The following is a 450,502-nucleotide window of genomic DNA, read 5'->3' on the forward strand; positions in this document are numbered from 1 at the left end:
CCCGCGATCGCGATGATCGTCGAACAGTTTCGCAAGCCCGCCCGCTTCCTGGCGCTTGCCGAATGCGCGCGCGCCGCGGGCAAGACCATCGTGCTGCTGCACCCCGGCACGTCGAGCGCGGCGCGTGAAAGCGCGGCGACCCATACCGGCGCGATGGCCGGTGACTGGCAGTTGATGAAGGCGAAGGTCGAGCGCGCCGGCGTGGTGCTGGTCGATAGCCTGGAAGCGCTGGGCGATGTGATCGAGATCGCCGTGCGCGCGAAGCCGGTCGGCGCTGGTGGCGCGGCCGTGCTGACCGAATCGGGCGCGTTCAAGGCGCTGACGCTGGACCTTGCCGAAACGATCGGCCTCGCGCTGCCGGCAATGTCGGGTGAGACGGCGGCGGCGATGCGCGCCGCGATCCCCGATTTCATCCCCCTGTCCAACCCGATGGACCTGACCGCGCAGGCGCTGGTCGATCCCGATCTCTATCGACGGACGCTGATCCCGCTGCTGGCCGACGACAATTTCGCCGCGCTGGTGTTCGGGATCATCCAGACCGACCCGGAAACGGCGTCGCGCAAATTTCCGGCGATCATCGACGCGGTGAAGGCGCTCGACCCGCAAAAGCCGGTGATCTTTGCCGGGATCGACGATGGGGCGGAGGTGCCGGCCGCCTATATCGAGGGGCTGCGCGCGATCGGCGTGCCGTATTTCCCGTCGCCCGACCGCGCCTTTCGCGCGTTGCGGCACCTGAACCGGCTCGCCGCGCGCGATTTCGCGCGCGCCGGAGCCGCGCCGGTGTCACTCGACCTGCCATCGGGGGTGATCCCCGAATATCGCGCGAAGCAACTGCTCGGTCCGATCGGCATCCCCTTCCCCGCCGGCGGCTTCGCCGCGACGATCGAGGAGGCAAGGGCGATCGCCGCCAGGGTCGGCTATCCCGTCGCGATCAAGGCGCAGTCGGCGGACCTGAGCCACAAGAGCGATGCGGGGGGCGTACTCCTCAACCTCGCCGACGCGGCGGCGCTGGAACGCGCATGGGTCACGCTGCATCGGAATGTTGCCGCCCATGACGCGGCGATCGCGCTCGACGGCGCTCAGGTCGAGGCGATGGGCCGACGCGGCGTCGAACTGATCGTCGGCGCGCGCAACGATCCCGAATGGGGGCCGGTCATCCTGGTCGGGTTCGGCGGCGTGACGGCCGAACTGCTGCGCGATGTCCGGCTGCTTCCGCCCGATCTGACGCATGACGCGATCGTCGCGGAACTTCGCGCGCTGAAGCAGGGCGCGCTGCTGGACGGCTATCGCGGGTCACCCGCGCTCGACGTCGATGCGGTGGCGCGGCTGATCGCCGATCTCGGTCGCGTACTCGTGGGAACGCCGTCGATCCGTGAGATCGACCTGAACCCGGTGGTGGTCCACCCGCGCGGCGACGGCGTGATCGCGCTCGATGCGCTTATTCTGGCGGATTAGGATCTGCGTGGCCGCCCCGGTTCGCTGGGTCCAGGCCGGGACGGCACGTATCGCGCGCCTAGGAAATCTCCGGCTCGCGCCGTTCGATCCGGCCGAGCAGCTCGAGCAGCGTCTCGCGCTCCGCTTCGGTGAACCCGACCAGCATCTTTTCCTCATGCGCCGCGACCCGGGCAAGCGCATCGGCCAGGGTCGTGCGGCCCTTTGCGGTGATGTGCAGCAGAAAGGCCCGGCGGTCGGCGGGATCGGTCTTGCGCGTCACCAGCTTGGCGTCGATCAGTTCGTTGATCAGGGCGACCATGTTCGCCCGCTTGATCCCGAGGATGCGTCCCACCGTACCCTGATTGATCCCCGGCGCGTCGGATACGGTCGCCAGGATCGCGAACAGGACCTGGCGCATGCCCGTCCCCTCCATCGTCGCGATGAAATCCGCCGCGAACGCCCCCGACGCGCGACGGAGATGATAGCCGACGAGCGGGCCGAGCAGGCCGCCCCCAAAATGTTCCTCTGCCATGGACGGATGGAGAGACACATTTTTCCGCACTGCGTCAATCCGACGGCGTCGGTCGCCCGGCGCCACCGCCATTTCGCGACGGTCCGTTTTCGGTCGCCGTCACGGTCGCGCCTGGCCGCATATCCCGCTAAGGCGGCGCGTATGTTGAAGTTCGCCGCGCGGCGAAGCGCGGATCGGGAGTGATGATGACAAGACAGCTGGGATGTTCGCGCGTCGCCCCCATCGGCCTGGGCTGCATGTCGCTCAGCCATGCCTATGGCTCCCCGCCCCCGCGCGCGGCGGCCATTCGCCTGCTCAATCAGGCGCTCGACCTTGGCTACGATCATTTCGACACCGCGACCCTGTATGGCGACGGACAGAACGAGACCCTGATCGGCGAGGCGATCGGGCATCGCCGTGACGCATTCTTCCTCGCCTCGAAATGCGGAATGGGGATGGTCGATGGAAAGCGGGTCATCGACGGGCGTCCCGCCACGTTGCGGGCGCAGATCGACGCCAGCCTGAAGCGGCTGGGGACCGATCGCATCGACCTCTATTATCTCCACCGCTGGGACAGATCGGTGCCGATCGAGGACTCGGTGGGTGCGCTTGGCGAGATGGTGCGGGCCGGAAAGGTGCTGGCGATCGGCCTGAGCGAAGTGTCCGCGCCGACCCTGCGCCGGGCGCACGCCGTCCATCCGATCGCGGCGGTCCAGAGCGAATATTCGCTATGGTCGCGCAATGCCGAGCTTGGCATCCTCGATACGACGCGCGAACTCGGCACCGCGCTCGTCGCCTTCTCTCCGGTCGCGCGCGGATTTCTCGCCGGGGGCATCGACAGTCCCGACACGCTGGAACCCGGCGACATCCGGCGCGCCATGCCCCGGTTCGAAGCCGGAAATTTCGCGCGCAACCTCAACCTTTTATCCAAATTCCGGGCGATCGCCGCTGGCCTCGACCGCACGCCCGCGCACCTGTGCCTGGGATGGCTGCTGGCGCGCGGGGAGCATGTGCTGCCGATTCCCGGCACCACCTCCCCTGCGCACCTTGCGGAGAATGCGGCGACCCCGCCATCTCCGCTGGCTGCGGAGGTCGTCGCCGAACTCGATCGGCTGTTCGATCCGGCTGCGATCGCCGGACCACGCTATCCGGCGGCGACCCAGGCGGAAATCGATACCGAACAATTCTAGCGCCAGAGGATCGGCGACGCCTCGCCCGGCAAAATCGTCGCGGGACCTATCCGACGTTATATTTACAGCGCGCAGACGCAATGCGACCTTATCCGCCAGCGCCGGTCCCCGGCCAATCCGGTCGCATGAGCGGTCGCAGCGGAGCCATCAAATGTCCGGGAACAGCGGTTCGGCCGGCGAGATGCGCGGCGATGATTGCCCACCGCATGACGATCTGCGAGACGTTTTCCCGGCTGCGGTGAGACGATCGGCGATGCGACAGGCAAATCATCAGCGATCCGGTCGCGTGATCTCGCTCGGCCGGCTCGCGCTGGCGGCGGTGTTCCTCGCCTGCATCACCTTTCTGCCGTCGCCGTTCGACGACGCCTATGGCAAGTCCGTATTCTACCTGATCGCGGGCTACACGCTTTTGGCGATCGCCTATCTGGCGCTGACCTGGCGCGACTGGTGGGTCGAACATGCGACGGGCGTTGCCGCGCATGCCATCGACATCGCGGTGTTCACGCTGACGGTCCTGCTGACCGAGGGGTTCAGCAGCCCTTTTTTCAGCTTCTTCACCTTTCTGCTGCTCAGCGCGATGATCCGCTGGGGATGGCGCGGCACCGCGGTGACGGGAATGCTGGTCCTGCTGCTCTATTTCGGTGCGGGCGCGCTCGCCATGGTGATGGGGACCGGCGACCTGGAAATCAGCCGGGTGGTCTTCCGCGTAACCAATCTCATGGTGCTGCCGCTGCTGCTCATCTGGTTCGGCATCAACCAGGGCGACCGGCCGACCGGTGAGATCGAACTGGCTGGCCCCGGCCCCGCCCTGGCCGGCCCGCCGCCCTTGCGTGAGGCACTCGAACATGTGCGCCACTTCACCGACGCTCAGGCCGTCCGCTTGCTGTATTCCGAAGCCGACGAACCCTGGCAGCGGCTGTTGACGCTCACCGCCGACGGGTATCGCGAACAACAGCTCGACCCCGGTGAGATCGAACCCTCGGTGACGCCGGAACTCGATAATGCCTTCTTCATCTTCGATAGCGGGCGACGGCGCGCGCTTCGCCGGGAGGGGACCCGTGCGCGACGCCTTCGTCCAGGGGAGGCGCCGGTGGCGGCACCGCTGCTGGCGGACATGCCCATTGCGAGCGGCCTGTCCTTTCCGGTCCGTTCCGAACTGTATGAAGGGCGATTTTTCGTCTTCGGCGTTCCCGGGCTTTGCGCGGATGATCTGCGCGCCGGCGAACGCCTGGCGGAAACGGTATCGCGCGCGCTCGAACACCGGTCGCTGATGAGCTTTCACGAGGAGCGGACCGCCACCCGCACCCGCCTCGCCTTTTCCCGCGATCTGCACGACGGCGTCGTTCAGCTGCTCGCCGGAACGGCGCTTCGGCTGGAGGGCGTGAAGCGTGCCGCAGCGGCCGGGCGCCCGGTCGATGAGGATGTCAGCAACCTTCAGGCGGAGCTTTCGGCCGAACAACGCGCGCTCCGGCGCCTGATGGGTCGCATGCGCGCGGATGTACCGGCCGATCGCATCGTCGATCTGGACGGGTCGGTCGCCGAGCTGATCGCGCGCATGGCGCGCCAGTGGCCCGTGCGCTTCGAATTCGAAGGCGCACGCGGCCTTCTGGCCCCCGCGACGATCGCGCACGAAATCCACCAGCTTCTGCGCGAGGCGATCGCCAATGCCGTGCGCCATGGCGGTGCCGACCGGATCAGCATCGTCATGGCGCACGCGTCCGGCACGCTCACCACCCGCGTCAGCGACAGCGGTTCGGGCTTCGATCCCGCGCTGGGCGGGGCGATCCCATGGTCGCTGGAGGAGCGCGTTCGCGCGCTGGGCGGGACCATTCGCGTCGAGAGCGATTCGACGGGATCGCGTATCGCCTTCTCCCTGCCCGTGGAGCTTGCCACATGACCCGCCTGCTGATCGCCGACGACCATCCGATCATGATTTCCGGCCTGCAAGCCGCGCTTCGCGACACCGGGTTCGATATCGTGACGACCGCGAGCACCGGCGAAGAGGCGCTGGCGCGGCTCGACGCGCGGATCGACATCATCATCCTGGATCTGCGCATGCCCGGAATGAACGGGATCGAGGTGCTGCGCACGCTGCGCGATCGCGCGGACCCGCGTCCGGTGGTGCTGCTCACCGCAGAGCTTTCCGACAGCCTGTTGCTCGACGCACTGGCGCTGCGGGTGAACGGCATCGTGCTCAAGGACCGGGCGCAGGAATCGCTCATCACCTGCCTGGAGCGGGTGCGTGGCGGCGAGCAATCGATCGACCCGGACCTGCTCAGGCACGCGCGCGAGGTCACCGAACGGCTGGAACGGGAGGCCGATCCGCTCGCCGCGCTCAGCCGGCGGGAACGCGAGATCGCGGGGCATATCGCCAAGGGCCAGCGCAACCGCGAGATCGCCGAGCACCTCGGGATCACCGAAGGCACGGTGAAACTGTATCTGCACCGCATCTATGGCAAGCTGAACGTCACCAGCCGCATCGAACTGGCGCTCATCACACGCGGCATTTTCGAGGACGAATAGCGGCCGACCGGCGAGGCGGCGTCCGGCTCCGTCCCCTTACGCGCCGGCGGCCGTCAACCGATCAAGCTGTTCGGCAGTCAGGGTCAGATCCCATCCGCCGATCAGCGTGTCCAGCTGTTCGACGCTGGTCGCGCTGGCGATCGGCGCGACGACGCCGGGTTGCGCGCGAAGCCAGGCCAGCGCGATCTGCGGCAGGCCGGCGCCGGTTTCCGCCGCCACGGCGTCCATCGCCGCGAGCACATCGCGGCCCTTGCCGTCCAGCAGCGCCCGTACATCGCTTCCGCGCACGCTTTTCTCCAGGTCCGATGCGTCGCGATATTTGCCGGTAAGGAAACCGGCGGCGAGGCCGTAATAGGGCAGCACTCCGATATTATGCTGTACGCACAGGTCCTGAAGCTCCCCCTCGAACCGGTGGCGGCGCACCAGATTATATTCGGGTTGCAGCGCGCGATAATGCGGCAGCCCGTCGCGCGCCGCGATGTCGAGCGCGGATTTGAGGCGGGCCGCGGAAAAGTTGGACGCGGCGATATTCCTGACCTTTCCGGCGTCGATCAGCTTGCCGAATGCCGCCAGTACCTCTTCCTGCGGCACATCCTCGTCATCCTTGTGCGCATAATAGAGGTCGATGGTTTCGACGCCCAGCCGACGGAGCGACGCGTCGCACGCCGCCGCGATACGGGCGGGAGCCAGCTTCTCGCCCCCCTCGCCGGGCAGCATGCCGACCTTGGTCGCGACAGCGATCCGCTTGCCACGCGCCTTCATCCACTCGCCGATGATCGTTTCGGATTCGCCGCCGCGATGGCCGTCCACCCAGGCGGAGTAGACGTCGGCGGTATCGACCAGCGTGCCGCCGGCATCGGCGAAGCGGTCAAGCAGCGCAAAGCTGGTCTCACGGTCGGCCGTCCAGCCAAAGACGTTGCCGCCGAACACCATCGGCGGGGTGTGAAGATCGGTAACGCCGATGGCGCGCATGGTTTATTCCTCGGCTGACGGAGTCTGGGCAGGTTGCGGGGCGCCGGCGTCCGTTTGCGGGTCGGGCGATTGCGCGTCAGGCGCGGTCGCGTTGACGTCCAGCGTATCGGCTGCGGCGTTCAGTTGCGCGGCCTCCCCCGCCGTCACCCCGGTCGAATCGTCGGTCCCGTCGCATGCCGTCAGCAGCAACAGCGTCAGCGGAAGCATCAACATCGCGCGCATCGAGTCTATCCGGTAAAAGGGGAGCCGCCCGGATCCGGACGGCTCCGCCGAGCTTATTTCTTGAGTTCGGTTTCCGCCGCGTCGGCGGCATTATCGACCTTGTCCGCGCCCGAATCGATCGCGTTACCGGCACGGTCGATGGCGTTCTCTGCGGAACCCAGCGCGCGGTCGGTCGCCGATTCGACGTCATTGGCGGCTTCGGTCATCGTCGCATTGGCATCGGCACCCACGGCCTCGGCCGCCTCTGCGGTTTCATTCTGCGCCTTTTCGCTGCATGCGGCCAGGCCAAGCGCGGCGACGGCGGCGAGCGGAAGAAGGACTCGTTTCATGCAATCTCCTATCGGTTGCGGTGCGCCCGTTCCGGCGCGCGCGGGAGCCAGTCTAGGGTCGGAGCGCGCCGACGGCAATCGCCGCCCGACAGCCCTTCCCCCGGCCTTCCCCCGGCCTTCCCCCGGCCTTCCCCCGGTTCCCGCTGTCCAACGAACACGATCCCGAACGGTTTCGTTGACGCCATATAAAGATATCTTTATATCTTTCAGCGAGTATCGTTGCTAGGCCCGCCCGCATGAAGATCGCCCTTGAAAGCTTCCGCGCCCTCGCGGATTCGACGCGGCTGCGCATCGTCGCGCTGTTGCGCTCGATGGAGCTTTCGGTCGGCGAACTGGCGCAGGTACTGGGCCAGAGCCAGCCCCGCGTTTCCCGGCACGTCAAGATTCTGTGCGACGCCGGCCTGGCGGAGCGCCGCAAGGAAGGAAGCTGGGTCTTCGTCGCGCTGGGCGATCCCGATCGCATTGCGCCCGTGCTTGCCGCGATGGATGCATGGGGGGCGAACGAATCCGATCATTGGGCGGTCGCCGACAGCGCACGGCTCGCCGCCGTCCGCGCCGATCGCGCCGCCGCCGCCGCCGAATGGTTCGAAACCCATGCCGGCGAATGGGATGCGATCCGGTCGCTTCATATCGCCGAGGAGCAGGTCGAGGCGGCGATGGCGCTCGCGCTGGGCGACCGGCCGATCGACCGTCTGATCGACATCGGCACCGGAACCGGCCGGATGCTCGAACTGTTCGCGCCACGCGCCGGCCGGGCGATGGGGATCGACCGTTCGTCCGAGATGCTGCGCCTCGCCCGCGCGAAGCTGTCCGAACAGGGGTTGGGCAATACCGAATTGCGCCAGGCCGATCTATACGCGCTGCCGATGGCGGACGGCGAAGCCGATGCCGCGATCCTGCATCACGTGCTCCATTTCGCGCAGCAGCCCGGCGCCGCGATCCGCGAGGCGGCGCGGGTGCTCGGCGCCGGCGGACGGCTGCTCATCGCCGATTTCGCGCCGCATGACCGCGAGGAGCTGCGCCTGCGCGAAGGCCATGCGCGGCTCGGCTTTTCCGACGAACAGATGCTTGGATGGTTCGACGCGGCGCATCTCGCGCCGGTGCGCACCGAAACGCTGCTGGGCGGCGAACTGACCGTGAAACTATGGCTCGGCCGAAAGGCCGGGGAGAAACTGGGCAAGGTGAAAGCAGCATGAATCTGGTTCTGGACCCGCAGGCACCGCTGTTCGCGGACGTGGCGGGCGATATCGATGTGAGCTTCGAATTCTTCCCGCCCAAGACGGAGAAGATGGAAGAGACGCTGTGGGAGTCGATCCAGACGCTCTCGCCGCTGGGTCCGCGCTTCGTTTCGGTGACCTATGGCGCGGGCGGATCCACCCGGGAGCGGACGCATAACACCGTCGCGCGGATCGCCCGCGAAACGCCGATCGCCGCTGCCGCGCATCTGACCTGTGTCGAGGCGACGCGCGAGGAGATCGACGCGGTCGCGAACGAATATTGGGCGGCCGGCGTGCGCCACATCGTCGCGCTGCGCGGCGATCCGCCGACCGCCGGCGCGAAATATGCGACGCATCCGGGCGGCTATGAAAATGCCGCCGCGTTGGTCGCCGGTCTGCGGCGGCTGCATCCGTTCGAGATTTCGGTCGCCGCCTATCCCGAATGCCACCCGGATTCGCCCGACGCGACGCACGATCTCGACAATCTCCGGCGCAAGATCGATGCGGGCGCCAATCGCGCGATCACGCAATTCTTTTTCGAGCCCGATACCTTCCTGCGCTTTCGCGACGATGCGGCGGCGGCGGGCATCGACGCCGAAATCGTTCCCGGCATCATGCCGGTGATGAGCTTTGCCGCCGTGCAGAAGATGTCGGCAATGTGCGGCACCGCCGTTCCGGGGTGGATGGCGCGCCTGTTCGACGGGCTGGACGATCGCCCCGCCGCGCGCCAGCTGGTCGCCGCGACGCTGGCGGCGGAACTGTGCCGCAAACTCTATGCCGGCGGCGTGCGCCAGTTCCACTTCTACACCCTCAACCGCGCCGAACTCAGCTACGCGATCTGCCACCTGCTCGGCGTGCGCCCCACCGATCCCGCCAAGGAGAAAGCGGCATGACCGCACGTGAGAAATTGCTGGCCGAGGCCGCCCGGCGCATCCTGATCACCGACGGCGCGTTCGGCACCGAGATCCAGAACTGGAAGCTGGACGAGGCCGCCTATGCCGGCACGCTGGGCCTGTCGCATGACCAGAAGGGCAATAACGACATCCTGGCGCTGACGAAGCCCGAAGTGCCGGCAAGCATCCATCGCGCCTATTTCGAGGCGGGCGCCGATATCGCCGAAACCAACACCTTTTCCGCAAACCGGATCAGCCAGGCCGATTACGGCGCCGAACATCTGGTGCGCGAGATCAATGTCGAGAGCGCGAAGCTCGCCCGGTCGATCGCCGACGAGTTCGAGGCAAAGGATGGGCGCCCCCGCTTCGTCGCCGGCGCGCTCGGCCCGACCAACAAGACGTTGTCGCTCTCCCCCGACGTCAACGATCCCGGCTATCGCGAGATCGACTTCGACACGCTGAAGGACGTGTATCGCGAACAGATCGACGCGCTGGTCGAGGGCGGCGTCGACTTCATCCTGATCGAAACGGTGTTCGACACGCTCAACGCCAAGGCGGGGATCATGGCGGCGATCGAAGCGGGCGAGGCGCTGGGCCGCGACCTGCCGATCATGCTGTCGATGACGCTGACCGACCTGTCGGGCCGCAACCTGTCGGGCCACACGGTCGAGGCGTTCTGGGCGGCGGTGCGGCATGCCAGGCCGGTGACGATCGGCCTCAACTGCTCGTTCGGTGCGGAGCAGCTGCGCCCGCACGTCGCGACGCTTTCCAAGCTCTGCGACACGCTCATCATGGTCTATCCCAATGCCGGCCTGCCCAACGAACTGGGCGCCTATGACGAGGCGCCGGTGACGACCGCCGGGCTGGTTCGCGAATGGGCGGATCAGGGGCAGGTCAATGTGCTGGGCGGCTGCTGCGGATCGACCCCGGCCCATATTCGGGCGATTGCGGACGCGGTAGCGGCCCTCCCCCCGCGCGCGGTGCCGACGCCTGCGGTGCGCACCCGGCTTGCCGGCCTTGAGCCGTTCACGATGGCGGCCTGAACCTATCCGCCGCCGCCCCCGCCGACACCAATTCGGGACGTCCTCCGCGATGAAGGTCTGCCCGGCGATATTTCTGGATTTGCAATGACATCGACCCCCGCCTCCACAAACTTCGTCAATATCGGCGAGCGCACCAACGTCACCGGATCGGCGAAGTTCAAAAAGCTGATCATGGCCGGCGACTATACCGCCGCGGTCGAGGTCGCGCGCCAGCAGGTCGAGAACGGCGCGCAGGTGATCGACGTCAACATGGACGAGGGCCTGCTCGACGCGCATGAGGCGATGACCACCTTCCTCAAGCTCATCGCCGCCGAGCCGGACATCGCGCGCGTGCCGGTGATGATCGACAGCTCCAAATGGGATGTGATCGAGGCGGGGCTGAAATGCGTCTCCGGCAAGCCGATCGTCAATTCGATCAGCATGAAGGAGGGCATCGACCAGTTCCTGGAACACGCCCGCAAATGCATGGCCTATGGCGCGGCGGTCGTCGTCATGGCGTTCGACGAGACGGGCCAGGCGGACACCCAGGCGCGCAAGATCGAGATCTGCGAACGCGCCTACCGCGAACTGATGGGCATTGGCTTCCCGCCCGAGGACATCATCTTCGATCCCAACGTCTTCGCGGTCGCGACGGGGATCGAGGAGCACAACAACTACGGCGTCGACTTCATTGAGGCGGTGAAGGTCATCAAGGCGCGCTGCCCGCACGTCCATTTCTCGGGCGGCCTCTCGAACCTGTCGTTCAGCTTCCGCGGCAACGAACCCGTGCGCCGCGCGATGCACAGCGTCTTCCTCTATTACGCGATCCCCGCCGGGCTCGACATGGCGATCGTCAATGCCGGCCAGCTCGACGTGTACGACACGATCGATCCCGGGCTGCGGACCGCGTGCGAGGATGTGATCCTCAACAAGGATCCCGAGGCGGGCGACCGGCTCGTCGCGCTGGCCGAAAAGTTTCGCGGCACCGATGCGGTGGCGGAGAAGCAGGCGGCCGAATGGCGCGGCTGGGCGGTCGAAAAGCGGCTCGAACACGCGCTGGTCAAGGGCATCGACCAATATGTGGTCGAGGATACAGAGGAATGCCGGCTGAAGGCCGACAAGCCGATCGAGGTGATCGAAGGCCCGCTGATGGACGGGATGAACGTCGTCGGCGACCTGTTCGGATCGGGCAAGATGTTCCTGCCCCAGGTGGTGAAATCGGCGCGCGTGATGAAAAAGGCCGTCGCGCACCTCCTCCCCTATATCGAGGCGCAGAAAGAGCCGGGCGCGAAGGGCAAGGGCCGGGTCGTCATGGCCACCGTCAAGGGCGACGTCCACGATATCGGCAAGAACATCGTCGGCGTCGTCCTGCAATGCAACGGGTTCGAGGTCGTCGATCTGGGCGTCATGGTTCCCTGGTCCAACATCCTCGCCGCCGCCAGCGAGAATGACGCCGACATGATCGGCCTGTCCGGCCTCATCACCCCCAGCCTGGACGAGATGGTGACGGTCGCCGAGGAAATGCAGCGCGCGAACATGACGATGCCGCTGCTGATCGGCGGCGCGACGACATCGAAAGTGCATACCGCGCTCAGGATCGCGCCCGCTTATTCGGGGCCTGTCGTCCATGTCCTCGACGCGAGCCGCGCGGTCGGCGTCGCGACGACGCTGGTCAGCGACACGATCCGCGACGATTACGTGGCCAGGATCGCCGACGAGTATGAAGCCGTCCGCGTCGCCCGGGCGAACAAGGGGCAGAGCGAGCTGGTCCCGCTCGCCTCTGCGCGTGACAATGGGTTCGATGCGGACATGGCGCTGAAGCCCGGCCGCCCGCGCATGCCCGGCGTCCACCCGTTTCCCGACTGGGATCTGGCGGACCTGCGACGCTATATCGACTGGACCCCGTTCTTCCGCGCGTGGGAGCTTGCCGGCAATTATCCGGCGATCCTTGACGATCACGTGGTCGGCGAGAGCGCGACCAGCCTCTTCAACGATGCGCAAAAGATGCTCGACCGCATCATCGCGGAAAAGTGGCTGACCGCGCGCGGCGTGGCGGGCCTGTGGCCGTGCCGGCGCAAGGGCGACGACATCATCGTCCATGTCGAGGACGAAAAGCACGTCACCCTGCCGATGCTTCGCCAGCAGATTCAGAAGCGCGAGGGCCGTGCGAACATGTGCCTTGCCGACTTCATCGATCCCAATGGCGACTGGATCGGCGGCTTCGCGGTCTCGATCCACGGCATCGAACCGCATCTCGCGCGGTTCAAGGCGGCGATCGACGACTATTCGGATATCCTGCTGAAGGCGCTTGCCGACCGTCTCGCCGAAGCCTTTGCCGAGCGGCTGCACCAGTTCGTGCGCACCTCGCTCTGGGGCTATGCCGAGGGTGAACAGCTCGACAATGCGGCGCTGATCCGCGAGCAATATCGCGGCATCCGCCCGGCCCCTGGCTACCCCGCCTGCCCGGAGCACAGTTTGAAACCGATCCTGTTCGACATGCTCGACGCGCACCATGCGACCGGCATCTCGCTCACCGAAAGTTTCGCGATGCTGCCGACGGCGGCGGTCAGCGGCTTTTATTTCGGCCACCCCCAGGCGGAATATTTCGGCGTCGCCCGCATCGGCCGCGACCAGCTTGAGGAATATGCAGTGCGGCGCGGGGTGAGCATCGAACAGGCGGAGCGCTGGCTGCGGCCCAATCTGGACTGAGATTCGACCGGCATCCGGCCGGGCGGCGGCGACCGCGATTGCCTTTTCGCCGCCGCTGCCTAACCTCGCCCCATGCGGTTTCGTCAGCTTGAGGTCTTTCACGCCGTCTATGTCCACGGCTCGATCAGCGCGGCGGCGCGCGCGCTTGGCGTGTCGCAGCCGTCGGTGTCAAAGACGCTGCGCCATGCCGAGGACGGGCTGGGCGTCACGCTGTTCCACCTGTCGCGCGGGCGGTTGATCCCGACCGACGAGGCACATGTGCTGATGCGCGAGGCGGGCGACGTGTTCGAGCGGCTCGACACGCTGCAACAGACCGCCCGCAATCTCAGCCGTGCCGGGGGCGGACATATCCGGCTGGGCATCGTTCCCAGCCTCGCGCTCGACGTGCTGCCCCATGCCCTCGCGCAATTCCGGCGCGACTGGCCCCAGGTCACGTTCGAAGTGCATACCCGGCACCATGACGATCTGGTCCGCGCGCTGATCGAGCGTGAGATCGATCTGGCGATCGCCTATGCCCCCCCTTCCCATCCGCGTCTGGCCAGCGACGTGCTGGGCGAGGGAGAGATGGTCATCCAGTTTCCGGCCGGCATGTTCCGGGCGCAGGGTGATCGCCTGCCGCTGACCGAACTCGCCGACCGGGACGTCATCGGCGTTTCGGCGGCGGGGCCGGTGGGCGACGTGTTCACCCGCGTCGCGCAGGAGGCGGGCATCGCGTTTCGCGAACCGGTGTCGGTCCAGACATTCTTCATCGCCGCCCGGCTCGCGCAGCTGGAGGGCGCGGTTGCGGTCGTCGATGAATTCACCGCCCGGGCGTTGCAGGCGCCCGGGTTCGCGACCCAGCGCGCCGACCCCCCGCTCCGCTTCGCGATCAGCTGGACGACGCTGGAGGAGCGCCGCCCCGCCGGCGCGATCCGCCGCTTCCTGCGCACGCTGGAAGAAGTGCTCACGGCAAGCCGTGCGGAGCAGCCATAACCGTCATTTATGGAATTCCCATTGAAACCATGCTGGCGCCATTTCGGGCGGCGGATAGGTTCGCATGTTCCGGCGCAGGGGAGCACCGGAACCGGGGAGATCGGGGCTGACCAGTCGGGCCAACGCCGCATGCTCGCGATGAGCGGCGCGCAGGATATCATCGTCATCGGCGCGGGCGTGGTCGGCATGGCGACCGCGCTGACGCTGGCTGACCGCGGCCACCGCGTCACCGTCATCGACGGTGCCGAAGGGCCGGGTCTCGGCACCTCCTTCGCCAATGGGGCGCAGCTGAGCTACGCCTATACCGACGCGCTCGCCAGCCCCGGCGTGCTGGGCGAGCTGCCGCGCCTGGCGCTCGGGCGGGACCCGGCGTTTCGTCTTCGGCTGCACCTCGATCCCGATTTCCTGCGCTGGGGCCTCGCCTTCCTGCGCAACTGCGCCATCGACCGGTTTCAGCGGAACACGATCGCCGGCCTCGCGCTCGCCGCGCGCGCACGCGACGCGCTGGAAGAGCTTACGCAGCGCCACGCGCTCGATTATGCTCAGGCGATGCCGGGCAAGATCCATCTCTATCGCTCCGCCGCCGCGCTGTCGGGCGCCGAACGGATGGCCGCGCTGAAGGCACGCTATGGAGTGCGGCAGGAGGTGCTGGATCCCGACGCCACGGTCGCGCACGAACCCGCGCTGGCGCCGATCCGGCATGACATCGCCGGCGCGCTCCACACTGCGGGAGAGGCGGTGGGCGACCCGCATCTGTTCTGCACCGAAGCGGCGGCCGCGCTTCGACGCCTCGGCGGCACGCTGCGCTTCGGGACGCGGGTCGCGCGGATCGTCGAGGACGGGGCGACGCCCGCGATCATCCTCACCACCGGCGAACGGATCGGCGCCGATCGCGTCGTCCTTGCCGCCGCCACCGGATCGGTCGCGCTTGCCCGCTCGCTGGGCGTGCGTCTGCCGATCCAGCCGGTGAAGGGATATTCGATCACCGCGCCGATCGGCGCCGCCACACCGCACGCCAGCATCACCGACGCCGCCAACCGGGTCGTCTTCGCGCGGCTGGGCGACCGGGTACGGATCGCCGGTCTGGCCGATCTGGGCGCGCGCGACACTACGGTCGATGGCAAGCGGCTGGCGGCGCTGATCGCATCGGCCCGCGCCGCGCTGCCCGGTGCGGCGGACTATGGACGGATCGAGATGCGCTGGGCCGGATTGCGCCCGATGACGCCGAACTCGCTGCCGATCACCCGGGCGATCGCGCCGGGCGTCATCGCCAATTGCGGCCACGGTGCGCTCGGCTGGACCTGGGCTGCGGGATCGGCGCGCGAGGTCGCGGACCTGATCGGGGGCCGGACATGAACCGCCGCATCGCCCTCATCCCCGCCATCGCGCTGTCGCTGGGCGGCGCGGCGCCGCAGCCCTCCCCCGATGGCATGAGGCTGGACCTCATCATCGCCAATGGCCGGGTCATCGCGGGCGACGATGCGCGCCCGCGTATCGCCGACATCGGCATCGCCGGCGATCGCATCGTCTTTGTCGGCACGCGGCCCCGTGGCGTCACCGCCGCCCGCATCATCGACGCGCGCGGCCTGGACGTGACGCCCGGCCTGATCGACCCGCACACCCATAGCGGCCCCGACGCGCTGGCCGCCGATCCGGACCGCCGCGCGCTGCCCAACCATCTGTTGCAGGGGGTGACGAGCATCGCGATCGGCAATGACGGCGGGGGATCGACCGATCTGGCCGGCCTGTTCGCCCGGCTGGCCGCGAACCCCACCGGTCCGAACGTCGCCAGTTTTGCCGGGTTCGGCGAAATCCGGCTGAACGTGGTGGGCGAGCGGGATCGCCCACCCGCCGGGGTCGAGGTGCGACGGATGCAGGCGCTGACGCTCCGCGCGATGTGCGACGGCGCGCTCGGCCTGTCGACGGGGCTGTATTATGCGCCGCAAAGCTATGCGAAGACCAATGAGGTCGCACTGCTGGCGCGAATTGCGGGTCGGCATGGCGGCATCTACGAAACCCATCTGCGTGACGAGGGCAGTTCCTCGATCGGGCTGATGGCGGCGATCGACGAGGCGATCTCGATCGCGCGTATCGGCGGCCTTCCGCTGCATATCGCGCATATCAAGGCGCTGGGCGCGGACGTGCAGGGAACCGCGCCAAAGGTGATCGCGCATATCGATGCGGCACGAAAGGGCGGCCTGCGGATCACCGCCGACCAATATCCCTGGGAAGCCTCCAGCACCGCGCTGGCGGCCGCGATCGTGCCGCGCTGGGCGCAGGACGGCGGCGCCGGCGCGATGGTCGAGCGGCTGAAGGCGATGACGCCCAGGCTGCGCGCCGACATGGCCGAACAACTGCGCATCCGCGGCGGACCGAACGCGATCCTGATGGTCGGGGGCGCCCAGAAGGGGCAACGGCTCGACGCCATCGCGCGCGCATGGAAGCTCGACCCGCTCGACGCCGCCGCGCGCCTGCTGATCGCCGAGCCGGCGGCGTTCATCGCCAGCTTCAACATGGCGCAGTCCGATATCGACGCCTTTGCGCGCCAGCCCTGGGTGGTCGGCTCATCCGACGCGACCGGCGGGCATCCGCGCCGGATGGGCAGCTTCGCCCGCCGCTGGCGCCTGTTCGTGCGCGAAAAGAAGCTGATGAGCGACGTCGCGTTCGTTCAGCGTTCCTCGACCCTCACCGCGCGCATCCTGGGCATCCGCGATCGCGGCGTGCTCGCGCCGGGCAAATTCGCCGACATCGCGATCTTCGATCCCGCGACCTATGCCGAACGCGCGACCTATGACGCGCCCGACCTGCCCTCGGTCGGGGTCGCCTATGTCATCGTCAACGGACGCGTGGCGGTCGATCGGGGGCGGCTCACCGGCACGCTCGCCGGTCGCCCCTTGCCCAAGCCTCGTCAACCCGGATGGAAATGCCCCGCATGACGCAAACGCCCGCCGCACAACCCGCCACGCCGCCCCGGCGCTCAGGCGGCCCCTTTCGCTGGTGGTTCGGCATCGCCCTGTGGAAGCGCATCCTGGGCGCGCTGGTGCTCGGCGCCGCGGTCGGGCTGGCATGGGGTGAGGGCGCGACCGCGATCGGCTGGATCGGCGAGCTGTTCGTACGGCTGATCCGCATGCTCGTCGTGCCGCTCGTCTTTCTGACGATCGCGTCGGGCGTCGCCGCGCTCGCCGATCCCCGCCGGCTCGGCAGTATCGGGGTCCGGACGCTGGGCATGTACGTCTTTTCCAGCGCGCTGGCGGTGGTCACCGGGCTGATCGTCGCCAGCATCATCGCCCCGGGCGCGGGCGCGACCTTTGCCGACGCCATCCCCCGCGCGGTGACCGCCCCCACCGACACCGCGCGCTTCTTCATGGAAATCGTCCCCGACAATCCCGTCGCCGCGATGGCGGAGGGCAAGACGCTGTCGGTGATCTTCTTCGCGATCCTGGTCGGCGCGGGCGTGATCGCCGCGGGCAAGGGCGCGGAACCGGTGCGCGCCTTCCTCGCCAGCGGGTCGGACGTCATGCTGAAGATCGTCGGCTTCGTCATGGAAACGGCGCCGATCGGGGTGTTCGCGCTGATCGCGGTCGTGATGGGAACCACCGGCCCGTCCAGTTTCCTGGCGGTGCTTAAGCTCGGGATCTGCGTCGTCGTCGGTTCGGCGGTGGTCACGTTGCTGATCCACACGCTGCTGATCGTCCGCATCATCGGCTGGATGCCGATCGTCCCGTTCCTGCGCGGCATCGCGGACGCGATCATGGTCGGGTTCTCCACCGCGTCCAGTTCCGCGACCCTGCCCGTCGCGATCCGGGTGGCGGAACGCAATCTGGGCGTGTCGCCGCCGATCGCGTCCACCGTGCTGCCGCTGGGCGCGACGATCGGAATGGACGGCGCGGCGATGTATGTGGCGATGCTGACGCTGTTCACCGCGCAGGCGTTCGGGGTCGATCTGTCCGCCGCCGACTATCTGGTCATCGCCGCGACGACCACCATCGTCGCGATGGGGGTCGCGCCGGTGCCGTCGGGATCGCTGTTCGTGCTGGCCGCGGTGCTGCACGCGATTGGCGTCACGCCCGAACAGACCGCGATCGTCGTCGGGTTCGTGCTGCCGTTCGACCGGATTCTCGACATGACGCGGACCATCCCCAACGTCACCGTCGATCTCGCCACCGCGGTGGTGGTGGCCAAATGGGAGGGCGAACTGGATCAAGAGGCGTTCAAATCCGCCCGCGATCTGGCATAGCGGTGGCGATGCGCCTTCGATCCTTCACCTTCGCCCTTGCACTGGCCGCACTCGCCGGTTGCGCGCCCCGCCCCGCCCCGCAGGCTGAGGCCCCGCCCCCCGCCATAAGCGCGCCGACGACCGAGCGGCAGGCGTTCGTCGCCGCCGCGCACCCGCTCGCGGTAGAGGCCGGCCTCAACGTTCTGCGCCGGGGCGGCAGCGCCGTCGATGCCGCCGTCGCGATCCAGGCGATGCTGAGCCTGGTCGAACCGCAAAGTTCGGGCATGGGCGGCGGCGCGTTCATGGTCCGCTACGATGCGAAGACCAGGGCCGTCACCGTGTATGACGGGCGCGAAACCGCGCCTGCCGGCGCCACGCCCGACATGTTCATGGGCGCCGACGGCAAGCCGCTGCCCTTCGCCACCGCCGTGCTGTCGGGGCGCGCGACCGGCGTTCCCGGCGCGGTCGGCATGCTGGCCCGCGCGCAGAAGGAACATGGCCGCCTGCCGTGGCGCGACCTGTTCGATGACGCGATCGCGACCGCGGACAAGGGGTTCACCGTGACCCAGCGGCTCGGCCGCATGCTCGCCGGCCCCTATCCGCAAAATGCCGCCCCGGACGTCATCGCCTATTTCCGGAACGATCGGGGGGAAAGGATCCGCGCCGGCGATACGCTGCGCAATCCGGCCTATGCGGCGTTCCTGCGCCGGCTTGCCGCACAGGGCAGCGACGCGCTCTACAAGGGCGAAACCGCGCGCCGCATCGTCGCGCGCGTGGCGCAAGGGGCGTTGCCCGGCACGATCACCGAAGCCGATCTGGCAGGCTATCGGCCGGTCGAGCGCACGGCGATCTGCAACCCTTATCGCGTCTATATCCTCTGCGCGCCGCCCCCGCCCTCGTCTGGCGTCGGCCTGCTGCAATTGATGGCGATGATCGAGCGGACCGATATCGGCGCGCGCGGTCCCGCCGATCCGCTCGCCTGGGTCAAATATGCCGAGGCCAGCCGGATCATGTACGCCGATCGCGACGCCTATGTCGGCGATGTTCCCGGCGTGCCGGTGAAGGGCATGCTCGACGCCGCCTATGTCGCCAGCCGCGCCGCGCTGATCGGCGACATGGCCGGTCCGCCGCCGACCGCCGGTACGCCGCCGGGCGCCAGGTCGGCGCGGATCGATGCCACCAACGAAGTCCCCGGCACGTCGCACTTCATCGTCATCGATGGCGAGGGCAATGCGGTGTCGATGACCACCACAGTCGAGAGCATTTTCGGCAGCGGTCGCATGGTCGATGGATTTTTCCTCAACAACCAGATGACCGATTTCTCGTTCGTTCCCACCGGCCCGAACGCCGTGGCCCCGGGAAAACGGCCGCGTTCGTCGATGGTGCCGACCGTGATCCTGCATCCCGATCACCGGCTCGCCGGCGCGGTCGGGTCGCCGGGGGGCAATGCGATCCTCGCCTATGTGTCGAAGACGCTGGTCGGGATGATCGACTGGAAATTGCCCGTGGCCGACGCGATCGCGCTGCCGAACCTGGTCGCGCGCGGCAGCAATTTCAACGGCGAGGCCGACAAGTTCGCTCCGCCGCTGCTGGCGGCGATGGCGGCGCGCGGCGTCACCGTGCGCTCCGGATCGGGTGAGGATTCGGGGATCCAGGCGGTGCTGATCCATGACGGCCGGTTCGATGGCGGGGCCGACCCCCGGCGCGACGGGATCGTCCGCACGATCGCCGTCCCGGCGCGATAGCTCCGGCCGTCTAGCGCAGCGCCGTCACCCGCGGATCGGTCCCGCATGCCGCCAGACGCGCGTCGGCGACCGGCGGCGGCGGCGGGGTCACGGCCGGAATGTCCCAGGCGCGCCCGATATTCTGTGGCGCGAACCTTCCGGACGTGTCCCCCGCGCATGCCTGAAGCGCGCGCAGCATCCGGGGCGGCGTCCAATATCCCTCCCACGACAGGCGGAACGTCCCCCAGTGGATCGGCAGCGTCGTCGGGCGTCCAAGCCGGTTCCAGACGCGGATCGCATCCATCGGGCCGATATGGCTGCCGATCCCCATCTGCCCCTCCTGAAAGCGGAATGCGCCGATCGGCAGCATCGCGAAGCGGATCGGGCCATAGCCCGCCGCCGCGTCCGCCCAGCGATAGTCGCCGGCCCCGGTATCGCCGGCAAAGAAGATATTCCCCCCTGGCAGGCGGATGACGAAGCTCGACCACAGCGCCCGGTTGCGATCGGCGAACCAGCGGCTTCCCCAATGATGATTGCGCGTCGCCACGACCTCGATCCCGTCGCGAACCGGAACCCGCCTTCCCCACTCCACCCCCCGCGCCGCGATCCCGGCGGTGCGCAATATGGTGTCGTTGCCCAGGCTGGTGACGATCAGCGGACGGTCCCGCGCCCACAGGCGCTTGAGCGTCGTGAGGTCCATATGGTCATAATGATTGTGGCTCACCAGAACGAGATCGATCTTCGGCAGCCGTTCGAACGCGATGCCGGGCGCCGCAACCCGGCGTGGGCCGAACCTGTCGAACGGCCCGGCCACGTCGCTCCAGATCGGGTCGGTGAGGATGTTGAGGCCATCGGTCTGGATGAGCACCGTGGCGTGACCGACCCAGGTGACGCGCATCGCGCCGCCCTCCACCCGCTCGGGCGGTCGATCCTGTTCCGTCCCGATCCGCGCGGGCCATTCGGGCCGATCATCCCCGGCGAGATAGCGCAGCAGAAATCCGGACCGGTTTCCGCCCGTCGGCGGGCGCACCGTATCCTCGCCATCCGGATTGAAGAACCGCGCGCCGTCGAAATGGCCGCTCACCGCGCCGCGATAATAGATGCGGTCGAGGAACTGCGGCGCGGCACTGGCGACCAGGCAGAATGTGATGATGAGCCAGAGGAGGATTTGTCCGGCCCGGAGCAGAGCCGTCTTGAACGCGTGCATCCCACGCTATGTCGGTTCTGGCTTCGTCATTGGCAAGACGCATCGGCCCGGCTCAGGACGGTTCCGCATAGGCGATCTGCATCACGCCCCAGTGGCGCCCGTTGACATGGATCGACGTAATCATCTGCTTGAGCAGCACGACGCCGCCATCGCTGGTCGGGCGGCGATACGCCTTCAGGCAAAAGGGCTCCGTCAGCAGGCAGAGCCGCCGCGTATCGGGAAAGTCGAAAAAGATGCCGCAGCGCGAATGTTCGCTGTTCCACTCCGTCGCGCCTGCCCGCTGCGGCTGCGAGCGTTCGGGCATCGCGACGGCGGCAAAGGCGTTGCGGTCGGTCAGGGTCATTCCGAAAAAGCCCGGCAGGCTGCGTGCGCGCTCCTGAAATGGTCGCGCCGCCGGAACGATGATCGGCTGAACCGGATGGCGGAACTGCGCCGGATCGGTGCCGGGAATGGGCGTATAGCCGTCGCCCAGCAGCGTCTCCATGCTGATACGCCCGTCGGCCACCGCACGCTCCAGTTCGGCGGCGACGGCGCGCGTCGCCTCCAGCGCGAAATTCACATAGGGCGAATCGGCGGTATCGACGCCGCTGACCGCGAAATGCTGCAACAGCTGGTTGGTATCGTCGCTCACCGTCAACAGGCGGTCGGACAGGCGTTGCAGGCCATCGGCATTGGCGCTGGAATTGGCGGAGAGCGCGCCAAGCCCGTTGCGGATCGTCGCCACGGCATCGACCATCGACGTGACGCGATCGCTCACCTGATCGCTGCTGTCCGACAATTCGTGGACGATGGCGCCAAGGCGCGCGACCAGATCCTCGATCTGCTTGCTTCCCTGATGCGCCGAACGGGCGGTATCGACGCCGCTCGCGATGCGGCCCAGCATCCCCGCCGCCTCGCCGGACAGGGCCGCGATCGAACGTTCGATGGTCCGGGTCGCGCTGCTCGTTTCCTGCGCCAGCTTCTTGACCTCGCTCGCGACCACCGCAAAGCCGCGCCCGGCATCGCCGGCACGGGCCGCCTCGATCGTCGCGTTGAGCGCCAGCAAATTGGTCTGGCTGGCGATGCCGCCGATCATCTGGGTCACCTGGCTCACGCTGGCCAGCGCGTCGTTGAATGCGCCAAGGCCGGCGTGAATCTGGCTGACCTGATCGATCAGTTCGACCACATTGGCCGAGGCGTCGGCGATCTGGCGGGTCGATACGTCGATCACCTGGCGCGCGCCCGCAGTGCTCAGCCGCACCTCATTCGCCACCACGGCGACATTCTGACCATCCCCGGCCAGCCGCACCGATTCGCTGCCGATCGTCTCGATCGTGTTCGCCTGTGCCGTGACCCGTTGCGCGAGTTCGCTGATATCCGCCTGAAGATCGAGCGTGCGGATGCCGAGTTCGCCCGACATCTTCGCCGCCTTCCTTACCGTCGCCGAAAGATCCACGCCCGTCTCCGCAAAAGGTTCGCGGCTCTCCCGCTTTCGCGCAACAGTGGCGCAGATAGGTTAAATCCGCGCTAAGCCTCCTCCACAAATCCCTGATTTTACGCGCGAAGATTAAGGCTGCGGCTTGTATTTTCCTGCCCGATCCGTTCTGATCCTGTCGGGAAAGGTGGACGCGGTACGATGACGATACATCCCTTTGTCCTGTCCATCATCGCACTTGCCGCTCCGGCACCGGTCGAGACGGTCGATCCGGTCGCGCAAGCCGTCGAGCGGGCCGAACGGCTCGTCCGCGAAAAGCGGGCCGGATCCGCGCTGGCCGAAATCGAGCGCGTCCTGCCGGGGATCGACGCGTCGATCGAAACGGCGCGCGCCAGGGGCCTGGTCTTCTGCGCCGCCGACCGCGACGAAATGGCGACCTATGCGGCGATGGGAAGCGACAGCCGCCAGACCTCGACCGTGTTCACCGATCCGGTCTGCGAGGCGATGTACCTGCACGGCTATATCCTGGCCGAGCTCGACCGCCTGCCCGAAGCGACCGCGGTGCTCGAAAAGCTCAGTGCGATGGCGCCGCGCAACGGCCGGTATCTGGCGGAACTCGGCTACACCTATCGCTCCCGTGACCTGGTCAAGGCACGGGCCGTCTATGTGCGCGCGATCGAGGCGGGAAAGCTGACCGTCGACAAGGCGCGCGGTGCGCACGATCAGGCCCATGGCTTGCGCGGGCTTGGCTGGGTCCTGATCGAACAGGGCGACTGGGAGGGGGCCGAGCGCGCCTATCGTGACTCGCTCAAGCTTGAGCCGGACAACGCGATCGCGACGTCCGAACTCAAATATATTGCCGAGAACCGCCCCAAATAGCCGCGCCTAGAGGTCGCGTCCGTCGCGCGGGCGCGCGCCGATCGTTTCGCGCAGAAACGCCAGCATCTCCTCCCGGTCGCCACGCGTCTGCGCCCGTGTCATGCCGATCATCGCGCCGGCCATGGCAAGCATCAGGCCGGGAATGGCGACGAAGCCAAGACCCGTCCAGCGGGTCGCTCCCGACGACGAGAGGAGCAGGATCAGTCCGAACGCCAGGAACAGGCTGACGAAGGTGACCCAGCATCCCATGAACAGCCCCACCGATCGCGGCGCACCGATGCGACCGCGCAGGCGCGTGCCGCCCTCGAACGGGTCGAGCCGGGCCTTCAGCAGCGGCTTGAAATCATTGCGGGTGCGCGGGCGATGGACCCACAATGTCATTTCGCGATCGGTGCCGTTGCCGGTCACGCATCGCGGCGCATCCACGGTCAGGACCGCCACCTTTTCCTTGAGGCGGGTCGCCGCAGCGACCGGCGACATCGGGGAGACAAGATCGATCCGCACGCCGCGCAGCTTGCACATCGGCCGGCGAATGTCGATCGGGTCACAGCGCGCCGACGAGCGCGCCCACCACCCCGCCAGTCACCAGCGCCAGACCGGCGACCTCGCCGCGCGTCACCCGCTCGCCAAGATAGAAATGGCCAAAACTCATCGTGAAGGCGACCTCGATCTGGCCGACCACGCGGACCAGCGCCACCGGCGCGGTCGCGAAACCGGTGAACCAGCACGCCGAACCGAGCGAGGAGAGCAGCCCCACCTGGCCCGAAATCCGCCATGTCCGAAAGACGCCGGCGATCTGGCCGGGTTCGCGCATGGCCAGATACGCGCCCTGCACCGCTTCGGTCTTCGAATAGGCGGTGCCGACAACGAAATTGCGGTGATCGAACGCCATCAGCAACAGGTTGGTGGCAACGATCTGCGCCAGGCCGCCCGCCGCGCAATAGACGGGCAGCCAGCCCCCCAGCACCGGCACCGCCGCCGGAACCAACAGGAACTGATAGGCCGCCGCCATCGCCAGCGCGAACGGCAGGCCATAGAGATAGCGGACCAGCCCCGCCGCATTGATCGACAGCTGCCGCCCGACGCGGCGCTGCACGGCGGTGCGCCACGGCTGAAAGATCGCCGCGACCAGCGTGGCGGGAAGCCAGATCGGTGACGTAATCATCGCGGCCAGACCCGGGTGGCGATGCTTCTGAACTGAGTGATCGCAAGCGCGCTGCGCTTCTGCTTCGCCTCCGACAGACCCGCCAGCCGCGCCGCCACCGCACCCTCTGTCGCCTCCCAGATCTCCAGCGCTTCCATCGTCTCGCGGTCGAGCAGGACGAGCAGGACGATGTCGAACCTGTCGCCGCATTTGATCGACGGACATGGCCCGCGATACCGGTCGCGTGGATCGACCGCGCGCCCCTTCACCTGGACGCGAAGCCGGACCCCATCGCGCAACTGTATCGCATCATGGCCTGCGGTGCGGGGTGGAACCAGATTCAGCCCCAGCTTCTCGGCAGCCTCCAGCTCGGCCACCTCACCGGTAACGCCCAGCGGCTTGCCGGTCGCGCGATAGTAACGCGCGGCGAGCGCCTGCGCCTCGCGGATCAGCTGCCGGACCTGCGCGTCGTCGCGTTCGGGGTCCGACGCACCCTCGGTCATGCCGGTCACATCTTTTCCAGCAGTCCCTCCGCCGCGATTTTCTCCCGCCAGACCAACGGGGCGAGCTGATGGACGTTGTTGCCCTCGCTATCCACCGCGACGGTCACCGGGAAATCGGCGACCTCGAACTCGTAGATCGCTTCCATCCCCAGATCCTCGAATCCGACGACCCTGCTGCCCTTGATCGCCCGCGCGACGAGATAGGCCGCGCCGCCGACCGCCATCAGATAGGCGCTTTTGTGATCGCGGATCGCCTCGGTCGCGGCCGGACCGCGCTCGGCCTTGCCGACCATCGCGAGCAGCCCCTGGTCCAGCATCATGCGGGTAAATTTGTCCATCCGCGTCGCGGTGGTCGGACCGGCCGGTCCCACCACTTCCTCGCCGACCGGATCGACCGGGCCGACATAATAGATGACGCGGCCCCTGAACTCGACCGGCAGTTCCTCGCCGGCCGCGAGCATGTCGGCGATCCGCTTGTGCGCGGCGTCGCGCCCGGTGAGCATCTTGCCGTTGAGCAGCAGCCGGTCGCCCTGTTTCCAGCCCCGCACCACTTCCGGCGTCAGACTGTCCAGATCGACGCGGATCGCCGCCTTGTCCGGCGTCCAGTTGACGTCGGGCCATGCGTCCAGCTTCGGCGCTTCCAGATAGGCCGGGCCGGAACCGTCGAGCGTGAAATGGGCGTGGCGGGTGGCGGCGCAATTGGGGATCATCGCCACCGGCTTGCCCGCCGCGTGGCAGGGCGCGTCCATGATCTTGACGTCAAGGATGGTGGAAAGGCCGCCCAGCCCCTGCGCACCGATGCCCAGCGCATTGACCTTGTCGAAAATCTCGATGCGCAGCGCCTCGATATCGGTCTGCGGCCCGCGCGCTTTCAGCTGGCCCATGTCGATCGGATCCATCAGCGCCTTCTTGGCGAGCAGCACGCAATGTTCGGCGGTGCCGCCGATGCCGATGCCCAGCATGCCGGGGGGACACCAGCCCGCGCCCATCTGCGGCAGCATTTCGACCACCCAATCGACGATCGAATCGCTGGGGTTCATCATCTTGAACTTCGACTTGTTCTCGCTGCCGCCGCCCTTGGCCGCGACGTCGATGCTCACCGTGTTGCCCGGCACCATCTCGACATGCAGGACGCAGGGCGTGTTGTCGCGGGTGTTGCGGCGGGTGAAGGCGGGATCGGCCAGCACCGAGGCGCGCAGCTTGTTCTCCGGGTGCAGATAGGCGCGCCGCACCCCTTCATCGATCACGTCCTGCAACGCGCGCGAATTGTCGTCGAGCCGGCAGTCCATGCCCCATTTGACAAAGACGTTGACGATGCCGGTATCCTGACAGATCGGCCGATGCCCCTCCGCACACATCCGGCTGTTGGTCAGGATCTGCGCGATCGCGTCCTTTGCCGCCGGCGCCCGTTCCGCCGCATATGCCGCGCCCAGCGCGCGGATATAGTCCATCGGATGATAGTAGCTGATGAACTGCAACGCGTCGGCGACGCTGTCGATCAGATCGTCGGTCTTGATGGTAACCATGGCCCGTCCATTTGCTCGTGTCGCGGGTTCCTTTAGCGGATGACAGCCCCCGCGCCAGCCGCTAACCGCGCCGCTGTGCTTCGCCGTCTCGTCCTCGCGCATCCCCGTCTGGCCGCCGCGCTGCTCGCGCTGACGCTGGCGATGAAGCTCGCGGTCCCGGCGGGGTTCATGCCGGTCGCCGGCAACGGCACGCTGGTCCTGGCGGTGTGCTCGCAAATGGGGCCGCAACGGATCGTGATCGAGGTGCCGGGCCTGCCCGCCCAGCCGGATGACGCAGGCAGGAAGGAACAGCCCTGCGCCTTTGCCGGCTTCGCCCATGCCCTGGCGTCGGGCGCCGACCCGTTCCTGCTCGCCGGCGCCATCGCCTTCATCCTGACGCTCGGCTTCATGGCGGCGCCGCTGCCACCCCGCCGACGCGCGCGTCACGCCTGGCCCCCGTTACGCGGCCCACCCGCCATCGCCTGATCGACACGACGACACTCAACCCGCGCGCGGACCGCGTTCGCGCGCCGATCAGGAATGCATATCATGAAGACGTTTCACACGGCGGCGCTGCTCGCCGCCACCTGCCTTGCGACCCCGGCCCTGGCCGCGGATGAGGAACAGAAACAGCCGGAGATCATCGTCACCGGCACGCCCAACCCAGAGGATCCGCCGGTCGTCGCCCAGGCCCGCGAGCGCCTTGCCCGCACGCCGGGATCGGTCGCGGTGGTCGCCGCCGAAGCCTATCAGGACCGGTTCGCGGTCGGCACGCCCGACATCCTGCGCGACGTCCCCGGTGTCCTGGCCCAGAAACGCTATGGCGAGGAAGGGCGGCTCTCGATCCGCGGCTCCGGACTGGATCAGAGCTTTCACCAGCGCGGCGTGCTGCTGGCGCAGGACGGCGTTCCGTTCGCCGATGCCGACGGCTTTTCCGATTTTCAGAAGATCGACCCGCTGGGCGCCCGCTATGTCGAGGTGTACAAGGGCGGCAACGCATTGCGGTTCGGCGGCGCCCAGCTGGGCGGCGCGATCAATTTCGTGACCCCGAACGGCAAGACCGCCGCCTCCCCCGCGCTGCTCCGAATCGAGGGCGGCAGCGACGAGACGGTTCGCGCCGTCGGCCAGGTCGCTGGCGCATCGGGCGCGTTCGACTATTTCGCCGGGATCAACGCCTTTCACAGCGCGGGGTATCGCGTGCAGGGCTATCAGGATCAGGTGCGCGGCACGCTGAACGCCGGCTACAGCTTCGGCGCGGACAATGAGGTGCGCGCGATCCTCTACGCGGCCGACATCTATCAGGGCGTCCCCGGCACCGTCACGCTCGCCCAGGCGCTGTCCGACCCGCGCGCACCCGGCGCGTCCGCGATTCCGCAGAATCAGCGCCGCAATCAGGGTGTGTTCCGTGGCACGTTGCAGACCCGCCTGCGGCTCGCCGACACGCTCGTTTTCGAAGGCGGCGTCTATGCGACACAGACCGACCTCTACCATCCGGTCGGCATTTTCATCCTTCAGGATACCGATACCCAGGGCGCGTTCGGCCGCTTCGACTGGTCGGGCGCGATCGGCGAGCTGAAGGCCGACCTGTTCGCCGGGGCCTTTTATCGTCAGGGCGGCACGAACCAGACGCTGTTCACCAACGTCGCCGGGCGCGCGGGGATGCGCATCGGCGATGCCCGGCAAGAGGCGAACGGGCTGGACCTGTTCGCGGAGGGGCGGGTGTTCGTGACCGACGACCTCGCGCTGGTCGCCGGCGCGTCATGGGGGCATGCCGGGCGCGACTATCTCAACCGGTTGAGCGGCCGGACGGCGCGGCAGCGCTATGACTGGATTGCCCCTCGTGCCGGCCTGTTGTTCTCGCGGGAGGGGGTGCAGGTCTATGCCAATGTCACCCGATCGGTCGAACCGCCGCATTTCGGGGCGCTGGCGCAAACCAACACGACGGGATCGGTGTTCGTGCCGCTCGATCCCCAGCGCGCCTGGACGGCGGAGATCGGCACGCGCGGGCGCCACGGTCCGCTGGCCTGGGACGTGACCTATTATCATGCATGGGTGCGCGGCGAACTGCTCGGCTATCAGACCACGCCGACCATCCCCGCGACGGTGTTCAACGCCGGCCGGACCCGGCATCAGGGGGTCGAGGCCAGTCTGGACTGGTGGCTGATCGACCGCCCGGGCAACAGGCTGCGATTGCGACAGACCTATGCATGGTCCGACTTCCGGTTCGACCGCGACCCCGCCTATGGCGACAACCGCCTACCGGTCGCGCCCGTCCATCAATATCGCGCGGCACTCAGATATGAGGGTAAGGGCGGCGTGTTCCTGGAGCCCAATCTCGACTGGCGCCCGATGTCGATCTGGGCGGACTATCGCAACAGCCTGCGCGTGCCGGGTTATGCGACGGTCGGGCTTGGCGCCGGGACCGATCTTGCCGGCGGCGTGACGCTGTTCGTCGATGCGCGCAATCTGACCGACCGGCATTATGTGTCCGACGTCGCCGCCGCCGTCGGCGCGACCGCGGCCAGCGCGATCTTTCACCCGGGTGAGGGGCGCACGGTGATGGGCGGCGTTCGCGCGCGGTTTTAAGGATGTGGCAGCCCCTTCCTTCAGGGAGGGGGCTGCTGCGCCTCAAGGCAACTCCCGTCACGCACCCCGCTGACACTGCCGACGCCCAGAATGATCTTCGCGCGCCGGGAAAAGGTCAGCGCCTGCCACCGCCCCATATTGCCGGTCGCCGTTCGGCTGCGCAGGAAGGTGAGGTGCAGCAGCTCGAACTGCTCGTCATCGATCCGCCCGGCATCGATCATGCAGGTCCATTGCGCGACGTTCCACGCATAGTCGCGGCTGACCCCGTCCTGATCGACCGCCTCACTCAGGCCCTGATACCAGGCCAGCATCGCCTTCAACCGCGCGGCGCGTTCGCCCGATGGCAGTGCCGCCAGCTTGCGCCGCAGCCGCGCGACATCCTCATCCCCGGGCAGCGTCTTCTGCTGGACGCGGGTGTCGATCGCCCATCGGACCTTGCGCATCGTGATCGGGGTGTCGGGCCATAGCCGCAGCAGCTCGCCCCTGACCTCCAGCAACAGCGCGACATAGGCATCGGCCTGCACCTGAAGCATCGCGTCGCTTTCAAAGATGCCGGTGAGTTCCCCGCGCGCGATGGGGTTCAGCTTCCCGTCCTGGCCGTGCGCCGCAAGGATGCCGGCGCGGCACCGGTCGCGCACCGGCGTGTCGAGGCAATCGCGGGAGAAGAACAGCCGGCCATATTCCGGCGCCAACTCCCGCAGCGCGCGCCGAAACCGGCGCCGGGAGTGGAATCCGTCGCGCCATGCGTGCAGCAACGGTTGCAGGCTGCCGGTCCCGTAATTCCATTGCGACATGCCGACCGAAACCAGCTGGCTGTCGAAATTGCCGACCGGCATCGCCCAGCATCCCATGGTTTCGGGGATCGAGGTTTCGCGCATCCGCTGAAAGATCTCGGCACGGCCAAGACCAATCTCCCGGAGTTTCGCCGCGGCGTCGGGATCGATGCGGATCGCCGACACGTCGCCGACCTCGCGACAGGGCGGGCGATCCTGGGCCGCCGCCGGCAGTGCAGAGGCGAGGATCGGTGCGGCGACGGCGAGGACGTAACGCATCGCGCCGGTGTGCAGCGCCCCCTTCCCGCGCGCAAGGTTTTCAGCTGCGCCGGATGCGCGCGCGCGCCAGCTTGCGGTCCTCCAGCGAATAATAGAGCCAGATGTCGCCGTCCCCCGCCACGACCGACGCGGCAAAGGCAATGTCGGTCGCGGTCCTCTCCTCTGCCGGGGGCGGCACGATCAGCGGTTCGATCCCGCGCCCGATCACCCGCGTGCAGTCGCGATCGAACATCACCCAGCCGATCCGCCAGCGCGCGTCGCGGGTGGCGCCATTGTAGAACATGACCGGATGTTCGGGATCGTCGAGCAGCATCGGGCCGGTCGAAAGGTGCCAATTGTCCCAGCTGTCCTCGCGCGGCGCGAAGGGGACGGGCTGTTCCTCCCAGGGGCCGTGGATGCCCGGCCCCACGGCCAGCCCGATCCGCGATGCCTGATCGGCGGCATATTCATAGAACAGCCGCCAGCGCCCATCGGCGGTCTGCATCACCGTCGCTTCCTTGGTGTTTCCCTCTGACTTGGAGGAGGCGAGCGCCACGCCGGTCTTTTCCAGCCGGTCGATCGACGGGCCGACCGCATAGAACAGCTCGCCATGCGCCATGTCGCGTTCGACGCCGGTATAATAGACGACGTAACTGCCGTCGCGTCGCCGCAGCACGGTCGGGTCCTCCACCCCGCCGGCCTGATCGTCCGCCGGCCCCGGCACGATCGACGGACCGGGCAGCATCGCGAAGCGCTGGCCATCCCGGCTCCACCCCGCCCAGATCACCCCGGTATCGGTGACGCGCGCGCCGACCCGCGGCACCGCACGCACCATGATCCCCAGCCGCCCGTCCGGCTCGCTCCAGACAAAGGGACTCATCCAGTCGCGGGCCATCAGTTCGGGCGGCCCGTCCAGCGCCACCGGCTGAAGTTCGCGGACGCTGAAATCCACCGGCACCGCCGCCGGCGTGACGCGATCCTTCGCCGCGCTCATGCGCCCAGCGCCTGCATCAGCGACAGCCCCCCGTCGATCGCGATCTTCGCTCCGGTGATATAGCTCGCCTCGTCCGACGACAGCCATCGGGCCAGCGCCGCCACCTCCTCCGCGGTGCCGGCGCGCCGCATCGGGATGTTCGCGGTCAGGCTGTCGCGATAGGCCGTGTCGCGCTGCGCCCGCGCGTTCATCGGGGTCAGGATCATCCCCGGCTCGATGGCGTTGACCCGCACGCCGTTCGCCGCCTCCTCGATCGCCATCGTCTCGATAAGGTTGGTCAGCCCGCCCTTCGCCGCGCAATAGTCCGCGCCACCGGCCCGCACGGCATAGGCATGGATCGAAGAGATGTGGACGATCGAACCAGGCACCGCCGGATCGCGACCGTTGAGGAACCGGCGCGACGCCAGGAACGCCCCGGTCAGGTCGGTCGCCAGCATCCGTTGCCAGTGGGCGAGCGTCATGTCGCGCACCGCCACGCCCGCCATGTTGATCCCGGCCGAATTGACCAGCACCGACGCCGGCCCCCAGACGCCCTCCACCGCCGCGAACGCGGCCGCCACCGACGCCTCGTCCCCGACGTCGCATTGCACCGCCATGCCGTCACCGCCGGCGTCGCGCACCGCGGCGACGCTGGCCTGCGCGCCGGCTTCGTCCCGAAAATAGCAGACCGCGACCCGATCCCCGCGCGCGCCGAACGCGGCGGCGCAGGCCGCGCCGATCCCCGACTCCGCACCCGTCACCACCACGCACCGTGCCATTGGCCTTCTCCGCTCCACCCCGCCTGGCGACAATGCAGCAGGCGGCAAAGAGTTGCGGGGAGTGCCGGCTAGAGCACGTAACGGCTCAGATCGGTGTTGCGGGCGATGCTGGCGAGTTGCGCCTCGACATAGGCGGCATCGACGGTCAGCATCGATCCGCCGCGATCCTCGGCATCGAAACTGATGTCCTCCAGCAGCTTTTCCATCACCGTCTGCAAACGGCGCGCACCGATATTCTCGACCTCGCCATTCACCTCCGCGGCGATGCGGGCGATCGCGCGGATGCCGTCGCCGGTGAACGCCACCTCCACGCCCTCGGTCCCGATCAACGCACGATATTGTTCGGGCAGGCTCGCCTTGGTGTCGGACAGGATCGCGACGAAATCATCTTCGGTCAGGCCCTTCAGCTCGACCCGGATCGGCAGGCGGCCCTGAAGCTCGGGCAGCAGGTCGCTGGGCTTGGCGACGTGGAACGCGCCGCTGGCGATGAACAGGATATGGTCGGTCTTCATCGGCCCGTATTTGGTCGCGACCGTCGTCCCCTCGATCAGCGGCAGCAGGTCGCGCTGCACGCCTTCGCGGCTGACGCTCCCGCCGCGCACGTCGCTCACCGCGATCTTGTCGATCTCGTCCAGAAAGACGATGCCGTTCGCCTCGGCGTCGGCGAGCGCGACCCGCGCGACATCGTCCTGATCCAGCCGCTTGTCGGCCTCCTCCTCGACCAGCTTCGCCCAGGCGGCGTGGACGTTCATCTTGCGCCGCTTCAACTGCGGGCCGCCAAAGCCCTTCATCATCTCGCCCAGGTTGATCATCTGCGGTCCCGCGCCGGGGATTTCGAACGGCATGCCCTGTGCCGCCTCCACCTCGATCTCTATCTCGGTATTGTCGAGATGGCCGGCGTTCAGCCGCTCGCGAAACGCCTCGCGCGTGGCCTGGCTCGAATCCTTGCCGGTCAGCGCGTCGAGCAGGCGGGTCATCGCCGCGGCCTCCGCCTTGTCCTTCACCGCCGTGCGCCGCCGTTCCTTCTCCAGCCGGATCGCCTCCTCGACCAGGTCGCGGGCGATCTGTTCGACGTCGCGGCCGACATAGCCGACCTCGGTGAACTTGGTCGCCTCGACCTTCACGAACGGCGCGTCGGCCAGCTTGGCCAGGCGGCGGCTGATCTCGGTCTTGCCGCAGCCGGTGGGGCCGATCATCAGGATGTTCTTCGGGGTCACCTCGTCGCGCAGGTCGGGCTTCAGCTTCTGGCGGCGCCAGCGGTTGCGCAGGGCCACCGCCACCGCACGCTTCGCTTCGGTCTGGCCGATGATATGTTCGTCGAGCGCGGCGACGATCGCCTTGGGCGTCAGATTGTCGTTCATAGGCGCCGCATTTGGGCGGTCGGTGCGCGGAGTTCAACCGCAGCGGAACCCGTCGAACAATCCGCGCATCGACGCGATGATGCCGGCGATGTCGTCGGGCTGTGGCGTCGCGTCGGCGACGTGCTTCTCGAACGTCCCGCCCAGCAGGATGCCGTCCGCACGCGGAAACATGTAGCCGGCCGGTCCATTATAGGCGTAGCGCACCTCCGGCTGGGGGACGAGGATCGCGAGCTGTCCGCGGATCGGGTAGAGCGTCGCATCGCCGAACAGCGCGCCCGCGCCGAGGCCGGTACAGTTGAACACCAGCCGTTCGGGCAGCGCCGCCACCTCGCTCGCCGCATTGAACCGCCGCACGACGAACCGCCCGCCCGCAATCTCGATATCGCGCGAAAGCGTCCGCAGGAAGCGCCCGGTCTCGACATACATCGTCTCGTACCGCGCCACCCGGTCCTGCGCAAAGGGATGCGCGCCGCGTTCCAGCAGGCGAAAGCCGGGCATGTGCGGCCCGGCCCGGCTCGCCCCGCCGGCATAGGTCGGCAACCAGCGAATGCCATAGTCGTCCCCGACCATGATCTGAAACCGCCGGACGCTGTATTCATAGGCGGTGTCGAGCTGTGCCTGCCATGCCGGCGTCACCGCGTCGCGATCGAAATGGCCATAGGCATGGACCTGCCCACCGGCGATGTTCGACGTGGTGTGCGGCGGCAGGTCCGCAGCGTAGAGCGTGACCGGAAACCCGGCCTCCTGCACCAGCCGCGCGGTCGTCAGCGCCATCACCCCCGCACCGATCACCGCGACCGGCCCCTGATGTCCGGGCAGGCCGAGCGCGGTCGCCAGCTTCGACGTCCCCCAGCTGAGCGTGATCCCCGCCCCGCCATGTCCGTAATTATGCACCAGCGCCGTGTCGCCCAGCGCCTCCCGCGCGACGCGGAAACCCGCCGGGCGATAGGGCCGCAGCCCGGCAACGGTGCGGATCACCCGGTCGGCGGACACATCGACTTTCGGCAGGCAGGTCGGGGCGCCCGCGGTCCGCACCGCCGTCGTCGCGCAACCGGTCAGGACCAGCCCGCCCGCGCCCAGCGTCGCGGAGCGGATCACATGACGGCGGGAAAGCGGCGCGTTCACCCCGCCACCCTATCGCGTCAATCGTCGCTGTCGAGCGTCTCTACGGTCAGCCGGTCGTTGGTGTACACGCACAGGTCGGCGGCGATCCCCATCGCCTTGCGGCAGATCGTTTCGGCATCCTGTTCGTAATCGGCGAGCGCGCGGGCGGCGGCGAGCGCGAAATTGCCGCCCGATCCGATCGCCGCGATCCCCGCCTCCGGCTCCAGCACATCGCCATTGCCAGTGACGATCAGCGTCGATGTCCGGTCGGCGACGATCAGCATCGCCTCAAGGTTGCGAAGGAACTTGTCGGTGCGCCAGTCCTTGGCCAGCTCGACCGCCGCGCGCATCAGCTGCCCCTGATGCCGCTCCAGCTTCGCCTCCAGCCGTTCGAACAGGGTAAAGGCGTCCGCCGTCGCACCGGCGAACCCGGCGATCACCGTGCCGTCGCCGAGCGGGCGAACCTTGCGCGCGTTCGGCTTCATCACCGTCTGCCCCTGTGTCACCTGCCCGTCGCCGGCGATCACCACCCGCCCGTTGCTGCGAACCGAAAGGATCGTGGTGCCATGCCATTTGATCGTGTCACTCATGGCGCGGGATATGGGGGACGGTCGCCCGGCTTATCAAGACTCCGGATCGGCCGCCAGATCGACGACTTCAAAAGCGACGTTCCGAATCTGGCTCGCATCGATAATCATGAAAGGAAAGCGGGACGACGGCGAAGGCAGGGTCTTGATGTTCATCCCGGCACTCAAATCGGCCAGATAGCGCTCGCAGTCCCACAAAGCGATCCGCGTGATGCACCCGTCCGATTTCAGGCCCATCTCATATAGAACGCCTCCATAGACGATGGTCTTGTCGGAATGGTCGTGGGTTGTCAGCACATAAGCTACGACAAACTCGTCTTCATTGTCCGCCGCGTTTGCAATATCGACGGCCCACCCATAGATCCAGGCTGGTAGCTGATCTGATTTCGCGAGATGCCTAAGATACGCTCGCACGATCACATATGCGATCAGCCCCTGCATCAGGGCTATTCCGACCAGACCTCCGATCGCATCGCCGCTAGCTTCTTGACTTCCCATTGCCCGAAAAGCTGCCGCGTACGGATCGACGAGCCCGGCCGGCAAGTGAAGGATACCCCCGACTTTCGCGACAAAGATGTGATTGATGTGAATAAACGCCGCGGAAGTGACATGCACGACCGCAGCGCTTAACAGGATCAGCGTGACAATTTCGACCGACCCTGGGGCTGGTGGCTCCGGAGCGATCGAGCGGCCTGAATGAAAGGTGCCGTAAAATGCGCAGTACGACAAAAGCCCGGGAATAAGGAAAAACAGTAAAAGACCGGACTCGATCATCCAGCGCCAGGTCCTACTTTTTGTCCTTGGCCCTGCCCGATTGCGGCTGCCCCTTGGCGCCCTTGAAAAAATCCAGGCCGGTCTGACGCGCTTGCGGAGTCCGGGTCAGTTGGAGCCAGCTCTTTCCGCCGCTGCGAAGTTTGGCGGCACGTTTCAAAGTGGCTTCAGAAGCAACACGCATACGCACCTCCTTTTCCCGTGGAGCGAATATAGATACCCGAAATTCGCCGCAATAGAATTTGCGCACGTGAAATGACCAACGGCTGAACCGCCGCTATTTCTCCACCCCCTTCACCTTCCCCCATTGCCGTGCGGCCGTGTAGCCGAGATAGCCGGTGCCGAAGAGCGCGTAGAGTGGTTCGGGCAGGCCGTTGAGATATGCGTTCATGCCCGCCGCGATCCCCTTTGCCATATCGGGCGCGACCGCGCCGATCAGCCCCATCGGGATCGCCCAGAGCAACAGCGCATACATGACGTAGAGGAAGCTCGGTCGCGCACGGCTGGTCCATGGATCGGGCGACTGCGCCTCCGCGACGATGGCGGAGAGCTGGGTGCGCACGCGTTCCAATTCCTGCGACCCTTCCAGCCGGATCAGTTCCAGCTTTGCCGCGTCGCGCGCCTTGGGATCGGGAATGATCTTGTCGATCAGCCCGGCGATCGGGCCGATGAGTCCGTCGAGCAATGCCATCTCAACCCTCCCCGTTCGAACCGATCCGGTTCGCCAGCCAGCCATAGAGAAACGCTTCATTCGCGGGGCGGCGTTCGGCCAGCGTGACGTAGCGCTCGCCCTGAAGCGCCTCGATCGCCTTCAGCAGCACGCCCTCGCCCGCCGGCCTGCGCAGGGCGAGAAACGCGTCGAGCGCATGCAATGTCACCGGCCCGATCGCCCCGTCGATCGTCATGTCCGGATAGTCGCGCTGATTGCGGTTGAGCGCGTTGAGCGCGCGCTGAAGGAAGCGGATGCCGACCGGTGGCCCCATGTTCACCCCGGTATCGAACAGTTCGCCGGCAAGCGCAGGCGCCCGCTTCGCCACGTCCATCAGGCGCGGCCGCGACCAGTAGACCCGACGGTAGATCGCGACCGCCTCGTCGCGCGGAAACACCCGCATGTCGCCGGCAAAACCATGTTCGCGCGCGACCCGCAGCGTGATTCCCCAGCGCGTCGGGCCGCCGCGATCGGCGGGATGGTCACAATATCCCCCCTCGCGCGCGATCACTTCATCGATGAGTTGTTCGACCGTCATGCGTCCCTCCTGTCCCGAAAGGCGTCGAATTATCCTATATGGTTCATTGTAGGAAAGATGTTTTTCCAGTTCCGCCACCACAATCGGCTCGAACCTCTGTCGGCGGCCGGACAGCGGTGCCGGGGTGACGAAGCGGTGCGGCCCCGCTAAACCCCGCGCCCATGGCCAAATCCCGCCCCGACCAGCTGCTCGTCGATCGCGGCCTCGCCGAAAGCCGGACGCGCGCCCAGGCGCTGATCCTGGCGGGGCTGGTCTTCTCCGGCGAGCGACGGATCGACAAGCCGGGTCAGCCGATCGCGCCCGACGCGCCCTTGGAAGTGCGTGGCCGCGACCATCCCTGGGTCTCGCGCGGCGGGGTGAAGCTGGCCCATGCGCTCGACCATTTCGCGATCGATCCCGCCGGTTCGGTGGCGATCGACGTCGGGTCCTCGACGGGCGGGTTCACCGACGTGCTGCTGACCCGGGGGGCGGCGCGCGTCTATGCGGTGGACAGCGGCACCAACCAGCTGGCGTGGAAACTGCGGCAGGATGATCGCGTCGTGGTCCATGAACAGACCAGCGCGCGGATCCTGACCGCTGGCCATATCCCCGAACCGATCGACCTGATCGTGTGCGACGCCAGCTTCATCGGGCTGGCAAAGGTGCTTGAACGTCCATTCGCCTTTGTCCGCGCCGGCGCGCGCGTGATCGCGCTGATCAAGCCGCAATTCGAGGCCGGGCGCGACGAAGTCGGCAAGGGCGGCGTGGTCCGCGATCCGACGGTCCATGCGCGGGTCTGCGCCGAAGTGGTGGCGTGGCTGGAACAGGCGGGATGGACCGTGCAGGGCGTGACGCGCAGCCCGATCACCGGACCCGAAGGGAATGTGGAATTCCTGGTCGCCGCACAGGCAGCGTGCGCGGGGGAACTGATGCCCTGACGCCGATCGATGCTCAGACCAGCCTGGCGCGTTCGGCCGCGCGCACGGCGGTTCGTCCCGGGCGTTGCGGGTTCGCCGGATCGGGCCAGGCCGGCGCGGTGGTCCAGCCGAGATGCGGCAGGCTGACGCTGCGCTTTCCCGACAGGTCGGTGCGGGTGACGATCAGCCCCTTTTCCTCGATATGGGCAAGCATCCGCTTCGCCCGCCCGATCGAGCTGGTGCCATATAGCGCCGCGATCGCGGAATCGCTGGGACACGCCTCTCCAGCCCGCGCTGCGCGTGCGATGCCCAGAAAAGGCGCCAGCATCTCCTCCGGCAGGGAGGCCGCGAGGCCCAATGCCTCGTCCCACCCCTCCGCATCGTCGATCCCCGCGCGCGCCAGCGCCAGCGCCTGGCGGAAGGCGGCAAGGTCGCTCCCCCCCTCCACGCCCCGCATACGGCACCGCACGCCATAATCCTGATAGGCATTGGGCAGCGGCACGCGCGCGTCCTCGGCCGCGATCTCGGCGATCACGGCGCGACGGACCCGCGCCTGTTCGTCCGCATCCAGCGCCGGCATATCGGGGACTGCGACCGGCGCGGGCGCGGCGACGCGGCCCAGCAGATCGGCCATCGGCACCGGTGCGGGCGGCGGCGGGGGTGGCGCCTCATCCTCTGCGGCCGGCGCGAACAGCATGTCGCGCAGATCCTCGCTCGGCCCTTCCGGCAGGGGGGTCAGCTTGGGGCTGCCGCCCTTCGACCCGGTCTTGACCGCGCCGATCCTGACCGAGAGCGGCCGGCGCGTGATCGCCGGGCCAAGCGCGAGGAACTCGCCCCGCGCCAGATCGCGGATCGTGTCCGCCTGGCGCCGCTCCATGCCGAGCAGGTCGGCGGCGCGGGCCATGTCAATGTCGAGGAAGGTACGCCCCATCAGGAAATTCGACGCCTCCGCCGCGACGTTCTTTGCGAGCTTCGCCAGCCGCTGCGTCGCGATGACGCCGGCCAGGCCGCGCTTGCGCCCCCGGCACATCAGGTTGGTCATCGCGGACAGCGAGGCACGGCGTGCGTCCTCCGCCACCTCGCCCGCCGCCGCCGGCGCGAACAGCTGCGCCTCATCGACCACGGTCAGCACCGGATACCAATGTTCGCGCGGCGCATCGAACAGCGCCGCCAGAAATGCCGCCGCCGCGCGCATCTGGCCATCGACCTCCAGCCCCTCCAGGTTCAGCACCACCGACGCGCGGTGCGCGCGCACGCGGCTGGCCAGCCGGCCCAGTTCGGGGAGCGAATATTCGGCGGCATCGACCGCGATATGGCCGAACGCATCGGCCAGGCTGACAAAGTCCCCCTCCGGATCGATCACCACCTGCTGCACCAGCCCCGCGCTGCCCTCCAGCAGGCGGCGCAGCAGGTGCGACTTTCCCGACCCCGAATTGCCCTGCACCAGCAGGCGGGTCGCGAGCAGTTCCTCCAGATCGACGGCAACCGGATTGCCGCCGCCGTCCATTCCCATGTCGATGCGGGCAGTCATTGCGAACGGCTTTGGCCCATCGCCGGGAGTCGGGGCAAGGGCCGCAGGCAAAGTTTCGCGATGCCGACGAATGTCAGGGGTCGGGCGGCGCCTGCGACGCGGCGGACAGGGCGGCCAGCGTCGCCGGATCGGTGACGACGCGGCCCCAGCGGGTGCAATAGCGGCCATCGGCGAGGCGATAATAGGCGCGCCCCGCATGCCGAAGCGCGGGTGGGCGGCGGCGCCATCCCTGCCACGCGCCATAGCTCAGCCCGACGATACTGAGCAGTCGCAGCGCATCGACCCAATGATCCGACATCGGCACCTGGCCCCTGTGGACGATGGCCTGCGCGGATCGCACCCGCGCAGGCATTCAGCGTCAGTTGATCACGCGCACCGGGGTGCCGCCGCTCAGCCCATAGGCACCGGGCGTCGGCGAGACGAGCGCGTTGCCGTTCTGAAGGATGACGTTGCCGCCCCCCGCGGCAACCATGTTGCCACCGCCCGCGGCGACCATATTGCCGCCCCCCGCCGCCACCATGTTGCCGCCGCCTGCGGCGACCAGCGAACCGCCCTGGAAAATCCCGAGCGCGAAGCGGCCGGCGAGCGGCCCGTTGCCGTCGATCCGGACGGGGCGGAAGGAATAGCGCCCGGCCCGCACCGCGCCCAGCAACTCGGCATAGCTGGACCAGCGCCCGCCATTGTAGAGCGAAATCGAGCAGTGAAGCCGGTCGGGAACGCGACCATAGACCGTTTCGAGCGCGATCGTCACCCACGGGTCGCCACACGGCCCGCGCGAGCGCGCCGCCTGGGTTTCGGCGGCGGTCGGATTGGCCTGCGCGAATGCCGGTACCGCGCCGATAAGCGTCACCGCTGCGGCCACGAAAGAAACGAATTTCATGCGAGCATCTCCACCCTGCTATTCCTGACGCAACTGCGCAGTCAGGGGAGCAAAGGTGGACGAGGCGCGGCGGACCGAATTGGATATTTCCGACACGCGCGCGGTTCATGGATCCGGGCGGTGCAGCACCTGCATCGGCGCGCCGGCAGCGGCCATGCGCCCGCGCACCGCGGCATCCACCACCGGATGCGGCTTCGCCATATAGGCACGCGGCGTGAGCCCCATGAAGCGCGTGAAGTCGCGGTTGAAATGCGACTGGTCGTAATAATGAAGGTCGAGCGCCGCGGACCAGCTGCGCGAGGCGTCCAGCATCACCGCGCCGAGCGTGCGCAGGAACCGCTGTCGGCGCAGCAGCAGCATCGGCGGAAACCCGAAGGCCCTCCGGCTCAGCCGCTCCAGCGAACGCTCCGACACCTCGGCCCGCGCGGCCAGGTCCGCCACCGTCCCGACATCGGGATCGGCGAGCGCGGCATGGGCGCGCACCACCGCCGGATCGTCGGGCGGCGCATCGGCGAGCAGGTCGATCAGGTGGCGATTGATCGCCTCCGCCTGTGCATATGGGTCGGCATGCGGATCGGCGAGCTGGGGCCGCAGCCGCGCGATCGCCGCAAAGACCGGATCCTGTTCGGCATCGACCGCACGATCCGCATAATGTTCGGCGGAAGCGGCGAAGAAGCGGGTCCAGCCCAGCGGAAGGAACCCGATCCCCCAACTGCGGATCGTGCCGAGTTCGAACCGCGTCGCGTGACAGGTCGGGCCGGCCAGCACGCACACGGGTGTCGGGGTCATCTCGCCCGGACCGATCGACCCGATTCCGGGATCGCCCTCCATGAAGCGCAGATTCGCCCATTCGGGGTGCAGCATGTCGATCATCCGCTCGCCCGGCGGGACATCGATGTCGTTGAGGTAGATCGCGGTCAGATACCGGGTCAGTTCGGGCCGGATCGGAAAGAACCGCATCCGTGCCGTGCTTTGCGCAGCGCCCCCCATTCGCACCTCATCATTGCCCCGCCGACGGTGCCGTCGCGTCCAGGCATGTCGCACGATTAGGCGCGACACGCGTCGAGTGAAACGGGTTTCTTCGTTGCCGGGCAAAGGGTTCGGGATATCCGCGCCGCCAGGGCGACCTGCACCGCCCCCGTGTCCCTGGCGACCGCCCCATCGCGGGAGTCGGGGCAAGGGCCGCAGGCAAAGCTTCGCCGCAGGAAAAATTTCGCGGGATGTCCGCGCGCGCGTCTCATCGCGGGGTCCGCACCCACCCGTCGCCATCGCCCGCGTAAACGCGCCGCTGATACGCCTCCCACGCCTCGGCTGCGGCCAGCAGCTGCGCGCGCCGCTTGTGCGCCAGCTTGTCGAGCAGCGCGTTCAACGTCGCGTCGGTCTCGCTCGACTCGGCGAACATCGGCTCGGCGGCCGGCGCCCTCGCCGCCTCATGTGCCGCCGCCTTGCGCTCCGCCACGCACGCCGCCCATTCGCGGCTCAGCAGGGTGCGCAGCAGCGTCTCCGAATAGCGCCGCCGCGTGCCGACCACCTCCCCGCGCATCACGATCGGCTCGTCCCAGCCTTCGACGGCGCGTTCCCACGCGACCTGCTCCAGCATCGGCGTCGATCGCTCCAGCGCCGCCGCCATGTCCCGCGCAAAATCGGTCGATGCGGCGCGCAGCCGATAGACCGACCTGTCCGAAATCTTCACGCGCTCGCACGCCGCCTTCACGGTCCCCGTCTCGGACAGCGCGCGCAGGAACGCCCGCCGCCGCACCGGCGTCCACCCGTCGAACCGCTCGCGTGTCTCCGGCGCCGCGACCGGCCAGGCCACGCTCCCCGCCGCCCCGCGCCGCTCCTCGGGCGGGACCGCGTCCAGCCGATGCTCCGCCACCGCCAGCTCCCACCGCGCCGCAAAGCTCGCCGACCCCGCCCGCCGCCTGTAAGCCCCGGCGACCGACCGCCCCACCGCCGTCGCCGCCAGCCGCACCTGGCCCGTCTGCCGCAGCGCCAGCACAAACGCCGTCTCGGTATCCGCCGACCACCGGATATATCGCTTGTGCATGCCCCGTCCCTCGTCCCGCTTTGGGGAAATCACCTATGCAATATGGGACGTGTAGGAAAGAACATTTTGGGAACAATTGCCAGTCACGCGCCGCCGCGATAGGAACATACAATGAACATGTCGTAATTGTTTCCCATTCCGGCGGTCACCGGTTGTCACCGTCCGCTTGGCGCGGTATCGAAACGAAGTCAGGGAGGTCGAAAATGGCAAGCAATTGTTTTGTTTCGCTATTTTCAGGTGCGGGCGGTCTCGATATCGGTCTGGAAATGGCCGGATGGCTTACCGATTACGCAGCTGACATCGATCCCGTCGCGGTCGCGACCCTCCGGCGTAACGCGGCACATAAGCGGAACGGTCACGCATTCTTCGACGGCGCATTGATCGAGGAAGCGGACGTTCGCTCGCTCGCCGGCGACGACATTCTTTCACGCATCGGCAAATCGCGCGGCAACATTCCGCTGCTCGTCGGCGGCCCGCCCTGCCAGTCATGGAGCAGCGCCGGACATCAAAAGGGGTTCGACGATCCGCGCGGACAGTTGTTCAACGATTTCGTCCGGATCGCGGGCGAACTCGATGTGCGCTGGCTGATGTTTGAGAATGTGCGCGGGCTGCTGACCGCGCGTGGGCCGGACGGACGGCCTGGTTCTGCCCTGGAAGCGATCCGACGGAGCCTTCTCGACGCCGGCTTCCAGACCGAAGTGACGCTCGTGAACTCGGCGGACTATGGCGTCCCTCAGCGGCGCGTGCGGCTCATCGTGTTCGGCTATCGTTCGGGCGATCCCTTCGCATTCCCGGCACCCTCGCACGGCAGGAATCCCGAACCCGGTCTCCAACCCTGGCTCACGCTAGGGGAGGCACTGGCTGAACTTTCGCCGCTTCAGGATGATGAAATCATTCGCCCTTCGGGAAAGCTGGCGGAACAGTTGCGGGGAATCCCGCCCGGTTCCGGGGTGAAGAGCCCGGGCAAGGCGGAATCGACCCGACCCGGCGGTCATTGGGGCTATAAACAGGGCGCGTTCATCGCCGATCCCGCGCTGCCGGCACGGACGGTCACCGCCAATGCGCAACAGGACTGGGTCCGCGACCCTGTCCTGGGGCTGCGGCGCCTCAGCCCGCGCGAGTGCGCTGCCATTCAAACCTTTCCGCTCGACTGGCAGTTTGAGGGGCGTCGGCAGGATCAATACCGCCTGATCGGCAATGCCGTTCCACCGCTTTTGGGCCGTCGGCTCGGCGAAGCGCTGTCGATGCATCAGGTCGGCGCAGGTGCCACCGGCGCGCTGCGGACCGACGCGCTGACACCCCTCTCGGATCAACTCTCTTCGGCGATTCGCTACACCGAACGCGAAGAGGCACGGAACGGCGCATCGCGGCGCGCGGCGCCGAACCGGCGTTTCGCGCGCTCGCAATGGCGCGCGGCCGGCGCTTGACGTTGGCCAGCGCTGCCGACCACGCCGAATTCTGCGCCGAAGCGCGCGGTCATTATCTCGCCGACCGCAACGCGGCGAGCGACGCCGAAGACTGGAAAACCGCGCTCTGGTTTGCACGACGGGCGATCGTCGCGTTTCTGCGCACCTCGAATTTTCTCGGGGACGTATCGGGCGCGCTCGTCCAAAGCGGCATACACACGCTCGCGCTGCGGCACTTTCTTGCCCCACCGATAAGTCAGGACCAATTCCGGCTCATCTGTCCGGGCTGGCCCAAAGGTACGGAGAAAACGGGCAAGGGCCTGAAACCCGCGATTGCTGACGCCGTAGCCGCGATCTTCAACGAACGACGCTCGCGTCGCATGACCCCATGGATCGATCGGGGGCGCCCGCCCGAGTTGCGCGAGCTTTTCGCCACGATCAGCGCGGTCGCACCCCTGATAGCAAGCCAACAGGTTTCGACGACCAGCCGTCAGCGCCTGGCCGCGCTTCAGGAAGGCGCCGTCATCGCGGTGCTCGAAGAGCGGCGCTGGACAAAGCTTCAGAGCGGTATCGTATCGACCGGTGGGCAAATTCCGGCGATGTCCTTCATGCACAAGACCCGGTTCGCCAGCGGCCCGAACGAGGCGCAGGAAGTCGATATCGCTTGCGGCCTTGGCGGTACGGTCGTTCTGGCGATGGAGTGCAAGGTAACCAATGACGAGACCAACTCGGTCAAACGCGTAAATGACGTTCTCAAAAAGGCGGCCGCGTGGAAGCATCACTGGGGAACCTTCGTCAGACCGGCCGCCGTGCTTCAGGGCGTCATCAAATTTCAGGATGTCCAGAGATTGCTTGACGCCGGCGTCGAAGTCTTTTGGGCGCACCGCCTCGACCTGTTCGCGGAGTGGATCGACGACAACACGAACGCCGGTTAGCCCCTCCCCTTCCCCCCGCCCCGATGCCCTGCTATCGCGCGCTCGAATCTTCGCATTCGCAGCACCGCGGCGTCCCGTGCGGCATCCTGCCGCCTCCCCTGGCCGCCCCGGCGCCCACTGATTTGAGGGAAAGGGACCCCATCATGACTGCCATCGGCCAGGACAGCCTCGGAACGCGCGACACGCTCACCGTGGGCGGACAGAGCTACGCCTATTACAGCCTCGAAAAGGCGGCGGCGAAACTCGGCGACGTTTCGCGCCTGCCGTTCAGCATGAAGGTGCTGCTGGAAAACATGCTGCGGTTCGAGGACGGATCGACCGTCACCACCGAGGATGCGCAGGCGATCGTCGACTGGCAGAAGGACGCGCGATCGGACCGCGAGATCCAGTATCGCCCCGCGCGCGTGCTGATGCAGGATTTCACCGGCGTCCCCTGTGTCGTCGATCTGGCGGCGATGCGCGACGCGATCACGAAGCTGGGTGGCGACGCACAGAAGATCAATCCGCAGGTTCCCTGCCACCTGGTCATCGACCATTCGGTCATGGTCGATGAATTCGGCACGCCCAAGGCGTTCGAGGACAATGTCGAGCTGGAATATCAGCGCAACGCCGAACGCTATGAATTCCTGAAATGGGGATCGAAGGCGCTCGACAATTTCAAGGTGGTGCCGCCCGGCACCGGCATCTGCCACCAGGTGAACCTGGAATATATCGCGCAGGCGGTCTGGTCGTCCAGGGCGTCCGACGGCGCGACGATCGCCTATCCCGACACGCTGGTCGGCACCGACAGCCACACCACGATGGTCAACGGCCTGGGCGTGCTGGGCTGGGGCGTCGGCGGGATCGAGGCGGAAGCGGCGATGCTGGGCCAGCCGGTTTCGATGCTGATCCCCGAAGTCGTCGGGTTCAAGCTGACCGGCAAGCTGAACGAGGGGATCACCGCGACCGATCTGGTGCTGACGGTGACCCAGATGCTGCGCGCCAAGGGCGTGGTCGGCCGGTTCGTCGAATTCTATGGCCCCGGCCTGTCGCAGATGACGCTGGCCGATCGCGCGACGATCGCCAACATGGCGCCCGAATATGGCGCGACCTGCGGCTTTTTCGGGATCGACGAGAAGACGCTGGACTATATGCGCCTCACCGGGCGTCCGGAGGAGAATGTCGCGCTGGTCGAGGCCTATGCCAAAGCGCAGGGCATGTGGCGCCACGACGGCATGGCCGACCCGGTGTTCACCGACACGCTGGAACTCGACATGGGAAGCGTGACCGCCAGCCTGGCCGGGCCGAAGCGGCCGCAGGACCGCGTCAGCCTGAACAAGGTGGACGAGGTGTTCAACAGCGACCTGTTCAAGCTGTATGACCGTGAGAACAGCCACCGCGTTCCGGTCGATGGCGCCGGCCATGACATTGGCGACGGCGACGTGGTGATCGCGGCGATCACCTCATGCACCAACACCTCCAACCCGTCGGTGCTGATCGCCGCCGGCCTGGTCGCGAAAAAGGCACGCGAAAAGGGCCTGACGCGCAAGCCGTGGGTCAAGACCAGCCTGGCGCCCGGATCGCAGGTCGTGACCGACTATCTGGTCAAGTCGGGCCTTCAGGACGATCTCGACGCGATCGGGTTCAACCTGGTCGGCTATGGCTGCACCACCTGCATCGGCAATTCGGGGCCGCTGGCGGAGCCGATCAGCAAGGCGATCAACGGCAACGACATCGTCGCCGCGTCGGTCCTTTCGGGCAACCGCAACTTCGAAGGACGCGTGTCGCCGGACGTGCGCGCCAACTTCCTCGCCTCGCCGCCGCTGGTCGTCGCCTATGCGCTGAAGGGGACGGTGACGCAGGACATGGTCGAAACCCCGATCGGCGAAGGCACCGACGGGCCGGTGTACCTCAAGGACATCTGGCCGACGAACCAGGAAGTCGCCGACATGATGGCCGCGAACATCGACGACGAGATGTTCCGCTCGCGCTATTCAAACGTGTTCGAGGGCGACCAGCACTGGTCAGCCATTTCAGTCGAAGGATCAGCGACCTACAACTGGCCGGTGTCGAGCACCTATATCGCCAATCCGCCCTATTTCGACGGGATGACGATGACGCCAGCGCCGGTGAGCGACATCATCGAGGCGAAGCCGCTGGCGATCCTGGGCGATTCGATCACCACCGACCACATCAGCCCGGCCGGCAGCATCAAGGCGGACAGCCCCGCCGGCAGCTGGCTGATGGAGCGCCAGGTGAGCAAGGCGGACTTCAACAGCTATGGCGCGCGTCGCGGCAACGACAATGTCATGGTGCGCGGCACCTTTGCCAATATCCGCATCCGCAACGAGATGGTGCCGGGGGTCGAGGGCGGCATGACCGCCTATGACGGGCAGACCATGCCGATCTACGACGCGGCGATGAAGCACCGCGCCGACGGCACCCCGCTCGTGATTGTCGCGGGCAAGGAATATGGCACCGGATCGTCGCGCGACTGGGCGGCGAAGGGAACCAACCTGCTGGGCGTGCGCGCGGTGATCGTCGAAAGCTTCGAGCGGATCCACCGCTCGAACCTGGTCGGCATGGGCGTGCTTCCGCTCCAGTTCGCGGAGGGCGTCACCCGCCAGACGCTGAAGCTGGACGGCAGCGAGACCTTTACCGTCACCGGGGTCAGCGCGATCCGGCCGCGTCAGGATGTCGAGGTGAAGCTGACCCGCGCCGACGGATCGACCGAGACGTTCATGACCCGCTGCCGGATCGATACCGTCAACGAACTGGATTACTTCCTGAACGGCGGCATCCTGCAATATGTGCTGCGGAAGCTCGCGGCATGAGGTGCGCTGCGGCGCGTGCGGCGATCGGGCCTGGCGGTGCCGGGACCATCGCCGGATGCGCCGCACGCGCGGCAGCCGTCCGGGCGAACCGGGTGGCGCCGCGTCGATAACGGAAAGTCGCTGACATGATCCCAAGACCGATCATCGCCGCCACCGCCGCGATTGCGATTCTGAGCGCCGCGCCGGCGCTGGCCGAGCGCTGGCGCACCGTTCCGGGCGGGGCGAATGCGACGCTGGCGATCGACCTCGACAGCATCGCGCGGGATGGCCGGTGGCGTGTGTTCCATACGCGCACCACAACGCTGGGCGTGCAGACGACGATCTTTGGCATCGTGGCGATGGACTGTAAGGCCGGCATCACCGAACTGCGGGGCCAGGCGGCGGTCGCGGCGGGAAAAGTACTGAAAAAACGTGTTTTTCCGGCCGACAAGCGCCCGCGTCAGAAGATCGCCGATCCGGCGCGCGATGCCGCGTTCCGAATCGTGTGCGGGCAGAAACTGAAGTAACCGCGCCTCAGCCGGGCTGCGCCTGACGCTCTGCGGCGAGCGCGTCGTCCTTCGCATTGGCGCGCTGCGCCGCCTCGCGCCCCTGCACCCGATCGACAAACGCCACGAACACGTCGCGCCTGGGGATCGTCCCGAAGGCGGTTCCCCAGCCAAGATGCGCGCCGACATACAGGTCGGCTGCGGTGAAGTGATCGGCGGCGAGCCAGCCAGCCCCGACCGCGCCGACCGCCGCCTCCAGCACGTCGATCGTGCGATCGTAGCTGCCAAAGCCGAGCATCCCCTGCTTCTGCGGGTCGTCAATACTCCATCCCATCGAGCGGGAGGCCACCGCCTGTTCGAGCGGCCCCGCAGCGAAGAACAGCCAGCGATAATAGGCGCCGCGCCGGTCCAGCGGCGGCGCCAGCCCGGCATCGGGAAAGGCATCGGCCAGATAGGCGCAGATCGCCGCGCATTCGGTGACGACCGTGCCGTCATGGACGATGGCCGGCACCTTCCCCATCGGATTGACGGCGAGAAAGTCGGGACTGCGCGGGCCATAGTCGATCACGACCGTGTCATAGGCGGCGCCGGTCTCCTCCAGCATCCATCGCGCGATGCGCCCCCGCGACATCGGATTGGTATAGAGGGTGAGCGTCATCGCGTTCGTCCTTCCGTCAGGAGATCAGAGGGTCTTGCCGAACAGAGCGAGAAGACGCCCCCACGCCTTTTCGGCCTGAACCTGATTATAGGCCTGGCTGTCGGGCGGACACCATCCGTGCAGCGTGCCGGCATAGACCTCGATCTCGGCGGGCAGGCCGGCGGCGGCAAAGGCGGCGCGTACCGTCTCCTTTTCCTGCGGGTTGCGCTTGTCGTCATTCTCCGCGACCGCGAACAGGAAACTGGCCTTCATCTTCGGGACGAGCAGATGGGGGCTGTCCGGCTTGTCGGTGGCGATGCCGCCGCCGTGGAACGACGCGCCGGCGCGTACCCGGCCCGGAAGCGTCGCGGCGGTCTGCATCGTCATCGGGCCACCCATGCAATAGCCGGTGGTCCCCATGCCGCGTTTCACATCGACCTCGCGCTGCTTGTCGAGCCAGGCGCCGAAGGCCGCGGCGTCGCGCATCACCGCCTCCGGCGGCATCAGCTTGCGCCAACCCATCAGCCGTTCGCGGACCGCCGGCTGGCCGAAATTCTCACCCTCCGCCATGATCGGCGCCTTTGCCGAGCGATAGAATTGGTTGACGGTGAGCACGGCATAGCCCGACTGGGCGAGCCGGTCGGCCATCTTCCGAAAGGCCGGGCGCAGGCCCATGATGTCGGGCCAGACCAGCACCGCCGGATGTCGCCCCGCCGCCGGCGCGACGAAATAGGCGTCGGCGATGCCGTCCGGTGTCGCAATCGTCACGTCGCGGCGCTTGATCGCCTTTGCCTGTGCAGGCGCCGGCAGGAACATCGCCAGCGCCGCAGCGCCGCCCAGTCCGCCGAAATCGCGGCGCGACATCGTGCCGAACGCACGTTCATTATCGGCCTGGGTCAGATCGTCACACATGCAGCTCTCCTCGATCCCCGGCCCGAACGCGAGCCTAGCCTAGGCCGCGCGATACCACCAGACGCCGTCGCGTACCTCACGCACCGCGCGCCCCTCCACCTCCAGCCGGCGCAGATGCGCGAGCGTCTCACCGGTCGCCAGGCCCAGCATGTCGCCCTCGATCTTCCGCCGGAACATCCGGCCGAAGCAATCGATCGCGCGGCGCGGTTCGGCCAGGTGCGCATGGACGATGTCCAGCCGCTTGCGATGTTCGTCGCGCAGCGCGGCCAGGCGGACGTGCAGGCCGGTAAAGGGTTCGCCATGCGCCGGAAGGACCAGAAGGTCGCCGGGCAGCTCCATCAGCCTGTCGATCGAGGCGAACCATTCGCCCAGCGGGTCCGCCTCAGGCTCCGTAACGCCGAGCGAGACGTTCGAGCTGATCCGCGGCAGCACCTGATCGCCGGCGATCAGCAGGCCGTCATGCGCGTTCCACAGACAGGCATGTTCGGGACAATGGCCCGATCCGACCACCACCTGCCACTGCCTGTCCCCGATCGCGATCCGCTCACCATCGACGATACGGCGATAGCCGAGCGGGACCGGTGCGACCATCCGCCGCATCCGCCCGAAACCGCGCGCCGACGCCGCCGCGATCTGATCCGCATCCCAGCCGGCGGCGCGCCAGAGGGCGAGCTGCTCCTCCGGCACGTCGTCCCGTGCATCCGCGACGAGCGCCCGGAGCGTCAGCCACTCGCCGCGCGTCATCCAGAGCGGCACCCGAAACTTGCGACAGAACCAGCCGGCAAGCCCGACATGGTCGGGGTGAAAATGGGTGCAGATCACCCGCACAGGCGATCGCGATACCAGAGGATCGGCGGTGAAGAGTGCGCGCCATTCGGTCACCGCCTCCTCGACGTTCAGGCCGCTGTCCACCAGCGTCACCCCCGCCCCGTCCGCGATCAGCCAGCAATTGATATGGGCGAGCGGCCCGGGCATCGGAATTCGCACCCAATGGACCCCGGGCGCGACGGCGATCGCCGTACCGGGTTCGGGCGTCCGCGCACCGAACGGATAGGTCAAACCGCGATGGCTGGTCGCGACGAAGCTCTCATCCTCAGTCAGCGAAAAGTCGGGTACATAGGTCGGGGCGGTCATGCCCGAAACAGTGACGGCGCGGGTCCCGCTTGTCGAGACGCCGCGCCGTCCGGCACATTCGAAATTCGGGGTCGCTGCCGATCAGCGCTTGAACGGATCGACGAACCCGCCGTCGCTTTCGACGACGCCCGCATCCTCGCGCGATGCCGCCTCACGCTCGGCGCGCAGCTGTTCGAGCAGCGCCTCGCGATCGCCCTCAAGACGGGTATCGACCGGCGCCTCGATGCCGGCGGCCTTCGCCGCCTTGGCCACCGCTGCGTCCAGTTCGCGCTGGGTGGTCAGGCCCAGCGTCACCGGATCCTTGGCAACGATGTTGGCGATGTTCCAGTGGCTGCGATCGCGGATCGCGGCGATGGTGTTGCGGGTGGTGCCGATCAGCTTGCCGATCGCCCCGTCCGAAATTTCCGGGTGGTTGCGGATGATCCACGCGATGCCGTCGGGCTTGTCCTGCCGCTTGCTCACCGGAGTGTAGCGCGGCCCCTTGGTCCGGCGCACCTGCTCGGGCCCCTTGCTCATCTTCATGCGATAGTCGGGGTCCGCCTGACCCTTTTCGATTTCTTCCATCGTCAGCTCGTGCGCGCGGACCGGATCGCGACCGGTCAGCTTGGTCGCGGCGGTGTCGTCGGCGATCGCCTGAACCTCCAGGATGTGGAGACCACAGAATTCGGCGATCTGCTCGAAGCTGAGGGCGGTGTTATCGACCAGCCAGGAAGCGGTCGCGTGCGGCATGAGCGGCTGGGCCACGTCAAAGTCTCCAGAAACAATAAGGGCCGCCCTCACCGGGCGGCCGTAACGCGCCCCGATCTAGGCTTCCGCGCCGCGCGAGGCAAGCCCGGTATCGGGAAAATGCCGCACACCGCTCTTGCGTCGCGGTCATCGCTTCGTCACCTTGGCACGCGAGACTGTGCGCAAGGGAGGCGGACGCGTGGCGACGATCGCGATCTACAGTCTGAAGGGCGGCGTCGGCAAGACGACGCTGGCGGTCAATCTCGCCTGGTGCGCGGCGACGCTGTCATCGCGACAGACGCTGTTGTGGGACCTGGATCCGCAGGCGGCATCGACCTTTCTGCTGGGCGCGGACGCGAAGGCGACCAAGGCCCCGGCGCAGGCGGTGTTCACCCGCGACGTCGCAGCGGCGAAGCTGGCGCGCGCGACGGGGATCGCCCGGCTCGACCTGATCGGCGCGGATGCTTCACTCCGCTCGCTGGACCTGTTGTTCCACGAGCTGGACAAGAAGAAGCGGCTCGCCAAGCTGCTCACCCAGCTGGGCGGCGCCTATGACCAGGTCCTGCTCGATTGTCCGCCGGGGCTGACGGAAACCAGCGAACAGGTGATGCGCGCCGCCGATCTGATCGTCGTGCCGGTCATCCCCTCCCCCCTGTCCGAACGCGCGCTGGCGGAGGTTAAGGCCCATCTGGGCGGCAAGGCCGGGAAACGGCTGATGCCGGTCCATGCCATGGTCGATCGCCGCCGAAAGCTGCATGCCGAGGCGCTGGCCCGGCATCCGGATTGGCCGGTGGTGCCGATGGCGAGCGTGGTCGAGGCAATGGCAACCCGCCGCGCGCCGGTGGGCAGCTACGCACCGCGCAGCGTTGCCGGCCGCGCCTTCGCCGACCTGTGGCGCGCGGTCGAGCACCGGATCGCAGGCGGCTCCGTCAAGGCAGGGGGAACGGCGTGACCCGCCCCACCCCGCGCGCCAGCGAGCTGGACCCCGATCTGGTGTTGCGTGCCTATGCGATGGGCGTATTCCCGATGGCCGAGCATCGCGACGAGGCCAGTGTGTTCTGGGTCGAGCCGCGTCAGCGCGCGATCCTGCCGCTCGATGGGTTTCACCTGTCCCGATCGTTGCGCCGGACGCTGGTGCGCGGACGCTTTCGCATCACCGCCGACGCCGCGTTCGACCAGGTGATCGCGCTGTGCGCCCAAAGCGCCCCGGACCGGCCCGACACCTGGATCAACGCCGCGATCGAGACGGTTTTCATCGAGCTGCACCGGCGCGGTTTCGCCCATTCGGTCGAGGTGTGGGAGGGCGAGCGGCTGGCGGGCGGCCTGTACGGGCTGGCGCTCGGCCGGGCGTTTTTCGGCGAGAGCATGGTGAGCCGGGCGCGCGACGCGTCGAAGGTGGCGATCGCCGCGCTGGCCGCCCGATTGAAGGTCGGTGGATTTACGCTGCTCGACTGCCAGTTCATGACCGATCACCTCGCCTCGCTGGGCGCGGTGGAGGTGCCGCGCGACCGTTACCTGTCGCTCTTGTCGGCCTCGCTCGGCGACGGGGTGGCGGGCCTGGCGACCGGCGCGGCCGGGGTCGATGCCGATTTCGGCGCGCTCGACCGCTTGGGCGAAGCGTCACCCGACGATTCGGAGACGACCTGCCCGCCGGTTTCGGGAAAGGTCATCGCACAGCTTTTGACCCAGACATCGTAGATCGGATGCTGAACGACGTTGAGCGCCGGCTTTTCCTTGAACAGCCAGCCCGAAAAGGCGCGCGTCCATTTGTCGTCCGTACCGCGAATATCCACCTGGACGAACGCGCCGGTCGCCTGATCCCCCTCCCACGGGGCGGTCTTTTCGCATGCGCGCAGGCGGACAATCACGTCGCCGCTGCGCACCGCCTGACCCGGCTTCAGCTTGAATTCGCGGGTTTCGCTGTTGCGTTTGTTGAGCAGGCCCAGCACTGCGACCCGGTCCCTCATCGGCGTGACGCCGGTAGCCGGCGCGGCGGCCAGGCCGGAATCGACGGTCACGATGTCGCCACCTGCGGCCTCACCGCCCTTGGGCGCGACCTCGACCCGGTCGGCGGCGGCGGTCTTGTTCTGTGTGCTGCCACCGATGCCGATGCCGTCGCATGCGGCAAGCGCCAGCGGCGCCAGCAGCAGCGCGGCGGTCCGGGGACGCGACATCAGGCGCCGGGGGTCCAGGCTTCGTAATCGCCGGTCGCGCCGATCCGCGCGCCGCCCTGCTCCAGCGCGCCGGCCGGGCGATAGGCGGCGGCGGTGCCGGTCAGATTGGCGGCGGCCGGCTTTTCCCACGCGCGCACCGGCGGAAGTGCGCGATCCGGGACGTCGTCGATCTGGTGATGGAGCCAGCTCGACCAGTCGGGCGGCACCCGGCTGGCATCGTTCGACCCCTTGTAGATCACCCAGCGACGGGTCATGCCGTGCATGTCCTGCCCGCCTTCATAATAGACGTTGCCGAGCGCATCCTCGCCGACCTTGCCCATGCCGCGCAGGCCAACCCAGGTGCCGAAGGTGGATCCGTTCCACCAGGTGAAGATGTTCGCGAGGATTCCCATGGCCCGCGCTTTACGCGCCACCGCGCCCGCGGGCAACGGCGTTCATCGCTTGATGAACGCCGCGATGCCATCGACCAGCCCGGGCGCCAGCGGACGGCTGGCATCGGCATAGGTGGCAAGGTTCGCGGCGCGATCGTCGCCCTCCACCCGCTTGAGGACGTGATTCATCCCGTCGATCGACAGATAGGTGGCAGCGGGTGCGGCGGCGCGCAGCGCGTCCGCATCCGCCTGCGCCACCTGGATGTCGCGGGTGCCGCGCACGATCATTATCGGCCCCTTATACGCCCGCGCCATCGCCGCCGGATCGTGCCGGAAGACATCGATGAGGTAGATCTGCACCCCCGCAGGAAACATCGGCGCGATGACCGGGGGCAGATCGGCGGCGGGAACGGTCCTTCCCGCCTCCAGCGCGTCGAGCAGTCCGTTCAGCGAATCCAGATAGGGCGCATTTGCGGGGTTCGCGCGGAACTGTTCGCGCATGATCGTGCCGAGCGGCCGGCCGGGACCGGCGACCAGGACCAGCCCACAGACATGCGCCTGCGACCCGACGGCGGCGAGCGCAACCAGCGCGCCCTCGCTATGGCCGACCACCCAGACGCAGGACGCGCCCGTCATCGCCCGTACGCGTTCGATCCAGGCGCCGGTATCGGCCGCGTAACCGGCGATCGTCGCGCTGTTGGGATCCTTCACCGCGGCGCGACTGCCGAACATGCCGCGCTTGTCGATGCGCACGCTGCTGACACCCTTGCCGGCCAGCCCCTCGGCCAGCAGGCGCAGATAGCCCGCCGTGACCCCCATCGGGCTGTTGCCGTCGCGGTCGGTCGGCCCCGAGCCGGGGATGATCACCGCGACCGGCGCGCCCTTTCCCGCGTCGATGAAGGTGCCGGCGAGCGGCCCCTCCGGCCCCGCCGCCTCGATCGGGACGCCGGCCTGCGCACGCGCTGGCGCGGTCAGAATGGGGGCGAAGGGGGAAACGGACAGGGTGGCGACGGCTGCGGCGGCGGTCGCGAGCGAATGACGACTCATAAATTCCTCCTGAATTATGATATCATCATTAAATCAAATTCCGTACCTGGCAAGCGCGATCACCAGCTGACCTTGTCACCCGGCGAAATGCCCAGTTCCGCAGCCTTGCCGCCATTGATCTCCAGCACCGCCGCCACCGGCTCGCCCGAGCGGACCGGATCGGTCGAGAACGGCACGGTATTTTCCGCGATATGCGCGATCGTCCCGTCGGCGCGGATGAAGATGATGTCGAGCGGGCTGGGCGTATCCTTCATCCAGAAACTCGCCTCACGCGGCCCCCCGCCCTCTGCCGGATAGGGGGAGAACAGCATTCCGGCGTCGGCCGGGATGGCGGTACGGAACATCAGACCCTGCTGTTGCTGCGCGGGCGTGCGCGCCACTTCCACCTTGAAGACGTGCTTCGCCGCACCGGTGTCGATCGTCACGACCGCGTTCGCCATCGCCTGCTTCGGCGGCGCGTCGGTGGGAGCGGTGCCGCTACACGAGGGCAGCAGGGCCAGCGCGGCCAGCGCGGCAGGCAAGGCGTGGTCAGTCCGCCTCCACCACGACCGCGAGCGGCCCCTTTTCGCCCGCGACGATACGAGCACGCAGTTGTTGATCGGGTTCGACGTCATAAATCTCCGCCCGGCGCAGGGTTTCCATATGCACGAATATATCGGCGGAATCGCCGTCGCGCACCAGGAACCCATAGCCTTTCAGCCGATTGAACCATTTGACGCTCACCGGTTCGAACGGCCCCGCCGACTCGATCAGTTCCAGCCGGTCCGCACGATCGGCCGAACCGGCCCGCGCGCGCACCGGCTCGACCGCGTCGGTCAGATCGATGGACAGGATCTCGCGCGCCTGAAGTCCCCGGTCGCGCCGCACCGCGACGCATTCGATCCGCGCGCCTTCGGGCAGGCTACGCCGTCCATGGGACTGGAGCACGGAAAAATGGACCAGGATATCGCCTGCATCCGCGTCGTCGGCGACGAGGAAGCCGAAGCCACGGGTCACGTCGAACCATTTCACGACGCCGGCATGCGTTTCGCCCGGATCGACCATGTCGTGGGCGGACGCGTCGGACGACGCTTCGCCAAACCCGCTCGACACCCGCTGAACGTCGGCACGCATTACAAACTTTCCCCCTGACCGCAGACATTAACACAGCATGTCCGAAACCTGCGAATCCTTTGTGGTTAAACTTCATCAAGCAACGATTCGACGCTTTCCCCCGGATCCATGCCGGCGATCCGCCACGCCAGCGCCGGCGCATGACCGGCCCGGACCATCGCCGCGACCTGTTTCGCGATCTGCGCGCGGTCCGGCACCTGGGTGGCGAACGGACCGATCCGCCGCCGGCGCGCAAAGGCGATGGCGGTTTCGGCGGCACGCGCCGCGATCGCCGGGGCGACCGCTTCGGCATCGTCCGCACCGATGCCGGCATGGCGCAGCGCCTGGCCGACCCGGCGCGCGCCAAGGCCACGCCGCGCCATCGACGCCGCCTTTGATTCGGCATAGAGGCGATCGTCGATATAGCCGCGTTCGGCGAAGCGTTCGGCGATCGCGACGGGATCGACGGCATCGCCCTCCCACCCCCGCTCGCGGATTTTCCGCGCCAGATAGGCGGCGAGTTTCCCTTGCGTGGTGGCGAACCGCTCGACATAGCGCAGCGCCAACCGCTCCAGCGCGGCGGCGTCGAGAGGCGGCGGAGGACGGCGATCGCGGCGCATGCGCCTTGTTTGTGCCACACTGCCAACCGAATTTGAACGACAGTGCGTAGCAGTGCCGCCCGCATTTCCGATGTGGGGCCGAACGTCATCGAACGGCGGGCTGCCTGTCACGATCAGGGGCACGGATTGAAATATGGCTTTGAACGTCAAGGATCAGGTCGAAACGAACGGTGCGGCGTTGCAGCCGACGCCGACCGACGACACCCTTCCCCGCCGCTTGGCGGAATTCGCGACGCTGGGCGATGCGCTCGACTATGCGGCGCAGGGCGAGCGCGGCCTGAATTTCCATGACGCGCGCGGCACGCTGACCCGTGCCTATCCCTATCGCGAGATGCGCGCGGACGCGCTGGAACAGGCGTATCGCCTGATCGCGGCGGGCGTGAAGCCCGAGGACCGGATCGCGATGATCGCCGAGACCGGGACCGAATTCGCGGCGCTGTTCTTTGGTGTGATCTATGCCGGCGCGTGGCCGGTTCCGCTACCGCTGCCGACCAGCTTTGGTGGCAGCCAGCATTATATCGACCAGCTTTCGGTGCAACTCGACAGCTGCGACCCCAAGATGCTGTTCTACCCCGCCGAACTGGCGGCGATGGCGGGCGAGGCCGCCCGCATGAAAAATGTCGATGGGATCGACTGGGAGAGCTTTGCGACCCGCGACGCCCCCGAAGCGGCGCTGCCCCAGGCGAGCACCCACGATATCGCCTATCTGCAATATTCAAGCGGATCGACGCGCTTTCCGCACGGCGTCGCGATCACGCACCACGCGCTGCTCAACAACCTGTCGGCGCACAGCCACGGCATGCATCTTCAGGAAGGCGACCGCTGCGTTTCCTGGCTGCCCTGGTATCACGACATGGGGCTGGTCGGCTGCTTCCTGTCGGTCGTCGCGAACCAGGTGTCGACCGATTATCTCAAGACCGAGGATTTCGCCCGCCGCCCCCTGGCCTGGCTCGATCTGATCAGCCGGAACAAGGGGACCACCCTCTCCTATTCGCCCACCTTTGGCTACGACATCTGCGCGCGACGCATGTCGAGCCAGACCAAGGCGTCGGACCGGTTCGACCTGTCGCGCTGGCGCGTGGCGGGCAATGGCGCCGACATGATCCGGCCGGACGTCATGCAATCGTTCGTCGATGCGTTCGCCGATGCCGGGTTCCAGGCGTCGGCCTTCCTGCCGAGCTATGGCCTGGCCGAGGCGACGCTGGCGGTATCGATCATGCCGCCGGGCGAAGGCATCGTCGTCGAACTGGTCGAGGAGACGCAGCTTTCCGGTGGCGATCATGGCGGCGACCGCCCCCAGCGGTTCCGCGCGATCGTGAACTGCGGCAAGCCGGTCAAGGACATGGAGATCGAGATTCGCGAGGAAGACGGCACTCCGCTTCCCGAAAAGGCGATCGGCAAGGTGTGGTGCCGTGGCCCGAGCGTCATGGTCGGCTATTTCCGCGATCCCGAATCGACCGCCGCCTGCATGCAGGACGGCTGGCTCGATACCGGTGATATGGGTTATATCTCAGAAGGTTATATCTATATCGTCGGGCGAGCGAAGGACATGATCATCGTCAATGGCAAGAACCATTGGCCGCAGGACATCGAATGGGCGGTCGAGCAGCTGCCCGGGTTCAAACAGGGCGACATCGCCGCCTTCGCGATCACCACGCCGGGGGGTGAGGAAACCCCCGCCGTGCTGGTTCAGTGCCGCACGAGCGACGATTCCGAACGTCAGAAGCTGCGCGAGGAAATCCGCGAGCGCGTGCGTACCGTGACCGGTATGAATTGCGTCATCGAGTTGATCCCCCCGCGCACGTTGCCCCGGACGAGCTCTGGCAAGCTGAGCCGGGCGAAGGCGCGCAACCTGTATCTCGCGGGCGAGATCAAGCCTTACGACATCGCCGCCTGATCCGTCGCCGCCGGTGCGCCGGCGCGAGGCAAAACGCGAGGCAAAAAATGTCTCCGTTTTCGACGGGGGCCTAACCTCTCGCTAACCTGCCTGCGGCTATACCCGTGGGGTGACGAGCCAGACGACTTCCCAATTCGCGAAGCCGCGCATCGATGTGCGTGCGCTGCTTGGCCTGTACGATCCGGCGGACACCACCGACTGGGGGCCGATCCGCGCCGCCCAGATGAATGCCGGCAGCCAGATGGCGCTCTTCATGCTTGCCGCGAACGTCGTCGGCGCGGCGCTCGTCACCCTCAATTTCGCGCACAAGGTGCCGCTGTGGCAGCTGGCGAGCTGGGGCGCGCTGGTCGCGGCGGTCGGCGTCACCGTCGCATTCCGCCGGCTTGCGGTGCGCCATCGGACCGAGCGGATCGCATCGCTGCGTGACGTGCGCGATACGGTGCTCGACGGGATCGCGCTGGGCGCGGTCTGGTCGATCGCGCCGTTCCTGTTCCTGCCGCTCGCCGACGCCGAAACCGCGCTGGGCCTGTGGATCGTGCTGTCGATCCTGATGGCGGCGTCGGCATTCGCGATGGCGGCGCTGCCGCTCGCGACGATCGGGTTCCTTGCGGTGCTGGGCGGATCGGGTGCCGCGTCGCTGGCGCTGATCGCCGCGCCAGCGCTCGCCGCTGCGTCGCTATTCTTCACGACGCTGCTCATCATCTCCTGTTACGCGCGGGGCAAGGCGCTGGTCGTGATCCGCGCGAACGAGATCGCCCTGGGCGAACGCGACGAGACGGTCAGCCTGCTGCTGCGCGAATTCGAGGACAAATCCGCCGACTGGCTGTGGGAAACCGATGCGCAACGCCGCGTCATCCGCGCCAATCCGCGCTTCGCAGTGTCGCTGGGCGTCGATCCGAAGGCGATCAACGGCATGCCGTTCCTCCAGATTCTGGCCGGCACCGCGTGGGAGAGCGGGAATTTCGCCGACGGTCTGCGCCAGATGGCCGAGCATCTCAAGAAGCGCGAGCCGTTCCGCGACCTGCTGCTGCCGGTCTATATCGACGGCACCGAACGCTGGTGGGAAATGACCGGATCGCCGCGCTTCAACGAGGAGGGCGGCTATATCGGCTTTCGCGGCGTCGGATCGGACGTCACCGAAGCCCGCGAATCGGCCAACCAGATCAGCCGGATGGCGCGCTACGACACGCTGACCGGCCTGCCCAACCGGCTGCTGATCAACGAGACGCTGGGCGTCGCGATGGCGGAGGCCGAGAAATGGGGATCGCGCTGCGCGTTCATGATGATCGACCTCGACCGGTTCAAGGCGGTGAACGACACGCTGGGCCACCCGGTCGGCGATCGCCTGTTGATGCGGGTTTCGGAACGACTGAAGCAGCTGATGAGCGCGCGCGAGATGATCGGGCGGCTTGGCGGCGACGAATTCGCGGTCGTGGTAAGCGATGCGAGCGACACCGCCAGCGTCGAGCAGCTCGCCCACACGATCATCGAGGTGCTGTCCCAGCCCTATGACGTCGATCAGCACACACTGTATATCGGCGCCAGCGTCGGCCTCGCGATCGGGCCGCGCGACGGCCGCACGGCGGAAATGCTGATCCGCTCCGCCGATCTGGCGCTCTATCGTTCGAAGGATGCCGGCGGCGGCGTATATCACGCCTATGAGCCGCAGCTGCACGTCGAGGCCGAGGAACGCCGGGTGCTGGAAATGGCGTTGCGCGCGGCGCTGGAGAATGACGAATTCCACCTGCTCTACCAGCCGGTGGTCCAGGCCGGGACCGGCGCGCTGATGGGGTTCGAGGCGCTGTTGCGCTGGACGCATCCCGAGCTGGGAAATATTTCGCCGGCCAAGTTCGTTCCGCTGGCGGAGGATGCGCGGCTGATCGCGCCGATCGGCGAATGGGTGCTGCGCGCCGCCTGTGTCGAGGCGGCACGCTGGGACGATCCGATCCGCGTTGCGGTGAACGTCAGCCCGGAACAGCTGCACAATCCCGCCTTCGCCTCATTCGTCGCCGCCGCGCTGCGCGATTCGGGGCTGCGGCCCGACCGGCTCGAACTGGAGGTGACCGAAAGCGTCTTCATGCGTGAGGGGACTGCGGCGGTGCAGACGCTGGAGGCGATTCTCGACATGGGCGTGCGCCTGAGCCTGGACGATTTCGGCACCGGCTATTCTTCGCTCGGCTATCTCAGCCGCACGCGATTTTCCTCGATCAAGGTCGATCGCAGCTTCGTCCAGGGCGCGTCGAAAGGCAGCAAGGAAGCGATCGCGATCATCCGCGCCGTCGTCGCGCTGGCCGACAGCCTGGGCATGGCGACCACCGCCGAGGGCGTGGAGACCGAGGACGAGCATCGCATGATTCAGGCGCTGGGCTGCACCAAGGTTCAGGGCTATTATTTCGGGCGTCCGCTTCCCGTGCTGGAGGCGCGCGGCCTTGCCGTTCGCGATTCCCGCGGAAGCACGAGCGTCGCCGCCTGACCGCGATTTGCGCGACCCCGCGATCGGATGCTTGCCCCCGCCCCGCACCGCCGCTAAAGCGCTCCACCGCACAGGGGTGTAGCTCAGCTGGTTAGAGCGTCGGTCTCCAAAACCGAAGGCCCTCGGTTCGAATCCGAGCTCCCCTGCCATCCTTTCGACCCGGGCAAAGGTCTCCCTGCATGTTCCGCGCGCTCTATGACTGGACGCTCAGGCTCGCCGGACACCGCCATGCCGACCGGTACATGGCCGCGGTCTCGTTCGCCGAATCGAGCTTTTTCCCGATCCCGCCCGACGTGATGCTGGTGCCGATGATCCTCGCCCGGCGCGATCAGGCATATCGGATCGCCGCGATCTGCACCCTCGCGTCGGTACTGGGCGGCATGCTGGGCTATGCGATCGGGTACTTCCTGTACGAGAGCGTCGGCCAGTGGCTGATCCACGTCTATGGCATGGGCGACAAGATTGCCGATGCGCGCGCGTGGTTCGCCAAATGGGGCGCGGCGGTGATCCTGATCAAGGGGCTGACCCCGATCCCGTTCAAGCTGGTGACGATCGTCAGCGGGGTGATGGAATTCAACTTCGCGATCTTCGTCGTCACCGCGGCGATCACCCGCGGCGCGCGCTTCTTCCTGGTCGCCTATCTGCTCAAGAAGTTCGGCGAACCGGTGCAGAAGGTGCTGGAGGAGCGGCTGAACCTGATCGGATGGATCGTGCTGGCCGCGCTGATCGGCGGGTTCGCGCTCGTCGCGCTGGTATGAGCGCGGCGGAAACGCGCGCGCTGGTCGAACGCTATTACGATGCGTTCAACGCCGGCGACCGCGACGGCATGCTCGCGTGCCTGACCGACGACGTGGCGCACGATATCAATCAGGGCGAGTGCCAGACCGGCAAGGCGGCGTTCGCCGCGTTCCTGGCGCATATGGACCGGTGCTATCGCGAGCGGCTGGACGACATCGTCGTGATGACCTCGCCCGACGGCGCACATGCCGCCGCGCGCTTTACCGTTCACGGCGATTATCTGGCGACCGACCCCGGCCTGCCGCCGGCGACGGGACAACATTATGTGCTGCCCGCCGGCGCGTTTTTCGAGAGTCGTGACGGGGCGATCGCGCGCGTTGCCGTGCATTACAATCTGGCGGACTGGATACGCCAGGTCGGCGGGTGACGCGCGCATGACGGTCGAGGTTCGCGCGCTCGACGCCGATGAGGTGCAGGCGCGGCTGACCGACCTGGCGCGATTGCGGATCACGGTGTTCCGCGCGTGGCCGTATCTGTACGATGGCGATACCGATTATGAGGCGCGCTACCTTAGCGCCTTCGCCACCGCCCCCGGCGCGACGCTCGTCGCCGCCGTTGCCGGGCGGGAGATTGTGGGAATGGCCACCGCATCGCCGATGGCGGCACAGGAAGCCGCGATCCGCGAACCGGTGGCGGCGCACGGCATCGATCCGGATGTGACCTGGTATTTCGGCGAATCGGTGCTGTTGCCGCGCTGGCATGGACGGGGCGTCGGCCACCGATTCTTCGACCTGCGCGAGGCCGCGGCCCGACGCGCGGGTGCGCGCGCGGCGATGTTCTGCGCGGTGATCCGGGAGGACAAGGACCCCCGCCGCCCGGCCGGTGCGCGCGACCTCCACCCCTTCTGGATCGCGCGCGGCTATGCGCCGGTGCCGGGGCTGGCCTGCCGGATGCGGTGGCGGGAGGTGGGCGAGCGAGACGAATCGGATCATCGGCTGCAATTCTGGCGACGACCGTTCTGAGCATTTCCTGGCGCGGATCGCGTCGCGGCCTCATCTCGATCGGACCGCCACCGAAACTGTCGCAAATTTCCCACGCCTTCGCGGAAACTTACCGCAAGTGCGAAAATATCTGTTGCTTGTCTTCGCAAGGTCATCAATGGACGTGATGCACGCTTTGGCCAACAGCTCTGGCGTGACGCCGGCTTTGCCCGGATTTATTGAAGGAAGACGTGATGAGCATGAAAAAGATTGCGGCTGCGGCTTCCGCCGCGCTGCTGCTTGCCAGCACCGCCGGTGTTGCGCAGGCGAGCTCGGCCCAGTCGCTGAGCCTGTCGAACGCCCGCGTTTCGACGACCTCGACCAAGGATGAAGACGCCATTGGCTCGATGAGCCCGCTGATCATCATCGGCGGCATCATCGGCACGTTGGCGATCCTCGAGATCACCGGCGTGATCGACATCTTCTCCGACAGCCCCTAGGCTTTCGAAACATCGCGATGATGGGGAAATGGCGGCTTTGGCCGCCATTTCTTTTTTGTGCGACGCCCATCCAGTGTGCGGCACGAGGCCGACCCCACGGTCCATCGCATACATGTCTCCCCACGACCCGATCCCCGATATCTTCGGAACCATGCCCGCGCGCGGCCATTGATATGGTGTACGCGCCGGATCGCGAGCCTTTCGATGGCGACCCATTGTCAGGTCCTGACCGAAGCCGCGCGCGGACGCAGGCGATAGAGCCACGTCACACACTCGCTTCATCGGAGGACGACATGCTCAAGAAGATTTTCGCAACCCTGATCGCGACGCTGTCTCTGTTTGGCGCCACCATGGCCCAGGCATCGTCGGCGCAGTCGCTCAGCCTGGCAAACAGCCCGGTGGTCAGCACCCGCGCCGCCACCAGCGGGGGCGAGGGCAGCGATGCCGTGGCCGGAGCCGGCGCCTATGCGCTCGGCGCGATCGTGGCGGGTCTGGCGATCTGGGGCCTGGTCGAGATCATCGACAGCTCCGACAGCCCGTAACCGGTCGCGATCGGAACGATCAGGGCGCTTCCTCACCGGGAAGCGCCCTTTTTCGTCCCTGCTGCGCGCGTGCGCGACCCCCTTGCCCCCCGCCATGCGAGTCGCTAGATACCGGCCCCAATCCGACAGCGTGATGGGTCTTCGCCGGGTCTCTTGAACGAGGGACCGGGCGGCGGAACCTGTCCCGCGAACGGGCAACAATTTTGCGAGGCATCAGGTGGCCAAGACCAGTCCGCTCGAATTCATGCGCCAGGTACAGGCCGAGACCAAGAAGGTCGTGTGGCCGACCCGCCGCGAGACGATCATGACCGCCGTCATGGTGTTCATCATGGCGTCGCTGCTGGGCGTGTTCTTCTTTGGGGTGGATCACGCGTTCGACGCGATCGTCCGCTTCCTGCTCAGCCTCGCAAGCTAACCGCCGGATACGGGAAAACAGACAATGGCGCGCTGGTACATCATTCACGCCTATTCGGGCTTTGAGAACAAGGTGCGGGAGCAGATCCTGGCCGATGCGACGCGGCTGGGCCTCGACGCGCTGGTCGAATCGGTCGAGGTTCCGACCGAGACGGTGACCGAAGTGCGCCGTGGCAAGAAGGTGCAGAGCGAGCGGAAATTCTTTCCCGGCTATGTCCTCGCCAAGCTGAACATGAACGACGACGTCTATCACCTGGTGAAGAACACGCCGAAGGTGACGGGATTCCTGGGCTCATCGGGCAAGCCGCAGCCGATCAGCGAGGCCGAGGCCGCACGCATCCTGAACACCAAGGAAGAGGCGGCCGCCGCGCCCAAGCAGCAGATCAAGGTCGATTACGAGATCGGCGATGCGGTCAAGGTTCTGGAAGGCCCGTTCGCGAGCTTCAACGGCGTGGTCGAGGAACTGGACTTCGACAAGTCGAAGGTGAAGGTTTCGGTGTCCATCTTTGGGCGCGCGACCCCCGTCGAACTGGACTTCGATCAGGTCGAGCGGTCGAAATGATCGACTGACCCGATCGGGTTACGACATAAAACAGGCCGGGGCGGCGACGCTCCGGCCTTTTTCGTTCGGATATGGCGCGTCGATGCGCTCGAAAATCCACCATTGACTCCAAAATCTATATATGTAGATTTTCTGAGATGACCGGTGTCCGCAAACCCTCGAAAAAGATGCGCCAGCTTCTCGACGCGCTGCTGAAGCGGCGAACCGACTGGCAATATGGCTATGACCTGATGAAGCAGACCGGCCTGATGTCCGGAACCATCTACCCGCTGTTGATGCGCATGACCGACCAGGGATTGGTCGAGGCCGAGTGGCACGCGCCCGCGCAGCCCGGTCGCCCTCCGCGACACGCATATCGCCTCACGGCCGCCGGACTGGCGCTGGCACTGGAGATGCCCGGCACCCCCTCCCTGCCCCCATCGAAGGAATCGCTGGCATGAAACGGATGCTCTCCCGCGCGATCATGGCGGTGGCGACATGCTGCATGGATGAAAATCGGCAACCATGGTCGCTGGCAATGCGGGGGGAATTCGAAGAGGCGATTGCAGAAGGAAAGCCGCTGCGTTTCGCGCTCGGCTGTCTGGCGGCGGCATGGCAGGACATGGCCATGCGCGAAACCGGCCGGTTCACCCTGACCGGCTATGCACTGGTGCTCGGCGTGATGCTTCCCATGGCGGCGATCCAGCTGGGATGCGCGCTTTTCGACTTTCCGTACCTGTATCCCGGCCAGTCGGGACTGCGCGGCGCGATGCTGGAAGGGCGGGCGCACGAGCCGCTTTTGCGCGGCGTGTATCAGGCCGCCACGCCGTCCATCCTGTTTCTTCAGCTTCTGCTTGCCGCAGGGCATTTCCGGATTGCCTGGGTCATGCTCGAACGTGACTGGCAACGGGTGGCCCGAATCGGCACGTGGATGGGCGCGGCCACCCTGACGCTGATGCTTTTCATGAGCGTCCTGTTCCTCGATTGCTCGCGCGCGCTTTTTCAGGCGGCGTTGCTGGCGATCGAACTGGCAACGGTGGCGCTGGTCGCGAAACGCCATGCCCAGATGTCTCCGGGCGTCATTCCGGCCGACCGATAATCGACCCCGACAAGCCTGCGGGTGGATGACGCCCGAATTGTGTCCCGAAGACATTCGAACCGCTTCTTACGCCCAGTGAAAGAGGAGAAACGCAATGGTCAGCATCCACCTGTCGATCCGGACATCCTTTGCCCTGATCACCTGTGCGGCGGCAATCGCCACCACCGCGCACGCTCGCACGCCCGCCGACGCGCGCGGGATCGCAGAAACCGCGACGTCGCCCGCACAGACATCGCCCGCGCAATCGCCGTTCCTGGGCGAATGGGAGCTCGATCTGACGCGGATGCCGGGCAATTACGGCCCGCCCCCCAGGAAAGTGACCTACAGCTTTCGCGACATCGGCGAGGGCCAGTGGCGGACGACGATCGAGATCGTGGCGCCTGACGCGTCCGTCAGGAAGGTTTCGATCCGGTATCGCCGCGACGGCCAGCCCGCCCAGAGTCAGGGCGACAATGTCGATGGTGACAGCGCGGCGCTGCTATCGCCGGCTTCGGACGTTCTCGTCATGAGTATCGCGAAGGACGGGCATCTGGGGTCGGTACGCACCTATTCGATTTCCGCCAATGGTGAGGAAATGACCGAATCGGCAGCCTCCGTGGACCAGAACGGCGCGCCATTCGTCCGCGTCTTTCATTTCCGGCGCGTGCGATCGAGCTGACGCGGCCGCTCGGGGGGGCGTCCCGTTCCCGCTCGAATGCCCCTGGCGCACGAACATCTGTCCGCGCTCACTCGATCGGGCGGGCATTGTCCAGCAAGTCGTCCTTGTGGGGTTCGGCGCGCTCTTCCTCGACCAGCTTCTGGATATGGGCGTCGGGCGCGGCGTCCTCGTCGGCGGCGGGAGGAGGGCTGGGCGGGCGCGTGTCGCGGGCCGGCCCGGGGCCGCCGACGCCCTCCAGCGGGAGCGGCGCGCCCTGATCGAAACGGAGGCGGTAGATCGGCTCGGGCAGTGCGAACCCCGCCTGTTCGAGCGCGCGTTTGGCGGCGTCGAGCGCCAGGCTGCGGCCCTTGTAGAAATCGGTCTCGCCCTGATTCACCCAGCCGTAGAAGCGCAGCACGATGTTCGAATCGCCGACATCCCGGATGATCGCGCTCGCCCTGGGCGTGTCGAGGACGAAAGCCAGCGCCCGGATCGCCGCAAGCCCCACCCCCATCGCCGCGACCGGATCGTCATCGGCATCGACGCCCAGATCGAATTCGAACCGGCGTTCGGGATTGCGCGTGTAGTTCAGGATCACCGATTTGAAGACGGTCGAGTTGGGAATGCGCAGGTGATTGCCGTCGAGCGTCATCAGGATCGTCGCCCGGCTGGTGAGGCGAACGACGCGGCCTTCACTCCCCTCGATCACGACATGATCGTTGGCGCGGAACGGCTGACGCAGGCTGAGCATCAGGCTGGACACGTAATTGTCCACCGTGTCGCGGACCGCGAATCCGATCGCGATGCCGATCACTCCCGCCCCGCCCAGCACCGCGCCGAGCAGCGCCGTCGCACCGAGCAGCTGAAGCCCGACGATCATGCCGGTGACGATGAAGACGAAGCGCACCAGCGTCGCGATCAGCTCTGCAAGGAATGGGTTACGGCTGATCCGCCGCCACAGCGCCCCCCACGCGGCGAGCAGGTGGCCCAGCACCCCGATCACCAGCGCGATGGCAAGCGCGACCCCGGCAAGCGGCAATGCGCGCACGATCCCGCGCACATCGTCGCGAAACTGGCTGAGCGCGGGGGTCAGGTTGGTATCGACCTTCAGGTCGCGCTCGATCCCGTTCTGGACCGTGACGACGCCGGCGACGCGGGCGGCGATCGCTTCCGCACGATCGACATCCGCCGCCGTGGGGACGGTGCCGCCGAGGGTGACGACGCCAGCCGACACGCGCACGGTGACGGTACGCAGCGCCTCGATCTCGGCAAAGATGCTGCGGATGCGGGTGCGGATATCCGAATCCGACGACGCCTCGGCGCGGGCGGCGATCGCAGGCTCGGCCTTCGCTTCGGCCGCCGGGGTCGCCGTCGCGCCGGTCAGCGCCGACAGGTCCTGCGCCGATGCCGGTCCCGCGAGCGCGAGAAGCATCGCAACGCACGCGGCCCACAGCCCCGTCAGCGCGGCCCGATCGATCCGAACGCCTTCGAACATCCGGACGACCTATGCCATGATTTGCGCGCGGAACCCAGCGGCAGGCCCGACATGGCCGAAGGCAGGGCAGCACGCGGCAGCGGTTATCGGCGAATTCGGCCCATGGAGGCATTCGTCCGCGCCCATTTCCCGCGTTGCAATTCGGGCCGCTTCGCGCTAGGGGGCCGCCCTTCCAGCGCGACAGCATTGGATCCGCCGCGGGAGCCTCCGGTATCGATCGGGGGCGTTTGAACCGCTTAACTTGAACCGGGCGCGGGCGTTTGCCGCCGCGTCCAGCGACAGAGTGAGAGACATGGCCAAGAAAATTACCGGCTATATCAAGCTCCAGGTGCCTGCCGGCGCCGCCAACCCCTCGCCGCCGATCGGTCCGGCGCTGGGCCAGCGTGGCGTGAACATCATGGAGTTCTGCAAGGCGTTCAACGCCGCCACCGACGGTCAGGAAAAGGGTACGCCCCTCCCCACCATCATCACCGTCTATGCCGACCGCAGCTTCTCGTTCGAGACGAAGCAGCCGCCGGCCACCTACCTGATCAAGAAGGCCGCGAACCTGAAATCGGGTTCGAAGGAGCCGGGCAAGGTTTCCGCCGGAAAGATCAAGCGTTCGCAGCTCGCCGAGATCGCGACCGCGAAGATGAAGGATCTGAACGCCAACGATATCGACGCGGCGACCCGCATCATCGAAGGCTCCGCCCGCGCGATGGGCCTCGAAGTGGTGGAGGGCTGAACCGATGGCCAAGCTGAGCAAGAAGCAGAAGTCGCAGGCCGACAGCGTCGATCGCGAGAAGCTGTATTCGGTCGAGGAAGCGATCGCGCTGGCAAAGGCGAACGCCACCGCCAAGTTCGACGAAACGATCGAGGTCGCGCTGAACCTGGGTGTCGATCCGCGTCACGCCGACCAGATGGTCCGCGGCGTGGTGACGCTGCCCAAGGGGACCGGCAAGACCGTGCGCGTCGGCGTGTTCGCCAAGGGCGCCAAGGCCGATGAGGCCAAGGAAGCGGGCGCGGACGTGGTCGGCGCCGAAGACCTGCTGGAGATCGTGCAGGGCGGCAAGATCGAGTTCGATCGCTGCATCGCGACCCCGGACATGATGGGTCTGGTCGGCCGTCTGGGCAAGGTGCTGGGTCCCAAGGGCCTGATGCCGAACCCGAAGCTGGGTACCGTGACGATGAACGTCGCCGAAGCCGTGAAGGCGGCGAAGGGCGGCCAGGTCGAATATCGCGTCGAAAAGGCCGGCATCATTCATTCGGGCATCGGCAAGGCGTCGTTCCCGGCCGAGGACCTGCGCGCCAATTTCGATGCGCTGGTCGATGCGGTGGTCAAGGCCAAGCCGTCGGGCGCCAAGGGCAAGTATCTGCGCAAGGCCGCGGTCTCGTCCTCGATGGGTCCGGGCGTGAAGATCGACGTCGCGGACGTATCGGCAGCGTAAACGCGCGCCACGCGATGACATGAAAAAGGAGGGGGGCCGGGAGCGATCCTGGTCCCCCTCACTCGTTTAATCGAGCCGGTTCCCGCCCGTTCCCCGGCCCGGCCGCCACGGGATGCCGGCCCCGGGCGACCGGACGAGGGAACGGCACGAACAGCCTCCGCGCAAGCGGACCGAACAAAGACGGATGCACATGCCTTTCCCCGGAATTCCCGATCACCTGTCCGACGCCCTGACCGCGCGCGGATATGAGGCGTTGACCCCCGTGCAGGCGGCGGTGGTCGAGGACGACGCGCGCGGGCGCGACCTGCTCGTTTCGGCGCAGACCGGATCGGGCAAGACCGTCGCGTTCGGTATCGCGATCGCCGACGAGTTGCTGGAAGATGGCGCCCTGCCCGCCCCCGGCCTGCCGACGGCGCTGGCGATCGCGCCGACCCGCGAACTGGCGTTGCAGGTGGCCAAGGAACTGGGCTGGCTCTACGCGGCGGCCGGAGCGCGGATCGCGACCTGTGTGGGCGGCATGGATGCGTCGCGCGAGCGGCGGGCGCTGTCGCACGGGGTGCATATCGTGGTCGGCACGCCGGGCCGGCTTCGCGACCATCTGGAGCGCGGCGCGCTGGACCTGTCCGCCGTGCGCGCGGTGGTGCTGGACGAAGCCGACGAGATGCTCGACATGGGCTTTCGCGAAGAACTTGAGGCGCTGCTCGACGCGACGCCGGAGGATCGCCGCACGCTGCTGTTCAGCGCGACGATGCCCAAGCCGATCGTGGCGCTGGCCCGCCGCTATCAGCGCGACGCGCACCGTATCTCGACCGTGGGTGAGGATCGCGGCCATGGCGATATCAGCTATCAGGCGATCGCCGTCGCGCCGGCGGATATCGAACATGCGGTTATCAACCTGTTGCGCTATCACGAGGCGGAGACGGCGATCCTGTTCTGTGCGACGCGGGACAATGTGCGCCACCTCCACGCCAATCTGGTCGAGCGGGGCTTTGCGGCGGTGGCGCTGTCCGGCGAGCATAGCCAGAGCGAGCGCAACCACGCGCTTCAGGCGCTGCGCGATCGCCGCGCGCGGGTGTGCGTGGCGACCGATGTCGCGGCGCGCGGGATCGACCTGCCGACGCTGAGCCTGGTCATCCATGTCGAACTGCCGCGCGATGCCGAGACGTTGCAGCACCGGTCCGGCCGGACCGGGCGCGCGGGGAAGAAGGGAACGGCGGTGCTGATCGTCCCCTATCCGCGTCGCCGCCGGGTCGAGATGACGCTGAAACAGGCGCGGATCGCGGCCGAGTGGCTGCCGGTTCCGGGTGTCGAGGACATTCGGGCGAAGGATCGCGAACGGCTGATCGACCGGATCACCGCGCTGGTCGAGGTGGAGGAGGACGACCGCGCCCTCGCCGCCGAGTTGATGACGCGAATGTCGCCCGAGGAGATCGCGCAGGCGCTGGTCCGCGCGCACCGCGCCGCCCTGCCTGCGCCCGAGGAACTGGTCGATCGCGGCCCCACCGATCAACGCGGACCGGTTCATCGCCCGGGATTCGACGATGTCGTCTGGTTCGCGATGAATGTCGGCCGGCGACAGAATGCCGACCCGCGCTGGATCCTGCCGCTGATCTGTCGTCGCGGCCATGTGACCAAGAGCGAGATCGGCGCGATCCGCATCGGCGCGGGCGAAACCCGGTTCCAGGTGCCGCGCGCGCTGGCCGACCGGTTCATGAAGGCGGTCGCCAAGTCGGCGGAGGGCGATGACGATGTGCTGATCCAGCCGGCCGAAGGGCCGCCGCCGCCGGGAACGCGGGGCGACCATGCGCCGCGCCACGGCAAGCCGCGCGACCACAGCCGGCCGATGCACCGCGCGCGCCCCGCAAAGCCGCACCGGGGCAAGCCGGGGAAGAAGTGAGTCCGATCACGGACATCGTCGCCCCGGAGCCGCTCGCCTGGCCAGCGCATGTTGCGCCAGGGACCGCGCAACACGTCCGGAAGGACGGGGCGGGTTGGTGAGCGGGGTTCGCATCCTGGTCGATGCCGATGCCTGTCCGGTCAAGGACGAGGTGTACAAGGTGGCGTGGCGGCGGGCGGTGCCGGTAGTCATCGTCGCCAACAGCCATATCCGCATCCCGGACCATCCGCTGATCGCGCGCGAGATCGTATCGGACCGGTTCGACGCCGCGGACGACTGGATCGCGGAGCGGGCCGACGCCCGCTGCGTGGTGGTGACCGCCGACATCCTCCTCGCCGACCGCTGCCTGAAAGCCGGGGCGAGCGTGATCGCCCCCAACGGCAAGCCCTTCACGCACGCATCGATCGGATCGGCGATCGCGACGCGGGCGATCATGGCCGACCTGCGCGCGGGCGGCGATCAGATCGGCGGGCCGCCGCCGTTCCGCAAGGAGGATCGGTCGCGGTTCCTGTCGGCGCTGGACGAGGCACTGGTCCGGCTCGCGCGATCGCGATAGCGGTGCGTGGGCGGGTGACTTTCGCGCGTTCGCCGCCTATCATCGCCACGACTGCTGACGGGAGTTCTGTTTTCGATGTTCGCACGTTCCGGGCCGCCGATGGTCGCGGCCTTGCTTGGCCTGACCCTTTCCGCGAGCGCACTGGCGCAACAGGCGCCGGCACCCGTCCCTTCCCCCACAGCCACGCCCGCCGCGCAACAGCCGGGCGCGCCGGTGACCTTTGCCCCACAGATCGCGCCGATCGAACTGCCATTGCCGACGCTGACCAGCGAACAGGCGGCGCAGCTGCGCCAGCTGATCGCGCAGGGACGGATCGCGCAGGGGCTTCGCTATTCGAGCGTCGAGGCGGAAAAGCTGCCCGCCGACGACACCGCGCTGGTCAGGACCGCGCTGGACTATGCCCGCGCGCTGCATATCGGGCGGCTCGATCCGTCGGACTTTCAGGAGGACTGGGCGCTGCGCCCCGCCGCCTGGGACCCGCTGCCCGGGTTCAGCAAGGCGGTGGCGGAAAACCGCATCGCCCAGTGGTTCGCCAACCTGACCCCGCCCTATGCGGGCTATGAAACGCTGCGCCAGGGCCTGGCTCGCTATCGCCTGATCGCCGCCGCCGGCGGGTGGAGCACGCTGGCCGCCGGTCCCGACCTGTCGGTCGGATCGAGCGGCGCGCGCGTCGCCGCGCTGCGCAAGCGGCTGGCGGTGGAGGACGACACCACCCCCGCCGGCGGCGACAGTTTCGACGCCGCGCTGAAGGAAGCGGTGGTGCGGGCGCAGCGGCGCTATGGCCTGGCCCCGACCGGCGTCGTGTCAAAGGGGACGCTGGCCGCGCTCAACGTGCCGGTCGAGCAGCGGGTCCGCCAGATCATGGCCAATATGGAACGCTGGCGCTGGATGCCGCAGACGATGCCGACCGACCGTATCCAGGTGAATATCGCCGCCGCGCAGGTCGCGGTGTTCGAAGGCGACACGCCGGTCATGTCGATGCGCGGCGTCACCGGGCGGCCGGGCGGCGGCGAGACGCCGATGCTGTCGTCGATGATCCATTCGGTGGTGCTGAACCCGCCGTGGAACGTGCCGGCCGGCATCGCCCAGCGCGAGCTGTTTCCCAAGGGCGCCGCCTATCTGGCGGCCAACGGGTTCAAGGTGATCGGCACCGGTCCTGGCCGCCGGTTGCAGCAACAGCCGTCGCATTCGGCGCTGGGCAAGTACAAGTTCGATTTCGCCAACCCGTTCGCCGTCTATCTGCACGACACGCCGAGCAAGGGGACGTTCAGCCGCTATGACCGGCTGGCCAGCCATGGCTGCATCCGGCTGGAGCGGCCGGGCGATCTGGCGCGCCTGTTGCTGGAGGGCAGCGCGCAATGGACGCCGGAAGCGATCGACGCCGCGATCGCCAAGGGCGATACGGTGCGCGCCGACCTGCCGAGCGACGTCGCCGTCTATCTGCTCTACTGGACCGCCTATGGCAGCAGCAGCGGCGCGATGAACTTCCGCGACGATCCCTATGGCTGGGACAAGACGCTCGCGACCAAGATCGAGAACCGCTCGGCCGCCCAGGCGGTCGCCGCACGCTGACGCATGAACAGGGAGATTCAGATGAACCGTATCGCCGCCACCGTGACGATTGCCGCCGCACTCGCCCTGTCCGCCTGCTCGGGCGCGTCCAAGCCGGAGGAGCCGGCGGTGAACGAAATGGACAATGTCACCGTCATCGACGAGACGCCGAGCGAGAATATCGTCGAGCCGGAACCGACGCCGAGCGCCACCCCGACGCCGACGGCAGCCGCGACCCCGGTCGCCGACCTGCGCCAGCCCGAGCAGCAGGTTCAGGACGATGCGGAAGCGGTGGGCATGACCGCGCGCCTGCCCCGCGACCAGCCGGCGGGGAACACCACCGTTCCGGCGAACTGACCCCGCCGGACTTGACTTGGGCGCGCCAGCCGCTATTGGCGCGCCTTCGCTCTGCCGGGTGACTGGCGGGCGTACCGTCCGAGACAGTGGGTGCCGCGGGTTCGCCGTGGCTTAATTTCCCGCCAAGACGGGGACAGAGATTTTACCGGCCGGCTTCCGTGCGATGGAGCGACCGGGTCAGCCCGCCGGAGCATTCCGGCCCTGACGATCATGCCCCTCGGACGAGGGGGCCGGGCATCCGCCCGACCTCCGGCGTAACCGGCTCCAGTCCCTTTCGGGCTGGGGTATTTTGAGGAGACCGGCATGGATCGTGCTCAGAAGACCGAAGCCGTTGCCGAGCTGAACCGCACCTTTGGCGAGGTGGGCGTGGTGGTGATCACCCGCAACCTCGGGATGACCGTCAAGCAATCGACGGACCTCCGCAACAAGATGCGCGACGCCGGTGCGAGCTACAAGGTCGCGAAGAACCGCCTTGCCAAGATCGCGATCGACGGCACCGATTATTCGGTGCTCGCGGACCTGCTGACGGGTCCGACGGCGCTTTCCACCTCGATCGACCCCGTCGCTGCGGCGAAGGCGGTCGTCGATTTCGCGAAGACCAACGACAAGATCGAGATCGTTGGCGGCGCGATGGGATCGCAGCTGCTCGACGCGGAAGGCGTGAAGGCGCTCGCATCGCTTCCGTCGCTCGACGAACTGCGTGGCAAGATCGTTGGCCTTATCGTCGCCCCGGCGACGAAGCTGGCGACCGTCACCCAGGCCCCGGCGGCGCAGCTTGCGCGCGTGTTCGGCGCCTATGGCGCCAAGGAAGCCGCATAAGGCTTTCGACCGACTTTTTTCGAACCAATCTGACTGAAGGAATTATACATGGCTGACCTGAACGCGCTTGTTGACCAGCTTTCCGAACTGACCGTCCTCGAAGCCGCCGAGCTTTCGAAGCTCCTCGAAGAGAAGTGGGGCGTTTCGGCCGCCGCTGCCGTCGCCGTTGCCGGCCCCGCCGCCGGTGGTGCGGGCGCCGGTGCGCCGGCCGCCGAAGAGAAGACCGAGTTCGACGTGATCCTGAGCGGCGACGGTGGCAAGAAGATCAACGTCATCAAGGAAGTCCGCGCCATCACCCAGCTGGGCCTGACCGAAGCCAAGGCGCTCGTCGAAGGCGCGCCGAAGCCGGTGAAGGAAGGCGTGTCGAAGGACGAAGCCGAGAAGCTGAAGAAGCAGCTCGAGGAAGCCGGCGCGACCGTCGAGATCAAGTGAGCCGAGGCGCCCGTTTCGGGCGCATCGGACTTGTCCCGGCGCGGTCCGGGATCTCGTGCGGCAGGCGATAGGCTTGCGAATGAAGGGGGCGGTCCGGAAACGGGCCGCCCCTTTTCGTTTCAGCCGAGATACCACCAGAAAGCGATTGCGACGGCCGCGATGGGGACGACGACGACCAACAGGATCGCGGCAAGATATGCGACGGCTCTTCCGCAACGATCCTCGACCCACTCGACATAGGGTTCGAGATCTTGCGGGAGGATGGTCATCTAGGCGCTCGGAACCTTCGTCGCATAGCGTTTCGCGGCGAGGCGGCCAAAGCCCTCCCCTGCCCGTTCAACCCAGAGCGGGCCGAGGCGGTCGCCGCCCTGGGCCGGTGCGGTGCCGATCATGAACGCGTCGCGCAGCGTCTTGATCGACAGCCCCGCATACCAGCGCAGCGCGACCGGGACGATCGGCACGAACATCTGCTTTCCCTGCATCATCACCGCCTGCATCTGATCGGCGGGCAGGCTGACCTGGCCATTGAGCATATGCACATTGCCGGCCGCGATGCTGAACGGCTCCGACCCCGGCGCCATGCGCGCGGCGGCCTGAAAGGCCTCGATCTGGGCATCCTGTTGCGGGTTCGCGCCGAACAGGGTGAGCGTCGCACGGATATTGTCGGCGGACTCGGGTCCCCGATTCTGGATGAACAGCTCGAAATCGAGCACCACCATCCCGTCGCGGATCGCCGCGCGCAGCGGGCGCAGTTCGGTCACCAGCGGCCCGGGAGGCGCGGCCACCTGGGCGGCGGGCGCGCGGGGCGGCGATGCGGCAGGCGCCGGGCGCGCGAGCGGCGGAGGGCCGGGCGACGGTGCCGACGTCGCGACCGGCTGCGGATCGGGTGCGGCATCGGCCTCCGCCGCGCGGCGACGACGGCCGAGCAGCCAACCCGCCCCGCCCCCGACGACCAGCAGGCCCAGCGCGCCCAGGAGCGGCCACAGCCAGCCGGGCGCCTGGATTCCCGCACCCGGCGCGGCGGTGATCGCCGGGGTCAGTTCGGTCTGAACTGGCGAAGGCGATTCAGGCGCGGAGGACGGCGTGAACCGCGTCACCGGCAGGGATGCGGTGGGTTCGGGCGTCACGACCGGCGACGGTGACCCTGTCGGGCGTGAAGCGGATACGGCACGCGGCGATGGCGTGGGGACCGGCGCGCGGGGCGTCGCGGCAGGCGACGGACGCGCGGCGGGCGCCGGCGACGGAGCGGGCGTTGGCGTTGGCGTCGGGGCCGGCGCGGGAGTCGGCGTCGCGCCCTTTGGTTGCAGGTCGAACCCCTGAAGCGGCGGCGTGATGATGACGGGGCGCTGGCCATTCTGCCCGAAGCCGGGAGCGGCGGCGAGCAGAAGAGGGATCAGCGCAACGCCGGCGCGGTATCGAAACGCAGTCACGGCGCGCCCGTTAGCATGTTGTAGCGCCCATGCCGCATCAAAAATTCCGTCCGGTTCACGGGCAACATGCCGAACCCGCGCCACCCGATTAGAGGGCGGCGCGGGCCGATACAATGTGAAGTCAGATTGGATCAGACCTTTGCCGGCACGCTTTCCAGGCGCGCCTCGATATCGTCGAACAGCGCGGTGTCGTCGCGAAGCTCGAACGGAACCAGCGCCTCGCCGCCATTGACGCGCCCGACCGAAAAGGCGGCGGCGGTGCGCCCCTCGCTGCCATCGGGCAGGCGGTAGCGGGCATCGGCGATCAGGACCGGGACGAACCCTTCATGATCACCGTCGCCGGTCACATGCAGGTCGTCACGCGGCAGCGTCGCCGCGGCGTCGAGCCGCGTGCCGTCGCCCGGTTCGATCCGTTCGGCATCCACGACCGCGTCGGCAGGCGGGTGGATCAGCATCCGTTCGATCTCCGACTGCTGCCCGGGCTTGCCGCTCAGCATGAACGCGCCGATGCGCACGTCATCGGCAGGCACGCCGCCCGCATTCACCACCGTCAGCTCGAATTCCACGATCGCGCCGTCGCGGTTCGTGCCGGCGCGCATGGGCCGCATCGCCAGTTCGAGCTGCGGGCGATCGCCCCGAGGGGCCGCGCCACCAAGGACGGCGTCGATATCCTCAGGATCGGGCGCAGTCAGATGCGGCGTTTCCAGCGACGCATGGCCCTGCGCATCGGGCCGTTCATCGGCCATTGGCCGAGCGAAGAACATCGGCGCGGCGGCAACCGGGTCTTCACGCGCCGGCGTGCGGTGGGTGACCGGGTCCGTCTCCGCGCGCTCCGGCACGAACACGATGTCATGGTCGGTCACCGCCGGCGCAGCGGCCTGCGGCGCGCGCGCCGGCCCCGCTTCTGCCTCGGCGTCCTGCCAGATCGCGTCATCGTCCCGGCGACGACGCAGCAGGGCCAGCCCCGCGACAAGGGCGGCAAGTCCGCCCAGGCCGGCGAGAATCAGCCACAGCGTTCCGTTGCCGCCAGTCTGAACAGGCGGTGCGATCGGCGCGGCCGGGGCCTGAGCCACCGGCGGAGCGGCGACCGGCGCCGGTTCTGTGGCCGGGGGTACAGACGCGGCGGGGACGCTCTGCGTCTGTGGCGCTGGCTGCGGAGCGGGCGCAGCATCCGCACGCGCGGGGGTCACGCTGGCGGTGCGTGCAGGGGACACGCTGGCGGTGCGCGCGGATTGTGCAGCCTGCGCCCGCGCCGTTTCACGCGCCGCGGCACGGCGTTCGGCCGCGCGCTGGCGATCCTCTTCGCGCGCCTGCTCCAACACACCGGGCGCCACGGGGGTGCGCGAGCCATTCACGGTCTGCGGCTCAGGCGCGACGATCTGGGGACGTTGCACCTGAACCGGCGCCGGCGCAGGCGCCGGTTGCGCCGGAACATAGACCGTCGGAGGCGCCACCGTTTCCTGCGCGTGCGCGATCGACGGCATGGCGATTGAGGGGATGGCGACGGCCGCTAAAAGCATGGCGATCGCCCGGCGATGCGCGTTACGCGCTGAATGATGATTGTGGTTCATAACGCGGGCTAAACGGTTGGAACCTGCAATTCGTCGCGCGGATCGATCGCAATTGCGACGAAACGCCACTTGTCATCGTCAAGTTGAACGTTCTTGTAGTCTTATAGCGGCATCGGGCTGACTTGATCCACAACATAAATGGCGAAAGATGAACGGATATTCATACTCGCATCAATTTGGATCTTGAATTTCATCAACTTCACTTGCCTCGGCGGCGAGAAACCAGCCGTTACGAATCGCGGCGCGGAAGGCCGGCCCGGCTTCCAACCGTTCGCGCCGCGCCGCAGCTTCCATCTTGATCAAATAGTCCTGACGCGCAAGACGAACGGAAGCCGCCTCGATAAACAGGGCGCGAGCGCGCGCACGCCCGTCGGGCAAACCAGCAAACGCTACCGCCCCAACCTCCAGATAATCGGCGGCATCCTGATCGACCCTGAGATTGGTGCGATGGTAAAAGTCGTAGACAAACGCGTAATATGCCGACGCCTCTGCAAAGCGATTCACGGCGATCAAGCTGCGCATCAGGTTAACGCTGCGGTTTGCCAAAAGCGGCTCGAATAACTCGAGGCGCAAGCTGTTGTCCCGCCGCGCTTGGTTCCACAACAGATTCGCAAGCGACAGCCGTTGGGCCGCGACGGCGAATTCCGCCTGCCCCAACCGCGTCGCATCCTCGGCGATATAATGGAACAGCGGCGTGACCAGCCCGCGATGACGATCACGAATATCGCGGGCGACACGATCGAGCAGGTCCAGCGCATCGTCAGTGCGACCGGCGGCAATATGCATAGTGACCAGCGCCCGCACATAGTCGTCGCGCGCGCCGTCGGACAGCCCCGCCCCCGCAGGCTCCGCTCCGGCAAGCGAACGTTCGACGGCCTCGGCGATCCGCCTGGGGTCAAGATAGGGTCCGCCCCGCCGGATCGCGGCCTCGCGATCGGTCGAGGCGATGGGATCGGGCGCACCCGAAGGCGCCGACGTGATCCGGGCGAAGGCGGCGAGGCGAGCATCGGCGTTCCGCACGGCACTGACATCGCCGGTGCGCGCAGCGGCATCTCGGACCGCGCGCCAGATCCGGATACATCGCGCGCTGCGTTGGAGGTCGGTCTCGGCCAGCGGCTCGCGCGGACCCGCCTCGCATCGATCGGCAGCTTGCAGGAAAAGATCGAGCGCCCGGCGATAGTCGCCCGCGCTCTCCGCATCCGACGCGAGATTGACCAGTTCGCCAATCGCTTCCATCTCGGCGCGAAGCCGCTGATGCGGCGTTGGCGGCGGTTCTGCGCCCGCTTGCAGCGCGGCGGCGAGAAACAGGACGAGCGACATTTCCCGATGCTATCCCGACGTGACGCGCAAGCAATCGGATAAAATGTGACGCGACCACCGGTTTGACACCGGCTGGGCCGGCACCTATATCGCACCCTCCCCATCCGGACCGGGAAATGGATTGTCGTCGCGCAGCGATCCGCACGAATTGGCCGGTTGAGGTTCATAGACGCTTGAGAGGCTGAGCTTTTCCCGCTTTCGAGGATGGGAGTCGCTCGGCCCTTTTGGCGTCTGTTCGCGTGTCCGACTCCGGGGACTGCCGGGGACGAAATTATTTGGCTGACGAGGCGAAAAGCTACATGGCAACGAAAGCGATCGAGAGCGGCACCGCAAAGCGCCGCATCCGCAAGGTGTTCGGCGACATCCACGAAGTGGTGCAGATGCCGAACCTGATCGAGGTGCAGCGCGAGAGCTACGAACAGTTCCTCCGCTCCGATCCCTCGATCGGCTATGTCTCCGGCCTGGAAAAGACGCTGCGCAGCGTGTTCCCGATCCGCGACTTCGCCGGCACCGCAGAGCTGGATTTCGTCACCTACGAACTCGAGCCGCCGAAGTTCGACGTCGAGGAGTGCCGCCAGCGCGGGATCACCTATGCCGCGCCGATGCGCGTCACGCTGCGCCTGATCGTGTTCGAGGTCGATCCCGATACGGAAGCCCGGTCGGTGCTCGATATCAAGGAGCAGGACGTGTACATGGGCGACATGCCGCTCATGACCGAGAACGGCACCTTCTTCATCAACGGCACCGAGCGCGTCATCGTCAGCCAGATGCACCGTTCGCCCGGCGTGCTGTTCGACCATGATCGCGGCAAGACGCATGCCAGCGGCAAATATCTGTTCGCCGCGCGCGTGATTCCGTATCGCGGTTCGTGGCTCGATTTCGAGTTCGACGCGAAGGACATCGTCAACGTCCGCATCGACCGCAAGCGCAAGCTGCCGGTGACGACCCTGCTGTACGCCCTGGGGCTGAACAGCGAGGAGATCCTCAACCACTTCTACAACACCGTCACCTTCGTGCGCGGGCCGAACGGGTGGCAGATCCCGTTCCAGCCGGAAAACTGGCGCGGTGCGAAGCCGGCGTTCGACATCGTCGATGCGAAGTCGGGCGAAGTCGTGTTCCCGGCCGGGCAGAAGATCAGCCCGCGCGCGGCGAACAAGGCCGGCAAGGACGGGCTGGAAACGCTGCTCATCCCGACCGAGGAAATCTTCGGCCGCTACAGCGCCTTCGACCTGATCAACGAAGGCACCGGCGAGATCTATATCGAGGCGGGCGACGAAGTTTCGGCCGAGAATCTGGAGAAGCTGGACAAGGCCGGCATCGACCGGATCGAGCTGCTCGACATCGACCATGTCTCGACCGGTCCGTGGATCCGCAACACGCTGAAGGCCGACAAGGCCGAAGAGCGTGAGCAGGCGCTGTCCGACATCTATCGCGTCATGCGCCCCGGCGAACCGCCGACGCTGGAGACGGCGGAGTCGCTGTTCGGCGGCCTGTTCTTCGACCCCGAGCGCTATGACCTGTCGGCGGTTGGCCGCGTGAAGCTCAACATGCGCCTCGACCTCGATGCCGAGGACACGGTGACCACGCTACGCACCGAGGACATTCTGGCGGTCGTCAAGACGCTGGTCGATCTGAAGGACGGCAAGGGCGAAGTCGATGATATCGACAATCTCGGCAACCGCCGTGTGCGTTCGGTGGGCGAGCTGCTGGAGAACCAGTATCGCGTCGGCCTGCTGCGCATGGAACGCGCGGTCAAGGAACGCATGTCGTCGGTCGATGTGTCGACGGTGATGCCGAACGACCTGATCAACGCGAAGCCCGCGGTCGCCGCGGTGCGTGAGTTCTTTGGTTCGTCGCAGCTGTCGCAGTTCATGGACCAGACCAACCCGCTGTCGGAAGTGACGCACAAGCGCCGCGTGTCGGCGCTCGGGCCGGGCGGTCTGACGCGTGAGCGCGCGGGCTTCGAAGTCCGCGACGTTCACCCGACCCACTATGGCCGCATCTGCCCGATCGAGACGCCGGAAGGCCCGAACATCGGCCTGATCAACAGCCTCGCCAGCTTCTCGCGCGTCAACAAATACGGCTTCATCGAGACGCCGTACCGCAAGGTCGTGGACGGCAAGGTGACCGGCGAGGTCGTGTACCTGTCGGCGATGGAAGAGGCCAAGCACACGATCGCCCAGGCATCGGCCGAGGTCGATGCCGATCACCGCTTCACCGAGGATCTGGTGTCGGCGCGCCAGGCGGGCGAGTTCCTGATGGCGTTGCCCGAGACGATCACCCTGATGGACGTCAGCCCCAAGCAGCTGGTGTCGGTCGCGGCCTCACTCATTCCGTTCCTGGAAAATGACGACGCCAACCGCGCGCTGATGGGTTCGAACATGCAGCGCCAGGCGGTGCCGCTGGTGAAGGCGGAAGCGCCCTTCGTCGGCACCGGCATGGAAGAGACGGTTGCCCGCGATTCGGGTGCCGCCATCGCCGCCAAGCGCGCCGGCATCGTCGATCAGGTCGATGCGAGCCGCATCGTCATCCGCGCCACCGGCGACGTGTCGGCGGAGGAGAGCGGCGTCGATATCTACACGCTGATGAAGTTCGAGCGTTCGAACCAGTCGACCTGCATCAACCAGCGTCCGCTGGTGAAGGTGGGCGACGTCGTCAATGTGGGCGATGTGATCGCCGACGGCCCATCGACCGAGTTCGGCGAGTTGGCGCTGGGCCGCAACGCGCTCGTCGCGTTCATGCCCTGGAACGGCTACAACTACGAAGACTCGATCCTGATCTCCGAGCGCATCGTGAAGGACGACGTGTTCACGTCGATCCATATCGACGAGTTCGAGGTGATGGCCCGCGACACCAAGCTGGGGCCGGAGGACATCACCCGCGACATCCCGAACGTCGGTGAGGAAGCGCTGCGCAACCTCGACGAGGCGGGCATCGTCTATATCGGCGCGGAAGTGGAGCCGGGCGACATCCTGGTCGGCAAGATCACGCCGAAGGGCGAATCGCCGATGACGCCGGAAGAAAAGCTGCTCCGCGCGATCTTCGGCGAAAAGGCCAGCGACGTGCGCGACACCTCGCTGCGTCTGCCGCCGGGCGTTTCCGGTACGATCGTCGATGTGCGCGTGTTCAACCGCCACGGCATCGACAAGGACGAGCGCGCGATGGCGATCGAGCGCGAGGAGATCGAGCGGCTGAAGAAGGATTCGGACGACGAGCGCAATATCCTCAATCGCGCCACCTGGTCGCGGCTGAAGGAAATGCTGCTCGGCCAGACCGCGACCGCGGTGCCGAAGGGCCTGAAGAAGGGCAGCGTCATCGACGAGGACCTGCTCGACAGCGTCGATCGTCACGAATGGTGGAAGTTCGCCGTTCAGGACGACGCGATGCAGTCGAACCTGGAAGCGGTGAAGGGCCAGTATGACGAGGCCGTGAAGCGCATCAAGGACAAGTTCGAGGACCGCCGCGAGAAGCTGGAGCGGGGCGACGAACTGCCGCCGGGCGTGCTCAAGATGGTCAAGGTCTTCGTCGCGGTGAAGCGCAAGCTGCAGCCGGGCGACAAGATGGCCGGCCGTCACGGCAACAAGGGCGTCATCAGCCGCATCCTGCCGGTCGAGGACATGCCGTTCCTGGAGGACGGCACCCCGGTCGATATCGTGCTGAACCCGCTGGGCGTGCCGAGCCGCATGAACGTCGGGCAGATTTTCGAGACGCACCTTGGCTGGGCGGCCCGTAACCTGGGCATGCAGGTCGCGGCGCAGCTGGAGGACTGGCGCGAGGAGCATCCGGATGCGGCGGCGGGCGACATGCCCGGCGCGGTGAAGGACCGCCTCAAGACGATCTATGGCGATCACTATGCCGCCGAGATCGACGCGCGCAACGGCGATCAGGTCGCCGAGCTGATCCAGAACGTCCGCACGGGCATCCCGATGGGGACCCCGGTGTTCGACGGCGCGCGCGAAAGCGACGTCACGGACATGCTGGAGCTGGCGGGTCTCGATCCGTCGGGTCAATCGACGCTGTTCGACGGGCGCACCGGCGACGCGTTCGACCGCAAGGTGACGGTGGGCATCATCTATATGCTCAAGCTGCACCACCTGGTCGACGACAAGATCCACGCGCGTTCGATCGGGCCGTACAGCCTCGTCACCCAGCAGCCGCTGGGCGGCAAGGCGCAGTTCGGCGGCCAGCGCTTCGGCGAGATGGAGGTGTGGGCGCTTCAGGCGTACGGCGCCGCCTATACGCTGCAGGAGATGCTGACGGTGAAGTCGGACGACGTGATCGGCCGCACCAAGGTCTATGAGGCGATCGTCAAGGGTGACGACACGTTCGAGGCCGGCATTCCCGAGAGCTTCAACGTGCTCGTCAAGGAAATGCGCTCGCTGGGCCTCAACGTCGAGTTGAAGAATCTCGACGAGATCGAGGACGGCGACGAGATGGCCGAGGCGGCGGAGTAACGAAGTGGAGAGAGCGTACAGAAGATGCCAAGTGAAAACAGGCCGCCGTCATGTGCCTCTTGGTAATGCGTTCTTTTTCGTCATCCCTGCAGTTTGACGAGCTTTTCCGGAGCTAGTGTACGACGGTCTGATTGTTGATGCCGTCTTTATACTTGCGATGATTGGCACTGTTGTTTGGGGCTGGCGCATATCCTCGCGCAAGACTGACACCCTCTAGAGGGACGAAAGATTATGAACGAACTGACCAACTTCGCGAACCCGGTGGCCAAGCCGGAGACCTTCGACCAGATCCAGATCGGCATTGCGTCGCCCGACCGCATCCGTTCCTGGTCGTACGGCGAAATCAAAAAGCCGGAGACGATCAACTATCGTACCTTCAAGCCGGAGCGCGACGGCCTGTTCTGCGCGCGCATCTTCGGCCCGATCAAGGATTACGAGTGCTTGTGCGGCAAGTACAAGCGCATGAAGTACAAGGGCATCATCTGCGAAAAGTGCGGCGTCGAGGTCACGCTCCAGCGCGTGCGCCGCGAGCGCATGGGCCATATCGAACTGGCCGCGCCGGTCGCGCATATCTGGTTCCTGAAGTCGCTGCCTTCGCGCATCGGCCTGCTGCTCGACATGACGCTGAAGGATCTCGAGCGGATTCTCTACTTCGAATACTACGTCGTGCTTGAGCCGGGCCTGACCCCGCTGAAGGACCGTCAGCTGCTCTCCGAAGAGGAGATGCTGAAGGCGCAGGAAGAATACGGCGAGGATTCGTTCACCGCGAAAATCGGCGCGGAAGCGATCCGCGAACTGATGCGCGGCATGGACCTCGAGAAGATCGCGGCCGACCTGCGCGTCGAAATCGCGGAGTCCACTTCGGAACTGAAGCCGAAGAAGCTCGCGAAGCGCTTGAAGCTGATCGAGGCGTTCCAGCAGTCGGGCAACAAGCCGGACTGGATGATCATGACGGTGATCCCGGTCATTCCGCCGGATCTGCGTCCGCTGGTTCCGCTGGACGGCGGCCGCTTCGCCACGTCCGACCTGAACGACCTGTATCGCCGTGTCATCAACCGTAACAACCGCCTCAAGCGGCTGATCGAGCTGAAGGCGCCGGACATCATCATCCGCAACGAAAAGCGCATGTTGCAGGAGGCCGTCGACGCATTGTTCGACAACGGCCGCCGCGGCCGCGTCATCACCGGCGCCAACAAGCGCCCGCTGAAGTCGCTGGCCGACATGCTGAAGGGCAAGCAGGGCCGGTTCCGCCAGAACCTGCTCGGCAAGCGCGTCGACTATTCGGGCCGCTCGGTCATCGTGGTCGGCCCGGAGCTCAAGCTGCACCAGTGCGGCCTGCCGAAGAAGATGGCGCTCGAGCTGTTCAAGCCGTTCATCTACTCGCGGCTCGACGCCAAGGGCTATTCCTCGACCGTCAAGCAGGCGAAGAAGCTGGTCGAGAAGGAGAAGCCGGAGGTCTGGGACATCCTCGACGAGGTGATCCGCGAGCATCCGGTGCTGCTCAACCGCGCGCCGACGCTCCACCGCCTCGGCATCCAGGCGTTCGAGCCGGTGCTGATCGAGGGCAAGGCGATCCAGCTTCACCCGCTGGTCTGCACGGCCTTCAACGCCGACTTCGACGGCGACCAGATGGCCGTTCACGTGCCCTTGAGCCTTGAGGCGCAGCTGGAAGCGCGCGTGCTGATGATGTCGACCAACAACATCCTGAGCCCCGCGAACGGCAAGCCGATCATCGTGCCGTCGCAGGACATGGTGCTGGGCCTCTATTACATCTCGATGGAGAAAGAGGGCGAGCCGGGCCAGGGCATGGTGCTGGGCGACATGGCAGAGGTGCATCAGGCGCTGTTCGCCGGCGCGGTCACGCTGCATAGCAAGATCGTCAGCCGCGTCCCCCAGACGGACGAGGACGGCAACACCTATATGAAGCGGTTCGAGACCACCCCGGGCCGCATGCTGCTGGGCGAATGCCTGCCCAAGAGCCACAAGGTGCCGTTCGACACCGTCAACCGCCTGCTGACCAAGAAGGACGTGGGCGACGTGATCGACGAGGTCTATCGCCACACCGGCCAGAAGGAGACGGTGCTGTTCGCCGACGCGATCATGGCGCTGGGCTTCCGCCACGCGTTCCGCGCCGGCATCTCGTTCGGCAAGGACGACATGATCATCCCGGCCGCCAAGGACGAGATGGTCGATGAAACCCGCGCGCTGGTGAAGGATTACGAGCAGCAATATCAGGACGGCCTGATCACCCAGCAGGAAAAGTACAACAAGGTGATCGACGCCTGGAGCCGTTGCGGCGACCAGGTCGCGGCCGCGATGATGGACGAGATCAAGGCGGTGAAGGTCGATCCCGACACCGGTCGTGAGAAGCCCGCCAACGCCATCTACATGATGGCGCATTCGGGCGCCCGCGGCTCGGCGGCGCAGATCAAGCAGCTGGCCGGCATGCGCGGCCTGATGGCGAAGCCGTCGGGCGAGATCATCGAAACGCCGATCATCTCGAACTTCAAGGAAGGCCTGACCGTCCTTGAATATTTCAACTCCACCCACGGCGCCCGCAAGGGTCTGGCCGACACCGCGCTCAAGACGGCGAACTCGGGCTACCTCACCCGCCGCCTGGTCGATGTGTCGCAGGACTGCGTCGTCATGGAGACCGATTGCGGCACCGACCGCGCGCTGGAGATGAAGGCGATCGTGCAGGGCGGCAGCGTCATCGCGTCGCTGGGCGAGCGTATCCTGGGCCGCACCACCGCCGAGGACGTGGTCGATCCCAAGACCGGCGACGTGGCGATCCCCACCGGCACGCTGCTGGACGAGCCGATGATCGCGCAGATCGAGGCGCTGGGCGTACAGGGGATGAAGATCCGCAGCCCGCTGGTGTGCGAGGCGAAGATCGGCGTGTGCGCCAAATGCTATGGTCGTGATCTTGCCCGTGGTACGCCGGTGAACATCGGTGAAGCGGTGGGCGTCATCGCGGCGCAGTCGATCGGCGAGCCGGGGACGCAGCTGACCATGCGCACCTTCCACATCGGTGGCGCAGCGCAGCTGAACGAACAGTCGAACCTGGAGGCGCCGGTCGATGGGACCGTCGAGTTCCGCGACATGCGCGTGATCGAGGATCAGCGCGGCCGCCGCGTCGTGCTGAGCCGTTCGGGCGAGATCGCGATCCTGGATACCGAGGGCCGCGAGCTGGCGGTGCATCGCATCCCCTATGGCGCGTATGTCATGTTCGATGACGGGCATATCGTCAGCAAGGGCGACCGGATGGCCGAATGGGATCCGTTCACCATGCCGGTGATCACCGAAACCGGCGGCGTCGTGAAGTATCAGGACCTGATCGACGGCAAGACGCTGACCGAACAGGTGGACGAGGCGACCGGCATCGCGCAGCGCGTGGTGATCGAAAATCGCGGCGCGTCCGCCAAGAAGGAGGATCTGCGTCCGCGCCTGACCCTGACCGGTGAGGGCGAGGGCGAGGCCGCGCGCTACATGCTGGCGCCGGGCGCGGTGATCAGCGTCGAGGACGGTGCCACGGTGAAGGGCGGCGACGTCCTCGCCCGCGTCAGCCGCGAAAGCGCCAAGACCCGCGACATCACCGGCGGTCTTCCGCGCGTCGCCGAGCTGTTCGAGGCGCGCAAGCCGAAGGAAAACGCGATCATCGCCAAGGTCTCTGGCCGCGTGGTGTTCGGCAAGGATTACAAGGCCAAGCGCAAGATCGGCATTCAGCCCGAGGACGGCGGCGAGGTCGTGGAATATCTGGTGCCGAAGTCGAAGGTGATCGACGTTCAGGAAGGCGACTATGTCAAGCGTGGCGACAACCTGATCGGCGGCAGCCCCGATCCGCACGACATCCTTGAGGTGCTGGGCATCGAGCCGCTGGCCGAATATCTCGTGTCGGAAATCCAGGAAGTCTATCGACTCCAGGGCGTGAAGATCAACGACAAGCACATCGAGGTGATCGTTCGCCAGATGCTGCAAAAGGTCGAGATCACCGACGCCGGCGACACCACCCTGCTCCCCGGCGAGCAGGTGGACCGCGACGAGATGGACGAGACCAACGCCAAGCTGGGCAAGGGCCAGGCGCCCGCACAGGGCAAGCCGATCCTGCTGGGCATCACCAAGGCGTCGTTGCAGACCCGCAGCTTCATCTCGGCCGCCTCGTTCCAGGAGACCACCCGCGTCCTCACCGAGGCGGCGGTCCAGGGCAAGCAGGACACGCTGATCGGCCTGAAGGAGAACGTCATCGTCGGCCGCCTGATCCCGGCGGGTACGGGTGCGGGAATGAACCGCATGCGCATCGCCGCGACCAGCCGCGACGCGGCGCTCCGCGCCCAGCAGCGCAAGCTGCAAGAAGCCCTGATCGCGCCGAACTCGGCTGCGGAAGAGCATGCCGCCGAGCTGGCCCAGGACCCGATCGACGCGATGGTCACCAGCGACGCGCTGGAGAAGGTCGAAGTCTCCGGCGACGGCAGCGATGCCGCCGCGGGCGATTATCTGAACGAGACCGAGTAACCGGTCCGCTCAGCAGTCGCTGACGAACGAAAGAACCGCCGTCCGGGATGCCGGGCGGCGGTTTTTTCATGCGCGGTTGCTTTCGCGGGTGGCGTATCTAGGCTGGCGGCATGCTTCATCTCGCCCGCTCCGTCCCCGTGCTGTGCGCTGCCGTCGCGCTGCACATCGCCCTTCCCGCCTCGGCGCAGACCGCGGCCGAGCGAAAAATGGCCGACACGGTCGCTGCCGAAACCGATCGCAACGTCGCCCTGCTCCAGCGGCTGGTCGATCAGAACAGCGGGTCGCTGAATCTGGACGGCGTGCGCAAGGTCGGCGCGATGGTGCGCACCGAACTGGAGCCGCTGGGCTTTCAGGTCGAATGGATCGACATGGCGGAAACCGGGCGCGCCGGCCATCTGATCGCGACGCACAAGGGCAATGGGCGCGGCAAGCGGGTGCTGATGATCGCGCATCTCGATACCGTGTTCGAACCCGAATCCCCCTTCACGAAGTTCGTCCGCGACGGCGATCGCGCCAGCGGGCCGGGCATCGGCGACGACAAGGGCGGGATCGTCGTCATCGTCGCCGCGATGCGGGCGATGCAGGCGGCCGGCACGCTGAAAAATGCCGACATCAAGATCGTCTTCACCGGTGACGAGGAACGCACCGGCGCGCCGCTGGCGATCGCGCGGCGCGATCTGATCGCGGCGGGGAAATGGGCCGATGTCGCGCTGGAATATGAAAATCTCGCGCGGGAGGGCGGGCAGGACAAGGGAACGGTGGCGCGGCGCAGCTCGACCAACTGGACGCTGACCACCACCGGAAAGCCGGGCCATTCCAGTGCGGTGTTCGGCGCCGGCCTGGGCTATGGCGCGGCCTATGAACTGGTCCGCATCCTGGACGAATTCCGCCGCACCCTGCCCGAGGCGGACCTGACCTTCAACGTCGGCGTGATGGCGGCCGGAACACCGGCGACGCTGGCCGACAATGGCTATCAGATGCGCGCGTCGGGCAAGACGAACATCATCGCCGAAACGGGAATCGCGCGCGGCGACCTGCGTGCGCTGACCCCCGAGCAGGAGGCGAAGACCCGCGCGGCGATGGAGGCGATCGTCACGAGGAACCTGCCCGGAACCACGGCAAAGATCGCCTTTCAGGAAGGATATCCGCCGATGGCGCCGACGGCGGGCAACCGCGCGCTGTTCGCCCGGCTGAACGCGGTCAATCGCGACCTCAAGCTGCCGATCATGACCGAGATCGAACCGTCGAAGCGCGGCGCGGCGGACAGCGCGTTCGTCGCCGCCGACGTCGATACGCTGGCGGGTCTGGGCGTCGCCGGCGGGGGCGCCCATGCCGAGGGCGAATGGGTCGATCTGACATCGATCCCGCTCCAGGCACTGCGCAGCGCGGCGTTCATCTCCCGGCTGGTCGCCGAGAAGCGATAACGCGCCGGCGCGGCGAACCCGCGCGGGCGCAACCTTCGCACGCGCCGCGCGTCTGAGTTGGATGCTCAGCGCCATCGCCCTCAACTGCACGCTCAAGGCCGACGCCTCGACCCCCTCCTCCACCGACGCGATGATCGCGGTCCTCGCCGACGCCTTTGCCCGGCACGATGTCGCGCTTTCGGAAACGATCCGTGTCGCCGCGCACGACATCCGGCCGGGCGTGACCAGCGATGAAGGCGATGGCGATGCGTGGCCCGCCCTGCGCACCAAAATCCTGGCGGCCGACATCCTGATCTTTGGCGGGCCGATCTGGATGGGCCAGGTGTCGAGTGTCGCCAAGCGCGTGATGGAGCGGATGGACGCGTTCCTGTCCGAAACCGACGACAGGGGCCGGATGCCGAGCAGCGGCAAGGTGGCGGTCGCGGCGATCGTGGGAAATGAGGACGGCGCGCATTTCAGTGCCGCCCAGCTGTTCCAGGCGCTGAACGATGTCGGCTGGACGATCCCCGCCGTTGCCGCCTGCTATTGGGTGGGCGAGGCGATGGGATCGACCGACTTTCAGGATCTGGACGAAACGCCGGACAAGGTCCGCGCGACAGCGGCGATGGTCGCCGGAAACGCCGCGCATCTGGCGCGGACCCTGAAGGCGAACCCGTATCCCGGCAGCGCATAACGCCGACCGACACAGCGGCTGGCGCTGCGCCGGGACGGCGCCCCTTCCCCGTCGGGCAGATCCTGCCCCCTCCCGAACGCGCAGCATTCCCGCGTCTCATGGCCGGTCGCGCACCTCGTCACGTGCCGCCCAAATCTCGCTATTGCGAGTCGGTTGCATTCGCATTCCCGCACTGCTAGGCGGCGACGCAAGGGAGGCCGATCATGAAGTTTCACGCAGTCGCGACGTTGCCGCTCGTCGCCTTGACGCTACTCGCGCCGGATGTCGCACACGCAGGAGAAGCCGTTGCGCGCGCGTCCGACGACGCAGCCGGGCCGGCAACCGATGCCGGTGCCGATCAGGATCCCGGCACGGATCAGATCGTCGTCACCGCCGCCCGCACCGAACTGCCGGCCAGCGCGCTGCCGCTGACGGTCGACGTCATCGCCAAGGAAAAACTCGACCAGCAGGTCGCGATCGCCGGATCGGTAGTCGATGCGGTCGCCAACCTCTCCCCCTCCTTCTCGCCGACGCGCCAGAAGCTGTCGGGCGCGGGCGAGACGCTGCGCGGCCGCTCGCCCCTCTACGCGATCAACGGCATCCCGCAATCGACGCCGGTGCGCGACGGATCGCGCGACGGCTATACCATCGATCCCTTTTTCCTCGACCGGGTCGAACTGATCTATGGGTCCAACGCGCTTCAGGGGATCGGCGCCACCGGCGGCGTGGTGAACCAGGTCGTCGCCGGCCCGCCCGCGCGCGACGGGGTGAGCGGGCGCGCGCTGGTTCAGGGGAGCGCCGGCGACGGATTCCATGCCAACGGGCTGGGCGGCAAGGCTGCCGCGCTGGTCGGCTGGCGCGGTGGCGCGTTCGACGCGACGGTCGGCGCCGCCTATGAAAGGCGCGGCCTGTTCTATGACGGCGATGGCCGCATCATCGGGATCGACGGGACGCAGGGCGACGTGCAGGACAGCGAAAGCTGGTCGGCGTTCACCCGGCTGGGGTGGCAGCTGAGCGATACGGCGCGCCTCGAACTGTTCGCCAACCGCTTTCAGCTGAAGGGCGACAATGAATATGTGCAGGTCGCGGGCAGCCGCGCGCTCGGCATTCCCTCCACCAGCGTAAAGGGAGCGACCCGGGGCGAACCGGTGTCCAACCGGGTGGAGACGGTCAATCTGACGCTGACCGACAGCGATCTGGGCGGCGGCAAGCTGGTGCTCCAGGCGTTCTTCAACCGCTCGCGCGACATTTTCGGCGGCAGCATCACATCGACGTTCCAGGATGCGGCGATCGCGCCGGTAGGCACGCTGTTCGACCAGTCGGCCAACCAGTCGCGCAAGCTTGGCGCGCGGTTCAGCTACGAACGGACCTTTGCCGACGCGCTGACCGCGACCATCGGGTTCGACAGCCTGTGGGACCGGACCGCCCAATCGCTGATTGCCACCGGTCGCGACTGGGTGCCGCCGACGACGTTTCGCAGCCTGGCGCCGTTCACCCAGCTCAACCTCGGCCTGTTCGACGGCAAGTTGCGCCTGGCGGGCGGCGTGCGGGTAGAGGACGTGAAGCTGAAGGTCGATGACTATACCACCCTCGCCTCCTATGGCGCGCGGCGCGTCGGCGGCGGAAACCCGTCGTTCCGCGACGCGCTGCTCAACGGCGGCGTCATCGTCGAGCCGGTGGCGGGCGTGCGCGCCTATGCCAGCTATGCGGAGGGCTATTCGATCGCCGATATCGGCCGCATCCTGCGCGGCATCAACATTCCCAACGTCGATATCGACACGTTCCTCGACATCAGCCCGGTGGTGTCGAACAATCGGGAAATCGGCGTCGAGGTGAAGCGCGGGCCGCTGGACGGCAGCGTCACCTATTTCTGGTCGTCGTCCAAACTGGGCAGCCTGCTGGTCCTCAATTCGGGCGGCATTTACGACGTCCAGCGCCAGCGGATCGAGATCGAGGGGCTGGAGATCAATCTGGGCGTCCGCCTGCCGGTCGATGGGCTGCGCGCCAGCATGGGCTATGCGCATCTGGCCGGCAAGACCGACACCAATGGCGACGACATCGTCGACACCGATCTGGACGGCGCGAACATCTCGCCGGACCGGCTCAACCTCGCGCTCGACCTGTCGCGCGGACGGGTGACGGCGCGGGTGCAGACGGGTTTCTACCTGTCGCGCAATTTCAAGGGCTTTCCGCCGGCGACCCGCTTCGAAGGCTACACCCTCACCGACGCGATGGTCCGCTACGACACCGGATTGGGCGGGGTGACGCTCGCCGTCTCGAACCTGTTCGACGAAAGCTACATCACTTATAACAGCGACACCGTTTCGGTGACCGACAATGCGCGCTTCTTTTCCGGGCGCGGCCGGGCGTTCACGCTGGGGTGGGACTTCAGGTTCTGATCGGGCGATGCGCTGGATCGACCTCATCCACCGCTGGGCCGGGGGCCTGATCGGGCTGCTGCTCGCGACGCTGGGCCTGACTGGTGCCATCCTGGTGTTCAAGGACCAGTGGTTGCGCGGCCTGCCCGGCGCAACCGATGCGCCGCGGCAGGATGTCGCCACGCTGTCGGCGCAGGCGCAGGCGGCGTTCGGCGGAGAGGCGCCCGCCACCTCGATCCTGTTTCCCACCGACGGCTTCGGCCTCGCCCGCCTGTCGACCGGCAAGGGCGCCGGGGCCTATGCCGACCAGGCGGGGCAGGTCGTGACGCGCTGGTCGAGCAAATGGGAGCGGTTCGAACTGTGGCTGTTCGACCTGCACCATTATCTGCTGTTTGGCGACGCGGGCAAGACGGTGGCGGGGATTGCCGGGTTGATCGGCATCGGCTTCGTCGTGACCGGCGCGATCCTGTGGTGGCGGACGCGGCGCAGCTTTCGCTGGCGCCTGGTGCCGAGGCGGATGAGCCGCCCGGCGATCGTCACCCATCATCGCGATCTGGGGATCGTCTTTGCCCCGCTGCTGTTCCTGTCGATGTCGAGCGGCATGCTGATGGTGCTGAAACCGATCAGCGGCGCGGTGTTCGCACCGGGTCAGGGAAGCGCCGCCCTCACCGCGCCGTTCGCCCCGCCCGATCGTCGCGGCGGAGCGCTGGCGGCTTCGCCCGACTGGCGGGCGATGATCGCGGCGGCACAGGTGCGCTTTCCGGGCGCGGAAATCCGCGCGATCGCCCTGCCGCGCAAGGCTGGCGATCTGATCCAGATGCGGCTGCGCCAGCCCGCCGAATGGCTCCCCAATGGGCGCACCCTGATGTGGTTCCGCCCTGAGGACGGGCGCGTGGTGGACGCGCGGGACGCACAAGCGATGCCGACCGGTGTCCGCGCGTCCAACGCCGTCTATCCGATCCACGCGGCAAAGGTCGGCAGCTGGCCGTGGAAAATCGCGATCGCCGCGACCGGGCTGGCGCTGACGATGCTGGGCAGCCTGTCGGTCTGGACCTTCTGGTTCCGGCGCGGCCCTTCGCGCCCGGGGCGGCGGGTCGCATCGCGGCCGGCCGCGCGGCGGGTTCGCGCCGGCTGACCGGCGATCAGGGGATCAGCAGCGTCGCGCCGATCGTTTCCCCGGCGGCGATCGCGCGATGGGCATCGGCCGCGTCCTCCAGCGCGAAACGCTGGCCGATCTCCACCTTCAACACCCCCTGCCGGACAAGATCGAAGACGCGATCGACCCCCGCCTGACGCTCGTCGGGGGTAACATAATAGTCGAACAGCGTCGGGCGGGTGGCGAACAGCGATCCGTGCCTGGCCAGCGCGGCCAGATCGACGCCGGTGACCGGCCCGCCGGCATTGCCGAAACTGACGATCATGCCGCGCCGGGCCGTCGATTTGAGCGATGCCTCCCAGGTCGACCCACCCACCCCGTCCAGCACCACCGGCACGCCCGCCCCGCCGGTGATCTCACGGACGCGCGCGGCGATATCCTCGCGCCGATATTCGATGACATGGTGCGCCCCGAGCGCACGCGCACGCTCCGCCTTTTCCGGCGAGCCGGCGGTGCCGATGACGGTGGCGCCGATATGGGCGAGCCATTGCACGATCAACTGCCCCGTTCCGCCGGCCGCCGCATGGACCAGCACGGTCATTCCCGGCGCGACGCGCGCGCATCGTTCGACCAGATATTCCGCCGTACAGCCCTTGAGCAGCACGGCGGCGGCGGTTTCGGTCGCGATGTCGTCCGGCAGCGCGAACAGTGTGTCCACCGCCGCGTTCCGCGCGCTCGCATAGGCGCCAAGGCCGGGGCCATAGGTCGCCACCCGATCGCCGGGCGCGAAGCGCGTGACACCCGCGCCCACCGCCTCGACCACGCCCGCGGCCTCGCTGCCCAGGCCGCTGGGCAGCGGCACCGGATACAGGCCGCTACGGTGATAGGTATCGATGAAATTGAGGCCCACCGCCGCATGGCGCACCCGCACTTCGCCGGCGGTGGGCGGCGGCAGTTCGCGCTCGACCCATGTGATGACTTCGGGTCCGCCGGTTCGTTCGATCATCGCGACGCGCGCCATCGCCAGCCTCCAGTTTCAGGTTGCAACGCTTGCCCCCGCTCGCCACATAACGCCCATACCCGATGTTGGAAAAAGCGGAGGCGAGGATGCGGAGCTATCTCAACCAGTATATTGGTGGCCAGTGGGTCGAAAGCGAGGGCGGCAAGCGGCACGCGGTGATCAACCCCGCCACCGAAAGCCCGGTGAGCGAGATCACGCTCGGTTCGCAGGCCGATGTCGATAAGGCGGTGGCCGCCGCACGCACGGCGTTCGAGAGCTTTTCGCGCACCAGCCGCGAGGAGCGGGTCGCGCTGATCGAGCGCGTGCTGGAGGCATATAAGAACCGCGCCGACGATATGGCGGAAGCGATCAGCGCCGAGATGGGCGCGCCGCTGAGCCTGGCGAAGACGGCGCAGGTCGGATCGGGCATGGGCCATTTGATGGCGGCGGCCAAGGCACTGAAGGATTTTGAGTTCGAGGAAGAGATCGGCAACAGCCTGGTCGTCCACGAACCGATCGGCGTGGTGGCGATGATCACCCCGTGGAACTGGCCGCTCAACCAGATCGTGTCGAAAGTCGCGCCGGCGCTGGCCGCCGGATGCACGATGATCCTGAAGCCCAGCGAGGAAGCGCCCGGCTGTGCGATGATCTTTGCCGAGGTGATGGATGCGGCGGGCGTACCGGCGGGCGTGTTCAACCTGGTCAACGGCGATGGGCCGGGGGTCGGCACCGCGCTGTCGCAGCACAAGGGCGTCGATATGGTGAGCTTCACCGGATCGACCCGCGCCGGCATCCTGGTGGCAAAGAACGCCGCCGACACGGTGAAGCGCGTGCATCAGGAGCTGGGCGGGAAATCCCCGTCACTGATGCTGGAGGGCGCGGACGTCGAGACGGCGGTGAAGGGGACGCTGTTCAGCGTGCTGATGAATTCGGGGCAGAGCTGCATCGCGCCCGCGCGCCTGCTCGTCCCCAAATCGCTGGAGCAGGAAGCCGCAAGCGCCGCCGCCGCGATGATGAAGGCGACGCCCTGTGGCAACCCGGCGGAGGAAGGTCGGCATATCGGCCCGGTGGTCAACAAGACGCAGTGGGACAAGATCCAGGGCCTGATCCGCAAGGGGATGGAGGAAGGCGCGACCCTGGTCACCGGCGGCCCGGGCCGCCCCGACGGGGTGGACAGCGGCTATTATGTCAAACCGACGCTGTTTTCCGGCGTGCGCAACGACATGACGATCGCACGCGAGGAGATTTTCGGACCGGTCGTCACGATCATCCCCTATGAGGATGAGGAAGACGCGATCCGCATCGCCAACGACACCGATTACGGCCTGTCGGCGGTGGTGTTCGGGAACAAGGATGCGGTGCGGCGCGTCGCCCCGCGGCTGCGCGCCGGCATGGTCTATATCAATGGCGGCCAGCCCAACCCCGACCTGCCGTTCGGCGGCTACAAACAGTCGGGCAATGGCCGCGAGCACGGCAAGTTCGGACTGGCCGAGTTCATGGAAGTGAAGGCGATGGTGGGGGCGCTTGCCTGATCGAACGGTCCGCCCCCTTCGGCCGAAGGGGGCGATCAGACCGGCCAGAACCAGAGGATCAACGGGGTTCCGAAGACCAGCACGATCATTGAAAGCGGTGCGCCCAGCCGGGCATAGTCGCCGAAGCGATAGCCCCCCGGCCCCATCACGAGCGTGTTGCACTGATGCCCGATCGGGGTCAGGAAATCGCACCCTGCCCCCACCGCGGTCGCCATCAGAAACGCCTCCGGACGCAGCCCCAGATCATGGGCGAACGTCGCGGCGATCGGCGCCATGACCAGCACTGTCGCGGCATTGTTGAGGAACGGCGTCACCGCCATCGCCGCCGCCATGATGAGCGCGACCGCGCCCCAGGCCGGCAGCGCGGCGGCGGTGACCGAGAGCCACTGGCCGATCAGTTCGGTCACCCCGGTCGCGCGCAGCGAATCGCTGACCGGGATCAGCGCGCCGAGCATGATGAGGATCGGCCATTCGACATGGTCATAGGCGTCGCGCACCGGCAGCGCGCCGGTCAGCACCACGCCGGCAGCAGCGGCGAAGAAAGCGACGGTCACCGGCAGCAGCCCGGTCGCCGTCGCAATCATCGCCGCAGCCAGGATGAGCAGCGGCAACAGGCCCTTGCGCACGCTACCCAGACGCAATTCGCGCTCGGCCAGCGGCAATGCCCCCAATTCGGTCAGCGTCTGGGGCAGCACGCCAAGCGGCCCCTGAAGCACCACGACATCGCCGGCGCGAAACACCACATTGGGCATGCGCCGGACGATCCGTTCGCCCTGCCGCGACACCGCGATCAGATTGACGCCGTACCGCTGGCGCAGCAGCAGCGAGCCGGCGGTGCCGCCGACGAGCGGCGAGCCGGTCGATACCACCGCCTCGATCACCCCGATCTCTTCGCCTTCGGGCAGGTCAGGCGCTTCGCTGGTGCCGACGAAATCGAGCTTGTCGCGGGCGATCACCCGTTCAAGGCTGTCCGGCGTTCCGCCCAGGATCAGGATGTCGCCTTCGTGCAGCGGCGTATCGGGCAGCGGCGTCGCACGCACGCCGTCGCGCAGGAACATGCTGATCGCGACTTCGTGATCGTGGCGCTCGAGAAAATCCATGATCCGTTCGCCATTGGGCGTCGACTGGGCGACGACCTTTGCCTCGGTCGAATATTCGTGGACGTCGAGCGCCTCTCCCATGGTCGGCGCGGCGCGGCGGTCGAGCGGGAGGAGGCGATAGCCGAAGCGCAGGAAAAGAAGGCCGATCACCGTCAGCCCGATGCCGACCGGGGCATAGTCGAACATGTGGAACCGCTCGCCGGTCATCTCCTCGCGCACCTTGCTCACGATGATGTTGGGCGAGGTCCCGATCAGCGTAATCAGCCCGCCGAGCAGCGACGCGAACGACATCGGCATGAGGAAGACCGAGGGCGAACTGTTCGATTTCTTCGCCATCTGGAACGCCGCCGGCATCATCATCGCGAGCGCGCCGATATTCTTGACCAGCGCGGAGCCGAAGCCGACCGAGGCGGTGAGCAGCAGCAGTTGCGATCGTTGTCGCTTCACCCGCTTCTGAAGCGCGCGCATCAGCCGCTCGATCACGCCCGATCGCTGTACCGCGCCGGACAGGACGAGTGCGGAGCCGACGATGATGACGATATCGTCGGAAAAGCCCTTGAACGCGTCCGCCGGCTTCACGACGCCGACCGCCAGCGCGGCGAGCAGCGCCATGACCGCGACCAGATCGTATCGGAACCGTCCCCACAGAAACAGCGCCATCATCCCGACAAGAACGGCGACGGACAGGATCTGTGGCAATGTCATGAGCGCCCCATGCCGTGCAAACGCGGCAGAGGCGACAGGTTTCCGTCAGGCGCGGCGTTTCAGTGGACCGTACCCACCGCGCGGTTGACGCTCATCAGCACGATCAGGCGTTCGATCTGTCGCCAGCGGCAGAAGTTGATGTGGTTGCCGACGTCGCGGCTGCGGTCGGCGCGCGCCGCCGCTTCGAACCCGGCATCGTCGCCGAACGCGCGGATAAGGTCGGCGGCGTCGGTGACATGGGTGCGATCGGCAAGATAGGGAATGGGGGACATGGATGCTCCAGCGGGGGCGGAAACAGGCACGACCCTCCCTTGCCACGCCAATCGGCAAGATTCGGTGCCGAACGAAGGTAAATCGCCGGAAACCATGACTGAAAGCCCCACCCCGCCCCGTGTCCGGCAACGGCGGCGCAGGCGGGAGTGGCGCCGCGTCGCGCGGCGTGGCAAGGGAGCGGCATGACCCAAGCCCCCAAGCCCGCGCCGATCGCCGGCGGCGCCCTGCTCGCGCTCGCGCTCCTTGCCGGAACCGTGATCGGCGTCTCGCGCGGCCAGCCCTCGCTCGGGTTCGTCGGCGGCCTTGCCGTCGGGCTGGTGCTGTTGCTGCTGGTCGCGCTGATCGATCGCCTGCGCGCGCGGCGCTAGGATCAGACCAGCGCGCGGTGGAGCCAGACGACCCGGCCCACCACGTCGATCCCCGACCCCGCCACAATCTCGGTCGCGAAATCGGGGTTGTCGCTGGCAACCTCCACCTGCCCGCCGATCGCCCGCAGACGCTTGACCGCGACCAGCCCGTCGCGCCGGAAGACATGGATGGCGGCGCGGACGCCGATCGTGCGCCGCGCGCCATCGACCAGGATCTCGTCGCCATCGCATAGGGTGGGTTCCATCGACGCGCCCTCCACCCGGATCGTCGAGGCCATATCCGGCCGCACGCCGAGCCGGCGCAGCAGTGCCGGGTCGAGCAGCAGCGCGCCGCGCCGCTCATTTTCGACCAGCCGTCCCCGCCCCGCCGCCGCGCCGGCATCGACGCGCGCGACCGCGACCAGCCCCTCCACCGCCGGGCCGCCCAGCGCCGCATCGGGAATACCCAGATAGCGTGCGAGCCGGCGACGATCGCCCTCCGCCAGCAGATGCGGACTGCCCCGCGCGACATATTGCTGAAGATAGGCCGCGTTCCGCCCGATCAACCGCGAGAGCGACGCCAGCGATTCACCGCGCCGCTCCGCCGCCGCCGCCAATGCCCGCCGCTGATCGATTGCATCCATCCCAGATCCATAGTCGCAGGATTTTTCCTAGACAAGTTGGAAATGAGAACATTTAACGAACATATGAGTCGGAGGATGCGATGACGATCTTGAGCGAGGTGGAACGTTACATGCGGGCGCACGACATGCCGCGCACCAAATTCGGGCGCCTGGCGGTCGGCGACCCGCGCTTGGTCGGGGACATGCGCAACGGTCGCGAACTGCGCCCGGAAACCCATGCGCGGGTGAAGGCGTTCCTGGCCGCGCCGCCCCCATCTGCCGGTACGGGGGCGGCGCGGTGAGCCGGGGACCAGATGCTGCGACGCTGGTCGAGCGCGCCCTCATGGCGATGGCCGCAGCCGCCGGGATTGCGCTGCGCGTCCACGCGGTCGAGACGACACCCTGGGCGAGCGCGACCTTTATCGGCGCGCGTCACCGGCTGACCGTTGAAGCGGCCGCTTCCTCGGCCCTCGATTGCTGGCTCGCCGCGCTGCCCGAGGCGGAGTTCAGGCTGCGCGGCCATCTGGTCGCGGACGCGCTCGTCGCGACGCGCCGCATGGCGGAAGATGTGGTGCGGTCCGAAATCGAGATTCTGACGATCGAGGACGCCTGAGCGCCCGTCGGATCAGGCGCGCATCGCCAGGCGGCGCAGGCTTTCGAGCGTATCCTCCAGCCGGTGGTCGGGCGAACCGGGGTCGGGAGTCGCTTCGGCCGAATCGCCGCGTCGCGCGATCCCCCGCTCCAGCCGGTCGAGCAGGGCATGCACGCTCGCATCGGTCTGCGGCGTCGCGATCGGTGCCGGACCGGCGCCGATGTCGGGAACCGATTGCGGCCGGACGGGCGGCGTCAGTTCGAACGTCTCGAACCGCTCCGTGTCGGCATAGAGCGGCGGTTCGACCGGCTTTCGGCGCAGCGACACGACCGGCGGCGGCGGCGTCAGCGGCTCCTCAAGCAGCGCGCCGGGATCGAACGCCGACAGGGGCTGGTCAAGATTGGCGGGAAGCGGTTGGACCGGAGGCGGCCCCGTCGGACGCGGAGCCGGCTGTGGCCGAGGGGATGGCATCGGCACGACAATCTGTGCCGGCTCGGCCGGTCCCATCGCCAGCACCGGATCGGGCGCCGGTTCGGGCAAGGCCAGATCGAGCGCGTCCCCGGCATGTTCGGGAACGGGCGCCCCGGGCATGATGATGTCGCGATTGGCGCGCAGCGGCTCACGCGGGGGCGCATCGGGATGCGCGTCGGCGCGTCGGATCGTCGGACGCCGGGTTCCCGCGGGCAGCGCGCGCGAATCGCGCCAGGCGATCAGCCCGGAAAGCGTCAGCCACACCGCCATCGCCGCGATGCCGCCGGCGAACACACCCACGATGATCCGCGCAGTCGTGCCGAGCGGCGGCTCCGCAGCGGGGATGATCGCCGCGATCCCGCTCGAAACGGTCAGATCCTCCAGCATCGCGCCCGGCACCGCCAGCGTCGCGAGCGCGATCAGCGCGCCCCCGGCACCAGCCAGGGCAAGCGCCCGATTGGGGGTCAGACGTTGAAGGACGGCGAACGCAACCATGGTCGCGACCCTAATCGCGCGGCGATGAGTTTTTGGTAAACGGGTTCGTATCGCGCGACATTGGTCGCCCAGTTGCGCTCGGTCTCGACAAATGCGCGCGCGCGTTCGCGCTGTGCGGCCCAGCCGGCGCGATCCGCGAAGACGCGCGCCACCGCATCGGCCAGCGCGGCGGGATCGTCCGGAGCGAACAGCGTTCCGGTATCCCCGTCGCGAATCAGCTCCCGATGCCCGCCCACATCCGATGCCGCGACCAGGCGGCGCTGTGCCATCGCCTCCAGCGGCTTGAGCGGGGTCACCAGGTCGGTCAGTCGCATCCGTTTGCGCGGATAGACCAGCAGATCGATCAGCGAATAATAGCGCTCCACCTGCTCGTGCGGCACGCGACCGACGAAATGGATCGCGCGCGCGGCGCTGGAGGCCGCGGCCTGGGCGCGCAGCGCCTCTTCCATCGGGCCGCCGCCGACCATCACCAGACGCGCCATCGGACGCTGCGCCAGCAATTGCGGCATCGCGGCGATCAGGTCGTCCAGCCCCTCATAATCATAGAAGCTGCCGATGAAACCGATCGTATCCGCGCCGGCAAGGTCCAGCCGGGCGGACAGATCGGCGTCGCGCGGCGCCGGCTCACCGAACAGATGCAGATCGACGCCATTGGGCGAAACCATGATCTTTTCCGGATCGATGCCGCGCGCGATAAGGTCACGCCGCAGCCCTTCGCAGATCACCGCGACCCCGTCTGCCCGGCGCGCGGCAAAGGTTTCGAGCGCGCGGGTGAGCCGATATTTGAGCGATCCGGCACGTCCGGTGCCGTTGCCGACCGCCGCATCCTCCCAGAAGGCACGGATTTCGTAGAGCAGCGGAATGCCGTGCCGGCGCGAAGCGCGCATCGCCGCAAGCGGATCGATGACCGGCGAATGGGCATGAAGGATGTCGGGCCGGAACCGTTCGACGACATGGTCGATCCGCCGGGCAAAGGCGGCGATCTCCGCCATCTCGCCGATCACGGGCGGCAGGCGGCGCATCTGTTTCGTGCGATGGAAATCGATCCCGTCCATCGTTTCGAACGGGGCGTCGCCGGTGTGGTAGCGCGGCCCCGTCACCCCCGCCACGCGCCAGCCGCGCGCCATCTGCGCCTTCAGGATCGCGCGGGTGCGAAAGGTGTAGCCGCTGTGCAGCGGCAGCGAATGATCGAGGATGTGCAGGATGCGCATGGCGGCATGCCTGGCACGGGAGCGCTTAACACCGCGTCAACCGCTCCGGATTTCAGCCAGATCACACCGTTTCGCAGACGAATCATTTTGATAGATCCATTATGGAGTGGCATAATGGCCGCATTCGTCATGGAGCCGACCGTGCGGTTGATCGCATTTATCCGCTGCCTGTCCCGCGGGCATCATTTCGTGCCAAGTCGCAGCCGCAGCGGCTTCGAAACCTGCTCCCGCTGTCGTTCCCGGCGGCGACGCAAGGGGTCGCCCGGCAGCCACCCGCCCGACGGTGCCGCCCCAATATCCTGACCGACCGCGCGGTTTACGCCGCATCAACCCCCTGTCGCTAAACCGGTCGCACGCGGATGCGTGGGAAGGCGGCGACGATGATCGACAATCTGATTCTCGGCCTGACCCATGGGCTGCTGGTGGTGACCGCGTTGCGGCTGGTGAACAGCCCCAGGCTGGACGATGAAAGCGCGCCGGTCGATGATGCGGACACGCCCCGGCGCCGATGGGGCCGTCCGCGTGCGTGATATCGGCTTCATCGCATTTCTGGCGACGATCTTCCTGCTCGGCTTTCGCCGGCCGTTCCTGTTCGTCCTGGTCTATGTCTATATCGACGTCGTTTCGCCCCAGCGGATGAGCTATTTCCTGCTCAACGCCTTTCCGATCTCGGCGATGGCGGTGGGCTTTGCGGTACTCACCTGGCTCGCCTTCGACGACAAGAAGGACATGCGCGTCGCACCGCGCCAGGGGCTGATGCTGGCGCTGCTCGCCTGGTGCTGGTGGACCACGCGCAATGCCGATTTCCCGCTGGAGGCGCTCGATAAATGGGACTGGGTGTGGAAGGCGCTGGCCTTTGCGATCTTCCTGCCGCTCACCCTGCGCACGAAGCTGCGGATCGAGGGGCTGTTGCTGTTCATGCTGTTGTCCGTTGCGACGATCATCATCGTCGGCGGGGTGAAAACGGTGCTGTCGGGCGGTGGCTATGGCGAGCTCAATCTGCTCGTCTCCAACAATTCGGGCCTGTTCGAAGGGTCGATCATCTCGGCCGTGTCGATCTGCATCATTCCCCTGATCCTGTGGTTCACCCGCCATGGCACCATCTTCCCGCCCGACTGGCGGGTGAAGCTGTTCTGCTACGCGCTGATCTTTGCCTGCCTGTTGATGCCGGTGGGGACGCAGGCGCGGACCGGCCTGTTGTGCGTCGGCCTGCTCGCGGTGCTGATGCTGCGCGACGTCAAGCGGCGGATGGCCTATATCGCGACCGCCAGCCTGCTTGCACTGGTCGCGATCCCGTTCCTGCCATCGTCCTTCACCGAACGCATGGGAACGATCCGCACCTACAAGTCCGACGCGTCCGCATCGACCCGGATCGAGGTGTGGAAATGGACGTGGAATTACGTGAAGGACAATCCGATGGGCGGCGGGTTCGAGGCGTATCGACAGAACCGCATCAAATATGACACCGTCGATACTGTCGGCGACAGCAATAACCTGACCATCGTCCGCACCCCCGAAATCGACAAGGCGCGCGCCTATCACTCCGCCTATTTCGAGATGCTGGGCGAGCAGGGATGGCCCGGCTTCGCGCTGTGGCTGATGATCCATCTGAGCGGCATCGTCCGGATGGAGGTGCTGCGCCGCCGCTACATGAAGGCGCCGCCGGACAAGGCGTGGATCGCGCCGCTCGCCACCGCGCTTCAGCATGCGCACATGATCTATCTGCTGGGCGCGACCTTTGTCGGCATCGCACTGAATCCCTTCGTCTACATGCTGGTCGGCGCCCAGATCGGCCTCGACACCTATGTCGGGCGCAAGCGGGCCGAAGAGGGCCTGAAGCCGATGCAGAAAAAGCGCACCGCACCGGCGGTCGCGGTGTAGCGCGGACATGGGGGCGCTGTTCCTGGTCCGTGACGACGATCCGCGCTTCGCCGAAACGGCGCGGGCGGCGGCGCGCGCGTCGCTCGCCGATCAGGGATTTCCCGCCCCGAGCGAGCATGACCTTCCCGGCTGGCACCTGTTGCACAGCCCCCACGCGCTGGGCGGCCCGGACGGGCTACTGCGCAGCGGGGACGATCTGGCGGCGGTTGCCGGAACGGTCTCGATCGACGGCACATTCGGTGGCGAGGCGCTTCGACGGCTGCTGACGATCGATCCGCGCGCGCCGGACTGGACCCGGATCGCCGGCCAGTTCGTCGCCGTGATCCGCCACGGCGGACGCAGTTTCGTGATGGGTGATTATTTCTCTGCCTTTCAGCTGTTTCACGACAGCGCGGATCGCATCCTTTCGACCTCGCTGCTCGCGGCGGCGCACGCCCTGCCCCGCCTGCGGTTCGATCCGCAGGGGCTGTACGAACTCGCCTTCAACGTGATGCCGCTCGGCGAGGATACGCTCTTTCGCGAGCTCAAGACGCTCTCGCCCTTCGTCGTGCTGGAACTGGGCGCGGCGGGCATCGTCCGCCATGCGGTGGCAAAGCCGCTGCCCGATGCGCCGCTCGATCTTTCGCCGTCGGAGCGGATCGCACGCGCGCGCACACGGCTTTCGAACGCGGTGGCGCCATGGGTCCGCGCCGATCGCACGAACATCCGCTGTCCCTTGTCCGGCGGACTCGATTCGCGCCTGATCCTCGCCGCGCTGCGCGAACAGGGCGCCGCGCCGCACATCTATGTCTATGGTCCGCCCGGCGACACCGATGTGCGGATCGCCCGCGCGATCGGCGAACGATGCGGCTTTCCGGTCGAATGGATCAACAAGGCGGCGGCGCCCGTCCCGCCCGAGGCGTTCCCCGACATCGTCGCGCGCAATTTCCGCCAGTTCGACGGCCTGCCCACCTTCGGCAACATCTTTGACAATGGCGGCCATGCCGATGCGCAGCTGGCGCGCCATGCCGGCGGCACGCTCGCCGTGTCGGGCGGGTGCGGCGAAATCTACCGCAATTTCTTTTACCTGCCGAACCGTCGCTTCACCGCGGACGCGGTCGTGCGGACCTTCTTCGCACGGTTCGTGCCGGGCGACGCGACCACCGTGTTCGATCCGCGTGACTTCATCGCGACGATGACCGCAAAGGTGCGCGACGCGCTCGACCCGCCATCCGCGCGCGGCCGGTTGTCACGCACCGCGATCGAGCAACTCTATCCCCGCGTGCGCTGCCGCGCGCTGTTCGGACGGGAAATCAGCCTGGAGGGGCGGCTCAGCCCCTATCTGATGCCGTTCCTCGACCATCAGGTCGTTGCCGAGGCGATGACCCTGCCGCTGTCGCTCAAACATGCCGGCCGTTTCGAAGCGGCATTGTTGAACGCGATCGATCCCGAGCTTGCCGCGCAACCCTCCGCTTATGGCCATGATTTCACCGGCCCGCCCGATCGCCGGCACCGCTTCAGCGAATGGTCGACCCGCGTGCGCCCCGCCTGGTTGCGGCAATATAGCTATGCGATCCAGCGGCGCTTGCGGCCGATGGGCGACGAACATGGCGGGCTGCTCTCACCCGACTATATGAACCGGGTGATCGATCCCGAATTTCCCGCGATGCGGCGCTTCTTTCACGTCGATCGGATTGCCGACAGCGGCTTGTGGCGGCGCATCGCCAATGTCGAATATCTGGCGCAACGGCTGGGTTCGCGGATCGCCGACTGATCCGCCTGCGAAAGGACGACGACCGACGTTCAGCGCCGCGCGATCGGCGCGATCCCCTCGGCCAGGTCATTGCCGCGCACGGTGACGGAATCGCGCGACCAGTTGCCGACAAAGGTCGTCCTGTGATCGAACCGGGGGTGCAGCCACGCCTTGTTCCCCTCGATCACCAGCCCCGCCGAACTGTTTTTCGGTCCTTCCGGCGCGACCGAGATCATCGTCGAATAATTGTCCTTGTTCGGCCCCTGCTCGAACGAGTTTCCGGCGATCCGGCCGCTCGCACCGTTGGACAGGTCGATCGAATAGTTGGTGTGCATGCCCTGGCTGTCGTCGAAGCTGTTGTCGATGATCTCGACCTGCGGCGCGCGCGTCTTGACGTAATGGCCGCCCGTTCCCCGTTCGAAACGCGACTGGAACACGCGCAGCCGTCCATAGGCGCCGACATAGATCGAATGCGCGCCGTTGCCGGTCGGATCCTTGCCCAGCCCGGCAAAGGTCGAACGCTCGACGGTAAGCGTGCCGCGCGGGTCGCTCGCGGTCAGGATGCCGCACTGGCCGTCGATGAACATCGCATTGGAAACGGTCAGATTGCCGGTTTCGAGCCGGATGCCCGCCCCGTTGCCGTCCTGGACGAAGGTGCGCATGAACACGATGCCATCGACGCTGGCGCCGCGGCCGCGCAACACCAGTGTCGCCTTGCCCTCACAGATCGCCTGGTCGAACACCGCCTTGCCCGGCACTTCGGAAACGAAGGCGATTTCGCCCGCCTCCTGCACCGCGCATTCGCCATAGCGGCCGGGTGCGATGCGGATGGTGGCGCGCCGATCGCCGATCGCCGACACCGCATCCTGAAGGCTGGCGAACCGCTGGCCCGTTTCCTGGATCGTGAACGGTCCCTGCACCTGGGGCAATGCCGGCGCGGTGGTCAGCAACAGGGCGGTCAGCAGGATCGGCAGGCGCATGTCGGACTCCGCGAAACAGTCGCGGCGATCATGCGCCCGCAGGTGTCACTATCGGGTTACGAAATGGCGGGTTACGAAATGGCGGGTTACGAAATGGCGCGTCACGATCCCGCCGGTTCCAGTTCGCGCGCCAGCGCGGCCTCGATCGCGTCGATAAAGGCGGGGATATCGTCGGGGTTGCGGCTGGTGATGAGGTTGCCATCGACCACGACCTCCTGATCGACCACCTTTGCGCCGGCATTCTCCAGATCGGTGCGCACCGACGGCCAGCTCGTCGCGCGTCTGCCATCGACGACATCCGCCTCGACCAGCAGCCACGGCGCGTGACAGATCGCCGCCACCGTCTTGCCGTCGTCGAAAAACTCCTGGACCAGCGCCACCGTCCGCTCGTTCATGCGCAGCCTGTCGGGATTGCCGACCCCGCCGGGCAGCACGAGCGCGTCGAAATCCGCACTGTCCACATCGTCGACCGTGGCATCGGGGGTGATGGTCCGACCCTTTTCACCCCCGCTTTCCCCCTGGATCGGATCGGTCTTGAGCGATGCCAGCGTCACTTTCACCCCGCCATCGAGCAGCGCCTGACGCGGCTTCATCAATTCCGATTCCTCGAACCCGTCGGTCGCGATCATCAGCACGCGCGCCTGGGACAGATCGGCCATCTCGTTTCTCCTGCAATGACTGGATTCCCGCAGACAACCGGTGCCGCCGGGCGCGGTTCCGGAACGATGCGGCGGGATGCGCATTCATCACGCCATGACGAGGCCGGGATGAGTAAGCGCTTGCGATTCTGCGACGACAGCCACCCCGGGATCACCCGGCGCAAGGTGCGTGGCGGGTGGGGTTATTGGGGCAGCGACGGGAGGCGGATCACAGACCGCGACGAGATCGACAGGCTGAATGCGGTCGGCCTGCCCCCGGCCTATACCGACGCCTGGTATTGCCCGCACGCGAACGGCCATCTTCAGGCGACCGGAATCGACGATCGCGGCCGCAAGCAATATCGCTATCACCCCGATTTTCGCGCCGCGCGGGACGCCGCCAAATATGATCGCTGCGTGCCATTCGGCCATCTGCTGCCCCGGCTGCGCGCGCGGATCGCCGCCGACCTGCGCAAACGATCGCTGACGAAGGCGCGTGCGGTGGCGGCGGTGGTGCGGCTGCTCGACCTGGGCCATGTCCGCATCGGCAACGAAAGCTATGCGAAGGCCAATCGCAGTTTCGGCGCGACGACGCTGCGCAAGCGGCACGCGACGCTGAACGGTCGCACGCTCAAGCTCCAATATCGCGCGAAGTCGGGCAAGATGCGCGAATTGCGCATCAGCGACGGCAGCCTGTCGTCGTTCGTGAAGAAGTGTCAGGACCTGCCCGGGCAGCATCTGTTCTGCTGGCTCGACGACGCGGGCGAGGCGCACCCCGTGACATCCACCGACGTCAACGACTATATCCGCGAAGCGATGGGCGACGACTTCACCGCAAAGCATTTCCGCACCTGGGGGGCGAGCGTCATCGCGTTCGAGACGCTGGCGCGGGCGAAATCCCATATCGGCCTGAAAACATTGCTTGAACCGGTGACCCAGGCGCTGGGAAACACCCCCGCGATCGCCCGCAAATCCTATGTCCACCCCGATCTGATCGACCTGGCCAAGGATCGCGACGCCCAGGCGGCGTTCCGCGATTCGCTGGTTCTGCCGCGCACGACGCGCCATCTGACCCGCACCGAACGCGGCCTGATCGCGTTCCTGGAACGCGGCGGGATGACCGCCCGGGCCGCCTGAAAAGGAATTTCATGACCGTCAACAATACCGCCGCCGCCGGCGCCGCCGCCGCATCCGAAACCTCCGACGCGATGCAGGTGCATGCGCGCAACTTCGTCGGCGACGCGACCGCCTGGTTCCAGTCGCACTGGCTGCAAATCCTGATCGCGACCGGCATCGCGATCGCCATCGTGCTGGCGCTCCACCTGCTGCGCCGCTGGGGCATGAAATTGTGCGATCGCGCCGAAGGGCCGGCGGGATGGGGAACGATCATCGGCCGGGCGGTCGCGCGAACCGGAAATTTCTTCATCATCATGGTCGCGGCGCGGCTGGTCGCCGGCTATGCCGACCCCCCGGAAATGATCAACAAGACGATCGATTTCCTGTTCACCGTCGCCGCCGTATTCCAGGCGGCGATCTGGGCGCGCGAACTCATCCTCGGCGCGATCGAGAAAAAGACCGAGGCGGAAAACTACCATGGCGAGGCGCTGCTCTCCGCGCTCGGCCTGATCCGGCTGCTGGTGACGGTCGCGCTGTTCGCGGTCGCACTGGTGGTGGTGCTGGACAATCTGGGCGTCAACGTCACCGGCCTGGTCGCGGGTCTGGGCGTCGGCGGCATCGCGATCGGCCTGGCGGCACAGGGGATCTTCGCCGATCTGTTCGCGGCGCTGGCGATCATCTTCGACAAGCCGTTCCGGCGCGGCGACAAGATCCAGTATGACAACACGGTCGGCCTGGTCGAGGAAATCGGCCTCAAATCGACGCGGGTACGATCGTTCAACGGCGAAATCCGGGTGATTTCGAACAAGAACCTGCTCGACAAGGAAATCCAGAACATCTCGAACCGCGATCATATCCGCATCAAGCTGCCGATCGGGGTCGCCTATGAAACCCCGCCCGAGCAGCTGGAGGCGATGCCGGAGATGCTGACCGCGATCGCGCAGGACGCCGGTGGAACGGTGGCGCGCGCCAGCTTCGAGGATTTCGGCGACAGCTCGGTGAACTTCAACCTGTGGTTCGACATTGCCGGCGACGACTGGCCGACCGCGCACAAGGTTCGCGACAAGGTCATCATCGGCGTGCTTCGCCGGTTCGCGGCGGAAGGCATCTCGATCCCGTTCCCGACCCAGACCACCTATACGGCCGATCCCTCCGGCAAGCTCATCCTCCCCTATGCCGAGGTGCAGCCGGTGATGGCGGTGGATCAAACGGGCTGACGACCGCGATTCGCGGACACTCCATGAGTTTTCGAAGATCGGGTTTGGCGTTTTTGCATGCCGGAACCCTACGGAAGCGCTGCTTTTCCGGATTGCAGTAGGCTCCCTCTTGCCGATGGCCGCCGCTTGGGCCAGAAGCGCGCGAGAACATGCGAGAGGAGCCCGCAATGGCCGACGCCGCGACGGAAGAAACGATCACGATCGAGCAACTCGCCGAACAGGTGGGAAGCGAGCGCGTTTCCGACTGGGTCGAGGTGACGCAGGAGATGATCGACAAGTTCGCGGATGCGACCGGCGACCACCAGTTCATCCATGTCGATCCCGAACGCGCGGCACGCACGCCATTCGGCGGCACGATCGCCCATGGGTTCCTCACCTTGTCTCTGATGCCGTTGCTTGGCCAGAAGACGCCCCAGCCGCAAATCGCCGGCGTAAAGATGGGGGTCAACTATGGCGGCAACAAAGTCCGCTTCCTCACCCCCGTCCGCTCGGGCAGCCGGGTGCGCGGCCGGTTCAGGACGCTCGAACTGGTCGAGAAACGCCCCGGCCAGTGGCAACGCACCGACGAGTTCACCGTCGAGATCGAGGGGCAGGACAAGCCCGCCCTGATCGCCGAATGGATCGCCCAGATTTTTGTCTAGACAATATAGAGAAGGAAGTTTCGCATGCGCTCTGCCGTCATCGTCTCCACTGCCCGCACCCCGCTGACCAAGGCGGGACGCGGCGCGTTCAACAACACGCCGTCGGCGACGCTGGGATCCTATTCGGTCAAGGCGGCGGTCGAGCGCGCCGGCATCGACGGCGGTGAGATTGACGACGTGCTGTTCGGCGCCGCGGTGCAGCAGGGGTCTCAATCCCCCAACATCGCCCGGCTGGTCGCGCTGCGCGCCGGCCTGCCCGTCACCGTCCCCGGCATGTCGATCGACCGCCAGTGCTCGTCGGGCCTGATGACCATCGCGACCGCCGCCAAGCAGATCATCGTCGATCGCATGGACATCTGCGTTGCCGGCGGCGTCGAGAGCATTTCGAAGGTGTCGGGCAGCGGCAAGCTGTTCATCGAACCCGATCCCGAACTGCTCAAGATGCACAAGGACACCTATCTGCCGATGATCGGCACCGCCGAGGTGGTGGCCAAGCGCTATGGCATCAGCCGCGAGGCGCAGGACGAATATTCGCTCCAGTCGCAGCAGCGCACCGCCGCCGCCCAGGCCGCCGGCAAATATGACGACGAGATCGTCGCCTGCACCGCGACGATGGCGGTGGTGAACAAGGAGACGAAGGAGGTCAGCTACAAGGAGGTGACCGCCGATCGCGACGATTGCAACCGCCCCGACACCACGCTGGAGGGTCTTGCCAGCCTGAAGCCGGTCATGGGCGAGGGTCACACGATCACCGCCGGCAATGCCAGCCAGCTGTCGGACGGCTCGTCGGCCTGTGTCGTGATGGAGGAAAGCGTCGCGGCGAAGCGCGGCCTGACCCCGCTCGGCCGCTATGTCGGCATGGCCGTCGCCGGCACCGAACCGGACGAGATGGGCATCGGCCCGGTCTTCGCGATCCCCAAGCTGCTTGAGCGGTTCGACCTGAAGATGGACGATATCGGCCTGTGGGAACTGAACGAGGCGTTCGCCGTCCAGGTCCTGTATTGCCGCGACAAGCTGGGCATCCCCAATGACCGGCTCAACGTCAATGGCGGCTCGATCTCGATCGGCCACCCGTTCGGCATGACCGGCGCGCGTTGCACCGGCCACGCGCTGATCGAGGGGAAGCGGCGCGGCGTCAAATATGTCGTCGTGACGATGTGCATCGGCGGCGGCCAGGGCGCGGCGGGACTGTTCGAAGTCCTCTGACCCTCCAATATACCCCTGCCCCCTTCGACCTTCCGATCGGGACGGTGGAGGGGGCGGACGGCGGGCCGGTCGGCGCTGCGGCGCGCCGCCGGGCCTGCTTACCCCCCCCGGTCAAGGGCAGGCGCGCGGCAACCGGCTATTCCGGAGTGTAGAGGCCCGCGCGGATCCACCGGCTGGCCAGCCATTTGACGCCCCGTTCCACCGGCGCGCCGGCATGCCACCCGCGCTCGTCGCGCCGGCCGTCGTTCAGCGTGTTGCGGAACACCAGCGCGTCGCCGCGTCGTCCCGTCACCGACACGCCGATATCGGGAAACACCGTCTCCCCGCCGATATAGCCGTCGTTCAGCCAGATCAGCGCCGTCAGGATGCGCTGGTTCGCCCCCGGCGCGCCGGCATAGGCATCGTGATGGCGGCGGAATTGCTGGCCCGGCATGTAGCGCAGCACGTTGAGCGGCTCGCCCTGGCGTGGCGAGGTGCCGGTCGCCGCCGCGATCCGGCGATTGATATTGTGAACCACCAGATCCTCGTCCATCGCGAGGATCGACATGGCATGCGAGGTGCGGACTGGGTCCGGCACCCCCTCCCGCGTCCGTGGATCGACCACCAGCGCAGGTTGCAGCGCGGGTTCGCCGCACGCGACCAGCCAGTCGCATTCCGCGGCGCTCGCAAACCCCTCGATCCGCACGATCAGGGGCGCTTCCGACAGGATTTCGCGCGGCGCGCGCGTCGCCTGGTCGAGCGTCGGCGCCGTGTCCAGCAGCGCGAGCTGCCGCGCCGCCGCCTCGTCGCCGACCTTTGCCAGCATCGCCCTTGCCGCATCGAAATCGGCCGCGCAGCCGAGTCCCGCCGCGACCAGATAGGCGCGGGCGTGCGCGGCCCGGGCCGATCCCGTCGCGGCCGCCCGTGCCAGCGCGCCGTGCGCGGCGGCGAAATCCTGTGGGCCATAAAGGCCGAACAGGCGCCAGTCGGCAAGGCGATAGAGCATCGCGGGATCGTCGGCGCGGGCGCCACGTTCGACCATCGCGATCGCGTCATCGACCTGCCCCGCATCGATCAGCGTGCGCACGGGATCCTGTTCAGCCATCGTCGCTTCATGCCGGTTTGTGCGGTCCACGCAACCCTTGCGTGCGCATCGCGCTTGACGTCGCCCCGCCGCCACGCGAAGCCGCCGCCATGGGCAAGAGTTTCACCCACCGCATCCGCGTCGAGGCGCACGCCATCTGGCTCGCAGCGCGCGATCCCCGCACGCCCTTGCCGGCGAAACTGGTCGGCCTGCTCGTCGCCGCCTATGCGCTCTCGCCGATCGACCTCATTCCCGATTTCATTCCGGTACTGGGCCTGGTGGACGATGCGATCCTGATTCCGGCCGGGGTGTGGCTGTTCGAACGGCTGGTCCCGCGCGAATTGCTGGCCGAGCACCGCGCGACGGCGGAGGCCGCCGCGTCGCGCCCGGTGAGCAAATGGGGGGTGGCGATCGTCATCGCGCTCTGGGCGCTGATCGCCCTGCTCGCCTACGAATTCCTGACGCTCGGTTACGACTGAGCCGCGCGGTTCAACCGAACTGCGTGATCCAGCTTTCGAGCACCGGCGCGATCCGGGTGCGCCACTTGCTGCCGTTGAAGATCCCGTAATGGCCGACATCGGGCGCCATGTGATATTTCTTCATCCGCGCGGGCAGATTGTCGGCGATGGTCAGCGCCGCCTTGGTCTGTCCCAGCCCCGAAATATCGTCGCGTTCACCCTCCACCGCCAGCAGCGCGGTGTCGGTGATCGCCCCAGGATCGACACGGCGCCCGCGGTGCATCATCACACCGCGCGGCAGGGCGTGCGCCTGGAACACCACATCGATCGTCTGGAGATAGAATTCGGCGGTCATGTCGCACACCGCGCGATATTCGTCGTAGAAGGACATCGTGGCCTCGGCGCTCTCGCCATCGCCCTTCACCAGATGCTTGAACATTTCCCAGTGCGAGATCATGTGGTTGCCCAGGTTCATGGTCATGAAGCCGGCAAGCTGCAAAAACCCGGGATAGACCTGCCGCCCGGCGCCGGGATAGGTGCCGGGAACGGTCGCGATCACATTCTGCTGGAACCAGGCATGGGGCCGTTCGGTCGCGAGCGTGTTGACCGCCGTCGGCGCCTCGCGCGTGTCGATCGGGCCACCCATCATCGTCAGCGTACGCGGCGTATTGGGATGCTTGTCCGCATTCATCAGCGCGACCGCGGCATAGGCCGGGACCGAGGGCTGGCATACCGCGAGGACATGCGACCGCGCATCGCCCTCCCCGCCCATCACGCTCAGGAATTCGATCAGATAATCGACATAATCGTCCAGATCGAAGGCGCCATCGGCCATCGGCACCAGCTTCGCGTCGCGCCAGTCGGTGATGTACACATCCGCAAAGGGCAGCATCCGCTCCACCGTGCCGCGCAGCAGCGTCGCATAGTGACCGCTCATCGGCGCGACGATCAGCAGTTTCGGCCCGCCCGCCACGCCGTCGCGCACGAAGTGCTTGAGCTGGCCGAACGGCTTGCGCAGCGCGACCTCTTCATGCACCGCGACCCGTTTGCCGTCGATTACCGTCTCGTTCAGCCCGAATTCCGGCTTGCCGCGCGGCGCCGCCGCATGTGCGAAGACCTCAAGCGCGGAAGCGAGGATCGGGCCGCCGCCGAAATAGGCGAAGGGATTGGCCGGATTGTTCAGAAGTCCCGCACTGAAATTGGCGAATGCGCTGGCGCTCGCCAGCATCGAGCGCTGCATTTCATAAGCGTTGTACAACATCAAAAGTCACTGCCCCCACCGGCTTTCCACCCGTGACGGCGGAGGCGATCGGTTATAGCGGGGCGGTGTTGCAGTGCAACGTTCATCCATACCGAACTTTCGATGACAGTGATCGGTTCCCATCGCCCGCATGACGCGCTAGGCGGCGGGCATGGCCGACCCGAAACCGACGCCCCCCGCCGCGCCACCGCGAAAGATGTCGAACCTGATGGTGGTGTGGGGCTTCACCCGCCGCTACCCGGTTCAACTGGCGTTCGCGATCGTCGCGCTGCTGTTCGCCGCCGGCGCGACGCTGTGGATCCCGCGCACCTTCAAGGAGGTGGTGGACAAGGGCTTTGGCCCCGGCGCGGATCCGTCGCGGATCGGCGGCTATTTCCAGGGCCTGTTGCTGGTCGTCGTCGTGCTCGCGCTTGCCACGGCGGCGCGCTTCTTCTTCGTGTCGTGGCTGGGCGAGCGGACCGTGGCAGACATGCGCGCCGCGGTGCATCGCAACCTGCTGCGCCTGCCACCCAAATGGTTCGAGGAAAACCGGCCATCGGAAATCGCCAGCCGGCTGACCGCCGACACCGCCGTGGTCGAACAGATCGTCGGGACGACCGTATCGGTCGCGCTGCGCAACCTGCTCGTCGCAATCGGCGGGACGCTCTACCTGTTCGTGCTGGCGCCGAAGATCGCCGCCTATCTGTTGATCGGCATTCCGGTGATCGTGCTGCCGATCATGTGGCTGGGCGGGCGCGTCCGCCGCTTTTCGCGCACCAGCCAGGATCGCGTCGCGGATATCGGCGCAATCGCGTCCGAAACGTTGGGGGCGATGCGCATCGTCCAGGCATTCGGCCAGGAGCGTCGCGAGGGCGAGCGGTTCCAGGCCGCCGTCGATCGCGGTTTCGCCACCGCGCGCAAGCGGTTCGCAACGCGCGCCGTGATGACCGCGCTGGTGATCTTCGCGCTGTTCACCGCGATCACCCTCATCATGTGGGACGCGGTCCATGGCGTTGCGGAGGGGCGGATCTCGGGCGGGTCGATCACCGCCTTCGTCATCACCGCGGGCCTGGTTACCGGCGCGTTCGGCGCGCTGACCGAAGTCTATGGCGATCTGCTGCGCGCGTCGGGGGCGGCGGGGCGGCTCGCGGAACTGCTCGCGCAGGAACCGGACATCGCGCCCCCGGCAAACCCCGTCCCGCTGCCGATCCCGGCCGAGGGGCGGATCGACTTCGATCATGTCAGCTTCCGCTACCCGACGCGGCCGGAGGTATCGGCGCTGTCGGACTTCACCCTGTCGATCGCGCCGGGTGAGACGGTCGCGGTGGTCGGCCCATCCGGCGCGGGCAAATCGACGCTGTTTCAGCTCGTCCAGCGTTTCTACGACCCGGAAGCGGGCGAAGTGCGCGTCGATGGGGTGCCGGTCCGTGCCGCCGATCCGGGCGCGGTGCGCGCGCGGATGGCGATCGTGCCGCAGGAGACGGTCATCTTTGCCGCCTCCGCGCGCGACAATCTGCGCTATGGCCGCTGGGACGCGGGCGACGAGGCGATCTGGCAGGCGGCGGAGGCCGCCAACGCCGCCGAATTCCTGCGCGAGCTTCCCCAGGGCCTCGACACGTTTCTGGGCGAGGATGGCGCGCGCCTGTCCGGCGGGCAGCGGCAGCGGATCGCCATCGCCCGGGCGCTGCTGCGCGATGCGCCGATCCTGCTGCTTGACGAGGCGACCAGCGCGCTCGACGCGGAGAGCGAGCGGCTGGTGCAGGATGCGCTGGACCGGCTGATGGCCGGTCGCACGACGTTGGTCATCGCGCACCGGCTCGCGACCGTGCGCGCGGCGCAGCGGATCGTGGTGATGGAGGAGGGCCGGATCGTCGAGACCGGGACGCATGCCGATCTGGTCGCGAAGGGCGGCCTGTACGCGCGCCTTGCCGCGCTGCAATTCGAATCCGACGCGGGCTGAGGCGGCGGGGCCGGCACGCTCCCGCTGCCGCTTTGCGTGAGCCGCCAATGTCCCGTTTCGGATGCGACTCGAACGGTTCCGCGAACCACAGCTGTTCGCAAATAACCCCCTGATTTCAGCTATTTTTTACATCTCCCCTTTAGCGTGTTACCCAGATTGGCGAAAGGGGGGCGGCCATGCCGCGTCGCGGGTTTCTCAACAGGCGGGTGCGGCTCACCCACGCCGCCGGACTGCTGAGCGCCGCCGCCGATGTGGCGGACGCGGTGGCGATCCTGCGCGACCATGCGCGGGTGATCGCGGCGGCCGATGGGATCACCATCGTCCGGCGCGAAGGCGACGAGGTCTCCTATGTCGCCGAGGACGCGATGACCCCGCTCTGGACCGGACAGCGTTTCCCGCTCACCAAATGCGTTTCCGGACTGGCGCTGCTGGCCGGTGAGCCGATCCTGATCGGCGACATCCGCAATGACCCGCGGGTTCCGCTCAACGCCTATCTCTCCACTTTTGTCCTGAGCGTCGCGATGTTCCCGATCGGTCGCACGGCGGCGGTGGGCGCCTATTGGAAGGACGCCGGGCCGATCGATCCGGAGGCGGTGGAGTTGATGGCTGAGCTGGCAGAGGCGGCGAAACAGATTTTCGACCCCGACGCGCCACCGATCCTGCGGGCCGGCTGACCGCATTCATTGACTTCCGGCAGCAATGTTGCCATATCGCGCCGCAGCGAGGCGTCATGCAGCGTGATCGGGTTCCGGGACACATCCGGCCCCTGGCTCCGCCTCGGTTGATGTACAGGCTTCCCAAATCACGCGGGTCGTCAACTTTTGACCCCGCTTTCGCGCGTGCCGGCCCGGCGTGCGCGCAAGCCGATTCACACTAAGGTATTCCATGGAATTCAATCAACTCGGTCTCAGCCAGACCGTTCTCGCCGCGCTCGCCGCCAAGGGGTATGTCGAGGCGACTCCCATTCAGGCGAAATCGATCCCCGCGCTGCTCGAAGGGCGCGACCTGCTCGGCATCGCCCAGACCGGCACCGGCAAGACGGCGGCTTTCATGGCGCCCTCGATCGACCGGCTGGTCGCGTCGAAGCAGCGGCCGCAGCCGCGCGGCTGTCGCATGCTGGTGCTGGCCCCGACCCGCGAGCTGGCGAGCCAGATCGCCGAGAGCGCGCGCCAATATTCGAAAGGCACCGGCCTTTCCGTCGCGACCGTCTTTGGCGGCACTTCGGTTCACAAGAACAAGGTCGATCTGACGCGCGGCGTCGATATTCTGGTCGCCACGCCGGGGCGTCTGGTCGATTTGATCGACCAGTGCTGGGCGATCCTGTTCGGGATCGAGATCTTCGTGCTCGACGAGGCCGATCAGATGATGGACCTCGGCTTCATCCACGCGCTGCGCCGGATCGTGAAGGAGCTGCCGGCGAAGCGCCAGTCGCTGTTCTTTTCCGCGACCATGCCCAAATCGATCCGCGAACTGGCCGGCCAGTTCCTGCGCACCGATCCGGTCGAGGTAAAGGTGACGCCGCAGGCGACGACGGCCGAACGCGTCGAACAGCATGTGACCTTCGTCAACCAGACCGAGAAACAGGCGCTGCTGACCATGAAGCTGCGCACGCTCGACATCGATCGCGCGCTGATCTTCACCCGGACCAAGCATGGCGCCGATCGCGTCGTCCGCCTGCTCGCCGCCAATGGGGTCGCCGCCAACGCGATCCACGGCAACAAGAGCCAGCCGCAGCGCGAACGCGCGCTGGGCGAATTCCGCTCGGGCAAGGTCAAGCTGCTGGTGGCGACCGATATCGCCGCGCGCGGCATCGACGTCTCGGGCGTCAGCCATGTGTTCAATTTCGAACTGCCCAATGTTCCCGAACAATATGTCCACCGCATCGGCCGGACCGCGCGCGCCGGCAATGACGGGATCGCGATCAGCTTTTGCGCCGATGACGAGCGGCCCTATCTTCGCGACATCGAGAAGGTGACGCGCCAGAAGCTCAATATCGTCCCGCTGCCGGAGAATTTCGTGGCGGAGGCCAATGCGCTGAAGGCGGCGCGCGTCGCCGTGCCGATGACCCGCGATCAGGAAAACGGGCGTCGTGGCCGCGAGATGCAGCGCGACGGACGCCGCCCGGGTCCGGGTGGCCGTCACGGCCAGGGCCAGGGCCAGCAGGGCGATCGCGGACCGCGCGGCAATCCGCTGGGTAACCGGCGCCCCGACGAGATGCGCGGCGACGGTGCGCAACGCAGCGAGGGCGGCCCGCGCCGCGAGGGCCAGCCGGCCGGTGACAAGCCGCGTTTCTATGGCCCGCGCAAGAAGAAGTGGGCGGCCAGGCCCGCGGGGCAGCGCAGCGGGCGCGGCTGATCCGCGCGCGGCGGCGAGCCGTCAGCGATTGGCGGCGCGGCGCAGGCGGTCGTTGATCGCCGCGCCGATGCCGTCTTGCGGAATCGGCGCGACCGCGATTCGCGCGGCATCGGACATGTCGGCGCGGTGCAGCGCGTCGAACAGCCGCGCCGCCGCCTCGTCCAGATCGCCGGCAGCGGACAGCGTATCGTCGCCGGCGATCGCGCCAAAGCCGATCAGCCATTCCCCGTCCTGACGCGCGTCCGCGTCCAGCCGAACCGGCTTGGCCGGCGCGTAATGGCTGGCGATCTGACCCGGCGACTCCACCGTTTCGCCCGCCCCGCCCAGCCAGCGGCCGATTTCGCGCTCGATCCGTTCGGCCGGGATCGGCCCGGGACGCAACAGCCGGGGCGCCCCGCCCAGCGCGACGATCGTCGATTCGATCCCGCCGCTGGTCGGACCGTCATCGACGATCAGCGCGATCCGCCCGCCCAGGCTGGTCGCGACATGGCTGGCGCGGGTCGGGCTGATCGATCCGCTGGCGTTCGCCGACGGCGCGGCCAGCGGCCGATCGGTGGCGGCCAGCAACGCCTGCATCGCGCGATGCTGCGGCACCCGGATCGCGACCGTCTTCAGGCCGGCGGTGGCCGCCGCCGCGATCGGCGCGTCGGGGCGCAACGGCAGCACCAGCGTCAACGGTCCCGGCCAGAACGCGTCGGCCAACGCGCGCGCATCCCGGTCGAACATCGCGATCCGCTCCGCCGCGTGCCGGTCCGGGACATGCACGATCAGCGGGTTGAACGCCGGCCGACCCTTGGCCGTATAGATGCCGGCGACGGCGTCGCTGCTGGTCGCGTCGGCGGCGAGCCCATACACCGTCTCGGTCGGCACGGCGACGCATCCGCCCGTCGCGATCAACGCGGCGGCTTCTGCGATCGCGGCCTCGCCGTAGGGTAAGGTTCGGGTGTCGAAGCGCGGATTTGGAAGCTGCATGTCTGCTGGCTATAGCGCCTGCGAAACGGCGGCAAGAGAGGACCGATGACCTTTACCCCAGCGACAAGTGAGCAACGTTTCGTGCTCGAGCATGTGTCCGGCCTGTCAGAACTGGGCGTCGAGGGCGATCTGGTCGATGCGGTGCTGGAGGGCGCCGGCGCGTTTGCGGCCGGGTCGTGGGCGCCGCTGGACCGCGTTGGCGACACTGACGGGCCGAAATGGACCGACCGGGGCGTGCGGATGCCGGCGGGGTTCGGCGACGCGTACCGATCCTATGTCGAGGGTGGCTGGGGGACGATCGGCGCGCCCGATGCATTTGGCGGCCAGGGTCTGCCGCTGAGCCTGGCGACGGCGGTGCTGGAGACGCTGGGCAGCGCCAATATGGGGCTGGCGCTGGCACCGACGCTGACGGTCGGCGCGATCGAAGCGCTGATGCATCACGGCACGCCGGCACAGCAGGCAGCGTATCTGCCGCAGCTATCGACCGGCACATGGACCGGCACGATGAACCTGACCGAGCCGCAGGCGGGCAGCGACGTCGGCGCGCTGAAGGCACGGGCCGAGCCGCGCGGGGACGGCACGTTCAGCATTACCGGGACAAAGATCTTCATCAGCTTCGGCGATCACGACATGGCCGACAATATCGTCCATCTGGTGCTCGCCCGAACGCCCGGCGCGCCGGCGGGGACAAAGGGCATTTCGCTGTTCCTGGTCCCCAAATACCGGCTCGACGCGGACGGCAATCCCGGCGCGTTCAACGATGTGCGGGTGGTGTCGATCGAGCACAAGATGGGGTTGCACGCCTCCCCCACCTGCGTGCTTTCGTTCGGGGACGAAGGCGCATGCGTCGGCGAGCTGATCGGCCCGGAACTGGGCGGCATGCGGGCGATGTTCACGATGATGAACAACGCCCGGCTCAATGTCGGGCTACAGGGGGTGCAGGTGGCCGAGCGCGCGACCCAGCGGGCGATCGCCTATGCGCGCGAGCGAGTGCAGGGCGCGCGCGCCGGATCGGCAAGCCGGGAAAGCGTGGCGATCATCGAACATCCCGATGTGCGGCGCATGCTGCTGCGGATGCGGGCGCAGACCATGGCGGCGCGCGCGCTGGTCTATTACGCGTTCGGCCAGCTCGATCGCGCCAATACGGGCGACATGGCGGCGCGCGCGCGGGTCGATCTGCTGACCCCGCTCGCCAAGGCCCATGGCACCGACCTGGGCAATGAGGTGGCGAGCCTGGGCGTGCAGGTCCATGGCGGCATGGGCTATATCGAGGAAACCGGCGCGGCACAGCATTTCCGCGATGCGCGGATCACCCCGATCTATGAAGGAACCAACGGCATCCAGGCGGCGGACCTGGTCGGGCGCAAGCTGACCGGCGACGGCGGGGCGGCACTGTTCGCGCTGTTCGCGGACATGCGCGAGGAGGCCCGCGACGCCGGGTTGATCGCTCTGATCGACGCGTGCGAGGATGTCGCCCGGCACCTGCTGGACGCCGGCATCGACGACCGGCTGGCCGGATCCTATCCGTTCCTCACCATGCTCTCGGTTGCGACCTGTGGCTGGCTGATGGAGAAACAGGGTCGCATCGCCGCCCAGGGCCAGGACGACCCCGATTTCCGCGCCCTCAAGGCCAGCGCCGCCCGCTTCTACGTCGAACAGATCGTTCCCGAAGCCACCGGCCTCAAATCGGCCGCCACCGCCACGGCCGACATCCTCTACGCCCTCACCCCACAGCAACTCGCCGGCTAGGCGCCTACACGGAGTCCGGCCAGGCGGGTAGCCATTAGCCCTTGAGCGGCGGGCAGGAGGCGTCGCGCTTCGTCGCGCCGCCATCGGCGTACCAGACCGGTCGGACGGCATCGTCGGGCAGGTAGCATAGTTCGGCATCACTGCCGTCCGGGGCGATCAGCACGGTCCATTGGTGCGGCCCGCAATTATGCGCCTCGCACCCCCAGGCGGCGAGACGCCCGTCGATCATCGCGATCGGCGTCTGCGGCCCCGCCTTGTCGAATATCCAGGCGAGGATCGTCGGGTCGCCGACCGCCGCGCGCACCGATTTGCGGACCAGCGGGTCGTCCAGAAAGCTGGTCCCCGCGACCTTGTCGAACGGGTATTTGCCGACATAGACGGCCAGCGGTCCGGATGGCGCAGGCGCCGCAGCCGTGCGATTGCCGACGGGCGCCTCACTCGTCCGCCCGGCCGGGCCATCGGCGCCGCCCGCCGCATTTTCCGTGGGTGCGTTCGACGAACAGCCCGCCAGCGCGAGCGCCGTCGCGCCTTGCAACAGGATGTGCAACGTCCACCGCCCGCTCTTCACACCCATGGTTCCGTATCCCGACCTGAGGCTGCGCGACGATCCGAGCATTGCGATTTCGGCGGCGCCCCGCGCGAACATAGCCCGGCGATCGGCGGCCGCGCAAAAAATTTCGCGCCGCGATGTCCGCTTTCGCACTCGGCCTCCGTCTCACTTCCTACAGGCCGGCTTTGGTCCCTCAGGACCGGCGCGCGGCGGGTGCAGGAGTGCAGACGATGCAGATCAGGACTTGGGTGGTTGGCGGCGCGATGACGGCGCTGTTCGGCATCGCGACCCCCGCACAGGCGCAGTTCGCCGCGTCGGAGGGGCAGGAAGAGACCGCGCCCCGCCTCCGCCGCGCCGAAGCGCCAACTGCACAGGTCGCCGCCCCCGAGGCCGGGCAGGCCCGTGCGCCCGCGCGCGGCCCGTTCACCCGCCCCGCCCCCGCTGCCCCCTCGACCAGCCTTCCGGCCGGCCCGCAAACCTCGGCACGCTCGCGGATCGGGGCGGCGGCAGGACCCGGCGTCGCGACCGGGCTTGGCGGCGGCGCCAACCCGTCCGCCTATGATCGCGGTGAAACGCCCGGGGTTGGCGGCGGATTCAGCGGCGGCGGGCGCAGCGGCTGGGCCGGGCGGGGGTCTCCCGGCACCGCCGGTGGCGGGCGCAGCGGCGCGGCCATGGGTCGCGACGGCCCCGGCGCGGCGGGCGTGGGGCGCGAGACATTCGATCGCGGCGGCGGCGCGATGCAGGATCGCACGTCCGCGCCGGAAATCGGCAAGCTCAATTCGGGCGGCGCGGGAACGCCCGGCGTCTACAACTCCGGCTTCGGCGTCGATGCCAACGGCAATGAAGGGGGCGTCCGCAACTCGGCCAAGCCGCGCGCCAGGTCGAACGGCGCGGGCAGCCAGGACGACAGCGGCCTGTTCGCGAGCGACGGCGGGTTCCTGAATTCAGTCCGCACGCCCAACGGCAACGGCAACACCCCGGGCGCACGAAACTCCGGCCAGCGCAGCACGAATTCCGGCGCGAAGGGCATGGAAGGCGCCAGCAATTCGGACGGCTGGGTCGATACGCGAAACACGAACGGCAGAGGCAACGGCAATGGCGGACGCGCCACCAGCGCCTCTGACAATGGCAACCAGGGAGGCGGCAAATCAGGCGGCGCGGGCGGCCCGGCCTATGCCGGCCCCAGCGGCAATTCCGGCGGAACCGGCAGCGGCTCCGACTCCACGCCCGGCGGACCGGCCGAAAAGCCCGGCAATTCGGGCAAGGCGCGGTCGAATACCGATCGCGACCGCGCCGACAATGGCGGCAAGGACGGGAATCGCGACCCGGGCGGCCAGTCGCAGAATTCAAACGAAAACGGCCGGGGCGGCAAGGACGGCAAGGAAGGCAAGCAGGCCGCCGGTGGCGCGCCCGACCGTCCCGAGGACGAAGGCTGGGGCGCGCGCACCGATCCGGTAGGTCGCGCCGCGGCGGGGCAACGGTTCCGCGAACGCTTTGGCGGGCGCGCGCCGAGCGATCCGCGCGGCACCAAGCGCGATGAGGAAAAGGTGGACACCGCGCCCGGCGTGCGCGCGATCGGCGCCGCGACCAATCCGCTGACCGGGCAGGCGACGGTACGCACGCCACCAAGCGGCGGGGTCGCTCCGGCGCTGCGCCAGGAAGTCGAGATCGCGAAGAAGAGGAAACAGCGCAAATGAAGATCACGCACGCTATCGCGCCGGTACTCGCCCTGATCGCGGGTGGAGGCGCCATCGCCCAGGCGGGGCCGCAAACCGATCTGTTCGCCTATTCTGAAGGAACGCGGATCGTGCAATATCCGCCCGATGCGCCGCTTCACTATATGGATGCCAGCCCGCTCAACCTGATCGACGGCTCGGCGACGACCGATTGGACGGGCGAGGCCGCACAGCCGGCGATATTCGTCTTCGAACTGGCGGAACGCACCGAACTCAGCCGCGTGTCGTTCGACACCGCCGGCCTCAACCGCGATACCAAATCGCCCCGCGCGGTGCGGGTCGAGGTGTCCGACACCTCGTCGCGCAGCGGGTTCGAGCCGGTTCTGTCGGCGACGCTGCGGATGAAGGCGAATGGCCAGAGCTTCGCCTTCGCGCCGGACAAGCGCCCGGTGGGCCGATGGGTGCGCCTGACCGTCCAGAGCAATTATGGCGACGACTATACCGGCTTCACCGGCTTTCACGGCTTCGGCCGCCAGCTGACGCAGCAGGCGTCGATGCCCGACGTCACCGGAAGCTATGAGGGCTGGAGCGGATGGGGGCGGCTGAACCTGGTCCAGCAGGGCGATCAGGTGACCGGGTGCTATGCGCATGAAAATGGCCGGGTGAGCGGCGTGGTCGTGGGCCGCGTGCTGAAGCTCGACATGCTCCAGACCCCGCCCGGCGGGCCGGTGCGGCGGATGCGCGGCTATTTCGGCGTTTCACCCGACGGGCGCCAGCTGATCGGTATCGCGCGCGGCACCTCCAGCTCCGACCAGCTGGGCTATGCGACCTATATGAGCGCCGACAAGACCGGCAGCCGCGCCGGTTCGTGCGGCTGATCGCCCTCCCCCCCCTTTCCCATCACAGGAAGAATGACATGAAGACGGCAACGATCCTGACTGCGCTCGCGACCGGTTCGATCCTCCTCGCCGGATGCGGCGGCGGTGGCAGCGGCTCCACACCCGCGACGGCGGACAATGGCGCGGCACCCGCCGCCGTGGCCGGCGGTGGCGGCGCGACGCCCCCCGCCGGCTGGAACGCGCTCGACGCCTGCGCGGTGATCGACAAGGCGGCGATGGCGGCGATCGTCGGAAAGAGCGTCAGCGAAACCGCGCTCGGCATGGTCAGCGAAAGCGACGGCACCACCGCCGCCACATCGGAATGCACCTATACGCTGGACGGCGGCGAACAGGCCACGGTGATGCTGCGCTGGTCCCCGATCGCCGACAATAATGAAGGCGCGATCAATCTCACCCGCAACGGGCTGCAACAGACACTGAAGGCATTTGGCGGATCGGTCGAGACGCTGAACGGACTGGGCAAGGCTGCGTTCTGGGTCGATGCGACGAAATCGCTGAACGTGTTCATCGGCGAGGACAAGTTCGCGATTATCAACATGCCGCGCGGTCCGGCCGCAAAGGATCACGGCATCGCGGTCGCCAAGCGGCTGGGCGCATGACCGGGATGGCGTCGCCAGCCGCCCCGCGCTAGCTTCACCACACCGCGCCGCGCGGCACCGGGGGGATGATGACGAACCGCGTTACCCGCGATCAATGGTCGCGCATCCAGGCCCTGTTCGGCGATCTGGTCGATCGCCCCCCCGCCGAACAGACGCGACGGCTGGCGGCGATCGCGGACGAAGCGGTCGCTGAACAGGTGCGCTCGCTGCTCACCGCCGTGCGTGAAGACGGCATCCTGGACGGCACCCCGCCGACGCTCGAACGGCCGGCGGAAGCGCCCGGCTACAGTTCACTCCAGCCGGGCGATCAGGTCGGGATCTTTGCGATCGACCGGCTGATCGGACGCGGCGGCATGGGCGAGGTCTATGTCGCACACCGCCGCGAAGCGGGGTTCGAGCAACAGGTGGCGATCAAGCTGCTCCGCCCGGAAGCGGTCGGGCGCGCCGACCTGTTCGACCGCGAGCGCCGCTTGCTCGCCGGGCTGGAACATCCCGGTATCGCGCGGCTGATCGATGGCGGCATCGCCCCGGACGGGCGACCCTATATGGCAATGGAATATGTCGTCGGCCAGCCGATCGACATCTGGTGCAACGCCCATCGCGCCGATCTGGCGACGCGGCTGCGTTTCTTCTGCGATATCTGTGAGGCGGTCGGCTATGCGCATGGCAAGCTGATCGTCCATCGCGACCTGAAACCGTCCAACATGCTGGTCGATGCCGATGGCCGCGTGCGCCTGCTCGATTTCGGAATCGCGCATCTGCTCGACGATCAGGGGGTGGCGCGGATGACCGCGGCGCTGATGACCCCCGACTATGCCGCGCCGGAGCAGTTGGGCAACGAGCCGGCGACCGTCGCGACCGACATCTACGCGCTGGGCGCGGTGCTGTTCGAACTGGTGACGGGGCGCGGGCCATGGCGCGGCGATCAAGCGACGCTGCCAAGCGTGATCCGCCGCATCCTGAATGACGATCCGCCGCTGCCCAGCAGCGTGGTCGGTGCGGACCAGCCCTTCGCCGCCCGGGCCGTGGCCGGCGACATCGATGCGATCGTGCTGAAGGCGATGCGGCGATCGCCACAGGATCGTTACCCCAGCGCGTCCGCCCTGGCAGAGGATGTCCGCCGGCACCTGGCCCTGCAAACGGTGTCGGCGCGCGCCGGATCGACCGGCTATCTGCTCGGCCGCTTCGTGCGCCGGCATCGCGGCGCCGTCACCGCCGCCGTCGCCGCGCTGTTGGCAATGTTCATCGGCACCGGCGGGGTGCTGTGGCAGGCGCGTCAGACCGCGATCGAGCGCGACGTGGCCCGGGCCGAAGCGCGCCGCTCCGAAGCGATCGTGCGCATGCTGACCGTGATGTTCCGCGATACCGCGAGCAGCGACGCCGGCGACAATGCGACCGTCAAGCAGATGCTGGACCAGACCGCGGCCCAGCTTGTCGCCTCGGTCGATCACAGCGCGCGATCGGCGACGCTCATCACCACCCTGTCGGATCTGTACGTCAATCTGGAGGATGTCACCGGCGCCGACGGGCTGTTGGCCCAGGCGCTGGCAAAGGGGATCGGACGCGACGATCCCGTCTCGACCGCCGAGCTGAAGCTGCGGCTCGCCTCCACCGCCGCCGCGCTGGGCCGCATCGCCGACATGGCGCCGCTGCTCGATGCCGCCGACGCGGTGTTCGCGACCGATCCCGCCCGGTTCCGCAAGCAGCGGCTGGAAAGCGTCAGCGCACGCGCGCAGCTGGCCCGGCGCGAGGGGGAGTATGACAAGGCGATCGCCCTGCTGCGATCGAGCCTTCCCGAAGCCGGCATGGTCTATGCCGAGGATCATCGCGAACTGCTGACCCGATACAACAACCTGCTGGTCTATATGGTCGAGGCCAACCGGCTGGACGAAATGCCGCCGGTCTTTGCCGAGGCCGATGCGATCATGGCCCGCACCGGGCAGCGCGCGAGCGTGCAGGGTCTGGGCATCGAACAGCTGAAGGGCGTGCGCCTGATGAAGCTGGGGGAGAACCGGCGCGCCGCCGCGATCTTTCGGCGCGTCGCCGACCAGCGTCGCGCGGTCTTCGGCAAATCCGCCGGGCTTGCCGTCGATCTGCTGCAATTCGGCCGGGCGCAGCTGGCGCTGGGCGATCATGCGGCGGCGCGGACGGCGCTGGCCGAAGCGCGGCCGATCGCGATCGACAAGCTGGGGCCGGCGGCGGTGCCATCGGTCATCATCGGGATCGGCCTGGCCGAGGCGTCGGCCGAACTGGGCGACACCGCGGCGGCGGAGGCGCTGCTCACCCAGCTCACGCCGATCGTCGGTGCGATGCCGGCGAGCGCCCTTCCGCCCGCGATCCTCGCCCGCACCCGCGCCGTGCTACGCCTCAAGCAGGGGCGGGCGGCCGATGCCGCGCGCGAGGCGGACCGTGCGGAGGCGATGTTCCGGGCGCTGGGGGCGCCGGGCGATTCCTACCTCAAATCCCTGCCCGCGCTGCGCGCGCGGATCGCGGCGATCCGTTAGGCGCGATCCGCTTCCATCTCGCGATGTACCCAGGCGCGCGCCTGCATCCACCAGCGGCGAACCGTGCGCGCGCTCACGCCAAGGACGGCGGCGGTTTCCTCTTCGGTCAGCCCCGCAAAGAAACGGCAATCGATCAGCCGGGCGAGGTTGGGGTCGATCTCCGCCAGGTCCTTCAGCGCCTCTCCCAGCCGGACGATATCGCGGTCCGGAGGCGGCGTGCCGGGGATCGAGACGGCCTGTTCGGAAAGCGGAAGCTCACCGCCGCCCCGCTTCGCCGCGATCCGCGCACGCGCCGCGTCGATCAGGATGTGCCGGATCGCGGTCGCCGCACAGCCCAGAAAATGCGACTCGCTCTCCCAGGCGTCACGCCGCTTCAGCTTCACATAGGCTTCGGAAATCAGCGCCGTGGTCTGGAGCGTCTGCCCACCCCCGGCACGGAAATGCTCCCGCCGGGCGATCGCGCGCAATTCGGCATAGAGGGTGGATACCAGCGTGTCCGCCCCGCCGGGGAACCCCGCCTGCACCTCCGGCCTGCTTTCCAATGCCATCGCCTGCCTGCATCGAAACCCGGGACATGATGCCCGGCGCGAACCTAGTCGATCCGCGCCGCACCCGCCACCCCGCCCGGTACGGCAAGGGCGGACTGCGGCGATGCCGGACCGGCGGGGCGCGACCGCGTTCGCCGCAGCACATCGCCGAGGCCCCACCCGAGACCGACCCTTCACGGCGCGTCGCCTGCCCCTCAGGCGCGCAGATCAGCCGTCGAACAGCCCGTCCTGCGATCCAGCCGGCGGGTTGAGGCCCAGATGCTTCCACCCCGCCGCATTCAGGCACCGGCCGCGCGCGGTACGGGCGATCATACCGATCTGGATCAGATAGGGTTCGATCACCTCCTCGATCGTGTCGCGCGGTTCGGACAGGCCGGCGGCGAGCGTTTCGACGCCGACCGGGCCGCCGCGATAGACGTCGGCGATCATCATGAGGTAGCGGCGATCCATCGCGTCGAGCCCAAGCGCATCGACCTCCAGCCGGTTGAGCGCGGCGTCGGCGGCACGGGCATGCACCACCGGTTCGCCCAGCACATTGGCGAAATCGCGGACCCGGCGGAGCAGGCGGCCGGCGATGCGCGGGGTCCCCCGCGAGCGGCGGGCGATCTCCGCAGCGCCGTCATCGGCAATGGCCAGGTCGAGCAGTCCGGCGGCGCGGGTGACCACGCGCTGCAACTCGTCCACCGTGTAGAATTGCAGGCGCACGGGAATACCGAACCGGTCGCGCAGCGGGGTGGTGAGCAACCCCTGGCGCGTGGTCGCCCCGACCAGGGTGAAGCGCGGCAGATCGATCCGGACGCTGCGCGCTGACGGGCCTTCGCCGATCATCAGATCGAGCGCGCGGTCCTCCATCGCCGGATACAAGACCTCCTCGACTGCGGGATTGAGGCGGTGAATCTCGTCGATGAACAGGACGTCGCCATCCTCAAGATTGGTGAGCAGCGCGGCAAGGTCCCCGGACTTGGCGATGACCGGGCCGGACGTGGCGCGGAACCCCACGCCCATCTCGCGCGCGATGATCTGCGCCAGCGTCGTCTTGCCAAGGCCGGGCGGGCCAAAGAACAGGACATGGTCGAGCGCATCGCCCCGCCCCTTCGCCGCGTCGATGAACACGCGCAGATTGTCGCGCGCCGCGCGCTGGCCGACGAATTCGTCGAGCGATTTCGGACGCAGCGCCGCGTCCACGTCCTCGGGTCGGCGGACGGCGGAGAGGATACGGTCGTCGTCGGTCATCTAGTTTCCAACTCGTGCACGGCTTGCCTCAAATCATTCCACGACAATCCGGCGGAGGGATGTCGCACCGCTCGACATTTGACCAGAGAGCCATCGAGTAGCTTATAGTCGTGATTGAATCGGTCGAACCGCCGGACTGTAGGCGGCATCCTTTCCCACATCGTCAGCCCCAGCACTATGACATTCGATGGGCGCAGCATTTCCATCAAAGCAGGCCATGCTGCGCTGGCGTCGTTCCATTGCTCAGGCGAGGGTCGGGCGCGACTGCGCCCTGCAACAGCTGTGGGCACATAGTTTGTGTGAGCTACACTTTTCCACGCTGTCGCCCAATCGCCTTCGCTCAAATCCTCTTTGCCTATTAACGCTCGCGCGATAGTTCGGTAAAAACGATAGCGATAATCTTCGCTTTCGATGGCAAACCCTACATAGCGGTGTGGATGATCATTCGCCGGTTCGCTAAGCAAACCGTCCGCGCCTTCGAGGAGGTAACAACTCTCACCAAGGATCAGCAGTCGTCGGCTCGCGTATGATGAACCAATCCACGGTTGCCACATTTCGCTTTTCGATCCAGCTTACATTTTCGACATAACGATCAGTACAATTGCACCGTAGATCACCGTGCTGAAGACAAAGTGCGCAAAGGTGCTGTCGCGCTGTCGTTCGCTCGACACTACCTTTCCCTTGTCTGGAAAAAGGTAGTTTAGCTTAGCTAGGATTCGTCCGGGTAAGTTATAAAGCCTCAGCACAGCCCAATCCTCACTTCATTGCCTTCCTGCGCGCCAGCAGGGTGGACCAATGAGGCGCGTGGATCATCCTCAAAACGGGTTCAGTGTGTAGCCGCGTTGCTGGAGCAGCGCGTGTGCAGTCATTGCGGAGAGGGAGAGCTTGACGCCCGGCAGCACCTGATCCTTGCCGATGCCGAGCGCGGCGGCGCTCTGGCCGCACAGATAGATGTCGGCGCCCTTGTCGATCAGCTGCGCGACCAGTTTCGCGCTGGCATTGGTCGCGCCGCCATATTTCCGGGCATAGGCGGCCGCATTGGCGAGATCGAACCCCGCCTTGCCATGGACGACGACCGCGACATGAATGTCCTTGAGCGGCACGCCGGCGGCGGCATGCATGTTGATGAAGCGCGCGACGCTGTCCAGCCCGCGATTCACCTCCCCCGGGGCGGCGGCATCGGACAGGTCGAACGCGACCTTGAACACGGTTCCGGGCGGGATCGGCAGGTCCGACTGGACGGGCGCGGTCTTGCCGAAATCGGCGAACACCGGACCGGTGCGGAACCCATCGGTCTGCGCAGCCACGGGCGTGGCGAGCAGCGCGGCGAGCAGCGTAAGGCGCCGAGTCACCGCTGCCCCCGCGCGAAATGGTCGTCCGCGATACCCACGATCGTATCGAGGCTTTCGAGCAGCACCGTCTTGGTCGGCTCATCCAGACCACCGGCGGTCGCCTCTGCGAATGTCGCAGTTCGTGCCATCAATTCGTCGAACCGACGATGATCCCCATCAGCCAGCTCCGCCAGAAGCATGCCGGAAAAGATATTCGACACGCCCGCACTCGCGATGGTGCCAACGAGGGGTTCCTGCAACGTCTGCATGACCCCCTCCAGCATCTCAACTCGATCGCCGAGATTCTCGATAAGGCTAGACATGTTTTGAACGGCATCCCCCAGCAAGGTCAGGATCTGTTGCTCTGAACTGTTCATCGCGCACCCTTCATTTCGCTGCCTTTCGCAGTGCCAGTCGCACCAGCGCGTCAAGGGTGGCGCCGGCGCCCAATTCGTCATTTGCGGCGTTCACCGCCGCGCTCGCCTCGGCAGGTTTGAAGCCCAGATTGAGCAGTGCGGACACCGCATCGTTCGCCGCGCCGCTGGCCGGTGCCATCGCGCCCGCCCCGCCGCCAAGCGCGATCCCGCCGGCCTTGTCCTTCAGTTCGTTGACGATGCGCTGGGCCAGTTTCGGCCCGACGCCGTTGGCGCGCGCGATCATCGCCGCGTCGGCGCGCGCGATCGCCGTCTGCACCTCGTCCGGCGACAGGATCGAGAGAATCGCCAGCGCGACCTTTGCCCCCACCCCCTGCACACCGGTGAGCAGGCGGAACCAGTCACGCTCCCCTGCGCTGGCAAAGCCCATCAGGCGGATCGAATCCTCAGCCACCAGCATTTCGGTGTGAACGGTGACAAACGCGCCGAGCTCGCCGAGCGCGGCCAGCGTCTTCGCCGAAGCGCCGACCAGATAGCCGACCCCGTTCACGTCGATCACCGCATGGTCGATCCCGGTCGAAGCCAGATTTCCGCTGAGATGCGCGATCATGGCGCGGCATTCCGCTGGCCGAACGGGACGATCCCATCGCGTCGATACCCCCTGCCCGGGCGTGTGGAAGCCGGGGGACGCGCGCGCATCGCGGGTGAACTCGGTCGGTCGGTCGGCATCGACGGTACATAAGCAGAACGTCGCCGGCTAGGGAAGCGAAAAGGCGCGCGCGTCCCCTTGGCCAGGCGCGGGGCCGCCCCATCTGTTCGGGCGAAGGGGAAATGCGATGCTGGCGATGACGATGGTGCTGGTCTGGGCGGCGCTGGTGATTGCCGGCCCGACGCGGACCGGATCGGTGATGCGCGCGATTCTGGTCGAGCGGCCCGCGCGCTGGCTCGGTCGGTTCACGCGCGGGCAGGTGATCGTGCTGGGCGGTGCGGTCCTGTTCGGCGCGCTGCTGTTCTGGATCATGGAGGAAGAGGGGTTGCGGCTCGCGAGCATGTACGCGCCCGACCTGATGGCATTGGCGGCAAGTGCCGAGTTCACCACGGCGATCGACGCGATCATGGTCGCGATCCTCACCGCCGGATCGCTGCGGCTGCGCGGCATCGGGGGATGGATCGGCGCGCGCCTGTCACGGCCACGCGTGCGGACGGCGCGACGGGGGCGGCGAACGCGCCGGGTTCCACCCCCAGCGAATGACGACGACCGAGCGGTGACGGCGCGCGCCGCCTGACCATCGGCGCCGCCGGGCCGCTGTGGCCGGTCAAAGCCGACCCGGCACCGATGCGCCGCCGGGATCATGATCCCGTTGCGGCCCTGGATAACGGGTCAGCGTTGCAGCCCGCGCGCGCTGGCGAGATGATGCGCGTGGCAGATCGCGACCGCCAGCGCATCGGCGGCGTCGGGTCCGTCGATCTTCACGCCGGGCAGCAGGCGCGCGACCATGGCATGCACCTGCGCCTTTTCGGCATTGCCGGTGCCGACCACCGCCTTTTTGACCAGCCGCGCGGCATATTCGCCGACCTCAAGGCCGGCGCGCGCGGCGGCGCAGATGACGACGCCCCGCGCCTGCCCCAGCTTCAGCGTCGATTGCGGGTTGGCGTTGACGAACACCTCCTCCACCGCCGCCGCATCGGGCGCGCGGTCGGCGATCAGCGCGACAAGCTGCATGTCCAGGTGCGCGAGCCGGCGCGGCAGCGGCGCCGCGCTGTCGGTTCGCAGCCGCCCGTTGGCGAGGTGCGACAGGCGGTTGCCCTCGGCGTGGATCAGGCCCCAGCCGGTCGTGCCAAGTCCGGGGTCGAGGCCGAGCAGGATCATGGCGCGGGTTCCTAATCGGTTGGCGCGGCCAAGACCAGCGGGCGCGGGAAGCTTCTCTTAACCCCATACCCATTATGACGGACATCGAAATAAGGGGAGCGACGTGTCCAATCTGGAAGTGTTTTTCGCCGAACACCGGCGGTTGCGCGCCTGCAACGCGGAAATGGCCGCGTTCGCGCGACAACTTGCCGGCCCGGCGACGGAGATTCTCAACGACGCGCGCTGGCGCTTCACCCGCACCTTGCTGCGAACGTTGACGATGAAGGATCGCCTGGTCTTTCCCCGGCTGCGGCTGCATCCCGATCCGACGGCGCGCGAAACCGCCGACCGCTTCGCCACATCGACCGTGGCCGATTACGAACGCTTTGCGAACCATACGCGCAGGTTTCCGCCGGAAATGGCATCGACCGACTGGCGCAGCTACGCCGCCGCCGTGCGCATGCGCACCGCCGAGATGGACGAGCGGATGACGCGCGAGGAAACCGAACTCTTCCCGCTCCTCGCCGACGCGCCGGAAGTCGATGCGGGCCGCAACCTGACCGATATCAACTGGGCGGCGGATGGCTGGCGGGTGCGCGAATTGCTGGGGATCGACAAGGGCGGCGCCGAAGCGGCGTAACCCGCAGTCCCCGATCGCGCCGGCGGAAAAGCTCAGCCCAGCTTTTCCATCACCTCGTCCGAAACCTCGTAATTGCCCCACACGGTCTGGACGTCGTCATCGTCGTCGAGCGTGTCGATCAGCTTGAACAGCGTCGCGGCGTCGTTTTCATCGACCTCGACCATCACCTGCGGACGCCAGGCGAGTTTCGCGCCCTCCGCCTCGCCCAGCGCCTGCTCGAGCGCGCCGGCGACTTCGTGCAGCGAATCGGCGGCGGTCCAGATTTCGTGTCCGTCCTCACTCGACGTCACATCTTCCGCGCCGGCTTCGAGCGCCGCCTCGAACACCTTTTCGGCGTCGCCCGCGCCGGCCGGATAATTGATCAGCCCCACCCGGTCGAAGCCGTGGCTGACCGAACCGGCGGTGCCGAGGTTGCCGCCATTCTTGCTCACCGCGGTGCGGACATTGGTGGCCGTGCGGTTGCGATTGTCGGTCAGCGCCTCGATGATGAGCGCGACGCCGCCGGGGCCAAAGCCCTCATAGCGGATTTCCTCGTAATTCTCGGTATCCCCCTTGCTCGCCTTGTCGATCGCGCGGGCGATATTGTCCTTGGGCATCGACTGCGCCTTGGCGGCATTCACCGCGGCGCGCAGGCGCGGGTTCATGTCCGGATCGGGGGTTCCCATCTTGGCCGCGACGGTGATTTCGCGGCTCAGCTTTGAGAACATGCTGGAGCGCTTCTTATCCTGCGCGCCCTTGCGGTGCATGATGTTCTTGAATTTGGAATGGCCTGCCATCTTGGTCTCTGGTTCTGGGCGGTTCCGGCCCGCTCCCCACCCGGCTACCCAGCGCCAGTATCCTGTGGGTGGCCGGTGGGAGAGCGGGCCGGCGCCGAAGCTTGAAAAAGGATGCGCGTCTCTAGGACAGCGGCGCGACGGGCCGCAAGGGGGGTCGCGCCCTACTTCTTGCGCTTGAAATCCACCGCGACGACATTCGATCCGTCCTCGACCGGTTCGGCGACCGGGGGACCGTCATTCTCCGCCTCGTCATGGGGTTCGGGACCGTCCGGATCCTCGGCGGCCTGGAACCGCAGTTCGAAATTCACCGCCGGATCGTGGAAGCCGGTCACCGCGGAAAAGGGAATGTCGAGCTGTGCCGGAATCTGGTTGAAGCTCAGGCCCACGGAGAAGCGTTCGTCATCGACCTTCAGATCCCAGAATCGGTGTTGGAGGACGATCGTCATCTCGTCGGGGAAACGCTCGATGAGCCGGTCGGGGATGCTTACCCCCGCCGCCTGCGTCTTAAACGTGATGTAGAAATGATGCACGCCGGGCAGCGCGCCAGTGGCTGCGACCTGCCCCAGCACGCGACCGACGACCGCGCGCAGCGCCTCCTGCACGATCTCGTCATAGGGAATCAGGCTGTCAGGTACGGTACCGGTCATGGCTCCCTTGCCTAACGGTCCGCTCGCGCCGGTCAAGATTAGTTACGGGCGCGGCCAAGTTCGCGCATCATTGCATGGGCGTGACGGGACGCTATGGAGCGGCCATGCGCACCGCCACGATCAGCCGCAAGACCAGCGAGACCTCGGTCGATGTGACCGTGAACCTGGATGGCAGCGGCAGCTATGCGATCTCCACCGGGATCGGCTTTTTCGACCATATGCTGGAGCAGCTGTCGCGACATTCGCTGATCGATCTGGACGTGAAGACGGTCGGCGACCTGCATATCGACCAGCACCACACGGTCGAGGATACCGGCCTGGCGATCGGGGAGGCGGTGGCCCGGGCGCTGGGCGACAAGCGCGGCATCCGCCGCTATGCCGATGCGCTCAGCCCGATGGACGAGACGCTGACCCGCGTCGCGATCGACATTTCCGGCCGCCCGTTCCTCGTCTGGAAGACGCAGTTCAGCCAGAAGCGGCTGGGCGAGATGGACACCGAGATGTTCGAGCACTGGTTCCACAGCTTTACGCAGACCGCCGGCGTCACCCTGCATGTCGAGACGCTGTACGGCACCAACAACCACCATATCGCCGAGGCCGCGTTCAAGGGGCTGGCCCGCGCGCTGCGTCAGGCGGTGGAGATCGATCCGCGCAAGGCCGATGCGATCCCCTCCACCAAGGGGTCGCTGTAGCCATGGCGCGGGTTGGCGGCGCACCGGTCTGCGTCATCACGCTCACCTATGTCGCGGAAATCGGGGCGGTGGACGCGCAGATGGCGGCACATGTCGCCTGGCTGGAACAGGGGTTCGCACAGGGCCTGTTCCTGCTCGCCGGGCGCCAGGTGCCACGAACCGGCGGCATGATCGTATGTCGCGGCACCCGCGCCGAGGTCGAGGCGCTGGCGACGACCGACCCCTTCGTGACCAGCGGGGTCGCCGAATTCGCGGTGGTGGAGATCGCCGCCAGCTTCGCCGCCGACGCGCTCGCGCCGCTTCTTTCATGACGGTCGCGCTGATCGATTACGGGGCGGGCAACCTTCATTCGGTCCACAATGCGCTGAAGGCGGCGGGCGCGACCTCGATCGCGGTCACCGCCGATCCCGACGTCCTGGCCCGCGCCGAACGGGTGGTCCTGCCCGGCGTCGGCGCATTCGGCGCGTGCGCGGCGGGGTTACGCGCGATTCCCGGCATGGTCGAGGCGATGGAAGAGCGGGTCGTGCGGCGCGGCGCACCGTTTCTGGGCGTGTGCGTCGGCATGCAGCTGCTGGCGACAACCGGCGAGGAACATGGCGTCCATGCCGGGCTTGGCTGGCTCGACGGCACCGTCGCCCAGCTTTCCGCGCACGACGTGCATGTGCCGCATATGGGGTGGAACGATGTCGTCCCCCGTGTTCCCCACCCGCTGATCGCACCGGGCGAAGCCTATTTCCTGCACAGTTTCGCCTATTCCGGCGCCGGGGTGCTGGCCACCACCGACCATGGCGGGCCGGTCGCCGCCGCGATCGGACGCGACAATATCGTCGGGGTGCAGTTCCACCCCGAAAAGAGCCAGCGTTACGGGCTGGCGTTGCTCGAAAGGTTTCTTGCGTGGCGTCCCTGATCGTCTTTCCCGCCATCGACCTGAAAGCCGGACAGGTGGTGCGGCTGGCCGAAGGAGACATGGCCCGCGCCACCGTTTACGGCGAGAATCCGGCGGCACAGGCGGCGGCGTTCGCCAGCGCCGGTGCGCGGCACCTGCACGTCGTCGATCTGGACGGCGCGTTTGCGGGCGAATCGATCAATGGCGGCGCGGTGGCGGCGATCGTCGCGCGCTTTCCGGGCAAGGTTCAGCTGGGCGGCGGCATCCGCAACCGCGCGGCGGTGGAGGCATGGCTCGACATCGGGGTGGATCGCGTGGTGATCGGCACGGCCGCGCTGGAGGATCCCGATTTCGTGCGCGCGGCGGCGGCGGCGCATCCGGGCCGGATCGTCGTCGCGGTCGATGCCCGCGATGGTTTCGTCGCGACCAAGGGATGGGCCGATGTCTCGACCGTGGCGGTCGCGGAGCTGGGCAAGCGGTTCGAGGATGCCGGGGTCGCCGCGCTTCTGTTCACCGATGTCGGGCGCGACGGCCTGCTGAAGGGGTGCAATGTCGAGGCCACGGTCGCGCTCGCCGCCGAAGTCTCGATCCCGGTGATCGCGAGCGGTGGCGTGGCGGGGCTTGAGGATATCCGGGCGCTGGTCGGCCAACCGGGGATCGAAGGCGTCATCACCGGCCGCGCGCTGTATGACGGACGGCTCGACCTGGCCGAGGCGCTGAAGGCCGCCGCATGACCGTCCGCGCGCGCGTCATCCCCTGTCTCGACGTGGCGAATGGCCGCGTCGTGAAGGGCGTGAACTTCGTCGATCTCAAGGACGCGGGCGATCCGGTCGAACAGGCGCGCGCCTATGATGCGGCGGGCGCGGACGAGCTTTGCTTTCTGGACATCACCGCCAGCCATGAGGCGCGCGGGACGATGCTGGACGTGGTGCGCCGGACCGCAGAGGTGTGCTTCATGCCGCTCACCGTCGGCGGCGGCGTACGGGGCGTGGACGACGCGCGCGCGCTGCTGCTTGCCGGAGCGGACAAGGTTGCGGTCAATTCCGCCGCCGTCACCCGACCGGAGATCGTCGCCGAAATTGCCGAGCGGATGGGCCGCCAGTGCGTCGTCGCATCGGTGGACGCGCGGCGGGTCGCGGCCGGGCGGTGGGAAGTGTTCACCCATGGCGGACGCAGGCCGACCGGCATCGACGCCGTCAGCCATGCGCTGAACCTCGCCCGGCTGGGCGCGGGCGAACTGTTGCTCACATCGATGGACCGCGACGGCACGCGGGACGGGTACGACCTCGACCTGGTCCGCACGATCGCCGATCAGGTCGATGTGCCGGTCATCGCATCGGGCGGGGTGGGTCATCTGGACCATCTGGTCGCCGGCATCCGCGACGGCCATGCGAGCGCGGTTCTTGCCGCATCGATCTTTCATTTCGGCGAAGCGAGCATCGGCGACGCGCATGCCGCGCTCGCCGCCGCCGGCATTCCGGTGCGCACCGTCGGTTAATTTGACAGTTACCGCATCGGCGCGCGGGACGTTAACCAGTCGGGCGCCCGAAACCCGCGCGTTCGGCGGAACTGGCCGCGATGTTGCTTTGGAATGGATGTCACGAAACAGGAGACAGCCATGACCAAGCACGCGCTTCGCCTTGCGCTCGCCGCCGCCGCGATCGCCCTGCCCGCCGGGGCAGCGTTCGCCTATACCGCACCGCCCAGCTCATCGACGCCGTCCGGCACCGCGAGCGGCAGCAGCGGATCGTCCGGATCGACCAGCAGCCCGACCGCGATTCCCGAGCCGGCCGCGATCGGCCTGTTCGCGCTGGGCGTTGCCGGAGCCGCCGTCGCGCGTCGCCGCCGTCGCCGCAAGCCGGATTGATCGCCTTCACCTTTTGGCAGGGGGTCGGTCATAGGGTGGGGCGCATGTTTCGCGCCCTGCCCCTGTTGCTGCTGACCGCCGCGCCCGCGATCGCCGCGCATTCGGGCGACGTGTCGCGGCGATCGATGCCCGAACTGTCCGACCTGGCACTCGCCGTGATGGCGGCCGGTGGCATCTGGCTTGCCCAGCGCGCGATGCGCCGGCGCGCGCGTGCCGGCCGGAAGGATTGCCAGCCGCAGGATTGACAGCGGCAATCGCCTGCCCGAGGGGAAAGGCATGGCCGCCGACATTCTCGACACGCTGGAACGGGTGATCCGGGAGCGCCGGGGCGGCGATCCCGAAACCTCCTATGTCGCGAAGCTGACCGCCAGAGGGCGCGCGAAAATCGCCCAGAAGCTGGGCGAGGAAGCCGTGGAAACGGCGATCGCGGCGGTCCGGGACGATCCCCGGGAAGTGACCGGCGAGGCCGCCGACCTGATCTTTCACCTGCTCGTCCTGCTCGCCGACATGGGTCTGACGCTGGATGACGTGCGCGCCGAGCTCGCGCGGCGCGAAGGGGTGTCGGGGATCGCGGAAAAGGCGGCCCGGCCCGCCTGAAATCGACATGCCGGTCTTGTTCCGGCCGGTATCGCGCTGCAAAGCGGCACCCCGGCACCGGGCCGGGGACGAGGAGACGAGCCGATGGCGGTCGATGCCACCCAGCCCTATGACGATCAGAACATCTTCGCAAAGGTCCTGCGCGGCGAAATTCCCGCAAAGCCGGTCTATGAAGATGCGTTCGCCCTCGCCTTCCCCGACATCGCGCCGGCCGCGCCGACCCATATTCTGGTGATTCCCAAGGGACGCTATGTATCGTGGGACGATTTTTCCGCCCGGGCGAGCGAGGCGGAGATCGCCGGATTCGTTCGCGCGGTGGGCAAGGTGGCGCGCGCGGCGGGGCTGGTCGAGCCGGGATACCGCCTGCTCGCCAATGCCGGGCCGGATTCGCACCAGACGATCGGCCATCTGCACGTCCACATCTTCGCGGGGCGCAAGCTGGGGCCGTTGCTGGTCGATCCGGCGACCGTCGCGGCCATGATCGCGCGCGGCGATTCGATCGGCTGATCGTCGTGCGATGGCGGACGGCAACGGTTTGGGATTGCGCCGCTTCGATTTGCCACTAGGCTCCGCCCTTTCGCATCCGCGGCGATCCCGGCAACCGGGACGCCGCCAAGGGGGACCCGCCACATGATATTCGGGCGCGTAAAGCCACTCGACGCCATTCTGGCCACAGCCGAAAAGAAATCGCTGCATCGGACACTGGGCTGGTTCCAGCTCACCCTGTTCGGCATCGGCTGCGTGATCGGCACCGGTATTTTCGTTCTCACCGCCGCCGGCGCGCAAAAGGCCGGTCCCGGCCTGATGCTGGCCTTCGCCATTGCCGGCGTCATCTGTATCGTCGCGGCGCTCTGCTATGCGGAGATCGCGGCGATGGTCCCGGTCGCGGGGTCCGCCTACACCTATACTTATGCGACGATGGGCGAATTGCTCGCCTGGACCGTGGGCTGGGCGCTCGTCCTCGAATATGCGGTGGCGGCAAGCGCAGTGTCGGTCGGGTGGTCCGGCTATTTCTCGGGGACGGTGCTCAACCAGTTCCTCGGGATACATTTGCCCAATTGGCTCGCCGGCGCGCCGCTGGCGCTCGGCGGGATCGAGGGCGGTTTCATCAACCTGCCCGCCGTCGTGATCGCGCTGGTCATCACCTGGCTACTGATGATCGGCACGACCGAAAGCGCCCGCGTCAACGCGGTGCTGGTCGCGATCAAGGTGACGGCGCTGACGGCGTTCATCGTACTGACGCTTCCCAGCGAATATTTCACCACCGACAAGTTCAATCCGTTCCTGCCGGCCGGCGTGTTCGGCGGATTCGGATCGGGCCTGGGCGCGGTCGGCGCCGCGGCGACGATCTTCTTCGCCTATGTCGGCTTCGACGCGGTTTCGACGGCGGCGGAGGAGACGAAGAACCCGCAACGCAACGTGCCGATCGGCCTGATCGGGTCGCTGCTGTTCTGCACCGTCTTCTACATCCTCGTCGCCGCCGGCGCGATCGGCACCGTTGGGGGTCAGCCGATCATGGGGCCGAACGGCGTCCCCTTCCCCGCCGGCTCGGAAGAACTGGCGCGCCAGTGCGCGACCTATGCGGCCGATCAGCTGCCGCTGGTCTGCTCCAACGAGGCGCTGGCCCATGTGCTGCGCCAGATCGGCTGGTCGGGCGTCGGCAACATGCTCGGCATCGCCGCGTTCGTCGCGCTGCCGTCGGTCATCCTCATCCTGCTGTTCGGCCAGACCCGCGTCGCCTTCGTGATGAGCCGTGACGGCCTGCTCCCCGAATCGTGGAGCAAGGTGCATCCCAAGTGGAAGACGCCGCACGTCATCACGCTGATCACCGGTGTCGTCGTCGCCTTTGCCGCGGCGTTCCTGCCGGTCGGCAAGCTCGCCGACATCGCCAATGCCGGCACGCTCTATGCGTTCATGATGGTGGCGATCGCGGTCATGATCCTGCGCCGCACCGCCGCCGACCAGCCGCGCAGCTTCAAGACGCCGGCGCTGTGGCTGATCGGTCCGCTGACGATCGCGGGAACCATCTTCCTGTTCCTCAACCTGCCGATGGACGCGATGCTGGTGCTGCCGATCTGGGGCGCGATCGGACTGGTGATCTATTTCGGCTACAGCCGGGGCCGCAGCCATCTGGGCCGCGGAATCGTCACCGTCGTCGATGATGTCGAGGGCGACGAGACGATGATTCCGATCGAACCCAAATGATCCTCACTACCCACGCATGAAAAAGGCCGGGGGCGACCCCGGCCTTTTTTGTTGACGCTCCCGTGGAGTTGGCGACCGGGAACGCCGCGTTCAGCCCGCCTTTTCCGCCGCCAGCGCCTTCAGGTCGGCGACCGGGCGCGCGCCATAGTGCGAAATGATTTCCGCCGCGCACACCGCGCCCAGCTTCAGCGAGCGTTCGACGCTCCACCCCTGCGCCTGGCCGTGCAGGAAGCCGGCCGCGAACAGGTCGCCCGCACCGGTAGTATCCACCACCTTGTCGATCGGCTCGGCAGCGACCGCGACGCGCGCGCCATGCGCCAGCGCGATCGCGCCCTTTTCACTGCGCGTGACGACCAGCACCGGCACCTGCGGGTCGATCTTCGCCACCGCATCCTCGAAATCCTCGGTCTGGGCGAGCGCGAGCAGTTCGTTCTCGTTCGCGAACAGGATGTCGATCAGCCCCTCGGCGATCAGTGCGCGGAAATCGTCGCCATGGCGGCTGATGCAAAACACGTCGGACAGGGTGAAGGCGACCTTGCGCCCGGCGGCGCGGGCGATGTCGATCGCGGCGCGCATCGCCTGACGCGGTTCCTCCGGATCCCACAGATAGCCTTCGAGATAGAGGATCGCGCCGCCGGCGATCAGATCGCGGTCCAGCGCCGCCTCCGGCAGGAACTGCGACGCGCCCAGAAAGGTGTTCATCGTCCGCTGGCCATCGGGGGTGACGAAGATCAGGCAGCGCGCGGTGGTCGGCTGGCCTTCCCGCACCTGCGTCCCGAAATCGACGCCCGCGGCGCGCAGGTCGTGGCCGAACACCTGACCCAGCTGGTCGTCGGCGACCTGGCCGATAAAGGCGGTGCGGCTGCCCAGCGCGGCCATGCCGGCGACGGTATTGGCGGCCGATCCGCCCGAAACCTCGCGGCCCGGCCCCATTTTGGCATAGAGCGCATCAGCATCTTCGGGCGAAAAGATCAGCTGCATCGACCCCTTGGCGACGCCGATCTCTTCGATGAAACTGTCTTCGGCCTGGGCCAGAATATCGACGATGGCGTTGCCGATGGCGACGACGTCATGGGTGGGTGCGGTCACGAATATCTCCGGAAATAGCTGTCACGCGCGCCTAATGGAGCGGGCGACGGCGCGCAACCGGCTTGGCCCGGCGTTGACTTGCGCGCCTGCCGCCCGCATCCCGTGCCGCGATGCTTCAGGCGCTGTTCCTTTCGATCGGCCAGCTCGGCGACCGCCGGATCGTGGCGGTGTTCCTGAAATCGATGCTGGTGACGCTGGCGATCTTCGCCGCGCTGGGCGCCGCGCTGTGGTTCGGCACCCATGCGCTGGTCGCGCGCTGGTTCGCCGCGAGCGAGAGCATGGCCAGCCTGGCCGCCGCCACCGCGATCCTGCTGCTCGCACTGGGTGCGTGGTTGCTGTTCCGCGTCGTCGCCATCGCGGTGATCGGCGTGTTCGCGGACGAGGTCGTTCACGCGGTCGAGGCGAAACATTATCCCGAGCGCTACGCCACCGCGCGCAACCTGTCCTTTGCGCGATCGGCGGCGATGGGCGTCAAATCCGCCGGCCGGGCGATCCTGGCCAATATCGTCTTCGCGCCGGTCTATCTGCTGCTGCTGGTGACCGGAATCGGCACCGCCGCCGCCTTCTTCGCAGTCAATGCCTGGCTGCTGGGCCGCGATCTGGGCGACATGGTCGCCGCGCGCCACATGCCGGCGCGCGACCTGCGCCAGTGGCGCAACACCACGCGGATCACGCGGTTCGCAACCGGGGCGGCGGGGACGGCGTTTTTCTTTGTACCGATCGCCAACCTGATCGCGCCGGTCGTCGGCGCGGCGATGGCGACGCATCTGTTTCACCGGAGGGGCCGGACATGAAGGGTTTCGCGGGCGCGGCGGCGCTGATCCTGCTGGCGGGCTGTACCACGGGCAATACGCCGCCGCCGGCGCGCGCGGCGCCGATTCCGGTGCCACAGGGCATGAGCGCGCTGACCACCGTGATCGGTGCGAGCGCGGCCAGCCTGATGGCGCAATTCGGCAAGCCGATCCTGGACGTGAGCGAGGGGAGCGCACGCAAGCTACAGTTCGGCAGCGCGATCTGCGTGCTGGACGCCTATCTCTACCCGCCCAAATCCGGTCGGGGCGATCCGGTCGTCACCTTTGCCGAAACCCGCCAGCGCAACGGCGCACCGATCGACCAGGCAAGCTGTGCCGCGGCGATCCGCGCCGCGCGGTCCGGGCGCTGAGCGCGGAGCTAACCCACCGCGTCGAGCCGATCGCGCGCCCATCGCGCCGCGTCCCGCACCACCTCATCCGGATCGTGCAGCAGCGCCACGACCGCCGGCAGCAGCGCCGCATCCCCGCTGTTCCCCGCCGCGATCAGGCAATTTCGCACCATCCGGTCGCGCCCGATGCGCTTGATCGGCGAGCCTGAAAACACCTCTCGAAAGCCAGGATCGTCCAGCGCCAGCAAATCGGCGAGCGTCGGTGCGGCCAGCTCGGCACGCGGCGCAAAGGCACGATTGGCCGCCGCCGCCTGCGCGAACTTGTTCCACGGACACACTGCCAGACAATCGTCGCAGCCATAGATGCGGTTGCCGATCGCCGCGCGAAATTCATCCGGGATCGGCCCGCGATGCTCGATCGTCAGGTACGAGATGCATCGCCGCGCATCGAGCGTGTAGGGCGAGGGAAAGGCGTCGGTGGGGCAGGCCCGCTGACACGCGTCGCACGACCCGCAGCGGTCGGCCCCCGCCCGGTCCGGCACCAGGTCGAGCGTCGTGTAGATCGCGCCGAGGAACAGCCAGCTGCCATGATCGCGGCTGACCAGATTGGTGTGTTTTCCCTGCCACCCCAGCCCCGCCGCCTCGGCCAGCGGCTTTTCCATCACCGGGGCGGTATCGACAAAAACCTTGAGGTCGCATCCGGCCGCGTCCGCCAGCCAGCGACCCAGCGCCTTCAGCGCCTTTTTCATGACATCGTGATAGTCGCCGCCCTGGGCATAGACCGATATCCGCCCGCGCGTGCCGTCCCGGGCCAGGGCGAGCGGGTCGCCGGCGGGAGCATAGCTCATGCCGAGCGCGATCACGCTGCGCACCTGGGGCCATAGTCCGGCCGGACTCTCGCGATGATGCACGCGGTCCGCCATCCAGATCATGTCGCCGTGCCGTCCCTGTTCCAGCCACTCGCGCAGCCGTTGTCCGGCCAGCGGCGCGGAATCGGCGCGCGCGAAGCCGCAGGCGGCAAAGCCAAGCTCCGCCGCCTTTTGCGCGATTTCAGCTTCCAGTGACTTGCGCTGCTGCATCACCGCCCGCTACCACGGTCCGGCAAGCGAGGGGATAGCTGTTGCGTACTGAACTGGCGGTTACCGCCTCCGGCCTGGTCAAGCGGTTCGGCGACCGGCGCGTCGTCGATGGCATCGACATCGCGGTGCCGAGCGGGATGATCTATGGCGTGCTTGGACCCAACGGCGCCGGCAAGACGACGACGCTGCGCATGCTGCTCGGGATCATCGAACCCGATGATGGCGAGCGCACGCTGCTGGGCGACGACCGCCCGCGCGACGTGAGCGACCGGGTCGGCTACCTTCCCGAGGAACGCGGCCTCTACCCCGGCATGAAGGCGACCCAGGCGATCGCGTTCATGGGCGCGCTGCGCGGCCTGGACTGGAAGACCGGGCGCAAGCGCGCGGTCGAACTGATGGAGGCGACGGGCCTTGGCCACGCGACCGACCAGAAGATCCGCCAGCTCTCCAAGGGCATGGCTCAGCTCGTCCAGCTATTGGGATCGGTGGTTCACCGGCCCGACCTGCTGGTGCTGGACGAGCCCTTTTCCGGCCTCGATCCGGTCAATCAGGAACGGCTCGAATCGCTGATCGTGGCAGAGCGTGATCGCGGCGCCACGATCCTGTTTTCGACCCATGTCATGGCGCATGCGGAGCGGTTGTGCGACCGGCTGGCGATCATCGCCGGCGGCAAGGTGCGGTTCGAGGGGACGGTGGGCGACGCGCGCGCCACGCTGCCCTACACCGCGCATTACGTACCGCATCACCCCAATGCGGGGCTGCGCGCACTGCTTCCCGCCGATGCGGTGGAGCAGGATGGGGGATGGCGGTTCACTCTGCCGGACGAGGGGATCGAAGCGTTGCTGGTGAAGCTGATCGACGCGGGATACGGAATTTCGGGCCTTTCGATCGAGCGGCCGAGCCTGCACGACGTGTTCGTCAACATCGTCGGGCGCAAGGCGCTGGAAGCGGCGGCCGGCGGGGAGATCGCGGCATGAGCAACCTGGCCCGGCTCGCACGCCAGACCTTCACCATCGCCCGCCGCGATTTCGTGGCGACGGTGTTCACCCCCACCTTTCTCCTGTTCCTGCTCGCGCCGCTGATGATGCTCACCTTTGGCACCGTTGGCGGGCTGGGCGCAGCATCGATGGCGAAGAGCGGCGACGACAAGGCACGGATCGTGCTGATCGGCGGCGGCGCGCGCGCGGACGAGATGCAGGCGATCGATGCACAGCTGCGCCGCATCTATCGCGATCGCGAACGGCCGCCCCGTCTGATCGTCGAGACGCCGGGCGCGGACGCGGCGGCACAGGCGCGCATGATTTTCGACCGCAAGGACATCGAAGCGTCGGCGGTGCTGTACGGCCCGCTCGAAAAGCCACAGATCCTCTATGGCGCGCAGGGATCGCGTACCGCCGACTATATGGCCGAACTGGCGCAGCAGACGCTGCGCGTGGAAAAGGCCGGGGGCGCGACGTCGCTGAGCGAACCGACCAAGATCCGCATGGCGCGCACCGGCACCACCGCCAGCGGCCAGGGGCAGGCCGGATTCTTCACCGTCTTCGCGCTGTTCATGGTTTCGCTGATGCTCGCCGGACAGGTGGTCGGCACGATGGCGGAAGAGCGGTCGAACAAGGTGATCGAGATCCTGGCCGCCGCGGTGCCGCTGGAAAGCGTGTTCTTCGGCAAGCTGATCGGAATGTTCGGCGTCGCCATGCTGTTCCTGCTGTTCTGGGGAACGGTGGTGATCAACGCCGGCGCGTTCCTGCCGACGAAGATCGCCGCGAACCTGGCCGATATCGGTCCGGCCGTGGGGCTGCCGATGTTCGCGACGCTGTTCTTCGCCTATTTCGTGATGGCCTATATGCTGCTGGGTGCGGTGTTCCTGGGCGTCGGCGCCCAGGCATCGACGCAACGCGAGCTCCAGATGATGTCGCTACCGATCACGATCTTTCAGGTGGCGATGTTCGGCTTTGCCGCAGCGGCCGCGGCGAACCCCGACAGCTGGGTCGCCACTGCGGCGGAACTGTTTCCGTTCAGCTCGCCCTTCGCCATGGCGGCGCGTGCCGCCAATTCGGCGGAGCTGTGGCGTCACGCGCTGGCGCTTGCCTGGCAGGCTTTGTGGGTGGTGATCACCGTGACCATCGCCGCCCGGCTGTTCCGCCGCGGCGTCCTCCAATCGGGAAGTCCGAAGGTGCGGCGAAAAAAGGCGGCGGCGACCAGCTGATCGCCCGCACGCTCGCAGGTCGTCGGGATCGGACCCGCCGACTATTGACATTCCTGTAAGTTAAGGCACGCTGGACGGTAACTATTCAGGAGAGTTTCGTCATGGCCACCCTCGCCCCCGATACCGCGACCGGTGTCGATCCGCTCGACGTGACCCAGCCCGAACTCTATCGCGACGACACCTGGCACGCGCCGTTCCGCCGGCTGCGCGCCGAGGCTCCGGTCTATCATTGCGAACAGTCCGAGTTCGGCCCCTATTGGTCGATTTCGACCTACAAGCCGATCGTCGAGGTGGAATCGCTGCCCGATCTCTATTCCAGCCAGGCCGGGGGAATCACCGTCGCCGACCTGATGGAGGGCGACATCAAGATGCCGATGTTCATCGCGATGGACCGGCCCAAACATACCGGCCAGCGGCGCACCGTCGCGCCCGCCTTCACCCCCAGCGAAATGCAGCGCATGCGCACCGATATCCAGCGGCGCACCAGCGAGTTGCTCGATTCGCTGCCGGTCGGAGAGACGTTCGATTGGGTCGATACGGTATCGATCGAGCTGACCACCCAGATGCTGGCGATCCTGTTCGATTTTCCGTGGGAGGAGCGGCGCAAGCTGACCTATTGGTCGGACTGGGCCGGCGATATCGAGATCGCGAAGGATCCGGTGAGGAAGGAACAGCGCCGCGAGATCCTGTTCCAGTGCGCGAGCGAATTCGGCGCGCTGTGGCAGAGCAAGCTGGGCAAGGACCCTACGCCCGATCTGATTTCGATGATGATCCATTCCGATGCGATGGCGGAAATGGACCAGATGGAGTTCCTGGGGAATTTGATCCTGCTGATCGTCGGCGGCAACGATACGACGCGCAATTCGATGTCCGCCTATGCCTGGGCGCTCGAACAGTTTCCCGACGAGCGCGCGAAGCTGGAGGCGGACCCGTCACTGATCGCCAATGCGACACAGGAAATTATCCGCTGGCAGACCCCGCTCGCGCATATGCGGCGGACCGCGACGCAGGACACCGAATTGATGGGCCAGCGGATCAGCGAGGGCGACAAGCTGGTCCTGTGGTATCTGTCCGCCAATCGCGACGAAAGCGTGTTCGAGCGGCCCGACGACATCATCGTCGATCGCGCCAATGCGCGCCGCCACCTGGCGTTCGGCCATGGCATCCATCGCTGTGTCGGCGCGCGCCTGGCCGAGTTGCAGATCGGCGTGCTGATGGAGGAAATGGCCAAGCGTCGGCTGCGCCCCAATGTCGTCGCCGAACCCGAACGCGTCGCCGCCTGTTTCGTCCATGGGTATAAGCAGATGCCGGTGGAGCTCAGCCGCTACTAAAGGCGCCTGCGCGTTCGCGCGGGAACGACCGATCCCGGGTCATCGCCCCTGCCCATCGCCCCCTCATTGTGTGGCATCGGCAGGCATCGTCCCGCACGATTTGGCGCGCGCCGCCTCCACCGCCGGCGGGCGTTTGCGGCCCATTGTCCAGTTCGCCTGAACCCGGACCACGGGATTGGGCGCGCACCAGATCTCGCCGCTGTCGTCGAGCGCGGTCACCCAGATCAGGTTATGCTCCTGTCCGTAATCGATGACGGCAAAGGCGTAGCCCGGTCCCTTGTCGAGGACGTGGACAGGAAGTGGAGGATCAAGCTGCTGAAAAGCCATGGTTTCATTCCGGGCTGAGTCGGGTTGAAAGCGCTGCGGAGGCGCAAATGTTCCCGACGTGGCGATCGGCTGCATCCAAATGGCGCCTTCGCACGTATCTTCGGCGAAACTGGAGGATGTGATGACCCGTCTGACCCGCCGCCATCTGTTCGCGCTCGCCGGCACCGGTGCGATCGCGGTGACCTTTGGCTGCTCCTCGCAGCAGAGCGAGGCCGCACAGCGATTCGAAGTGACGCACAGCGATGCCGAATGGCGCAAGCTGCTGACCCCCGCCCAATATCGCGTGCTGCGCGACGAGGCGACCGAGCGCCCGTTCACCAGCCCGCTGAACAAGGAACACCGTGCCGGCACTTTTGCGTGCGCGGGATGTCAGCTGCCGCTCTACAGTTCGAAGACGAAGTTTGACAGCGGCACCGGTTGGCCCAGCTTCTACGCGCCGCTCAGAAACGCGGTGCTGACGCGGACCGACCGGTCACTGGGGATGACGCGCACCGAGGTGCTCTGTCGCCGCTGCGGCGGCCATCTTGGCCATGTGTTCAACGACGGTCCGCCGCCGACCGGCAAACGCTATTGCATGAACGGCGTGGCGATGACGTTCCGCCCTGCATGAGGCGCAGGAGGCGCCGGGTTATTTCTGAAGCGAAACCTCGACCCCGAATTTCGACAGATCGACCTGCGCGATGGTCAGCGGGGCGAGCGGGCCATCGCCCTGCACGCCCGGTTCCGGCGCGCCGTCGGCATAGATGAAGCCGTTCACCGGATAGACCGAACTGCCAAGGCCGTTATTCCCGGCGAACCAAACTTTCACGCGGCTCCAGTCGCCCTTGTCCGACACGTCGATCGCGATCACATTCTTTTCGACGCCGCCCCGGCGCGACCAGTTGGCGTGGGTCAACAATACCTCGCGGTCGCTGATTACCTTTGACACCATCGCGACATGGCCGAGCTTCATGCGCGCGGTCGGGGCAAAGGACATCACCGAACCGGCGACCGGCTCGCGGCCCCGCTCATACTTGCCCTCGGCCTGCGACCACCAGGTCAGCGCATTGCCATAGATTTCGATGCCGGACACCATCCGGGCATAGGGAACGCACTGCCAGAACTGCGCCTGTGCGGGAGCGATCGTCGCCAGGCAAAGCGCGGCCATCAGCGCGAATCGCGCTCCGAGCGTCTGAATTTTCATGTGGTCCCCTGACCCCGAATCTCGTTGCAGGGGGATTGGCAGAAAGGTTTCCGCGCTCCTACCCCTGCAACGGACGTAATCCGACGAAGCGTTTCACCGCGACGACGACCGGCGAAACCATTTTCTGCGGTGCGGCGAAGCGTTCGATCATGCCGGTCAACCGAGCGCCCCCGACGCGCCGGGGGTCGTTACCCCTCCGTTTCCATTTGTTGCGCAAAAGCCGCGCCGGCAACTCGTTTCAAATGCAACATTTCGGTTCACCGCAACCTTTGTTGCAACGCAGCAGCTTCTATGATCGGATGCTGAACGGCGGACGACGCGGGGTTAAGCAAGCTGTTAACCATCTTGCGGCATGATCCGCCATGTCGAGTAACGCATTTACCGGGGTGGGGAGTGCAGGAGAATGAGCGCAAGGAGTAAGCCGGCCGAGGGCGCGATGACCCTCGCTGAGATGAAGGAATTCGCGGGATTTGCCGCAGCGACGCAGCGTTATATCCGCCGCGCGCTGGACGTCGGCCTCGACCGTCGCGACGCGATGGAATTATGGTCGCGCGATGTGGTCGAGGCGGCGAGCATTCGCGCCCAGGCGCATATGTACGACCGGCTGCCCGAAATCCGCGCGCTCGTTCCCGACGACAGTGGCCTCGACGCGATGGAGCCGTTCATGGCGCCGCTCGTGACCGTCTCTGCCTTTGATCTGGGCCAGGGCCGCCTGACGAGCTTTTCCGCCTATCGCTTCCTCTATGAACGCCTGATCGGTGCGGAAGTGCGGCCCTGGCTGCCGGCCGCATTTTGTTCGGCGGCGGCACTGCCGCATCTGCATCCCGATTTGCGGCGCAAGCTGCTCCAGTCGATCAGCGAAGCTGCGGCGACCGCGTCGGGCTGGTCGAACCGTCAGCCCGCCTTTTACCCGCAATGGGTGGAAAAGGTGGATGCGAACGCGCTTCCCAACTGAACCTTTCCGTCGGGCCTGTCGCTAGCGGCAGGCCCGCCACCCCATCGCGCCGCGCTCGGCCTGGTCAAGATGCAGATGATCGCGGTGCGCCGCGTTGTAATCGGGTGACAGGACGGTTGCGAAGACACCGCATGCGCCATCGCGCACCTCCCGCAGGAAGCGCGCCTTTGCCCCCTCTCCCTTCCAGTCGCCGACCAGAGTGATCCGCGTCCCGTCGCGCAGGCGGAACGCGGCGATATCGACCGCGTCGGCGGTGGCATGCGCGCTCCAGTCGCCGCCCTCGCGATTGTACATGCGCCGGCAATTGTAGCTGCCGAACTGTTCGATTTCGGCCACATCCTGTCCAAAGATGCGCTGCGCCGCCGGCTGGACGACATCCCATTCCCACATGGTCAGCGCCGCCGCGACCGGACAGGCGACGCCCAGATCGCCGGGCGCGTAGCGAATGCGCCGCGATCCACCCGCCGTGAAGCGCACCGCATCGGCATAGCCGCAATCCGGTCCGTCATCGCGCGATGGCAGCACCGTATAATGCACCCCCGCCCGGTCGAGCAGCGCTCGGCATTGCGGGAAATCGCCGGTCAGTCCCGCCAGCTTGCGACCGGTAAACAGCCCGACCGGCTGCGACAGGTCGAGTTTCGTCCAGGGCAGGTCCTGGGGCCGGTCGCGAAGCGCCGCATAGGCCAGTAGCGCGAGCGTCAGCAGCAGCGCAGCGACGATCACCGCGCCGACGCCGTTTCGAACCGCCTTCACGCGCGCTCTGCCGATCCGATCGGCTCGGACGTCACCGGATATCCGCGCCCCTGCGGAATGCACAGATGCGGCTCACCGTCGCGCAGTTCCTGGCGTGGCGTGATCGTTTCGACCGGATGCGCCCGCGCGTCCGCCGCCGCGTCGGCGAAACTGCCGAATTGCGCCAGGCGCTCAAGATTGCGGCGAGTGGGAAAGATGATCCGCGTTCGTCCGGCATCCGCGTCGGCAAGCGCCCGGGCCGCGCTGGTCCAGATCAGCCGGCTGTTCTCATTCCCATCGACCGTGGGCGGCGGCGCATCGGCGGGGCATCGCGCCAGGTAAAAACGGGTGTCGAACACGCGGTGGCGCGCATCAAGCGGCGGCAGCCATCGCGCGAACGACACCAGCGCATCCAGGTCGAGCATGTCGGGCGTCAGCACGTCGCCGGGCGGGGTGCCGGCATAGAGCGCGCGCCGGGCGGCGGCGATATCGATCGGCTCGCGCAGGCCGATCGCCAGCCCCGCCTCCTCGATCGTCTCGCGGATCGCCGCGATCCGTGCCGCCGCCTCGTCGCGCGGGCCGTCCAGCATCGCCGCCAGCGCATGGTCGCCCGGATCGATCCGGCCGCCGGGAAACACCATCGCCCCCCCGGCAAAGCGCATCGCCGCCGACCGTTCGACCATCAGCAGATCGGGCGCCGCGCCGACGCGTTCGCGCATCACCACCAAGGTGGCGGCGGGAATCGGAACGGCGGCGATATCGGGCATGGGCCGGATTTAGGGGCAGCACCCGCGCGATGCAAAGCCGGGGCGGCGCGGACGTCGCCCGACATGGCCGCATCCGCCCCGGTATCGGGGACGAACGACGCGGGCGCGAGACCCCATCCCTATTTCTTGCCGAACAGGTTCCCCGCCATGCCGGCCAGATCGTTGAGCGGATTGCCGTCGCCGTCGCGATCGAGCATGCCCGACACCTGGCCCATCAAGCCGCCCTGATCCTGCATCATCGCGGCGAAGCGGCCAAGCGACCCTTCACCCCCGATATGGCCGATAATCTCTTGCAGCTTGTCGATCGGCAGGCCGGTGGCGGCGGCCGCGCCCTCGGCCGTGTCCCCCTGCATCGGATGGTGCTGGGCAAGCGCCTGGACCGCCGATTCGACATGCTCGGGCGACAGACCGACCTTTGCCGCGAGGTTGGAAATCGTCGCATTGCCAGACACCTGGCCCAAAAGGTCGTCGAACATGCTCATTGCCTTGCACTCCCGCACGAGAAAACTGACCTCGCTTCCTATCACGTCACGGGAAGCGGAGCGAGGTCCGGCGCGGCGAAACTGCGGCGCGCGGCCACCGAAAACAGCCGGTCGCGGCTGTAGAATCGCAGCGGCCACGCCCGGTCGCCAATCTCTCCCGTCAACAACGCGTTGACGTCGGTCAGCAGATCGCCGGTCGCGTGCCGCGCGGCGAATGCCCGCACGCCGGCAAGCCAGGCGCGGGTGATCGTGTCATGATAGCCGCCGCGATCGTCATTCACCCCGCCGACGCTTTCGTTGAACCGCGCGATGAGTCCGGCGATCCGCGCATCAAGATCGATGTCGGGCCGGCGCGTGACCAGGTAGAAGCAGGCGGCCAGATGCGCCTCGTGCGTCCATTCGGCACGATCGAGCGAACAGCTGAGCAGCCCCTCGCCCAGATGGACGATCGTGGCAGCCTCGGCAAACAGGCGAACCGGATAATCGGTCATCGATCGGGCGTCCTTACGGTTGGCCCGGTGCGATGGCCGGGCGGGTCAGGCGGGCATGGCGACTTTGGGCGCGGCCTGGCGCACGCCCTCATCCACCTCGCTCTCGAACTGCGCGAAATTGGCGACGAATTCATCGACCAGTCGCGCCGCCGTCACGTCATACGCGTCCTTGTCCGCCCAGGCGGCGCGCGGATCGAGCATGTTGGGATCGATATCGCCCACCGCGACCGGCACCATGAATCCGAAGTTCGGATCCTTGCGGAACTGCGCCCCTTTCAGGCTGCCGTCCAGCGCGGCGTTGAGCAGCGCACGGGTAACCTTGATCGGCATCCGCTTGATCCCCGGCATCGTCGCCTTGCCGCCACTCCAGCCGGTGTTGACCAGCCAGCAATCCACCCCGCCCTTCGCGATCCGCTCCTTCAGCAGATTGCCATAGACCGACGGATGGCGCGGCATGAACGGCGCACCGAAACAGGTGGAGAAGGTCGCGGTCGGCTCGGTCACGCCGATCTCGGTCCCGGCGACCCGTGCGGTGTAGCCCGACAGGAAGTGGTACATCGCCTGTTCCGGCGTCAGCTTCGCGATCGGGGGCAGCACGCCATAGGCGTCGGCGGTGAGGAAGATGATGTTCCGCGGCACCGGCCCCAGATTGTCCGCGCTGGCATTCGGGATGAAATCGAGCGGGTAGGACCCGCGGCTGTTCTCGGCGAGCGAATTGTCGTCGAGATCGAGTTCACGCGTTTCCGGGTCCATCACGACATTTTCGAGCACCGTGCCGAACCGCTTCGTCGTCGCATAGATTTCGGGTTCCGCCTCGGCCGACAGATTGATCATCTTGGCATAGCAGCCGCCCTCGAAATTGAAGACCGCCGTGTCCGACCAACCATGTTCGTCATCGCCGATCAGCGTGCGGCTGGCGTCCGCGCTCAGCGTCGTCTTGCCGGTGCCGCTCAGGCCAAAGAACACCGCCGTGTCGCCCTCCGGACCGATGTTCGCCGAACAGTGCATCGGCATGATGCCCTTCACCGGCAGCAGATAGTTGAGCAGGCCGAAGACGCTCTTCTTCATCTCGCCGGCATAGGCGGTGCCGCCGATCAGGATCAGCTTCTCGGTCAGATTGACCGCGATCACCGTCTCGCTGCGACAGCCATGGCGCGCGGGATCGGCGCGAAAGCTGGGCAGGTCGATGATCGTATATTCGGGATCGAATCCCGCCAGTTCGTCGCCATCGGGCCGGCACAGCAGCGTGCGGATGAACAGATTGTGCCAGGCATATTCGTTGACCACCCGCACCCGTACCCGATGTTCGGGCTGCGAGCCGCCATAGAGATCGGCGACGAACAGCGTGTCCCTGGCCGCCAGCGCCGACAGGAAATCGGCCTTCAGCGCGGCGAAATGATCGGGCGTCATGCCGCGATTGGTGTCGCCCCACCACACGCTGTTCTCGGTCTCCGCATCACGGACGATGAACTTGTCCTTCGCGCTGCGCCCGGTGTGCTTGCCGGTCTCGACCACCAGCGGCCCGTCCTTGGCCAGCCGCCCCTCACCCCGCCGGATCGCCTGCTCGACCAGCTGCGCGGTCAGCTCGTTCCAGTGGACCGTGGTTTCAGGCCCGACACCCAGGGCATCCAGGCCGATGTTCGGCGTGCGCTCGGTCAACTTGTCTCTCCTCATCCCGCGCGACGGGCGCGCGACATACGTATGCACTCCCGTGCGCATAGGCAGTCGCCCGGATCGCGGTCAATGGCAGAAACCGGTGTCAGGCGATTGAGCCGAGCGATTCGATCGGATAGACCGCCTGGATGATGTCCCGAACCGTGACAGGATTCGCATGAGCGCGACGATCGCGCTCGTCGATGACGATCGCAACATCCTGACCTCGGTCTCGATCGCGCTCCAGGCGGAGGGCTTCGTGACCCGCGTCTATTCCGACGGCGAGGCGGCGCTGAAGGCGCTGACCGAAAATCCGCCCGACCTGGCGGTGCTGGACATCAAGATGCCGAAGCTCGACGGGCTCGAGCTGCTGCGCCGGCTGCGCGAAAAGCTGACGACCCCGGTGATCTTTCTGACCAGCAAGGACGACGAGCTGGACGAGGCGCTGGGCCTGGCGATGGGCGCCGACGATTATATCGCGAAGCCGTTCAGCCAGCGGCTGCTGATCGCGCGCATCCGCGCCATCCTGCGCCGGGCCGAAGTTGCCTCGGCCAGCCCGGAGGCGGAGGCGGGACAGGAAGCGCAGCCGGTGCTGGAACGCGGCCGGCTGGTGATGGACCCGGCACGCCACAAGGTGACATGGAACGGCGACAACGTCACGCTTACCGTCACCGAATTCCTGATCCTCGAAACGCTCGCGCAGCGTCCCGGCATCGTCAAGACGCGCAACCAGCTGATGGACGCGGCGTATCAGGACGACATCTATGTCGATGATCGCACGATCGACAGCCACATCAAGCGCGTCCGCCGCAAGTTCCGGCATGTCGATCCCGATTTCGACGCCATCGAGACACTCTATGGCGCGGGATACCGATTCTCCGACGAATAGCTTCGCCGCAGGCGGCGAGGCGCGGGACCTGGCGCTGCGCTGGTCGGCGCGCGTCAGCCTGACGCCCCGCATTCTGGCGGTGAACATCTTCGCGCTGGCGATGCTCGCCGGCGGGTTCTTCTACCTCGACAGCTATCGCTCGCGGATCGTCGATGGGCGCATCGCACAGGCGAGTCGCGAGGCGGTGCTGATCGCACAGGCGACCGCGAGCACCCCGCCGGCGGACCGCGACGCCCTGATCCTGCGGCTCGCCCGAACCAGCGGCACCCGCATCCGCATCTACGACCGGGGCGGCAAGGCGGTGCTGGACACCCGCGCGATGGGGCTGCGCAACATGGTGCTGCGCGATCCGGACAAGGATCCGTGGGGCCAGGCCGCGGCCCGTTTCCTCGACGCGGTGATCGATACCGTCGCGGGTGCGGACCGGGTCCAGCAGTTTCGCGAGCGCGCGGCGGACCGGGGGCTGGAATGGCCCGACCTGCGCACGGCGTTCGAGACCGGTGCGGCGGCGGCGAGCGTATGGCGCGCGCCCGATCGCACCCCGGTGATCACCGCCGCCGCCCCGTTCGGCCCCGATCGCGCCGTCTTCACCGCGATCAACGCCCGCGACATCACCCAGACGGTGCGGGTGGAGCGGCTGCGCTTTGGCATCGTGCTGGCGGTCGCCGTCATCCTGTCGGTGCTGCTGTCCCTGTTTCTGGCGCGCACCATCGTCCGCCCGCTGCGCCGGCTCGCGCGCGCGGCGGTGCGCGTCCGGCTGGGCCGTGCGCGCGAGGTGGTGGTGCCGCGCCTGCCCGAACGCCGGGACGAGATCGGCCACCTCGCCCGTTCGCTGTCGGACATGAGCCAGGCCCTGCGCGCGCGAATCGATGCGACGGAGGCATTTGCCGCCGATCTGGCGCACGAGCTCAAGAACCCGCTCGCCTCGCTGCGGTCCGCTGTGGATGGCCTGGGCAGTGTCCGCGATCCGGAACTGCAAAAGCGGCTGCTGGCGATCGTGCAGGACGATGTCCACCGGCTCGACCGGCTCATCAGCGACATTTCGGAAGCCTCGCGACTCGACGCCCAGCTCTCACGCGCGAAATTCGAGCCGGTGGATCTCGCCGCGATGCTCGACGGGCTGATCGCGCAACGCTCGCATCGCGGGGTGGAGCGCGGCGTGGTGCTGCGGTTCGACCGGCCGATGGGGCCGGTGCCGATGGTCATGGGCGAGGGCGCGCGATTGGAACGGGTGTTCGAGAATCTGCTCGACAATGCGATTTCTTTCTCGCCCGATGGGGGCGTGGTCGCTCTCTCGCTCATCACCGACGGCGCGATGATCGAGGCGCGGGTCGAGGACGAAGGCCCCGGCGTGCCGGAGGAAGCGCGCGAGGCGGTGTTCCGCCGGTTCCATTCGGTGCGTCCGGACACCGAACAGTTCGGCCGGCATTCGGGACTGGGCCTTGCCATCGCGCGCACCATCATCGAAGGCCATCAGGGACGGATCGGCGTCGAATCGCGGGAGGATCGGATGCGCGGCGCGCGCTTCGTGGTCCGCCTGCCGCTGGTTCAGCCGAATTGAAGCGCGGGAGCCATATGGCGATCATCTCTTCCGAAACGCTCCACGCCTCCTGCGTCGCGATCGACGGCCGCGCCGTGCTGATCGAGGGGCGATCGGGCGAGGGCAAGTCGGACCTGTCGCTCCGCCTGATCGATCGCGGGGCGCGGCTCGTCTCGGACGACTATACCATCTGCACGCGGACCGACGGCGCGCTGTTCGGCGCGCCGCCCGCCACGATCGCGGGCAAGATCGAAGTGCGCGGCATCGGCCTGATCGAGATGCCGCACGAGGCGCGTGCGCCGATCGCCTTGCTGGTCACCATCCTCGACGCGCCCCCGCGCATGCCGGAGGGGCCGCAAACGCGCCGCATCGCCGGGATCGATATTCCCGAAGTCGCGCTCGCCGCGCTCGAACCCTCCGCCCCGGTGAAGGTCGAACTGGCGCTTCGTCATCTTGGCCGGGTCCCGGCATGAGCGGCGCGGCAAAACAGATCCTGCTGGTCACCGGTATGTCGGGGGCCGGCAAATCCACGGTTCTGCGCACGCTGGAGGATCTGGGCTGGGAGACGGCGGACAATCTGCCGCTGCGCCTGCTCGACCGGTTGCTCGATACCGCGCCGGCGGAGGGCGATTCGGTCGATGACCGCCCGCTCGCGCTGGGCTTTGGCGCGCGGACGCGGGGGTTCGACGCCGAACGTATCGTCCAGCGAATCCGCAAGATGGCGGACAAGCAGGGGCATGATATCGGCACGCTGTTCCTCGATTGCGCCGGCGTCGAGCTGGAGCGCCGCTATTCGGAAACCCGGCGGCGCCATCCCCTGGCCCAGGACCGACCGGCGGGCGAAGGCATCATCCGCGAACGCGAACTGCTGGCGCCGCTGCGCCGATGGTCGAACCGCCTGATCGACACCACCCGGCTGAGCGCCAACGAACTCGCCCAGAAGGTACGCGAGACCTTTGGCGGGGAGCGGGAGGGCGAGCCGGTGCTGTCGGTGATGTCGTTCGGGTTCGCGCGCGGCGTGCCGCCCGGCGCGGACCTGATGTTCGACATGCGGTTCCTGCGCAATCCGCACTGGGTCGAATCGCTGCGCCCCGGCACCGGCCAGGACGCCGACGTGTCCGCCTATATCGCCGGCGACGTCGCCTATGCGGAGGCATTGACCCGGATCGAGGATCTGCTGCTCACCCTCCTTCCCCGCTATCGCGCGGAGGGAAAGGCCTATGTAACCATCGCGTTCGGCTGTACCGGCGGGAGACACCGGTCGGTCCATTGCGCCGAACGGGTCGCGGCACGGTTGCGTGACGGGGGATTTTCGCCCACGGTGACGCATCGTGATTTGCAGACCGCCCCGCAGGACTCGCTAGAAGGCACACCGGCTGCAAGATGAACCGCATGGGACAAGTTTTGTAATGATCGGTCTGGTACTCGTGACGCACGGGCGGCTCGCCGAGGAGTTCGTCGTCGCGATGGAGCATGTGGTCGGCGCGCAGGAGCGGATCGCCACCATCTCGATCGGCCCCGACGACGATATGGAGGGGCGCCGCGCCGATATCGCGACGGCCATCGCCGCGGTCGATGCGGGTCGCGGGGTCATCGTGCTGACCGATCTGTTCGGCGGCACCCCGTCTAATCTTGCCATTTCGTTGATGGAGGCGGGCCGGGTCGAGGTGATCGCCGGCATCAACCTGCCGATGCTGATCCGCCTGGGCGGCGCGCGCAAGACGATGAAGGTGACCGAGGCGGTGGCCGCCGCGCGCGAGGCCGGCCGCAAATATATCACCGTCGCGTCCGAAGTGCTTGGGGAGGCCGCCGCTTGAGCCGCGTGACCCGGACCGTCCTGATCGGCAACCGCCGCGGGCTGCACGCACGCGCGAGTGCGAAGTTCGTCACCCTCGCCTCTACCCAGCCCTGTGAGCTGCTGGTCGAGAAGGACGGCAATTCGGTCACCGGAACCTCGATCATGGGGCTGATGATGCTTGGCGCGGCGATGGGCGACCGCATCACGATCAGCGCCCAAGGCGACGGGGCCGAGGTGGCGGTGGCGACCCTCGCATCGCTGGTCGAGGATCGGTTCGGCGAGGATTAGGGTTCGGACCCGCCCGGGAATCGGGGAACCGGCCAGCGCACCGCGATCGCGAGGATGGCAAGCGTCGTGACGATCTCAAGCGCGACGACGATTTGATAGGCGGGGTCCGCGCCGACCAGGGTCAGCCCCTCGATCCCCGTATAGAAAATTGCGATCGCCGCGCTCAGCCAGCGGCTCGCGACCGATGGCAGCAGCACCGACAGCGCGATCATCAGCGCCGGTATCGCCAGCATCGCCGAAACCGCAATCAGGACAGTCGGCGTGGCCGGCCCCAATGGCCCCATCTTCCCCTGCGCCATCGCCCCCAGCACCCCGGGCCGATAGAGCATGAAATAGTCATTGTAGATGTAGAGCGACATCAACGTCGCCCAAAGCGCGGCGAGGCGCACACGCAGCGGTATCGGCATGTCCATCGATCGCCCCCATCCCCGAAGAGTCGCGCCCCCGGCGCCTGTTGCCCGGTCAGCCTACACCACCGCGCGAAGGTGTCTAGTGCGAATAACACACCCCCGTCCGGCGGCTTGCGTTCGTCCGCCGCTTGCGCAAGGAGCCGGCATGCCGCGCGAAATCACCGCCTTTTCCAATCCGCTGGTCAAGCGGGTCCGGTCGCTCCGCGACAAGAAGCATCGCCGCGACGAAGGGCTGTTCCTGGCCGAGGGGCTGCGCATCCTGACCGAAGCGCGCGAGGCGGGAATCCTGCCCGACTATCTGTTCTTCGCAAAGGGGCATGAAACCCATAACCTCGCCGCGGCGCTGATCGAGCAGACCGAGGCGCGCGGCGGCGAGGCGATCGCCACCGACAGCGACATCCTCTCCAAATTGTCGGGCAAGGATAATCCGGGCGCGGTGGTCGGCGTCTATCGCGAACTGCCCACCGATCTCGACCGGATCGACCGGACCCGCGCGCCAATCTGGCTGGTCGCAGAGCGGCTGCGCGATCCCGGCAATCTCGGCACGATCCTGCGCACCGCCGATGCGGTGGGCGCCGGCGGCCTGATCCTGATCGACGATTGCGTCGATCCGTTCAGCGTCGAGGCGGTTCGCGCGAGCATGGGCGCGCTGTTCACCATTCCCATCGCCCGCGCACCGTGGGACGCGTTCCACGACTGGCTGCGCGCCGGACCGGGGCAATTGGTCGGCCTCGCGCTCGACGGCGCGGTCGATTATCGCGCGCCCGATTTCGCGCCGCCCGTCTTTCTGCTGACCGGGAACGAGGCCCAGGGCCTGCCCGCTGCCTATGCGCAGGCCTGCGATCTGCGGGTCAGGATCCCGATGCTGGGCAAGGCCGACAGCCTGAACGCCGCCGTCGCCACGGCGGTCATGGCCTATACCGTCCTCGACCGAATTCGTCCGTCGAACTGACGCCCGTCCTGTTGCAGGAACGCGACAGGTTCAGGTTCCATTCGATACAACCTCGGAACAAAAGCTGAGTCCGTGCGTCGAAATGGGCAAGTCTGGAGACGAGCCGATGTTCTATGACACGACCCCCTTCACCGCCGCAAGCAGCGGATATCGCATCGCTTTTCGTCCGGGTGAGCAGAATATCTGCCCCGGATGCGGCCAATCCCACTGGACGATCGGGCGGATGACCGCCGAATGCGCCTTTTGCGCCACCGCGCTGCCGATCAACAATGGCGGCACGTTCGGCGCGGGGCTTTTCCACCGCAGCGCCCCTCCGCGACCGCTCGCGGCCTGACGCGGGGAGGCGGCGGCGGTTTGACGACCGCCGCCGCCACGCTATGGCGCGCGGCATGACCGCAGCTCCCCTCACGCTCTACAATTCGCTCACCCGCGCGCTCGAACCATTCGCCCCGATCGACCCGGCCAGGGGCGTGCGCGTCTATTCGTGCGGACCGACCGTCTACAGCGACCCGCATCTCGGCAATCTGCGCGCCTATGTCTTCACCGACACGCTGAGCCGCGTGCTGCGGTGGAAGGGCTTTTCCCTCACCCATGTCCTCAACATCACCGATGTCGGCCACCTGACCTCCGACGCCGATGCCGGCGAGGACAAGATGGAGGCGGCGGCGAAGCGGCGCGGCATGAGCGCGTGGGACATCTCGCGTCATTATGCCGACGTCTTCCGCCGCAACCTGCGCGATCTCAATATCCGCACCCCCGATCACATGCCGCTGGCGACCGATTATGTCGGCAAGATGATCGAGTTCGCGAAGGGGTTCGCGGACACGAATTGCTACCGGCTCGACAGCGGCCTCTATTTCGACAGCACCACCGTCCCGGACTATGGCAAGCTGTCCGGCGGCCAGGACGACGCCGGCGAAGGCCGGATCGAGAGCGTGGCGGGCAAGCGCCATCCGCAGGATTTCGCGATCTGGCGCGCCACCCCGCCGGGCGAGACGCGGCAGATGGAGTGGGACTCGCCCTGGGGGCGCGGCGCACCCGGCTGGCACCTCGAATGTTCGGTGATGAGCGCGGAGCTGCTCGGCCTGCCGTTCGACATCCACACCGGCGGGATCGACCATCGCGAGATCCACCACGTCAACGAAATCGCGCAGAACCAGGCGCATTGCCGCTGCGGCGATTCAGGCGCAAAGGTGTGGATGCACAACAACTTCCTGGTTGATCGCGGCGGCAAGATGTCGAAGTCGAAGGGCGGGATCGCCACGCTCGACGCGCTGGTGGCAAAGGGCGTCCACCCCCTCGCCTATCGCCTGATGTGCCTCAGCGCGCATTACCGGAGCGAGCTGGAGTTCAGCGGCGAGAACCTGCTTGCCGCGCTCGTCCGGCTACGCCGCCTCGTCCTTTCCGCCGAAAGGTTCCGCGCCGCCGAGGGCAAGGGCGGCGGCGATGCGGGTTCCTATCTCGACCGGCTGGACGCCGCCGTGTCGGACGATCTCAATACCCCCCGGGCGCTACCGGTACTGGAGGAGCTGCTCGCCGACAAGCGGCTCGATCAGGGCGCGCGGCTGATGACGCTGGCGCAATTCGATGAAGTGCTCGGCCTGGACCTGCTCAGCCTGGAGCGCGCGGACCTGCGCGTCCGCCCCGCCGACGCCCGCGTCACCGAAGCCGAGATCGAAGCACGGCTGGCGCAGCGCAAGCAAGCCCGCGCGGAAAAGGACTTCGCCCGCTCCGACGCGATCCGCGACGAACTGCTCGGCGCCGGGGTCGAGGTGATGGACGGCGACCCGCTCGGGTGGGACTGGCGGGTGGAATTGTAAGGGCGGACAGCTGAATGGGGTGGGAAGCTGCCCGTCCGCTATTAACCCGCGTGCATCAGTTTTGACCAGTCTACTCGATCCATTTCAAGAATGGCGGACCAAGCGTTAGCAGGCCGATGACAGCGGAGGCTATTGATGCAGCGAGCACCCCACCTGCGGCTATGTCTTTCACACGCCCAATGGACGGATCGAACTCAGGGCTGATGCGGTCGCAAAGCTCCTCGATGGCGGTGTTAATAGCTTCGGCTACCCAGACAAGGGCAACAGCGATCACGATCCAGCGCCAGTCCTCCAGCGAAACCTTAAGCGTGATCCCGGCGACGATGACGGCAGCCGGCGCTGCTAAATGCAGCCACGCGTTGTGCTCATCCTGCGCAAGCCAACGCAGACCACGGCCTGCGTAGACAAAACTCCTTAAGCGCTCTTGCGCACTGAAGCGCGGCTTCCCGGCTGATGGGTTATCGTGATCTGACATTGATATGGTGTCGCACCTACATCGAACGACCGCAATTGGCATCGGCGAGGACGGTGCCAGATGTCCGCAATGGGGTCGGTTGCCGTCAGGCAGGTTCCCCACCCCGTTCCCTCAAACAAACCCCAGAGTCGTCGTCGAGTAATTCCCGATATTCGGCAACACCGTCGCCATGTTCCCGCTCGACACGCCGAACCAGCTCGCCAGCGTCGCCGCATACTGATCGACCGACGTCGACGGCAGCAGCCGCCCCTGGCCGACATCGTCGGCGGTGTTGGTGCCGATCGCGGGCGCGGTGCCATAGAAGCGCCGCCCGTTGACCGCACCGCCCATCACCAGGTGCATCGACCCCCAGCCATGGTCCGATCCGTCGTCATTCTGGGTCAGCGTCCGCCCGAAATCCGACGCCGTGAACGTCGTCACCTTGTCCGCCACGCCCAGCGCGGCGGTGGTGTCGTAAAAGGCGCGCATCGCGTCCGCCACCTGCCCCACCTTGCCCGGATGGTCGCGCAGCAGGAAATCGTGCATGTCGAACCCGCCGAGCGAGACGAAGAACACCTGGCGCTTCGCCCCCAGTTCCTGCGACACCGAAATCAGCCGCGCGACGATCTTCAGCTGGTCGGCAAGGCTGTTGCCGGTCGGGAACAGCGTGAAATTCGCCGCCGGCGCGCCGCCCAGCGCGCCGTTCACCTGGGCGTACAGGTCCAGCGCGCGCTTGCTGATCGTGGCATGTTCGTTTTCGATCAGATGGGTACGCGCGCCGCCCATGATCGACCGCAACGCGCTTGCGGCGGTGGCCGATCCGAACAGGCTGGACGCACCGTTGATGAGCGCGGTGGGGCCGCTGGTGCCGGTGACATATTGGATCGAGCTGCGGCCGGAGAGATAGACCGCATTGCCCGACGCGCTGATGCAGGTGAGCGCGCTCGTCCCGTTGCCGCTCTGCAACAGATCGCCGATCCGCCCGCCCCAGCCGGACGACGCGCCCTCCGCGCTCGACGCCTGCCAGTAACTCTGCTGGTCATTGTGGCTGAACAGCTTGGGCGGCAGCGCCACCGACTTGGCGGTATATTCGGCCTTCGTCGTCGGGCGCACCAGCGTGCCGACGTTGAGCACCACGGCCAGCTTTCCCGCATCGAACAGCGGGATCAGGCCCGACATCGTCGGCGCGAGCGCATATTGGCGTCCGCCAGGCAACGCCGCCGCCGGATTGAGCAGCGTCGCGGCGAGCGAGGCGCGGCTGTGCGCCAGCGTCGATCGCTGGGCGTTGTATAGATCCCAGCTGGCCTGATCATAGGGCGGCAGCGTGTTGGCGTAGTCGTTCCCACCATAGAGAAAGACGCAGACCAGCGCCTTATAGTCGCTCGCCACCGCCGCCGACGCCTCACCGATCGCCGCCAGCTGGGTGACGAAGGGCGCGGCGCCCCCGGCGATGCCGAGCGCGGCGGACCGCTTCAGAAATGCGCGGCGCGATTGATTGTCGTGCATGCTCCCGCCCCTCATTTAAGCGTGAGATATTCAGGCGAAGCCATCACCAGCAGGATCGCGATCGCGATCCGGTTGCCGGTGACGGTCGAGCTGTCCACCGCAGCCTTGATGCTCGCGATCGTCGCCGCGCTCACCTGATTTGCCGCGATCACCAGATTGACGCGGTCGATCAGCGCCTGGCTGTCCCCCGCCAGCGCGACCAGTTCGGCATAATCGGTGCGCAGGTCGGTCGCATTGCCGACCACCGACTGCATGTAGTTCACATAGCCGACGGTGCTGATCTCGTTCGTGATCTGAAGTTCGGGAGCGACCAGCCCCGCGTTCGCGATCGGCGTGTTGGGCGGGGTGTAGCCCGGGCGAAAGAAGTTGAAGACCGACCCGCTGCGCCCCATCGATTGGGCCAGCCGGTTCGTCGCACTGCTGGTGTCGCCCGTCGTCCAGTTGCCGGAGGTCGATAGCGCCCCCACCCCGCGCGCCCATCCGGTCAGGCGCATCACCGGCTCGCGCAGCTTGCCCCCGCTGGTCCCGGCAGGCTCGGCCCGCGCCTCACTGTCCAGCAGGATCGCACGGATCACCGCCTGCATGTCGCCGCGCACGCCCGATCCGTTATTGGCGAACGCCGCCGCAACCCGGCCGACATAGGCGGCGCTGGGATTGCTGGTCACCAGCCGCTGGATCAACTGCTTCGAGACGAAGGGCGCGACGTTCCGGTGCGCAAAGATGGTGTCGAGCGCGGCCTTGATCGCGTCCATGCCCGCCGTCCCGGCCGCCACCGTCGTCCCCAGAAAGGTCGAGGCGCCGGTTTCGTGCAGATTGGCGTTCATCGCCAGCGGCCGGCGATAACGATCGGGGGTCGTGCCATCGGTCGAATCGAGCGACAGGCCGGTGAAGATCCGCGCCAGACCCGATACGTCGGCGGGCGCATAGGTTTCGACGGGTTTCCCGCCTGACAGCGCCTGTGATCCGTCCATGTTCAGTTGATACAGGCCGATCGTGAACAGCTGCATCAGCTCACGCGCGTAATTCTCGTCGGGAACCGATCCGGTGCTGGCATTCGCCTTGCGATTGCCCAGAAAGGTCAGGAACGACGCCATGGCGGCATTGGTGGTGACCCGGTCCATCAGCGTGCGGAAATTGCCGAACGCGTTGTCCATCAGCACATCGACATAGGCGGCCATCGCGAACTGTCGCCAGTTCAGATTGACCCCGTCGATCCCGACCACCATCAGTTCGAGCAGCGCCATGCCGACGCGCTGGCGCAACTGGTCCCCCGCGCCGATCAGTTGGCTCCACATCGCATTGTCGAAGCCGGCGGTGCCGTTGATGAAGCCGCTGTCGCTATAGCCCTTGGACACCAGCCAGTCCCACAGGCTGGTCGATCGCGTCTTGGCAAATTCGGCATCGATCCATGCCGCATAGCCCCGCGCCTGAACATCGGCGATATCCGCGCTGGTCGCGCCCATCGTCGCCTGCGCCAGGAACCGGCTCGCCTGCGCCGTCGTGATCGATGCGGCGGTGGGCGTGGGGGTCGGCGTCACTGCGACGACGCCGCCGCTCCCGCTTCCGCCACCGCCCGAACTACATGCCGAAACCGCCAGCGCGAGCGCGCCCGCCCCGCCCTTTGCCGCACGCGCTGCGGGCGCGCCCGACGCCGGGACCGGAGCGTCTTCGGCGTGCTCCGCCCTCTCCGCCTCGACGCGAGGCGCCTGACCCAATTCCATGTCGTTCGCCCCCGGATCGGCGGCCCCACGCCGCGCGAACCGCCTGACTTTCGCAAATTTTCTTATCCGATCCAGAGGTAATCGATCTGAACGGACCGCTCACCAATCCAACTGGCGCGAATTGCACACCGCTGGACGCCGCCGTAATCAATCGCGCGATGAAAGCCGTCCTCCCCGCCCTCGCCCGCCCGCTCGTCGAACCCGGATTGCCCGCCGGCATCGACGCGCACTGGTTCACCAGCCGCGACGAGGCGATGGCGATGGTCGCCGACGCCGACATCGCCTGGGTCGATATGAACCGCCCGCAATGGACCGGCGAAGCCGCGGCGGCGGGCGAACGGCTGAAATGGCTGTCGACCATCTATGCGGGAATCGACGCGTTCGACATCGCCCTGTTGCGCGAACGCGGGACGATCCTGACCAACGGGGTCGGAATCAACGCCGTTGCCGTCGCCGAATATGCCCTGCTCGGCATCCTCGCCGCCGCGAAACGCTATGACGAGGTTGTCCGCATTGCCGACCGCCACGAATGGCCGGCCGACGCGCCCGGCAAGGTCGAACTGGCGGACACGCGGGCGCTCGTCATCGGCTATGGCACGATCGGCCGGATGATCGGCGACCGCCTGACCGCCTTTGGAGTCGATGTGACCGGCGTCACCCGATCGGGCCGCGACGGCACGCTGACGCCCGGCGCATGGGCAGCGCGGCTCGGCGAATTCGACTGGGTGATCCTCGCCGCCCCATCGACCGCGGCGACGCACGCGATGATCGGCGCGGGCGAACTGGCGGCGATGAAGCCCGGCGCGTGGCTGATCAACATTGCCCGCGGCGACATGGTCGATCAGGCGGCGCTGATCGCCGCGCTGGAAAAGCGCCGCATCGCCGGCGCCGTTCTCGACGTGGTCGATCCCGAACCGCTGCCCGCCGATCACCCGCTATGGACCGCGCCCAACATCCTCCATTCGATGCACCTGTCGGGCCGTTCGCAGACGAAGATGTTCATGCGCGCCGCCGCGCTGTTCCTCGAAAACGCCCGCGCGTTCGTGGCGGGCCGGCCGATGCGCAACGTCGTCGATCTCGACGCGGGTTACTGACCGGCTTCGGCGCGTGCGCGACGCGCGCGGGAAACAGGTCGCCAGCGCGACCCGGAACGTCTCCAGCCTGCGCTGGATGCCGATCGCGCTCAAGCGGGCGGGCTTTTCTTGCCCGTTTTCATGACCGGCGCTTCGCGCTAAGCGGCCGTCATGATCCTCGTCCTCGACAATTACGACAGCTTTACGTGGAACCTGGTCCATTACCTCATGGAGCTGGGCGCGGAGGTCCGGGTCGTGCGCAACGACGCGCTGACCGCGGCAGAGGCGATCGCGAGCGATGCGCAGGCGTTCCTGATCTCCCCCGGCCCCTGCACCCCGAACGAGGCGGGGATCAGCCTCGACCTCGTCGCCGCCTGTGCCGACGCGGGCAAGCCGCTGCTGGGCGTGTGCCTCGGCCACCAGTCGATCGGCCAGCATTTCGGCGGCAAGGTGGTGCGCGGCGGGCTGATGCACGGCAAGACGAGCGCGATCGAACATGACGGCACCGGCCTGTTCGAAGGATTGCCCAGCCCGTTCACCGCGACCCGCTATCATTCGCTGATCGTCACCGACATTCCCGACACGCTGATCGTCAACGCGACCGCGCAGGACGGCAGCGTGATGGCATTTCGCCACCGCGAACTGCCGATCCATTCGGTCCAGTTTCATCCCGAAAGCATCGCGACCCAGCATGGCCATGCGATGCTGGCGAATTTCATGCGGATTGCCGGGATCGACGCGACGGCGCTCGCCTAACTGCCGGCCTTTCACCCTCCGGATCGCCGAAACCCCCGGGTGTCGCCACTAAACGCTCGACTCCGCGCACGCATCCCGGAATAGAGGCCGCGTGTCCCGCCTGCCCCGCCCGCTACGCCTGATCAACGTCCTCGCGCGCCGCTATGGCGACCGGGACCAGGTGTGGCGGCGGCGCATCGCGATCCTGGGCGGCGCGATCCTGATCGGCCTGGTCGCGCTGGTCTTCGCCAATCTCGCCGACAGCGCGGCCAACCTGTTCCTCGCGATCGTCGCGGCGGCGTGGTGGGCGCCGCTGATCCTCACGCCCGCCGGGTTCGCGGGCTTTGCCTGGGCGACCCGGCGTTACGCCCCGCTCGCCAGCGGGTCCGGCATTCCCCAGGTGATCGCCGCGGCCCGCGCGCCGGAGGCCGGGATGCGCGGGCTGGTTTCGGCGCGCACCGCCTTTGTCAAATTCGTGCTGACCGTGGGTACGCTCTGTTTCGGCGCGTCGGTCGGGCGCGAGGGGCCGACGGTCCAGATCTCTGCCAGCATCATGGGCTATGCGCATCGGCTGATGGGCATCCCGCTCCGCGCGTCGGTGTTCATCGCCGGCGGCGCGGCGGGTGTGGCGGCGGCGTTCAATACTCCGCTCGCCGGCGTCGCGTTCGCGATCGAGGAACTGGCCGCCGCCTATGAACAACGGATGACGCTGCTGGTGATGGCGGCGGTGCTGATCGCCGGCATGGTCAGCCTGGGCCTGGCCGGCGACTATATCTATTTCGGCTTCATGCGGCAGACGCTTCAGGTGCAGCAGGCGCTGATCGCGGCGCCGGTCGCCGGGCTGTTCGGCGGCCTGACCGGGGGCCTCTTCTCACGGCTGATGCTGGATGCGGGCAAGACCGGCTGGCGCCCCTTCGCCCGGCTGCGCGCGCGGCCGATCCTGCTCGCCACGCTGTGTGGCGCGGTGGTCGCGGTGATCGGCGTTTCCACGGGGCTGACCTGGGGGACCGGCTATGGCACCGCCAATGCCGTGATCGCGGGCAGCGACGTGCCGTTGTGGTTCGGCCCCGCCAAGTTCGTCGCGACGCTCGCCACCGCCGTTTCGGGCCTGCCCGGCGGCATCTTCGCCCCCTCCCTGTCGGTCGGCGCCGGGATCGGCGAGCTGTTGCGCAGCGTGTTTCCCACCTATCCGTCGGGCGCGATCGTCCTGCTGGGCATGGTCGCCTATTTCACCGGGGTCGTGCGCGCACCGCTGACCGCCGTCATCATCATTTCCGAGACCACTGCCAGCCGCGGGCTGATGATGCCGCTGCTCGCCAGCGCGCTGGTCGCCGATTTCGCCGCGCAGCTGGTGTGCAAGGAACGCCTCTATCATGGCCTGTCGCAGCGTTTCGTCCCGGCGCCGGCGGCGACGTGACGACAGCGCCGCTATCCGCACCGCCAGCAGGATTTGCTCGACTCGCCATCGCTCGACCGGGATAGAGGCGGCGTGACGATTTTTTCCCTCCTTCCCGACCCCGCGACCCCGCTTGCACGCGAAAGCGCGGCACAGGCGTTCGCCGACATTCTCGACGGCACGGCACCGGACGCGGAGATCGAGCATTTCCTGGTCGCGCTCACCGAGCGCGGTGAAACCAGCATCGAAATCGCCGAGGCCGCGCGCGCCCTGCGCCAGCGCGTGATCCCCGTCGCCGCGCCCGCCAATGCCATTGACGTATGCGGCACCGGCGGCGACGGCCAGCACACGCTCAACGTGTCCACCGCGGTCGCGATCGTCGTCGCCGCGGCGGGCGTCCCGGTCGCCAAGCATGGAAACCGCGCCGCCAGTTCGAAGGCCGGGGCCGCCGACACGCTCGAAGCGCTGGGCCTCGACCTCGATCGCGCCGCGCTGAATGCCGAGGCGCATCTGCGCGATCTTGGCATCGCCTTTCTGTTCGCGGCGCGCCATCACCCGGCGCTCGCCCGCATCGCGCCGATCCGCCGACGGATCGGACGGCGGACCATCTTCAACCTGATGGGGCCGCTCGCCAACCCGGCGGGCGTCTCACGTCAGATGATCGGCATCGCCCGCCCCGACTATGCGCCGATCTATGCCGAAGCGCTGGTGCAGCTCGGCGCGGCCGGGGCCGCGGTCGTCGCCGGCGAAGAGGGGCTGGACGAACTGTCTCCAGAGGGCGCGAGCATCGCCGTCAGCGTCGGCGATGTCACCCTGCCCTCCCATATCGTTCCCGAAGACGCCGGGCTGCAACGCCATCCCCTCTCCGCGCTGCGTGGCGGCGACGCGGCATATAACGCCGCCGCGCTGCGCGCGCTGTTGCGCGGCGAGCGGGGGGGGTATCGCGACGCGGTACTGCTCAACGCCGCCGCCGCGCTGGTGGTTGCGGGCGAGGCCGCCGATCTGCGCACGGGCGCGGAGGAAGCCGCCGAGGTCATCGACAAGGGGCTTGCCAACGCGCTGCTCGACTGCTGGATCGCGGCCGCATGAGCACGATGCTGGACACGATCCTCGCGACCAAGCGTGAAGAGGTCGCCGCGCGCAGGGCGGCAACCAGCCTGGCCGATCTTCAGGCGCGCGCGCTGACCCAGACCCCGCCGCGCGGCTTTCGCGCCGCGCTCGACGCCAAATCCGCCAGCGGGTACGGGCTGATCGCCGAAATCAAGAAAGCATCACCCTCCAAAGGCTTGATCAGGCCCGATTTCGATCCGCCCGCCCATGCCCGCGCTTATGCCGCCGGGGGCGCCGCCTGCCTGTCGGTGCTCACCGACGCGCCCTATTTTCAGGGGCATGAGGACTATCTGGTCGCGGCGCGCGCGGCCTGTTCCCTGCCGGTCATCCGCAAGGATTTCATGATCGATCCGTGGCAGGCGCTGGAGGCGCGCGCGATCGGCGCCGACGCGATCCTGATCATCGTCGCCGCGCTCGAGGACGCGCAGATGGCGGAGATCGAGGACGCGGCCCTCGGCCTTGGCATGGATGTGCTGGCCGAGGTGCATGACGAAATCGAACTCGAACGCGCGCTCGCGCTCAAATCGCGCCTTATCGGGGTGAACAACCGCAATCTCAAGGACTTCTCGGTCTCCTTTGAGCGTAGCTACGAACTGGTCGGTCGCGCGCCGGCGGGCTGCACCTTCGTCGCCGAAAGCGGGCTGGGCAGCCGTGCCGACCTCGACGCGATGGCCGCGCACGGCGTCCGCAACTTCCTGATCGGCGAAAGCCTGATGCGGCAGGCCGATCTCGAAGCCGCGACGCGGGCGATGGTCGGATGAGCGACCTCACCCATCTCGACGCGGCGGGCGCGGCGCGCATGGTCGATGTCGGGGACAAGGCCGAAACGCAGCGGGTGGCGACCGCCACCGGCCGCATCGCCATGTCGCGCGATGCCGCGACCGCGATCCGCGACGGGCTGGTGAAGAAGGGCGATGTCCTCGCCGTCGCACGCGTCGCCGGAATCATGGCGGCCAAGCGTACCAGCGATCTGATCCCGCTCTGTCACCCGCTGGCGCTCAGCAAAATCTCGCTGGAACTGACGCCCGACGAAACCGGCGTCACCGCGATCGCGACGATCGGCCTGACCGGTCGCACGGGGGTGGAGATGGAGGCGCTCACGGCGGTGTCGGTCGCGCTGCTCACCATTTACGACATGGCCAAATCGATCGACCGGGGCATGGAGATCGGCGCGATCCGCCTGACCGAAAAGCGCGGCGGCAAGTCTGGCGACTGGCGTTCGAAACAGCGTTAACACGCGCTCCACCGCGTCCGCTCAGCACTTGTTGACGCCGGCTAACCCACGATGCCCAAATCCTTTTTCGGGGGCATCATGACCGTAGCCGCGCGTTCCGCCATCTTTTCGCTGTCCGACGATCTCGACCTGGCTGCGACCGGCGGACATGCGCATGCCGCGCCGGCCCGGTTCACGGGCGGCGACGGCGGCGCCCGCGACTGTTTCGTGCATCGGATCGCCGCCGGCGGCGCGACCCTCACCGTCAGCGGCCCGGTCGGCGCGAACGAACGCGCGACGATCGACCTGCCCTGCGGCCTTTCGGCGGAGGGCGCCTTTGCCGCAGTGGAACAGGAGGTTCTCACCTTTCGCTTCGATCAACCGATCGACATCGTCGGCGCGCTTGCCCGCTGCCTCGCCGCACAGACGGCCGAACGCCGGCAAATGCCGCGCATCGAATTGCGCCAGCGGGTCTGTCTGCGCCATTCGGGGCAGGTCGATTTCGCCTGGACGCGCAACCTGTCGCCGACCGGGGTCGGCCTTGAGACGCGGACCACCCTCGACGTCGGGGAACGCGTCGAACTGACGCTCGATGGCCTGCGTCCGCTCACGGGGGAAGTGCGCTGGGCCGAACATGGCCATGCCGGCATCGCCTTTGATGAGGAGCTTGGCTGGCAGATGCTGATGCCCTGGCTGCGCAAGATCAAGAGCGCACCGCCCGCGAAACACCGCGCCGCCGATCCCTTTCCCCCGCCCAGCGCGCTGGGTGCGGTGAAGGACGCGCTTCGGCTCGACATCGCGACCCATGTGCGCGCCGGCGCGAAGTGGTGGAACGCGCGAATTCATGTGCTCAGCAACGCCCTGGTCGAGTTTGAAAGCGCGACCGAATTCACCCCGCTCTCCTCGCTCTGGCTTTCGCTGCCCGAAATCGGCGGCTGGCCGATCCGCGTGATCGAATGCCATGGCGAACGGCATGTCGCCGAATTCCGCCTGCCGCTCCGCCCGCATGAAATGGCGCGGCTGACCGAAGCGCTGGCGCGGCGCTAGGCCGGCGCGCCCATGCGTACCACCACCTTGCCCTTGGCATGGCCGCGTTCGAGATAGGCGAACGCGTCCCCGACCTGCGCGAAGGGAAACACCCGGTCGATCACCGGCTTGAGCGTTCCGGCCGCCGCCAATGCGCCCAGTTCGGCCAGTTCGCGTCCGCTCGCGTGCATGAACAGATAGCGGTAGCGCACCCCATGCCGCCGGGCCTGAGCGCGCAGGCGGAAACTCGCCAGCCAGAAGAGCGCCGCCAGCATGCCGCCGCGATCCAGGTCCTTTCGCGCGGTCACCGGTTCGGGCATTCCGGCGATGGAAACCACCGTCCCGCCAGGTTTCACCACGCCGAACGTCCGGCTCAGCGTGTCGCCGCCGATCAGATCGAACGCGCCGTCCATGTCGCGGACATGATCCTCGAACCGTTGGCTGGTATAGTCGATCACATGATCGGCGCCCAGCCGCTCGACCAGTTCGCGCCCGCGTGGCGAGGCGGTGGTGGTCACCTGTGCGCCCAGCCATTTGGCGATCTGGATCGCAAAGGTGCCAACGCCGCCGGCTCCACCGGGAATGAATACCCGGTTTCCCGGTTGAAGCGCGAGTTCGTCGCGCAGCGCCTGTAGCGCGGTCAGCCCGGCGAGGGGAATGCCCGCCGCGGCTTCGAAATCGATCGAGTCGGGAAGTTTCGCCGCGACCTGCGCCGGCACCGCCGCCAATTCGGCAAAGGCGCCCATCGTCCCCTTTGGCACGCGCGCGAACACGCGGTCGCCGGGGGCGAAATCGCGCACCTCCGCTCCGACCGCCTCGACGATACCGGCCAGTTCGTTTCCCATCACGACGGGAAGGTCGAAACGGAGCACCGGCCTCAACATCCCCGCGCGCGTCTTGAAATCGACGGGGTTCAGCCCCGCCGCCTGCACGCGAATCAGCAGGTCGCCCGCCCCGGGCATGGGGGCAGGAATTTCGGAAATACGGGCCGTTTCCGGGCCGCCATAACGGGTGAGCAACAGCGCCTTCATCCCGCCGATATGGGGACCGTTTCGCCGCCGGGAAGCCCTGGCCCGTTCACGCGCCGACCCGCGCGAAAGGGGGGCGGCATGCGCGGCGTCGCCAGCATCGAACATGTCGCCCGGGCAGGGCATCTGGCCCGATCCGTCGTCTATGGACTGGCCGGTTACATGACCCTCCACACCCGCCACAGCGAGGGGACGTCGAGCGTGTTCGACGACATCGCCGTGCCGCGCTTCCCGCAGGCATCGCGCCGCTGATCGCCGTCGCGATCGGTTTCGCCGCCGGCTTTACCACCGGTGGCGCGGACAAGCGCGAGCGCGCCGACATGGTGCTCAGCATTCCGGGCGGGTGGATCGTCCTGATCGTTGCCGCCATTCTGGTCCGGACGGGCTGGGCGAGCCGGGGAGAGGCGCTGACCCTGGGTTTGGCGCTCGATGCGCTTCGGGCGATCGAGCCGCTCTATGTCACCGTCGCCGACTGGCTGGTCGCGTTCGGCGCGTTCGGTCTGGTGATGGCGCGCGATCGCCGGATTCGCGATCGGGACGTGCTCGAACGGCTGCGCGATCAGGGCTGGTGGCCGATCTGACCGATCTCCTTCACCACCATCCCGCCGCCTCCAGCACCGGCGCCTGCGCACGCGAAACCGGCGCCTCGATCCCGCCGGCCAGATGCAGGCGCACCGCGCGTCCCTCGCGCGTCACCCGCTCGATCGCGTCGCGCGCAACCCACCAACTGCGATGCACCTGCGCGCCGGCGACGCCGTCCAGTTCGGCAACCGCATCGCGCATTCGCATCAGGATCAGGTCGGAACCCATGCGGGTATGCGCGCGGACATAATGATCCTCCATCTCCAGCGCGACCAGATCCGCGCCCAGCCGCGGCGGCAATCGATCGAGGAAGCGCGGACGGGCGGGCGCGGCCTCCGGCACCGTCATTTCAGGTGCGTCCGCCGGAGCGATCGGCGCGCCCGCGCCTTGCGTCGCGCGCTCCATCCGTCCGCGATTGATGAAATAGAACAGCGCCATCACCGCCGCGCCGATCACCAGCACCGATCCATAGGTGACCAGCGCTCCGTTCAGCGTCGGTGCGCGCCATGGCCCGGGATACTGGCTGACGATCCACACGATCGCGGTCATCGGCACGGTGCCGATCAGGCATCCGGCGATCCATAGCGGCGGATCGGGCAGATCCAGTCGCGGCCCCAGCCGCGCGACGAAGCCGGCGATCGGCCGGTAACAGAGATAGCCGCCCAGCGAGAGGCCCAGCCAATAGACCAGCCGCACCGCGAACGGCGCGGCAAAGGTGCCGAACGGGCCGATCAGCGCGAGCACCAGCCCGATCACGATCATCACGGCAAGGTCGATCAGCAGCTGGCGCGCGGCCGGTGCGGCCGGCGTGCCGTGGTCGATCGGGTCGGGCGCGGTCGGCATGGTCATCGCCATTGCAGCTTACCGCCCGTTCGCGCTTCGTGAAGTGGCAAAGCGCGACGGAAATGCACGCGCCGCGAAGCGCGAGCGCGTTTGGCGCAACCGCGCTTGCCCGCGAATGGCGACACGGCATCCGGTGGTCACGCCAACAGGGATATTACCGATGACCAGCCTTTCACTCCCCCGCACGAACCGCCACATCCCCGGCCGCACCCGGCCCCGTTTCGACCTGGCGCCGGTCACCCGGGCGCTGATCGGTGCGGCCGGCATCGCGATGAGCATCCTGTGCGCCTATGCGCTGATCCGTGGCCTGCTCGGCCTCGCGCCCAGCCATGGTGCCGCGCGCGAATGGGCGATCCGCCTCCACCTCGCCACCGTCCTTCCCGCCGTGCCGCTCGGCGCGTGGGTGATGCTCGCGCGCAAGGGGACGCCGCGCCACCGCACGCTGGGCAAGCTGTGGCTGGTGCTGATGGTGGTGACCGCGCTCTCGACGCTGTTCATCCGTCACGTCAATGGCGGCAGCCTCAGCTGGATCCACCTGTTCGTCCCGCTGACGCTGCACGGCGCGTGGAAGACGATCGCCACCGCGCGCGCCGGGAATATCGCGAAACACCGCGCCAATCTGGTCGGTATGTACCTGGGGGCGTTGATGATCCCGGGGGTCTTCGCCTTCCTCCCCGGGCGGCTGATGGGCAGCTGGCTGCTGGGATAGCAATCGCTCGCGGCGGCGCGGGATCTGCGCTAATTCGGATCCATGTCTCGCGTTCCCCGGCGCCGCCGCCATCTCGCTCCTGCCTTCACGCGCCTGACCGCTGCGATCATCGCGCCGATCGTGCTGGCGGGTTGCGCGAGCACCGCGCCCCGCATGGCCGACTCGCGCGCCGCGCTCGCCACACGGATCGTCGATTATGCCGCCGATGTGCCGGCGCTGGCGAACAGTCCCGAATTCGCGCGGGCGATGGCGGCGATCGGATCGGTCCCGCGCGAACAGTTCGTGCCGCATCGCCTCCGCGCGCGGGCCTATGCCGAACGTTCGTTGCCGATCGGGTACGACCAGACGATTTCCGATCCCTATATCGTGGCAATCATGACGGCGTCGGCGCAGGTCGCGCCGGACATGCGCGCGCTCGAAATCGGGACGGGCTCGGGATATCAGGCGGCGGTGCTCTCACGCATCGCCAGCCGGGTGTACACGATCGAGATCGTTCGCCCGCTTGCCCGTCGGGCCGCCCGCACGCTCGCCGCACACCATTATTCCAATGTCCAGGTGCGCGCCGGCGACGGTTTTGCGGGCTGGCCGGACGCCGCACCGTTCGACGCGATCCTGGTGACCGCCGGCGCCGCCAGCCCACCCGCTCCGCTGCTCGATCAACTCGCGCCGGGCGGGCGGATGGTGATGCCGATCGGCCCATCGACGGCGCAGGAGCAGCTGATCGTCTTTCACAAGCGCGCCGATGGCGGGATCGAGCGTTGCGTCGTCGGAAACGCGATGTTCGTTCCGTTGACCGGCCGGGGCGAGCGACCGGAGCAGCCCGGAATCCGCGAGCGCGGCCTCCCCTTCTGCTATGGCGCCGATGCGGGGAAATGGTCGTTCTCGCCCGCCGATCCCACGCCGCCGCTCGCGCGACGGACGCGGCCGCGCTAGGTGGGCGGTCATGGCCGCGCTCCTTTCCGTTGACGATGCCCAACGCCGCCTGTTCGGGCTGATGCCGCCGGTTGCGCGGGAACAGGCGGCGCTTCACGACGCGGCCGGGCGCTGGACCGCAACCCCGCTCGCCGCGATGCGCACCCAGCCCGATCGTGCGCTGTCGGCGATGGATGGCTATGCGATCCGGTTCGCCGATCTGCCCGGCCCCTGGACCGTGGTCGGCGAAAGCGCCGCCGGTCGTCCGCTATCGCAGGTGATCGGCGACCGTGAGGCGGCGCGTATCTTTACCGGCGCCGCGCTGCCCGACGGCGCGGACACCATCCTGGTACAGGAGGATGGCGTACGCGACGGCGCGCAACTGCGGCTGTCCGGCGACGGTCCGGGCCGCGTCGGCGCCCATGTCCGCATGGCCGGTCTCGACTTTCGGACCGGGGACCCACTGATCGACGCCGGCATGCGTCTCACCCCCGCGCGTGTCGCGCTGGCCGCTGCCGCCGGTCATGCGCGCCTGCCGGTGCGCCGCCGCCTGCGCGTCGCGATCGTCGCGACCGGGGACGAGCTGCGCCCCGCCGGATCGCCGCTCGCCCCCGGCCAGCTGCCCGAAAGCAACGGCACGATGCTTGCCGCGCTGCTCGCCGACCTCCCGGTTGATACGATCGATCTGGGCATTCTTCCCGACCGGCTCGACGCACTGACATCCGCGTTTCGCGCCGTCGATGCCGATCTCCTTATCACCACCGGCGGCGCGTCGGTCGGCGATCATGATCTCGTCCGCCCAGCGCTGAAGGCGGCCGGCGCCGATATCGATTTCTGGCGTGTCGCGATCCGCCCGGGCAAACCGATGATGGCGGGGCGCATGCGGGACGTGATCGTCGTCGGCCTGCCCGGCAATCCGGTATCGGCATTCGTCACCGCGCATGTCTTCGCCCGGCCCCTGGTCGCGCACCTGTGCGGCGCCGCCGATCCGCTGCCGCGCCTTGCCCGCGCGCCGCTTGCCGACGCGCTCGCCGCGAACGGTCCGCGCGCAGACTATATGCGCGCCGTGCATGGACCGGGCGGCGTTGGCCCGGCCGCGCTTCAGGACAGTTCGATGCTGCGCACCCTCGCGGCCGCCGACTGCCTGATCGTCCGCCCCCCGCACGCCCCCGCGGCTGCGGCGGGAGAGATGGTGGACATTCTTCCCCTCGCTTGACACAGTTCGTGAACAAAGCATATACGTTCCGCGTCTGTTCTGGATGGAGGGCGTCCCGATGCTTACGAAGAAGCAGCATGAGCTGATCTGCTTCATCGCCGATCGATTGAATGAAACCGGGGTTTCCCCGTCGTTCGAGGAGATGAAGGACGCGCTCGACCTCAAATCGAAATCCGGGGTCCACCGTCTGATCTCCGCGCTGGAGGAACGCGGCTTTCTGCGCCGTCTGCCCAACCGCGCCCGCGCGCTCGAAGTGGTGAAGATGCCCGAACGCGGCGAGACGAAGAAGGCCCCGGCCAAATCGAACGTCGTGTCGCTAGCCCGGTCCCGGCCGGAGCCGGCCAACGACGTCATCGAAATTCCGCTTCACGGTCGTATCGCCGCCGGCGTCCCGATCGAGGCGCTGGAGGGATCGACCATGCTCCCCGTTCCAGCCGCGCTGCTGGGGTCGGGCGATCACTATGCACTGGAGGTCGCCGGGGATTCGATGGTCGAGGCCGGGATTTTCGATGGCGATTACGCGCTGATCCGCCGGCAGGACACCGCGCGCGACGGCGAGATTGTCGTCGCCCTGATCGACGAGGCGGAGGCGACGCTCAAATATTTCCGCAGCGAAGGATCGATGGTCCGCCTCGATCCCGCCAACCGCGCCTATGATCCGCAGCGTTACCGCCCCGATCAGGTGCGGGTGCAGGGCCGGCTCGCGGGCCTGTTGCGCCGCTACTGATCCGGATCGAAAAGGGGCGGCGATCACCGCCCCTTTTTTAGGGTTCGTCTGGCGCCGGTGCGCGATCGCCCGGCGATCCTCATGAACCACCCTTGGCCGTTCGGGAGACGATGACATGGAGCGTAGCGGAGGCTGTCATTGCGGCGCGATCGGCTATCGGCTGGTCGGCGAGCCAATGCATGGCGGTCAGGCACTCTGCCATTGCGCCGATTGCCGCCGGTCGGCCGGCGCGCCGATGGTCGGCTGGGCGATGTTCCCTGAAGCGGCGCTGACCGTCACGCGGGGAGAGGCGGTGGAATATGCCTCATCCGAACATGGCCGGCGCTGGTTCTGCGGCATTTGTGGCACCGGTCTGTTCTATCGCAATCCCGTCAATCTGCCGGGGCTGGTGGATATCCAGGCGGCGACGCTCGACGATCCCGCCTCGATTCCCGCCGCCGCGCACATCCAGGTCGCCGAACGGGTGGCATGGATGCGGACCGCACACGAACTTCCCGAGTTCGAACGCTTTCCCGGCATGACCTGAGGGACTTTCTGGGAAGCGCGGGACAGGGGAAGCGCGGGACGATCTTGTCGCCGCGATCGACGTCACCTTGATCGATGTCGAGGTGGCGCCGGCGTCAAACGCCGTAGGCGGGGCGCGGCGTGAACCGCCGCATCCGCCGCGTACACCGATATCGTCACTCGATCGAACGACCCAGTTCGCTGTTCAGCCATAGCGCCACCAGCGTCCCGACCGCACCCGAAAGCAGATAGGCCCCGGCCGCCACCAGTCCGAAACTGCTCGACAGCAGCAGCGCGGCAAGCGGCGCAAAACCGGCGCCGAACAGCCATGCCAGGTCCGACGTCATCGCCGATCCGGTATAACGGTGCCGCTGGGCGAAGCGCGACGACAGCGCACCCGATGACTGGCCGAACGACAGGCCCAGCAGGACGAAGCCCAGCAGCATGAACGCCGTCTCGCCCGCCTCACCCGCATCGAGCAACTGGGGCGCAAAGCCGCTGAACGCCGCGATCGCGGCCGCCGTCGCGCCCAGCATCGTGCGCCGCCCGAACCGATCGGCCAGATAGCCCGACAGGATGATCGCGCCCACGCCGACGGCTGCGGCGATCGCCTCGATCATCAGGAACCGGACCGGTGTTTCCTTTGTGAAGAGAAATACCCAGGACAGCGGAAACACCGTGACCATGTGGAACATCGCAAAGCTCGCGAGCGGCGCGAACGCCCCCATCGCGATCACCCGCCACTCCGAACGCAGCGTCTCCAGCAGCGGCGCGGGCTGCAATTCGCGATTTTCGAACGAACGCGCATAGTCCGGGGTCACCACGATGCGCAGCCGCGCGAACAGCGCGACGACGTTGATCGCGAACGCCACGAAAAAGGGATAGCGCCACCCCCAGTCGAGGAAGTCCGCCGCCGGCAGCGCGGAGATCAGGAACATGAACAACAGGCTGGCGACGATCAGGCCCAGCGGCGCTCCCAGCTGCGGCACCATCGCATACCACCCGCGCCGCCCCGCCGGCGCATTCATCGCGAGCAGCGAGGCAAGCCCGTCCCAAGATCCGCCCAGCGCCACGCCCTGCCCCATGCGAAACAGGGCGAGCAGCATAGCGGCGGCGATCCCGATCGTCTCATATCCCGGCAGGAACGCGATCGCCGCCGTCGAGCCGCCGAGCAGGAACAGCGCGATGGTCAGCTTCGCACCGCGCCCATAGGCCCGGTCGATCTGCGAAAAGATCAACGTGCCAACCGGTCGGGCAAGAAACGCCAGCGCAAAGATCGCAAACGACCACAAGGTGCCGGTCAGGGGATCGAGAAACGGGAACATCAGTTTCGGAAAAACGATCACCGACGCGATCGCATAGACGAAGAAGTCGAAGAATTCCGAGGTCCGGCCGATCACCACGCCGATTGCGATCTCTCCGGGCGAGATGCCATGCCCGTCCGCGCGCGTGCCGTCGCCATCGCCGGCGGCGTTGATCGCGCGGGCATCGCGTTCGGCGTCGGTGGTCGGCACGGCATTGGCAGTCATCGGATATTCCCGCGGGGTGAACGCCGCACGGACGGCGCGAATCGTCGGGCGGGGCCACACGGCGCCCGCAACGATACACGCCCTGCGGCATTGATCGCCGTCAAGGGAGTGGACAAAATGTCCTATGTCCGCGCCTGCCCGCCCGGCCTAGGCGGCGGTCATGGTCCGAAATTCCATTCGATTCCCCGGGCGCCTGCGCGCGCTGCTGCCGGTCGCGCTGCTGCCGGCGCTGGCCGGTTGCGGCATGGTCGTTCTGGACCCGGCCGGCGACGTCGCGCGCCAGCAGGGCAATCTGGTGATGATCTCGACCGCGCTGATGCTGCTCATCATCGTCCCGGTGATGGTCCTCACCGCGCTGTTCGCGTGGCGCTATCGCGCGTCGAACCGGGACGCGACCTACCGGCCCGACTGGGACCATTCGACCCAGCTCGAGCTGGTGATCTGGGCCGCGCCGCTGCTCATCATCATCTGCCTTGGCGCGCTCACCTGGGTGGGGACGCACCTGCTCGACCCCTACCGCCCCCTCGCCGCGGCGAAGGCGCGTGCGCCCGGCGCCCCGGACGCCGACCGCGAGCGGCCGATCGACGTACAGGTCGTCGCGCTCGACTGGAAATGGCTGTTCATCTATCCGGAACAGGGGATCGCGACGGTCAACGAACTCGCCCTGCCGGTGGGGCGTCCGGTGCGGTTTCGCATCTCGTCCTCCTCGGTGATGAACAGCTTCTACATCCCCGCGCTCGCCGGCCAGATTTACGCGATGCCGGGCATGGAGACGAAGCTGCACGGCGTGTTCGACCGGCCCGGCAGCTTCACGGGCTTCTCCGCCAATTATTCGGGCGCGGGCTTCTCGAACATGCGCTTCGCCGCGAAAAGCCTGTCGGACGCCGGGTTCACCGCCTGGGTGGCGCAGGCCAGGGCTGCGGGCGGCACGCTCGACACGGCCGCCTATCTCAAGCTCGAACGTCCCAGCGAGAAGGAGCCGGTCCGCCGCTATGCCGCCGTCGAGCCGCGCCTGTTCGATCGCGTCGTCAACCTGTGCGTCGATCCCGGCAAGATGTGCATGCACGACATGATGGCGATCGACGCGCGCGGCGGCATGGGCCGTGAGGGCGCCTATAATGTCCGCGCGCTCGCCTATGACAAGTTCGCCGCGCGCGGCACGGCGCCGCTCACGCTTCGCCCGACCCGCTATGTCGCGGCGATCTGCACCACGCCGATGGTGTCCGCCGACCGGCAAAGCCCGGCGCCGGTCGATCCCGCGCCGCTGCGCGGGGTCGGGCTGTCGCGCCCGGACGCGCCCGTTGCCGGACGCACCGCCCGTGCGGACACACCCGCCGCCGCCGCCCGCCCCCTCTCCTGAGTTTCGCCATGGCCCCGAACCCTGCCCCGCCCGCCGGCCCGATCCTCGGCCGCCTCTCGCTCGAAGCCTTTCCGATCCACGAGCCGATCCTGGTCGCCACCTTTGCGGTGGTCGCGCTGGGCGGGCTGGCCGTGCTCGGGCTGCTGACGCGATATCGCCTCTGGGGCTATCTGTGGAACGAGTGGTTCACCACCGTCGATCACAAGCGGATCGGGATCATGTACATGATCCTGGGCCTCGTCATGTTCCTGCGCGGCTTTGCCGACGCGATCATGATGCGCCTGCAACAGGCGATGGCGTTCGGCGGGTCGGAGGGGTATCTCAACGCCCATCATTACGATCAGGTGTTCACCGCCCACGGCGTCATCATGATCTTCTTCGTGGCGATGCCGTTCATCACCGGCCTGATGAACTATGTCGTCCCGCTCCAGATCGGCGCGCGGGACGTCAGCTTCCCCTTCCTCAACAATTTCAGCTTCTGGATGACGACTGCGGGTGCGGTGCTGTGCATGATTTCGCTGTTCGTCGGCGAATTCGCCCAGACCGGCTGGCTCGCCTATCCGCCGCTCTCGGGCCTTGCCTACAGCCCCAATGTCGGGGTCGATTACTATATCTGGTCGCTCCAGATCGCGGGCGTCGGCACCACGCTGTCGGGCATCAACCTGATCGTCACCATCCTGAAGCTGCGCGCGCCGGGCATGGGTCTCATGAAGATGCCGGTCTTCACCTGGACCTCGCTTTGCGCGAATATCCTGATCGTCGCGAGCTTCCCGGTGCTCACCGCCGCGCTCGCGCTGCTCGGCCTCGACCGCTATGTCGGCACCAATTTCTTCACGAACGACTTCGGCGGCAGCGCGATGATGTACGTGAACCTCATCTGGATCTGGGGCCATCCAGAGGTGTACATCCTGATCCTGCCGCTGTTCGGCGTGTTCAGCGAAGTCACCTCGACCTTCTCGGGCAAGAAGCTGTTCGGCTACACCTCGATGGTCTACGCCACGGTCGTCATCACGATCCTCAGCTACATCGTGTGGCTGCACCATTTCTTCACCATGGGATCGGGGGCCAGCGTCAACAGCTTTTTCGGAATCACCACGATGGTGATCTCGATTCCTACCGGGGCAAAGCTCTTCAACTGGCTCTTCACCATGTATCGCGGCCGCATCCGGTTCGAACTGCCGATGATGTGGACCGTCGCCTTCATGCTGACCTTCGTGGTCGGCGGCATGACCGGGGTGCTGCTCGCGGTGCCGCCCGCCGACTTCGTGCTGCACAACTCGCTGTTCCTGATCGCGCACTTTCACAACGTCATCATCGGCGGCGTGCTGTTCGGCCTGTTCGCGGCGATCAACTATTGGTGGCCCAAGGCGTTCGGGTTCAAACTCGAAAAGAAATGGGGGCTGGTGTCCTTCTGGTGCTGGGTGGTCGGATTCTGGATGGCGTTCATGCCGCTCTACATCCTGGGGCTGATGGGTGTGACGCGGCGGATGCGCGTGTTCGACGATCCCTCGCTCCAGCCGTTCTTCGTCATCGCCGCGATCGGCGCCGGGGTGATCGCGATCGGCATCGCCGCGATGCTGGTCCAGTTCGCGGTCAGCATCTGGAAGCGGGAGGAACTGCGCGACACCACTGGCGATCCGTGGAACGGGCGCACGCTGGAATGGGCGACCAGTTCGCCCCCGCCGGACTATAATTTCGCCTTTACCCCGATCATCCACGGTCTCGACGCCTGGTATGACATGAAGGATCGCAATGCCGGTCGCCCGACCAGCGGCTATCGCGACATCCACATGCCGTCGAATACCGGCGCCGGCGTCATCCTGGCGGGAATCAGCCTGGTGGTCGGCTTCGCGCTCGTCTGGCACATCTGGTGGCTCGCCGCGCTGGGCTTCGTCGCGCTGGTCGCGACGGCGATTCTCCACACCTTCAACTACAAGCGCGATTTCCACATTCCCGCCGCGCGCGTGACGCAGGTCGAGGACGCGCGCACCCGCCAGCTGGCCGCCGGAGCCTGACCCGATGACTGTCGCCACCGCCCATCCGGACGAACCGGTCCGCTTCTACGACCTGAACGAGCATCCGCACCCGGAAGGCCACAGCACCATGCTGGGCTTCTGGATCTATCTGATGAGCGACTGCCTCATCTTCGCGATCCTGTTCGCGGCCTATGCGGTGCTGGGCGGCAACTATGCCGCCGGACCGGGGCCAAAGGATCTGTTCGACCTGAAACTGATCGCCGTGAACACCGCGATGCTGCTCTTCTCGTCGATCACCTATGGCTTCGCGATGCTGTCGATGCAGTTGGGCAAGGTGCGCGCGACCCAGTTCTGGCTCGCGGTCACCGGCCTGTTCGGCGCGGCGTTCCTGGCGATCGAACTCTACGAATTCGCGCATCTGATCCACGAGGGCGCGGGGCCGCAGCGCAGCGCGTTCCTGTCCGCCTTTTTCACCCTGGTCGGCACGCACGGTCTCCACGTCACCTTCGGCATCATCTGGCTGGTGACGCTGATCGTTCAGCTGGGCCGCCGCGGGCTGATCGCCGCCAATCGGCGTCGCGTCGCGTGCCTGGGCATGTTCTGGCACTTTCTCGACGTCATCTGGATCGGCGTCTTCACCTTCGTCTATCTGATGGGAATGCTGCGATGAGCCACGACCCGCATCAGGGCGGCCATGGCGACCACGCCGCCGCCGAACTCCCGCACGCGACGCTGCGCGATTACGCGATCGGGTTTGCACTTTCGGTGATCCTCACCGCCATCCCGTTCTGGCTGGTGATGACGATGCCGCTGAGCGCCGGGGCGACCGCCGCGATCATCATGGGGTTGGCGATCGTCCAGATCATCGTCCACATGATCTTCTTCCTGCACATGACGCCAAAGGCCGAGGATGGCTGGTCGCTCACCTCGCTGGTGTTCACGGTGATCGTGGTGGTCATCATGCTCGCGGGCTCGCTGTGGGTGATGCATCACCTCAACACCAATATGATGCCGACGATGGAAGAGGTCGGCCAGCTGCCGTGAAGCGCGCCCTTCTCGCCGGCGCGGCGCTGCTGCTGGCGGGCGCGTTCGTCGCGCTGGGCATATGGCAGGTCGAGCGGCGGGCGTGGAAGCATGCGCTGATCGCGACGGTGGATGCCCGGGTCCATGCCGCGGCGGTTCCCGCTCCCCGCCGGGCCGGTGCCGACGATGCCTATCGCCGCGTCACCGTCACCGGCATCTTTCGCCACGACCGGGAGACGCTGGTCCAGGCGGTGACCGCGCGCGGCGGCGGCTATTGGGTGCTGACCCCGCTCCGGACGTCGCGCTTCACCGTCCTCGTCAATCGTGGCTTTGTCCCGGCCGAACGCCGCGACCCGGCGACCCGCCCGCCCCCCCGCGGTCCGGTCACCGTCACCGGCCTGATCCGCCCCAGCGAACCGGGCGGCGGATTTCTGCGCAGCAACGATCCCGCCGCCGCCCGCTGGTATTCAAGGGACGTCGCCGCCATCACCGCCGCGCGCGGCCTGGGCAACATCGCCCCCTATTTCATCGACGCCGATGCCACGCCCAACCCCGGTGGCTACCCGGTCGGCGGCCTCACCGTGGTCCGCTTCAGTGACAATCATCTCGGCTACGCGCTGACCTGGTTCGCGCTTGCCCTGCTGTCGCTCTGGGCGGCGTGGCAGGTGTTGCGCACGCGCCCGCTCCCGGCCCAAAAGGGGGCGTGACGACGATCCTGGCGCCCCCCGCCCCGCCCGAGGCCGATGCCGGCCGCCGCAACATGGCCCTGTTGACGCAGTTGCGCTGGCTCGCGGTCGGCGGCCAGCTGGTAACCGTCGGTGTCGTCCATTTCGGGCTGGGGATCGACCTTCCGCTGCTCCAGCTGCTGATGTCGATCGCGACCCTCGCCGCGCTCAACATCGCCAGCCACATGCTGATTGCCAGCGGCATGCATTTCACCAACGGCGCGCTGACCGCCGCGTTGTTGTTCGACGTGGTGGCGCTGACCGTTCAGCTGCACCTGTCGGGCGGCATCACCAATCCGTTCGCGGCCTTGTTCCTGCTTCACGTCGTGCTGGGTGCGGTGCTGTTGCGCGCGTCATCGGCATGGGGGATCGTCGCGGCGACGCTGGTCGCACTCGCGCTGCTGACGATCGCGCCGCGGCCGCTCGCGCTGCCGCCCGGCATGGATCCGGCGACACTCGACCTGGTCGGCGGGCTGATCTGCTTCGTACTGGTGGCGGTGCTGCTGGTGGTGTTCATCACCCGCATCGCCGGCAATCTCAGCCAGCGCGACGCCGCGCTCGCCGCGATCCGCCAGCGCGCGGCGGAGGAGGATCATATCGTCCGCATGGGTCTGCTCGCCTCCGGCGCGGCGCATGAACTCGGCACGCCGCTCGCCTCGCTCGCGGTGCTGATCGGTGATTGGCGCGGCGACGCCACGCTCGCGAAAATTGCCGAGTTGCAGGACGACCTGGCGGACATGGACGCGGCGGTGCGCCGGTGCAAGGCGATCGTGAGCGGTATCCTGATGTCCGCCGGCGAAGCACGCGGCGTCGCCCCCGAAGTGACCAGCATGCGCGCCTTCCTCACCGACATCCTCTCGGCATGGCGCCAGGGCGGGCCGCCCGACGCGCTCTATTTCGACGACCGGTTCGGCGACGACGTCGCGATCGTCGCCGATCCCGCGCTGCGTCAGGTGATCGCGAACGTCATCGACAATGCGGTCGAGGTATCGCCCGAATGGGTCGCGGTGACCGCCGCGCGGGAAGGCGACCGGCTGGTCCTGGAAATCGCGGACGACGGCCCGGGCTTCGACCCCGGCATGCTCGACGATTTCGGGCGCCCCTATCGCAGCACGAAGGGGCGGGCCGGCGGCGGCCTGGGCCTGTTTCTCCTCGTCAACGTCCTGCGCAAGCTGGGTGGCACCGCCAGCGCCGCAAACCGCGCCGGCGGCGGCGCACTGGTGCGGATCGACCTGCCGCTCGACGCGCTGGCATGGCGCGGAGAGGCGGCATGAGCGATCGGCTGCTCGTCATCGTCGAGGACGATCCCGATTTCGCCCGCACGCTGCGTCGCTCGTTCGAACGGCGGGGCTATGCCGTGATCGGGACCGACAGCCATGACGGCCTCGTCGCGCTGCTCGCGGGGCATCGACCGGGCTTCGCCGTGGTCGATCTGAAGCTGCACGGCGCGTCGGGTCTCGCCTGCGTCCAGACGCTGCGCGCCAGCGATCCGGCGATGAAGATCGTCGTCCTGACCGGTTTCGCCAGCATCGCCACCGCAGTCGAGGCGATCAAGCTGGGCGCCTCGCACTATCTCGCCAAGCCTTCGAACACCGACGATATCGAGGCTGCGTTCGCGCGTGCGAGCGGCGATATCGACGCGCCGGTGGATGGCCGAACCTCGTCCATCAAGACGGTGGAGTGGGAGCATATTCACCAGACGCTGGTGGAGACCGATTTCAACATTTCGGAAGCCGCCCGCCGGCTGGGCATGCACCGCCGCACCCTTGCCCGAAAGCTGGAGAAGCGCCCGGTGCGCTAATGCCGGGCGGGGCGCGGTGGCACGACGGTTTCGGGGTGCAACCAGGGGTGATCGGCACCCGGACGCCGCACCGCCCGCACCGTGCCGCGCTCCAGCGAGATCGCCACGCCGCCCGTCCGTGCGAGCGTCGCCCGGTCAAGTTTCAGCCAGCGCGGCGCGCATCCGGGCGGCAACCGCCGGTCCGCGACGACGATATCGACCGAGCGGCACAGCGCCATCATCTGCGCCCACGGCACCAGATAGGAACTGCGCGTCGCCGCGATCCGCCAGCGACGCCCCCCACGCCCGGTTTCGATCAGGCACATGTCCGCGCTGCACGACACGCCACGCTGCGCCGAAAGCGCCGGCAGTTCGGCGTCGATCCCGCCATTTTCCGCCATCATGTCGCGTACATAATCGCCCGCCCGGTCGCGCAGCAGCGCCATCTCGCCGCCGGGCATACGCAGCGCCAGATGCCGTCCGTCACCGGTCACCATCAGGTCCGGCGCCGGGGTCGCCAGCGCCCAGGCCGCGCCGATCAGGATCGGCACCGCGCCGGCCCAGCGCACGCGCGTCCGCCACAAGGCGATCCACAATCCCCCCGCCACCATCGTCGCATAGGCCCCGCCCGGCATCGCCGGCAACATCGCCAGCGCGCCGGGCGCCTCCGCCGCGCGATGCGCGACCCATAGCAGCAGGTGCAGCCCCTGCCCCGCGATCCACCAGAATGGCGCCCCGATGCCAAGCGCGTCGAACGCCAGCCCCGCCGCCTCGAACGGCATCACCACGAACGTGGTCAGCGGAATCGCGACGATATTGGCGAGCGCGCCATACAGGCCCGATTTGTGGAAATGATACAGCGCGATCGGGGTAAGTGCGATCTCGACCACAAGCCCTGTCAGCAACAGCGATGCGCCGCCCCGCGCCACCCGCCATCCCCATCCCTCATCGCGCCGCTCAAACCATCCGCGCACGCTGCGGCTCTCATGCAGCGCGACGATCGCGGTGACGGCGGCGAAGCTCATCTGGAAACTCGGCCCCATCAGCGACTCGGGCCATAGCAGCAGCACGACGAGCGCGCCGAATGCGATCAGCCGCAGCGTGATCGCCTCCCGCCCCAGCATCATCGCGGCGAGCACCATCATCGCGGCGATGCACGACCGGACGGTCGGCACCTCCGCGCCGGTCAACAACGTGTAACCGACCGCCGCCGCGCCCGCCGCCCCCGCCGCGATCACCGGCAGCGGCCAGCGCAGCGCGAGTGTCGGGCTGAGCGCCAGCAGGCGCAGCACGATCAGCATCGTCGCGCCGACCACCGCCGTCACATGCAACCCGCTGACCGACAGCAGGTGCGCCAGGCCCGACCGGCGCAGCGCCTCGGCATCCGCCTCACCGATCGCGCCGCGATCGCCGGTCGCCAGCGCCGCCGCGATGCCGCCCGCGCTTCCCGCGATGCGCGACTGGACATGGGCGGTCAGCCGCTCACGCACGCCGCTGCGCGGCGCGCCCGCCGCCAGGATTTCGACCGGCGCAAACCCACGCCCGGTCGCGCCCAGCCGGTCGAACCACGCCGCCCGTTCGAAATCATAGGCGCCGGGAATCGCCGGGGGCGCCGGCGGCATCAGCCGCGCGCGCACCGCGATGCGCGCGCCACGGGTCAGCCCCGCCGGGACGTCCTTTATCGCCAGATTGACGCGCACATGCGAAGGCAGCTTCACGTCCGGATCGGTCGCGATCCGCACCCGCACCAGATCGCGCGCAGGCAGCGGTTCGACCCGTTCGACCCGGCCGACGATCCGCGTCACCACCGCCCGGGCGAGCACCGGCGCCTCCATCCGCTCCGCACGCACCCATGCCAGGCCGCACCCCAGCGCGAGCAGCGTCGCGCCGATCGTCACGCAGCGCCCCGCGCGTCCGCCCCGTCCCATCGCGATCGCCACAATCGCGAGCGCCAGCGCCGCCAGAATGGCCGCGCTCCACCGCCGGGCATCAGGCAACGCGAACCACAGCGCGACGCCGGTTCCCAACAGCACCGGCGCCCACAGGAACAACTGGCCGCGCTCGATCTCCAGCCATCGCTCCAGCCGCGCGGCGACACGCCATTCGCCCGCGATTTGAAGCGGACGAAACCCCGTGCTACGGGCGCTCGCGGCTGTACTGGCCATCGATCACATCTCTTGGGAGCATGCGCGGTTGAGCGCAACATCTGAAGCCCCTTCGGGCGCCGCCATCGTCACGCGCTTTGCGCCCTCGCCGACCGGTTTCCTGCACATCGGCGGCGCGCGCACGGCGCTGTTCAACTGGCTGTTCGCGCGCCATCATGGCGGCACGTTCCTGCTGCGGATCGAGGATACCGATCGCGTCCGCTCGACCGAGCCGGCGATCGCGGCGATCCTTGACGGCATGCGGTGGCTCGGCCTCGATTGGGACGGCGACGCCGTCTATCAGTTCGCCCGCGCCGATCGCCATGCAGAAGTCGCGCACGCGATGCTGGCCAGCGGCCACGCCTATCGCTGCTGGATGACCCAGGACGAGATCGCGGCGCAGCGCGAGGTGGCGCAGGCGGCGAAGCAGCCCTATCGCATCCGCAGCCCCTGGCGCGACCGCACCGATGGCCCGCTCGATCAACCCCATGTCGTGCGCATCCGCGCCGAACGTGAAGGCGCGACGACGATCCACGACCTGGTCCAGGGCGAAGTGACGGTGCAGAATGCCGAGCTGGACGACATGGTCCTGCTGCGGTCGGACGGCACCCCGACCTATATGCTCGCGGTGGTCGTCGATGATCGCGACATGGGCGTAACCCACGTCATCCGCGGCGACGATCACCTCAACAACGCCTTCCGCCAGCTGACGATTATCCGCGCAATGGCCGCGATCGAGGGGGGCTGGCCCGAGCCGGTCTACGCGCATATTCCGCTGATCCATGGCGCCGACGGGGCGAAACTGTCGAAGCGGCACGGCGCGCTTGGCGTCGATTCCTATCGCGACGAGCTGGGCGTGCTGCCCGAAGCGCTGTTCAACCACCTGCTGCGGCTGGGCTGGGGCCATGGCGATGCCGAGATCATCGACCGCGAACAGGCGATCGAATGGTTCACGCTCGAGGGGGTCGGCAAGTCGCCCTCGCGGTTCGATCTCAAGAAGCTCGACAGCCTGAACGGCCATTATATCCGCGCCGCCGACGATGCCCGACTCGCACGGCTCGCGGCTGGGTTCCTGCCGTTCGAGGCGCGCGCGGATCAGGTCGATCTTTTGCAACGCAGCATGCCCGCGCTCAAGCCGCGCGCGGCGAATCTCCTTGAGATCGCGGATGGGGCGGGCTTTCTGTTTCGCACCCGCCCGCTCGAAATGGACGCGGATGCACAAGCTCTGCTAGAGGGTCCGGCACGCGGGCTTCTGGCCCAGTTGCACACCGCGCTTGACGCGGTCGCGGACTGGAATACGGAAGCACTCGAACATGCGGTACGCCAGGTGGCGGAGGCTGCGGGAGTGAAACTGGGTGCGGTCGCGCAGCCGCTTCGTGCGGCGCTGACCGGGCGACGGACCTCCCCCGGCATCTTCGACGTCCTCGCCCTGTTGGGCCGGGAGGAAAGCCTCGGGCGGATCGCGGATCGGATGACGGCCTCCCCGGGCGATGACACGGACGGCTGAAGGAAAGGAACTGACGATGACCGACGGCACTCTCAAACTGGGCGACAAGGATTACCCGGTCAGACAGGGGAGCGTGGGACCCGAGGTCGTTGATATCCGCAAATTCTATGGCCAGTCGGGGATGTTCACCTACGATCCCGGCTTCACCTCCACCGCCTCGTGCGAGAGCGGCCTGACCTATATCGACGGCGATCAGGGCATCCTGCTCCACCGCGGCTATCCGATCGACCAGCTTGCCGAACAGTCCAGCTTCATGGAGGTCGCCTACCTCCTGCTGAACCACGAACTGCCGAGCAAGGATGAGCTGGACAAGTTCATCTGGACGATCAGCCGTCACACCATGGTGCATGAACAGCTCGCGACTTTCTATCGCGGGTTCCGCCGCGACGCGCATCCGATGGCGATCATGTGCGGCGTCGTCGGCGCGCTGTCCGCCTTCTATCACGATTCGACCGACATCGCCGATCCGGAGCAGCGCAAGATCGCGTCGCACCGCCTGATCGCGAAGATGCCGACGATCGCCGCGATGGCGTATAAGTACAGCGTCGGCCAGCCCTTCCTCTACCCGGACAACAAGCTGAGCTACACCGCGAATTTCATGCGGATGACCTTCGGCGTTCCGGCCGAGGAATATGAGATCGATCCGGTCGTGGTCGATGCGATGGACAAGATCTTCATCCTCCACGCCGATCACGAACAGAATGCATCGACATCGACCGTGCGTCTCGCCGGGTCGTCGGGCGCCAACCCGTTCGCGTGCATCGCCGCGGGCATCGCGTGCCTGTGGGGTCCCGCGCATGGCGGCGCGAACGAGGCCGCGCTCAACATGCTGCGTGAGATCGGCCGGCCTGAGCGGATCCCGGAATATATCGCCCGCGCAAAGAACAAGGACGACCCGTTCCGCCTGATGGGCTTTGGCCATCGCGTGTACAAGAATTTCGACCCGCGCGCGAAGGTGCTGTCGAAGGCGGCGACCGACGTTCTCGACAAGCTGGGGATCAGCGATCCGGTGCTCGACACCGCGCGCGAACTCGAACAGCTGGCGCTCAAGGACGATTATTTCATCGAGAAGAAGCTGTATCCGAACGTCGATTTCTATTCGGGCGTCATCCTGTCGGCGATCGGCTTCCCGACCACGATGTTCACCGTCCTCTTCGCGCTTGCCCGCACCGTCGGCTGGGTCGCGCAGTGGAACGAGATGATCAGCGATCCCGATCAGAAAATCGGCCGCCCGCGTCAGCTCTACACCGGCCCGACGCAGCGCGATTACATCCCCGTCGCGAAGCGTTGATCCGGGCGCACCTTCCCTTCGGGGAAGGTGACCGGCCGGATCGCGTGCGCATGACGCACCGCGCGGCACCGCGCGCGAAACGCTTCGCGCCGGACATTCGACGCGCGTCGTGCGCCAGTATGCCGGCGGATGCCGCTTTGCTTGCGTCCGACGCCGCGATACAAGAGAGGCGACACGATCGGACGGGCGGAGAGCGAATCCTGTCTCTTTTCAGGCTTCTGGCGAACTGACCGATGGCTTCCGGGTATTTCACCTTTGACGCCTTCACGCTCGATTCCGGCGACCGACAGCTGCTGCGCGACGATCGCCCGGTCGATCTGAACGCGCGCTATTTCGACGCGCTGCTGTTGCTGGTTCGCGAGCGCGGCCGGCTGGTGACGAAGGATCGCTTTCATGCCGAGATCTGGCGGGGCATTCCCGTCACGGACGAGGCGTTGACGCAGTGCATCCGCACCCTGCGCCGTCAGCTCGGCGACGATGCGGCCCGACCGCGCTTCATCGAGACCGTACCGAAACACGGCTATCGCTTCATCGCCGATGTCGCGGCCGACGCCGGCATGGTCGCCGCGCCCGCGCCCCGTTCCCCGGAGCCTCCCGCCCCGGCCGAATCGCCGTGGCTGACCGCGCCGGCGCGTCGCTTCCTTCTGCTCGGCGGCGCGGGAATGCTGGGCGGCGCACTCGCCGGTGCCATTGGCGGCATCCTGTACGGCTTTGCCGCCGCGTCGCGGCTCGATGGCGGCGCGGGCGGGCTGTCGCTGCTGCTCGTCATCCTGATCGCCACGATCATGGTCGCGCTCATCGGCGGCGCAGGCGTGGCGTTCGGGATCGCGGCGGGCGGGATCGCACGCGACGGCCTGCCGCGCTGGGCGGTACTCGGCGGCGCGCTGGGCGGGCTGTGGATCGGTGCGGTGGTGAAGCTGCTGGGGATGGACACGTTCAACCTGTTGCTCGGCCGCGCCCCCGCCGACATGACCGGCGCGGGCGAAGGGCTGATCCTGGGCGCGGCGACCGGCCTCGCCTTCTGGCTGGCGCAGGTGCGTGGCTGGTCGTTGCGGCGCGCGATGGCGGGCGCGGCGCTGATCGGCCTGGTCGCCAGCGCGCTCGTCATCGCGGCCGGCGGCCATTTGATGGCGGGCAGCATCGACCTGCTCGCGCGCGGCCTGCCCGAATCGCATATCCGCCTCGACGCGATCGGCGCGATGTTCGGCGAACGGGGGATCGGTCCGCTCGCCGGACTCGCCACCGCCGCGCTGGAGGCAGGGCTGTTCGTCACCAGCGTCAGCGCCGCCCTGCTAGCCGCCCACCGCACCCTGCCCCCTGCCGTTCGAAAGGCCTAGAGTCATGCGCCGAAACATCCTCGCCTTTGCCGGCATCCTCGGCGTCCTGATCGGACTGCTGTGGGTCGCCCAGGGCCTTGGCCTCGTCCACTGGCCGCCGCAGAGCTTCATGCTGGAGGACCGGCAATGGGCGATCCGGGGCGGTGTCGTGGCGGCGATCGGCGTCGTTCTGCTGCTGGCGATGCGGCGCAGCTGAACCGTTCAGGGTTCGAACGCCTCCAGGATCGGGCATCCCGCGCCGGTTCCGGCCGCACAGGTCGATGCCAGCCGGGCCAGCGCATCGCGCGCGCCGGTCAAGCGCGCAATCTCCTCGTCGATCGCCGCGATCCGCGCCACCGCCAGCGCCCGCGCGCGCTCCCGATCCTGACCGGCATCCAGTTCGATCAGTTCGGCGATCTGTGCCAGCGTGAAGCCCGCCGTCTGCGCCGCGCGGATGAACCGCAGCCGGCGTACCGCCTCCGCGTCATAGCGTCGCACGCCCCCGGATTTTTCCGGCTCACCGATCAGCCCGCGCCGCTGGTAATAGCGCACCGTTTCCACGCCCACCCCGCCGGCCCTGGCCAGCGCACCGATCATCATCGTCGCCACATCTTGACTCCGTACCATGGTACGGAACCTATCTGGGGTGGACACGTCGTCCGTCCAAGGAACCACGCCATGTCCGAACGCCCGATCGCCACGCTCTATCGGATGGTCATGCCCGACCATGTCTGTCCCTATGGGTTGAAGTCCAAATGGCTGCTTGAGCGAAGGGGCTATCGGGTCGATGACCATTGGCTGCGCACCCGTGCCGAGACCGACGCCTATAAGGAACAGCAGGGCGTCCAGACCACGCCCCAGTCCTTCATCGACGGCACCCGGATCGGCGGTTACGACGATCTGCGCCGCCATTTCGGGCTGCATGTCGCGAAAAAGGGCGAGACGAGCTACGCCCCGGTCATCGCGCTGTTCGGGATGATGGCGGCGCTGGCGATGGCGGCCAGCCATTTCGCCCTCGGCTCCCCCTTTACCGTGACGGCGGCGGAATGGTTCATCAGCTTCAGCATGTGTGCGCTCGCGATCCAGAAGCTGCGCGATGTCGAGAGCTTCTCGACCATGTTCCTCAATTACGACCTGCTGGCGCGGCGCTGGGTCCCCTATGGCTATGTCTATCCGTTCGGGGAGGCGCTGGCCGGCGTGCTGATGACCGCGCACGCGCTGCCCTGGCTGTCGATCCCGGTCGCGGCCTTTATCGGCAGCGTCGGCGCGGTTTCGGTGCTCAAGGCGGTCTATCTCGACCGGCGCGAACTCAAATGCGCGTGCATGGGCGGCGACAGCAACGTCCCGCTCGGCTTCGTGTCGCTCACCGAAAACGTGATGATGGTCGCGATGGCGCTGTGGATGCTGCTGCGCTGATCAGCCCGCGATCAGCCGCCGCGCCTCCGCGATTCCGGCGGCCAGGATGTCGGCGCCATCGGCCAGTTCAACATCGGGCCGCAGATGCCAGCGCGGCTGGTCGCGCACGTCATAGACCGGTTCGGCGGAATATTGCAGGTCGAGCCCGGTCCGGTCGAGCCGCAACGGAAACACCGCCGCGCCCAGCCCCATCATCGGCGTGCCGACGATCCGCGCCCGGCCCAGCCCCCGCATGCCCATCGGAAACCCCTCCGCCATGCTGGCGCTCCACCGATCGCACAGCACGACCACCGGCGCGGCATAGGTGAACGGCCCGCGCGGTTCGACGCTTTCGGTCCATCGCGGACCCAGCCCCGCACCGCTTCGACGCCGCATAAAGGCATAGGGCTTCTCCGCCGTGATGAAGCGTCCCATGATCGGCCGTGCGACGGCGGTGTCGCCCCCGCCATTTCCCCGCACGTCGATGATCAGCGCGGGGGCATCGCGCAGGTCGTCCAGCGCCGCGTCGAAGGCGACAATCGTCGCCTCCTCGCCAAAGCTGCGGATCGCGACATAGCCGACGCCGTCAGGCAGCCGCCGGTGGCTGATGTCGGGGAGCGGATCGCGCATCCTGAGCGGCAGATCCACCGTGCCAAGCCGCCGCGTCGTCAGCCGTCGCGGCGTCGCGCGGCGCCCGGCGATCACCCGGTTGATGACGAACCGGTCCGCCTCCGGATCGGACCCGGCCAGGCATAGCAGCGCGGCATCGCGAACCGCATCGGCCACCGCCCGCCCCTCGATCCCGGTCACGACATCGCCGATCGCGATGCCCGCCGCCGTTGCGGCTGAGTCCGGCTGTACGGCGGTAACGCGCAGCCCGTCCGGATCGCGCGCCACGATCAGGTCGAACGGCGGAACACGCGGAATGCCATTGGGGCCGTTGCGAAGGCTGGTATGCGCATCATAGAGTTCGGCGAGCGCCGCGTTGAGAACCGTGGCGAAGTCATCGACCGATGGCGCCGCGATCGCGCGGGGCCGATAGATCTGCCGCACCTTGCGCCAGTCGGTCCGCTTTTCCCCAAAGAAGCAGTAGCGCGATGCGAGCGTCCCCCACATCTCGTCAAAGTCCTGGGCAAAACTGATGTCGCGATCGGGTTCGCGCGACCAGGCGGGCGCGGACCCCATGGCGATCGCACCGCCGACGAACGCCCGGCGCGTCAGCACCATCCCCATCAGTCGCGCACCGGCAGCGTCAGCACGAACCGCGCACCCTGGCCCGGCGCGCTATCGACCGTGATGTCGCCGTCCATCGCCCGCGCCAGGCGCCGCGCGATATAGAGGCCAAGGCCGCTGCCGCCTGGCTCGGTCGGATCGACGCGCCCGAACTTCTCGAAAATCCTTGCCTGGTCGGCCTGTGCGATCCCCTTGCCCTGATCCGCGACGATGACGCAGCCCTTCGCCCCGTCCCGTTCCAGTCGGATCCACACCGATCCCCCCGCCGGGGAATAGCGCACCGCATTGCCGATCAGATTGACCAGGATCTGAAGAACCCGTCGAAACTCGCCATTCACGGGGAGGGTCTCGTCCGCCTTCGGCTTGTCGATCGTCACCTCGCCCTCGGCCGCGCGGACCGACAGCAGCCCCGCCGCGCGCCGCGCCACATCGGCCAGGTCCAGCGGCTCGCGCTCGACCGTGAAATCCTCTCGCTCGATCGCGCTCAGATCGGCCAGGTCATCGACCAGCGACAGCAGGTGCCGTCCCGCGCTGGCGATATCGCCGGCATATTCGGCATAATCCTCACGCAACGGACCATCGACGCGCGCGCTGATGCTGTCCGCATTGGCGATGATCCGGTTGAGCGGCGAGCGCAACGCGCGATCCAGCCGGCGGCCGAACTCGCTCGTGAACACCGCTTCGGGCGCCGGCGGGGGCGGCAGCGCCGGCTCCTCGTGCGCAACCATCGTCGCGGCGCCGGAAAAGCCGGCAAAGCGCCCTTCGGCATCGATGCGCGGGCTTGCCGACAGGCGCACCCGTTTGCCGGTGCCGCGCAGCTCGGCCACCTGCCCCTCGAACCGCGATTGCTCCGCCGCCGCCGAAAGGATCGGCAGCGCGCCCTCGTCATCGGCCTCCAGCGCGAACAACAGCGTCAGCGGCTTGCCCAGCATCGCGCCGGCGTCGAACCCGTGTCGCGCGCCCGCCTCGATCGACAAATGGGTGATTCGCATCGCCGCGTCGGTTTCCCAGATCCAGTCGGCGTCGGCGCGCAGAAAGTCGCTTTCCCGCACGGCATCGCTGCCACCCGCGCGCCACGCCGCGCGCAGCCGCCACCCACTTACCTCCAGCCGCACGCCGTCGGCATCCGGCTCGGCGCGGACCCACAGGTCGATATCGTCCTCGCCATCCGCGGCGACGATCGCGCGCGAGATCGCAATGCCCAGCCGCGCCGCCAACCGGGCGAGCGACGCGATCTGCGGCACCGCCAGCGGCTCCCCCGCCTTGCCACCGGCACGCGAATTCAGGTCCGCCAGACGCGGCTCGGCATCGACCAGTCGCCCGTCGCGGCCGATCCGTCCGATCGCCACCGGTGCGCCGGGTTCGACCGCGTTCATCGCCGCCGCTCCCCAAGCCGGAGTACCGCCGCACGATAATCGCCCGGCAGGCGCAGCGACGCGATCGCCCCGCGTCCCTCATCCGGGGTTACCGCCATCGCCATGTCGAGCGTATCGGCAAATCGCTCCAGGTCGCTGCGCGGATCGGCTTCGGTCAGCGCGACGCCGATCCGCGCGATCGCCTCACGACCAAAGCCCAGCGCCCGCAGCGCAAGCCACAGCCGGCCATCCACCGCATCCAGCGTCAGATCGCGCGCGGCGGCATAGTCGATCCCCAGTGCATGGCCGAGCAGCGCCGCGAACAACGTCACCCGCCGATCCCCAAGCGCTTCGGCCATCAGGTCGGCAAGGTCGTCAGGGCCGGCATCGATCGCCGCCGCCAGCCGCATCGCCGCCGCTTCCAGCCGGCTGCCCTCGTCATGCGCCATCAGGCTGCGCTGCGCCGCTTCGGCCAGCGTCGCGTCCAGCGCGGTCAGCGCCTCCGCCTCGGCCAGTCCCTCGTCACGCAGCGCCGCCGCCACCAGCCATGCCAGGCGGTGGTGCAGTTCGGCAGGCAGGTCGGTCTGCGCCAGCCGCCCCGGCTCCAGCGGGCCGCGCCGGCGACTTTCGGCGATCAGCAGCGCCATCGCTCCCTGCGCCAGCACCCGGTCCGGATGCTCGACGAAGCGGTTGATCAGGCTGGGTCGATCGGGATCGTCCTGCGCGCGCGGCTGGAGCGCGCTTGCCAGCAATTCCTGGCGCGTCCGCCCGATCAGTTCGGCCATCAGCTCCGGATCGCGCAATACCCCGCGCCGCATCAGTCGCGGCAATACCGGCTGTCCCTCCGCCAGCGCGTCGGCCGCCGCGCCCTCGCCCCGTGCGCGCAGCAGGCGCACGCCATGGCCGCGGATTTCACCCTCGACCGTCTCGACGAGCGCCCGCAACAGCTGGCCCAGCGCCACCCGCGTCCGCTCGTCCAGCCGCGCCGAATCGTCCATGAAGAAATCGTCGATCGCCCCGATCGTCGCATGGCGCGCGGACAGGTCGGCAGCCGCGGCGCGCGCAAGCAGCGACAGGGCGCCGGTCCGGGCGCCTTCGCACATGTCGACATTCGGGTCGGACATGATCTCCGGACTAAGGAAGTGCGGTTAAAACGAGACTAAGGTTTCTCACGCCGACTCTCAACCGCGAGCGCGAGCGTGACGCATGCGTAAACCGCAATCGCCGCCAGGCCCCAGCTTACGCGACCCGCGATCGCAAAGGGGGTGACGACCAGCAGATAGCCCGCCGGGCTGCCCCACCAGCGTCGCACCCGCGCCTGGGTCCGTTCGCCGATCGCGGTCGCCGCAACCGCGCCCAGCGCCAGGATAAGGCCGTCCAGCGTGCCATCGACGCGCGATTCGGCGATGCCCAGCGTCAGGATCACCGCCGCCGCCACCGCCGCGATCAGCACTTCCTGCGCAGCCGCGCGCTTTTCCTCGCCACGCAACGCCGACAGCGCCGCCCCGGTTGCCAGCGCGGCCACGCCCGGCAGCGCGACTCCCGCGCCCCAGGGCCAGCCCGCCGCGACCACCGCCACCGCGCCGGCGCCGGTCACGATCCCGCCCGCCATCAGCAGCCAGGCCGGAATCGCCTTTTCGATCACCTTGGGCAGCGCCAGTCGCGCGATCCGCGTGAACACCCAGCGATCGGCCCAGCTCGTGCGCCGTTCGGTCAGCGCCGCCAGCACCGCGTTGCTGCGCGAGGCGAGCGCGGCACCGTCACGCTCGACGCCATGGCCCGCACGCACTGCGCTCACCGGCAATTGCACCTGCTCTGCCCCCGCCTGAACGATCGCGCGCAACAAGGTCGACTGAAAATCATAATCGGCGGGAAAGGCGGCGATATCGACGATCCGCTGTGCCGGCGCCCGCGCGATTCCGGCCCAGCAACTGCGCGCATCGACCCGCTCGAGCGACGCCGACGGCTCCTGCGTGATCAGGATCGCGTCCTTGCCTTCGCCCGCCATGCGATCGACCACGTCGTCGGTCGTCACCAGCCCGTCGGCGATCACCACGAAGCTCGCCAGCGGGTGCGCCTTCGCCGCCGCTTCCTCGGCGGAGCGCACGACATCGATCGGCACGCCGCGCTTTGCCGCACGGCTCACCGCGCCCAGCAGCGCCGGCGTCACCCGCGTCACCGCGACCAGAATATGCCCCACCCCGGCGCCGACCAGAAGCCGTGCCTGATATTCGAGCAGGGTCATCCCCCCGAACGGCAGCGTCGCCGCCAGCGTTCCGGGCCGGTCGCCCGCATCCTCCGTCGCAAAAATAAGGCCCGCCAGCATCGCCAGCGGGTTAGGCCAATCTCAATAGCGAAGGAAGGGCCTGCGCACCTCTTCCCACGCCTTTTCGTCCGCACCCGCCGCGCCGTCGAGATCGCCGGGCGCCGCATCGCCGTCATCGACCCATCGCCGCAGCCCCGGCCCGCCGTTGATCACGTCGATCGCCAGCTTCTCGAATTCATATTCATAGGGAAAGTCGCGCCACAGCGCATAGTCGGGATACAGCGCGCGGATCGCCTTGAACGCCAGTGCCTGCAACCGCCATGGCCGGAACGTCGCATGGTCATACGCCGCGCCCTCGGCATGAATGAACACGCCGCTGCACAACTGCCCGACATGTTTGTGGAATGTCGGCTGAAACCAGACATCGCGGAGCGTGCAGCCTGCGGTCCAGTCGGGCGCGATGCGTCGCATCTGCGCGATCACCGCCTTTGCGTCGATATCGGGCGCGCCGAACAGTTCGAGCGGGCGCGTCGTCCCCCGCCCCTCCGACAGCGTAGCCCCCTCCAGCATCACCGTCCCCGCATAGGCGCGCGCCATGTTGACGTTGGCGGCGTTGGGGCTGGGGTTGATCCACACCCGGTCGGCGGGCCAGCCAAAGCCGGGCGCGGCGTCCGGCGCCCACCCGTCCATCTCGATCACCCGATAGGCGACATCCAGCCCGAAATGATCGATGAACCATGCGCCCATTTCGCCCAGCGTCATGCCGTGGCGCATCGGCATCGGTCCGGCGCCGACAAAGCTCTCCCAGCCGGGGAGCAGCGTCAGCCCCTCGACCGGTCGCCCCGCCGGGTTGGGCCGGTCGAGCACCCACACTTCCTTGCCGTGCGCGGCCGCCGCCTCGATCATGTAGAGCAGGGTCGTCACATAGGTATAGATGCGGCAACCCAGATCCTGAAGATCGATCAGGATCACGTCGAACGTGTGCATCGACTGGCCGGTCGGTCGCCGCACCTCGCCATACAGGCTGAACACCGGCATCCCATAGGTCGGATCGGTATAATCCGGCGACTCCATCATATTGTCCTGCAAGTCGCCGCGCACGCCATGCTGTGGCCCGAACACCGCCGACACGTTCAGTCCCGCCGCGACGAGCGCGTCGAGGCTGTGGGTCAGGTCCGCCGTCACCGATGCCGGATGCGCGAGCAGCGCGACCCGGCGGCCGTTCAATTGTCCAAGGAGCGCGGGGTCGGCAAGCAGCCGGTCGATACCGAAATTCATGGCGCTTCAGGTGCCGGGAGTTCGAGCGCAAAGCAATCGCGATGATGAAAATCGGGCGCCCCCGGCGGGTGGCGCAACGCCCAATAGGATCTGGTGCCGTCATCTTCCTCGATCACCGCGGACAGCCCGATGGTCAACGGGCCGGCACCGGCGCCGGTCAGGTCGATCGCGGCACGCACCGCGATGGCGCCGGCCCTGGTGGTCACCTCCACCTGCGGGTCCGTCGCCATCGGAAGGTCTCGCATCCCGGTGCGATAGCGGTCGAACGCATAGGCCGCCCATCGCGACGAGGGCGACAGGTTGAACTCCAGATAGCGCTCGCCCGCGCCCGCGACGAACAGTTCGAAACAGGTCCGCTTCCACAATCCGTCGGTCCGCGACGGCGACGCCGGTTCGGGAAGATTCAGGTGCGCGGCCGGCGCGACCAGGAAGGTGAGCGCGAGCGTGTCCGGATCCGGCCGGTCGATGGCGACTTCAACCGTTTCGATGCGGCGTGCGGGCGTGTCGGCGTGGCGGACGAGCGATGCGATCATGCCGCGACTATGCGCAGTCGGGTGGCAATGAAAAGGGGGCGGACCAGTCGCCTGCCCGCCCCCTTCGATATCACGATCCGTGCGGCGTCAGAACGACGCGCTCATCTGGACGTACCAGCTGCGCGGACGGGCGTAGATGCGCTCGGCATAGCCCAGCGTCGCCAGCGATGCGTTACCCTGGATCAGATAGCGCGCATCCAGCACGTTGTTGACGCCGCCGGTCAGCTCGATCCCGTTACCCAGTTTCAGCGTCAGCGACGCATTGCCGACGAAATAGCCGTCCTCCTCGATCAGCGGGATGCTGCCGGTGATGAAGGTGATCTTGGACTGGTAGCTGCCATCGACGCGCGGCGTCAGCGTGGCGTCACCGCCCAGCGGGATCGCGTAGCTGATCCCGAAATTCGCCTGCAAATTGGGCGTGAAGGGCAGGTCGTCGGCCGGCGTGACCGTCGCCGTCGCGCCCGGCACCGGCGTCACGCTCTTGATCTTGTCGTCGAGCACGCTCAGGCCGCCGTCAAAGACCAGGCCCCATGACGAGCGATAGCTGGCCTCCAGTTCAAGACCGCGGATCCGCGCCTCGCCCGCATTGAACAACAGCGGCACCACGCCCTGGCGGAAGATCAGCTGGATATCCTGATACTCGGCCTGGAACGCCGCGAGATTGAGGCGCAGGCGACCGATATTGGTCTTTGCGCCGATCTCGTAGCTGGTCACCTTCTCCTCGCCGAACGGCACCGGAAGGTTGCCGGCCGGCGGCGCGTTGTAGCGCGTATTGTATCCGCCCGACTTGAAGCTCTTCGCATAGGAGGCATAGGTGCTGATCGCGCTGCTCCAGCGATACTGGACGCTCGCCGATCCGGTCAGCGCGGCGAAATCCTTCTGGAACGGGCTGCTGAAGATGAACAGCGGGCCACCCTGGCTGGTCGCCAGCGTCGGCAGCGGATTGGGGTCGGGCTGCGTCGATGGGAACAGGTTGAGCACCGTACCCTGATAATATTTGCGGTCGCTGGTGTATCGCAGCCCGCCGCTCAACTCGAGCCGGTCCATCGGCTTCCAGGTCACTTCGCCAAAGCCCGCCACCGAATTGGTCTTGAGGCGCGAAACCTGAAGGTCGCGCGACCCCGGACCGCCGGCAAGCAGCGATCCGATCACCGGCGGCGAGGGCGGGAATGCCAGCGGCACCGTCGCCCGCTCGTCGGTCACCTCGTTGAAATAATAGCCGCCAAGGATCGCGCTGACCGAGCCGAAGTCGAGTTGAAGCTGCACCTCCTGGCTGAACTGCGCCGACTTGGCCGCGACGTCGGTCGTGATGAGCAGCAGCGGCGTATTGTCGCCGTCACGCACGCCGCGCGATTTGGTCTCGCGATAGGCGGTGACAAGCTTCACCGACGCCTGATCGGTCAGGCGGATATTGGCGGTACCGGCCGTACCCCACACCTCCGAATTGCTCTGCACCGGCGCGGTGCCGCCGTTGACGAACGGCCCGCGATTCTGGAAATCGTTCGCGCAGCGCACGTCGTTGATCATCGGCACATTGGGCGCGCCGAAGCGCGGATCGCCAGGCGTCAGCGGTGCGAACGGAATGGTTGCGCCGGGGCATCCGGCCGCGACGCTGGCAATGGCCGCGACCGGCGCCTGCTCATTGATCCCGGCAAAGGTGAACGGCGCGCCATGCTCGTCCTGCTTGCTGTAGTCGGCGCGCAGGAACAGGTTGAAATCGCTCGACGGCTCCCATTTGATCGATCCGGCCGCCGACCAGCGATTTTCATTGCCCAGGTCCAGCCCGTCAAAGGCGCGGATCACATAGCCGTCGCGCTTGCGGAACCCCGCAGATACGCGCGCCGCAAGCGTTTCGCCCAGCGGCACGTTGAGCGCGGCAAAGCCCTCATACCAATTGTCCTGGCCGGCACGGACGCGCAGGCGACCGCTGAATTCGCCCAGCACCGGCTGCTTCGTGCGGACCAGGATCGCGCCGCCGATGGTGTTGCGACCGAACAGCGTTCCCTGTGGCCCGCGCAGCACCTCGACCCCCGCGATGTCGCCGAAATCGATCGCTCCGCCGACCGCGCGGCCCAGATACACTTCGTCGAGATAGACGCCGACGCCCGGATCGACCGCCGCCGTCGGATCGACCTGCCCGACGCCACGGATGAAGACGACCGCCGACGCGCTGTTACCCGACAACTGCCCTGCCGGTTTGAACTGAAGGCTGGGCGTGATCCGCTCCAGATCCTGGGTTTGCACGATCTGGCGCTCTTCCAGCATGTCGGCGCTGAACGCGGAAATCGCGACCGGCGTATCCTGAAGGCTTTCCTCACGCCGGCGCGCGGTGACCAGGATTTCGCCGGTGTCGGTGGCGTCCTTCGCCTCGGGCGCGGTCTCCTGCGCTGCGGCGGGCAGGACGAACAGGCCGCTCGCGAGCGCAAGTGCGCTGACAAGCGGGGTCAGCCGCTTCTGGAAATCAGACATCTCTCTCTCCCCATCATGCCAGCCATCTTGTGCGGCTGAGCGATCGCGCCGATGGCGCTAACGTAAGCGATACTTACAAACTCCGGGGCGCGCGTCAATATTGTTATATGATGAACCAAATGGTGTCGAGGCGGGTTATGCATCTCGCGCGAAAACGCCCGTCACAGTGCGGGGATGACGCACGCTTCAGGAGGCGCTATGCGCCCGCGCATCATGACCGAATATGCATCCGATCTGCTTCGCCTGCTCGACCAGCGTGGGTATATCCACCAGGTCACCGATGCCGCCGCGCTCGACGCGCTGGCCAGCAAGGCGATCGTGCCGGGCTATATCGGCTTCGATCCGACCGCACCCTCGCTGCATGTCGGCAGCCTGGTCCAGATCATGCTGCTCCGCCGCCTGCAACAGGCGGGGCACAAGCCGATCGTGCTGATGGGCGGCGGCACCGGCAAGATCGGCGACCCCAGCTTCAAGGACGAGGCGCGCCAGCTGATGACCGATGCGGTCATCCAGTCGAACATCGCCTCGATCAAGACCGTGTTCGCGAAGTTCCTGACCTTTGGCGACGGCCCCACCGACGCGGTGATGGTCGATAATGCCGACTGGCTCGACAAGCTCGAATATATCCCCTTTCTGCGCGACATCGGGCGCCACTTCTCAGTCAACCGGATGCTCAGCTTTGATTCGGTCAAGCTGCGGCTCGACCGCGAACAGTCGCTCAGCTTCCTCGAATTCAACTACATGATCCTACAGGGCTATGATTTCCTGGAACTGTCGCGCCGCGCCGGGTGCCGCCTGCAAATGGGCGGGTCGGACCAGTGGGGCAATATCGTCAACGGCATCGAACTCGCTCGCCGAGTCGATGGCGCCGAGGTCTATGGCGTCACCACTCCGCTGATCACTACCGCCGATGGCGGGAAGATGGGCAAAACGATGTCGGGGGCGGTGTGGCTGAACGAGGACGCGTTGCCGGCCTTTGAGTATTGGCAGTTCTGGCGCAACACCGACGACCGCGACGTCGGCCGCTTCCTGCGTCTGTTCACCGATCTGCCGCTGGACGAAATTGCCCGGTTGGAAGCGCTCGAAGGCGCCGAAATCAATGAGGCGAAGAAGGTCCTGGCGACCGAGGCGACCGCGATGTGCCGCGGACGGGAGGCGGCCGAAACGGCCGCCGAAACGGCGCGCCGGACGTTCGAGGAAGGCGCGTCGGGCGACGCGCTTCCGACGCTCGCCGTATCGGGCGCGATCACCGTGGTCGATGCGCTGATCGGCCTCGGCTTTGCCGCATCGAAGGGCGAGGCGCGACGCCTGATCAAGGGTGGCGGCGCGCGGATCGACGGCGAAAAGGTCAGCGACGAGGGGGCGTCGATCACCATCGGCGCCGATCCGGTACGCGTGTCAGCGGGCAAGAAGCATCATGGGATGCTGAACCCGGGCGGATAGGCCCGGCGGATAGATTTCGCTAACCACGCCGGTTGCCGGGACGTTTACGGGTAACCGGTTACTCCCTCCTTTCAGGGACTTGGAAGCAGGGCAAGGCCGGGGCGCGTGACCTATCAATTCGCATCGCTGAGCACGGGCAGTGCTGCCGACCGGCGCAATGCCGATCGCGACGAGGTGCATTACCGCGCGAAGCTGTTCGGTCCCGACGCGCGGCGCCACGCAATCCTGATCGTCAACGCCTCGCCCCACGGCATGATGGCACGATGCGAACAGGATTTCGCGCAGGGCGATCGCGTCCGCATCATGCTGCCGGTCGTCGGCGTCGCGCCCGCCACCATCCGCTGGTCGCTGGGCGGCCGCATCGGCGTGCATTTCGACACCGCTGTCGATCTCGCCAGCTATTACGAACTGCTCGCCACGATGATGAAACAGGGCTGACCGCCGACCGCCGCCCCCTGCCGGTCGAGTTCCCCCGACGCCGACCTCACCCCGCCCGGAGCAACCCCACCGCCGCGTCGCGTTCGAACAGGTACAGCGCCACCCGCGCCGCCTGCCCGCGCTCGCCCTGCAACCCGCCGTCCCGATCGACCAGCAATCGCGCGTCGTCGGTCGCCGCCGCGATCAGTTCGGCGAACTTCTCCGGGGGGGCCAGTCGGAACGTCTGCTCGCCCGATTGACGCGTTCCCAGCATCTCCCCCGCGCCGCGCAGCCGCAGATCCTCTTCGGCGATGCGGAACCCGTCATTGGTCTCACGCATCAGCGCAAGCCGCGCCCGCGCCGTCTCGCTCAGCGTTCCCCCACGCAGCAGCACGCACACCGATCGCCCGCCGCCGCGCCCGACGCGGCCGCGCAGCTGATGCAACTGGGCAAGGCCGAACCGGTCCGCCGCCTCGATCACGATCAGCGTCGCGTTGGGGACGTCCACCCCCACCTCGATCACCGTGGTCGCGACGAGCACGCCGATCTCACCCGCGGAGAAGCGCGCCATCACCGCGTCCTTCTCCGGCCCTTTCATCCGGCCATGAACCAGCCCCACGCGATCGCCGAACCGTTGCCGCAAAGCCTCTGCCCGCGCCTCGGCGGCGGCCAGGTCGGTTTTCTCGCTCTCCTCGACCAGCGGACACACCCAATAAGCCTGCCCCCCGCCCGACAGGTGCCGGGCAAGGCCGTTGACGACCTCCTCGATCCGCTCCTCGCTGATCACGCTGGTCTCGATCGGCTGGCGCCCGGGCGGCATCTCGTCCAGCCGGCTCACATCCATCTCGCCATGCGTCGCCAGCTGGAGCGTGCGGGGAATCGGCGTTGCGGTCATCACCAGCAGGTGCGGCGCGGTCTTTGCCTTGGCCTGCAACATCATCCGCTCCGCGACACCGAACCGGTGCTGCTCGTCCACTACCACCAGCGCGAGGTCGCGATAGTCCACCCCCTGCTGGAAAATCGCGTGGGTGCCGATCAGCAGATCGATCGACCCATCGGCCAGGCCCATCAGGGTCGCCTCACGCGCCCGTCCCTTGTCGCGCCCGGTGAGGATCGCGACCTCGACGTCCAGCCCCGCAAACAGCTTGCGAAGCGTTTCATGATGCTGTCGCGCCAGAATCTCCGTCGGCGCCAGCATCGCGCCCTGCGCCCCCGCCTCGACGGCGATCAGCAGCGCCATCGCGGCGACCAGCGTCTTGCCGGCGCCGACATCGCCCTGCAACAGCCGCAGCATCGGCCGGCTCTGCGCCATGTCGCCCTCGATCTCGCGAATCGTCCGTGCCTGCGCCCCGGTCGGCGCATAGGGCAGCGCCAGTGCATCGCGCAGCCGGCCGTCGCCCTGCAACGCCCGCCCCTTGCGCGCCCGCGCCGCCCCGCGCACCAGCATCAGCGCCAGTTGATTGGCGAACACCTCGTCATAGGCCAGCCGATCGCGCGCCCGTTCATCCGCCGGGTCGGCGTGGATGCGGTCAAGCGCATCGCGCCAGTCGGGCCAGCCCCTGCGCGCCTTCAGGCTCGGCTCGATCCATTCGGGCAGGTCCGGCGCCCGCGCCACCGCCTGCGCGGCGAAATCCGCCAGCCGCTTCGACGTCATCCCCTCCGACAGCGGATACACCGCCTCACGCGCGGGTCCCTCCGCCTCGCCCGGCGCCACGACATAGTCGGGATGGACGATCTGAAGCATATCGCCATAGCGTTCCAGCTTCCCCGAAATCCGCTTAGGCTCGTCCAGTGGCAACAGCTTCTTCACCCAGCCGGAATTGCCGCCGAAAAAGACCAGCCCGACGGGGTTGCCCGCCGCGTCATAGGCGTTGACGCGATTGGGCGCCCGCGCGCTTCCGCCGAAACGATATTCGCGCGGCGTTACCGTGATCGCGATCACCCGCCCGACATCGGCAACGTCCAGCTTCTCGCGTGGCAACCGGTCGATGAAGCCGCTCGGAAGATGAAAGGCGACGTCGATCACCCGCGTGAGGTCCAGCCGCTCCAGCGGCCTGGCCAGTTGCGGCCCGACGCCCTTGAGCGCGGTGACTTCGGCGAACAGCGGGTTGAGGATATCGGGACGCATGGCTATCTGCCGTGCCTACACCCAGCCGACTGCGCGAAAAAGCGCTGTCGGCCAATTTGCGTTGAGAACCATGGACACCGAAATCCGCCTCAAACGTCTCCGTTTCCGCGCCTGGCACCGCGGCGTCAAGGAAGCCGACCTGATGATCGGCGGTTTTTTCGACGCCCGCGCGGCGACATGGGGCGAGGATCAGATCGACTGGTTCGAAGCGCTGCTGGAGGAACAGGACGTCGATATCATGGCATGGGCGATGGGAACCCAACCGGTTCCCGCGCGCTGGGAAGGGCCGATGATGGACGACCTCAAGACACTCGATTTCGTACCGGTCTCGCGATGACGCCGGGCCGTCGCCGGGGCCTGTTCCGGGGTCCGCCGCGCGGCAGGCCGATCGACCAATCCCTCGCCCCAGATCGGGCGGCCTAGTGAACCCCGACATATGGCCGGGGTGACGAAAGAGAAAATGCCCGACCTCAACCGCATCCTCGCCGCGCGATCCCCCCTCACCCTCGCCGGCGTGCCGACGGGATTTCTGCCCTGGCTGCTCGCCGACCTTGCCCGCGCCAGTGCGGCAGGCGCGGTCCACATCGCGCCCGACGATTCCGCGATGCGCGCCATCGCCGCGACCGCACCGTTCTTCGCGCCCGAGCTTGAGATCATCCAGTTTCCCGCCTGGGACTGCCTGCCCTATGACCGCGCCAGCCCCACGCTGCGCGTCATGGCCGAACGCATGGCCGCGCTCGCCGCGCTCCAGACACCGGCGAAGGGGCCGCGCCTGCTGCTCACGACCGTCAACGCCGCGACACAGCGCACGCTCACCCCCTTCCGCATCCGTGCGATGACCGCGCGCCTCGCCCCGGGGGAGCGGATCTCGCTCGACCGCCTCGCCACGCTGCTCTCCTCCAACGGCTATGTCCGCACCGACACCGTTCACGACAGCGGCGAGTTCGCGGTGCGCGGCGGCCTGGTCGATCTTTTCCCCTCGGGCGCGGAACAGGCGCTGCGCCTCGACTTTTTCGGCGACGAGATCGAGAGCGTCCGCACCTTCGACCCGGCCGATCAGCGCACCACCGGCCGCATCGACGGCTTCACACTGCTTCCCGCCAGCGAAGCGTTGCTCGACGAGGATACGGTTCGGCGCTTCCGCACCCGCTATCGCGAGAAGTTCGGCGCCACCGCCACCGGCGACCCGCTCTATCAGGCGATCAGCGAGGGCCGCCGCCTCGCCGGCATGGAGCATTGGCTGCCGCTGTTCGAGGAGCGGATGGAAACGCTGTTCGACCACCTGCCCGACCGGGCGGTCATCGTCCGCGACGCGGGCGAGGCAGGTGCCGCCGAAGCGCGGTTCGAGGCGATCGCCGACTATCAGGCGAACCGCGTCCGCGCCCAATCGACCGACGCGGGCAGCTATCGCCCACTCGGGACAGACCAGCTCTACCTCCTCCCCGACGAATGGGTGGACCGGCTGAAGGCGGCAACGGCGCATGTCGCCACCCCGTTCCACGAACCCGAAAGCGCGACGGTCCTCGATTTCCATATCGACGGCCCGCGCGACTTCGCCCCCGAACGCGCGGCACAGAGCAATATCTACGACGCCGTGACCGCGCATGTCGCCCGGTTGCGCAAGGAGGGGCGCAAGCCTGTCCTTGCCAGCTACTCCACCGGTTCGCGCGAGCGGCTGAAGGGCCTGCTCGCCGATCACGGCCTTGCCAACGGCGTCTTCGCCGACAGCTGGCAGGAGGCGCTGGGCGCATCGGCGGGCGGCCGCGATTCGGGCAATGTCGCGCTGATCGTTCTGCCGCTCGATCACGGCTTCACCGCCCCCGACGTTGCGCTGCTGACCGAACAGGACATGCTGGGCGACCGCCTCGTCCGCCGCAACAGGCGCAAGAAGTCGACCGACGCCTTCCTCGCCGAACTCGCCACCCTCTCCCCCGGCGACCTCGTCGTGCATATCGAGCATGGCATCGGCCGCTACGAAGGGCTGACCCAGATTCCGGTGCAGAAGGCACCGCACGACTGCGTCGCACTTACCTATGCCGGCGGCGACAAGCTCTACGTCCCGGTCGAAAATCTCGAAGTCCTCTCCCGCTACGGATCGTCGGAGGAAGGCGCGAGCCTGGACCGGCTGGGGGGCGAAGCGTGGCAGCGGCGCAAGTCGCGGATGAAGGAACGCATCCGCGAGATCGCGGGCGAGCTTATCGCCATCGCCGCCAAACGCGCGCTGCGCCCCGCCGACGTGGCCGAAACCGATCCCGGCAGCTACCCGGTCTTTGTCGATCGCTTCCCTTTCACCGAAACCGACGATCAGGATCGCGCGATCGGCGATGTGCTCGAGGATCTGTCCGCCGGCAGGCCGATGGACCGGCTGGTCGTCGGCGATGTCGGCTTCGGCAAGACCGAGGTCGCGCTGCGCGCTGCCTTCGTCGCGGCGATGGCCGGGATGCAGGTCGCGCTCGTCTGCCCCACCACCCTTCTCGCGCGCCAGCACTACACCAATTTCGTCCAGCGGTTCGAAGGGTTCCCGATCAACATCGGCCGCCTCTCCCGCCTCGTCCCCGCCGCCGAGGCCAAGGCGACCAGGGAAGGCCTGGAGACGGGCCGGATCGATATCGTGATCGGCACCCATGCCGTCCTCGCCAAAGGTATCGAGTTCAAGCGCCTGGGCCTGGTCATCGTCGATGAGGAACAGCGGTTCGGCGTCACCCACAAGGAGCGACTGAAGTCGCTGAAGGCCGATGTCCACGTCCTCACCCTCACCGCCACGCCGATCCCGCGCACGCTACAGATGGCGATGAGCGGCCTGCGCGAGCTGTCGGTCATTCAGACCCCACCCGTCGATCGCCTCGCCGTGCGCACCTATGTCATGCCCTGGGACCCGGTCGTGCTGCGCGAGGCGCTGCTGCGCGAACATTATCGCGGTGGCCAGTCGTTCATCGTCACCCCGCGCATCGCCGATCTGCCGGACATCGAACAGTTCCTGCGCGAAGAAGTGCCGGAGGTCCGCTATGTCGTCGCCCATGGCCAGATGGCGGCGGGCGAGGTGGAAGAGCGGATGTCCGCCTTCTACGACAAGAAATATGAGGTGCTGGTCTCCACCACCATCATCGAAAGCGGCCTCGACATCCCCAGCGCCAACACGATGATCGTCAACCGCGCCGACCGGTTCGGCCTCGCCCAGCTCTATCAGCTGCGCGGCCGCGTCGGGCGCGCAAAGACGCGCGCCTATGCCTATATGACCACCCCGCCCCAGCGGATGATGACCGAAACCGCCGAAAAGCGCCTGAAGGTCCTGTCCGATCTCGAATCCCTGGGCGCGGGGTTTCAGCTGGCGAGCCACGATCTCGACATTCGCGGCGCCGGCAACCTTCTGGGCGACGAACAATCGGGGCATATCAAGGAAGTCGGCTACGAACTCTACCAGTCGATGCTGGAAGAGGCGATCATGGACGCCAAGGCGGGCGGGCTGGCCGATGATCGGCCCCGCGACCTTTCGCCCCAGATCACCGTCGATGCGCCGATCCTGATCCCCGAAACCTTCGTCCCCGACCTCGACCTGCGCATGGGCCTCTATCGCCGCCTGAACGAGGTGGAGGACAAGCGCGGCATCGACGAATTCGCGGCCGAGATGATCGACAGGTTCGGCAAGCTGCCCGAAGAGACCGAGAATCTGCTCACCCTGATCGAGGCGAAGCTGAACGCGAAAAAGGCCTGCATCGCCAAGATCGACGTCGGGCCGAAGGGCGCGCTGGTCAGCTTTCACGAAGACAAGTTCCCCAGCATCGACGGCCTGCTGGCCTATGTCGAGCGACTGGACGGCACCGCGAAGCTGCGCCCGGACATGAAACTGGTGGTGGCGCGCGCCTTTGCCAACCCGCGCGCACGGCTCAACGCCGCGCTGCAAATCTCAAGGGGTCTGGCGAAGGCGGCGGGCTGAAATCGCACACGGACCGCTGCCGCCGGGCGCGGCCGGCCCTAGCTGATCCAGCCCTGTCGACGCCATGCGACCGCCCCGCGGTCCGCGAGTGCCGCCCGCACGGCTGCGATCGCGGCGGCCTCGTCCACGCCCACCGCGCGGGCATAGGCGCGCACCGCGCCGAACAGGTAGATCGGCGCCGCGAATTCCTCGAACGCGCCCTCTTCGATCGCGGTCAGGAACGACGCCGGAAAGCGGATTTCGCCGGCGACATCTTCGATCGATCGTCGCACCACGTCCCGCGCGTCCCTCAACAGGCGGGAAACCGAACCGCGCGGCGAGATCGGCATTTCCGCCTCTTCATATGGCAACGACATTTCCGTGACTGCGTCCATCGATTCCTCCGGTCGTTCGCGATTAGCGAGGCCGATCAGCGCCGGACAATCAGGGAATTACCCGATTCGGGACGTAGAGTTACTCAAAATGGCCGAAGCCGCATTGTGCCGGCAACCGGGCGGTCTACAGTCGCGGGTGAAAGGGGCGCTTTACCGCAATGCCCGCACCGACAGCCAGTTACCGCCGTCACAGTCGCCTGGTATCACGCATTGTCGCGCGCGAAATGCTGTCCTCACTCGCCGATCTGTCCGGCCATCTTCCGCGCCAGACGTCCCGCATGCGCATGGTGTCGATCCCGATCATCGTCAGCCTGATGCACGACGATCTCGACATGCGCCTTCGTGAGGCGGCGCCGTCACGGGGCAGCTCCATCAACGGCATCGCCGGATCGCTGGACATCCCGTTCGAAACGGCGCGCCGGGTGGTGCGGCGGCTGATCGCTGCCGGCTGGCTCGTCTTCTCGCCGACCAATGCCGTCATGGTCGGGGAATGCCCCGCGGCCCTGGCCTGGCGCGCAACCCTTGCCGATCGCGTGCGAAGCGCGGGCGGCGACATCGACCGGACGAAAATCGCGCCGGATCACCCGATCGGGCAGATCGCCTGCGACCTGGCGGCGCAGATGGTGATGCTCGACCTGCTGCACCTGATCGCGGGTCTGGTCCGCAACTTCGGGTACGGCTACGCTGAAATCTTCTTTCTTCAATATGTCTGCGCGCTCAGCGTCCGGCGGCTGGCCACCGATCCCGGCCTTGCCGCCCGGCTTTCGTTCCGGGAAAACATGCTCCCGGACGAATATCGCGATTTCATCCCGATACCCCGGATCGCGAACGACCTGCACATGGCACGCTCGACCATCTATCGGCTTGTGCGCGAGTGTTTGGACGGCGGCGCGATCGAGCGCGACGGCAACGCGATCCGCCCCACCGCCATCTTCCTCGCGAGCGACGCCTATGCCCACTCGATGGACCTCATCGCCAGCCGCACCGCCACGCTGATGGCGCGCGCCGAACGGCATGTGTGCGCGCAAGGCTGCGGCGTACCGCCGGCCGCACCGATGGCGTTGCGCGCCTAGCTGCGCAGCACCCAGATGGCGAGTATGGCGAGGATCACGCCAAGCGCGACCGCGACCGGCAGTTTGGGATTGCGCAGCCGGCGGCGCCGGGCGCTACCCATCCGGTCGAGATCGAACCAGTAATGCGCCGGCGATGTCTGGCGGATGACCCCCGTCGCCAGCAACCGGTCGAACGCGGCACGCTCGCGCGGGCCGGCCGGCACATATTCGATCGCGGTGCCGGCGGTCATCGCGCGATGGTCGGCGAAATGGCGCTGGACACGATAGGCATCCAGGTCGCGTGGGACGGTCGGACTCAGCATCGGCGGCTCATCCCGACATAATCGGGTCGCGGCGATCCCGGTTCAACCACCGATCGCTCCCCCACCGGCAATGGACCGCCTGTTCGCGCGCGCCGCCCGGACAGGTTTCAAGCGATGGCAGACCCGGAACTCCGGAATGGGAGGGCGAACGCGGCCCGATCCCGAACCGCCGACATGGCCAGGTTGGCCCGCTTTTGAAGTTGCGGTACGGAGGACCGAACAAGGGAGAGGATGACATGGCGCGCGAACTGGACCTGATCGTATATGGCGCTACGGGCTTCACCGGCCGGCTGGTCGCCGAATATCTGGCGCAGGCATATGCCGGCGACGCCCTCAAATGGGCGATGGCCGGACGTTCGCTCGCCAAGCTGGAACAGGTGCGCGACGCGATTGGCGCGCCCGGCGACACGCCGCTGATCACCGCCAATGCCGACGACCCCGCCGCGCTGCGCGCGATGACCGCCCGGGCGCGGGTCGTCATCTCGACGGTCGGCCCCTATCAGCTGTACGGCAACGACCTTGTCGCCGCCTGCGTCGAAACCGGAACCGCCTATGTCGATCTGTGCGGCGAGCCCAACTGGATGCACGACGTCATCGCCGCCCATCACGCCGCCGCACAGGCGAGCGGGGCGCGGATCGTGCTGTCATGCGGGTTCGATTCGATCCCGTTCGACCTGGGCGTATGGACGGTCGAACAGGCGGCACGCGCGAAGTTCGGCAAGCCCGCCCCGCGCGTAAAGGGGCGCGTGCGCAAGATGCAGGGAACGTTCTCCGGCGGCACCTTTGCCAGCGGCAAGGCGACGGCAGCGGCGGCGGCGAAAAATCCGGCGGTCCTCAAACTGCTGCTCGACCCCTTTGCGCTGACCCCCGGGTTCGAAGGGCCGGGCCAGCCGCTGGGCATCGTACCCGAATATGATGCGGCGGTCGGCGGATGGGTCGCGCCATTCGTGATGGCGACGATCAATACCAAGAATGTCCACCGTACCAACTTCCTCGCCGGCCACCCCTATGGCGCCGACTTCCGCTATGACGAGATGATGGTCGCGCCGGGCCTGGGGGAGATGGGCAAGGCTGCGGCCGAGGCGATCGCGAAGATGAACCCGATGAACGCCGACAAGGGACCGGCGCCGGGCGAAGGGCCGTCGAAGGAAGAGCGTGAGAACGGATTTTACGAGATCGATTTCATCGCCGAAATGCCGTCGGGAGAGACGCTCACCTGCACCGTCACCGGCGACCGCGATCCCGGCTATGGCTCGACCAGCCGGATGATCGCGGAAAGCGCGCTGTGCCTGTTGCGCGATGTCGCGGGCAGCGGCGGGGTGTGGACCCCCGGCGCGCTGATGGCCGATCCGCTGCGCGCACGGCTCGAAGCGAAAGCGGGCCTCACCTTCGCGGTCCGCTAACCCCGATAGAGCAGCAGGACCGCGAGCGCGAGCGCAAGCGAAACGCCGATCGCGACCGGCACCATCGCGCGCCGCCGCCGGAGCACCGCCGCGTCATAGGCACGCAGGTCGAGCCAGAAATAGCCGGTGCCTTCCTGCCGGATCAGCCGTTCGGCCAGCAGCGTGTCGAACGCGTCCTTCAATGCGGGCGGCGGGGCGTAGATGATCGTGTCATAGGGCGTGATCGCGTGGCTGGCGCAGAAATGATCGACCACGTGGCGACGCATCCTTGCCCTTCGTGTGATCGGTGTTGCCTCAACGACTGCCATCGCCCACCTTCTTCCTTCGCCACCGCCGCGCGCCGCAGTTCGCACCGCCGCGCAGGATGCGGCGCCGGCTCCGGCCGAAGGCTTGCCGCGCCGTGACCCCCGGCACAAGACCGGGGCGGCGGGAACCGCGTTACCGTTTCTTCCCCTGGTGCCGGATGTTTGCCGGACGGCCGCGCCGCTTGATCGCCCGTTTCGGTGGCCCGCCCCGCCGACGGTCGGTCCCCGATCCGCTGCCCTTGCCGTCGGGCAACTCGAACCGCAGCGCGCCGGAAACCGGGTTCGCCTCGGCCAGCCGCAGCTTCAGCTTCTGACCCAGCGCGAATTCCTCGCCCGTTTCCTCGCCGACCAGCTTCTGCGCCGCCTCGTCATAGCGGAAATATTCGCGGCCCAGGTCGCGGGCCGGCACCAGCCCGTCGCCGCCGACACCGTCCACCGTCGCGAAGAAACCGAAATTCTGAACCCCGGTGATCCGCGCCTCCATCACCTCACCGACATGGGCGGACAGATAGGCGGCGACATAGCGATCGACGGTTTCCCGCTCCGCCTCCATCGCCCGGCGCTCCAGCTGACTGATCACCTCGCCGGTCTTTTCCATGTCCGCATCGGCGGGCAGTTCGCCGCCGGGACCCAGATCATAGGCACCGACCAGCGCGCGATGGACCACCAGATCGGCATAGCGGCGGATCGGTGAGGTAAAATGGGCGTAGCTGCCCAGCGCCAGGCCGAAATGGCCGTGATTGGCGGGACCGTAATAGGCCTGGGTCTGCGTCCGCAGCACCTGGGTCATCACCTCTTCGCGGAAATCGGCGTCCCCCACCCGCGCGATCACATGGTTGAACGTGGCGGGCCGGATCACCTGCCCCAGCGCGAATTCGACGTCGAGCGTCTTGAGATAATCCTTGAGCGCGACCAGCTTCTCGCGGCTCGGCGGCTCGTGGACGCGATACATGACCGGCGCCTTCTTCGCCTCCAATGCCTTTGCCGCCGCGACGTTCGCGGCGATCATATAATCCTCGATCAGCTTGTGCGCGTCGAGCCGTTCGCGCGGCGCGACCGAGAGGATGCGTCCCTTCTCGTCGAGCACGATCCGCCGCTCGGGCAGGTCGAGATCCAGCGGCTCACGCTTCCCGCGCGCCTTGTACAGCGCATCCCAGCAGTCCCAGAGCGGCCTCAGCACCGTCTGTGTCAGCGGATGGTCGAGCCCGCCGTCGATCGCCGCCTGCGCATCCTCATAGGCGATATTGGCGGCGAGCCGCACGACCGCGCGGCTGAACCGCCAGCTTCGCAACTCGCCCTTCGCCGACACCCGAAGGTGACAGACGAGCGCGGCGCGATCGACATCCTGCTTGAGCGAACAGATATCCGCCGACAGCACCTCCGGAAGCATCGGCACGACGCGATCGGGGAAATAGACGCTGTTGCCGCGCTTGCGCGCCTCCCGGTCGAGCAGCGATCCGGGGCGGACGTAGAAGCTGACATCGGCGATCGCCACGATCGCCTTCCACCCGCCCGCATTTTTCGGATCGTCGTCGGGCGCGGCCCATACCGCATCGTCATGGTCGCGCGCATCGGCAGGGTCGATCGCCACGATCGGCACGTCGCGCAGATCCTCCCGTCCCTTGCCCAGATCCAGCTTCGCGACCCGCTCGGCCTCGGCCAGCAGGTCTTCGGAAAAGGCGTTGGGAATGCCGTGGCGGTGGATCGCGATCATCGAGAAGCTGCGTGGGGCGAAGGGATCGCCCAGCACCTCGATCACCCGCGCGGTCAATCGCGGGGGGCGCCCCGTCTTCTCCGCCAGCACCAGATCGCCCGCCTGCCCCTCACCCCGGTCAGAGACGGGGAAGTCGCGCCGCTCCTTCTTCTCGACGCCCTGCAACCAGAATTTGCCGCCCTCTTCGCGCAGCACGCCGAGCATCGTCTCCTCGCCCTTGGCGAGCTTCTTCATCGGATGGGCGATCCACCCCTTGCCCGCCTCTTCGGTGCGGGCGAGAATCCGGTCGCCGACCCCCAGCGCCGCGCCCTTGCCGCGTTTTTCGCGGACGCGCAGCCGCGGGGCCGGAATATGCTCCGCCTCCCAGCGTTCGGGGACCGCCCAGACGGTATCGCCATCGGCATCGACGATCCGCAGCACCGTCACCTTGGGGACCCCCCCCATCTTGTGAAAGGCGCGACCGGGCGCGCTGTCGATCAGCCCTTCATCGGCCATGTCCTTGAGCAGCGCCTTGAGCGCGATCTTTTCCTGGCCCGACAGCGCAAAGGCGCGCGCGATCTCGCGCTTGCCGGCGGGCTGGTCGGAATGGGTGATGAAATCGAGAATCTGTTGCCGCGTCGGCATGCCGGGCGCGGACTTTTTCGCTTTGTTCTGTTTTGTCATTGGACCCGGATATAGGGATCGGCGCCGCTTCCCGCCAGCCGCCACGGGTCAGCGCAGAAAAACCGGCATCGCGCCGCTCGCCCGATAGGCGGTCAGGTCCGCGCGAAGCTGCCTTGCCCGATCGGCCTGTCCCGATGCGTCGAGCATCGCCACCAGATCCGCGCCGACCGCCGCAACGCGATCGTCCTCCCGCCAGGACTGGAACATCAGCTGGCGCAACAGCGCACGATCGGTGCGGATCGCGTCGGAGAGGCGATCGCCGCCCTGCGCCGCGAGCGCGCGCGCCAGCCCGTGCGTCGCCCGCGCGCGCACCACGCTGATGACGATCGGCCGCGGCATCGCCGACAACAGCGCCTCGAACCCCCGCCGGGCGGCCGCCGCGTCACCGGCGGCCAGCAATGCCTCGGCCGCCTGAAGCTGCCTTTGCCAGTCCGCATCGGAATTGCGGCCATATTCATATGCGGTGCGGATCAGGGCGAGCAACTGCCCCCGGCGCTCCGCGAACATCCGCCGGTCGCGTTCATAGGCCTCGTCCCGACTGCCCTGCGGGTGTCGATTGCGGAACGAGGTGGCGATGCCGAGCGCACCCGCGGCCAGCGCATATGCCTCGTCCGCGCGTCCGATCCGCCGGAGCCTGGTGATCGTTCCGTCCAGATATCCACCGAAAAACGGTTCCTCGTCCTCTGCCAGGAGATCCACGGGACTTCGCCCGCGTTGCACGCTGATCGCGGCGGACCAATAGGCGCGCGTGCTCTGCTCGGACGGGCCGCGCACCCGCTCCTCAAACGCGGCCGCGCGCGCGAAGGCGTCGCGGGAAACGGACCGGAAATCGGCGCTTCGGGTCGGAATTTCGCCGGCGCCCTCATAGGCCGCGGCGACCGCTTCATCGACGCGACGCTGCCGCGCCAGATTTTCGGCGAGTTCCATCCAGCGTTCGAACCGGGTGGCGTCGAGGTCCATCTCGACATCCTCCGGCGAAATCGCGGCGATCTGCTTGCGGAGCGCCTGCTCCTGCGCACGCAGCGGCGTCTGGGCCGCCTGCACGGACGTCGCGCCGACCAGCAGCGCCAGCATCAGAAAAACCCGCCCCATGCCGCGATCGTGGCGCGGCATTGCGGGCGGGTCAATCGGCGCGATACTATGCGATCAGCGCAGGATGCGGATAATCGATTCGATCAGGCGCGTCGTGCGATCGACCGCATAGACGCTGCCGTCGCGATAGACATAGTAATTGCCCGGATCATAGGCATGGCGCTGGCGGTAATAGCGCGGCAGCGACTGATAGCGGGTCCAGCCCGAATAGCCGGACGGCACGTAATAGCCGCGCGACCATCCATATTTCTTTGCCTGGCCGGGGGGCATGCAGCCATTGTGCTTCTTCGCCAGCCCCGGGGGACAGCCGCGCTCCGCCTTCATCGCATGATGCTTGCCCGGCCCCCCGCGCTTGCCGGGATCGGCCAGTGCGGGCGTGGCGGCGAGGGCGGCGGCGGCCGCAGCGAAAATCATCAGTTTCACGAGGTCACTCCCGTTCCTTGTCACGGACAAAGAACCGGGCAGCGCAGCCTGGGTTCCCCGCGCCCCTAATAGGCGCGCGCGACCAGGATACGCTCGACCGCCGGCGCGCCGGTGAAGATGCAGGATCCGGTGGCCGGGGCCGCATCGGCCGGAACGTTGCGGAAGGTGAGTTTCAGCGCTTTCAGACGCTCGACCACCTTGTCCAGATCGGCGCCGCCGGGGCGCGCCCATTCCACCTCGACCCAGCCGGGAGATTTTCCGGCGCTCTCGAAATAGGCTTCCAGCCCGGCAAAGTCGGTGACGTCCCGCACGATATTGTCCTGCATGCGCGTGCGGGCCTGATCGAACAACGCGGCCTGGACCGCTTCGAGCCGCCCCACCGCGTCACCCAGAAACGCATCGCGTGCGACGATCGCCGAGTTGAGCTTGCCATCCTCGCGGTAAAGGTCGGTACGGATCGTCACCGAGACATTGCCGCCCGCCATGTCGCGTCCGCCGACCTCGACCACGATCGGCGCGCCCTTCTTGATCCAGCCCCAGCGCTTGGTAACCGCCTTGACCGGCTTGAGATCGAGCAGCGCGCGCACCGGCTCGCCAAATGCCGACTGGCTCGCCAGTTCGCGCTGGATCGCCTTGCAATAGTCGATCAGCGCGGCGTCCTCGTCAGTGTCGCGCAGCATCGGCACGATGACGATCTGCCACGGCGCGATACGCGGCGGCACGCGCAGGCCGTCATCGTCGCCATGCGTCATGATCAGGCCGCCGATCATCCGCGTCGACATGCCCCAGCTGGTGGTCTGGGCCAGTTCCTGCTGCCCCTCCGAATTCTGGAACTTGATGTCCTGCGCCTGGCTGAAGGTGGTGCCCAGGAAGTGCGAGGTGCCGGCCTGAAGCGCCTTGCCGTCCTGCATCATCGCCTCGATGCTGTAGGTCGATACGGCGCCGGGAAACCGTTCATTCTCCGGCTTTTCGCCGGCGACCACCGGCATCGCCACGCATTCCTCGGCAAAGCTGCGATAGACTTCCAGCATCTTGAGCGTCTCTTCGCGCGCCTCCTCGACGCTCGAATGGGCGGTATGCCCCTCCTGCCACAGGAATTCGGCGGTGCGCAGGAACATGCGCGTCCGCATTTCCCAGCGGACCACGTTCGCCCATTGATTGATGAGCACCGGCAGGTCGCGCCACGACTGGACCCAGCGGCTGAACGCGGCGCCGATCACCGTTTCCGACGTGGGCCGCACGACCAGCGGCTCCTCCAGCTTCGCCTCGGGATCGGGGATCATCTTCCCGTCCTTCTGGATCAGCCGGTGATGCGTGACGACCGCCATTTCCTTGGCGAAGCCATCGACATGCTCGGCCTCCTTCTCGAAGTAGGAAAGCGGGATGAACAACGGAAAATAGCAGTTTTCATGCCCCGTCGCCTTGATCCGGTCGTCGAGCAACCGCTGAATCCGTTCCCAGATGCCATAGCCCCATGGCCGGATGACCATGCACCCGCGCACGCCGCTCTCCTCGGCCATGTCGGCCTCGGTGATGACGGTCTGATACCATTGGGCGAAGTCGCCTTCGCGGGTGACGTTGAGCGCATGCTTGATCATGGCGCGGGCCGATAGCGCGTCGCGCGCGCGCCGTCACCCCGCTTCGCCGCTTGCGGCGCATTGCGGCTGCGCCTAGGCGGTTGCGATGACGTCCGACCGCATCATGCTGGGCCTTGGCCTGCGCCTGCTCGCGGTGCTGACGCTATCGACGATGAGCGCGGTGCTGAAACTGGCCGCCGCGCATGGCGCGAACCTCGCCGAAATCCTTCTGTTCCGGCAATTGTTCGCGCTTCCCCTGCTGGTCGCGTGGATCGCGATCGGCCCGGGGCTGGGAACGATTCGCACGCGGCGGTTCGGCCTGCACCTGTCGCGGACCGCGGTCGGTCTGACCGGCATGGTGTTCAACCTTGGCACCGTCATGGTGCTGCCGCTCGCCGAAGCGACGACCTTTGGCTATACGGTGCCGATCTTCGCGACGATCCTGGGCGCGCTGGTCTTGCGCGAACCCACCGGCTGGCACCGCTGGGCGGCGGTGCTGGTGGGATTTGCCGGCGTGTTGATCGTGACCCAGCCGGGCGGCACGCACATCCCGCTGTTCGGTGCCGCGATCGGCCTGATCGCCGCGCTGTTCGTCGCCATCGTCGCGATCCAGCTGCGGCACATGAGCAAGACCGAACTGCCGACCACGACGGTCTTCTGGTTCTCGCTGCTGTCGGTGCCGCCACTGGCGATCGCCTATCCGTTCTTCGCCCAGATGCACGATTGGCAGACGTTCGGCCTGTTGATCCTGATCGGGGTGATCGGCGGCGCGGGGCAGCTCGCGCTCACCGCGGCGCTGCGCTTTGCGCCGGTATCGACCGTGGTGCCGATGGATTATTCCAGCCTGATCTGGGCGACGATGTATGGCTGGCTGATCTTCGGCGTTCTGCCGGGCATATGGACCTGGGTCGGCGCGCCGGTCATCATCGCCAGCGCGCTCTACATCGCCTGGCGCGAACGGCGGCTGGGTCTTGCGCGGACCGGCCCGATCATCGCCCCCGGGGAGGACCCCCAGGACCCCGTCATCGCCGATAGACGAGGATGAGATTGTTTGCCGGCATCTCGATCAGCCGGTCGAATGTCAGCCCGCTATCCCTCGCGGCTTCGGTCACATCGGCCACCTCGCGCAGCCCCCAGCGTGGATCACGCGCGCGCAACGACTGGTCGAACGCCAGGTTCGACGCGGCGGTCGGCACGTCCGCGCGACGATAGGGACCATAAAGGATCAGCGGCGCCCCGGCGGGCAGCAACCGCGCCGACCCGGCCAGCAGTCCCAGCGTCGCCGCCCACGGGCTGATATGCACCATGTTGACGCACAGGATCGCATCGGCCGCACCGACCGGCCAGCCGCACGCCCCGGCATCGATGGCGAGCGGCGGCGCGACATTGTCCAGCCCCGCGCACCACGACGCGATCGAGGCGCGCGCACCGGGATCGGGATCGCTCGGCTGCCAGTGCAGCTGCGCAAAGCGCTGCGCCAGAAAGGCGCAATGCTCGCCGCTCCCGCTCGCGATCTCCAGCACCGTGCCGTGCCGGGGCAGCAGCGTGGCCAGTTCGTCGGCGATGGCATCCCGGTTGCGCAGCGTCGCGGGGGCGTGTTTGCGCACTGCGCTCCCCTCTTCCGCGACGATCCAGGGCGTATCGCTCACCCCCGCCGCGCCAGATCGATCAGCCGGCGTGCGCGCAGATACATCTCGACCCGCGTCGCGACGACCAGCCCCAGTGCGAAAGCGATCAGCACGTCGCTGATTGTCGTCGCGCCAAGATGCAGCCAGCTTTCGCTATAGGCCGCGACCTCTCGTGCGGTCGTGCGGATCACGATCAGCGCGAGGAGGAACAGCAGGGCAGCCGGTGAGCCGCGCTGGCTGACGCCATGGGTTTCGGGATCGACGTTGATGTCCATGAACTTGCCGCGCTGCCACCCCAGCCCCGCGCCGATGGCGAGCGCGACCGCGCAGACCGCCCAGACCATCGGCGAGGGCGGCGCACTCCAGAACAGCGCGCCGGCCATCACCAGCAAAAGCGCCGGGACGATCCAGAGCAGGTTGATATTGAGTCGCCGCTCGCGACGCATCCGTCGCCAGCGAAGCGCAAAGACGATCAACACCACCCCGGCGCTGATCGCATATCCCATCCATCCGGCCTGTGGCGGCGGCTGTGTCATGACCCGATCCCGATCCCCATGCGATTGCGGGCGACGGACCCAGATCGATCGCGCGCCCTCGCTACCGCTTCAAGCCGGTTTTTCGGCGGCCGTCCACTGCGATCGCCTAACGCGGGGCGCAGGCCGTGCGGTCGCCCGCCTTGCACCGTGCCACCAGCGCTTCATATTCGGCCTGTTGCCGGGCGACATCGGCGCGCCACTTCGCCATTTTCGCCTCGTAATCCGCCTTTTGCCGGGCAACATACATGTCATAGTCGGATTGCCGGTCGAGATTGGTCTTGGCCACCCGATCGGCTTCCTCGCGGTCGCGCTGTTTCTGTCGGTCGTACAGCGCCTGCGCCTCCATCCGGTCGGCATCCGCCTCCGCCTTGGGAATGCGCGGGTCGTAGCTTTGCGCGAGCGCCGGCGTGGCGATCAACGCGATCAGCGCGGCGGTCAGGGTCGTCCGGATCATGAGCGTCTCCACAGACCGGCACCCTGCCGGCGCGAAAAATCTAACCCGAAACGATCCCCGCGAAAACTGACTTATTCCGCCGCCTCGGCCTGTGCCGGCTCCTTCCACACCAGCACCGGCTTGCGCGCGGCCTGGGTCTCGTCGAGCCGGCGGCGCGGCGCGAAATGCGGTGCGGACTTGAGCGCCTGATCCCCCGCCTTCGCCCGCTCGGCGACCGAACGGAACGCACCGATGAACTGGTCCAGCGCCGCCTTGCTCTCGGTCTCGGTCGGCTCGACCAGCATCGCGCCATGCACGACCAGTGGGAAGTAGACCGTCATCGGGTGATAGCCCTCGTCGATCAGCCCCTTGGCGATGTCGAGCGTCGAAAAGCCCTCCGGCAGGCCCTTGTCGCTGAAAATCGCCTCATGCATGCACGGCCCGCTCTTCGCGAACGGCGCGTCGAGCACATCCTCCAGCGCGCGCAGCACGTAATTGGCGTTGAGCACCGAATCCTCGGCAACCTGCTTCAGCCCGTCGGCGCCATGGCTCAGGATATAGGTCAGCGCACGCGTGAACATGCCCATCTGACCGTGGAACGACACCATGCGGCCAAAGGTGGCGGCGTGATGTTCCTCGGCGGTTTCCTCCTCGACCAGCGCGAACCCGTCGCCGCGCTTTTCGACAAAGGGCAGCGGGGCATAGGGGGCCAGCGCCTGCGACAGCACGACCGGCCCCGATCCCGGCCCGCCACCGCCATGCGGGGTGGAAAAGGTCTTGTGCAGATTGATGTGCATCGCATCGACACCCAGGTCGCCCGGACGCACCCTGCCGACGATCGCGTTGAAATTCGCGCCGTCGCAATAGACATAGCCGCCGGCGGCGTGGACCGCGTCGGAAATGGTCTTCAGTTCGCGCTCGAACAGGCCACAGGTGTTCGGATTGGTGATCATCACCCCCGCGACATCCGGCCCCAGCCGTGCCTTGAGCGCATCGACATCGACGCGGCCATCGGGCGTTGCCGGAATATCCTCGACCGCGAAGCCCGCGAACGCGGCGGTCGCCGGGTTGGTGCCGTGCGCGCTTTCCGGCACCAGAATGACCCGCCGATCCTCGCCGCGTGCTTCGAGTGCCGCCTTGATGCACAGGATTCCGCACAGCTCGCCATGCGCACCCGCCTTGGGCGACATCGCGACCGAATGCATGCCGGTCAGCGTGACCAGCCAGTGCGCGAGCTGATGGATCACCTCGAACGCGCCCTGCACCGTATCGACCGGCTGCAACGGATGGATGTCGGCAAAGCCGGGCAGCCGCGCCATCCGCTCGTTGAGGCGCGGATTGTGCTTCATCGTGCAGCTGCCGAGCGGGAACAGGCCAAGGTCGATGGCGTAGTTCTGACGGCTGAGGCGCGTGTAGTGGCGCACCGCCTCCGGCTCGCTCAGGCCCGGCAGGCCGATGTCGCGATTGCGGTCGAGGCCGCCGAGGCGCGACGCGGTCTTCGGCGCGTCGGCGAAATCGACGCCGGTGGTGTCAAGCGAACCGATCTCAAAGATCAGCGGCTCCTCAAGCATCAGCGCGCGGTTGCCGGTAAAGGTCGCATTGTCGCTGCGGCGTTCGGGGCTCATTTCGGGGCGCCAGCCGGACTGGTTGATCGTGCTCATGCCAGCACCTCCTCAAGCGCGGCGGCAAGGGTTTCGACGTCCTCCGCAGTGGTGGTTTCGGTGACCGCGACGACAAGGCCGTTGGCGAGCACGTCCTCCCCCGGATAGAGCCGTCCGAGCGATACGCCGGCCAGGATACCCCGGTCCGCCAGTTCGCGCACCACCGGTCGCGCCTCCCTCGACAGCTTGAGCGTGAATTCGTTGAAGAAGGTCGGGGTCACCAGCTCGACCCCCGGCACGCTGGCCAGCCGGTCGGCGGCGGCGCACGCGCCGGCATGGTTGAGCGCGGCGAGCTGCCGCAGCCCCTTCTCGCCCAACAACGTCATATGGATCGACCACGCCAGCGCGCACAGCACCGAACTGGTACAGATGTTCGATGTCGCCTTCTCGCGCCGGATATGCTGCTCGCGCGTCGAGAGCGTCAGCACGAAGCCACGCTTGCCCTCCGCGTCCACCGTCTCGCCGGTGAGGCGGCCCGGCATCTGGCGGACATATTTGTCCTTGCATCCGAACAGGCCGACATAGGGTCCGCCGAACTGAAGGCCAACGCCGATCGATTGCCCCTCGCCCACCACGATGTCCGCGCCCATCTCGCCCGGCGACTTGATCGCCCCCAGCGCCACCGGCTCCGTCACCACCGCCACCAGCAGCGCCTTCTTCGCCTGACACGCGGCGGCGAGGCCGGAAAGGTCGGCGATGCGACCGAGAATGTCGGGATACTGCACGACGACACATGAGGTTTCGTCGTCGATCATGCCGATCAGGTCGTCTATATCGGGTTCGGCGATCAGCGCCGGCGTCGCGGTGACCAGCGTGTCGCCGGTATATTTCGCCATCGTGTTCGCGACCGACACATAATGCGGGTGAAGCCCGCCCGACAGGATCGCCTTGGCCCGCTTGGTGATCCGGCGCGCCATCCCGATCGCCTCCCAGCAGGCGGTCGATCCGTCGTACATCGACGCGTTGGCGACATCGGTCCCCAGCAGGCGCGCGACCTGCGTCTGGAATTCGAACATCACCTGAAGCGTACCCTGCGCGATTTCCGGCTGATACGGCGTATAGGCGGTCAGGAACTCGCCGCGCTGGATCAGGTGATCGACGCTCGCGGGGACATGGTGCCGGTACGCGCCGCAGCCGATGAAGAAGGGCGCCTCCCCCGCCGACAGATTCTTGCCCGCCAGCTTCGACATATGCCGTTCAACCGCCAGTTCGCTGGCATGCATCGGCAGCCCGTCGATCGGGCCGGACAGGCGGGCGCTTTCGGGGACGTCCGCGAACAGGTCGTCGATCGCGGCGGCGCCGACCGCGGCGAGCATCGCCTGCCGGTCGGAGGGCGTCAGGGGAAGGTAGCGCAAATCAATTCTCCGGCCACTGGCCAAAAACCAGACCCGTCACCCCGGCGTCGCGCCGGGGATGACGGCACGAAATCACAGCTTGCTGACGAAATCCGCGTATTTCGCCTCGTCCATCAGGCCGTCCAGCTCGCTGGCGTCGCTCAGCGTCATCTTGAAGAACCAGCCCTCGCCCTCCGGGTCCTCGTTCACCAGCGCGGGATTGTCGTCGAGATCGGCATTGCCCTCGATCACCGTGCCGCTGACCGGGGCATAGACGTCGCTCGCCGCCTTCACGCTCTCGACCACGGCGGCGTCGTCGCCCTTGCTCACCTGCTTGCCCTCGTCGGGCGTCTCGACGAACACGATGTCGCCCAGCTGGCTCTGCGCATAGTCGGTGATGCCGACCGTGGCGGTATCGCCGTCGACATCGATCCACTCATGATCTTCAGTGAAATAACGGCTCATTTCGCTGCTCCTGCCTAAATCTTGCTCTGGCGCACATAGCGGTGGGGGACGAAGGGCATGGCGACGATTTCGCCATGATGGATCTTGCCGCGCTGGCTCAGCGTCACGCGCGTGCCGATTTCTGCTTGCCCTGTCGGGACATAGGCCATCGCGATCGGCTTCTGCACGGTCGGGGCGAAGCCGCCGCTGGTGACGCGCCCGACCTCGTTACCTTCGTCGTCCAGCACCATCGCGCCTTCGCGCACCGGCTGGCGCCCCTCGACGATCAGGCCGACACGGCGCTGGATCGGGCCGTTCTCGCGCTCGACCAGGATGCGCTCGGCACCGGGGAAGTTGGCCTCTTCTCGGCGCCGCTTGCTGGCGACGGCGAAATTGAGCGCGGCCATGATCGGCGTCGTTTCCGGGTCCAGGTCGTGGCCATAGAGCGGCAGATCGGCCTCAAGCCGCAGCGAATCGCGCGCGCCCAGGCCGATCGGCTTCACCTCCGGCTGCGCGGTCAGCGCATCGGCGAGCGCGGCGACGTGCTCCGCCGGCACCGAAATCTCGAACCCGTCCTCGCCGGTATAGCCCGACCGGCTGATCCACAGGCGCGTGCCGCCCCAATCGAACCGCCCGCCGCGCATGAACACCAGCGCCTCGACGCCGGGGACGATGCGGCTCAGCGCATCGACCGCCTTCGGCCCCTGCAAGGCGAGCAGCGCATGTTCATCCATGTGATTGATGTCGATTTCGTCGGGCAGATGCTCGCGAAGATGCGCGATGTCGTCCCATTTGCAGGCGCCGTTGACGACCATGTAGATACCGCCCGTGCCGGGACCGCCCTGCTCCCCGCCGGCCCAGCGCGTGAACATCAAATCGTCCAGGATTCCGCCATTTTCCGCCAGCAATAGCGAATATTTCTGGCCATCGACCTTTACCCCCGCGACATCGGCCGGGATCAGCTTCTCCAGCTCGACGTCGAGATTGTCGCCGGACAGGAACAGCTGGCCCATGTGGCTGACATCGAACAGACCCGCCGATTCGCGCACCCACAGATGCTCGGCCATGATCCCTTCATACTGGACCGGCATCTCATAGCCGGCAAAGGGGACCATCCGCCCCCCGCGCGCACGGTGCCACGCATCGAGCGGCAACAGGTCGAGCGTTTCGGGGGCTTCGGCTTCGGTGACGTCGCTCAATTTCCGCACTCCAACAGAGAATCGACGGACGGCTGCGCGTGGCAGCATCATCGCGTCGCCCCCTCTGTCACGGAACCTGAGAGCTTTCGCCCGGCGGACCGGGCTTACACCTTCGGTGGCTCCCCCTTGCGGCGGAACGCTTTCCAGAGTGTCGTGGCCCCGCGCGGTCCTGGGTGCCTGAGAGATTCCGGGGCGGTTGCTCCTTCGGCGTTCCGGACCTTGCGGCCCGGAAACTCTCCCGCGCGTGCCTTCAGCGGTTGCCCGCTGCCGACCCCACCGGAATGGTGCGGGGCGGCGAACGAGTCAATCGCGATTCAGCGGGTCGCGTTGTATTTCAGCTGATCGTCGGTGAGTTGGAAGCCGACCAGCGCCTCGAACGTCGCGCGCAGCACGGCCTGCCGGATTTCCGGTCGCGAAAGCGGGTCCATCGCGGCGGTCTGGTCCCCCGCCTTGCGCTTTTCCGTAATCTTGTCGCGAATGTCCGACGGCAGCGTCGCCGCGGCGCGCGAGATTTCGGTCATTCCGCTGCCCTGGGCCTGGGCGCGCAATGCGCCCGGCGCGAAGCGGAGCGTCGCCTGTCCGACACGCTTGGAAACCACCGACGATCCGCCCTGAAGCACGGTAACGAAATAGGGCAGCGTCACCTCGCGGGCGCCCGCACCCGACCGCCGACTGCCCAGCACGTCGAACGAGATCGAGGTGCGGATCATGTCGCCGCTGTCCTCACAGGTCGAGGTGACATTGGTGATGACCGCCGTGACGTCGATCGCGCTCGCGTCGCGACTCGCGGGCGGATCGAACAGCGTCACGTCGCCCGTTCCCGCCGGCACGCCGACGCGCGGACAGGCGGAGCGGATCTGGGTGATCCCGCCCTCGTCAATGTCGCCGCGGCGCGCGCATCCCGTTACCGCAAGCATCGCCATCGCGGCCAAACCGATTTTGCCGATCTTCAACAGGGCAACCTTTCCCGAAATATACTGAGGATCGCGCCGCCCGCGGGCGGTGCCGATCCCGGCGGCGCGCACCATAGGCAGGGCATCGACTTCCCGCAACGGGGTCGCGCACCGCACTTTCGCGCGACGGCGCAATCGCGTAAGGCCGCCGACGATGACCGAAACCCCGAAACCCGTCCTCGAACTGCTGATCGCCGCGCCGCGCGGCTTTTGTGCCGGGGTCGATCGCGCGATCCAGATCGTCGAGCGCGCGATCGAACTGCATGGCGCGCCGGTCTATGTCCGGCACGAAATCGTCCACAACAAATATGTCGTGGATACGCTGAAGGCGAAGGGCGCTGTATTCGTCGATGAACTGGATCAGGTGCCGGACGGCGTCCCGGTGGTCTTTTCCGCGCACGGCGTGCCGAAATCCGTTCCGGCGGCGGCACAGGATCGCGGCCTGTCCTATCTCGACGCGACCTGTCCGCTGGTGTCGAAGGTGCATCGGCAGGCCGAACGGCTGGTCGCGGCGGGGCGGCACATCCTGTTCATCGGCCATGCCGGCCATCCGGAAGTGATCGGCACCTTTGGTCAGGTTCCGGACGGATGCATGACGCTGATCGAGACCGAGGCGGACGCCGAGGCCGTGGCACCGGCTGACCCCGACAATCTGGCATTCCTGACGCAGACGACACTGTCGGTGGACGATACCGCCGCGATCCTTTCGGTGTTGCAGCGTCGCTTTCCGGATATCGTCGCGCCCAAGGCGGACGATATCTGCTATGCGACCTCGAACCGGCAGGCGGCGGTGCGCGCGATCGCGGAATCCTGTGATCTGGTGCTGGTGATCGGCGCGCCGAACTCGTCCAACTCGCTGCGCCTGGTGGAAGTCGCCGAGCGCGAAGGGACCGGCGCGAAGCTGATCCAGCGGGCCGAGGATCTCGACTTCGACTGGCTGTGGGGAGTCGGCACGCTGGGCATCACGGCGGGCGCCTCCGCCCCGGAGGTACTGGTGCGCGAAGTGATCGATCGCATCGCGACGCGGTTCGACGTCGCGGAGCGGCAGGTCGAAACGGCGCAGGAAACCATCGCGTTCAAACTCCCCCGGGGGCTGGAAGCGGCCTGAAAACCCGAACGAAGCGCGGGTCGATCGAGGTCGGGACCCGCGCACCGACACTGCACGCGCCGGCTTGCGACCTTGATCGAATGCAAATGGGGGACGGATTTGGCGGTCTACACGCAGGTTTCGGCCGAGGCGCTGGGCGAATTTCTGGCGCGGTACGATGTCGGCGAACTCGTGTCTGCCAAGGGCATCGCCGAGGGGGTGGAGAATTCCAATTACCTCGTCGAAACGACGCGCGACCGGTTCATCCTGACGCTCTACGAAAAACGCGTCGCCGCCGACGACCTGCCCTATTTCATGGCGCTGCTCGATCACCTCGCCGGCAAGGGCCTGCCCGTGCCGCCGGCCATCAAGGATCGTGACGGCGTCGAGATCCAGCAATTGTGCGGGCGCCCCGCCTGCCTGATCCGGTTCCTGCCGGGCGTATCGCTCTCGCATCCCACGCCAGCCCAGGCGGAAGCGGCGGCGCGCGCGCTGGCCGCCATGCACCGGGCGGTGTCGGACTTCGCGCCCGATCGCGCCAACTCGATGGGTGTGGACAGCTGGGCGCCCTTGTTCGAGCGATGCGGCCGCAGCCTCGATGAGATCGCACCCGGCCTCTATGACGCGCTCGGCGCTGCGGTCGAAAAGGTCGCGCGCGCATGGACGCCCGACGCCTTCGATCGCTGTGCGATCCACGCCGATCTGTTTCCCGACAACGTCCTGATGCGCGGCGACACGGTTTCCGGCCTGATCGACTTCTATTTCGCCTGCACCGATATCCGCATCTACGACCTGGCGGTGATGCACAGTGCCTGGTCGTTCGACGCGAGCGGCACCCGCCACGACGCCGCCATCGGCGACGCGCTGATCGGCGGCTATGCCGGCGTTTTTCCGATCAGCGAGGCGGAGCTCGCCCAGTTTCCGGTCCTGGCGAGCGGCGCCTGTGTCCGCTTTGCACTGTCGCGCGCCTGGGACTGGCTCAATACGCCGGCCGACGCGCTGGTCACCCGCAAGGACCCGCTCGCCTATATGCGGCGGCTGCGGCATTACGACCCGACGCTGGCGGCCGGCATCGCATGAGCGAGATGCCGCTGGTCGAAATCGCCACCGATGGCGCGTGCAAGGGCAATCCGGGACGCGGCGGCTGGGGCGTGCTGCTCCGCATGGGCGCAACCGAAAAGCAATTGTCGGGCGGCGAGGCGCACACCACCAACAACCGCATGGAACTGATGGCCGCGATCGAGGGGCTGAGGGCGCTCAAGCGGCCATGCCGCGTCAGGCTGTCCACCGACAGCCGCTACGTCATGGACGGCCTGACCAAATGGATTCACGGCTGGAAGAAGAATGGCTGGCGCACCGCCGACAGAAAGCCGGTGAAGAACGCCGACCTGTGGCAGGAGCTGCTCGCCGCCGCGGCTCCCCACCGGATCGAATGGATCTGGGTGAAGGGCCATGCCGGACACCCGGACAATGAGCGGGCCGACCAGCTGGCAAGCGATGCCGCGCACGCCATGCAGATCGACCGGATGTGAAAGGCCCATCATGAGCTACGCGGATTTCGCCAGATCGACCTTCCTCAACATGCTCGGAACGCTCGACCGGCTCGCGGCTGCGGCGCAGGATGGCGGCATCGACGACAAGGTCCTTCAGTCACGCCTGGTCGATGACATGTTCCCGCTGGAATTGCAGTTTCGCGTCGCGCTCAATCAGGTGCTGCTCGCGCTACGACAGGTCGGCAATGCGCAGGTCGAACTGGAGACGACCGCGTATCACGACTTCGCGCAGGTGCGCGCGCGAATCGCGGAAGTCGCGGAGCTGGTCGAGCGCAGCGCCCCGTCTTCCTGGGCAGCGCCGGACGCGATCGTCGATCTGACGCTTCCCAACGACGTCCGCTTCGTAATGTCGTCAGAGGCCGACATCCGCGACTGGATTCTGCCGAATTTCTATTTCCACGTGGCGATGGCATACGCGCTGTTGCGCCACGCGGGCCTCGCGATCGGCAAGATGGACTTCATCCCGCACATGGCAAGGCACCGCATCGACGCCACGGATGCGTGAGCGCATGCGCGCCCGCGCGGGGCCGTCAGCCCTCTTCGACCGGCGCGCCCGGGCCGTTCTTCAGGATCGATTCGATGGCGTTCCGGGCGTTCGCCTTGCTCGAATAGCCTTCGGTCCAGAAGATGATTTCGCTGTTGTACTTGAACTTGGCGACATACTCGCCCTTCTTGTTCTGCTCGATCACGAACTTGTGCGCCATCTCACTCTCCGTCGTTGCGGCGGCACAACGATAGGCCGCTGCCGGTCGCTCGCCTAGCCGCGAAATCGATCGATCGAATAATTTGCGGGATCAATATCGGCGGCGAGCGGGTCGGGCGCTTTCCCCAGCAGCATCGACGCCGCCAGCTTGGACGCGACCGGGGATGTCTGGATCCCGAATCCGCCCTGCCCCGCGCACCAGAAGAAGCCGGGCGCGGTCGGATCGAAGCCATAGACGGGTTTTCGATCGGGCGCGAAGCTGCGCAGCCCGGCCCATTTGCGTTCCACCGCCGCGACGCACCAGTCGACCGCCGTGCCGAGCTTGTCGATCGCGATCGCCACGTCGATCTCCTCGGGCGCGGCGTCGCATGGCGGCGTGGGAATCTCGTCATGCGGAGACAGCCAGATGCGCCCGCCCGCCTCCGGCTTGAAATAGAAGCGGTCGCGCGCATCGCGGACCAGCGGCAAGGTCGGCTGTGCCGGCGGATCGACGCGCAACTGCACCATCGTGCGCCGCAGCGGTTGCACCCCGGCCGGGGCGACGCCCGCCAGACCGGCCAGCGTGTCGGCCCAGGCGCCGGCGGCATTGACCAGGACATCCGCCTGAAACCCGCCCGCGCGCGTCTCGATCCGCCACGCCGCGCCGCGTGAGGCGGCGGTCACCGCCGCATCGCAGATCAGCTCGGCGCCCGCCCGGCGCGCGGCGGCAAGATAGGCGGCGTGCAGCCGTGCCACATCGATATCGGCGCAGCTTTCGTCCCACAGCGCCTCGGTCCATTCGGGTCGCAGCCCGGGGCAGAAGGCGGCGGGATCGACCTCGTCCAGCACCACGCCCGCCGCCGCGAACTGGGCGACGAAACCGTCGAGCACCGCGCGGTCCGCCCGGCTCGCGATGAACAGCTCGCCGCGCGGCGACAGAAAGCTCTCCCCGCCCAGCTCCGCCGGGGGATCGCGCAGATACGGCCCCGATTTGCTGGCAAGCGGCTGGATGTCCGGGCCGCCATAGGTTTCCGACCAGAAGGCGGCGGATCGCCCGGTCGAATGGTATCCGGGCTGCGCCTCCGCCTCGATCAGGAGCACCCGGGCATGCGGCGCGATCTGCGCGGCCAGGCCGGCGCCCGCAATTCCCGCCCCGACGATCGCGACGTCATATCGGCTCATCGCCGCTGCGCCCGCGCCTGAAGGAACAGGTCGATCTCTCCGATCGCGCGGTTTCGCACCTTGTCGATCTCGCGCAGGATCTCATGCGCACTCTCCTTTCCGAAGCGGACCACGCGCGCATCAGGCAGTTTCGCCACCGTCGCCAGCGCCGCCTTCGGATCGACCAGACCGTCCGCCTCCGCGATCAGCGCCAGCACCGGCACGTCCATCGTGCGCAGCGCCGGGTTGCCGCGCAATTCGCGCGTCGATCGATATGCCTCGATCACCCATTTCCAGCTTGGCGGGCCGGTGACGTTGCCGGGATTGCGTTGCTGCCACCACAATTCGTCCTGATAGCGATCGGCATCGTGGGTCAGCAGCGATTCGCGGGTGTCGGTGGTATAGGGTCGCTCGTTGCTCTTCCATGCCGGGCGGGTCGAATCACCGACGCCGCCCAGGATGCGCGCCATCCGCTCGCCCAGGCCGAGGGGCGATTTGAGGCCGAGCATCGGCGCGATCAGTACCGCCGCATCGGGACGCGCCGCCTTCTCGACCAGGCCGCGCAGCACCAGATGCCCCCCCATCGAATGCCCCATGATGACATGGGGGCCGGGGGTGGCGGCCATCCACTGCCGGGCAAAGTCGCGGAAATCCGCGATATAGTCGGCGAAATCCGCGATATGCCCGCAATTCGCCGCTTCGGTCAGCCGGCCCGATCCGCCCTGCCCGCGCCAGTCGAACGACGTGATCGTCCACCCCTGGCCATGCCAGTGATCGAACGCCTCGAGATATTTTTCGAACACGTCGCCGCGCCCGCCCTGGAACAGGATCGAGCCGCGCGCCGCCCCGGACACCGGCCAGGCGAAACTGCGCAGCGCATAGCCGTCGCGGGCAGTCCATGAGGTGACGGAAGCGCCCTGGGGGATGGCGCGGCGATCGAAAGCGATGTCGGACATGCGCGCTGGTTACGTTTTGGAAAGCCCCCGCGTCTAGGCGTAGCGTGCAATGGGGGAATTTATCGCCACCTGCCTGCTCGTCCTGCTGGGCGTTATCCTGGTGTCCGCCGGGATCGAGGACGCGCGCAAGCGCGAGATTTCCAACTGGAAGAACGGCGCGATCGCGGCGCTGGCCCTGCCCTGGTGGCTGGCGATCGGCGTGCCGTTCTGGCCCGACATCATCGGCCAGATCGGACTCGCGATGCTGGTCTTCGGTATTTTCGCCGCAGCATTTCATTTCGGAATGATGGGCGGCGGCGATGTGAAGATGATCGGCGCGCTGGCGTTGTGGCTGCCGTTTCAGCCGCTGATGACGATGCTGATCGTCATGTCGCTCGTCGGCGGCGCGATCACCCTGCTGATGATGATCGACGCCCGCGTGCGGCGGCAAACCGCACAACCCGAAATTCCCTATGGCATCGCCATCGCCGTCGCGACGCTTCTGACGATCCGCGAACCGATTTTTAACCACTTTGCGTGAATGCTTAACGCCGGTGCAACCCGGCCCTGAAGACTGAAAGGCCCGAGACGTCATGGATGGACGGAAGATCATTTTGCTGGCGGGCGCGCTGATCGTCGCGGCGATCACTGCATTCATGGCCCGCAGCCTGATGAGCGGTTCGTCCGCTCCCGTCGCGGGCGCGGTGCCGATCGCCGGTCAGCCGGCGCCGATCGACGGCGTCGAGGTGCTGGTTGCGACAAAGGCATTGCCGATCGGCACGATCCTCGGTCCGGAATCGATGAAATTCGTCGCCTGGCCCAAGGATCTGGTCGAGGGCGCCTATTTCAAGCGCGACGGCACCGATCTCAAATCGCTTCAGGGGACCGTGGTCCGCTACGCCATTCCCGCCGGCCAGCCGCTCACCCAGGGCGCGCTGGTGAAGCCGGGCGACCGGGGCTTCCTCGCCGCCGCGCTGGCGCCGGGCATGCGCGCGGTCACGGTGCCGGTATCGGCCCAGGCCGCGGTTGCCGGCTTCGTCTTTCCGGGCGACCGCGTCGACCTGATCCTGACCCAGGCGGTGCCGGGTGGCGGCGATGGTCCGCCGCTGAAGGCGTCGGAAACCGTGCTGCGCAACCTGCGCGTGCTCGCCACCGACCAGCGCACCGACAAACAATCCGACGAGAATGGCAAGACCGTCGTCGCCACCTATTCGACCGTCACGGTCGAGGCGACCCCGCGGATCGCCGAGAAGATCGCAGTGGCACAGACGATCGGCGCGCTATCGCTGTCGCTGCGTTCGATCGCCGACAATGCGGGCGATCTGGAGGAGGCCATCGCGGCCGGCGAAGTGACCGTCGGCGACGGCGACGCCAAATCCGAAAAGGCGATGCTGGCCCGCGCCGGCAGCCGGCCAGTGGAAAGCGGCACCACGGTATCGACCGGGGCGGACGTCTCGCGCTTCCAGCGCAGCACGGTCCCCGGCAAGCCGAAGGAACAGATGATGTTGGGCGGCCCGGTCGCGCCGGGTGCGCCGGCGGCGGCCTATCCCGGTGCGGGCGCCATGCCCGAAGGACCGATCGTGAAAGTTGCCCGGGGGACCGCCGTTACGGTCGTTCCGGTTGGGGGGAAGAATTGACATGCGGTTGAGGGGGAACAAGCTGGTCAGCCCGCTGACGGCGATCGCGATGGTGGTGACGCCGATCGCGGCACCGCTGCCGGCGCTTGCGCAGACCGTCCATGCGGCGCCGCGCGATCTGGTCCAGATCGCGACCGGACGCGGCAGGATGGTGACGCTGAACGCACCGATGTCCGACATCTTCGTCGCCGATTCGAGTATCGCCGACGTTCAGGTCCGCTCGCCGACCCAGCTGTGGGTGTTCGGCAAGAAATCGGGCGAAACCACCGTCTATGCCACCACCAAGGGGGGCAAGGTCGTCTATTCGGCGACGATCCGGATCGGCAACAATTTCGACAGCGTCCAGTCGATGCTAGCGGTCGCGATGCCCGAGGCGGACATCACCGCGACGACGATGAACGGCTTCGTCCTGCTCACCGGCACCGTCGCCGCACCCAGCGATGCGGCCGAAGCGGAGCGCCTGGCCCAGGCATTTGTCGGGGACGAGATCAAGGTGCTTTCGCGCCTGCGCACGGCGACCCCGCTCCAGGTCAACCTGCAAGTCCGAATCGCCGAGGTCAGCCGCAGCTTCGTCAAGAATATCGGCGTCAACCTCGCCTCGGCGGATCTGACCGGCGGGTTCAAATTCGGGATCGGCCAGGGGCGCACGCCCTTTTCGCAATGGACGCCGGGCGGCGCGATGGGCGTCGGCACCACCGGCGCGACCGGGACCACCGTCCTGACCAAACCGGCCACCGGCACCGGCCTGTTCGGCGCGGGCAAACTGCTCGGACTCGACCTGCTCGGCTCGCTCGACCTGGGCGAGCAGATCGGTCAGGTCTCAACACTGGCGAACCCCAATCTCACCGCACTGTCGGGCGAGACCGGGTCGTTCCTCGCCGGCGGCGAAATCCCGATCCCGGTCAGCCAGGGGCTGGGCGCGGTGTCGGTCGAATATAAGCAATATGGCGTCAGCCTGGCCTATACCCCCACGGTCCTGTCGGACGGTCGCATCTCGCTGCGTGTCCGGCCGGAAGTGTCGCAGCTCTCCTCGGCAGGGGCGGTGACGATCGGGGGGACCCAGGTTCCCGCGCTCACCACCCGCCGCGCGGAAACAACCGTGGAGCTGGGATCGGGCCAGAGCCTGATGATCGGCGGCCTGCTCCAGAATACGCATGACAATTCGGTGGACAAGGCGCCCGGGCTTGGCGACATCCCGATCCTCGGCGCGCTGTTCCGCTCGAACGGGTTCAAGCGCAACGAAACCGAGCTGGTCATCGTCATCACCCCGTATCTGGTGAAGCCGGTCAACGGCAACGAAATCGCGCTGCCCACCGATGGCTATCGCGCGCCCACCGACGCGGGCCGGATCATCCTGGGCCAGCTGAGCGGCGGCAAGAGCGGCGAACAGCGGCCGATGCCGCAAATGGCGCCACCGGCCGGTGCCGCGCCGTCGGTCGGCGCGATGGGGCAGGTCCCGCTCGAACCGCAACCGCAACCGGCGCCGCAGCCGCTCGCCACCCCCGCCCAGCCGCCGGTGGCGAAGGGCCGCGACGACAAGCGCAAGAAGTCCGCGGCCCCCGCGCCCGGCTTCGGGTTCAAGTGATCGCAGGAGGAACGTCATCATGTTGAAGCGTCATACGATCCTGCTGCTGGCCTCCGCCGGCGCCACCCTGTCCGCCTGCGGGATGGATTCCGGCACCACCGCCTATCGCGGCCTGGAATCGATCAACCAGCCGGTGGTCCAGCGTACCGACTATGTCTTTGATGCCGCGACCGACGGCGCCTATCTCGCCCCCGGCGAACAGGCGCGCGTCGCCGGCTGGCTCGCGTCGCTGCGACTCGCTTATGGCGATCGCGTGTTCGTCGATGATCCGTCGGGATCGCGGGCGCGTGAACAGATCGCCGCGGAAGCCGGCCGCTACGGCCTGCTGCTCTCCGGTCCCGCGCCGGTCACCACCGGCCAGATGGCGCCCGGCACCGTCCGCGTCATCGTCAGCCGGATGCGCGCGGGCGTTCCGGGCTGCCCGAACTGGGCGGGCGAGACGACATCCTATTACGGATCGACGACCTCGCCCAATTACGGCTGTTCGGTCAACGGCAACCTGGCCGCGATGATCGCCCGGCCGGAGGATCTGGTGCGCGGTCAGCCGGGCGCGGAAACCGCCGATCCGGGCCAGATCGCAAAATCGATCAAGGCGCTGCGCGATGCCGCCCCCAGCGGCGGCGGCGGCACCACGCTGAAGGCCGAAAGCACGGGAGGCGGCAGCAAGTGAACGCTCCTTTCAACCCCGGCCGGACGTCGCATCGCGAACCGTTCGTCGCGTTCGTCTGCGACGAGGCGACGGCCGAAGCGCTTCGCCCGATCGCGATCGAACAGGGATGGAATCCGGACAATGTGCATCGCGGCGGCCTGCGCAATGCGGTGCAGCAACTGTCGGTTTCGGCCAGCCCGAATGTGCTGTTCGTCGATCTGTCCGAAAGCGGCGATCCGCTCAACGACATCAACGCCCTGGCGGAGGTCTGCGAGCCGGGTACGGTCGTGGTCGCTGCCGGCCAGGTCAACGACGTCCGCCTGTACCGCGATCTCGTCGCCTCGGGCATTCAGGACTATCTGCTCAAGCCGCTGAAGCCCGAAACGCTGCGCGACGCGTTCGTTCAGGCGCAGACCATATTGAACGCGCCCAAACATGCCGAGGCCGGTTCCGAACGCCCGCATTGCGCGGTCGCGGTGATCGGGACGCGCGGCGGCGTGGGCGCTTCCACCATCTCTACCTCGCTGGCGTGGCTGATGAGCGAAAAGGGGGGGCGATCGACCGCGCTTCTCGATCTCGACGTGCATTTCGGGACCGGCGCGCTCGCGCTCGATCTCGAACCCGGCCGCGGCCTGACCGACGCGATCGAAAATCCCAGCCGCATCGACGGGCTGTTCATCGAACGCGCGATGGTCAAGGCGTCGGACAAGCTGGCGGTGCTGTCGGCGGAGGCGCCGATCAATTCGCCGGTGATGACCGACGGCGCGGCGTTCTTCCAGTTGCAGGAAGAGATTCGCGGCGCGTTCGAATGCACGGTCATCGATCTGCCCCGCACGATGCTGGTCAACTATCCGCACCTCATCACCGACGTTCAGGTGGCGGTGCTGGTCACCGAACTCACTCTGGCTGCGGCCCGCGACGCGATCCGCATCCTGTCGTGGTTCAAATCCAACGCGCCGCATACGACGATGGTCGTCGTCGCCAACCGCGTTCCGACAGGCGGGCAGCTGGAGATCAGCCGGAAGGATTTCGAAGGCTCGATCGAGCGCAAGATCGACTATCTGCTGCCCTATGATCCCAAGACCGCCGTGGCCGCCGCAAAGCTCGGCAAGCCGCTGGCGGAGGCCGGCAAGAATGTGAAGGGCATGAACGCGCTCGCGGAAATCTCCGCCCGCGTGCTCGCCCTGACCGACGCCGGAGAGGATCCGTCGGAGGCGAAGAAGGCCAAGGACGACAAGGGCGGATCACTGCTCAGCAAGCTGACCAAATTGTCGATCAAGAAGCCGGCAAAGGCCAAGGCGTAACCGGGACCGGCACCCGCCGGTCCGCATTGTTCGGAGTCGAAACGCGGCATGGACCTGTTGCCGATGATGATGCTGGCGGGCGGCACCTTCGTGGTGCTCGCGCTGCTGATCGTCGCCTTTGCCGGTCCTTCGGCAAGGAGCGCCGGCGCGCGCCGCCTCACCTCGCTGCGCGACCGGCATTCCGGCATCAGCGGCGCGAAAGCGGTCGAAGCGCAGATGCGCCGCATCTCCACCGCCCGCGCCAGCAACATGGATCTCGCCGCCGCGCGGTTCCTTCCCAACCCCGCGCAGCTCGGCAAGCGGCTCGCGATGACCGGGAAGAGCTGGACGGTCGGCCAATATGGCATGGTGTCACTGGGGCTGGCGGTGGTGATCGCCGCGCTGCTCGCCCTTCAGGGGCTGCCCCTCCTGCTCGCGCTGCTGGTCGGCGCGTTCATCGGCGCCGGCCTGCCGCACATGACGGTCGGCTTCTTCATCAATCGCCGCATCGCCCGGTTCACCGCCAAATTTCCCGACGCGATCGAACTGCTGGTGCGCGGTCTGCGCTCCGGCCTTCCGATCACCGAAACCATGGGTGTCGTCGGATCGGAGGTCGAAGGCCCGGTCGGCGAGGAATTCCGCGCGATTTCCGACAAGATGAAGATCGGCCGCACGCTCGACCAGGCGCTTCAGGAAACCGCCGACCGGCTGGGTACGCCCGAATTCCAGTTCTTTTGCATCACCATCGCGATCCAGCGCGAAACGGGCGGCAACCTGGCGGAAACGCTCGCCAATCTGGCCGATGTGCTGCGCAAGCGCGCACAGATGAAGCTCAAGATCCGCGCCATGTCGTCGGAATCAAAGGCGTCGGCCTATATCATCGGCGCCCTGCCCTTCATCGTCTTCGGCATGATCTGGTTCATCAACGACGGCTATATGCAGACCTTCTTCATCGACCAGCGGCTGATCATCGCGGGCGGCGGCGGACTGATCTGGATGGGCCTGGGCGCCTTCATCATGAAAAAGATGATCAGCTTCGAGATCTGATGCGATGATGACCTCTCCCCATGGCCCCACGCTGCTCGGCGTCGATGTCCTCTCGGTCGCGACGGTGCTCGCCGGCATCGCCACCTTTGCCGTGCTGCTCGCCATCTATACCGCGACCTCGACGCGCGACCCGATGGCGAAGCGCGTCAAGGCGCTCAACGAACGCCGCGAGCAGTTGAAGGCAGGCATCACCGCCTCGACGAGCAAGCGTCGCGCCAAGCTGGTCCAGAAGAACCAGACCACCGACAATATCCGCGACTTCCTGTCCTCGCTCAAAGTCTTGCAGGACGAACAGGTGAAGGCTGCACAGCTCAAACTGATGCAGGCGGGCATCCGTTCAAAGGACTATGCCGTCGCGGTCATCTTCGGTCGGCTGGTGCTGCCGATCGTGATCGGCGGCACGGTGATGTTCCTGGTCTATGGCACCGAGATGTTCGCCGACTGGAGCCCGCTCAAGGCCTATGGCCTCGTCGCCGGCAGCTTCATCCTGTCCTACAAGGCGCCCGACATCTATCTGAAAAACCGGATCACCAAGCGCAGCGATGCGATTCGCAAGGGGGTGCCGGACGCGCTCGACCTGCTCGTGATCTGTGCCGAAGCGGGACTCACCGTCGATGCGGCGTTCGGCCGCGTCGCGAAGGAGCTGGGCAAGGCCTATCCCGAACTCGGCGACGAATTCTCGCTGACCGCGATCGAGCTGGGGTTTCTGACCGACCGGCGTCAGGCGTTCGAAAATCTGGCGAAGCGCATCGATCTCGATTCGATCCGTGGCGTCGTCACGACGATGATCCAGACCGAAAAATACGGCACCCCCCTCGCCTCGGCGCTGCGCGTCCTGTCGGCGGAATTCCGCAACGAGCGGATGATGCGTGCGGAGGAAAAGGCCGCGCGCCTGCCCGCGATCATGACCGTCCCGCTGATCCTGTTCATCCTGCCGGTGCTGTTCATCGTCATCCTGGGTCCGGCGGCATGTTCGATCAACGACGCGCTGATGAGCGGCTGAATCGCGCGTTTCCGCATCCCGATTCGATGGCTGGCGCCCGCGCGCCACATTGGTTAACGTCGTTCCCGTTCCGAAACGGGAGGTCTTTGCGATGCTGTTCACCACCCCCACCGAATGGGCGGCGCTAGGCATCACCCTGATCGCCGGCTGGTTATTCGGCCTGGCGAGCAGCTCTGGCGGCAAGAAATGGAAGCGGGCGCTGGAAGAGGAGGAAGTCTCCAACGCCGGCCTGCAACATGAATGGGAAACCGCGCTGCGCGACGCCAACGATCGCATCAAGCAGCTGGAGGGGGAGCGCGACGCCGCGCTCGCCCGCGCTGAATCCACCGCACCGGCGAAACCCGCGTCCACCGATGAGGGCGGAAGCGCGGTCGGCTCGCTCGCCGCTGCGGCGGGGGTCGGCGCGGTCGCGGCCACGCTGCTCCACCGCGACAAGGACGAACTGGACGCGGGTGACGCCGAACCAGTCCCCGCCGCCAGCGAAAAGAACTGGATTCCGGAAGGACCGCCGCCCCCGCCCCTGGCGATGGGCGCACCCGAGCCGCCCGCCTCGCCGACGCCGCAGCCGATCGCCGGCGAGGCGGAGGCCGCAGCATCCGATTCCGCACCCGCGCCTGCCCCCGTGCAGGAGGAGGTCAGCGACGCGTCCGGGGACCGCCCGTTTCCGCAGGATGCGTCCGCGCCCGCCGAAGCCCCGACTGAAGCCGGAACGGGTGACGCTGCGCCGCGCGCGTCAGATCCCGCGCCCGCGCCCGTAGCGCAGAGCGAGGCCCGCCCCGCGCACGAGTGGCTGCCCTCACACGTCCGCGCCGAAGGCGAGGTCGAACCCCAGAGCTAATCCGTTTCTCCCGGCGCATCCGCAGCTGCAAATAGCCAGCTGCGGATCGCGCTCGCGAGATTGGGGGGATCGTCGGTGGAAATCCGCAGATAGTCGATCTGCGCGACCAGCGCGTTGAGCGGCAGCCCCCGCGCCCGCGCCGCCGTATCGAGCGCGTCCCAGAACACCGGCTCCAGGCTGATCGACGTCGCGTGGCCGGCGATGGTGATCGATCGCTTGACCGGCCCCCGAAACCCCCCGTGCGGGGCCTCGACCGGCCCCCGACCCCCCCCGTGCGGGGCCTCGACCGACGCCTGGATGCTCACGCCTCGATATCGAACAGCGATGCGAGCTGCTCGATCATCGTGCCGGCCAGCTGATCGACGTCCATGATCGTCACCGCCCGGCCATAATATCGCGTCACGTCATGGCCGATGCCGATCGCGACCAGCCCGACCGGCGAGCGTTGTTCGATCCACCCGATCACCTGGCGCAGATGCCGCTCCAGATACGATCCGCTGTTCACCGACAGGGTGGAATCATCGACCGGAGCACCGTCACTGATGACCATCAGGATCTTGCGATCCTCTGGCCGCGCGATCAGGCGCTGATGCGCCCAGAGCAGTGCCTCGCCGTCGATATTCTCCTTCAGCAGTCCTTCGCGCATCATCAGGCCGAGCGATTTTTTCGCCCGCCGCCACGGCTCGTCAGCCTGCTTATAGACGATGTGCCGTACATCATTGAGCCGGCCGGGCTGTGCCGGGCGCCCCTCGGCCAGCCATTTCTCCCGGCTTTGCCCGCCCTTCCACGCGCGCGTCGTAAAGCCCAGAATTTCGGTCTTCACCCCGACCCGCTCCAGCGTGCGGGCCAGGATATCCGCGCTGATCGCCGCGATGCTGATCGGACGACCGCGCATGGATCCCGAATTGTCGATCAGCAGGGTGACGACCGTGTCGCGAAACTGCGCTTCCTTCTCGATCTTGTACGACAGCGACTGCATCGGGTTGACGACCACGCGGGCCAGCCGCGCCGCGTCGAGCAGCCCTTCCTCCTGATCGAAATCCCATGAGCGCGACTGTTGCGCCATCAGGCGTCGCTGGAGCCGGTTGGCCAGCTTCGTCACCACCCCCTGAAGATGGACGAGTTGCTGGTCGAGATAGGCGCGGAGGCGATCCAGTTCCTCGGTATCGCACAGGTCGGTGGCGGCGATCACCTCGTCATATTGATTGGTAAAGGCACCATATTCGAACTGCGGCGGCAAATCGGACCAGGGGCGGTTGGGCCGGACGGGCATCATCCCGTCCTCCCCCTCGTCCCCCGGCTCGCCATCGGCGTCGTCGAACTCTCCCTGTTCCTGTTCGGACTCGGAACCGTCCTCGGTCTCCGCGTCGCTCTGTTCGCCGCGCGCCTCGGTCTCGCCCTGGCCGGTATCGCCGTCCTGCTCGCCCTGTTCGCTCTCGTCCTGCTCCTGTTCGTCGGTGCCTTCGTCCTCGCCCCCGCCCTCATCGGCTTCGTCGGGGATCAGGTCGCCCTCGGTCAGTTCCAGATCCTCGAGCAGGTTGCCGACCAGCTTCGCGAACGCCGCCTGGTCGTCCATCGCCAGTGCCAGCGCGTCCAGCTCGCTCGCCCCCCGGTCCTCGATCCAGTCGCGGACCAGCGCCAGGCCGAGCGCCGCCTCGGCAGGCGCTTCGCGTCCCGTCAGGCGTTCGCGCACCAGCAGCTGGATCGCGGTGGACAGCGGCACTTCGTCGCGGGTGCGGGCGCGGCTGATCGGATCGGACCGCATCCGCATCTGCAACGCATGGTCCAGATTGTCGGCGATGCCGGCATAGCCTTTCGACCCCAGCGCTTCGACCCGCGCGGTTTCCACCGCGTCGAACACCGCGCGCGCCACCGCCTCCTTCGGCGCGGCGCGCAGGTGCATGGCGCTGTCGTGCAGCCGCATGCGCAGCGCGAACCCGTCCGCGAAGCCGCGTGCCTCCGCCACCTGTTCGGGCGGCAGGTTGCGCCCCGGCATCGGCACCTTGATGTGCCGTCCGGACTGGGCCGGCGCATCGGCGGTGAAGGCAAGTTCGACCTCCGCCTCCCGCGAGAGCGCGCGCGCGGTTCCGGCAAGGACGTCGCGAAACCGGTCGAGGGGGGAGTCGGTTGCCATTACCAGAGCGTCTCACAGCCAAACACAGCGATCTCGCGATCGCAGGTGACAACGGCCAACCTTTCGGTGAGCGCCTGCGCCGCGATCATGCGGTCGAACGGGTCACGATGCGTCAACGGCAATAATCCCGCGGTGCGCGCATGATCATAATGTAGCGCCAGCTGAACCAGTCCATCCTTCTCACATGCCTCGGCGAACTGCGACAGCGGTTCGACCATCGAAGGTAATCTGCCACTGCCCACCTTGAGCGCGATCTCGTAACAGGAAATGGCGGACACGAATGTCTCAACGGCGGGATCGGAAATCGCTTCCCGCGCACGGGCCGACAGGCGGGGGTCTTGTAGCCACCACCACACCAGCGCATGCGTATCGAGCAGAAGGCGCAAGCCTCAGAATCCCCTGCTCTCGAAGGCGTCCAGCTCTTCATCGGTAAATGTCGGCTCAAACCAGATGTCGCTCGGAACATCCTTCAACAGATGCTTGAAGCGCCCGGGTTGGCGGCGCGGCAAGGGCGTCGGCTCGAACGCCACCAGCTTCGCATAGGGCTTGCCCGCCTTGGACAGGATGATCTCCTCGCCCGCATGCGCGCGGTCGATCAGCTTGGACAGCTGGGTCTTGGCGTCATGGACGTTAAACGTCTTTTGCGGGTCGGCCTCGGCCATCGCGCGGCTCCTCAAGTGGACTAGGCTAACTTAGCTAAGTCCACCCGATGCTTCAAGCCTTGCCCACCACGCTCTCGGGCAGGTCCTTCCCGAACACGCGCTGATAATATTCGGCGACCAGCGCCCGCTCCGCCTCGTCGCACTTGTTCAGGAACGACAGGCGGAATGCGAAGCCGGGATCCTTGAAGATTTCCGTGTTCTGCGCCCAGGTGATGACCGTGCGCGGGCTCATCACCGTCGAGATGTCGCCGTTGATGAACCCCCGACGGGTCAGGTCGGCGACGCGGACCATGTTCTCGACCAGTTCCTTGCCGCCCGGCTTGTCATACTCGCCCGACTTGGCGAGCACGATCTGCGCCTCGGTCGCGGCGGGCAGGTAGTTCAGCGTGACGACGATGTTCCAGCGGTCCATCTGCCCCTGGTTGATCTGCTGCGTGCCATGATACAGGCCGCTGGTGTCGCCCAGCCCCACCGTGTTGGCGGTCGCGAACAGGCGGAACCATGGATTCGGCCGGATCACCCGGTTCTGGTCGAGCAGCGTGAGCTTGCCCTCGGTCTCGAGCACGCGCTGAATCACGAACATCACGTCGGGCCGCCCGGCATCATATTCGTCGAACACCAGCGCCGTCGGCGTCTGGAGCGCCCAGGGGAGCAGCCCCTCGCGGAATTCGGTGATCTGCACCCCGTCCTTCAGCACGATCGCGTCGCGCCCGATCAGGTCGATGCGGCTGATATGCGCGTCGAGGTTGATGCGGATGCACGGCCAGTTGAGGCGCGCGGCGACCTGTTCGATGTGCGACGACTTGCCGGTGCCGTGATACCCCTGGATCATCACGCGGCGATTGTGCGCGAAGCCGGCCAGGATCGCGAGCGTGGTGTCCGGATCGAACACATAGGCGGGATCGAGATCGGGAACCCGCTCATCCGCCTCGCTGAACGCCGGCACTTCCATATCGATGTCGATCCCGAACAGGTCGCGGACCTTCACCGCCCGGTCGGGGGCATCGAGGATCGTGGTTTCCCGGCTGTCGGGCTGGGTGTTGGGGATGTCGGTCATTCGCATTCGGCCTTCGCAGAGTCGAGCGCGTCACTAGACCTTGTGCAGATGCGAAGTCGAGCCGGTTATGCGTCCCGCGTCCATTTGCACGGCAGCGGGAAGCGGGTGACGAATGCCTCTGCCAGGGTGCGATCGCCGTCGATCCTCAGCGCGCCGGCCGCTTCCAGATCGGCCATCGCGCCCCCATAGACCGCCGCCACGATCGACGATGGCGGGCCGACGAACACGACGTCCACCGCATCGACCGGCCCGCGATGCAGGTCGATCCCGGCGCGATTGTAGCGACCGACGAACGCGTCGCCGTCCATGCAAAAGCCGACCGTGAAATCCAGATCGCCCGCCAGTGCCGGATCGTGCATCGTCTTCAGCGACATCATCGCCGACGCGTTCGAGATGTGGAGCGTCGGGTCGTGCGCGGGCGAGCGCACCGCCCATTTGCCGAGCAGCTGGATCGGCCGTTCCGCCTCATAGCCCCAGCGGGTCAGTTCATAGACCTGCGCACTGGTGGGCGGCGGCAGCCTGCGCTTCACCAGAATGCCCGATTCCTCCAGCCCCTCCAGCCGCTGGGTCAGCACGTTCGCGCTCAATCCGGGCAATGCGGCGCGAATTTCGCCGAACCGCCGCGGGCCGAACATCAGTTCGCGCACGATCATCAGCGCCCATCGCTCGCCGACCAGTTCGAGCGCCATGGCGGTGCCGCAGGCATCGTCATACCAGCGCCGCCGCGTCGTTCCGGCGCCCGCATCCGCACCCGCACCCGCGCCCGCACCCGCGCCTTGATCACGATTGGTCATTTTTCCTAACTTCACAGTTGCTTTTAATAACTCATCGGCGCATCACGTTCAAGCGATCGAGTCGCGGGAGAGACGGCATGACCCGGATGACCACCTGTATCTGGAGCAACTACACGGCTGAGGAACAGGCGAAATTCTACACGTCGCTCATCCCCGACGCCCGGATCGTCAGGGTTGAGAAGACACCGGTCGATACGCCCTCGCAGAAGGCGGGTGAGGTGATCATCGCCGAGATCGAGCTGGCCGGCCACCGCTACCTGCTGCTCAATGGCGGACCGATGTTCCGGCATTCCGAGGCGGTGAGCTTCGTCATCCACACCCGCGACCAGGCCGAAACCGATCGGCTGTGGGCGGCGATCACCGCCGATGGCGGGGAGGAAAGCATGTGCGGATGGTGCAAGGACAGATGGGGGGTCAGCTGGCAGGTGACGCCCGACCGGCTGCTCGAACTGATCTACGACAATCCCGACAAGGATGCGGCGCGGCGCGCGATGACCGCGATGATGACGATGCGAAAGATCGACATCGCGGCGATCGAAGCCGCCGCGCAGGGCTGAACCGCACGCGAAAGGAGACGCGTCATGCCGCTCGAAATCACCGGATTCGACTGGGTTCCCGACTTTGCAAAGGGGTTTGTGCGCGACCTGCGCCCGCGCTGGGCGTGCGAGGAGATCGGCCTGCCCTATTCGATGCGACTGCTCCAGGCCACCGCGCCCCGGCCGGCCGATTATTTTCGGGAACAACCCTGGGGCCAGGTTCCCGCGCTTCGCGACGGCGATGTCCGCATGTTCGAAAGCGGCGCGATCCTGCTCCACCTTGGTGAAAAGGACGAACGGCTGCTGCCGCGCGATCCGCAGGCGCGGGCGACGGCGATCAGCTGGGTGTTCGCGGCGCTCAACAGCGTCGAGCCGATGATGCTCGAACTCGCCAATATCCGGATCTTCGCGGCGGATGAGGAATGGGCGCAGTTGCGGCGCCCCGGTCTGATGGCGTTCGCCGGGCAGCGGCTGGACCGGCTGGCGGACGCGATGGAGGGGCGCGACTGGCTGGCGGGCCGGTTCGGAATCGCCGACATCGCAATGGCGACGGTGCTGCGCCAGGCGGAAGGGAGCGGCCTGATCGAGGAGCGCCCCGTCCTCCTCACCTATCTTGAACGCGCGCTCGAACGCCCCGCATTCCGGCGCGCCCTGGCCGCGCAGCTTGCCGATTTCAAACCCGATCCGGTCGCCGCCTGAACGGCGCATCGCAGGAGAAGAACGATGACCTATGTCGAAGGATTCCTGACCCCCGTCCCCACCGCAAACCGGGACGCGTATCTGGCACATGCCGAACGGGCGATCGACCTGTTTACCGGGCTGGGCGCGGCGCGCTTCGTCGAGGCGTGGGGCGACGATGTCCCGGACGGCAAGATCAACGACCTCAAACAGGCGGTGAAGCTGAAGGAGGACGAAACCGTCCTGTTCAGCTGGCTCGAATATCCCGACAAGGCGACCCGCGACGCGGCGAACGAACGGATGATGAGCGATCCGGCCATGGCGGAAATGGCCAGCGACATGCCCTTTGACGGCAGCCGCATGATGTTCGCCGGATTCGAAACGATCGTCGATACCGGCGCCGCCGACGCGCCCGGCTATATCGACGGCATCGTGCTGGCGGTGCCGGAAGCGAACCGCGAGGCGTATCGCGCGTTCAACGAACACACCGCCGCGATCTTTCGCGAATATGGCGCGCTGCGCATCGTCGAGAACTGGGGCGACCCGGTTCCCGACGGGCAGGTGACCGATTTCAACCGCGCGACGCTGCGCCAGGACGGCGAGCGGGTGGTCTTTTCATGGATCGAATGGCCCGGAAAGGACGCACGCGATGCGGCCTGGGGAAAGATCATGGAGGATGAGCGGATGAAGCCGCCCGCCGACATGGGATTCGATGGCAAACGGATGATGTGGGGTGGATTCACCCCGGTTCTCGACACCGCCGCACGCTGAACGGAGAAACGCAATGGCCAATCCCCATGGCAGCTGGATCTGGTACGAACTGCTGACCAGCGACGCGCCCGCCGCAATCGATTTCTACCGGCGGGTGATCGGCTGGGTGCCTACGAAATTCCCCGGCGCCCCTGGCGACTATACGATCGTCAACGCCGGCAGCGAGGGAAATGGCGTCGGCGGCATCATGCCCAATCCGATGGACACCGCGCCGGTGTGGCTGGGCTATATCGGCGTCGATGATGTCGATGCCAGCGTCGCGCTGATCGAATCGCTGGGCGGCACCGTCCATATGCCGCCGACGACGATGGAGGGGGTCGGGCGAATGGCGCTGGTCCAGGACCCGCAGGGCGCGAAATTCCACGTCATGCGCGGGGCCAGCCCGGAGGACAGCCGCGCCTATTCCCGCACCGAGATGGGCAAGGCCAGCTGGAACGAACTGCAAACCGGCGACGACTCCGCCGCGCTCGATTTCTACGGCCGGGCATTCGGGTGGAAAAAGAATGGCGCGATGCCGATGCCGTGGGGCGAATACAGCTTTCTCCACATGTCGGGCGATGACGCGGTGTGGGGCGCGATGATGCCGCGCGAAAATAGCGAACGGGCGATCGGCTGGACCTTCTATTTCCGCGTTCCCGACATCGACGCGGCGCATGCGAAGGTCAGGGAACTGGGCGGAACGCCGCATAGCGACCCGATGGAGGTGCCGGGCGGCGAGCGCGTGTTCCACGCCAGCGACCCACAGGGCGCCACATTCGGCCTCGTTGCACCGCGATAGGGAGAGACAGGATGGCGGAACATGAACTGGTCGTCGAACGGCTGATGGATGCGCCGGCGAGCGCGTTGTGGCGCGCCTATACGGATCATCTCGACGCGTGGTTCTGCCCCCCGCCCTGGCGCGCCGAGGTGCAGGAGATGGATTTGCGCCCGGGCGGCAGCGCATCGATCACCATGTACGGCCCGAATGGCGAAGTGATGCCCAATCGCGGCGTCTATCTGGAGGTCGTGCCGGAACGGCTGATCGTCTTCACCGACGCCTTCACTCCGGGCTGGGACCCGGCAGGCGCGCCGTTCATGGTCGGCAGCTTCGCGTTCGAGCCGCAAAGCGACGGCAGGACACGCTACCAGGGGCGCGCCCGTCACTGGACGGCGGAGGCAAAGGCGCAGCACGCGGCGATGGGCTTCCATGAAGGCTGGGGAAAGGTCGCCGAACAATGGGAAGCGGTCGCCCGGCGCATCGCCGCCGAACCCTAGGCGGCGTGGACAAATTTGAGCCAGTATCTGGCGGTCGCGAGATGGACCATCCCGAGGAAGCTGTCGGCCAGTTGATCGTATCGGGGCAAGCCGATCAGCGCATCATGATCGAGCGGTTCTGTTCGGGACGCCTGCCTCGACCACGGTTTTCTGGCTCGATCGGTAGCAAGCTCTTCAAAATCCGCCATTCCGCTTCGGTGCAATCGCCCCGGCTCAAATCCGCCTCCAAAAGGCAGCTTTGAATCAACCCGCTCGCGTAGCGTCAATGACCTTCGCGGCTAATTAGGCCGTAGACTCATAAGCTCGCAGCCACAGCCGCATTGAGGCGAGCTGGACCATGGCGAGGAAGTTGGCAGCGAGCTTGTCGTATCGTGTGGCGACGCGGCGGAAGTGCTTCAGCTTGGAGAAGAACCGCTCGATCAGGTTGGGCTCGCGGTAGAGCCGCTTGCTGAAGCAGGGCTTCCACTTGCGGTTGCTCTTCGGCGGGATGTTGGGTGTGGCGCCCTGGTCTTGGATAAGCGCGCGGATGCGGTCGGCATCGTAGACCTTGTCCGCCAGCACGATGGTGCGTGGGCCGAGACGGTCGAGTAGCGTGTCGGCGATCTGACCATCGTGCGTCTGGCCCGCGGTCAGGCCGAGCCGGATCGGGAGGCTTTGCGCATCGACAACGACGTGGATCTTGGTCGTGAGCCCGCCGCGTGATCGACCGAGACAGTGATCTGCACCCCCTTTTTTGCTGTCGCGGCCTGCTGGTGGGCGCGAACGGAAGTGCTGTCGATCATCTGGATGTCGCCGTCGTGGGCGGCGGGGATGGCGTCCATCAACCGATCCCACACGCCTGCCTTCCGCCATCGGACGAAGCGATTGTAACAGGTGGTACGCGGGCCATAGCGGTCCGGCAGGTCGCGCCATGGCGCACCGGAACGCAGCATCCAGAAGATGCCGTTCAGCGTGCGACGATCATCGACGCGCGGCACACCTCGCGGTTTGTTGGGCAGCAGCGGCTCGATCACGCGCCACTCGAAGTCGGTCAGATCATATCGGCTCATGCCGACGCTGAATCAGATGTAGCGTGCGCGGGGAAGCCTATGCTGGCCCCGTCGGAGCATCTCCGTCCGGTTGGGGAGGAGCATCGTAGAGCGATCCGCCGCCCCAAGTAGGCGGAAGGTCGAGATCAGCCTGTTCGCACCAAGTAAGCCGCCCGCCCTTGTAGGCGTTGCTCTCGACAAGATCGGTGTGAACGGTCCTCATCGCCAGCATCAGAGCTTGAACGCCGTCCAACCCGCACGCGTAACGCCGGACTTCCCGCTCCGGCCAGCCTACCGAATACCGGCACTGAAACTCCCCACCGGGGGCCTTGAAAGGCATGTAGAAGCGCACCGGCAGGCTACAGCCATCCAGCTCAAACTCGCGTTCCAGAAAAGCCGCGTCGTCCATCCGCCCCTCCATCGAGCCGGGTCTGACACGACATGCACGCGGCGCCAACCTTTATGAGTTCACGACCTAGGGAAAGAAACGGCCTCACTGGCATCCTCGTCCGTAAAACCGCGTTCCGCACGATTGTGCGGCGTCGCGTCACTGGTCCAACTCCGAAGCTGCGGCTCATCGCGCTGCAAAGCGATCCAGAGGCTTTCGCTGAGATCACCAACCATGTGCGTCACTTCACGGATGCGGCTCCACCCCGAACTGACTCTGTCGATGGCGTTCCCTTCGCCTTCAGCGCGACGAATGATGCGCTGGATCGCTATCGATTCTGCCAAAATCAGGCCCTCCAATGGAGTGCGGACCCTAAATGTGTTGGCGGCTGAGGGGAACCAACATCAAGCCAGAATTTGTCCACGCCGCCTAGGCGAAGGCGGCCGATACCTTGAGTTGCTGATAGGCTTCGATCACGCGCTGCAACATCGCTTCGTGGCTGCGATCTCCGCCATTGCGATCGGGATGATATTTGCGCACCAGTTCCGAATAGCGCCGCCGCAGCGCGCCGCGATCGGCGTCGATGTCCAGCGCGAGCGTCCTGAGCGCCTCGCGATCGCGCCCGGTCAAGGGCCGGCCGTCCTTGCGCCCCGCCGGCACCGCATCGCGCCATCGCGCGCCGATCGCGTCGAGCGGATCGGAAAAATCGGCCCATCGCGGCGGCCGATCCGCACCGCCGGTGGCGTTGAACGCGCGCGTCTCACGCTCCCAACCGGCAAAGGGGCGCTGCGCCTCATGGATCTCGTCGGGGCTCATCCCGCTGAAATAATTATATCCCGCGTTGAACGCGCGGACATGGTCGAGACACAGCCAGCGAAACGCGCGCGGGCCGTCGCCCTCGCCCGCGCCGCCCGGCATCGGCGCGCGAAACTCGCCCGGTTCGCGGCAGCCCGGCTCGGCGCACAGCCTTCCGTCCGCCTCCACGCGGCCGTGGAAGCGGGAATGCGGTCGATCCTTTCGCGGTTCGCGGGCCATGGTTCTCCGGCGCAAAAACCGCTTATATAGGGGCCATGACCGATCGCGCCACCGGCCCCGTCGCCCGTGAAATCCAGTCCCGACTTATGGCGGCACTCGCCCCGTCACAGCTGGACGTCGTCAACGACAGCGCCCGGCATCGCGGCCATATGGGCGACGATGGCAGCGGCGAATCGCATTTCACCGTGGTGATCGAAAGCGCGATGTTTGCCGGCAAGTCACGCCTCGACCGCCAGCGGATGGTCAATCGCGCGCTCGGCGACCTGATGACCGATCGCGTCCATGCGATGGCGATTCGCGCCACCGCGCCGGGAGAGCGATGAGCAGTCGCGCGCCCCGCCCGGCCGCGCGCATCCTGCTGACCGATCCGGCGGGGCGGGTATTGATGTTCCGGTTCACGCCCGACGACCGCCCGCCCTTCTGGTGTACGCCGGGCGGCGCGCTCGATCCGGGGGAAAGCTACGAAGCGGCGGCGCGGCGCGAACTGCGCGAGGAAACCGGCCTCGATCTCGACTGCGGTCCCCAGGTGGCGCGACGCGTCGTCGATTTCGTGACGATCGAGGGCGTACCGGTCACCGCCGACGAACGCTATTTCGCGGTCACCACCCAGACGACCGATATCGCGAGCGCCGGTCATACCGCGCTCGAACGGCGCGTGATGCGCAGCTGGCGCTGGTTCGATCCCGCCGCGCTCGCCGCGCAGGACGAACCCTATTTCCCCGAAGACCTGATCGACCTGCTGCTCGCGAATGGAGGTGGCCATGGAATATGACGACCTTGTGATCCAGACGATTGCGCCGACCACCCACGATCTGGGCGGGTTCAAGGTGCATCGCACCCTGCCCTCTCGCCCGCGCACGATGGTCGGCCCGTTCATCTTCTTCGATCAGATGGGGCCGGCGCATCTCGACATTGGCCAGGGGATCGACGTGCGCCCCCATCCGCACATCAATCTCGCCACCGTGACCTATCTGTTCGCCGGCGCGATTGACCATCGCGACAGCCTCGGCACGATGGCGACGATCGAGCCGGGGGCGGTCAATCTGATGACCGCCGGCAAGGGGATCGCCCATTCCGAGCGATCGCCGCAGATTCAGCGCGACATCGGCCCCGAACTGTCGGGGATCCAGACCTGGCTCGCGCTTCCCGAAACCTTCGAGGAGATCGACCCGGCATTCGAACATGTCGGCGCGATCGAGCTGCCGGTCGTCGAAAGCGGCGGCGCGCGGGCGCGCGTCATCATGGGATCGCTCTGGGGCGTCAGCGCGCCGACCACCACCTATGCCGCTACCATCTACGCCGATATCGCATTGTCGCCCGGCGGCAGCGTCCCGATCGACGGCGAAGCGGATGAACGCGCCGTCTATGTCGCGATGGGGCGGGCAGACCTTGACGGGATCGAACTCGAACCACAGACGCTCTACGTGTTGCGCCCCGGCATCGCGGCGCGCCTGCATTCGGCGTCCGGCGCACGCGTCATGCTGTGTGGGGGTGAAGCCTTCGCGACACCGCGCCACGTCTGGTGGAACTTCGTGTCGTCCAGCCGCGATCGCATCCATCAGGCCAGGGAGGACTGGAAAGCGGGGCGCTTTCCGATCGTGCCGGGCGACGAAGCCGAGTTCATCCCGCTGCCGGAAGTGCCAAAGACGGTGAGCTATCCCTGAAAGGGGCTTGAAGCCCCGCCGACGATGCAACAAACCGCATATTCGAAAAATTGCGGAGAGATGGCATGGCGGATTTCGAACTTCAGCGCGTTGCGCTTTCCACCGGGGTCGAACTCGACGTCGCGACCGCGGGCGACCCGGCCGCGCCGGCGATCGTGCTGCTCCACGGCTTTCCCGAATCGCACCGCACCTGGCGGCATCAGATCCCGGTGCTCGCCGACCGCTTCTTCGTAATCGCGCCGGATCAGCGCGGCTTTGCCCGCTCGTCCAAGCCCGAGGGGGTCGCCAGCTATTCGCCGGACAAGCCGGTCGGCGACCTGCTCGCGCTCGCCACCCATTTCGGCAAGGACCGGTTCACGCTGGTCGGCCATGACTGGGGCGGCGCGATCGCCTGGATGGCGGCATTGCAGCACCCGGACCGGGTAGAGCGGCTGATCATCGTCAATGCCCCGCATCCGTTCGTGTTTCAGAAATCGCTGTTCGACGACATGGCCCAGCGCGCCGCGAGCCAATATATGCGCGCGTTCCGTGATCCCGGCATGGAGGCGGGCATCGCCGCGATGGGGATCGGCACGTTTTTCGACAAGAGCTTCGCCAGGCATGTCGATCCCGCCCTGATCGCCGGCGAGCGCGCCGCGTATCTGGACGAATGGGGCCAGCCCGGCGCGATGACCGCGATGCTCAACTGGTATCGCGCCAGCGCGGTGATCGTCCCGGCGATGGACGAAAGTCCGGAACGCCCGGCGTTTCTGGACGCCCCCTTCCCGCCCCTGCGCATGCCGGTGCTCGTCATCTGGGGAACGGGCGATCAGGCGCTGCTCCCGGTCCAGCTCGACGGACTCGACGCGCTTATCCCCGACCTCAAGGTGGTGAGGATCGACGCCGGCCATTTCGTGCCATGGGAAAAGCCGGATGCGGTGACCGGCGCGATGCTCGACTGGCTAGGCTGAACGCGCGCGGTGACGCCGCATTCCCGGCCGCTTCGTCACCGCCGGATCGGCGAGCAGGCGCGCATAGTCCGCGCTTTCCATCGCGACCAGCGCGATCCGCCCGTCCGTATCGTGATGAATGCCCCAGCCGAACTGCTTGACCAGCGGCGAGGCCCGCAGACACGCCCGCGGCGTGGCGAAAAACGCGGCCCGATCCACCTCGCCGCCACGCGCGCGATGCGCCGCGTGCAGCAGGTCGTCGCTCGTCATCGCATAGGGGCGCCCGGCAAGCAGCGCATATTGCACCGCCGCGACCGATCCCGGCTTTTCCGGCACCCGCGCGGTGTCGGTCGGCGTGTCGCCCGAAACGGTGACCAGCAGGTCGCGATCGTTGGTCGTCGTCATGCCAGCCACTCGATCCAGGCGCCATGGGGGTGTGCATAGGCCAGCGTGTGCGGTTCGCCGCCGTCCGGCCAGTAACGCAAGGTCAGCTCGTGCCGGAACGTCGCGCGGTTCGCCTCCACCGTAACCCATGCGAGCGGGCGTTCCGCACGCGCCGCCGCACCCGCGCGCGCCATCGCGGCGGTGATCCGCGCCTGTCGCTCCGCGCCCAGATACTGCCAGACGATCGTGTGCATCAACACGCGCGTCGTTCCGGCCGGCTGGGGCCGGGCGAGCGCCGCCGCGACGAACATGTCGGCATCCGCCTCCACCAGATCGGGCTTCGCCACGCGCGCGGCAGCGGCCGCCGCATCAAGGCGCGCGAATCGCTCGCGATGCTCCGGCCACACATATGCCTTGAGCCGCAGCAGCTGCGCCGGATCGGTCAGATCGACCGGCGCGACATCGCATCCGCGCACCGATTCGAACGCGATGTCGCCGCCCGGCGGCGGCGTCCCGCGCCATTCCGGGGCCAACCGCATCGCCGCGTCCGCCGGTCCGATCGTCACGCCACCCAGATCGTAGCGATAGCGGTCGAGCATCAGGTTGATCCCCGCGCTCGACCCGATTTCGATACATTCGAACCGCGCCGGCAACCCGCGATCGGCGAGCCACAGCAGCGCCGCGATATAGTTGGACGATCGCCCTGCCTCATTGGTCTGCGGCGGCCCGTCGAGCCAGGGCAGCAGCTCCGCATCGTGCCGCGCGATCGCATCGGCGACGCGCGCGTCGGCATCCGCCATCGCCGCAGCCTTTCCCGCATAGAGCGGCGCCAGCGCGGGCGCTTTTCCCGAAAGCGTCAGCGCATGCAGGCCCGCCGCCGCCCGCAGCGGCAGCGCATCCGCCATCGACTTGCCCGGCCAGGCGCGCAGCGTCGCGACGAACGCGCCGGGACCGTCGAACGCGTGCAGGATCGCCTCGACCACCCGCGCGGTGATCGGGGCGCCGTTCGCACGGCAATATGCGACCTGGTTGGCGAATGCCGCGCGCGGGTCGTCAATCTCCATCGCATGCGTCATCGGCACATTCCTCCCGCCCCTTGTTGCGCCTGCCCGCCCCCCCAAGTAAAGGCGCGCAGCCCATGACGCGCGAACCGATCATCCTGGCCGTTCCCAAGGGCCGAATCCTCGACGAGGCGCTGCCGCTGCTGGCACGCGCCGGGATCGTGCCGGAAGCGGCATTTTCCGACCCGGGATCGCGCGCGCTGCGCTTTGCCACCAACCGGCCCGACATCGACCTGATCCGCGTGCGCGCGTTCGATGTCGCCACCTTCGTCGCGCACGGCGCGGCACAGCTTGGCATCGTCGGGTCCGACGTGCTGGGCGAATTCGCCTATTCCGAACTTTATGCGCCGGTCGATCTGGGCATCGGCCATTGCCGCCTGTCGGTCGCCGAGCCCGCCGACCTTGCCGCGACCGACGATCCGCGCGGCTGGAGCCATGTTCGCGTCGCGACCAAATACCCCCACCTCACCCGCCGGCATTTCGAGGCGCGCGGCGTGCAGGCGGAGTGCGTGAAGCTCAACGGCGCGATGGAGCTGGCGCCCAAACTCGGCCTTGCCCCGCGCATCGTCGATCTCGTCAGTTCGGGCCGCACGCTCAAGGAAAACGGGCTGGTAGAGGTCGAAACGATCATGGCGATCACCAGCCGCCTGATCGTCAACCGCGCCGCGTTCAAGACCCGGGGCGAGGTCGTGCCGCTGGTCGATGCGTTCCGTCGCGCGGTCGAGGAGGTCGCGGCATGATCCGCCTCTCCACCTCCGATCCCGGCTTCACCCGCGCGTTCCGCGACCTGGTCGATGCCCGGCGAGAGGCCGATGCCGATGTCGCACGCGACGTGCGCACGATCGTCGCGAGCGTCCGCGACGAAGGCGATGCCGCGTTGCGGGCATTCACCCGGAAGTTCGATCGCCATGACCTGAACGAGACCGGCTGGCGCATCGAAAAGGCGGATTGCGCGGCCGCGCTCGACCAGCTCGACCCGAAGCTGCGCGACGCGCTGCGGCTCGCGGCCGACCGCATCACCGCCTATCACGAACATCAGCGTCCGGCGGATAGCGACACGACCGACCAGGCCGGCGTGCGCACCGGCGCGCGCTGGCAGGCGGTGGAGGCCGCCGGCATCTACGTCCCCGGGGGCCGCGCCGCCTATCCCAGCTCGGTGCTGATGAACGCCATTCCAGCGCGGGTCGCTGGGGTCGATCGGCTGGTGATGGTCACCCCGACCCCGAATGGGGAGGTCAATCCGCTCGTCCTGGCCGCCGCCGAAATCGCCGGCGTGGATGAAATCTGGCGCATCGGCGGAGCGCAGGCGATCGCCGCGCTCGCCTATGGCACCGGCCGCATCGCCGCGGTCGATGTCGTCACCGGTCCGGGTAATGCCTGGGTCGCAGAGGCCAAGCGCCAGCTGTACGGCGTGGTCGGCATCGACATGGTAGCCGGACCCAGCGAGATCGTCGTCGTCGCCGATGGTCGCAACGATCCCGAATGGATCGCCGCCGACCTGCTCAGCCAGGCCGAGCACGATCCCACCAGCCAGTCGATCCTGCTCACCGACAGCGCGGTATTCGCAGGAAAGGTGGCCGACGCAGTCGATCGCCAGATCGGCGCGCTCACCACCCGCGACACCGCACGGCGCAGCTGGGACGCGAACGGCGCGATCATCCTCACCGGCTCGCTGGACGAGGCGATCCCGCTGGTCAACCGGCTGGCGCCCGAGCACCTTGAGCTCGCGGTCGATGATCCCGAGGCGCTGTTCGCGCGAGTCCGTCACGCCGGATCGGTCTTTCTCGGCCGCATGACGCCCGAGGCGATCGGCGATTACGTCGCCGGCCCCAACCACGTTCTCCCCACCGGCCGCCGCGCACGTTTCGCCAGCGGCCTTTCCGTCCTCGATTTCATGAAGCGCACCAGCTTCCTGGCGCTCGACGATGCCGGCCTTGCCGCCATCGGCCCTGCGGCGGTGGCGCTGGCGGAGGCCGAAGGCCTGCCCGCGCACGCGAAATCGGTGGCGCTTCGTTTAGGAACCGATTGATGCCCAGCCCGACCGCAAAGACCCGATCGAAGGCGCGCGCCGCCGCGCGGCTCGCCGCCGTCCAGGCGCTCTACCAGCAGGAAATGGAGAAGACGCCCCTTCCCCAGCTGCTGACCGAGTTTCACCACCACCGCCTGGGCGCGACGATCGAGGATGTCGAATATGCCGACGCCGATCCGACCTTCTTCGACGACATCGTCAAGGGCGTCGATGCCCGCCGGGAAGAGATCGACGCGCTGATCGCCGCAAAACTGTCGGACGACTGGAATTTCGACCGGCTCGACCGGCCGATGCGCCAGATTCTGCGCGCCGGCACCTATGAGCTGCTCGCGCGCAAGGACGTGCCGACCGGCGCCGCGATCAGCGAATATCTCGACGTCACCGACGCCTTTTACGACCGCCGCGAAAAGGGGTTCGTCAACGGCCTGCTCGACGCGATCGCCAAACAGGTCCGCAGCTAGGCCCGCGCGGGCGCTACTTCGCCTTCCAGCCCTCTGGCGTCATATTCCTGACGCGGCCGAGCGCCGGCGGATCGATCGTCTTTCCGCCGCCGAAATACGCGACCAGCGCGTCGAGATCGACCATCCCGCCCGCGACGATCCGCCCCTTGGTCAGCGTCGAGAAGCCATCGCCGCCGCCGCCCAGAAAAGTGCTGAGCGCGACGCGATAAGTGGCGTCGTCGCGCAGCGGCTGTCCCGCCACCATCGGCGCGATGATCCGCTGCCCCTCCGGCTTCGACTGGTCGAAGCTGTAGGTCAGTCCGGAGGTGAACAACACCTTCGGCCCGTCGATATTGCTGAACTGCTGTTCCAGCACCGCGCGCAGCTGCGCGCCGGTGAATTCCATCACCTGCAAATTGTTGCCGAACGGCTGAACGGCATACAGGTCGCCATAGGTGACCGTGCCGTCGGGATCTGGGGTCAGCGACGCACGAAGCCCGCCCGGGTTCATCAGCGAAAGCTGCGCGCCGTCCTTGCGGGTCGCGGCCAGCTGCGCATCGGCGACGAGCAGGCCCAGCGGCGATTCGCGGATTTCGCTATCCTCGTCCCGGTCGATCGCCGCCGACGCGCGTCCGACGACCTTGTTCGCCATCGGCCCCGCCGCCTTCACATAACGGGCGACCAGGGCGGCAACCGCCGGATCGGCCGGCACCGTCGGGAAGGCGGCGACCGGCTTGATCGGCCCGGCGGCGCTCAGATTGCCGTCGCCCTGTACCACCACCTGCCGCGCGCTCTTTGCCATCAGCTTTTTCGTCACCGGGTCGAACGTCAACGTGATGTCGGTCAGGAACGGCCCGTAATTGCCGGCGCTGGTCAGCAATACCGGGCGGGCCGCGTCCCCCTTCGGCATCTCGCACACATAGGCGCGGTGGGTATGGCCCGACACCACCAGATCGATCGCCGGGTCGAGCCGGTTGACGATATCGACGATCGGCCCGGACAGGCCGTCGCATTTTTCCGGCTGATCGGTGCGGGCCGGATAGCCGCCTTCATGCACCAGCACGACGATCGCGTCCGCGCCCTGTGCCTTCAGCGCCGGGACCAGCCGGTTCGCCGTTTCCGCCTCGTCCGCGAAGCTGTAGCCCTTGATCCCCGCCGGATCGACATAGGTGGCGGTCATCCGGGTGGTCAGGCCGATAAAGCCGATCGTGATCGCGTTCTTGCCCGTGCCGAACCGCTTGATCGTGGTGCCGGGAAGCAGGCTCGACCCGTCCGCGCGAACCGTGTTGCCCGACAGATAGGTATAGGCCGCGCCCTTGAACGGCTCCAGCTGGCATGGCTGGCGATTGGTCAGCTTTTCGCAGCCGCCCTTTTGCAGGCGCAGCAGTTCGGCGGTGCCGCGATCGAATTCATGGTTGCCGGTCGAGGTGATTTCGAGCCCGATCATGTTCATCGCGGTGACCGTCGGTTCGTCGAGGAACAATGACGAGGGCAGCGGGCTGGCGCTGGTCAGGTCGCCGGCCGCGACCACGACGCTGTATTTCGCCTGCGCCTTCAAGCGCTTGACCACCGTGGCGAAATAGGCGGCGCCGCCGGCCGGGACCTTCACCACGGTGCCATCGGCGGTCTGGACGTCCACCGGCCGCCCCGGCACCTCCAGATTGCCGTGAAAATCGTTGAACGCGATCACCTTGACGGTGACCGGCCCCCCATCGGTCCCCGCGACGCGCTGTTGCGCGCACCCCGCGAGCGCGAGGGCGGTCAGCAAAAGGGTCAGACGCTTCATCGACTTGGCTCCCGATTCGGACGGAGCAGCGATATCAGCGTCGCGTTCAGCCGTCACCGACGCGTTCGATGTCCGCACCGACCGCCTGTAGCTTTTCCTCAAGCCGCTCATAGCCGCGATCGAGGTGATAGACGCGGCTGACCTGGGTTTCCCCGTCGGCGATCAGCCCGGCCAGGATCAGGCTCATCGATGCGCGCAGATCGGTCGCCATGACCGGCGCGCCGACCAGGCCGGGGACGCCGCGCACCACGGCGGTGCGCCCGCTCACGGTGATGTCCGCGCCCATGCGCGCCAGTTCGGGAACGTGCATATAGCGGTTTTCGAAGATCGTTTCGGTCAGCACGCTCGCGCCCTCGGCCTTGCAGAGCATCGCCATGAACTGCGCCTGCATGTCGGTGGCAAAGCCGGGATAGGGCGCGGTGGACAGCGTCAGCGGACGCAGCGGCCCATCCGCGGCGATCCGCACCCCGTCCTTCTTTTCCTCGACCGTCACGCCCGCCTCCACGAGCGCGTCCAGCGTCGCGCGCATGTCGCCGGCGCACGCACCCGCCAGCAGGACGTCGCCGCCGGTGATCGCCGCCGCGCACGCATAGCTGCCGGCCTCGATCCGGTCCGGCATCACCTTGTAGGTGGCGCCGTGCAGCCGCTCGCGACCTTCGATGGTCAGCGTCTCGCTGCCGATCCCGTCGATCGACGCTCCCATCGCGACCAGCAGATTGCACAGATCGACGATCTCCGGCTCACGCGCGGCGTTTTCCAGCACCGTCGTCCCCCTGGCCGTCGCCGCCGCCATCAGCGCATTTTCGGTCGCGCCGACCGACACCACCGGAAAACGGTATCTGCCGCCGGCGAGTCGTCCACCCGGCGCCGTCGCCTTTACATAGCCGGCGGCCAGTTCGATCTCCGCCCCCATCGCCTCCAGCGCCTTGAGGTGCAGGTCGATCGGGCGATTGCCGATCGCACAGCCGCCGGGCAGCGACACCGTCGCCTCCCCCGCCCGCCCCAGCAGCGGCCCGAGCACCAGGATCGACGCGCGCATCTTGCGCACGATGTCATAGGGCGCGACGGTGGAGGTGAGGCGCGAGGCACGCACCGTCATCACCCGGCCGAAATCGGTCGGTCGCGTTCCTTCGATTGCGGTCGATGCGCCCAGTTCGTTGAGCAGATGGCCGAAACCATCGGCGTCCGCGAGTCGAGGCAGGTTGCGTAGCGTCAGCGGTTCATCGGTCAGTAACGCGCAGGGCATCAAGGTGAGCGCCGCGTTCTTGGCTCCGGAAATCGCGATCTTGCCGGAAAGACGATTGCCGCCACGGATGAGGATACGGTCCATCGGGCGCTTCTAGCGCCTCGAAAATCGCACGCAAGCTGCCGCTCGGGCCGCCCGCATTGATCGATTTTAATGCATTGAAATCGCATGACTGCTTTGCAAGCACCCAGCAGGGGGAAAGTACCAAGTGTCAGGTAGTTGTTTCGCGGAGGTTCTCGGCGAACTGATCGAGTTGACGTCGACCGAACGGTCGGCGCTCGAGCAGCTTGAGGAGCGTCAGCGTCACATCCGTCGCGGCGCGATCCTTCAGCGCGAGAATGAACCGGGCGACGAACTCTACATCCTCCGCAAGGGGCTGATGATGAGCTATGTGCTGCTCGACGATGGCAGCCGGCAGATCCTGCGCTTCCTGTTCCCCGGCGACATGCTGGGAGTTTCGACGATCATCTATCGCGAATCGCCCGAAACGCTGTGTGCGCTTTCCGATTGCGTGGTCTGTCCGTTCGATCGCAACGCGTTCGCGCAGCTGCTCACCGCGCATCCCCGCCTGTCGGCGCTGATCCTCGTCTTCAGCCAGATCGAGCGGGTCGCACTGACCGATCGGCTCGCCGCGCTCGGCCGAACCTCGGCAAAGGCCCGGGTGGCGGCACTGCTGCTCGACCTGCGCAACCGCCTGCGCTCCACCGACAAGTCGATCGACAAGGTCTTCGCGCTCGGCCTGACCCAGGAAGAGATTGGCGACGCGACCGGCCTGACCGCCGTTCACGTCAACCGCATGCTGCGGCAGCTGGAAGAGGAAAAGCTGATCGCGCGCGAATCGGGCCGGGTCACGCTGATCGACGCCCGGGCGCTCGCCCGCGCCGCCAATTATGTGAACCGCTACGAAAGCCTCGATCTCAGCTGGCTTCCCGCGCCCCGTTGATCCTGTCGCCGGCTGGCCCGGCTACCGGGCAGACCGGACGGAATTATCGCGCCGCTACGCCTTTTCGAGCGTGCATTGCAGCGGATGCTGATTCTGGCGGGCGAAATCGATCACCTGCGCGACCTTGGTCTCGGCCACTTCGTAGCTGAACACCCCGCACACGCCGACGCCGCGCTGATGGACGTGCAGCATCACCTGCGTCGCCTCCTCCATGTCCATCTTGAAGAAACGCTGGAGCACCAGCACGACGAATTCCATCGGCGTATAATCGTCGTTCAGCATCAGCACCCGATAGGGCGTGGGCTTCTTCGTCTTGGCGCGGGTCCGCGTGGCGACCCCGGTGGCCGATCCGCCATCGTCGTCGCGGTCGGGATCGTCGGCCATCAGGGTGAAGGGGGTCAGCTCTGTCATGAGGGCTTCAAAAATATGACGACACCCGGTTCGGGGCAAGGGCGCTAACCGCGTTTTCGCCGGCCGGACACAACAAAAAGGGCGGCCGCAGACGCGACCGCCCTCGATCCTGTCGGATCCGGCAAAGGTTCAGGCCGCGGCCTTGACCTTGTCCATCGCCACCGCGAAGCGGCTCGACACCGGCTGCGCGGCATCGCCGGCGAGCTTGATCATCGCTTCGGTGTTCTTCGACGTCTCGGCGACGACCGCGTCGAACGAGCTGCGCAGATAGTCGCTTTGCAGCTTGAAGAAATCGGCCGGCGACTTCACGGCGGCCAGGCTCTTCATCGCGGCGGTCGCGCTCTCGAACGACTTGCGGCTATATTCCGCAGCGTCCTGGCCGATCGTCTCGAGGCCCTTGGCGGCGATCTTGCCGCTTTCGACCAGCGCTTCGACATTGCCCTTCGCGAAATCGGTCATTTCACCGACCAGCTTGGTGTTCTTTTCGACCGCGGCCTTCGCACGATCGTTCATATCGGCGAACATCGCCTGAGTCTTTTCGATGGCTTCCATGAGTTCAGTTCCCTTGGCTACAGTTTCCGCCATCTCAGGGGCGGTATCCTCAATGATCTTCCGGGCCGGCGCGGCGGCTGGCGCCGCCGTCTCGGCGACCTCTTCCGCTATGGGGGCCGCGACGACCGGCTCGACCACGGTTTCGACGGTTTCGACAGCCGCCTCCGCCGCCTTCGCAGCCGGTTCGGCCACGACGGACTTCACCGGTTCGACGCTCGCCGCTTCCGTCACCGCAGGCGAAGTCGCCTTCGGCTTGGACGCTGTCGTCTTCCTGACCGGCTTCTTGCCGGCACGTGGAGCCTTGCTGGCCATTGCACATTCCCGAATTGGCTGTTGCAATGCAGCATATAGCTTTCGGACATGAAGGTTTCAAGTCGATTTTTGTGCAGCGCACAATAAATTTACCGGGTCCGGACGTACAGCCCCGGCGCATCCCCAAGCCCCTTATTATCCTTGGGTTTTCGCGCGCCCTTTGCCGGGGTGCGTGCGCCATCCACCCCCTCGATCCAGCCGATCCAGTCCGGCCACCAGCTTCCCTTGACCTCGGTTGCGCCCGCAACAAAGTCCTCGAGCGTGCGGGCCGGCTTCGCGTTGATCCAGTGCTGGTACTTGCCGGCGGCCGGCGGGTTCACCACCCCGGCGATATGGCCCGACCCGGCCAGAACGAAGCGCAGCGGCCCCGCCAGATGCTCGGTCAGCTTCCACACGCTGGCCGGCGGCGCGATATGATCCTCGCGCCCGGCCTGGACATAAGCCGGCGTCGTCACCTTGCCCAGGTCGATCGGGGTCCCGCCCACCGACAATGCGCCGGGCTGGACCAGCAGATTGTCGCGGTACAGGTCCGACAGATAGGCGGCATGCCATTTCGCCGGCAGGTTGGTGACGTCCGAATTCCAGTGGAGCAGATCGAACGGCGCGTAATCGTCGCCAAGCAGGTAATTGCTCGTCACATAGTTCCAGATCAGGTCGCGTCCGCGCAGCAGGTTGAACGTCGCCGCCATGTACCGGCCGTCCAGAAACCCGTCGGTGGTGAGCGAGCCGATCAGGGCGAGCTGTTCGTCATCGACGAACACGTTGAGGTCGCCCGCCTCGCTGAAATCGACCTGCGCGGTAAAGAAGGTCGCGCTCTTCACCCGCTCCTGCTGCCCCCGCGCCGCGAGCACCGCCAGCGTCGCCGCAAGCGTCGTTCCGGCCACGCAATAGCCGATGCTGTGGACCGACTCGACGCCCAGCAGGTCGCGCACCGTGTCGATCGCATCGATCTGCCCGCGCTCGACATAATCGTCCCAGACGACATCCGCCATCGACGCGTCGGCGGATTTCCACGACACCACGAAAACGGTCAGCCCCTGATCGACCGCCCAGCGGATGAAGCTCTTCTCGGGCGTCAGATCGAGGATGTAGAAGCGATTGATCCAGGGCGGAAAGATCACCAGCGGCGTTTCGAACACGGTTTCGGTGGTGGGGCTGTACTGGATGAGTTCGTACAGCGCCGTGCGCTTGACCACCTTGCCCGGGGTGGTCGCGATATTGCGCCCGAGTTCGAACGCGCCCTCCGAGGTCTGCGTCAACTGCCCTTTCGACAGGTCGTTGAGCATATGGGAGAGTCCCTTGATCAGGTTCTCCCCCCCTGTTTCGATCGTCCGCTCGAGCACCTGGGGATTGGTCGCGGGAAAGTTCGACGGACTCATCGCGTCGATGAATCCGCGCGTCGCGAAGCGGAGTTGCTCCTTCTGCTTCGGGGTCAGCCCGTCGATCTGCTCGACCCCGGCCAGCAGGTGGCTCGACAGCGTGAAATAGCTTTGGCGGATAAAGTCGAAGATCGGCTGTTCGCGCCATTGCGGCGCCTTGAACCGGCGGTCCCGCGTCTGGTCGGGGCTTTCATCGGCGGGCGGGGCCGATGCCGGATCGATGAACCGTTGCCACAGGCGCATCGTGTCGCCCCAGAAATCCGCCTGCGCCCGCACCATCGCGGTGGGATCGAACGTCGCCGCCGGCATCGACGGCACCTGACCGGCCAGATCCAGCCCATGTTCCATCATCATCTGCTGCGCGCGGCCCAGGACCCAGGTCCAGTGCTGCAATCCTTCGAGCGTCGGCGCGTCCGTCGCCGCACCGTCGCCTGCCGCTGCATGCGCGGTGCGCGCCTGCGGCTCGGCATTCGTCTCGTCGGGCTTTTCGGTTTTCTTCGCGCGCGGCTGGCGGGGCTTGGTCGCCCTGGCCGATACCGGGCGCGGCTTGGCGTTCTTTGGCGCCGCCTGCTTTTTCTTGTCGCTCGCCACGCGCCTCTCCTCTGGTTTGCTGGCCCGGCCCCTGTATAACGGGCATGCGCGATCCGCGCGACCGCCCCTGGAGCCTTTCGAGCGAGAGATGTCCGAAGAATTTTACCGCATCAAGCGACTGCCGCCCTATGTCATCGCCGAAGTCAACGCGATGCGCGCAGCGGCACGCGCGGGCGGGGAGGACATTATCGATCTGGGCATGGGCAATCCCGACCTGCCGCCCCCCGCGCATGTGATCGACAAATTGTGCGAAGTCGCGCGCAAACCGTCGGCGCATGGCTATTCGCAGTCCAAGGGGATTCCCGGGCTGCGGCGCGCCCAGGCCAATTATTACGCCCGCAGGTTCGGAGTCGATATCGATCCGGAGAGCGAGGTCGTGGTGACCATGGGGTCGAAGGAGGGGCTGGCCAGCCTCGCCACCGCGATCACCGCACCGGGCGATGTCGTGCTGGCGCCGAACCCGTCCTATCCGATCCATACCTTCGGCTTCATCATCGCCGGCGCCACGATCCGCGCGGTCCCGACCACGCCCGACGACGCCTATTTCGAAAGCCTGGAGCGGGCGATGAACTTCACCGTTCCGCGGCCCAGCATCCTGGTGGTCAACTATCCGTCCAATCCGACGGCGGAGACGGTCGATCTTGCCTTTTACGAGCGGCTGGTCGCGTGGGCGCGTGACAATCGGGTGTGGATCATTTCCGATCTGGCCTATTCCGAACTCTATTATGACGGCAAGCCGACCCCCTCGATCCTCCAGGTCAAGGGTGCGAAGGACGTCGCCATCGAATTCACCAGCCTCAGCAAGACCTATTCGATGGCCGGCTGGCGGATGGGGTTCGCGGTGGGCAACAAGACGCTGATCGCGGCGATGACGCGGGTGAAATCCTATCTCGACTATGGCGCCTTCACGCCGATTCAGGCGGCCGCGTGCGCCGCGCTCAACGGACCCCAGGACATCGTCGATTCCAATCGCGAACTCTATCACAAGCGGCGCGACGTGCTGGTCGAGAGCTTCGGGCGGTCGGGATGGGAAATCCCAAGCCCCGCCGCGTCGATGTTCGCCTGGGCGCCCCTGCCCCCGGCGCTCGCCCATCTCGGCAGCCTCGAATTCTCGAAACAGCTGCTCACCCATGCCAAGGTCGCGGTCGCGCCGGGCGTCGGCTATGGCGAAAATGGCGAAGGCTATGTGCGCATCGCCATGGTCGAGAACGAACAGCGGCTGCGCCAGGCAGCGCGCAATGTGAAACGGTATCTGCAATCGATGGGCGTCAACACCCCGGCGAAATCCGCCTGATCGGGCGCAACCCGCGGGAATCACGGAAAAGGGTTTGAAAACGCGGCGTTAACCGTTGTTTCCCTATCAAGCCGGGATGGCGTCCATTACGCTCCCCCAGCGCAAGATCCCGATCATCGCGACCGTCGCGATCAGCTATTTCGTGCTCGCGCTCGGAGCGATCTGGCTGACGCGTCTCAGCAACAATGTCGCACTGTTGTGGTTGGCGAACGCGCCGTTGATCGTCGCCTTCTGCACCCGCCCGCGCCGGGAACATCTTGCGCTCGCGCTGAGCTGCATGGCGGCATCGTGGAGCGCGACCACCGCGATCTCTCCCTATGCGCCGATCGCGGCGATGTTCATGGTCCTCAACGTCGCGGAGGCGTGGCTCACCTTCGCCCTGCTCCGCCGGTTCGGACACGGGCGACGCCCGCTGACCAGCTTCGCATCGATCGCGCCCTTCGTCGCGGCCGCCGGCCTGCTGGCGCCGGGGATAGTCGGCGCATTCACCGCGACCGGGCTGTGGCTGTTCCAGGGCGCAGCGCCCGGCTTCACCTATCTGAACTGGCTCGTCGGCCACGGGCTGGGCGCGGTGATCGGGATGCCCGTCGCGCTGCTCCTGCTTGGCGACCGCCAGTATCGCGAAGGGCTGAACCGCGAGCGGGTCGGGCTGTTCCTGCTCGTCACCGGCGCGATGGTCGGGGTCGTCGTCGCGACCTTCTATCAGGACAGGCTCTCGCTGCTGTTCCTGCCGATCCTGCCGATCGTCGTCGCGACCACCCTGTTCCGGTTTGCCGGCGCCGCCGTCGCGGTGTTCGCGACCGCCGTCATCGGCGCACTGTTCACCCTTGCCGGCCACGGCCCCGTCCACCTGGTGCAGGGCAGCGACGCATTTCAGCTGCAATTCTTCCAATTCTATCTCGGCACGGTGTTTCTGACCGCGCTGCCCTTTGCGACGATGATGGCCGAGAATCGCCGACTGACCGAAACGCTCGCCGCGAGCGAGGCGCGTCACCGGTTGATCACCGAACATGCCTCGGACGCGATGATGGCGCTCGACCCCGACGGAACCGTGCGATTCGCCTCCCCCTCCGTGCTCGAAGTCACCGGTTTCGTGCCGTCGGCGCTCGTCGGCGAAGACGCGCTGACGCTGGTCGCGCCGGAGGACCGCGCGCGCGTCGCCGCCGTCCATCGCGCCGCGCTGGCGAACCCCGACAGCTCGCACCGGATCGACTATCGTGGCGTCACGCCGGGCGGAACCGGGCGCTGGTTCGAAACCACAACGCGCGCCGTCTCGGGTCCCGATGGCGCGATCGCCACCGTTGTCAACGTCGTTCGCGATCTCAGCCAGTACAAGGCGCGCGAAGCGGATCTGGAGCGCCAGGCATCGACCGATCCGATGACTGGCCTGCTCAACCGCCGCGCCTTTCAGGGGCGGCTCGCCGGACTGGTCCGCAGCGATCGAGGGACGAGCGGGGTGCTCGCGCTTCTCGACCTGGATCATTTCAAGGCGGTCAACGATCGCTGGGGGCATCCCGCCGGGGACGCCGCGCTGCTCGCCTTTTCGGATGTCCTGCGCGATTGCGTGCGCGCGCAGGACGTCATCTCGCGCCTCGGCGGCGAGGAGTTCGCTATCCTGTTCCCCGACCTCCATCCCGCCGCCGCCAGCGCGGCGTGCGAGCGGGTTCGGAGCGCGGTCGCGGCGATGAGCGTCGTGACGCCAGCGGGCGCGTTCTCGATCACGGTGAGCATCGGCATCGCCCTGATCGCGCCCGACGCCTCGCCGGAGGCAATTCTGCGTCAGGCCGATGCGGCGCTCTATCGGGCGAAAGCGGCGGGGCGCAACCGCGTGACGGTCGCCGCCGCCGTATAATGGATCACTGAGCGGCGCGCGGCGCCGCGTCTGCCGCGTCGCCCACCACATCCTCGGGCAGCGACCAGATCAGATCATGCTTGCCCAGCGGACGACCGTCATGGCTGGTCACCTGGACCGGCGCGATCCGCCGGCGATCGCGCGCATCGACCAGCACCGGACTCGCCGGCAGGCCCGTCTCCCAGCGCTCACCCCATTGCCGCAGCGCCACCATCGTCGGCAGCAGGGCGAAGCCCTTCTCGGTCAGGCGGTATTCGACCTTTCGCCGGTCGTCGTCACAGGTCTGGCGCGCAAGGATGCCGTGATCGACCAGCCGCGCCAGGCGATTGGCCAGGATGTTTCGCGCGATCCCCAGTTCAGACTGGAATTCCTCGAAATGGTGCAAGCCGTTGAACGAGGCGCGCAGGATCAGGAACGACCAGCGCTCGCCCATCGCCTCCAGCGCGGCGGGAAGGCTGCATTGATTGACGAGTTCGCGAAGCGGTTCTCGCAGTCCGGTCTGACCCATAGCAGGTGAAACTACCTCAATTTCCTCGCCGCACAAACCGCAATGATTTTCGCGATCGCAGCATAGGTTTTCTCTTGAAACTAAAAATCTATGGGAATAAGTAGCGATTCGCAACCTTTACTGCACCCCCCAGGAGGAAGACATGATCCGCTTTGCCCCGCTCGCCGCCGCGCTGTCGCTCGTGGCCCTCACGCCCGTCGCCGCGATGGCCCAGAGCAGCTATTATTCCGCGACCGCGACCGCAGCGCCGAAGAAGACGAGTTTCGTGACGAAGACGACGATCTGGAAGTGCCAGGGCGCCGAATGCGCCGCGCCCAAGTCGACGATGCAGGACAAGGTCATGTGCGAACGCGTCGCGCAGCAGATCGGCACGCTCAGCACCTTCACCGTCGCCGGGACGGCATTCGACGCCGAAGCGCTGTCGGCCTGCAACGCCCGCGCGAAGTAAGTTACCGTTGCGCAACAGTGAAACGGGCATCGGCGCTGCCGGTGTCCGTTTTGCGTTGAATTATATTGCAAAGCAGCGCTTCGTCGCACCATCTTGTCGCCGTGCTGCGCCAATATGAACTCGTCGATCGGGTACTGAGCTACGATCCCAAGGCCGACGAGGCGCTTCTCAACCGCGCCTATGTCTTCTCGATGCATGCGCATGGCAGCCAGAAGCGCGCATCGGGTGACCCCTATTTCAGCCACCCGATCGAGGTGGCGGGCATCCTCACCGATCTGCATCTCGACGACGAGACGATCGCGACGGCGATCCTCCATGACACGATCGAGGACACGGTCGCCACGCCCGAGGAAATTCTGGCCCGGTTCGGCCCCAGCGTCGCGCGGCTGGTCGATGGGGTGACCAAACTGTCCAAGATCGAGGCGCAGACCGAAAGCGAGCGCGCCGCCGAAAATCTGCGCAAATTCCTGCTGGCGATGTCGGACGATATCCGCGTGCTGCTCGTCAAGCTCGCCGATCGCCTGCACAATATGCGCACCCTCCACCATATCCCCAAGGAGGAGAAGCGGCGCCGCATCGCCCGGGAGACCATGGATATCTATGCCCCGCTGGCGGAGCGGATCGGCATGTACGAATTCATGAACGAGATGCAGACGCTGGCGTTTCAGCAGCTCGAGCCGGAAGCCTATGAATCGATCACCCGCCGGCTCGAGGCGCTGAAGGTCGAGGGCGAGGATCGCATCTCGAAGATCGGCTCCGGCCTGAAGCTGCTGCTGTCGCGCGGGGGGGTGGAGGCGGATATTTCAGGGCGCGAGAAACACCCCTATTCCATCTGGAAAAAGATGTCGGAGCGCCATGTCAGCTTCGAACAGCTTTCCGACATCATGGCGTTCCGCGCGATCGTCGATACCGAAGAGGAATGCTATCGCGCGCTCGGCATCATCCACCGCCGCTGGCCGATGGTGCCGGGGCGGTTCAAGGATTACATCTCGACGCCCAAACGCAATGGCTATCGCTCGTTGCATACCAGCATCATCCATGCCGGCGACACGCGTGTCGAAATCCAGATTCGCACCCGCGACATGCACGCCCAGGCCGAATTCGGCCTCGCCGCGCACTGGGCATATAAGCAGGACGGAGTCCGGCCGGACACGCAGATCCGCTGGATTCAGGATCTGGTCGAGATTCTCGATACCGCCGAGAGTCCGGAGGAATTGCTCGAACACACGCGCATGGCGATGTATCAGGATCGCATCTTCGCGTTCACGCCAAAGGGCGAGCTGATCCAGCTGCCCAAGGGCGCGACGCCGATCGATTTCGCCTATGCCGTCCACACCGATCTGGGCGACCAGTCGGTCGGCGCGAAGGTGAACGGCCAGGTGGTGCCGCTGCGTACCGAAATCCAGCAGGGCGACCAGGTGGCGATCCTGCGGTCGAAGGCCCAGCAGCCGCAGGAAAACTGGCTCAACTTCGCGATTACCGGCAAGGCGCGCGCGTCGATCCGCCGCCATCTGCGCCACAAGGAGCGCGAAGAGACGATCGCGCTGGGCCGCAACCTCTATGACGAGATTGTCGGCCGGCTGCCCGTGGCGATCGGTGAGGAAGCGCTGGGCGACGCGCTGTCGCGACTGAAGCTGGATGACGAGAGCGCGCTGATGGAGGCGATCGCGCGCCAGCGGGTCACCGATGTGCAGGTGATGGAGGCGTTGATGCCGGGATCGACCGACGGCGACGTCGCGCCGCTCCCCAGCCAGCGCGCACCGATTTCGATCAAGGGGCTGACCCCCGGGGTCGCCTTCACCCTCGCGCGCTGTTGCCATCCGATCCCGGGGGACCGGATCGTCGGCGTCCGCCGTCCCGGCGCCCCGATCGAGGTGCATCAGATCAGCTGCGCCCAGCTCGACACCGTGGAGGATGACGACTGGATCGACATCGGCTGGGGCGACGGGGTCGAGGGCGGCACCGCGCGACTCGCGGTCACGCTGAAGAACGAACCCGGCGCGCTTGGCGCGGTGGCGACCCTGCTCGGCCAGCACAAGGCGAACATCCTCAACATTCGCTTCGACACCCGCGACACGACCTTTCACACCAACATGATCGATCTGGAAGTGCGCGACGCGGCCCATCTGATGAAACTCGTCGCCGCGCTGCGCGCCGCCGACGCCGTGAGTTCCGCCGAACGCGCCTGATTCCTCCCTTCCACGGCTAAAGGATCGCCACCATGGACCGTCGCACCTTCCTCGCCTCCGGCACCGCCGTCGCGGCGCTCGCTGCCTCCACCGCACCGGCGAGCGCGCTCCAGTCCGCAGCCGCGAAAGCGGGCGCCGGCGATGCGGGCCTCAACGCCATCTTCAACAAGATGCTGATGGAGCGCATCCAGCGCGCACCCGAACTCGCCACCTCGATCGGGTTCGACAAGGGCGCCAACGCGCCGCTCAAGCATCGCCTCAACGACCGCTCGCCCGAAGCGAAGGCTCAGGCGCAGGCCGATACCAAGGCGTATCTCGCACAGATCGAGGCGGTCGATCCCGAAACCCTGTCCGACGCGTCGAAGCTGGACCGCGAAATCGTCATCTATTCGATGAAGGGCCAGCTGCTCCCGCGTGAGAAGTTCGGCATCGATACGGTCATGCGCCCCTTTGCCATCTTTCAGCAGGGCGGCGTCTATTTCTCGATGCCCGATTTTCTCAACACCACCCATGTGATCGCGACGAAGGACGATGCCGAGGCGCTGCTCGACCGGCTGTCGCAAATGGGCGGCGCGCTTGACGCCGACACCCGCGAGCAGGCCGAACTGGGCGCACGCGGAATCGTCGCGCCCGATTTCTCGCTCGACCTGACGCTGGAACAGATGGCCAAGCTGCGCGCGCCGGCACCGATCGACAACACCATGGCGAAATCGCTCGTGCAGCGCACCGCGGCCAAGGGGATCGAGGGTGACTGGGGGGCGCGCGCCGCGAAGATCATTGCCGAACGCGTCTATCCCGCGCTCGACCGCCAGATCGCGCTGGTCAGGTCCCAGCGTGCGAAGGCGCGGAGCAGCGCCGGCGTGTGGGACGTGCAACAGGGCGACGACATCTATGCGGCGGCGCTGGCACAGGCCACGACCACCAATTTCACGCCGGCCGAGGTTCACAAGATCGGTCTCGACGAGGTTGCGGAGATCAGCGCGCGGCTCGACACCATCCTGAAGGCGCAGGGGCTGACCCGGGGCAGCGTCGGCGCGCGGCTGACCGCGCTCAACGAACGGCCCGATCAGCTCTATCCCGACACGGCGCAGGGCCGGATCGACCTCATCAAATCGCTGAACGCCGACGTGACGAAGGTGAAGGCGCTGCTGCCCCGCATGTTCCGCGACCCGGTGACGCCACCGCTCGAAATTCGCGCGGTGCCGGTGGAAATCCAGGACGGTGCGTCGAACGGCTATTACAACCGCGCCGCGCTCGACGGATCGCGCCCCGCAATCTATTTCATCAACCTCAAAAGCGTGGCGGACTGGCCCAAATATTCGCTGCCCTCGCTCACCTATCATGAGGGGCTTCCGGGCCACCATCTCCAGATCAGCACCGCCCAGCAGGCCGAAGGGCCGATGATCCGCAAGTTCAGCTTTTTCGGCGCCTATAGCGAGGGCTGGGCGCTCTATGCGGAGCAGCTCGCCGACGAACTGGGCGCCTATGAGAATGACCTGCAACGCGCGGGCTATCTCCAGTCCTTCCTGTTCCGCGCCGCGCGACTGGTGATCGATACCGGCATCCATTACAAGAAATGGAGCCGCGAACAGGCGACCGATTACATGGTGAATACCGTCGGCTTCGCCCGGCCCCGCTCCCAGCGCGAGGTGGAGCGTTACTGTACCCAGCCCGGCCAGGCGTGCAGTTACAAGATCGGCCATACCAGCTGGGTCCGCGCCCGTCGCAAGGCGCAGGAGATCGCCGGCGCAAAGTTCGACATCAAACGGTTTCACGAGGTCATCCGGCGCGGCGCGGTTCCGCTCACCATCCTGGAGCGGCTGGTGGAGGAGGACGCGCGGCGGGTCGCCGGTGCCTGACGGCATGCGCGCCGGTGCGAATCCCGATGACGCGCCCGGATTGGCGCGCTAAAGCCGCACGCCATGCAACGCCCCAAGCTCTCGGTCGTCATTCCCTGCTACAATGAGGAAGGCTGTCTGGAGCTGCTGCACGAGCGCGTCTCGGCAGCGGCCCGGGCCGCGGTTGGCGACGATTATGAGATCGTGCTGGTCAATGACGGTTCGCGCGATGGCAGCTGGTCGGTCATGCACCGGCTGTGTGCCGGCGATCCCCGGCTGGTCGCGATCAACCTGTCGCGCAACCATGGTCATCAACTGGCGCTCACCGCCGGGCTCGATCTGTGCGCGGGCGAGGAAATCCTGATCATCGACGCCGATCTTCAGGACCCGCCCGAACTGCTCGCCGACATGCGCGCGACGATGCGCGAGCAGCAGGCCGATGTCGTCTATGCCGTGCGCCGCAAGCGCGATGGCGAAACGATTTTCAAGAAGGCGACGGCGGCGATCTTCTACCGCATGCTCGACCGGATCACGGACACGCCGATCCCGCTCGACACCGGCGACTTCCGGTTGATGAGCCGCCGCGCGCTGGATGCGTTGCTCAGCCTGCCCGAACAGGCGCGGTTCATTCGCGGCATGGTCGCCTGGGTCGGCTTTCGTCAGGTGCCGTTCGTCTATGACCGGCACGAGCGTCATGCCGGCGAAACCAAATATCCGCTCGCCAAGATGATCCGGTTCGCGCTCGACGCGGTGACCGGGTTTTCGACTGCGCCACTGCGCTTCGCCAGCCATGCCGGGCTTGCGCTGACCGGCCTGTCGGCGCTGCTGTTCCTCTATATCGTCATCGGCTGGCTGATGGGCAGCGCGGTGCAGGGCTGGACCTCGACGATGCTGGTCGTCGTGTTCCTGGGCGCGGTGCAGATGTTCGTGCTTGGCATGATCGGCGAATATCTCGGGCGGCTCTATGTCGAATCGAAGCGTCGTCCGCTCTATCTCGTCGCCGACGTCGCCGGGCCGGTGAAGGGACATGCGTCGCTCGGCTATCGCTATGCCGATTCGGGGGAGGTCACCGTGTCGCCGACCCGGCGTGACGCGGCGGAACCTGATCCCGGACCGGAAGCCACCGCGCCGAAGCCGCGCGCCCGGCGCAAGGCGGGCGACCCGCCGACGCTGCTCTGAAACACGCGCTCGCCTTCCTCGCCCTGGCAGGGGCAGCGTTGCCGGCGGCGGCGCAGCAGGCGCCCTCGGCACAGGCGCCGTCGATACAGGCGCCGTCGATACAGGCGCGTGTCGAGAGCGAACTGGCAAAGGCCGCCACCGGCACCCGCTATGGCCTGGTCGTGGCCGACGCCGACGGGCGCGAACTCATCGCGATCAATCCCGATGACCGGTTCATCCCCGCGTCGAATACAAAGGTGGTGACGACCGCCGCCGCCTGGGCGACCATCCCCGATTTCGACCAGCCGGACAGCCGGGGTGGCGCCGCCGTGCGGATCGAGGGGCGCGACGTGATCCTGACGGGTCGCGGCGATGCGCGGCTGTCCAGCGCGCCCGACTGCACGATCGACTGCCTTGCCCAGCTCGCCGATGCGATCGCCGCCAGGACCCGGCGCATCCGCAACATCATCGGCGACGCGACGCTCTTTCCCGACGAACGCTGGAGTTCGGGGATGAGCTGGAACAATATCCCGAGCCGTTCCGGCACCGCGATCGCGGCGCTGACGATTGACGACAACGAAACCGGTGCGACCGTCACGCCGACAGCCGCCGGACAGCCGCCGCGCATCGATCATCCCGGATATTTCGTGGTCGACAATCGCGCGGTGACGGTGGCAGGCGGCAAGACCGACCTGAATTACGACCGGCTTCCGCTCGAACGCACGCTGCGCATCACCGGCACCATCGCCCTCGACGCGAAGGCCCAGCAGTTGCGCTTCGGGATCGACGATCCGGCGCATTTCGCGGCGTGGCGTCTGGCCGCGCTGTTGCGCGAACGCGGCGTCCGGGTCGGCGGGACGATCACCTCGCGCTATCGCCCGGTCAGCGCCTCCGACGACCCTGCCAGCCGGACCGCGGCCCCGCCCCGCCCGGCCGATCCGCAATGGCTCGCCGTGCTGACCCCGCCGCCGCTTGCCGACGATGTGCGGATCACCAACAAGGTAAGCCAGAACCTCCACGCCGAGCTGTTGCTGCGTCGCGCGGGCCTGGTTTCGGGAACCGGATCGGTCGCCGATGGACAGGCGCGGGTCGATGCGATGTTCGCCGCCGCCGGCGCTCCGCGCACCGCCTACGACTTTTCCGACGGGTCGGGCATGTCCACCTACAACCGGATCGCGCCGCGCGGCATGGTTGCGCTGTTGCGCTGGATCGCGGACCAGCCCTGGGGCGCGGCGTGGCGGGCGACACTGCCCGTGGGCGGCGTCGATGGAACGCTCGCGCGCCGCTTCAGGGGAACCGCGCTGGAGGGACGGATTTTCGCCAAGACCGGCAGCCTCAACGCGACCAGCGCGCTGGCCGGCTATCTGATCGCGCGGAGCGGGCGGACGCTCACCTTTGCCGTCTATGCCAACGACATTCCCTCCGGCGCGTCCGGCACCCCGGCGATGGACGCCGCGCTGGTCGCCATCGCCGACGCGAACTGACCTCCCCGGGGCGGATCGGCTTTCGACAGGTGGAGCGCGCGGACCGGCGGCGCGATACGACCTATTTCCTGGGCTGTGCCAGTACGATGATCGAAAGGCCGGGCGGCATCGGCACGCGCCCGAGCAGGTGCCGTTCCAGTCCGAAAATCCGTTCGAACAGCCAGTTCAACGGCTTGGCTGGCGGCGAATCGTCGCTGTCGTCCTTGCCCGTCATCTTGCCGGCCAGCCGCGCCGCGACGGCGGCCGGGAACAGGAGCGAGTTGAACCAGCGCAGCTTGCGCCAGTGCAGCCCCGCCCGGTCGAGCGCCGCGGTCAGCGTCGCCTTCGAATAGCGGCGCTTGTGGTGGTTCACGACATCGTGCGCGCTCCACATCCACTGATGCGCCGGAACCGTGATGAGGATCGTCCCGCCGGGCCGCAGCCGGGCCGCCATCGCCCGCAACGCCGCCACGTCGTCATCGATATGTTCGACCACGTCGAGCACGGCGATCAGGTCATATTGCCCATCCGCCACGCCCGCCAGTTCGGGAAGCGGCGCGCTGCCCACGTCCCTGCCGAGCCGCTGGCTGGCGATATCGCGCGCGGCTTCGTCGATCTCGATCGCATCGACCGTGCCGAACGCGCCGAGCATCGGCAGGTTGTGGCCGGTGCCGCACCCGATTTCAAGGATGCGCGCATTGGCGGGCAGGCGGGCATAGCGAGCGATGTAATCGGCCAGGATGTCGCGGCGGGCGACATACCACCAATGGGTGGAATCATGCTCCGCCATGCGGTCGTAAACGATACGGTCCATATTCAGCCGAATACCCATTGGCGGTTGAACGCGAAAGTCGCGAGCGGCGTAATCGTCACGATCGGGATGAGCGGCACCCAGTCCGGATAGTGCAGATAATCGGCCAGCACCCATGTGAAGAGCGCGTTGAGCATCAGGCCGAACCCCTGGACGATCAGGAATTTGGCGTGCTGGCGCCCGCTATTGTCGCGGCTGCCATGCCCCTTGAAGCTCCACATGCTGTGCAGGAAAAATCCCGCCGTCACCGCCACGATAAAGGCGAACGGCACCGCAGCCACGGCAAGGTTCGGGAACACCCAGGTGGCGAGCGGCATGTAGACCGCCGAATAGATGATCGTCGAGATGACGCCGGCGATACCGAAGCGGATCAGCTGGCCAAGCATGCCGCTGCGTTGCAGTTCGCCGATTCGATGGATGATGACGCGCACGTTCGCCTTGCCCCGGAACCGTGCGCCGCACTAAGCCGCGAGCGGCGGAAGGGAAAGCGGTTTTGATGTCGAAGCGATTCGGGGGGCTGAACCTCGACCACGAACTCACCGAACGCTGGCTGCGCTGGACGCTGCTTGCCTGGGCGGTGATCGCCGGATGGTATCTGTGGAGCCGCTGGGGCTATATCCAGGCGCTCGCGCTGGGCGATACCGACGACAATATGCGGCTGATGCAGGTGCGCGGCCTGCTCGCCGGACAGGGCTGGTACGACCTGCGCCAGTACCGCCTCGCCCCGCCGGCCGGGCTCGACATCCACTGGTCGCGCCTGGTGGACCTGCCGATCGCGGCGCTGATCCTGCTGTTCAAGCCGTTCGTCGGCACCGCCATGGCCGAACGGCTGGCCTGTGGCATCGCGCCGCTGCTGCCGCTGGCGGTGACGATGGCCGCACTCGGCGCGACCGCACGCCGGCTGATCGCGCCGATGGCATGGCCGCTGGCGATCGTGATCCTGATGGGCTGCACCGCGACGATGCTGATGTTCATGCCGATGCGCATCGATCATCATGGCTGGCAGCTCGCATTTCTGAGCCTGACCGTCATGGGGCTTGCCGATCCGCGCCGCGCGCGCGGCGGGCTGACGGTTGGTCTGTCGAGTGCGGCGTCGCTGACGATCGGGCTTGAGATGCTGCCCTATTGCGCGATGGCGGGCGCGATCGTCGCGCTGCGCTGGGTCTGGGATGGGGCCGAGGTGCGGCGGATGCAGGCCTATGCGCTGAGCCTGGCGGGCGGCAGCAGCCTGGGCTTCGTCATCTTCGCCTCCAATGCCAATTACGCGCTGCGCTGCGATGCGCTGACGCCGGTGTGGCTGTCGGTGATGGTGGTCGCGGGCGCGCTGCTGTTCGGGATCAGCCTGCTCAACCCCGACGGGCGGATCGCGCGGCTTGGCCTGGCCGTGGTGGCGGGCGGCATCGTCGCCGGCGGGTTCGCCGCCGTCTTTCCGCAATGTCTTGGCCGACCCGAGGGCGTGTCGCCCGAACTCGCCGAGGTCTGGCTGAACAATGTCCGCGAAGCCCGGCCGATCTATAAACACAGCTTCGCGATGGGCTTCCCGATCGCGGTGTTGCCGATCATCGGCGTGATCGGGGCAGGCGTCGCCGCGTGGCGCGCCCGAAGCGCCGACCAGCTGGTCGCATGGGTCGCGATCGGGCTGTTCACCGCCTTTGCCGCCGCGATGCTGCTGTGGCAGATTCGCGCAGGACCGGCGGCCCAGCTGCTCGCCGCGCCGGGCGCAACGGCGCTGGCATGGATCGTGGTGCCATGGTTCCTCAACCACAAATGGATGCCGGTACGGATTCTGGGATCGGTTGCCGCGTTCCTGCTGGTGTCGGGGCTGTTCGCCGGATTCGTGGTGAAATATGTGAAGGTCGATCCGCCCAGCAAGACGCGCAGCGCGGTCAACCGCGCCAATGCGCGCTGCGCCGGCGCGGCGGGCATGGCGATGCTGGACCGGGCGCTGCCGCCATCGACGCTGTTCACCCATGTCGATCTGGGTCCCCGGCTGATCGTGATGACCCATCACAAGGGCATTGCCGGTCCCTATCACCGCAACGGGCAGGCGATCCTGGATGTCCACCATGCCTTTACCGGCCCCACCGACGCGTTCCGCGGCATCGCCAAACGCTATGGCGCGCAATATCTGCTGGTCTGTCCGAACATGGCCGAAACGACGATCTATCGGTCGCGATCGCCCAAGGGCTTTTATGCGCAGTTGGCCGCCGGCGGCGCGCCGTCATGGCTGGAGCCGATCGCGCTGCCCAAGGGGGCGCCCTATCGGCTCTGGCGCATCCGATACGACCGCTAGCTCGGCGACGTCCGCACGGTCCCCGGGGATTTGGACGTGGCCGGCCGATAGGCGCGCGGATGGGTAGGTTGCGCCGTTACAGTCGGCATCGCGCACGACGGAAGGAACGGGAATGCAGATGAACAACATGGACATCGCCCTCGCCCTCATCCTGTTGCTGGGGGTTCCCGCACGCGCGCTGTGGCGTGAGCGCTCGCGTCGTTCGCGATCGCGCACCGCGCGCTATGGCGAAGCGATCCTGACCATCGCGGCGTGCCTCGCCCTGTTGGCGTTCCAATGGGTGGCGCACGATCGCAGCGCCGCCGCGCTGGGCCTGGTCGTTCCGCTGCGCTGGACCAGCTGGGTCTATCTGTCTGTCGCCGCCGCGCTCATCGGGGGGCTGTGGATCGCCGTCCGGCGACGTCCCGCCGGCCCCGCGCATGGCGGCGACAGTCCGCTGCCGCAGACGGCGGGGGAGCGGCAGCTGTTCATCGTTTTCGGGCTGGTCGCGGGGGCCGGATGGGAACTGCTCTATCGCGGTTTCCTGCTATGGGTTCTCACGCCGCTTGCCGGATCTGTCGGCGCGGTCTGCGTCGCCGCGACCGCCTATGGCGTAGCGCATGGCGTGAAGGATCGCCGCAAGCTGGCGGGAAGCTTGCTTTCGGCATTCGTGTTCACGATCGCCTATGCGCTGACCGGGGATCTGTGGTGGCTGATCGTCATCCACGCCGGACTGCCGATGCTGGCGCTGGCGGCACCACCGGCGCAGGCGTCAACCTAGATCCCGAAGCTGCGCTTGACCCCGTCGATCACGAACTGGATCGCCAACGCGGCGAGCAGGACGCCGAGCAGGCGGGTGATCACCGCCTCGATCTTTGCGCCCAGCAGCCGCATCAGCGGGCCGGCGGCCAGCAGCGAGGCGAGCGTCAGCGCCAGCACGAGGATCAGCGCGCCGAACACGGCGGCGGTCTCACCCGGTCCATCGGCCCGCGAAACGAGCAGCATGATCGTCGCGATCGATCCCGGGCCGGCGATCATCGGCATCGCCATGGGAAAGACCGAGACATCCTCGACCTCGGGCGTATCCATGATCTTGGTCGCGCGATCCTCCCGCCGTTCCTGCCGCTTCTCGAACACCATTTCGAGCGCGATGATGAACAGCATGATGCCGCCGGCGATGCGAAAGGCGTTGAGGCTGATGCCGAGCGTGTGGAGCAGCGCCTCTCCCACCAGCGCGAAGACCAGCAGGATCGCGCTGGCGATCATCGTCGCGCGCATCGCCATCGCCCGCTGCTGCACCGGTTTCGCGCCCTTGGTCAGGCCGGCATAGATCGGCGCGCAACCGGGCGGATCGATCACCACGAACAGCGTCGCGAAGGCGGAGAGAAAGAGTTCGATCATCCGCGTTCCGCCAGCTTGCGCTCCCAGGCGAGCGCGTCGGCGACGATCCGGTCGAGATCGTCATATCTGGGCCGCCAGGGAAGCGCGGCGAGGATGGCGCGGTTGTCGGAGACGAGTTCGTCGGGATCCCCGGCGCGCCGGCCCTCGATCCGGCGGTCGAGCTTCACATTGGTCACGCGATCGACCGCATCGAGCACCTCGAGCACCGAATAGCCGCGCCCATAGCCGGCGTTGAGCGTGTGGCTGGCCGACGGATCGGCGCGCAGCAGGTCGAGCGCATCGACATGGGCCGCGGCAAGATCGCTGACATGGATATAATCGCGCACGCCGGTGCCGTCGCGCGTGGCGAAATCGGTGCCGAAGATCGCGACGCTGTCACGCTTTCCGATCGCAGCCTCGACCGCGACCTTGATGAGATGGGTGGCGCCGGCCGTGCTCTGGCCGCTGCGCCCCTGCGGATCGGCGCCGGCGACGTTGAAATAGCGCAACGCGCAATAGTTGAGCGGATGCGCGGCGGCCACGTCCCGCAGCATGAACTCGGTCATCAGCTTCGACATGCCATAGGGGTTGATCGGCACCCGTGGCGCATCCTCGCGCACCGGCACGCTGTCCGGAATGCCATAGGTGGCGGCGGTGGAGGAAAAGATGAAATGCGGCACCCCCTCCGCCACGGCGCTTTCGATCAGGCTGCGCGTGGCGGCGGTGTTGTTGCGATAATATTTGAGCGGATCGGAGACCGATTCGGGAACCACGACCGATCCGGCGAAATGCATGATCGCGGTGACGCCATGATCGCGGATCGCGGCGCGGACCGCGTCGTCATCGGCCACATTGGCGACGATCAGGGTCGCGCGCGGATCGACCGCCCAGTCGAACCCGGTGACGAGATTGTCGATCACCACCACCCGCCAGCCGGCGTCGAGCAGGGCGAGCACGGCGTGGCTGCCGATATAGCCCGCTCCGCCCGTCACCATCACCGTGCCGTCACGCATGTCGCCCTGCCCCCTCTGGTTGCGGATGCCGCTCAACCCTATCTAGCGCGTCGAAGCAAGGAGTTGAGAGACATGGCGAACGAAACCGCAATCCTGGCGGGCGGTTGCTTCTGGTGCGTGGAAGCGGTGTTCAAGGACCTGATCGGCGTCGAATCGGTCGAAAGCGGCTATATCGGCGGCCATGTGGACAACCCCAGCTACAAACAGGTGTGCGGCGGCGATACCGGCCATGCCGAGGCGTTGAAGGTGACGTTCGATCCCGACCGGATCGGCTATGACGATCTGCTCGACATTTTCTTCGCGACCCACGATCCCACGCAGCTGAACCGGCAGGGGAATGATGTCGGGACACAGTACCGCTCCGCCATCTTCCCGCAATCGCCGGAGCAGGAGGCGGCGGCGCGGGCGGGGATCGCCCGCAACGCAAGCGAATGGCCCGCGCCGATCGTCACCACGATCGAGCCGAACGCGCCCTGGTGGCCGGCGGAATCCTATCATCAGGATTATTGGGAGGGCGAGGGCCAGCGCAATCCCTATTGCCTGGCGGTGATCCCGCCGAAGCTCAACAAGCTGCGCAAGAGCTTTGCCGCACGCTTGCAGGAAGGCGCCGGGGCCTAACGACCGCTGTTGGATGCGCGGCTCAGCGGCGCGCGTCGTCGCGCACGTTGATTGCCGCCGCAAAGGCACGGGCAGACGGCATCAGCGCGCGAACGCTGTCCATCGTCGTGCCGGGAGCATAGCGGTAGATCGTCATCACCCGTCCCCCGACGACGGTCATGCATCCGGCAACGGACAGGGTATAGCCGACCTTCCGTTCGGGCGTTCTCACATCGATCACGCCGCCAAGATAGAGGCAGGACTCGTCCTTGCCGAGAGGCACCATCTCTCCTTTCACGGTGGTGCGCGCGCCCAGTACCCGCGTGGCCTGATCGGACGATCGCGTTTCGATCGCGCGTGAATCGAATCCCCTGACCAGTTCGGGCCAGACCGCCGCCTGCAACTCGGCCGTGGTGGTGACGACGCGCAGCAACTGGACCGGTGTCTTGACGAGGAAATAGCTTCGCCACGGCGGCTTCGTGCCACAGGCATGAACCGACAGATGCGTCACGTTCATTCGGTCGGCGGCGGCAATACGCCGATCGATCGCAACCTCCCTGTCGCTGGACAGGCAATAGCCGGGCGGGGGCGCCACCTCGAACTGTACGGTTTCGATACGGAACGCGCCCGTCGGCGCAGCATCGGCGCCCATCAGCGCGAACGCGGCGGCCCCCAAGGCGACGGGGAGGAGCGCGACGGCTTTCGACACTTAGCGCCGCGCTTTCCCGCGCCCGCGTTCGCGGTCGTCCTCGCGCGCGGCGATGAGGCGTTCGGCGCGTTCGATCCCCGCCGTCCCTTCATTGCCCCCGCCACCGATCAGCGCCGCGGCGCGGCGATAGAGGTCGAGGGCGCGGCGATATTCCCCCCGCGATTCGGCGCAAAGGCCCAGATCGAACACGATCGAGGGATGATCGGGCGCCTGGCCGTCCATCGCCTGCCACGCGGCGCAGGCGGCGGGCAGATCGCGCTGGGTCTGTCGCACGATCTCCTTGAACGGGCGGGTCAGCGACCTTTCGAGTCCGCGCGTGCTTTCGCGAAAGCGGATGCTGTAATTCTGGATCGTCGGCGCGATGTCGGTGCGCACCTCGGCAGCGATGCCCAGGATGATCGCGCGGATCGTCTCCTCGGCCGTGCTCGGCGGATTGCGGCCCCGGCACCAGCTTACCTCGTCCCGTCGTGGCTTGGATGTCGTATAGACGATGCGGCCATCGTTGCGCCGGGCGAGGCGGAAATCGGCGTTCACATTGATCACGCGACGGGTGCAGTCGACCTCCACCATCTCCTCGCGCAGGCATTTGCCGTCGCGCTTGCCGCCCTCACGCTCGACGCACCGTTTCTCCTTGCCCTTGTAGAGGTTTTCCTGGACGCCGGTGGTGACGTTGCCGGTCAACAGCCCGTCGGCATCGCCGCCCCGGCCGCCGACCAGATCGAAATGCGGGCGTCCGTCGAGATCGGGCGCCGACAGCGCGCGCTCGATCGCCATTTCGAGCGCCTGGCCATCCTGACCGGAGAACCGTCCGACGCGCAGCGATTCGAGCATCGCCGCATCGCGATAGGGCGCCGCGAACTTGCCCGTCATCCGCGCGCTTTCGGCATGGGCGCCCCCGGCCAGCACCATCGCGACCGCCGCGGCCGCGGCCCGCATCCGCGTTCCCACCATGATTCCCCCCATGCGTGACAATAGCAGCGTCGGGTGTCGCATCGCGATGCCGATGCCGCAACCCCACAACGGCCCGCCCGGGTTGCATCCCCCGCCCCCCTTTGCTACGCGCCCGCCAACCCATCGGGGCTGCCGCCATGGCTTGCCCCTTTTTCGCATGGGGCCATTTCGAAGATTCCTAGAGGAAACACGCGTCCGTGGAGAATTCCGGCGGTATTCAGGCAAGTCTAAGCGGACGCTATGCGACCGCGCTGTTCGATCTCGCGCGGGAGAAGAGCGCGATCGCGGCAGTCGAATCGAGCCTTGTGACGGTGAAGCAGGCATTGGCCGAATCGACCGATTTCGCGACCCTGACCAGCAGCCCCCTGCTCGCCCGCAAGGACACGGCGAAGGGCGTGGCCGCCGCTGCCAAGGCGATGAAGCTGGATCCGCTGACCACCGATTTCCTGGGCGTGCTGGCGCAGAATCGTCGCCTGGCCGCGCTGTCCGGCATCGTCCGCGATTTCCGCACCCTGGCCGCGCGCCAGCGGGGCGAGACCACCGCCGAAGTCGTGTCGGCGCACCCGCTGTCGAACGCGCAGGTCGAGGCACTGAAGGCGCAGCTGCGCCAGCGCGTCGGCCGCGACGTCAATGTCGACCTGTCGGTCGATCCCTCGCTGCTTGGCGGGCTGGTCGTGAAGATCGGCTCCCAGATGATCGACAGTTCGATCAAGACCCGTCTCAATTCCCTCGCGCACGCAATGAAAGCCTGATCGCGGACGCGATCAGCAGGAAAGGCTAAAGGCAAAACCATGGATATCCGCGCCGCAGAAATCTCCAAGGTCATCAAGGACCAGATCGCCAATTTCGGCACCGAGGCGGAGGTCAGCGAGACCGGCCAGGTGCTGAGCGTGGGCGACGGCATCGCCCGCGTCTATGGCCTCGACAACGTCCAGGCGGGCGAAATGGTCGAGTTCGCCAACGGCGTGCAGGGCATGGCACTGAACCTTGAGGCCGACAATGTCGGCATCGTGATCTTCGGCTCGGACGCCGAGATCAAGGAAGGCGACGTCGTCAAGCGGACCGGCACCATCGTCGATGTGCCGATCGGCAAGGGCCTGCTCGGCCGCGTCGTGGATGGCCTGGGCAATCCGATCGACGGCAAGGGGCCGATCGAATATACGCAGCGCAGCCGCGTCGAGGTGAAGGCGCCGGGCATCATCCCGCGCAAGTCGGTGCATGAGCCGGTGCAGACCGGTCTCAAGGCCATCGACGCGCTCGTCCCCGTCGGCCGCGGCCAGCGTGAGCTGATCATTGGCGACCGCCAGACCGGCAAGTCGGCCGTCGCGATCGACACCTTCATCAACCAGAAGACGGTCAACGCCGGCGACGACGAATCGAAGAAGCTGTACTGCGTCTATGTCGCGGTCGGCCAGAAGCGCTCGACCGTCGCGCAGCTCGTCCGCACGCTGGAGGAAAATGGCGCGATGGAATATTCCATCGTCGTTGCCGCCACCGCGTCGGACCCCGCCCCGCTCCAGTTCCTGGCACCGTACACCGGCTGCACGATGGGCGAATATTTCCGCGACAACGGCATGCACGCCGTGATCGTCTATGACGATCTGTCGAAGCAGGCGGTCGCCTATCGCCAGATGTCGCTGCTGCTGCGCCGTCCGCCGGGGCGCGAAGCCTATCCGGGCGACGTCTTCTACCTGCACAGCCGCCTGCTCGAACGTGCGGCGAAGCTGAACGAGGACAATGGCGCCGGTTCGCTCACCGCGCTGCCGATCATCGAAACGCAGGCGGGCGACGTGTCGGCGTACATCCCGACCAACGTGATCTCGATCACCGACGGCCAGATCTTCCTCGAAACCGACCTGTTCTTCGCGGGCATCCGCCCGGCGATCAACGTCGGCCTGTCGGTCAGCCGCGTGGGTTCGTCGGCCCAGACCAAGGCGATGAAGAAGGTGTCCGGTTCGATCAAGCTCGAGCTGGCGCAGTATCGCGAGATGGCCGCATTCGCGCAGTTCGGCTCGGACCTCGACGCCTCGACGCAGAAGCTGCTCAACCGCGGCGCGCGCCTGACCGAGCTGCTCAAGCAGCCGCAGTTCAGCCCGCTGCCGTTCGAGGAGCAGACCGTGTCGATCTTCGCCGGCACCAACGGCTATATCGACAGCGTGCCGGTGCAGGACGTGGTGCGGTACGAAGCGCTGATGCTTTCGGAGATGCGCAGCAAGCATGCCGACATCCTGAAGGATATCCGCGACAGCAAGGACCTGAGCGACGCCACCAAGGGCAAGCTCAAGGATGCGCTGGAAGCGTTCGGCAAGACGTTCGCGTGATTTGGAGTGCTCCTGCGAAAGCAGGAGCCCAGAGCCGCCACCGGCTCGCTCGATCACCCTGGGCTCCTGCATCCGCAGGAGCACGAGAAGGAAGAAGATGGCCAGCCTCAAGGCACTCAAGGTCCGCATCGGCTCGGTAAAGTCGACGCAGAAGATCACCAAGGCGATGAAGATGGTCGCCGCCGCGAAGCTGCGCCGCGCGCAGGAAGCGGCGGAGGCCGGGCGCCCCTATGCCCAGCGGCTCGAGAGCGTCGTCGCCAGCCTCGCCAGCAAGGTGACGGTCAGCGAATCCTCGCCCAGGCTGCTCGCCGGCACCGGCAAGGACCAGGTCCACCTGTTCGTCGTCGCCACGTCGGACAAGGGCCTGGCGGGGGCATTCAACACCAACATCGCCCGCCTCGCCCGCCGCCGCGCGCAGGAAATGATCGCGCAGGGCAAGACGGTGAAATTCTACACGATCGGGCGCAAGGGCCGGAACGTGCTGAACCGCCTGTTCCCCAAGGAGATGCTCCACGGCATCGAGCCGGGTGACCTTGGCAAGCTCGGCTTTGCCGATGCGCGCGGCTATGCCGACGACCTGATCGCGCGGTACGAAGCCGGCGAGTTCGACGTCGCCCACCTGTTCTACTCGACCTTCAAGTCGGTGCTAACGCAGGAACCGACCGAACAGCAGATCATTCCGGTCGCGCCGACCTCGGTTCCTGAAGGCACGCCGACCAGCCAGGCCGCGCCCGCCGCCGTCATCTATGAGCCGGACGAGGAATCGATCCTCGCCGACCTGTTGCCGCGCAACGTCGCGATCCAGCTGTTCCGCGCGATGCGTGAGAACGCCGCATCGGAACAGGGCAGCAAGATGACCGCGATGGACAACGCCACGCGCAACGCGGGCGACCTCATCAACCGCCTCACCATCCAGTATAACCGCACCCGCCAGGCCGCGATCACGACCGAGCTGGTGGAAATCATCTCGGGCGCCGAAGCGCTCTAAGTCGTTCGAAGCAAGGAAGAACCAATGGCAACCGCAGCCCCGACCGCAGAGAAGCCCGCGCGCAAGCCCCGCGCGACCAAGCCCAAGGCCGACACGGCAGCCAAGGCGCCCGTCGCCGCGACTGGCGCCGGCCGCATCGCGCAGGTGATCGGCGCGGTCGTCGATGTCGCCTTTGACGGCGAACTGCCGGCGATCCTCACCGCGCTGGAAACCGACAATAACGGCAACCGCCTCATCCTCGAGGTCGCGCAGCATCTGGGCGAGAACACCGTCCGCACGATCGCGATGGATTCGACCGAGGGCCTGACCCGCGGCCAGGCGGTGACCAACACCGGCGCGCAGATCTCCGTGCCGGTCGGCCCCAAGACGCTGGGCCGCATCCTGAACGTCGTCGGCGAGCCGATCGACGAGCGCGGCCCCGTCGGCACCGACCTGAAGGCGCCGATCCATGCCGAGGCGCCGCTGTTCGTCGATCAGTCGACCGAGAGCGCGATCCTGGTCACCGGCATCAAGGTCATCGACCTGCTCGCCCCCTATGCGAAGGGCGGCAAGATCGGCCTGTTCGGCGGCGCGGGCGTGGGCAAGACCGTGCTGATCCAGGAACTGATCAACAACATCGCCAAGGGCCATGGCGGCACCTCGGTATTCGCGGGCGTGGGCGAGCGTACCCGTGAGGGCAACGACCTCTATCACGAATTCCTCGACGCGGGCGTCATCGCCAAGGACGCCGACGGCAACGCGATCAGCGAGGGGTCGAAGGTGGCGCTGGTCTATGGCCAGATGAACGAGCCGCCGGGCGCGCGTGCGCGCGTCGCGCTGTCGGGCCTGACGATCGCCGAATATTTCCGCGACGTCGAAGGGCAGGACGTGCTGTTCTTCGTCGACAACATCTTCCGCTTCACCCAGGCGGGCGCGGAAGTGTCGGCGCTGCTCGGCCGCATCCCGTCAGCGGTGGGCTATCAGCCGACGCTGTCGACCGACATGGGCGCGTTGCAGGAGCGCATCACCTCCACCAACAAGGGGTCGATCACCTCGGTGCAGGCGGTTTACGTGCCGGCCGACGACTTGACCGATCCGGCGCCGGCGACCTCGTTCGCCCACCTCGACGCGACGACCGTGCTCAACCGCGCGATCTCTGAGCTGGGCATCTATCCGGCGGTCGATCCGCTCGATTCGACCAGCCGCGTCCTCGAGCCGCGCGTCGTCGGGCAGGAGCATTACGAGACCGCCCGCGCCGTCCAGTCGATCCTTCAGAAGTACAAGTCGCTTCAGGACATCATCGCGATCCTGGGCATGGACGAACTGTCGGAAGAGGATAAGCTTACGGTTGCGCGTGCGCGGAAAATCCAGCGCTTCCTGAGCCAGCCGTTCCATGTCGCCGAGGTGTTCACCGGCATCCCGGGCGCGTTCGTACAGATCGAGGACACGATCAAGTCGTTCAAGGCCGTGGTGAACGGCGAATACGACCATCTGCCCGAAGCCGCCTTCTACATGGTCGGCGGCATCGACCAGGCGGTCGAAAAGGCCAAGAAGCTCGCCGCCGAGGCGTAAGTCCTCTTGAACCCCTCCCCCACGGGGGAGGGGCTGGGAATTAGAACATGCTGCATTTCGAACTCGTGACCCCCGAAAAGCTCGTCCGATCGGAAGAGGTCCATATGGTCGTCGTTCCCGGCACCGAGGGTGACTTCGGCGTGCTGGAGGGGCATGCGCCCCTGATGTCCACGGTCCGCGACGGCAATATCGAAATCTATCGCACCGCGACCGGCAACGCGCCCGAGACGATCCGCGTCGAGGGTGGTTTCGCCGAAGTCAATGAGCGCGGACTGACGGTGCTGGCCGAACGGGCCGAGTAACCCCCGGCATCCGTGCGCGCGAAAAGGGCCGCGAGGGAATATCCCCCTCGCGGCCCTTTTGCGTGACGGGCGCGGTTCAGGCGCCCCTGGCGTAGGTCATCGTCGTCGCCCAGACCTTGTCATTGCCCCGCTCCACCTTGAGCGTATCGCCGGTGCGGGTGAAGCGCAGCCGGGCCACGCCGACCTTCGTCTTCGTTTCAAAGGTCACGCTCTGACCGTCACGGGCGATTTCGGTGAAGGTGCTGGGCGGCAGCATCGGCAGCGCCACGGTGAGCAGGGTGGAGGCGCTGGCGGTGGCGAAGGTGAGGTTTGCCTCCGCGCCCTTCATCGCCTTGCTGCGCCCCTCTTCACGGCATTCGATCCCGATCTTGGTCTGGTCACACTTCATCTCGAGCGCGTCGGTGCGCCAGGTGCCGCCCAGCCAATCGAGCGGAAGCTGTGCGACCATGGGCGCCGATGCCGACGGCGCGGCTGCGGTCAGCGCAGGCGGCGCCGCGGCGGGCGCAGACGCCATCGCGGGGACGGCGAACATGGTGAAAAGCGACATGAAGAATGCGAGCATTGATGAACCCCCAGGGCGAAATCCGACTGTTTCGCGCTTGTCCCCCGTCCGGTCGCGGCGAACCACGGTCAGGATCGGTCAGGGCATCCGCGCATAGACCCAGCGGCGCGGGCGGCTGCCGTCGGCCATCGCGATTTCGGCGACCAGCTCCGCGCCGCGCCGCCAATAGCGGATTCGCTGGGGATAATCATGCGCCGGATTGGCAAAGCTGATCCCCCGCGCCTCCCGCGTCGCCTGGCGGAACAGCGTGGTCGGGCCGCCGCGCGGCGTCGCGTAGAGGACCGCGGTTTCGGCGACCAGTTCGATGCGGAGCGATTCGGTGTGACGCGCGCCACCGTCGCGGATCGTCCGGCTGGTCCCGCGCATCGTGCCGCCACGCGCCGGCCCCCATTGTTCGCAGCTGCGCGCTCCATCGGGCGCGGGCGCGGTACACCAATCCCCCTCCAACCAGGCGAGATTGGGTAGTTCGGCGGCCAGCGCCGCCGCGATCAGACTCAATACAGGCATAGACCCCCTCTGGCGGGAGCGATCGTCCCATGGCCCACCGTCAGGCGCAATCGGCATTCGATGGTTAGGAACTTGTAAAAACTTGCCGGCTATCCCGTCCGCAGTGGACCATTGGGGGAAGCTTGGGTGAGCGCATTCGGACGTCGTAGTGGACCAGGCGGTACGCCGGGTCGTCCCGCGTTCGGTGTCGCGCGTCCGATGCAGGGTGGCACGCCGGCGCGTCCCGTCGAGCCGGCGGGCGGAGAGCAGTTTCCGTCGCTACAGGATCTGCCGCTTCCCGGTGCCGCCGCGCAGGCGCCGGGCCAGTTCGACCCGCAGGCCCAGCCGGCCGCGACTCCCGCGCCCGCCGCCGCGACCACGCAACCGGCATCGACCACCGACGCGTTGCAGCGGCTGGCCGATCGTCAGGCGGCATCGGCAGAGGCCGGAAGTTCCCGCGTCGAGGGGTTCGAGGCGTCGATCCACCGCATCAAGGAACAGGTGCTTCCCCGCCTGCTCGAGCGTGTCGATCCCGAAGCGGCCGCCACGCTGAACAAGGACGAACTGGCGGAGGAATTCCGCCCGATCATCGGCGAAGTGCTCGCCGAGCTGAAGCTGACACTCAACCGGCGCGAACAGTTCGCGCTGGAAAAGGTGCTGGTCGATGAACTGCTGGGCCTTGGCCCGCTTGAGGAATTGCTGGCCGATACCGCGATCAGCGACATCATGGTCAATGGTCCCGACCAGACCTATGTCGAGCGCAAGGGCAAGCTGGAGCTGGCCAATATCCAGTTCCGCGACGAAGAGCATCTGTTCCAGATCGCGCAACGTATCTGTAACTCGGTCGGCCGCCGCGTCGATCAGACCACGCCGCTCGCCGACGCCCGCCTGAAGGACGGCAGCCGCGTCAACGTGATCGTGCCGCCGCTGAGCCTGAGGGGGACGGCGATCTCGATCCGCAAATTTTCAGACAAACCGATTACGCTCGACATGATGGCCGGATTCGGGTCGATGTCGCAGAAAATGGCGACAATGCTGAAGATCGCCGGGGCAAGCCGTTACAATGTCGTCATTTCGGGCGGCACCGGTTCGGGCAAGACAACGATGCTGAATGCCCTGTCGAAGATGATCGACCCGGGCGAACGCGTGCTGACGATCGAGGACGCCGCCGAACTGCGGCTGCAACAGCCCCACTGGCTGCCGCTGGAAACGCGCCCGCCCAACCTGGAGGGTCAGGGCGAAGTCACGATTCGCGATCTGGTCAAGAACGCGCTGCGTATGCGGCCGGACCGGATCATCCTGGGCGAAATTCGCGGCAGCGAGTGTTTCGACCTGCTCGCCGCAATGAACACCGGCCATGACGGATCAATGTGTACGCTGCACTCCAACTCCCCGCGCGAAGCGCTGGGGCGTATGGAAAACATGGTGATGATGGGCGACATCAAGATCCCGAAGGAGGCGATCAGCCGCCAGATCGCCGATTCGGTGGACCTGATCGTTCAGGTCAAGCGCCTGCGCGACGGCAGCCGCCGCGTCACCAACATCACCGAGGTGATCGGAATGGAAGGCCCGGTGATCGTGACGCAGGAACTGTTCAAGTTCGAGTATCTGGACGAGACGGCGGACGGCAAGATCGTCGGTGAATATCGGTCGATGGGCCTGCGCCCCTACACGCTCGACAAGGCCAAGCAGTTCGGGTTCGATCAGGCGCTGCTCGAGGCATGCCTGTAGGATGTCGCGCACGCCCGGGGCGTGTTCGTAACCGGGACATTAACCACGACCGCAACCGCTGGCGCACGATCCGTGTCGCCCTACCCTGCGGCGCATGGGATTCCACCGTCGCATGATGCTGATCGCCGCCCTGTTCGCGGCCTCGCTTCCGGCGTCACAGCTGCGCGCGGCCCCGCCGGTCATGGCACTGGCCCCCGACAGCGAGGCGCGATGGGTGCCGTTCGAGCTGAGCGCGACCAACCAGATCCGGTTTCGGACGATGGTCAACGGTCGCTGGGCCGAGGCGGTGCTCGACACCGGGGTCAGCGACAGCGCGCTGAGTGCCGGCTTTGCGCGGCGACTGGGTCTGAAGCCGCTGGTCGAGGGTCGCGCCGATGCGATCGGCGGCAGCATCACCCTCGCCTGGACCGGGATCGACCGGATCGAGGTCGGCGGCATGGTACGCACCGGCGGACGGATCGCGATCATCGATGGCGACGCCCGCGCGACCGGCGAGCGGCCGGTGGACCTGTTCGTCGGCGCCGACCTGCTCGCCGCCAACGCGCTGGAGATCGATTACGATGCCCAGCGGTTTCGCCTGATTCCATCGGGGCGAATGCCGTTCCGCGGGGTCACCCTGCCGCTGGCGCGAACCGATCGGTCGGGCCTGTATCTCAGCCGGATCGTGCTGGGCGACATCACCACCCCGATGATCGTCGATACCGGCGATGGCAGCATGGTGACACTCACCCAGACGGCATCGCGCCGGCTGGACGCGCGGATCGGCCCCAGGACGACCGCCATCGCCTATGGTCTGGGCGGTGCGGTAGAGGGGGAGATCGGCGTCCTGCCCAGCCTGCGCCTCGCCGCGCTGACGCTGCGCGAGGTCGAGTTGCGAATCGAGCCGGATGCGGGCTTTTCGGGTCGCAAGGGCGCGGGCGGGCGGATCGGCAACGGCCTGCTGCGCCGGCACCGGGTGCTGCTCGATCCCGGCGCGGGGCGCATGGTCCTGGCCCCCGGGGCGCGCGCGGACTGGCCGGTCGCGCGATCAACCAGCGGGCTGATGCTGGCGGCGGCAGGCGAACGGCTGCGCGTGCTGCACGTGATGCGCGGCAGCCCGGCGGCGGACGACGGTTGGCGCGTGGGGACGGAAATCTGCGCGGTGGACGGCAATCCGGTGAGCGCGAGCCGATATGCCGGGGCGGTATCCGGCTGGACCAGCGGAGCGCCCGGACGCACCGTCAGGCTGAGCCTGTGCGGCGGCGGCGAACGCGACCTGACGCTTCGTCGTTTCTATTAGGTTCGGATCGCCAGCGCGGCGCACACCACGGCGAACAGCAGCGCCATCAGCTGGATCAACGTCCACGGCATCCAGCCGACCCGGTCAAGGTCGCGGCGGTTCGCGCGGCGCCAGTCGGCCAGCCCGCTTCCCGCAGCCACCAGCACCAGCGTTCCCGCCCCGATCCATAACGGCACTTGCATCGATTCCCGTCCGCCTTCACCCTGGCCGGATCAGGAGAGGACCCGTCATGCGTATCACCCCCCGCCCCGTCGCGCTCGCCATCGTCATCGCCACCGGCCTGGTATCCGCCGCGGCGATCGGCGCCCCCCAGATGGGATCGGCGGTCCGCGATGTGAAGGCGGCGGTCGCCGCGCCGACGCGCTCGCCCGCGAACATCGCCCGCGACCGGTATCGCCACCCCGTCGAAACGCTGAACTTTTTCGGCGTGAAGCCGGGCGACACGGTCGTCGAACTATGGCCCGGCGGCGGCTGGTACACCGAAATCCTGGCCCCCTATGTCGCGCGTGGGGGCGGCACCTATTACGCCGCCGCGCTCGACCGATTGTCGGGCGGCACGAAGAAGATGATCGCGGAAAAGCCCGCGCTTTATGGCAAGATCAGGCTCGCCGCCTTTCCCGCATTCGCCCCCACCGACACGCGCGTGCCGGATGGCAGCGCGGATGTCGTGCTGACCTTCCGCAATGTCCATAACTGGCGCATGGGCTATCAGCGCGCGGACAAGCAGGATTACGCGCCCGAGGCATTCCGACAGATCTTTGCGATGCTGAAGCCCGGCGGTGTGCTGGGCGTGGTCGATCATCGCCTGCCCGAAAGCGCGAGCGACGAGCGCGAACGGTCGAGCGGCTATATGAAGGTATCGACGATCCGCAAGCTGGCGGCCGATGCGGGGTTCGAGTTCGTCGCCGCATCCCAGGTGAACGCCAACCCGCGGGACCGCGCGGATTGGCCCGACGGCGTGTGGACGCTGCCGCCAAGCTATCGCCTGAAGGATGTCGATCGCGCGAAATATGAAGCGATCGGCGAAAGCGACCGGATGACGCTGAAATTCAGGAAGCCGAAGCGCGTACGCTGACGCGCGCGGTTCAGCCCAGCTTGTCGACCTGTTCCTTCAGCGCCGACAGTTGCGCCTTCAGGGCGGCGATCTCGTCGTCCTTGCTGGTTTCCGGTGCCGTGCCACCGGGCTTTGCGCCGGACGCGGCCGCCCCCGGCTTGAACGCGCCGGCCGCAGCCTCGAACATCGCCATGTTGCGCTTGGCGATCTCGGCGAAGGGCGAGTTGGCGAACGCGCCCTCGACCGCGCTCTTGAACTGTTCCTGATTGCGGCGGAAGCTTTCCATCGACGCTTCCAGATAGCCGGGGACCATCGCCTGCATGCTGTCGCCATAGAGCGCGATCAGCTGGCGCAGGAAGCTGACCGGCAACAGCGTCTGGCCACGCGCTTCCTCTTCCATGATGATCTGGGTGAGGACATTATGGGTGATGTCCTCCTCGCTCTTTGCGTCGATGACCTTGAAGTCGCGCCCCTCGCGCGTCATGGCGGCGAGGTGATCGAGCGTGATGTAGGACGAGGTTTCGGTGTTATAAAGGCGACGGTTCGCGTATTTCTTGATAATCACCGGGCCGTCGGCGTTGGCGGTCTTCTTCATGCAGGCCCCCTGAGGATGTTGCATGTCCCTAGCACCATTTGATGCCGCACCGCAACACGGCCCGCGCCCCCTTCCGCTGTTCCTGCAATTGCTGCGCAGCGAAACGCAGGGCGCGCCGGAACGCCGCGCCGCGGCGATGGCGGGACTGGCGGCATATCAGGCGGCAAGACGCCCGCGACCACGCCGCCCGATGCCGGTCGTCGCGCGCGCGGGCCGCGCGACGCTGCGCGACTATGGCGATGCCGGCACCGGGCGCGGGGTTCCGGTGGTGTTCGTGCCGTCGCTGATCAATCCGCCCGTCATCCTCGACATGCCGTACCGCAAGTCGCTGCTGCGCTGGCTGTCGCGGCGCGGCGTGCGCCCGCTGCTGGTCGATTGGGGGGACCCGACACCGGCGGATCGGGCGCAGGATGTCGCCGGGCATGTCGTCGAGATGCTGGTCCCGTTATTGCGCAGCATCGGCGAACCGGCGGCGCTGGCCGGCTATTGCCTGGGCGGGACCATGGCTGCGGCCGCCGCCGCGCATGTGCCGGTGCGCGGATTGGCGAAGATCGCGGCACCGTGGCGCTTCTCAGGCTTCGGCGACGAGGCACTGTCGCGGATCGACGCGCTGTGGGAAGCCGCGCAGCCGACCTGCGAAGCGCTGGGCCTGGTGCCGATGGAGGTCTTGCAGGCCGGCTTCTGGCAGCTCGATCCGGCGCGCACGGTCGCCAAGTTCGAACGGTTCGCCCGGCTGGACCCGGCCAGCACGGAGGCCCGTGCATTCGTGGCGATGGAGGATTGGGCTAATGCAGGCGCCCCGCTGACCTATGCCGCCGGACGCCAGATGTTCGACGATTTCTTCAGCGCCGACTTGCCGGGGCGCGGCGCCTGGCGGGTTGGCGGACGCATCGCCGATCCGATCGCCCTGCCCTGTCCGACGGTGGAGTTCGTATCGCTGACCGATCGCATCGTCCCCGCCGCCAGCGCCGCCGGGCTGAACGACCGGCGCGAACTGCGGCTGGGCCATGTCGGCATGATCGTCGGGTCGTCGGCGCGGGCGATGCTGTGGGAGCCGCTCGCGGACTGGCTAACCGCGCTTCCCGCGCCTAGATAGCCCGCAACCGGAATGAAGGAGACCGCCATGACCGATGTCGTCATCACCGCCGCCAAGCGCACGCCCGTGGGCAGCTTTCTGGGCGCGTTCGCATCCACCCCCGCGCACGAGCTCGGCCGCATCGCGATCGAGGCCGCGCTGGAACAGGCCGGGGTCAAGGGCGAGGACGTCTCCGAAGTGATTCTGGGCCAGGTGCTGACGGCGGCGCAGGGGCAGAATCCGGCGCGCCAGGCATCGATGGCGGCGGGTGTCCCGAAAGAGGTTCCTGCCTGGGGCCTCAATCAGGTCTGCGGCTCCGGCCTCCGCGCCGTCGCGCTTGCGGCGCAGGCGGTGCAGACCGGAGACGCGTCGATCGTGGTGGCGGGCGGACAGGAATCGATGTCGCTCTCCGCACATGCGCAGTCGATCCGGGCGGGCGCGAAGATGGGTGACCTGGCGCTGATCGACACGATGATCAGGGACGGGCTGACCGACGTATTCAACGGCTATCACATGGGCATCACCGCCGAGAATCTGGCCGAACAATATCAGGTGACCCGGGGTGAGCAGGACGAATTCGCCGTCCGCTCCCAGAATCTCGCCGAACAGGCCCGCGCAGCCGGCAGGTTCCGCGACGAGATCGCGCCGGTGACGCTGAAGACCCGCAAGGGCGAGACGGTGGTCGATCAGGACGAATATATCCGCGCCGGCGCGACGATCGATTCGGTTGCGGGACTGCGGCCCGCGTTCAAGAAGGACGGATCGGTCACCGCCGGCAACGCGTCCGGCATCAATGACGGTGCGGCGGCGCTGGTGGTGATGAGCCGCGAGGAAGCCGAAAAGCGCGGCGCGCCGGTGCTGGCGACGATCCGCAGCTGGGCGACGGCCGGCGTCGATCCGTCGGTGATGGGTATCGGGCCGGTGCCGGCGACCCGGCGCGCGCTGGAAAAGGCGGGGTGGACCGTCGCCGACCTGGACCTGATCGAGGCGAATGAGGCGTTCGCGGCACAGGCGCTGTCGGTCGGCAAGGAACTGGGTTTCGACCCCGACAAGGTGAATGTGAACGGCGGGGCGATCGCGATCGGCCATCCGATCGGCGCCAGCGGCGCGCGCGTGCTGACCACCCTGTTGTACGAAATGAAGCGTCGCGACGCGAAAAAGGGGCTGGCGACGCTCTGCATCGGCGGCGGCATGGGCATCGCGATGTGCGTCGAACGCGACTGATCGCAGGTATCGCCGGCGAGACATCCCGTCTGCCATCGACATGACATCCAATACGGCGCCCCATCGCCCAGGATGGGGCGCCGTATCCATATCGACTTGCGACGAATTTATTATAGATCACGCAAAACAAATACGCGACGCAATATTTCGGATCCGTATAGTTTCCGACCATTTCGTAGAATCGTGAAACTACAAATGATCACGTTACAATTTACGTTTCATAGTATATTGGAAAATTTCGGGCGACGCTCAGGTTTGTAGCAAATCGGCAACACTGGCCCGGAAATTTCCGACAATGCTAACTTTCGGCATATTGTGACCGCACCGGCTTTTGGGTTCTTTCCCGGCGATCAGGCATCCCGCCTGTCCAGGGGCAACTCACATGAAGTTCAACCGGCTTCTGGCGGCAACCGCGCTCGCCAGCACCTTCGCAATCACGCCGCAGGTCGCATTCGCGCAGACCGCGTCCGACACCGCCGCCAGCTCCGAAGGCGAGGAAGCGCCGACCACCGCCGGCGAGACCAAGGAAGGCGAGATCGTCGTCGTCGGTTCGCGCATCCGTCGCAGCAACCTGACCACCGCCGACCCGATTCAGGTCATCACGCGTGAGGAAACCACCTCCGCCGGGTTCAACTCGACCGCCGAAATCCTGCAAAGCGCACAGGTCACCGGCGGCACCAGCCAGATCAACAACTCGTTCGGCGGCTTCGTCACCGCCGGCGGTCCCGGCGCCAACACCGTGTCGCTGCGCGGCCTGGGTACGACCCGCACCCTCGTCCTGCTGAACGGCCGCCGCATCGCGCCGGCGGGCTCGCGCGGGCAGGTCGGCGCGGCCGACCTCACCGTGCTGCCCAACGCGATCCTCGACCGCGTCGAAGTGCTGAACACCGGCGCGTCGTCCATCTATGGATCGGACGCGGTCGCGGGCGTCATCAACCTCGTCACCCGCGACGACATCAAGGGCGTCGTCCTGGAGGCCCAGCACAACGTTCCGGAAATCGGCGCCGGCGTCACCCGCCGCTATTCGGCGGTGTTCGGCACCCGGTTCGAAGGGTTCAAGATCGCCGGGTCGGTCGAATATTACAACCGCGACGCGGTGAAGCTGGGCGATCTCGACTTCACCCGCTGTCAGCGCGCGCTGCGCAGCAGCGCCGCGAACCCGGCGTTCGGTTCGGCCGATCTGATCGACGCGCGCACCGGCCAGCCCAAATGCTTCGGCGAAATCAGCGTCACCGGCGATAGCGGCGTGACCGTCAACACGATCGGTACGCGCGACTATGCCGGCACCACCGTCGCGCTGGCTCCCGGCATCCCGGCCGGTTACGGCACGCTGCCGACGAGCGCAGGCTATGGCACGATCGCACAGCAGGTCTGCAACCGGTTCCGCCCCAATGCGGCGGTCACCACCGGCGCGCTGCCCGGCTATGAGTGCGTCGGCGGCGGCCTGATCCCGACCGGCCTGCGCGACACGCTGCCGCGCAATTTCTTCCTCGGCGACGTGGTTTCGCCGGGCGAGCAGTTCAACGGCTATCTCCAGGCGAGCCTGGAACTGCCGGGCCTGAACAATGCCGAAGTCTATACCGAGATCATGGCCAATCGCCGCAAGTCGAAGCAGACCAGCGGCAGCCGCCAGCTCACGATCGACTATCCGCTGGGCAGCCCGCTCTACAGCGCGACCCAGTTCCCCGGCCAGTTCCTGCCCGCGCAGGCCGGCGGCATCACCGGCACCAACGCGATCGGCGTGCGCGCCTTCACCGAATATGGTCCGTATGAGAACCGCCAGACGGTCGATTTCATCCGCGGCCTGATCGGCGTGCGCGGTGACCTGTTCGGCGACTGGCGCTACGACGCGTCGGTGATGCGCAGCTGGTCGGACTCGACCTATGAGACCGACACGGTGCTGACCGACAAGATCGCCCAGAGCCTGGACGTCGTGTCGTCGGGCGGTACGCTGGTGTGCCGCAACACGCTGAACGGCTGCGTCGCGGCACCGTCGCTGAGCGCGAACGTGGTCAACGGCATCGTGCCGCAGGCATGGTTCGACTTCATCAGCGAAACCACCGTCGGCCACACCAAATATCGCGAGACGATCGCCAACCTGACGTTCGACGGTTCGCTGTTCAAGCTGCCGGGCGGCCCGCTCTCGGTCGCGCTGGGCGTCGAATATCGCAAGGCGCGGATCGACGACACGCCGTCGCGCGATAGCCAGGCGAACAACCTGTACGGCCTCACCTCCTCGGGCATCACCCGCGGCACCGATTCGGTGAAGGAAGCGTTCGGCGAAATCGAAGCGCCGATCCTGGCGGACGTGCCGTTCTTCTATCGCCTGACGCTCAACGCATCGGGCCGCTATACCGACTATAAGTCCTATGGCTCGCAATGGACCTACAAGATCGGCGGCCTGTGGGCGCCGGCCAAGTTCCTGTCCTTCCGCGGCAGCTATGGCACGTCGTATCGCGCCCCGGCGCTGTTCGAACAGTTCCTTGGCCCGACGAGCGGTTTCCAGTCGCAGAACAACGATCCGTGCAACAGCTACGGCACGCGTGACGCGACCTCGAACCGCTACATCAACTGTCAGTCGCTGGGTCTTCCGACCACCTATACGGCCACGTCGAGCATTCGCGTGAACCAGCAGGGTGGCGCGGCCACGGGTCTGTCGGCGGAAACGTCGCGCGCCTACACCTTTGGCGGCGTGTTCGAACCGAATCTCGGCTCGTTCGGTCGCTTCTCGTTCGGCGTCGATTATTTCAACGTGCTGGTCGAGAACGGCGTGTCGCAGCTCACCTATCTGAACATCCTGTCGACCTGCTATGACAGCGCGCCGGCGGACTTCAAGGCGAACCAGGACACCTGCGCCCTGATCCAGCGCGCTGCGACGGCACCCTATGGCCTCACCGTGACCACGGGCTATGTGAACATCTCGAACGCCGCGGTCAGCGGCATCGACTTCACCGCCCGCTATCAGGTTCCGGTGTTCGGTGGCACGTTCCGTCTGAACGCGGCGGTGACGAAATATGACCAGCGCTACAGCCAGACGCTGCCGACCGACACGATCCGCAACACGATCGGCGCGGTCAACAATCCGGAATGGACGGGGACGTTCGACGCCTCGTTCAAATATGATCGCTTCACGCTGCGTTACGGCGTCGAGTGGCTGGACGGCACGAACACCAGTGCCTTCCAGCTCGGCACGACCGACGCGACGCGGGCGACCTATTACTTCCAGACGCCGGATTACTTCACCCACTCCGCCTCGGTTCGTTATCAGGGCGACAAGTTCGGCCTGGTGCTGGGCGTGCGCAATCTGACGAACGCGGCGCTGCCGCAGATTTCGTCGGGCGCCTACAACCGGATCGGCAACGTGCCGCTGTACAGCGGGTACGATTATATCGGCCGCACCTTCTTCGTGAATGTGACGACCGCATTCTGACGCGATCGCGGCCCGGGGGGCCGCGACAGCAAAAGGCCGGCGGTTCCCCTAGAACCGCCGGCCACTTTTTTGCCCGCGAAAGATCGATGCCGGCGGCTAGCGCGTGGCGACCCGCTTGTAGGGGACGAACTGCCCCAGCGAGACAAACCCGCTCCACATCCGCGACCCGCGATCAATCAGATCGACCTTGTCGACCGAACACAGCTGGCTGCCATAGATTTTGGTCAGCAGGATATCGTCGTCGTCCAGCTGGTCCGCGCCCGCACGGGGGCGATTGACGTACAAGGTCGAGCCGCGACGATAGACCAGCGCGGTCTTGTCGATGATCGTCGTGTTATCCAGGCTCGAAAGGGAAAGGCAATTCACCGGTTCGCCGGCAACCCGGCCCTCCAGCATCTTCGCCAGTTCGGCCTCGCCCTTGGCGTAGCCCGATTCGTCCGCGGATGCGGCACCGGCCAGCGTCAACAGGGAGAGCGAAGCGGCGGCGGTCAGCAGTCTGCGCATCGGCTGTCTCCAACTATTCGTAGTAGAACGAACATGGTAGCGAAGCCGAGCTTTCGCAACACTGAACCGACCTGGCGGTTCAGCTCCAGATGCGGTCGAACCGGTCGCCCAGCCCGGTAATCAGCTCATATTGCGAAAGGCCCGTCCGCGCGGCGGTTTCGGGCAGGGCATAGTCGATGGTGATCCAGTCGCCCTCCGCCACATCGGGCGCCGCGCTGACATCGATCGCCACCAGATCCATCGACACGCGTCCGATCACCGGCACCGCGACACCCCCCGCGCGTGCGAGTCCCCGGTCGGAAAAACAGCGCAGATAGCCGTCGGCATAGCCCAGATTGATCGTCGCGACCTGGGTATCGGCGGCGGCAGTCCAGGTGGCGTTGTACCCGACGGTCTGGCCGGCCGGGACCCGCCGGCGCTGGAGCAGCTGGGCCTGGGGCGTCACCACCTGGCGGATGTGCGGGGCCAGCACCGGCGACTGGACGCCGCCATAGAGCGAGATGCCCGGCCGGGTGAGATCGAAGGCATAGTCCCGACCCAGCGCGATCCCCGCCGAGTTGGCAAGGCTCATCCGCCGCGCGCCGGTTACCCCGCGCAGCGCCGCGAACGCGTCACGCTGGCGGGCGTTGAGCGGAGACTCCTCGTCCGCGCTGACCAGGTGGCTCATCAGCGTTTCGATCCGCAAGCCGTCGAGCAGGCCGGCAGCGACATCCGCGACGCCGATGCCGAGCCGGTTCATCCCGGTATCGACCATCACGTCGCAGGCGCCGCCACCGGCATCGCGCCAGCGGCGGATTTGATCGACGGTGTTGAGCACCGGGCGCGCATGTTTCGACGCGCGTGCCGCCGCGACATCCTCCTCGCGCAGCCCGTGCAGGACCGACACCGCGACGCCGAGCGGGTCGAGCGCCCTGGCCTCTCCCCATGTCGCGACGAAAAAGTCGCGGCAGCCGGCCGCAGCCAGTCGCGACGCGACCCCGCAGGCACCCAGCCCATAGCCATCGGCCTTCACCGCAGCCCCGCACGCCGCGCCGCCGCTCAGCGTCGCCAGGGCGCGCCAGTTGGCGACGAGCGCATCGCCGTCGAGGCGCAGGCGGAGCGGGGCGGACGTCATCGCGCCCGGCTAGCGCCCCTTCCCCGTCACCGCAATCACCCGGCGGGTTTCAGATCCTTTTCCTTGAGGAAGATCAGCGTGATCGCGAGCGCGACCGCCACCACGATCCAGGTGTACCAGATCCCGGCATAGGGGTTGCCCGACTTGGCCACCATATACTGGCTGATGAGCGGCAGGAATCCGCCGAAATAGCCGGTGCCGATATGATAGGGGATCGACATCGAACTGTAGCGGATGCGCGGCGGGAACAATTCGGTCAGCAGCGCGGCGACCGGACCGTAGGTGAGGCCCGACAGTGCCGCCATCGCGCTGATCGCGATCAGGATCAGGACGATGTCGAACGCGGACGGCACCACCTTGTCGAGCTTGTACCCGGCATTGGCCAGCGCCTTGTCGATATCGACCGACGTGTTCGACACGACCGGCAACCCGCCGATCGACACCGAAGCGGACGGGGTCACCGCGCTCGAATAGGGAATACCCTTTTTGGAGAGGTAATCCATCAGCTGGCCACAGGTCGTCCCCTGCCGCATCGCGAAGGGATCGTAGGCGCAGTCCGGCCCGGAAACGACGACCGGCGCGCGCTTCGCCGCGTCAGCCAGTTCCGGGTTCGCTGCCTGCCCCATCGCCCAGAATAGCGGGAACAGCATCAGCAGGGTGAAGCCATAGCCGATCACGATCGGCTTCTTGCGCCCGATCCGGTCCGACAGCTTGCCGAAGACGACGAACCAGAACAGCCCCCCCGCCGCGCCCGCCGCCGCCATCAGCTGCGCGACGACCGGCTCGACCCGCATCGGCCCCTGAAGGAAGGACAGCACCGAAAAGGTCGCGGTGTACCAGATCACGGTCAGACCGGCGGCGACACCGAACAGCGCCACGAACAGCCGTCGGATATTGCCGGGATGGGTGAAGCTTTCCTTGAGCGGATTGCGCGCGACTTCGCCCGCCGACTTCATCGCCTGGAACACCGGACTTTCCGACAGTTTGAGGCGCATGTAGAGCGAGATGGCGAGCAGCCCGATCGAGAAGATGAACGGAAGCCGCCAGCCCCACGCATCCCACACGCCCGTCGGCATCGCGAACCGGGTGAGCAGCACCACCGCGAGGCTGAGCACGAACCCCGCCGAAACGCTTGCCTGAATGAAGCTGGTGAAATAGCCCGCGCGGCCGGCCGGCGCATGTTCGGCGACATAGATCGCAGCCCCGCCATATTCGCCGCCCAGCGCCAGGCCTTGCAGGATGCGCAGCAGGATGACGATCGTCGGAGCCGCGACGCCGATCGACGCGTGCGAGGGGACCAGGCCGACACCGGCGGTCGCGATGCCCATCAGGGTGATCGTAACGAGAAACGTATATTTGCGGCCCAGCCGGTCGCCCAGATAGCCGAACAGCACCGCGCCGAGCGGACGGAAGCCGAACCCGACCGCGAACCCCGCCCAGGCATAGAGCGCCTCCATCACCGGATTGCCGGTCGCGAAGAAGGTGCGCCCGATGATGCCGGAGGCGGCGAGCGTGCCGTAAATGAAGAAATCATACCATTCGAACACGGTCCCGAGTGACGAGGCGGTCACCACCTGTCGCATTTCCGCCGCGCTTGGTTCGCGCCGGCTCCCGATCGCGTCGGATTCGCTCTCCATTCGGTCCCCCCAACCCCTGTTCGCGCTCCGGTTTAGCGGCTTGCCGATGCGCGGCAAGGGGGTCGGCCCTTCCGGCGCCGCGGCGAACCGGCTAGGGCCGGCGCCATGATCCGCCTGTCCGGTCTCTCGCTTGCTCTCGATCACGCCGACGACGCCATCGCGCCCGCCATCTGCCAGCGGCTGGGAATCACGCCGGGCGACCTGCGCGGCTGGACGCTGTTCAAGCGCGGGAACGACGCGCGGCGGCGCGGCGCGATCCAGCTGGTCCATACCTTCGATATCGATGTGACCGACGAGGCCGGCGTGCTGGCGCGGCACGCGGGGGACAAGGACGTGCGCCGCACGCCGGACATGTCCTACCGCCCGCCGGTCGCCGCGCCGGAAGGATGGTCGGGACTGCGCCCGGTGGTGATCGGCGCGGGACCGTGCGGCCTGTTCGCGGGCCTGATCCTCGCCCAGATGGGGTTTCGCCCGATCATCCTCGACCGTGGCAAGGTGGTGCGCCAGCGGACCAAGGATACCTGGGGCCTGTGGCGTCGCGCCGAACTGAATCCCGACAGCAACGTGCAGTTTGGCGAGGGCGGCGCCGGCACCTTTTCAGACGGCAAGCTGTATTGCCGGGTGAAGGACCCCCGGTTTCTGGGCCGCAAGGTGCTGGAGGAATTCGTCCGTGCCGGCGCGCCCGACGACATTTTGTGGGAGGCGCATCCGCATATCGGCACGTTCCGCCTGGTCACGATGGTCGAGAGCCTGCGCGCGACGATCGAAGGGCTGGGCGGCGAATATCGCTGGCAGACGCGGGTCGATGATCTGGAACTGGAGCGCGACGCGGACGGAACCCGGTCGCTGCGCGGATTGCACCTGCACGATGGCAGCTTCCTGGAGGCCGATCATGTGGTGCTGGCGGTCGGCCACAGCGCGCGCCCGACGTTCGAGATGCTCCACCGCCGCGGCGTGCATGTCGAGGCCAAGCCCTTTTCGATCGGCGTGCGGATCGAACATCCGCAAAGCTGGATCGACCAGGCGCGGTTCGGATCGTGTGCGAACCATCCCGATCTGGGCGCGGCAGCCTATAGCCTGGCCCATCACTGCGCCAATGGGCGCACCGTCTACAGCTTTTGCATGTGTCCGGGCGGGCGCGTCGTCGCGGCGACGAGCGAAGAGGGGCGCGTCGTGACCAACGGCATGAGCCAATATTCGCGCGCGGAGTTCAACGCCAATTCGGGCCTGGTCGTCGCGATCGATCCTGCGCGCGACTATCCCGACGGGCCACTGGCAGGGATCGCACTGCAACGGCATTGGGAGGAAAAGGCGTTCGTCGCTGGCGGATCGACCTATCACGCGCCGGGCCAGCTGGTCGGAGACCTTATCGCGGGGCGCCCCTCCACCGCAATCGGCGCGGTCGTCCCCAGCTACAAGCCGGGGGTGCGGATGACCGATCTGTCGCAATGCCTGCCCCCGTTCGTGATCGAGGCGTTTCGCGAGGCGCTGCCGGTCTTTGGCCGAAAGATCGCGCGGTACGATCATCCGGACGCGGTGATGACGGGCGTGGAGACGCGCACCTCCTCACCGATCCGGATCACCCGCGGCGCCGATTTTCAGAGCATCAACACCCGGCGGCTGTTCCCGGCCGGCGAGGGCGCGGGATATGCGGGCGGCATCCTGTCCGCCGCGATCGACGGGATCAAGGTGGCCGAGGCGGTGGCCGCCAGCATCGTCGCGGCGCGCTGACCCCCCGCGTCAGGGGAAGCGCAACGTCACCACCAGCCCCGGCCCCGCGTCGCCCAGTTCGACCGAGCCGTCGTGCAGATGCGCGACCGCCTGGACCAGCGACAGGCCAAGGCCGGCGCCACTCCCCTGCCGGGCCGCATCGAGCCGGCCAAAGCGGCGCAGCGCCTCCGCCCGCTGCCCCTCGGCGATCCCCGGTCCGTGGTCGCGGACCGACAGCGCGATGCCGTCGGCATGCTCGGCGAGCGTCAGCACGATCGCGCCCCGGCCATATTTGACCGCGTTTTCGATGAGGTTGCCCACCGCCTGGCCAAGCAGCTGCCGATGCACGGCACGCGTGACGCCGGGCTGGGCATCGACCATCAGCTCGCGGCCGCCCTCCTCGACCAGCGGCGCGTAGATTTCGCCAAGCGTTTCGAGCAGCGTATCGATCCGCGTGACCGCAAAGCTGTCCCGACCGACGCCCGCCTCCGCGCGGCTGATGCTGAGCGCGGTTTCGACGATCGCCATCAGCCGGTCGCCTTCCTCCAGCGCGCGCTGCATCGCGTCCTGCGCGTCCGGCTCGGTGATCTCGCGCGCGGCACGTTCGAGCGCGACGCGCATTCGCGTGAGCGGCGATTTGAGGTCGTGCGCCAGTCCATCGGTCGCGATCTTCAGTTCGCCGACCAGCGCCGCGATCCGATCGAGCGTGCGATTGACCTCGCCCCCCAGCATCGCGAAGGCGTCGCCCGACCGGTCCTCCGGCACGCGCCGGGCAAGATCGCCCGCCCGCACATCGTGCAGCGTCGTCACCGTCGAACGGAGCCTGGCGCCGATCAGCCGCGCCGCCAGTGCGGCCGCGATCGCCGCGAATACCAGCCCGAGCACCATCGCCGCCAGGCTTACCCGCTCCAGCCGTCCCAGCAGGAGCCGCTCGCCCTCATACGCCACCCCGCTGATCAGGCGCCCCCCCCCGGGGAGCCGCGTCAGGCGCAGCAACGCCGCCTCCGGCAGGGGCCGGCCGACGCGCCGCACATCGAGCTGGCGATAATCCGAATCGGTCGAAACACCCGCCGGCATCGCCGCCAGGTTGCCGGCGATGGGGCGGCCCGTGGAATCGATCAGCAGCATCATCGCCCGCCCGGACGCGCGCTCGGTCCGCAGATCGATCGCGTGGGAAAGCGCGCGAACGCCCCCCTGCGCGAAGGTAGCGCGAAGATCGTCGCGAATGATTTCGGCACTCGCCTCGGCATTCGCGATGCTCTGCGCGCGCAGCACCATGCCCAGACCGGTCAGCAGCACGGCGAGCGTCACCACCTGGGACAGGAAGATCAGCGCCGCGAGGCGAAATGTGGTCGAGCGCCAGCTCACGGAGCCGCGCCGAGCCGGTATCCCACGCCGCGAACGGTGTGCAGCAACGGATAGGGCGCGCCCTCATCCACCTTCTTGCGCAGGCGACTGAGATGGACATCCACGACGTTGGTGCCGGGATCGAAATGATAGTCCCATACCCCTTCGAGCAGCATCGTCCGCGTGACGACCTGATCGGCATGGCGCAGCAGATATTCGAGAAGGCGAAATTCGCGCGGCTGAAGGTCGATCGTGCGCGATCCGCGCCGGACGCGGCGGGCGAGCAGGTCCATCTCCAGATCGTCGCAGCGCAGCACGGTCGCCGGCGCCGGCCCCGAACCGCCCCGCCGGATGAGCAGCCGAATGCGCGCCAGAAGTTCCGCAAAGGCAAAGGGCTTGGTCAGATAGTCGTCGGCCCCGTCGGTCAGCCCCTTGATCCGGTCCTCGGGCGAACCCAGTGCCGACAGCACGATGACCGGCGTCGCGATTCCCGCCCCGCGCATGGCGCTCAGCACCGCCATCCCGTCCAGACCCGGAAGCATGCGATCGAGGATGACGCAGTCATGGCTGCCATCGGTGGCGTGAAACAGCCCGTCGCGGCCGTTGTTCGCCCGATCGACGACGAACCCCTCCTCGTCCAGCCCTTTGGCGATGAAGTCGCCGGTCGCGGCATCATCCTCGATGAGCAGGATCTTGTTCGCCACCGGCATGGTCCCTTCGTGGATCGTCGCGCCCGGGATCACGGCGCGCGTTCGGCCGCAGCGGGCAATTCCCGTTTGATGATCTCCATCATTTCGTCGAGCCGCTGGGCGACCGCAAGGTCGATCTTCTCATGCAGGCGCATCAGTTCGAGTTCGCTGCGCAGATTGACCTCATAATCCAGGCTGGCCGCCAGCCGGTCCTTCGCCGCCTGGCGGTTCTGGCTCATCATGATGACCGGTGCCTGCACCGCCGCGAGCGTCGAGAGCATGAGGTTGAGGAAGATATAGGGATAGGGATCGAATGCCAGGCCGACCCGCGCGAGCACGTCCGAATTGAGCAGCATCCACCCCAGCAGGATCGCCGCAAAAGCGATGATGAACGCCCATGAGCCGCCCACCGCGGCAACGCGATCGGCGAGCCGGTCGCCAAGCGTCGCCGCTTCGTCGGCGACGTCCGCCGCGTCGCGGGCGGTGGGCCGGCCCGCCTGGATGCTGGCGAGGACGCGCACTTCCTCCGGATCCAGCGCGGCGGCCTGCTTGCCGATCAACCGGCTGGCGAGCGCCTGAAACGCGTGAGTGGCCATCGCTTCGTCTCCTTTGCGCCGATATCTGGCAAGGCGTGGCTTGACGGGGGGTGAGGAAGAGATGAACTTTTCCTCATCTTTGGGCGCACGCGCGAACATTACCGATTTGTCAGACGCCGCTGATGTTCACGCAATCCCGCCGGGCCTAGTGCGGCAGGACAAGGAGTGTCGCGAATGCGCAAGGCCATCATCGCAACCCTGATCGCCACGTCGGCGGCCCCGGCACTGGGCGCGGTCCAGACCCAGGGCCTGACCGAGGGGGTCTGGATGAACCCCTATCGGTCGGTTGCGGTGCGCACCGGCCCGTGCGGCGACCGCATCTGCGGCTGGATCGTGTGGGCGAGTGCGTCGGCCCAGGCCGATGCGCGCAGCAGTGGCATCGACCGGCTGATCGGCGTCCAACTGCTGGAGGATTATCGACCGCAGGGGCCGAACCACTGGACCGGCACGGTCTTCGTCCCGGACATGAATCGTCGCTTCGCATCGGAGATCAACGCGCTCTCGCCGACCAGCCTGCAAATCAAGGGCTGCATCCTGCACGGGCTGATCTGCCGGTCGCAGACATGGAACCGGATCGAGCGGCTGCCGCAATGAACCGGCTTCGCATCCTGTTCGAACGGCATCGCCGCATCATCGTGATCGCCGTCGTGCTGGCGCTGATCGCGGTGGGGTTTTCGGCGCTGGAGGCGCTGACGCGCGAAATCCATTACGCCGACGTGCGCGCGGCGGTCCATGCGCTGTCCGCGCACCAGATCGCACTCGCGCTCCTCCTGACTGCGGGCAGCTATCTCGCCCTCACCTTTTACGACGTCATCGCGTTGCGGATCATCGGGCGCCCCCTGCCCTGGCGCACCGCCGCGATCGCGTCGTTCACCAGCTATACGCTCAGCCATAATCTGGGCCTGGCGCTGCTGACCGGCGGATCGGCCCGCTATCGCGTCTATACCGCGGCGGGACTGGACGGCGGCGACGTGGCGCGCGTGGTCGGGCTGGCGGGCGGCACATTCTGGATCGGCGTGGTGTCGGTCGCCGGCGCGGCGCTGCTGCTGCACGCTGGCCCGGTCGATCTCGCGGGGCTGGCGATCGGCGCGGCGCACGCGCACCTCGCCGGCATCGCGATCCTGGGCGCGATCGGCGCGCTGCTGATCGGATCGGCGTTCGTGCGCGCGCCGATCCGCGTCGCCGGTTTCACGCTCCCCGTGCCGCGTCCGGGCCAGCTGATCGGTCAGGCAGGAATCGCGCTTGCCGACATCGCCTGCGCCAGCGCGGCGCTGTTCGTCCTGATCCCCGGCGCGGATCCGGCGTTGCTGCCGACCTTCATCCTGGCCTATTCGCTCGGCATCGTCGCCACGGTCGTCACCCATGTCCCGGGCGGGATCGGCGTGTTCGAGGCGGTGGTGCTGGCCGTGGTTCCGGGCGATCCGGTAACGCTGTTCGCCGCGCTGATCGCCTATCGGCTGGTCTATTACCTGCTTCCGCTGGCGCTCGGCATCCTGCTGCTCGTCTGGCATGAGGGCGCACGATACCGGCGCGCGGGCCAGTTATTGGCGGGCGCGCAGGCCGTTGCGTCGGAACTGGCGCCGCTGGTCATGAGCGCCGCGACCTTTCTGGGCGGCGGCCTGTTGCTGCTGTCGGGGTCGTTGCCGTCGCTGCGGCCGCGCATGGGCGCGCTGTCGTCGATCCTGCCGCTCCCCTTTATCGAGGCAAGCCATGTCGCGGCCAGCCTGGTCGGCACCGGCCTGCTGCTGCTCGCACCCGGCCTGTACCGCCGTCTCGACGGCGCGTTCCACGCCACCCGCCTGTTGCTTATCGCGGGGGCGTTCTTTTCGATCGCGAAGGGAATCGATTATGAGGAAGCCTTTGTCTGCCTGACGCTGGCGGCGCTGCTGCAATGGACGCGCGGCGCCTTTTACCGCCGCACCGCGCTGACCCAGCAGCCGCTGTCGGCGGGCTGGATCGCGTCGGCGGCAGGGGTGATCGCGCTGGCCGTCTGGGCGGGGTTCTTCGTCTATCGGCGCGTTCCCTATAATGACGATCTGTGGTGGCGGTTCGCGCTGCATGGCGATGCCCCGCGCTTCCTTCGCGCGATGCTGGGCGTGGCAGTGCTGCTGGGCGGCGTGGCGGTGTGGCGCCTGTTGTCGCCGGCGTCGGATCGCTCACCCCGGCTCGCCGAATCGCCGGACATCGACGCGATCCGCCCGATCCTGGCCCAGGCCACCCGGACCGAGGCGATGCTGGCGCTGACCGGCGACAAACGGTTCCTGATATCGGCGTGCGGCGACGCGTTCCTGATGTACCAGATCAAGGGGTCGAGCTGGATCGTGATGGGCGATCCGGTCGGCGCGAGCGAGGCGTGGGGCGAATTGCTGTGGCAGATCCGCGACCTTTCGGATCGCCAGCAGGGCCGGCTGCTGCTGTACGAGGTGTCGCCCGCCACACTGGACCTTGCCATCGGCCTGGGGCTTCAGATCGTGAAATTCGGCGAGGAGGCGATCATCGATCTCGACGCGTTCGCGCTCGACACCCCCGATCTGCGCAGCGTCCGAAAATCGGCCCGCGTGGTCGAACGCACCGGCGCGCGGTTCCGCATCGTCCCGGCTGCGGCGGTGCCGGCCATCCTCCCCGCGCTCATCGCGATCTCCGACGAGTGGCTGGCCGCGAAGGGGCAGCGCGAAAAGAGCTTCAGCCTGGGCAGCTGCGATCCCGACTATCTGTGCAATTTCGATATCGCGCTGGTGATGATGGACGACCGGATCGTCGCCTTCGCCAATCTGTGGCTGACCGCGGGCAAGCAGGAGGCTTCGGTCGATCTGATGCGCCAGTCCGAGGACGCCCCGAAAGGATGTATGGACTTCCTGTTCGTCGAGCTGATGCAATGGGCCAAGGCGCGCGGATACAGCCGCTTCTCGCTCGGCATGGCGCCGCTGTCGGGGATTGACGGGCGACGGCTCGCCCCCGCCTGGGCCAAGGCTGCGGCGCTGGTCTTTCGCCACGGGGAGCGCTTCTACGGATTTCGCGGGCTGCGCAGCTACAAGGAGAAGTTCGCGCCGGGTTGGGAACCCCGCTATGTCGCGGGTCCGCACGCGATCGGCCTGATCCAGGCGATGCGAGACCTGTCCCGCCTGATCGGCAAGCCGCGCCCGGCCGCGCAATGCGCCGCCCCGACGCCGACGCCGGCGCCACAGCCGACATCGTCCGAGGCACCGTGCGCCCCGATCGCGGCTTTCACCTCATGAGGAGGTTCTTCAGGCGGCCGGTGCGCCGCATTTGGCTGAAGCGCGGCATCGTCGGCGCCATCGTCACGGCGGCGCTCGTCGCTCTGGCGCTGGCCGCCCCCGCCCTGCACCTGATCGACCAGCGATCGATCCGCACCTACGAAACCGCGCGCGCCAATCCCGATGTCGCCGCCGTCTATATCTCGGGCGACATGGGGATGCGGTTCGGCATCGGCAGAAAGGTCGCACCCGCGCTGGCCAAAGCGGGTCTGCCGGTGGTCGCGATCAGTTCGCCGGTCAATTTCGGAACCCATCGCACGCGCGCACAGGCAGATGCGATCGTCGCCGACTCGATCCGCGTCGCGCTGCGCCTGACCGGCGCGAAGCGAATAGTCTTGATCGGCCAGTCCTTCGGCTCCGACATCGTCGCGACCATCGCCCCCGACATTCCGGTCGTCCTGCGCCCGCGCGTCGCGGCGATCGTGGCGGTGGTGCCGGCGCGCACGGTCTATTTCCGCGCCGATCCCACCACGATAACCTATCACGGCACCCCCGACGCGGAACCGGCGGCGGCGCTGCGCACGCTCGACTGGGCGCCGGTGATCTGCATCTACGGGGTCAAGGAAACGGACAGCCTTTGCCCACTGCTCGACCCGCGACATGCCCGGATCATCGGCCTGCCCGGCGGGCATTTCCTGCACAATGACGACAGGCTGCTGGTCGCGACGATCGCCGCCGCGCTGAATCGTGCCGACCCCGCGATCCTTCGCGCCGCGCCGCGCACATGACGAAAGTTTAAGGTTCCGCTCAGCCTGGGACCAACCCCAGGCTGGTAGCGGAATTGCGGGCCACCCCCGGCCGCTGGAACACCAACCGTCATGCAAAAGCCGATCTTCTTCGATCCTACCGGGCGCCGCAGTCGATGGTCGAAGCGCATGGTCGCGCTGTTGATCGGCGCGGTCATCCTGGCGGCGGTGGTCTTTGCCACCACGCTGGTGGCCGTGCCGCGCGGTCAGGATCTGCGGATGCCGCTGCCCGCGCCGCACGCCGCGCGCTTCGCGCCATCCACGCTGCGACACGGCATGGCGGGCTGGCTGCCCCGGCTGCATGCTCCGGCACCCGCGCGTCCGCTTTCGATCGGATTCTACATGCCCGGCGACGACGCCAGCCTCGCCTCGTTGCGACAGCATGGCGCGGCGCTCGACTGGGCGGTCCCGGCGCTGGTCAGCGTGGCCGGCCCCGCGCATTCGGTCACCGTCCTGGACGACCGCAAGTTCGACCGCACGGTTGCGGGGATGCGCGATCGACCGATGGTCCTGCCGATGGTGCAGAATATCGGCAACCAGTCATGGGACGGCGCCGGCACCGCCGCGCTGCTGCACGACCGCACGGCGCGCAGCGCGCTCGCCACCCGGCTCGGCGGCATGGTGGCGCAGCGGCACGACGCGGGTCTGGTGATCGATTTCGAAACGCTCCCCGCCCGCGCGATGCCCGACTATGTCCGGTTTCTGGGCGACCTGCGCAAGGCGCTGCCGGCCGGGGCGAAAATCGCGATCACTGCGCCGGCGGACGATCCGACCTGGCCGCTCGCGTCGCTCGCGCGGGTGACCGACAAGCTGATCTATATGGCCTATGACCAGCATTGGCAGGGCGCCGAGAGCGGCCCCATCGCGGCCCAGCAGTGGTTCGTCGATCAGGTCGAGCACGCCCAGCGGGCGGTCGGCCGCGACAAGCTGGTGATCGCGCTGGGCAGCTATGGCTATGACTGGCACGGCGACGATACCGACGCGCTGTCGATCGAGGATGCCTGGCTCGCCGCGCACGACAGCCAGGCGGCGATCACCTTCGACCGCGCCAGCGGCAACGCCGGTTTCGCCTATGACGAGGACGGACAGCGTCACACGATCTGGATGATGGACGCGGCGACCAGCTGGAACCAGATGATCGCGCTCAAGCGGCTGGGCGTCGGCGACGTCGCGTTGTGGCGGCTGGGCAGCGAAGACCCCGGCTTCTGGGCTGACCTGCACGCCTTCCGCGCGGGCGGTCAGCCGGACCTTTCGACGCCCACCGCGCTGCTCAGCACCGATGTCGAGGGGAATGGCGAGATCCTGCGCATCACCGCAACACCGACCGACGGGCGCCGCCGGGTCGCGCAGGACGCCGCAGGCATGATCCGCGACGAGCGTTACGACGCACTTCCGACCCCCTTCGTCGTGCATCGCGCCGGAGCGCAGGACCCGAAGCTGCTCGCGCTCACATTCGACGACGGGCCGGATGCGAGCTGGACGCCGAAGATCCTCGACATTCTGGAGCGCGAGCACGTACCGGCCACCTTCTTCGTGATCGGCGAAAATGCGCTCCAGCATCCCGGCCTGCTCAACCGCATCGTCGCCGACGGGGACGAGATCGGCAATCACAGCTACACCCACCCCAATCTGGCGCTTGCCGGCCCGGCGCAGACCCGCCTGGAACTCAACACCACCCAGCGGCTGGTGGAGGCCTATACCGGCCGGCGCATGACGCTGTTCCGCGCGCCCTATTTCGGTGACGCCGAACCGACCAGCCTGGACGAACTGGTGCCGGCGCTCGCCGCGCAACAGGCGGGCTATACGGTCGTCGGCCTGCACGTCGATCCGGGCGACTGGCAGCGGCCGGGCGCCGACGCGATCGTCGCCCAGACCATCGCCAGGGTACATGCCGGGAGGCCCGACGCGTCCGGTAATTCGGGCAACGTCATCCTGCTTCACGATGGCGGCGGCGATCGTGCAGAGACGGTCGCGGCGCTGCCACGCATCATCGAAACGCTGAAGGCGCAGGGATATCGGTTCGTGCCGGTATCCCGCCTGGTCGGCGTCACGCCGGAACAAGCGATGCCCCGGATCGCCAGCGAGGATCTGTGGGCGGTGCGCGCCGATGTCGGCATCTTCATCGTGCTGGCCGTGCTGGCCGCGCTGCTCGCCTGGCTGTTCTATCTCGCGATCGCGCTCGGCATCGCACGCGCGGTGGTGATGGCCGGCCTCGCCTGGTTCCAGAGCAGCCGCCGCCGCGCCGAGCCGCCGACCTTCGAACCCAGCGTGTCGGTGATCATCCCCGCCTATAACGAGGAACGGGTGATCGCCGCATCGGTCGCGCGGGTGCTGGCCAGCGACTATCCCGCGCTTCAGGTCATCGTCGCGGATGACGGGTCGAAGGACGGGACCAGCCGCATCGTCGCCGAGGCCTTTGCGGACGACCCGCGCGTGACGCTGCTGACGCTGGAAAATGGCGGCAAGGCGGCGGCGCTCAATCGCGCGCTGCTTCAGGCGACGGGAGAAGTGGTCATCGCGCTGGACGCCGATACCCAGTTCGAACCGCTGACGATCCGCCGGCTGGCGCGCTGGTTCGCCGACCCGCGGATCGGCGCGGTGGCGGGCGACGCGCGGGTTGGCAACCGCGTCAACCTCGTCACCCGCTGGCAGGCGGTTGAATATATCACCGCGCAGAATCTGGAGCGGCGGGCGCTTGCCGGGTTCGACGCGATGACGGTGGTCCCCGGCGCGGTCGGCGCATGGCGACGGGCGGCGCTCGACGGTGTCGGGGGCTATCCCGAAGACACGCTGGCGGAGGATCAGGACCTGACGATCGCGATCCAGCGCGCGGGGTGGCGCGTGACCTATGATCCGCGCGCCACCGCCTGGACCGAAGCGCCCGAGAGCTTCAGGGCGCTCGCCAAGCAGCGCTATCGCTGGGCCTTCGGTACGCTCCAGTGCCTGTGGAAGCACCGCGCGATCCTGCGCACGCGCAAGCCGTCGGGGCTGGCGCTGGTCGGCTTGCCCCAGGCCTGGCTGTTCCAGATCGCGTTCGCGGCGATCTCTCCGCTGATCGATCTCGCGCTGCTGCTGTCGATCGGCGGCACCGCGGTACGGATCGTCCAGCATGGCTGGGCGCAGACCAGCGGCGATGTTGCGACGATGGGCCTGTACTGGCTGGCCTTCACCGCGATCGACGTGCTGTGCGGCTGGATCGCCTATCGGCTCGACGGGCATCGGGTACGCTATCCCGCGCACCTGCTGGTCGCGCAGCGGCTGGTCTATCGCCAGATCATGTACTGGGTGGTGCTGCGCGCGATCGGATCGGCGATCGGCGGATGGGTCGTCGGCTGGGGCAAGCTCGAACGCACCGGGCGGGTGGCCACGGCTGCGTCATGACGGCGGCGCGGCGGGACCGCCGGGGTCCCGCCGCGTGCCGGAGCGATCAGGCGATTTCGCGGTCGAGCAATTCGTGCGCGGACAGGCCCAGCAGCGCGATATGGTCGCGTACCTTGGGCCAATAGCCGGTCAGGAAACGGTCGCGCTCGGCGATCTTCAGCCGCTCGACCGCGCCCGGCAGCACGAACATGCCGACGCCGCGACGGACCTCGACATAGCCATCGTCCTGAAAGCTCTGATAGGCCTTGGCAACGGTGAGCGGGTTCGCACCATGTTCGGCGGCGAGCGCGCGCACCGACGGCAACTGGTCCCCGGCCCGATATTCGCCGCGCAGAATCGCCGTGGCGATGATCGCACGCAGCTTCAGATATACCGGGCTGTCCTCATGTTCGAGCGCTGTCATGCTGCTTTAATACAGCATGGGAGCATGAAGTTCCAGCCCAAAGAAGGTATCGTCAGAAACCGTCTGGCGCGCTTCCGGTCCAGTCCGCGATGACCGCATCGGGATCGGGGCGCGGGCGCTCCTCCAGCGGGCGGGAGGGGGTCCCGATGAAGACGAACCCCGCGATCCGCCGCTCCGGACCGGCAAAGCCCGCGCGCACCATGTCCGAGAACGCCGCCCAGCCGGTCAGCCATGCGGCCGCATATCCCGACGCATGAACCGCGTGCAGCAGGTTCATCGTCGCCGCGCCGGCGGACAGTTCCTGCTCCCACAGCGGGATCTTGTGACCATGAACCGGCGCCGACAGCACGACGACCAGCGCCGGGGCCTGATAGGCGAAATCATCGACGACCGCATCGATGTCGCGCGCGGACGCGCCGGGCCGTTCGATGCGCAGCGCATCGCGCAGCAGCGCGGCGAACGCGTCGCGCCGATGGTCCGGAACGATCACGAATCGCCACGGGAACAGCTTTCCGTGATCGGGCGTGCGCGTCGCGATTTCGACGATGTGGCGCAGCTCGGCCGGATCGGGTCCCGGCGCGACAAGATCGCGCGCCTTGGCCGAACGGCGCGTGGCGAGGAGCGAGAGCGGGGTGGAGCGATCGTTGAACATCGCCCCCGACTAGGAAGACCGGTCACCGGGTTCAATGGCGCGGGACATAAAATTGCTTGGCACGCGGGATTTCGCCGTTAGGCTTCCGCGCTTCACGGGCGCGCAGGGACCGCGCCCATAAAAGATACAAGAGGGTTCGCGCGTGGAAGCACAGATCATTGCCTATATCGCGGCGGGGCTGCTCGTCCTGCTGCTTGGCGGGGGCGCGATCGCGATCGCCAGCCCGTCGAAGGAGATTCTCGGCCATCCAAAGGGGCTGTACATCCTCTTCTTCGCCGAGATGTGGGAGCGTTTTTCCTATTACGGAATGCGCGCGCTGCTCATTTTCTACCTGACCAAGCACTGGTTGTTCGACGATAGCAAATCGACACTGATCTACGGCGCCTATACCAGCCTGGTGTACATCACGCCGGTGCTCGGCGGCTGGCTCGCGGACCGTTATCTCGGCCAGCGCAAGGCGACGATGTTCGGCGCCGTCCTGCTGACCGCCGGCCATTTCCTGATGGCGTTCGAGGGATCGGGGGGACAGAACGACCCCACGATCAACGTCTTCTGGGCGGCCCTTGCCTTCATCATCGTCGGCTCGGGCTTCCTCAAGGCCAATATCTCGGTGATCGTGGGCCAGCTCTACCCGCTGACCGACACGCGTCGCGACGGCGCCTATACGATCTTCTACATCGGCATCAACGTCGGCGCCGCGATCGGCACCATCCTGGCCGGCTATCTGGGCGAGACCTTTGGCTGGCAGTACGGCTTTGGTGCCGCGGGCATCGGTATGCTCCTGGGCCTCGTGGTGTTCGTGCTGGGCAAGCCGCTGCTGCTCGGCAAGGGCGAGGCTCCGAAGGCGCTGGCCAGGGGGACCGAGATGATGATCTACGGCGTCGGCCTCGCGTCGGTCGCCGTGATCTGGGCGCTGGTCCAGTATCAGGACATCATCCAGACGCTGCTGATCGTGTCCGGTGTCGGCCTGCTCGGCTATGTGCTGTTCGAAAGCTTCAAGCTCGAACCGCACGCCCGCGACCGGATGTTCGCGATCCTCTTCCTGATCGCGCTCAACCCGATCTTCTGGGGCCTGTTCGAACAGGCCGGCGGCAGCCTCAACCTCTACACCGACCGGTTCGTCGACCGCGCCGGGGTGCCGGCGTCGCTGTTCCAGTCGATCAATCCGATCTACATCATCCTGCTCGGGCCGGTCTTCGCATGGCTGTGGGTGTTCCTCGGCAAGCGCAATCTGGAACCGTCGGCACCGGCCAAGTTCGGCATCGCGCTGCTTCAGGTCGGCGCATCGTTCCTGGTCTTCGTATGGGGCGCCAACGCGTTCGGCGTCGGTCCGGAGGCCAAGACGCTCGTGCTGTTCGTCTTCCTCATCTACCTGTTGCAGACGACGGGCGAGCTCTGCCTGTCGCCGGTCGGCCTCAGCGCGATGAACCGGCTGGCGCCGAAGCATCTCGCCTCGCTCATCATGGGCGCGTGGTTCTACATGACGGCGGTTGGCAATTTCGTCGCGGGCAAGATCGGCGAGGCGACCGGCGGCCATGACGGCGAGATGACGAAGGAAGCGACGCTGTCGGTCTATCACAGCATTGGCTGGATCACCGTCGGCGTGGGGGTCGTGGTGCTGCTGCTTTCGCCGCTGGTGAAGAAGCTGATGCACCTCGACACGCTGGCGAATGACGAGGAGCTTGCCGGCCAGGACGAGCTGGGCGAGCCACAGGCTGCGGGGATCGAGACCGGCGGCGAGACGCGCTGATCGGTCCATATCGAATGGAGGGGGAAATGGGACTGTTGATCGTCGCGTGCGCGGCCTTTGTCGGAACCCATTTCCTCCTCTCCCACCCCTTGCGAAAGCCGCTTGTCGATCGGATCGGCGAGCGGCCTTTTCTTGGGCTTTATTCGCTGGTCGCCATCGTCACGCTGGCCTGGATGGCGCATGCCTATGGCCGGGCGCCCGGCACCGCGCCGCTCTGGCCGGTCGGCGACGGGCTATGGGCGCTGGCGAGCGTGCTCACCCTGCTTGCCGCGCTGCTGTTTGTCGGATCGCTGCGGGGTAACCCCGCGCTGCCCGATCCCACCGGCCGGCCGAAAGCCGTCCCCGCCCCGCGCGGGATGTTCGCGATCACCCGCCACCCGATGATGTGGGGCTTCGGCCTGTGGGCGATCGCGCACATCCTGATCTTTCCCCAGCCCGCCCAGATCGTGCTGGCGGCGACGATCGCGGTGCTGGCGCTGGTCGGTGCGGCGTTGCAGGACCGCAAGAAGCGCCGCACCCAACCCGATTTCTGGCCACGGTGGCAGTCAGTGACCAGCTACTGGCCGTTCGCCGCGATCGCCAATGGCCGTGCGCAGGGCGCGGCGGCGTGGCCGGGCGCGCTCACTGCGCTCGCCGGCGTCGCGCTATGGCTTGGCGCGACCTGGGCGCACCGGCCGCTCGCCGGGTGGGACGCGGGCGTGTGGCGGTGGATCGCCGGATGAGCGAGGCGCATGTCGATCCGACGCGCGAACAGTTCGACGCGTTCAAGGCGCTGCCGCGCGACCGGCCGATCCTGATGATAAATCTGGTTCGCTATCGCGAGCGCGCGGCCTATCCCGACGGCCATCCCTATGCCGTCGAGGACCTGAGCGGGGCGGACGCGTATCGGCGCTATTCGAAGGAAAGCGGGCCGATCTTCGCACGGGTCGGCGGCACGATCCTGTGGAGCGGGCGGCCCGAGGTCGTGCTGACCGGGCCGACGCACGAGCGCTGGGACGCCGCCTTCATCGCCCGCTATCCCCACGCCGGCGCCTTTCTGGAAATGGTGACCGATCCCGCCTATCGCGCCGCCGTGGTGAACCGGCAGGCGGCGGTACTGACCTCGCGGCTGATCCGCTGCGCCGAACGATCGGACGGCAACGGCGTCAAGTTCGGCTGATCAGCCCGGCCCCAGCTCGCCGAGCAGGAACGCGAGCACCAGGCCGAGCGCGGTGGCGATGCCGGCAAGATGATGGTCCTCACGATAGGCCTTGGGAAACACCTCGGTCGCCAGGCTGGCGACAACCGCGCCGGCGGCGAAGCAGCGGATGACGGCGAGCACGCCCGGATCGACCCCGGCCAGCGCGACATTGCCGACGATGGCGGCGATCGACAACAGCACGGCGGTCGCGGTCCAGAGCAGCATCACCGCCCCCTTGCTCCGCCCCGCCTTCGCCATGTCGCGCGCGCCGCCCGCCGCCTCGGGCAGGTTGGAGAGGAAGATCGACCCGGCCAGCGCCGCCACCGCCATCGGCCCCGCGCCGATCAGCGCCACGCCCAGGGCCAGGTTTTCCGGCACGCCGTCAAGCGTGATCGCCGCGAGCAACCCGCCCCCCGAATCGCCGCCCCACACCTCATCGATCAGATAGTCGAGCAGCGCGAAGCTGATCGCCCCCATCGCGACTCCGCCCATCGCCCAGTGGAGCGGCACCTCTCGCGCCGCCGGCTCGATCAGTTCGGACACGAGGCTGAGGATCAACGCACCCCCCGCGAGCGCGATCAGGAACCCTTCGAGCCGCGGTCCCAGCCGGCCGTAGATTCCCCATGCCGCGCCGGCCAGCAACGCGCCGGAGACCACCGCTACAACGATCAGGGTCATCATCATCGCGGGGACAACCTATGACACGCGGCTTCGTTGCGCGACCGGATCGACCCGGCTCGCAAAAAAGGGGCCGGCCCTTGCGGACCGGCCCCGTTTCACGGCCCTACGTCGGGGTTTACCAGATGCTTACGCGCTGTTCGGGCGGCAGATACAGCTTGTCGCCCGGCTTCACGTTGAACGCCTTGTACCAGGCATCGACATTGCGGACGATGCCGTTGACGCGATATTTGGCCGGGCTGTGCGGATCGGTCAGCAGCCGCTGACGCTCGGCATCCTCGCGCACCTTGGTCTGCCATGCCTGGGCATAGGACAGAAAGAAGCGCTGATCGCCGGTCAGGCCGCCGATCACCGGCGCCTTGCCATGCTTGGCCTGATAGCGCTGATAGGCGCCATAGGCCATTTCGATGCCGCCCAGATCGCCGATATTCTCACCCAGGGTGAGCTTGCCGTTGATCTTCGTCCCCGGAATCGGCTCATAGCCATTATATTGTTCGACCAGCGCCGCCGTGCGCTTGCCGAACGCGGCCTTAGCCTCCGGCGTCCACCAGTTCTGGAACTTGCCGGTAGGGCCGAACTGGCTGCCCTGATCGTCAAAGCCATGGCCGATCTCATGGCCGATGATCGCACCGATCGCGCCGTAATTGACCGCCGGGTCCGCCTTCGGGTCGAAATAGGGCGCTTGCAGGATCGCCGCGGGGAAGGTGATCTGGTTGGCGAGCGGGTTGTAATAGGCGTTCACCGTCTGCGGCGTCATGCTCCACAGGTCGCGATCGACCGGCTTGCCGAGCAGCGAGAGCTGATATTGATGCTGCCATTCGCGTGCGCTCGCCATGTTGGCGAGGATGTCGCCGCGCACGATCTTCATCTTCGAATAGTCGATCCACTTCACCGGATAGCCGACGCGCGGATCGAACGCGGCGAGCTTCGCCAGCGCCTTCGCCTTGGTCGCGGGGTCCATCCACTGATTTTCCTTGAGCCGTTCGTCGAGGCTGGCGCGCAGATCGGCGATCAGCTCCTTCATCTTCGCCGAGCTTTCGGGCGGATAATGGCGGGCGACGTAGATTTCGCCGACCGCTTCCCCCAGCGCGCCGTTGACGAGCTGCACGCCGCGCTTCCACCGCTCGCGCTTCTGCGGGGTGCCGGACAGCGTTTTCTGGTAGAAATTGAATGCCGCATCGTCGAACGCCCTGGGCAGATAGGGCGCGTTGGACGAGATGAAGTGGAAGGCCATCCAGTCCTGCCACGTCGATACCGGCACCTCGGCGAACATCTTCCCCAGCGCGGCGAGCGCGGTGTCGTTGCCCATGATCATCTTGGGCATCGATTCGAGACCCGCGACCTTCATCATCATCGGCCAGTCGAACTCGGGCGCGAGCTTCGCCATGCCGGCGCGGTCCATCGGCTTGTAGATCGCCGGGATGTCGCGATTCTGCGCCGGGGTCCAATGCACCTTCGCCATCGCGGTTTCGAATGCGACGATCCGGTCGGCCTTCGCGGACGCGTCGGCGATGCCGGCAAGCGTCAGCATCTGTTCGACATAGGCGCGATACGCCTTGCGGAAGGCGTCGTACTTCTCACCCTCCAGCAGGTAATAATCGCGTGCCATGCCCAGCGTACCCTGGCTGGCAAAGGCGGTATATTGCGTCGGATCGGCCAGGTCGGGGATGATGCCGATATCGACCGGCGAGGCGATCCCCGGCTCCATGAACAGCGCCTGGAGCTTTTCGCGGTCATCGGCCGCGGCGAACCTGGCCAGCCACGGCTTGAGCGGCGCGGTCCCGCGCGCCTCGATCCCCGCCTCGTCCATCCAGCTGGCATAGAGGTCGCCGATCTGCTGCCCCTTCAGGCCGAACTGCGCCGGATTTTTCGCCATGTCGTTGAGGATCGCGTGGACCGCGACCTCCGCCTCGTCGGTCAGTTTGGTGCCGAAGCCGGCGGATGCGCGGTCCGGGGCGATCTCCACCTTCTTGGCCCAGCTGCCGTTGACATACGACCAGAAGTCGTCGCCGGGCTTCACGCTCTTGTCCTCCGACGTCAGATCGATCCCGAACTTGCCGTAACGCGGGCCGGCCGCCTGCGACAGCGCCGGTCCGGTCAGCGACAGCGCGGCGACACCCAGCGCGAGGCGCGCCAGAACGTTGATCTTCATGGTGATGATTCCCCAGGCTTCGAAGTGTATTGGCTCGATGTAACACTGGCGATCGAACCGCGCAACGGGCCGGCGGGAGGGGTTCGGGCGCGGCGCGAGGGATGCCCGGCCCCGGCACGGGGACCGGACCGACATCGACCCAGTCCCCACGGGAATCGCGGTTCAGCCCACCCGGTTCGCGACGAGATCATCGACCACGGCGGGATCGGCGAGGGTGGAGGTATCGCCCAGGCTCGACACGTCGCCCTCGGCGATCTTGCGCAGGATGCGCCGCATGATCTTGCCCGATCGGGTCTTGGGCAGGCCCGGCGCGAACTGGATCGCGTCGGGCGTAGCGATCGGCCCGATTTCGCTGCGCACCCATTTGACGAGATCGGCACGCAGCGCATCACTCGCCTCGCACCCCGCATTGAGCGTCACATAGGCGTAGATGCCCTGCCCCTTCACGTCATGCGGCATACCGACCACCGCCGCTTCCGCGACCCGGGGATGCAGCACCAGAGCGCTTTCGACCTCCGCGGTTCCCATGCGGTGGCCGGAGACGTTGATGACGTCGTCCACCCGGCCGGTGATCCAGTAATAGCCGTCCGCATCCCGTCGACAGCCGTCTCCGGTGAAATACGTGCCGGGATAGGTGGTGAAATAGGTCTGGAAGAACCGTTCGTGATCGTTCCACACGGTCCGCATCTGCCCCGGCCAGCTGCGCGCGATGATCAGGTTGCCCTCGGTCGCGCCGTGCAGGACATTGCCCTTTTCATCGACCAGCCGGGGATCGACGCCGGGCATCGGCCGCGTCGCCGATCCAGGCTTCAGCGCGGTGGCGCCCGGCATCGGCGCGATCATCGCCGCGCCGGTTTCGGTCTGCCACCAGGTATCGACGATCGGACAGCGCCCCTCTCCCACCACGTCGTGATACCAGCGCCATGCCTCCGGATTGATCGGCTCGCCGACCGTGCCGAGCAGCTTGAGCGACGCGCGCGACGTGCGCTTCACATGGTCGTCGCCGTCCTTCATCAGCGCGCGCAGGGCTGTGGGGGCGGTGAACACGGTGTGGACGTCGTGGCGATCGACCACCTGCCAGATGCGGCTGGCATCCGGCCAGTTGGGCAGCCCTTCATACATCAGCGTCGTCGCACCGTTGGCGAGTGGGCCATAGACGATGTAGCTGTGGCCGGTGACCCAGCCGATATCGGCGGCGCACCACCAGACATTGCCGGGGCGATAATCGAAACACCATTCATGGGTCAGGCTGGCCCAGAGCAGATAGCCGCCGGTCGTGTGCAGCACGCCCTTCGGCTTGCCGGTCGATCCCGAGGTGTAGAGGATGAACAGCGGATCCTCCGCCCCCATCGGTTCGGCAGGGCAGTCGGCCGGCACACTGGCGACGGCTTCGTCATACCAGACGTCACGCCCGTCCTGCATCACGACGTCGCCGCCGGTGGCGCGCACCACGATCACCTTCTCAAGCGCCGGCGCGCGCTTCGCGGCCTCGTCCACATTGGCCTTCAGCGCGATGCGCTTGCCGCCACGACGCCCCTCGTCCGCGGTCACCACCACGCTCGAATCACAATCGGTGATCCGGCCGGCCAGAGCCTCGGGCGAAAAGCCGCCGAACACCACCGAATGGATCGCGCCGATCCGCGTGCAGGCAAGCATGGCGAACGCCGCCTCGGGAATCATCGGCATGTAGATGGTGACGCGATCGCCCTTGCGAACGCCCTGCCCCTTCAGCACGTTCGCGAAGCGGCAGACATTCTGATACAATTCCAGATAGGTGAAGCGACGCGGTTCCTCGGTCGGATCGTCCGGCTCCCAGATGATCGCGACATCGCCGCCACGACTCGCCAGATGGCGATCGATACAGTTCGCCGCGACGTTCAGCCGGCCGTCGGCGAACCAGTTGATGTGGAAATCATCCTCGTCGAACGACCAGTCGCCGGCGAGTTCGGGCCGCTTGATCCAGTCGAGCCGGCGCGCCTGTTCCAGCCAGAAGCTGCCCGGATCGGCGATCGATCGACCATAAAGCTGTTCGTAGCCGGCGGCGTCGATCCGCGCCTCTCGCGCCCATTGTTCCGGAACCGGGTAGATGTCGTCGGACACGGGATTCTCCTCTCGCGCACGACCTTAACGGGCGCCCGAACGCGTGCAAGCAAGCACTGCTAGGCAGCGCGAAAGCGGCCCGGAAACTTAATCCGGTCGCGGGGATCGCGGGGATCGCGCTTACAATTTGCGACAATGTTTCGATGGACGCCGGGGGTCCCGCCGACCATCTGAACCCCATGATGATCCGTCCGTCGATCCTGCCGACGCTCATCGCGGTCCCGCTCGCCGCCTGTGCCGCCGGACCCGATTACGCCCCCCGCACGGCCGCCCAGCTGGGCGTGCCGCCGGCCTATTCGGTTGCGGCGCAGGAGAGCGCGCAGGCCGATCTGCGTCGATGGTGGACCGCGTTCGACGATCCGATGCTGACCCGGCTGGTCGAACAGGCGGCGACGCGCAACCTGGACGTCGCGCAGGCGACGGTGCGGCTGCGCCAGGCGCGTGAGGCGCTCGTCCAGTCGCGCGCGTCGCTGCTCCCGTCGGTGGGGGCGAGCGGCGGGGCATCGCGGACCGAGGTGGTGCGCGGCGGAAGCGGGGGAAGCACCGGATTTTCGCTGGGCGCCGATGTGAACTATCAGGCCGACCTGTTCGGCGGTGTACGGCGCGGCGTGCAGGCGAGCGCGGCGGCGCTCGACGCGTCGGGATATGATTATGCGGCGGTGCTGATCTCCACCCAGGCAGAGATCGCGCGCAACTACATCCTCGCACGGGCGGCGCAGACCCAGCTGGCGAATGCGCGGGCGAGCCTGGCGATTCAGGACGACAATCTGGAGATTGCCGGGTTCCGCGTGCAGGCGGGGCTGGTTTCCTCGCTCGACCAGGAACAGGCACGCGCGAGCCGGGCGCAGACCGCAGCGTCGGTGCCGACGATCGAGGCGAGCTACAACAGCGCGGTGTCGCGGCTGGGCGTGCTGACCGGTCAGGCGCCGGGCGCGCTGAAGGCGGAGATGGAGGCGGCGCGGCCGATCCCGCAGGGGCCGGCGAGCATCGCGATCGGCATCCCCGCCGACACGCTGCGCCAGCGGCCCGACATCCGCGGCGCCGAACGCAGCCTGGCCGCGGCGGTGGCGCGGATCGGCGTGGCGGAAGCACAGCTCTATCCGCAATTGTCGCTGGGCGGCAGCATCGACGCGGGATCGACCGCGCTGTCGAGCCTGCTCGACGTCGTCACCGGACGGGTGTTCGCCAGCATCGCGCAGACGATCTTCGACGCGGGCCGCAACCGATCGCAGGTGCGATCGGCACAGGCGGCCGCGGACGGCGCGTTCCTCGCCTACAAACAGACGGTGCTGGCGGCGCTGGAGGATGTCGAGACGGCCGTGGTCGCGCTGCGGAGCGCGCAGGCGCGCGAGCGTGAGTTCACCGTCGCGCTGGACGCGGCGAACAACAGCGCGATCCTCTCGCGCAGCTCCTATCGCGCCGGTCTCGCCGACTTTCTGACGCTCAGCCAGAGTGAGGCCGCGCTGATTTCCGCCCGCAACGGGCTGGTCCAGGCGCGCGCCGATGAGGCGTCGGCGCTGATCCAGCTCTATCTCGCCCTGGGCGGGGGATGGGATGCGGGCGTGACGCCCACCCCCGACAACGTCCCCGCCCCCGCTGCCCTCGACAAGACCGGAACGAACTGATGGCCGAAGCCGAAACCCCCAATCTCGACGAATTTCTGGGCGGCAGGGTGACCGCGCCGTGGAAGCGTTATGCCCGCTGGGTGGCGCTGGCACTGGTGCTGATCGCCGTCGCGTTCGGCCTGTCGCGCTGCTTCGCGGGAAGCGACGAGGCCGGCTATGCGACGCAAAAGGTGCAAAAGGGCGCGCTGACCGTCACCGTGTCGGCGACGGGCAAGCTGACCCCGACCAACCAGGTGCAGGTCGGCTCGGAACTCTCGGGCCTGATCACCAAGGTGCTGGTCGATGTGAACGACCGCGTCACCGCCGGCCAGCCGCTGGCGCTGATCGATCCCGAGCGGCTGGACGACGCGGTAACGCAGGGCCGCGCGGCGGTGGCGGCGGCACAGGCCACGGTCGCGCAGAACCAGGCGACGCTGACCGAAGCGCGCAGCCAGCTCGCCCGGTTCGAAGAGGTCAGCCGGCTGTCCGGCGGGCGTGTCCCGGCGAAGACCGAGATGGACACCGCCCGCGCCGGCGTGCAGCGCGCGGTCGCCACGCTGCGCGCAAGCCAGGCGCAGGTCGCCTCGCAACAGGCTGCGCTGCGCTCCAGCGTCACGCAGCGCAACAAGGCGGTGATCCGGTCCCCCGTCACGGGTGTCGTCCTGGCGCGGCAGGTCGAGCCGGGCCAGACGGTCGCCGCGTCGTTCAACACGCCGACGCTGTTCGTCATCGCCGAAGACCTGTCGGCGATGGAGCTGGAGGTTGCGATCGACGAAGCCGATGTCGGACAGGTGAAGGACGGGCAGCGCGCGCGGTTCACCGTCGATGCCTTTCCCGGCGAAACCTTCCCCGCCGTCATCAAGCGGGTCGATGTCGGATCGAACCTGTCGGCCCAGGCGAGCAGTTCATCCTCGTCGAGCAGCAGTTCGACCACCAGCACCCAGGTCGTGTCCTATGGCGCCACCCTGTCGGTCGCCAATCCCGAACAGAAGCTGCGCCCCGGCATGACGGCGACGGCCGAGATCGTGACGCTGGAAAAGAAGAATGTGCTGCTGGTCCCCAACGCCGCGCTGCGGTTCACGCCGACCCAGGCGGACGCACAGCAATCAGGCGGCGGCATGGCCGGCGCGCTGGTGCCGCGACGGGGCCGGCGCGACGGCGACGCCACCAAATCCGCGACGATCGGACGCGGCGCGCGCCAGACGGTCTATGTGACGGGCGACGACGGCCAGCCGACCCCGATCGAGGTGACGACCGGCGACACCAACGGACAGATGACCGAAATCCTGAGCGGCGGCCTCAAGCCCGGCATGGAGGTGATCACCGGGCAATATGCGAGCGACTCCGCATCGTCTGGGCGCCGTTCCGGTGGCGGATCGGGCAGCGGATCGGGCAGTGGCGGCGGCCAGCGGCGCGGGAGCGGATCGGGTGGCTGATCCGATCATCCGCCTGCGCGGCGTGACCAAGGTCTATGGCGAGGGCGCAACCGCCTTCCAGGCGCTGAAGGGCGTGGACCTGGACATTGCGGGCGGCGATTTCGTCGCGGTGATGGGGCCGTCGGGATCGGGCAAGTCGACGACGATGAACATCCTGGGCTGCCTGGACGTGCCGAGCGCCGGAGAGTTCCTGTTCAAGGGCGTGCATATCGAACGGCTCGACCGCGACCAGCGCGCGCTGGTGCGGCGCAAATATCTGGGCTTCGTGTTTCAGGGCTTCAACCTGCTCAGCCGCACCAGCGCGCTGGAGAATGTCGAGCTGCCCCTGCTCTATCGCGGCGAGGACAAGAAGCTGCGCCGCGAACTGGGCATGGCGGCGCTCGACAAGGTCGGCCTTGCCGACTGGTGGGACCATACCCCCGCCGAGTTGTCGGGCGGCCAGCAACAGCGCGTCGCGATCGCACGCGCGATCGTCACCAGCCCGGCGGTGTTGCTGGCCGACGAGCCGACCGGCAACCTCGATTCCGAACGATCGGTGGAGATCATGGAACTGCTCACCGCGCTCAACCGCGACAGCGGCATCACCGTACTGATGGTCACCCATGAGCCGGACATGGCGGCGTTCGCGCATACCATCGTCCACTTCAAGGACGGGCTGGTCGAACGGATCGAGCAGGGTCAGGCGGCGGGGGTCCCCGCCTGATGCTCGGTACCACCTTCACCCTGGCCGTGCGGTCGATCCTGAGGCACAAGCTGCGCTCGTTCCTCACGACGCTGGGCATCATCATCGGCGTCGCGGCGGTGGTCGCGATGGTGACGCTGGGCAAGGCGACCACCGCCGCCGCGCAGGCGCAGGTCGCAAGCCTTGGCACCAACATCCTCCAGGTTCGCCCGGGCCAGGGGTTCGGGCGCGGCGGCGGCGGCCCGCGCCCGCCCGATTTCAAGATCGAGGACGTCGATGCGATCCGCGAACAGGTGGGCGGCGTCACCGCGATCGCACCGATGGCACAGACCAGCGCGACCGTGATCTATCAGGGCGCGAACTGGTCGACCACGATCAACGGGACGACCAATTCCTATTTCCGCGTCCAGCCATGGCCGCTGGCGTCGGGCCGGACCTTCTCTCCACAGGAGGAACAGGCGGGCAAGGCGGTGTGCATCATCGGCAATACCGTGCGGACCAACCTGTTCCGGGGCGGCGAGGCGGTAGGCGCGCGCATCCGCGTAAACGGCGTGTCCTGTGACGTGATCGGCACGCTGACGACGCGGGGCCAGGGCGGGTTCGGCGATCAGGACGACGTGATCCTGATGCCGATCAAGCAGGTCCAGCGCCGCTTCACCGGAAATCGCGACGTGCGGTTGATGATGGTCGGATTCGATCCGGCCTATAGTTCGGAACAGGTCCAGGCGTCGATCAGCGCGGTGCTGCGCGAACGGCGCAGCATCACCGGCGGAAAGCAGGATGATTTCAACATCTTCGATACCGCGCAGATCAGCCAGACGCTCACCGGGATCACCACCCTGCTCACCCAGATCGTCACCGCAGTGGCGGCGATCAGCCTGATCGTCGGCGGCATCGGCATCATGAACATCATGCTGGTCAGCGTGACCGAACGCACGCGGGAGATCGGCATCCGCCTGGCCATCGGCGCGATCGCGAACGAAGTGCTGATGCAGTTCCTGGTCGAGGCGATCGTGCTGTCGATGCTGGGCGGCCTGATGGGACTGGTACTGGCGCAGGTGGCGGTCGCGGTGCTGACCCCGCTGATGCAGGTGCCATGGACGTTCGACCTGCGGATCAACATCATCGCCTTTGCCATTTCGGCACTGATCGGCATCGTCTTCGGCTTCTTCCCCGCGCGCCGGGCGGCGAGCCTGAACCCGATCGACGCGCTGCGGCACGAATAGGATCAGGCGAACTGGAGCAGCACCAGCCCCGCCGCGAGCGCGATCGCGGCGGCAAGGCGTCGCCCCCCGAACCCCTCGCCCAGATAGCGGCTGCCGATCAGCGCCGCCCAAACCACCGCCGTTTCGCGCAACGCCGATACCTTTGCGACCTCGACCAGCGAATAGGCGTAGAGCGCGGCGCCGAACGAAACGATCGACAACGCTCCCGCCGCGGCTCCGTGGCGCCAGGTCGCGGCGATCGCCCGCGCCAGCGTCCGGCGGCGCAGCGCGACCGCAGTGGCGGTGACGCACAGCGCGTCGAGCATGAACAGCCAGACGATGTATGTGGTCGGCCGAGGCGCGACGCGCACGCCATGCGCATCGGTCATGTTGTAGAGCGCAACCCCGATCGCGGTGGCGAGCGCCCAGCCCATCGCCGCGCGATCGGGATGCGCCCGCATCGGCGTACCGCGTGCCGGAAGCGCGAAGACGACCACCGCGCCGGTGGCGATCACCAGCCCGGCCCAGCCGAGCGGCGGCAGATGTTCGTGCAGCACGATCGTCGCGAAGCCGGCGGTGAGCAGCGGCGCGGCACCGCGCATGATCGGAAAGACAAGGCTGAGGTCGCCGCGCTGCATCGCCCGGATCAGGCACAATTGATAGGCGAAATGCGCGGGAATGGCCCAGCCGAGCGCACGCCACGTCGCGGCATCGGGCGTCGGCACCAGCAGCGCGAACGGGGCGATCATCAGCGCCGCGCTGGACGAGAGCAGCGCCCGCCCGACCAGAATGTCCTCCCCCTTCTTCACCGCGGTATTGGCGAGCGCGAGGGTGAGCGCGGACAGCAGTCCCAACGCGACCGCCAGCCCATGCTCACCCATGGTTCAGCCGGTCGAGATCGGATGGCGTGTCGATATCGATCAGTTCGGCGGGCGGCGCGATGACATGATGGCCCCGGCGCACCAGATCGCGCGCGCCGACATCACCGCGCAACGCCATCAGTTCGTCAAAATGCCGGCTGCCGAACAGGGCGGGCGGACGCGGGATCACCCCGTCGCTCGACGCGACGATGGCCGACGCATCCTCCGCCCGATCGAGCAGGCGATAGATATGCGTCGCGGTGACGCGCGGCATGTCGGCAAGCGCGATCAGCACCGCCTCCGCCCCTGCCGACGCGGCCGCCGCCACTCCGAGCCGTAGCGACCGGCCCAGTCCCGCCGCCGGATCGGCATTGGCGACCACCCGATATCCCCGTGCCGCAAGGTCGAGTGCCGTATCCGACACCACCGCGATGCGGCAGTGGAACGGCACCACCTCCAGCGCGACGACCACGTGCAGGCCGAGCGGGCGACCGAGATAGGGGACGGTCAGCTTGTCCAGCGCGCCGAAGCGCCGCGATCGCCCTGCGGCAAGCAGCACCAGCGCGGCGCGATCAGCCGCGATCATGCAGCGCCCTGACCATGCCGGCGGCGATCGACAGGGCGATTTCCGCCGGACCGATCGCGCCGATGTCGATCCCCGCCGGCCCGTCGATCCGGTCGATCTGAGCGGGGTCGAGGCCGGTGGCGGCGAGCCGGTCGCGCCGCGCGGCGTGGCTCTTGCGCGATCCCAGCGCGGCGACATAGCCGGCGCCACCCCGCAACGCCGCGGCCAGCGCGGGATCGTCGATCTTCGGATCGTGACTGAGCGTCACCACGGCGGTGGCGCCATCGGGACGCAGCGCCGCCACCGCCTCGTCCGGCCAGCGATCGTCGAGTGCGACATCGGGAAAACGTTCCGGCGTCAGAAAGCGGCCGCGCGGATCGATCACCACGGTCACGATGCCCAGTTCGCGCGCGATTCCCGCCAGCACCTGGGCGATCTGGACCGCGCCGACGATCAGCAGCCGACGGGGCGGTTCGTAACGGTTGACGAACGCCGCGCCCGCGACCGGCGCGATGCCGCTGCGCCCCGTCGCCAGATCGGTCGCGATGTCGATCGCCCGTCCCGCGCCCCGCGCGGCGGCGATCGCATCGAACAGGGCGGGCGGAAAGCCGGGGTCGGCGACCGGCTGGACGATCACCTCGATCTCCCCGCCACAGGGGAGGCCGACCTCCCACGCCGCGCTGTCGGCGACACCATAGCGCCGGCGCTGAACGCCCGCGCCGGAGATCACCTCCGCCGCGATCGCGATGATGTCCGCCTCGACACAGCCGCCCGAGACCGATCCTTCGAACCGGCCGTCGTCATGGATCAGCAGGTGCGATCCGCGCGGACGCGGCGCCGACCCCCAGGTCGAAATGACCGTCGCCAGCGCCATCGGCGCGCCCGCCCATGCGCGCGCGGCGGCGATCACATTGTCGTTGTCGGCCATCGCTGCCTCAATCCCGTCATCCGAATCGCCTACCCCGCCGCCAGGCACGGGAGATAGGATGATGCACCGGATGTGGCGAGCCGCGCTCGCGCTCATTATGATCGGGTCGCCCGCATGCGCGAAGGAGGCCGCCATTTCGACACCCCATCCGATCGTGATCGCCCATCGCGGCGCCAGCGGCGAACGGCCCGAGCACACGATCGCGGCCTACACGCTGGCGATCGAACAGGGCGCGGACTTTATCGAACCCGATCTGGTGATGACGAAGGACGGCCAGTTCGTCGCCCGGCACGAGAATAATATCACCGACACGACCGACGTCGCCAACCATCCTGAATTCCGCGACCGCAAGACCAGCAAGGTGATCGATGGCGGCAAGCAGACCGGCTGGTTCACCGAGGATTTCACCCTCGCCGAACTGAAGACGCTGCGCGCAAGGGAGCGGCTGCCGCTGCTGCGCCGGAGCAATACCCGATATGACGGACAGTTCGCCATTCCGACGCTGCGCGAGATCATCGCGCTGGCCAAGGAGGCGAGCGCGCGCACCGGGCGGACGATCGGCATTTATCCGGAGACCAAGCACCCGAGCTATTTCGCGTCGATCGGCCTGCCGATGGAGGCGGCGCTGGTCACCGAACTGAAGGCGGCGGGCTGGGATCGCGCCGATGCGCCGGTGTTCATCCAGTCGTTCGAGGTGAACAATCTGAAGGCGCTGAAACGGATGACGCAGGTGCCGCTGATCCAGCTGCTCGCGGCCGAAGGGGGGCCGGCGGACGGCGCGCAGCCGAGCTATGCGGCGATGACGACGCCGGACGGGCTGAAGGCGATCGCCGCCTATGCCGCGGGCATCGGCCCGGACAAGGCGATGGCGATCCGGCCGGACGGCACCGTCACCCCGCTGATCGCCGACGCGCATGCCGCCGGCCTCAAGGTCCATCCCTGGACGTTCCGGGCCGAAAATTTCTTTCTGCCCGGTGGGTTGCGGGTCGGGATCCTGCCGATGGCCCATGGCCAGATCGAAGCGGAAATCCTGCGCTATATCGATGCGGGTGTGGATGGTTTCTTCACCGATTACCCTTATCACGGGGTTCAGGCGCGTGCGCAGCGATCCCGCTGAGCGGCCAGATGGAGGGTTGGGCGCGATGCGCAAATTCGTGATTTCGGCCGCGGCGGCGCTGCCGCTGTTGACCGGTGGCTGTCTTGCCAAGACCGCGTTCGACGTGGTGACGCTGCCCGTGAAGGCGGCCGGGCAGGCGGCGGACTGGGCGACGACCAGCCAGGACGAGGCGGATCGCAACTACGGCCGCAAGATGCGCAAGCAGGAGGCCCGCGAGGGCCGGGAACGCAAGCGCCAGGCGGACGAATGCCGCAAGGAGCGCGATGCGTGCCGCACCTATGACGGCTATCGTGCGAGCGATCCCGACTGAGAACGGTCGCGCGCGAGCGTCTCGGCGATCGCGCGCAGCACCTGCGGCCGCAGATGCACGCCGATATGGTTGCTCGCGACTTCGATCGCGCGCGCATCGCCGCGATCGCCCTCGTGACAGATCGCGCCATTGACGAATCCGTCGCTGCGGCTCCAGATCGACGTGGCCGGCATCGGCAGCGGCATCGCCGCCTCCGCCAGCATGGCGCGCGCCGCCGCATCCCCCACTTTCTGTCCGGTCAGCCATTCGAAATGGCGCCAGACATTGGTCGCCGATGGCGGTCCGGCATAGGGGGATGACAGCGTCACGACCTCCCGCACCAGATCCGGCCGCCGGTGCGCGACGACCCGCGCGAGGATGCCGCCCAGGCTGACGCCGATCAGCGTCACCTTCTCCCCGCCCGCCGCGGCATGGACATGCGCGATCCGGGCGATCAGCCGCTCGACGTCGCGCCCGACCGAGCGCACGCCCAGATTGACCCCGAGCCGCCAGCGCCACGTCCGGTATCCGCGCCCGCGCAGAAAGCGGTGCATCACCGCCATCGACGCGTCGCCATTCGCCAGACCGGGCAACAGCAGCACCGGCCGCATGTCCCCGCGCGGCGCATCGCTGAGACCGCGCCAGCTGAACGCCAGTTCGCCGAGCGCGGAGGCAAGGCGCGGCAGCTCGGCATAATAGGCCGCGCGCGAGGGCGGTTGCGGCTCCGCGCCGCTCACATGTTCGTCGGATCGGGCAACCATCGCATCACCGTCCATGGAAATGGCGTCCATACGCCCATCTTCAATCCCGCAGCCCGAAACGCCTCACCGGTCCAGGCGTTGCAGGTGCGCAGCGCGCTGTATCGCCCGTTCGCGACGTAGAATGCGTCACTGGCCCCATAGCCGGGGATGGCGCGCGCAGGTGCCGATCCGTCCGCCTGGAAGCTTGCCCGGATGAACGCGGCAAGGCGCCGATATTCCGCCGGCCGCACCGTTACCGCGCGCACCGAAGGCCCCACGCCCGGCTCCGACACGAACCCGACATGCATCAGCGTATCGGAACTGCCGATCGCGGCGCGCAGCACCGTGGCGACACGCACGTCGCGCCAGCCGGGCGTGCGCAGGTAGAAGGCGCGATCGCCCCAGCCAAAGCTGCGCCAGCCGTGCCGGGCATGGCGGGGATCGCGCACGTCGCCGGGCGCCGGCAGGTCGTCCCACGCCACTCCGGCGGCCCGCACCGGCAGGACGATGCCGGTATGGATGCCATTATCCTCCACATAGATGCGGACGCCCCGCCCCGGCGCGGTCCAGCCGCCGTTGGCCGGGATCACCCCACCGGCGAGGCCCGCCGCGACATAGCCGAAGACCGGCGTGGCGAGCAGCAGCAGCAGCACGGCGATGGCCGATCCCGCCGGCTTGCGCGCCATCCGTAACTCCCCATAGTATCGTGCATCCGCCACCCATGCTAAGATGCCGATATGCACAGCGAAACCCATGTTCTCGAACGTCCCCCCGAAGGCGCCGGCGCCGACTGGACGATCGCGCAGAACTGGGACGCGTTCACCCCTGCCGAACATGGGGTGTGGGACACGCTGTACGCGCGGCAGATGAAGCTGCTGCCCGGCCGCGCATCGACCGCCTATCTGCGCGGGCTGAACCTGTTGCGGCTGTCGGAACAGGGCATCCCCAATTTCGAGGATCTGTCGGAACGGCTGATGAAGCTGACCGGATGGCAGGTGGTGGCGGTGCCGGGGCTGGTGCCGGACGACGTCTTTTTCGACCATCTCGCCAATCGCCGGTTCGTCGCGGGCAATTTCATCCGCCGTCCGGACCAGCTCGACTATCTGCAAGAACCCGACGTGTTCCACGACGTGTTCGGCCATGTGCCGATGCTCGCCGATCCGGTCTTTGCCGACTATATGGTCGCCTATGGCCGTGGCGGGCTGCGCGCGCTGGAGCATGGCGCGCTCAAGCAGCTTTCCCGCCTCTACTGGTACACGGTCGAGTTCGGGCTGATCGAGGAGGATGCGGGGCTGCGCATCTATGGCTCGGGCATCGTGTCCAGCTTTGGCGAGAGCCGTTTCGCGCTCGACAGCGAAAGTCCCAATCGCATCGGCTTTGATCTGAAGCGGGTGATGCGTACCGACTATCGGATCGACGATTTCCAGCAGAATTATTTCGTCATCCCCAGCTTCGACGAATTGCTGCGCGTCACCGTCGAAACCGATTTCGCGCCACTCTATGACGAAATCCTGGCGATGCCCGACATCCCGATCGCTGCAATCGAACCGGACGACCGCGTGATCACCCACGGCACCCAGGACTATGCCCGGGGACGGGCGCCAGCGTAATCCCTACCAGCTGCCGAAGCCCGGGGCGAGGCCATGGCCGTCGGGGCCGGGGCGGGTGACGCGGGCTTGCCCGTAGCGGACGCGTTTGCGCAGCCGCAGCGTCGGCCAGTTGCCCATCGGCGTCCTGCCCGCGAGGCGCAGCCCGTGTCGCCGGTAGGCGCCGGCGACCCGATCGACCTGGGTATCGAGCAGCCCGGCGAGCACCAGTGTTCCCCCTTCGACCAGCGCCGCCGCGATGGCCGGGGCGAGTTCGATCAGCGGTCCGGCGAGCACGTTCGCGATAATGAGGTCATAGGGCGCGCGACCGATCAGCAGCGGATGCTCCAGCCCCGGCGCGGCAGCCAGCGCCAGCTCGCCCATTCCCACTCCCAGCGGCACGCCATTGATCGCCGCGTTTTCCGCCGTCACCTCGACCGCCACCGGGTCGATGTCCGACGCGGTGGCATAGGCGCGCGGCCACAGATGCAGCGCGGCAAAGGCGAGCAGGCCCGTCCCGGTGCCGATATCCACCAGATTGCGCACCACCGTGCCGTTCCGCCGCATCGCATCGAGCGTGCGCAGGCAGCCGGCTGTGGTTTCGTGCGTGCCGGTGCCGAACGCGCGGCTCGCCTCGATCTGAAAGGATGTCGCGCCATCCGGAACGACACCGCGATTGGTCGAGGTATGGACATAGAAGCGCCCGGCATGCACCGGCTCGATTCCCTGCTGGCTGAGCGTCACCCAGTCCTCGTCGGGCAGCTTCTCGACCACCTCCCGCACCTTGTTCGCGCTGGGAACCAGGGTGCGGAGCGCGGCGATATCGGACTTGCGGGGCTTGCCGTCGAAATACGCTTCGAGCCGCCAGCTGTCGGGATCGTCGGCAACCGTCTCGCTGGTCAGCAGCACCGGGGCGGGGTCGATACCGGGCAGCACGCCGCCATCGAAATCGCCACTTTCGAAACCGATCGCCTCCGCCTCATCGCGCGTGCAGGGCAGCGTGACCTTCCAGGCGCTCATCGGACATAGCTCGCGCCGTTGACGTCGAGCACCGCGCCGGTCATCGACGCCGGCGCCTCGAGCGCGCAGAACCGCGCTGTCACCGCAATCTCCTGTGGATCGGCGACCCGGCCGAGCGGGATGTCGGCGAGCAGCCTGTCGCCGCCACGACTCGCCAGATAGTCCTCCGCCATGCCGGTCATGGTAAAGCCGGGGCAGATCGCGAAGGCGAGGATCCCCTCCTTGGCATAGCCGCGCGCGATGCTCTTGGTCATCCCGATCATGCCCGCCTTGGACGCGGCATAGTGCCAGTGCGCGGGGCTGTCGCCACGATAGGCGGCACGGCTGGCGATGTTGACGATCCGCCCGCCCGACCCGCGCGCCTGCCAGTGGCGCACCGCCAGCCGCGACAGCTCCGCCGACGCGGTGAGGTTGATGCGCATGGTGCGCTCCCACGCCGCGACCCAGGCATCGTCATCAAGGTCGATCGACGCGGCTTCGAACACGCCGGCATTGTTGACGAGGACGTCGATGCGACCGTCCAGCGCGTCGAGCGCCGCCGCCCATAGATTGCGGGGGGCGCCAGGGTCGGTGAAATCGGCGGCGATGCCGCTGCGCGTTCCCTGGCCCACCAGCTTCACGTCGGAACCCGCCAGCGCGTCCAGGATCGCCGCGCCGATACCCCGGCTGGTGCCGGTCACGAGAATGTGCGTCGTCATCCCCCCGCGCTAGCGGGTCGGGGCGGATTCGGAAAGGTCAGGCCGCGACCGAGCGGGAAAAGCTGCTCGCCGCATCGTTGAGCCGGTTGAGGCTGTTGTCGATCTCGATCGATTCGCCCTCGAGCGTCTCGATTTCGCTGGCGACCTGTTCGGTATCCTCGCGGATGGCGCCGATGGTGGCGGACATGGAGTCGGCGGCGAGCGCGGTTTCATCGACCGCCGCGGTGATCGCGGTAACCGTCTGGGCCTGGGCCTCCATCGCCGCGCGGATGCGGTCGGCCGATGCCTGAACCTCGGTCACCGTGTCGCGGATCGACGCGTTGGTCTCCACCGTCCCCTTCGTCGCCGACTGGATCGCCGCGATCTTCGCCGCAATGTCGTCGGTCGCGCGCGCCGTCTGGTTCGCCAGGCTCTTCACCTCCTGCGCCACCACCGCAAAGCCGCGACCCGCATCCCCCGCCCGCGCCGCCTCGATCGTCGCGTTGAGCGCCAGCAGGTTCGTCTGACCGGCAATGTCGCGGATCAGGCCCAGGATCGATTCGATCGATTTCGCATGGTCCGACAGCATCTCGCTCATCGCCACCGCCTCGCCCGCCTGCGTGCTCGCCCGCGTCGCGACCCCCGCCGCAACCTCGACCTCGCCGCGCGCATCCTCAATCGCACGGATCAGCCCCGCCGCCGTGTGGGCAGCCTCCCGCATCGCCACCGCCGATTCCTCGGCCGCCGCGGCAACCTCGCTGGTCTGGCCAAGCATCGCGCGGGTCGCCCCGGCGGCACCCTTCGCATGTTCACGCACACGCGCGCCGAACGCCATGGTCTGCTCGATCGTGCCGGCGATCTCGCCGCGAAACCGCTCGGATCGGGTCTGCCGCTGCTGACGGGCGAGCGCGACATCGAGGCTGCCGAGGCGCGAGGCGACGAAATCGGCTTCGATCAGCGCCATGCGCTGGACGATGTCGGCAAGGTCCCGGAAGCGCCCGGTATCGGCCGCCAGCCGCTCGCGCAAAATCGCGAAGGTCATCGAATGGGCAAAGGCGAGCGCGGACAGCAGCGCGGGCAGCGGGACGCGCGCGCGATGGGTATCGTCGGCATGCCGGGCCGACATCCTCAGCCATTCCTCATCGAACGGGCGGGTGAATTTGGCACGGGTGTAGCGCACGCTGCGCTCGATATTCTCTGCGAGCCGGTCGGGCGTGAAATAGTCGCGCACATGCGCCGTTGCGTCGAGGCGCAGATAATGGGTCCAGAAGCTGTTCGCGATACGATCGAAATCCGCGCCGATCACCTCGGCGATTTCGGCGCATCCGGACGCGATCCGGCCGTCCCAGTCATAGTCGCGAATGCGTTCGGCAATGGGGCGATCACCATCCACCCATCGGCCGAGATCCCTGGTTTCCGCCATTCAACCTCTCCATCGCGTCGCTCAGGCGGCGACCTTTGAAACGAATTCGCCGGCACTGTTCTTCAGCGTTCCCAGCTGCCCGTCGAGCGCGGCGAACCCCTGCCCGACCCGGTCGATTTCGCTGGCGACCTGTTCGGTATCCTCGCGGATGGCGCCGATGGTGGCGGACATGGAGTCGGCGGCGAGCGCGGTTTCATCGACCGCCGCGGTGATCGCGGTAACCGTCTGGGCCTGGGCCTCCATCGCCGCGCGGATGCGGTCGGCCGATGCCTGAACCTCGGTCACCGTGTCGCGGATCGACGCGTTGGTCTCCACCGTCCCCTTCGTCGCCGACTGGATCGCCGCGATCTTCGCCGCAATGTCGTCGGTCGCGCGCGCCGTCTGGTTCGCCAGGCTCTTCACCTCCTGCGCCACCACCGCAAAGCCGCGACCCGCATCCCCCGCCCGCGCCGCCTCGATCGTCGCGTTGAGCGCCAGCAGGTTCGTCTGACCGGCAATGTCGCGGATCAGGCCCAGGATCGATTCGATCGATTTCGCATGGTCCGACAGCATCTCGCTCATCGCCACCGCCTCGCCCGCCTGCGTGCTCGCCCGCGTCGCGACCCCCGCCGCAACCTCGACCTCGCCGCGCGCATCCTCGATCGCACGGATCAACCCTGCCGCCGTGTGGGCAGCCTCCCGCATCGCCACCGCCGACTGTTCCGCTGCCGCCGCGACCTCGCTCGCCTTACCCAGCATGCCGCGCGCCGCCGCCGAGGTGTGCTGGGCCTGCGCCCGCAGCGTCTCTCCCTCGCTCGACGCGCTTTCGACGGTGGAGCCGATCGATTCGCGGAACTGGCCGGCGAGCCGGTCGCGCGCGACCTGCGCCGAATGGTCGCGATACAGATTGTAGATTTCGACGGTGATGTCGCTTTCCAGCGCCGAGAGACGCATCAGCGTGTCGATCATCGGCGCGAGCCGCGAATCGCCCGTCGGAACGCGCCGGACCAGCACCTCAAGTGCGGCGCGGTCACTGGCGTTGATCATCGACAACAGTGCCATCGGTTCGACATCCGCGGCATAGGCCGCCGCGACCGAGCGTTCGATCGATTCCACCCAGGCCCGGCCGCGCGTGTCGAGAAACCGGTTGCGCAGGAACACCGCGCCGATTTCGATCATCTTCTGCGTGTCGGCGGTCGCCCAGTTGCGCTGATCGGCGAAGCACCGCAGCCATTGCTGCCAATATGCCCCCGAAATCGCCTGGATATCGGGTTCGAGCATGGTCCAGACGCCGCGGCTCAACTCTTCCAGACCACCATCGAAGTCGAACACGCGCAGCCGCGCGGCCAGATCGATCTTCCCGCAGATCACCCCGGCTTCGGGCATGTCCTTCGGCGTCGGCGTTTGCATCACCCGTTCATTCCCCCTTAGTGACAAGGCGCAGTTCGCCCACACATCCGGGACCAGTCGTGACGGAAAATCATTAAGGGCCGGTTAGCCAACGGTCCGAAACGGGGGTGCGTTGCGGCTTGCATCGCCCGCCGCTCTGGCACATTAGGCGCGCACGTCATTCAGGGGATACGCCTTGGCCACGGCCCGCAACACCAATCGCCCGCTCTCGCCCCATCTCCAGATCTGGAAATGGGGTCCGAACATGCTGGTTTCGATCCTGCACCGCGTCACCGGCACGGGGATGGCGACGGTGGGCGTCGCCGTGCTGCTGTGGTGGCTCGGCGCGCTGGCGGCGGGACCGGACGCTTATGCCAAGTTCCTCGACCTGCTGACCGTGCAGAGCGGCCGGCCGAACATCGCCGGCTATATCCTGGGCATCGGCCTGACGCTCAGCTTTTTCCAGCATCTGATGTCGGGCATCCGCCACTTCGTCATGGATGCCGGCGCCGCGTTCGAGCTGAAGGCGAACAAGAGCTTCGCGATCCTGACGATGGTGGTGTCGGTGGTGCTGACCGCCGCCCTGTGGGGGTATCTTTCCTATAGCGACCTGACTGCGCCGCCCAAGAGCGCGCCGATCCAGGTGGAGGCCAAGTAAGATGGGCAACGGAACCAGCATCGGCCGCGTCCGCGGCCTGGGCGCCGCGCATGAGGGGACGCATCACTGGGTCGAGCAGCGGCTGACCGCCGGCGCGAACCTGTTCCTGATGCTGTGGCTGGTCGTCAGCCTGGTCCGCCTGCCGGACATGGGATATGAAACGGTGCAGCTGTGGCTCGCCAGCCCCTGGGCGGCGGTGCCGATGATCCTGCTCGTCATCAGCGTCTTCTTTCACCTCAAGCTCGGCCTCCAGGTCGTGATCGAGGATTACCAGCATGACGAGACGCGCGTCGTGCTGCTGACGCTGCTCAACTTCTTCGCCATTTCCGGCGCGGTCTTTGCGATCTTCTCGATCCTCAAGATCGCCTTCACCGTCACCACCGGAGCGCCCGCCTGATGTCCGCTGCCTACAAGATCATCGACCACAGCTATGACGCCGTCGTCGTGGGCGCGGGCGGATCGGGCCTGCGCGCCACCATGGGCTGTGCCGAGGCCGGGCTGAAGACCGCGTGCATCACCAAGGTGTTCCCGACCCGGTCGCACACCGTCGCGGCGCAGGGCGGGATCGCCGCCAGCCTGGGCAACAATTCGCCCGATCACTGGACCTGGCACATGTTCGACACCGTCAAGGGATCGGATTGGCTGGGCGACCAGGATGCGATCGAATACATGGTCCGCGAGGCGCCGCAGGCGGTGTACGAGCTGGAACATGCCGGCGTGCCGTTCAGCCGCAACGACAACGGCACCATCTATCAGCGCCCGTTCGGCGGCCATATGCAGAATATGGGCGAAGGCCCGCCGGTGCAGCGCACCTGCGCCGCGGCCGACCGCACCGGCCATGCGATGCTGCACGCGCTGTATCAGCAGAGCCTGAAATACGACGCCGATTTCTTCATCGAATATTTCGCGCTCGACCTGATCATGGAAAACGGCGCATGCCGGGGCGTGATCGCGCTGTGCATGGAGGATGGCAGCATCCACCGGTTCCGCAGCCATGCCGTCATCCTGGCGACCGGCGGCGGCGGGCGCGTCTATCAGTCGGCGACCAGCGCCCACACCTGCACCGGCGACGGCAACGGCATGGCATTGCGCGCGGGGATCGCGTTGCAGGATATGGAGTTCGTCCAGTTCCACCCGACCGGCATCTATGGCGCGGGCGTGCTGATCACCGAGGGCGCGCGCGGCGAGGGCGGATACCTCACCAATTCCGAGGGCGAGCGGTTCATGGAACGCTATGCCCCGTCGGCGAAGGACCTGGCCAGCCGCGACGTCGTCGCGCGGTCGATGGCGATGGAAATCCGTGAAGGCCGGGGCGTCGGCAAGGAAAAGGACCATATTTTCCTGCACCTCGACCATATCGATCCCAAGGTGCTGCACGAACGCCTGCCCGGCATCACCGAAACCGGCAAGATTTTCGCCGGCGTCGATCTCACCAAGAAGCCGCTGCCGGTGGTGCCGACGGTCCATTACAATATGGGCGGCATCCCGACCAACTATCATGGTGAGGTCGTCCAGCTGCGCGACGGCAATCCCGACGCGGTGGTCCCCGGCCTGTTCGCGGTCGGCGAGGCGGCGTGCGTCAGCGTCCATGGCGCGAACCGGCTCGGCTCCAACTCGCTGATCGACCTGGTGGTGTTCGGCCGCGCGACCGGCCTTCGGCTCAAGGAAACGCTCACGCCCAACAGCCCGCACGCCGCGCTGCCCAAGGGGTCGGAGGAGTTCGCGCTCGGGCGGCTCGACCATTTCCGCAACGCCAAGGGCGGCACGCCCACCGCGAAGATCCGCGCGGACATGCAGAAGACGATGCAGAAACATGCCGCCGTCTTCCGCGACACCGCGCTGCTGGCCGAAGGCGTCACGATGATGGACGCGGTGTACAAGAGCATGGGCGACGTCGGCGTGACCGACCGCTCGCTGATCTGGAACACCGATCTGGTCGAGACGCTGGAACTGGACAATCTGATCGGCCAGGCGGTCGTCACGATGCGCAGCGCCGACAACCGCAAGGAATCGCGCGGCGCCCATATGCACGAGGATTTCCCCGAGCGCGACGACAAGAACTGGATGAAGCACACCGTCGCCACCTTCGACGGGTGGGGCGGCAAGGGTGGCGCGGTGGCGATCGACTACCGCCCGGTCCACGACTACACGCTCACCGACGACGTCGAATATATCAAGCCGAAGAAGCGGGTGTATTAAATATGTCGAAGCTGGATTGGTCGAAAACTTCAATACCCTCGACCGATCCGGCACGCACCCAGAAGGATGCAGTGGACGCCAGCGTCCTCGCCACTACCCCTGCAGCCCAGAAAGAACTCAAAGCAGCGAGACAAGCACGGCAGGAAGCAGCCCGACGCGCAGCGAAAACACGAAAACTGAATCGGGTTAGGCAGCAGGAGAAAGACCGGCAGGATGCCCTTGACCGTGCCTTCTCCAAAGCGGCAGAAGCAGATTTCTGGACTAGGCTGAAAGACGCGATGACGCGACGTAACGCTTTAAAAAATAATAAGAAATAATGCCGAGATCAGTCGGCAGCTACCTCTCCCACTCCACGCCGCCTAAATCCATCCGCACATGCACGATGCGCGATACGACGACCGCTTCCTCGACGACCCGATAATAGATGCTGTGTTCGCCCGACCGCCACTTGCGCAGACCAGCCGAAACATCTGATCGGTCGCTTCCGGCGTCAGGCCGTTCCGCAATTTGGCCCAGCGCATCAGCAAGAGCGCCCAGATAAATCCTGGCCTGCGTCCTGCCCCAGCGTGCGTCGGTATAATCCGCGATATCGCGCAAATCCTTGCGCGCTCTCGGTCGCAGCTCAATGCGGCGGGTCAACTTTCTGGATACCGCTCGTCGATCCACGCCTGCATATCGAACGGGGTCGCCGGGCCGCTCTCGTCCCCCTCCCGGATCGTCTCACGCAACGCCTCCAGCTTGCGCTCCTCATGCTCCAGCAACCGCAACCCCGCCCGGATCACCTCGCTTGTTGATCCGTATCGCCCGGATTCCACCCGCTCATGCGCGAACGCGGTGAAATGTTCCCCAAGCGCAACGGATGTGTTTTTCGCGACCATAGGATATGCATTACCAAATTATGGTAACTCCTGCAATTCCCTTCCCACTTGACCTTCTGCCTGCTCCACTCCCAATTCCCATCAATACTTGAGGGGGAAACCACATTGCGCCTGCTGCCACTCGCCGCGATCCTCGCCCTCCTCCCCGCGGCCTCCGCGCAGCAGGCTTCCTACACTCCGCCCCAGCACACCGCGCCGCCGCCGCCGGGCGTCGCCCGGTCGAGCGGGTATGAGATCGCGCAGCAGGCCGATGGCGGCACCCAGATCGAGCGTGACCGGCCGGTGCGCTATGCGCTGGAGGAGCATCGTCGGCTCGACCGCGCGCTCGCGACACTGGCGCCGCAGCGCAAGGGCGTGGTCGATGCCTATGTCCTGTCGGTCGCGCTCGACAGCGATCCGGTGTTCGGGCGCGAGGCGCGCGAGGCGGGCAAGGTGCTGGCGCGCCGATACGACGCCGTCGGCCGCACGCTGATCTTTGGCGGCAGCGACGGATCGACGCCATCCGCGCTGCCGATGGGGTCGCCCGCCAATATCGAGGCGGCGCTGGCGCGGATCGCGGAGGTGATGGACCCGGAACAGGACGTGCTGGTGCTCTACACCACCAGCCACGGCGCGCCGTTCGGCATCGTCTATAATGACGGGGACGAAGGCTGGGGCGCGATTTCGCCGACCCGGCTGGCGCGGATCCTGTCGGATCTGGGCATTCAGCGCCGGCTGCTCATCATCAGCGCCTGTTATTCGGGTGTGTTCGTCCCCGTGCTGTCCGGCGCGCAGTCGGCGATTTTCAGCGCGGCGGCGTCGGACCGGTCCTCGTTCGGCTGCGTGTCGGAGAATGACTGGACGTTTTTCGGCGATGCCGCGATCAACCATGCGCTGCGCAAGCCCCAGCCGCTCGGTGCCGCGATGACCGAGGCGACCGCGCTGATCGGGCAATGGGAAAAACAGGGCAATCTCAAGCCGTCGCTGCCCCAGCAGAGCGTGGGGGTCGAGGTGCAGAAATGGCTCGCCCCGCTCGAGGCGCGGATGCCGGGAACCGCGACGCAGCCGGTGGGCCGACCATCGATCGACAGCCTGAAGGACATGCGGCGCTGATCCTTTCCGCCGTTCGCTGGTTGGAGCGGCGATGGACCTTCAGTTCCTGTTCGCGCTGCCGCTTCTGGCGGGCCTGCTTCTTGTCGGCCTGGGCATGCGCGCGGCGTTTCGGCGGCGGAATCGGGAACCTCGCCGCACGCCAGGGGTTGCGCGGGCCATGACTGATCCCAATCGCTACCCGCTGCTCGCCCGCCCCCATGTCCACCTGTCCGGCCCGGTCGATCAGGCGATGTACCAGAGCTTTCGCGAACAACTCGCCGCTGCGCCGGGCGACGGCACGCTGGTCATCGCCATCTCGACGCTGGGCGGCGATCCGGAAACCGCGCGGCTGATGGGCGACGAGGTGCGGCTGATGCGCGACTATAGCGGGCGTGAGCTGCTGTTCCTGGGCCAGGTCGCGGTCTATTCGGCGGGCGCCACGTTCATGGCGGCGTTCCCGGTGGACAAACGGTTTCTGACGCGCGGTACGCGGATCATGATCCATGAGCGGCTGTTGACGTCGGATATCCACCTGTCCGGCCCGCTCAAGACGCTCACTGCCACGCTGAAGGCGAAGCTGCACGAGATCGAACATTCGATCCGCATCGAGGAAGAGGGGTTTCGCGACCTGATCGCCGGATCGAAGATCACGTTCGAGGAGGTGCGCCGCCGCGCGCCGGAAAACTGGTATATCGACGCGCAAGAGGCGCGCGACCTGGGCCTCGTACTCGACGTGATCTGACGATCTCAGCAAAGGCTCAGCTTTCGCTCATGCTTCCCCTCGGGCGCCGGGGCTAGCCCGCTCCCGGCAACCACGAGGGAGCAAGTGCAATGGATTCTACCAGCCCCGGCCGCAAGCTGGGCATCGCGATCGGCATCGCCATGCTGCTCGCGATCCCGCTATTCGCCGTCTATCTGCTCATCTACGACCGCGCGACCCAGTCGGACGCGGCGCGCGCGTCGATCGCCCAGGGGTGGGGCGATCCACAGAAGATCGCCGGCCCGCTGCTGGTCATCCCCTATCGCGTCGAAACGCCGCAAAGCGTGACGCAGGACGGAAAGCCCGTCGTTCGGACAACCACCCAGTGGCGCACGCTGACCCTGGCCCCGGAACGCCTGGCGCTGCGCACCGACATCGCGCCCGAACGGCGCACCCGTTCGATCTATGAAACGATCGTCTATTCCGCGCGGAACCAGGGGCATGCGACCTATCGCCTGCCCGCCGATTTCCAGCGCCTGAAAATCCCGCCCGAAACGATCGCGTTCGACCGCGCCGAAATCCGCTTCGGGATTTCCGATCCGCGCGGAGTAACGCCGGATGGCGCCATCCGGATCGACGGTCGCCCGGTCGCACCCCAGCCCGGCCACGGGCCGAATTCGACCGGCGGCAGCGGCTTTTTCGTCCCCGTGGACGCCCGGTCGCTGACCGGTGCGGCGATGACGGTCGATTTCGGCTTCACCGCGCGCGGCCATTCGCGCCTGACGCTGATCCCGCGCGCCGGCGAGACGGGGTGGACGGTGCGATCGCCCTGGCCGCATCCCAGCTTCGGCGGGGATTTCCTGCCCGGTCGCAGCCAGGTCACCGCCTCCGGCTTCACCGCCAGCTATGGCGTCAGCAACCTGGCCATCGGCACGACGCTGCTCAGTGATGGCGATGAAACGGCCACCGCTTCCGCGTCCGGCCGGGCGGCGGCCCGCGAGGAACAACGGGCGATCGAGATCGCGCTGATCCAGCCGGTCGATCTCTACGCCCAGATCAACCGGGCGGTGAAATACGGATTTCTGTTCGTCGGGTTCACCTTCACCGCGCTGCTGATGTTCGACGTGATCGGCGGGCGGGCGGTCTCTGCGGTGGAATATCTGCTGACCGGCGCGGCGCTCATCCTGTTTTTCGTGATGCTGCTCGGCTTTGCGGAGGTGACCGGCTTTGCGGCGGCATATCTGATCGCGGCAGGAGCGATCGTCGGGCTGCTCACCGCCTATTCGGCGGCGGTGCTGGGCAGCTGGCGACGCGGATCGCTGATCGCGACGCTGCTGGGCGGGCTGTACGCGGTTCTTTACGTGCTGCTCCGCCTCGAAGCCTATTCGCTGCTGATCGGATCGGTGCTGCTGTTCATCGCGCTGGCGGCGGTGATGTATCTGACCCGCAACCTCGACTGGGGCCGGACCGGGGAACCGCACCGCTGAAGTTGCGCATGAAACTGCGTGCCGCTCCTGCGAACCTTGGTTGCGGGAGCGGCACGGCTGTTCTATCGGCATCGTGACTCCTGTCGCCGCGCCCGGCGCGGCATCACGAACGGAACGCGCACCATGGCCGATTTCACCCTTCCCAAGAACAGCAAGATCAAGAAGGGGAAGACGCACGCCGCTCCGGCGGGCGCGAAGAATGTGCGCAAGTTCACCATCTATCGCTACGATCCGGATTCGGGCGAAAATCCGCGCTATGACGAATTTTCGATCGACCTGGACGATTGCGGCCCGATGGTCCTCGACGCGCTCATCAAGATCAAGTCGGAGGTCGATCCCAGCCTGACCTTCCGCCGGTCGTGCCGTGAAGGGATCTGCGGATCCTGTTCGATGAACATGGACGGCAAGAACGGCCTGGCCTGTACCACCGCGATCGAGGATATCCGCGGCGACATCCGCATCACTCCGCTGCCGGCGATGGATGTGATCAAGGACCTCGTCCCCGACTTCACCCATTTCTATGCGCAATATGCGTCGATCAAGCCGTGGCTCCAGACCGTGTCCCCCGCCCCTTCGGGCAAGGAGCGGCTGCAATCGCCCGAACAGCGCGAGAAGCTGGACGGCCTGTACGAGTGCATCCTGTGCGCCTGCTGCTCGACCAGCTGCCCGAGCTATTGGTGGAACAGCGACCGCTTCCTCGGCCCGGCGATCCTGCTTCAGGCCTATCGCTGGCTCGCCGACAGCCGTGACGAGATGACCGGCGAGCGGCTGGACGATCTGGAGGATCCGTTCCGCCTCTATCGCTGTCACACGATCATGAACTGCGCGACCGTCTGTCCCAAGGGTCTGTCCCCGGCCAAGGCGATCGCCGAGATCAAGAAAATGGAAGCCGAGCGGGTCGTTTGAGCAGCGAGGAGCCGTTCTTCACCTATGCGGACGATCCCGAACTTTCCGGCTGGAAGCGCTGGGAGTTACGCGATCCGACGCGGTTCAACGCCTTTCTCGGCCCGCTCCTGACCCGGATGGAGGGCGAGAAGGCGCTGGTACGGATGGTGCCGCAGCGCCAGCATTCGAATCTCCAGGAATCGACCCATGGCGGCGCGTTGCTCGGCTTCATGGACGCGGCGCTGTTCGCCGCCGCCCGCACCTTTGGCCTGTTGACCGCGGGACGCGCCGTGACGCTCGACCTGTCGGCGCAGTTCATCAGCACCAGTATCATCGGCGATCCGATCGTCGCCGAGGTCGAACTGCTGCGTGAAACCGGCCGGATGCTGTTCATGCGCGGCCTGGTAACCCAGCACGGCAATGTGCTCGCCAGCTTTTCCGGCACCGTGCGCAAATCGTCTCCGCCCCGGGCATGACCCGGGTTCTCGAACGCTATCAGGCGCTGGTCGCCGCCGGCGAATTGCGCGCCGATCCGGACCAGGCGACGGCGGCGCGCCGGCTCGATGCGCTTGCCCATGAACTCGAACAGGGACCGCGCAAGGGGAGCGTGCTGTGGCGGCTGGCCGGTCGCACGCCAGAGGCGCCACGCGGCGTCTATCTGTGGGGCGGTGTCGGGCGCGGCAAATCGATGCTGATGGACCTGTTGTTCGCCAGCGTTCGCATCGAACGCAAGCGGCGGGTGCATTTCCACGAATTCATGATCGAGGTGCATGCCCGTATCGCCGAAGAGCGCCGGAAAGAGGCCGGCGACCCGATCGTGCCGGTCGCGCGCGCGCTGAGCGAGGACCTGCGCCTGCTCGCATTTGACGAGATGGTCATCAACAACACCGCCGATGCGATGATCCTCAGCCGCCTGTTCACCGCGATGATGGCACAGGGATTGACCGTCGTGGCAACGTCGAACCGGCCGCCCGACGACCTGTACAAGGACGGACTGCAACGCGAGCATTTCCTGCCCTTCATCGCGTTGCTCAAGGAAAAGCTCGACGTGCTGCCGCTCAACGGCCCGACCGATTATCGGCGCGACCGGCTGGGGCGGATGGACACCTGGCTGGTCCCGAACAATCCGGCGAACACGGCGACGCTCTCCGCCGCGTTTTTCCGCCTGACCGATTATCCGGTAGAGGATCGCGCCAATGTGCCGAGCGACAACCTGACCGTACAGGGTCGCACGCTGCATGTGCCGAAAGCGCTGAAAGGGGTCGCCGTCTTTTCATTCAAGCGGCTGTGCGGGGAAGCGCGCGGCGCGGCGGACTATCTCGCGATCGCGCGGCGCTATCATACCGTCATCCTGGTCGGCATCCCGGGCCTGGGGCCGGAGAACCGCAACGAGGCGGCCCGCTTCGTCACGCTGATCGATGCGCTGTACGAACATAAGGTGAAGCTGCTGGCGATGGCCGACGCCGCGCCGATCGACCTGTACCGCGAGGGCGACGGGAAATTCGAGTTCGAACGGACGGTAAGCCGGCTGATGGAAATGCAGTCGGAAGACTATCTGGCGCAGGGGCATGGCGGATAGCGCTCACGCGGAGCGCCTCACCCACACCCTCTATTGCAATTGCTTCGCAACTGCAAAGATTTCCTTGACAGGCCGTGATTCACGGTTGCCGCCGACGGTCAAACGGCCTAAGGCGCGGGCCGTTCCCTGCGGCCCGCATTGTGTCCGGAGCCGCCCAACATAAGGCTTTAGGGAGGTTCATTTGGCCCGCAAGAAGATCGCCCTCATCGGCGCCGGCAATATCGGCGGCACCCTCGCCCACCTCGCCGCGCTCAAGGGGCTTGGCGACATCGTGCTGTTCGACGTGGTCGAGGGCGTCCCCCAGGGCAAGGCGCTGGACCTGAGCCAGTGCGGCCCGGTCGAGGGGTTCGACGCAAAGATCACCGGCACCAACGATTATGCCGATATCGCCGGCGCGGACGTCATCATCGTCACCGCCGGCGTCGCCCGCAAGCCGGGGATGAGCCGCGACGACCTGCTGGGCATCAACCTGAAGGTCATGAAGGCCGTTGGTGAGGGCATCGCCGCGAACGCGCCCGACGCCTTCGTCATCTGCATCACCAACCCGCTCGACGCGATGGTGTGGGCGCTGCGCGAATTTTCGGGCCTGCCGCACCAGAAGGTGGTCGGCATGGCCGGCGTGCTCGACAGCGCGCGGTTCAGCCACTTCCTCGCCGACGAGTTCAAGGTGTCGGTGAAGGACGTGAACAGCTTCGTGCTGGGCGGCCATGGCGACACGATGGTCCCGGTGCTCGAATATTCGACCGTCAGCGGCATCCCGGTCAGCGACCTGATCGAGATGGGCTTTTCGACCAGGGAGCGGATCGACGCGATCGTCCAGCGCACGCGCGGTGGCGGCGGCGAGATCGTCGGCCTGCTCAAGACCGGATCGGCCTTCTACGCCCCGGCGACCAGCGCGATCGCGATGGCGGAGAGCTATCTCTATGACCAGAAGCGCGTCCTGCCCGCCGCCGCGCACCTGACCGGCCAATATGGCGTCGATAATCTATATGTCGGCGTGCCGATCGTGATCGGCGCGGCGGGCGTGGAAAAGATCGTCGAGATCAAGCTGGGCGACGAGGCGAAGGCCAATCTCCAGGTCTCGGTCGATGCGGTCAAGGAACTGCTCGTCGCCTGCAAGGGCATCGACGGCTCGCTGGGCTGATCGGTTCGACGGAGGCATCAATGACCCCCCTTCCCTTGCTTGCCGCTGCGACGCTGCTCCTGGGCGCCGCGCAGGGCAGTGTCGTCCTGCATGGCACCAAGCTGCCGATCGCGCCGGCGACGGCGGAGGACATGCGCGGCGCGCTCGCCGCATGTGAGGGGATCACCTCTGCGGACTGGCTGGACATGGGCAAGCTGCGCGGCGAACTGGGGTGGAAGGATCTGCTTCCCGAACCGCGCAACCGCGCCCGCCCGGTCACCGGCGTGCTGCAAAAGCCCGGCAATCCGACCCTGATCGCGATCAGCGGCGCGGAGCTGAAGAGCAAACAGTGCGTGGTCGTCGCGCGGATCGACGATCCCAACCGCTACCACCCGACTGCCGAGGCGCTGAGCAAGGCGATCGGCATGCCCAAGTCGCGCGAGGGCAATATGTACACCTGGCAGAATGGCCCGGTGACGATCCGCATGGTGCCGGCCGGCAGCCGCGAAGCCCCCAATATCGAGTTCGCCGTCACGTCGAGCGTGAGCCGGAAGGACAAGGGGTGAGCCTGTTCGCGATCGCGGCGCCGGTACTCGGCATGGCATTGGGCGGCGTGCAGGCCGCCCCCGCCCCCTCGCCGCTGTTCGGCGCGTTCAAGGCGGCGTGCTATGACACGCGCGAATTCGCCGGCGTCGCCCCCGCCGCAAAGGCCGCCGGCTGGACCGAAGTTCCCGAAGCGCAGGCCGATCGCCGGATCGCGACGATCGTCGCCAAGGGGCGCGACGCGATGAAGGCCGAGGAGCCGGGGGCGAGCGTCACCGGCCAGGTGTTCCGCAAGCGGATCGACGGGCGCGACGTGTGGCTGGTCACCAGCCGCGTCCAGTCCACGGAAGGCTGGTGGGCCAATGGCTGCCGCGCCTACGACCTCGACATGCCGGCCGCGCCGCCGCGCCAGACGCTCGACGGCTGGGTCGGCAAACCGCCGACCACCGCCGCCGCCAGCGGCAACGCCACCAAGCGGCTGTGGGAGCCGTGGAAGCCGGGCGTCACGCTCGAAATCACCTATGTGCCGCGCGACAATCCGCTCGGCGCCACTTACGGCATCCAGGGCCTGGTCCTGGTTGCGAAAGCCATCGGAGGGTTCTGAATGTCCATTCTCATCGACCGGAACACGAAGGTCATCACCCAGGGTATGACCGGCGACACCGGCACCTTCCACACCCAGCAGGCGCTGGCCTATGGCACGCAGATGGTCGGCGGCGTCACCCCGGGCAAGGGCGGCACGACGCATATCGGCCTGCCGGTGTTCGACACGGTCGCCGAAGCGAAGAGCAAGACCGGCGCGGACGCGAGCGTGATCTATGTCCCGCCGCCCTTTGCCGCCGATTCGATCCTGGAAGCGATCGACGCGGAAATCCCGCTGATCGTGTGCATCACCGAAGGCATTCCGGTGCTCGACATGGTGAAGGTGAAGCGCGCGCTGTCGGGCAGCAAGTCGCGCCTGATCGGGCCGAACTGCCCCGGCCTGCTGACCCCGAACGAGTGCAAGATCGGCATCATGCCGGGCAGCATCTTTTCCAAGGGATCGGTCGGCGTCGTCAGCCGTTCGGGAACCCTGACCTATGAAGCGGTGTTCCAGACCACGAATGCGGGCCTGGGCCAGACCACGGCGGTCGGGATCGGCGGCGATCCGGTGAACGGCACCAACTTCATCGACGTCCTGGAACTGTTCCTGGCCGATGACGAAACCAAGTCGATCATCATGATCGGCGAGATCGGCGGCGATGCCGAGGAACAGGCGGCGCAGTTCCTGATCGACGAGGCGAAGCGCGGCCGCAAGAAGCCGATGGCCGGCTTCATCGCGGGCCGTACCGCGCCTCCGGGCCGTCGCATGGGCCATGCCGGCGCGATCGTGTCGGGCGGCAAGGGCGATGCGGAGAGCAAGATCGCGGCGATGGAGGAGGCGGGCATCCGCGTCTCGCAATCGCCCAGCCTGCTCGGCGAAACGCTGGTCGAGGCTCTGAAGGGCTGATCGGCCTGCCACTCCCGGCATTTGGCCGGGGCGACGAAGGATGATGACGATGGGCGCTGAGGGCCTGGATTTCGCGGAGATCGCCGGCGGCGTGAGCCCGGCGTTCGTCGAGACGCTGTACGCCAAGTGGAAGGCGAACCCGTCCGCGGTCGAGCCGGGCTGGCGCGCATGGTTCGACGGCCTGGAAGGCGCGGTGAGCGGGCCGAGCTGGGCCAACCCGGCATGGCCGCTTGCGGACACCGACGCGCTGACCGCCGCGCTCGACCCGACCCAGATGGAGCCGGCGCCCCGCCCGGCCAGGGGCGCGCCCGCGCCGGCCGCCGCCACCCCCTCTGCCGATGCGATCCGTCAGGCGGCCGACGCGTCGATCCGCGCGATGACGCTGATCCGCACCTATCGCGTGCGCGGGCATCTGGCGGCCAATCTCGACCCGCTGGGCCTGTCGGAGCATGAACTTCCCGCCGACCTGCGCACCGAATATCACGGCTTTACAGACGATCAGATCGACACCCCCGTCTATCTGGGCGGCGTGCTGGGCCTTGAAAGCGCGACGATCCGCGAGGTCGTGAACATCCTGCGTGCGAATTACTGCGGGAATGTCGGCCTGGAATATATGCACATCGCCGATGTCGAGGAGCGGCGGTTCCTCCAAGAAAAGATGGAGGGCAAGGACAAGGCGATCGAATTCACCCCCAACGGCAAGAAGGCGATCCTGTCCAAGGTGATCGAGGCCGAACAGTGGGAGAAGTTCCTCGGCCGCAAATATGTCGGGACCAAGCGGTTTGGGCTGGACGGCGGCGAATCGATGATCCCCGCGATGGAAGCAATCATCAAATATGGCGGCCAGTTCGGCGTGCGCGAGATCGTGTACGGCATGGCGCATCGCGGCCGGCTGAACATGCTCGCGAACGTGATGGGCAAGCCCTATCGCGTGATCTTCCACGAATTTGCCGGCGGATCGGCCAATCCGGACGATATCGGCGGGTCGGGCGACGTCAAATATCACCTCGGCACCAGCACGGACCGCGAATTTGACGGGATCAGCGTCCATATGTCGCTGGTCGCCAACCCCTCCCATCTCGAAGCGGTGGACCCTGTGGTGCTCGGCAAGGTGCGCGCGCAGCAGACCAACCGCAACGACCTGACCGAACATGAACAGGTGCTGCCCGTGCTGATCCATGGCGACGCCGCATTCGCGGGCCAGGGGATCGTGTGGGAATGCCTCGGCTTTTCGGGCATTCGCGGCTACAACACCGGCGGCTGCGTCCATTTCATCATCAACAACCAGATCGGCTTCACCACCTCGCCCCAGTTCGCGCGCTCCTCGCCCTATCCGAGCGACGTGGCAAAGGGGGTTCAGGCGCCGATCTTTCACGTCAATGGCGACGATCCCGAAGCGGTGACCTTTGCCTGCAAGATGGCGATCGAGTTCCGCCAGCGGTTCAAGCGCGACATCGTGATCGACATGTGGTGCTATCGCCGCTTCGGCCACAATGAGGGCGACGAGCCGAGCTTTACCCAGCCGCTGATGTATGCCGCGATCCGGAAGCATCCCGGCGTCGCGGAACTCTACACCCGCCGGCTTGAGGGCGAAGGCGTGATCGATGGCGGCTTCGCGAAGAAGCATGTCGAGGATTTCACGGCGCATCTGGAAGAGGAATTCGACGCCGGCGCGACGTACAAGGCGAACAAGGCGGACTGGTTCGGCGGCCGCTGGCAGGGGCTTGGCGCCCCCGCCGATTCCGAATCCGCGCGCCGCAACGTGGAAACCGGCATCGACAAGAAGTTGTTCGAAAGCCTGGGCCGCACGCTGACCACGGTTCCCGACAGCCTGAACATCCACAAGACGCTGGGCCGCGTGCTCGACGCGAAGGCGACGATGTTCAAATCGGGCGATAATTTCGACTGGGCGACCGGCGAGGCGCTCGCCTTCGGGTCGCTGTTGTCGGAAGGCTATGGCGTGCGCCTGTCCGGCCAGGATTCGGGGCGCGGCACGTTCAGCCAGCGCCATGCCGTCTGGGTCGATCAGACCGACGAGCATAAATATATCCCGCTCGACGCGATCCCGCACGGCCGGTTCGAGGTGCTGGACAGTCCGCTGTCCGAATATGGCGTGCTGGGGTTCGAATATGGCTATGCGCTGGCCGATCCCAAGACGCTGGTGCTGTGGGAGGCGCAGTTCGGCGACTTCGCCAACGGCGCGCAGATCATGATCGACCAGTTCATCGCCGCCGGCGAGGCGAAGTGGCTGCGCGCCAACGGCCTCGTCCTGCTGCTGCCCCATGGCTATGAGGGCCAGGGACCCGAGCACAGCTCGGCACGGCCCGAACGCTTCCTTCAGCTGTGCGCGGGCGACAATATGCAGGTCGCGAACTGCACCACCCCGGCCAATTATTTCCACCTGCTGCGCCGGCAGATGCACCGCAACTTCCGCAAGCCGCTGGTCGTCATGACGCCCAAATCGCTGCTGCGCCACAAGATGGCGGTCAGCCGGACCGAAGATTTCCTGGGCGACAGGCATTTCATGCGGATCCTGTCCGACCCGTCGGCGCCCAAGGACAAGGACGTGAAGCGGCTGGTGCTGTGTTCGGGCAAGGTCGCCTATGACCTGATCGAGGCGCGCGACGCGGCAGGCGACAGGAATACGGCGATCGTCCGGATCGAACAGCTCTATCCCTTCCCGGGCGAACCGCTGACCGTGCGCATGAAGCGCATGACCAACCTCGAAGAAGTGGTCTGGTGCCAGGAAGAGCCTAAGAACAATGGCTATTGGACCTTTGTCGAACCGTTCATCGAGGAATGCATGATCGATGCCGGCATCGAGGCGCAGCGGCCGCGCTATGCCGGCCGCGCCGCGGCGGCATCGCCCGCGACCGGCCTGATGAAACGGCACCAGGCCGAACAGGGCGCGCTGGTCGCCGACGCGCTGGGCCATAACGTCCGCGAAGAAATCCGTCGCGCGCGCAAGACCCCCAAAAAGACCGTCGGCAAGGCCGGCTCGTAAGCTGATCCCCAGGAAGGACTGAACGATGGCAACCGAAATCCTCGTCCCCGTGCTGGGCGAATCGATCACCGAGGCGACGCTCGGCGAATGGCTGAAAAAGCCGGGCGAGGCGGTGGCCGCCGACGAGCCGGTCGCGAGCCTGGAAACCGACAAGGTCTCGGTCGAGGTCCCGGCACCGGCCGCCGGCGTGATGGGCGCGCATGCGGTTCAGGTGGGCGATACCGTCAATGTCGGCGCGATGATCGGCACGATCGAGGCGGGCGACGGCGCCGCCGCCGCCTCCCCGGCGAAGGCCGATGCGGCGCCCGCGCCGGCCGCGCCACAGGCGCCGTCCGAACCGGCGCAGGACGTCGAAGCCGCCGCCCTGTCGCCGTCGGTGCGGCGCGCGGTCCTGGAACATGGCGTCGATCCGGCGACCATTCGCGGCACCGGCAAGGACGGCCGCATCACCAAGGACGATGTCCTGGCCGCCGCTTCCGCCAAGGAGGATGCGCCTGCCGCGGCGCCGACGCCCGCTCCCGCGCCGGCCGCCGCCATGGCCGCGAGCGGTGCGCGCAAGGAAGAGCGCGTCCGCATGACCCGCCTGCGCCAGACCGTCGCCAAGCGCCTGAAGGACGCACAGAACACCGCCGCGCTGCTGACGACATTCAACGACGTCGATATGACCGCGGTGATCGAGGCGCGCGCGAAGTACAAGGACCTGTTCGAAAAGAAGCATGGCGTGCGCCTGGGCTTTATGGGCTTCTTTGTGAAGGCCGCGTGCATGGCGCTCAAGGACATCCCCGGCGTCAATGCCCAGATCGACGGCGACGAGATCGTCTATCACGATTATGCCGACATCTCGGTCGCGGTTTCCGCGCCGCAGGGCCTGGTCGTACCGGTGATCCGCGACGCCGACCAGATGAGCGTCGCCCAGGTCGAAAAGACGATCGGCGATTTCGGCAAGCGCGCCAAGGACGGCAGCCTGAAGATGGAAGAGATGAAGGGCGGCACCTTCACCATCTCCAATGGCGGCGTGTTCGGCTCGCTGCTCTCGACCCCGATCATCAACCCGCCGCAGAGCGCGGTGCTGGGCCTCCACCGCATCGAGGACCGCCCGGTCGTCCGCGACGGCCAGATCGTCATCCGCCCGATGATGTATCTCGCGCTCAGCTACGACCACCGCCTGGTCGATGGGCGCGAGGCGGTCACCTTCCTCGTCGCGCTCAAGAACGCGATCGAGGACCCGACGCGGTTGCTGATCGATTTGTAGGGGAGCGACTCAATGGGAATGGTGATCGTGCTGCGCCGCGCATCCTCTTCGGATATCGAGAGGCTGATCGCCGATCCTGATGATTGGGAAACCTTCGTCTACGAAGAGGGCGACCAGCAAAATGACATCGTCGATTTCGATAAAGCGTGGCACGCTTTGCATTTCATGCTGACTGGCGCGGCATACAATACGGACAGCCCGCTTGGCATCATTGCCAACGACGGTGAGACGATCGGCACCGACGAAAACGGCTTCGGCGGATTTACGGTTGTTTCGCCGGCGCAGATGAAGATGTTTGACGAGGCGTTGCGGCGGATAGACGATGCTGAACTGGCATCTCACTATGACCACGCGGCGATGCTGGAGCACGATATTTATATCGCCGACGCGTTCGCCGGACTGACTCGCGAAGAAGCATTGGAATACATATTTCAGAGCCTCCCCGCGTTGCGGGATCTAACGGCAAGTTGCGCCAAAGCCGGGGATGGTGCGCTTCGCATCCTGACCTGACGGACAGAAGAGAGACTTATGGCTGACTACGACTTCGACGTCCTTGTGATCGGTGCTGGCCCCGGCGGCTATGTCGCCGCGATCCGCGCGGCGCAGCTGGGCCTGAAGGTTGCGTGCGCCGAGGGGCGCGCGACGCTGGGCGGCACCTGCCTCAATGTCGGCTGCATCCCGTCCAAGGCGCTGCTCCACGCGTCCGAACTCTATGAGGAGGCCGCCGGCGGCGCGCTCGCCAAATTGGGCGTAAAGCTGGGGAGTGTCGAACTCGACCTCGACGCGATGCATGCGCAGCGGCTCGATGCGGTCAAGGGGCTGACCGGCGGCATCGAATTCCTGTTCAAGAAGAACAAGGTCGAATGGCTCAAGGGCTATGCCGCCTTCACCGGCAAGGACAGCGTGAAGGTCGGCGCCAATAATGGTGAGGGGCGTGAAGTCCGCGCGAAGAACATCGTCATCGCCACCGGCTCGTCGGTCACACCCCTTCCGGGCGTCGAGATCGACCAGAAGGTGGTGGTCGACAGCACCGGCGCGCTCGAACTCGCCAAGGTTCCCGCGCATCTGGTCGTGATCGGCGGTGGGGTGATCGGGCTGGAACTGGGCAGCGTCTGGCGCCGGGTGGGCGCAAAGGTCACGGTCGTCGAGTATCTCGACCAGATCCTTCCCGGCTTTGACGGCGACGTCCGCAAGGAGGCGCAGCGCCTGTTCAAGAAGCAGGGCATCGAGTTCAGGACCGGGACCAAGGTCACCGGCGTGTCCGTCAAGGGCGGCAAGGCGTCGATCACGATCGAACCCGCCAAGGGTGGCGCGACCGAGACGATCGAGGCGGACAATGTGCTGGTCGCGATCGGCCGCAAGCCAAATACCGACGGCCTGAACCTTGACGCCGCAGGTCTCAAGCTCAACCAGCGCGGCCAGATCGAGACCGATCACGATTTCCGCACCGCGACCCCCGGCGTGTGGGCGATCGGCGACGTCATCCCCGGCCCGATGCTGGCGCACAAGGCGGAGGATGAGGGGATCGCGGTGGCCGAGAATATCGCCGGCCTGACGGGAATCGTGAACCACGACCTGATCCCCAGCGTCGTCTATACCATGCCCGAAATCGCCGGCGTCGGCCTGACCGAGGAAGCCGCGAAGGAAAAGGGCGAGGTAAAGGTCGGCAAATTCCCGATGGCGGGCAACAGCCGCGCCAAGACCAATCATGAGCCGGACGGGTTCGTAAAGGTGATCGCCGACGCCAAGACCGATCGCGTGCTGGGCGTATGGATCATCACGTCCGTCGCCGGGACGATGATCGCGCAGGCGACGCAAGCGATGGAGTTCGGCGCGACATCGGAAGACATCGCCTATACCTGTCACGCCCATCCGACGCATAGCGAGGCGATCAAGGAAGCGGCGATGGCGGTGACCGGCAAGCCGATCCACGTCTGATCGTCCGCCGATAGCCCGGCGCCCGTGATCGGACGCCGGCGCGGGGTCACCCGCCCGGTCCCGGCACCCAGTCCGGCGGCGCGAGTTCGAATCCCGCAAAGTCGAATCCGGGAACGACGACGCAGCTGACCAGCGCCCAGCCCCGTCGCGCATGCGCCGCCTGCCATTGTCCGGCGGGAACCCTCAGCTGCGGCTGCTCACCTGCCGGGATGTCGGCGCCCAGCGCGATCGGCGACGGCATCGCCGCGTCGGTCGGCGCGATGAACAGGTCGAGTGGCGACCCTGCGTGCCACAGCCACAATTCGTCGGCATCGACACGGTGCCAGTGGGATCGCTGTCCCGCTTCCAGCAGGAACAGGATCGCGGTGCCGGGCGAGCGAGCCCCGCCGGCCGCCGGCGGCGCGCGCCATGTTTCGCGATACCACCCCCCTTCCGGGTGGGGAGCGAGGCGCAATGTATCGATGAGCTGAGACGAATCCTGCATGCTCCCTGAACTGCATGAAATGTTACGTTCATGAAACCCATCCCGAAAACCGTGCGTTTTGGAGAGCAGGATTCAGGTTGAGAATGGAGTTTCGACATGCGCAATTTCATGCTGGCGCTCGGCGCCGCATCGCTGGCGGTCCCCGCGACCGCGTTCCTGCCGGTCACGTCGAGCGACGCGCAGGCCCAGACGTCGAAGAAGCGGTACAGCTATCGCGAATGGCGCGGGCGTGACGGACGCCGCTATTGCCGCAAGCCCGACGGCACGACCGGGCTGGTGATCGGCGGTGTCGCCGGCGCGCTGGTCGGTCGTTCGATCGATACGCGCGGCGATCGCACCCTCGGCACCGTTCTGGGCGCCGCCGCCGGCGCGGTGGCGGGCCGCGAAATCGAGCGCAGCAGCAAGAAGCGCTGCCGCTGAGCAGCGTTACCGCTGAAGAAGCACGAAAATTTCGATCATCCGGGGCGCGGCAGGAAACTTCCGCGCCCCGTTTCGTTGGTGGAACATGTGAGGGGGGGCATCAATAGGGAGATGCCCGATGAAGACTGTGATGATTGCGGCGAGCGCCGCCGCGATGGCGCTGACCGGCGCCTGCACCGAATATGGCTATGGCCGCCCTGGCTATGCCAGTTCCGGTTATTGGGATGCGTCACGCTATTATCGTTCGGGCGACCGATATGGCGATCGGACGCTTGGGCGCGACGACAGCGTCTATGTCGGGTCCGACGGACGCTATTATTGCAAGCGCAGCGACGGCACGACCGGCCTGATCATCGGCGGGATCGCGGGTGGCGTGCTCGGCAACATCATCGCGCCGGGTGGGTCAAAGACGCTCGGCACGATCATCGGCGCGGCCGGCGGCGCGGCGATCGGCGCGTCGGTGGACAAGGGCGATGTGCGCTGCCGTTAAGGCCAGCGCGCGCCTAATCCGCTTTTAACGCAAAGGGTGTAGCGCGTGGGGCGATGCTCCGCGTGCTTACTCTTTCCTCGCTCTATCCCGACGCGTCGCGCCCGAATTTCGGCGTGTTCGTCGAGCGCCAGACCTGTGGCCTCGCGGCGCATCCGGACGTCGATCTGCGCCTCGTTGCGCCGATCGGGCTTCCCCCCTGGCCGCTGGCGCGTGCCGGGCGCTATGCCGCGCTATCCGCCCTTCCCCTCCATGAAGTCTGGAAGGGCGTGGAGGTGTTGAGGCCGCGCTTCGTCAACCTGCCCGGCACTGGCGGACGGTTTCACGCGGCGATGCTGACCCACCGGCTTCACCCCCTGCTCGCACGGCTTCGCCGGGACTTTCCGTTCGACGTGATCGACGCGAGCTTCTTCTACCCCGACGGCCCTGCGGCGACCGCCCTGGGCCGCGCGTTCGACGTGCCGGTGTCGATCAAGGCGCGCGGCGCCGACATCCACCATTGGGGCCATGCCCCGGCGACCGCGGCAAAGGTGCGTGCGGCGGGCTGCGCGGCGGACGGGCTGCTCGCCGTGTCGGAGTCGATGAAGGCCGACATGGTCGCGCTCGGCATGCCTGCCGAGCGGATTCGCATCCATCATACCGGCGTCGATCTCGACCGCTTCGCCCCGCGCGACCGGGCCGCTGAGAAGCGCGCGCTGGAGGTCCCCGGCCCGATGGTCGCATCGGTCGGCGCGCTGATCCCGCGCAAGGGGCATGATATCGTGATCGACGCGGTGGCCGCCCTGCCCGGCGTCCACCTGTTGATCGCCGGCGAGGGGCCGGAACGCCACCGCCTCGCCGCGCAGATCGCGCGGCTGGGGATCGGGGATCGCGTGCGGTTACTCGGCGGCGTCGCGCATGATGCGCTGCCGCCGCTGCTCGCGGCGGCGGACGTGATGGCGCTCGCCTCCGCGTCGGAGGGGCTGGCTAATGCCTGGCTCGAAGCACTGGCGAGCGGCACCCCGATCGTCATTTCCGATGCGGGCGGCGCGCGCGAGGTGGTGAACGGCCCGGCAGCGGGCATGGTGGTGGCGCGCACCGCCCCCGCCTTCGGCACTGCGATCCGGGCGTTGATCGATCAGCCGGTCGCCCCCGACGCCGTCCGCGCGGCGGCAACGCGCTTCACCTGGGCCGCAAACACGGCGGCGCTGTACGATCACCTGCGCGGACTTGTGGCGGCGCGCATCGTCGGTAGCGCATAGGGCCGCAGACGCCGGATCCGTCGAGCAGGGGCCAATATCGCCCACGCTCCTGCTATGCTGCCTTCGACTCGCTGGGCGAGACGATCGAAGAACAGCACGGTCTGGACGATACGGCATGGCATTCCTCCTCGCGCTTGCAATGGTCGCACAGGCGGCGCCCGACGCCGCCGAGCGGCTAGAGGATGCGGGGCGCTATCGCGAGGCGGAACCGCTTCTTCGCGCGGCGCTTCAGCGTAGCGGGTCGCGCCAGGACGCCGCTGCCGCCGACGCGGCCGAGCGGCTGGGCGACAATCTCGCCCGGCAGGCGCGCCCGGCAGAAGCAGAACCCTTTTACCGTCGCGCGCTCCAGATCCGGCTGGCGGTCCATGGCGAGGGGCATCCGGCGACCGCCCGCAGCTACAGCCAGATCGCCGGCCTGGCGGCCGATGCCGGCAGGCTCGCCGAAGCCGACGCACTTTCGCGCCGCGCCTGCGCAATCCTGCTCGCAAGCGAGGGGCCGCAATCCCCGGCGCTCGCGCGCGCGCTCGGCAATCGTGCCGGCATCCTCGCGCGGATGGGGATGATGGCGGACGCGTATGAACTCTATCGCAAGTCGGCGGAGATTCTCCAGCGCGCGGGACCGCCGCTCGCGCTCGACTATGCCGTCGCGCTGAACAATCTGGCGGTGCATCTTCAGCGAATGGCGGCGGGCGATCGCGTCCCGGCCGGTTTTCGGCGCACCTTCACGATGCGGCAGGCAGTGCTCTCGCCGCCGATGCAGGGGTTGATGGCGGGGCTGGCGGGAGAGGAAGGTATCGACCCGATGCTTCGCCGCCGCCTCCTCGCCGACGCGGCGATGGCGTTCCGGATGGCGCTCGGCATCCGCATCAGGCTGCTGGGCGAGATGCATCCGGACACCGCGAACAGCCTGAACGGGCTTGCCGCCAGTCAGCGGTCGCTGGGCGATCTTGCCGGCGCGATGCAGAGCTATCGCCGCGCCTATGCGATCAAGGTGGCGACGCTCCCGCCCGAGGATCGCGACCGGGTGATCGGCGCATGGAGCCTTGCGACCGTGACGGAAACCGCCGGCGATGCGGTGCAGGCGCGCGCGCTGTACCGCGAGGCGGCGGCGGGAGCGATCGCAGCCCAGGCCCGGCATCGCGATTTCGACAGCGCCGCGACGCACGAGCTTCGCAGCTACGCGCCGATCTTTCGCGGGCAGGTCCGCACCGCCTGGGCGCTGTCGCGCCCCTAGTCGAGCGGGTAGAGCGCCGCCGCGATCCAGCGCTGTTCGGCGCGAAGCACGCCCCACGCCCGCGCTGCGGCCCGGCTGTCCATCACCTCGACCCCGAACGGTAGCGCCGCCTCGAGCGCGGGGGGCGGACGGCGCAGCGTGGATCCGGTCCCCAGCAACAGGAATTCGGGAAGCGGATCGAGGTTCAGCAGCGGCGCAAGCCCGGCAGGAGTCAGCGCGTCGAGCGGCGGTGGCGTCCAGCCATCGGCGCGCGAGGGCGTGAGCATCAACGCCGAATAGATGCCGTCATCGACGCGGAATCCCCGGGCGGAGAAACCGGAAACCACCGGCCCCTCAACCCGGGACCGGTCCATCCGCATCAGGGCATGTCCTTGAAACTGACCGGCCCGGTCCGCTCCTTGACCTCGGCCGCCTTCTCCTCGTCGGACTTGAAGCTGCCCGGCCCGACCTTGAACTGGATCAGGATCCCGTTGCCCACGAACATCGACGAATAGGTGCCGACGACGATGCCGAGCAGCATCGCCAACGAGAAGCCGAAGATCACGTTCGGACCCAGAACCACCAGCGCGGTCAGCGCGGTAATCAGCGTCAGCGAGGTCATGACGGTGCGCGCCAGCGTCTCGTTGATCGAGAGGTTGAGCAGCGGCACGATCTCCATCTTGCGGTATTTTCGCAGATTTTCGCGGACACGGTCAAAGATGACGATCTTGTCGTTCAGCGAATAGCCGATGATGGTCAACAGCGCGGCGATCGTGTTCAGGTTGAACTCGAGCTGGGTCAGCGCAAAGAAACCCAGCGTCACGATCATGTCCTGCGCGAGCGCGAGCAGCGCACCCAGGCCGAACTGCCATTCGAAACGGAACCAGATATAGATCGCGACCGCCAGCATCGCGAAGCCGAGCGCCATCGCGCCCTTCTGGAACAGCTCGCCCGACACCTTGCCCGACACGGCCTCGACCGAACCGATATGCGCGCCGGGATAGTTGCTGCCGATGACGTTGCGGATCTGGGCGACCGCCTTGCTCGCGGCGGCATCGTCGCCGCCGGGGACCGGCAGACGGATCGCGATATCGGTGGGGCTGCCGAACTGCTGGATCGTCGCCTCGCCATAGCCGAGCCTGCCGATGCGCTCACGCAGCGTGTCGATATGCACCGGCTGGGCAAAGGTGACGCGGACGTTCTGGCCGCCGACGAAATCGATGCCGAAATTCAGGCCGCGAAACACCAGCAGCGCGATCGACGCGGCGACCATGGTGACGGTCAGCACCGTCGCCAAATGGCGCCAGCGCATCCAGTCGATATTGGTGTCTTCGGGAACGAGCTTCAAAGGACGCATGGACATATTCCCTCAGATCACCACCGACTTGGGGCGGGACTTGAGCCAGTTGGCGACCAGCAGGCGGGTGAAGGTCACGGCGGTGAACACCGATGTGACGATGCCGATGGTCAGCACCACGGCGAACCCGCGCACCGGGCCGGCGCCAAAGACGAACATGATGAACGCGGCGATGACGTTGGTGACGTTCGCATCGAAAATCGCGCGCGTCGCCTCCTTATACCCGAATTCGATCGCCGAATTGTTCGGCCGCCCGCGTTTCAGCTCCTCACGGATGCGTTCGTTGATCAGCACATTGGCATCCACCGCCGCGCCGATCGTCAGCACGAAACCGGCGATGCCCGGCAGGGTCAGCGTGGCGTTGAACAGCGCCATGATGCCGATGATCATGATGACGTTCGCGATCAGCGCGATGTTCGCATAGACGCCGAAGCGGAAGTAGCAGACCAGCATCAGGAAGATGATCGCCCCGGTGCCGATCGCGCCGGCGACGATGCCGGATTCAATCGAATCGGCGCCCAGTTCGGGGCTGACCGTCGATTCCTCGACGACGTTCAGCTTCACCGGCATCTTGCCCGAACGCAGCGCGATGGCGAGCTGGTTCGCGCTATCGACGGTGAAGCCGCCGGAAATCTGGCCGCGCCCGCCCAGGATCGCCTCATTGATGTTCGGCGCGGAGATCACCGAATTATCGACGATGATCGCGAACGGCTTGCCGACATTCGCCTGCGTCGTCTGGGCGAAGCGGCGTCCGCCCTGCGAATCGAAGGTGAAGCCGACGACGACTTCCTGATTCTGGTTATATTCCTGATTGGCGTTGACCAGCTGGTCCCCGCTCACGATCACCTGGCGCTTCAGCGCGATCTGGGGAACATGCCCTTCCTGCGTCGGATAGGCGACATAGGGCAGCCCGGGGGGCGCCGACGGATAGGGAAGGATCTCGCTGCCGATCGGCGCATTGCCCTTGGCGATGTCGGCCGGATTGGCGGTGATGTCGACCAGCTTGAACTCGAGCCGCGCGGTCTTGCCCAGCAGCTGCTTGAGCGCCTCGGGATTGGCCAGGCCGGGAACCTGAACGACGATGCGATCGGTTCCCTGGCGCACGATCGTCGGTTCCAGCGTGCCGAGCGCGTTGATCCGGCGATCCACCACCTCGCGCGCGTCGCCCATCGCCTGGTCGATCGCCTGGGTGGTGCCGGCCGGGGTCTGGCTGACGATGAAGCGCGTCGTATCGCGCACCTCGATCGTCCATTGCCGCTGCCCGGTCATGCCGGCGCCGCTGCCGGTCAGCTGAAGCAGTCGTTCCCGCGCGGCATCGACCTGAGCGGGGTCACGGACCATGAAGGTGATCCGGCCATCACGGGTCGAGATGTCGCCGATGTCGATCCGCGGGTCCTGGCGACGGAACTCGGTTTCGATCTCGTCGCGCTTGGCGGCCAGGCGCACCTTCTGGAAGTCGGCGGTGTCGGCCTCCAGCAGGATGTAGCTGCCGCCGGCAAGGTCCAGGCCCAGATTGACCGTCGGCTGCGGCACCCATGCCGGCCACGTCGCCCGCACGCTCTTTGGCACGAAACTCGGGATGGCGATCAGGAAGCAGACGAAGATCGTGATCCAGACCGACCAGATCTTCCACTTGGGAAAGTCGAGCATGGCGTCAGTCGTTCGCGGGCTTGCCGCCGCCGAGCGGCTGGACCTCGACGATGGTGGACTTGACCACCTTCACCTTCACGCCCTGGGCGATCTCCACCTGGGCATAAACGTCGTCGGTCGAGATGACCTTGCCGACCAGGCCGCCGGCGGTGACGACCGTGTCGTTCTTCTTCATCTCCGAGATCGACGCTTGCAGCGTCTTCATCCGCTTCTGCTGCGGACGGATCATCAGGAAGTAGAAGGCGACGAAGATGAGGATCAGCGGCGCGATCGACAGGAACGAGGCGGCTGCGCCCCCCTGGCCCGCCGCGCTTCCCGCGGCCTGTGCATAAGCAGGTGAGATGATCATGGGTCCCCGTGGCCTGAATTGATGGGCCGATTGGTGGGGGCGAACGCCCCCGGGTTCAAGCGGCGCGCGCTACCACTTGCCGGCCCCGCGCGCAACTATTTGCCTGAGCGTTGCACGGCGGCCACGCCGGCGCGCCTGCCCTCTTGCATCCCGGCCCGCACCGCCCTAGAGGCCCTTCGCTCTGGTCGGGGCGTAGCGCAGCCTGGTAGCGCATCACACTGGGGGTGTGGGGGTCGCTGGTTCGAATCCAGTCGCCCCGACCAATTACACCACATCGTTCCCGCCCGATTTCAACCGCGACCACCGCCCCCGCGGCGCTCCGGGCAATGACATGGCAATCATCCGGCGCTGATCGCGTTGGCCGAACCACACTGACACGCGCCAGCCTCCACTTTATGGCCGCCCGCTATTTCGGGTCGGGCGTCCCGTCGAACTTGCGTTCGAGGCCGGTCCAGCAATCGGCATAGTCGGACTGGATCGGCGCCTCCTGCGCGGCCCAGCGGGTCAGGTGCTGGGGGAAGCGGGTCTCGAACATGAAGCTCATCGTGCGATCGAGCTTTTCGGGCTTCAGATCAGCGTTGCTCGCCTTTTCGAACGCGGCGCGATCGGGACCATGGGGCAGCATGCAATTGTGCAGGCTCATGCCCCCCGGGGCGAAGCCGTCGGGCTTGGCATCATATTCGCCATAGATATTCCCCATCAGCTCGCTCATCACATTCTTGTGATACCAGGGCGGACGGAAGCTGTGTTCGGCGACCATCCAGCGCTCGCGGAACAGCACGAAATCGATATTCGCGGTACCGGGAACGCCCGACGGCGCGGTCAGCACGGTGAAGATCGACGGGTCGGGATGATCGAACAGGATCGCGCCGACCGGGCTGTAGGTGCGCAGATCATATTTGCACGGCGCATAGTTGCCGTGCCAGGCGACGACGTCGAGCGGGCTGTGATCGATCGCGCAGCGGTGAAAGCCGCCGCACCATTTCATCGTCACGGTGGACGGCGTATCGCGATCCTCGAACCAGGCGACCGGGGTCTTGAAATCGCGCGGATTGGCCAGGCAATTGGCGCCGATCGGCCCGCGATCGGGCAGGTCGAATTTCTGCCCGTAATTTTCGCAGACAAAGCCTCGGCACGGGCCGTCGATCACCTCGACCCGATAGACCAGACCGCGCGGCAGGATCGCGATCTCGCCCGGCGCGATCTCGATCACGCCCAGTTCGGTGACGAAGCGCAGCGCCCCCTCCTGCGGCACGACCAGCAACTCGCCATCGGCCGAACAGAAATAGGCATCCACCATCGACTGGGTGACAAGATAGACGTGCGCCGCCATTCCCGTCTGGACGTTGACGTCGCCCGCGGTCGTTGCCGTGTGCATGCCCGAAATCCAGTCGAGCGGCTGCGCGGCATGCGGCACCGGGTCCCAGCGATACTGGCCCAGGCTGGCCACGCCCGGAACCACGTTCGGCGCCGATTTCCAGTGCGGCACGTCGATGGGTTCGAACCGCGCGACATGCCGGACGCTGGGACGGATGCGATAGCACCAGCTGCGCTCGTTATGACCCCGCGGCGCGGTGAAGGCGGTTCCCGAAAGCTGTTCGGCATAGAGGCCATAGGGACATTTCTGCGGCGAATTCTGCCCCTGCGGCAGCGCGCCGGGCAGCGCCTCGGTCTCGAAATCATTGCCGAAGCCCGGCATATAGCCGGCGGCGATCGCCTGAGAACCGGTCATCATTCACCTCCGCAACGGCACGCGTAATTCGTATCAAATGATACGATCCATGCTATAGCCCCGATCCACGCCAGCTTCAATCGGCCGGGATGCAAAGGCAAGCGCGCCCTGCCCCCGACCCCGCGCTGCGGAGGACCGGTCGAAAAGTGACTTAGTGAGATAAAACGGTTTGACGCCGCTTCGCGCCGCCGTCACTAATGCCGCAGACACCTCAACGGGGGTGCGCACATCACGAACACCGGATCGGAACGGGCGCCTGCGCCCGCGCCGGCGATCGGGGAGACGACAGGTGGACAGACGGGATTTTCTGGCGTTCAGCAGCTTTGCCGGGAGCGCGGCGCTTGCGCCCGGTTTCTTCGGCAAGGCGATCGCCGCAGGCGCATTGCAGGATGAGATCGACATCGCGGTGAAGAAGCAGCTGGCCGACGCCGCGCTGAACGCCGCCAAGGGTGCCGGCGCCAGCTATTGCGACGTGCGCGTCGGCCGGTATCTGCGCCAGTTCGTCATCACCCGCGAAAAGAACGTCCAGAATATCGTCAACACCGAATCGACCGGCACCGGGGTTCGCGTGATCGCCGACGGGGCCTGGGGCTTCGCGGCGACCAACGAGATGACGACCGACGCGGTCGCGCTGGCGGCGCGGCAGGCGACGGCGATGGCCAAGGCGAATGCCCGCATCCAGACCGAGCGCGTCCAGCTCGCCCCGACGCCCGGCGTTGGCGAGGTCAGCTGGAAGACGCCGATCAAGAAGAACGCGATGCTGGTGCCGATCGCGGACAAGGTCGGCCTGTTGCTCGACGTCAACAACGCCGCGCTGGCCGCCGGTGCCAGCTTCGTCAATTCGATGCTGTTCCTGGTCAACGAACAGAAATATTTCGCCTCGACCGACGGGTCCTACATCGATCAGGACGTGCATCGCATCTGGGCGCCGCTGACCGTCACCGCGATCGACAAGACCACCGGCAAGTTCCGCAGCCGCGAGGGCCTGTCGGCGCCGATGGGCCTTGGCTGGGAATATCTGGACGGCGCGGCGAAGGACAAGTTCGTGCTGGCGAACGGCCTGACCACCTATGGCATGTCGTATGACATGAAGGAGGACGCGATCGCCGCGGCGAAGGACGCGCAGACGAAGCTGAAGGCGCCGTCGGTGAAGCCGGGCAAATATGATCTGGTGCTCGATCCCAACCATCTGGGCCTGACCATCCACGAATCGATCGGCCACCCGCTCGAACTCGACCGCGTGCTGGGCTATGAAGCCAATTATGCCGGCACCAGCTTCGCGACGCTCGACAAGCGCGACGCGGCGTTCAAATATGGCAGCGAGCTGGTCAACGTCTTCGCCGACAAGACCCAGCCCGGCTCGCTCGGCGCGGTCGCCTATGATGACGAGGGTGTGAAGACCAAGCGCTGGGACCTCATCAAGGACGGCAAGCTGGTCGATTATCAGGCGATCCGCGATCAGGTGCATATCCTGGGTAAGAAGGCGTCCGACGGCTGCTGCTATGCCGACAGCTGGTCGAGCGTTCAGTTTCAGCGCATGGCCAATGTCTCGCTCGCGCCCGGCAAGAAGAAGCTGTCCCCCGCCGACATGATCGCCGGGGTAGAGAACGGCATCTATATTTCGGGTCGCGGTTCGTTCTCGATCGACCAGCAACGCTACAATGCGCAGTTCGGCGGAACGGTGTTCTACGAGATCAAGAACGGCAAGCTCGGCCAGATGCTGGAGGATGTCGCCTATCAGATGCGCACCCCGGAATTCTGGGGATCGTGCGCCGCGATCTGTGACGAAGGCGATTATCGCATGTTCGGTTCGTTCTTCGACGGCAAGGGGCAGCCGAGCCAGGTGTCGGCGGTGAGCCACGGTTCGTCCACCACCCGCTTCAACGGCATCAACGTCATCAGCACCGCCCGGTCGCTGGGCTGAACGCGCGCGCAGGAGTAACAGATATGAGCATCCTTACCGAAGCGCAGGCCAAGGCGATCCTGGACAAGGTGATCGCCCTGTCGAAGGCCGACGAGACCAGCGCCCAGCTTGCCGGCGGCATCGCGGGCAATGTCCGCTTCGCCCGCAACAACATCTCGACCGCCGGCGTGGTCGATGACACCGACCTGATCGTGCAGGTCGCATTCGGCAAGCGGGTGGGCATCGCCACGATCAACGAGTTCGACGACGCCTCGCTGGAGCGGGTCGTGCGGCGTGCCGAGGATCTGGCCAAGCTGGCGCCGGAAAATCCCGAGCATATGCCGATCGTCGGCAAGCAGAGCTATCGCCCGACCGACACGTTCAGCGCGGCGACCGCAGCGATCACGCCGGAGGCCCGCGCCAAGATCGCCGAAGCGTCGATCACCCCCTGCCGCGCGCAGAAGCTGGTCGCGGCCGGCTTTCTGGAGGACGGCCAGTCGTTCGTCGCCCATGCCAATTCGAAGGGCAATTTCGGATATCAGCGCGCGACTCAGGCCGATTACACCTGCACCGTGCGGACCGAGGACGGGCGCGGTTCCGGCTGGGTCGGCCACAATGTCCAGGACATTTCGAAATTCGACGCCAGCGACGACATCCAGGTGGCGATGCGCAAGGCATCGGCATCGGTCGATGCCAAGGCGCTGGAGCCGGGCAAATATACCGTGATCCTGGAGCCGGCCGCCGCCGCGGGCCTGATCAGCTTCATGATGAACTTCTTCGGCGCGCGATCGGCGGACGAAGGCCGCAGCTTCCTCTCGAAAAAGGGCGGCGGGAACAAGATCGGCGAACAGATCATGGATCCGCGCGTCAACATCTATACCGACCCCTGGAACCCCGAGGTGCCGGTGCTGCCCTGGGACAATGAGGGGCTGCCGCGCCAGCGCACCCAGATCATCGACAAGGGCAAGGTCGCGAACCTCGAATATTCGCGGTTCTGGGCCGCAAAGCAGGGCAAGCCCGAAACCGCCGACTGGGGCAATGTCATCATGGAAGGCGGCACCCGTTCGACCGCCGAGCTGATCCGCAGCACCGAGAAGGGCATCCTGGTGTCGCGCACCTGGTACATTCGCATGGTCGATCCGCAGACCGTCCTGCTGACCGGCCTGACCCGTGACGGCACCTTCTATATCGAGAACGGGCAGATCAAATATCCGATCAAGAACTTCCGCTTCAACGAAAGCCCGGTGATCATGCTCAACAATATCGACGAGCTGGGCCGGTCGATCCGCGTCAAGGCGGACGAGGGCGGCACGATGATGCTGCCGCCGATGAAGCTGAGGGATTTCACCTTCACCTCGCTGTCGGACGCGGTCTGAGGCGTCGGGGCGGGGCGGACCCGCGGGAGTTGCGTTGCCGTGAACCGCGCCGAATTTCTGAAACTGCTGGGCGGCGGTCTGGCCGGCATGATGCTGGCCACGCCGCCCGCCACCGCGCAGCGCGCGAAACCGGCGCGCGGTTCGGGCGCGGGATATGATTTCTGGTTCACCCGGCTCAGCTATAATTCGGGCGACTGGAACGTCGATCAGCGGATGCCGTCGAACCTGCTGACGTCGCTGGTGGATTACACGACGTTGCGGGTCGATCCGACCGAACGGGTGGTGGCGCTGAGCGATCCGAAGATGCTGGCGGCCCCCTTCTGCTATCTGGCCGGACACAAGGCGGTCGAATTTTCCGATGCCGAGCGGCGCAACTTCGAACGTTATGTCCGCAATGGCGGGTTTGTGTTCGTGGACGATTGCAACCACGACATCGACGGACTGTTCGCCAAGTCGTTCGAGGCGCAGATGACGCGCATTTTCGGCGCCACGGCGTTGCGCAAGCTGCCGAACGACCACCCGCTCTATTCCAGCTTCTTCAAATTCCCCGGACCGCCCGCGACCACGTTCGAGCTGAACGGATGGGGCGACGACCTGGTGCATGATTATCTGAAGGGCATCACCATCAACGGCCGGCTGGGCCTGCTCTACAGCAACAAGGATTATGGCTGTGAGTGGGACTATGACTGGCGCAACAAACGATTCCTGGCGGAGGACAATACGAAGTTCGGAGTGAACATCGTGATGTACGCGCTGACCAACTGAAGGATGCGGGCGACGTGGCGAACAAGGCATCGGTAAGCGAAGCGGAGGTCGAGGGCCGGCTGGCCAGGCTGGGCGATCTGCGCCGGGCGATCGCGACCGCGATCGTCGGACAGGAAGATGTGGTCGAACAGCTTCTCATCGGCCTGCTGGCCGGCGGCCATTGCCTGCTGGAAGGCGTCCCGGGGTTGGGCAAGACGCTGCTGGTGCGGACGCTGGGCGAGGCGCTGGAACTCGATTTCCGCCGCGTCCAGTTCACCCCCGATCTGATGCCGAGCGACATTCTGGGAACCGAATTGCTGGAGGAAGACCACGGCACCGGGCATCGCAGCTTTCGCTTTCAGCAGGGGCCGGTATTCACCAACCTGCTGCTTGCCGACGAACTCAACCGCACCCCGCCCAAGACCCAGGCCGCGCTGTTGGAGGCGATGCAGGAAAAGACGGTCAGCTATGGCGGAAAGACCCATCAGCTGCCCCGTCCCTTCTTCGTGCTGGCGACGCAGAACCCGCTGGAACAGGCCGGCACCTATCCGCTGCCCGAAGCACAGCTCGACCGGTTCCTGCTGCATGTCCGCGTCGGCTATCCCAGCGCGGCGGAGGAGCGCGACATTCTGAGCCTCACGACCGGCAGCGCCGGCGGCGCGGTGCCGCGCGTGATGGACGCCGACGACGTACTGGCGATGCAGGGCTGGGTCCGCGACGTCCACCTGTCCGACGACCTGCTGGAGTGGATCACGACCCTGGTCCGCGCGACGCGGCCCGGCGATGGCGGCGCGCCCCCGGCGGTCGCCAGCTATGTCCGCTGGGGTGCCGGGCCGCGCGCGGGGCAGGCGCTGGTCCTGTGCGCCAAGGCGCGCGCGCTGCTGCACGGGCGGCTGGCGGCGACGCGCGAGGATATCGCCGCGCTGGCCGCGCCGGTGATGCGCCATCGCCTGCTGATGTCGTTCGCCGCCGAAGCGGAGGGCAAGAGCGCCGACGACGTGGTCGCGGCGTTGCTCGACCATCTGCCCCCGCCCGCCGCCTGACCCATGGCGCGCGCGCCGATCCCGATCCCGCCCGAAGTGCGCGGCCGGCTGAAGCGGCTGACGCTGAGCGCGCGGCGTGCGAGCGGCGAGCGCGGGATCGGCATGCACGCCAGCCGCAGCCGGGGCGCCGGCCTGGAGTTCGCGCAATATCGCGCCTACGAACCCGGCGACGAGCCACGCCAGATCGACTGGAAGCTCTATGCCCGGTCGGACAAGTTCTTCGTGCGCGAATCCGAACGCGAGAGTCCGGTCGCCCTGTGGATGCTGATCGACGCCAGCGCATCGATGGCGCAGGCGGATCGCGCGACGCCCGACTGGTCCCGCTTCGACGCCGCGAAGGCGCTCGCCGCCTGTATCGCCGAGCTGGCGATGCAGCAGGACGACCGGTTCGGCTGGATCGTGCTGGGTGAGCCGGCGGTGACGCTGGCCGATCCGCGCGGGGGCCGGCGGCAGCGGGACCGGCTGCTGGTGGATCTGGCGCGGGTGGACGCCGCGGGAAGTTTTCCCGGCGAGGCCACGCTCACGCCGCTATGGGAACGGATCGGAGCCCGCGATCTGGTGCTGTTCCTGAGCGACTGTTTCGACGAAGCGGGGCTGGCGCTGATCGAGCGGCTGGCCCGGGCGGGACGTGAAGTACTCGCGATCCAGCTGCTGACCGTCGAGGAACGGGAGTTCCCGTTCGACGGCGGCTATCGCTTTCGCGATCCCGAAAGCGGAGCGGAACTGGTCGGCGACGGCCCCGCGCTGCGCGCCGCGTTCCTGCGCCGCTTCGCCGCAGCCCAGGCGGCGCTGGACGCGCGGCTGGACGCGGCCGGCATCCGCCACGCGCGCTATGTGATCGACGAGCCGCTCGACCGGCCGTTACAGGCGCTGTTCGGCCGAGCCGGGCCGGTCGGCGCGTGACGCCGTTGCTCCTCTTCCCGGCCGGGCTGGCCGCGCTGATCGCGCTCGCGGTGCCGCTGCTGGTCCATCTGCGGCGGCGGACGGAAGAGGTGCCGATCGATTTCGCGGCGCTGCGCTGGCTCGATCCGCTGCCCCGGCCGCGCCGACGCATCCGCTTTGACGACCTCTTGTTGCTGAGCGTGCGGCTGCTGTTGATCGCGGCATTGGCGCTGCTGCTCGCCCGGCCGGCAGTGCTGGGCGCGGAGAACGCGCGCGCGCGGGTGCTGGTGGCGCCCGGGGTCCCGGCAGAGATGGCGCGCCGGATCGCTGGGCCGGAGGCCGATGCGCAATGGATCGCGCCCGATTTTCCGTCGATCGACACGCGGCCACCATCGGGCCGCGTACCTCTGTCGAGCCTGATCCGCCAGTTCGATGCCGAGCTTCCCAGGGGTGCGGCGCTGACGATCGTCGTGCCGCCGGTTCTGGACGGGGTCGATGCCGAGCCGATCCGGCTGACCCGACAAGCCGAATGGCGGATCGTGAAGGCCGACGCTGTGACGCAGGCACCGCCCGCGACCCCCGCGCCGGCGCTCACCGTCCGCCACGCGCCAGCGCAGGGAGAGCAGGTCCGCTATTTCCGCGCCGCCGCCGCCGCGTGGGGCGCCGCGCCGCGTTTCGACGCCGACCCCGGCGACGCCTTGCCGCCGCGCGATCATGTACTGGTGTGGCTGACCCCCGGGCCGGTGCCGGGACGCGTGACCGACTGGGTCGCACGCGGCGGCACCGCGCTGCTCGGCGAGGGCGCACGGGTGGCGATGCCGGGCGCGACCGTGCCGCTGTGGCGGGACGGCGAGGGCGCGCCGATCGTCGAGGGAGCGCCGATGGGTGATGGCCGGCTGTTGCGGTTCACCCGGCCATTGGTCCCCGCGGCGATCCCCGACCTGTTCGACGCGGGCTTTGCAGAGCGGCTGCGCATCCTGTTGACCCCGCCGGCGCCGGCACCCGCCCGGGTGGACGCGGCGCGGTTCGCGCCTGTGGCGGGACGCGCGCCCTACCCGCTGCCGCCGCGCGAGCTGACCGCATGGCTGGCGATGCTGATCGCCGTACTGTTCGTGATCGAGCGCTGGCTGGCGACGCGCCGGCACAGGCTGACGGCATGAGCGGGGAGGTTCCGGTGACGAACTGGACGCGTGCGCCACGCCGGCGCGCCGCGTTGAACCTTGCGCTTGCATGGACCCCGGCGATTCTCGTCGCCGGTGCGGCGGCGTGGCGGCTGGCGGGTGCGGGCTGGGCGACCGGCATCGCGCTGACCGGCCTCCTCGTGCTGGCCGGCGCGGCAGCGCGGATCGTCGCGCGGTTCGATCGCACATGGCTGGTGCGCCGGCTGGATGCGCGCGAGGACGGGCTGGAGGATAGCGCCGACCTGCTGTTCGGCGGGCGGGCGACGCTGGGGCCGATCCAGCAGCTTCAGCGCGCGCGGATCGAGCGGCGGGTCGCCGCGATCGATCCCGACACGCTGGTCGATGCGTGGGCGCATCGGTGGATCGCGCCGGCCTGGATCGCGGGCGCGGTGGCGAGCGCGGCGATCCTGTTGTGGCCGGCGGCCCACCCCGCCCCGCCGCCGCTGAGTCCGGCCGCCGAGGGAACCGCCGCCGCACCGGGTGAGCCGCGCCTGACCGGACAGCGCGTGCGGATCGTACCGCCCGCCTATACCGGGCTGCCCGCGCGCTACGCGACCGGGCTGGACGTGCGTGCGCCGACGGGATCGCGGATCGAGTGGACGCTTGCCTTTACCCCCCAGCCGACCGCTGCGGCGATCCAGCTGTTGGGCGGTCAGCACCTGCCGCTGCGTGCGACGCGCGAAGGCTGGGCCGGCGCGCTGCGGCTCGACCGGCCGCTCTTGTACCGTGTCACCGCCGGCGGGATGCGCGCGACACCGCCGCTCCACCGGCTCGAGCCGATCGCCGACACGCCCCCGCAATTGCGCGTGGTCGCGCCGGCGCAGACGCTCGTCCTCGCGAAGCCGGGTCAGCGCAGTTGGCGCGTGGTGTTCGAGGCGAGCGACGATTATGCCGTCGCCGCGACCGCGAAGCTGACCGTCACCGTCGCGAAGGGCGATGGCGAGAATGTGAGCTTTACCGAACGCAGCCGGATCGTGCGCGGATCTGGCGCGGTGCGCAAACGGCGCTTCGCGATCGACCTCGACCTTGCCAGCTATGGGCTGGAGCCGGGCAGCGATCTCGTCGCGCAGCTGACGGTCGCGGACACGCGCATGCCCGACCCGCATGTCGTGCGCGGCCCCGGCGTGATCCTGCGCTGGCCGCCGAAACCGACCGAGGAGAGCGGCGGGCTGGAGATGATGGCGAAGCGTGTCATGCCCGCCTATTTCCGCAGCCAGCGCCAGATCATCATCGATACCGAAGCGCTGATCCGCGAGCGCAAGCGCCTGTCCGCCGACGCCTTCCTTGCGAAATCCGACGCGATCGGCGCGGATCAGCGGCTGTTGCGGCTGCGCTATGGGCAATTCGTCGGCATGGAGGATGAGGGCCAGCCCAAGGCGCCGCCGCTGCCGATCGCCGATGACGCGCCACCCCCTGCCGAGCCGGAGCATCGCGAGGGGGATGGCCACGATCATGGCGACGGCTCCGCGTCGGCGCCCAAGGTATTTGGCCAGGCCGGCGACGTCACCGCCGAATTCGGTCACACCCATGACGAGAGCGAGGCGGCGACGCTGCTTGATCCCGACACCCGCACGATGCTGAAACAGGCGCTGGAGGAAATGTGGCAGGCCGAACTCAACCTGCGCTCGGGCAAGCCCGAGGCGGCGCTGCCCTATGAGAATCGCGCCCTGGCCTGGATCAAGAAGATCCAGCAGGCGACCCGCATCTACCTGCCGCGCGTGGGAACGCAGCTGCCACCGGTCGATATGGCCCGGCGGATGACGGGCAAGCGCGAGGGGATCGCCAGCCGCGCGGCCCAGCTCACCCCCTTTGCGATCGACGACGCGGCGCCGGCCGACACCTGGCGCGCGCTGGCCCGGCCCGGCCCGGTCGATCTCGACGCGCTCGACCGCTGGATCCGCACGAACACGACCCGCATCCGCGACCCGCTCGCGGTGCTGAAAGCGTCAGCCGAGCTGCGCGCCGATCCCGGCTCCGGCGCGGCGCGCGAACGGCTGCGGGCGCAGCTCTGGGCGGTGCTGACCCGGCCCCCGGCGGAGGTGCGCCGTCGCGGTGACGGCGGCGCGATCGGGCGACGCTATATCGGCGGATTGCGCTGATGGCCCGGCCTGACCTCATCGTCGCCGTGCTGATCGCGAGCGGAGCCGCGATCGGCATCGCGCGCCTGCTGCGTATCCGCCGCGACACGCGCGCGCTGCTTCTCGCCGCGCTGATGCTGGCGAGCGCCGCGCTGCTGTACCTCACCCTGGTCCCACCGCGCCTGCCGGTCGCCGGCGAAACGCTGGTGGTGGCGACGGCGCAGGCGCCCCGGACGATTCCGGTAGCTTCGGGCGAGCGGCTGGTCGCGCTGCCCGAAGCGCCCGCCATCGTCGGCGCGGAGCGGGTGCCGGATCTCGCGACGGCGTTGCGCCGCTATCGCCAGGTCGCGCGCATCCGCATCGTCGGTCGTGGGCTGACCGCGCGCGATCGCGGTGACGATGCCGGGGTGCCGGTCGCCTTTCGCCCGATGCCGGCCCCGGCCGGCCTGACGATGCTCGATCCGCCGGGCGATACGGCGGCGGGCGGGGTCTTCACGCTGGCCGGCGAGACGCAGGGCGTATCGGGGGGCAGCGTCGAACTGCTCGATCCCGCCGGTCGGCGCATCGATCAGCGGCGGATCGGCGCGGACGGGCGGTTCACCATGGGCGGTACCGCGCGGGCGCCCGGCCTCGCGCTGTTCACCCTGCGGCTGCGCGATGCGGGCAAGGCGATCGTCGCTGAAACGCCGGTGCCGCTGCGCACCCGCGCACGCCGCCCCGTCCGCGTGCTGCTGGTCGGTGCGCCGGCGCCGGAGACGAAATATCTGCGCCGATGGGCGGAGGATTCGGGGATCGACCTGGTCAGCCGCCTCGACGCGGGCGGCGGCGTACAGCTGGGCAGCGCGCCGGTCGGGATGGACGCGGCAAGCCTGCGCCGTTTCGACGCGATGATCGTCGATGATCGTGCGCTCGACCGGCTGGGCGGCGCGCGATCGGGTATCACCAGTGCCGTCGCCGGCGGAATGGGCCTCATCATCCGCATGACCGGCCCCGCCACCGCCGCCGCCCGGCGCGAATGGCAGGGGATGGGAATCGCGGTCGCCGGCGGAGATGAGACCGGCCCTGTCGCGCTGCCGGCGCTGGCGGGCGACGCGGAGGCCCTGGCCAGCCGGCGCGGGCCGGGGTCCGCCGATGTCGCCGCCGACATCAACACGATCGACGACCCGGCGCCCGAGCTTGGCCGCTGGACGGTGCGGGCGGGGCCGGACATCGTCCCGGCGGTGCGGGACGACAATGGCGCGATGCTGGCCGGGTGGCGCCAGCGCGGGCAGGGCCGTGTCGCCCTGTGGACCGTGGCGGACAGTTTCGCGCTGGTGCTGGGCGGACAGGCCGAGCGATACTATCAATGGTGGAGCGACACGCTGAGCGCGGTCGTGCGTCCCGACCCCGATTTCCGCCCCGACCTGCCCGCGCTGCCGCGCGCGGGTGAACGGATCGCGATCTGTGGGCTGACCGGGTCGCCGCGCGTGACGACCGCCGATGGCGCCGATGTCGCGCTGGCCATCGATCCGGCTGCGGGCGGTCGCGGCTGCGCTGCCTATTGGCCGGCGGCGGCAGGCGTGCATGTGGTCGTCCAGCCATCGAAGGCAGGGCCGCGTACCTTTCCCTTTTCGGTCCTGAACGCCAGCGCGATGGCGACCGCGAGGATGAGGGAAACGGGAGACGCCACCGCGCGCTGGGCGGAGCGGCAGCGCGCCGAGGGACGGACGGCGCGCCAGGACCGCCGTGGCCCGGCATGGCCATGGTTCCTGGCGTGGCTGCTGGTCAGTGCCGCGCTATGGGTCGGCGAACGGCGCTGGCGCCGCACCGGCTGAGCCGCGCCTCACAGCAGCGGGCCGACGATCGCCAGCGCATTGTTCCACAGCCGTCGCCCCACGCCCCATGCCGCGACCTGATCGCCGGTGATTTCCCGGCTGTCATCCAGATAGGCGATCTGGCGCGCGCGCATCGCGGCGGTCGCGCGGGAATCGTGAAACAGGATGTTGTTCTCGTAATTCAGGTCGAAACTGCGCCGGTCCATATTGGCTGATCCGATCAGCGTCACCTCCCCGTCGAGCGTCAGCGACTTCGTATGCAACAGGCCGCGCCGATATTCGAAGATGCGCACGCCCGCCTCCAGCAGCCGCTGGTAATGGCTGCGGCTGGCCGCGCCGACCGCGAAATCGTCGTTGCGCGCGGGAAAGACGATGGTCGTCGCGACGCCGCGATTGGCGGCCGCGCACAACGCCGCCTGCACCGCCGGGGTCGGCACATAATAGGGGGTGGTGACGATCAATTCGCGCCGCGCCGCAAACATCAGCGTCGCGAACATCTCCGGCATCGCCGCGTTGCGATAGGTGGGGCCGGTCGCCACGACCTGCGCGGTAAAGCCGGGCCGGGCCGGCGGCATCGGCTGGGCCAGCAGCGGGGCGATGTCGTCGCCGCCATTGCCCATCCAGTCGGTCGCGAAGAGATGCTGGTTCTGTCGCACCACCGGCCCCTCGAACCGCATCACCGCATCGACCCAGGGGGCGAAGTTCCGCTTCGGCAGAAAGGCCGGGTCGGCACAGTTCTGGCTACCGCAATAGGTGACGCGATTGTCGATCACCACGACCTTCCGGTGGTTGCGAAGATCAATCCGGCCATTGACCATGCGGATCAGCGGATTGCCCACCGGAAGCGCGCGGCGCAGCAACACTCCCGCCGCCGCCAGCGCCGCCCAGCGCGGACCACGAATGAACGCCCGCGACCCGATATCATCGACCAGCGCGCGACAGGTTACGCCCCGCCCCGCCGCGCGCGCCAGCGCGTCGGCGACCAGGCCGCCATTGCGATCGTCCAGCCAGATATAGAAGAGCAGATGGACGCTGTCCGACGCGCCGTCGATATCCGCGACCAGCCGCGCGATCATCTCGTCCGATCCAGGCATCAGCTCGCACCGGTTGCCGCCGACCGCGCGATAGCCGCTGATCGACTGGCCGACACGGAACAGCGGCGCATAGGGGCCGCCGGCGTCCGCCTGGTCCGGCGCGCCGGCGACGGCCGCCGGCGCGGGCAGCAACGCGCCGGTATCGTGCAGGCGATCGACCCGCGTCCGCCCGATATTGGTGGTTCCCAGCAACAGGTAACCCAGCGCACCGACATAGGGCAGCGCGATCAGCACGACGAGCCATGCCAGCCGCGATTCCGGCTCACGGTTCCGGCGCAGCATGACATGGGCGCCGAACAGCAGGACGAGCAATGTGTGGACCCCGATCAGCAGCATCGCCGCGCCCTTTCCCGTTTTTGCCCCGCCCTGCTCCGGCCTTCTCAAGCGCCGGACCATGGGCTAGGCTCACCACCATCTCACGCGCAGGAGAGACCCCCGATCATGTCCGACGGAAAGCCGCGCTACCAGCCCTATCACAGCCCGGCGGGCGGATGGGGCGCCGCCGCCGCCACGGCAAAGGTGCTGATGCGCGAAAGCGTGCTGGTGAAGGGTTCGAAGGCGCTGTTGTCGATGAACCAGCCCGGCGGCTTCAAATGCCCCAGCTGCGCCTTTCCCGATCCGGACTGCCGCCAGACGCTGGAATTCTGCGAAAACGGCGCAAAGGCGCTGGCGCATGAGGCCACGAAATTTCGCGTCACCCGCGAATTCTTTGCGCAGCACAGCGTGACCGATCTGGCCGGCAAGTCGGATTATTGGCTGGAGAAACAGGGCCGGCTGACCGAACCGATGCGCTATGACGCGGCGAACGACCGCTATGTTCCGGTCAGCTGGGACGAGGCGTTCGCCACGATCGGACGGCATCTGCGCGGGCTGGACAGCCCGCATCGGGCGGAATTCTACACCTCTGGCCGGACGCCGAACGAGGCGGCATTCCTCTATTCGATCTTCGTGCGCGCATTCGGCACCAACAACTTTCCCGACTGTTCGAACATGTGCCACGAGCCGACCAGCCGCGGCCTGCCGCCGGCGATCGGCGTCGGCAAGGGGACCGTCGTGATGGCGGACTTCGAACATACCGAGGCGCTGTTCATCATCGGCCAGAATACCGGCACCAACGCGCCGCGGATGATGACCAACCTGGTCGAGGCGCACCGGCGCGGGGTGCCGATCGTCGCGGTCAATCCGATGCCCGAACGCGCGCTCATCCGTTTTACCGAGCCGCAGGACGTGGTCCAGATGGCGACGCTGGGATCGACCCCGATCGCCAGCGAGTTCGTCCATATCCGGATCGGCGGCGACATCGCGCTGATCAAGGGGATGATGAAGGTCCTGTTCGAGCGCGAGGATGCGGGCGAGCGGGTGATCGACTGGAACTTCATCCACGCCCACACCGCCGGGATCGATGCGGTGCGCGACGACGCGATGGCGACCGACTGGGCCGATCTGGTCCGCGTGTCGGGGCTGGAAGAGGCGCAGATTCGGCGCTGTGCCGAAATCTATATCCGCTCCAACGCGACGATGATCTGTTACGGCATGGGCCTGACCCAGCATCAGGAGGGGTCCCGGCTGATTCAGCAGGTGTGCAACCTGTTGCTGTTACGCGGGAATTTCGGAAAGCCGGGCGCGGGCATCGCCCCGATCCGCGGCCATTCCAATGTTCAGGGCGACCGCACCGTGGGCATCGACGAGCGCCCCTCGCCCGCCTATCTCGACCAGGTACAGGCGGTGTTCGGCTTCGATCCCCCGCGCGAGATCGGCCATCATACGGTCGAGGCGGTCGAGGCGATGCTGGCCGGCGACGCGAAGGTGTTCATCGGCCTGGGCGGCAATTTCGTGCGCGCGGTGCCGGACACCGATCGTGCCTATGCCGCGATGCGCGGGCTGGACCTGACCGTCGCGATTTCGACGAAGCTGAACCGCGGCCATGTGATCCATGGCAAGGAGGCGCTGATCCTGCCGGTCGTGTCCCGCTCCGAACGGATCGAAACCCCCGCGGGCGAACAGTTCGTGACGATCGAGGATGCGATGTCGAACGTCACCGCTTCGCGCGGCGTGCTCGATCCGGTGAGCGCCGACTGCCTGCCCGAGGTGGAGATCGTGTGCCGCATGGCGCGCGCGACCCTTCCCGACAGCGCGATCGCGTGGGAGGCATATGCCCACGACTATGCCGCGATCCGCGACAAGATTGCCGAGGTGTATCCGGCGATCTACAGCGACTTTTCGGCGCGGATCGCGGCGCCGGAGGGCTTTCACCTCGACGTGCCGCCCCGCCGGCTGGTGTGGCCCACCCCCAATGGCAAGGCCAATTTCCTGTTGTTCAAAGGGCTGGACGTCAACGCACCGGTCGATGATCCGGCGATGCTGCGGCTGGCCACGGTGCGGTCTCACGATCAGTTCAACACCACCATCTACAGCAACAGTGATCGTTATCGCGGCGTCTATAACGACCGGATGGTGGTGTTCATGAACCCGGAGGATCGCCAGGCGCGCGGGTTCGCGGACAAGGGGCGGATCGCGCTGGAAACGATCAGCGCCGATGGCATTGCGCGGCGCGTGGGCGGGCTGACGGTCATCGACTATCCGATGTCGCGCGGTGCGATCGCCGGCTATTATCCCGAACTCAACCCGCTGCTGCCGCTCGATTATTATGACGAGGTGAGCGGCACGCCGGCAGCGAAGTCGATCCCGGTGCGCGCGGTTCCCGATCCGGCCTGAGCGTTCCCGCCGATCAGGCGGTGGCCGCCCCCGCGCGCAGGATTTTCAGCCAGGGGTTGATATCCGGTTCGGCGATCCGGACCAGCCGGTTGGTATCATGGTGTTCGAACGGCGCCGCCTGCCCCGCGACCATCAGCATCGTGTGTTCGGTATAGCGCCAGGCGCCATCATCCTCGAAATCGATCTGCAACCGATAGCTGTCGGTGCGGAAGGCGCGTTCCAGGAAATCGGTCGAGCAGATGCCATAGCCGCTGGCGCCGCGCGTCGCCTCGACCACGATCCGGCGCGCGTCCGGTTCGGCATGGCCGGATGCGAGTGCGACCTGGCCGCGCGGGATCGCCAGCGTCTGCATCACCAGCCCGGTCGCCGGCTCCCACAGCCAATAGCCGATCTGGTCGTGAAAGGTCACCGCCTCGCCCGGCGTCGTGATGTGGATGTGATAGCGCAGGCCATAGAGCAATTGCGGCCCGTTGGTCTGTGGATCGATCGGCTGCATCGTCACATGTTCGACAAAGCCCTTGCGCTCGGGGCCGTCCGCCTTGGGCGCGGTATCGTGGCCGCCATCGCTCTGCCACACCCCCGCCAGCCGGCGCAGCGGACCCAGATTGGCGAGCGTGTCCGGATCGACGTGGGCCGGTTCGGTGAAGATGTCGGGCGGCTTCGTGGTCATGCGGCGTCTTTCCTGAACGAAGGCCCGGCGCGGCCCCCTGGCAGATTGAGGGCAATGTTGATCGCGATGCAACCACCCGGCATGACGATGCGCGGTGGATGAGACGATGAACGGGATCGAACGGCTTCACACGGACTTCACGGTCGCCCGGCTGGCGTTCGACGATGCCGGCGATGGCCCGGTACGGCGCAGCGTCGCGATCGAGGCGCCGGTGGCGATCGAGGCGTGTGGCATCGGCTATGCCGTGATGATGGCGACCCCGGCCGATCTGGAGGATTATGCCACTGGCTTCGCGCTTGCCGAGGGGCTGGCGGACACGCGCGCCGATATCGAGAGCGTCGAGGCGCATGGAACGGCGCAGGGCGGCGTGGTCCTGCGCATCTGGCTCGCGGCGCGATGCCGCGCGCGGGTGTTCGAACGCGCGCGCATGCGGGTGTCGGAGAGCAGCTGCGGCCTGTGCGGCATGGAGAGCATCGACCAGGTGATGCGCCCCCTTCCCCGGCTCACCGCCCGTATCGCCACCGACCGCGCCGCGATTGCCGCCGCGCTGGCGACGCTGCGCGACCATCAGCCGCTCGGTCGCGCGACCGGGGCCGCCCATGCCGCCGCCTTTTGCCGGTCCGACGGAACCATCGCCTGCGTGCGCGAGGATGTCGGGCGCCACAATGCGCTCGACAAGCTGGTCGGCGCACTGGCGCGGGAAGGCACCGACCCTGCGGCCGGGTTCATCCTGCTGTCGGCCCGATGCAGCTACGAGCTGGTGGAAAAGACGGTGCGATCCGGCTGTCCGATGCTGGTGACGATCTCTGCCCCCACCAGCCTGGCGGTGGAGCGGGCGACCGCCGCCGGGCTGACGCTGGTGAGCCTGGCACGGGCCGATTCCGCGCTGGTGGTCAGCGATTCACGCGGGCAGATCCGATGAGGCTCGGCGCGCTGCTGGCCGGCGGACGATCGCGCCGTTTCGGCACCGACAAGGCGCTGGCGCGGCTGAACGGGCAGACGCTTCTCGATCACGCGGCGCATGCCCTTGCGGCCTATTGCGACAGCGTGGTCGTGATCGGCCACGAAGCCAGTGGGTATCGCACGCTGCCCGATTGGCCGCGCGCCGGCCTTGGTCCGCTCGGCGGCCTCGCCGCCGCGCTGCGCCATGCCGCCGGACACGGCCATGGCGAGGTGCTGGCGATTCCGGTCGATTGCCTCACGCTCCCCGCTCCGCTGGTCGATCGGCTCTCGCCCGGCCCCGCCTGCCTGACCGGACAGCCGGTCATCGGGGTGTGGCCCGCCGCGCTGGCGGACGCGATCGATGCGTTCGTCCGCACGGATCCGCGCCGTTCGATGCGCGGCTTTGCGACAAAGGTCGGCGCGCGAATGATCGAAAGCGACTTCGTCCCCCCGAACATCAACACGCCGGACGACCTTGCCCGCATGACGCCGGGGTGGCGCCTGAGCTAGGCCGCCAGTTCCTTGAGCGGCGTCTGCGTATCGGCGAGCCGTTCGGGATCGACGGACAGCCGCTCGACCACCAGCTTGCGGCCCTGCACATAATCCTTCGTCGCGTTGACGCAGTCGAGCGCGATCACCCGCCCGCCCTTCAGATAGATGATCGAGAAGCTGCGCGTCGCGGGATCGCCGCGCAGCACCGTCGCGTCATGGCCGATCGACAGGCCGACCGTTTGAAGCCGAAGATCATATTGGTTCGACCAGAACCATGGCACCGAATCATAATGCGCATCCAGCCCGGCGATCGTCTTTGCCGCGACGGTCGCCTGATCGTTGGCGTTCTGAACCGATTCGACCCGGATCGCCGCGCCATCGGCATAGGCGTTGGCGTGCAGCGCACAGTCGCCGATCGCGAAGATATCGGGCAGCGACGTGCGGCACTGGGCATCAACCGCCACGCCGTTGCCGCCATTCGCCCCCGCAGCGATCAGCGGCTCGACCGCCGGGATGATGCCGATTCCCACGATCACCAGATCGGCCGGGATCACCTCCCCATCGGCCAGGCGCACGCCGCTCACCTTGCCGTCGCCCTCGATGCAATCGACCGCGACGCCCAGCCGCACATCGACGCCGTGCGCACGATGCTCCGCCTCGTAAAAGCGTGACAGGTCCGGGCCGGCGACCCGCGCCAGAACCCGGTCCAGCGCTTCGAGCAGCACCACCTGCTTGCCGAACTTGGCAAGCACCGCCGCCGCCTCCAGCCCGATATAGCCGCCGCCGATCACCACCGCGCGGGTGACATGGGTCAGCTCGTCCATCATCCGGTCGGCATCGGCGCGGGTGCGCACGGTGTGGACCCCGGCCAGGGTGTTGCCGGCGCAGCCCAGCCGACGCGGCGCGCCGCCGGTCGCCCAGATCAACTTGCCATAGCCGATCATCGCGCCATCGTCGCAGGTGACGCTGTGCGCCGCCGGATCGACCGCGACCACGCGCCGGCCGGGCAGCATCGTCACCCCCCGCTCCTCCCAAAAGGCGGCAGGACGGATCAGGAGGCGGTCGAACCCCTTTTCCCCCGCCAGATATTCCTTGGACAGTGGCGGGCGCTCATAGGGCAGTTCCGGTTCGTCCCCGACCATCCCGATCGTGCCGTCAACCTTCGCCTGGCGCAGCGCAATGGCCGCCTGAGCGCCGCCATGTCCGGCTCCCACGATCAGGACGTCAAAGTGCATCGACCATTCTCCCTTGCCACGGCGCGGCGCGCATCGCGCCCGTCATTGCCGCGCGCAATCGCGCATGAACGGTGGCAAGGTCAATGCAGCACCGCTCAATCGCGGGCCGGCGCGGGAAACGGATCGGGCGTCAGACGGCGTCCTGCCGCTGCCGGCCGCACTCATTGGCGGGGCGTGAAATCCTCGACCAGCTGATAATGGGCGGCCGGAAAGACCTGGCGTGCGCAGGTCACCGGATCCTGTCCCCGCCATGTCCAGCGCTCGATCTGCAAACATGGCGCGCCGGAGTCGATGCGCAGTTCGCGCGCGGCCTCGGCGCCGGCGCCGATCGCGCCGATCCGGTGCCGCGCCTCGGTCCAGGGGACATGCGCGAGCAGCCACGCGCCCGGCGCGGTCGCCGCGAAATCCGCCCCTTCCGCACCCGGCGCCACCGCCAGGTCCAGCCAACGCTCCTCCCAGCCGAACGGCGTGGCGCCGGCATGGTGGATGCCCGACAGCGCCAGCCAGCAGCCGCCCGAGCGGGCCGGGAACCCCTCCGGCGCGCGCCGTTGAAGTTCGACGCTCAGCAACTCCCAGCGATAGGTCTCGCCCCGCGCGGCGATCAGCGCGCCGATATCGGGGACACCGACGACCGCGGTACGGATCTGCGGCTTTGCCACGAAGCTGCCCGCGCGTCGTCGCCGCTCGATCAGCCCCTCGCGCGCCAGCCGGGTCAGCGCCTTGTTCGCGGTGGCGCGCGCACAGCGATAGGTGGCGACCAGTTGATGCTCGGTCGGGACCCGCGTCCCCGGCGCCCATTCGCCCGAGCGGATGCGCGATTCGATGTCGCCGCGGATTCGCGCCTCGATGCTCATGCGATCAGCCTTTCCAATGCCGCCCGATAACGTGCCTCGATCGCGTCACGATGCCGATGCCGCCCGCGCTCCACCTGTTTCGTGCCGGCGCGCCACACGCAATCGATCGTCCGGCGCCCGGCAAAGATCAGCGAATCGAGCAGCGCGTCCCCGCCACGCGCGGCGAAGACCGGATCGTCACGGTTCAGGGAGACGAGGTCGGCAGGCCGCCCGACCGCAAGCCCGGTGGGTATGCCGAGCGCGCGGCCCCCGCCCGCCACGGCATCGCCATAAAGCCGCGCGCCGGTCGAACATCGCGTCTCCGCCGCGAGGACATTGCGTGCGCGCGCGGTCAGCCGCTGGCCATATTCGAGCAGGCGAAGCTCCTCCGCAGCGTCGATCCGCACGTTCGAATCGCTGCCGATACCAAAGACGCCCCCCGCGTCGAGAAAGGGCGCCGCCGGAAAGAGGCCGTCGCCAAGATTGGCTTCGGTGACGGGACACAGGCCGACCACGGCGCCAGCGGAAGCGACGTCCGCGATTTCATTCCGATCGACATGCGTGGCGTGAACCAGCGTCCAGCGGGCATCGACGGGCAGGTGATCGAAAAGCCAATGCACCGGCCGCCGCCCGCTCCACGCGACACATGCCTCAACCTCCTGCACCTGCTCGGCGATATGGATGTGGATCGGCCCGCCTGGCGCGACCGGCATCAGCGCACGCAGTTCGTCGAGCGTCACCGCGCGCAGGCTGTGCGGCGCGATGCCGATCACGCCATCGGACGGCAACAGCGCGGCGGCACGCCCGACCAGATCGGCAAAGCCATCGACGTCATGGACGAACCGCGCCTGCGCCGCGCCCGGCGCCTGCCCGCCAAATCCGCCATGCGCGTAAAAGACCGGGAGCAAGGTCAGCCCGATCCCCGCCATCTCCGCCGCCGCCACGATCCGCCCGCTCATTTCGGCCGGGTCGTCGTATCGCGACCCGTCGGGCGCATGATGCAGATAGTGGAATTCGCCGACGCGGGTGAAGCCGACCTCCAGCATCTCGGCAAAGGCGAGGGTGGCGATCGCCTCGCATTCGTCCGGGCCGATCCGGGCGACGAAGCGATACATCAGGTCGCGCCACGACCAGAAATCGTCGCTCGCCGCGCCGCGCATCTCGGTCAGCCCGGCCATGGCGCGCTGGAACGCGTGGCTGTGCAGGTTGGGGATGCCGGGCAGTGCGGCGAAATGGATTTCGTCCCCCGCGTCCGGCGCCACCCCGATATCGACCGACGCGATCCGGCCGTCCGCGACACACAGGCGCACGCGATCGGCCCAGCCATGTTCCAGCAGCGCAGTCTCGAACCACAGATTCATCGCATTTATGTCTAGACATATTCGGCCGCATGTCCAACGATAAGCAGATGCCGATTCCCGACATTCTGTGGCGCAACGCCCGCCTGGCGACCATGGCGGATGGCACGGGGCTGGGCGTGGTCGAACGCGGCGCCGTCGCGGCAACGGGCGGGCGCATCGTGTTCGCCGGCCCCCAGGACGCGGCTCCCGATGCCAGGACGATCGTGGACTGCGACGGCCGCTGGATCACGCCGGGCCTGATCGACTGTCACACCCACCTGGTCCATGCCGGCGATCGCGCGAAAGAGTTCGAGGCGCGGCTGGAAGGCGCGACCTATGAAGAGATCGCGCGCGCCGGCGGCGGCATTCTCTCGACGGTCGGCGCGACCCGCGCCGCGGACGAGGACGAGCTGATCGCCACCGCCCTGCCCCGGCTCGACCAGCTGATCGGCGAGGGCGTAACGACGGTCGAGGTGAAATCGGGCTATGGCCTCACGCTTGACGACGAGCTGAAGATGCTGCGCGCGGGCAAGCGGCTGGGGACGGCGCGGGCGGTGCGGATTCGCGCCACGCTGCTCGCCGCGCACGCGGTGCCGCCCGAATTTCGCGGCGATCCGGACGGCTATGTCGATCTGGTCTGCGACCGGATCATCCCCGCCGCGCGCGGCATCGCCGATGCGGTGGACGCGTTTTGCGAGGGCATCGGCTTTACCCCGGCGCAGACCGGGCGCGTCCTTGCCGCCGCACGCGCCAACGGGATGCCGGTCAAGCTGCATGCCGAACAGCTCTCCAATCAGAATGGCGCGGCGCTGGCCGCACGGTTCGGCGCATTGTCGGCCGACCATCTTGAGCATCTGGACGATGCCGGAATCGCGGCGATGGCGCGCGCCGGCACCGTCGCCACGCTGCTCCCGGGCGCCTATTATTTCACGCGTGAGACGCGTCCGCCACCGGTTGCGGCGCTGCGCGATGCCGGGATTCCCATCGCAATCGCCACCGATTGCAATCCCGGAACCTCACCCATGGCTTCGTTGCTGCTCGCCGCGAACATGGGCGCGACGCTGTTCCGGCTGACGGTCGCCGAATGCCTGCGCGGCATCACCATCCACGCCGCCCGCGCCCTGGGCCTGGCTGCCGATATCGGCAGTCTCGAAACCGGCAAGGCGGCGGATCTGGCGATCTGGGACATCACCGAACCCGCCGAACTGGTCTATCGGATCGGCGCCAACCCCCTTCACACACGGATATTCGACGGCCGATGATCACCCCCGGCAATACCCCGCTCAAGACCTGGCGCGCGATCTATCGGGGAGAGCCTGCGTCGCTCGACCCCGCCTGTCACGGTCGCGTTGCCGCCAGCGCCGATGCGGTGCAGGCGATCCTGGGGCGGGGGGAGCCGGTCTATGGGATCAACACCGGCTTTGGAAAACTGGCATCGGTGCGGATCGGCAATGACGATCTCGAAACGCTTCAGCGAAACATCGTGCTGAGCCACGCGGCGGGCGTCGGCGATCCGATGCCGGCACCGGTGGTCCGGCTGATGATCGCGCTCAAGCTCGCGAGCCTGGCGCAGGGGCATAGCGGCGTGCGGCCCGAAACCGTCGCGATGCTCCAGGACATGCTAGATCGCGGGATCACGCCGATCATCCCCTCCCAGGGGTCGGTCGGCGCGAGCGGCGACCTCGCCCCACTCGCCCATCTCGCCGCCGCGATGATCGGCGTGGGCGACGTGTTGGTCGATGGGGTGCCGCGCCCGGCCGGCCCGATGCTGGGCCGCCTGACGCTCGGCCCGAAGGAAGGGCTGGCGCTGCTCAACGGCACGCAGTTCAGCACCGCCTATGCACTCGCCGCGCTGTTCGAGACCGAACGGTTGTTTCGCGCCGCGCTCGTCACCGGCGCGCTCTCGACCGAGGCGGCGAAGGGGTCCGACACGCCGTTCGATCCGCGGATTCATGACGTGCGCGGTCATCCCGGCCAGATCGAGGTGGCAACGGCGCTCGCCGGGCTGATGGCCAATTCCGCGATCCGCGCATCGCACCGCGAGGGGGACGAACGGGTGCAGGACCCCTATTGCCTGCGCTGCCAGCCGCAGGTGATGGGCGCATGCCTGACGCTGATCCGCCAGGTCGCGGACACGCTGGGCGTCGAGGCGAACGGCGTGACCGACAACCCGCTGATCTTCGCGGAATCGGGCGAGGCGCTGTCGGGCGGCAATTTCCATGCCGAACCGGTCGCCTTCGCCGCCGACATGCTGGCGCTGGCGATCTGCGAGATCGGCAGCCTGGCCGAACGGCGCATCGCGATGCTGGTCGATCCCGCGCTGTCGGGCCTGCCGGCGTTCCTTACCCCGCGCCCCGGCCTCAATTCCGGCTTCATGATTCCGCAGGTGACCGCCGCCGCGCTGGTGAGCGAGAACAAGCAGCGCGCGCATCCGGCGAGTGTCGATTCGATCCCGACCAGCGCGAACCAGGAGGATCATGTGTCGATGGCCGGCCATGGCGCGCGCCGCCTGCTCGACATGACCGCCAACCTCGCCGCCATTCTTGGCATCGAATATCTCGCCGCAGCGCAGGGATGCGATTTCCACGCGCCGCTGACGTCCAGCGAAGCGCTGGAGGCCGCGCGCGCGCAGCTCCGCGCGCGGGTGCCGCATCTGGACGAGGACCGCCATTTCGCCCCCGACATCGCCGCCGCCACCGCGCTGATCGCGAGCGGGACGCTGGGCGACGGGCTGCCGGGAGCGGTGCGATGATCGATATCCGCACCGGCGATGCGCCGCTGATCGTCAGCATTCCCCATGCCGGGGTCGAAATCCCCGCCGGGGTCACCGGGCTGGTTTCCCCCGAACTCGCCCGGCACGATGCGGACCTCTATGTCGATCGGCTCTATGCCTTTGCGGCGGAACTGGACGCGACGATCGTGCGCACGCCGGTGTCGCGCACCGTCATCGACGTGAACCGCGATCCGGCCGGCCAGACGCTCTATCCCGGGCAATTCACCACCGGCCTCTGTCCGGTCGAAACCTTTGACAGCATTCCCCTCTACCTTCCCGGCGGCGAGCCGGACGCGGCGGAGATCGCGCGCCGCCGCACCGCCTGGTTCGATCCCTACCACGCGGCGCTGACGGGGGAGATCGCGCGGTTGCGCGCGCGGCATGCCGCGATCGTCCTTTACGATGCGCATTCGATCCGCAGCGTCGCGCCGCGCCTGTTCGACGGCGTGCTGCCCGCGTTCAACATCGGCACCAACGACGGCGCATCCTGCGCCCCGGCGCTCGCCGCCGCGATCGGGCAGGTCTGTGACGACAGCGGGCGCACGCGCGTGACCAACGGACGGTTCAAGGGCGGATGGATCACCCGCCATTACGGCGCCCCCATGCGCGGGGTCCATGCGATCCAGATGGAGCTGGCGATGCGCGCCTATCTGATCGAAACGCCGGAGGACTGGCCACCGCCATGGCATCCGGCGACCGCCCGGGATTGCCAGCGGACGCTCCGCCGCATCCTCACCGCCGCCATCGACTTCGCGAGACACCAATGACCACCCGAACCGACAACAGCCGCCGGATCAAGGCACCGACCGGAACCGACCTGACGGCGCGGAGCTGGCTGACCGAGGCACCGCTCCGGATGCTGATGAACAACCTCGACCCCGACGTCGCCGAAGCGCCGGAAAGCCTGGTCGTCTATGGCGGGATCGGGCGCGCCGCCCGCGACTGGGAAAGTTTCGACCGCATCGTCGATACGCTCCGCCGCCTCGACGACGATCAGACGCTGCTCGTCCAGTCGGGCAAGCCGGTCGGCGTGTTTCGCACCCACCCCGACGCACCGCGCGTGCTGATCGCCAACTCCAACCTGGTCCCCCATTGGGCGACATGGGACCATTTCGACGCGCTCGATCGAAAGGGGCTGGCGATGTACGGCCAGATGACCGCTGGCAGCTGGATCTATATCGGCACGCAGGGCATCGTGCAGGGAACCTATGAGACATTCGTCGAGGCGGGGCGCCAGCATTATGACGGCGACCTGTCCGGCCGGTGGATCCTCACCGCCGGCCTGGGCGGAATGGGCGGCGCACAGCCGCTCGCCGCGACGATGGCGGGCGCGTCCTGCCTTGCCGTCGAATGCCAGCCCAGCCGGATCGAGATGCGGCTGCGCACCCGCTATCTCGATCGCAGCGCGACCAGCATCGACGAGGCGCTGGAGATCATCCGCACCTCCCAGAACCCGGTCTCGGTCGGCCTGCTCGGCAACGCGGCGGAGATCCTGCCCGAGCTCGTCCGGCGCGGCGTGCGCCCCGACATGGTGACCGACCAGACCAGCGCGCACGATCCGGTGAACGGCTACCTTCCCGCCGGCTGGACGCTGGACCAGTGGTTCGCGAAGCGCGAGACCGACCGGGGCGCGGTCGAGGCCGCCGCCCGCAGCTCGATGGCGGCGCACGTCCGCGCGATGCTCGCCTTTCAGCAAATGGGCGTCCCGGTGTTCGACTATGGCAACAATATCCGCCAGGTCGCAAAGGACGCCGGCGTCGCCGACGCGTTCGCCTTTCCCGGCTTCGTTCCCGCCTATATCCGACCGCTGTTCTGCCGCGGCGTCGGCCCGTTCCGCTGGGCCGCACTGTCGGGCAACCCGGACGACATCTGGAAGACCGATGCGAAGGTGAAGGAGCTGCTTCCCGGCAACCATCACCTGCATCAATGGCTCGACATGGCGCGCGACCGCATCGCCTTTCAGGGGCTTCCCGCGCGGATCTGCTGGGTCGGCCTGGGCGACCGCCATCGCCTCGCCCTCGCCTTCAACGACATGGTGGCCAAGGGCGAACTGGACGCGCCGATCGTCATTGGCCGCGATCATCTCGACAGCGGCTCGGTCGCCAGCCCGAACCGGGAGACAGAGGCGATGCGCGACGGTTCCGACGCGGTGTCGGACTGGCCGCTGCTCAATGCGCTGCTGAACACCGCATCGGGCGCGACCTGGGTATCGCTGCACCATGGCGGCGGCGTCGGCATGGGTTATTCGCAGCATTCGGGAATGGTGATCGTCGCCGACGGCACGCCGGAGGCGGCCCGACGCCTCGAGCGCGTCCTGTGGAACGACCCGGCGACCGGCGTCATGCGCCATGCGGACGCGGGGTATGAGATCGCGCGGGACTGCGCGCGCGAGATGGGTCTGGACCTGCCCTCGATCGGCTGACGCGGGACGCGGCGCGGTCAGCCGAGCGGCGGAGCCTCTGGCGGAATCGCCATGTTGCGCCACCGCGCGACCGGCAGGGCGACCACCGGCTCGCCGTCGCGCGGACGCCGGCGCTGGATCAGCGTCGCGCCTTCCTGGCTCGTCTCGCCGATCGTCGCGCGCGCATGCACCCAGAAGGTATCGGATCGGAACGAGGTTCCCGGCGGCTGGGTCACCTTCTGCTCCGACAGGTCGCGCAGGGTGATCTGCTCGTTCCGCTTGCGGATCGCGATCAGCCGTTCGGCGACGACCGGATCGTCGAACACGATCGCCAGCAAGTCCCGATCGGCGGCGTTCAGGTTGATCGCGGTATTTCCGGGCAGCGCCGTCACCATCCGCTCCAGCCGGCCGAGCGCACGGGCATCCATGCCGGGAATCAGGCGGATCGGGCGGACGTCGCTGATCGGCCCCTGGGCGCGGACATAGGCGATCGCCTCGACCGCGCGCCCCTCGTCAATGCCGACCGATGCGGCGATCTTCTGAAAGAGGAGCACCGGCGCCACCTCCCCGCTTCGCAGCGAATTGACGTTGAAGCGCCCTTCCGCGTCGCTCACCGCCAGATCAAAGGTGCCGCCCGCGATCGGCGCACCCTTCGCACCGATCGATGCCCATGGCTCGCCGCCATGATCGACCTCGGGCGCGTCGCGTGCGTCGCGCGTCAGCGCGGCGATCGCCGAGAGTTCGCCGCCCCGCACGATCGCTGCAGCCCGCGCCACCTCACGCGTGCGCAATGCGCGGTCGAGCGCCAGTTCCTCGCGATTGATCATCAGCAGCACCAGCCCGCTGGCGATCGCGACGAACATCAGCACGTTGACCAGGATCATGCCCTGTTCGCGATCGCGCGCCGCCATCATTCGTCCTTCGGCTGGACGGGCAGCACGACCACCCGGCGCAGCCGCCCCTGTGGCCCGCGATCGCCCGCAATCTGTAATTCGACCTCGACCGCGCGCGGCCATTGCGCCTTTCGCGCGTCGTCGGGCGGCCAGCGATCGACCCAGGCCGCACCGTCCAGGAACCGCCAGCGCGCGGCGGTCACGCCGTCCAGCAGCGGCTGGGGCTGTGGCGCCGACCGCACCAGCGCGCCCCCGGCCGCCGCATAGCGCACCGGCACGGAGAGCCCGCCCAGTCCCGCCGCCACGCGCACGAACCCGATATCCGATCCACCACCGGCCACGTCGCCGCGCGTGATCTGGTCAAGGTCGCTCTGGATCACGAACATCGTCCGTTGCAGCGCGGCGAGCCGGTCGAGCCGCCCCTCGGTCCGGCTCTGCACTCCCATCACGCTGTCGAGCAGGGCCAGCCCCGCCACCGCGATCAGGGCGAACAGGCCCAGCGAGATGATGAGTTCGAGCAGGGTGAAGCCCGACGCGTCCGACGCCGGTTTCACGCGCCCAGGCTCACCGCCACCGGCTCATATCCCTGGGGGCCGGCGACCACGATCGCCAGTTCGCGCGCCACGCTGCCATCGCTGCGGAACCGCGCATTGCCGGTCACGCAGCGATAGCTGGTTTCCGCCAGCAGTGCGGCCTGGTCCAGCGATCCCTTTTCCCGCAGCGTCTTGACGATCCCGCCGGCATCGTAGGCGAGTGCCGCCAGCACACCGGGATCACCGCCGTGCCGCGCGCGATAGTCGCTCGCGAATTTTCCGAATGCGGCCGGATCGGGGCTGGCGAGCCATGCACCATCAAGCACCTCCAGCGCCGCCGGCCGGAAATCGAGCGCCTGAACGGTGCCGAGCAGCTGAATGCCGCTTCCCTTCAGATTGCGCGCGGCGGCGAGCACCGCCTCGCCACTGCCGGGCAACAGCACCGCATCGGGCGCATCCCCCGCCGCCGGCAGCGGCTGGCCCGGCTGAACCGTCAGCGCACGCACGTCGATGCCGATTTCGCCCTGCACCTTGCCCGCCGCCAGCGCCGCCGCCGCGCTCCATGGCGAGGCATCGTCGATCACCACCACGTCCTTTACCCCGCGTGAGCGGGCGTAGCGCAGGATCGCGCTGGTGACCTGTGACGGGGTGATGCCGAACAGGAACGCGCCAGGGCCGCGCACCACGGCATTGTTGCTGAATGCGATGACCGGCACGCGGCCCTGTACCTCGCCCTCGACCGCCGCCGTCTCCTCTGCGGTAACCGGGCCGACGATCATCGCCGCCTTCGCCTTCAGCGCGTTGCGCGCCGCCAGCGCGGCGCCCGCGGCCGTCCCGCCGGTATCATAGGCGGTGATTTCCGGTCCAGAATCCGCAAGCAACACCGCCTGCCGCATGCTAAGGCCCAGCGCGGCGCGCGGCCCCGACAGCGGGAGCAGCATCGCCACCGGCCGCTTGTCACGCTTTACCTTCGCGTCGAAACCGGCCGCCAGAACGGAGGGACTCGCGAGCAATGCCGGCGGCAACAGACACGCTGATTGCAGCAGCTTCAGCAGATCCCGGCGATGCAGCGCCGGTGTTCGGACGGGCTTCATGGTCGGCACGGCGGCGTCTTACCGTTTTCGTGCTGATCGGGATAGCCGCTTATGTGCTGGCGATGGTGGCGACCATGCCGGCCAGTCTGTTCGTCAAGAACCGGCCATGGCGAACCGGCGTCGCCGGGACGCTGTGGAATGGCGAGGTCGGCGTCGCTGGCGGGACGAAGTTCGAATGGCACTGGGCGCCGCTGCGGTCGATCACCAGTCTCGCCTTCGCCGCCGACTGGACGGCGACGGGTCCCGATACCGATATGGGCGGACGCGTGCTCGCGCGGTTCGGACGCACCGTGCTGGATCGGGTGAGCGGCAGCGCCCATGCCTCGCTGCTCCAGGCGATCCAGCCCGACCTTCCCTTTACCTGCGACCTGGTGATGCAGATCGAGTTCGACTCGATCGCGATCGGCGGGGGATCGGACAACCGGATCGACGGCAAACTGAACACCGATCCCGGCGTCTGCACGCCCAAGGGCGGGGGCAGCGCCGTCCCCGTACCGGCCCTCTTTCTCATCGCGGAGAAGGTTGGGACGCTCACCCGGATCCGCGTGACCCCGATGGCCCAGCGCCGCCAGACGCTGATCGACGCGACATTGACCGAGGATGGCCGGCTGAAGCTCACCGTGACGCCCGATGGCGCACGCATCCTGCCGTTCGTCGGACTGCCGGGCGGCGCGTCGCTCGACGGAACGCTTTAGACTAATCGATAATCCGCGACTCATGCGTGATCGCCGACGGGAAGTCCGAGATATTTCGCCCTACCAGTTCGTCAAGCGCGTCGCCCGCGCTCACGGCAATCGTCTGCTTCACGGGCGCGAGATTTGGAAATTCGGGATCGAACGCCTGCACCAGTGCGAAATAGGCGATCGGATCGCGCTCGCTAGTCGTTGACCATTCGTGGCCCGTATACCAGCGGTCGGCGGACGCGATTTGAATGACATCGACGATCACTGCCGCCATTAACGCCCCCCTGATTGAGTCATAGCGTCACCAGATCGTTCAGATTGATGATCGGCAGCAGGATCGCCAGCACCATCATCAGCACCATGCCGCCCATCAGCAGCAGCACCAGCGGTTCGACCAGCGCGACCAGCGTGCCGGTCACCGCGTCCAGTTCGCGTTCCAGCTCGTCCGCCGCGCGCGACAGGGCCGGACCCAGCTTCCCCGACGCTTCGCCCGATGCCACGATCGCGGTCAGCATCATCGGGAAGACCGCGGCCTCGCTCATCGCTGCGCGCAGGCTGATGCCTTCGCGCACCCGTGCGGCGACATGGAGGGCGCGGCCCTGCACCCACTTATTGGGGGTCACCGCGGCCGCCGCGTGCAGCGCATCGACCAGCGGTACCGCGCTTTCGACCAGCGTGGCGAGGCTGCCGGCGAAGCGCGCGGCATTGTGCTGGCGCGAAAAGCGGCGGAACGGCCAGCGTTCGGTGAATGCCTTATGCACCCGCAACCGGTTCGCCGGAACCGCGACCCAGCGCCCGAACACCAGGAAGCCGATCAGCGCGGCGAGCAGGATGTAGAGGCCATATGCCTGGAGAAACCCCGATACGGCGATCAGCACGCGGGTGAGCAGCGGCAGATCGGTGCCGCGCGATACGAACACCTTCACGATGTCCGGAATCACATAGACGAGCAGCAGCACGATCACGCCGAGCGACACCGTCGCGAGCAGACCCGGATAGAGCAGCGCGAGTTGCAGTTTCTGTGCGTTCGCCTGCCGGTTCTCGACGAAATGGGCGAGGTGGTTCAGCACGTCGGTCAATTTCCCCGACGCCTCCCCCGCCGCCACCGACGCGCGATAGAATTCGGGGAATACCCTGGGGTGGGTTCCCAGCGCGCTCGCGAAGCTGCGCCCGTCGAGCACCGCCGCGCGCACGTCCATCAGCACGCCCGCCACCTTCTGCGCCTCGGCCTGGCTCGCCGCCAGCCGCAGCGATTCCTCGACCGGGATGTCGGACCCGACCAGCGTCGCGATCTGCCGCGTGGCGGTCGCGAGCTGACGCGCGCTCAGCCCGGCGCGGCCCAGTTTCGGCAATTCGATGCGCCCGATCGATCGGCGTTCCGACGCCGGCTCCACCGCGATCGGCAGCAACCCCTGTTCGCGCAACAGGCTGCGCGCGGCGGCGGGCGAGGCGGCATCGATCGTTCCGCGCTTCGCGGCACCCGCCGCATCGGCTGCGCGATAGGCAAAGGCCGGCATCAGCCCTCGTCCCGCGTCACGCGCGCGACTTCCTCCACGGTCGTCACGCCGGCGCGCACCTTGGCCACGCCGTCGTCGAGCAGGCTGGGATTGTCCTTTCGCGCATGCGCCTCAAGCTCGGCCTCGGCCGCGCCGTCGTGGATCATGCCGGCGAACGCCTCATCCACCGCGACCACTTCGTACAGGCCGGCCCGCCCGCGATAGCCATCGCCGCCACAGGCGTCGCACCCGACCGCGCGATAGAGGGGATCGCCAGGGGTCAGCGCACCGCCCAGCATCGCCGCGTCGCCCGCGCCCGCGACGTCCGCGCGCCGGCAGGCGGGGCAGAGCCGCCGCACCAGCCGCTGCGCCGCGACGCCGACCAGCATCGGCGCGAGCAGATAGCGCTCGACCCCCATGTCGATCAGGCGCGTCACCGATCCGACCGCGCTGTTGGTGTGCAGGGTGGAGAGGACGAAATGCCCCGTCATCGCCGACCGCACCGCAACCTCGGCCGTTTCCTGATCGCGGATCTCGCCGACCATGATGACGTCGGGATCCTGCCGCAGGATCGCGCGCAGCCCGCGCGCAAACGTCATCCCGGTCCGCGCATTGACCTGCGTCTGGCCGATGCCGGGCAATTCATATTCGATCGGATCCTCGACCGTCAGGATGTTGCGCCGGCGGTCATTGAGCGTGTGCAGCGCCGCATAGAGGCTCGTCGTCTTGCCCGAGCCGGTAGGGCCGGTGACCAGCAACATGCCATGCGGCCGTTCGAGCAGCCGCGAAAAGACCGCCCGGTCGCGCTCGCTCATCCCCAGATGCGCCAGATCGAGCTTGAGCGATCCCTTTTCGAGCAGGCGCAGCACGACGCGCTCGCCATGCTGGGTGGGAATGGTCGATACGCGTGCATCGACGTCGTGGCCGCCGATCCGCAGCGTCACGCGCCCATCCTGCGGCACGCGCTTTTCGGCGATGTCCAGCTTCGCCATCACCTTGATGCGGCTGACCAGCAGCGGGGCGAGCTCGCGGCGCGGTTCCAGCTTGTCGCGCAGCACGCCGTCGATGCGGAAGCGAACGACGACGCGCTTTTCCTGGGTCTCGACATGGACGTCGGAGGCCCCCTCCTTCACCGCCTCAAGCAACAGCGCGTTGATGAGGCGGATGACCGGAGAATCGTCGCGCGTGTCGAGCAGGTCGTCGATCGATGCCGCGCTGTCCGCGAGCGCCGCCAGGTCGATGTCCGCCATGTCGAGATCAGCCGCCGCGCCGGCGCTGCCCGAATAGGTCGCCGCCAGCGCGTCGTCGAACGCCGTATCGTCCATTGCCACGAACCGCGCGTCGGGCGCGATCCGCTGGACCTCCAGCAGCGCGTCGAGCGGCGCATCGGCGCGATGGACGCATTCCGGCCCCGTCTCACCGGGCCGCAGCACCACACCCGCGCGCCGCGCATAGCCATAGGGCAGCATCGACGGGTGGGTCCCCGCCACGACCGGCGTCTCCGCCCCGGATTCGACGATCACGACCTCGCTCACTGGGCCAGTTCCACGCTGGCGCGCACCCGGCCGGTCGCGCCACCCGGCGACATGGTCAGCCTGCGGACACGCAATGGAGTGGTCCGTTCGATATCGGCGATCCATCCGATCACGGCCTGATAGGGGGCATCGGCGATCTCGGCGGTCAGGCCGTCGGCGATCGGGTTGAAGGTCGCGGTGATGCCGGTCGCCTGCGCCGACGCATCCGCCATGTCGATGGGCGCGCCCCCGCGCATCGCCGGCCGCGCGGATGCGGGCGCCAGTACGCCGGCGGCGATCACCCGCGCGGTCAGCGTCTCGCTGGTCCGGATATCGGCGATCGCATCGGCGCGCGCGGCCTGGATCGGCCGGATGATCCCGAAGATCAGGATGAGCACCACGATCAGCGTGGCGAGCGTCCCGACCAGCCAGCGTTCCCGCCGGCTGATCCCGCCCCACCACAGGTCGAGCTTCAGCAATGCCGCATCCAGCGCCGGCAGGCGGATGATCCGCACCCGGCTCATGGTCGCACCGTCACGGTCACGCCGCCATCGGGCGCGGCGGCGACGTCGCCGGTCAGCCCCGCCTGCCGCAAGGCCGTCCGCACCTGTCCCGCCAGATCCGGCGCGGTCGGCGCGAGATCGAGGATCAGCGCACCGCCGTCGAACCGCATCGATCGCGCCGTCCCGGCGGCGCCCAGCGGCGCGAGCGCCTGCGACGCCCTGGTCAGGAGTGGCAGGAACGCGCCGGGCGCCCCGCTTCCCGGCGGCGGCAGCAGGTCCATCACCGCGCTGTCGAGATCGCCCGACAGGTTCGCGCCGGGTGCCGCCGCCGCCACTGTCGCGCGCAGATCCGCCGCCCGTCGCTCCGCGATCGCGCGGAGCATCACCGTGTCCGCCGCCGCGATCACGATATGCGCCGCCGCGCCCGCCGCCGCGATCCAGCCCAGCCGGCGCAGCCAGCCGCTTCGCCGGATCGAACGCCGCGCATAGGCGCCCTGCCGCAGGTCGATCGCGGGATTGAGCAACCGCGTCGCCAGCCCGTCGCCCGCGCCCGGCCATGGCGATTGCGGCAACGCCCCGACCGGCGCCGCGCCATGGGTCCAGACGCGCGGGCGCCCGGCGCTTTCCCAAACCGGCCCGATCAGGCCGGCGCCGACCGCGAAACCCGCACCATCGCCACTGCGCACCAGCACGCGCCCGCCCGCGCTTTCCGCGCACCATTCGCCCGCGTCCGGCACCGGCAATGCCAGCGGGTCCGGCACCATCGCCGCATGGTCGAGACCCGCCGCCTGCGCCAGTTCGACCCATTCGCGCATCCGCGCATGGCTGACCACTGCCGCCAGATAGCGTTTCGGCCCGACCTGCGCGCCCAGCGCCACGTGAACCGATTCGATCGGATCGGCGATGCGATCCTCGATCGCGAAGGGCAGCGCCGCCAGCCGCCGGGCATGACTGGCCAGCGGAAGATCGACGGCGAGCAGCAATACCGATTCGCCCGGCACCAGCACGGTTGCAGGACCGCCCGGCTCGGCTATGATCAGCCGTCCCCCGGACAGCGCCCACACGCCGTCCGCCGGGCCTTCAGTGGCACCTGATATGGCTGGGCCGGTCATGATATCGGATGTCCCGGCTGTAACATTGCTTTCACGATGGAGACGCATGTGGCCGCGATGCGCATAGTTTTGAAACAGTTCGATGACAACGTGACAGCCTGCGCCGATCAGGGCAAGGCTCGCCGGTGCGATCGCCGTGCGGTATCGCATGGCGAGACGGGCCTCACGCTGCTGGAAATGATCGTGGTGCTGGTCATCATCGCGATCGTTGCGGGGCTGGTGACGATGAACGTGATCGGCCGTCCGGATCAGGCGCGCGTCACCACGACGACCACCAATCTGAAGACGCTCTCGGCGGCGCTCAAGACCTATCGGCTGGACAATGGCCAATATCCGACCACGCAACAGGGGTTGAAGGCGCTGGTCGAAAAGCCGACGACACCGCCGCTGCCCACCAGCTGGCCGGAGGGCGGCTATGTCAGCGAGAATCCGGTCGATGCCTGGGGCAATCCCTATGTCTATGCCTCGACCGGATCGTCCTTCGAACTCAAATCGCTGGGCAAGGACGGCAAGCCGGGTGGCGAGGGTCTCGACGCCGATCTCGATTCGAAGGGCGGGTAGGATCGTGTCGGGGGCGGCGCAGCTGACGGGCATCGGCGCTGTCGATCCTGTGCGGGGTCACCCGTCCGTCGCCCGATACAGGGCTTCGCACGCCCAACGTGTCGCGCACGCCACCTCCGGCATGACGTTGATCGAGATGCTGATCGTCCTCGTCATCATCGGGATCGCCGCCGGCGGCGTGGCGCTCGGGATCGGCGCGGCGACCCGCGCGCCCTCCGCCGAATCGGAGGCGCGCCGCCTTGCCATCCGGCTTCAGGCGGCGGCCGACGACGCGATGGTCGGCGATCGGATGATCGCCTTCACCGTCGAACCGCACGGCTATGGCTTCGCGGCGGTGTCCCGCGACGGCAAGCTAGCCCCGCTCAGCGAAGGGCTTGCCTATCACCAGGTTCCCGGCGGCATCTCGGTCAGTATCGACGCCGCGCCACCGGTGATGCTGGGCGTGGACGGCAGCGGCAAGCCGCTGACCGCGACGGTGGAAAACGGCACGCAACGCTGGATCGTCCGCTATGACGGCATCACCGCCACCGCCAGCAGGGCCGACCCGTCGTGAAGGGGGAAGACGGCTTTTCGCTGATCGAGGCGCTGGTGGCGCTGGCGGTACTGGCGATCGCCACGGTGGGCCTTGTCCGCGCACTGGAAAGCCATATCGATTCGACGCGCGGGATGGAGCGGCGCGCAACGGCGATGTGGGTCGCGGAAAACCGCCTGGCCGACCTCCAGCTCGCCGACCCCGCCGCCACCGCCGCGACGGCGGAGATGCTGGGCCAGCAATGGCAGGTGAAGGTCGCCCGCACCCGCACCGAGGATGCGGCGATCGACAAGGTGCGGATCGACGTCTTCGCGACCGGTGAGCGATCCCCGCTTGCATCGCTCGACGGCTTCGTGAAGGGCGGCGGCGCATGATCCGCGTTCTCGACCTCTCTGTGCGGCAAAGCCGGACCGCGCTCGATATCGCGACTGCGGCGGTCATCATATCTGTGGCGATCGCGCTTGCCGGACTGACATGGCGACTCGCCGGTCATGCCGGCACCGGCGCGGTCACGGTGCCGTCCGGCGCGCGCCCCGTCGCTGCGATCGCCGATCCGGCGCCGGCGCTCGCCTGGGCGCCGTTCGGCCGGACGGCGATCACCGACGCCACCCGGGCCACCAGCCTGCCCCTCAAGCTGAAGGGCGTGTTCGCCGCCAGCCCCGCCTCGCTGTCGGTCGCCTATATCGAGGTGGGGGGGCAGCCGGCGGTGCCGTTCCGCATCGGCGAGGCTCCGGGCGGCGGCGTGATCGAGGGGATCCTGCGCGACCGCGTGCTTCTGCGCGTCAACGGCAATATCGAATTTCTCGCCTTTCCCGATCCCACGCTGACCGCAGCGCAACAGGCCGCCGCCGCGAGCGCCCAGCCGCAGGGCGCGCCCGGGCAACAGCCAGGCCAGGCCCCGGCGGCACCGCCGGCGGTGCAGGCCCAGCCGCCCGCTGCGGCATCGGGCGCGCTCTCCGGTCTCAGCCCGGCGCCAGGTGGTGGCTTGCAGGTCGGCGCCGCCGCGCCGCCGGGCCTGCGCCCGGGTGACGTCGTCACCTCGATCAACGGGACCGCCGTTTCGTCCCAGGCCGCCGCTGCCGCCGCCATCGCCGCAGCGCAGGCGAGCGGCTCCGCCCAGATCCAGATCACCCGCGACGGAAAGCCCGTGACGCTGACCGTCCCGCTCCGCTAGGGGTCGCACCGTGCCGAATCCGATCCGCAACACCTTTCTCGCCCTGGCGCTCGCCGCAACGGTCGCTCAGCCCGTGGTCGCGCAACAGGGGGACGCCGCCGACATCGTCGTGAACATGCGCGGCGTCGAGATTGCCGACGTCGCCGACCAGATTTCGCGGCTGACCGGCCGGACGCTGATCCTCGATCCGGCGGTGAAGGGCGTGGTCACCGTCACCTCCGCCACACCCCTCTCGCGCGGGGGCGTGTGGGAATTGTTCCTGTCGGTGCTGCGCGCCAATGGCTATGCCGCCGTGCGATCGGGCCGGGCCTGGCGGATCGTCGCCGCCGCGAACGCGGTGCGCGACGGTGGCGTCCCCTCTCGCGGGGCATCGGGACAGGAACTGGTCACGCGGATGATCCGCCTCGCCAACGTCCCCGCCGCCGAAGCGGCGCGCGTGGTGCGGCCGCTGGTCGCCAGCTTCGGCAGTGTCGAGGCGCTCGCTCAGCCCAATGCGGTCGTCGTCACCGATTATGCCGACAATGTCCGCCGGATCGAGGGCATATTGCGCTCGCTCGACGGCAATGGCAGCGGCCAGACCTTCGCCACCATCACCCTGCGCAACGGCAGCGCGGCGGACGTGGCACAGGCGGTGCAGACCGCGCTCGGCGATCCGACCGCCGGCGGCGCGCGGGTCGCGGCCGATGCGCGCAGCAACACCATCATCGTGCGGGGCGCCCCCGCCGCCGTCGCCGACGCGCGGCGGATGATCGCCTCGCTCGACACGCCGGGTGGGGCGACCCCGATCACCCGTGTCTTCCGCCTGAACTATGCCGATGCCGAAGCGGTCACCGACGTGCTGCGCGGCGTGCTGGGGCAGGAATCGACGACGACCAATCCGGTCGCGCGCAGCCTGTCCGGCAGCAGCGCGTCGCGCAGCCCGACCAGCGCGCTGGGCAGCCTTATCGCTTCGGGTGGCACGAGCGCGGCCCAGACCGCCGCAGCGGCCGCCGGCGCCGCCGCCCAGCAGGCGCAGCAAGCATCGTCATCGACCCAGGGCGCGCAATCGACGCCTCAGGGCTTTTCGACGCCTGAGCTGGTCGTCCAGCCCTCGCCCGACATCAACGCCATCGTCGTGCGCGGCACACCCAGCGCGGTCGCCGCACTCGGGCCGCTGATCGCCGAACTCGACGTGCGCCGCCCCCAGGTACTGATCGAGGCAGCGATCGCCGAGATCACCGGCGACGAGGCCGAGGCGCTGGCGGTCCAGCTCGGCACCAGCGGCGCGGTGCTCGATTCGGTCGAGGGCGCCGGAACCTCGTTCAGCACCGCCGGGCCGTCGCTCGGCACGATCCTGACGGCGCTGGGCGTCCCCGCCGGCTCGATCCTCGGCTCGGGCTTCACCGGCAACGTCGCCATCGGCAACGACTTCTCGATCCTGGTCCAGGCGCTCGGCACCTCGTCCAAGTCGAACCTGCTCTCCACGCCCCAGATCACCACCCTCGACAACAAGGTGGGCGAGTTCGTGGTCGCCCAGGAAGTGCCGTTCATCACCGGTTCGATCCTGACCGGATCGAGCACCGTCACCCCCTATACCTCGGTCGAACGCAAGGATGTCGGCATCACGCTGAAGGTGCTGCCGCGGATCAATGCCGGCGACACGATCCGGCTCGAGGTGATGCAGGAAGCCTCGTCGATCGCCCCCACCCAGCTGAGCCAGGCGACCGACCTCATCACCAATCGCCGGGCGATCAACACCACCGTGCTCGCCGAAAACGGCCAGACGATCGTGCTGGGTGGCCTGACCTCCGACGATTATGGGCAGGTGAAGAGCCAGGTCCCGATCCTGGGCGATATCCCGATCCTGGGCGAGCTGTTCAAGGGGCGCCGCGAAACCCGTGCAAAGCGCACGCTGTTCATCTTCCTCAAGCCGACGATCCTGCGCAATGGCGAGGACGCCGCCGCGATCGCCAAGGCCAAATATGCCCGGCTGCGCGCCGACGAACTGGACCAGAACAAGCCGAGCAACCTGCTGCTCAAGCCGCTTCCCCCGCGGCTGACGCTGGAGATCGACGGGATCTACTGACCGGCCTTCCGGCCCTAGGCGGCCTGCGTCCAGCGGCCATTCTCGTCCTGTTTCCAGTAGCGGCGCTCGACATCATCGCGTCCGGCCAGCCCCTTCCACGCGACCCGTGCCGCGCCGATCGCCTCTCCATCAAAGAAATGAAAGGCGCGATCGAAATCCAGCGCCGCGTCACGCCATTCGCCGTCGATCAACGCGACGAAGCGGGCGCCGTTGGCGGGTTCGACCTCCGGCCCGATCAGCACCGGCTGAATCCGGTCGTCGCCCTCCCCCGCCTGGGCGTGCGGCAGGAAGCTCTCCGCCTGCCAGCTCCACAGCGCGCCATCGATCCGCGCCCGCTGTCCCGGGTCGGCGGACACGACGAGCAGGCGTCCCCCGCCATCCACCACTTTCGCGGCGATGCCGGGGAGCGCGCGCTCCACCGGCGTCACCGTCAGGTGATAGAAATCGACCTGCACCCCGGCGCCGTTCAGCGCTCGAAATTGTCGCGGACGAACCGGTCGAGCAGCCGCACGCCATAGCCGGTCGCGCCCTTGTCATAGGTGCTTCCCGGCTTGTCCGCCCACACCATCCCGGCGATGTCGAGATGCGCCCAGCGGACGCCCGGTTCGATGAAGCGTTGCAGGAACTGCGCGGCGGTGATCGATCCGGCCCCGCGCGGGCCGACATTCTTCATGTCGGCGATCGGGCTGTCGATCAGCTTGTTATAGGCGTCACCCAACGGGAAGCGCCACAACAGGTCTCCGGTCGCACGCCCCGCCGAAAGCAGTTCCTCCGCCAGCCCGTCATCGTTGGAGAACAGGCCGCCATGCTCGCTGCCCAGGCTGATGATCATCGCGCCGGTCAGCGTCGCCAGATCGACGATCGTGCGCGGCGCATAGGTCTTCTGGACCCAGGTCAGCGCATCGCACAGCACCAGCCGCCCCTCGGCGTCGGTGTTCAGCACCTCGATCGTCTGTCCCGACATCGACGTGACGATGTCGCCCGGGCGCTGGGCATTGCCGTCGGGCATGTTTTCGACCAGCCCGCACACGCCGAGCACATTGACCTTCGCCTTGCGCCCGGCCAGCGCCTGCATCGCGCCGGCAACCGCGCCTGCGCCGCCCATGTCCCATTTCATGTCCTCCATGCCGGGTCCGGGCTTCAGGCTGATACCGCCGGTGTCGAACGTCACGCCCTTGCCGACGAACGCCACATCGACGTCGCCCGCGCCGCGGCCGTTCCAGCGCATCGCCAGCAGCCGGCCTTCACGCACCGATCCCTGTGCGACGCCCAGCAGCGCCCCCATCCCCAGCTTTTCCATCGCCGCGGTGTCCAGCACCTCGATCTCGACGCCAAGATCGGCGAGCGGCCGGCACCGTTCGACGAAGCTCTCCGGATAAAGGATGTTCGGCGGCTCCGACACGAGCGTGCGGGTCAGGCCCAGCCCCGCGTTGAGTGCCGCATGGTCGTGCCAGCTCGCCTCCGTCCCGTCCGGAACATTGGCAAGGGTGAGTTCGACCAGCGTCGGCTTCTGCTTGTCGGTCAGCTTCGTGCGATAGCTGTCGATGCGCCATCCGCGCTGCACCGCCGCCGCCGCAAGCCGCGCCGCCGCGCGGGCCGTCGGCGCGCCGCCCAGGCTTGCGAAATCGACCACGATGCGATCGACGCCCGATGTCAGGAACCGGGCGGTAAGCGCGCCGCCCGCGCGCTCGTAATCGGCCTCTCCGCCGCCGCCCACGCCGAGCAGCAATATCCGGTTGGCACCATCGCCGCCCGGCACGAACAGCTCGACGATCGACCCCGCCTCGCCCGCGAACCGGCCGGCCCGTGCCGCGCCACGCGCAAGCGCAAGCGTCGGATCGTCCAGCACGCCGGACGGGATGCGGTCCAGGCCGTCCTTTTCGACCGGCAGCGCCAGTACGGCGGCATCATCGGGACGGGTGGGGGAGAATGTTACGCGCATGAAACTTCCTGTTCCTGTGGATCGTTGTCGTCGTCGTTGCGGCCATTCTCTAGGCCAGTGTGCGGCGAACGGCAAAGGCTGGCGATTGCGAAGCCGCGCCGGCGATGCGATAGGGCTGAACAGCGCGCGGATGCGCACGAGTGCCGATGGGTGGTTTCAAGGGGTGGTTCGGACGTGACGCGCAAGGCTCTGTTGCTCGCCGGAATCGTCCCGTTCGCGCTGTGCCTCGCGCCCGCCGCGTCCGCCACGGGCCAGGATTTGCAGGATCGCCCGGTCGATCCGCCGCCGCCATCGGCCGCGCCGCTGCCCGACGATCCGGATCAGATTCAGTTTTCGGCGGATCTGGCCGAATATGATTCGCAGGGCGATGTGGTGACCGTCAGCGGCGACGTCCGCCTGTTCCGCGAGGGCAATCGGCTGCGCGCCGACAAGGTGGTGTGGAACCGGCGCTCCGGCGCGGTGGTGGCGACGGGCAACATCGCGGTGACCAATCCGGAAGGTGACACCGCCTATGGCGACCGCATCGAACTGACCGATTCGCTGAAGGACGGCGCGATCGACAACATGCTCGTCGTGCTGGAACAGGGCGGGCGGATCGCGGCACAGCATGGCGTGCGCGACGAAGATGGCGTGATCCGCGTCGATCACGCGGCCTATACCCCCTGCGCGGTCGTGGATGCGGCCAATTGCCCCAAGGAGCCGTCGTGGAAGATCACCGCGGTCAAGGTGGTGTACGACCCGGGGAAAAAGCGCATCCGCTACAAGGGCGCGCGCGTATCGCTGTTCGGTTTCGCGACGCTGCCGCTGCCGGTGTTCAGCCATTCGATCGGCGATGACAATGCCAGCGGCCTGCTGGCACCCGACATCCGGCTCGACGCGGTCAACGGCCTCGAATTCGCGCTGCCCTATTATTTCGATCTCGCGCCCAATCGCGATCTGACCATCACCCCGCACTTATATTCCGGCGCGCTGCCGATGCTCCAGGGCGAATATCGCCAGCTGCTGGGCAACGGCGCGTTCAAGGTGAAAGGCTATGCGACCTATAGCCGGCGGAGCGACGATTTCCTGAACAACACGGTGAACGCGTCGAGCCGGATGGCGCCGCGCGGCTATCTCGATGCGGTCGGCAGGTTCCAGCTCGACCCGAACTGGAGCGTCAGCGGATCGCTCCGCCTGGCGAGCGACCGCACGTTCCTGCGCCGCTACGACATTTCCAGCGACGATCGGTTGCGCAACAATATCCGCGTCGAGCGGATCGACCGCGATTCCTATCTCGCGATCAACGGCTGGGCGGTGCAGACGCTCCGGTTGACGGAAAGTCAGGGACTTCAGCCGATCGCGCTGCCGGAAATCGACTATCGCCGCCGGTTCGGCGACGACCTGTTGTCCGGCGGACATTTCGAGCTTCAGCTCAACAGCCTCGCGATCACCCGGACCAGCGGTCAGGACACCCAGCGCGCCTTTGCCTCGCTGCGCTACGACCTGCGCAAGCTCACCGCCTGGGGACAGGAGGTGACGCTGACCGCCTATGGCCGCGGCGACCTCTACAACACCCAGGATACGGCAGCGACGAGCGTCGTCAGCTATCGCGGGCTGGAGGGGTTCCGCACGCGCGGCATCGCGGCGCTGGCGATGGACGTCAAATGGCCGTTCATCGGCGAGGCGTTCGGCGGCATACAGCGCATCAGTCCGCGTATCCAGCTGGTGGCTGCCCCGCGGATCGAGAATTTCGACGTGCCGAACGAGGATGCGCGATCGGTCGATCTTGAAGATTCCAACCTCTTCGCGCTCAATCGCTTTCCGGGATATGACCGGTTCGACGATTCGACGCGCATCACGATCGGCGTCGATTACGCGCTGTATCTGCCCGGCCTGTCGATCGAGGCGAATATCGGCCAGAGCTACGGCCTGACCTCGCGGCCCGCGATCCTGCCCAACGGCACCGGCCTCAGCGATCGGACCTCCGATTTCGTCGGGCGCACGGTGGTGCGATATCACGACTTCCTGACGTTCACCCACCGCTATCGCCTCGACAAGGACAATCTGGCGGTGCGGCGGAACGAGATCGACGCGACGATCGGATCGCGCAAGACCTATGTCACGCTCGGCTATCTGCGGCTCAACCGCAACATCGCCTTTGCGCTGGAGGATCTTCAGGATCGCGAGGAGGCACGGGTGGGCGCGCGGGTCCAGATCGCGCGATTCTGGTCGGCGTTCGGATCGGCGATCGTCGATCTGACCGATCGCGAGGAGGACCCCCTCTCCCTCGCCAGCGGATTCGAACCGATCCGCCATCGCCTGGGCGTCGAATATGAGGATGATTGCCTGCGGCTGGGCGTGACCTGGCGGCGCGACTATCAGACGGCGGGTGACGCGCGGCGCGGCAACAGCTATCTCTTGACGCTGGCGCTCAAGAATTTGGGTCGCTAAGCCCCAGTTCAGGCACAATTTGCGAATAGACGCCGCACGCCCATGAAGGGCCAACGGTTTCAGGTACAGGTGAAGATGACGTTGAAAGTCGCGCGTTTCGGTCGATTGACCGCCTTGATTGTCGGGATCGCCGTCAGTTCCTCGCTCGCTGCCCAGACGGTCAGCGATGAGGCGGTGCCGAGCGGCGCCAATCTCGACCTCCCGCAAAATCTCCAGATCTTCGGCAAGGCCGATCCCAATGTGCGCAAGCCGACCGCGATCGTGAACGGCTATGTCATCACCCGCACCGATGTCGAACAGCGCGCCGCACTGTTCACCGCGCTCAATCAGCTGAAGCTCAACGAGCAGGAAGCCGGGCAGTTGCGGCTCCAGGTGCTGCGCCTGCTCACCGACGAGACGATCCAGATTCAGGAAGCCAAGGCGAACCAGATCACGATCGGGCCGGAACAGGTCGAACAGAGTTTTGCGCGCGTGTCCGCCCGCTATGGCCGTACGCCCGATCAGATGCGCGCATGGCTGCGCGAGATCGGCTCGTCGGAACGTTCGTTCAAGCGCCAGATCGAGGGCGAACTCGCCTGGCAACGGCTGATCCAGCGCAAGATCGCGCCCTTCACCAATGTGAGCGACGAGGAAGTCGAAGCGATCATCGACCGGCTGGAAAAGTCGAAGGGGACCGAGGAGTTTCACCTCCGCGAGATTTACGTCTCCGCGACGCCGGAACGCTCCGGCGAGGTGTTTCAGGCGATGCAGCAGATGATCCAGCAGATGCAGCAGGGGCGCCCGTTCGAATATTTCGCGCGTTTTTCCGAAGCGACGACGGCGGCGCAGGGCGGCGATCTCGGCTGGGTCCGCGCCGCGATGCTGCCCCCCATACTCGCCCAGGCGGCGCAGCAGATGCAGGTCGGGCAGGTTGCCGGACCGATCGAAATTCCGGGCGGCTTCTCGATCCTCTATCTGGTCGATAAGCGACAGGTGCTGATGGCCGACCCGCGCGACGCGGTGCTGAGCCTGCGCCAGCTGACGGTCAAGTTCGCGCCCGGCACCACCCAGGCCCAGGCGCAGGCCAAGGTCGCCCAGTTCGCCACGGTGGTAAAGGAAACCGCCGGTTGCGGCGCGGTTGGCAAGGCCGCCGAAGCGGTCGGCGCGGAAGTGGTCGATAACGACGCGGTGCGCGTCCGCGACCTGCCGCCCCAGCTTCAGGATATCGTGCTGGGCCTGCAAATCGGTCAGGCGACGCCGCCCTTTGGCAACCCGACCGAGGGGGTGCGCGCGCTGGTACTGTGCGGCCGCGACGACCCCAAGAGCGCCGGCCTGCCGAGCGCGGAACGCATCCGCGACGGGATCGAGGAGGAGCGCACCAACCTGCGCGCCAATCGCATGCTGCGCGACCTGCGCCGCGACGCGATCATCGAGTATCGTTGAGCCGTGGCGGACGTTCTTCGTCCGCTCGCGGTCGCGATGGGCGATCCGGCCGGTATCGGGCCGGAGATCATCGCCAAGGCATGGCGCGCGCGCGAACTCCATGCCCTCGCTCCGTTCTTTGCGGTCGGGGACCCGCGCGCGGTCGAGCGCGTGTGGGACGGCCCGATCGCCCGGATCGAAAGCCCCGCCGATGCCGCCGCCGCATTCGGCGAGGCGCTGCCGGTCCTGACCGTCACCTGCACCGGCGACATTCGACCGGGAACGCCGGACATCGATTCGGCGCGCTGCGCGCTCGACAGCCTGGAGCTGGCGACCGGCCTGGCCCGCTCCGGCGCGGCCGGCGCGCTGGTGACCGGCCCGGTTTCGAAGGCCCAGCTCTATCAGATCGGCTTCACCCATCCCGGCCAGACCGAATTCGTCGCGGAACGCTGTGGCATCGCGCGTGAAAACGCGGTGATGATGCTCGCCGGCCCGACGCTGCGGGTGGTGCCGGTCACGACCCATATTCCGCTCGCCGGGGTGTTCGACGCGCTGTCGGTCGATCTGGTGCTGGCCAAGGCGCGCGCCACCGCCCGTGGCCTCGCGCGCAATTTCGGCATCCATGCGCCACGGCTCGCCTTTGCCGGGCTCAACCCCCATGCCGGGGAAGGCGGCGCGATCGGCCGCGAGGAGATCGACATCCTGGCCCCCGCCATCGCCCGCCTGCGCGAGGAGGGGATCGACGCCACCGGCCCGTTCGCCGCCGACACGATGTTCCACACCCGCGCGCGCGTCACCTATGACGCCGCGATCTGCCTCTATCACGACCAGGCGCTGGTGCCGCTCAAGACGCTGCATTTCGATGAGGGCGTGAACCTGACGCTGGGCCTCCCGATCGTGCGCACCTCCCCCGATCACGGCACCGCCTTTGGCATTGCGGGGCAGGACCAGGCGGAGCCGGGGGCGATGATCGCGGCGATCCGCATGGCCGCGCAATGCGCCGAGCATCGCCTCGATTATGAGGCGACGACGGCGGGAGCCGCGTGAGCGACCTTCCCCCGCTGCGCGACGTCATCCGCCGGCACGGCCTGACCGCCAGCAAGGCGCTGGGCCAGAATTTCCTGTTCGATTCTCAACTGCTCGACCGCATCGCACGCGTTCCCGGCGATCTCGGCGGCGCTGAGGTGTTCGAGGTCGGCCCCGGCCCGGGCGGCCTGACCCGCGCGCTGCTCCAGGCGGGGGCGCAGGTGACGGCGGTCGAGCGCGACCGGCGCTGCATCCCGGCGCTCGCGGAACTGGGCGAAGCCTTTCCCGGCAAGCTGCGCGTGATCGAGGGCGATGCGCTGGAGATCGACGCGCCCTCGCTGTTCGCGGGCAAGCCGCATATCGTATCGAACCTGCCCTATAATGTCGGAACGGCGCTCACCGTCGGCTGGCTTTCCGCCGCCTGGACACCATGGTGGGCGAGCCTGACGCTGATGTTTCAGAAGGAGGTCGCGGAGCGGATCGTGGCGCCCGCCGGAACGAACGCCTATGGCCGGCTGGCGGTGCTGGCGCAGTGGCGGTCCAGCGCGCGGATCGCGATGCCGGTCCACCGCTCCGCCTTCACCCCGCCGCCCAAGGTGATGTCGGCGGTCGTCCATATCGTGCCGGCCGAGTCACCCGGCGGTGTTCGCCTGCCGGTTCTGGAACGGCTGACCGCTGCGGCGTTCGGCCAGCGGCGCAAAATGCTGCGCCAGAGCCTGAAGGCGGTTCCCGGCGCAGTGGAGGCGGCCGAGGCGATCGGCATCGATCCCACGCGCCGCGCGGAAACGGTGCGCGTGGACGAATTCGTCGCGCTCGCCCGCGCGCTCTCGGCCTGACGCCTAGTTTTTCTCTTCCTTGGGGGGCGGCACCACCTGTGCCGTGGCGGTGGCGGGCGGCCCCTTGGCGATCGCCGCCGCCAATTGGGTCGCTTCGGCACAGCTTCCGCACAGCGTCTTCACCCGGGCAAGGTTTTCCTTCGCCCGTTCGACCGCGCCCTTCTGAACCATCGCCTCGCCCTGGCCACGCAGCGCGACGATATCGTTCGGCTCCAGCGTCAGCGCCTCGCGATACAGACGGATCGCCTTGCCGGGCAGGCCCTGCGCCCGGGCGATTTCAGCCAGTGTGATGAATGCGGCGCGGTTGCGCGGATCGAGCGCGAGCGCGCTTTCGATCAGCCCGTTGGCTTCCTCCAGATTGCCGGCGGCACGTGCGGCCTTGCCCTTGTCGAGCATCGCCACCGAGCGCGCGTCGATCTGATCGTCGGCGCGCTGGCCATAGAGCGAGGTCGAAACGCTGAGCAGCGCAAGCGCGCCAGCGATCGAAACCAGGGTGATACGCATCAAACTCTCCAACGGTGCGGGCGGCATGGCTATCACGCGCGGACCAGCTTCGCGACAAAAAAGCCGTCGGTCGAATCGCTGAGCGGGGTGAGGCGCATGCCCGCGCCATGCGGACATCCGAAGGGCAAGGCGGGCGGGACCGCGCTCCACCCGTGGTTTGCGGAGAGGAAGGCGGCAACCTGATCGGCACCCTCCGCATCGAGCAGCGAGCAGACGATATGGACCAGCGTCCCGCCGGGCCGGACCAGTGCGGCGCCGATGTCGAGCAGCCGCGCCTGGATCGCGACCAGCCGGGCCAGGCGCGCGGGCGTCAACCGCCACCGCGCCTCGGGATTGCGACGCCACGTCCCGGTCCCCGAACACGGCGCATCGATCAGCACCACATCCGCCGCCGCCTGCCAGTCGCCGAGCGCCTGATCCTCGCGACCCGGATCGAGCAGCCGCGTCTCGACAATCGAGACCCCCGCCCGCTCCGCGCGCGGCAATAGGCGGGACAGGCGCGGACGATCGGCATCGCTGGCCAGGATCGCACCGCGCCCCGCCATCGCTGCGGCGAGCGCCAGCGTCTTGCCCCCGCCCCCGGCGCACAGATCGACGACGCGCATGCCCGGCGCGGCACCGGCGGCCAGCGTCACCGCCTGGCTGCCCGCGTCCTGAACCTCGATCCAGCCGTCGTGCATCACCGCGCTCGCCTCGACCCGGGTGTCGGCGGGCAGGCGAAGCGCCAGCGGCAGGCCGGCGATCGGTTGCGCCTGCGGGAACGCGGCGCGGACGCGGTCCGGCGTCGCACGCAGGGGATTGATCCGCAGGTCGAGCGGCGCGCGATTCAGCAGGGCCGCCGCCTGACCGGCGTCGATCCCCGACGCGGCGAGCAGATCGGTCAGCCAGGCGGGCGCGGTTCCGCGTTGCGCCGGCCGTTCGTCACCGCCGATCGGCGCCGGGCCATAGGCGGACCCGTCGAACGTCGCGCCGAGTGCCGGATCGCGCGCCGCCAGCGCCAGCAATGCCGCCCGCCCGCTTTCGGGACGCTCACCGCACAGCCGGATCGCCTCATAGACCAGGTCGCGGATCGCGCGGCGGTCCTTCGAGCCGGCATAGCGCCGCGCGGCCAGTCCGCGCGCGATCAGCACGTCGGCCGATGCGCCACCGTCCCGTGCCGCCACGATGATCGCGTCGAGCAATTCGATCGCGGCCTGGGTGCGCGCGGCGGGCGTCATGCCGGATGGGTTCGACAGAAGATCATCGCCTCTGCGCAAAGCAGAGCTTTTCCCGCAATTAAAGAGGGAATTGGAAAGCCGGACGATGTCCGCGCAGCGCCATGGCGATTCCGGCACCCGCGCGGCCGATCCGGGCGTGCGGCTGTGGCAGCTGAGCGATCATGTCCGGGTCGAATGTCCGCGCTGTGCCGGCCCGGCGCGCGAATCATCCGGGCGCGCCACCTGCACCCGCCGTGCCTATGTCGAGCCGGCCCGCAGCCCTCCCGGGCCGTTTCCATCGCCGCGCGCCGCCGCTCTATCCGTGGCGACAGGTCGGATCGGACACACTCATCGTCTATCATCGTCGCCACCTCGACCTGCTCGACTCCTGGCTCGGAGCAACGCTGCGTGAGTGGGGCGGGTCGCGGGCCAGACGATGATGGAGCGCGACGGGCTGGACTGACCGGCCCCTGCCCTACCGCGAGGTCAGGGAACCGAAACCGGGGCGTCGTCCGCGGCCGGAAAGCGGCCGATCGCGGCGGGGGCGAGCTTTGCCGCCAGCGCTTCGGGCGCGTCGGTGCGGGTTCCCTCGGCCTGCGCGGTCAATGCCCGGCCCGTCCAGACGCGTTCGCCGCTCGCACGGTCGATGATCTCGACCGTCAGTTCGGTGACGATCAGGCCGCGCAGCTGCCGCTTGTTCGACGGCATCGCGACGGCCAGTCCGACCCCCCAATTGCCGGTGCTGCCCGCGCTCGCCTTTGGCTCCCTGCCGTTGGACGCCACTTCGCCGCGCGCCGCGCGCGTGACCGCAAACCGCGCGATGTAGCGCCCGCGCGTCCCGGCGGGCAGCGCGGTGAAGCGCGCATCGGCCAGCGCGCGCTCGATCCCGTCGGCAAAGGCTTGCTTGACCGCGGGCGGCAGATCGCGTCCCGCCGGCTGTTCGACGACAATGGTGCCAGGGGTCGGCGCGTCCTGTGCCGGCGCGGCGATGGCCATCAGCATCGCGAGTGCGGCCTCGATCATCTCAATTCTCCCGTTCGCGGCGCAGTTCATATTCGATGCGGATTCGCACCCATTCGCCGACCTGATACTGACCGCCCAGCCGGGGCGGGCGGACGCGAAACTGCCATGCCGCGGCCAATGCCGCGCGCATGATGTTCGATCCATCGGGATATTCGGCGACGGGAACGCAGCTATCGACGCGATAATTGGGGATGGTGCGGCAGGCGATCATGCCCCAGCCCGGCCCCTGCGCGGTGGAGAGATATCCGCGCAGCTCGCTGTCATAGGGTTCGCGAAACCAGGTGGCGGCATAGAGCGGCTCGCCATGCGGCCCGCGCCCCTCGACACGCTGCGAATCGCCGGGGAGCGTGCCGAGGTCCGGCGGCCCCGCCGTGCGCCGGGGCGGCGCGGGCGGGCCGGCGGCACGCGGGATGTTGGCGATATCGGGCATCGATCCCAGCGGCATGTTGAGTAGCACCGGCGGCGGCGGGACGGGCGCCGGGGGACGCTCGACGGTGGGGCGCGCCAGCTGGGCCGGGGGCGGGACCGCGCGGGCGACCGGTTGCGGTGCCTTTGCGGCGCGCGTTGCCGGCTGTCGCGTATCGGCGGGCGCCTCCGGTTCGGGCGTCACGCCGAACACGGCCATCGGCACGGGCTCCTTGGGCTTCACGATCGACGGGGCAAGACCCAGGATGACGAGCGCGAACAGCAGTTCGACCAGGATCGCCAGCGTGATCGCGACCGCGCGCGGGCCGAACCGTTGGCGCAGGCGATCGGGCAGCGTGCGGAGGGTAAGCGCGAGGGTGGGCAAGCGACGTGACTCACATGCGCGGGAATCGCGCAGCGTGCGTCGCTCTAGCGTGGCTTTGCGACCAAATCTTGTCGTTCAGCCGCCCAGCAGCGCGATCAGCACCGGATCGCCGGTCGCGCGCGGGTTGCGGCGGATATCCGCCTCCTCGCGGCCGATCGCGCGAAAGATCGCCTGCCCGGCCTGCCGCGCCAGCATGTCGGCCATCGCATTATAGTCGAACCCGGTCGACGCGCCGAGTGCCGCGCTCAGGATTTCGAAGGCGTCGCCACGCAGGCCCGTCGAGAATTCGGGGAACATCGCCCGCAGCACTGCCCCCTCCGTCTCGCGCGCCAACAGGTCAGTGGCGGCGGTCGGGCCGCCGCGCAGCACCGCCAGCGCGTCGGCGAAGGACATTCGCCGGATCGCGTCGAGGAGGATCGGGGTCGCGCGGTCGGCGGCGTCCACCGCCAGGTCGTTGATCGCGACGGCGATCCGCGTGCGCACCGCGTTCGTGCGGAGGATCGCCGCCAGCACCGCGCCCGAACGGTCGCCCGCCAGGTCCGGCACGGCGAGCCGGGTCAGCTGGTCGTCATAGAATCCGCCGGGGCGGATCAGCCGGCCGAACGCCCGCTGGCTCGAAAGGGTGAGCAGGCGGCGTACCCCCTCCTCGACGCTGTAACTCCCCACGCCGCCCATACAGGCGGCCAGCCCCGCCACCGGGGCGATCACCGCGAGCCGCAACAGGCCCCGGCGCGCGACAAGCGCTGTCGGCATCACGCATCTCCTTCCACACGGCTAAACGTGCGGATGCGGATGCGGTGCCATCGCTGTGCGGTTGCTGAACCCCGCGTCCAGACCGCGTTCAGCGCGTGGGGTAGTTCGGCGCCTCGCGCGTGATCGTCACGTCATGGACATGGCTTTCGCGCAGCCCGGCCCCGGTGATCCGCACGAACCGGCCCTTTTTCTGAAGGTCGGGGATCGTCGCGGAGCCGGTATAGCCCATCGCCGCCTTGATGCCGCCGACCAGCTGGTGGATCACATCCCTTGCCGGCCCCTTGAACGCCACCTGTCCCTCGATCCCTTCCGGAACGAGCTTGAGCTGGTCCTTGATGTCACCCTGGAAATAGCGATCTGCGGACCCGCGGCCCATCGCGCCGACGCTGCCCATGCCGCGATAGGATTTGTACGCGCGCCCCTGATAGAGAAAGGTCTCGCCCGGGGCTTCCTCGGTCCCCGCGAGCAGCGATCCGACCATGCAGGTCGATGCGCCCGCCGCCAGCGCCTTGGCCAGATCGCCAGAGGTACGCAGACCGCCGTCCGCGATCACCGGCACGTCCGCCTTCGCGGCCTCTGACGCCGCATCCATGACCGCGGTCAGCTGCGGCACGCCGACGCCGGCGACGACGCGGGTGGTACAGATCGATCCGGGGCCGATGCCGACCTTCACCCCGTCGGCGCCCGCGCCGATCAGCGCCTTGGTCGCTTCGCCCGTCGCGACGTTGCCGGCGACGACCTGGACGCGGTTGGACAGCTTCTTCACCCGCTCGACGGCGCGCGCCACATCCTTGTTGTGGCCGTGCGCGGTATCGATGACGATCAGATCGACCTCGGCATCGACCAGCGCCTCGGTCCGCTCGAACCCCTTGTCCCCCACCGTGGTGGCGGCCGCCACGCACAACCGTCCCGCGCCATCCTTGGTCGCGTCGGGATAGGTCACCGCCTTTTCGATGTCCTTCACCGTAATCAGGCCGACGCAGCGATAGGCGTCATCGACCACCAGCAGCTTTTCGATCCGCCGCTGGTGAAGCAGCCGCCGCGCCTCTTCCTGCCCGACGCCGATCGACACGGTGGCGAGGTTTTCGCGCGTCATCAGCTCGCTGACCGGCTGGCCCGGATTTTCCGCGAAGCGCACGTCGCGATGGGTCAGGATGCCGACCAGCCTGCCCGACCCCTCGACGATCGGAATGCCGCTGATCCTGTGCCGCGCCATCAGCGCCTGCGCCTGTGCCAGCGTGCCGGTCGGCGCCATCGTGATCGGATTGACCACCATGCCGCTTTCGAACCGCTTGACCGCCCGTACCGCCTCGACCTGTTCGTCGATCTCAAGGTTGCGGTGGAGCACGCCCAGGCCGCCCAGCTGCGCCATGACGATCGCCATGTCGGCCTCGGTCACCGTGTCCATCGCCGAGGACAGGATCGGGATGTTGAGCGCCAGGTCGCGCGTCACCCGAGTCCGCGTGTCGGCCATGCTCGGCAGCACCTCGCTCTCGCCCGGGTACAGCAGGACGTCGTCAAAGGTGAGGCCGAGAGGGATATCCATGGGGTGCGCCAGATTCCTGAGTCGAGAATTGGCGGCCCATGTAACCGCGCTTCGTGACAGGCGCTAGGGGGGTGGTTCGACGCGGCGCGTCAACCCCGCGCCAGCAACGCCTGCGCCTGGGCGACGTGCATCGATTCGATCATCCGGTCGCGAAACCGCTCGGCGCCGCCCTGCGCCGCGGCGATCAGCGCGCGCGCCTCTTCAAGCTCGTCCTCACGCGGCGAAAAGGCGCGGGTCGCGACGTCGATCTGATCGGGATGGATCAGGCTCTTGCCGTCGAAGCCCAGCGCGCGGCCCTGATCGCATTCCCCGGCCAGGCCGTGGGGGTCCTTCAGCGCATTGTACACGCCGTCGATCGCCCATGCGTCCCCCGCCCGCGCCGCCAGCACGATCGTCTGCAACGCCATCGCCAGCCCGGCGCGGCCATCGCCATGAATGCGCAGCCCGGCCTTCAGGTCGTTGGTCCCGGCGATCAGCCCATGCACCACCGCCGGCGCTGCGATCTCGGTCGCGGCCAGCACTCCGCGCGGCGATTCGATCATCGCCAGCACCGGTTTCAGCATCACCGAATGGGCATCGGTCGCCTGTTTCACGCGCTCGACCTTGGGCAGCACGACATAATCGATCGGGGCGCTGCGCAGCGCGACCATGTCCGGGCCATGTTCCGCCGTTCCCTCGCCATTGATGCGGACCGCGACCAGCTTTCCCCCGAACGTCCCGGCGGCCTCCACCGCCGCGGCACGGGCGGCGTCCTTGTCTGCCGGCCTTACCGCATCCTCAAGGTCCAGGATCACCATGTCAGCCTTCAACCCTCGCGCCTTTTCGATGGCGCGTGCATTGCTGGCGGGAAGGAAGAGCGCGGTGCGCGGTGCGATCGTTGCTGTGCTCATGATCGGGCTATGCTAGCACAAATCAGGCAATGCGAGGGGAGTCGCGATGGGACTGACGGTAGGAACATTTTTCATCGGCATGCTGCTGGTACTGATGTACCTGTTTTCCAGCATCAAGATCGTCCGTCAGGGCTATCACTACACGATCGAGCATTTCGGGCGCTTCACCAATGTCGCGACCCCCGGCTTCAACTTCTTCCCCGCCTTTTTCTACCGCGTCGGGCGGCGGGTGAACATGATGGAGCAGGTGATCGACATTCCGGGTCAGGAAATCATCACCAAGGACAATGCGATGATCTCGACCGACGGGGTCGTCTTCTTCCAGGTGCTCGACGCCGCCAAGGCCGCCTATGAGGTGAGCGACCTCTATGTCGCGCTGCTGAACCTCACCACCACCAATCTGCGCACGGTGATGGGGTCGATGGACCTCGACGAAACGCTCTCGAAGCGCGACGAGATCAACGCGCGCCTGTTGTCGGTGGTCGATCACGCGACGACGCCATGGGGCGTCAAGATCACCCGCGTCGAGATCAAGGACATCCGCCCGCCCCGCGACATCGTCGATGCGATGGCGCGTCAGATGAAGGCCGAGCGCGAAAAGCGCGCCAACATCCTGGAGGCCGAAGGCACGCGCGCGTCGGAAATCCTGCGGGCGGAGGGCCAGAAACAGTCGAAGATCCTGGAGGCCGAGGGTCGGCGCGAAGCCGCGTATCGCGACGCCGAAGGGCGCGAACGCGCCGCCGAGGCGGAAGCGAAGGCGACGATGGTCGTCAGCCAGGCGATCGAGAGCGGCGGCACCCAGTCGCTCAACTATTTCATCGCGCAGAAATATGTCGAGGCGGTGGGCAAGTTCGCGACCAGCCCGAACGCCAAGACGATCCTGTTCCCGGTCGAGGCGACGCAGCTGATCGGCACGCTGGGCGGCATCGGCGAACTGGCCAAGGACGCGCTGGGCAAGCTCGATCCGCCGGCCACGCCGCCCGCGCGCGTGCGGCCCCAGCCGTTCAACACCGAGGAGTGATGGACTGGCTGGCCGACAATGCCGGCTTCGTCTGGCTGATCGTCGCCGCGCTGCTCGCAATCTGCGAGCTGCTGATCCCCGGGGTCTATCTGACCTTCCTCGCCCTGGGTGCGGCGGCGACCGGCGTGCTGGCGCTGGTCTTTCCCGACCTCGGCCCGATCGGTCAGTTCATCAGCTTTGCCGCCTGGTCCACCGTCGCGGTGATGATCGGGCGGCGCTGGTACGGTGCGAACCCGGTGCCGAGCAGCGATCCCGATCTCAACAACCGCAGCGCGCGCATGATCGGCCAGAGCGTGACGGTGGTCGAGGCGATCGAGGGCGGCACGGGCCGCGTGCGCGTCGGCGATGGCGAATGGCCGGCGGAGGGGCCGGATCTGCCGACCGGCGCGAAGGCGCGGATTGCCGGAGTGCGCGGCGGCGTCGTGGTGATCGAGCCGGTACGGGCGATCGGCGCGGCAGACGTCTGACGGCGTCGGGGTGGTTCTCGCGTCGCTCATCGCGCTGGTTACGCTGCCGGTTCCTGTCGATGAGATCCCCGCCGCGCCCGACCGCGCCGATGCGCTTGAAGCGGCCGGGCGATACCGGGTAGCGGAGCCGATCCGTCGCCGCGCGGTCGAAGAGGCGGGAACCGGCGAATCCGAGACTGCGGCCGCCGCAGCGGAGAAGCTGGGAAACAATCTCGCCATGCAATCGCGCACGGCCGAGGCCGAGCCGTTCCTTCGCACCGCGCTGGAGATCAGACTGCACCTTGCCGCCATCGATCGACCGCCATCGCCCGAGGTTCAGGCACGCGCCGCATCCAGCCTCAATCAGTTTTCCGCAGTGCTGCTGGAGAAAGGCGAGCTGAAGGAGGCCGAGGCCATGGCCCGCCGCGCCATGTGGATATATCGCCGCGCGGACCGGGTTCGCGATCCCGCCTACGCCGCCACGCTGACCAACCTTGGAAGCATCATCGCCGCCGGCGGGAATTATGTGCGCGCGGATTCGCTGTTTCGCGAAGCGGCGAACATCATGGAAAAGGTCGCGCGGCGCGGCGGCTGGCAGGGCAGCGCCGCAGACCCGGCCAGGCTTGACGCGGAACAGCGCGCACTCGCCTTTCAACAGGCGGTCACGCTGAACAATCTGGGCGTCAACCTGCATCGTATCGCCACCGGCGCCACCCTGCCGACATTGTTCCGGCAAAGCTATTTCAGCCGCAACGCCGTGCTTGCCCCGACCACATGGTCACCGTCCGACGCCTCCATGGCCATGGATTCCGCGACGCGCGGCGACATGCTCGCCGAAGCGGACAACTGGCTGCGCGATTCGCTACACCTGCGCGAAAAGCTGCGTGGCCGTCGCCACCCGGACACCGCCAACGCGATGAACAGCCTTGCCGCCAACCTCCTCGCGCAGGAAAGGCGCGGCGAAGCCGAATCGCTCTACCGCGAAGCCGTGTCGATCAAGCGCGCCTTTCTGCCGGCGAGCGATCGGGACCTGATCGTCGGTCATTGGGCGCTGGCCCGGATCGTCAGCGACAGGGCCGAATCGCGGTCCTATTACCGAAAGGCGGGCGACGGCATTCTTGCCGGCCAGGCGCTGTTCCGCGAGTTCGACCAGGCGGCACGCAGCCAGCTGCGCAGCTATGGCCCGGTCTTTACCGGCCATGTCCGCGTCGATTGGGACCTGGCCGGACAGCGCGACTGAACGGGACGGACGGATTGTCGCGTCGCGCTCGATCCGCTTATGTACCCCCATATCATCCGCGTATTCCGGAGTCCCCATGACCGCCACCCGCCGCCAGTTCCTCGCCTCCGCCGCCACCTTCGCGACATTGCCCGCGCTCCCCGCCCTCGCCCGTATTCAGGATGCGGCACCGGGCGATGCGGGCGCGGACCGGCTGCTCGCCGCGATCGCCGAACAGATGCTGGCCGACGTTCCGGAGGGCGCGACGAGCCTGGGCATCGACAAGTGGCCGCGCATACCGCTCCGCTCGAAGCTGGAGGACCGCAGCGTCGCGGGGAAGGCGCGGGTCGCCGCCGGGCTGCGCACGCGCGTGTCCGAACTGAAGGCGCTCGATCCCGCCACGCTCAGCCCGGTGATGCGCACGAATGTCGATGCGGTGCGCACCGCGTTCGAAACCGCGCTCGACGGCTTTGCCTTCCCCTATGGGGACGTCGCGGTCGGCGGCTATCGCAATTCGCCCTATGTCGTGATCCAGAATGTCGGCGCCTATCTCGATACGCCGCGCTTCCTCGACAACGAGCACAAGGTGGAAAGCACCGAGGACGCGGCGAGCTGGCTGGCGCGTTTCGATCAATATGCCGCGCAGCTTGACGGTGAGACCGAGCGGTTGAAGATCGCGTTCGATAAGGGCGTCATCGCTCCCGATTTCCTGCTCGACAAATGCCTGAAGCAGATCACCCTCACCCGCGCGGGCGATCCGGCGAAATGGGAACTGGTGACCAACTTCATCGGCAAGAAGCCGGTCACCGGCAGCCAGGCGGCCGACGCCGCAAAGATCGCCGCCGGCCGGATCGCGCCGGCGCTCGACCGCCAGATCGCCGAGCTGAAACGCCACCGCGAAGCGGCGACCTGGGACGCGGGCGTGTGGAAATTCGACGATGGCGACGCCTATTACGCCTGGGCGCTGCGCGCCGGGACGACCACGACGATGTCGCCCGAAGAGGTGCATCAGACCGGCCTGGAGGAACTGAAGAAACTCCAGTCGGAGATGGACGTCATCCTGCGCAAGGAAGGGTTCACGCGCGGCAGCGTGGGTGAGCGGATGACCGCGCTGGGCAAGGATCCCAAATATCTCTTCCCCGACACCGACGCCGGGCGCGCCGAAATCCTGGCGTTCATGACCAAGACCATTCAGGACATGCGCGCCAAGATGCCGCAGGCGTTCCACACGCTGGTGCGCGGCAATGTCGAGGTGAAGCGCCTGCCGCTGGCCGAGGAGCCGGGCGCGCCGGGCGCCTATGGCGGAGCGGGATCGATCGACGGCACCGTGCCGGGCCGCGTGTGGCTGAACCTGCGCACCACCGCGCTCCATTCGAAATTCAGCCTGCCGACCCTCGCCTATCACGAGGGGATTCCGGGCCATGCCTGGCAGGGCGAATATGCGTTCAAACTGCCGCTGATCCGCACCCTGTTGTCGTTCAACGCCTATACCGAGGGGTGGGCGCTCTATGCCGAACAGCTGGGAGCGGAACTGGGCGCCTATGACGATTTTCCGGTCGGGCGGCTCGGCTATCTGCAAAGCCTCGCCTTTCGCGCGTGCCGGCTGGTGGTGGACACCGGCCTCCACGCCAAGCGCTGGACGCGGCGGCAGGCGGTCGAGTGGTTCTCGACCACCAACGGCTCGTCGATCGAGGAAGTGTCGGGCGAGGTCGATCGCTATTGCAGCTGGCCGGGCCAGGCCTGCGGCTACAAGCTGGGGCATACGAAGATCAACATGCTGCGCCTGAAGACCCAGGCCGAACTGGGATCGCGCTATGATTTCAAGGCGTTCAACGATGCCGTCGTGCTGGGCGGCAGCGTCCCGCTGACGGTGCTCGAACATGTGATCGACCGCCACATCGCAGCACATCGCACCTAGTCGGGAGCGGGCGTTTCCTCGGGAATGGACCCGGCACCGCCGCTCGTGCCGCCCGCCGCGTCGGCGGTCGCGGCCGGCGGCGTGCCAGCCTCCATCCAGCCCGGCCGTCCGAGTTCCATCCGGCCGCGCGGCAACGCCTCCGGCATCTCGTCGCGGATGAAGGCGAGCAGCGCCTCGCGCAGGTCGCAGCGCAGGTCGAACGCGGTCGCCGCATCCTTTGCGGTGGCCAGCACCCGCACCTCGATCGCATCGGGCTTCGTATCCGTCACCTGAAGTACAAAGGCGCGCCCGTCCCAGCGATCGTTGCCGCGCACGATCTCCTCGAACCTCGCGCGCAGCCGGGGGATATCGGCGGTGGGGTCGAGCCAGAAGAAGGCGGAACCGAGCAGCTGGCTGGTCGAGCGGGTCCAGTTCTGGAAGCTGTCCTCCAGGAATCTCGACACCGGCACCACCAATCGCCGCTCGTCCCAGATCGCGACGACGACATAGGTCAGGCGAATCTCCTCGATCCGCCCCCATTCGCCGTCGATGATGACGACGTCGTCGATACGGATCGGTTCGGTGAACGCCATCTGGATGCCGGCGATGATGTTCTTGAGCGCCGGTTGCGCCGCCGCGCCGACCGCGAGCCCAACCAGCCCGGCCGATGCCATCAGCGTGACTCCAACCGCACGGACGCCGGGGATCGACAGCAGCATCAGGCAGATGGTGACGAAGCCGACCACGAACACCGCGATCCGCGTCAGGATCGCCCCGCGCGTCCGGCGACGACGCGCGCGCAGATTGTCGGCGACGCTGATATCGGCCGACAATTCGACCGCACGTCCACCCGCGCGGATCAGATTGACCGCGAGCCAGCCGACGAACAGCGGCACCACCAGCCCCGCGACCTGCGCCCAGACTGCACTGGCCCCTTCGTTCAGGTGAAGCGCGTCGCGCACCAGGGCCAGCGCGACCACGATCAGCAACCAGCGCGCGGGGCGCGCGGCATGATCGACGAATATATCGTCGATCGAATCGGGGGTGCGTGCGGCGATCCTTCGCGCGATCCGCATTCCGATCCAGTGCAGCCCAAGCGCCAACACCAGCGCGATCGCGATCGTCGCGCCGTCAATCACCGGGACCGGCAGGTCCCAGCGCGCAGGTTCGAACAGGGGCATGATCCGCCAACCTCCCAATGACGTCGCGGTTCCACTGCGGGAACCGTCCCTTGATTCATGATATCTTACATCGTATCTCGCGCTCTTCGCAGTTGCAGCGTGGGATTTTTCTCGAACCGTGCATCATCAGGGTCGTTCTTCCCGCCGGCTGACAGGCGCTTCGCCGATGGCGGCGCGTCGCCGGACGACGGATGGGCGGCGCGCGATGTCATGGATATCGACGGGGCTGCTCTCGCTGTTGCTGCTGTGCGTCGGCTGGCAGGGGTTCCTGACCGGTACGCACCATCATTTCGACAACGCGCCGGCGGTGACCGCGGCGCTGACCGGCCAGACGGTCGCCGCGCGCACCACGGATCCGCACGACCGGCTGCCACAGAACACGCCGGCGGACTGCCCCATCTGCCGCGAAATCGGCCATGCCGGTCTGGCGCTGGGTCCCCCACCGCTGAGCATCGTCGCCCCGCTGTCGGCGGTCTATCTGTTTCTGGTCTCGCGACAGGACATGTTCCTGCTCGCGCTTGCGCCGCATGGCTGGCTCAGCCGCGGCCCTCCCGCTCCGCTCGCTGACTGACGCGCGCTGATTGAGGGCGAGGGGCGAACACCGTCCCGACCCGTCGGCGTCGCGCTTTCGTTCGACCGACCAGCTTCCCGGAGCAATTCTACATGCGTACTTCCCTTTTCGTGAGCGTGGCATCCGCCGCGCTGCTTCTGCCTGTTGCCGCACAGGCGACCTCCGCCGATCCCGCCGCGCCCGCCGCCACGCCGGCCACCGAACCCTCCGCAGCCGAACCGCCGGCCGCCGGCCAGACTAAGGACGGCGACGCGATCGTCGTCACCGGCGTCCTTCCTACCAGCGAGCGCGACGTACTGGCCGGCACGTCGGTCGTCGCGGGCGAGGAACTGACCCGCGACCTGCGCCCCAGCATCGGCGAGACGCTGGCGAAACAGCCGGGCGTTTCGGCCACGTCCTTCGGCCCCAGCGCGTCGCGGCCGATCCTGCGCGGCTTTCAGGGTGAGCGGGTCCGCCTGCTGACCGACGGGATCGGATCGATCGATGTGTCCAACACCTCCGCCGACCATGCGGTGGTGATCGATCCGCTGCTCGCCGAGCGGGTCGAGGTGCTGCGCGGTCCGGCGGTGCTGCTCTATGGCTCGTCGGCGATCGGCGGCGTGGTCAATGTGATCGACAAGCGCATTCCGCGCAGCATCCCGAAGGACGGGGTCAGCTTCGACGGGATCGCCACCTATGGCTCGGCGGCGAACGAACGCTCACTCGCGGGGGCGGGCGACGCGGCGATCGGCGGCAATTTCGTCGTCCACGCCGATGCGTCCTATCTGAAGACCAGCGATCTGGGCATCGGCGGCTATGTGCTGTCGCCCACGGCACGCGCGGCCGCGCTGGCTGCCGCCGCCGGCCCGACGCTGCCGGACGATCCCGATTTCGCCGCGACCGCCGCGCTCAAGGACAAGCTGCCGAACAGCGCGGCAGAGACCTGGACCGCCGGCGTCGGCGCCGCCTATGTCGGCGACACCGCCAATTTCGGCGTGTCCTATTCGCATTATGACAGCCTGTACGGCATCCCGATCCGTTACGCGACCGCGTCGGGCGAGGAGCAGGAGGCGCCCCGGCTCGACGTGCTTCAGAACCGCTTCGATGTGCGCGGCGAGGTGCAGACCGGCGGCGGGTTCCTCGATCGCATCCGCCTGCGCGGCGCCTATGCCAATTATCGGCATTTCGAGCTGGAAGAGACCGGCGCGATCGGCACCGCCTTTTACAACAAGGGGTTTGAGGGCCGGCTCGAATTCGTCCAGGCCCGGCAGGGCGCATGGCTGGGCGCATCGGGGGTCCAGTATTTCCACCGCGACTTCAATGTCGTCGGCGACGAGGCGTTCCTGCCGGCCAACGCGACCGGCCAGTTGGGCCTGTTCACGCTCCAGCAGTTCGATCTGGGCGCGCTGAAGTTTGAGGGCGGGTTGCGGTACGAGCATACGCGACAAGAGGCGACGCCGGCCGCCGGCGACCTGCGCTTTGCGACCGCCACCCGCAACTTCGACGCGGTGTCGGGATCGGTCGGCGCGTCCTACGCGCTGGGCGACGGTGCGAAGCTGGGCTTCAACGTCTCCCGCACCGAGCGCGCGCCGTCCGCCGAAGAGCTGTTTTCCAACGGCGCACATGCCGGCACCCAGACCTATGAGCTGGGCGATACCGGGTTCGGGCTGGAGAAAAGCTGGGGTGTCGAGGCGACCCTGCACCTGCATCATGACGGGCTGAGCTTCGACGCATCGGCCTATTACAGCTGGTTCACCGGCTATATCTCCGACACGCAGGTGGCGCAGAGCGTCTGTCAGGCCGCCGCCGCACCGAGCGGCCGGACGGTCGATTTCCCCTGCTTCCAGTTCCAGCAGACCGGCGCGCGCTATTATGGCGTCGAGGGCGATCTGTCGGCACGGGTGGCAGAGGTCGGCGACTACACGATCAATGTCGATCTGCTGGGCGACTATGTACATGCGACGCTGGGCAATGGCGATCCGGTCGCCCGCATTCCCCCCGGGCGCCTGCTGGGCGGGATCGAGGCGCAGTCGGACACGCTGACCGGCCGGGTCGAGGTTGAGCGCGTGTTCATGCAGGATCGGATCGCGGCCTATGAAACCCCGACCAAGGGCTACACGATGGTGAACGCGTCCTTCTCGATCAAGCCGTTCGCCTCCAATCCCAAAGTGTCGCTGACGCTGAGCGCGAACAACCTGTTCGACGTCGATGCGCGGCGCCATTCCAGCTATCTCAAGGACTTCGCCCCGCTCGCCGGGCGGGATCTCCGCGCGACTCTGCGCTTCGGACTGTAATATGGTACCGCGATAGCGGGCAGTGGCGGCCCCCGATCCGGTGCGGATCGGGGGCCGCTTCGCGTTCGGGTGGAAAGCTCTCTCCGGCGCCCCAGCGCCCCAGCGCCCCAGCGCGATATTAGTTTGCGAATCACTTGCAATAGCAAAATTCACGGTCTAGCTGCGTCTCCACAATGAATAGTGGGGACACAGGGCCGATCATGACCAATTATCGCATATGCGTCGCACTCGCGATTATCGGCGTGCTGATGCCGTCCACCGCGATCGCCGCGGTCACGCCGCAACTTCCCCACGCGATGAGCGTCGGCGGCATGTTCGCGCAGGCGGATTGGGTCGTGAAGCTGGTGATGATCGGCCTGATCCTGGCTTCGGTCGCCACATGGACCGTCCTGATCGCCAAGCATCTGGAACTCGCGCGTGCGCGGCGGCGGGCGGCAACGCTCTACCGCCAACTCGCCGATGCGCCCGCGCTCGCCGACCTCCCCGATCCGGTTCGCGCCGACCCCCTCGTCCATGAGGTCCGGGCCGAGCTCGACCAGTCGGCCGGCGCACTGGACGATGCCGAAGGGTTCAAGGAACGCCTGATCTCCCGGCTCGACCGGCATGAGGCCGCACAGGCACGACGGATGACGAAGGGGATCACGATCCTCGCCACGATCGGTGCGACGGCCCCCTTTGTCGGCCTGTTCGGCACCGTGTGGGGCATCATGAACAGCTTCATCGGCATCGCCGAGAAACAGACCACCAATCTGGCGGTCGTCGCACCCGGCATCGCCGAAGCGTTGCTGGCCACCGCGCTGGGCCTGGTCGCGGCGATCCCGGCGGTCGTCATCTACAATCATTTCGCCCGGCAGATCGCGGCGCATCGCGCGCTGATCGCCGACAGCGCGGCGGCGCTGTTGCGGATCGTCTCCCGCGATCTGAGCCGCGGCACGATCGCGGGCGCGCGCTGACATGGCGCTCCGCCTCGCCGCGCAGGACGAAGACCTTGCCGTCGCGCATGAAATCAACGTTACGCCGTTCATCGACGTGATGCTGGTGCTGCTGATCATCTTCATGGTCGCCGCGCCGCTGGCGACGGTGGATGTGAAGGTGGATCTGCCCGTCTCCACCGCGCGTCCCGCGCCACGCCCGGACGTGCCGGTTTACCTGTCGATCCGCGCCGATGGCGGCCTGCTGGTCAACGAACGGGTGACGGCGCCCAACGATCTGGGCGCGGCGATCGCGCGGGCGGCGGGCGGTGACCGGGACCAGCGCGTGTTCCTGCGCGCCGACCGCAGCGTCCCCTATGACCGCATCATGCAGGCGATGAACCGCCTGCGCGCCGCAGGGTTCGTGCATGTCGCGCTGGTCGGCGCGGAATCGGGGACGGCGCAGTGAGCGATGCCCGCGCCGGATCCGGGCGATGGACCATCGCCGCCGCGATCGCGCTGGGCGGCCATGCCGTCGCGGCCGGCATGGTGCTGGCGAGCCGGAGTGCCATATCCCCGGCCCCGCCACCGGAGCCGGTCATGCTGATCGAGCTTCCCGCCGACGCCGCACCCACGTCCGCCCCCACGTCCGCCCCCGCGCCGGCGCCCGCCGCGCAACGCGAGGTCCGGCAGGAGCCGGCGTCGATCCGTCCCCCCGCGCCAGTGCCGGCACCGGTGCCGATCGACGTGCCGCAGCTTCGCGCGCCCGGCCCGGTCGAGGTGGCGGCGCTTCCCCTGCCCCAGCCGGCCTCCACCCGGGCCGAACCGGCGAGCCAGCCCGCACCCCAACCCGCGACAACGCGCCCGGCACCGCCCGAGGCGAGCGGCGCCGGCACCGGCACGACGGCCGGCGGCGACCCGCGCGCGCGGCGGCAGGAGGCCGATTATTTCGCGCTCGTCAGCGCCCATCTGAACCGAAAGAAACGCTATCCGATCGAGGCGAAAAAGGCGCGGCAGCAGGGGGTCGTGACCGTCCGCTTCACCGTCGCGCGTGATGGAACCGTCTCGAACGTCGCGATCAAGCGCAGCAGCGGTCACGCGCTGCTCGATACCGCCACGACCGACTTGCTCGCCCAGGTTTCCCCGCTCCCGCGCATGCCGGCATCGATGGCGCGCGATCGCGTCACCCTGTCGCTGCCGATCGAATATGCACTGAAAACCGATTGAAATAATGGAGGAAATTTTCCGATGACAACGAACAAGGCAATCCGGCGTCCGTTGAGCCTGCGCGATCGCGGCGCCGCTGCCGCGCTGGGCATGGCGGTCGTACTGGCGCCGCTGCCGGCATCGGCGAAGGACCAGGGGGCGCAGGACCAGGGCGGCGAGGTCGAACTCGACACGCTGAAGATCGAGGATCGTACCGCCGACGTGAATCCGAACGCCGAACCGGGCGCTCCCTATAAGGCGCGGACGTCCGGCGACGAGCGGTTGACCCGGCCGATCGCCGAACTGCCCCAGACCATGGCCGTGCTGACCAAGAAGCAGATCGACGATTCGGGCTATACCGATCTGGTCCGCATCCTCGACGCCCAGCCGGGCATCACCGTCGGCACCGGCGAAAACGGCAACGCCTTTGGTGACCGCTACATCATCCGTGGTCAGGAGGCGCGCAGCGACGTGTTCGTCGATGGATTGCGCGACCCCGGCATGACCACGCGCGAGAGCTTCGCCGTCGATCAGGTCGAAATCTCGAAGGGGCCGAACTCCACCTTTGCCGGTCGTGGTACGGCGGGCGGCGCGGTGAACCTCATCACCAAGCACGCGACCACCGACTATGATTTCACCACCGCCGATATCGGGATCGGCACCGACCGCTATATCCGCGCGACGCTCGACACCAATCTGGTCGTAAGCGACCAACTCGCCGTGCGCGCCAACCTGCTCTACGGCTATACCAACATCCCGGACCGCAAGCCGGCCGACCGCAAGCGCGAGGGGCTGGCGGTGTCGGCGACCTATGCCCCGGTCGATACGTTCGACCTGACGCTCGATTATTACGGCCTGCGCGCCTACGACAATGCCGATCTGGGCGATTATCTGAGCGGGGACGCGACGACCGGTGACCGCAAGCCGGTGCGCACGCCTGCCTATGCCCAGGCGCAGGACTTCCAGAAATCCGACGTCGATACCGTCACCGCGCGGCTCGACTGGCGGATTTCGGACCATGTGAAACTCACCAATCGCGCGCGCTACGGCACCTCGTTCAACGGCTATGTCGTGACCGGAGCGCGCGGCGCGACGACCGGCGCCGCCAATCCGGGCGGGGCCTACCCCACCATCACCTTCTCCACCCATCAGGGCTGGCAGGATGTCGATTATTTCGCGAACCAGGCCAATCTGCACATCGAAGGCGCCGCGCCGGGCGGCAGGAACGACCTGATTCTGGGCGTCGAATATACCGATCACCGGGTGCTGAACGGGGTCTACGCCATCGCCAATACCGGCGCGTTCAACTGCGTCACCGGCGCCGCCGCGGCGCTCAACAACTATTGCGGGATCGGCGGCGACGGTCGCCCGGTGGCCAACCTCAACACGCTGCTGGCGCGGCAGATCACACGCAGCCGGTGGGACCAGGACTGGCACATGAAGACGGTGTCGGCCTATCTGATGGACACGATCGACGTGACGCCCGACCTGACCCTGTTCGGGGGCGTGCGCTACGATCATTTCAGCTTTGACCTCGATCTTCAGGACAACAGCCTTGCGGTGACCCGCTATGCCTATGACGGCAGTTTCTGGAACGGCCATCTTGGCGTGACGTACAAATTGGGCGAGCGAGGCATGGTCTATGCCTCGGCTGCGACCTCTGCGGACGTCAATTGCGGCGAATCCGACGTCGGCACCAATGCCGGCTATGGCGGGTGCCTGATCCTCAACGGCACGCTGGGCGGCGGCAGGCCGGAACGGTCGGTCAACCTGGAACTCGGCACCAAACTGAACCTGTTCGACGAAAAGCTGCTGCTGACCGCCGCGCTCTTCCAGACCACCAAGCATGACGTGTTCGAGGCGTCGGGCGGCGGCTACACGCCGACCGGCACCGGCAACACCGGCAAGAACCGGGTGCGCGGGATCGAACTGGGCGTATCGGGCAACATCACCCGCTTCTGGTCGATGCAGGCCGGCCTGACGCTGATGGATGCGGAAATCCTCGAATCCGCGTCCAACCCGGCCAATGTTGGCAAGACGCTGTCGAACTTCGCCGATTTCCAGGCGTCGCTGCTCTCCCGCTTCCAGGCGACCGACCGGCTCGCGCTCGGCTTCGCGATCAAGCACAAGAGCAAGCGCTATGGCGGACAGCCGGACACCGCGCCCGGCTATATCACGCTGGCGGGCGGCGGCTTCGTATACAGCCAGCCGGTGCCGGCCTACACCGTCGGCGACGTGTTCGCGGAATATCGCGTCAGCCGGAATATCGACCTGCGCCTCAACGTGAACAACCTGACCGACGAGACCTATTATCTCGCCGGCTATCGCAGCGGCACCTTCCTGTACCGGGGCGACGCGCGACAGGTGGTCGCGACCGTCGGCTTCCGTTTCTGACCGGTTGAGGCCGCCATGCTGCTCATCATCGACAACGTGCTGGCCCCCGCCGACGTCGCGACGTTCCGCGACCGGCTGGCACGGGCGGCGTGGCGGGACGGGGCCGGCACCGCCGGCTCACGTTCGATCGCGGTCAAACAGAATCTCCAGCTTGGCCGCGACGATCCCGACGCGGTCGAGCTGGGCAACCGGATTCTCGCCGCGCTCGGCCGCAATCCGCGCTTCGTCTCCGCCTCGCTGGCGGAGCGGATCTGGCCGCCGGTGTTCAACTGCTACCGCGATGGCGGCCATTACGGCACCCACAGCGATGCCGCGCTGATGCGCCTGCCCGATGCCGGGCCGACGCTGCGCAGCGACCTGTCCGCCACGATCTTCCTGTCGGATCCAGCCGAATATGACGGCGGCGAGCTGCTGATCGAGGGGAATGCCGGCGCCACCGCGGTCAAGCTCGCGGCGGGTGGCATGGTCCTCTATCCCTCCGGCTCGTTGCATCAGGTAACTCCGGTGACGCGCGGTGAGCGCGTCTGCGCGATCAGCTGGATTCAGAGCGCGGTCGCCGACGCGCACGCGCGCGAAATGCTGTTCGACCTCGACCAGTCGATCCAGGCGCTGACCCCGGCGCGCCAGGCCGACGATCCGGACATCAACCGCCTCATCAACATCTACCACAATCTGCTGCGGCGCTGGGCAAAGCCGTGACCCGGCGGAAACGCGCTCTGGTCCTGACGCTGATCGCCCTGCCGGGACTGTGGATCGTGCTGCGCCTGGTGACGGGCGACGCGCTGGCGATGGATTTCTATCACCTCAGCGGCGAGATGGCGGTCCGGCTGATGATCGCCGCGCTGCTCCCCGGCCCGCTCGTCGCCTGGTTCGGGGCCGGCCCGCTGCTGCGCGGCTGGCTCGCGGTCCGCCGCAATCTGGGCGTGGGCGCCGCCTGCTACGCGCTGCTCCATCTGTCGCTCTACATCATCGAGATGCGGCAGGTCGCGGCGATGCTGGACGAATTGACCCTTCCCGCGATCTGGACCGGATGGATCGCGCTCGCGCTGCTCTGCATTCCGGCGGCGATCAGCTTCGACCGCGCGGCACGCACCCTCGGCCGGCGGTGGAAGGCGCTTCAGCGGCTGGTCTATCCCGCGTTCCTGATCGCGATCGCCCATTGGCTGCTGCTCGACTGGCACTGGGTGCCGGCGGCGCTTCACCTTGCCCCCGTCCTTGCGGCGTGGGTCCTGCGCGCCCGCGCGCAAGCCGGCCATCATCAAAGGAGAATGACGTGAACCCGATCGCCCGCGCCCTGCGCCTGCCCGCCCCCCTGCTGCTGCTGTCGCTGCTCACGGTTCAGCCCGCGCGTGCCGATGGCGACGTCACCTGTGGCGGCGGCCCGCAATCGGGCTGGCAGGACATCGCGAAGCTCAAGAAGGCCGTTTGGCTGGAACGCTGGGAGGTGCTGAAGGTCCAGGTCGAGGGCGATTGTTACGAAGTCTATGCCCGCACCGAACAGGGACAGGCGATCGAGGCGTTCTTTCACCCCGTCACGCTCAGGAAGCTGGTGGTGTTCCGGCGCGGGCGCGAAATCTATCGCGCAAAGGGCTTCACCGGCTGACCGGCGATCGACCGGTCGGGCCGGGCCGTTCAGAACAGACGGGTCAGCGCATAGAACAGCGCCCCGACCGCCGCCGATGCCGGGATGGTGATGACCCAGGCGACGACGACATTCTGGGCCACCCCCCATCGCACCGCGGATGCGCGCCGGGCGGTTCCCGCCCCGATCACACAGCCGGTGATGGTATGGGTGGTGGACACCGGGATGCCCAGCAGCGACGCCGCGAACACGATGACCGATCCGCCCGCAGACGCGCTGAACCCCTGATGCTGCGACAATTTGGTGATGCGGGTCCCCATCGTCTCGATGATCCGCCACCCGCCCGACAGCGTCCCCAGCGCGATCGCGATATAGCAGGCGATCGCCACCCAGTGCGGCACATGGAAATCGCCGGTCAGATAGCCGGTCGAATAGAGCAGGACGGTGATGACCCCCATCGTCTTCTGCGCATCGTTCAACCCGTGGCTGATCGAATAGGCGGCCGAGGAAAACAGGTGCAGCACGCGGAAACTGCGCTCCGCAGTCCGGTTCGGCGCGCGATGCAGCGCCCAGCTCGACACCAGCATGATGAGCATCGCCAGCAACATGCCGAGCAGCGGCGACAGGACGATCGCGATCAGCGTCTTGTTGAGGCCGCTCCACTGAATGCCGGTGAAGCCGGCATGTGCGACGCCGGCCCCGACGATGCCGCCGACCAGCGCATGGCTGGACGAGGACGGAATCCCCTTGAGCCAGGTGACGACATTCCAGAACATCGCCCCGACCAGCGCGCCGAACACCACCGCCGGGGTCACCAGATCCTTGTCGATCAGCCCCTTGCCGATCGTTTCCGCGACCTTGTGCAATTCGGGAAAACCGAGCGTCAGGAAATAGGCGGCAAAATTGAAGAAGGCGGCGAACGCCACCGCCTGCACCGGTCCCAGCAGCCGGGTCGCCACCACCGTCGCGATCGAATTGGCCGCGTCGTGGAGACCGTTCAGGAAATCGAACGCCAGCGCGACCAGGATCAGGCCGACCAGCAGGGGAAAAGCGAGTTCGTGCATGGCGCGGATCAGGCGTGATCGATGACGATGCCGTCAATCTCGTTCGCGACATCCTCCAGCGCGTCGGTGATCCGTTCCAGATGCTTGTAGAGTTCGCGCGCGACGATGAACTTCATCGGATTTTCGCCATGTTCCTTGAACGCGCGCTTGATCCCGGCATCGTGGATTTCGTCGGCATGCCCCTCCATGCGGACCAGCCGCTCGGTCAGCTCGTGCAGCCGCGATCCGTTGCGCGCGACATCGCGCAACAGCGGCATCGCCTCTGCCGTCAGCCGCGCGGCATCGACGATGATCGCGACCATGTCGCGCATCTCCGGCTCGAACTCGCGGACCTCGTACAGGCCGACGGCGGCGGCCGCCGCCTGCATCTCGTCCACCGCATCGTCCATCGCGCCGATCAGGCTGGTGATCGCGCTGCGGTCGAACGGGGTCAGGAACGTCTTGCGGACGGTCAGAAGCACCTCGCGAATGATTCCGTCGGCGTCATGCTCGCGCTCCATGATCTCGCGGATGTGATCCTCGGTCGCGCCGCTGCCCTGAAACAGGCGGGCCAGCGCGTCCGCCGCCGCGGTGATCGTGACCGCATGCGCTTCGAACATGTCAAAGAAATTGCCGGTTCTGGGAAGCAGGCGCTGAAACCACGCGAACATGTGATTGACCCTCGATTTTTCGGCGACCACGTTCAGGACGCCGGTGCGGCGCGCGGCCGCGTTGAATTCGGACGCGCCGAAGCTGCGGATCAGGTCGCGCAGGTCCTGCTCATCGACCGCCTCTGCGGCCTCGGCCAGCGTGAACCAGCGCCGCTCACGCTCGCGCTGTTCCCGCCACTTCGACAATTCGGCGGTGACCGCGAGCGGGAACACCTCGACATCCGCCATCAGCGAGGCGCCGTTGCTGCGCCGCTTGCGATAACGATAGGCACCGATCGGCGTCGGACACGCGGCGCCGACCACCCCCGCCTCTTCCTCCGCCTCTACGGCGGCGGCGACGTGCGGCGGGGTTCCGGGCGCGACATTCCCCTTCGGAATCACCCAGCGACCGGTGCCGCGCGATGTGACCAGCAGCACGCGCACCGGCGCGTCGATGGCGGTGCCTTCGCTGCGATAGGGCAAGGCGGCAATCTGGCGAATGAAACGATCCTCCGTTCGCGCAGGCCATGCCCGATCCGGACAATCGTGACAATCGCGCGGCGATCGCGATTGTGGATAGTCCGGCATGGCTTGCTGCGCCCGCCTCCCGCGCCTAAGACCCGGATCGAGATGCGGGGCGATCCCGTACCTCAAGATCGCGCCGGTGTCCGCAAGGACTTAAAGGGGAACGCGGTGAGGCTGCCCGGTCGGGCCGGTCGAATCCGGGGCTGTCCCTGCAACTGTGAGCGGTGAGCGAGATTCGCAGCGCGGCCCGATCGCCGCGCGGCCACTGGGGCAACCCGGGAAGGCGCGAACCGAGCGACGACCCGCAAGCCAGGAGACCTGCCGGCGTGGGTCGCTCAATGCGCGGGTCCAGGGCCATGGCCCGCGTGCGGAGAAGTCCGTCGAGCGACGACCGGGCGGCCGGGGCCGCCACGGTGACGGTTCGCGGGCATCGACGCCCGTCCGCGCCCGTCGCCGGTCGATCGCGTGCGCGAATCGACAGGCTCCGGCATCGTTGCGTGGCGCCGATGGACGAAGGCACGTGAACCCACGCCTTGCATTCCTGCTGGCCGGTGTGCTCGCCACGGGCATGATCGGCATGGCCGCCGCGACGCGCGCGGCGAACGGCCAGGCCGCGCCTGCCCGGTCCGTCGCGCGCGAGACGGCGCGCCCGATGCGGGTGATGTCGATCAATCAATGCACCGATCAGCTGGTGCTGATGCTGCTGCCGCCCGAACGGATCGCGTCGGTGACCTGGCTGTCGCGCGATCCGCGCCTGTCGCTGATGGCGGGCGCGGCACAGCGGGTCGGACGCAATCGCGGCGATATCGAGGATGTGGTACGTCAGCGCCCGGACCTGATCGTCGCCGACGCGTTCGGTTCGGCGGCGACCCGCGCCGCGCTGCGCCGCTTCGGCTATCCGATGATCGAGATCGCACAACCGCAGAGCATCGACGACATCCGCGCGGCGGTGCGCGTGCTCGCCGCGCGACTGGACGTGGCGGCGCGCGGCGAGGCGCTGATCGCCGCGATGGATCGCCAGCTGGCCGATCTTCACCGACGTCCGCCCCTGGGGCTGCGTGTCGCGTCCTGGAGCGGCGACGGCCTGTCACGCGGCGAAGGCGCGCTCTATCAGGCGGTGCTCGCCGCAGCGGGCGCGCGCGATGCCGCAAGCGAAGGCGTGATCGGAACCGATGTCGAAGCGCTGCTGGCGCTCGACCCGGACGTGCTGGTCGCGCCGGGGGCCGATGCCGGCGGGCAGAGCCTGCGCGACCGCGTGGCGCATCATCCGCTGGTCCGCGAACGCTGGGCCAGCCGCCGGGTCGGCATCAGCCCGCGCTATTATATCTGCGGCACCCCGCGCATCGCGGAGGCCGCCGCGATCCTGCGCGACGATCTGATCCGCATACGCCGATCGGGGGCCACCCGATGAGTTCGCGCTGGCTGATCCCCGTCCTCGCGCTGCTGACCCTCGCGCTCGCCTTGCTGTCGCTCGGGATCGGCACGCTCGATCTCGACATGATCGGCTGGCTTGGCGGCGGGGACGATCGCACCGCCCGGCTCACCGGGCTGGTGCTGACCGAAATCCGCCTGCCGCGCACGCTTCTCGGTCTGTTGACCGGGGCGATCCTGGGCCTTGCCGGCGCCGTGCTCCAGGGATTGTTGCGCAACCCGCTCGCCGAACCGGGGCTGCTCGGCATATCGGGGGGAGCGTCGCTCGGCGCGGTGGTGGCGATCTATTACGGGTTCGCCGCCGTCACCCCACTCGCCGCGCCGCTGGCGGGCCTGGCCGGCGCGATGGCGACCGGGCTGGCGACGTTGCTGCTCGCCCGGGGCGGCGGGACGCTCGCGCTGATCCTCGCGGGCGCGGCGATTTCGAGCCTTGCGGGCGCCGGGATCAGCCTTGCCCTCAACCTCGCCCCCAATCCCTATGCCGCCTATGAGATCATGACGTGGCTGATGGGGTCGCTCGCCAATCGGGGGTGGGACGAGATGCGCCTCGCCGCGCCGCTCATCCTGCTGGGCGGCGGCGCGCTGCTGACGACGGCGCGTGCGCTCGACGGACTGGCGCTGGGCGAGGTGCAGGCGGAGAGCCTTGGCATCGATGTCGCCCGCACCCGGCTGGTCGCGCTCGCCGGCACGGGTCTTGGCGTCGGCGCCGCCACCGCCGTGGTCGGCACGATCGGCTTCGTCGGCCTGATCGCGCCGCATCTCGTGCGCCCGTTCGTGGGGCATCGGCCAGGCGCGACGCTGGTGCCGGCGGCGCTGGCCGGTGCGGCGTTGCTGACCGCGGCGGACATCGCCACCCGGCTGATCCGGCTCGACACGCCGATCCACCTCGGGGTGTTCACCGCACTGGTCGGCGCGCCGTTCTTCCTGTGGCTGGTGCTGCATGTGCGGGTGCGCGGCGGATGAGCATGTTGCACCTTGAGGGCATTTCGGTCGTGCGCGGCGGGCGGGCGATCCTGCGCGACATCGACGCGCGCTTCCTGCCCGGCCGACTGACCGCCGTGATCGGCCCCAACGGCGCGGGCAAGAGCACGGTGTTGCGCGCCGCCGCCGGACTTTTGCGGCCCGATGCCGGCAAAGTGCGCATCGGCGATGTCGATCTCTCCGGCATCGGCCGGCGGGAACTGGCGCGGCGAAGGGCCTATCTGCCGCAGCGGGCGGGCATCGACTGGCCGATGCGGGTCGATCATGTCGTCGCCCTGGGCCTGCTGCCCCGCATTCCCGCGCTGGGGCCGCTCGCCGCCGGCGACTGCGCGGCGATCGACCGGGCGCTCGCCGCCTGCGCCGCCGAGGAGCTGCGCGACCGCGAGGCGACCAGCCTGTCGGGCGGCGAACTGGCCCGCGTCATGCTCGCGCGCGCGATCGTCGGCGATCCCGAACTGCTGATCGTCGATGAACCGACCGCCGATCTCGATCCCCGCCACGCCATCGACGCGGCCCGCCGCCTCCGCGCGCTGGCGCGTACCGGGCGCACCGTCGTGATGGCGATCCATGATCTCGACCTGGCGCTGCGTTTCGCGGACGACGTCCTTGCGATCCGCGATGGCCGTGTCGTCGCCGCCGGCGCGGTGGAGGAGGTAATGAGCGAGGCGCTTCTGGGCGCTCTGTTCGACGTGCGGGTGCGCGTTTCGCGCGATGCCGAAAGCGCGTCGATCCGGTTCCTGGACTGACGCAACGGGGCGGGGCCGATCGCACGCGGCCCGGGTCGTCGCAATTGCCCCGCCCGTTCCCGATCCCTCCACTTGCCGCCTAAGCGGGACCCGACCCCGGCCCGAGCGAAAAATTTTCGCGCCGTCGGGATTAAATCCTCCCCGGCCCCCGTTCCCCTTTCGAAGCGTCGCTGGATGCGGCGCCCCGTTTCAGGAGGATCGACCCATGAAAACCCGTTTCCTAACCGCAGTCGCCGTCGCAGCCGTCACGCTGGCAACCCCGGCATCTGCCCAGTTGCTGGGCGGTGGCGGCCTTGGTGGCCAGATCGGCGGTGGTCTGGGCGGCCAGGTCGGCGGAACACTCGGCGGGACGCTGGGCGGTCGCATCGACCAGCCGCTCGATGGCCCCGTCACCCGCACCACAAATCGCCTGCGCGACACCACCGAACGCACCACCAGCCGCGCGGAACGCCGAGCGCGTGCGACCGGGACGGCCACCGGCGCCACCGATGCCAGCGTGGATCGCCGCAGCGGCAAGGCAAGCGCGAGCGGCAGTGCCGCCGGCGGCATCGACGGTGCGGTCGATGGCGGAACCCGCGCACTTGGCCGCACGACCGGCCTGTCGGCGGGTGGCAGCGCGTCCGGCAGCGGTTCGGCCAGCGCCTCGGCGGATCTGGTCGGCACCGATGCGGTGCGCGGCGTGGCACGCAGCGCGCGTGATCGCACCGCCGGCGCGGTGCGCACGACCCGCGATACCGCCACCGGCACGGCCGGTCGCGCGATCGGCACCGCAGGAAGCGCAGCGGGGAGCGCGCGGGAGATGGCGAGCGGCGTTGCTGGCTCGGCCTCGGGCAGCGGCTCGGCCAGCGGGTCTGCCGGAAATGGCGCCGCGTCCGGTTCCGCGTCGGCCGGCGGCGGGCTGGCGCTGACCGGCGCGACCGTCCCCGCGATCAATCCCGGCATGGCGATCCAGGACGCGAAGGGCCGGCTGATCGGCCGGGTCCAGAGCGTCAACCGCAACGCGCGTGGCCGCATCGAATCGATCGGCGTCGCGCTGGGTGACAGGGTGGCGACGTTGCCGGCCAGCAACTTCAGCGCCAGCGGCGACGTTCTGGTCTCCGCGATGGGCAAGGGCGCGGTGAAGGATGCCGCCGACAGCACCGGCAGCGCATCGAGCCAGAGCGCGTCGAAGAGCGACGGTTCCGCCTCCGCAAAGCGCGGCCGCGAAACACGAAATCAGCCCGCCCCGCACGCCGACTGATCCACGCCCTCCCCCGATCGTCGGCGTCTCCGGACGGCCGGGCAGCCCCCCTGCCCGGCCGTCCTTCACTCCGTGCTGGACTTAACGCGTCCGTAACGGCACCTGCGGTAGCGCGATGACGATGCTCCCGCTCTCCGAACGACGCGTGCTGGTGACCGGATCGGCCGGGTTCATCGGCTTTCATACCGCCAATGCGCTGCTTCGCGGGGGCGCCCAGGTTCTGGGTATCGACAATTTCACCGCCTATTACGATGTCGGACTGAAGGAGCGCCGCAACGCCCTGCTCGAACAGCATCCCGGCTTCACGCTTGCGCGGATTTCGATCGAGGATGTCGCCGCGCTGGCAGAGGCATGGGGCGATTTCGCACCCGACACGGTGATCCACCTCGCCGCACAGGCAGGGGTCCGGTATTCGATCGACCACCCCGCCGAGTATATCGGCACGAATATCGCCGGGACCTTCAACCTGCTGGAACTGGCACGGCGCCATCCGCTGCGCCATTTCCTCGCCGCCTCGACCAGTTCGGTCTACGGGGCGAACACACAGTTGCCCTTTAGCGAGAGCCAACGCATCCAGACGCCGATAAGCCTCTATGCGGCGACGAAAGGCGCGACCGAACTGATCGGCCACAGCTACGCGCATCTGTTCGCGATCCCGACGACCTTTTTCCGCTTTTTCACCGTCTATGGACCCTGGGGGCGGCCCGATATGGCGCTGTTCAAATTCGCGCGCGCGATGCTGAACGGGCAGCCGATCGACGTCTATAATGGCGGCGAAATGGCCCGCGACTTCACCTTCATCGACGACCTGATCGCCGGGCTTGTCGCACTGATCGATGCCGTTCCCGGGCGCGAACCGGTCGCAGCGCTTGACAGCCTGTCGCCGGTCGCACCGTTTCGCGTGGTCAATCTGGGCGGCGGCCGATCGGTTCCGCTGATGGACTATATCGCCGCGCTGGAAACGGCATTGGGCGTCGTCGCGCGAAAGAATTTCCTGCCGATGCAGGCCGGCGACGTGCCGGCGACCGAAGCTTCGCCGGAACTGCTGCGCGCGCTGATCGGCAAGGTCCCGGAAACGCCGGTCGATATCGGGGTCCGGGCGTTCGTCGATTGGCTGCGCGACGATCCTGCCAACCTTGCGCCCGCCGGTGAGTCCGACATGCCGCGCGCGGTTATTTCTTCATCGCCTCGATCACCCGCTTGACCTCCTGACTGCGCCCGCGCGGCAGGATCAGGATGTCGTCCCCGTCGGCGACGACGATCAGATCGGAAACGCCGACCAGCGCCACCCGCTTTCCAGCCGACGCGCGGACCAGGCAGTCGGCGGTGTCGATCGCGACGACATCGCCGCGACAGGCGTTGCCATGTCCGTCGCAGTCACTGATCGCGTGCAATGCGTCCCAGCTTCCCAGATCGGACCAGCCCATGCTCACCGGGACGATCGCGACGCGTTCCGCCTTTTCCATCACGGCATAATCGATCGAATCCGATGGAGAACCGGCGAACGCCTGAGCGTCGGGCAGGATGCGCGCGCCGTCGTGCGTCGCGCGGCCCATCGCCTCTTGCGCAGCCGTCAGAATATCGGGGGCATAGCGCTCCAACGCGGTGAGATACGCATCGGCGCGGAACATAAAGATGCCCCCGTTCCACGCGTGATCCCCCCGCGCCAGCATCTCTTCCGCCGCCTCGCGCGGCGGCTTTTCGACGAAGCGCGTCACCGCATGAACCCCGGCGCCGATCGGATCGCCGATCTGGATATAGCCATAGCCGGTTTCCGGCGCGTCGGGCGTGATCCCGAAGGTGACGAGCCACCCCTGCTCCACCATCGGCATCGCCGCCCGGATCGCGTCGTGAAAGGCCGGGACATCGGCGATGACGTGATCGGAAGGCATCACCAGCAACGGAGCGTCGCCCCCACCGGCCGCCAGCGCGGCCAGCGCGATTGCCGGCGCCGTATTGCGGGCCATCGGTTCCAGGATCAGCGCCTGCGCCGTCGCGCCCACATCGCCGAGTTGCGCCTCGATGAGATCGGCATGCATCACATTGGCGACGATGACCGGCGCCGCGAACCCCGCATCGGCCGGGGTGCGCTGGGCGGTAAGCTGCAACATCGTCTCTTCGGCCGTCAGTGCCAGCATCTGCTTGGGCAATTCCGCACGCGACATCGGCCACAGCCGCGTTCCCGACCCGCCCGACAGGATCACGGGGACAATCGGCGTTCGGTCGGTCATGAGGCGAATCTTCCTTCATTCAGGCAGGAGCGATTGATCGGTGTCAGCCGAAGATGAAAAACATGCGACTGCGCTGACCAAGATCGGCGCCGAGCATCCTATGGCAGGGGAAATGCGTGCAGGCGAGTCGCGAGAACGATCGTGCCGGGCGTTCGATCCGCGAGCGTAGCGGCTCCTTAACGACAGTCTGCTAGGGGGTCGGCATGACGCGCGCTGCAAAAATCCTGGTGATCTTCGGCACCCGACCCGAAGCGATCAAGCTGTTTCCCGTTGTCCAGGCGCTGGCGGCGACCGACGGGCTTGCGGTGCGGACCTGCGTCACCGCGCAGCATCGCGGCCTGCTGGATCAGGTGCTGGACATTGCGGGGCTGCGGCCGGACATCGACCTTGACCTCATGGAGCCGGGGCAGACGCTCGACCGGCTGACCGCGCGGCTGCTGACGGGTCTGGGCGAAGTGATGGATGCCGAGCGGCCCGACCGCGTGATCGTGCAGGGCGATACCGCGACCGCGATGGTCGGCGCGCTGGCGGCCTATTACCGGCGCGTGCCGGTCAGCCATGTCGAGGCGGGGCTGCGCTCCGGCGACATCTGGCAACCCTGGCCCGAGGAAGTGAACCGCCGCATCGTCGCGCCGATCGCCGACCAGCATTTCGCGCCGACCCGGACCGCGGCGGACGCGCTGCGCCGGGAGAATATCGATCCGGCGACGATCCACGTCACCGGCAACACCGTGATCGACGCCTTGCTGGCGACGCGGGCGCGGATCGCGACGGACCCGACCCTCGCCGCAGGCCTTGACCCCGTGCTCGCCCGCCTGGCCGGCAAGCGCATCATCCTCGTCACCACGCATCGGCGCGAGAATTTCGGCGGCGGGATGGAGGCGATCGCCCGCGCGATCGGCCGAATCGCCGATCGTCCCGACAGCGCCATCCTCTTTCCGATGCACCCCAATCCCAATGTGGTTTCGGTGATGGACTCGGTGCTGGGCGAACGCCCCAATGTCGCGCGGATCGCGCCGCTCGACTATCCGACCTTCATCCGCGCACTCGACGCGTGTGAGGTCGTGCTGTCCGATTCGGGGGGCGTACAGGAGGAGGCGCCGGCGCTGGGCAAGCCGGTGCTGGTAATGCGCGAGACGACCGAACGGCCCGAAGGGGTCGCGGCCGGCACCGCGCGGCTCGTCGGCACCGACGCCGACCGCATCGTTTCCGAAATCTCAACCCTGTTGGACGACAAGGGCGCGTATCAGGCGATGGCGCGCGCGCACAATCCGTTCGGCGACGGCCATGCCTCGGCAAGGATAGCGAAGGTCGTCGCGCATGGATTCGGACTCTGAACTCACGGTCGCCGTTCTCGGCCTCGGATATATCGGCTTGCCCACCGCCGCAGTGATCGCGCGCACCGGCGCGATGGTGCTGGGCATCGACGTGCATGAAAGCGTGGTCCAGACGGTCAACGCAGGAAAGGTGCATATCGAGGAGGTCGATCTCGACGGCCTGGTGTCGGGCGTGATCGCGCGCGGGACGCTGCGCGCATCGACCCAGATCGAGCCGTCCGACGTCTTCCTGATCGCCGTGCCGACCCCGTTCGGCGACGATCACGCCCCCAATATCGGCTATGTGCTCCAGGCCGCGACCACCGTCGCCACGGTGCTGAAGGCGGGGGATACCGTCATCCTCGAATCGACCTCACCGGTCGGAACGACGGAAAAGGTCGCCGAACTGCTCAGCCAGCTGCGTCCCGATCTGAAGGTGCCGGGTCATTGCGCCGGCACCGCCGACATCGCCATCGCCTATTGCCCCGAACGGGTGCTGCCCGGCCGCATCCTCGTCGAACTGATCGACAATGACCGGGTGATCGGCGGCGTCACACCGCGCTGCGCGCGCAAGGCGCTGCAATTCTATCGCCGCTTCGTGCGCGGGGCATGCGTGACGACCAGCGCGCGCGCGGCGGAGATGACGAAGCTCACCGAAAACGCGTTTCGCGACGTCAACATCGCCTTTGCCAACGAACTCTCGATCGTCGCCGACGGCATGGGAATCGACGTGTGGGAGGTGATCCGCCTGGCCAACCGTCATCCGCGCGTCAACATCCTCTCGCCCGGCCCGGGCGTGGGTGGGCATTGCATCGCCGTCGATCCGTGGTTCCTCGTCGCCGCCGACCGGGAACATACGCCGCTGATCCGCACCGCGCGCGAGGTGAATGACGGCAAGGTGGGCTTCACCGTCGAACGCGCCGAGGCGCTGATCGCGCAATTGCCGAACGCACCGGTCGCGTGCCTGGGCCTCGCGTTCAAGGCGAACATCGACGATTTTCGCGAGAGTCCGGCGCTGCACGTCGCGGAGGCGATCGCCGCCCGCCACGGATCACGCGTGCGGATCGTCGAGCCCTATGCCGCCACCCTGCCCCCCTCGCTGGCGCAGAGCGGCGCGGTGCTCACCGATATCGATACCGCGCTCGAAACCTGTCCGATCATGATCGTGCTGGTCGATCACGACGTGTTCAAATCGGTCCCGCTCGAAGAGCGCGCCGAAAAGCTGGTGTACGATGCCCGCGGCATCTGGCCCGATCAGCCGCAGAGGCAAGGCCCCTCCCTGCTGCGGGCGGTCGGCGCGGCCTGACTTCACGCGCACGCCGCGCCGCGGGCAGGCGGTCGGGCGAACCGCCCCATGTCCTCAGTGCCTCGCCGTCTCTTTTCACGTCCTGGCTGCGGCCACGTGGCAGGATGCGGATATCATCGCCATCTGCCACGACGATCAGGTCCGAGACCCCATCACCATGTTCGGAGAATTGGGCGAACCGAGCATCAACGGATCGAAGGCGGCCGCGCCCCGCCCTGTTTCGAGAATCGGTGCCTCATTTGGTCTCGGTCCTGGATCGGTTCGATCTGCCGCGGTTTCACTTTCCCTTGCCGTCGGCGGTGCTTCCGCTAAGAGCGCGCTGGCGTTGACCGAAGGGGATTGAACTTGCGCATCGCGATGATCGGCACGGGCTATGTGGGTCTTGTGTCGGGGGCATGTTTTTCGGATTTCGGTCATGACGTGGTGTGCGTGGACAAGGACGCGCGCAAGATCGAATTGCTGCACCAGAATGTAATGCCGATCTACGAGCCGGGCCTGGCCGAGCTGGTCGCGTCGAATGTGAAGGCCGGACGCCTGTCCTTCACCACCGATCTGGCCGAGGGCGTGAAGGGCGCGGACGCGGTGTTCATCGCGGTCGGCACGCCCAGCCGTCGGGGCGACGGCCATGCCGACCTGTCCTACGTCTTTGCGGCGGCGGAAGAGATCGTCGCCGCAGTCGATGGGCCGGTGGTGATCGTCACCAAGTCCACCGTACCGGTCGGCACCGGCGACGATGTCGAGCGGATCGTCGCGCGCATCGCCCCGGACAAGGGGATCGCCGTCGTCTCAAACCCCGAATTCCTGCGTGAGGGCGCCGCGATCGAGGATTTCAAGCGTCCCGACCGCGTCGTCGTCGGCAGCGAGGACGAGCGCGCGAGCCAGGTGATGCGTGACATCTATCGTCCGCTTTCGCTCAATCAGGCGGCGCCCGTCATGTTTACCGGCCGCCGCACCGCGGAGCTGATCAAATATGCCGCCAACGCGTTCCTGGCGGTCAAGATCACCTTCATCAACGAGATCGCGGATTTGTGCGAACAGGTGGGCGCGGACGTGCAGGAGGTGTCGCGCGGCATCGGCCTGGACAATCGCATCGGGCGCAAGTTCCTGAACGCCGGCCCGGGCTATGGCGGATCGTGCTTCCCGAAGGACACGCTGGCGCTGCTCAAGACCGCCGACGACAATGAAACCCCGCTGCGCATCGTTGAAGCGACGGTTCAGGTCAACGACCAGCGCAAGCGCGCGATGGGGCGCAAGGTGATCAAGGCGATGGGCGGCGACGTCCGGGACAAGACCGTCGCGATCCTGGGTCTGACGTTCAAGCCGAACACCGACGACATGCGCGACGCACCGTCGATCGCGGTCATCCAGACGTTGCAGGACGCCGGCGCCATCGTGAAGGCTTACGATCCCGAAGGGACCGAACAGGCACGAAAGATGCTGACCAATGTCGAATTCACCGCCAGCCCCTATGACGCCGCCGATGGCGCCGATGCGCTGGTGATTGTTACCGAATGGGACGCGTTTCGCGCGCTGGACCTCTCTCGCATGAAGTCGCTGCTCAAGGCGCCACTCCTCGTCGATCTACGCAACATTTACCCCGCCGACGAAGCGAAGCGCGCCGGGCTAAAGCTCGTCGGCGTGGGTAAGGCCCAGTAAACGCTACGGCCGCTCGACCGCGACGGCCAGAGTCTCGACGCATCGACCGATCGCGTTGCCAAGGCACGGTCGCGCGGTCACGGTCATGACGGCCGGTCGGCGATCAACGCCTTCCAATGCGACGCGCAGAACCCGCCAGCGGTGTGGAATGTAATAGATCGGGCTGGCGAGCGGTCGCCGCCGTTTCGAGCGTGCGCAGAATTGCCGCTTAGCCTCAAAAAAAGGACGCTGTATAACCGGTCGGCGAGCGCTCGCCTTATCAGAGTCCGACTCCAAATCGTCGGGAATCCTGTGCCGAATTTGATCGCGCCGACGGCCGGGCTTGTTGCAACTAATCCCAAAAGCTTTTAACGCGCCGCTCATTCACTAACCGCATAGAATGTGAGTAGCCGACGAATGATCAAGTTTGGCGTGGTTGGCTGCGGCCGGATTTCCAAGCGGCACCTTGATCTGCTCGGCGGTGGCCAGATCGAGGGCGCTCGCCTGACCGCCATCTGCGACAATGATCCTGAGCGGCTCGAAGCCGCCCGCCAGCGTCACAACGTTGCGGCCTATGACAGCCTCGACAAAATGCTGGCTGATCCGGATGTTGACGTCGTTACCGTGCTGACACCCAGCGGGATGCATGCCGAGCATGCGATTGCGGCCGCACAGGCGGGCAAGCATGTCGTTGTCGAAAAGCCGATGGCGCTTCGGCTTGAGGACGCGGACGCGATGATTGCAGCTTGTGATCGCGCACGGGTCAAGCTGTTCGTGGTCAAGCAGAACCGGCTGAACGTACCGGTGGTCAAGGCGCGCGAGGCGCTCGATGCGGGCCGCTTTGGCAAACTCGTGCTCGGCACGGTTCGCGTGCGGTGGCGGCGCGACCAGAGCTATTATAATCAGGACAGCTGGCGCGGCACCTGGGCGCAGGACGGCGGCGTGCTGGCGAATCAGGCAAGCCACCACGTCGATCTTTTGGAATATTTCATGGGCGACGTCGTTTCCGTCCATGCGCGCGCGTCCCGCGCTCTCGTGGATATCGAGGCAGAGGACACGGCCATCGCGACGCTACAGTTCGCGAGCGGCGCGCTCGGCGTGATCGAAGCCACCAACGCCGCACGTCCCCGCGATCTTGAGGGGTCGCTGTCGATCCTCGGCGAAGGCGGTACCGTCGTCATCGGCGGGTTCGCGGTCAACAAGATGATCACCTGGGATTTCGTTGATCCGCAGGCCGGCGATGAAGACGTGCTCGACAAATTTTCGGTCAATCCGCCGAACGTCTATGGTTACGGGCATCAGGCCTATTATGAACACGTCGTCGATTGCCTTCAAAACGACACGGCGGCGCTGGTTGATGGGCTTGAAGGGCGGCGCAGCCTAGAACTGATCACCGCGCTCTACGAATCCATTGAGACCGGGCAGGATGTGCCGTTGCGGTTCAGGTCGCGTCACGCGCGGCTTGGCGG

At 67.4% G+C, this 450,502-nt stretch carries 446 protein-coding genes, 2 tRNA genes, 1 pseudogene and 2 riboswitches (2 of these 451 running past the window's edge); of the genes and pseudogenes, 263 read left to right on the forward strand and 186 right to left on the reverse strand.

Annotated elements, in window-relative coordinates; genetic code table 11:
* A protein-coding gene (locus tag KF783_RS00295) for an acetate--CoA ligase family protein (protein ID WP_294075893.1) crosses the window boundary here: on the forward strand, window positions 1-1,455 show its 3' portion. It extends 639 nt beyond the left edge of the window; 1,455 of the gene's 2,094 nt are visible here — the last part of the coding sequence; the start codon falls outside the window, past its left edge; its stop codon occupies window positions 1,453-1,455.
* Between the two features lie 58 nt (window positions 1,456-1,513).
* Here the strand turns inward: KF783_RS00295 and KF783_RS00300 are convergent, their stop codons facing one another.
* Window positions 1,514-1,966 (reverse strand): MarR family transcriptional regulator, encoded by a 453-nt coding sequence (locus KF783_RS00300; RefSeq protein WP_294075894.1) that lies wholly within the window; start codon window positions 1,964-1,966, stop codon window positions 1,514-1,516.
* Window positions 1,967-2,151: 185 nt separating this feature from the next.
* On the opposite strand from KF783_RS00300, the gene KF783_RS00305 reads away from it, so the two are divergent.
* The 3 genes from KF783_RS00305 to KF783_RS00315 all read left to right on the forward strand — a co-directional run bounded on the left by KF783_RS00305 (window position 2,152) and on the right by KF783_RS00315 (window position 5,658).
* A complete protein-coding gene (locus KF783_RS00305) occupies window positions 2,152-3,135 on the forward strand; it encodes an aldo/keto reductase (protein WP_294075895.1) in 984 nt (327 codons plus the stop codon).
* Between the two features lie 253 nt (window positions 3,136-3,388).
* Window positions 3,389-5,032, forward strand: a complete 1,644-nt coding sequence (locus KF783_RS00310; protein WP_294075896.1) for an ATP-binding protein — start codon at window positions 3,389-3,391, stop codon at window positions 5,030-5,032.
* Entirely contained in the window at window positions 5,029-5,658 is a 630-nt protein-coding gene (locus KF783_RS00315; RefSeq protein WP_294075897.1) for a response regulator transcription factor, read from the forward strand. Before KF783_RS00310 ends, KF783_RS00315 begins: the two co-directional genes overlap by 4 nt.
* A gap of 36 nt (window positions 5,659-5,694) precedes the next feature.
* Here KF783_RS00315 and KF783_RS00320 read toward each other — a convergent pair whose 3' ends face one another.
* From KF783_RS00320 to KF783_RS00330, 3 genes are read right to left on the reverse strand one after another with little or no spacing between them, the layout of a single operon-like run.
* On the reverse strand, window positions 5,695-6,630 hold the full coding sequence (locus tag KF783_RS00320) for an aldo/keto reductase (RefSeq protein WP_294075898.1): 936 nt from the start codon (window positions 6,628-6,630) through the stop codon (window positions 5,695-5,697).
* A gap of 3 nt (window positions 6,631-6,633) precedes the next feature.
* The gene (locus KF783_RS00325; protein ID WP_294075899.1) at window positions 6,634-6,852 is read right to left on the reverse strand and encodes a hypothetical protein; all 219 of its coding nucleotides are present in this window, start codon (window positions 6,850-6,852) and stop codon (window positions 6,634-6,636) included.
* A 53-nt stretch (window positions 6,853-6,905) separates the two neighbouring features.
* Window positions 6,906-7,181 (reverse strand): hypothetical protein, encoded by a 276-nt coding sequence (locus tag KF783_RS00330; RefSeq protein WP_294075900.1) that lies wholly within the window; start codon window positions 7,179-7,181, stop codon window positions 6,906-6,908.
* A 236-nt stretch (window positions 7,182-7,417) separates the two neighbouring features.
* Here KF783_RS00330 and KF783_RS00335 point away from each other — a divergent pair, with 236 nt between their 5' ends.
* The 9 genes from KF783_RS00335 to KF783_RS00375 all read left to right on the forward strand — a co-directional run bounded on the left by KF783_RS00335 (window position 7,418) and on the right by KF783_RS00375 (window position 19,955).
* The gene (locus tag KF783_RS00335; protein ID WP_294075901.1) at window positions 7,418-8,377 is read left to right on the forward strand and encodes a metalloregulator ArsR/SmtB family transcription factor; all 960 of its coding nucleotides are present in this window, start codon (window positions 7,418-7,420) and stop codon (window positions 8,375-8,377) included.
* The gene (gene metF, locus KF783_RS00340) at window positions 8,374-9,291 is read left to right on the forward strand and encodes a methylenetetrahydrofolate reductase (protein WP_294075902.1); all 918 of its coding nucleotides are present in this window, start codon (window positions 8,374-8,376) and stop codon (window positions 9,289-9,291) included. The genes KF783_RS00335 and metF overlap by 4 nt, the downstream gene beginning before the upstream one ends.
* Window positions 9,288-10,334, forward strand: coding sequence for a homocysteine S-methyltransferase family protein (locus KF783_RS00345; RefSeq protein WP_294075903.1), 1,047 nt, complete (start codon window positions 9,288-9,290; stop codon window positions 10,332-10,334). The genes metF and KF783_RS00345 overlap by 4 nt, the downstream gene beginning before the upstream one ends.
* Before the next feature lie 84 nt (window positions 10,335-10,418).
* A complete protein-coding gene (metH, locus tag KF783_RS00350; protein WP_294075904.1) occupies window positions 10,419-13,022 on the forward strand; it encodes a methionine synthase in 2,604 nt (867 codons plus the stop codon).
* 72 nt (window positions 13,023-13,094) lie between these two features.
* Entirely contained in the window at window positions 13,095-13,994 is a 900-nt protein-coding gene (locus KF783_RS00355) for a LysR family transcriptional regulator (protein WP_294075905.1), read from the forward strand.
* Window positions 13,995-14,123: 129 nt separating this feature from the next.
* Window positions 14,124-15,350, forward strand: a complete 1,227-nt coding sequence (locus tag KF783_RS00360; protein ID WP_294075906.1) for an FAD-dependent oxidoreductase — start codon at window positions 14,124-14,126, stop codon at window positions 15,348-15,350.
* Window positions 15,347-16,930 (forward strand): amidohydrolase family protein, encoded by a 1,584-nt coding sequence (locus tag KF783_RS00365; RefSeq protein ID WP_294075907.1) that lies wholly within the window; start codon window positions 15,347-15,349, stop codon window positions 16,928-16,930. The genes KF783_RS00360 and KF783_RS00365 overlap by 4 nt, the downstream gene beginning before the upstream one ends.
* A complete protein-coding gene (locus tag KF783_RS00370) occupies window positions 16,927-18,231 on the forward strand; it encodes a dicarboxylate/amino acid:cation symporter (protein WP_294075908.1) in 1,305 nt (434 codons plus the stop codon). The genes KF783_RS00365 and KF783_RS00370 overlap by 4 nt, the downstream gene beginning before the upstream one ends.
* A gap of 8 nt (window positions 18,232-18,239) precedes the next feature.
* Window positions 18,240-19,955 carry a gamma-glutamyltransferase family protein gene (locus tag KF783_RS00375; RefSeq protein WP_294075909.1) on the forward strand — a complete coding sequence of 572 codons (1,716 nt, stop codon included), beginning with the start codon at window positions 18,240-18,242 and terminating at the stop codon, window positions 19,953-19,955.
* A gap of 10 nt (window positions 19,956-19,965) precedes the next feature.
* Here the strand turns inward: KF783_RS00375 and KF783_RS00380 are convergent, their stop codons facing one another.
* Both KF783_RS00380 and KF783_RS00385 read right to left on the reverse strand, forming a co-directional pair.
* Window positions 19,966-21,141, reverse strand: a complete 1,176-nt coding sequence (locus KF783_RS00380) for an MBL fold metallo-hydrolase (RefSeq protein WP_294075910.1) — start codon at window positions 21,139-21,141, stop codon at window positions 19,966-19,968.
* A 52-nt stretch (window positions 21,142-21,193) separates the two neighbouring features.
* Window positions 21,194-22,540 (reverse strand): methyl-accepting chemotaxis protein, encoded by a 1,347-nt coding sequence (locus KF783_RS00385; protein WP_294076334.1) that lies wholly within the window; start codon window positions 22,538-22,540, stop codon window positions 21,194-21,196.
* A 216-nt stretch (window positions 22,541-22,756) separates the two neighbouring features.
* On the opposite strand from KF783_RS00385, the gene KF783_RS00390 reads away from it, so the two are divergent.
* Window positions 22,757-23,434: a tetratricopeptide repeat protein gene (locus KF783_RS00390; protein ID WP_294075911.1), complete on the forward strand. Its 678-nt coding sequence runs from the start codon at window positions 22,757-22,759 to the stop codon at window positions 23,432-23,434.
* Between the two features lie 6 nt (window positions 23,435-23,440).
* Here the strand turns inward: KF783_RS00390 and KF783_RS00395 are convergent, their stop codons facing one another.
* Genes KF783_RS00395 through KF783_RS00410 form a run of 4 tightly spaced genes read right to left on the reverse strand, consistent with a single transcriptional unit; the run spans window position 23,441 to window position 26,607 of the window.
* The gene (locus KF783_RS00395) at window positions 23,441-23,938 is read right to left on the reverse strand and encodes a hypothetical protein (RefSeq protein ID WP_294075912.1); all 498 of its coding nucleotides are present in this window, start codon (window positions 23,936-23,938) and stop codon (window positions 23,441-23,443) included.
* 40 nt (window positions 23,939-23,978) lie between these two features.
* A complete protein-coding gene (locus tag KF783_RS00400; RefSeq protein ID WP_294075913.1) occupies window positions 23,979-24,599 on the reverse strand; it encodes an EamA family transporter in 621 nt (206 codons plus the stop codon).
* Entirely contained in the window at window positions 24,596-25,081 is a 486-nt protein-coding gene (locus KF783_RS00405) for a hypothetical protein (protein ID WP_294075914.1), read from the reverse strand. Before KF783_RS00405 ends, KF783_RS00400 begins: the two co-directional genes overlap by 4 nt.
* Before the next feature lie 5 nt (window positions 25,082-25,086).
* Window positions 25,087-26,607 (reverse strand): fumarate hydratase, encoded by a 1,521-nt coding sequence (locus tag KF783_RS00410; RefSeq protein ID WP_294075915.1) that lies wholly within the window; start codon window positions 26,605-26,607, stop codon window positions 25,087-25,089.
* A 75-nt stretch (window positions 26,608-26,682) separates the two neighbouring features.
* On the opposite strand from KF783_RS00410, the gene KF783_RS00415 reads away from it, so the two are divergent.
* Both KF783_RS00415 and KF783_RS00420 read left to right on the forward strand, forming a co-directional pair.
* Window positions 26,683-27,072, forward strand: a complete 390-nt coding sequence (locus KF783_RS00415) for a hypothetical protein (protein WP_294075916.1) — start codon at window positions 26,683-26,685, stop codon at window positions 27,070-27,072.
* Between the two features lie 63 nt (window positions 27,073-27,135).
* Window positions 27,136-29,172, forward strand: a complete 2,037-nt coding sequence (locus KF783_RS00420; protein WP_294075917.1) for a TonB-dependent receptor — start codon at window positions 27,136-27,138, stop codon at window positions 29,170-29,172.
* A gap of 20 nt (window positions 29,173-29,192) precedes the next feature.
* Here the strand turns inward: KF783_RS00420 and KF783_RS00425 are convergent, their stop codons facing one another.
* The 10 genes from KF783_RS00425 to KF783_RS00470 all read right to left on the reverse strand — a co-directional run bounded on the left by KF783_RS00425 (window position 29,193) and on the right by KF783_RS00470 (window position 37,025).
* The gene (locus KF783_RS00425; RefSeq protein ID WP_294075918.1) at window positions 29,193-30,224 is read right to left on the reverse strand and encodes a hypothetical protein; all 1,032 of its coding nucleotides are present in this window, start codon (window positions 30,222-30,224) and stop codon (window positions 29,193-29,195) included.
* Window positions 30,225-30,264: 40 nt separating this feature from the next.
* Window positions 30,265-31,197, reverse strand: coding sequence for a glycosidase (locus KF783_RS00430; protein WP_294075919.1), 933 nt, complete (start codon window positions 31,195-31,197; stop codon window positions 30,265-30,267).
* Window positions 31,194-31,955, reverse strand: coding sequence for an SDR family oxidoreductase (locus KF783_RS00435; RefSeq protein ID WP_294075920.1), 762 nt, complete (start codon window positions 31,953-31,955; stop codon window positions 31,194-31,196). Before KF783_RS00435 ends, KF783_RS00430 begins: the two co-directional genes overlap by 4 nt.
* Window positions 31,956-32,023: 68 nt before the next feature.
* On the reverse strand, window positions 32,024-33,316 hold the full coding sequence (gene hslU / locus KF783_RS00440) for an ATP-dependent protease ATPase subunit HslU (protein WP_294075921.1): 1,293 nt from the start codon (window positions 33,314-33,316) through the stop codon (window positions 32,024-32,026).
* 33 nt (window positions 33,317-33,349) lie between these two features.
* A complete protein-coding gene (locus tag KF783_RS00445; RefSeq protein WP_294075922.1) occupies window positions 33,350-34,414 on the reverse strand; it encodes an FAD-dependent oxidoreductase in 1,065 nt (354 codons plus the stop codon).
* Between the two features lie 44 nt (window positions 34,415-34,458).
* The gene (hslV, locus tag KF783_RS00450; protein ID WP_294075923.1) at window positions 34,459-35,010 is read right to left on the reverse strand and encodes an ATP-dependent protease subunit HslV; all 552 of its coding nucleotides are present in this window, start codon (window positions 35,008-35,010) and stop codon (window positions 34,459-34,461) included.
* 33 nt (window positions 35,011-35,043) lie between these two features.
* A complete protein-coding gene (locus KF783_RS00455; RefSeq protein WP_294075924.1) occupies window positions 35,044-35,781 on the reverse strand; it encodes a hypothetical protein in 738 nt (245 codons plus the stop codon).
* 13 nt (window positions 35,782-35,794) lie between these two features.
* Entirely contained in the window at window positions 35,795-35,962 is a 168-nt protein-coding gene (locus tag KF783_RS00460) for a hypothetical protein (protein WP_294075925.1), read from the reverse strand.
* Between the two features lie 93 nt (window positions 35,963-36,055).
* Complete coding sequence (locus tag KF783_RS00465) at window positions 36,056-36,469, reverse strand: holin family protein (RefSeq protein WP_294075926.1); 414 nt, start codon at window positions 36,467-36,469, stop codon at window positions 36,056-36,058.
* Window position 36,470: 1 nt separating this feature from the next.
* Entirely contained in the window at window positions 36,471-37,025 is a 555-nt protein-coding gene (locus KF783_RS00470) for a glycosyl hydrolase 108 family protein (RefSeq protein WP_294075927.1), read from the reverse strand.
* Between the two features lie 161 nt (window positions 37,026-37,186).
* Here KF783_RS00470 and KF783_RS00475 point away from each other — a divergent pair, with 161 nt between their 5' ends.
* A complete protein-coding gene (locus KF783_RS00475; protein ID WP_294075928.1) occupies window positions 37,187-37,942 on the forward strand; it encodes a TlyA family RNA methyltransferase in 756 nt (251 codons plus the stop codon).
* Window positions 37,943-37,955: 13 nt separating this feature from the next.
* Here the strand turns inward: KF783_RS00475 and KF783_RS00480 are convergent, their stop codons facing one another.
* The 5 genes from KF783_RS00480 to KF783_RS00500 all read right to left on the reverse strand — a co-directional run bounded on the left by KF783_RS00480 (window position 37,956) and on the right by KF783_RS00500 (window position 42,379).
* Entirely contained in the window at window positions 37,956-39,452 is a 1,497-nt protein-coding gene (locus tag KF783_RS00480; protein WP_294075929.1) for an ATP-binding protein, read from the reverse strand.
* Window positions 39,453-39,525: 73 nt separating this feature from the next.
* Window positions 39,526-39,750, reverse strand: a complete 225-nt coding sequence (locus tag KF783_RS00485; protein WP_294075930.1) for a hypothetical protein — start codon at window positions 39,748-39,750, stop codon at window positions 39,526-39,528.
* 60 nt (window positions 39,751-39,810) lie between these two features.
* Window positions 39,811-40,332 (reverse strand): hypothetical protein, encoded by a 522-nt coding sequence (locus tag KF783_RS00490; protein WP_294075931.1) that lies wholly within the window; start codon window positions 40,330-40,332, stop codon window positions 39,811-39,813.
* Window positions 40,333-40,437: 105 nt separating this feature from the next.
* Complete coding sequence (locus tag KF783_RS00495; RefSeq protein WP_294075932.1) at window positions 40,438-41,292, reverse strand: helix-turn-helix domain-containing protein; 855 nt, start codon at window positions 41,290-41,292, stop codon at window positions 40,438-40,440.
* A gap of 277 nt (window positions 41,293-41,569) precedes the next feature.
* Window positions 41,570-42,379, reverse strand: coding sequence for a hypothetical protein (locus KF783_RS00500; protein WP_294075933.1), 810 nt, complete (start codon window positions 42,377-42,379; stop codon window positions 41,570-41,572).
* 35 nt (window positions 42,380-42,414) lie between these two features.
* Here KF783_RS00500 and KF783_RS00505 point away from each other — a divergent pair, with 35 nt between their 5' ends.
* From KF783_RS00505 to KF783_RS00520, 4 genes are all read left to right on the forward strand, one after another.
* Window positions 42,415-43,806 (forward strand): DNA cytosine methyltransferase, encoded by a 1,392-nt coding sequence (locus tag KF783_RS00505; protein ID WP_294075934.1) that lies wholly within the window; start codon window positions 42,415-42,417, stop codon window positions 43,804-43,806.
* Complete coding sequence (locus KF783_RS00510; protein WP_294075935.1) at window positions 43,803-44,720, forward strand: XamI family restriction endonuclease; 918 nt, start codon at window positions 43,803-43,805, stop codon at window positions 44,718-44,720. Before KF783_RS00505 ends, KF783_RS00510 begins: the two co-directional genes overlap by 4 nt.
* 143 nt (window positions 44,721-44,863) lie before the next feature.
* A complete protein-coding gene (acnA, locus tag KF783_RS00515; protein ID WP_294075936.1) occupies window positions 44,864-47,533 on the forward strand; it encodes an aconitate hydratase AcnA in 2,670 nt (889 codons plus the stop codon).
* Window positions 47,534-47,658: 125 nt separating this feature from the next.
* On the forward strand, window positions 47,659-48,039 hold the full coding sequence (locus tag KF783_RS00520; protein ID WP_294075937.1) for a hypothetical protein: 381 nt from the start codon (window positions 47,659-47,661) through the stop codon (window positions 48,037-48,039).
* Window positions 48,040-48,046: 7 nt separating this feature from the next.
* Here the strand turns inward: KF783_RS00520 and KF783_RS00525 are convergent, their stop codons facing one another.
* The 4 genes from KF783_RS00525 to KF783_RS00540 form a co-directional block, all read right to left on the reverse strand.
* The gene (locus KF783_RS00525) at window positions 48,047-48,676 is read right to left on the reverse strand and encodes a glutathione S-transferase family protein (RefSeq protein ID WP_294075938.1); all 630 of its coding nucleotides are present in this window, start codon (window positions 48,674-48,676) and stop codon (window positions 48,047-48,049) included.
* Between the two features lie 24 nt (window positions 48,677-48,700).
* The gene (locus KF783_RS00530) at window positions 48,701-49,567 is read right to left on the reverse strand and encodes a dienelactone hydrolase family protein (RefSeq protein WP_294075939.1); all 867 of its coding nucleotides are present in this window, start codon (window positions 49,565-49,567) and stop codon (window positions 48,701-48,703) included.
* A gap of 39 nt (window positions 49,568-49,606) precedes the next feature.
* Window positions 49,607-50,701 (reverse strand): MBL fold metallo-hydrolase, encoded by a 1,095-nt coding sequence (locus KF783_RS00535; RefSeq protein ID WP_294075940.1) that lies wholly within the window; start codon window positions 50,699-50,701, stop codon window positions 49,607-49,609.
* An 81-nt stretch (window positions 50,702-50,782) separates the two neighbouring features.
* A complete protein-coding gene (locus KF783_RS00540; protein WP_294076335.1) occupies window positions 50,783-51,430 on the reverse strand; it encodes a DUF1013 domain-containing protein in 648 nt (215 codons plus the stop codon).
* Between the two features lie 196 nt (window positions 51,431-51,626).
* Between KF783_RS00540 and KF783_RS00545 the strand changes: the two genes are divergently transcribed.
* Window positions 51,627-52,379, forward strand: coding sequence for a ParA family protein (locus KF783_RS00545; RefSeq protein WP_294075941.1), 753 nt, complete (start codon window positions 51,627-51,629; stop codon window positions 52,377-52,379).
* Window positions 52,376-53,125, forward strand: coding sequence for a leucyl/phenylalanyl-tRNA--protein transferase (gene aat, locus KF783_RS00550; protein WP_294075942.1), 750 nt, complete (start codon window positions 52,376-52,378; stop codon window positions 53,123-53,125). The genes KF783_RS00545 and aat overlap by 4 nt, the downstream gene beginning before the upstream one ends.
* Before the next feature lie 35 nt (window positions 53,126-53,160).
* Here aat and KF783_RS15770 read toward each other — a convergent pair.
* From KF783_RS15770 to KF783_RS00580, 6 genes and pseudogenes are all read right to left on the reverse strand, one after another.
* Window positions 53,161-53,601, reverse strand: a pseudogene (locus KF783_RS15770) (DUF2155 domain-containing protein); the annotation flags it as partial.
* A complete protein-coding gene (locus tag KF783_RS00560; protein WP_294075943.1) occupies window positions 53,601-53,993 on the reverse strand; it encodes an NADH:ubiquinone oxidoreductase subunit NDUFA12 in 393 nt (130 codons plus the stop codon). The pseudogene KF783_RS15770 and the gene KF783_RS00560, both read right to left, overlap by 1 nt.
* Before the next feature lie 42 nt (window positions 53,994-54,035).
* Window positions 54,036-55,019: an alpha/beta fold hydrolase gene (locus KF783_RS00565; RefSeq protein ID WP_294075944.1), complete on the reverse strand. Its 984-nt coding sequence runs from the start codon at window positions 55,017-55,019 to the stop codon at window positions 54,036-54,038.
* 59 nt (window positions 55,020-55,078) lie between these two features.
* The gene (locus KF783_RS00570; protein WP_294075945.1) at window positions 55,079-55,540 is read right to left on the reverse strand and encodes a DUF192 domain-containing protein; all 462 of its coding nucleotides are present in this window, start codon (window positions 55,538-55,540) and stop codon (window positions 55,079-55,081) included.
* 7 nt (window positions 55,541-55,547) lie between these two features.
* Entirely contained in the window at window positions 55,548-56,063 is a 516-nt protein-coding gene (locus KF783_RS00575) for a cold shock protein (RefSeq protein ID WP_294076336.1), read from the reverse strand.
* A 134-nt stretch (window positions 56,064-56,197) separates the two neighbouring features.
* Window positions 56,198-56,731 (reverse strand): RecX family transcriptional regulator, encoded by a 534-nt coding sequence (locus KF783_RS00580; RefSeq protein WP_294075946.1) that lies wholly within the window; start codon window positions 56,729-56,731, stop codon window positions 56,198-56,200.
* Window positions 56,732-56,864: 133 nt separating this feature from the next.
* Between KF783_RS00580 and KF783_RS00585 the strand changes: the two genes are divergently transcribed.
* The 13 genes from KF783_RS00585 to KF783_RS00645 all read left to right on the forward strand — a co-directional run bounded on the left by KF783_RS00585 (window position 56,865) and on the right by KF783_RS00645 (window position 66,573).
* Complete coding sequence (locus KF783_RS00585) at window positions 56,865-58,628, forward strand: fatty acyl-AMP ligase (RefSeq protein WP_294075947.1); 1,764 nt, start codon at window positions 56,865-56,867, stop codon at window positions 58,626-58,628.
* A 109-nt stretch (window positions 58,629-58,737) separates the two neighbouring features.
* Window positions 58,738-61,101, forward strand: coding sequence for an EAL domain-containing protein (locus KF783_RS00590; RefSeq protein WP_294075948.1), 2,364 nt, complete (start codon window positions 58,738-58,740; stop codon window positions 61,099-61,101).
* Between the two features lie 72 nt (window positions 61,102-61,173).
* A tRNA-Trp gene (locus tag KF783_RS00595) sits at window positions 61,174-61,250 on the forward strand.
* A gap of 30 nt (window positions 61,251-61,280) precedes the next feature.
* On the forward strand, window positions 61,281-61,859 hold the full coding sequence (locus tag KF783_RS00600) for a YqaA family protein (RefSeq protein WP_294075949.1): 579 nt from the start codon (window positions 61,281-61,283) through the stop codon (window positions 61,857-61,859).
* Complete coding sequence (locus tag KF783_RS00605; protein ID WP_294075950.1) at window positions 61,856-62,266, forward strand: ketosteroid isomerase-related protein; 411 nt, start codon at window positions 61,856-61,858, stop codon at window positions 62,264-62,266. Before KF783_RS00600 ends, KF783_RS00605 begins: the two co-directional genes overlap by 4 nt.
* 7 nt (window positions 62,267-62,273) lie before the next feature.
* Window positions 62,274-62,861 (forward strand): GNAT family N-acetyltransferase, encoded by a 588-nt coding sequence (locus tag KF783_RS00610; protein WP_294075951.1) that lies wholly within the window; start codon window positions 62,274-62,276, stop codon window positions 62,859-62,861.
* Between the two features lie 212 nt (window positions 62,862-63,073).
* Window positions 63,074-63,319 carry a hypothetical protein gene (locus KF783_RS00615; RefSeq protein WP_294075952.1) on the forward strand — a complete coding sequence of 82 codons (246 nt, stop codon included), beginning with the start codon at window positions 63,074-63,076 and terminating at the stop codon, window positions 63,317-63,319.
* Between the two features lie 293 nt (window positions 63,320-63,612).
* Window positions 63,613-63,861 carry a hypothetical protein gene (locus KF783_RS00620; RefSeq protein ID WP_294075953.1) on the forward strand — a complete coding sequence of 83 codons (249 nt, stop codon included), beginning with the start codon at window positions 63,613-63,615 and terminating at the stop codon, window positions 63,859-63,861.
* Between the two features lie 217 nt (window positions 63,862-64,078).
* Window positions 64,079-64,276, forward strand: a complete 198-nt coding sequence (gene secE / locus KF783_RS00625; RefSeq protein ID WP_294075954.1) for a preprotein translocase subunit SecE — start codon at window positions 64,079-64,081, stop codon at window positions 64,274-64,276.
* 24 nt (window positions 64,277-64,300) lie between these two features.
* Window positions 64,301-64,837, forward strand: coding sequence for a transcription termination/antitermination protein NusG (gene nusG / locus KF783_RS00630; protein ID WP_294075955.1), 537 nt, complete (start codon window positions 64,301-64,303; stop codon window positions 64,835-64,837).
* 137 nt (window positions 64,838-64,974) lie between these two features.
* The gene (locus KF783_RS00635) at window positions 64,975-65,277 is read left to right on the forward strand and encodes a PadR family transcriptional regulator (RefSeq protein ID WP_366511676.1); all 303 of its coding nucleotides are present in this window, start codon (window positions 64,975-64,977) and stop codon (window positions 65,275-65,277) included.
* Window positions 65,274-65,915, forward strand: coding sequence for a hypothetical protein (locus tag KF783_RS00640; protein ID WP_294075956.1), 642 nt, complete (start codon window positions 65,274-65,276; stop codon window positions 65,913-65,915). The genes KF783_RS00635 and KF783_RS00640 overlap by 4 nt, the downstream gene beginning before the upstream one ends.
* A gap of 94 nt (window positions 65,916-66,009) precedes the next feature.
* The gene (locus tag KF783_RS00645) at window positions 66,010-66,573 is read left to right on the forward strand and encodes a hypothetical protein (RefSeq protein ID WP_294075957.1); all 564 of its coding nucleotides are present in this window, start codon (window positions 66,010-66,012) and stop codon (window positions 66,571-66,573) included.
* A gap of 67 nt (window positions 66,574-66,640) precedes the next feature.
* On the opposite strand, the gene KF783_RS00650 is transcribed toward KF783_RS00645, so the two are convergent.
* Window positions 66,641-68,047 carry a mechanosensitive ion channel family protein gene (locus KF783_RS00650; RefSeq protein WP_294075958.1) on the reverse strand — a complete coding sequence of 469 codons (1,407 nt, stop codon included), beginning with the start codon at window positions 68,045-68,047 and terminating at the stop codon, window positions 66,641-66,643.
* A gap of 292 nt (window positions 68,048-68,339) precedes the next feature.
* Between KF783_RS00650 and rplK the strand changes: the two genes are divergently transcribed.
* The 8 genes from rplK to rplL all read left to right on the forward strand — a co-directional run bounded on the left by rplK (window position 68,340) and on the right by rplL (window position 75,086).
* On the forward strand, window positions 68,340-68,771 hold the full coding sequence (rplK, locus tag KF783_RS00655; protein ID WP_294075959.1) for a 50S ribosomal protein L11: 432 nt from the start codon (window positions 68,340-68,342) through the stop codon (window positions 68,769-68,771).
* A 4-nt stretch (window positions 68,772-68,775) separates the two neighbouring features.
* A complete protein-coding gene (gene rplA / locus KF783_RS00660; RefSeq protein ID WP_294075960.1) occupies window positions 68,776-69,474 on the forward strand; it encodes a 50S ribosomal protein L1 in 699 nt (232 codons plus the stop codon).
* A gap of 190 nt (window positions 69,475-69,664) precedes the next feature.
* On the forward strand, window positions 69,665-71,371 hold the full coding sequence (locus tag KF783_RS00665; protein WP_294075961.1) for a DEAD/DEAH box helicase: 1,707 nt from the start codon (window positions 69,665-69,667) through the stop codon (window positions 71,369-71,371).
* Window positions 71,372-71,465: 94 nt separating this feature from the next.
* Window positions 71,466-71,927, forward strand: coding sequence for a YaiI/YqxD family protein (locus KF783_RS00670; RefSeq protein WP_294075962.1), 462 nt, complete (start codon window positions 71,466-71,468; stop codon window positions 71,925-71,927).
* Window positions 71,928-72,002: 75 nt separating this feature from the next.
* On the forward strand, window positions 72,003-73,499 hold the full coding sequence (locus tag KF783_RS00675) for a L,D-transpeptidase family protein (RefSeq protein ID WP_294075963.1): 1,497 nt from the start codon (window positions 72,003-72,005) through the stop codon (window positions 73,497-73,499).
* A 21-nt stretch (window positions 73,500-73,520) separates the two neighbouring features.
* Window positions 73,521-73,835, forward strand: a complete 315-nt coding sequence (locus tag KF783_RS00680) for a hypothetical protein (protein ID WP_294075964.1) — start codon at window positions 73,521-73,523, stop codon at window positions 73,833-73,835.
* 303 nt (window positions 73,836-74,138) lie between these two features.
* Entirely contained in the window at window positions 74,139-74,654 is a 516-nt protein-coding gene (gene rplJ, locus KF783_RS00685) for a 50S ribosomal protein L10 (protein WP_294075965.1), read from the forward strand.
* A 48-nt stretch (window positions 74,655-74,702) separates the two neighbouring features.
* Window positions 74,703-75,086, forward strand: coding sequence for a 50S ribosomal protein L7/L12 (rplL, locus tag KF783_RS00690; protein WP_294075966.1), 384 nt, complete (start codon window positions 74,703-74,705; stop codon window positions 75,084-75,086).
* 119 nt (window positions 75,087-75,205) lie between these two features.
* Here rplL and KF783_RS00695 read toward each other — a convergent pair whose 3' ends face one another.
* The 4 genes from KF783_RS00695 to KF783_RS00710 form a co-directional block, all read right to left on the reverse strand.
* Window positions 75,206-75,355 (reverse strand): hypothetical protein, encoded by a 150-nt coding sequence (locus tag KF783_RS00695; RefSeq protein ID WP_294075967.1) that lies wholly within the window; start codon window positions 75,353-75,355, stop codon window positions 75,206-75,208.
* A complete protein-coding gene (locus tag KF783_RS00700) occupies window positions 75,356-76,213 on the reverse strand; it encodes a hypothetical protein (protein WP_294075968.1) in 858 nt (285 codons plus the stop codon).
* Between the two features lie 434 nt (window positions 76,214-76,647).
* Window positions 76,648-78,036 carry an LPXTG cell wall anchor domain-containing protein gene (locus KF783_RS00705; protein WP_294075969.1) on the reverse strand — a complete coding sequence of 463 codons (1,389 nt, stop codon included), beginning with the start codon at window positions 78,034-78,036 and terminating at the stop codon, window positions 76,648-76,650.
* 222 nt (window positions 78,037-78,258) lie between these two features.
* Window positions 78,259-79,407 (reverse strand): hypothetical protein, encoded by a 1,149-nt coding sequence (locus KF783_RS00710; protein ID WP_294075970.1) that lies wholly within the window; start codon window positions 79,405-79,407, stop codon window positions 78,259-78,261.
* 299 nt (window positions 79,408-79,706) lie between these two features.
* Here KF783_RS00710 and rpoB point away from each other — a divergent pair, with 299 nt between their 5' ends.
* From rpoB to KF783_RS00740, 6 genes are all read left to right on the forward strand, one after another.
* The gene (rpoB, locus tag KF783_RS00715) at window positions 79,707-83,861 is read left to right on the forward strand and encodes a DNA-directed RNA polymerase subunit beta (RefSeq protein WP_294075971.1); all 4,155 of its coding nucleotides are present in this window, start codon (window positions 79,707-79,709) and stop codon (window positions 83,859-83,861) included.
* A 231-nt stretch (window positions 83,862-84,092) separates the two neighbouring features.
* A complete protein-coding gene (gene rpoC / locus KF783_RS00720; RefSeq protein ID WP_294075972.1) occupies window positions 84,093-88,373 on the forward strand; it encodes a DNA-directed RNA polymerase subunit beta' in 4,281 nt (1,426 codons plus the stop codon).
* Between the two features lie 110 nt (window positions 88,374-88,483).
* Window positions 88,484-89,797, forward strand: coding sequence for a M20/M25/M40 family metallo-hydrolase (locus KF783_RS00725; RefSeq protein WP_294075973.1), 1,314 nt, complete (start codon window positions 88,484-88,486; stop codon window positions 89,795-89,797).
* 61 nt (window positions 89,798-89,858) lie between these two features.
* Window positions 89,859-90,470 (forward strand): NAD(P)H-dependent oxidoreductase, encoded by a 612-nt coding sequence (locus KF783_RS00730; RefSeq protein WP_294075974.1) that lies wholly within the window; start codon window positions 89,859-89,861, stop codon window positions 90,468-90,470.
* A gap of 203 nt (window positions 90,471-90,673) precedes the next feature.
* Entirely contained in the window at window positions 90,674-92,848 is a 2,175-nt protein-coding gene (locus KF783_RS00735; RefSeq protein WP_294075975.1) for a TonB-dependent receptor, read from the forward strand.
* Between the two features lie 7 nt (window positions 92,849-92,855).
* Entirely contained in the window at window positions 92,856-93,962 is a 1,107-nt protein-coding gene (locus KF783_RS00740) for a PepSY-associated TM helix domain-containing protein (RefSeq protein ID WP_294075976.1), read from the forward strand.
* 7 nt (window positions 93,963-93,969) lie between these two features.
* Here the strand turns inward: KF783_RS00740 and KF783_RS00745 are convergent, their stop codons facing one another.
* On the reverse strand, window positions 93,970-94,944 hold the full coding sequence (locus KF783_RS00745) for a quinone oxidoreductase (protein WP_294075977.1): 975 nt from the start codon (window positions 94,942-94,944) through the stop codon (window positions 93,970-93,972).
* A gap of 86 nt (window positions 94,945-95,030) precedes the next feature.
* On the opposite strand from KF783_RS00745, the gene KF783_RS00750 reads away from it, so the two are divergent.
* Window positions 95,031-96,455, forward strand: a complete 1,425-nt coding sequence (locus tag KF783_RS00750) for an aldehyde dehydrogenase family protein (RefSeq protein WP_294075978.1) — start codon at window positions 95,031-95,033, stop codon at window positions 96,453-96,455.
* Window positions 96,456-96,490: 35 nt separating this feature from the next.
* Here the strand turns inward: KF783_RS00750 and KF783_RS00755 are convergent, their stop codons facing one another.
* Window positions 96,491-98,260 (reverse strand): SLC13 family permease, encoded by a 1,770-nt coding sequence (locus KF783_RS00755; protein ID WP_294075979.1) that lies wholly within the window; start codon window positions 98,258-98,260, stop codon window positions 96,491-96,493.
* 59 nt (window positions 98,261-98,319) lie between these two features.
* A complete protein-coding gene (locus KF783_RS00760) occupies window positions 98,320-98,532 on the reverse strand; it encodes a hypothetical protein (RefSeq protein ID WP_294075980.1) in 213 nt (70 codons plus the stop codon).
* Window positions 98,533-98,715: 183 nt separating this feature from the next.
* Here KF783_RS00760 and KF783_RS00765 point away from each other — a divergent pair, with 183 nt between their 5' ends.
* Window positions 98,716-98,901, forward strand: a complete 186-nt coding sequence (locus tag KF783_RS00765; RefSeq protein ID WP_294075981.1) for a hypothetical protein — start codon at window positions 98,716-98,718, stop codon at window positions 98,899-98,901.
* 2 nt (window positions 98,902-98,903) lie between these two features.
* Here KF783_RS00765 and KF783_RS00770 read toward each other — a convergent pair whose 3' ends face one another.
* The gene (locus KF783_RS00770) at window positions 98,904-99,524 is read right to left on the reverse strand and encodes a S24 family peptidase (RefSeq protein ID WP_294075982.1); all 621 of its coding nucleotides are present in this window, start codon (window positions 99,522-99,524) and stop codon (window positions 98,904-98,906) included.
* 80 nt (window positions 99,525-99,604) lie between these two features.
* On the opposite strand from KF783_RS00770, the gene KF783_RS00775 reads away from it, so the two are divergent.
* Window positions 99,605-99,805, forward strand: a complete 201-nt coding sequence (locus tag KF783_RS00775) for a hypothetical protein (protein WP_294075983.1) — start codon at window positions 99,605-99,607, stop codon at window positions 99,803-99,805.
* Window positions 99,802-100,116: a hypothetical protein gene (locus KF783_RS00780; protein WP_294075984.1), complete on the forward strand. Its 315-nt coding sequence runs from the start codon at window positions 99,802-99,804 to the stop codon at window positions 100,114-100,116. The genes KF783_RS00775 and KF783_RS00780 overlap by 4 nt, the downstream gene beginning before the upstream one ends.
* Window positions 100,117-100,128: 12 nt before the next feature.
* On the opposite strand, the gene KF783_RS00785 is transcribed toward KF783_RS00780, so the two are convergent.
* Together KF783_RS00785 and KF783_RS00790 are read right to left on the reverse strand one after the other, a co-directional pair.
* Window positions 100,129-101,061, reverse strand: a complete 933-nt coding sequence (locus KF783_RS00785; protein WP_294075985.1) for a hypothetical protein — start codon at window positions 101,059-101,061, stop codon at window positions 100,129-100,131.
* Complete coding sequence (locus KF783_RS00790; protein ID WP_294075986.1) at window positions 101,031-102,272, reverse strand: TIGR04063 family PEP-CTERM/XrtA system glycosyltransferase; 1,242 nt, start codon at window positions 102,270-102,272, stop codon at window positions 101,031-101,033. Before KF783_RS00790 ends, KF783_RS00785 begins: the two co-directional genes overlap by 31 nt.
* 380 nt (window positions 102,273-102,652) lie before the next feature.
* Here KF783_RS00790 and KF783_RS00795 point away from each other — a divergent pair, with 380 nt between their 5' ends.
* Genes KF783_RS00795 through KF783_RS00805 form a run of 3 tightly spaced genes read left to right on the forward strand, consistent with a single transcriptional unit; the run spans window position 102,653 to window position 105,906 of the window.
* A complete protein-coding gene (locus KF783_RS00795; RefSeq protein WP_294075987.1) occupies window positions 102,653-102,802 on the forward strand; it encodes a hypothetical protein in 150 nt (49 codons plus the stop codon).
* Window positions 102,795-104,153: a putative O-glycosylation ligase, exosortase A system-associated gene (locus KF783_RS00800; RefSeq protein WP_294075988.1), complete on the forward strand. Its 1,359-nt coding sequence runs from the start codon at window positions 102,795-102,797 to the stop codon at window positions 104,151-104,153. The genes KF783_RS00795 and KF783_RS00800 overlap by 8 nt, the downstream gene beginning before the upstream one ends.
* Window positions 104,154-104,160: 7 nt before the next feature.
* Entirely contained in the window at window positions 104,161-105,906 is a 1,746-nt protein-coding gene (locus KF783_RS00805) for an asparagine synthase C-terminal domain-containing protein (RefSeq protein WP_294075989.1), read from the forward strand.
* Window positions 105,907-105,935: 29 nt separating this feature from the next.
* Here KF783_RS00805 and KF783_RS00810 read toward each other — a convergent pair whose 3' ends face one another.
* Both KF783_RS00810 and KF783_RS00815 read right to left on the reverse strand, forming a co-directional pair.
* The gene (locus tag KF783_RS00810; protein ID WP_294075990.1) at window positions 105,936-106,865 is read right to left on the reverse strand and encodes a right-handed parallel beta-helix repeat-containing protein; all 930 of its coding nucleotides are present in this window, start codon (window positions 106,863-106,865) and stop codon (window positions 105,936-105,938) included.
* A 101-nt stretch (window positions 106,866-106,966) separates the two neighbouring features.
* Complete coding sequence (locus KF783_RS00815) at window positions 106,967-107,524, reverse strand: type 1 glutamine amidotransferase domain-containing protein (RefSeq protein ID WP_294075991.1); 558 nt, start codon at window positions 107,522-107,524, stop codon at window positions 106,967-106,969.
* A gap of 108 nt (window positions 107,525-107,632) precedes the next feature.
* Here KF783_RS00815 and KF783_RS00820 point away from each other — a divergent pair, with 108 nt between their 5' ends.
* From KF783_RS00820 to KF783_RS00835, 4 genes are all read left to right on the forward strand, one after another.
* Window positions 107,633-108,640: a DNA topoisomerase IB gene (locus KF783_RS00820; protein ID WP_294075992.1), complete on the forward strand. Its 1,008-nt coding sequence runs from the start codon at window positions 107,633-107,635 to the stop codon at window positions 108,638-108,640.
* Between the two features lie 11 nt (window positions 108,641-108,651).
* Window positions 108,652-109,836 (forward strand): mechanosensitive ion channel family protein, encoded by a 1,185-nt coding sequence (locus KF783_RS00825; protein ID WP_366511677.1) that lies wholly within the window; start codon window positions 108,652-108,654, stop codon window positions 109,834-109,836.
* Between the two features lie 167 nt (window positions 109,837-110,003).
* Window positions 110,004-110,477 carry a MaoC family dehydratase gene (locus KF783_RS00830; protein WP_294075993.1) on the forward strand — a complete coding sequence of 158 codons (474 nt, stop codon included), beginning with the start codon at window positions 110,004-110,006 and terminating at the stop codon, window positions 110,475-110,477.
* A gap of 24 nt (window positions 110,478-110,501) precedes the next feature.
* Complete coding sequence (locus tag KF783_RS00835) at window positions 110,502-111,683, forward strand: acetyl-CoA C-acyltransferase (RefSeq protein WP_294075994.1); 1,182 nt, start codon at window positions 110,502-110,504, stop codon at window positions 111,681-111,683.
* Window positions 111,684-111,819: 136 nt separating this feature from the next.
* Here KF783_RS00835 and KF783_RS00840 read toward each other — a convergent pair whose 3' ends face one another.
* Entirely contained in the window at window positions 111,820-112,767 is a 948-nt protein-coding gene (locus KF783_RS00840) for a 2OG-Fe(II) oxygenase (protein ID WP_294075995.1), read from the reverse strand.
* 41 nt (window positions 112,768-112,808) lie between these two features.
* On the opposite strand from KF783_RS00840, the gene KF783_RS00845 reads away from it, so the two are divergent.
* On the forward strand, window positions 112,809-113,225 hold the full coding sequence (locus KF783_RS00845) for a YkvA family protein (protein ID WP_366511679.1): 417 nt from the start codon (window positions 112,809-112,811) through the stop codon (window positions 113,223-113,225).
* Window positions 113,226-113,235: 10 nt separating this feature from the next.
* Here KF783_RS00845 and phaZ read toward each other — a convergent pair whose 3' ends face one another.
* Window positions 113,236-114,465, reverse strand: a complete 1,230-nt coding sequence (gene phaZ, locus KF783_RS00850; RefSeq protein WP_294075996.1) for a polyhydroxyalkanoate depolymerase — start codon at window positions 114,463-114,465, stop codon at window positions 113,236-113,238.
* 151 nt (window positions 114,466-114,616) lie between these two features.
* Between phaZ and KF783_RS00855 the strand changes: the two genes are divergently transcribed.
* The 3 genes from KF783_RS00855 (at window position 114,617) to KF783_RS00865 (ending at window position 118,759) form a co-directional block, all read left to right on the forward strand.
* Window positions 114,617-116,404, forward strand: coding sequence for an ABC transporter transmembrane domain-containing protein (locus tag KF783_RS00855; RefSeq protein WP_294075997.1), 1,788 nt, complete (start codon window positions 114,617-114,619; stop codon window positions 116,402-116,404).
* A 176-nt stretch (window positions 116,405-116,580) separates the two neighbouring features.
* Window positions 116,581-117,078 (forward strand): GAF domain-containing protein, encoded by a 498-nt coding sequence (locus KF783_RS00860; protein ID WP_294075998.1) that lies wholly within the window; start codon window positions 116,581-116,583, stop codon window positions 117,076-117,078.
* Window positions 117,079-117,289: 211 nt separating this feature from the next.
* The gene (locus KF783_RS00865) at window positions 117,290-118,759 is read left to right on the forward strand and encodes a DEAD/DEAH box helicase (protein ID WP_294075999.1); all 1,470 of its coding nucleotides are present in this window, start codon (window positions 117,290-117,292) and stop codon (window positions 118,757-118,759) included.
* Window positions 118,760-118,780: 21 nt separating this feature from the next.
* Here the strand turns inward: KF783_RS00865 and KF783_RS00870 are convergent, their stop codons facing one another.
* The gene (locus KF783_RS00870) at window positions 118,781-119,731 is read right to left on the reverse strand and encodes an L-threonylcarbamoyladenylate synthase (protein ID WP_294076000.1); all 951 of its coding nucleotides are present in this window, start codon (window positions 119,729-119,731) and stop codon (window positions 118,781-118,783) included.
* Window positions 119,732-119,776: 45 nt separating this feature from the next.
* On the opposite strand from KF783_RS00870, the gene KF783_RS00875 reads away from it, so the two are divergent.
* A complete protein-coding gene (locus tag KF783_RS00875) occupies window positions 119,777-121,480 on the forward strand; it encodes an acyl-CoA dehydrogenase (RefSeq protein WP_294076001.1) in 1,704 nt (567 codons plus the stop codon).
* A 34-nt stretch (window positions 121,481-121,514) separates the two neighbouring features.
* Here KF783_RS00875 and KF783_RS00880 read toward each other — a convergent pair whose 3' ends face one another.
* A complete protein-coding gene (locus KF783_RS00880) occupies window positions 121,515-122,054 on the reverse strand; it encodes a hypothetical protein (protein ID WP_294076002.1) in 540 nt (179 codons plus the stop codon).
* A 206-nt stretch (window positions 122,055-122,260) separates the two neighbouring features.
* On the opposite strand from KF783_RS00880, the gene KF783_RS00885 reads away from it, so the two are divergent.
* The 4 genes from KF783_RS00885 to KF783_RS00900 all read left to right on the forward strand — a co-directional run bounded on the left by KF783_RS00885 (window position 122,261) and on the right by KF783_RS00900 (window position 127,708).
* Window positions 122,261-123,727 (forward strand): hypothetical protein, encoded by a 1,467-nt coding sequence (locus tag KF783_RS00885; RefSeq protein ID WP_294076003.1) that lies wholly within the window; start codon window positions 122,261-122,263, stop codon window positions 123,725-123,727.
* Window positions 123,724-124,584 (forward strand): hypothetical protein, encoded by an 861-nt coding sequence (locus KF783_RS00890; RefSeq protein WP_294076004.1) that lies wholly within the window; start codon window positions 123,724-123,726, stop codon window positions 124,582-124,584. Before KF783_RS00885 ends, KF783_RS00890 begins: the two co-directional genes overlap by 4 nt.
* 38 nt (window positions 124,585-124,622) lie before the next feature.
* The gene (locus tag KF783_RS00895; RefSeq protein WP_294076005.1) at window positions 124,623-125,204 is read left to right on the forward strand and encodes a hypothetical protein; all 582 of its coding nucleotides are present in this window, start codon (window positions 124,623-124,625) and stop codon (window positions 125,202-125,204) included.
* A gap of 68 nt (window positions 125,205-125,272) precedes the next feature.
* Complete coding sequence (locus KF783_RS00900; RefSeq protein WP_294076006.1) at window positions 125,273-127,708, forward strand: serine/threonine-protein kinase; 2,436 nt, start codon at window positions 125,273-125,275, stop codon at window positions 127,706-127,708.
* Here KF783_RS00900 and KF783_RS00905 read toward each other — a convergent pair.
* From KF783_RS00905 to ruvA, 5 genes are all read right to left on the reverse strand, one after another.
* Window positions 127,705-128,256, reverse strand: coding sequence for an ECF-type sigma factor (locus tag KF783_RS00905; RefSeq protein WP_294076007.1), 552 nt, complete (start codon window positions 128,254-128,256; stop codon window positions 127,705-127,707). The two genes, KF783_RS00900 and KF783_RS00905, sit on opposite strands and share 4 nt — an antisense overlap.
* A 207-nt stretch (window positions 128,257-128,463) precedes the next feature.
* Complete coding sequence (gene ruvB, locus KF783_RS00910; RefSeq protein WP_294076008.1) at window positions 128,464-129,489, reverse strand: Holliday junction branch migration DNA helicase RuvB; 1,026 nt, start codon at window positions 129,487-129,489, stop codon at window positions 128,464-128,466.
* A gap of 815 nt (window positions 129,490-130,304) precedes the next feature.
* Window positions 130,305-130,841: a DsrE family protein gene (locus tag KF783_RS00915; protein WP_294076009.1), complete on the reverse strand. Its 537-nt coding sequence runs from the start codon at window positions 130,839-130,841 to the stop codon at window positions 130,305-130,307.
* Window positions 130,838-131,197 (reverse strand): hypothetical protein, encoded by a 360-nt coding sequence (locus KF783_RS00920; protein ID WP_294076010.1) that lies wholly within the window; start codon window positions 131,195-131,197, stop codon window positions 130,838-130,840. The genes KF783_RS00915 and KF783_RS00920 overlap by 4 nt, the downstream gene beginning before the upstream one ends.
* A 10-nt stretch (window positions 131,198-131,207) precedes the next feature.
* Window positions 131,208-131,804 (reverse strand): Holliday junction branch migration protein RuvA, encoded by a 597-nt coding sequence (ruvA, locus tag KF783_RS00925; RefSeq protein WP_294076011.1) that lies wholly within the window; start codon window positions 131,802-131,804, stop codon window positions 131,208-131,210.
* Between the two features lie 226 nt (window positions 131,805-132,030).
* Here ruvA and KF783_RS00930 point away from each other — a divergent pair, with 226 nt between their 5' ends.
* The gene (locus KF783_RS00930) at window positions 132,031-132,480 is read left to right on the forward strand and encodes a hypothetical protein (RefSeq protein WP_294076012.1); all 450 of its coding nucleotides are present in this window, start codon (window positions 132,031-132,033) and stop codon (window positions 132,478-132,480) included.
* A 95-nt stretch (window positions 132,481-132,575) separates the two neighbouring features.
* Here KF783_RS00930 and ruvC read toward each other — a convergent pair whose 3' ends face one another.
* Window positions 132,576-133,064, reverse strand: coding sequence for a crossover junction endodeoxyribonuclease RuvC (gene ruvC / locus KF783_RS00935; RefSeq protein WP_294076013.1), 489 nt, complete (start codon window positions 133,062-133,064; stop codon window positions 132,576-132,578).
* Between the two features lie 103 nt (window positions 133,065-133,167).
* On the opposite strand from ruvC, the gene KF783_RS00940 reads away from it, so the two are divergent.
* The gene (locus tag KF783_RS00940) at window positions 133,168-133,683 is read left to right on the forward strand and encodes a hemerythrin domain-containing protein (protein ID WP_294076014.1); all 516 of its coding nucleotides are present in this window, start codon (window positions 133,168-133,170) and stop codon (window positions 133,681-133,683) included.
* A gap of 32 nt (window positions 133,684-133,715) precedes the next feature.
* Here KF783_RS00940 and KF783_RS00945 read toward each other — a convergent pair whose 3' ends face one another.
* On the reverse strand, window positions 133,716-134,459 hold the full coding sequence (locus tag KF783_RS00945) for a YebC/PmpR family DNA-binding transcriptional regulator (RefSeq protein WP_294076015.1): 744 nt from the start codon (window positions 134,457-134,459) through the stop codon (window positions 133,716-133,718).
* Window positions 134,460-134,620: 161 nt separating this feature from the next.
* Window positions 134,621-135,106, reverse strand: coding sequence for a ClpXP protease specificity-enhancing factor SspB (locus KF783_RS00950; protein ID WP_294076016.1), 486 nt, complete (start codon window positions 135,104-135,106; stop codon window positions 134,621-134,623).
* Window positions 135,107-135,210: 104 nt separating this feature from the next.
* On the opposite strand from KF783_RS00950, the gene hisB reads away from it, so the two are divergent.
* The 10 genes from hisB (at window position 135,211) to KF783_RS01000 (ending at window position 141,353) form a co-directional block, all read left to right on the forward strand.
* Window positions 135,211-135,798 (forward strand): imidazoleglycerol-phosphate dehydratase HisB, encoded by a 588-nt coding sequence (gene hisB / locus KF783_RS00955; RefSeq protein ID WP_294076017.1) that lies wholly within the window; start codon window positions 135,211-135,213, stop codon window positions 135,796-135,798.
* A 2-nt stretch (window positions 135,799-135,800) separates the two neighbouring features.
* Entirely contained in the window at window positions 135,801-136,109 is a 309-nt protein-coding gene (locus KF783_RS00960; RefSeq protein WP_294076018.1) for a YciI family protein, read from the forward strand.
* The gene (hisH, locus tag KF783_RS00965; protein ID WP_294076019.1) at window positions 136,106-136,705 is read left to right on the forward strand and encodes an imidazole glycerol phosphate synthase subunit HisH; all 600 of its coding nucleotides are present in this window, start codon (window positions 136,106-136,108) and stop codon (window positions 136,703-136,705) included. The genes KF783_RS00960 and hisH overlap by 4 nt, the downstream gene beginning before the upstream one ends.
* On the forward strand, window positions 136,693-137,418 hold the full coding sequence (gene hisA / locus KF783_RS00970; RefSeq protein ID WP_294076020.1) for a 1-(5-phosphoribosyl)-5-[(5-phosphoribosylamino)methylideneamino]imidazole-4-carboxamide isomerase: 726 nt from the start codon (window positions 136,693-136,695) through the stop codon (window positions 137,416-137,418). Before hisH ends, hisA begins: the two co-directional genes overlap by 13 nt.
* On the forward strand, window positions 137,415-138,182 hold the full coding sequence (hisF, locus tag KF783_RS00975; RefSeq protein ID WP_294076021.1) for an imidazole glycerol phosphate synthase subunit HisF: 768 nt from the start codon (window positions 137,415-137,417) through the stop codon (window positions 138,180-138,182). Before hisA ends, hisF begins: the two co-directional genes overlap by 4 nt.
* Window positions 138,183-138,302: 120 nt before the next feature.
* On the forward strand, window positions 138,303-138,551 hold the full coding sequence (locus KF783_RS00980) for a PEP-CTERM sorting domain-containing protein (RefSeq protein WP_294076022.1): 249 nt from the start codon (window positions 138,303-138,305) through the stop codon (window positions 138,549-138,551).
* Window positions 138,552-138,595: 44 nt separating this feature from the next.
* Complete coding sequence (locus KF783_RS00985; RefSeq protein ID WP_294076023.1) at window positions 138,596-138,796, forward strand: hypothetical protein; 201 nt, start codon at window positions 138,596-138,598, stop codon at window positions 138,794-138,796.
* 31 nt (window positions 138,797-138,827) lie between these two features.
* Window positions 138,828-139,148: a phosphoribosyl-ATP diphosphatase gene (locus KF783_RS00990; protein WP_294076024.1), complete on the forward strand. Its 321-nt coding sequence runs from the start codon at window positions 138,828-138,830 to the stop codon at window positions 139,146-139,148.
* 84 nt (window positions 139,149-139,232) lie between these two features.
* On the forward strand, window positions 139,233-139,655 hold the full coding sequence (locus tag KF783_RS00995; RefSeq protein ID WP_294076025.1) for an HIT domain-containing protein: 423 nt from the start codon (window positions 139,233-139,235) through the stop codon (window positions 139,653-139,655).
* 123 nt (window positions 139,656-139,778) lie between these two features.
* On the forward strand, window positions 139,779-141,353 hold the full coding sequence (locus tag KF783_RS01000; protein ID WP_294076026.1) for an amino acid permease: 1,575 nt from the start codon (window positions 139,779-139,781) through the stop codon (window positions 141,351-141,353).
* 90 nt (window positions 141,354-141,443) lie between these two features.
* On the opposite strand, the gene KF783_RS01005 is transcribed toward KF783_RS01000, so the two are convergent.
* Window positions 141,444-142,442 carry an adenosine kinase gene (locus KF783_RS01005; RefSeq protein WP_294076027.1) on the reverse strand — a complete coding sequence of 333 codons (999 nt, stop codon included), beginning with the start codon at window positions 142,440-142,442 and terminating at the stop codon, window positions 141,444-141,446.
* Window positions 142,443-142,552: 110 nt separating this feature from the next.
* Between KF783_RS01005 and KF783_RS01010 the strand changes: the two genes are divergently transcribed.
* Together KF783_RS01010 and KF783_RS01015 are read left to right on the forward strand one after the other, a co-directional pair.
* Entirely contained in the window at window positions 142,553-143,236 is a 684-nt protein-coding gene (locus tag KF783_RS01010; RefSeq protein ID WP_294076028.1) for an EI24 domain-containing protein, read from the forward strand.
* Window positions 143,233-143,604 carry a hypothetical protein gene (locus KF783_RS01015; RefSeq protein ID WP_294076029.1) on the forward strand — a complete coding sequence of 124 codons (372 nt, stop codon included), beginning with the start codon at window positions 143,233-143,235 and terminating at the stop codon, window positions 143,602-143,604. Before KF783_RS01010 ends, KF783_RS01015 begins: the two co-directional genes overlap by 4 nt.
* Window positions 143,605-143,612: 8 nt before the next feature.
* Here the strand turns inward: KF783_RS01015 and queG are convergent, their stop codons facing one another.
* The gene (queG, locus tag KF783_RS01020; RefSeq protein ID WP_294076030.1) at window positions 143,613-144,662 is read right to left on the reverse strand and encodes a tRNA epoxyqueuosine(34) reductase QueG; all 1,050 of its coding nucleotides are present in this window, start codon (window positions 144,660-144,662) and stop codon (window positions 143,613-143,615) included.
* Window positions 144,663-144,703: 41 nt separating this feature from the next.
* On the opposite strand from queG, the gene KF783_RS01025 reads away from it, so the two are divergent.
* The 3 genes from KF783_RS01025 to KF783_RS01035 all read left to right on the forward strand — a co-directional run bounded on the left by KF783_RS01025 (window position 144,704) and on the right by KF783_RS01035 (window position 148,199).
* Complete coding sequence (locus tag KF783_RS01025; RefSeq protein ID WP_294076031.1) at window positions 144,704-145,639, forward strand: ATP-binding cassette domain-containing protein; 936 nt, start codon at window positions 144,704-144,706, stop codon at window positions 145,637-145,639.
* The gene (locus KF783_RS01030) at window positions 145,636-146,868 is read left to right on the forward strand and encodes an ABC transporter permease (protein WP_294076032.1); all 1,233 of its coding nucleotides are present in this window, start codon (window positions 145,636-145,638) and stop codon (window positions 146,866-146,868) included. Before KF783_RS01025 ends, KF783_RS01030 begins: the two co-directional genes overlap by 4 nt.
* Before the next feature lie 101 nt (window positions 146,869-146,969).
* On the forward strand, window positions 146,970-148,199 hold the full coding sequence (locus KF783_RS01035; protein WP_294076033.1) for a cytochrome P450: 1,230 nt from the start codon (window positions 146,970-146,972) through the stop codon (window positions 148,197-148,199).
* Window positions 148,200-148,262: 63 nt separating this feature from the next.
* Here KF783_RS01035 and KF783_RS01040 read toward each other — a convergent pair whose 3' ends face one another.
* A complete protein-coding gene (locus KF783_RS01040; RefSeq protein WP_294076340.1) occupies window positions 148,263-148,526 on the reverse strand; it encodes a hypothetical protein in 264 nt (87 codons plus the stop codon).
* Window positions 148,527-148,647: 121 nt separating this feature from the next.
* Between KF783_RS01040 and msrB the strand changes: the two genes are divergently transcribed.
* A complete protein-coding gene (gene msrB / locus KF783_RS01045) occupies window positions 148,648-149,136 on the forward strand; it encodes a peptide-methionine (R)-S-oxide reductase MsrB (protein ID WP_294076034.1) in 489 nt (162 codons plus the stop codon).
* Window positions 149,137-149,154: 18 nt separating this feature from the next.
* On the opposite strand, the gene KF783_RS01050 is transcribed toward msrB, so the two are convergent.
* Window positions 149,155-149,709, reverse strand: coding sequence for a CHAP domain-containing protein (locus KF783_RS01050; protein WP_294076035.1), 555 nt, complete (start codon window positions 149,707-149,709; stop codon window positions 149,155-149,157).
* A gap of 403 nt (window positions 149,710-150,112) precedes the next feature.
* On the opposite strand from KF783_RS01050, the gene KF783_RS01055 reads away from it, so the two are divergent.
* Window positions 150,113-150,664, forward strand: coding sequence for a hypothetical protein (locus KF783_RS01055; RefSeq protein WP_294076036.1), 552 nt, complete (start codon window positions 150,113-150,115; stop codon window positions 150,662-150,664).
* Window positions 150,665-150,685: 21 nt separating this feature from the next.
* Here KF783_RS01055 and KF783_RS01060 read toward each other — a convergent pair whose 3' ends face one another.
* The 5 genes from KF783_RS01060 to KF783_RS01080 form a co-directional block, all read right to left on the reverse strand.
* Window positions 150,686-151,417 carry an extensin family protein gene (locus KF783_RS01060; protein WP_294076037.1) on the reverse strand — a complete coding sequence of 244 codons (732 nt, stop codon included), beginning with the start codon at window positions 151,415-151,417 and terminating at the stop codon, window positions 150,686-150,688.
* A complete protein-coding gene (locus KF783_RS01065; RefSeq protein WP_294076038.1) occupies window positions 151,414-152,163 on the reverse strand; it encodes an NUDIX domain-containing protein in 750 nt (249 codons plus the stop codon). The genes KF783_RS01060 and KF783_RS01065 overlap by 4 nt, the downstream gene beginning before the upstream one ends.
* A 119-nt stretch (window positions 152,164-152,282) precedes the next feature.
* The gene (locus tag KF783_RS01070; protein WP_294076039.1) at window positions 152,283-152,645 is read right to left on the reverse strand and encodes a hypothetical protein; all 363 of its coding nucleotides are present in this window, start codon (window positions 152,643-152,645) and stop codon (window positions 152,283-152,285) included.
* A 41-nt stretch (window positions 152,646-152,686) separates the two neighbouring features.
* Entirely contained in the window at window positions 152,687-153,136 is a 450-nt protein-coding gene (locus KF783_RS01075; protein WP_294076040.1) for a hypothetical protein, read from the reverse strand.
* A gap of 45 nt (window positions 153,137-153,181) precedes the next feature.
* Window positions 153,182-154,795 (reverse strand): phosphoenolpyruvate carboxykinase, encoded by a 1,614-nt coding sequence (locus KF783_RS01080; protein WP_294076041.1) that lies wholly within the window; start codon window positions 154,793-154,795, stop codon window positions 153,182-153,184.
* 172 nt (window positions 154,796-154,967) lie between these two features.
* On the opposite strand from KF783_RS01080, the gene KF783_RS01085 reads away from it, so the two are divergent.
* From KF783_RS01085 to KF783_RS01110, 6 genes are read left to right on the forward strand one after another with little or no spacing between them, the layout of a single operon-like run.
* Window positions 154,968-155,678: a response regulator transcription factor gene (locus KF783_RS01085; RefSeq protein WP_294076042.1), complete on the forward strand. Its 711-nt coding sequence runs from the start codon at window positions 154,968-154,970 to the stop codon at window positions 155,676-155,678.
* Entirely contained in the window at window positions 155,647-157,239 is a 1,593-nt protein-coding gene (locus KF783_RS01090; protein WP_294076043.1) for a stimulus-sensing domain-containing protein, read from the forward strand. The genes KF783_RS01085 and KF783_RS01090 overlap by 32 nt, the downstream gene beginning before the upstream one ends.
* 14 nt (window positions 157,240-157,253) lie before the next feature.
* Window positions 157,254-157,691, forward strand: a complete 438-nt coding sequence (locus tag KF783_RS01095; RefSeq protein ID WP_294076044.1) for an HPr kinase/phosphatase C-terminal domain-containing protein — start codon at window positions 157,254-157,256, stop codon at window positions 157,689-157,691.
* Window positions 157,688-158,605 (forward strand): RNase adapter RapZ, encoded by a 918-nt coding sequence (rapZ, locus tag KF783_RS01100; protein ID WP_294076045.1) that lies wholly within the window; start codon window positions 157,688-157,690, stop codon window positions 158,603-158,605. Before KF783_RS01095 ends, rapZ begins: the two co-directional genes overlap by 4 nt.
* A gap of 22 nt (window positions 158,606-158,627) precedes the next feature.
* Window positions 158,628-159,035: a PTS sugar transporter subunit IIA gene (locus tag KF783_RS01105; RefSeq protein ID WP_294076046.1), complete on the forward strand. Its 408-nt coding sequence runs from the start codon at window positions 158,628-158,630 to the stop codon at window positions 159,033-159,035.
* Window positions 159,032-159,304, forward strand: coding sequence for an HPr family phosphocarrier protein (locus KF783_RS01110; protein WP_294076047.1), 273 nt, complete (start codon window positions 159,032-159,034; stop codon window positions 159,302-159,304). Before KF783_RS01105 ends, KF783_RS01110 begins: the two co-directional genes overlap by 4 nt.
* Here KF783_RS01110 and KF783_RS01115 read toward each other — a convergent pair.
* Window positions 159,301-159,717, reverse strand: a complete 417-nt coding sequence (locus KF783_RS01115; protein WP_294076048.1) for a DUF6326 family protein — start codon at window positions 159,715-159,717, stop codon at window positions 159,301-159,303. The genes KF783_RS01110 and KF783_RS01115 overlap by 4 nt on opposite strands.
* A gap of 142 nt (window positions 159,718-159,859) precedes the next feature.
* On the opposite strand from KF783_RS01115, the gene KF783_RS01120 reads away from it, so the two are divergent.
* From KF783_RS01120 to cysS, 3 genes are all read left to right on the forward strand, one after another.
* Window positions 159,860-160,666, forward strand: a complete 807-nt coding sequence (locus tag KF783_RS01120; protein WP_294076049.1) for an RNA methyltransferase — start codon at window positions 159,860-159,862, stop codon at window positions 160,664-160,666.
* Window positions 160,667-160,772: 106 nt separating this feature from the next.
* A complete protein-coding gene (locus KF783_RS01125) occupies window positions 160,773-161,000 on the forward strand; it encodes a hypothetical protein (RefSeq protein ID WP_294076050.1) in 228 nt (75 codons plus the stop codon).
* A gap of 55 nt (window positions 161,001-161,055) precedes the next feature.
* Window positions 161,056-162,486, forward strand: a complete 1,431-nt coding sequence (gene cysS / locus KF783_RS01130) for a cysteine--tRNA ligase (protein WP_294076051.1) — start codon at window positions 161,056-161,058, stop codon at window positions 162,484-162,486.
* A 70-nt stretch (window positions 162,487-162,556) separates the two neighbouring features.
* On the opposite strand, the gene KF783_RS01135 is transcribed toward cysS, so the two are convergent.
* The 3 genes from KF783_RS01135 to KF783_RS01145 all read right to left on the reverse strand — a co-directional run bounded on the left by KF783_RS01135 (window position 162,557) and on the right by KF783_RS01145 (window position 166,167).
* Window positions 162,557-162,961 (reverse strand): diacylglycerol kinase family protein, encoded by a 405-nt coding sequence (locus tag KF783_RS01135; protein WP_294076052.1) that lies wholly within the window; start codon window positions 162,959-162,961, stop codon window positions 162,557-162,559.
* Window positions 162,962-163,072: 111 nt separating this feature from the next.
* Window positions 163,073-164,446, reverse strand: coding sequence for a DUF1501 domain-containing protein (locus KF783_RS01140; RefSeq protein ID WP_294076053.1), 1,374 nt, complete (start codon window positions 164,444-164,446; stop codon window positions 163,073-163,075).
* Window positions 164,447-164,457: 11 nt separating this feature from the next.
* Window positions 164,458-166,167 carry a DUF1800 family protein gene (locus KF783_RS01145; protein ID WP_294076054.1) on the reverse strand — a complete coding sequence of 570 codons (1,710 nt, stop codon included), beginning with the start codon at window positions 166,165-166,167 and terminating at the stop codon, window positions 164,458-164,460.
* A gap of 158 nt (window positions 166,168-166,325) precedes the next feature.
* On the opposite strand from KF783_RS01145, the gene KF783_RS01150 reads away from it, so the two are divergent.
* The 7 genes from KF783_RS01150 to KF783_RS01180 all read left to right on the forward strand — a co-directional run bounded on the left by KF783_RS01150 (window position 166,326) and on the right by KF783_RS01180 (window position 172,741).
* Window positions 166,326-167,261: a D-2-hydroxyacid dehydrogenase gene (locus KF783_RS01150; RefSeq protein WP_294076055.1), complete on the forward strand. Its 936-nt coding sequence runs from the start codon at window positions 166,326-166,328 to the stop codon at window positions 167,259-167,261.
* Between the two features lie 150 nt (window positions 167,262-167,411).
* Window positions 167,412-167,996 (forward strand): aminodeoxychorismate/anthranilate synthase component II, encoded by a 585-nt coding sequence (locus KF783_RS01155; RefSeq protein WP_294076056.1) that lies wholly within the window; start codon window positions 167,412-167,414, stop codon window positions 167,994-167,996.
* Window positions 167,997-168,096: 100 nt separating this feature from the next.
* Complete coding sequence (locus tag KF783_RS01160; protein ID WP_294076341.1) at window positions 168,097-169,392, forward strand: chloride channel protein; 1,296 nt, start codon at window positions 168,097-168,099, stop codon at window positions 169,390-169,392.
* Between the two features lie 72 nt (window positions 169,393-169,464).
* Window positions 169,465-170,460 carry an anthranilate phosphoribosyltransferase gene (gene trpD, locus KF783_RS01165; RefSeq protein WP_294076057.1) on the forward strand — a complete coding sequence of 332 codons (996 nt, stop codon included), beginning with the start codon at window positions 169,465-169,467 and terminating at the stop codon, window positions 170,458-170,460.
* Window positions 170,457-171,242: an indole-3-glycerol phosphate synthase TrpC gene (trpC, locus tag KF783_RS01170; RefSeq protein ID WP_294076058.1), complete on the forward strand. Its 786-nt coding sequence runs from the start codon at window positions 170,457-170,459 to the stop codon at window positions 171,240-171,242. The genes trpD and trpC overlap by 4 nt, the downstream gene beginning before the upstream one ends.
* Window positions 171,239-171,715, forward strand: coding sequence for a cyclic pyranopterin monophosphate synthase MoaC (gene moaC, locus KF783_RS01175; protein ID WP_294076059.1), 477 nt, complete (start codon window positions 171,239-171,241; stop codon window positions 171,713-171,715). The genes trpC and moaC overlap by 4 nt, the downstream gene beginning before the upstream one ends.
* Before the next feature lie 78 nt (window positions 171,716-171,793).
* The gene (locus KF783_RS01180) at window positions 171,794-172,741 is read left to right on the forward strand and encodes a PilZ domain-containing protein (RefSeq protein ID WP_294076060.1); all 948 of its coding nucleotides are present in this window, start codon (window positions 171,794-171,796) and stop codon (window positions 172,739-172,741) included.
* Here KF783_RS01180 and KF783_RS01185 read toward each other — a convergent pair.
* Window positions 172,738-173,751 carry an NADP-dependent oxidoreductase gene (locus KF783_RS01185; protein WP_294076061.1) on the reverse strand — a complete coding sequence of 338 codons (1,014 nt, stop codon included), beginning with the start codon at window positions 173,749-173,751 and terminating at the stop codon, window positions 172,738-172,740. The genes KF783_RS01180 and KF783_RS01185 overlap by 4 nt on opposite strands.
* Window positions 173,752-173,829: 78 nt before the next feature.
* Between KF783_RS01185 and KF783_RS01190 the strand changes: the two genes are divergently transcribed.
* Together KF783_RS01190 and KF783_RS01195 are read left to right on the forward strand one after the other, a co-directional pair.
* Window positions 173,830-174,000 (forward strand): hypothetical protein, encoded by a 171-nt coding sequence (locus KF783_RS01190; protein WP_294076062.1) that lies wholly within the window; start codon window positions 173,830-173,832, stop codon window positions 173,998-174,000.
* 68 nt (window positions 174,001-174,068) lie between these two features.
* A complete protein-coding gene (locus KF783_RS01195) occupies window positions 174,069-174,329 on the forward strand; it encodes a hypothetical protein (protein WP_294076063.1) in 261 nt (86 codons plus the stop codon).
* A gap of 10 nt (window positions 174,330-174,339) precedes the next feature.
* Here the strand turns inward: KF783_RS01195 and KF783_RS01200 are convergent, their stop codons facing one another.
* Entirely contained in the window at window positions 174,340-175,179 is an 840-nt protein-coding gene (locus tag KF783_RS01200; RefSeq protein WP_294076064.1) for a LytTR family DNA-binding domain-containing protein, read from the reverse strand.
* Window positions 175,180-175,333: 154 nt separating this feature from the next.
* Here KF783_RS01200 and KF783_RS01205 point away from each other — a divergent pair, with 154 nt between their 5' ends.
* The 5 genes from KF783_RS01205 to KF783_RS01225 all read left to right on the forward strand — a co-directional run bounded on the left by KF783_RS01205 (window position 175,334) and on the right by KF783_RS01225 (window position 179,263).
* Window positions 175,334-175,882, forward strand: a complete 549-nt coding sequence (locus KF783_RS01205; RefSeq protein ID WP_294076065.1) for a DUF2306 domain-containing protein — start codon at window positions 175,334-175,336, stop codon at window positions 175,880-175,882.
* Between the two features lie 42 nt (window positions 175,883-175,924).
* Window positions 175,925-176,815 (forward strand): protein-L-isoaspartate(D-aspartate) O-methyltransferase, encoded by an 891-nt coding sequence (locus KF783_RS01210; protein ID WP_294076066.1) that lies wholly within the window; start codon window positions 175,925-175,927, stop codon window positions 176,813-176,815.
* Window positions 176,816-176,825: 10 nt separating this feature from the next.
* Complete coding sequence (gene glp, locus KF783_RS01215; protein WP_294076067.1) at window positions 176,826-178,010, forward strand: gephyrin-like molybdotransferase Glp; 1,185 nt, start codon at window positions 176,826-176,828, stop codon at window positions 178,008-178,010.
* A 58-nt stretch (window positions 178,011-178,068) separates the two neighbouring features.
* On the forward strand, window positions 178,069-178,737 hold the full coding sequence (lexA, locus tag KF783_RS01220) for a transcriptional repressor LexA (RefSeq protein WP_294076068.1): 669 nt from the start codon (window positions 178,069-178,071) through the stop codon (window positions 178,735-178,737).
* Between the two features lie 115 nt (window positions 178,738-178,852).
* The gene (locus KF783_RS01225) at window positions 178,853-179,263 is read left to right on the forward strand and encodes a GFA family protein (protein ID WP_294076069.1); all 411 of its coding nucleotides are present in this window, start codon (window positions 178,853-178,855) and stop codon (window positions 179,261-179,263) included.
* A gap of 154 nt (window positions 179,264-179,417) precedes the next feature.
* Here the strand turns inward: KF783_RS01225 and KF783_RS01230 are convergent, their stop codons facing one another.
* Window positions 179,418-180,770, reverse strand: coding sequence for an MFS transporter (locus KF783_RS01230; RefSeq protein ID WP_294076070.1), 1,353 nt, complete (start codon window positions 180,768-180,770; stop codon window positions 179,418-179,420).
* Between the two features lie 160 nt (window positions 180,771-180,930).
* Between KF783_RS01230 and cyoA the strand changes: the two genes are divergently transcribed.
* Genes cyoA through KF783_RS01265 form a run of 7 tightly spaced genes read left to right on the forward strand, consistent with a single transcriptional unit; the run spans window position 180,931 to window position 187,655 of the window.
* Complete coding sequence (gene cyoA, locus KF783_RS01235) at window positions 180,931-182,130, forward strand: ubiquinol oxidase subunit II (protein WP_294076071.1); 1,200 nt, start codon at window positions 180,931-180,933, stop codon at window positions 182,128-182,130.
* A gap of 8 nt (window positions 182,131-182,138) precedes the next feature.
* A complete protein-coding gene (cyoB, locus tag KF783_RS01240) occupies window positions 182,139-184,145 on the forward strand; it encodes a cytochrome o ubiquinol oxidase subunit I (RefSeq protein WP_294076072.1) in 2,007 nt (668 codons plus the stop codon).
* 4 nt (window positions 184,146-184,149) lie between these two features.
* On the forward strand, window positions 184,150-184,776 hold the full coding sequence (gene cyoC, locus KF783_RS01245; protein ID WP_294076073.1) for a cytochrome o ubiquinol oxidase subunit III: 627 nt from the start codon (window positions 184,150-184,152) through the stop codon (window positions 184,774-184,776).
* Window positions 184,773-185,150 carry a cytochrome o ubiquinol oxidase subunit IV gene (gene cyoD, locus KF783_RS01250; protein ID WP_294076074.1) on the forward strand — a complete coding sequence of 126 codons (378 nt, stop codon included), beginning with the start codon at window positions 184,773-184,775 and terminating at the stop codon, window positions 185,148-185,150. Before cyoC ends, cyoD begins: the two co-directional genes overlap by 4 nt.
* The gene (locus tag KF783_RS01255; RefSeq protein ID WP_294076075.1) at window positions 185,147-185,836 is read left to right on the forward strand and encodes an SURF1 family protein; all 690 of its coding nucleotides are present in this window, start codon (window positions 185,147-185,149) and stop codon (window positions 185,834-185,836) included. Before cyoD ends, KF783_RS01255 begins: the two co-directional genes overlap by 4 nt.
* Window positions 185,833-187,128: an ATP-binding protein gene (locus tag KF783_RS01260; protein ID WP_294076076.1), complete on the forward strand. Its 1,296-nt coding sequence runs from the start codon at window positions 185,833-185,835 to the stop codon at window positions 187,126-187,128. The genes KF783_RS01255 and KF783_RS01260 overlap by 4 nt, the downstream gene beginning before the upstream one ends.
* Window positions 187,125-187,655 (forward strand): response regulator transcription factor, encoded by a 531-nt coding sequence (locus KF783_RS01265; protein ID WP_294076077.1) that lies wholly within the window; start codon window positions 187,125-187,127, stop codon window positions 187,653-187,655. Before KF783_RS01260 ends, KF783_RS01265 begins: the two co-directional genes overlap by 4 nt.
* Here the strand turns inward: KF783_RS01265 and KF783_RS01270 are convergent.
* Window positions 187,652-189,799, reverse strand: a complete 2,148-nt coding sequence (locus KF783_RS01270; RefSeq protein WP_294076078.1) for a ComEC/Rec2 family competence protein — start codon at window positions 189,797-189,799, stop codon at window positions 187,652-187,654. The genes KF783_RS01265 and KF783_RS01270 overlap by 4 nt on opposite strands.
* Window positions 189,800-189,827: 28 nt before the next feature.
* Here KF783_RS01270 and gltX point away from each other — a divergent pair, with 28 nt between their 5' ends.
* From gltX to KF783_RS01290, 4 genes are all read left to right on the forward strand, one after another.
* Window positions 189,828-191,285 carry a glutamate--tRNA ligase gene (gene gltX, locus KF783_RS01275; protein WP_294076079.1) on the forward strand — a complete coding sequence of 486 codons (1,458 nt, stop codon included), beginning with the start codon at window positions 189,828-189,830 and terminating at the stop codon, window positions 191,283-191,285.
* A 16-nt stretch (window positions 191,286-191,301) separates the two neighbouring features.
* Window positions 191,302-192,576, forward strand: coding sequence for a citrate synthase (gene gltA / locus KF783_RS01280; protein WP_294076080.1), 1,275 nt, complete (start codon window positions 191,302-191,304; stop codon window positions 192,574-192,576).
* A gap of 233 nt (window positions 192,577-192,809) precedes the next feature.
* Window positions 192,810-193,913: a transcriptional regulator gene (locus KF783_RS01285; protein WP_294076081.1), complete on the forward strand. Its 1,104-nt coding sequence runs from the start codon at window positions 192,810-192,812 to the stop codon at window positions 193,911-193,913.
* Window positions 193,914-193,917: 4 nt separating this feature from the next.
* Entirely contained in the window at window positions 193,918-194,109 is a 192-nt protein-coding gene (locus tag KF783_RS01290; RefSeq protein ID WP_294076082.1) for a hypothetical protein, read from the forward strand.
* 5 nt (window positions 194,110-194,114) lie between these two features.
* Here the strand turns inward: KF783_RS01290 and KF783_RS01295 are convergent, their stop codons facing one another.
* Entirely contained in the window at window positions 194,115-194,492 is a 378-nt protein-coding gene (locus KF783_RS01295; RefSeq protein WP_294076342.1) for a MerR family transcriptional regulator, read from the reverse strand.
* 78 nt (window positions 194,493-194,570) lie between these two features.
* Here KF783_RS01295 and KF783_RS01300 point away from each other — a divergent pair, with 78 nt between their 5' ends.
* Window positions 194,571-195,308, forward strand: coding sequence for a glutaredoxin family protein (locus KF783_RS01300; protein ID WP_294076083.1), 738 nt, complete (start codon window positions 194,571-194,573; stop codon window positions 195,306-195,308).
* Here KF783_RS01300 and KF783_RS01305 read toward each other — a convergent pair whose 3' ends face one another.
* The 7 genes from KF783_RS01305 to KF783_RS01335 all read right to left on the reverse strand — a co-directional run bounded on the left by KF783_RS01305 (window position 195,309) and on the right by KF783_RS01335 (window position 204,421).
* Window positions 195,309-196,520 (reverse strand): S41 family peptidase, encoded by a 1,212-nt coding sequence (locus KF783_RS01305; protein WP_294076084.1) that lies wholly within the window; start codon window positions 196,518-196,520, stop codon window positions 195,309-195,311.
* Window positions 196,520-197,896, reverse strand: coding sequence for an ATP-binding protein (locus KF783_RS01310; RefSeq protein ID WP_294076085.1), 1,377 nt, complete (start codon window positions 197,894-197,896; stop codon window positions 196,520-196,522). The genes KF783_RS01305 and KF783_RS01310 overlap by 1 nt, the downstream gene beginning before the upstream one ends.
* Window positions 197,893-198,999 carry a DUF2336 domain-containing protein gene (locus tag KF783_RS01315; RefSeq protein WP_294076086.1) on the reverse strand — a complete coding sequence of 369 codons (1,107 nt, stop codon included), beginning with the start codon at window positions 198,997-198,999 and terminating at the stop codon, window positions 197,893-197,895. Before KF783_RS01315 ends, KF783_RS01310 begins: the two co-directional genes overlap by 4 nt.
* Window positions 199,000-199,034: 35 nt before the next feature.
* On the reverse strand, window positions 199,035-200,201 hold the full coding sequence (locus tag KF783_RS01320) for a hypothetical protein (protein WP_294076087.1): 1,167 nt from the start codon (window positions 200,199-200,201) through the stop codon (window positions 199,035-199,037).
* Between the two features lie 21 nt (window positions 200,202-200,222).
* On the reverse strand, window positions 200,223-201,419 hold the full coding sequence (locus tag KF783_RS01325; RefSeq protein ID WP_294076088.1) for a DUF1343 domain-containing protein: 1,197 nt from the start codon (window positions 201,417-201,419) through the stop codon (window positions 200,223-200,225).
* Window positions 201,416-201,952, reverse strand: coding sequence for a DOMON-like domain-containing protein (locus KF783_RS01330; protein ID WP_294076089.1), 537 nt, complete (start codon window positions 201,950-201,952; stop codon window positions 201,416-201,418). Before KF783_RS01330 ends, KF783_RS01325 begins: the two co-directional genes overlap by 4 nt.
* An 87-nt stretch (window positions 201,953-202,039) precedes the next feature.
* Complete coding sequence (locus tag KF783_RS01335) at window positions 202,040-204,421, reverse strand: TonB-dependent receptor (RefSeq protein WP_294076090.1); 2,382 nt, start codon at window positions 204,419-204,421, stop codon at window positions 202,040-202,042.
* A 213-nt stretch (window positions 204,422-204,634) separates the two neighbouring features.
* Here KF783_RS01335 and tyrS point away from each other — a divergent pair, with 213 nt between their 5' ends.
* Window positions 204,635-205,864 carry a tyrosine--tRNA ligase gene (gene tyrS, locus KF783_RS01340; protein ID WP_294076091.1) on the forward strand — a complete coding sequence of 410 codons (1,230 nt, stop codon included), beginning with the start codon at window positions 204,635-204,637 and terminating at the stop codon, window positions 205,862-205,864.
* A 105-nt stretch (window positions 205,865-205,969) separates the two neighbouring features.
* Window positions 205,970-206,302 (forward strand): PilZ domain-containing protein, encoded by a 333-nt coding sequence (locus tag KF783_RS01345; RefSeq protein WP_294076092.1) that lies wholly within the window; start codon window positions 205,970-205,972, stop codon window positions 206,300-206,302.
* A gap of 46 nt (window positions 206,303-206,348) precedes the next feature.
* Here KF783_RS01345 and recG read toward each other — a convergent pair whose 3' ends face one another.
* The gene (gene recG, locus KF783_RS01350) at window positions 206,349-208,409 is read right to left on the reverse strand and encodes an ATP-dependent DNA helicase RecG (RefSeq protein ID WP_294076093.1); all 2,061 of its coding nucleotides are present in this window, start codon (window positions 208,407-208,409) and stop codon (window positions 206,349-206,351) included.
* Window positions 208,410-208,479: 70 nt separating this feature from the next.
* Between recG and KF783_RS01355 the strand changes: the two genes are divergently transcribed.
* The gene (locus KF783_RS01355; RefSeq protein WP_294076094.1) at window positions 208,480-208,746 is read left to right on the forward strand and encodes a succinate dehydrogenase assembly factor 2; all 267 of its coding nucleotides are present in this window, start codon (window positions 208,480-208,482) and stop codon (window positions 208,744-208,746) included.
* 123 nt (window positions 208,747-208,869) lie between these two features.
* Complete coding sequence (gene mfd, locus KF783_RS01360) at window positions 208,870-212,343, forward strand: transcription-repair coupling factor (protein WP_294076095.1); 3,474 nt, start codon at window positions 208,870-208,872, stop codon at window positions 212,341-212,343.
* A gap of 38 nt (window positions 212,344-212,381) precedes the next feature.
* Here the strand turns inward: mfd and KF783_RS01365 are convergent, their stop codons facing one another.
* The gene (locus KF783_RS01365; protein ID WP_294076096.1) at window positions 212,382-212,717 is read right to left on the reverse strand and encodes a helix-turn-helix transcriptional regulator; all 336 of its coding nucleotides are present in this window, start codon (window positions 212,715-212,717) and stop codon (window positions 212,382-212,384) included.
* A gap of 224 nt (window positions 212,718-212,941) precedes the next feature.
* Here KF783_RS01365 and KF783_RS01370 point away from each other — a divergent pair, with 224 nt between their 5' ends.
* On the forward strand, window positions 212,942-213,790 hold the full coding sequence (locus KF783_RS01370) for a hypothetical protein (RefSeq protein ID WP_294076097.1): 849 nt from the start codon (window positions 212,942-212,944) through the stop codon (window positions 213,788-213,790).
* On the opposite strand, the gene KF783_RS01375 is transcribed toward KF783_RS01370, so the two are convergent.
* Window positions 213,787-214,092 (reverse strand): hypothetical protein, encoded by a 306-nt coding sequence (locus KF783_RS01375; RefSeq protein WP_294076098.1) that lies wholly within the window; start codon window positions 214,090-214,092, stop codon window positions 213,787-213,789. The two genes, KF783_RS01370 and KF783_RS01375, sit on opposite strands and share 4 nt — an antisense overlap.
* Window positions 214,093-214,328: 236 nt before the next feature.
* On the opposite strand from KF783_RS01375, the gene KF783_RS01380 reads away from it, so the two are divergent.
* Window positions 214,329-215,495: a saccharopine dehydrogenase NADP-binding domain-containing protein gene (locus KF783_RS01380; RefSeq protein WP_294076099.1), complete on the forward strand. Its 1,167-nt coding sequence runs from the start codon at window positions 214,329-214,331 to the stop codon at window positions 215,493-215,495.
* On the opposite strand, the gene KF783_RS01385 is transcribed toward KF783_RS01380, so the two are convergent.
* The 5 genes from KF783_RS01385 to KF783_RS01405 all read right to left on the reverse strand — a co-directional run bounded on the left by KF783_RS01385 (window position 215,492) and on the right by KF783_RS01405 (window position 221,290).
* A complete protein-coding gene (locus KF783_RS01385) occupies window positions 215,492-215,761 on the reverse strand; it encodes a hypothetical protein (RefSeq protein WP_294076100.1) in 270 nt (89 codons plus the stop codon). The two genes, KF783_RS01380 and KF783_RS01385, sit on opposite strands and share 4 nt — an antisense overlap.
* 172 nt (window positions 215,762-215,933) lie before the next feature.
* The gene (gene rnr / locus KF783_RS01390; RefSeq protein ID WP_294076101.1) at window positions 215,934-218,177 is read right to left on the reverse strand and encodes a ribonuclease R; all 2,244 of its coding nucleotides are present in this window, start codon (window positions 218,175-218,177) and stop codon (window positions 215,934-215,936) included.
* A 48-nt stretch (window positions 218,178-218,225) separates the two neighbouring features.
* Window positions 218,226-219,269: a hypothetical protein gene (locus KF783_RS01395; RefSeq protein ID WP_294076102.1), complete on the reverse strand. Its 1,044-nt coding sequence runs from the start codon at window positions 219,267-219,269 to the stop codon at window positions 218,226-218,228.
* A gap of 54 nt (window positions 219,270-219,323) precedes the next feature.
* Window positions 219,324-219,692 (reverse strand): hypothetical protein, encoded by a 369-nt coding sequence (locus tag KF783_RS01400; protein ID WP_294076103.1) that lies wholly within the window; start codon window positions 219,690-219,692, stop codon window positions 219,324-219,326.
* 65 nt (window positions 219,693-219,757) lie between these two features.
* Entirely contained in the window at window positions 219,758-221,290 is a 1,533-nt protein-coding gene (locus KF783_RS01405) for an aminoacyl--tRNA ligase-related protein (protein WP_294076104.1), read from the reverse strand.
* Between the two features lie 85 nt (window positions 221,291-221,375).
* Here KF783_RS01405 and KF783_RS01410 point away from each other — a divergent pair, with 85 nt between their 5' ends.
* A complete protein-coding gene (locus tag KF783_RS01410; RefSeq protein WP_294076105.1) occupies window positions 221,376-222,314 on the forward strand; it encodes a DMT family transporter in 939 nt (312 codons plus the stop codon).
* Here the strand turns inward: KF783_RS01410 and KF783_RS01415 are convergent.
* From KF783_RS01415 to KF783_RS01450, 8 genes are all read right to left on the reverse strand, one after another.
* Window positions 222,292-222,918, reverse strand: a complete 627-nt coding sequence (locus KF783_RS01415; RefSeq protein ID WP_294076106.1) for a DUF938 domain-containing protein — start codon at window positions 222,916-222,918, stop codon at window positions 222,292-222,294. The genes KF783_RS01410 and KF783_RS01415 overlap by 23 nt on opposite strands.
* Window positions 222,915-223,433: a CcdC protein domain-containing protein gene (locus tag KF783_RS01420; RefSeq protein ID WP_294076107.1), complete on the reverse strand. Its 519-nt coding sequence runs from the start codon at window positions 223,431-223,433 to the stop codon at window positions 222,915-222,917. The genes KF783_RS01415 and KF783_RS01420 overlap by 4 nt, the downstream gene beginning before the upstream one ends.
* 106 nt (window positions 223,434-223,539) lie before the next feature.
* Window positions 223,540-223,887 (reverse strand): hypothetical protein, encoded by a 348-nt coding sequence (locus tag KF783_RS01425; RefSeq protein ID WP_294076108.1) that lies wholly within the window; start codon window positions 223,885-223,887, stop codon window positions 223,540-223,542.
* Window positions 223,888-223,958: 71 nt separating this feature from the next.
* A complete protein-coding gene (gene gcvPB / locus KF783_RS01430; RefSeq protein ID WP_294076343.1) occupies window positions 223,959-225,491 on the reverse strand; it encodes an aminomethyl-transferring glycine dehydrogenase subunit GcvPB in 1,533 nt (510 codons plus the stop codon).
* Between the two features lie 32 nt (window positions 225,492-225,523).
* Entirely contained in the window at window positions 225,524-226,882 is a 1,359-nt protein-coding gene (gene gcvPA, locus KF783_RS01435; RefSeq protein ID WP_294076109.1) for an aminomethyl-transferring glycine dehydrogenase subunit GcvPA, read from the reverse strand.
* Between the two features lie 72 nt (window positions 226,883-226,954).
* Window positions 226,955-227,326: a glycine cleavage system protein GcvH gene (gene gcvH, locus KF783_RS01440; protein ID WP_294076110.1), complete on the reverse strand. Its 372-nt coding sequence runs from the start codon at window positions 227,324-227,326 to the stop codon at window positions 226,955-226,957.
* Window positions 227,327-227,340: 14 nt separating this feature from the next.
* Window positions 227,341-228,504 (reverse strand): glycine cleavage system aminomethyltransferase GcvT, encoded by a 1,164-nt coding sequence (gene gcvT, locus KF783_RS01445; protein WP_294076111.1) that lies wholly within the window; start codon window positions 228,502-228,504, stop codon window positions 227,341-227,343.
* A gap of 154 nt (window positions 228,505-228,658) precedes the next feature.
* A riboswitch (glycine riboswitch) is annotated at window positions 228,659-228,755 on the reverse strand.
* Window positions 228,756-228,818: 63 nt separating this feature from the next.
* Complete coding sequence (locus KF783_RS01450; protein ID WP_294076344.1) at window positions 228,819-229,427, reverse strand: hypothetical protein; 609 nt, start codon at window positions 229,425-229,427, stop codon at window positions 228,819-228,821.
* Window positions 229,428-229,611: 184 nt separating this feature from the next.
* Between KF783_RS01450 and ispH the strand changes: the two genes are divergently transcribed.
* From ispH to KF783_RS01470, 4 genes are all read left to right on the forward strand, one after another.
* Window positions 229,612-230,565: a 4-hydroxy-3-methylbut-2-enyl diphosphate reductase gene (gene ispH / locus KF783_RS01455; RefSeq protein ID WP_294076112.1), complete on the forward strand. Its 954-nt coding sequence runs from the start codon at window positions 229,612-229,614 to the stop codon at window positions 230,563-230,565.
* 99 nt (window positions 230,566-230,664) lie between these two features.
* A complete protein-coding gene (gene thrB, locus KF783_RS01460; RefSeq protein ID WP_294076113.1) occupies window positions 230,665-231,624 on the forward strand; it encodes a homoserine kinase in 960 nt (319 codons plus the stop codon).
* Window positions 231,621-232,076, forward strand: a complete 456-nt coding sequence (gene rnhA, locus KF783_RS01465) for a ribonuclease HI (RefSeq protein WP_294076114.1) — start codon at window positions 231,621-231,623, stop codon at window positions 232,074-232,076. Before thrB ends, rnhA begins: the two co-directional genes overlap by 4 nt.
* 10 nt (window positions 232,077-232,086) lie before the next feature.
* The gene (locus KF783_RS01470; protein WP_294076115.1) at window positions 232,087-232,602 is read left to right on the forward strand and encodes a DUF1993 family protein; all 516 of its coding nucleotides are present in this window, start codon (window positions 232,087-232,089) and stop codon (window positions 232,600-232,602) included.
* Between the two features lie 25 nt (window positions 232,603-232,627).
* Here the strand turns inward: KF783_RS01470 and KF783_RS01475 are convergent, their stop codons facing one another.
* Genes KF783_RS01475 through KF783_RS01485 form a run of 3 tightly spaced genes read right to left on the reverse strand, consistent with a single transcriptional unit; the run spans window position 232,628 to window position 234,896 of the window.
* Window positions 232,628-232,801, reverse strand: a complete 174-nt coding sequence (locus KF783_RS01475) for a DUF1508 domain-containing protein (protein WP_294076116.1) — start codon at window positions 232,799-232,801, stop codon at window positions 232,628-232,630.
* Window positions 232,802-232,854: 53 nt separating this feature from the next.
* The gene (locus KF783_RS01480; RefSeq protein WP_294076117.1) at window positions 232,855-233,961 is read right to left on the reverse strand and encodes an FAD-binding oxidoreductase; all 1,107 of its coding nucleotides are present in this window, start codon (window positions 233,959-233,961) and stop codon (window positions 232,855-232,857) included.
* Window positions 233,958-234,896, reverse strand: a complete 939-nt coding sequence (locus KF783_RS01485; protein WP_294076118.1) for an alpha/beta hydrolase — start codon at window positions 234,894-234,896, stop codon at window positions 233,958-233,960. Before KF783_RS01485 ends, KF783_RS01480 begins: the two co-directional genes overlap by 4 nt.
* Before the next feature lie 49 nt (window positions 234,897-234,945).
* Between KF783_RS01485 and KF783_RS01490 the strand changes: the two genes are divergently transcribed.
* The 8 genes from KF783_RS01490 (at window position 234,946) to KF783_RS01525 (ending at window position 242,917) form a co-directional block, all read left to right on the forward strand.
* The gene (locus KF783_RS01490; RefSeq protein ID WP_294076119.1) at window positions 234,946-235,416 is read left to right on the forward strand and encodes a prepilin peptidase; all 471 of its coding nucleotides are present in this window, start codon (window positions 234,946-234,948) and stop codon (window positions 235,414-235,416) included.
* Window positions 235,417-235,468: 52 nt separating this feature from the next.
* A complete protein-coding gene (gene cpaB, locus KF783_RS01495; protein ID WP_294076120.1) occupies window positions 235,469-236,512 on the forward strand; it encodes a Flp pilus assembly protein CpaB in 1,044 nt (347 codons plus the stop codon).
* A 49-nt stretch (window positions 236,513-236,561) separates the two neighbouring features.
* The gene (locus tag KF783_RS01500) at window positions 236,562-238,097 is read left to right on the forward strand and encodes a type II and III secretion system protein family protein (RefSeq protein ID WP_294076345.1); all 1,536 of its coding nucleotides are present in this window, start codon (window positions 236,562-236,564) and stop codon (window positions 238,095-238,097) included.
* A gap of 19 nt (window positions 238,098-238,116) precedes the next feature.
* The gene (locus tag KF783_RS01505) at window positions 238,117-238,767 is read left to right on the forward strand and encodes a CpaD family pilus assembly lipoprotein (protein WP_294076121.1); all 651 of its coding nucleotides are present in this window, start codon (window positions 238,117-238,119) and stop codon (window positions 238,765-238,767) included.
* On the forward strand, window positions 238,764-240,050 hold the full coding sequence (locus KF783_RS01510) for a pilus assembly protein CpaE (protein WP_294076122.1): 1,287 nt from the start codon (window positions 238,764-238,766) through the stop codon (window positions 240,048-240,050). Before KF783_RS01505 ends, KF783_RS01510 begins: the two co-directional genes overlap by 4 nt.
* A 48-nt stretch (window positions 240,051-240,098) precedes the next feature.
* The gene (locus tag KF783_RS01515; protein WP_294076123.1) at window positions 240,099-241,076 is read left to right on the forward strand and encodes a type II secretion system F family protein; all 978 of its coding nucleotides are present in this window, start codon (window positions 240,099-240,101) and stop codon (window positions 241,074-241,076) included.
* A 4-nt stretch (window positions 241,077-241,080) separates the two neighbouring features.
* A complete protein-coding gene (locus KF783_RS01520; RefSeq protein ID WP_294076124.1) occupies window positions 241,081-242,079 on the forward strand; it encodes a type II secretion system F family protein in 999 nt (332 codons plus the stop codon).
* A 91-nt stretch (window positions 242,080-242,170) separates the two neighbouring features.
* Complete coding sequence (locus KF783_RS01525; protein WP_294076125.1) at window positions 242,171-242,917, forward strand: hypothetical protein; 747 nt, start codon at window positions 242,171-242,173, stop codon at window positions 242,915-242,917.
* On the opposite strand, the gene KF783_RS01530 is transcribed toward KF783_RS01525, so the two are convergent.
* From KF783_RS01530 to KF783_RS01555, 6 genes are all read right to left on the reverse strand, one after another.
* Window positions 242,914-243,222 (reverse strand): ribbon-helix-helix domain-containing protein, encoded by a 309-nt coding sequence (locus KF783_RS01530; protein ID WP_294076126.1) that lies wholly within the window; start codon window positions 243,220-243,222, stop codon window positions 242,914-242,916. The genes KF783_RS01525 and KF783_RS01530 overlap by 4 nt on opposite strands.
* Complete coding sequence (gene cobT, locus KF783_RS01535) at window positions 243,219-245,051, reverse strand: cobaltochelatase subunit CobT (protein WP_294076127.1); 1,833 nt, start codon at window positions 245,049-245,051, stop codon at window positions 243,219-243,221. Before cobT ends, KF783_RS01530 begins: the two co-directional genes overlap by 4 nt.
* Entirely contained in the window at window positions 245,051-245,437 is a 387-nt protein-coding gene (locus tag KF783_RS01540) for a type II toxin-antitoxin system VapC family toxin (RefSeq protein WP_294076128.1), read from the reverse strand. The genes cobT and KF783_RS01540 overlap by 1 nt, the downstream gene beginning before the upstream one ends.
* Window positions 245,438-245,440: 3 nt before the next feature.
* Complete coding sequence (locus KF783_RS01545) at window positions 245,441-245,713, reverse strand: type II toxin-antitoxin system prevent-host-death family antitoxin (RefSeq protein ID WP_294076129.1); 273 nt, start codon at window positions 245,711-245,713, stop codon at window positions 245,441-245,443.
* 52 nt (window positions 245,714-245,765) lie between these two features.
* Window positions 245,766-246,770: a cobaltochelatase subunit CobS gene (gene cobS / locus KF783_RS01550; RefSeq protein ID WP_294076130.1), complete on the reverse strand. Its 1,005-nt coding sequence runs from the start codon at window positions 246,768-246,770 to the stop codon at window positions 245,766-245,768.
* Window positions 246,771-246,835: 65 nt separating this feature from the next.
* On the reverse strand, window positions 246,836-247,564 hold the full coding sequence (locus KF783_RS01555) for a helix-turn-helix domain-containing protein (protein ID WP_294076131.1): 729 nt from the start codon (window positions 247,562-247,564) through the stop codon (window positions 246,836-246,838).
* Window positions 247,565-247,641: 77 nt separating this feature from the next.
* On the opposite strand from KF783_RS01555, the gene KF783_RS01560 reads away from it, so the two are divergent.
* Genes KF783_RS01560 through KF783_RS01590 form a run of 6 tightly spaced genes read left to right on the forward strand, consistent with a single transcriptional unit; the run spans window position 247,642 to window position 251,045 of the window.
* Entirely contained in the window at window positions 247,642-248,121 is a 480-nt protein-coding gene (locus tag KF783_RS01560; RefSeq protein WP_294076132.1) for a VOC family protein, read from the forward strand.
* Window positions 248,122-248,145: 24 nt separating this feature from the next.
* Entirely contained in the window at window positions 248,146-248,799 is a 654-nt protein-coding gene (locus KF783_RS01565) for a glutathione S-transferase family protein (RefSeq protein ID WP_294076133.1), read from the forward strand.
* A 24-nt stretch (window positions 248,800-248,823) separates the two neighbouring features.
* Window positions 248,824-249,549 (forward strand): DUF1428 domain-containing protein, encoded by a 726-nt coding sequence (locus KF783_RS15775; RefSeq protein ID WP_366511682.1) that lies wholly within the window; start codon window positions 248,824-248,826, stop codon window positions 249,547-249,549.
* A gap of 13 nt (window positions 249,550-249,562) precedes the next feature.
* Window positions 249,563-250,327, forward strand: a complete 765-nt coding sequence (locus KF783_RS01580; RefSeq protein WP_294076134.1) for a VOC family protein — start codon at window positions 249,563-249,565, stop codon at window positions 250,325-250,327.
* An 11-nt stretch (window positions 250,328-250,338) separates the two neighbouring features.
* On the forward strand, window positions 250,339-250,803 hold the full coding sequence (locus KF783_RS01585; protein ID WP_294076135.1) for an SRPBCC family protein: 465 nt from the start codon (window positions 250,339-250,341) through the stop codon (window positions 250,801-250,803).
* 41 nt (window positions 250,804-250,844) lie between these two features.
* Window positions 250,845-251,045, forward strand: coding sequence for a hypothetical protein (locus KF783_RS01590; protein WP_294076136.1), 201 nt, complete (start codon window positions 250,845-250,847; stop codon window positions 251,043-251,045).
* Window positions 251,046-251,085: 40 nt separating this feature from the next.
* Here KF783_RS01590 and KF783_RS01595 read toward each other — a convergent pair.
* The 4 genes from KF783_RS01595 to KF783_RS01615 form a co-directional block, all read right to left on the reverse strand.
* Window positions 251,086-251,852 (reverse strand): IS5 family transposase gene (locus tag KF783_RS01595; protein WP_366511683.1). Its coding sequence is split into 2 segments (ribosomal slippage): window positions 251,086-251,528 and window positions 251,528-251,852, totalling 768 coding nucleotides; the frame shifts between segments, so codons are not numbered across the junction.
* A 37-nt stretch (window positions 251,853-251,889) separates the two neighbouring features.
* On the reverse strand, window positions 251,890-252,240 hold the full coding sequence (locus KF783_RS01605) for a hypothetical protein (RefSeq protein WP_294076138.1): 351 nt from the start codon (window positions 252,238-252,240) through the stop codon (window positions 251,890-251,892).
* Between the two features lie 59 nt (window positions 252,241-252,299).
* Window positions 252,300-252,578, reverse strand: coding sequence for a hypothetical protein (locus KF783_RS01610; protein ID WP_294076139.1), 279 nt, complete (start codon window positions 252,576-252,578; stop codon window positions 252,300-252,302).
* A 70-nt stretch (window positions 252,579-252,648) separates the two neighbouring features.
* A complete protein-coding gene (locus tag KF783_RS01615) occupies window positions 252,649-253,254 on the reverse strand; it encodes a J domain-containing protein (protein WP_294076140.1) in 606 nt (201 codons plus the stop codon).
* A gap of 35 nt (window positions 253,255-253,289) precedes the next feature.
* Between KF783_RS01615 and KF783_RS01620 the strand changes: the two genes are divergently transcribed.
* The 4 genes from KF783_RS01620 (at window position 253,290) to KF783_RS01635 (ending at window position 255,868) form a co-directional block, all read left to right on the forward strand.
* A complete protein-coding gene (locus KF783_RS01620) occupies window positions 253,290-253,577 on the forward strand; it encodes a BolA family protein (RefSeq protein ID WP_294076141.1) in 288 nt (95 codons plus the stop codon).
* Window positions 253,574-254,026: an NUDIX domain-containing protein gene (locus tag KF783_RS01625; protein ID WP_294076142.1), complete on the forward strand. Its 453-nt coding sequence runs from the start codon at window positions 253,574-253,576 to the stop codon at window positions 254,024-254,026. The genes KF783_RS01620 and KF783_RS01625 overlap by 4 nt, the downstream gene beginning before the upstream one ends.
* Complete coding sequence (locus KF783_RS01630; RefSeq protein ID WP_294076347.1) at window positions 254,016-254,918, forward strand: pirin family protein; 903 nt, start codon at window positions 254,016-254,018, stop codon at window positions 254,916-254,918. The genes KF783_RS01625 and KF783_RS01630 overlap by 11 nt, the downstream gene beginning before the upstream one ends.
* 65 nt (window positions 254,919-254,983) lie before the next feature.
* Window positions 254,984-255,868 (forward strand): alpha/beta hydrolase, encoded by an 885-nt coding sequence (locus KF783_RS01635; protein WP_294076143.1) that lies wholly within the window; start codon window positions 254,984-254,986, stop codon window positions 255,866-255,868.
* Here KF783_RS01635 and KF783_RS01640 read toward each other — a convergent pair.
* Window positions 255,860-256,252, reverse strand: coding sequence for a DUF6157 family protein (locus KF783_RS01640; RefSeq protein ID WP_294076144.1), 393 nt, complete (start codon window positions 256,250-256,252; stop codon window positions 255,860-255,862). The two genes, KF783_RS01635 and KF783_RS01640, sit on opposite strands and share 9 nt — an antisense overlap.
* Complete coding sequence (locus KF783_RS01645) at window positions 256,249-257,307, reverse strand: DUF2332 domain-containing protein (protein WP_294076145.1); 1,059 nt, start codon at window positions 257,305-257,307, stop codon at window positions 256,249-256,251. The genes KF783_RS01640 and KF783_RS01645 overlap by 4 nt, the downstream gene beginning before the upstream one ends.
* Before the next feature lie 62 nt (window positions 257,308-257,369).
* Between KF783_RS01645 and hisG the strand changes: the two genes are divergently transcribed.
* From hisG to nusB, 3 genes are read left to right on the forward strand one after another with little or no spacing between them, the layout of a single operon-like run.
* Window positions 257,370-258,032 (forward strand): ATP phosphoribosyltransferase, encoded by a 663-nt coding sequence (gene hisG / locus KF783_RS01650; RefSeq protein WP_294076146.1) that lies wholly within the window; start codon window positions 257,370-257,372, stop codon window positions 258,030-258,032.
* Window positions 258,029-259,321: a histidinol dehydrogenase gene (gene hisD / locus KF783_RS01655; protein WP_294076147.1), complete on the forward strand. Its 1,293-nt coding sequence runs from the start codon at window positions 258,029-258,031 to the stop codon at window positions 259,319-259,321. The genes hisG and hisD overlap by 4 nt, the downstream gene beginning before the upstream one ends.
* Window positions 259,321-259,782, forward strand: a complete 462-nt coding sequence (gene nusB, locus KF783_RS01660) for a transcription antitermination factor NusB (RefSeq protein ID WP_294076148.1) — start codon at window positions 259,321-259,323, stop codon at window positions 259,780-259,782. Before hisD ends, nusB begins: the two co-directional genes overlap by 1 nt.
* A gap of 13 nt (window positions 259,783-259,795) precedes the next feature.
* On the opposite strand, the gene KF783_RS01665 is transcribed toward nusB, so the two are convergent.
* Entirely contained in the window at window positions 259,796-261,547 is a 1,752-nt protein-coding gene (locus KF783_RS01665; protein ID WP_294076149.1) for a bifunctional metallophosphatase/5'-nucleotidase, read from the reverse strand.
* 46 nt (window positions 261,548-261,593) lie between these two features.
* Entirely contained in the window at window positions 261,594-262,877 is a 1,284-nt protein-coding gene (gene murA / locus KF783_RS01670; protein WP_294076150.1) for a UDP-N-acetylglucosamine 1-carboxyvinyltransferase, read from the reverse strand.
* 124 nt (window positions 262,878-263,001) lie between these two features.
* Between murA and KF783_RS01675 the strand changes: the two genes are divergently transcribed.
* A complete protein-coding gene (locus KF783_RS01675; RefSeq protein ID WP_294076151.1) occupies window positions 263,002-263,736 on the forward strand; it encodes a Crp/Fnr family transcriptional regulator in 735 nt (244 codons plus the stop codon).
* A 54-nt stretch (window positions 263,737-263,790) separates the two neighbouring features.
* Here the strand turns inward: KF783_RS01675 and clpS are convergent, their stop codons facing one another.
* From clpS to phaC, 3 genes are all read right to left on the reverse strand, one after another.
* Window positions 263,791-264,120, reverse strand: coding sequence for an ATP-dependent Clp protease adapter ClpS (gene clpS / locus KF783_RS01680; RefSeq protein ID WP_294076348.1), 330 nt, complete (start codon window positions 264,118-264,120; stop codon window positions 263,791-263,793).
* A 156-nt stretch (window positions 264,121-264,276) separates the two neighbouring features.
* Entirely contained in the window at window positions 264,277-265,011 is a 735-nt protein-coding gene (locus KF783_RS01685) for a phasin family protein (protein ID WP_294076152.1), read from the reverse strand.
* An 89-nt stretch (window positions 265,012-265,100) separates the two neighbouring features.
* On the reverse strand, window positions 265,101-266,783 hold the full coding sequence (gene phaC, locus KF783_RS01690; protein ID WP_294076349.1) for a class I poly(R)-hydroxyalkanoic acid synthase: 1,683 nt from the start codon (window positions 266,781-266,783) through the stop codon (window positions 265,101-265,103).
* Between the two features lie 286 nt (window positions 266,784-267,069).
* On the opposite strand from phaC, the gene KF783_RS01695 reads away from it, so the two are divergent.
* Both KF783_RS01695 and KF783_RS01700 read left to right on the forward strand, forming a co-directional pair.
* Window positions 267,070-268,275 (forward strand): LL-diaminopimelate aminotransferase, encoded by a 1,206-nt coding sequence (locus KF783_RS01695; protein ID WP_294076153.1) that lies wholly within the window; start codon window positions 267,070-267,072, stop codon window positions 268,273-268,275.
* Between the two features lie 76 nt (window positions 268,276-268,351).
* Complete coding sequence (locus tag KF783_RS01700; RefSeq protein WP_294076154.1) at window positions 268,352-270,127, forward strand: sensor domain-containing diguanylate cyclase; 1,776 nt, start codon at window positions 268,352-268,354, stop codon at window positions 270,125-270,127.
* 4 nt (window positions 270,128-270,131) lie between these two features.
* Here KF783_RS01700 and KF783_RS01705 read toward each other — a convergent pair whose 3' ends face one another.
* Window positions 270,132-270,635: a helix-turn-helix domain-containing protein gene (locus KF783_RS01705; RefSeq protein WP_294076155.1), complete on the reverse strand. Its 504-nt coding sequence runs from the start codon at window positions 270,633-270,635 to the stop codon at window positions 270,132-270,134.
* 142 nt (window positions 270,636-270,777) lie between these two features.
* Between KF783_RS01705 and KF783_RS01710 the strand changes: the two genes are divergently transcribed.
* From KF783_RS01710 to dacB, 5 genes are all read left to right on the forward strand, one after another.
* The gene (locus tag KF783_RS01710) at window positions 270,778-271,083 is read left to right on the forward strand and encodes a hypothetical protein (RefSeq protein WP_294076156.1); all 306 of its coding nucleotides are present in this window, start codon (window positions 270,778-270,780) and stop codon (window positions 271,081-271,083) included.
* Window positions 271,084-271,184: 101 nt separating this feature from the next.
* Window positions 271,185-273,272, forward strand: coding sequence for a bifunctional (p)ppGpp synthetase/guanosine-3',5'-bis(diphosphate) 3'-pyrophosphohydrolase (locus tag KF783_RS01715; RefSeq protein ID WP_294076157.1), 2,088 nt, complete (start codon window positions 271,185-271,187; stop codon window positions 273,270-273,272).
* Window positions 273,273-273,304: 32 nt separating this feature from the next.
* On the forward strand, window positions 273,305-275,131 hold the full coding sequence (locus KF783_RS01720) for a DUF885 family protein (RefSeq protein ID WP_294076158.1): 1,827 nt from the start codon (window positions 273,305-273,307) through the stop codon (window positions 275,129-275,131).
* Between the two features lie 63 nt (window positions 275,132-275,194).
* Window positions 275,195-276,289 carry a glycosyltransferase family 2 protein gene (locus tag KF783_RS01725; RefSeq protein ID WP_294076159.1) on the forward strand — a complete coding sequence of 365 codons (1,095 nt, stop codon included), beginning with the start codon at window positions 275,195-275,197 and terminating at the stop codon, window positions 276,287-276,289.
* A 38-nt stretch (window positions 276,290-276,327) separates the two neighbouring features.
* The gene (gene dacB, locus KF783_RS01730; RefSeq protein WP_294076160.1) at window positions 276,328-277,752 is read left to right on the forward strand and encodes a D-alanyl-D-alanine carboxypeptidase/D-alanyl-D-alanine-endopeptidase; all 1,425 of its coding nucleotides are present in this window, start codon (window positions 276,328-276,330) and stop codon (window positions 277,750-277,752) included.
* A 61-nt stretch (window positions 277,753-277,813) separates the two neighbouring features.
* Here the strand turns inward: dacB and KF783_RS01735 are convergent, their stop codons facing one another.
* Both KF783_RS01735 and KF783_RS01740 read right to left on the reverse strand, forming a co-directional pair.
* A complete protein-coding gene (locus KF783_RS01735) occupies window positions 277,814-278,545 on the reverse strand; it encodes a class I SAM-dependent methyltransferase (protein WP_294076350.1) in 732 nt (243 codons plus the stop codon).
* Between the two features lie 2 nt (window positions 278,546-278,547).
* A complete protein-coding gene (locus KF783_RS01740; protein ID WP_366511684.1) occupies window positions 278,548-278,973 on the reverse strand; it encodes a GtrA family protein in 426 nt (141 codons plus the stop codon).
* Window positions 278,974-279,038: 65 nt separating this feature from the next.
* On the opposite strand from KF783_RS01740, the gene KF783_RS01745 reads away from it, so the two are divergent.
* Both KF783_RS01745 and KF783_RS01750 read left to right on the forward strand, forming a co-directional pair.
* Window positions 279,039-280,835 carry an AcrB/AcrD/AcrF family protein gene (locus KF783_RS01745; RefSeq protein ID WP_294076161.1) on the forward strand — a complete coding sequence of 599 codons (1,797 nt, stop codon included), beginning with the start codon at window positions 279,039-279,041 and terminating at the stop codon, window positions 280,833-280,835.
* Between the two features lie 112 nt (window positions 280,836-280,947).
* Window positions 280,948-281,595, forward strand: coding sequence for a CPBP family intramembrane glutamic endopeptidase (locus KF783_RS01750; RefSeq protein ID WP_294076162.1), 648 nt, complete (start codon window positions 280,948-280,950; stop codon window positions 281,593-281,595).
* On the opposite strand, the gene KF783_RS01755 is transcribed toward KF783_RS01750, so the two are convergent.
* Both KF783_RS01755 and galE read right to left on the reverse strand, forming a co-directional pair.
* Entirely contained in the window at window positions 281,592-282,215 is a 624-nt protein-coding gene (locus KF783_RS01755; RefSeq protein ID WP_294076163.1) for a MarC family protein, read from the reverse strand. The genes KF783_RS01750 and KF783_RS01755 overlap by 4 nt on opposite strands.
* Window positions 282,212-283,207, reverse strand: coding sequence for a UDP-glucose 4-epimerase GalE (gene galE / locus KF783_RS01760; protein ID WP_294076164.1), 996 nt, complete (start codon window positions 283,205-283,207; stop codon window positions 282,212-282,214). The genes KF783_RS01755 and galE overlap by 4 nt, the downstream gene beginning before the upstream one ends.
* A gap of 72 nt (window positions 283,208-283,279) precedes the next feature.
* Here galE and msrA point away from each other — a divergent pair, with 72 nt between their 5' ends.
* Window positions 283,280-283,825: a peptide-methionine (S)-S-oxide reductase MsrA gene (gene msrA / locus KF783_RS01765; protein ID WP_294076165.1), complete on the forward strand. Its 546-nt coding sequence runs from the start codon at window positions 283,280-283,282 to the stop codon at window positions 283,823-283,825.
* Between the two features lie 22 nt (window positions 283,826-283,847).
* Here the strand turns inward: msrA and KF783_RS01770 are convergent, their stop codons facing one another.
* Together KF783_RS01770 and KF783_RS01775 are read right to left on the reverse strand one after the other, a co-directional pair.
* Window positions 283,848-284,513: a hypothetical protein gene (locus KF783_RS01770; RefSeq protein WP_294076166.1), complete on the reverse strand. Its 666-nt coding sequence runs from the start codon at window positions 284,511-284,513 to the stop codon at window positions 283,848-283,850.
* Window positions 284,514-285,449 carry a hypothetical protein gene (locus KF783_RS01775; RefSeq protein WP_294076167.1) on the reverse strand — a complete coding sequence of 312 codons (936 nt, stop codon included), beginning with the start codon at window positions 285,447-285,449 and terminating at the stop codon, window positions 284,514-284,516.
* Window positions 285,450-285,661: 212 nt separating this feature from the next.
* On the opposite strand from KF783_RS01775, the gene KF783_RS01780 reads away from it, so the two are divergent.
* From KF783_RS01780 to KF783_RS01800, 5 genes are all read left to right on the forward strand, one after another.
* Window positions 285,662-286,216 (forward strand): F0F1 ATP synthase subunit delta, encoded by a 555-nt coding sequence (locus KF783_RS01780; RefSeq protein WP_294076168.1) that lies wholly within the window; start codon window positions 285,662-285,664, stop codon window positions 286,214-286,216.
* Window positions 286,217-286,255: 39 nt separating this feature from the next.
* The gene (gene atpA / locus KF783_RS01785; RefSeq protein ID WP_294076169.1) at window positions 286,256-287,785 is read left to right on the forward strand and encodes a F0F1 ATP synthase subunit alpha; all 1,530 of its coding nucleotides are present in this window, start codon (window positions 286,256-286,258) and stop codon (window positions 287,783-287,785) included.
* A 97-nt stretch (window positions 287,786-287,882) separates the two neighbouring features.
* Window positions 287,883-288,773, forward strand: coding sequence for a F0F1 ATP synthase subunit gamma (locus KF783_RS01790; protein WP_294076170.1), 891 nt, complete (start codon window positions 287,883-287,885; stop codon window positions 288,771-288,773).
* 24 nt (window positions 288,774-288,797) lie between these two features.
* Entirely contained in the window at window positions 288,798-290,324 is a 1,527-nt protein-coding gene (gene atpD / locus KF783_RS01795) for a F0F1 ATP synthase subunit beta (RefSeq protein WP_294076171.1), read from the forward strand.
* A 47-nt stretch (window positions 290,325-290,371) separates the two neighbouring features.
* Window positions 290,372-290,626 (forward strand): ATP synthase F1 subunit epsilon, encoded by a 255-nt coding sequence (locus KF783_RS01800; RefSeq protein ID WP_294076172.1) that lies wholly within the window; start codon window positions 290,372-290,374, stop codon window positions 290,624-290,626.
* A gap of 76 nt (window positions 290,627-290,702) precedes the next feature.
* On the opposite strand, the gene KF783_RS01805 is transcribed toward KF783_RS01800, so the two are convergent.
* Together KF783_RS01805 and KF783_RS01810 are read right to left on the reverse strand one after the other, a co-directional pair.
* Window positions 290,703-291,173: a hypothetical protein gene (locus KF783_RS01805; RefSeq protein ID WP_294076173.1), complete on the reverse strand. Its 471-nt coding sequence runs from the start codon at window positions 291,171-291,173 to the stop codon at window positions 290,703-290,705.
* A 93-nt stretch (window positions 291,174-291,266) separates the two neighbouring features.
* Window positions 291,267-291,695 (reverse strand): DUF6265 family protein, encoded by a 429-nt coding sequence (locus KF783_RS01810; RefSeq protein ID WP_294076174.1) that lies wholly within the window; start codon window positions 291,693-291,695, stop codon window positions 291,267-291,269.
* A gap of 126 nt (window positions 291,696-291,821) precedes the next feature.
* Here KF783_RS01810 and KF783_RS01815 point away from each other — a divergent pair, with 126 nt between their 5' ends.
* Both KF783_RS01815 and KF783_RS01820 read left to right on the forward strand, forming a co-directional pair.
* Entirely contained in the window at window positions 291,822-293,405 is a 1,584-nt protein-coding gene (locus KF783_RS01815) for a CpaF family protein (RefSeq protein ID WP_294076175.1), read from the forward strand.
* A 94-nt stretch (window positions 293,406-293,499) separates the two neighbouring features.
* Entirely contained in the window at window positions 293,500-294,684 is a 1,185-nt protein-coding gene (locus KF783_RS01820; protein ID WP_294076176.1) for an aspartyl protease family protein, read from the forward strand.
* Here the strand turns inward: KF783_RS01820 and KF783_RS01825 are convergent.
* Complete coding sequence (locus KF783_RS01825) at window positions 294,681-294,866, reverse strand: hypothetical protein (RefSeq protein WP_294076177.1); 186 nt, start codon at window positions 294,864-294,866, stop codon at window positions 294,681-294,683. The two genes, KF783_RS01820 and KF783_RS01825, sit on opposite strands and share 4 nt — an antisense overlap.
* 47 nt (window positions 294,867-294,913) lie before the next feature.
* Between KF783_RS01825 and KF783_RS01830 the strand changes: the two genes are divergently transcribed.
* On the forward strand, window positions 294,914-295,759 hold the full coding sequence (locus KF783_RS01830) for a methyltransferase (protein WP_294076178.1): 846 nt from the start codon (window positions 294,914-294,916) through the stop codon (window positions 295,757-295,759).
* A gap of 10 nt (window positions 295,760-295,769) precedes the next feature.
* On the opposite strand, the gene phaR is transcribed toward KF783_RS01830, so the two are convergent.
* Window positions 295,770-296,333 carry a polyhydroxyalkanoate synthesis repressor PhaR gene (phaR, locus tag KF783_RS01835; protein ID WP_294076179.1) on the reverse strand — a complete coding sequence of 188 codons (564 nt, stop codon included), beginning with the start codon at window positions 296,331-296,333 and terminating at the stop codon, window positions 295,770-295,772.
* 22 nt (window positions 296,334-296,355) lie between these two features.
* On the opposite strand from phaR, the gene KF783_RS01840 reads away from it, so the two are divergent.
* From KF783_RS01840 to KF783_RS01850, 3 genes are all read left to right on the forward strand, one after another.
* A complete protein-coding gene (locus KF783_RS01840; RefSeq protein WP_294076180.1) occupies window positions 296,356-297,429 on the forward strand; it encodes an alpha/beta hydrolase in 1,074 nt (357 codons plus the stop codon).
* Window positions 297,430-297,456: 27 nt separating this feature from the next.
* Complete coding sequence (locus tag KF783_RS01845; RefSeq protein ID WP_294076181.1) at window positions 297,457-298,632, forward strand: acetyl-CoA C-acetyltransferase; 1,176 nt, start codon at window positions 297,457-297,459, stop codon at window positions 298,630-298,632.
* A gap of 382 nt (window positions 298,633-299,014) precedes the next feature.
* Window positions 299,015-302,062, forward strand: coding sequence for a TonB-dependent receptor (locus tag KF783_RS01850; protein WP_294076182.1), 3,048 nt, complete (start codon window positions 299,015-299,017; stop codon window positions 302,060-302,062).
* 96 nt (window positions 302,063-302,158) lie between these two features.
* Here the strand turns inward: KF783_RS01850 and KF783_RS01855 are convergent, their stop codons facing one another.
* The 3 genes from KF783_RS01855 to KF783_RS01865 form a co-directional block, all read right to left on the reverse strand.
* The gene (locus KF783_RS01855; RefSeq protein WP_294076183.1) at window positions 302,159-302,566 is read right to left on the reverse strand and encodes a hypothetical protein; all 408 of its coding nucleotides are present in this window, start codon (window positions 302,564-302,566) and stop codon (window positions 302,159-302,161) included.
* Between the two features lie 79 nt (window positions 302,567-302,645).
* The gene (gene alr, locus KF783_RS01860) at window positions 302,646-303,680 is read right to left on the reverse strand and encodes an alanine racemase (RefSeq protein ID WP_294076184.1); all 1,035 of its coding nucleotides are present in this window, start codon (window positions 303,678-303,680) and stop codon (window positions 302,646-302,648) included.
* 35 nt (window positions 303,681-303,715) lie between these two features.
* A complete protein-coding gene (locus tag KF783_RS01865) occupies window positions 303,716-305,317 on the reverse strand; it encodes an MFS transporter (RefSeq protein WP_294076185.1) in 1,602 nt (533 codons plus the stop codon).
* Window positions 305,318-305,422: 105 nt separating this feature from the next.
* Here KF783_RS01865 and KF783_RS01870 point away from each other — a divergent pair, with 105 nt between their 5' ends.
* Window positions 305,423-307,048: an FAD-dependent protein gene (locus KF783_RS01870; protein ID WP_294076186.1), complete on the forward strand. Its 1,626-nt coding sequence runs from the start codon at window positions 305,423-305,425 to the stop codon at window positions 307,046-307,048.
* 9 nt (window positions 307,049-307,057) lie between these two features.
* On the opposite strand, the gene KF783_RS01875 is transcribed toward KF783_RS01870, so the two are convergent.
* The 3 genes from KF783_RS01875 to KF783_RS01885 are packed head-to-tail and all read right to left on the reverse strand — an operon-like array spanning window position 307,058 to window position 309,659.
* Window positions 307,058-308,395, reverse strand: coding sequence for a HAMP domain-containing sensor histidine kinase (locus KF783_RS01875; RefSeq protein WP_294076187.1), 1,338 nt, complete (start codon window positions 308,393-308,395; stop codon window positions 307,058-307,060).
* On the reverse strand, window positions 308,392-309,078 hold the full coding sequence (locus tag KF783_RS01880; protein ID WP_294076188.1) for a response regulator transcription factor: 687 nt from the start codon (window positions 309,076-309,078) through the stop codon (window positions 308,392-308,394). Before KF783_RS01880 ends, KF783_RS01875 begins: the two co-directional genes overlap by 4 nt.
* 35 nt (window positions 309,079-309,113) lie before the next feature.
* Complete coding sequence (locus KF783_RS01885) at window positions 309,114-309,659, reverse strand: DUF1003 domain-containing protein (protein ID WP_294076189.1); 546 nt, start codon at window positions 309,657-309,659, stop codon at window positions 309,114-309,116.
* A 174-nt stretch (window positions 309,660-309,833) separates the two neighbouring features.
* Between KF783_RS01885 and KF783_RS01890 the strand changes: the two genes are divergently transcribed.
* The 4 genes from KF783_RS01890 to KF783_RS01905 all read left to right on the forward strand — a co-directional run bounded on the left by KF783_RS01890 (window position 309,834) and on the right by KF783_RS01905 (window position 317,061).
* Entirely contained in the window at window positions 309,834-310,253 is a 420-nt protein-coding gene (locus KF783_RS01890) for a DUF2147 domain-containing protein (protein ID WP_294076190.1), read from the forward strand.
* The gene (gene mprF / locus KF783_RS01895) at window positions 310,250-312,895 is read left to right on the forward strand and encodes a bifunctional lysylphosphatidylglycerol flippase/synthetase MprF (protein ID WP_294076191.1); all 2,646 of its coding nucleotides are present in this window, start codon (window positions 310,250-310,252) and stop codon (window positions 312,893-312,895) included. The genes KF783_RS01890 and mprF overlap by 4 nt, the downstream gene beginning before the upstream one ends.
* Before the next feature lie 20 nt (window positions 312,896-312,915).
* Window positions 312,916-313,662, forward strand: a complete 747-nt coding sequence (locus KF783_RS01900) for an alpha/beta fold hydrolase (protein WP_294076192.1) — start codon at window positions 312,916-312,918, stop codon at window positions 313,660-313,662.
* Window positions 313,663-313,752: 90 nt separating this feature from the next.
* Window positions 313,753-317,061 (forward strand): glycosyltransferase, encoded by a 3,309-nt coding sequence (locus KF783_RS01905; RefSeq protein WP_294076193.1) that lies wholly within the window; start codon window positions 313,753-313,755, stop codon window positions 317,059-317,061.
* Window positions 317,062-317,107: 46 nt separating this feature from the next.
* Here the strand turns inward: KF783_RS01905 and KF783_RS01910 are convergent, their stop codons facing one another.
* Both KF783_RS01910 and KF783_RS01915 read right to left on the reverse strand, forming a co-directional pair.
* A complete protein-coding gene (locus KF783_RS01910) occupies window positions 317,108-317,464 on the reverse strand; it encodes a GntR family transcriptional regulator (RefSeq protein ID WP_294076194.1) in 357 nt (118 codons plus the stop codon).
* A gap of 52 nt (window positions 317,465-317,516) precedes the next feature.
* Window positions 317,517-318,116: a nitroreductase gene (locus tag KF783_RS01915; protein WP_294076195.1), complete on the reverse strand. Its 600-nt coding sequence runs from the start codon at window positions 318,114-318,116 to the stop codon at window positions 317,517-317,519.
* 178 nt (window positions 318,117-318,294) lie between these two features.
* Between KF783_RS01915 and KF783_RS01920 the strand changes: the two genes are divergently transcribed.
* The 3 genes from KF783_RS01920 to KF783_RS01930 are packed head-to-tail and all read left to right on the forward strand — an operon-like array spanning window position 318,295 to window position 321,025.
* Window positions 318,295-319,866: a peptide MFS transporter gene (locus KF783_RS01920; protein ID WP_294076352.1), complete on the forward strand. Its 1,572-nt coding sequence runs from the start codon at window positions 318,295-318,297 to the stop codon at window positions 319,864-319,866.
* Window positions 319,867-319,892: 26 nt separating this feature from the next.
* Window positions 319,893-320,588: an NnrU family protein gene (locus KF783_RS01925; protein ID WP_294076196.1), complete on the forward strand. Its 696-nt coding sequence runs from the start codon at window positions 319,893-319,895 to the stop codon at window positions 320,586-320,588.
* Complete coding sequence (locus tag KF783_RS01930) at window positions 320,585-321,025, forward strand: DUF1330 domain-containing protein (protein WP_294076197.1); 441 nt, start codon at window positions 320,585-320,587, stop codon at window positions 321,023-321,025. The genes KF783_RS01925 and KF783_RS01930 overlap by 4 nt, the downstream gene beginning before the upstream one ends.
* On the opposite strand, the gene KF783_RS01935 is transcribed toward KF783_RS01930, so the two are convergent.
* From KF783_RS01935 to acs, 3 genes are all read right to left on the reverse strand, one after another.
* The gene (locus KF783_RS01935; protein WP_294076198.1) at window positions 321,026-321,727 is read right to left on the reverse strand and encodes a zinc transporter; all 702 of its coding nucleotides are present in this window, start codon (window positions 321,725-321,727) and stop codon (window positions 321,026-321,028) included.
* A gap of 115 nt (window positions 321,728-321,842) precedes the next feature.
* The gene (locus KF783_RS01940; RefSeq protein ID WP_294076199.1) at window positions 321,843-323,876 is read right to left on the reverse strand and encodes a M13 family metallopeptidase; all 2,034 of its coding nucleotides are present in this window, start codon (window positions 323,874-323,876) and stop codon (window positions 321,843-321,845) included.
* A gap of 162 nt (window positions 323,877-324,038) precedes the next feature.
* Window positions 324,039-325,976 carry an acetate--CoA ligase gene (acs, locus tag KF783_RS01945; RefSeq protein ID WP_294076200.1) on the reverse strand — a complete coding sequence of 646 codons (1,938 nt, stop codon included), beginning with the start codon at window positions 325,974-325,976 and terminating at the stop codon, window positions 324,039-324,041.
* Between the two features lie 179 nt (window positions 325,977-326,155).
* Between acs and KF783_RS01950 the strand changes: the two genes are divergently transcribed.
* The 4 genes from KF783_RS01950 to KF783_RS01965 are packed head-to-tail and all read left to right on the forward strand — an operon-like array spanning window position 326,156 to window position 330,924.
* Window positions 326,156-327,601 carry an efflux transporter outer membrane subunit gene (locus KF783_RS01950; protein WP_294076201.1) on the forward strand — a complete coding sequence of 482 codons (1,446 nt, stop codon included), beginning with the start codon at window positions 326,156-326,158 and terminating at the stop codon, window positions 327,599-327,601.
* A complete protein-coding gene (locus tag KF783_RS01955) occupies window positions 327,601-329,016 on the forward strand; it encodes an efflux RND transporter periplasmic adaptor subunit (RefSeq protein WP_294076202.1) in 1,416 nt (471 codons plus the stop codon). Before KF783_RS01950 ends, KF783_RS01955 begins: the two co-directional genes overlap by 1 nt.
* Window positions 329,009-329,719: an ABC transporter ATP-binding protein gene (locus KF783_RS01960; RefSeq protein WP_294076203.1), complete on the forward strand. Its 711-nt coding sequence runs from the start codon at window positions 329,009-329,011 to the stop codon at window positions 329,717-329,719. The genes KF783_RS01955 and KF783_RS01960 overlap by 8 nt, the downstream gene beginning before the upstream one ends.
* A complete protein-coding gene (locus tag KF783_RS01965) occupies window positions 329,719-330,924 on the forward strand; it encodes an ABC transporter permease (protein WP_294076204.1) in 1,206 nt (401 codons plus the stop codon). Before KF783_RS01960 ends, KF783_RS01965 begins: the two co-directional genes overlap by 1 nt.
* 2 nt (window positions 330,925-330,926) lie before the next feature.
* On the opposite strand, the gene KF783_RS01970 is transcribed toward KF783_RS01965, so the two are convergent.
* The 3 genes from KF783_RS01970 to KF783_RS01980 are packed head-to-tail and all read right to left on the reverse strand — an operon-like array spanning window position 330,927 to window position 333,256.
* Window positions 330,927-331,784 (reverse strand): DMT family transporter, encoded by an 858-nt coding sequence (locus tag KF783_RS01970; RefSeq protein WP_294076205.1) that lies wholly within the window; start codon window positions 331,782-331,784, stop codon window positions 330,927-330,929.
* The gene (locus KF783_RS01975) at window positions 331,777-332,349 is read right to left on the reverse strand and encodes a nucleotidyltransferase family protein (protein ID WP_294076206.1); all 573 of its coding nucleotides are present in this window, start codon (window positions 332,347-332,349) and stop codon (window positions 331,777-331,779) included. The genes KF783_RS01970 and KF783_RS01975 overlap by 8 nt, the downstream gene beginning before the upstream one ends.
* Complete coding sequence (locus KF783_RS01980; RefSeq protein ID WP_294076207.1) at window positions 332,336-333,256, reverse strand: XdhC family protein; 921 nt, start codon at window positions 333,254-333,256, stop codon at window positions 332,336-332,338. Before KF783_RS01980 ends, KF783_RS01975 begins: the two co-directional genes overlap by 14 nt.
* A gap of 97 nt (window positions 333,257-333,353) precedes the next feature.
* On the opposite strand from KF783_RS01980, the gene KF783_RS01985 reads away from it, so the two are divergent.
* Window positions 333,354-334,373 (forward strand): glycerophosphodiester phosphodiesterase, encoded by a 1,020-nt coding sequence (locus KF783_RS01985; protein WP_294076208.1) that lies wholly within the window; start codon window positions 333,354-333,356, stop codon window positions 334,371-334,373.
* A gap of 25 nt (window positions 334,374-334,398) precedes the next feature.
* Entirely contained in the window at window positions 334,399-334,683 is a 285-nt protein-coding gene (locus KF783_RS01990) for a hypothetical protein (RefSeq protein WP_294076209.1), read from the forward strand.
* Here the strand turns inward: KF783_RS01990 and KF783_RS01995 are convergent.
* Together KF783_RS01995 and KF783_RS02000 are read right to left on the reverse strand one after the other, a co-directional pair.
* Window positions 334,659-335,453: an alpha/beta fold hydrolase gene (locus KF783_RS01995; protein ID WP_294076210.1), complete on the reverse strand. Its 795-nt coding sequence runs from the start codon at window positions 335,451-335,453 to the stop codon at window positions 334,659-334,661. The genes KF783_RS01990 and KF783_RS01995 overlap by 25 nt on opposite strands.
* On the reverse strand, window positions 335,396-336,088 hold the full coding sequence (locus tag KF783_RS02000; RefSeq protein ID WP_294076211.1) for a TIGR02117 family protein: 693 nt from the start codon (window positions 336,086-336,088) through the stop codon (window positions 335,396-335,398). The genes KF783_RS01995 and KF783_RS02000 overlap by 58 nt, the downstream gene beginning before the upstream one ends.
* A gap of 51 nt (window positions 336,089-336,139) precedes the next feature.
* Here KF783_RS02000 and phhA point away from each other — a divergent pair, with 51 nt between their 5' ends.
* On the forward strand, window positions 336,140-337,012 hold the full coding sequence (gene phhA, locus KF783_RS02005; protein WP_294076212.1) for a phenylalanine 4-monooxygenase: 873 nt from the start codon (window positions 336,140-336,142) through the stop codon (window positions 337,010-337,012).
* 3 nt (window positions 337,013-337,015) lie between these two features.
* On the opposite strand, the gene KF783_RS02010 is transcribed toward phhA, so the two are convergent.
* Genes KF783_RS02010 through KF783_RS02025 form a run of 4 tightly spaced genes read right to left on the reverse strand, consistent with a single transcriptional unit; the run spans window position 337,016 to window position 341,473 of the window.
* Complete coding sequence (locus KF783_RS02010; protein ID WP_294076213.1) at window positions 337,016-338,008, reverse strand: 50S ribosomal protein L11 methyltransferase; 993 nt, start codon at window positions 338,006-338,008, stop codon at window positions 337,016-337,018.
* On the reverse strand, window positions 338,005-338,706 hold the full coding sequence (locus KF783_RS02015; protein ID WP_294076214.1) for an SDR family oxidoreductase: 702 nt from the start codon (window positions 338,704-338,706) through the stop codon (window positions 338,005-338,007). Before KF783_RS02015 ends, KF783_RS02010 begins: the two co-directional genes overlap by 4 nt.
* Before the next feature lie 37 nt (window positions 338,707-338,743).
* Window positions 338,744-340,108, reverse strand: a complete 1,365-nt coding sequence (locus tag KF783_RS02020; protein ID WP_294076215.1) for a methyl-accepting chemotaxis protein — start codon at window positions 340,106-340,108, stop codon at window positions 338,744-338,746.
* A gap of 21 nt (window positions 340,109-340,129) precedes the next feature.
* Window positions 340,130-341,473, reverse strand: coding sequence for a methyl-accepting chemotaxis protein (locus KF783_RS02025; RefSeq protein ID WP_294076353.1), 1,344 nt, complete (start codon window positions 341,471-341,473; stop codon window positions 340,130-340,132).
* 199 nt (window positions 341,474-341,672) lie between these two features.
* Here KF783_RS02025 and sdhC point away from each other — a divergent pair, with 199 nt between their 5' ends.
* Genes sdhC through KF783_RS02045 form a run of 4 tightly spaced genes read left to right on the forward strand, consistent with a single transcriptional unit; the run spans window position 341,673 to window position 344,650 of the window.
* Complete coding sequence (gene sdhC, locus KF783_RS02030) at window positions 341,673-342,134, forward strand: succinate dehydrogenase, cytochrome b556 subunit (RefSeq protein WP_294076216.1); 462 nt, start codon at window positions 341,673-341,675, stop codon at window positions 342,132-342,134.
* Window position 342,135: 1 nt separating this feature from the next.
* Window positions 342,136-342,531, forward strand: a complete 396-nt coding sequence (sdhD, locus tag KF783_RS02035; RefSeq protein ID WP_294076217.1) for a succinate dehydrogenase, hydrophobic membrane anchor protein — start codon at window positions 342,136-342,138, stop codon at window positions 342,529-342,531.
* Entirely contained in the window at window positions 342,531-344,333 is a 1,803-nt protein-coding gene (sdhA, locus tag KF783_RS02040; RefSeq protein WP_294076218.1) for a succinate dehydrogenase flavoprotein subunit, read from the forward strand. The genes sdhD and sdhA overlap by 1 nt, the downstream gene beginning before the upstream one ends.
* A 2-nt stretch (window positions 344,334-344,335) precedes the next feature.
* The gene (locus KF783_RS02045; RefSeq protein WP_294076219.1) at window positions 344,336-344,650 is read left to right on the forward strand and encodes a hypothetical protein; all 315 of its coding nucleotides are present in this window, start codon (window positions 344,336-344,338) and stop codon (window positions 344,648-344,650) included.
* Between the two features lie 19 nt (window positions 344,651-344,669).
* On the opposite strand, the gene KF783_RS02050 is transcribed toward KF783_RS02045, so the two are convergent.
* Both KF783_RS02050 and KF783_RS02055 read right to left on the reverse strand, forming a co-directional pair.
* Window positions 344,670-344,972, reverse strand: coding sequence for a type II toxin-antitoxin system RelE/ParE family toxin (locus tag KF783_RS02050; RefSeq protein WP_294076220.1), 303 nt, complete (start codon window positions 344,970-344,972; stop codon window positions 344,670-344,672).
* The gene (locus tag KF783_RS02055) at window positions 344,969-345,211 is read right to left on the reverse strand and encodes a type II toxin-antitoxin system ParD family antitoxin (RefSeq protein WP_294076221.1); all 243 of its coding nucleotides are present in this window, start codon (window positions 345,209-345,211) and stop codon (window positions 344,969-344,971) included. The genes KF783_RS02050 and KF783_RS02055 overlap by 4 nt, the downstream gene beginning before the upstream one ends.
* 105 nt (window positions 345,212-345,316) lie before the next feature.
* Between KF783_RS02055 and KF783_RS02060 the strand changes: the two genes are divergently transcribed.
* From KF783_RS02060 to lpdA, 14 genes are all read left to right on the forward strand, one after another.
* A complete protein-coding gene (locus tag KF783_RS02060; protein ID WP_294076222.1) occupies window positions 345,317-346,303 on the forward strand; it encodes a C13 family peptidase in 987 nt (328 codons plus the stop codon).
* A gap of 157 nt (window positions 346,304-346,460) precedes the next feature.
* Window positions 346,461-347,024, forward strand: a complete 564-nt coding sequence (locus KF783_RS02065; protein ID WP_294076223.1) for an ATP-dependent Clp protease proteolytic subunit — start codon at window positions 346,461-346,463, stop codon at window positions 347,022-347,024.
* Between the two features lie 89 nt (window positions 347,025-347,113).
* On the forward strand, window positions 347,114-348,469 hold the full coding sequence (creD, locus tag KF783_RS02070; protein ID WP_294076224.1) for a cell envelope integrity protein CreD: 1,356 nt from the start codon (window positions 347,114-347,116) through the stop codon (window positions 348,467-348,469).
* A 123-nt stretch (window positions 348,470-348,592) separates the two neighbouring features.
* Window positions 348,593-349,375, forward strand: coding sequence for a succinate dehydrogenase iron-sulfur subunit (locus KF783_RS02075; RefSeq protein WP_294076225.1), 783 nt, complete (start codon window positions 348,593-348,595; stop codon window positions 349,373-349,375).
* Window positions 349,372-349,830: a PaaI family thioesterase gene (locus KF783_RS02080; protein WP_294076226.1), complete on the forward strand. Its 459-nt coding sequence runs from the start codon at window positions 349,372-349,374 to the stop codon at window positions 349,828-349,830. Before KF783_RS02075 ends, KF783_RS02080 begins: the two co-directional genes overlap by 4 nt.
* On the forward strand, window positions 349,827-350,933 hold the full coding sequence (gene zapE / locus KF783_RS02085) for a cell division protein ZapE (protein ID WP_294076227.1): 1,107 nt from the start codon (window positions 349,827-349,829) through the stop codon (window positions 350,931-350,933). The genes KF783_RS02080 and zapE overlap by 4 nt, the downstream gene beginning before the upstream one ends.
* Window positions 350,934-351,114: 181 nt before the next feature.
* Entirely contained in the window at window positions 351,115-352,077 is a 963-nt protein-coding gene (mdh, locus tag KF783_RS02090) for a malate dehydrogenase (RefSeq protein ID WP_294076228.1), read from the forward strand.
* A gap of 20 nt (window positions 352,078-352,097) precedes the next feature.
* Window positions 352,098-352,622, forward strand: coding sequence for a hypothetical protein (locus KF783_RS02095; RefSeq protein ID WP_294076229.1), 525 nt, complete (start codon window positions 352,098-352,100; stop codon window positions 352,620-352,622).
* Window positions 352,619-353,203, forward strand: coding sequence for a hypothetical protein (locus KF783_RS02100; protein ID WP_294076230.1), 585 nt, complete (start codon window positions 352,619-352,621; stop codon window positions 353,201-353,203). Before KF783_RS02095 ends, KF783_RS02100 begins: the two co-directional genes overlap by 4 nt.
* Window positions 353,204-354,088, forward strand: coding sequence for a succinate--CoA ligase subunit alpha (gene sucD / locus KF783_RS02105; protein WP_294076231.1), 885 nt, complete (start codon window positions 353,204-353,206; stop codon window positions 354,086-354,088).
* A gap of 49 nt (window positions 354,089-354,137) precedes the next feature.
* Window positions 354,138-357,092 carry a 2-oxoglutarate dehydrogenase E1 component gene (locus KF783_RS02110; RefSeq protein WP_294076232.1) on the forward strand — a complete coding sequence of 985 codons (2,955 nt, stop codon included), beginning with the start codon at window positions 354,138-354,140 and terminating at the stop codon, window positions 357,090-357,092.
* Between the two features lie 25 nt (window positions 357,093-357,117).
* On the forward strand, window positions 357,118-358,344 hold the full coding sequence (gene odhB / locus KF783_RS02115) for a 2-oxoglutarate dehydrogenase complex dihydrolipoyllysine-residue succinyltransferase (protein WP_294076233.1): 1,227 nt from the start codon (window positions 357,118-357,120) through the stop codon (window positions 358,342-358,344).
* Between the two features lie 18 nt (window positions 358,345-358,362).
* Window positions 358,363-358,854 carry a YfbM family protein gene (locus KF783_RS02120; protein WP_294076234.1) on the forward strand — a complete coding sequence of 164 codons (492 nt, stop codon included), beginning with the start codon at window positions 358,363-358,365 and terminating at the stop codon, window positions 358,852-358,854.
* A gap of 18 nt (window positions 358,855-358,872) precedes the next feature.
* Complete coding sequence (gene lpdA, locus KF783_RS02125) at window positions 358,873-360,282, forward strand: dihydrolipoyl dehydrogenase (RefSeq protein WP_294076235.1); 1,410 nt, start codon at window positions 358,873-358,875, stop codon at window positions 360,280-360,282.
* 46 nt (window positions 360,283-360,328) lie between these two features.
* On the opposite strand, the gene KF783_RS02130 is transcribed toward lpdA, so the two are convergent.
* Window positions 360,329-360,766, reverse strand: a complete 438-nt coding sequence (locus tag KF783_RS02130) for a cupin domain-containing protein (protein WP_294076236.1) — start codon at window positions 360,764-360,766, stop codon at window positions 360,329-360,331.
* A 96-nt stretch (window positions 360,767-360,862) separates the two neighbouring features.
* Between KF783_RS02130 and KF783_RS02135 the strand changes: the two genes are divergently transcribed.
* The 4 genes from KF783_RS02135 (at window position 360,863) to KF783_RS02150 (ending at window position 364,148) form a co-directional block, all read left to right on the forward strand.
* The gene (locus KF783_RS02135; RefSeq protein ID WP_294076237.1) at window positions 360,863-361,186 is read left to right on the forward strand and encodes a glycine zipper 2TM domain-containing protein; all 324 of its coding nucleotides are present in this window, start codon (window positions 360,863-360,865) and stop codon (window positions 361,184-361,186) included.
* A gap of 118 nt (window positions 361,187-361,304) precedes the next feature.
* Complete coding sequence (locus KF783_RS02140) at window positions 361,305-361,676, forward strand: glycine zipper 2TM domain-containing protein (protein ID WP_294076238.1); 372 nt, start codon at window positions 361,305-361,307, stop codon at window positions 361,674-361,676.
* 53 nt (window positions 361,677-361,729) lie between these two features.
* Window positions 361,730-362,914, forward strand: coding sequence for a glycosyltransferase (locus tag KF783_RS02145; protein ID WP_294076239.1), 1,185 nt, complete (start codon window positions 361,730-361,732; stop codon window positions 362,912-362,914).
* 115 nt (window positions 362,915-363,029) lie between these two features.
* Complete coding sequence (locus KF783_RS02150; protein ID WP_294076240.1) at window positions 363,030-364,148, forward strand: tetratricopeptide repeat protein; 1,119 nt, start codon at window positions 363,030-363,032, stop codon at window positions 364,146-364,148.
* On the opposite strand, the gene KF783_RS02155 is transcribed toward KF783_RS02150, so the two are convergent.
* From KF783_RS02155 to yajC, 4 genes are read right to left on the reverse strand one after another with little or no spacing between them, the layout of a single operon-like run.
* Complete coding sequence (locus tag KF783_RS02155; protein WP_294076241.1) at window positions 364,145-364,507, reverse strand: MTH938/NDUFAF3 family protein; 363 nt, start codon at window positions 364,505-364,507, stop codon at window positions 364,145-364,147. The genes KF783_RS02150 and KF783_RS02155 overlap by 4 nt on opposite strands.
* Entirely contained in the window at window positions 364,507-365,484 is a 978-nt protein-coding gene (secF, locus tag KF783_RS02160) for a protein translocase subunit SecF (protein WP_294076242.1), read from the reverse strand. The genes KF783_RS02155 and secF overlap by 1 nt, the downstream gene beginning before the upstream one ends.
* A gap of 12 nt (window positions 365,485-365,496) precedes the next feature.
* Window positions 365,497-367,134 carry a protein translocase subunit SecD gene (secD, locus tag KF783_RS02165; protein WP_294076243.1) on the reverse strand — a complete coding sequence of 546 codons (1,638 nt, stop codon included), beginning with the start codon at window positions 367,132-367,134 and terminating at the stop codon, window positions 365,497-365,499.
* A gap of 4 nt (window positions 367,135-367,138) precedes the next feature.
* On the reverse strand, window positions 367,139-367,483 hold the full coding sequence (yajC, locus tag KF783_RS02170) for a preprotein translocase subunit YajC (RefSeq protein WP_294076244.1): 345 nt from the start codon (window positions 367,481-367,483) through the stop codon (window positions 367,139-367,141).
* Between the two features lie 186 nt (window positions 367,484-367,669).
* On the opposite strand from yajC, the gene KF783_RS02175 reads away from it, so the two are divergent.
* Window positions 367,670-367,746 (forward strand) — tRNA-Pro (locus KF783_RS02175).
* A 143-nt stretch (window positions 367,747-367,889) separates the two neighbouring features.
* On the opposite strand, the gene hmgA is transcribed toward KF783_RS02175, so the two are convergent.
* A complete protein-coding gene (gene hmgA / locus KF783_RS02180) occupies window positions 367,890-369,215 on the reverse strand; it encodes a homogentisate 1,2-dioxygenase (protein WP_294076245.1) in 1,326 nt (441 codons plus the stop codon).
* Window positions 369,216-369,504: 289 nt separating this feature from the next.
* On the opposite strand from hmgA, the gene KF783_RS02185 reads away from it, so the two are divergent.
* From KF783_RS02185 to KF783_RS02220, 8 genes are read left to right on the forward strand one after another with little or no spacing between them, the layout of a single operon-like run.
* Window positions 369,505-371,139, forward strand: a complete 1,635-nt coding sequence (locus tag KF783_RS02185; protein ID WP_294076246.1) for a TldD/PmbA family protein — start codon at window positions 369,505-369,507, stop codon at window positions 371,137-371,139.
* A gap of 23 nt (window positions 371,140-371,162) precedes the next feature.
* Complete coding sequence (locus KF783_RS02190) at window positions 371,163-372,494, forward strand: TldD/PmbA family protein (protein ID WP_294076247.1); 1,332 nt, start codon at window positions 371,163-371,165, stop codon at window positions 372,492-372,494.
* Between the two features lie 39 nt (window positions 372,495-372,533).
* Entirely contained in the window at window positions 372,534-373,259 is a 726-nt protein-coding gene (locus KF783_RS02195; protein ID WP_294076248.1) for a DUF4159 domain-containing protein, read from the forward strand.
* Between the two features lie 14 nt (window positions 373,260-373,273).
* Window positions 373,274-374,281, forward strand: a complete 1,008-nt coding sequence (locus KF783_RS02200; protein ID WP_294076249.1) for a MoxR family ATPase — start codon at window positions 373,274-373,276, stop codon at window positions 374,279-374,281.
* Between the two features lie 3 nt (window positions 374,282-374,284).
* Window positions 374,285-375,184 carry a DUF58 domain-containing protein gene (locus KF783_RS02205; RefSeq protein ID WP_294076250.1) on the forward strand — a complete coding sequence of 300 codons (900 nt, stop codon included), beginning with the start codon at window positions 374,285-374,287 and terminating at the stop codon, window positions 375,182-375,184.
* Window positions 375,181-376,323: a BatA domain-containing protein gene (locus tag KF783_RS02210; RefSeq protein ID WP_294076251.1), complete on the forward strand. Its 1,143-nt coding sequence runs from the start codon at window positions 375,181-375,183 to the stop codon at window positions 376,321-376,323. Before KF783_RS02205 ends, KF783_RS02210 begins: the two co-directional genes overlap by 4 nt.
* Complete coding sequence (locus KF783_RS02215; RefSeq protein WP_294076252.1) at window positions 376,320-378,443, forward strand: DUF4175 domain-containing protein; 2,124 nt, start codon at window positions 376,320-376,322, stop codon at window positions 378,441-378,443. Before KF783_RS02210 ends, KF783_RS02215 begins: the two co-directional genes overlap by 4 nt.
* Entirely contained in the window at window positions 378,443-380,236 is a 1,794-nt protein-coding gene (locus tag KF783_RS02220; RefSeq protein WP_294076253.1) for a carboxypeptidase regulatory-like domain-containing protein, read from the forward strand. Before KF783_RS02215 ends, KF783_RS02220 begins: the two co-directional genes overlap by 1 nt.
* Window positions 380,237-380,244: 8 nt before the next feature.
* On the opposite strand, the gene cls is transcribed toward KF783_RS02220, so the two are convergent.
* Window positions 380,245-381,666 carry a cardiolipin synthase gene (gene cls / locus KF783_RS02225; RefSeq protein ID WP_294076254.1) on the reverse strand — a complete coding sequence of 474 codons (1,422 nt, stop codon included), beginning with the start codon at window positions 381,664-381,666 and terminating at the stop codon, window positions 380,245-380,247.
* Window positions 381,667-381,771: 105 nt separating this feature from the next.
* Here cls and KF783_RS02230 point away from each other — a divergent pair, with 105 nt between their 5' ends.
* Complete coding sequence (locus KF783_RS02230) at window positions 381,772-384,045, forward strand: FdhF/YdeP family oxidoreductase (RefSeq protein ID WP_294076255.1); 2,274 nt, start codon at window positions 381,772-381,774, stop codon at window positions 384,043-384,045.
* A gap of 13 nt (window positions 384,046-384,058) precedes the next feature.
* On the opposite strand, the gene KF783_RS02235 is transcribed toward KF783_RS02230, so the two are convergent.
* Complete coding sequence (locus KF783_RS02235) at window positions 384,059-384,715, reverse strand: heme-binding beta-barrel domain-containing protein (RefSeq protein WP_294076256.1); 657 nt, start codon at window positions 384,713-384,715, stop codon at window positions 384,059-384,061.
* Window positions 384,716-384,821: 106 nt separating this feature from the next.
* Here KF783_RS02235 and fdhD point away from each other — a divergent pair, with 106 nt between their 5' ends.
* Both fdhD and KF783_RS02245 read left to right on the forward strand, forming a co-directional pair.
* On the forward strand, window positions 384,822-385,637 hold the full coding sequence (gene fdhD / locus KF783_RS02240; RefSeq protein ID WP_294076257.1) for a formate dehydrogenase accessory sulfurtransferase FdhD: 816 nt from the start codon (window positions 384,822-384,824) through the stop codon (window positions 385,635-385,637).
* Window positions 385,634-386,167 (forward strand): molybdenum cofactor guanylyltransferase, encoded by a 534-nt coding sequence (locus tag KF783_RS02245; protein WP_294076258.1) that lies wholly within the window; start codon window positions 385,634-385,636, stop codon window positions 386,165-386,167. Before fdhD ends, KF783_RS02245 begins: the two co-directional genes overlap by 4 nt.
* On the opposite strand, the gene KF783_RS02250 is transcribed toward KF783_RS02245, so the two are convergent.
* From KF783_RS02250 to KF783_RS02260, 3 genes are all read right to left on the reverse strand, one after another.
* Window positions 386,164-387,384: an FAD-dependent oxidoreductase gene (locus KF783_RS02250; RefSeq protein WP_294076259.1), complete on the reverse strand. Its 1,221-nt coding sequence runs from the start codon at window positions 387,382-387,384 to the stop codon at window positions 386,164-386,166. The genes KF783_RS02245 and KF783_RS02250 overlap by 4 nt on opposite strands.
* A gap of 161 nt (window positions 387,385-387,545) precedes the next feature.
* The gene (locus KF783_RS02255) at window positions 387,546-388,238 is read right to left on the reverse strand and encodes a UTRA domain-containing protein (RefSeq protein ID WP_294076260.1); all 693 of its coding nucleotides are present in this window, start codon (window positions 388,236-388,238) and stop codon (window positions 387,546-387,548) included.
* Window positions 388,235-389,578 (reverse strand): formimidoylglutamate deiminase, encoded by a 1,344-nt coding sequence (locus tag KF783_RS02260; protein ID WP_294076261.1) that lies wholly within the window; start codon window positions 389,576-389,578, stop codon window positions 388,235-388,237. Before KF783_RS02260 ends, KF783_RS02255 begins: the two co-directional genes overlap by 4 nt.
* Window positions 389,579-389,607: 29 nt before the next feature.
* Here KF783_RS02260 and hutI point away from each other — a divergent pair, with 29 nt between their 5' ends.
* The 4 genes from hutI to hutU are packed head-to-tail and all read left to right on the forward strand — an operon-like array spanning window position 389,608 to window position 394,752.
* Entirely contained in the window at window positions 389,608-390,819 is a 1,212-nt protein-coding gene (hutI, locus tag KF783_RS02265) for an imidazolonepropionase (RefSeq protein ID WP_294076262.1), read from the forward strand.
* Complete coding sequence (gene hutH / locus KF783_RS02270; protein ID WP_294076263.1) at window positions 390,816-392,309, forward strand: histidine ammonia-lyase; 1,494 nt, start codon at window positions 390,816-390,818, stop codon at window positions 392,307-392,309. The genes hutI and hutH overlap by 4 nt, the downstream gene beginning before the upstream one ends.
* Entirely contained in the window at window positions 392,306-393,097 is a 792-nt protein-coding gene (gene hutG / locus KF783_RS02275) for an N-formylglutamate deformylase (protein ID WP_294076264.1), read from the forward strand. The genes hutH and hutG overlap by 4 nt, the downstream gene beginning before the upstream one ends.
* Window positions 393,094-394,752 carry a urocanate hydratase gene (gene hutU / locus KF783_RS02280; protein WP_294076265.1) on the forward strand — a complete coding sequence of 553 codons (1,659 nt, stop codon included), beginning with the start codon at window positions 393,094-393,096 and terminating at the stop codon, window positions 394,750-394,752. The genes hutG and hutU overlap by 4 nt, the downstream gene beginning before the upstream one ends.
* A 17-nt stretch (window positions 394,753-394,769) precedes the next feature.
* On the opposite strand, the gene KF783_RS02285 is transcribed toward hutU, so the two are convergent.
* The 3 genes from KF783_RS02285 to KF783_RS02295 are packed head-to-tail and all read right to left on the reverse strand — an operon-like array spanning window position 394,770 to window position 397,251.
* A complete protein-coding gene (locus KF783_RS02285) occupies window positions 394,770-395,642 on the reverse strand; it encodes a type II secretion system protein GspK (RefSeq protein ID WP_294076266.1) in 873 nt (290 codons plus the stop codon).
* Complete coding sequence (locus KF783_RS02290; protein ID WP_294076267.1) at window positions 395,642-396,178, reverse strand: type II secretion system protein GspJ; 537 nt, start codon at window positions 396,176-396,178, stop codon at window positions 395,642-395,644. The genes KF783_RS02285 and KF783_RS02290 overlap by 1 nt, the downstream gene beginning before the upstream one ends.
* Window positions 396,175-397,251 carry a penicillin-binding protein activator gene (locus KF783_RS02295; protein ID WP_294076268.1) on the reverse strand — a complete coding sequence of 359 codons (1,077 nt, stop codon included), beginning with the start codon at window positions 397,249-397,251 and terminating at the stop codon, window positions 396,175-396,177. Before KF783_RS02295 ends, KF783_RS02290 begins: the two co-directional genes overlap by 4 nt.
* A 29-nt stretch (window positions 397,252-397,280) precedes the next feature.
* Between KF783_RS02295 and KF783_RS02300 the strand changes: the two genes are divergently transcribed.
* Window positions 397,281-397,946, forward strand: coding sequence for a hypothetical protein (locus KF783_RS02300; protein ID WP_294076269.1), 666 nt, complete (start codon window positions 397,281-397,283; stop codon window positions 397,944-397,946).
* Window position 397,947: 1 nt separating this feature from the next.
* Here the strand turns inward: KF783_RS02300 and KF783_RS02305 are convergent, their stop codons facing one another.
* The 5 genes from KF783_RS02305 to gspL all read right to left on the reverse strand — a co-directional run bounded on the left by KF783_RS02305 (window position 397,948) and on the right by gspL (window position 402,559).
* Window positions 397,948-398,208 carry a hypothetical protein gene (locus KF783_RS02305; protein ID WP_294076270.1) on the reverse strand — a complete coding sequence of 87 codons (261 nt, stop codon included), beginning with the start codon at window positions 398,206-398,208 and terminating at the stop codon, window positions 397,948-397,950.
* Between the two features lie 19 nt (window positions 398,209-398,227).
* Window positions 398,228-399,451, reverse strand: coding sequence for a type II secretion system F family protein (locus tag KF783_RS02310; RefSeq protein ID WP_294076271.1), 1,224 nt, complete (start codon window positions 399,449-399,451; stop codon window positions 398,228-398,230).
* A complete protein-coding gene (locus KF783_RS02315) occupies window positions 399,451-400,899 on the reverse strand; it encodes an ATPase, T2SS/T4P/T4SS family (protein WP_294076354.1) in 1,449 nt (482 codons plus the stop codon). The genes KF783_RS02310 and KF783_RS02315 overlap by 1 nt, the downstream gene beginning before the upstream one ends.
* 62 nt (window positions 400,900-400,961) lie before the next feature.
* On the reverse strand, window positions 400,962-401,468 hold the full coding sequence (gspM, locus tag KF783_RS02320; RefSeq protein WP_294076272.1) for a type II secretion system protein GspM: 507 nt from the start codon (window positions 401,466-401,468) through the stop codon (window positions 400,962-400,964).
* Complete coding sequence (gene gspL, locus KF783_RS02325) at window positions 401,465-402,559, reverse strand: type II secretion system protein GspL (protein WP_294076273.1); 1,095 nt, start codon at window positions 402,557-402,559, stop codon at window positions 401,465-401,467. Before gspL ends, gspM begins: the two co-directional genes overlap by 4 nt.
* Before the next feature lie 69 nt (window positions 402,560-402,628).
* Here gspL and gspG point away from each other — a divergent pair, with 69 nt between their 5' ends.
* The 5 genes from gspG to gspD all read left to right on the forward strand — a co-directional run bounded on the left by gspG (window position 402,629) and on the right by gspD (window position 406,891).
* Window positions 402,629-403,120 (forward strand): type II secretion system major pseudopilin GspG, encoded by a 492-nt coding sequence (gene gspG / locus KF783_RS02330; protein ID WP_294076274.1) that lies wholly within the window; start codon window positions 402,629-402,631, stop codon window positions 403,118-403,120.
* Between the two features lie 121 nt (window positions 403,121-403,241).
* Window positions 403,242-403,673, forward strand: a complete 432-nt coding sequence (locus KF783_RS02335; RefSeq protein WP_294076275.1) for a prepilin-type N-terminal cleavage/methylation domain-containing protein — start codon at window positions 403,242-403,244, stop codon at window positions 403,671-403,673.
* Window positions 403,670-404,026: a type II secretion system minor pseudopilin GspI gene (gene gspI / locus KF783_RS02340; RefSeq protein ID WP_294076276.1), complete on the forward strand. Its 357-nt coding sequence runs from the start codon at window positions 403,670-403,672 to the stop codon at window positions 404,024-404,026. Before KF783_RS02335 ends, gspI begins: the two co-directional genes overlap by 4 nt.
* Complete coding sequence (locus KF783_RS02345; protein WP_294076277.1) at window positions 404,023-404,826, forward strand: type II secretion system protein N; 804 nt, start codon at window positions 404,023-404,025, stop codon at window positions 404,824-404,826. Before gspI ends, KF783_RS02345 begins: the two co-directional genes overlap by 4 nt.
* Window positions 404,827-404,836: 10 nt before the next feature.
* A complete protein-coding gene (gene gspD, locus KF783_RS02350) occupies window positions 404,837-406,891 on the forward strand; it encodes a type II secretion system secretin GspD (protein WP_294076278.1) in 2,055 nt (684 codons plus the stop codon).
* A gap of 14 nt (window positions 406,892-406,905) precedes the next feature.
* Here gspD and KF783_RS02355 read toward each other — a convergent pair whose 3' ends face one another.
* Entirely contained in the window at window positions 406,906-407,346 is a 441-nt protein-coding gene (locus tag KF783_RS02355; protein WP_294076279.1) for a DNA polymerase III subunit chi, read from the reverse strand.
* 11 nt (window positions 407,347-407,357) lie between these two features.
* Window positions 407,358-408,833: a leucyl aminopeptidase gene (locus tag KF783_RS02360; protein ID WP_294076280.1), complete on the reverse strand. Its 1,476-nt coding sequence runs from the start codon at window positions 408,831-408,833 to the stop codon at window positions 407,358-407,360.
* Between the two features lie 204 nt (window positions 408,834-409,037).
* Between KF783_RS02360 and lptD the strand changes: the two genes are divergently transcribed.
* The 4 genes from lptD to rsmA are packed head-to-tail and all read left to right on the forward strand — an operon-like array spanning window position 409,038 to window position 414,526.
* Window positions 409,038-411,263 carry an LPS assembly protein LptD gene (lptD, locus tag KF783_RS02365; RefSeq protein ID WP_294076355.1) on the forward strand — a complete coding sequence of 742 codons (2,226 nt, stop codon included), beginning with the start codon at window positions 409,038-409,040 and terminating at the stop codon, window positions 411,261-411,263.
* A gap of 42 nt (window positions 411,264-411,305) precedes the next feature.
* Window positions 411,306-412,685, forward strand: coding sequence for a peptidylprolyl isomerase (locus KF783_RS02370; RefSeq protein ID WP_294076281.1), 1,380 nt, complete (start codon window positions 411,306-411,308; stop codon window positions 412,683-412,685).
* Window positions 412,686-412,688: 3 nt separating this feature from the next.
* Entirely contained in the window at window positions 412,689-413,711 is a 1,023-nt protein-coding gene (gene pdxA / locus KF783_RS02375) for a 4-hydroxythreonine-4-phosphate dehydrogenase PdxA (protein WP_294076282.1), read from the forward strand.
* On the forward strand, window positions 413,708-414,526 hold the full coding sequence (gene rsmA / locus KF783_RS02380; RefSeq protein WP_294076283.1) for a 16S rRNA (adenine(1518)-N(6)/adenine(1519)-N(6))-dimethyltransferase RsmA: 819 nt from the start codon (window positions 413,708-413,710) through the stop codon (window positions 414,524-414,526). The genes pdxA and rsmA overlap by 4 nt, the downstream gene beginning before the upstream one ends.
* A gap of 3 nt (window positions 414,527-414,529) precedes the next feature.
* On the opposite strand, the gene KF783_RS02385 is transcribed toward rsmA, so the two are convergent.
* The 7 genes from KF783_RS02385 to KF783_RS02415 all read right to left on the reverse strand — a co-directional run bounded on the left by KF783_RS02385 (window position 414,530) and on the right by KF783_RS02415 (window position 421,228).
* Window positions 414,530-415,030, reverse strand: a complete 501-nt coding sequence (locus KF783_RS02385; protein WP_294076284.1) for a tetratricopeptide repeat protein — start codon at window positions 415,028-415,030, stop codon at window positions 414,530-414,532.
* A 32-nt stretch (window positions 415,031-415,062) separates the two neighbouring features.
* The gene (locus tag KF783_RS02390; RefSeq protein WP_294076285.1) at window positions 415,063-416,247 is read right to left on the reverse strand and encodes an RsmB/NOP family class I SAM-dependent RNA methyltransferase; all 1,185 of its coding nucleotides are present in this window, start codon (window positions 416,245-416,247) and stop codon (window positions 415,063-415,065) included.
* A 465-nt stretch (window positions 416,248-416,712) separates the two neighbouring features.
* The gene (locus KF783_RS02395; RefSeq protein WP_294076286.1) at window positions 416,713-417,249 is read right to left on the reverse strand and encodes a hypothetical protein; all 537 of its coding nucleotides are present in this window, start codon (window positions 417,247-417,249) and stop codon (window positions 416,713-416,715) included.
* A 1-nt stretch (window position 417,250) separates the two neighbouring features.
* Window positions 417,251-418,039, reverse strand: a complete 789-nt coding sequence (locus KF783_RS02400; RefSeq protein WP_294076287.1) for a hypothetical protein — start codon at window positions 418,037-418,039, stop codon at window positions 417,251-417,253.
* 75 nt (window positions 418,040-418,114) lie between these two features.
* The gene (locus KF783_RS02405; RefSeq protein WP_294076288.1) at window positions 418,115-418,792 is read right to left on the reverse strand and encodes a DUF4197 domain-containing protein; all 678 of its coding nucleotides are present in this window, start codon (window positions 418,790-418,792) and stop codon (window positions 418,115-418,117) included.
* A gap of 88 nt (window positions 418,793-418,880) precedes the next feature.
* Window positions 418,881-420,338, reverse strand: coding sequence for an IMP dehydrogenase (guaB, locus tag KF783_RS02410; RefSeq protein WP_294076289.1), 1,458 nt, complete (start codon window positions 420,336-420,338; stop codon window positions 418,881-418,883).
* An 89-nt stretch (window positions 420,339-420,427) separates the two neighbouring features.
* Entirely contained in the window at window positions 420,428-421,228 is an 801-nt protein-coding gene (locus KF783_RS02415; protein ID WP_294076290.1) for a CoA ester lyase, read from the reverse strand.
* 46 nt (window positions 421,229-421,274) lie between these two features.
* Here KF783_RS02415 and KF783_RS02420 point away from each other — a divergent pair, with 46 nt between their 5' ends.
* The 4 genes from KF783_RS02420 to KF783_RS02435 all read left to right on the forward strand — a co-directional run bounded on the left by KF783_RS02420 (window position 421,275) and on the right by KF783_RS02435 (window position 425,832).
* Window positions 421,275-422,249 (forward strand): SPFH domain-containing protein, encoded by a 975-nt coding sequence (locus KF783_RS02420; RefSeq protein ID WP_294076291.1) that lies wholly within the window; start codon window positions 421,275-421,277, stop codon window positions 422,247-422,249.
* Entirely contained in the window at window positions 422,249-422,716 is a 468-nt protein-coding gene (locus KF783_RS02425) for an NfeD family protein (protein ID WP_294076292.1), read from the forward strand. The genes KF783_RS02420 and KF783_RS02425 overlap by 1 nt, the downstream gene beginning before the upstream one ends.
* A gap of 10 nt (window positions 422,717-422,726) precedes the next feature.
* On the forward strand, window positions 422,727-423,935 hold the full coding sequence (locus KF783_RS02430) for a tetratricopeptide repeat protein (RefSeq protein ID WP_294076293.1): 1,209 nt from the start codon (window positions 422,727-422,729) through the stop codon (window positions 423,933-423,935).
* A gap of 76 nt (window positions 423,936-424,011) precedes the next feature.
* Window positions 424,012-425,832, forward strand: a complete 1,821-nt coding sequence (locus KF783_RS02435; protein WP_294076294.1) for a DUF885 family protein — start codon at window positions 424,012-424,014, stop codon at window positions 425,830-425,832.
* On the opposite strand, the gene KF783_RS02440 is transcribed toward KF783_RS02435, so the two are convergent.
* Window positions 425,829-426,992 (reverse strand): mechanosensitive ion channel domain-containing protein, encoded by a 1,164-nt coding sequence (locus KF783_RS02440; protein WP_294076295.1) that lies wholly within the window; start codon window positions 426,990-426,992, stop codon window positions 425,829-425,831. The two genes, KF783_RS02435 and KF783_RS02440, sit on opposite strands and share 4 nt — an antisense overlap.
* 205 nt (window positions 426,993-427,197) lie before the next feature.
* On the opposite strand from KF783_RS02440, the gene KF783_RS02445 reads away from it, so the two are divergent.
* The 9 genes from KF783_RS02445 to KF783_RS02485 all read left to right on the forward strand — a co-directional run bounded on the left by KF783_RS02445 (window position 427,198) and on the right by KF783_RS02485 (window position 435,950).
* Window positions 427,198-427,563 (forward strand): hypothetical protein, encoded by a 366-nt coding sequence (locus KF783_RS02445; protein ID WP_294076296.1) that lies wholly within the window; start codon window positions 427,198-427,200, stop codon window positions 427,561-427,563.
* Between the two features lie 92 nt (window positions 427,564-427,655).
* Window positions 427,656-429,836, forward strand: a complete 2,181-nt coding sequence (locus KF783_RS02450) for a TonB-dependent receptor (protein WP_294076297.1) — start codon at window positions 427,656-427,658, stop codon at window positions 429,834-429,836.
* A gap of 200 nt (window positions 429,837-430,036) precedes the next feature.
* Window positions 430,037-430,789 (forward strand): tonB-system energizer ExbB, encoded by a 753-nt coding sequence (gene exbB / locus KF783_RS02455; RefSeq protein WP_294076298.1) that lies wholly within the window; start codon window positions 430,037-430,039, stop codon window positions 430,787-430,789.
* A 1-nt stretch (window position 430,790) separates the two neighbouring features.
* Complete coding sequence (gene exbD, locus KF783_RS02460) at window positions 430,791-431,216, forward strand: TonB system transport protein ExbD (RefSeq protein WP_294076299.1); 426 nt, start codon at window positions 430,791-430,793, stop codon at window positions 431,214-431,216.
* A complete protein-coding gene (locus tag KF783_RS02465) occupies window positions 431,213-431,974 on the forward strand; it encodes a TonB family protein (RefSeq protein ID WP_294076300.1) in 762 nt (253 codons plus the stop codon). Before exbD ends, KF783_RS02465 begins: the two co-directional genes overlap by 4 nt.
* 21 nt (window positions 431,975-431,995) lie before the next feature.
* On the forward strand, window positions 431,996-434,347 hold the full coding sequence (locus KF783_RS02470) for a TonB-dependent receptor (RefSeq protein ID WP_294076301.1): 2,352 nt from the start codon (window positions 431,996-431,998) through the stop codon (window positions 434,345-434,347).
* Between the two features lie 15 nt (window positions 434,348-434,362).
* Window positions 434,363-435,046: a Fe2+-dependent dioxygenase gene (locus tag KF783_RS02475; protein WP_294076302.1), complete on the forward strand. Its 684-nt coding sequence runs from the start codon at window positions 434,363-434,365 to the stop codon at window positions 435,044-435,046.
* Window positions 435,043-435,624, forward strand: a complete 582-nt coding sequence (locus KF783_RS02480) for a ferric reductase-like transmembrane domain-containing protein (protein ID WP_294076303.1) — start codon at window positions 435,043-435,045, stop codon at window positions 435,622-435,624. Before KF783_RS02475 ends, KF783_RS02480 begins: the two co-directional genes overlap by 4 nt.
* Window positions 435,621-435,950, forward strand: a complete 330-nt coding sequence (locus tag KF783_RS02485) for a PepSY domain-containing protein (protein WP_294076304.1) — start codon at window positions 435,621-435,623, stop codon at window positions 435,948-435,950. The genes KF783_RS02480 and KF783_RS02485 overlap by 4 nt, the downstream gene beginning before the upstream one ends.
* A 29-nt stretch (window positions 435,951-435,979) precedes the next feature.
* On the opposite strand, the gene KF783_RS02490 is transcribed toward KF783_RS02485, so the two are convergent.
* Both KF783_RS02490 and KF783_RS02495 read right to left on the reverse strand, forming a co-directional pair.
* Entirely contained in the window at window positions 435,980-436,993 is a 1,014-nt protein-coding gene (locus tag KF783_RS02490; protein ID WP_294076305.1) for an inorganic phosphate transporter, read from the reverse strand.
* A gap of 8 nt (window positions 436,994-437,001) precedes the next feature.
* Entirely contained in the window at window positions 437,002-438,105 is a 1,104-nt protein-coding gene (locus tag KF783_RS02495) for a DUF47 family protein (RefSeq protein WP_294076306.1), read from the reverse strand.
* A gap of 162 nt (window positions 438,106-438,267) precedes the next feature.
* A riboswitch (cobalamin riboswitch) is annotated at window positions 438,268-438,488 on the forward strand.
* A gap of 179 nt (window positions 438,489-438,667) precedes the next feature.
* On the opposite strand from KF783_RS02495, the gene KF783_RS02500 reads away from it, so the two are divergent.
* The 5 genes from KF783_RS02500 (at window position 438,668) to KF783_RS02520 (ending at window position 443,749) form a co-directional block, all read left to right on the forward strand.
* Window positions 438,668-439,558 (forward strand): ABC transporter substrate-binding protein, encoded by an 891-nt coding sequence (locus KF783_RS02500; RefSeq protein WP_294076307.1) that lies wholly within the window; start codon window positions 438,668-438,670, stop codon window positions 439,556-439,558.
* Window positions 439,555-440,541: an iron ABC transporter permease gene (locus KF783_RS02505; RefSeq protein WP_294076308.1), complete on the forward strand. Its 987-nt coding sequence runs from the start codon at window positions 439,555-439,557 to the stop codon at window positions 440,539-440,541. The genes KF783_RS02500 and KF783_RS02505 overlap by 4 nt, the downstream gene beginning before the upstream one ends.
* Window positions 440,538-441,305 carry an ABC transporter ATP-binding protein gene (locus tag KF783_RS02510; protein WP_294076309.1) on the forward strand — a complete coding sequence of 256 codons (768 nt, stop codon included), beginning with the start codon at window positions 440,538-440,540 and terminating at the stop codon, window positions 441,303-441,305. Before KF783_RS02505 ends, KF783_RS02510 begins: the two co-directional genes overlap by 4 nt.
* 205 nt (window positions 441,306-441,510) lie before the next feature.
* The gene (locus KF783_RS02515) at window positions 441,511-442,545 is read left to right on the forward strand and encodes a hypothetical protein (RefSeq protein ID WP_294076310.1); all 1,035 of its coding nucleotides are present in this window, start codon (window positions 441,511-441,513) and stop codon (window positions 442,543-442,545) included.
* Between the two features lie 115 nt (window positions 442,546-442,660).
* Window positions 442,661-443,749, forward strand: coding sequence for an NAD-dependent epimerase/dehydratase family protein (locus tag KF783_RS02520; RefSeq protein WP_294076311.1), 1,089 nt, complete (start codon window positions 442,661-442,663; stop codon window positions 443,747-443,749).
* On the opposite strand, the gene KF783_RS02525 is transcribed toward KF783_RS02520, so the two are convergent.
* The gene (locus tag KF783_RS02525) at window positions 443,718-444,776 is read right to left on the reverse strand and encodes a mannose-1-phosphate guanylyltransferase/mannose-6-phosphate isomerase (RefSeq protein ID WP_294076312.1); all 1,059 of its coding nucleotides are present in this window, start codon (window positions 444,774-444,776) and stop codon (window positions 443,718-443,720) included. The two genes, KF783_RS02520 and KF783_RS02525, sit on opposite strands and share 32 nt — an antisense overlap.
* A 203-nt stretch (window positions 444,777-444,979) precedes the next feature.
* On the opposite strand from KF783_RS02525, the gene wecB reads away from it, so the two are divergent.
* The 4 genes from wecB to KF783_RS02545 form a co-directional block, all read left to right on the forward strand.
* Window positions 444,980-446,113, forward strand: a complete 1,134-nt coding sequence (wecB, locus tag KF783_RS02530) for a UDP-N-acetylglucosamine 2-epimerase (non-hydrolyzing) (protein ID WP_294076313.1) — start codon at window positions 444,980-444,982, stop codon at window positions 446,111-446,113.
* Entirely contained in the window at window positions 446,097-447,398 is a 1,302-nt protein-coding gene (wecC, locus tag KF783_RS02535; protein WP_294076314.1) for a UDP-N-acetyl-D-mannosamine dehydrogenase, read from the forward strand. Before wecB ends, wecC begins: the two co-directional genes overlap by 17 nt.
* Before the next feature lie 345 nt (window positions 447,399-447,743).
* On the forward strand, window positions 447,744-449,054 hold the full coding sequence (locus KF783_RS02540; protein WP_294076356.1) for a UDP-glucose/GDP-mannose dehydrogenase family protein: 1,311 nt from the start codon (window positions 447,744-447,746) through the stop codon (window positions 449,052-449,054).
* Window positions 449,055-449,450: 396 nt separating this feature from the next.
* A protein-coding gene (locus KF783_RS02545; RefSeq protein ID WP_294076315.1) for a Gfo/Idh/MocA family oxidoreductase crosses the window boundary here: on the forward strand, window positions 449,451-450,502 show its 5' portion. The gene runs 4 nt beyond the window's last position; the window shows 1,052 of its 1,056 coding nt (coding positions 1-1,052); the start codon lies at window positions 449,451-449,453; its stop codon lies beyond the right edge, outside the window.

The sequence above is a fragment of the Sphingomonas sp. genome (assembly GCF_019635455.1).
Classification (GTDB): Bacteria; Pseudomonadota; Alphaproteobacteria; order Sphingomonadales; family Sphingomonadaceae; genus Sphingomonas.

Excerpts from the sequence above, each read along its gene's own strand:
- KF783_RS00300 (WP_294075894.1), bottom strand. The coding sequence starts at position 1,966 with ATGGCAGAGGAACATTTTGGGGGCGGCCTGCTCGGCCCGCTCGTCGGC.
- KF783_RS00305 (WP_294075895.1), top strand. The coding sequence starts at position 2,152 with ATGACAAGACAGCTGGGATGTTCGCGCGTCGCCCCCATCGGCCTGGGC.
- KF783_RS00310 (WP_294075896.1), top strand. The coding sequence starts at position 3,389 with ATGCGACAGGCAAATCATCAGCGATCCGGTCGCGTGATCTCGCTCGGC.
- KF783_RS00315 (WP_294075897.1), top strand. The coding sequence starts at position 5,029 with ATGACCCGCCTGCTGATCGCCGACGACCATCCGATCATGATTTCCGGC.
- KF783_RS00320 (WP_294075898.1), bottom strand. The coding sequence starts at position 6,630 with ATGCGCGCCATCGGCGTTACCGATCTTCACACCCCGCCGATGGTGTTC.
- KF783_RS00325 (WP_294075899.1), bottom strand. The coding sequence starts at position 6,852 with ATGCGCGCGATGTTGATGCTTCCGCTGACGCTGTTGCTGCTGACGGCA.
- KF783_RS00330 (WP_294075900.1), bottom strand. The coding sequence starts at position 7,181 with ATGAAACGAGTCCTTCTTCCGCTCGCCGCCGTCGCCGCGCTTGGCCTG.
- KF783_RS00335 (WP_294075901.1), top strand. The coding sequence starts at position 7,418 with ATGAAGATCGCCCTTGAAAGCTTCCGCGCCCTCGCGGATTCGACGCGG.
- metF (WP_294075902.1), top strand. The coding sequence starts at position 8,374 with ATGAATCTGGTTCTGGACCCGCAGGCACCGCTGTTCGCGGACGTGGCG.
- KF783_RS00345 (WP_294075903.1), top strand. The coding sequence starts at position 9,288 with ATGACCGCACGTGAGAAATTGCTGGCCGAGGCCGCCCGGCGCATCCTG.
- metH (WP_294075904.1), top strand. The coding sequence starts at position 10,419 with ATGACATCGACCCCCGCCTCCACAAACTTCGTCAATATCGGCGAGCGC.
- KF783_RS00355 (WP_294075905.1), top strand. The coding sequence starts at position 13,095 with ATGCGGTTTCGTCAGCTTGAGGTCTTTCACGCCGTCTATGTCCACGGC.
- KF783_RS00360 (WP_294075906.1), top strand. The coding sequence starts at position 14,124 with ATGCTCGCGATGAGCGGCGCGCAGGATATCATCGTCATCGGCGCGGGC.
- KF783_RS00365 (WP_294075907.1), top strand. The coding sequence starts at position 15,347 with ATGAACCGCCGCATCGCCCTCATCCCCGCCATCGCGCTGTCGCTGGGC.
- KF783_RS00370 (WP_294075908.1), top strand. The coding sequence starts at position 16,927 with ATGACGCAAACGCCCGCCGCACAACCCGCCACGCCGCCCCGGCGCTCA.
- KF783_RS00375 (WP_294075909.1), top strand. The coding sequence starts at position 18,240 with ATGCGCCTTCGATCCTTCACCTTCGCCCTTGCACTGGCCGCACTCGCC.
- KF783_RS00380 (WP_294075910.1), bottom strand. The coding sequence starts at position 21,141 with ATGCACGCGTTCAAGACGGCTCTGCTCCGGGCCGGACAAATCCTCCTC.
- KF783_RS00385 (WP_294076334.1), bottom strand. The coding sequence starts at position 22,540 with ATGTCGGGCGAACTCGGCATCCGCACGCTCGATCTTCAGGCGGATATC.
- KF783_RS00390 (WP_294075911.1), top strand. The coding sequence starts at position 22,757 with ATGACGATACATCCCTTTGTCCTGTCCATCATCGCACTTGCCGCTCCG.
- KF783_RS00400 (WP_294075913.1), bottom strand. The coding sequence starts at position 24,599 with ATGATTACGTCACCGATCTGGCTTCCCGCCACGCTGGTCGCGGCGATC.
- KF783_RS00405 (WP_294075914.1), bottom strand. The coding sequence starts at position 25,081 with ATGACCGAGGGTGCGTCGGACCCCGAACGCGACGACGCGCAGGTCCGG.
- KF783_RS00410 (WP_294075915.1), bottom strand. The coding sequence starts at position 26,607 with ATGGTTACCATCAAGACCGACGATCTGATCGACAGCGTCGCCGACGCG.
- KF783_RS00420 (WP_294075917.1), top strand. The coding sequence starts at position 27,136 with ATGAAGACGTTTCACACGGCGGCGCTGCTCGCCGCCACCTGCCTTGCG.
- KF783_RS00425 (WP_294075918.1), bottom strand. The coding sequence starts at position 30,224 with ATGCGTTACGTCCTCGCCGTCGCCGCACCGATCCTCGCCTCTGCACTG.
- KF783_RS00430 (WP_294075919.1), bottom strand. The coding sequence starts at position 31,197 with ATGAGCGCGGCGAAGGATCGCGTCACGCCGGCGGCGGTGCCGGTGGAT.
- KF783_RS00435 (WP_294075920.1), bottom strand. The coding sequence starts at position 31,955 with ATGGCACGGTGCGTGGTGGTGACGGGTGCGGAGTCGGGGATCGGCGCG.
- hslU (WP_294075921.1), bottom strand. The coding sequence starts at position 33,316 with ATGAACGACAATCTGACGCCCAAGGCGATCGTCGCCGCGCTCGACGAA.
- hslV (WP_294075923.1), bottom strand. The coding sequence starts at position 35,010 with ATGAGTGACACGATCAAATGGCATGGCACCACGATCCTTTCGGTTCGC.
- KF783_RS00455 (WP_294075924.1), bottom strand. The coding sequence starts at position 35,781 with ATGATCGAGTCCGGTCTTTTACTGTTTTTCCTTATTCCCGGGCTTTTG.
- KF783_RS00460 (WP_294075925.1), bottom strand. The coding sequence starts at position 35,962 with ATGCGTGTTGCTTCTGAAGCCACTTTGAAACGTGCCGCCAAACTTCGC.
- KF783_RS00465 (WP_294075926.1), bottom strand. The coding sequence starts at position 36,469 with ATGGCATTGCTCGACGGACTCATCGGCCCGATCGCCGGGCTGATCGAC.
- KF783_RS00470 (WP_294075927.1), bottom strand. The coding sequence starts at position 37,025 with ATGACGGTCGAACAACTCATCGATGAAGTGATCGCGCGCGAGGGGGGA.
- KF783_RS00475 (WP_294075928.1), top strand. The coding sequence starts at position 37,187 with ATGGCCAAATCCCGCCCCGACCAGCTGCTCGTCGATCGCGGCCTCGCC.
- KF783_RS00480 (WP_294075929.1), bottom strand. The coding sequence starts at position 39,452 with ATGACTGCCCGCATCGACATGGGAATGGACGGCGGCGGCAATCCGGTT.
- KF783_RS00485 (WP_294075930.1), bottom strand. The coding sequence starts at position 39,750 with ATGTCGGATCATTGGGTCGATGCGCTGCGACTGCTCAGTATCGTCGGG.
- KF783_RS00490 (WP_294075931.1), bottom strand. The coding sequence starts at position 40,332 with ATGAAATTCGTTTCTTTCGTGGCCGCAGCGGTGACGCTTATCGGCGCG.
- KF783_RS00495 (WP_294075932.1), bottom strand. The coding sequence starts at position 41,292 with ATGCGGTTCTTTCCGATCCGGCCCGAACTGACCCGGTATCTGACCGCG.
- KF783_RS00500 (WP_294075933.1), bottom strand. The coding sequence starts at position 42,379 with ATGCACAAGCGATATATCCGGTGGTCGGCGGATACCGAGACGGCGTTT.
- KF783_RS00505 (WP_294075934.1), top strand. The coding sequence starts at position 42,415 with ATGCAATATGGGACGTGTAGGAAAGAACATTTTGGGAACAATTGCCAG.
- acnA (WP_294075936.1), top strand. The coding sequence starts at position 44,864 with ATGACTGCCATCGGCCAGGACAGCCTCGGAACGCGCGACACGCTCACC.
- KF783_RS00520 (WP_294075937.1), top strand. The coding sequence starts at position 47,659 with ATGATCCCAAGACCGATCATCGCCGCCACCGCCGCGATTGCGATTCTG.
- KF783_RS00525 (WP_294075938.1), bottom strand. The coding sequence starts at position 48,676 with ATGACGCTCACCCTCTATACCAATCCGATGTCGCGGGGGCGCATCGCG.
- KF783_RS00530 (WP_294075939.1), bottom strand. The coding sequence starts at position 49,567 with ATGTGTGACGATCTGACCCAGGCCGATAATGAACGTGCGTTCGGCACG.
- KF783_RS00535 (WP_294075940.1), bottom strand. The coding sequence starts at position 50,701 with ATGACCGCCCCGACCTATGTACCCGACTTTTCGCTGACTGAGGATGAG.
- KF783_RS00540 (WP_294076335.1), bottom strand. The coding sequence starts at position 51,430 with ATGCCGCACGCGACCGCTTCCTGGCTGGTCGATAACACCGCCCTCAGC.
- KF783_RS00560 (WP_294075943.1), bottom strand. The coding sequence starts at position 53,993 with ATGGGAATCCTCGCGAACATCTTCACCTGGTGGAACGGATCCACCTTC.
- KF783_RS00565 (WP_294075944.1), bottom strand. The coding sequence starts at position 55,019 with ATGAGTCGTCATTCGCTCGCGACCGCCGCCGCAGCCGTCGCCACCCTG.
- KF783_RS00575 (WP_294076336.1), bottom strand. The coding sequence starts at position 56,063 with ATGGTCGATCCGGGCGAAACGCATGCCGGCGTCGTGAAATGGTTCGAC.
- KF783_RS00580 (WP_294075946.1), bottom strand. The coding sequence starts at position 56,731 with ATGCGCCGCGATCGCCGTCCTCCGCCGCCTCTCGACGCCGCCGCGCTG.
- KF783_RS00585 (WP_294075947.1), top strand. The coding sequence starts at position 56,865 with ATGGCTTTGAACGTCAAGGATCAGGTCGAAACGAACGGTGCGGCGTTG.
- KF783_RS00600 (WP_294075949.1), top strand. The coding sequence starts at position 61,281 with ATGTTCCGCGCGCTCTATGACTGGACGCTCAGGCTCGCCGGACACCGC.
- KF783_RS00605 (WP_294075950.1), top strand. The coding sequence starts at position 61,856 with ATGAGCGCGGCGGAAACGCGCGCGCTGGTCGAACGCTATTACGATGCG.
- KF783_RS00610 (WP_294075951.1), top strand. The coding sequence starts at position 62,274 with ATGACGGTCGAGGTTCGCGCGCTCGACGCCGATGAGGTGCAGGCGCGG.
- KF783_RS00615 (WP_294075952.1), top strand. The coding sequence starts at position 63,074 with ATGAGCATGAAAAAGATTGCGGCTGCGGCTTCCGCCGCGCTGCTGCTT.
- KF783_RS00620 (WP_294075953.1), top strand. The coding sequence starts at position 63,613 with ATGCTCAAGAAGATTTTCGCAACCCTGATCGCGACGCTGTCTCTGTTT.
- nusG (WP_294075955.1), top strand. The coding sequence starts at position 64,301 with ATGGCGCGCTGGTACATCATTCACGCCTATTCGGGCTTTGAGAACAAG.
- KF783_RS00635 (WP_366511676.1), top strand. The coding sequence starts at position 64,975 with ATGACCGGTGTCCGCAAACCCTCGAAAAAGATGCGCCAGCTTCTCGAC.
- KF783_RS00640 (WP_294075956.1), top strand. The coding sequence starts at position 65,274 with ATGAAACGGATGCTCTCCCGCGCGATCATGGCGGTGGCGACATGCTGC.
- KF783_RS00645 (WP_294075957.1), top strand. The coding sequence starts at position 66,010 with ATGGTCAGCATCCACCTGTCGATCCGGACATCCTTTGCCCTGATCACC.
- KF783_RS00650 (WP_294075958.1), bottom strand. The coding sequence starts at position 68,047 with ATGTTCGAAGGCGTTCGGATCGATCGGGCCGCGCTGACGGGGCTGTGG.
- rplK (WP_294075959.1), top strand. The coding sequence starts at position 68,340 with ATGGCCAAGAAAATTACCGGCTATATCAAGCTCCAGGTGCCTGCCGGC.
- rplA (WP_294075960.1), top strand. The coding sequence starts at position 68,776 with ATGGCCAAGCTGAGCAAGAAGCAGAAGTCGCAGGCCGACAGCGTCGAT.
- KF783_RS00665 (WP_294075961.1), top strand. The coding sequence starts at position 69,665 with ATGCCTTTCCCCGGAATTCCCGATCACCTGTCCGACGCCCTGACCGCG.
- KF783_RS00675 (WP_294075963.1), top strand. The coding sequence starts at position 72,003 with ATGTTCGCACGTTCCGGGCCGCCGATGGTCGCGGCCTTGCTTGGCCTG.
- KF783_RS00680 (WP_294075964.1), top strand. The coding sequence starts at position 73,521 with ATGAACCGTATCGCCGCCACCGTGACGATTGCCGCCGCACTCGCCCTG.
- rplJ (WP_294075965.1), top strand. The coding sequence starts at position 74,139 with ATGGATCGTGCTCAGAAGACCGAAGCCGTTGCCGAGCTGAACCGCACC.
- rplL (WP_294075966.1), top strand. The coding sequence starts at position 74,703 with ATGGCTGACCTGAACGCGCTTGTTGACCAGCTTTCCGAACTGACCGTC.
- KF783_RS00695 (WP_294075967.1), bottom strand. The coding sequence starts at position 75,355 with ATGACCATCCTCCCGCAAGATCTCGAACCCTATGTCGAGTGGGTCGAG.
- KF783_RS00705 (WP_294075969.1), bottom strand. The coding sequence starts at position 78,036 with ATGCTTTTAGCGGCCGTCGCCATCCCCTCAATCGCCATGCCGTCGATC.
- KF783_RS00710 (WP_294075970.1), bottom strand. The coding sequence starts at position 79,407 with ATGTCGCTCGTCCTGTTTCTCGCCGCCGCGCTGCAAGCGGGCGCAGAA.
- rpoB (WP_294075971.1), top strand. The coding sequence starts at position 79,707 with ATGGCAACGAAAGCGATCGAGAGCGGCACCGCAAAGCGCCGCATCCGC.
- rpoC (WP_294075972.1), top strand. The coding sequence starts at position 84,093 with ATGAACGAACTGACCAACTTCGCGAACCCGGTGGCCAAGCCGGAGACC.
- KF783_RS00725 (WP_294075973.1), top strand. The coding sequence starts at position 88,484 with ATGCTTCATCTCGCCCGCTCCGTCCCCGTGCTGTGCGCTGCCGTCGCG.
- KF783_RS00730 (WP_294075974.1), top strand. The coding sequence starts at position 89,859 with ATGCTCAGCGCCATCGCCCTCAACTGCACGCTCAAGGCCGACGCCTCG.
- KF783_RS00735 (WP_294075975.1), top strand. The coding sequence starts at position 90,674 with ATGAAGTTTCACGCAGTCGCGACGTTGCCGCTCGTCGCCTTGACGCTA.
- KF783_RS00740 (WP_294075976.1), top strand. The coding sequence starts at position 92,856 with ATGCGCTGGATCGACCTCATCCACCGCTGGGCCGGGGGCCTGATCGGG.
- KF783_RS00745 (WP_294075977.1), bottom strand. The coding sequence starts at position 94,944 with ATGGCGCGCGTCGCGATGATCGAACGAACCGGCGGACCCGAAGTCATC.
- KF783_RS00750 (WP_294075978.1), top strand. The coding sequence starts at position 95,031 with ATGCGGAGCTATCTCAACCAGTATATTGGTGGCCAGTGGGTCGAAAGC.
- KF783_RS00755 (WP_294075979.1), bottom strand. The coding sequence starts at position 98,260 with ATGACATTGCCACAGATCCTGTCCGTCGCCGTTCTTGTCGGGATGATG.
- KF783_RS00760 (WP_294075980.1), bottom strand. The coding sequence starts at position 98,532 with ATGTCCCCCATTCCCTATCTTGCCGATCGCACCCATGTCACCGACGCC.
- KF783_RS00765 (WP_294075981.1), top strand. The coding sequence starts at position 98,716 with ATGACCCAAGCCCCCAAGCCCGCGCCGATCGCCGGCGGCGCCCTGCTC.
- KF783_RS00770 (WP_294075982.1), bottom strand. The coding sequence starts at position 99,524 with ATGGATGCAATCGATCAGCGGCGGGCATTGGCGGCGGCGGCGGAGCGG.
- KF783_RS00775 (WP_294075983.1), top strand. The coding sequence starts at position 99,605 with ATGACGATCTTGAGCGAGGTGGAACGTTACATGCGGGCGCACGACATG.
- KF783_RS00785 (WP_294075985.1), bottom strand. The coding sequence starts at position 101,061 with ATGGTTGCGTTCGCCGTCCTTCAACGTCTGACCCCCAATCGGGCGCTT.
- KF783_RS00790 (WP_294075986.1), bottom strand. The coding sequence starts at position 102,272 with ATGCGCATCCTGCACATCCTCGATCATTCGCTGCCGCTGCACAGCGGC.
- KF783_RS00795 (WP_294075987.1), top strand. The coding sequence starts at position 102,653 with ATGATCGACAATCTGATTCTCGGCCTGACCCATGGGCTGCTGGTGGTG.
- KF783_RS00805 (WP_294075989.1), top strand. The coding sequence starts at position 104,161 with ATGGGGGCGCTGTTCCTGGTCCGTGACGACGATCCGCGCTTCGCCGAA.
- KF783_RS00810 (WP_294075990.1), bottom strand. The coding sequence starts at position 106,865 with ATGCGCCTGCCGATCCTGCTGACCGCCCTGTTGCTGACCACCGCGCCG.
- KF783_RS00815 (WP_294075991.1), bottom strand. The coding sequence starts at position 107,524 with ATGGCCGATCTGTCCCAGGCGCGCGTGCTGATGATCGCGACCGACGGG.
- KF783_RS00820 (WP_294075992.1), top strand. The coding sequence starts at position 107,633 with ATGAGTAAGCGCTTGCGATTCTGCGACGACAGCCACCCCGGGATCACC.
- KF783_RS00825 (WP_366511677.1), top strand. The coding sequence starts at position 108,652 with ATGACCGTCAACAATACCGCCGCCGCCGGCGCCGCCGCCGCATCCGAA.
- KF783_RS00830 (WP_294075993.1), top strand. The coding sequence starts at position 110,004 with ATGGCCGACGCCGCGACGGAAGAAACGATCACGATCGAGCAACTCGCC.
- KF783_RS00835 (WP_294075994.1), top strand. The coding sequence starts at position 110,502 with ATGCGCTCTGCCGTCATCGTCTCCACTGCCCGCACCCCGCTGACCAAG.
- KF783_RS00840 (WP_294075995.1), bottom strand. The coding sequence starts at position 112,767 with ATGGCTGAACAGGATCCCGTGCGCACGCTGATCGATGCGGGGCAGGTC.
- phaZ (WP_294075996.1), bottom strand. The coding sequence starts at position 114,465 with ATGTTGTACAACGCTTATGAAATGCAGCGCTCGATGCTGGCGAGCGCC.
- KF783_RS00855 (WP_294075997.1), top strand. The coding sequence starts at position 114,617 with ATGGCCGACCCGAAACCGACGCCCCCCGCCGCGCCACCGCGAAAGATG.
- KF783_RS00860 (WP_294075998.1), top strand. The coding sequence starts at position 116,581 with ATGCCGCGTCGCGGGTTTCTCAACAGGCGGGTGCGGCTCACCCACGCC.
- KF783_RS00865 (WP_294075999.1), top strand. The coding sequence starts at position 117,290 with ATGGAATTCAATCAACTCGGTCTCAGCCAGACCGTTCTCGCCGCGCTC.
- KF783_RS00870 (WP_294076000.1), bottom strand. The coding sequence starts at position 119,731 with ATGCAGCTTCCAAATCCGCGCTTCGACACCCGAACCTTACCCTACGGC.
- KF783_RS00875 (WP_294076001.1), top strand. The coding sequence starts at position 119,777 with ATGACCTTTACCCCAGCGACAAGTGAGCAACGTTTCGTGCTCGAGCAT.
- KF783_RS00880 (WP_294076002.1), bottom strand. The coding sequence starts at position 122,054 with ATGGGTGTGAAGAGCGGGCGGTGGACGTTGCACATCCTGTTGCAAGGC.
- KF783_RS00885 (WP_294076003.1), top strand. The coding sequence starts at position 122,261 with ATGCAGATCAGGACTTGGGTGGTTGGCGGCGCGATGACGGCGCTGTTC.
- KF783_RS00890 (WP_294076004.1), top strand. The coding sequence starts at position 123,724 with ATGAAGATCACGCACGCTATCGCGCCGGTACTCGCCCTGATCGCGGGT.
- KF783_RS00895 (WP_294076005.1), top strand. The coding sequence starts at position 124,623 with ATGAAGACGGCAACGATCCTGACTGCGCTCGCGACCGGTTCGATCCTC.
- KF783_RS00900 (WP_294076006.1), top strand. The coding sequence starts at position 125,273 with ATGACGAACCGCGTTACCCGCGATCAATGGTCGCGCATCCAGGCCCTG.
- KF783_RS00905 (WP_294076007.1), bottom strand. The coding sequence starts at position 128,256 with ATGGCATTGGAAAGCAGGCCGGAGGTGCAGGCGGGGTTCCCCGGCGGG.
- ruvB (WP_294076008.1), bottom strand. The coding sequence starts at position 129,489 with ATGACCGACGACGACCGTATCCTCTCCGCCGTCCGCCGACCCGAGGAC.
- KF783_RS00920 (WP_294076010.1), bottom strand. The coding sequence starts at position 131,197 with ATGAACAGTTCAGAGCAACAGATCCTGACCTTGCTGGGGGATGCCGTT.
- ruvA (WP_294076011.1), bottom strand. The coding sequence starts at position 131,804 with ATGATCGCGCATCTCAGCGGAAATCTGGCTTCGACCGGGATCGACCAT.
- KF783_RS00930 (WP_294076012.1), top strand. The coding sequence starts at position 132,031 with ATGCTGGCGATGACGATGGTGCTGGTCTGGGCGGCGCTGGTGATTGCC.
- ruvC (WP_294076013.1), bottom strand. The coding sequence starts at position 133,064 with ATGATCCTGCTCGGCCTCGACCCCGGACTTGGCACGACCGGCTGGGGC.
- KF783_RS00945 (WP_294076015.1), bottom strand. The coding sequence starts at position 134,459 with ATGGCAGGCCATTCCAAATTCAAGAACATCATGCACCGCAAGGGCGCG.
- KF783_RS00950 (WP_294076016.1), bottom strand. The coding sequence starts at position 135,106 with ATGACCGGTACCGTACCTGACAGCCTGATTCCCTATGACGAGATCGTG.
- hisB (WP_294076017.1), top strand. The coding sequence starts at position 135,211 with ATGCGCACCGCCACGATCAGCCGCAAGACCAGCGAGACCTCGGTCGAT.
- KF783_RS00960 (WP_294076018.1), top strand. The coding sequence starts at position 135,801 with ATGGCGCGGGTTGGCGGCGCACCGGTCTGCGTCATCACGCTCACCTAT.
- hisH (WP_294076019.1), top strand. The coding sequence starts at position 136,106 with ATGACGGTCGCGCTGATCGATTACGGGGCGGGCAACCTTCATTCGGTC.
- hisF (WP_294076021.1), top strand. The coding sequence starts at position 137,415 with ATGACCGTCCGCGCGCGCGTCATCCCCTGTCTCGACGTGGCGAATGGC.
- KF783_RS00980 (WP_294076022.1), top strand. The coding sequence starts at position 138,303 with ATGACCAAGCACGCGCTTCGCCTTGCGCTCGCCGCCGCCGCGATCGCC.
- KF783_RS00985 (WP_294076023.1), top strand. The coding sequence starts at position 138,596 with ATGTTTCGCGCCCTGCCCCTGTTGCTGCTGACCGCCGCGCCCGCGATC.
- KF783_RS00990 (WP_294076024.1), top strand. The coding sequence starts at position 138,828 with ATGGCCGCCGACATTCTCGACACGCTGGAACGGGTGATCCGGGAGCGC.
- KF783_RS00995 (WP_294076025.1), top strand. The coding sequence starts at position 139,233 with ATGGCGGTCGATGCCACCCAGCCCTATGACGATCAGAACATCTTCGCA.
- KF783_RS01000 (WP_294076026.1), top strand. The coding sequence starts at position 139,779 with ATGATATTCGGGCGCGTAAAGCCACTCGACGCCATTCTGGCCACAGCC.
- KF783_RS01010 (WP_294076028.1), top strand. The coding sequence starts at position 142,553 with ATGCTTCAGGCGCTGTTCCTTTCGATCGGCCAGCTCGGCGACCGCCGG.
- KF783_RS01015 (WP_294076029.1), top strand. The coding sequence starts at position 143,233 with ATGAAGGGTTTCGCGGGCGCGGCGGCGCTGATCCTGCTGGCGGGCTGT.
- queG (WP_294076030.1), bottom strand. The coding sequence starts at position 144,662 with ATGCAGCAGCGCAAGTCACTGGAAGCTGAAATCGCGCAAAAGGCGGCG.
- KF783_RS01030 (WP_294076032.1), top strand. The coding sequence starts at position 145,636 with ATGAGCAACCTGGCCCGGCTCGCACGCCAGACCTTCACCATCGCCCGC.
- KF783_RS01035 (WP_294076033.1), top strand. The coding sequence starts at position 146,970 with ATGGCCACCCTCGCCCCCGATACCGCGACCGGTGTCGATCCGCTCGAC.
- KF783_RS01040 (WP_294076340.1), bottom strand. The coding sequence starts at position 148,526 with ATGGCTTTTCAGCAGCTTGATCCTCCACTTCCTGTCCACGTCCTCGAC.
- msrB (WP_294076034.1), top strand. The coding sequence starts at position 148,648 with ATGACCCGTCTGACCCGCCGCCATCTGTTCGCGCTCGCCGGCACCGGT.
- KF783_RS01050 (WP_294076035.1), bottom strand. The coding sequence starts at position 149,709 with ATGAAAATTCAGACGCTCGGAGCGCGATTCGCGCTGATGGCCGCGCTT.
- KF783_RS01055 (WP_294076036.1), top strand. The coding sequence starts at position 150,113 with ATGAGCGCAAGGAGTAAGCCGGCCGAGGGCGCGATGACCCTCGCTGAG.
- KF783_RS01065 (WP_294076038.1), bottom strand. The coding sequence starts at position 152,163 with ATGCCCGATATCGCCGCCGTTCCGATTCCCGCCGCCACCTTGGTGGTG.
- KF783_RS01070 (WP_294076039.1), bottom strand. The coding sequence starts at position 152,645 with ATGAGCATGTTCGACGACCTTTTGGGCCAGGTGTCTGGCAATGCGACG.
- KF783_RS01075 (WP_294076040.1), bottom strand. The coding sequence starts at position 153,136 with ATGACCGATTATCCGGTTCGCCTGTTTGCCGAGGCTGCCACGATCGTC.
- KF783_RS01085 (WP_294076042.1), top strand. The coding sequence starts at position 154,968 with ATGAGCGCGACGATCGCGCTCGTCGATGACGATCGCAACATCCTGACC.
- KF783_RS01090 (WP_294076043.1), top strand. The coding sequence starts at position 155,647 with ATGGCGCGGGATACCGATTCTCCGACGAATAGCTTCGCCGCAGGCGGC.
- KF783_RS01095 (WP_294076044.1), top strand. The coding sequence starts at position 157,254 with ATGGCGATCATCTCTTCCGAAACGCTCCACGCCTCCTGCGTCGCGATC.
- rapZ (WP_294076045.1), top strand. The coding sequence starts at position 157,688 with ATGAGCGGCGCGGCAAAACAGATCCTGCTGGTCACCGGTATGTCGGGG.
- KF783_RS01105 (WP_294076046.1), top strand. The coding sequence starts at position 158,628 with ATGATCGGTCTGGTACTCGTGACGCACGGGCGGCTCGCCGAGGAGTTC.
- KF783_RS01115 (WP_294076048.1), bottom strand. The coding sequence starts at position 159,717 with ATGGACATGCCGATACCGCTGCGTGTGCGCCTCGCCGCGCTTTGGGCG.
- KF783_RS01120 (WP_294076049.1), top strand. The coding sequence starts at position 159,860 with ATGCCGCGCGAAATCACCGCCTTTTCCAATCCGCTGGTCAAGCGGGTC.
- KF783_RS01125 (WP_294076050.1), top strand. The coding sequence starts at position 160,773 with ATGTTCTATGACACGACCCCCTTCACCGCCGCAAGCAGCGGATATCGC.
- cysS (WP_294076051.1), top strand. The coding sequence starts at position 161,056 with ATGACCGCAGCTCCCCTCACGCTCTACAATTCGCTCACCCGCGCGCTC.
- KF783_RS01135 (WP_294076052.1), bottom strand. The coding sequence starts at position 162,961 with ATGTCAGATCACGATAACCCATCAGCCGGGAAGCCGCGCTTCAGTGCG.
- KF783_RS01140 (WP_294076053.1), bottom strand. The coding sequence starts at position 164,446 with ATGCACGACAATCAATCGCGCCGCGCATTTCTGAAGCGGTCCGCCGCG.
- KF783_RS01145 (WP_294076054.1), bottom strand. The coding sequence starts at position 166,167 with ATGGAATTGGGTCAGGCGCCTCGCGTCGAGGCGGAGAGGGCGGAGCAC.
- KF783_RS01150 (WP_294076055.1), top strand. The coding sequence starts at position 166,326 with ATGAAAGCCGTCCTCCCCGCCCTCGCCCGCCCGCTCGTCGAACCCGGA.
- KF783_RS01155 (WP_294076056.1), top strand. The coding sequence starts at position 167,412 with ATGATCCTCGTCCTCGACAATTACGACAGCTTTACGTGGAACCTGGTC.
- trpC (WP_294076058.1), top strand. The coding sequence starts at position 170,457 with ATGAGCACGATGCTGGACACGATCCTCGCGACCAAGCGTGAAGAGGTC.
- moaC (WP_294076059.1), top strand. The coding sequence starts at position 171,239 with ATGAGCGACCTCACCCATCTCGACGCGGCGGGCGCGGCGCGCATGGTC.
- KF783_RS01180 (WP_294076060.1), top strand. The coding sequence starts at position 171,794 with ATGACCGTAGCCGCGCGTTCCGCCATCTTTTCGCTGTCCGACGATCTC.
- KF783_RS01185 (WP_294076061.1), bottom strand. The coding sequence starts at position 173,751 with ATGAAGGCGCTGTTGCTCACCCGTTATGGCGGCCCGGAAACGGCCCGT.
- KF783_RS01190 (WP_294076062.1), top strand. The coding sequence starts at position 173,830 with ATGCGCGGCGTCGCCAGCATCGAACATGTCGCCCGGGCAGGGCATCTG.
- KF783_RS01195 (WP_294076063.1), top strand. The coding sequence starts at position 174,069 with ATGGTGCTCAGCATTCCGGGCGGGTGGATCGTCCTGATCGTTGCCGCC.
- KF783_RS01200 (WP_294076064.1), bottom strand. The coding sequence starts at position 175,179 with ATGACCATGCCGACCGCGCCCGACCCGATCGACCACGGCACGCCGGCC.
- KF783_RS01205 (WP_294076065.1), top strand. The coding sequence starts at position 175,334 with ATGACCAGCCTTTCACTCCCCCGCACGAACCGCCACATCCCCGGCCGC.
- KF783_RS01210 (WP_294076066.1), top strand. The coding sequence starts at position 175,925 with ATGTCTCGCGTTCCCCGGCGCCGCCGCCATCTCGCTCCTGCCTTCACG.
- glp (WP_294076067.1), top strand. The coding sequence starts at position 176,826 with ATGGCCGCGCTCCTTTCCGTTGACGATGCCCAACGCCGCCTGTTCGGG.
- lexA (WP_294076068.1), top strand. The coding sequence starts at position 178,069 with ATGCTTACGAAGAAGCAGCATGAGCTGATCTGCTTCATCGCCGATCGA.
- KF783_RS01225 (WP_294076069.1), top strand. The coding sequence starts at position 178,853 with ATGGAGCGTAGCGGAGGCTGTCATTGCGGCGCGATCGGCTATCGGCTG.
- KF783_RS01230 (WP_294076070.1), bottom strand. The coding sequence starts at position 180,770 with ATGACTGCCAATGCCGTGCCGACCACCGACGCCGAACGCGATGCCCGC.
- cyoA (WP_294076071.1), top strand. The coding sequence starts at position 180,931 with ATGGTCCGAAATTCCATTCGATTCCCCGGGCGCCTGCGCGCGCTGCTG.
- cyoB (WP_294076072.1), top strand. The coding sequence starts at position 182,139 with ATGGCCCCGAACCCTGCCCCGCCCGCCGGCCCGATCCTCGGCCGCCTC.
- cyoC (WP_294076073.1), top strand. The coding sequence starts at position 184,150 with ATGACTGTCGCCACCGCCCATCCGGACGAACCGGTCCGCTTCTACGAC.
- cyoD (WP_294076074.1), top strand. The coding sequence starts at position 184,773 with ATGAGCCACGACCCGCATCAGGGCGGCCATGGCGACCACGCCGCCGCC.
- KF783_RS01265 (WP_294076077.1), top strand. The coding sequence starts at position 187,125 with ATGAGCGATCGGCTGCTCGTCATCGTCGAGGACGATCCCGATTTCGCC.
- KF783_RS01270 (WP_294076078.1), bottom strand. The coding sequence starts at position 189,799 with ATGGCCAGTACAGCCGCGAGCGCCCGTAGCACGGGGTTTCGTCCGCTT.
- gltA (WP_294076080.1), top strand. The coding sequence starts at position 191,302 with ATGACCGACGGCACTCTCAAACTGGGCGACAAGGATTACCCGGTCAGA.
- KF783_RS01285 (WP_294076081.1), top strand. The coding sequence starts at position 192,810 with ATGGCTTCCGGGTATTTCACCTTTGACGCCTTCACGCTCGATTCCGGC.
- KF783_RS01290 (WP_294076082.1), top strand. The coding sequence starts at position 193,918 with ATGCGCCGAAACATCCTCGCCTTTGCCGGCATCCTCGGCGTCCTGATC.
- KF783_RS01295 (WP_294076342.1), bottom strand. The coding sequence starts at position 194,492 with ATGATGATCGGTGCGCTGGCCAGGGCCGGCGGGGTGGGCGTGGAAACG.
- KF783_RS01300 (WP_294076083.1), top strand. The coding sequence starts at position 194,571 with ATGTCCGAACGCCCGATCGCCACGCTCTATCGGATGGTCATGCCCGAC.
- KF783_RS01305 (WP_294076084.1), bottom strand. The coding sequence starts at position 196,520 with ATGGGGATGGTGCTGACGCGCCGGGCGTTCGTCGGCGGTGCGATCGCC.
- KF783_RS01310 (WP_294076085.1), bottom strand. The coding sequence starts at position 197,896 with ATGAACGCGGTCGAACCCGGCGCACCGGTGGCGATCGGACGGATCGGC.
- KF783_RS01315 (WP_294076086.1), bottom strand. The coding sequence starts at position 198,999 with ATGTCCGACCCGAATGTCGACATGTGCGAAGGCGCCCGGACCGGCGCC.
- KF783_RS01320 (WP_294076087.1), bottom strand. The coding sequence starts at position 200,201 with ATGCTGGCGGGCCTTATTTTTGCGACGGAGGATGCGGGCGACCGGCCC.
- KF783_RS01325 (WP_294076088.1), bottom strand. The coding sequence starts at position 201,419 with ATGAATTTCGGTATCGACCGGCTGCTTGCCGACCCCGCGCTCCTTGGA.
- KF783_RS01330 (WP_294076089.1), bottom strand. The coding sequence starts at position 201,952 with ATGATCGCATCGCTCGTCCGCCACGCCGACACGCCCGCACGCCGCATC.
- KF783_RS01335 (WP_294076090.1), bottom strand. The coding sequence starts at position 204,421 with ATGTCTGATTTCCAGAAGCGGCTGACCCCGCTTGTCAGCGCACTTGCG.
- tyrS (WP_294076091.1), top strand. The coding sequence starts at position 204,635 with ATGACCGAATATGCATCCGATCTGCTTCGCCTGCTCGACCAGCGTGGG.
- recG (WP_294076093.1), bottom strand. The coding sequence starts at position 208,409 with ATGCGTCCCGATATCCTCAACCCGCTGTTCGCCGAAGTCACCGCGCTC.
- KF783_RS01355 (WP_294076094.1), top strand. The coding sequence starts at position 208,480 with ATGGACACCGAAATCCGCCTCAAACGTCTCCGTTTCCGCGCCTGGCAC.
- mfd (WP_294076095.1), top strand. The coding sequence starts at position 208,870 with ATGCCCGACCTCAACCGCATCCTCGCCGCGCGATCCCCCCTCACCCTC.
- KF783_RS01365 (WP_294076096.1), bottom strand. The coding sequence starts at position 212,717 with ATGGACGCAGTCACGGAAATGTCGTTGCCATATGAAGAGGCGGAAATG.
- KF783_RS01370 (WP_294076097.1), top strand. The coding sequence starts at position 212,942 with ATGCTGTCCTCACTCGCCGATCTGTCCGGCCATCTTCCGCGCCAGACG.
- KF783_RS01375 (WP_294076098.1), bottom strand. The coding sequence starts at position 214,092 with ATGCTGAGTCCGACCGTCCCACGCGACCTGGATGCCTATCGTGTCCAG.
- KF783_RS01380 (WP_294076099.1), top strand. The coding sequence starts at position 214,329 with ATGGCGCGCGAACTGGACCTGATCGTATATGGCGCTACGGGCTTCACC.
- KF783_RS01385 (WP_294076100.1), bottom strand. The coding sequence starts at position 215,761 with ATGCGTCGCCACGTGGTCGATCATTTCTGCGCCAGCCACGCGATCACG.
- rnr (WP_294076101.1), bottom strand. The coding sequence starts at position 218,177 with ATGACAAAACAGAACAAAGCGAAAAAGTCCGCGCCCGGCATGCCGACG.
- KF783_RS01395 (WP_294076102.1), bottom strand. The coding sequence starts at position 219,269 with ATGGGGCGGGTTTTTCTGATGCTGGCGCTGCTGGTCGGCGCGACGTCC.
- KF783_RS01405 (WP_294076104.1), bottom strand. The coding sequence starts at position 221,290 with ATGATCAAGCATGCGCTCAACGTCACCCGCGAAGGCGACTTCGCCCAA.
- KF783_RS01410 (WP_294076105.1), top strand. The coding sequence starts at position 221,376 with ATGACGTCCGACCGCATCATGCTGGGCCTTGGCCTGCGCCTGCTCGCG.
- KF783_RS01420 (WP_294076107.1), bottom strand. The coding sequence starts at position 223,433 with ATGACACAGCCGCCGCCACAGGCCGGATGGATGGGATATGCGATCAGC.
- KF783_RS01425 (WP_294076108.1), bottom strand. The coding sequence starts at position 223,887 with ATGATCCGGACGACCCTGACCGCCGCGCTGATCGCGTTGATCGCCACG.
- gcvPB (WP_294076343.1), bottom strand. The coding sequence starts at position 225,491 with ATGAGCCCCGAACGCCGCAGCGACAATGCGACCTTTACCGGCAACCGC.
- gcvH (WP_294076110.1), bottom strand. The coding sequence starts at position 227,326 with ATGAGCCGTTATTTCACTGAAGATCATGAGTGGATCGATGTCGACGGC.
- KF783_RS01450 (WP_294076344.1), bottom strand. The coding sequence starts at position 229,427 with ATGGCGATGCTTGCGGTAACGGGATGCGCGCGCCGCGGCGACATTGAC.
- ispH (WP_294076112.1), top strand. The coding sequence starts at position 229,612 with ATGACCGAAACCCCGAAACCCGTCCTCGAACTGCTGATCGCCGCGCCG.
- rnhA (WP_294076114.1), top strand. The coding sequence starts at position 231,621 with ATGAGCGAGATGCCGCTGGTCGAAATCGCCACCGATGGCGCGTGCAAG.
- KF783_RS01470 (WP_294076115.1), top strand. The coding sequence starts at position 232,087 with ATGAGCTACGCGGATTTCGCCAGATCGACCTTCCTCAACATGCTCGGA.
- KF783_RS01475 (WP_294076116.1), bottom strand. The coding sequence starts at position 232,801 with ATGGCGCACAAGTTCGTGATCGAGCAGAACAAGAAGGGCGAGTATGTC.
- KF783_RS01480 (WP_294076117.1), bottom strand. The coding sequence starts at position 233,961 with ATGAGCCGATATGACGTCGCGATCGTCGGGGCGGGAATTGCGGGCGCC.
- KF783_RS01485 (WP_294076118.1), bottom strand. The coding sequence starts at position 234,896 with ATGTCCGACATCGCTTTCGATCGCCGCGCCATCCCCCAGGGCGCTTCC.
- KF783_RS01490 (WP_294076119.1), top strand. The coding sequence starts at position 234,946 with ATGGGGGAATTTATCGCCACCTGCCTGCTCGTCCTGCTGGGCGTTATC.
- cpaB (WP_294076120.1), top strand. The coding sequence starts at position 235,469 with ATGGATGGACGGAAGATCATTTTGCTGGCGGGCGCGCTGATCGTCGCG.
- KF783_RS01500 (WP_294076345.1), top strand. The coding sequence starts at position 236,562 with ATGGTGGTGACGCCGATCGCGGCACCGCTGCCGGCGCTTGCGCAGACC.
- KF783_RS01505 (WP_294076121.1), top strand. The coding sequence starts at position 238,117 with ATGTTGAAGCGTCATACGATCCTGCTGCTGGCCTCCGCCGGCGCCACC.
- KF783_RS01515 (WP_294076123.1), top strand. The coding sequence starts at position 240,099 with ATGGACCTGTTGCCGATGATGATGCTGGCGGGCGGCACCTTCGTGGTG.
- KF783_RS01520 (WP_294076124.1), top strand. The coding sequence starts at position 241,081 with ATGATGACCTCTCCCCATGGCCCCACGCTGCTCGGCGTCGATGTCCTC.
- KF783_RS01525 (WP_294076125.1), top strand. The coding sequence starts at position 242,171 with ATGCTGTTCACCACCCCCACCGAATGGGCGGCGCTAGGCATCACCCTG.
- cobT (WP_294076127.1), bottom strand. The coding sequence starts at position 245,051 with ATGGCAACCGACTCCCCCCTCGACCGGTTTCGCGACGTCCTTGCCGGA.
- KF783_RS01545 (WP_294076129.1), bottom strand. The coding sequence starts at position 245,713 with ATGGCCGAGGCCGACCCGCAAAAGACGTTTAACGTCCATGACGCCAAG.
- cobS (WP_294076130.1), bottom strand. The coding sequence starts at position 246,770 with ATGACCGACATCCCCAACACCCAGCCCGACAGCCGGGAAACCACGATC.
- KF783_RS01555 (WP_294076131.1), bottom strand. The coding sequence starts at position 247,564 with ATGACCAATCGTGATCAAGGCGCGGGTGCGGGCGCGGGTGCGGGTGCG.
- KF783_RS01560 (WP_294076132.1), top strand. The coding sequence starts at position 247,642 with ATGACCCGGATGACCACCTGTATCTGGAGCAACTACACGGCTGAGGAA.
- KF783_RS01565 (WP_294076133.1), top strand. The coding sequence starts at position 248,146 with ATGCCGCTCGAAATCACCGGATTCGACTGGGTTCCCGACTTTGCAAAG.
- KF783_RS15775 (WP_366511682.1), top strand. The coding sequence starts at position 248,824 with ATGACCTATGTCGAAGGATTCCTGACCCCCGTCCCCACCGCAAACCGG.
- KF783_RS01580 (WP_294076134.1), top strand. The coding sequence starts at position 249,563 with ATGGCCAATCCCCATGGCAGCTGGATCTGGTACGAACTGCTGACCAGC.
- KF783_RS01585 (WP_294076135.1), top strand. The coding sequence starts at position 250,339 with ATGGCGGAACATGAACTGGTCGTCGAACGGCTGATGGATGCGCCGGCG.
- KF783_RS01590 (WP_294076136.1), top strand. The coding sequence starts at position 250,845 with ATGGACCATCCCGAGGAAGCTGTCGGCCAGTTGATCGTATCGGGGCAA.
- KF783_RS01605 (WP_294076138.1), bottom strand. The coding sequence starts at position 252,240 with ATGGACGACGCGGCTTTTCTGGAACGCGAGTTTGAGCTGGATGGCTGT.
- KF783_RS01615 (WP_294076140.1), bottom strand. The coding sequence starts at position 253,254 with ATGGCCCGCGAACCGCGAAAGGATCGACCGCATTCCCGCTTCCACGGC.
- KF783_RS01620 (WP_294076141.1), top strand. The coding sequence starts at position 253,290 with ATGACCGATCGCGCCACCGGCCCCGTCGCCCGTGAAATCCAGTCCCGA.
- KF783_RS01625 (WP_294076142.1), top strand. The coding sequence starts at position 253,574 with ATGAGCAGTCGCGCGCCCCGCCCGGCCGCGCGCATCCTGCTGACCGAT.
- KF783_RS01630 (WP_294076347.1), top strand. The coding sequence starts at position 254,016 with ATGGAATATGACGACCTTGTGATCCAGACGATTGCGCCGACCACCCAC.
- KF783_RS01635 (WP_294076143.1), top strand. The coding sequence starts at position 254,984 with ATGGCGGATTTCGAACTTCAGCGCGTTGCGCTTTCCACCGGGGTCGAA.
- KF783_RS01640 (WP_294076144.1), bottom strand. The coding sequence starts at position 256,252 with ATGACGACGACCAACGATCGCGACCTGCTGGTCACCGTTTCGGGCGAC.
- KF783_RS01645 (WP_294076145.1), bottom strand. The coding sequence starts at position 257,307 with ATGACGCATGCGATGGAGATTGACGACCCGCGCGCGGCATTCGCCAAC.
- hisG (WP_294076146.1), top strand. The coding sequence starts at position 257,370 with ATGACGCGCGAACCGATCATCCTGGCCGTTCCCAAGGGCCGAATCCTC.
- hisD (WP_294076147.1), top strand. The coding sequence starts at position 258,029 with ATGATCCGCCTCTCCACCTCCGATCCCGGCTTCACCCGCGCGTTCCGC.
- nusB (WP_294076148.1), top strand. The coding sequence starts at position 259,321 with ATGCCCAGCCCGACCGCAAAGACCCGATCGAAGGCGCGCGCCGCCGCG.
- KF783_RS01665 (WP_294076149.1), bottom strand. The coding sequence starts at position 261,547 with ATGAAGCGTCTGACCCTTTTGCTGACCGCCCTCGCGCTCGCGGGGTGC.
- murA (WP_294076150.1), bottom strand. The coding sequence starts at position 262,877 with ATGGACCGTATCCTCATCCGTGGCGGCAATCGTCTTTCCGGCAAGATC.
- clpS (WP_294076348.1), bottom strand. The coding sequence starts at position 264,120 with ATGGCCGACGATCCCGACCGCGACGACGATGGCGGATCGGCCACCGGG.
- KF783_RS01685 (WP_294076152.1), bottom strand. The coding sequence starts at position 265,011 with ATGGCCAGCAAGGCTCCACGTGCCGGCAAGAAGCCGGTCAGGAAGACG.
- KF783_RS01695 (WP_294076153.1), top strand. The coding sequence starts at position 267,070 with ATGTCCGAAGAATTTTACCGCATCAAGCGACTGCCGCCCTATGTCATC.
- KF783_RS01700 (WP_294076154.1), top strand. The coding sequence starts at position 268,352 with ATGGCGTCCATTACGCTCCCCCAGCGCAAGATCCCGATCATCGCGACC.
- KF783_RS01705 (WP_294076155.1), bottom strand. The coding sequence starts at position 270,635 with ATGGGTCAGACCGGACTGCGAGAACCGCTTCGCGAACTCGTCAATCAA.
- KF783_RS01710 (WP_294076156.1), top strand. The coding sequence starts at position 270,778 with ATGATCCGCTTTGCCCCGCTCGCCGCCGCGCTGTCGCTCGTGGCCCTC.
- KF783_RS01720 (WP_294076158.1), top strand. The coding sequence starts at position 273,305 with ATGGACCGTCGCACCTTCCTCGCCTCCGGCACCGCCGTCGCGGCGCTC.
- KF783_RS01725 (WP_294076159.1), top strand. The coding sequence starts at position 275,195 with ATGCAACGCCCCAAGCTCTCGGTCGTCATTCCCTGCTACAATGAGGAA.
- KF783_RS01735 (WP_294076350.1), bottom strand. The coding sequence starts at position 278,545 with ATGGACCGTATCGTTTACGACCGCATGGCGGAGCATGATTCCACCCAT.
- KF783_RS01745 (WP_294076161.1), top strand. The coding sequence starts at position 279,039 with ATGTCGAAGCGATTCGGGGGGCTGAACCTCGACCACGAACTCACCGAA.
- KF783_RS01750 (WP_294076162.1), top strand. The coding sequence starts at position 280,948 with ATGCAGATGAACAACATGGACATCGCCCTCGCCCTCATCCTGTTGCTG.
- KF783_RS01755 (WP_294076163.1), bottom strand. The coding sequence starts at position 282,215 with ATGATCGAACTCTTTCTCTCCGCCTTCGCGACGCTGTTCGTGGTGATC.
- galE (WP_294076164.1), bottom strand. The coding sequence starts at position 283,207 with ATGCGTGACGGCACGGTGATGGTGACGGGCGGAGCGGGCTATATCGGC.
- msrA (WP_294076165.1), top strand. The coding sequence starts at position 283,280 with ATGGCGAACGAAACCGCAATCCTGGCGGGCGGTTGCTTCTGGTGCGTG.
- KF783_RS01775 (WP_294076167.1), bottom strand. The coding sequence starts at position 285,449 with ATGCGGGCCGCGGCCGCGGCGGTCGCGATGGTGCTGGCCGGGGGCGCC.
- atpA (WP_294076169.1), top strand. The coding sequence starts at position 286,256 with ATGGATATCCGCGCCGCAGAAATCTCCAAGGTCATCAAGGACCAGATC.
- KF783_RS01790 (WP_294076170.1), top strand. The coding sequence starts at position 287,883 with ATGGCCAGCCTCAAGGCACTCAAGGTCCGCATCGGCTCGGTAAAGTCG.
- atpD (WP_294076171.1), top strand. The coding sequence starts at position 288,798 with ATGGCAACCGCAGCCCCGACCGCAGAGAAGCCCGCGCGCAAGCCCCGC.
- KF783_RS01800 (WP_294076172.1), top strand. The coding sequence starts at position 290,372 with ATGCTGCATTTCGAACTCGTGACCCCCGAAAAGCTCGTCCGATCGGAA.
- KF783_RS01805 (WP_294076173.1), bottom strand. The coding sequence starts at position 291,173 with ATGTCGCTTTTCACCATGTTCGCCGTCCCCGCGATGGCGTCTGCGCCC.
- KF783_RS01810 (WP_294076174.1), bottom strand. The coding sequence starts at position 291,695 with ATGCCTGTATTGAGTCTGATCGCGGCGGCGCTGGCCGCCGAACTACCC.
- KF783_RS01820 (WP_294076176.1), top strand. The coding sequence starts at position 293,500 with ATGGGATTCCACCGTCGCATGATGCTGATCGCCGCCCTGTTCGCGGCC.
- KF783_RS01825 (WP_294076177.1), bottom strand. The coding sequence starts at position 294,866 with ATGCAAGTGCCGTTATGGATCGGGGCGGGAACGCTGGTGCTGGTGGCT.
- KF783_RS01830 (WP_294076178.1), top strand. The coding sequence starts at position 294,914 with ATGCGTATCACCCCCCGCCCCGTCGCGCTCGCCATCGTCATCGCCACC.
- phaR (WP_294076179.1), bottom strand. The coding sequence starts at position 296,333 with ATGAAGAAGACCGCCAACGCCGACGGCCCGGTGATTATCAAGAAATAC.
- KF783_RS01840 (WP_294076180.1), top strand. The coding sequence starts at position 296,356 with ATGTCCCTAGCACCATTTGATGCCGCACCGCAACACGGCCCGCGCCCC.
- KF783_RS01845 (WP_294076181.1), top strand. The coding sequence starts at position 297,457 with ATGACCGATGTCGTCATCACCGCCGCCAAGCGCACGCCCGTGGGCAGC.
- KF783_RS01850 (WP_294076182.1), top strand. The coding sequence starts at position 299,015 with ATGAAGTTCAACCGGCTTCTGGCGGCAACCGCGCTCGCCAGCACCTTC.
- KF783_RS01855 (WP_294076183.1), bottom strand. The coding sequence starts at position 302,566 with ATGCGCAGACTGCTGACCGCCGCCGCTTCGCTCTCCCTGTTGACGCTG.
- alr (WP_294076184.1), bottom strand. The coding sequence starts at position 303,680 with ATGACGTCCGCCCCGCTCCGCCTGCGCCTCGACGGCGATGCGCTCGTC.
- KF783_RS01865 (WP_294076185.1), bottom strand. The coding sequence starts at position 305,317 with ATGGAGAGCGAATCCGACGCGATCGGGAGCCGGCGCGAACCAAGCGCG.
- KF783_RS01870 (WP_294076186.1), top strand. The coding sequence starts at position 305,423 with ATGATCCGCCTGTCCGGTCTCTCGCTTGCTCTCGATCACGCCGACGAC.
- KF783_RS01885 (WP_294076189.1), bottom strand. The coding sequence starts at position 309,659 with ATGGCCACTCACGCGTTTCAGGCGCTCGCCAGCCGGTTGATCGGCAAG.
- KF783_RS01890 (WP_294076190.1), top strand. The coding sequence starts at position 309,834 with ATGCGCAAGGCCATCATCGCAACCCTGATCGCCACGTCGGCGGCCCCG.
- mprF (WP_294076191.1), top strand. The coding sequence starts at position 310,250 with ATGAACCGGCTTCGCATCCTGTTCGAACGGCATCGCCGCATCATCGTG.
- KF783_RS01905 (WP_294076193.1), top strand. The coding sequence starts at position 313,753 with ATGCAAAAGCCGATCTTCTTCGATCCTACCGGGCGCCGCAGTCGATGG.
- KF783_RS01910 (WP_294076194.1), bottom strand. The coding sequence starts at position 317,464 with ATGACAGCGCTCGAACATGAGGACAGCCCGGTATATCTGAAGCTGCGT.
- KF783_RS01915 (WP_294076195.1), bottom strand. The coding sequence starts at position 318,116 with ATGTTCAACGATCGCTCCACCCCGCTCTCGCTCCTCGCCACGCGCCGT.
- KF783_RS01925 (WP_294076196.1), top strand. The coding sequence starts at position 319,893 with ATGGGACTGTTGATCGTCGCGTGCGCGGCCTTTGTCGGAACCCATTTC.
- KF783_RS01930 (WP_294076197.1), top strand. The coding sequence starts at position 320,585 with ATGAGCGAGGCGCATGTCGATCCGACGCGCGAACAGTTCGACGCGTTC.
- KF783_RS01935 (WP_294076198.1), bottom strand. The coding sequence starts at position 321,727 with ATGATGACCCTGATCGTTGTAGCGGTGGTCTCCGGCGCGTTGCTGGCC.
- KF783_RS01940 (WP_294076199.1), bottom strand. The coding sequence starts at position 323,876 with ATGAAGATCAACGTTCTGGCGCGCCTCGCGCTGGGTGTCGCCGCGCTG.
- KF783_RS01950 (WP_294076201.1), top strand. The coding sequence starts at position 326,156 with ATGATGATCCGTCCGTCGATCCTGCCGACGCTCATCGCGGTCCCGCTC.
- KF783_RS01955 (WP_294076202.1), top strand. The coding sequence starts at position 327,601 with ATGGCCGAAGCCGAAACCCCCAATCTCGACGAATTTCTGGGCGGCAGG.
- KF783_RS01965 (WP_294076204.1), top strand. The coding sequence starts at position 329,719 with ATGCTCGGTACCACCTTCACCCTGGCCGTGCGGTCGATCCTGAGGCAC.
- KF783_RS01970 (WP_294076205.1), bottom strand. The coding sequence starts at position 331,784 with ATGGGTGAGCATGGGCTGGCGGTCGCGTTGGGACTGCTGTCCGCGCTC.
- KF783_RS01975 (WP_294076206.1), bottom strand. The coding sequence starts at position 332,349 with ATGATCGCGGCTGATCGCGCCGCGCTGGTGCTGCTTGCCGCAGGGCGA.
- KF783_RS01980 (WP_294076207.1), bottom strand. The coding sequence starts at position 333,256 with ATGGCCGACAACGACAATGTGATCGCCGCCGCGCGCGCATGGGCGGGC.
- KF783_RS01985 (WP_294076208.1), top strand. The coding sequence starts at position 333,354 with ATGATCGGGTCGCCCGCATGCGCGAAGGAGGCCGCCATTTCGACACCC.
- KF783_RS01990 (WP_294076209.1), top strand. The coding sequence starts at position 334,399 with ATGCGCAAATTCGTGATTTCGGCCGCGGCGGCGCTGCCGCTGTTGACC.
- KF783_RS01995 (WP_294076210.1), bottom strand. The coding sequence starts at position 335,453 with ATGGACGCCATTTCCATGGACGGTGATGCGATGGTTGCCCGATCCGAC.
- KF783_RS02000 (WP_294076211.1), bottom strand. The coding sequence starts at position 336,088 with ATGGCGCGCAAGCCGGCGGGATCGGCCATCGCCGTGCTGCTGCTGCTG.
- phhA (WP_294076212.1), top strand. The coding sequence starts at position 336,140 with ATGCACAGCGAAACCCATGTTCTCGAACGTCCCCCCGAAGGCGCCGGC.
- KF783_RS02010 (WP_294076213.1), bottom strand. The coding sequence starts at position 338,008 with ATGAGCGCCTGGAAGGTCACGCTGCCCTGCACGCGCGATGAGGCGGAG.
- KF783_RS02015 (WP_294076214.1), bottom strand. The coding sequence starts at position 338,706 with ATGACGACGCACATTCTCGTGACCGGCACCAGCCGGGGTATCGGCGCG.
- KF783_RS02020 (WP_294076215.1), bottom strand. The coding sequence starts at position 340,108 with ATGGCGGAAACCAGGGATCTCGGCCGATGGGTGGATGGTGATCGCCCC.
- KF783_RS02025 (WP_294076353.1), bottom strand. The coding sequence starts at position 341,473 with ATGCCCGAAGCCGGGGTGATCTGCGGGAAGATCGATCTGGCCGCGCGG.
- sdhD (WP_294076217.1), top strand. The coding sequence starts at position 342,136 with ATGGGCAACGGAACCAGCATCGGCCGCGTCCGCGGCCTGGGCGCCGCG.
- sdhA (WP_294076218.1), top strand. The coding sequence starts at position 342,531 with ATGTCCGCTGCCTACAAGATCATCGACCACAGCTATGACGCCGTCGTC.
- KF783_RS02045 (WP_294076219.1), top strand. The coding sequence starts at position 344,336 with ATGTCGAAGCTGGATTGGTCGAAAACTTCAATACCCTCGACCGATCCG.
- KF783_RS02055 (WP_294076221.1), bottom strand. The coding sequence starts at position 345,211 with ATGGTCGCGAAAAACACATCCGTTGCGCTTGGGGAACATTTCACCGCG.
- KF783_RS02065 (WP_294076223.1), top strand. The coding sequence starts at position 346,461 with ATGACTGATCCCAATCGCTACCCGCTGCTCGCCCGCCCCCATGTCCAC.
- creD (WP_294076224.1), top strand. The coding sequence starts at position 347,114 with ATGGATTCTACCAGCCCCGGCCGCAAGCTGGGCATCGCGATCGGCATC.
- KF783_RS02075 (WP_294076225.1), top strand. The coding sequence starts at position 348,593 with ATGGCCGATTTCACCCTTCCCAAGAACAGCAAGATCAAGAAGGGGAAG.
- zapE (WP_294076227.1), top strand. The coding sequence starts at position 349,827 with ATGACCCGGGTTCTCGAACGCTATCAGGCGCTGGTCGCCGCCGGCGAA.
- KF783_RS02095 (WP_294076229.1), top strand. The coding sequence starts at position 352,098 with ATGACCCCCCTTCCCTTGCTTGCCGCTGCGACGCTGCTCCTGGGCGCC.
- sucD (WP_294076231.1), top strand. The coding sequence starts at position 353,204 with ATGTCCATTCTCATCGACCGGAACACGAAGGTCATCACCCAGGGTATG.
- KF783_RS02110 (WP_294076232.1), top strand. The coding sequence starts at position 354,138 with ATGGGCGCTGAGGGCCTGGATTTCGCGGAGATCGCCGGCGGCGTGAGC.
- odhB (WP_294076233.1), top strand. The coding sequence starts at position 357,118 with ATGGCAACCGAAATCCTCGTCCCCGTGCTGGGCGAATCGATCACCGAG.
- KF783_RS02120 (WP_294076234.1), top strand. The coding sequence starts at position 358,363 with ATGGTGATCGTGCTGCGCCGCGCATCCTCTTCGGATATCGAGAGGCTG.
- lpdA (WP_294076235.1), top strand. The coding sequence starts at position 358,873 with ATGGCTGACTACGACTTCGACGTCCTTGTGATCGGTGCTGGCCCCGGC.
- KF783_RS02130 (WP_294076236.1), bottom strand. The coding sequence starts at position 360,766 with ATGCAGGATTCGTCTCAGCTCATCGATACATTGCGCCTCGCTCCCCAC.
- KF783_RS02135 (WP_294076237.1), top strand. The coding sequence starts at position 360,863 with ATGCGCAATTTCATGCTGGCGCTCGGCGCCGCATCGCTGGCGGTCCCC.
- KF783_RS02140 (WP_294076238.1), top strand. The coding sequence starts at position 361,305 with ATGAAGACTGTGATGATTGCGGCGAGCGCCGCCGCGATGGCGCTGACC.
- KF783_RS02145 (WP_294076239.1), top strand. The coding sequence starts at position 361,730 with ATGCTCCGCGTGCTTACTCTTTCCTCGCTCTATCCCGACGCGTCGCGC.
- KF783_RS02150 (WP_294076240.1), top strand. The coding sequence starts at position 363,030 with ATGGCATTCCTCCTCGCGCTTGCAATGGTCGCACAGGCGGCGCCCGAC.
- KF783_RS02155 (WP_294076241.1), bottom strand. The coding sequence starts at position 364,507 with ATGCGGATGGACCGGTCCCGGGTTGAGGGGCCGGTGGTTTCCGGTTTC.
- secF (WP_294076242.1), bottom strand. The coding sequence starts at position 365,484 with ATGCGTCCTTTGAAGCTCGTTCCCGAAGACACCAATATCGACTGGATG.
- secD (WP_294076243.1), bottom strand. The coding sequence starts at position 367,134 with ATGCTCGACTTTCCCAAGTGGAAGATCTGGTCGGTCTGGATCACGATC.
- yajC (WP_294076244.1), bottom strand. The coding sequence starts at position 367,483 with ATGATCATCTCACCTGCTTATGCACAGGCCGCGGGAAGCGCGGCGGGC.
- hmgA (WP_294076245.1), bottom strand. The coding sequence starts at position 369,215 with ATGACCGGTTCTCAGGCGATCGCCGCCGGCTATATGCCGGGCTTCGGC.
- KF783_RS02190 (WP_294076247.1), top strand. The coding sequence starts at position 371,163 with ATGAGCATCCTTACCGAAGCGCAGGCCAAGGCGATCCTGGACAAGGTG.
- KF783_RS02205 (WP_294076250.1), top strand. The coding sequence starts at position 374,285 with ATGGCGCGCGCGCCGATCCCGATCCCGCCCGAAGTGCGCGGCCGGCTG.
- KF783_RS02215 (WP_294076252.1), top strand. The coding sequence starts at position 376,320 with ATGAGCGGGGAGGTTCCGGTGACGAACTGGACGCGTGCGCCACGCCGG.
- KF783_RS02220 (WP_294076253.1), top strand. The coding sequence starts at position 378,443 with ATGGCCCGGCCTGACCTCATCGTCGCCGTGCTGATCGCGAGCGGAGCC.
- cls (WP_294076254.1), bottom strand. The coding sequence starts at position 381,666 with ATGCTGCTGATCGGGGTCCACACATTGCTCGTCCTGCTGTTCGGCGCC.
- KF783_RS02230 (WP_294076255.1), top strand. The coding sequence starts at position 381,772 with ATGTCCGACGGAAAGCCGCGCTACCAGCCCTATCACAGCCCGGCGGGC.
- KF783_RS02235 (WP_294076256.1), bottom strand. The coding sequence starts at position 384,715 with ATGACCACGAAGCCGCCCGACATCTTCACCGAACCGGCCCACGTCGAT.
- fdhD (WP_294076257.1), top strand. The coding sequence starts at position 384,822 with ATGAACGGGATCGAACGGCTTCACACGGACTTCACGGTCGCCCGGCTG.
- KF783_RS02245 (WP_294076258.1), top strand. The coding sequence starts at position 385,634 with ATGAGGCTCGGCGCGCTGCTGGCCGGCGGACGATCGCGCCGTTTCGGC.
- KF783_RS02250 (WP_294076259.1), bottom strand. The coding sequence starts at position 387,384 with ATGCACTTTGACGTCCTGATCGTGGGAGCCGGACATGGCGGCGCTCAG.
- KF783_RS02255 (WP_294076260.1), bottom strand. The coding sequence starts at position 388,238 with ATGAGCATCGAGGCGCGAATCCGCGGCGACATCGAATCGCGCATCCGC.
- KF783_RS02260 (WP_294076261.1), bottom strand. The coding sequence starts at position 389,578 with ATGAATCTGTGGTTCGAGACTGCGCTGCTGGAACATGGCTGGGCCGAT.
- hutI (WP_294076262.1), top strand. The coding sequence starts at position 389,608 with ATGTCCAACGATAAGCAGATGCCGATTCCCGACATTCTGTGGCGCAAC.
- hutH (WP_294076263.1), top strand. The coding sequence starts at position 390,816 with ATGATCACCCCCGGCAATACCCCGCTCAAGACCTGGCGCGCGATCTAT.
- hutG (WP_294076264.1), top strand. The coding sequence starts at position 392,306 with ATGATCGATATCCGCACCGGCGATGCGCCGCTGATCGTCAGCATTCCC.
- hutU (WP_294076265.1), top strand. The coding sequence starts at position 393,094 with ATGACCACCCGAACCGACAACAGCCGCCGGATCAAGGCACCGACCGGA.
- KF783_RS02285 (WP_294076266.1), bottom strand. The coding sequence starts at position 395,642 with ATGGCGGCGCGCGATCGCGAACAGGGCATGATCCTGGTCAACGTGCTG.
- KF783_RS02295 (WP_294076268.1), bottom strand. The coding sequence starts at position 397,251 with ATGAAGCCCGTCCGAACACCGGCGCTGCATCGCCGGGATCTGCTGAAG.
- KF783_RS02305 (WP_294076270.1), bottom strand. The coding sequence starts at position 398,208 with ATGGCGGCAGTGATCGTCGATGTCATTCAAATCGCGTCCGCCGACCGC.
- KF783_RS02310 (WP_294076271.1), bottom strand. The coding sequence starts at position 399,451 with ATGCCGGCCTTTGCCTATCGCGCAGCCGATGCGGCGGGTGCCGCGAAG.
- KF783_RS02315 (WP_294076354.1), bottom strand. The coding sequence starts at position 400,899 with ATGCTGCCCTATGGCTATGCGCGGCGCGCGGGTGTGGTGCTGCGGCCC.
- gspM (WP_294076272.1), bottom strand. The coding sequence starts at position 401,468 with ATGAGCCGGGTGCGGATCATCCGCCTGCCGGCGCTGGATGCGGCATTG.
- gspL (WP_294076273.1), bottom strand. The coding sequence starts at position 402,559 with ATGACCGGCCCAGCCATATCAGGTGCCACTGAAGGCCCGGCGGACGGC.
- KF783_RS02335 (WP_294076275.1), top strand. The coding sequence starts at position 403,242 with ATGACGTTGATCGAGATGCTGATCGTCCTCGTCATCATCGGGATCGCC.
- KF783_RS02345 (WP_294076277.1), top strand. The coding sequence starts at position 404,023 with ATGATCCGCGTTCTCGACCTCTCTGTGCGGCAAAGCCGGACCGCGCTC.
- KF783_RS02360 (WP_294076280.1), bottom strand. The coding sequence starts at position 408,833 with ATGCGCGTAACATTCTCCCCCACCCGTCCCGATGATGCCGCCGTACTG.
- KF783_RS02370 (WP_294076281.1), top strand. The coding sequence starts at position 411,306 with ATGAAGGGCCAACGGTTTCAGGTACAGGTGAAGATGACGTTGAAAGTC.
- KF783_RS02385 (WP_294076284.1), bottom strand. The coding sequence starts at position 415,030 with ATGCGTATCACCCTGGTTTCGATCGCTGGCGCGCTTGCGCTGCTCAGC.
- KF783_RS02390 (WP_294076285.1), bottom strand. The coding sequence starts at position 416,247 with ATGACGCCCGCCGCGCGCACCCAGGCCGCGATCGAATTGCTCGACGCG.
- KF783_RS02395 (WP_294076286.1), bottom strand. The coding sequence starts at position 417,249 with ATGATCGAGGCCGCACTCGCGATGCTGATGGCCATCGCCGCGCCGGCA.
- KF783_RS02405 (WP_294076288.1), bottom strand. The coding sequence starts at position 418,792 with ATGCCGACAGCGCTTGTCGCGCGCCGGGGCCTGTTGCGGCTCGCGGTG.
- guaB (WP_294076289.1), bottom strand. The coding sequence starts at position 420,338 with ATGGATATCCCTCTCGGCCTCACCTTTGACGACGTCCTGCTGTACCCG.
- KF783_RS02415 (WP_294076290.1), bottom strand. The coding sequence starts at position 421,228 with ATGAGCACAGCAACGATCGCACCGCGCACCGCGCTCTTCCTTCCCGCC.
- KF783_RS02420 (WP_294076291.1), top strand. The coding sequence starts at position 421,275 with ATGGGACTGACGGTAGGAACATTTTTCATCGGCATGCTGCTGGTACTG.
- KF783_RS02425 (WP_294076292.1), top strand. The coding sequence starts at position 422,249 with ATGGACTGGCTGGCCGACAATGCCGGCTTCGTCTGGCTGATCGTCGCC.
- KF783_RS02435 (WP_294076294.1), top strand. The coding sequence starts at position 424,012 with ATGACCGCCACCCGCCGCCAGTTCCTCGCCTCCGCCGCCACCTTCGCG.
- KF783_RS02440 (WP_294076295.1), bottom strand. The coding sequence starts at position 426,992 with ATGCCCCTGTTCGAACCTGCGCGCTGGGACCTGCCGGTCCCGGTGATT.
- KF783_RS02445 (WP_294076296.1), top strand. The coding sequence starts at position 427,198 with ATGTCATGGATATCGACGGGGCTGCTCTCGCTGTTGCTGCTGTGCGTC.
- KF783_RS02450 (WP_294076297.1), top strand. The coding sequence starts at position 427,656 with ATGCGTACTTCCCTTTTCGTGAGCGTGGCATCCGCCGCGCTGCTTCTG.
- exbB (WP_294076298.1), top strand. The coding sequence starts at position 430,037 with ATGACCAATTATCGCATATGCGTCGCACTCGCGATTATCGGCGTGCTG.
- exbD (WP_294076299.1), top strand. The coding sequence starts at position 430,791 with ATGGCGCTCCGCCTCGCCGCGCAGGACGAAGACCTTGCCGTCGCGCAT.
- KF783_RS02470 (WP_294076301.1), top strand. The coding sequence starts at position 431,996 with ATGACAACGAACAAGGCAATCCGGCGTCCGTTGAGCCTGCGCGATCGC.
- KF783_RS02475 (WP_294076302.1), top strand. The coding sequence starts at position 434,363 with ATGCTGCTCATCATCGACAACGTGCTGGCCCCCGCCGACGTCGCGACG.
- KF783_RS02490 (WP_294076305.1), bottom strand. The coding sequence starts at position 436,993 with ATGCACGAACTCGCTTTTCCCCTGCTGGTCGGCCTGATCCTGGTCGCG.
- KF783_RS02505 (WP_294076308.1), top strand. The coding sequence starts at position 439,555 with ATGAGTTCGCGCTGGCTGATCCCCGTCCTCGCGCTGCTGACCCTCGCG.
- KF783_RS02510 (WP_294076309.1), top strand. The coding sequence starts at position 440,538 with ATGAGCATGTTGCACCTTGAGGGCATTTCGGTCGTGCGCGGCGGGCGG.
- KF783_RS02515 (WP_294076310.1), top strand. The coding sequence starts at position 441,511 with ATGAAAACCCGTTTCCTAACCGCAGTCGCCGTCGCAGCCGTCACGCTG.
- KF783_RS02520 (WP_294076311.1), top strand. The coding sequence starts at position 442,661 with ATGACGATGCTCCCGCTCTCCGAACGACGCGTGCTGGTGACCGGATCG.
- KF783_RS02525 (WP_294076312.1), bottom strand. The coding sequence starts at position 444,776 with ATGACCGACCGAACGCCGATTGTCCCCGTGATCCTGTCGGGCGGGTCG.
- wecB (WP_294076313.1), top strand. The coding sequence starts at position 444,980 with ATGACGCGCGCTGCAAAAATCCTGGTGATCTTCGGCACCCGACCCGAA.
- wecC (WP_294076314.1), top strand. The coding sequence starts at position 446,097 with ATGGATTCGGACTCTGAACTCACGGTCGCCGTTCTCGGCCTCGGATAT.